The organism is Streptomyces sp. NPDC001401, from assembly GCF_042895385.1.
Taxonomy (GTDB): domain Bacteria; phylum Actinomycetota; class Actinomycetes; order Streptomycetales; family Streptomycetaceae; genus Streptomyces.
Map to the genome: position 1 here is coordinate 55,658 of NZ_JBIAWI010000011.1, position 361,737 is coordinate 417,394.

General features: G+C 71.0%; 291 protein-coding genes, 11 pseudogenes and 1 riboswitch (1 of these 303 running past the window's edge). Of the genes and pseudogenes, 145 read left to right on the forward strand and 157 right to left on the reverse strand.

Translation table 11 applies throughout. The features are described 5' to 3' along the window. Positions 1-279, forward strand: the 3' end of a protein-coding gene (locus ACFY10_RS32065) for a universal stress protein (protein WP_390668717.1). It extends 516 nt beyond the left edge of the window; only the last 279 of its 795 coding nucleotides appear in the window; its start codon lies beyond the left edge, outside the window; the stop codon is at positions 277-279. Between the two features lies 1 nt (position 280). Here the strand turns inward: ACFY10_RS32065 and ACFY10_RS32070 are convergent, their stop codons facing one another. Beyond that, positions 281-982: a response regulator gene (locus ACFY10_RS32070; protein ID WP_390668718.1), complete on the reverse strand. Its 702-nt coding sequence runs from the start codon at positions 980-982 to the stop codon at positions 281-283. Positions 983-1,206: 224 nt separating this feature from the next. On the opposite strand from ACFY10_RS32070, the gene ACFY10_RS32075 reads away from it, so the two are divergent. Further along, positions 1,207-1,794 (forward strand): hypothetical protein, encoded by a 588-nt coding sequence (locus ACFY10_RS32075; RefSeq protein ID WP_390668719.1) that lies wholly within the window; start codon positions 1,207-1,209, stop codon positions 1,792-1,794. 49 nt (positions 1,795-1,843) lie between these two features. On the opposite strand, the gene ACFY10_RS32080 is transcribed toward ACFY10_RS32075, so the two are convergent. Both ACFY10_RS32080 and ACFY10_RS32085 read right to left on the reverse strand, forming a co-directional pair. Beyond that, entirely contained in the window at positions 1,844-2,503 is a 660-nt protein-coding gene (locus tag ACFY10_RS32080; RefSeq protein WP_390668720.1) for a CBS domain-containing protein, read from the reverse strand. A 43-nt stretch (positions 2,504-2,546) separates the two neighbouring features. After that, positions 2,547-3,011: a cyclic nucleotide-binding domain-containing protein gene (locus tag ACFY10_RS32085; protein WP_390668721.1), complete on the reverse strand. Its 465-nt coding sequence runs from the start codon at positions 3,009-3,011 to the stop codon at positions 2,547-2,549. Between the two features lie 209 nt (positions 3,012-3,220). On the opposite strand from ACFY10_RS32085, the gene ACFY10_RS32090 reads away from it, so the two are divergent. The 3 genes from ACFY10_RS32090 (at position 3,221) to ACFY10_RS32100 (ending at position 4,966) form a co-directional block, all read left to right on the forward strand. Continuing rightward, positions 3,221-3,445 (forward strand): hypothetical protein, encoded by a 225-nt coding sequence (locus ACFY10_RS32090; RefSeq protein WP_390668722.1) that lies wholly within the window; start codon positions 3,221-3,223, stop codon positions 3,443-3,445. A 185-nt stretch (positions 3,446-3,630) separates the two neighbouring features. Further along, the gene (locus tag ACFY10_RS32095) at positions 3,631-4,005 is read left to right on the forward strand and encodes an MOSC domain-containing protein (protein WP_390668723.1); all 375 of its coding nucleotides are present in this window, start codon (positions 3,631-3,633) and stop codon (positions 4,003-4,005) included. A 43-nt stretch (positions 4,006-4,048) separates the two neighbouring features. Continuing rightward, a complete protein-coding gene (locus ACFY10_RS32100) occupies positions 4,049-4,966 on the forward strand; it encodes an NADP-dependent oxidoreductase (protein WP_390668724.1) in 918 nt (305 codons plus the stop codon). A 154-nt stretch (positions 4,967-5,120) separates the two neighbouring features. On the opposite strand, the gene ACFY10_RS32105 is transcribed toward ACFY10_RS32100, so the two are convergent. Then, the gene (locus ACFY10_RS32105) at positions 5,121-6,869 is read right to left on the reverse strand and encodes a SulP family inorganic anion transporter (RefSeq protein ID WP_390668725.1); all 1,749 of its coding nucleotides are present in this window, start codon (positions 6,867-6,869) and stop codon (positions 5,121-5,123) included. A 169-nt stretch (positions 6,870-7,038) separates the two neighbouring features. On the opposite strand from ACFY10_RS32105, the gene ACFY10_RS32110 reads away from it, so the two are divergent. From ACFY10_RS32110 to ACFY10_RS32120, 3 genes are read left to right on the forward strand one after another with little or no spacing between them, the layout of a single operon-like run. After that, entirely contained in the window at positions 7,039-7,944 is a 906-nt protein-coding gene (locus tag ACFY10_RS32110; protein ID WP_390668994.1) for a universal stress protein, read from the forward strand. 35 nt (positions 7,945-7,979) lie between these two features. Next, complete coding sequence (locus ACFY10_RS32115; protein ID WP_390668726.1) at positions 7,980-9,002, forward strand: zinc-dependent alcohol dehydrogenase; 1,023 nt, start codon at positions 7,980-7,982, stop codon at positions 9,000-9,002. Beyond that, positions 8,999-9,886: a universal stress protein gene (locus ACFY10_RS32120; RefSeq protein WP_390668727.1), complete on the forward strand. Its 888-nt coding sequence runs from the start codon at positions 8,999-9,001 to the stop codon at positions 9,884-9,886. The genes ACFY10_RS32115 and ACFY10_RS32120 overlap by 4 nt, the downstream gene beginning before the upstream one ends. Positions 9,887-9,894: 8 nt before the next feature. Here ACFY10_RS32120 and ppk2 read toward each other — a convergent pair whose 3' ends face one another. Continuing rightward, complete coding sequence (gene ppk2 / locus ACFY10_RS32125; RefSeq protein WP_390668728.1) at positions 9,895-10,698, reverse strand: polyphosphate kinase 2; 804 nt, start codon at positions 10,696-10,698, stop codon at positions 9,895-9,897. Between the two features lie 50 nt (positions 10,699-10,748). On the opposite strand from ppk2, the gene ACFY10_RS32130 reads away from it, so the two are divergent. From ACFY10_RS32130 to ACFY10_RS32140, 3 genes are all read left to right on the forward strand, one after another. Further along, positions 10,749-13,133, forward strand: a complete 2,385-nt coding sequence (locus tag ACFY10_RS32130; RefSeq protein WP_390668729.1) for a phosphoketolase — start codon at positions 10,749-10,751, stop codon at positions 13,131-13,133. A gap of 203 nt (positions 13,134-13,336) precedes the next feature. Next, positions 13,337-13,801 carry a cyclic nucleotide-binding domain-containing protein gene (locus ACFY10_RS32135; protein WP_390668730.1) on the forward strand — a complete coding sequence of 155 codons (465 nt, stop codon included), beginning with the start codon at positions 13,337-13,339 and terminating at the stop codon, positions 13,799-13,801. Between the two features lie 220 nt (positions 13,802-14,021). Beyond that, positions 14,022-14,621, forward strand: coding sequence for a hypothetical protein (locus ACFY10_RS32140; RefSeq protein WP_390668731.1), 600 nt, complete (start codon positions 14,022-14,024; stop codon positions 14,619-14,621). Between the two features lie 177 nt (positions 14,622-14,798). On the opposite strand, the gene ACFY10_RS32145 is transcribed toward ACFY10_RS32140, so the two are convergent. The 6 genes from ACFY10_RS32145 to ACFY10_RS32170 all read right to left on the reverse strand — a co-directional run bounded on the left by ACFY10_RS32145 (position 14,799) and on the right by ACFY10_RS32170 (position 23,233). Beyond that, positions 14,799-15,986 carry a hypothetical protein gene (locus ACFY10_RS32145; RefSeq protein WP_390668732.1) on the reverse strand — a complete coding sequence of 396 codons (1,188 nt, stop codon included), beginning with the start codon at positions 15,984-15,986 and terminating at the stop codon, positions 14,799-14,801. A 346-nt stretch (positions 15,987-16,332) separates the two neighbouring features. Then, on the reverse strand, positions 16,333-17,727 hold the full coding sequence (locus ACFY10_RS32150; RefSeq protein WP_390668733.1) for a hypothetical protein: 1,395 nt from the start codon (positions 17,725-17,727) through the stop codon (positions 16,333-16,335). A 229-nt stretch (positions 17,728-17,956) separates the two neighbouring features. Next, positions 17,957-19,291, reverse strand: coding sequence for a phosphoribosyltransferase family protein (locus ACFY10_RS32155; protein WP_390668734.1), 1,335 nt, complete (start codon positions 19,289-19,291; stop codon positions 17,957-17,959). A gap of 156 nt (positions 19,292-19,447) precedes the next feature. Continuing rightward, positions 19,448-20,845, reverse strand: a complete 1,398-nt coding sequence (locus tag ACFY10_RS32160; protein ID WP_390668735.1) for an amino acid permease — start codon at positions 20,843-20,845, stop codon at positions 19,448-19,450. Between the two features lie 212 nt (positions 20,846-21,057). After that, entirely contained in the window at positions 21,058-22,677 is a 1,620-nt protein-coding gene (locus ACFY10_RS32165) for a multicopper oxidase family protein (RefSeq protein WP_390668736.1), read from the reverse strand. A gap of 91 nt (positions 22,678-22,768) precedes the next feature. Then, positions 22,769-23,233 carry a hypothetical protein gene (locus ACFY10_RS32170; RefSeq protein WP_390668737.1) on the reverse strand — a complete coding sequence of 155 codons (465 nt, stop codon included), beginning with the start codon at positions 23,231-23,233 and terminating at the stop codon, positions 22,769-22,771. Positions 23,234-23,542: 309 nt separating this feature from the next. Between ACFY10_RS32170 and ACFY10_RS32175 the strand changes: the two genes are divergently transcribed. Continuing rightward, complete coding sequence (locus ACFY10_RS32175; protein ID WP_390668738.1) at positions 23,543-23,854, forward strand: hypothetical protein; 312 nt, start codon at positions 23,543-23,545, stop codon at positions 23,852-23,854. Between the two features lie 129 nt (positions 23,855-23,983). On the opposite strand, the gene ACFY10_RS32180 is transcribed toward ACFY10_RS32175, so the two are convergent. The 4 genes and pseudogenes from ACFY10_RS32180 to ACFY10_RS32195 form a co-directional block, all read right to left on the reverse strand. Further along, on the reverse strand, positions 23,984-25,009 hold the full coding sequence (locus tag ACFY10_RS32180; protein ID WP_390668739.1) for a 6-phosphofructokinase: 1,026 nt from the start codon (positions 25,007-25,009) through the stop codon (positions 23,984-23,986). 185 nt (positions 25,010-25,194) lie between these two features. Then, positions 25,195-25,973 (reverse strand): annotated as a pseudogene (narI, locus tag ACFY10_RS32185) (respiratory nitrate reductase subunit gamma). Then, complete coding sequence (narJ, locus tag ACFY10_RS32190) at positions 25,970-26,761, reverse strand: nitrate reductase molybdenum cofactor assembly chaperone (RefSeq protein ID WP_390668740.1); 792 nt, start codon at positions 26,759-26,761, stop codon at positions 25,970-25,972. The pseudogene narI and the gene narJ overlap by 4 nt, the downstream one beginning before the upstream one ends. 237 nt (positions 26,762-26,998) lie before the next feature. Beyond that, a pseudogene (locus ACFY10_RS32195) lies at positions 26,999-27,273 on the reverse strand (hypothetical protein); the annotation flags it as partial. Positions 27,274-27,615: 342 nt separating this feature from the next. Between ACFY10_RS32195 and ACFY10_RS32200 the strand changes: the two are divergent. The 5 genes from ACFY10_RS32200 to ACFY10_RS32220 all read left to right on the forward strand — a co-directional run bounded on the left by ACFY10_RS32200 (position 27,616) and on the right by ACFY10_RS32220 (position 34,492). Beyond that, positions 27,616-30,309, forward strand: a complete 2,694-nt coding sequence (locus tag ACFY10_RS32200; protein WP_390668741.1) for a GNAT family N-acetyltransferase — start codon at positions 27,616-27,618, stop codon at positions 30,307-30,309. A gap of 12 nt (positions 30,310-30,321) precedes the next feature. Then, on the forward strand, positions 30,322-31,053 hold the full coding sequence (locus ACFY10_RS32205; protein WP_390668742.1) for a CBS domain-containing protein: 732 nt from the start codon (positions 30,322-30,324) through the stop codon (positions 31,051-31,053). Positions 31,054-31,069: 16 nt separating this feature from the next. Beyond that, complete coding sequence (locus ACFY10_RS32210) at positions 31,070-31,579, forward strand: flavodoxin domain-containing protein (RefSeq protein WP_390668743.1); 510 nt, start codon at positions 31,070-31,072, stop codon at positions 31,577-31,579. A gap of 217 nt (positions 31,580-31,796) precedes the next feature. Beyond that, on the forward strand, positions 31,797-33,857 hold the full coding sequence (locus tag ACFY10_RS32215) for a discoidin domain-containing protein (protein WP_390668744.1): 2,061 nt from the start codon (positions 31,797-31,799) through the stop codon (positions 33,855-33,857). A 26-nt stretch (positions 33,858-33,883) separates the two neighbouring features. Continuing rightward, positions 33,884-34,492: a TetR/AcrR family transcriptional regulator gene (locus tag ACFY10_RS32220; RefSeq protein ID WP_390668745.1), complete on the forward strand. Its 609-nt coding sequence runs from the start codon at positions 33,884-33,886 to the stop codon at positions 34,490-34,492. A 1-nt stretch (position 34,493) separates the two neighbouring features. Here ACFY10_RS32220 and hypE read toward each other — a convergent pair whose 3' ends face one another. From hypE to ACFY10_RS32285, 13 genes are all read right to left on the reverse strand, one after another. Further along, entirely contained in the window at positions 34,494-35,531 is a 1,038-nt protein-coding gene (hypE, locus tag ACFY10_RS32225) for a hydrogenase expression/formation protein HypE (protein ID WP_390668746.1), read from the reverse strand. After that, entirely contained in the window at positions 35,528-36,631 is a 1,104-nt protein-coding gene (hypD, locus tag ACFY10_RS32230) for a hydrogenase formation protein HypD (RefSeq protein WP_390668747.1), read from the reverse strand. The genes hypE and hypD overlap by 4 nt, the downstream gene beginning before the upstream one ends. 16 nt (positions 36,632-36,647) lie before the next feature. Further along, positions 36,648-37,268, reverse strand: a complete 621-nt coding sequence (locus ACFY10_RS32235) for a CBS domain-containing protein (RefSeq protein ID WP_390668748.1) — start codon at positions 37,266-37,268, stop codon at positions 36,648-36,650. Then, positions 37,261-38,622, reverse strand: coding sequence for a Ni/Fe hydrogenase subunit alpha (locus ACFY10_RS32240; protein WP_390668749.1), 1,362 nt, complete (start codon positions 38,620-38,622; stop codon positions 37,261-37,263). The genes ACFY10_RS32235 and ACFY10_RS32240 overlap by 8 nt, the downstream gene beginning before the upstream one ends. Next, complete coding sequence (locus ACFY10_RS32245; protein ID WP_390668750.1) at positions 38,619-39,386, reverse strand: oxidoreductase; 768 nt, start codon at positions 39,384-39,386, stop codon at positions 38,619-38,621. The genes ACFY10_RS32240 and ACFY10_RS32245 overlap by 4 nt, the downstream gene beginning before the upstream one ends. Position 39,387: 1 nt before the next feature. Next, positions 39,388-40,194 carry an FAD/NAD(P)-binding protein gene (locus ACFY10_RS32250; RefSeq protein ID WP_390668751.1) on the reverse strand — a complete coding sequence of 269 codons (807 nt, stop codon included), beginning with the start codon at positions 40,192-40,194 and terminating at the stop codon, positions 39,388-39,390. Continuing rightward, on the reverse strand, positions 40,191-40,655 hold the full coding sequence (locus ACFY10_RS32255) for a Crp/Fnr family transcriptional regulator (protein WP_390668752.1): 465 nt from the start codon (positions 40,653-40,655) through the stop codon (positions 40,191-40,193). Before ACFY10_RS32255 ends, ACFY10_RS32250 begins: the two co-directional genes overlap by 4 nt. Continuing rightward, complete coding sequence (locus tag ACFY10_RS32260) at positions 40,655-41,785, reverse strand: 4Fe-4S dicluster domain-containing protein (protein WP_390668753.1); 1,131 nt, start codon at positions 41,783-41,785, stop codon at positions 40,655-40,657. The genes ACFY10_RS32255 and ACFY10_RS32260 overlap by 1 nt, the downstream gene beginning before the upstream one ends. 224 nt (positions 41,786-42,009) lie before the next feature. Next, positions 42,010-42,267 (reverse strand): HypC/HybG/HupF family hydrogenase formation chaperone, encoded by a 258-nt coding sequence (locus tag ACFY10_RS32265; protein WP_390668754.1) that lies wholly within the window; start codon positions 42,265-42,267, stop codon positions 42,010-42,012. Between the two features lie 6 nt (positions 42,268-42,273). Then, the gene (gene hypF, locus ACFY10_RS32270; protein ID WP_390668755.1) at positions 42,274-44,562 is read right to left on the reverse strand and encodes a carbamoyltransferase HypF; all 2,289 of its coding nucleotides are present in this window, start codon (positions 44,560-44,562) and stop codon (positions 42,274-42,276) included. Then, on the reverse strand, positions 44,559-44,726 hold the full coding sequence (locus tag ACFY10_RS32275; protein WP_390668756.1) for a hypothetical protein: 168 nt from the start codon (positions 44,724-44,726) through the stop codon (positions 44,559-44,561). Before ACFY10_RS32275 ends, hypF begins: the two co-directional genes overlap by 4 nt. Beyond that, complete coding sequence (locus ACFY10_RS32280) at positions 44,723-45,229, reverse strand: hydrogenase maturation protease (RefSeq protein ID WP_390668757.1); 507 nt, start codon at positions 45,227-45,229, stop codon at positions 44,723-44,725. Before ACFY10_RS32280 ends, ACFY10_RS32275 begins: the two co-directional genes overlap by 4 nt. 220 nt (positions 45,230-45,449) lie before the next feature. Beyond that, positions 45,450-46,280, reverse strand: a complete 831-nt coding sequence (locus ACFY10_RS32285; protein ID WP_390668758.1) for a universal stress protein — start codon at positions 46,278-46,280, stop codon at positions 45,450-45,452. Positions 46,281-46,444: 164 nt separating this feature from the next. Here ACFY10_RS32285 and ACFY10_RS32290 point away from each other — a divergent pair, with 164 nt between their 5' ends. The 3 genes from ACFY10_RS32290 to ACFY10_RS32300 all read left to right on the forward strand — a co-directional run bounded on the left by ACFY10_RS32290 (position 46,445) and on the right by ACFY10_RS32300 (position 50,688). Continuing rightward, positions 46,445-47,347 (forward strand): universal stress protein, encoded by a 903-nt coding sequence (locus ACFY10_RS32290; RefSeq protein WP_390668759.1) that lies wholly within the window; start codon positions 46,445-46,447, stop codon positions 47,345-47,347. Between the two features lie 24 nt (positions 47,348-47,371). Beyond that, entirely contained in the window at positions 47,372-50,059 is a 2,688-nt protein-coding gene (gene ppdK / locus ACFY10_RS32295; RefSeq protein ID WP_390668760.1) for a pyruvate, phosphate dikinase, read from the forward strand. A gap of 257 nt (positions 50,060-50,316) precedes the next feature. Beyond that, positions 50,317-50,688, forward strand: coding sequence for a ferredoxin (locus ACFY10_RS32300; RefSeq protein WP_390668761.1), 372 nt, complete (start codon positions 50,317-50,319; stop codon positions 50,686-50,688). A gap of 3 nt (positions 50,689-50,691) precedes the next feature. On the opposite strand, the gene ACFY10_RS32305 is transcribed toward ACFY10_RS32300, so the two are convergent. Beyond that, positions 50,692-51,264, reverse strand: a complete 573-nt coding sequence (locus ACFY10_RS32305) for a histidine phosphatase family protein (protein WP_390668762.1) — start codon at positions 51,262-51,264, stop codon at positions 50,692-50,694. 95 nt (positions 51,265-51,359) lie between these two features. After that, a riboswitch (cobalamin riboswitch) is annotated at positions 51,360-51,513 on the forward strand. 37 nt (positions 51,514-51,550) lie between these two features. Between ACFY10_RS32305 and ACFY10_RS32310 the strand changes: the two genes are divergently transcribed. From ACFY10_RS32310 to ACFY10_RS32340, 7 genes are all read left to right on the forward strand, one after another. Further along, positions 51,551-51,772, forward strand: a complete 222-nt coding sequence (locus ACFY10_RS32310) for a CbtB-domain containing protein (protein ID WP_390668763.1) — start codon at positions 51,551-51,553, stop codon at positions 51,770-51,772. Positions 51,773-51,794: 22 nt separating this feature from the next. Next, positions 51,795-52,550, forward strand: coding sequence for a CbtA family protein (locus tag ACFY10_RS32315; RefSeq protein WP_390668764.1), 756 nt, complete (start codon positions 51,795-51,797; stop codon positions 52,548-52,550). A gap of 136 nt (positions 52,551-52,686) precedes the next feature. Next, entirely contained in the window at positions 52,687-53,865 is a 1,179-nt protein-coding gene (locus ACFY10_RS32320; RefSeq protein WP_390668765.1) for an acyl-CoA dehydrogenase family protein, read from the forward strand. A gap of 69 nt (positions 53,866-53,934) precedes the next feature. Next, positions 53,935-54,732 carry an oxygenase MpaB family protein gene (locus ACFY10_RS32325; protein ID WP_390668995.1) on the forward strand — a complete coding sequence of 266 codons (798 nt, stop codon included), beginning with the start codon at positions 53,935-53,937 and terminating at the stop codon, positions 54,730-54,732. Between the two features lie 62 nt (positions 54,733-54,794). Beyond that, positions 54,795-57,035, forward strand: a complete 2,241-nt coding sequence (locus ACFY10_RS32330) for a tetratricopeptide repeat protein (protein WP_390668766.1) — start codon at positions 54,795-54,797, stop codon at positions 57,033-57,035. A 54-nt stretch (positions 57,036-57,089) separates the two neighbouring features. Further along, complete coding sequence (locus ACFY10_RS32335; RefSeq protein ID WP_390668767.1) at positions 57,090-58,658, forward strand: phytoene desaturase family protein; 1,569 nt, start codon at positions 57,090-57,092, stop codon at positions 58,656-58,658. After that, entirely contained in the window at positions 58,655-59,452 is a 798-nt protein-coding gene (locus tag ACFY10_RS32340) for a class I SAM-dependent methyltransferase (protein WP_390668768.1), read from the forward strand. The genes ACFY10_RS32335 and ACFY10_RS32340 overlap by 4 nt, the downstream gene beginning before the upstream one ends. A 79-nt stretch (positions 59,453-59,531) precedes the next feature. Here ACFY10_RS32340 and ACFY10_RS32345 read toward each other — a convergent pair whose 3' ends face one another. Both ACFY10_RS32345 and ACFY10_RS32350 read right to left on the reverse strand, forming a co-directional pair. Beyond that, positions 59,532-61,601: a SpoIIE family protein phosphatase gene (locus ACFY10_RS32345; protein WP_390668769.1), complete on the reverse strand. Its 2,070-nt coding sequence runs from the start codon at positions 61,599-61,601 to the stop codon at positions 59,532-59,534. 1,126 nt (positions 61,602-62,727) lie between these two features. Then, entirely contained in the window at positions 62,728-63,237 is a 510-nt protein-coding gene (locus tag ACFY10_RS32350) for a pyridoxamine 5'-phosphate oxidase family protein (protein WP_390668770.1), read from the reverse strand. A gap of 434 nt (positions 63,238-63,671) precedes the next feature. Here ACFY10_RS32350 and ACFY10_RS32355 point away from each other — a divergent pair, with 434 nt between their 5' ends. The 4 genes from ACFY10_RS32355 (at position 63,672) to ACFY10_RS32370 (ending at position 67,431) form a co-directional block, all read left to right on the forward strand. Further along, a complete protein-coding gene (locus tag ACFY10_RS32355; RefSeq protein ID WP_390668771.1) occupies positions 63,672-64,202 on the forward strand; it encodes a hypothetical protein in 531 nt (176 codons plus the stop codon). Next, positions 64,199-64,861: a vitamin K epoxide reductase family protein gene (locus ACFY10_RS32360; protein ID WP_390668772.1), complete on the forward strand. Its 663-nt coding sequence runs from the start codon at positions 64,199-64,201 to the stop codon at positions 64,859-64,861. Before ACFY10_RS32355 ends, ACFY10_RS32360 begins: the two co-directional genes overlap by 4 nt. Before the next feature lie 639 nt (positions 64,862-65,500). Beyond that, a complete protein-coding gene (locus ACFY10_RS32365; RefSeq protein WP_390668773.1) occupies positions 65,501-66,088 on the forward strand; it encodes a TetR/AcrR family transcriptional regulator in 588 nt (195 codons plus the stop codon). A gap of 716 nt (positions 66,089-66,804) precedes the next feature. Continuing rightward, positions 66,805-67,431 (forward strand): TetR/AcrR family transcriptional regulator, encoded by a 627-nt coding sequence (locus tag ACFY10_RS32370; RefSeq protein ID WP_390668774.1) that lies wholly within the window; start codon positions 66,805-66,807, stop codon positions 67,429-67,431. Positions 67,432-67,696: 265 nt separating this feature from the next. On the opposite strand, the gene ACFY10_RS32375 is transcribed toward ACFY10_RS32370, so the two are convergent. From ACFY10_RS32375 to ACFY10_RS32395, 5 genes are all read right to left on the reverse strand, one after another. Further along, positions 67,697-69,073, reverse strand: coding sequence for a YhgE/Pip domain-containing protein (locus ACFY10_RS32375; protein ID WP_390668775.1), 1,377 nt, complete (start codon positions 69,071-69,073; stop codon positions 67,697-67,699). Between the two features lie 329 nt (positions 69,074-69,402). Beyond that, on the reverse strand, positions 69,403-70,752 hold the full coding sequence (locus ACFY10_RS32380) for a ferric reductase-like transmembrane domain-containing protein (protein WP_390668776.1): 1,350 nt from the start codon (positions 70,750-70,752) through the stop codon (positions 69,403-69,405). Between the two features lie 408 nt (positions 70,753-71,160). After that, the gene (locus ACFY10_RS32385; protein WP_390668777.1) at positions 71,161-72,066 is read right to left on the reverse strand and encodes a LysR substrate-binding domain-containing protein; all 906 of its coding nucleotides are present in this window, start codon (positions 72,064-72,066) and stop codon (positions 71,161-71,163) included. Positions 72,067-72,304: 238 nt separating this feature from the next. After that, a complete protein-coding gene (locus ACFY10_RS32390; RefSeq protein ID WP_390668778.1) occupies positions 72,305-73,240 on the reverse strand; it encodes a dihydrodipicolinate synthase family protein in 936 nt (311 codons plus the stop codon). Between the two features lie 32 nt (positions 73,241-73,272). Beyond that, on the reverse strand, positions 73,273-74,058 hold the full coding sequence (locus ACFY10_RS32395; protein ID WP_390668779.1) for an SDR family oxidoreductase: 786 nt from the start codon (positions 74,056-74,058) through the stop codon (positions 73,273-73,275). Positions 74,059-74,308: 250 nt separating this feature from the next. Between ACFY10_RS32395 and ACFY10_RS32400 the strand changes: the two genes are divergently transcribed. Both ACFY10_RS32400 and ACFY10_RS32405 read left to right on the forward strand, forming a co-directional pair. Next, positions 74,309-75,412: a zinc-binding dehydrogenase gene (locus ACFY10_RS32400; protein ID WP_390668780.1), complete on the forward strand. Its 1,104-nt coding sequence runs from the start codon at positions 74,309-74,311 to the stop codon at positions 75,410-75,412. Continuing rightward, the gene (locus ACFY10_RS32405; RefSeq protein ID WP_390668781.1) at positions 75,402-76,580 is read left to right on the forward strand and encodes a DUF3500 domain-containing protein; all 1,179 of its coding nucleotides are present in this window, start codon (positions 75,402-75,404) and stop codon (positions 76,578-76,580) included. Before ACFY10_RS32400 ends, ACFY10_RS32405 begins: the two co-directional genes overlap by 11 nt. A 31-nt stretch (positions 76,581-76,611) precedes the next feature. Here ACFY10_RS32405 and ACFY10_RS32410 read toward each other — a convergent pair whose 3' ends face one another. The 5 genes from ACFY10_RS32410 to ACFY10_RS32430 form a co-directional block, all read right to left on the reverse strand. Beyond that, a complete protein-coding gene (locus tag ACFY10_RS32410; protein WP_390668782.1) occupies positions 76,612-77,166 on the reverse strand; it encodes a TetR family transcriptional regulator in 555 nt (184 codons plus the stop codon). A gap of 127 nt (positions 77,167-77,293) precedes the next feature. Next, positions 77,294-78,619: an amidohydrolase family protein gene (locus ACFY10_RS32415; protein WP_390668783.1), complete on the reverse strand. Its 1,326-nt coding sequence runs from the start codon at positions 78,617-78,619 to the stop codon at positions 77,294-77,296. Next, positions 78,616-80,214 carry an FAD-dependent oxidoreductase gene (locus ACFY10_RS32420; RefSeq protein WP_390668784.1) on the reverse strand — a complete coding sequence of 533 codons (1,599 nt, stop codon included), beginning with the start codon at positions 80,212-80,214 and terminating at the stop codon, positions 78,616-78,618. The genes ACFY10_RS32415 and ACFY10_RS32420 overlap by 4 nt, the downstream gene beginning before the upstream one ends. Next, complete coding sequence (locus ACFY10_RS32425) at positions 80,211-81,116, reverse strand: alpha/beta fold hydrolase (protein WP_390668785.1); 906 nt, start codon at positions 81,114-81,116, stop codon at positions 80,211-80,213. The genes ACFY10_RS32420 and ACFY10_RS32425 overlap by 4 nt, the downstream gene beginning before the upstream one ends. A 19-nt stretch (positions 81,117-81,135) precedes the next feature. Then, a complete protein-coding gene (locus ACFY10_RS32430; RefSeq protein ID WP_390668786.1) occupies positions 81,136-81,969 on the reverse strand; it encodes an alpha/beta fold hydrolase in 834 nt (277 codons plus the stop codon). 71 nt (positions 81,970-82,040) lie between these two features. Between ACFY10_RS32430 and ACFY10_RS32435 the strand changes: the two genes are divergently transcribed. Beyond that, positions 82,041-82,313: a TetR/AcrR family transcriptional regulator gene (locus ACFY10_RS32435; protein ID WP_390668787.1), complete on the forward strand. Its 273-nt coding sequence runs from the start codon at positions 82,041-82,043 to the stop codon at positions 82,311-82,313. A 12-nt stretch (positions 82,314-82,325) separates the two neighbouring features. Further along, positions 82,326-82,718, forward strand: a complete 393-nt coding sequence (locus ACFY10_RS32440; protein WP_390668788.1) for a TetR/AcrR family transcriptional regulator C-terminal domain-containing protein — start codon at positions 82,326-82,328, stop codon at positions 82,716-82,718. A 1,033-nt stretch (positions 82,719-83,751) separates the two neighbouring features. On the opposite strand, the gene ACFY10_RS32445 is transcribed toward ACFY10_RS32440, so the two are convergent. Together ACFY10_RS32445 and ACFY10_RS32450 are read right to left on the reverse strand one after the other, a co-directional pair. Continuing rightward, on the reverse strand, positions 83,752-84,015 hold the full coding sequence (locus ACFY10_RS32445; protein WP_390668789.1) for a hypothetical protein: 264 nt from the start codon (positions 84,013-84,015) through the stop codon (positions 83,752-83,754). 524 nt (positions 84,016-84,539) lie between these two features. Continuing rightward, positions 84,540-84,821 (reverse strand): hypothetical protein, encoded by a 282-nt coding sequence (locus tag ACFY10_RS32450; protein ID WP_390668790.1) that lies wholly within the window; start codon positions 84,819-84,821, stop codon positions 84,540-84,542. A 286-nt stretch (positions 84,822-85,107) separates the two neighbouring features. Between ACFY10_RS32450 and pflB the strand changes: the two genes are divergently transcribed. Both pflB and pflA read left to right on the forward strand, forming a co-directional pair. Next, on the forward strand, positions 85,108-87,366 hold the full coding sequence (gene pflB / locus ACFY10_RS32455) for a formate C-acetyltransferase (RefSeq protein WP_390668791.1): 2,259 nt from the start codon (positions 85,108-85,110) through the stop codon (positions 87,364-87,366). An 80-nt stretch (positions 87,367-87,446) separates the two neighbouring features. Next, positions 87,447-88,160 (forward strand): pyruvate formate-lyase-activating protein, encoded by a 714-nt coding sequence (gene pflA, locus ACFY10_RS32460; protein WP_390668996.1) that lies wholly within the window; start codon positions 87,447-87,449, stop codon positions 88,158-88,160. A gap of 300 nt (positions 88,161-88,460) precedes the next feature. Here pflA and adhE read toward each other — a convergent pair whose 3' ends face one another. The 4 genes and pseudogenes from adhE to ACFY10_RS32480 all read right to left on the reverse strand — a co-directional run. Then, positions 88,461-91,145 carry a bifunctional acetaldehyde-CoA/alcohol dehydrogenase gene (adhE, locus tag ACFY10_RS32465; RefSeq protein ID WP_390668792.1) on the reverse strand — a complete coding sequence of 895 codons (2,685 nt, stop codon included), beginning with the start codon at positions 91,143-91,145 and terminating at the stop codon, positions 88,461-88,463. 194 nt (positions 91,146-91,339) lie between these two features. Next, complete coding sequence (locus tag ACFY10_RS32470) at positions 91,340-92,047, reverse strand: CBS domain-containing protein (protein ID WP_390668793.1); 708 nt, start codon at positions 92,045-92,047, stop codon at positions 91,340-91,342. A 434-nt stretch (positions 92,048-92,481) separates the two neighbouring features. Then, the gene (locus ACFY10_RS32475; protein ID WP_390668794.1) at positions 92,482-94,074 is read right to left on the reverse strand and encodes an oleate hydratase; all 1,593 of its coding nucleotides are present in this window, start codon (positions 94,072-94,074) and stop codon (positions 92,482-92,484) included. Positions 94,075-94,355: 281 nt separating this feature from the next. After that, positions 94,356-94,788: pseudogene (locus tag ACFY10_RS32480) on the reverse strand (pyridoxamine 5'-phosphate oxidase family protein); the annotation flags it as partial. A gap of 430 nt (positions 94,789-95,218) precedes the next feature. Here ACFY10_RS32480 and ACFY10_RS32485 point away from each other — a divergent pair. Further along, the gene (locus ACFY10_RS32485; RefSeq protein WP_390668795.1) at positions 95,219-96,358 is read left to right on the forward strand and encodes a hypothetical protein; all 1,140 of its coding nucleotides are present in this window, start codon (positions 95,219-95,221) and stop codon (positions 96,356-96,358) included. Here the strand turns inward: ACFY10_RS32485 and ACFY10_RS32490 are convergent, their stop codons facing one another. Then, positions 96,359-96,820 carry a hypothetical protein gene (locus tag ACFY10_RS32490; protein ID WP_390668796.1) on the reverse strand — a complete coding sequence of 154 codons (462 nt, stop codon included), beginning with the start codon at positions 96,818-96,820 and terminating at the stop codon, positions 96,359-96,361. A gap of 139 nt (positions 96,821-96,959) precedes the next feature. Beyond that, positions 96,960-98,741, reverse strand: a complete 1,782-nt coding sequence (locus ACFY10_RS32495) for a serine hydrolase (protein ID WP_390668797.1) — start codon at positions 98,739-98,741, stop codon at positions 96,960-96,962. Positions 98,742-98,857: 116 nt separating this feature from the next. Between ACFY10_RS32495 and ACFY10_RS32500 the strand changes: the two genes are divergently transcribed. From ACFY10_RS32500 to ACFY10_RS32510, 3 genes are all read left to right on the forward strand, one after another. Then, the gene (locus ACFY10_RS32500; protein ID WP_390668798.1) at positions 98,858-99,967 is read left to right on the forward strand and encodes an NAD(P)H-dependent flavin oxidoreductase; all 1,110 of its coding nucleotides are present in this window, start codon (positions 98,858-98,860) and stop codon (positions 99,965-99,967) included. Beyond that, on the forward strand, positions 99,964-101,517 hold the full coding sequence (locus ACFY10_RS32505; RefSeq protein ID WP_390668799.1) for an acyl-CoA synthetase: 1,554 nt from the start codon (positions 99,964-99,966) through the stop codon (positions 101,515-101,517). Before ACFY10_RS32500 ends, ACFY10_RS32505 begins: the two co-directional genes overlap by 4 nt. A 104-nt stretch (positions 101,518-101,621) precedes the next feature. Continuing rightward, complete coding sequence (locus ACFY10_RS32510) at positions 101,622-102,503, forward strand: hypothetical protein (RefSeq protein WP_390668800.1); 882 nt, start codon at positions 101,622-101,624, stop codon at positions 102,501-102,503. Positions 102,504-102,546: 43 nt separating this feature from the next. On the opposite strand, the gene ACFY10_RS32515 is transcribed toward ACFY10_RS32510, so the two are convergent. Further along, on the reverse strand, positions 102,547-104,955 hold the full coding sequence (locus ACFY10_RS32515; protein ID WP_390668801.1) for a penicillin acylase family protein: 2,409 nt from the start codon (positions 104,953-104,955) through the stop codon (positions 102,547-102,549). 112 nt (positions 104,956-105,067) lie between these two features. Here ACFY10_RS32515 and ACFY10_RS32520 point away from each other — a divergent pair, with 112 nt between their 5' ends. Then, the gene (locus tag ACFY10_RS32520; protein ID WP_390668802.1) at positions 105,068-106,564 is read left to right on the forward strand and encodes an acyl-CoA synthetase; all 1,497 of its coding nucleotides are present in this window, start codon (positions 105,068-105,070) and stop codon (positions 106,562-106,564) included. A gap of 58 nt (positions 106,565-106,622) precedes the next feature. Here ACFY10_RS32520 and paaK read toward each other — a convergent pair whose 3' ends face one another. Beyond that, positions 106,623-107,918: a phenylacetate--CoA ligase PaaK gene (gene paaK, locus ACFY10_RS32525; protein ID WP_390668803.1), complete on the reverse strand. Its 1,296-nt coding sequence runs from the start codon at positions 107,916-107,918 to the stop codon at positions 106,623-106,625. Positions 107,919-108,188: 270 nt separating this feature from the next. On the opposite strand from paaK, the gene ACFY10_RS32530 reads away from it, so the two are divergent. Then, on the forward strand, positions 108,189-108,401 hold the full coding sequence (locus ACFY10_RS32530) for an alpha/beta fold hydrolase (protein WP_390668804.1): 213 nt from the start codon (positions 108,189-108,191) through the stop codon (positions 108,399-108,401). 132 nt (positions 108,402-108,533) lie between these two features. Here the strand turns inward: ACFY10_RS32530 and ACFY10_RS32535 are convergent, their stop codons facing one another. Further along, positions 108,534-108,911, reverse strand: coding sequence for a peptidoglycan-binding protein (locus ACFY10_RS32535; protein WP_390668805.1), 378 nt, complete (start codon positions 108,909-108,911; stop codon positions 108,534-108,536). 326 nt (positions 108,912-109,237) lie between these two features. On the opposite strand from ACFY10_RS32535, the gene ACFY10_RS32540 reads away from it, so the two are divergent. Together ACFY10_RS32540 and ACFY10_RS32545 are read left to right on the forward strand one after the other, a co-directional pair. After that, positions 109,238-109,984, forward strand: coding sequence for a peptidoglycan-binding protein (locus tag ACFY10_RS32540; protein WP_390668806.1), 747 nt, complete (start codon positions 109,238-109,240; stop codon positions 109,982-109,984). Then, positions 109,981-110,757 carry a helix-turn-helix domain-containing protein gene (locus ACFY10_RS32545; RefSeq protein ID WP_390668807.1) on the forward strand — a complete coding sequence of 259 codons (777 nt, stop codon included), beginning with the start codon at positions 109,981-109,983 and terminating at the stop codon, positions 110,755-110,757. The genes ACFY10_RS32540 and ACFY10_RS32545 overlap by 4 nt, the downstream gene beginning before the upstream one ends. A gap of 33 nt (positions 110,758-110,790) precedes the next feature. Here the strand turns inward: ACFY10_RS32545 and ACFY10_RS32550 are convergent, their stop codons facing one another. From ACFY10_RS32550 to ACFY10_RS32580, 7 genes and pseudogenes are all read right to left on the reverse strand, one after another. Next, complete coding sequence (locus ACFY10_RS32550; RefSeq protein WP_390668808.1) at positions 110,791-111,231, reverse strand: hypothetical protein; 441 nt, start codon at positions 111,229-111,231, stop codon at positions 110,791-110,793. A gap of 129 nt (positions 111,232-111,360) precedes the next feature. Beyond that, positions 111,361-112,959 (reverse strand): sulfatase, encoded by a 1,599-nt coding sequence (locus ACFY10_RS32555; protein ID WP_390668997.1) that lies wholly within the window; start codon positions 112,957-112,959, stop codon positions 111,361-111,363. A gap of 765 nt (positions 112,960-113,724) precedes the next feature. Beyond that, a pseudogene (locus ACFY10_RS32560) lies at positions 113,725-114,401 on the reverse strand (hypothetical protein). A gap of 54 nt (positions 114,402-114,455) precedes the next feature. Next, positions 114,456-115,697: a PQQ-binding-like beta-propeller repeat protein gene (locus tag ACFY10_RS32565; RefSeq protein WP_390668809.1), complete on the reverse strand. Its 1,242-nt coding sequence runs from the start codon at positions 115,695-115,697 to the stop codon at positions 114,456-114,458. After that, the gene (locus tag ACFY10_RS32570; protein WP_390668998.1) at positions 115,652-116,368 is read right to left on the reverse strand and encodes a transposase; all 717 of its coding nucleotides are present in this window, start codon (positions 116,366-116,368) and stop codon (positions 115,652-115,654) included. Before ACFY10_RS32570 ends, ACFY10_RS32565 begins: the two co-directional genes overlap by 46 nt. Next, complete coding sequence (locus tag ACFY10_RS32575) at positions 116,293-116,688, reverse strand: transposase (RefSeq protein ID WP_390668810.1); 396 nt, start codon at positions 116,686-116,688, stop codon at positions 116,293-116,295. Before ACFY10_RS32575 ends, ACFY10_RS32570 begins: the two co-directional genes overlap by 76 nt. Positions 116,689-116,762: 74 nt before the next feature. Further along, entirely contained in the window at positions 116,763-118,373 is a 1,611-nt protein-coding gene (locus tag ACFY10_RS32580; RefSeq protein WP_390668811.1) for an acyl-CoA synthetase, read from the reverse strand. Positions 118,374-118,549: 176 nt separating this feature from the next. On the opposite strand from ACFY10_RS32580, the gene ACFY10_RS32585 reads away from it, so the two are divergent. The 6 genes from ACFY10_RS32585 (at position 118,550) to ACFY10_RS32610 (ending at position 123,913) form a co-directional block, all read left to right on the forward strand. After that, a complete protein-coding gene (locus ACFY10_RS32585; RefSeq protein WP_390668812.1) occupies positions 118,550-119,350 on the forward strand; it encodes a crotonase/enoyl-CoA hydratase family protein in 801 nt (266 codons plus the stop codon). Between the two features lie 17 nt (positions 119,351-119,367). Further along, complete coding sequence (locus ACFY10_RS32590; protein ID WP_390668813.1) at positions 119,368-120,309, forward strand: Zn-ribbon domain-containing OB-fold protein; 942 nt, start codon at positions 119,368-119,370, stop codon at positions 120,307-120,309. Continuing rightward, the gene (locus tag ACFY10_RS32595) at positions 120,309-121,355 is read left to right on the forward strand and encodes a thiolase domain-containing protein (RefSeq protein WP_390668814.1); all 1,047 of its coding nucleotides are present in this window, start codon (positions 120,309-120,311) and stop codon (positions 121,353-121,355) included. The genes ACFY10_RS32590 and ACFY10_RS32595 overlap by 1 nt, the downstream gene beginning before the upstream one ends. Beyond that, positions 121,352-122,518: a thiolase domain-containing protein gene (locus ACFY10_RS32600; RefSeq protein WP_390668815.1), complete on the forward strand. Its 1,167-nt coding sequence runs from the start codon at positions 121,352-121,354 to the stop codon at positions 122,516-122,518. Before ACFY10_RS32595 ends, ACFY10_RS32600 begins: the two co-directional genes overlap by 4 nt. 95 nt (positions 122,519-122,613) lie before the next feature. After that, complete coding sequence (locus ACFY10_RS32605; protein WP_361266413.1) at positions 122,614-122,856, forward strand: DUF397 domain-containing protein; 243 nt, start codon at positions 122,614-122,616, stop codon at positions 122,854-122,856. Between the two features lie 151 nt (positions 122,857-123,007). Continuing rightward, positions 123,008-123,913: a universal stress protein gene (locus tag ACFY10_RS32610; RefSeq protein WP_390668816.1), complete on the forward strand. Its 906-nt coding sequence runs from the start codon at positions 123,008-123,010 to the stop codon at positions 123,911-123,913. A 144-nt stretch (positions 123,914-124,057) separates the two neighbouring features. On the opposite strand, the gene ACFY10_RS32615 is transcribed toward ACFY10_RS32610, so the two are convergent. Next, positions 124,058-124,486, reverse strand: a complete 429-nt coding sequence (locus ACFY10_RS32615) for a plastocyanin/azurin family copper-binding protein (protein ID WP_390668817.1) — start codon at positions 124,484-124,486, stop codon at positions 124,058-124,060. A 264-nt stretch (positions 124,487-124,750) separates the two neighbouring features. Here ACFY10_RS32615 and ACFY10_RS32620 point away from each other — a divergent pair, with 264 nt between their 5' ends. Together ACFY10_RS32620 and ACFY10_RS32625 are read left to right on the forward strand one after the other, a co-directional pair. Then, on the forward strand, positions 124,751-127,633 hold the full coding sequence (locus ACFY10_RS32620; RefSeq protein ID WP_390668818.1) for an AAA family ATPase: 2,883 nt from the start codon (positions 124,751-124,753) through the stop codon (positions 127,631-127,633). Positions 127,634-127,771: 138 nt separating this feature from the next. Continuing rightward, positions 127,772-128,269, forward strand: coding sequence for a hypothetical protein (locus tag ACFY10_RS32625; RefSeq protein WP_390668819.1), 498 nt, complete (start codon positions 127,772-127,774; stop codon positions 128,267-128,269). Between the two features lie 6 nt (positions 128,270-128,275). Here ACFY10_RS32625 and ACFY10_RS32630 read toward each other — a convergent pair whose 3' ends face one another. Together ACFY10_RS32630 and ACFY10_RS32635 are read right to left on the reverse strand one after the other, a co-directional pair. Further along, positions 128,276-130,246 carry an N-acetylmuramoyl-L-alanine amidase gene (locus ACFY10_RS32630; RefSeq protein ID WP_390668820.1) on the reverse strand — a complete coding sequence of 657 codons (1,971 nt, stop codon included), beginning with the start codon at positions 130,244-130,246 and terminating at the stop codon, positions 128,276-128,278. 290 nt (positions 130,247-130,536) lie between these two features. Continuing rightward, positions 130,537-131,679: an aminoglycoside phosphotransferase family protein gene (locus tag ACFY10_RS32635; protein WP_390668821.1), complete on the reverse strand. Its 1,143-nt coding sequence runs from the start codon at positions 131,677-131,679 to the stop codon at positions 130,537-130,539. Positions 131,680-131,912: 233 nt separating this feature from the next. Here ACFY10_RS32635 and ACFY10_RS32640 point away from each other — a divergent pair, with 233 nt between their 5' ends. Next, positions 131,913-133,403: a hypothetical protein gene (locus ACFY10_RS32640; RefSeq protein WP_390668822.1), complete on the forward strand. Its 1,491-nt coding sequence runs from the start codon at positions 131,913-131,915 to the stop codon at positions 133,401-133,403. 49 nt (positions 133,404-133,452) lie between these two features. Here ACFY10_RS32640 and ACFY10_RS32645 read toward each other — a convergent pair whose 3' ends face one another. After that, the gene (locus ACFY10_RS32645) at positions 133,453-134,880 is read right to left on the reverse strand and encodes a PP2C family protein-serine/threonine phosphatase (protein WP_390668823.1); all 1,428 of its coding nucleotides are present in this window, start codon (positions 134,878-134,880) and stop codon (positions 133,453-133,455) included. A gap of 396 nt (positions 134,881-135,276) precedes the next feature. On the opposite strand from ACFY10_RS32645, the gene ACFY10_RS32650 reads away from it, so the two are divergent. Further along, positions 135,277-135,690, forward strand: coding sequence for an SsgA family sporulation/cell division regulator (locus ACFY10_RS32650; protein WP_390668824.1), 414 nt, complete (start codon positions 135,277-135,279; stop codon positions 135,688-135,690). A gap of 17 nt (positions 135,691-135,707) precedes the next feature. On the opposite strand, the gene ACFY10_RS32655 is transcribed toward ACFY10_RS32650, so the two are convergent. The 3 genes from ACFY10_RS32655 to ACFY10_RS32665 all read right to left on the reverse strand — a co-directional run bounded on the left by ACFY10_RS32655 (position 135,708) and on the right by ACFY10_RS32665 (position 138,344). Beyond that, on the reverse strand, positions 135,708-136,316 hold the full coding sequence (locus ACFY10_RS32655) for an AraC family transcriptional regulator (protein WP_390668825.1): 609 nt from the start codon (positions 136,314-136,316) through the stop codon (positions 135,708-135,710). Between the two features lie 107 nt (positions 136,317-136,423). Next, complete coding sequence (locus ACFY10_RS32660) at positions 136,424-137,521, reverse strand: chemotaxis protein (protein ID WP_390668826.1); 1,098 nt, start codon at positions 137,519-137,521, stop codon at positions 136,424-136,426. Positions 137,522-137,921: 400 nt separating this feature from the next. Further along, a complete protein-coding gene (locus tag ACFY10_RS32665; protein ID WP_390668827.1) occupies positions 137,922-138,344 on the reverse strand; it encodes a PaaI family thioesterase in 423 nt (140 codons plus the stop codon). 79 nt (positions 138,345-138,423) lie between these two features. Here ACFY10_RS32665 and ACFY10_RS32670 point away from each other — a divergent pair, with 79 nt between their 5' ends. Beyond that, a complete protein-coding gene (locus ACFY10_RS32670) occupies positions 138,424-138,849 on the forward strand; it encodes a MarR family winged helix-turn-helix transcriptional regulator (protein ID WP_390668828.1) in 426 nt (141 codons plus the stop codon). Between the two features lie 4 nt (positions 138,850-138,853). Here ACFY10_RS32670 and ACFY10_RS32675 read toward each other — a convergent pair whose 3' ends face one another. After that, positions 138,854-140,440, reverse strand: coding sequence for an alpha/beta hydrolase (locus ACFY10_RS32675; protein WP_390668829.1), 1,587 nt, complete (start codon positions 140,438-140,440; stop codon positions 138,854-138,856). A gap of 351 nt (positions 140,441-140,791) precedes the next feature. Between ACFY10_RS32675 and ACFY10_RS32680 the strand changes: the two genes are divergently transcribed. Together ACFY10_RS32680 and ACFY10_RS32685 are read left to right on the forward strand one after the other, a co-directional pair. Beyond that, the gene (locus ACFY10_RS32680) at positions 140,792-141,451 is read left to right on the forward strand and encodes a chaplin family protein (RefSeq protein ID WP_390668830.1); all 660 of its coding nucleotides are present in this window, start codon (positions 140,792-140,794) and stop codon (positions 141,449-141,451) included. 127 nt (positions 141,452-141,578) lie between these two features. Next, positions 141,579-142,433, forward strand: coding sequence for a GNAT family N-acetyltransferase (locus ACFY10_RS32685; protein WP_390668831.1), 855 nt, complete (start codon positions 141,579-141,581; stop codon positions 142,431-142,433). Here ACFY10_RS32685 and ACFY10_RS32690 read toward each other — a convergent pair. The 4 genes from ACFY10_RS32690 to ACFY10_RS32705 all read right to left on the reverse strand — a co-directional run bounded on the left by ACFY10_RS32690 (position 142,430) and on the right by ACFY10_RS32705 (position 149,031). After that, positions 142,430-143,158 carry a class I SAM-dependent methyltransferase gene (locus ACFY10_RS32690; protein ID WP_390668832.1) on the reverse strand — a complete coding sequence of 243 codons (729 nt, stop codon included), beginning with the start codon at positions 143,156-143,158 and terminating at the stop codon, positions 142,430-142,432. The two genes, ACFY10_RS32685 and ACFY10_RS32690, sit on opposite strands and share 4 nt — an antisense overlap. 7 nt (positions 143,159-143,165) lie before the next feature. Further along, the gene (locus ACFY10_RS32695) at positions 143,166-147,461 is read right to left on the reverse strand and encodes an aminotransferase class I/II-fold pyridoxal phosphate-dependent enzyme (protein ID WP_390668999.1); all 4,296 of its coding nucleotides are present in this window, start codon (positions 147,459-147,461) and stop codon (positions 143,166-143,168) included. 144 nt (positions 147,462-147,605) lie between these two features. After that, positions 147,606-147,782, reverse strand: coding sequence for a hypothetical protein (locus tag ACFY10_RS32700; RefSeq protein WP_390668833.1), 177 nt, complete (start codon positions 147,780-147,782; stop codon positions 147,606-147,608). A gap of 49 nt (positions 147,783-147,831) precedes the next feature. Continuing rightward, positions 147,832-149,031: an MFS transporter gene (locus ACFY10_RS32705; protein WP_390668834.1), complete on the reverse strand. Its 1,200-nt coding sequence runs from the start codon at positions 149,029-149,031 to the stop codon at positions 147,832-147,834. 58 nt (positions 149,032-149,089) lie between these two features. On the opposite strand from ACFY10_RS32705, the gene ACFY10_RS32710 reads away from it, so the two are divergent. Beyond that, complete coding sequence (locus ACFY10_RS32710; protein WP_390668835.1) at positions 149,090-149,524, forward strand: MerR family transcriptional regulator; 435 nt, start codon at positions 149,090-149,092, stop codon at positions 149,522-149,524. A gap of 73 nt (positions 149,525-149,597) precedes the next feature. Further along, positions 149,598-150,374 carry a GNAT family N-acetyltransferase gene (locus ACFY10_RS32715; RefSeq protein WP_390668836.1) on the forward strand — a complete coding sequence of 259 codons (777 nt, stop codon included), beginning with the start codon at positions 149,598-149,600 and terminating at the stop codon, positions 150,372-150,374. A gap of 76 nt (positions 150,375-150,450) precedes the next feature. Here the strand turns inward: ACFY10_RS32715 and ACFY10_RS32720 are convergent, their stop codons facing one another. Beyond that, positions 150,451-151,158, reverse strand: coding sequence for a TetR/AcrR family transcriptional regulator (locus ACFY10_RS32720; RefSeq protein WP_390668837.1), 708 nt, complete (start codon positions 151,156-151,158; stop codon positions 150,451-150,453). A gap of 132 nt (positions 151,159-151,290) precedes the next feature. Between ACFY10_RS32720 and ACFY10_RS32725 the strand changes: the two genes are divergently transcribed. Both ACFY10_RS32725 and ACFY10_RS32730 read left to right on the forward strand, forming a co-directional pair. Continuing rightward, on the forward strand, positions 151,291-152,250 hold the full coding sequence (locus ACFY10_RS32725; protein ID WP_390668838.1) for an NAD-dependent epimerase/dehydratase family protein: 960 nt from the start codon (positions 151,291-151,293) through the stop codon (positions 152,248-152,250). 57 nt (positions 152,251-152,307) lie between these two features. Then, the gene (locus ACFY10_RS32730; RefSeq protein ID WP_390668839.1) at positions 152,308-153,228 is read left to right on the forward strand and encodes an NAD-dependent epimerase/dehydratase family protein; all 921 of its coding nucleotides are present in this window, start codon (positions 152,308-152,310) and stop codon (positions 153,226-153,228) included. A gap of 377 nt (positions 153,229-153,605) precedes the next feature. On the opposite strand, the gene ACFY10_RS32735 is transcribed toward ACFY10_RS32730, so the two are convergent. After that, positions 153,606-153,869, reverse strand: coding sequence for a GlsB/YeaQ/YmgE family stress response membrane protein (locus ACFY10_RS32735; protein ID WP_390668840.1), 264 nt, complete (start codon positions 153,867-153,869; stop codon positions 153,606-153,608). A 280-nt stretch (positions 153,870-154,149) separates the two neighbouring features. Here ACFY10_RS32735 and ACFY10_RS32740 point away from each other — a divergent pair, with 280 nt between their 5' ends. Continuing rightward, positions 154,150-155,598, forward strand: a complete 1,449-nt coding sequence (locus ACFY10_RS32740; protein ID WP_390668841.1) for a hydrolase — start codon at positions 154,150-154,152, stop codon at positions 155,596-155,598. A 39-nt stretch (positions 155,599-155,637) separates the two neighbouring features. On the opposite strand, the gene ACFY10_RS32745 is transcribed toward ACFY10_RS32740, so the two are convergent. Then, the gene (locus tag ACFY10_RS32745; RefSeq protein ID WP_390669000.1) at positions 155,638-158,310 is read right to left on the reverse strand and encodes an exo-beta-D-glucosaminidase; all 2,673 of its coding nucleotides are present in this window, start codon (positions 158,308-158,310) and stop codon (positions 155,638-155,640) included. 133 nt (positions 158,311-158,443) lie between these two features. Then, positions 158,444-159,628 carry an ROK family protein gene (locus ACFY10_RS32750; RefSeq protein ID WP_390668842.1) on the reverse strand — a complete coding sequence of 395 codons (1,185 nt, stop codon included), beginning with the start codon at positions 159,626-159,628 and terminating at the stop codon, positions 158,444-158,446. A 158-nt stretch (positions 159,629-159,786) separates the two neighbouring features. Here ACFY10_RS32750 and ACFY10_RS32755 point away from each other — a divergent pair, with 158 nt between their 5' ends. Both ACFY10_RS32755 and ACFY10_RS32760 read left to right on the forward strand, forming a co-directional pair. Further along, on the forward strand, positions 159,787-161,241 hold the full coding sequence (locus ACFY10_RS32755) for an APC family permease (RefSeq protein WP_390668843.1): 1,455 nt from the start codon (positions 159,787-159,789) through the stop codon (positions 161,239-161,241). A gap of 131 nt (positions 161,242-161,372) precedes the next feature. Beyond that, on the forward strand, positions 161,373-161,873 hold the full coding sequence (locus tag ACFY10_RS32760; RefSeq protein ID WP_390668844.1) for a GNAT family N-acetyltransferase: 501 nt from the start codon (positions 161,373-161,375) through the stop codon (positions 161,871-161,873). Positions 161,874-161,883: 10 nt separating this feature from the next. On the opposite strand, the gene ACFY10_RS32765 is transcribed toward ACFY10_RS32760, so the two are convergent. After that, positions 161,884-162,597, reverse strand: coding sequence for a hypothetical protein (locus tag ACFY10_RS32765; RefSeq protein ID WP_390668845.1), 714 nt, complete (start codon positions 162,595-162,597; stop codon positions 161,884-161,886). Positions 162,598-162,831: 234 nt separating this feature from the next. Here ACFY10_RS32765 and ACFY10_RS32770 point away from each other — a divergent pair, with 234 nt between their 5' ends. Beyond that, positions 162,832-163,602, forward strand: coding sequence for an ArsR/SmtB family transcription factor (locus tag ACFY10_RS32770; protein ID WP_390669001.1), 771 nt, complete (start codon positions 162,832-162,834; stop codon positions 163,600-163,602). A 76-nt stretch (positions 163,603-163,678) separates the two neighbouring features. On the opposite strand, the gene ACFY10_RS32775 is transcribed toward ACFY10_RS32770, so the two are convergent. Beyond that, positions 163,679-164,122 (reverse strand): SPW repeat protein, encoded by a 444-nt coding sequence (locus ACFY10_RS32775; protein ID WP_390668846.1) that lies wholly within the window; start codon positions 164,120-164,122, stop codon positions 163,679-163,681. Positions 164,123-164,357: 235 nt separating this feature from the next. Between ACFY10_RS32775 and ACFY10_RS32780 the strand changes: the two genes are divergently transcribed. Then, positions 164,358-164,522, forward strand: a complete 165-nt coding sequence (locus ACFY10_RS32780) for a hypothetical protein (protein WP_390668847.1) — start codon at positions 164,358-164,360, stop codon at positions 164,520-164,522. An 11-nt stretch (positions 164,523-164,533) separates the two neighbouring features. Here the strand turns inward: ACFY10_RS32780 and ACFY10_RS32785 are convergent, their stop codons facing one another. After that, positions 164,534-165,445, reverse strand: a complete 912-nt coding sequence (locus ACFY10_RS32785; protein ID WP_390668848.1) for a LysR family transcriptional regulator — start codon at positions 165,443-165,445, stop codon at positions 164,534-164,536. 144 nt (positions 165,446-165,589) lie between these two features. Between ACFY10_RS32785 and ACFY10_RS32790 the strand changes: the two genes are divergently transcribed. From ACFY10_RS32790 to ACFY10_RS32815, 6 genes are all read left to right on the forward strand, one after another. Beyond that, positions 165,590-165,667, forward strand: coding sequence for a putative leader peptide (locus ACFY10_RS32790; RefSeq protein ID WP_353962852.1), 78 nt, complete (start codon positions 165,590-165,592; stop codon positions 165,665-165,667). Between the two features lie 109 nt (positions 165,668-165,776). Next, positions 165,777-166,898: a dimethylsulfone monooxygenase SfnG gene (gene sfnG, locus ACFY10_RS32795; protein WP_390668849.1), complete on the forward strand. Its 1,122-nt coding sequence runs from the start codon at positions 165,777-165,779 to the stop codon at positions 166,896-166,898. A gap of 31 nt (positions 166,899-166,929) precedes the next feature. Continuing rightward, on the forward strand, positions 166,930-168,147 hold the full coding sequence (locus ACFY10_RS32800) for an acyl-CoA dehydrogenase family protein (RefSeq protein WP_390668850.1): 1,218 nt from the start codon (positions 166,930-166,932) through the stop codon (positions 168,145-168,147). Between the two features lie 76 nt (positions 168,148-168,223). Then, a complete protein-coding gene (gene ssuE, locus ACFY10_RS32805) occupies positions 168,224-168,778 on the forward strand; it encodes an NADPH-dependent FMN reductase (protein ID WP_390668851.1) in 555 nt (184 codons plus the stop codon). 5 nt (positions 168,779-168,783) lie between these two features. Next, positions 168,784-169,968 (forward strand): SfnB family sulfur acquisition oxidoreductase, encoded by a 1,185-nt coding sequence (locus ACFY10_RS32810; protein WP_390668852.1) that lies wholly within the window; start codon positions 168,784-168,786, stop codon positions 169,966-169,968. 43 nt (positions 169,969-170,011) lie between these two features. Next, positions 170,012-171,157, forward strand: a complete 1,146-nt coding sequence (locus ACFY10_RS32815) for an LLM class flavin-dependent oxidoreductase (RefSeq protein WP_390668853.1) — start codon at positions 170,012-170,014, stop codon at positions 171,155-171,157. 7 nt (positions 171,158-171,164) lie between these two features. Here the strand turns inward: ACFY10_RS32815 and ACFY10_RS32820 are convergent, their stop codons facing one another. Together ACFY10_RS32820 and ACFY10_RS32825 are read right to left on the reverse strand one after the other, a co-directional pair. Further along, entirely contained in the window at positions 171,165-171,524 is a 360-nt protein-coding gene (locus ACFY10_RS32820) for a nuclear transport factor 2 family protein (RefSeq protein WP_390668854.1), read from the reverse strand. After that, positions 171,524-172,579: an acyl-CoA dehydrogenase family protein gene (locus tag ACFY10_RS32825; protein ID WP_390668855.1), complete on the reverse strand. Its 1,056-nt coding sequence runs from the start codon at positions 172,577-172,579 to the stop codon at positions 171,524-171,526. The genes ACFY10_RS32820 and ACFY10_RS32825 overlap by 1 nt, the downstream gene beginning before the upstream one ends. Before the next feature lie 98 nt (positions 172,580-172,677). Between ACFY10_RS32825 and ACFY10_RS32830 the strand changes: the two genes are divergently transcribed. The 5 genes from ACFY10_RS32830 (at position 172,678) to ACFY10_RS32850 (ending at position 177,921) form a co-directional block, all read left to right on the forward strand. Continuing rightward, the gene (locus ACFY10_RS32830; RefSeq protein ID WP_275770724.1) at positions 172,678-173,034 is read left to right on the forward strand and encodes a YciI family protein; all 357 of its coding nucleotides are present in this window, start codon (positions 172,678-172,680) and stop codon (positions 173,032-173,034) included. Beyond that, positions 173,034-174,230, forward strand: a complete 1,197-nt coding sequence (locus ACFY10_RS32835; protein ID WP_390668856.1) for an RNA polymerase sigma factor — start codon at positions 173,034-173,036, stop codon at positions 174,228-174,230. Before ACFY10_RS32830 ends, ACFY10_RS32835 begins: the two co-directional genes overlap by 1 nt. A 121-nt stretch (positions 174,231-174,351) precedes the next feature. Beyond that, complete coding sequence (locus ACFY10_RS32840) at positions 174,352-175,674, forward strand: aldehyde dehydrogenase family protein (RefSeq protein WP_390668857.1); 1,323 nt, start codon at positions 174,352-174,354, stop codon at positions 175,672-175,674. 556 nt (positions 175,675-176,230) lie between these two features. Then, positions 176,231-176,941: a chitinase gene (locus tag ACFY10_RS32845; RefSeq protein WP_390668858.1), complete on the forward strand. Its 711-nt coding sequence runs from the start codon at positions 176,231-176,233 to the stop codon at positions 176,939-176,941. A gap of 74 nt (positions 176,942-177,015) precedes the next feature. Continuing rightward, positions 177,016-177,921 carry an oxidoreductase gene (locus tag ACFY10_RS32850; RefSeq protein ID WP_390668859.1) on the forward strand — a complete coding sequence of 302 codons (906 nt, stop codon included), beginning with the start codon at positions 177,016-177,018 and terminating at the stop codon, positions 177,919-177,921. A gap of 48 nt (positions 177,922-177,969) precedes the next feature. Here the strand turns inward: ACFY10_RS32850 and ACFY10_RS32855 are convergent, their stop codons facing one another. Together ACFY10_RS32855 and ACFY10_RS32860 are read right to left on the reverse strand one after the other, a co-directional pair. Next, positions 177,970-178,428, reverse strand: a complete 459-nt coding sequence (locus tag ACFY10_RS32855) for a pyridoxamine 5'-phosphate oxidase family protein (protein WP_390668860.1) — start codon at positions 178,426-178,428, stop codon at positions 177,970-177,972. 48 nt (positions 178,429-178,476) lie between these two features. Then, positions 178,477-179,574, reverse strand: a complete 1,098-nt coding sequence (locus tag ACFY10_RS32860; protein WP_390668861.1) for a sodium-dependent transporter — start codon at positions 179,572-179,574, stop codon at positions 178,477-178,479. A gap of 283 nt (positions 179,575-179,857) precedes the next feature. Between ACFY10_RS32860 and ACFY10_RS32865 the strand changes: the two genes are divergently transcribed. After that, positions 179,858-180,250, forward strand: coding sequence for a VOC family protein (locus tag ACFY10_RS32865; RefSeq protein WP_390668862.1), 393 nt, complete (start codon positions 179,858-179,860; stop codon positions 180,248-180,250). 62 nt (positions 180,251-180,312) lie between these two features. Beyond that, positions 180,313-181,377, forward strand: a complete 1,065-nt coding sequence (locus ACFY10_RS32870) for an adenosine deaminase (protein WP_390668863.1) — start codon at positions 180,313-180,315, stop codon at positions 181,375-181,377. Here ACFY10_RS32870 and ACFY10_RS32875 read toward each other — a convergent pair. The 3 genes from ACFY10_RS32875 to ACFY10_RS32885 all read right to left on the reverse strand — a co-directional run bounded on the left by ACFY10_RS32875 (position 181,365) and on the right by ACFY10_RS32885 (position 184,381). Further along, positions 181,365-181,874, reverse strand: a complete 510-nt coding sequence (locus ACFY10_RS32875; protein WP_390668864.1) for a DinB family protein — start codon at positions 181,872-181,874, stop codon at positions 181,365-181,367. The two genes, ACFY10_RS32870 and ACFY10_RS32875, sit on opposite strands and share 13 nt — an antisense overlap. A gap of 28 nt (positions 181,875-181,902) precedes the next feature. Beyond that, complete coding sequence (locus ACFY10_RS32880) at positions 181,903-183,396, reverse strand: carotenoid oxygenase family protein (protein ID WP_390668865.1); 1,494 nt, start codon at positions 183,394-183,396, stop codon at positions 181,903-181,905. 67 nt (positions 183,397-183,463) lie between these two features. Next, entirely contained in the window at positions 183,464-184,381 is a 918-nt protein-coding gene (locus ACFY10_RS32885) for a LysR family transcriptional regulator (protein ID WP_390668866.1), read from the reverse strand. A gap of 134 nt (positions 184,382-184,515) precedes the next feature. Here ACFY10_RS32885 and mgrA point away from each other — a divergent pair, with 134 nt between their 5' ends. Next, positions 184,516-185,511, forward strand: coding sequence for an L-glyceraldehyde 3-phosphate reductase (gene mgrA / locus ACFY10_RS32890; RefSeq protein WP_390668867.1), 996 nt, complete (start codon positions 184,516-184,518; stop codon positions 185,509-185,511). Positions 185,512-185,611: 100 nt separating this feature from the next. Here the strand turns inward: mgrA and ACFY10_RS32895 are convergent, their stop codons facing one another. Continuing rightward, a complete protein-coding gene (locus ACFY10_RS32895; RefSeq protein WP_390668868.1) occupies positions 185,612-185,899 on the reverse strand; it encodes a DUF1905 domain-containing protein in 288 nt (95 codons plus the stop codon). Between the two features lie 71 nt (positions 185,900-185,970). Beyond that, complete coding sequence (locus ACFY10_RS32900) at positions 185,971-186,354, reverse strand: nuclear transport factor 2 family protein (protein ID WP_390668869.1); 384 nt, start codon at positions 186,352-186,354, stop codon at positions 185,971-185,973. A 324-nt stretch (positions 186,355-186,678) separates the two neighbouring features. Here ACFY10_RS32900 and ACFY10_RS32905 point away from each other — a divergent pair, with 324 nt between their 5' ends. Genes ACFY10_RS32905 through ACFY10_RS32920 form a run of 4 tightly spaced genes read left to right on the forward strand, consistent with a single transcriptional unit; the run spans position 186,679 to position 191,027 of the window. Next, the gene (locus ACFY10_RS32905; RefSeq protein ID WP_390668870.1) at positions 186,679-187,089 is read left to right on the forward strand and encodes a hypothetical protein; all 411 of its coding nucleotides are present in this window, start codon (positions 186,679-186,681) and stop codon (positions 187,087-187,089) included. A gap of 59 nt (positions 187,090-187,148) precedes the next feature. After that, a complete protein-coding gene (locus ACFY10_RS32910; RefSeq protein ID WP_390668871.1) occupies positions 187,149-189,491 on the forward strand; it encodes an FHA domain-containing protein in 2,343 nt (780 codons plus the stop codon). Next, a complete protein-coding gene (locus ACFY10_RS32915; protein ID WP_390668872.1) occupies positions 189,491-190,036 on the forward strand; it encodes a hypothetical protein in 546 nt (181 codons plus the stop codon). The genes ACFY10_RS32910 and ACFY10_RS32915 overlap by 1 nt, the downstream gene beginning before the upstream one ends. Continuing rightward, entirely contained in the window at positions 190,026-191,027 is a 1,002-nt protein-coding gene (locus ACFY10_RS32920) for a serine/threonine-protein kinase (RefSeq protein WP_390668873.1), read from the forward strand. Before ACFY10_RS32915 ends, ACFY10_RS32920 begins: the two co-directional genes overlap by 11 nt. A gap of 85 nt (positions 191,028-191,112) precedes the next feature. On the opposite strand, the gene ACFY10_RS32925 is transcribed toward ACFY10_RS32920, so the two are convergent. Both ACFY10_RS32925 and ACFY10_RS32930 read right to left on the reverse strand, forming a co-directional pair. Then, the gene (locus ACFY10_RS32925; RefSeq protein WP_390668874.1) at positions 191,113-191,529 is read right to left on the reverse strand and encodes a nuclear transport factor 2 family protein; all 417 of its coding nucleotides are present in this window, start codon (positions 191,527-191,529) and stop codon (positions 191,113-191,115) included. A gap of 53 nt (positions 191,530-191,582) precedes the next feature. Beyond that, a complete protein-coding gene (locus tag ACFY10_RS32930; protein WP_390668875.1) occupies positions 191,583-192,860 on the reverse strand; it encodes a streptophobe family protein in 1,278 nt (425 codons plus the stop codon). A 161-nt stretch (positions 192,861-193,021) separates the two neighbouring features. Between ACFY10_RS32930 and ACFY10_RS32935 the strand changes: the two genes are divergently transcribed. Beyond that, positions 193,022-194,188 (forward strand): DUF6777 domain-containing protein, encoded by a 1,167-nt coding sequence (locus tag ACFY10_RS32935; RefSeq protein ID WP_390668876.1) that lies wholly within the window; start codon positions 193,022-193,024, stop codon positions 194,186-194,188. Between the two features lie 165 nt (positions 194,189-194,353). Further along, complete coding sequence (locus tag ACFY10_RS32940; protein WP_390668877.1) at positions 194,354-194,809, forward strand: ATP-binding protein; 456 nt, start codon at positions 194,354-194,356, stop codon at positions 194,807-194,809. 58 nt (positions 194,810-194,867) lie between these two features. Here ACFY10_RS32940 and ACFY10_RS32945 read toward each other — a convergent pair whose 3' ends face one another. Together ACFY10_RS32945 and ACFY10_RS32950 are read right to left on the reverse strand one after the other, a co-directional pair. Beyond that, entirely contained in the window at positions 194,868-195,755 is an 888-nt protein-coding gene (locus ACFY10_RS32945) for an RNA polymerase sigma factor SigF (RefSeq protein ID WP_390668878.1), read from the reverse strand. 104 nt (positions 195,756-195,859) lie between these two features. Continuing rightward, positions 195,860-196,639, reverse strand: a complete 780-nt coding sequence (locus tag ACFY10_RS32950; protein WP_390669002.1) for a class I SAM-dependent methyltransferase — start codon at positions 196,637-196,639, stop codon at positions 195,860-195,862. Between the two features lie 87 nt (positions 196,640-196,726). Here ACFY10_RS32950 and ACFY10_RS32955 point away from each other — a divergent pair, with 87 nt between their 5' ends. Further along, positions 196,727-197,140 carry a helix-turn-helix domain-containing protein gene (locus ACFY10_RS32955; RefSeq protein WP_390668879.1) on the forward strand — a complete coding sequence of 138 codons (414 nt, stop codon included), beginning with the start codon at positions 196,727-196,729 and terminating at the stop codon, positions 197,138-197,140. Between the two features lie 22 nt (positions 197,141-197,162). On the opposite strand, the gene ACFY10_RS32960 is transcribed toward ACFY10_RS32955, so the two are convergent. The 3 genes from ACFY10_RS32960 to ACFY10_RS32970 all read right to left on the reverse strand — a co-directional run bounded on the left by ACFY10_RS32960 (position 197,163) and on the right by ACFY10_RS32970 (position 199,719). Continuing rightward, positions 197,163-197,765, reverse strand: a complete 603-nt coding sequence (locus ACFY10_RS32960) for a ClpP family protease (RefSeq protein WP_390668880.1) — start codon at positions 197,763-197,765, stop codon at positions 197,163-197,165. A gap of 1 nt (position 197,766) precedes the next feature. After that, positions 197,767-198,405, reverse strand: coding sequence for a ClpP family protease (locus ACFY10_RS32965; protein WP_390668881.1), 639 nt, complete (start codon positions 198,403-198,405; stop codon positions 197,767-197,769). A gap of 108 nt (positions 198,406-198,513) precedes the next feature. Continuing rightward, a complete protein-coding gene (locus ACFY10_RS32970; protein WP_390668882.1) occupies positions 198,514-199,719 on the reverse strand; it encodes an epoxide hydrolase family protein in 1,206 nt (401 codons plus the stop codon). Positions 199,720-199,842: 123 nt separating this feature from the next. Between ACFY10_RS32970 and ACFY10_RS32975 the strand changes: the two genes are divergently transcribed. Beyond that, positions 199,843-200,325, forward strand: a complete 483-nt coding sequence (locus ACFY10_RS32975) for a VOC family protein (RefSeq protein ID WP_390668883.1) — start codon at positions 199,843-199,845, stop codon at positions 200,323-200,325. Between the two features lie 73 nt (positions 200,326-200,398). Here the strand turns inward: ACFY10_RS32975 and ACFY10_RS32980 are convergent, their stop codons facing one another. Then, positions 200,399-202,927, reverse strand: a complete 2,529-nt coding sequence (locus ACFY10_RS32980) for a beta-L-arabinofuranosidase domain-containing protein (RefSeq protein WP_390668884.1) — start codon at positions 202,925-202,927, stop codon at positions 200,399-200,401. Between the two features lie 374 nt (positions 202,928-203,301). Between ACFY10_RS32980 and ACFY10_RS32985 the strand changes: the two genes are divergently transcribed. The 6 genes from ACFY10_RS32985 to ACFY10_RS33010 are packed head-to-tail and all read left to right on the forward strand — an operon-like array spanning position 203,302 to position 211,123. After that, positions 203,302-204,885 (forward strand): ABC transporter substrate-binding protein, encoded by a 1,584-nt coding sequence (locus ACFY10_RS32985; RefSeq protein ID WP_390668885.1) that lies wholly within the window; start codon positions 203,302-203,304, stop codon positions 204,883-204,885. 2 nt (positions 204,886-204,887) lie between these two features. Next, positions 204,888-205,844: an ABC transporter permease gene (locus ACFY10_RS32990; RefSeq protein WP_390669003.1), complete on the forward strand. Its 957-nt coding sequence runs from the start codon at positions 204,888-204,890 to the stop codon at positions 205,842-205,844. After that, positions 205,841-206,728 (forward strand): ABC transporter permease, encoded by an 888-nt coding sequence (locus ACFY10_RS32995; RefSeq protein ID WP_390668886.1) that lies wholly within the window; start codon positions 205,841-205,843, stop codon positions 206,726-206,728. The genes ACFY10_RS32990 and ACFY10_RS32995 overlap by 4 nt, the downstream gene beginning before the upstream one ends. Continuing rightward, positions 206,728-208,455 (forward strand): dipeptide ABC transporter ATP-binding protein, encoded by a 1,728-nt coding sequence (locus ACFY10_RS33000; RefSeq protein WP_390668887.1) that lies wholly within the window; start codon positions 206,728-206,730, stop codon positions 208,453-208,455. The genes ACFY10_RS32995 and ACFY10_RS33000 overlap by 1 nt, the downstream gene beginning before the upstream one ends. Further along, on the forward strand, positions 208,452-210,458 hold the full coding sequence (locus tag ACFY10_RS33005) for a CocE/NonD family hydrolase (RefSeq protein WP_390668888.1): 2,007 nt from the start codon (positions 208,452-208,454) through the stop codon (positions 210,456-210,458). The genes ACFY10_RS33000 and ACFY10_RS33005 overlap by 4 nt, the downstream gene beginning before the upstream one ends. Then, positions 210,455-211,123 carry a TetR/AcrR family transcriptional regulator gene (locus ACFY10_RS33010; protein ID WP_390668889.1) on the forward strand — a complete coding sequence of 223 codons (669 nt, stop codon included), beginning with the start codon at positions 210,455-210,457 and terminating at the stop codon, positions 211,121-211,123. The genes ACFY10_RS33005 and ACFY10_RS33010 overlap by 4 nt, the downstream gene beginning before the upstream one ends. Here ACFY10_RS33010 and ACFY10_RS33015 read toward each other — a convergent pair. From ACFY10_RS33015 to ACFY10_RS33045, 7 genes are all read right to left on the reverse strand, one after another. Continuing rightward, the gene (locus tag ACFY10_RS33015) at positions 211,086-212,000 is read right to left on the reverse strand and encodes an SGNH/GDSL hydrolase family protein (protein WP_390668890.1); all 915 of its coding nucleotides are present in this window, start codon (positions 211,998-212,000) and stop codon (positions 211,086-211,088) included. The genes ACFY10_RS33010 and ACFY10_RS33015 overlap by 38 nt on opposite strands. Positions 212,001-212,082: 82 nt before the next feature. Next, on the reverse strand, positions 212,083-213,753 hold the full coding sequence (locus tag ACFY10_RS33020; RefSeq protein ID WP_390668891.1) for an ATP-binding protein: 1,671 nt from the start codon (positions 213,751-213,753) through the stop codon (positions 212,083-212,085). Positions 213,754-213,783: 30 nt separating this feature from the next. After that, on the reverse strand, positions 213,784-214,458 hold the full coding sequence (locus ACFY10_RS33025; RefSeq protein ID WP_390668892.1) for a response regulator transcription factor: 675 nt from the start codon (positions 214,456-214,458) through the stop codon (positions 213,784-213,786). Between the two features lie 233 nt (positions 214,459-214,691). Beyond that, positions 214,692-215,570, reverse strand: a complete 879-nt coding sequence (locus ACFY10_RS33030) for a geranyl diphosphate 2-C-methyltransferase (RefSeq protein WP_390668893.1) — start codon at positions 215,568-215,570, stop codon at positions 214,692-214,694. Positions 215,571-215,617: 47 nt separating this feature from the next. Further along, complete coding sequence (locus ACFY10_RS33035; protein ID WP_390668894.1) at positions 215,618-216,667, reverse strand: family 2 encapsulin nanocompartment cargo protein terpene cyclase; 1,050 nt, start codon at positions 216,665-216,667, stop codon at positions 215,618-215,620. Positions 216,668-216,681: 14 nt separating this feature from the next. Continuing rightward, positions 216,682-218,124: a family 2B encapsulin nanocompartment shell protein gene (locus ACFY10_RS33040; RefSeq protein WP_390668895.1), complete on the reverse strand. Its 1,443-nt coding sequence runs from the start codon at positions 218,122-218,124 to the stop codon at positions 216,682-216,684. Positions 218,125-218,380: 256 nt separating this feature from the next. Beyond that, entirely contained in the window at positions 218,381-219,385 is a 1,005-nt protein-coding gene (locus ACFY10_RS33045; protein WP_390669004.1) for a zinc-binding alcohol dehydrogenase family protein, read from the reverse strand. Positions 219,386-219,537: 152 nt separating this feature from the next. Here ACFY10_RS33045 and ACFY10_RS33050 point away from each other — a divergent pair, with 152 nt between their 5' ends. Both ACFY10_RS33050 and ACFY10_RS33055 read left to right on the forward strand, forming a co-directional pair. Continuing rightward, entirely contained in the window at positions 219,538-220,332 is a 795-nt protein-coding gene (locus ACFY10_RS33050; protein WP_390668896.1) for a VOC family protein, read from the forward strand. Between the two features lie 44 nt (positions 220,333-220,376). Continuing rightward, on the forward strand, positions 220,377-221,075 hold the full coding sequence (locus tag ACFY10_RS33055; protein WP_390668897.1) for a ribonuclease H: 699 nt from the start codon (positions 220,377-220,379) through the stop codon (positions 221,073-221,075). A gap of 10 nt (positions 221,076-221,085) precedes the next feature. On the opposite strand, the gene ACFY10_RS33060 is transcribed toward ACFY10_RS33055, so the two are convergent. Then, positions 221,086-221,910, reverse strand: coding sequence for a tyrosinase family protein (locus ACFY10_RS33060; protein ID WP_390668898.1), 825 nt, complete (start codon positions 221,908-221,910; stop codon positions 221,086-221,088). Between the two features lie 34 nt (positions 221,911-221,944). Continuing rightward, positions 221,945-222,319 carry a tyrosinase cofactor gene (locus tag ACFY10_RS33065; RefSeq protein ID WP_390668899.1) on the reverse strand — a complete coding sequence of 125 codons (375 nt, stop codon included), beginning with the start codon at positions 222,317-222,319 and terminating at the stop codon, positions 221,945-221,947. A 405-nt stretch (positions 222,320-222,724) separates the two neighbouring features. Between ACFY10_RS33065 and ACFY10_RS33070 the strand changes: the two genes are divergently transcribed. Both ACFY10_RS33070 and ACFY10_RS33075 read left to right on the forward strand, forming a co-directional pair. Beyond that, positions 222,725-224,206 carry an MDR family MFS transporter gene (locus ACFY10_RS33070; RefSeq protein ID WP_390668900.1) on the forward strand — a complete coding sequence of 494 codons (1,482 nt, stop codon included), beginning with the start codon at positions 222,725-222,727 and terminating at the stop codon, positions 224,204-224,206. Further along, positions 224,203-224,808, forward strand: a complete 606-nt coding sequence (locus ACFY10_RS33075; RefSeq protein ID WP_390668901.1) for a TetR family transcriptional regulator — start codon at positions 224,203-224,205, stop codon at positions 224,806-224,808. The genes ACFY10_RS33070 and ACFY10_RS33075 overlap by 4 nt, the downstream gene beginning before the upstream one ends. On the opposite strand, the gene ACFY10_RS33080 is transcribed toward ACFY10_RS33075, so the two are convergent. Next, the gene (locus ACFY10_RS33080; RefSeq protein WP_390668902.1) at positions 224,777-225,625 is read right to left on the reverse strand and encodes an alpha/beta fold hydrolase; all 849 of its coding nucleotides are present in this window, start codon (positions 225,623-225,625) and stop codon (positions 224,777-224,779) included. The genes ACFY10_RS33075 and ACFY10_RS33080 overlap by 32 nt on opposite strands. A gap of 40 nt (positions 225,626-225,665) precedes the next feature. Then, the gene (locus ACFY10_RS33085) at positions 225,666-227,399 is read right to left on the reverse strand and encodes a cholesterol oxidase substrate-binding domain-containing protein (RefSeq protein ID WP_390668903.1); all 1,734 of its coding nucleotides are present in this window, start codon (positions 227,397-227,399) and stop codon (positions 225,666-225,668) included. 136 nt (positions 227,400-227,535) lie between these two features. Here ACFY10_RS33085 and ACFY10_RS33090 point away from each other — a divergent pair, with 136 nt between their 5' ends. Further along, positions 227,536-228,519 carry an aldo/keto reductase gene (locus tag ACFY10_RS33090; RefSeq protein WP_390668904.1) on the forward strand — a complete coding sequence of 328 codons (984 nt, stop codon included), beginning with the start codon at positions 227,536-227,538 and terminating at the stop codon, positions 228,517-228,519. Positions 228,520-228,534: 15 nt separating this feature from the next. Here the strand turns inward: ACFY10_RS33090 and ACFY10_RS33095 are convergent, their stop codons facing one another. Further along, complete coding sequence (locus tag ACFY10_RS33095; protein WP_390668905.1) at positions 228,535-228,879, reverse strand: hypothetical protein; 345 nt, start codon at positions 228,877-228,879, stop codon at positions 228,535-228,537. Between the two features lie 161 nt (positions 228,880-229,040). Here ACFY10_RS33095 and ACFY10_RS33100 point away from each other — a divergent pair, with 161 nt between their 5' ends. After that, complete coding sequence (locus tag ACFY10_RS33100; protein WP_390668906.1) at positions 229,041-229,541, forward strand: DUF6328 family protein; 501 nt, start codon at positions 229,041-229,043, stop codon at positions 229,539-229,541. Here the strand turns inward: ACFY10_RS33100 and ACFY10_RS33105 are convergent. From ACFY10_RS33105 to ACFY10_RS33115, 3 genes and pseudogenes are all read right to left on the reverse strand, one after another. Further along, complete coding sequence (locus tag ACFY10_RS33105) at positions 229,462-230,172, reverse strand: DUF2238 domain-containing protein (RefSeq protein WP_390668907.1); 711 nt, start codon at positions 230,170-230,172, stop codon at positions 229,462-229,464. The genes ACFY10_RS33100 and ACFY10_RS33105 overlap by 80 nt on opposite strands. Positions 230,173-230,263: 91 nt before the next feature. Beyond that, a complete protein-coding gene (locus tag ACFY10_RS33110) occupies positions 230,264-231,280 on the reverse strand; it encodes a hypothetical protein (RefSeq protein ID WP_390668908.1) in 1,017 nt (338 codons plus the stop codon). A gap of 53 nt (positions 231,281-231,333) precedes the next feature. Further along, positions 231,334-231,633 (reverse strand): annotated as a pseudogene (locus ACFY10_RS33115) (hypothetical protein); the annotation flags it as partial. A 206-nt stretch (positions 231,634-231,839) separates the two neighbouring features. Here ACFY10_RS33115 and ACFY10_RS33120 point away from each other — a divergent pair. Both ACFY10_RS33120 and rox read left to right on the forward strand, forming a co-directional pair. Next, positions 231,840-232,817, forward strand: a pseudogene (locus ACFY10_RS33120) (site-specific integrase). 441 nt (positions 232,818-233,258) lie between these two features. Beyond that, positions 233,259-234,686: a rifampin monooxygenase gene (rox, locus tag ACFY10_RS33125; RefSeq protein ID WP_390668909.1), complete on the forward strand. Its 1,428-nt coding sequence runs from the start codon at positions 233,259-233,261 to the stop codon at positions 234,684-234,686. 149 nt (positions 234,687-234,835) lie between these two features. Here the strand turns inward: rox and ACFY10_RS33130 are convergent, their stop codons facing one another. Together ACFY10_RS33130 and ACFY10_RS33135 are read right to left on the reverse strand one after the other, a co-directional pair. Continuing rightward, positions 234,836-237,892, reverse strand: coding sequence for a Tn3 family transposase (locus ACFY10_RS33130; protein WP_390668910.1), 3,057 nt, complete (start codon positions 237,890-237,892; stop codon positions 234,836-234,838). A gap of 130 nt (positions 237,893-238,022) precedes the next feature. Then, positions 238,023-238,408: pseudogene (locus tag ACFY10_RS33135) on the reverse strand (LLM class flavin-dependent oxidoreductase); the annotation flags it as partial. 90 nt (positions 238,409-238,498) lie between these two features. Between ACFY10_RS33135 and ACFY10_RS33140 the strand changes: the two are divergent. After that, on the forward strand, positions 238,499-239,944 hold the full coding sequence (locus ACFY10_RS33140) for a serine hydrolase domain-containing protein (protein WP_390668911.1): 1,446 nt from the start codon (positions 238,499-238,501) through the stop codon (positions 239,942-239,944). Here ACFY10_RS33140 and ACFY10_RS33145 read toward each other — a convergent pair. The 7 genes from ACFY10_RS33145 to ACFY10_RS33175 all read right to left on the reverse strand — a co-directional run bounded on the left by ACFY10_RS33145 (position 239,936) and on the right by ACFY10_RS33175 (position 248,544). Beyond that, the gene (locus ACFY10_RS33145) at positions 239,936-241,567 is read right to left on the reverse strand and encodes a serine/threonine protein kinase (protein ID WP_390668912.1); all 1,632 of its coding nucleotides are present in this window, start codon (positions 241,565-241,567) and stop codon (positions 239,936-239,938) included. The two genes, ACFY10_RS33140 and ACFY10_RS33145, sit on opposite strands and share 9 nt — an antisense overlap. Positions 241,568-241,766: 199 nt before the next feature. After that, on the reverse strand, positions 241,767-242,726 hold the full coding sequence (locus ACFY10_RS33150) for a threonine/serine dehydratase (RefSeq protein ID WP_390668913.1): 960 nt from the start codon (positions 242,724-242,726) through the stop codon (positions 241,767-241,769). Between the two features lie 121 nt (positions 242,727-242,847). Continuing rightward, entirely contained in the window at positions 242,848-243,885 is a 1,038-nt protein-coding gene (locus ACFY10_RS33155; RefSeq protein WP_390668914.1) for a polyprenyl synthetase family protein, read from the reverse strand. Beyond that, positions 243,882-244,922 (reverse strand): tetratricopeptide repeat protein, encoded by a 1,041-nt coding sequence (locus ACFY10_RS33160; RefSeq protein ID WP_390668915.1) that lies wholly within the window; start codon positions 244,920-244,922, stop codon positions 243,882-243,884. The genes ACFY10_RS33155 and ACFY10_RS33160 overlap by 4 nt, the downstream gene beginning before the upstream one ends. 174 nt (positions 244,923-245,096) lie before the next feature. After that, positions 245,097-245,774: an AIM24 family protein gene (locus ACFY10_RS33165; RefSeq protein ID WP_390668916.1), complete on the reverse strand. Its 678-nt coding sequence runs from the start codon at positions 245,772-245,774 to the stop codon at positions 245,097-245,099. A gap of 64 nt (positions 245,775-245,838) precedes the next feature. Next, a complete protein-coding gene (locus ACFY10_RS33170) occupies positions 245,839-247,248 on the reverse strand; it encodes a CAP domain-containing protein (protein ID WP_390668917.1) in 1,410 nt (469 codons plus the stop codon). Between the two features lie 81 nt (positions 247,249-247,329). Beyond that, positions 247,330-248,544 (reverse strand): serine hydrolase domain-containing protein, encoded by a 1,215-nt coding sequence (locus tag ACFY10_RS33175; protein WP_390668918.1) that lies wholly within the window; start codon positions 248,542-248,544, stop codon positions 247,330-247,332. Positions 248,545-248,791: 247 nt separating this feature from the next. Between ACFY10_RS33175 and ACFY10_RS33180 the strand changes: the two genes are divergently transcribed. After that, positions 248,792-250,594, forward strand: a complete 1,803-nt coding sequence (locus ACFY10_RS33180) for a M4 family metallopeptidase (RefSeq protein ID WP_390668919.1) — start codon at positions 248,792-248,794, stop codon at positions 250,592-250,594. Between the two features lie 51 nt (positions 250,595-250,645). Here the strand turns inward: ACFY10_RS33180 and ACFY10_RS33185 are convergent, their stop codons facing one another. Beyond that, complete coding sequence (locus tag ACFY10_RS33185) at positions 250,646-251,386, reverse strand: hypothetical protein (RefSeq protein WP_390668920.1); 741 nt, start codon at positions 251,384-251,386, stop codon at positions 250,646-250,648. 159 nt (positions 251,387-251,545) lie between these two features. On the opposite strand from ACFY10_RS33185, the gene ACFY10_RS33190 reads away from it, so the two are divergent. Genes ACFY10_RS33190 through ACFY10_RS33205 form a run of 4 tightly spaced genes read left to right on the forward strand, consistent with a single transcriptional unit; the run spans position 251,546 to position 258,238 of the window. Next, positions 251,546-252,733 carry an ROK family protein gene (locus ACFY10_RS33190; RefSeq protein ID WP_390668921.1) on the forward strand — a complete coding sequence of 396 codons (1,188 nt, stop codon included), beginning with the start codon at positions 251,546-251,548 and terminating at the stop codon, positions 252,731-252,733. A gap of 26 nt (positions 252,734-252,759) precedes the next feature. Beyond that, positions 252,760-254,559 (forward strand): alpha-galactosidase D, encoded by a 1,800-nt coding sequence (locus ACFY10_RS33195; RefSeq protein ID WP_390668922.1) that lies wholly within the window; start codon positions 252,760-252,762, stop codon positions 254,557-254,559. A 20-nt stretch (positions 254,560-254,579) separates the two neighbouring features. Further along, positions 254,580-256,946 carry a glycoside hydrolase N-terminal domain-containing protein gene (locus ACFY10_RS33200; RefSeq protein WP_390668923.1) on the forward strand — a complete coding sequence of 789 codons (2,367 nt, stop codon included), beginning with the start codon at positions 254,580-254,582 and terminating at the stop codon, positions 256,944-256,946. After that, positions 256,943-258,238, forward strand: coding sequence for an SGNH/GDSL hydrolase family protein (locus ACFY10_RS33205; protein ID WP_390668924.1), 1,296 nt, complete (start codon positions 256,943-256,945; stop codon positions 258,236-258,238). Before ACFY10_RS33200 ends, ACFY10_RS33205 begins: the two co-directional genes overlap by 4 nt. Here ACFY10_RS33205 and ACFY10_RS33210 read toward each other — a convergent pair. The 4 genes from ACFY10_RS33210 to ACFY10_RS33225 all read right to left on the reverse strand — a co-directional run bounded on the left by ACFY10_RS33210 (position 258,193) and on the right by ACFY10_RS33225 (position 264,803). Continuing rightward, positions 258,193-261,135, reverse strand: a complete 2,943-nt coding sequence (locus ACFY10_RS33210) for an AAA family ATPase (protein ID WP_390669005.1) — start codon at positions 261,133-261,135, stop codon at positions 258,193-258,195. The two genes, ACFY10_RS33205 and ACFY10_RS33210, sit on opposite strands and share 46 nt — an antisense overlap. Positions 261,136-261,328: 193 nt before the next feature. After that, on the reverse strand, positions 261,329-261,679 hold the full coding sequence (locus ACFY10_RS33215; RefSeq protein ID WP_390668925.1) for a UBP-type zinc finger domain-containing protein: 351 nt from the start codon (positions 261,677-261,679) through the stop codon (positions 261,329-261,331). Beyond that, the gene (locus ACFY10_RS33220) at positions 261,676-263,133 is read right to left on the reverse strand and encodes an ATP-binding protein (protein WP_390668926.1); all 1,458 of its coding nucleotides are present in this window, start codon (positions 263,131-263,133) and stop codon (positions 261,676-261,678) included. The genes ACFY10_RS33215 and ACFY10_RS33220 overlap by 4 nt, the downstream gene beginning before the upstream one ends. Beyond that, positions 263,130-264,803 (reverse strand): FAD-dependent oxidoreductase, encoded by a 1,674-nt coding sequence (locus ACFY10_RS33225; protein ID WP_390668927.1) that lies wholly within the window; start codon positions 264,801-264,803, stop codon positions 263,130-263,132. Before ACFY10_RS33225 ends, ACFY10_RS33220 begins: the two co-directional genes overlap by 4 nt. Before the next feature lie 94 nt (positions 264,804-264,897). Between ACFY10_RS33225 and ACFY10_RS33230 the strand changes: the two are divergent. Further along, positions 264,898-265,068: pseudogene (locus ACFY10_RS33230) on the forward strand (radical SAM protein); the annotation flags it as partial. Between the two features lie 79 nt (positions 265,069-265,147). On the opposite strand, the pseudogene ACFY10_RS33235 reads toward ACFY10_RS33230, so the two are convergent. The 7 genes and pseudogenes from ACFY10_RS33235 to ACFY10_RS33265 form a co-directional block, all read right to left on the reverse strand. After that, positions 265,148-265,523: pseudogene (locus ACFY10_RS33235) on the reverse strand (radical SAM protein); the annotation flags it as partial. A 326-nt stretch (positions 265,524-265,849) separates the two neighbouring features. Further along, a pseudogene (locus ACFY10_RS33240) lies at positions 265,850-266,602 on the reverse strand (IS6 family transposase). A 127-nt stretch (positions 266,603-266,729) separates the two neighbouring features. Further along, positions 266,730-270,215: an AMP-binding protein gene (locus ACFY10_RS33245; protein WP_390668928.1), complete on the reverse strand. Its 3,486-nt coding sequence runs from the start codon at positions 270,213-270,215 to the stop codon at positions 266,730-266,732. Then, positions 270,212-273,124, reverse strand: coding sequence for an AMP-binding protein (locus tag ACFY10_RS33250; protein WP_390668929.1), 2,913 nt, complete (start codon positions 273,122-273,124; stop codon positions 270,212-270,214). The genes ACFY10_RS33245 and ACFY10_RS33250 overlap by 4 nt, the downstream gene beginning before the upstream one ends. Further along, the gene (locus tag ACFY10_RS33255) at positions 273,121-275,451 is read right to left on the reverse strand and encodes a lantibiotic dehydratase (RefSeq protein ID WP_390668930.1); all 2,331 of its coding nucleotides are present in this window, start codon (positions 275,449-275,451) and stop codon (positions 273,121-273,123) included. The genes ACFY10_RS33250 and ACFY10_RS33255 overlap by 4 nt, the downstream gene beginning before the upstream one ends. Further along, complete coding sequence (locus tag ACFY10_RS33260) at positions 275,451-280,847, reverse strand: SDR family oxidoreductase (protein WP_390668931.1); 5,397 nt, start codon at positions 280,845-280,847, stop codon at positions 275,451-275,453. The genes ACFY10_RS33255 and ACFY10_RS33260 overlap by 1 nt, the downstream gene beginning before the upstream one ends. Before the next feature lie 86 nt (positions 280,848-280,933). Continuing rightward, positions 280,934-281,968 carry a GNAT family N-acetyltransferase gene (locus tag ACFY10_RS33265; RefSeq protein WP_390668932.1) on the reverse strand — a complete coding sequence of 345 codons (1,035 nt, stop codon included), beginning with the start codon at positions 281,966-281,968 and terminating at the stop codon, positions 280,934-280,936. 284 nt (positions 281,969-282,252) lie between these two features. Between ACFY10_RS33265 and ACFY10_RS33270 the strand changes: the two genes are divergently transcribed. Then, positions 282,253-283,353 (forward strand): DNA glycosylase AlkZ-like family protein, encoded by a 1,101-nt coding sequence (locus ACFY10_RS33270; protein ID WP_390668933.1) that lies wholly within the window; start codon positions 282,253-282,255, stop codon positions 283,351-283,353. A 168-nt stretch (positions 283,354-283,521) separates the two neighbouring features. Here the strand turns inward: ACFY10_RS33270 and ACFY10_RS33275 are convergent, their stop codons facing one another. After that, entirely contained in the window at positions 283,522-284,223 is a 702-nt protein-coding gene (locus ACFY10_RS33275; RefSeq protein WP_390668934.1) for a LuxR C-terminal-related transcriptional regulator, read from the reverse strand. A 456-nt stretch (positions 284,224-284,679) separates the two neighbouring features. Between ACFY10_RS33275 and ACFY10_RS33280 the strand changes: the two genes are divergently transcribed. After that, on the forward strand, positions 284,680-285,249 hold the full coding sequence (locus ACFY10_RS33280; protein ID WP_390668935.1) for a dienelactone hydrolase family protein: 570 nt from the start codon (positions 284,680-284,682) through the stop codon (positions 285,247-285,249). A 104-nt stretch (positions 285,250-285,353) separates the two neighbouring features. Here ACFY10_RS33280 and ACFY10_RS33285 read toward each other — a convergent pair whose 3' ends face one another. Further along, on the reverse strand, positions 285,354-286,349 hold the full coding sequence (locus tag ACFY10_RS33285; RefSeq protein WP_390668936.1) for an NADP-dependent oxidoreductase: 996 nt from the start codon (positions 286,347-286,349) through the stop codon (positions 285,354-285,356). A 162-nt stretch (positions 286,350-286,511) separates the two neighbouring features. On the opposite strand from ACFY10_RS33285, the gene ACFY10_RS33290 reads away from it, so the two are divergent. Then, complete coding sequence (locus ACFY10_RS33290; protein ID WP_390668937.1) at positions 286,512-289,976, forward strand: AMP-binding protein; 3,465 nt, start codon at positions 286,512-286,514, stop codon at positions 289,974-289,976. On the opposite strand, the gene ACFY10_RS33295 is transcribed toward ACFY10_RS33290, so the two are convergent. Next, positions 289,977-290,738, reverse strand: coding sequence for a thioesterase II family protein (locus ACFY10_RS33295; RefSeq protein WP_390668938.1), 762 nt, complete (start codon positions 290,736-290,738; stop codon positions 289,977-289,979). Positions 290,739-290,948: 210 nt separating this feature from the next. Here ACFY10_RS33295 and ACFY10_RS33300 point away from each other — a divergent pair, with 210 nt between their 5' ends. Next, entirely contained in the window at positions 290,949-294,206 is a 3,258-nt protein-coding gene (locus ACFY10_RS33300) for a condensation domain-containing protein (protein ID WP_390668939.1), read from the forward strand. Between the two features lie 86 nt (positions 294,207-294,292). Here ACFY10_RS33300 and ACFY10_RS33305 read toward each other — a convergent pair whose 3' ends face one another. Continuing rightward, positions 294,293-296,638: a M20/M25/M40 family metallo-hydrolase gene (locus ACFY10_RS33305; protein WP_390668940.1), complete on the reverse strand. Its 2,346-nt coding sequence runs from the start codon at positions 296,636-296,638 to the stop codon at positions 294,293-294,295. A 193-nt stretch (positions 296,639-296,831) separates the two neighbouring features. On the opposite strand from ACFY10_RS33305, the gene ACFY10_RS33310 reads away from it, so the two are divergent. The 4 genes from ACFY10_RS33310 (at position 296,832) to vioD (ending at position 300,462) form a co-directional block, all read left to right on the forward strand. After that, a complete protein-coding gene (locus tag ACFY10_RS33310; RefSeq protein ID WP_390668941.1) occupies positions 296,832-297,992 on the forward strand; it encodes an aminotransferase in 1,161 nt (386 codons plus the stop codon). Between the two features lie 117 nt (positions 297,993-298,109). Then, positions 298,110-298,316, forward strand: a complete 207-nt coding sequence (locus ACFY10_RS33315; protein ID WP_390668942.1) for an MbtH family protein — start codon at positions 298,110-298,112, stop codon at positions 298,314-298,316. Then, complete coding sequence (locus ACFY10_RS33320) at positions 298,316-299,347, forward strand: MupA/Atu3671 family FMN-dependent luciferase-like monooxygenase (protein WP_390668943.1); 1,032 nt, start codon at positions 298,316-298,318, stop codon at positions 299,345-299,347. Before ACFY10_RS33315 ends, ACFY10_RS33320 begins: the two co-directional genes overlap by 1 nt. After that, positions 299,347-300,462: a capreomycidine synthase gene (vioD, locus tag ACFY10_RS33325; RefSeq protein WP_390668944.1), complete on the forward strand. Its 1,116-nt coding sequence runs from the start codon at positions 299,347-299,349 to the stop codon at positions 300,460-300,462. The genes ACFY10_RS33320 and vioD overlap by 1 nt, the downstream gene beginning before the upstream one ends. Positions 300,463-300,513: 51 nt before the next feature. On the opposite strand, the gene vioC is transcribed toward vioD, so the two are convergent. Then, positions 300,514-301,539, reverse strand: coding sequence for an arginine beta-hydroxylase, Fe(II)/alpha-ketoglutarate-dependent (gene vioC, locus ACFY10_RS33330; protein ID WP_390668945.1), 1,026 nt, complete (start codon positions 301,537-301,539; stop codon positions 300,514-300,516). A 209-nt stretch (positions 301,540-301,748) separates the two neighbouring features. On the opposite strand from vioC, the gene ACFY10_RS33335 reads away from it, so the two are divergent. The 8 genes from ACFY10_RS33335 to ACFY10_RS33370 are packed head-to-tail and all read left to right on the forward strand — an operon-like array spanning position 301,749 to position 317,296. Then, positions 301,749-302,843: an aminotransferase class I/II-fold pyridoxal phosphate-dependent enzyme gene (locus ACFY10_RS33335; RefSeq protein WP_390668946.1), complete on the forward strand. Its 1,095-nt coding sequence runs from the start codon at positions 301,749-301,751 to the stop codon at positions 302,841-302,843. Between the two features lie 18 nt (positions 302,844-302,861). Next, positions 302,862-303,959 (forward strand): branched-chain amino acid aminotransferase, encoded by a 1,098-nt coding sequence (locus ACFY10_RS33340; RefSeq protein WP_390669006.1) that lies wholly within the window; start codon positions 302,862-302,864, stop codon positions 303,957-303,959. After that, positions 303,949-305,793: an amino acid adenylation domain-containing protein gene (locus tag ACFY10_RS33345; RefSeq protein WP_390668947.1), complete on the forward strand. Its 1,845-nt coding sequence runs from the start codon at positions 303,949-303,951 to the stop codon at positions 305,791-305,793. The genes ACFY10_RS33340 and ACFY10_RS33345 overlap by 11 nt, the downstream gene beginning before the upstream one ends. Continuing rightward, on the forward strand, positions 305,777-307,048 hold the full coding sequence (locus ACFY10_RS33350) for a cytochrome P450 (RefSeq protein WP_390668948.1): 1,272 nt from the start codon (positions 305,777-305,779) through the stop codon (positions 307,046-307,048). The genes ACFY10_RS33345 and ACFY10_RS33350 overlap by 17 nt, the downstream gene beginning before the upstream one ends. Positions 307,049-307,072: 24 nt before the next feature. Next, the gene (locus ACFY10_RS33355) at positions 307,073-307,819 is read left to right on the forward strand and encodes a thioesterase II family protein (RefSeq protein WP_390668949.1); all 747 of its coding nucleotides are present in this window, start codon (positions 307,073-307,075) and stop codon (positions 307,817-307,819) included. Continuing rightward, entirely contained in the window at positions 307,816-308,613 is a 798-nt protein-coding gene (locus tag ACFY10_RS33360) for a thioesterase II family protein (protein WP_390668950.1), read from the forward strand. The genes ACFY10_RS33355 and ACFY10_RS33360 overlap by 4 nt, the downstream gene beginning before the upstream one ends. Beyond that, positions 308,610-313,280: an amino acid adenylation domain-containing protein gene (locus ACFY10_RS33365; RefSeq protein WP_390668951.1), complete on the forward strand. Its 4,671-nt coding sequence runs from the start codon at positions 308,610-308,612 to the stop codon at positions 313,278-313,280. The genes ACFY10_RS33360 and ACFY10_RS33365 overlap by 4 nt, the downstream gene beginning before the upstream one ends. Continuing rightward, on the forward strand, positions 313,277-317,296 hold the full coding sequence (locus ACFY10_RS33370) for an amino acid adenylation domain-containing protein (RefSeq protein WP_390668952.1): 4,020 nt from the start codon (positions 313,277-313,279) through the stop codon (positions 317,294-317,296). The genes ACFY10_RS33365 and ACFY10_RS33370 overlap by 4 nt, the downstream gene beginning before the upstream one ends. Before the next feature lie 37 nt (positions 317,297-317,333). On the opposite strand, the gene ACFY10_RS33375 is transcribed toward ACFY10_RS33370, so the two are convergent. From ACFY10_RS33375 to ACFY10_RS33385, 3 genes and pseudogenes are all read right to left on the reverse strand, one after another. Then, positions 317,334-318,608 (reverse strand): cytochrome P450, encoded by a 1,275-nt coding sequence (locus ACFY10_RS33375; RefSeq protein ID WP_390668953.1) that lies wholly within the window; start codon positions 318,606-318,608, stop codon positions 317,334-317,336. Next, complete coding sequence (locus ACFY10_RS33380) at positions 318,605-319,957, reverse strand: MFS transporter (RefSeq protein ID WP_390668954.1); 1,353 nt, start codon at positions 319,955-319,957, stop codon at positions 318,605-318,607. Before ACFY10_RS33380 ends, ACFY10_RS33375 begins: the two co-directional genes overlap by 4 nt. Before the next feature lie 159 nt (positions 319,958-320,116). Beyond that, positions 320,117-320,504 (reverse strand): annotated as a pseudogene (locus tag ACFY10_RS33385) (transposase); the annotation flags it as partial. 91 nt (positions 320,505-320,595) lie between these two features. Between ACFY10_RS33385 and ACFY10_RS33390 the strand changes: the two are divergent. Then, positions 320,596-321,681, forward strand: coding sequence for a hypothetical protein (locus ACFY10_RS33390; protein WP_390668955.1), 1,086 nt, complete (start codon positions 320,596-320,598; stop codon positions 321,679-321,681). A gap of 444 nt (positions 321,682-322,125) precedes the next feature. Here the strand turns inward: ACFY10_RS33390 and ACFY10_RS33395 are convergent, their stop codons facing one another. Further along, entirely contained in the window at positions 322,126-322,416 is a 291-nt protein-coding gene (locus ACFY10_RS33395; protein WP_390668956.1) for a VOC family protein, read from the reverse strand. Between the two features lie 61 nt (positions 322,417-322,477). On the opposite strand from ACFY10_RS33395, the gene ACFY10_RS33400 reads away from it, so the two are divergent. Continuing rightward, positions 322,478-323,350 carry a universal stress protein gene (locus tag ACFY10_RS33400; RefSeq protein ID WP_390668957.1) on the forward strand — a complete coding sequence of 291 codons (873 nt, stop codon included), beginning with the start codon at positions 322,478-322,480 and terminating at the stop codon, positions 323,348-323,350. Between the two features lies 1 nt (position 323,351). Here the strand turns inward: ACFY10_RS33400 and ACFY10_RS33405 are convergent, their stop codons facing one another. The 3 genes from ACFY10_RS33405 to ACFY10_RS33415 all read right to left on the reverse strand — a co-directional run bounded on the left by ACFY10_RS33405 (position 323,352) and on the right by ACFY10_RS33415 (position 326,220). Beyond that, positions 323,352-324,587 carry a DUF4032 domain-containing protein gene (locus ACFY10_RS33405; protein ID WP_390668958.1) on the reverse strand — a complete coding sequence of 412 codons (1,236 nt, stop codon included), beginning with the start codon at positions 324,585-324,587 and terminating at the stop codon, positions 323,352-323,354. A 41-nt stretch (positions 324,588-324,628) separates the two neighbouring features. Further along, on the reverse strand, positions 324,629-325,375 hold the full coding sequence (locus ACFY10_RS33410; RefSeq protein ID WP_390668959.1) for an MBL fold metallo-hydrolase: 747 nt from the start codon (positions 325,373-325,375) through the stop codon (positions 324,629-324,631). A 218-nt stretch (positions 325,376-325,593) separates the two neighbouring features. Next, positions 325,594-326,220: an alpha-ketoglutarate-dependent dioxygenase AlkB gene (locus tag ACFY10_RS33415; protein WP_390668960.1), complete on the reverse strand. Its 627-nt coding sequence runs from the start codon at positions 326,218-326,220 to the stop codon at positions 325,594-325,596. A 130-nt stretch (positions 326,221-326,350) separates the two neighbouring features. On the opposite strand from ACFY10_RS33415, the gene ACFY10_RS33420 reads away from it, so the two are divergent. Then, a complete protein-coding gene (locus ACFY10_RS33420; RefSeq protein WP_390668961.1) occupies positions 326,351-326,812 on the forward strand; it encodes a PaaI family thioesterase in 462 nt (153 codons plus the stop codon). A 15-nt stretch (positions 326,813-326,827) separates the two neighbouring features. Here the strand turns inward: ACFY10_RS33420 and ACFY10_RS33425 are convergent, their stop codons facing one another. Continuing rightward, entirely contained in the window at positions 326,828-327,592 is a 765-nt protein-coding gene (locus tag ACFY10_RS33425; RefSeq protein WP_390668962.1) for a metallophosphoesterase family protein, read from the reverse strand. A 158-nt stretch (positions 327,593-327,750) separates the two neighbouring features. Between ACFY10_RS33425 and ACFY10_RS33430 the strand changes: the two genes are divergently transcribed. The 5 genes from ACFY10_RS33430 to ACFY10_RS33450 all read left to right on the forward strand — a co-directional run bounded on the left by ACFY10_RS33430 (position 327,751) and on the right by ACFY10_RS33450 (position 334,189). Beyond that, entirely contained in the window at positions 327,751-328,377 is a 627-nt protein-coding gene (locus ACFY10_RS33430) for a TetR/AcrR family transcriptional regulator (RefSeq protein WP_390668963.1), read from the forward strand. A gap of 55 nt (positions 328,378-328,432) precedes the next feature. After that, a complete protein-coding gene (locus tag ACFY10_RS33435; protein ID WP_390668964.1) occupies positions 328,433-330,103 on the forward strand; it encodes an FAD-binding dehydrogenase in 1,671 nt (556 codons plus the stop codon). Between the two features lie 167 nt (positions 330,104-330,270). Continuing rightward, complete coding sequence (locus tag ACFY10_RS33440; protein WP_390668965.1) at positions 330,271-330,957, forward strand: FadR/GntR family transcriptional regulator; 687 nt, start codon at positions 330,271-330,273, stop codon at positions 330,955-330,957. Then, positions 330,954-332,336, forward strand: coding sequence for a hypothetical protein (locus ACFY10_RS33445; RefSeq protein ID WP_390668966.1), 1,383 nt, complete (start codon positions 330,954-330,956; stop codon positions 332,334-332,336). The genes ACFY10_RS33440 and ACFY10_RS33445 overlap by 4 nt, the downstream gene beginning before the upstream one ends. Continuing rightward, the gene (locus ACFY10_RS33450) at positions 332,333-334,189 is read left to right on the forward strand and encodes a GMC family oxidoreductase N-terminal domain-containing protein (RefSeq protein WP_390668967.1); all 1,857 of its coding nucleotides are present in this window, start codon (positions 332,333-332,335) and stop codon (positions 334,187-334,189) included. The genes ACFY10_RS33445 and ACFY10_RS33450 overlap by 4 nt, the downstream gene beginning before the upstream one ends. Here ACFY10_RS33450 and ACFY10_RS33455 read toward each other — a convergent pair. Beyond that, the gene (locus tag ACFY10_RS33455) at positions 334,144-334,503 is read right to left on the reverse strand and encodes a DUF488 domain-containing protein (RefSeq protein ID WP_390668968.1); all 360 of its coding nucleotides are present in this window, start codon (positions 334,501-334,503) and stop codon (positions 334,144-334,146) included. The genes ACFY10_RS33450 and ACFY10_RS33455 overlap by 46 nt on opposite strands. A 152-nt stretch (positions 334,504-334,655) precedes the next feature. On the opposite strand from ACFY10_RS33455, the gene ACFY10_RS33460 reads away from it, so the two are divergent. From ACFY10_RS33460 to ACFY10_RS33475, 4 genes are read left to right on the forward strand one after another with little or no spacing between them, the layout of a single operon-like run. Then, the gene (locus tag ACFY10_RS33460) at positions 334,656-336,080 is read left to right on the forward strand and encodes a M1 family metallopeptidase (protein WP_390668969.1); all 1,425 of its coding nucleotides are present in this window, start codon (positions 334,656-334,658) and stop codon (positions 336,078-336,080) included. Between the two features lie 41 nt (positions 336,081-336,121). Continuing rightward, on the forward strand, positions 336,122-336,889 hold the full coding sequence (locus tag ACFY10_RS33465) for a L,D-transpeptidase family protein (RefSeq protein WP_390668970.1): 768 nt from the start codon (positions 336,122-336,124) through the stop codon (positions 336,887-336,889). 18 nt (positions 336,890-336,907) lie between these two features. Next, on the forward strand, positions 336,908-337,606 hold the full coding sequence (locus ACFY10_RS33470; RefSeq protein ID WP_390668971.1) for a response regulator transcription factor: 699 nt from the start codon (positions 336,908-336,910) through the stop codon (positions 337,604-337,606). Continuing rightward, positions 337,603-339,426, forward strand: a complete 1,824-nt coding sequence (locus ACFY10_RS33475) for a sensor histidine kinase (protein ID WP_390668972.1) — start codon at positions 337,603-337,605, stop codon at positions 339,424-339,426. Before ACFY10_RS33470 ends, ACFY10_RS33475 begins: the two co-directional genes overlap by 4 nt. 91 nt (positions 339,427-339,517) lie before the next feature. On the opposite strand, the gene ACFY10_RS33480 is transcribed toward ACFY10_RS33475, so the two are convergent. Continuing rightward, on the reverse strand, positions 339,518-339,766 hold the full coding sequence (locus ACFY10_RS33480) for a WhiB family transcriptional regulator (protein ID WP_390668973.1): 249 nt from the start codon (positions 339,764-339,766) through the stop codon (positions 339,518-339,520). Positions 339,767-339,873: 107 nt separating this feature from the next. Further along, positions 339,874-341,088 carry a saccharopine dehydrogenase family protein gene (locus ACFY10_RS33485; RefSeq protein ID WP_390668974.1) on the reverse strand — a complete coding sequence of 405 codons (1,215 nt, stop codon included), beginning with the start codon at positions 341,086-341,088 and terminating at the stop codon, positions 339,874-339,876. 109 nt (positions 341,089-341,197) lie between these two features. On the opposite strand from ACFY10_RS33485, the gene ACFY10_RS33490 reads away from it, so the two are divergent. The 3 genes from ACFY10_RS33490 (at position 341,198) to ACFY10_RS33500 (ending at position 345,119) form a co-directional block, all read left to right on the forward strand. Beyond that, the gene (locus tag ACFY10_RS33490) at positions 341,198-341,905 is read left to right on the forward strand and encodes a TetR/AcrR family transcriptional regulator (RefSeq protein ID WP_390668975.1); all 708 of its coding nucleotides are present in this window, start codon (positions 341,198-341,200) and stop codon (positions 341,903-341,905) included. A gap of 99 nt (positions 341,906-342,004) precedes the next feature. Further along, a complete protein-coding gene (locus tag ACFY10_RS33495) occupies positions 342,005-343,420 on the forward strand; it encodes a DHA2 family efflux MFS transporter permease subunit (protein WP_390668976.1) in 1,416 nt (471 codons plus the stop codon). Positions 343,421-343,439: 19 nt separating this feature from the next. Continuing rightward, on the forward strand, positions 343,440-345,119 hold the full coding sequence (locus tag ACFY10_RS33500; protein ID WP_390668977.1) for an MBL fold metallo-hydrolase: 1,680 nt from the start codon (positions 343,440-343,442) through the stop codon (positions 345,117-345,119). On the opposite strand, the gene ACFY10_RS33505 is transcribed toward ACFY10_RS33500, so the two are convergent. Both ACFY10_RS33505 and ACFY10_RS33510 read right to left on the reverse strand, forming a co-directional pair. Further along, positions 345,077-345,562: a winged helix-turn-helix transcriptional regulator gene (locus ACFY10_RS33505; protein WP_390668978.1), complete on the reverse strand. Its 486-nt coding sequence runs from the start codon at positions 345,560-345,562 to the stop codon at positions 345,077-345,079. The genes ACFY10_RS33500 and ACFY10_RS33505 overlap by 43 nt on opposite strands. A gap of 32 nt (positions 345,563-345,594) precedes the next feature. Continuing rightward, on the reverse strand, positions 345,595-346,518 hold the full coding sequence (locus tag ACFY10_RS33510; RefSeq protein ID WP_390668979.1) for a LysR family transcriptional regulator ArgP: 924 nt from the start codon (positions 346,516-346,518) through the stop codon (positions 345,595-345,597). Positions 346,519-346,584: 66 nt separating this feature from the next. Here ACFY10_RS33510 and ACFY10_RS33515 point away from each other — a divergent pair, with 66 nt between their 5' ends. Both ACFY10_RS33515 and ACFY10_RS33520 read left to right on the forward strand, forming a co-directional pair. Next, positions 346,585-347,199 carry a LysE/ArgO family amino acid transporter gene (locus tag ACFY10_RS33515; RefSeq protein ID WP_390668980.1) on the forward strand — a complete coding sequence of 205 codons (615 nt, stop codon included), beginning with the start codon at positions 346,585-346,587 and terminating at the stop codon, positions 347,197-347,199. A gap of 95 nt (positions 347,200-347,294) precedes the next feature. Beyond that, entirely contained in the window at positions 347,295-348,593 is a 1,299-nt protein-coding gene (locus ACFY10_RS33520) for an MFS transporter (RefSeq protein WP_390668981.1), read from the forward strand. A 9-nt stretch (positions 348,594-348,602) separates the two neighbouring features. Here the strand turns inward: ACFY10_RS33520 and ACFY10_RS33525 are convergent, their stop codons facing one another. Both ACFY10_RS33525 and ACFY10_RS33530 read right to left on the reverse strand, forming a co-directional pair. Then, a complete protein-coding gene (locus ACFY10_RS33525) occupies positions 348,603-349,058 on the reverse strand; it encodes a cyclic nucleotide-binding domain-containing protein (protein WP_390668982.1) in 456 nt (151 codons plus the stop codon). Positions 349,059-349,326: 268 nt separating this feature from the next. Next, positions 349,327-349,545 carry a hypothetical protein gene (locus ACFY10_RS33530; protein ID WP_390668983.1) on the reverse strand — a complete coding sequence of 73 codons (219 nt, stop codon included), beginning with the start codon at positions 349,543-349,545 and terminating at the stop codon, positions 349,327-349,329. A gap of 258 nt (positions 349,546-349,803) precedes the next feature. On the opposite strand from ACFY10_RS33530, the gene ACFY10_RS33535 reads away from it, so the two are divergent. Then, on the forward strand, positions 349,804-350,247 hold the full coding sequence (locus ACFY10_RS33535; protein ID WP_390668984.1) for an ATP-binding protein: 444 nt from the start codon (positions 349,804-349,806) through the stop codon (positions 350,245-350,247). Positions 350,248-350,316: 69 nt separating this feature from the next. Beyond that, positions 350,317-350,748 carry a hypothetical protein gene (locus ACFY10_RS33540; protein ID WP_390668985.1) on the forward strand — a complete coding sequence of 144 codons (432 nt, stop codon included), beginning with the start codon at positions 350,317-350,319 and terminating at the stop codon, positions 350,746-350,748. 6 nt (positions 350,749-350,754) lie between these two features. On the opposite strand, the gene ACFY10_RS33545 is transcribed toward ACFY10_RS33540, so the two are convergent. The 6 genes from ACFY10_RS33545 to treS form a co-directional block, all read right to left on the reverse strand. Then, positions 350,755-352,998 (reverse strand): FUSC family protein, encoded by a 2,244-nt coding sequence (locus ACFY10_RS33545; protein ID WP_390668986.1) that lies wholly within the window; start codon positions 352,996-352,998, stop codon positions 350,755-350,757. 78 nt (positions 352,999-353,076) lie between these two features. After that, a complete protein-coding gene (locus ACFY10_RS33550; protein WP_390668987.1) occupies positions 353,077-354,453 on the reverse strand; it encodes an NAD(P)/FAD-dependent oxidoreductase in 1,377 nt (458 codons plus the stop codon). A 232-nt stretch (positions 354,454-354,685) separates the two neighbouring features. Then, positions 354,686-356,593: an AMP-dependent synthetase/ligase gene (locus tag ACFY10_RS33555; protein WP_390668988.1), complete on the reverse strand. Its 1,908-nt coding sequence runs from the start codon at positions 356,591-356,593 to the stop codon at positions 354,686-354,688. A 157-nt stretch (positions 356,594-356,750) separates the two neighbouring features. Then, complete coding sequence (gene glgB, locus ACFY10_RS33560) at positions 356,751-358,961, reverse strand: 1,4-alpha-glucan branching protein GlgB (protein ID WP_390668989.1); 2,211 nt, start codon at positions 358,959-358,961, stop codon at positions 356,751-356,753. A gap of 4 nt (positions 358,962-358,965) precedes the next feature. Then, on the reverse strand, positions 358,966-360,327 hold the full coding sequence (locus tag ACFY10_RS33565; RefSeq protein ID WP_390668990.1) for a maltokinase: 1,362 nt from the start codon (positions 360,325-360,327) through the stop codon (positions 358,966-358,968). A gap of 28 nt (positions 360,328-360,355) precedes the next feature. Next, positions 360,356-361,737 (reverse strand): maltose alpha-D-glucosyltransferase (gene treS / locus ACFY10_RS33570; protein WP_390668991.1); only part of this gene is annotated, 1,382 nt, incomplete at its 5' end.

The window sequence follows — 361,737 nt, forward strand, 5'->3', positions numbered from 1 at the left end:
CGCGGCGTGGATCTGGTGGTCCTGCACCACCATGACCGGAGTCCGGGCAACGGCTCCCTGTCCGGCCTGCGTGAGAAGTACCCGGACGTCACCGTGCACTCTCGGCCGGACCGGGGCCGCCGTCACCGCGCCCTCGCCGAGGCCAGCGTCGGCGCCCAGCTCGTCGTGGCGGGTGTGCGGCGCCGGGGCGGCACGGCGGCCGCGCTGTCGGCCCCGGACGGCCGGTCGATCCTGCGGCACGCGCACTGCCCCGTCGCTCTGGTCCCGTCGGGGAAGTGAATCACCGCACGGTGCGGTCGCCCGGCTCGGGCTGCTCCAGATGCGTGGCGAGCACCGCGGCCTGCACCCGGCGCTGGACGCCCAGCTTGGCCAGCAGCCGTGAGATGTGGTTCTTGACGGTCTTCTCCGACAGGTAGAGCCGCTTGCCGATCTCGCGGTTGGTGAGTCCGTCCCCGATCAGCGCGAGGATCTCCCGCTCACGCGGGGACAGGCCCGCCAACTCGGGCGCGACGGCCGGAACTTCGGCCGGCTCGGCGCGCAGGGAGCGCATCAGCCGGGCCGTCGTCGCCGGGTCCAGCATCGACTGGCCCGAGGCGACGGTGCGCACCGCGGAGACCAGGTCCGAACCCTTGATCTGCTTGAGCACATAGCCCGAGGCCCCGGCCATGATCGCATCGAGCAGCGCCTCCTCGTCGTCGAACGACGTCAGCATCAGCACGGCCAGCTCCGGCATACGGCTGCGCAGGTCGCGGCAGACCGTGATGCCGTCCCCGTCCGGCAGGCGTACATCCAGGACGGCCACGTGCGGCCGCACCGCCGGCGCCCGGACGAGCGCGTGTTCCACGTTCTCGGCGTCGCCGACGACCGAGATGTCCGGCTCGGCCTCCAGCAGGTCGGCGATACCTCGTCGGACGACCTCGTGGTCGTCGAGCAGGAAGACGCGGATCGGGTCCTGCGCCGTGAACGTGCGTGCCTCGGTCATGTCGACCCCTTGTTCCCCGGAGGTGTGGCGCACGGACTGCGGGCGTGCGTCACGACGATCATCACTCGCGAGGGCCGGTCGCACTAGGGCCGACCGGCCCCACTCGTGGCCGCGGCGCACCCGGTCCGTGTTCGCGGAACACCGGCTGCCCCTCCCATTGGGGACGCCGTGGTGAGACCTTTTATATGTGTCCGTCCTCATTGCGCCCTGAGGGGGTGTGACCGATGCGGAAGGCCAGACGCGCGAAGGTCATGGGGTGGCGCTGGCGCAGCAATCCGCTGCGGCGGCACAGCGACGTGGTGGAGGCGTGGATCGTCCTGCTCGCCTGGGCGGTCGCGACGGTCGGAGCGGTCCTAGCGGGGGTCGTCGGGGCGCAGGCAGCGCAGCGGGCGGTGGAGCACGACCGGGCGGGGCGCCGACCGGTGTCCGCGGTGCTCGTCAAAACCGTGCCCGGCGACGGCCGGGACGTGGTCACCGGCATGAGGTACGACCGGGTGCGGGCGACGGTGCGCTGGAGCGACGGGAAGGGAACCGTCCGTACGGGCACGACGGACGTGAAGCCCACGGCGAAGCCGGGCAGCGCGGTGTCGGTGTGGACGGACGGCCATGGCCGGCTGGTGTCGGCACCTGTGAACTCCGTCGAGGCGACGACACGTGTGGTGCTGGCCGGCACCGGAGTCGCGCTGGCCACCGGGCTGGTGGTGCTCGGTGGCGGGCTGCTGGTACGGCTGCGTGTGCAGCGGCGGGCCACCGAGCGGTGGGGCGCCGAATGGGAGCGGGTCGGGCGGCAGTGGGGGCACACGACCGGCTGAGGCGAACGGGACCGGTCCGCGGAGCCGACCGCGGACCGGTCCTGCGTGTTCAGCCCGCGGTCCGGTCCGGCCCGTCGAGTGCGAAATCCACGTCCACGACGCCCTCGACAGCCCGGACCAGGCGCGCGGCCACGGGCACGAGGGAGGTGTCGTGGACCCGGCCGCCGAGCGTCACGACGCCGTCCCGGACCTCGACCCGCACAGCGCACGAAGGCGTCGGGAAGAGGTACGACACGACCTCCCGCCGGACCTCCTCGGCGATCTCCTCGTCGTCCCGCAGGAACACCTTGAGCAGGTCCGCCCGGCTGACGATGCCCTCCAGACGCCCCGTCTCGTCGACCACGGGCAAGCGCTTGACCCGGGCCCGCGCCATGGCTCGCGCGGCCTGCGCCAGCGTGGCGTCCGCGCGGACGGTGAGGGCCGGGGAGGTCATCAGCTCACCGGCGGTGACCGAGCCGGCCTTGGCGAGATCGGACAGCCGCCGCAACTGCGTGTACCGGTCGGGATCGCTGTCGCGGAACTCCTCCTTGGGCAGCAGATCCGCCTCGGAGACAACCCCGACGACCTGGTTCCCGCCGTCCACCACGGGCACCGCACTGACCTTCCGGTCCTGCATGGTCCGCACGATGTCCTTGAAGGCGGCCTCGCGGCCGACGGCGGCGACGGTGCGGGTCATCACGTCACTCACGATGTGCGGGGATGCATGCACGACGTCTCCTTGATCGCTTCGGTCCTCGCGGTCGCGGGCGGGTTCACCGCCGGGTGTCGCTGCCGTACGGGGCGTACAGGTCCAGCAGGCGCACCCGGGCCGCCTGCAGCCGGTGGGCGACGACCTCGCCCACCCATCGGGCGATGGTCCGTCCGAACGCGGGATCCTCCTGGCAGATCGTGCGCACGGTCGTGGCGTCGAACTCGTACGTCCGCAGCGGCGAAGCCGCCTCGGCGCCGAGATGCCAGGTGTACGGAGCGAACAGCCAGGACCAGCCGACGAGTTCGTTGTGCCCGAGGGACTCGATGACGGCCGCCCGGCGGCCGGGCACGCGCATGTCGAGATCGACCGTGCCGGTGCGGATGATCCAGAACCGGTCGGCGTGACCGCCCTCCTCGAAGAGCCGGGTGCCCTCGGGGAACGACACCTCCCGGGCGATCTGCATCAGCCGCTGGCGGTGCTCGGCAGGCAGCGCCCGCGGCATGCTCGTGGTTGCGGGAGCGTTCATGGCGTGCCTCCACTCAGGCGTACGGAGCTACCACTCCCAGCGTGTGCGCGCGGCTCGCAACGGACCAGGGGCCACCCGGCCCCACGATCGGGCCGACCGGCGGGGCGTTCCACCCCTGTGGCACCCTGTGCCACCCGCCCGCCCGCGGTTCGATGGTGGTGAGAGAGCCACTCGACTGAGCGGAAAAGAGCGGAAAGGAGGGGAACACCATGGGTACGAGCCTGACTCCGGAGTTCTGGCGGCAGTCCGCCGTTCTCCTGGTGATCGCCATGACCGTCACCTTCGTGCTCACCGCGGCGCTCGACGCGCTGGTCCTGCGGGCACAGCAGCGCCGCGCCGCGCGTCGGCCGTCGGGCACGGGGACGACCGGAACGGCCGGGACGAAGACGCGCCTGCCGGAGCGCACTGTCGTGCGTACGCCCGCGAGGAGCTGACACGACCTGGCGTTGCCCCAAGCGCGGATGTCGCGTTCCAGGGCTGAATGTTCTTGGGTGCGTCACGGCGGATCTTCAGATGCCGTAGTTCGACACGGCCGCCACTGGCTCTGCGACGTGCGCCGTGCACGCAGTCGCCCGGTGCAACCGGAAGCTGTCCGTACGCGGCCCGGCGCCGCTCATTCGTGATCGACAGCTGGACCGAGCCCCACACCGAGGACCGGGTCAACGGCCTCAGGATCGGCACGACCGAACTGGGTTACGCCAAGCTCGCCATCCGCTGCGCCGTCACCCTCGTCGACCAGGAGTCGGGGCAGCGGGCAGGCCCGGAACCACTGCGCACCCTCGCGGGCTGCCGGCGCTCATCCCAGCGCGGAGTCGCCTTCGGAACCAAGCTCGCCGTGCTACGGACCGGCAAGATCGCCGTCGGCGACGCCCTGACCGTCACCTCGTGGGGTGAGTCCCAACTGCCCGGCCCCAGGCCGCTCCTGGGAAGACAACGCCGTTCCTCAGCTGTTGAACGCGATGGCACGGTCGACACGTGGCCATCCGGGGCGTGACCGTCCAAGGCTTGTCCCAACGACGAGGAGTGGTGATCACGCGATGAAGGCGGTGCGGTTCCACGAGTACGGCGGGATCGATGTGCTGCGGGTGGAGGAGGTGGAGCGGCCCGCGCCCGGCCCCGGGCAGGTGCTGGTCGAGGTCCGCGCGGCCGGGATCCAGCCCGGCGAGGTGATGATCCGCAAGGGCGCGCGGCACAAACGCTGGCCTGCGACGTTCCCCTCCGGGCAGGGCAGCGATCTGGCCGGCGTCGTGGTGGAGGTCGGTCCGCAGGTGCGGGGCTTCGCGGTGGGCGACGGGGTCTTGGGCTTCACTCACAACAGAGCGAGTCACGCGGAGTTCGTCGTGGTCGACGACGTGAATCTGACCTCGCTGCCGGAGGGGCTGTCCTGGGACGTGGCCGGGTCGTTGTACGTGGCCGGCACGACCGCATACGCCACCGTGTTCGCGGTGGACCCCGGACCGGCCGACACGGTCGTCGTCTCCGGTGCCGCAGGCGGCGTCGGGTCTCTTGCCGTGCAGCTCGCGCGACGGCGCGGCGCCACGGTGATCGGGCTGGCGAGCGAGCGGAACCACGCCTGGTTGAAGGATCACGGTGTCGTCCCGGTCGAGTACGGGGAGGGCGTGGCCGAACGGATCCGGCAGGCTTCCGGCGGGAACGTCGACGCGTTCATCGACACGTTCGGCGAGGGCTACGTGGACCTGGCAGTGGAGTTGGGCGTGCGGCCCGAGCGGATCAACACGATCCGCGATTGGCAGGCCGCGGCCAGGGTCGGGGCGCGAACCTACGGAGAAGGTGCGGCGGCGTGCGCGGTCGTGGTCGGCGAACTGGCCCGGCTTGCCGCGCGCGGGGAGCTGGAGGTGCCCATCGCCCGCACCTACCCCCTGGAGCAGGTGCGAGACGCGTTCCGCGAACTGGAACAGGGGCACGCCCACGGCAAGATCGTGCTCCGGCCCTAGCGTCGGCCGCGCCGGGGCCCGCAAGAAGGGCCCTGGCCGACGAACCGGCCGGCCACGCCGTCGGCCGGTTTCGCGGTGGACCGACCACGAAGATCCACCTTGCTGCCGTTCCCCGCGTCGGCCCGTGGCAGGACCCTGATCCAAACGGCACCGCCTATCCCTCGCGGCTCCACTTCCGATACGCCGCCACGGCCGTCGGCAGGGTCGGAAAGATCAGGTCCCGGCCCACCGCTTGGGTGAGCCCGTACGCCTCCAGGTCGTCCAGCAGGTCCTGCTTGACCCGGGCGAGGGCGAACACGATGCCGCGGCGGGTGAGTTCGCGGCGCAGTTCGTCGACCGCGTCCAGGGCGGTGATGTCGACCTCGACGTTGGCCTCGGTGTTGAGGACGAACCAGCGGACCGGGGCGGTCTGTTCGTCCACCGCGGCCAGGGCCCGGCGGTGGAAGTCCTGGGCGTTGGCGAAGAAGAGCGGTGAGTCGTAGCGGTAGACGAGCAGGCCCGGGATGGTGCGGGCCTGCGGGTAGTCGTCCACGTCGTGCATGCCGGCCACGCCCGGCACCAGCCCCTCGACGGCGTCGTGCGGGCGCGCCACCCGGCTCAGCAGCTCCGCCACGGACAGGCCGACGGCGACGATCACGCCGTAGAGGATGTCCAGGGTCAGCACCCCGGTCAGGCAGCCGAGGGCCAGCAGCAGTTCGCGCCGCCGGAAGGAGGCCAGTCGGCGAAAGCCCGCCAGGTCGATCATGCGGACCGCCGCGTACACCACGAGCGCACCCAGCACCGCCGACGGGGTGCGGGAAAGCAGAGGGCTGAGGAACAGCAGGACGGCAAGCACGACCGCCCCCGCGGCCAGGGAGTACGCCTGGCTGCGGGCGCCGGTCGACGAGGCGAGCGCGGTACGGCTGGCGCTGCTGCTCACCGGGAAGCCGTGCATACATCCCGCTCCGAGATTTGCCGCGCCCAGCGCCAGGAACTCCTGGTTGGGGTCGAGCGCGGGGCCCTCGTCGTCACGGCCGGTGAAGGCCCGCGCCGTGAGGATGAAGTCCGTGTAGCCCACCAGCAGGACGCCGAGGGCGGGCAGCACCAGGTGCGGCAGCTCGGTGAGGTCCGGCAGCGCGAGGGTGGGCAGCCCGGACGGGACCTCGCCGATCGTCTTGATGGCGTACCGCTCGTCGAGGTCGAACACGGCCACGGCCGCCGTGCCCAGCACCACCGCCAGCAGCGGGCCCGGCACCGCGGGCACCACCCGCACCACCGTGAACAGGAAGGCGAGGGTGACGGCGGAGAACAGCACCGTGGCCGCGTGCGCCTGCCCCAAGTGCCGTACGAAAGACCACAGTTGGGGGAAGAAGGCCGAGCCGGTCGTGGACACACCGGTCAGCTTCGGCAGCTGGTCCACGATCATGATCAGTGCCACGCCCGCCAGATAGCCGATCAGGACGGGGCGGGAGAGCAGGTCGGCGACGAAGCCCAGACGCAGTGCCCAGGCCGCCAGGCACAGCAGTCCGACCGTGACGGCGAGGGCGGCGGCCAGGGAGGCGTAGCGGCCGGGATCCGAGCCCGCGAGCGGGCCCACAACGGTCGCCGTCATCAGGGCCGTGGTCGACTCGGGGCCGACGGAGAGCAGACGCGAGGAGCCCAGCAGTGCGTAGAGGGCGAGGGCGGGCAGGATCGCCCACAGCCCGGCCACCGGCGGCAGACCGGCCACGCCCGCATACGCCATCACCTGCGGCACCAGATACGCGGCCACCGTCACGCCCGCCAGCAGGTCCCCGCGCAGCCACGCCCGCCGGTACCCGAGCAGCGCGGCGAGCCCGGGCAGCACTCGGCGCCAGGCCCGTGAGTGATCGAGGAGCGTGCCGACCGCGGGCACCGCCCGCCACCCTGCGGATCTTCGGACCATGGCCCGCCTTTCGCCGTCTGACCTCAGGATCCACCAGCCGGACACACCGCGGCAGCCACCTCCCCGATATGGGGCCGGTCGGCCCCGGCTCAGGACCAGCGGCCCCTGCACCTCGCCCCCTCTCGGGGCCGACGCTGGAAGCGAATCCGACCGAGAGGTGGAGATCATGATGCCCCGTACCGTCACCGTGGGTCTCGACGGTTCCCCCGAGAGCCGGGCCGCCGCCGAATGGGCGGCCCGGGAGGCGAGTCTGCGTGGCCTCGCACTGAAGCTGGTGCATGTCTGGGAGGCCGTGCCGGACCCCATCGCACAGGCGCCGCTGCTCGGCGCCGAGACGTTCCAGCACTGGACCGAGCGGGTTCCCCGTGAGGCCGCCGAAGGGCTGCGGCTGCGTCACCCCGGCGTCGAGGTGACCACCGAGCAGGTCGCCGGACGGCCTGCCGAGGTCCTGGCCCGCGAGGCGAAGGAAGCCGAACTGCTCGTCCTCGGTTCCCGGGCCATGAGCGGGATCGGCGGCTTCCTGGTCGGCTCGGTCGGCTACGAGGTCGTGGCGCACGCGGGCCGTCCGGTGGTCCTGGTGCGCGCCGGCGAGCAGGCCCTGGACGAGCACGCGAAGGACCCGGCGGGCATCCCGTCCACCGCGGCCCCCTACCTGCCCGTGGTGCTCGGCCTGGACACCGACTCGCCCGACGAGACGCTGATCGACTTCGCCCTCGACGCGGCCGTCCGCCGGTCCACGTCCCTGCGGGTCGTGCACGGCTGGAACCCGTCGCCGTACATCGCCTACGGCGTCCCCGCGGACCTCGAGGGCCACCGGGAGCTGGCCCAGCAGGAGGCCGCCGCCCTCACCGAGGTCATGCGCCCGTGGCGGCAGAAGTTCCCGGACCTCCCCATCACCGAGGAGTCCCGCTACGGCAGCCCCTCGAACTACCTGGTCGACGCCTCCGCCGACGCCTCCCTGGTCGTCGTCGGCCGGCGCCACCAGCGCGCACCGCTCCGTCCGCACATCGGCCCCATCACGCACGCCGTCCTGCATCACGCCACCGCCCCCGTCGCCGTCGTGGCCCACGACTGACACCCCTGAACACCCCTGATAGGAGCTGAACAACCATGAAGGCAGCCGTCGTACACGCCTTCGGCGCGCCCCTGGTCATCGAGGACCGGCCCGACCCCGAGCCGGGCCCCGGCCAGGTCAGGATCCGCGTCGAGGCGTCCGGGCTGTGCCACACCGACATCCACGCCGCGCACGGCGACTGGCCGGTCAGGCCGAACCCGCCGTTCGTGCCCGGACACGAGGGCGTCGGCCTCGTCGAGGAGCTCGGCGAGGGCGTCACCCACCTGTCCGTCGGGCAGCGCGTCGCGGTGCCGTGGCTGGGCCGGGCGTGCGGGCGGTGCGAGCACTGCCTGTCCGGCTGGGAGACGCTGTGCGAGCAGCAGGTCAACACCGGCTACGGCTGCGACGGCGGCTACGCCGAGAAGATGCTGGCCTGGGCCGACTTCGCCCAGCCGGTGCCCGACGGCGTCAGCGCCTTCGAGGCGGCCCCGCTGACCTGCGCCGGCGTCACCACGTACAAGGCCCTGAAGGTGGCCGGTGTCCGCCCCGCCCAGCTGGTGGCGATCTCCGGCATCGGCGGGCTCGGGCACCTGGCCGTGCAGTACGCCAAGATCGCCGGCGCCCGGGTGGCCGCGATCGACGTCACCGACGAGAAGCTCGAACTGGCCGCCGAACTCGGCGCCGACCTGGTGATCGACGCCCGCAAGGACGACGTCGGCGGGGTGCTCAAGGCGCACGGGGGAGCGCACGCGGCGATCGCGCTGGCCGTGAACCCGGCCGCGTTCGAGGCCGTCAACTCCGGCCTGCGGCGCGGCGGCAAGCTCGTCATGGTCGCCCTGCCTGCGCACGGCACCATCCAGGTCCCGATCTTCGACACCGTGCTGAACGGCACCTCGGTGATCGGTTCCATCGTGGGCACCCGGCAGGACCTCGCCGAGGTCTTCCAGCTGCACGCGGCGGGCCGCACGAAGGTCGAGTACGAGACCCGGCCGCTGGCCTCCGTCAACGACTCGATCGACGAGGTGCTGCGCGGCCAGGTCAAGGCCCGCATCGTGTTCGATCTGGGAGCCGGGCGATGAGCACGCCGCAGCTTCCGGTCGTCGTCGGCGTCGACGGCTCCGAGCCGAGCCTGCGCGCCGTCGACTGGGCGGCCGACGAGGCCGTGCTGCGCGGGGTGGAGCTGCGGGTGGTGTACGCCTCGCTGTGGGAGCGCTACGAGGGCACCGCACTCGCCACGGACCTCGGCAAGCCGTCCGAGGCGGTGCTCGCCCAGGACGTCGTCGACAGCGCGGCCCGGCGGGCGCACGCCCGCCATCCGGACCTGAAGGCGACACCGGTGGTGCTGCCGGAGGAGCCCGAGTACGCCCTGGTGCACGAGGGGCGCCAGGCCTCCGCGCTGGTGGTGGGCAGCCGTGGCCGCAGCGGCCTCGCCGAGCGGCTGCTCGGTTCCGTCAGCCTGTCGGTGGCCGCGCACGCCGACTGCCCGGTGATCGTGCTGCGCGGCAGCCACGACAAGCAGGCGGTGCCGGGCACCCACGGGCGTGTACTCCTGGGCGTCGGGGAGGACGGCGCCGAGTCGCCGGCCGTGCGCTTCGCCGTCGCCGAGGCGCGCCGCCGCGGGGTGCCCCTGGAGGCCGTACGGGCCTGGCGGTGCCCCGCGCACGAGAGCACCGACCACCCGCTCATGGCCGGGGAACCCGCCCGGCTGCACGAGGAGCGGGCCGTGGCGGCGCTGGAGGGGGCGCTGCACGACCTGCCGGCGGACGCCGACGTGCACCGCCGCACCATCGAGGGCCACGCCCGCAAGGTGCTGACGGACCTCTCTCACGACGCCGACCTGCTGGTCGTGGGGGCCAAGCGCCGCGAGGGGCACCTCGGGCTCCAGCTCGGCCGCGTCGCCCACGCGGTACTGCACCACTCCGCCTGCCCGGTCGCCGTCGTGCCGCGGTGGGTGCAGACGTAGTGACCGGCTTACAGGTTCGCCGCGTGGTCGGGGACGTACGTCTGCAGATCGCGCGGCGGGCGCAGATAGCCGGTCGACCGCGGCCGGTCCGGGAGCTCCAGCACGGGCGGCGAGACCTCGTGATAGGGCAGGGAACCCAGCAGATGGGCGATCATGTTCAGTCGTGCCCGGCGCTTGTCGTCGCTCTCCACGACGAACCACGGCGCCTCCGAGATGTCGGTGTGCACCAGCATCTCGTCCTTGGCCCGGGAGTACGCCTCCCAGCGGGTGATCGACTCCAGGTCCATCGGCGACAGCTTCCAGCGCCGCACCGGATCGTCAAGCCGGCGCCGGAAACGCTCCTGCTGCTCGGTGTCGCTCACCGAGAACCAGTACTTGCGCAGCAGGATCTTGTCCTCCACCAACATGCGCTCGAAGATCGGGCACTGCCGCAGGAAGAGCTGGTACTCCTCCGGGGTGCAGAAGCCCATCACGTGCTCGACCCCGGCCCGGTTGTACCAGGACCGGTCGAACAGCACGATCTCCCCGGCGGCCGGCAGATGCTCCACATACCGCTGGAAGTACCACTGGGTGCGCTCACGCTCGGTCGGCTTGGGCAGCGCCGCGATCCGCGCCACGCGCGGATTCAGATGCTCCGCCACCCGCTTGATGGTGCCGCCCTTGCCCGCCGCGTCCCGCCCCTCGAAGACGACGACAAGGCGGGCGCCCTCCGCACGCACCCACTCCTGCAGCTTCACCAACTCCGTCTGCAGACGCAGGAGTTCCTTCTCATACATCCCGCGCGGCAGCCTCGCCGCGTTCTTGCCGGCCATGCCGCCTCCACCGCCCCGTTGACGCACGTCGATGACTTCCGGAGTCCCTGATGCCCAAGGTCGAACACCAGAACAGCAGCACCGTACTGACCGACGACGAACTGCGCACCCTTGACGCGCACTGGCGGGCCGCCAACTACCTGGCCGCCGGACAGATCTACCTCATGGCCAACCCGCTGCTGCGCGAACCCCTCCAGCCGGAGCACATCAAGCCGCGGCTGCTGGGCCACTGGGGCACCTCGCCCGGTCTGAACCTCGTGTACACCCACCTCAACCGCGTCATCAAGGCCCGCGGCCTGGACGCACTGTGCGTGTGGGGGCCCGGCCACGGCGGACCGTCCGTGCTGGCCAACTCCTGGCTGGAGGGCACCTACAGCCAGACGTATCCGGACGTCGGCCGGGACGGGGCCGGCATGGAGCGCCTGTTCCGCCAGTTCTCCTTCCCCGGCGGCGTACCGAGCCATGTGGCGCCGGAGACTCCCGGCTCGATCCACGAGGGCGGCGAACTGGGCTACTCGCTGTCGCACGCCTACGGGGCGGCCCTGGACAATCCGAACCTCCTGGTCGCGTGCGTGATCGGCGACGGCGAGGCGGAGACCGGACCGCTGGCCGCCTCCTGGCACTCCAACAAGTTCCTCGACCCGGTCCACGACGGCGCCGTGCTGCCGATCCTCCACCTCAACGGCTACAAGATCGCCAACCCGACGGTGCTCGCGCGGCTGCCCGAGCACGAGCTCGACGAGCTGCTGCGCGGCTACGGCCACTCGCCGATCCATGTCAGCGGCGACGACCCGGCCGCCGTCCACCGCGCGATGGCCCACGCAATGGACTCCGCCCTGGACCGCATCGCCCTGCTGCAGCAGTCGGCCCGCGAGGACGGCGTGGCGGAGCGCTCGCACTGGCCCGTCATCGTGCTGCGCACCCCCAAGGGCTGGACCGGCCCCGCCGAGGTCGACGGGGTGCCGGTCGAGGGGACCTGGCGCGCCCACCAGGTCCCCCTGTCCGAGGTGCGCGAGAACCCGGAGCACCTGCGGCAGCTGGAGGCGTGGCTGCGCTCGTACCGCCCCGAGGAGCTGTTCGACGCCGACGGCCGGCCGGTCGCCGACACCCTCGACTGCGTCCCCGAGGGAACCCGGCGCCTGGGCGCCACCCCGCACGCCAACGGCGGCCTGCTCCTGCGCGATCTTCCGCTCCCGCCCCTCGACCGGTTCGCCGTGCCCGTCGACAAGCCGGGCACCACCCTCCACGAGCCCACCCGGATCCTCGGCGACCTCCTCGAACAGGTCATGGAGGACACCTCCGCCCGCCGCGACTTCCGGGTCGTGGGCCCCGACGAGACCGCCTCCAACCGGCTGCAGGCCGTCTTCGACGCCAGCGGAAAGGCCTGGCAGGCCCAGCACCTCCCGGTCGACGAACACCTCGACCGGCACGGACGCGTGATGGAGATCCTCTCCGAACACACCTGCCAGGGCTGGCTGGAGGGCTATCTGCTCACCGGCAGGCACGGGCTGTTCTCCTGCTACGAGGCCTTCGTGCACATCGTCGACTCGATGGTCAACCAGCACATCAAGTGGCTCAGGACATCAAGGCAGTTGCCGTGGCGCGCCCCGATCGCGTCCCTCAACTATCTGCTCACCTCGCACGTCTGGCGCCAGGACCACAACGGCTTCTCCCACCAGGACCCCGGCTTCGTCGACCACGTCCTCAACAAGAGCCCCGAGGTCGTACGGGTGTACCTGCCGCCGGACGCCAACACCCTGCTGTCCGTCGCGGACCACGCGCTGCACAGCCGCGACTACGTGAACGTGATCGTGGCCGGCAAGCAGCCCTGCTTCGACTGGCTCTCGATGGACCAGGCCCGCGCCCACTGCGCGCGCGGCGCCGGCATCTGGGAATGGGCGGGCACGGAGAACGGCGGCGAACCGGACGTCGTCCTCGCCTGCGCCGGAGACGTACCCACCCAGGAAGTGCTGGCCGCCGCCCAGCTGCTCCGCCGCCACCTGCCCGAACTCGCGGTCCGTGTGGTCAACGTCGTCGACATGACCCGGCTGATGCCGCGCGAGGAACACCCGCACGGCATGAGCGACTTCGAGTACGACGGCCTGTTCACCCAGGACAAGCCGGTGATCTTCGCCTACCACGGCTACCCGTGGCTGATCCACCGGCTCGCCTACCGGCGCACCGGCCACAAGAACCTGCACGTGCGCGGCTACAAGGAGTCCGGCACCACGACCACACCGTTCGACATGGTCGTCCGCAACGACCTGGACCGCTACCGGCTGGTCATGGACGTCATCGACCGGGTGCCCGGGCTGGCGGTGCGCGCGGCGGCCGTACGCCAGCGCATGGAGGACGCACGCCAGCGCCACCACGACTGGATCCGCGTGCACGGCACCGACCTGCCGGAGGTCGCGGACTGGACCTGGAACGGCTGAGCTCGAGCCGGTCGACGAAGCGGCGGCTCGGACGGCGGCCGAGTGCACGAGGAGTCCACCGGCGGGCTGTCGTACCTGCCCCGGTGGACCCCTTGACGGGGACCGATCGGCCCATGTGTTCCCGGCCGCCGTGACCGAACCTGAAGACAGGCGACATCCCTCGAGACGTCCGCCGCGTCGGCCCGGTGCAAGGAGGCGCAGCCATGACCACCGCGACGACCACCCGCCCGACCAGGAAACTGCCCGCCGAATACCGGGGCAGGCTCATGAGCATGGCGCACGACGTGCGCTACCCGCCGGAGACCCGACTGTTCAACGAGGGCGGACGGGCGGACCACTTCTTCATCGTCGAATCGGGCACCGTCGCCCTCGACATGCGGGTGCCCGGACGCCGTGCGGCCGTCATCGACACCCTGGGGGCAGGTGAACTAATCGGCTGGTCCTGGCTCTACCAGCCCCACGTGTGGCGCTTCGGCGCGCGGACGGTGGGCCCGGTGCGCGCCTACGAGTTCGACGCCGAGGCCGTCCGGAGGATGTGCGAGGCCGATCCCGAGATGGGGCGGTCGATCGCGCTGTGGGTCGGCGAAGCCGTGGTCCGCAGGCTGAACGCGGCTCGCACCCGGCTGCTCGACCTGTACGCGCCCTACGGCAGCGGAGCACGGGGATGAAAGCCTGGTCACAGGCTCTGAGTCCCCTCCCCGCCGTGGAGAGCGCACACTGGGTCGTGGGTGCGGTGTCCGAGGCCGACCTGCCGCAACAGCTGACCGTCCCCGATTCGCCCGAGCCGGCCCGGCTGCAGGCGCGCGACGCGGTCGTGATGCCGGCGCCTGTGCAGTTGCGCCGGCGCACACGAGATCTTCGAGTCGAGAGGCAAGGGGGTGTCGAGCCATGGTGCGGACGCGCCCCACGCGGGTGAAGAAGGTGCGGTTGTGGCGGTGGCGGCACAATCCCCTGCGGCGCCACAGCGACGCCGTGGAGGCCTGGATCGTCCTGGCCACATGGATCGTCGCCCTGGTGGGCGGCCTGCTCGCGGGCCTGGCGGCGGATGCGGCCCTGCAGGACAGCCTCGCCGCACGACGCGCGGCCGTGCACGCCGCGTCGGCCGAGCTCACCGAGAACGCAGACCGGACCACGACCGTGTCGACGGACGGTGGCGGCGGCGACACGGTCTGGGGAAAGGTGCGCTGGACGGCCGCCGACGGATCCACACACACGGGCCTGACGCGGGTCGACCCGGGCAGCACCGCGGGCACCTCGGTCACGGTGTGGATCGACAGCCGGGGTGAGTTGGCGACCCGGCCTCCCACCGGGGCTGAGGCGGGTATGCAGTCGGCACTCACGGGTGTGCTGGTCGCGGCGGGTGCCGGCGGCATGGTCCTGGGCTGCGGACGGTTGACACGGCACCGGCTGGACCGGCGGCGGATACGCGCCTGGGAGGCCGAGTGGGAGCGCGTCGGCCCCCAGTGGCGGAAGAAGATGAGCGGATGACCTGGGGCATCAAGCCGCGTTCACAGACTCCAGTCCGTCGCCGACAACGGGGTTCGTGCACACCTTTCAACAAGTCGGCTCGGAAGCAGGAACCGCCTGCGGCGCCACCGATCAAGGCAGCGCGGAGGTCCCGGACCAGAGGCTCGGGGCGGTACCACTGCTCGCGTCGAACGGTCGTCAGCTCAGGCTCCGGGCCCGGCGGCGACGCACGATGAGGAGCGTCCCGGCACCCGTGACCACCGCCGCGACAGCCGCGCCCGTCATCGGCAGCGCCGAGGAGCCGGTCTCTGCCAGGTTGCCGCCATCCGTCGTCGTCCCGTCGTCGCCGGTCGACGACGACCCGCCGGCTGATCCGCCCGAGCCGCTGGGCGAGCCGCCCGTCGAGCCGGTCGGCCCCCCACCCGTGACGTCCAGCGTGATGTCGGCCTTGTCGTTGGCCTTGTCGGGGTCGAACGGCCGCGCTTCGGTGCTCAGCGCCACCGAGCCCTTGGCGTCCGCCACCCGCTTGTCGATCTTCAGCTCGAAGGTGTAGGTCAGTCGGCCGCCCTCGTTGAGAGCCCGCTGACTCGTGCCGCAGTCGTACGCCTCGCCCTTGGCCTTGCAGTACCCGGGGGTCTTGACGGCCGACGTTCCGGCGGGCGGCGTGACCATGACCCTTACGGTCGGCTCCCCCAGCTTGGCCATGACCCAGGCAGGCCCGGCGTTGGTGAACTCCACCTTCATCGGCAGCGTTTCACCGACGCTCCCCTTCAACGCGGCACCTGTCACCTGGAAGTCGGCCGTGTTGACGGTGGTGATGGGCACATCGACGACTCGCGCGGCCCCCTCGCCCCGGGCCTGGCTTTCGACCAGTTTCACCGCCGGTGCGGTTCCCGCCACCGGCGGAGTGCCGTTGTCGTCCGCCCCCGGATCGTCCTCCCCGACCCGAAGGCGCAGCTCGTCGTTGAGCGCGCGGTCCAGTGCCTTGACACGGAGAGGCCTCTCGGGCGTGTAGACGACGCCCGGCTCCACCGCCTCGTCGAACTCGCACACCGCGGTCCACCTCTCGGGCATCTCGTCGTAGGGCCGGACGTACTGGGTTCGGCAGTTGGAGGGAACCTCCCCGAAATCGAGTCCCCGGGTGACGGCGTAGGTGACCCACACTTTCTCGGCGGCTCCGGTGCCCTTGTTCGCCACGGTGACCGGCAGATCGAAGGTGCTCCCCGGTTTCACCCCGTCGATCGGCTCGATGCCTCCAATGACCAATTCGGGTGCGGTCTCACCGGCGAAGGCGGCGGGAGCCGCGGCCAGCGCGATCAGGCCGGCAGCGCCGAGGGCGGCAACAGCGGCACGGGAGGCGCGACGGTTGGGCGGGGACATCGGCATGGAGAGAACCTCTGTTGGAACGGGGGCAAACGGACAGTGTTTTCCAGGAGGACACCCCTGCGATCCCTAGACTCCTGGCGGTCTTGAACAGTTGCACGCCCGGTGCCTCCTCCGCCTTGTGATCGCACCACCGGACGCCATGCGTCCCGCCCCGATGCCGGCATCGATTGCAGGACTCCCGACGCGAGCACTTGGGATCCTGGAGACCGCCACCCTGACTTCCTCGGTCCGGCTCCTGCCGCCCTGAGCTCAGCACCGCTCAGCGCTGCCGACCCGCGACTCGGGCCCGCAACCACAGGAACCAAAAGGCCAGAGGTGCCTGCTCCACGTTTCTGGTCCGTCCGCGTCAGCGAGGGACACCTGCATCGTCCAGGTACTCGTGCATGGTCTCCGTGGGCAGGCTCGGATTGCTGAGGGCATAGGCGGCGGTTTCCGGATTTCGGCAGCTTTGGAGGATGAGGTCCACCGGCAGTGCGGGGTGCGCGGCTGCCATGGTACGAACACGCTTGTCGGCGTCGGCGAGCAACCGGACCACTGCGTCGATGGGCGCTTCGGAGTCGAGTCCCACAAGCCACCGCTTGTTCGGGTCCAGGTCGTCGGCGAAGCGTTGTCCGTTGCCCACGCGCGGGAAGTTCGGGTGGCCCAGGAGGCCTCCCTTGGTGATGACCTTGCAGTCCAGATACGTCTGCAGCACCACCTCGCCGTCGACAGTCGGCTGGTTCTCACAGAGCAGGAGTCGTACGGGGTAGTCGTCGTCCTTGGACAGCAGATCCACAGCGTCGGCAGGCAAGTGTCGGCTGTAGGCGGCGCTGCGCCGAAGGAGGGTGTTGGACGACTTGGCGCACTGGCGCAAAACGTCGGGATCGGCGCAGAGGCGAACCCATTCGACGGGATGGAGCCGGTCGGACGGCTGGATGGTGATGTCGACGGCGGTGCGTTCGGTCTCCGTCAGTTCGGGTCTTACCGACACCGCCAGCCGGACACTGTGTGCGTCGTCGTTCGCCAATGTCCTGACGATGTCGATGGGAGCCTTGAGGTTGGCCGCCAGCTCTCGCCGGTCCTCCTCGTCCGTGCTTGCCGCGAGTTGTTCGGCGGTCGCCGCGCTCATGGCGCCGTACCTGATCACCTCCTGCCTGGCGAAGCGGTCGAGGCCTGCGCCGAGAAGAAGGTTCGTACAGCCCGCTTCATCACGGCAGGCCTGCATCATGGCTGCCCGACGCACCTCGTCATCGGCGTCGCGGAGCAGACGGCTTCGCGCGTCCTCGGCCAGCAGGGTCCACTGGTTGCAGGCTGCACGGCGAAGGTCCGCGTCCGGGTGGCCGGCGAGCCCGGCGATCAGGTTTGGGGCTGTATGGCGGCAGAGGGCCGCGCTCCGACGGACCTGAGGTTCCGGATCGGCGAGCAGGCGATGCTGGATGGACAGCGGCAGAGGCTCCACGGGGATGCGGAACCAGTCGGGTCCGTCGGCCAGAGCGCGGCGGACACGTGGATCCGGATCGTCCACGAGCCGAGCGCGTTGTTCCGCCGTCACTCCGGGGTTCGCAGCGAACGCCGTCCGCAGCCTGTGGTCGGGATGCGTGACTATGGCACTTACAACCTCGTCCGGCAGAGCGCGCCAGGCGATCATGTCCCAGGCTGCTTTGGCTTCCTCGCGCAGCAGCCTGATCAAGACCTCGCCCGGCGCCGCAGGATTTCGCGCGATCGCGGCAACGGTCTCGCGATGACCTCGATCCCCACTCATGATGGCCTTCCCCCCTTTTCCTCAACACCCGTCGCGGGCCCGCAGATTGTGGGCATGCTGCCCGTACAAGGTCAACGTCGGCGATCACGCTCCGCCGCATCAGCCATGGCCAGGTGTCCTACTGCGAGCGATGCCCGGCGCGAGGCGCACCACCGATGACGGCACACGCCCCGCCCACTGGGCAGGTCTGAAGCGATCGGACGACCCGGAACAGCGCCCTTCGTCCTGCTCACGCAGACCGGCGCGGCGGTGCGCCGGCGGGTGGCAGCGCGAGATGGGTGGTGAACCAGTCGCGGGCCAGCTCCGCGGCCGTGGACAGGGTGCCGGGCTCCTCGAAGAGGTGGGTGGCGCCGGGGACGACGGCGATCCGGTGGTCGCTGTGCATCCGGTCGGCGGCCAGCCGGTTCAGGCTCAGGACCCGTGTGTCCTGCGAGCCCACGACGAGCAGAGTGGGGGCCCGCACCCGCGCCAGCGCGGCGGGCGTGGCCAGGTCGGGGCGGCCGCCGCGGGAGACGACCGCGCGGATGTCGAAGTCCTCGGCGGCTGCTTCCAGGGCGGCGGCCGCACCGGTGCTGGCCCCGAAGTAGGACACGGGCAGGCCGGTTTCGCGACGCAGCCAGACAGCGGCGGCACGCAGCCGCCCGGCGAGCAGGACGATGTCGAAGACGTTGCGCCGGTCGCCTTCCTCGTCCTCACCGAGCAGGTCCAGCAGGAGTGTGCCCAGTCCGGCGCGGTTCAGGACGTCGGCGACGTACCGGTTGCGGGGGCTGTGGCGGCTGCTGCCGCTGCCGTGCGCGAACGCCACGACGGCCGGTGCCCCGTCGGGCAGCACGAACCGCGCGGACAGCCGAACGCGCCCCGCGGGCACCTCGACCTCCCGGTTCGCCTGCGGGGGAGAGGCGGAGGACGCGGGCGGAGAGGGCGGCGCGGGGCGAGCAGCCCGGGCCAGGAGGTCGGTCACCTCGGCGTCGCCGACCTGCGCGAAGTCGTGGTACCAGGCGCCGACCGAGCCGAAGAGACGCGGCGACTGCAGACAGACCACCCGGTCGGCCACCTCCTGCAGACGGAGCAGGGTCCGCCCCGGCCCGACCGGCACGGCGAGCACGATCCGGGCCGCGCCCTGACCACGGACGACCCGGCACGCGACCGCGGCGGTGGCGCCGGTGGCCAGCCCGTCGTCCACCACTACGACCGTCCGCCCGGCCACGGGGACGGGTGCGCGGTTGCGCCGGTAGCGGGCCACCCGCCGTTCCAGCTCGCCCCGCTCGGCCTGCTCCACCGTCCGCTGATCGGCCGGGCCCAGCCGGGCCTCCTCGATCACGTCGTCGTTGAGCACGCGCACCCCGTTCTCCCCGACGGCACCGAACGCCAGCTCGGGCTGCCAGGGCACGCCCAGCTTGCGCACCACCAGGACGTCCAGCGGAGCGTCGAGTTCCCGCGCCACTTCGAAGGCCACGGGCACCCCGCCCCGCGGCAGCCCCAGCACCACGACGTCCTGGCCGTGCAGGTACTCCAGCCGCCGGGCCAGCCTGCGCCCCGCATCCGTACGGTCCTCGAAACGCATGGGCCACCTCCTCATGCGCACCCCGCCGATGCGGTGGTGAGACCGCCTGTCCTTTCCCCTCCCATCGTCTCCCGGATCAGCGAGACGGACCACGGAGCTCGCACCCGGACCGGGGACCCTGGCACGGCCGGACGGCGTGAGGACTCCCGCCACCCATCAGTCCGTCTCCGCTCGGGCTTCGACGTCCTCGATGCCGGTGGGCCGGCCGGCGCGGTTCCACCGGACGTACAGGCCGCCGGCGATGAGGAGCGTGGCCACCATGGACAACACCGGCCAGCCGCGCAGCAGGTTCACCAGCAGGGTGAACGCCACTGCCGCAGCGGCGACACCGTTGACCCAGGCCAGTGCGGGTTTGTGCTCCTGCCGGGCGAAGCGGGTCATGGCGAGCAGGCCCACCAGGAAGCTGACGAAGACGGCAACCGCGTAGAAGAGAACCAGCTCCTGTTCCTGGCCGGCTGCCGCGACGATGACAAGCGCCGCCGCGGCCAGGTACACGACCACTGACCAGTACGGGGTGTGATGCCGGTTGGTCCGCCCGAGCACCGGCGCCAGCACACCGGGCCGGTCGGCTGTGCCGGACAGGGCCTTGAGCAGGCCGGGTCCGGCCTGGAAGGAGGAGCTGGCGGCAGCGAGCAGCAGCAGCGCACTGGTCAGCTGGAAGGCGCTGTAGAGCCAGCCCGGACCCGCGGCGGCGTGCGCGATGTCGGCGATCTGGGTGGAGTCGCTGCCGGGGATGCCGATGTGCAGGCGGACGGCGAGCGCGGTCAGGGCCAGGGTCAGCCCGCCGACGATCACCACGAGCAGCGCGAGCGTGCCGCGGCCGAAGCGGCGGCGGTGCGTGTCGTCGAGCTGACCCAGCTGGGCGATGGCGGTCGACGGTGCCTCGATGCCGGTGGCCAGCGCCATCGCCACCGGGAAGGCCAGCACGACCGCGAGCATCGCCGAGCGGCCCGGATCCGCCGTCGACGCCGCGTGACCCACGCTGTGCGGAGCGGCGAAGCCGAGCACCAGGACGGCCACGGAGACGACCACGAACGCCACCGTCATGACGGCGAACAGCAGCCGTCCGCCATGCCCGAACCAGGTCAGCCCCGCCACCACGAGCAGCAGGACCAGCGCCAGCGGGATACGGACCGGAGCCAGCGCCGGGAACAGGGCGATCACCGCGCTGGCCGCGGCGGCGATGGAGATGCCGATGGTCAGGACGAAGTCGACCACCAGGGCACCGATCGGCAGGAACGTCCAGCGCGGCCCGAACGCCCGCGCCGCCGCGGCCGCCGCACCCCCGCCTTTCGGGAAACGGCGCACCAGCTGCCAGTAGTTGGCCGTGACCACGACGACCAGCCCGATCACCAGACCCATGGTCGGCAGCAACAACGCCATATCCCCGTGCAGTGCCCGCAGCGCAGCCTCGATCGCATACGCGACGGAGGACACCGGGTCGGCGATCACCGCGAAGGCGAAGGCGAAGAAGAGGACGGAACGGCGCGGTGCGCGTCCGCTCAGGCGGGAAGGGGCTGCCGTGATGACGGAGGACCGACCGATGGCTGGCACGCGAAAACCTTTGCTGAAGACGACGAAGGACACTCGCCGACCAGGCTTCCCGGCTCACCGCCATCAACGCTACGTCAAGAAGCCGACAGCGTGCCGTCAAGGAAGCGTCAAGGTCGTGGAGCGCTGCTGCCGGCTTTCGAAGCCACGCTGCCCGGACACGGCCCCGCAGGAGACACCGGCGGGGCCGCGGTGTTCGGCCTCAGCGCTCCCGGTCAGTCCTGATAGCCCACCAGGGCCATCATCCCGGCCTCGCCGTGGTAGGCGTTGTGGCAGTGCAGCATCCACTGCCCCGGGTTGTCCGCGTCGAAGAACACCGACAGTGTCTTCTTCGGCAGGACGATCGCGGTGTCCTTGCGCGGGCCGCCGCTGCCGATCTGGTAGGTGTGGCCGTGCAGATGCATGGGGTGCCACATGGTGGTGGCGTTGACGAAGTCCAGCCGGACCCGCTGCCCCTGCTCGACCCTGATCGGGTTCGCGGTCGGGTGGTTCATGTCGAACCGCTTCCCGTTGATGGCCCAGTTGTACGTCATCATTCCGCCGGTCAGCTCGATGCGGTGGACGCGGTCCGCCTTCTTGGACGTCAGCCGGACGTCGTCCGCCGCGCGCAGCTGCGACGCTGTCATGATCATTCCGTCCAGTTCCCGCGGGCGGACGGCCGGCCCGGGCGTGAGGCCCGCTCCTGTACGGACCAGCGCCATGCCGGTGGCGTTCTTGCCCTCCGCCAGTGCGACGAGGGGGAAGACGCCGTCGTCCAGGGTGACGAGGGCGTCGTAGCGCTCGCCCATGCCGATCAGCACGGCGTCGACCTGCTGGTGCCGGACCGGGAAGCCGTCGGTGTGGGTGATGGTCAGCCGGTGGCCGCCGAGGGCGACGCGGTACGCCGTATCGCTGCCGGCGTTGATCAGGCGTAGCCGTACCCGTCGGCCGGGCTTGGCACGGAAGACCTCAGGGTCGGCCGGGACACGGCCGTTGACCAAGTGGTACGGGTACTTGACGTCTCCGGCGTCGCCGCCCAGCAACCCGCTTTCGGAGCCCGTGAGCATGAACTTCATCGACATGCCGCCGGAGGAGGACGAGGGGGACGCCGACGGCGAAGCGCCGGAGCCGGCCATGTTGCCGCCGCTCATGTCCATCCCGGACATGCCCCCCGTGCCGTCGGAGGACGAGCCGGATCCGGAGCCCATGTTCATTCCGCCCATGCCCTGCCTCAGCTCGGCGAAGGCCTCGTCCGGGGTGCCGGTGACGCCGTCGAGCCAGTCGTCCAGGACGATCACCCACTCCTCGTCGTACGACAGCGGCTCCTTCGGGTCCTCCACGATCAACGGCGCGTACAGGCCCCGGTCGAGCTGGACTCCGATGTGCGGATGGAAGAAGTAGGTGCCGGGCGTGTCCGCGGTGAACCGGTAGGTGAAGTTGCGTCCCGCCCGGACGGCGGTCTGGGTGGCCGGCGGTACGCCGTCCATGTCGTTGCGCAGGGCGATGCCGTGCCAGTGGACGGAGGTGGTGGCACGGTTCGGCAGCTGGTTGGACAGCGTGGCGGCCAGCGTGTCACCGGCCGTGACGCGCAGCTCCTGGCCGGGGGTCCGTCCGCTGAAGGCCCAGGTGCGGGCTGTGATGCCGGCGCCCAGTTCGACCGTGGCCCGGGCCGCGGTCAGGGTGAGTTCGTGTGTCCTGCCGCTGTGGGTGCGCTTCTTGTCGGCGGCCGCGACGGCCGCCCCGGACGGACTGACCAGGGCGGGCGTGCTGCCGGAGCTGCTGCAGGCGGCGAGCGCGCCCGCGCCTGCGACGCCGAGCCCGGCCAGCAGGACGGAGCGGCGGTTCATGCTGTTCACAGGGGGTGTCCTTGTCTCGATATCGCTTCTGTAGGTCGTGTGCGGGCACGGCTGGGCACACGCGTGAACGCGCCCGGCCGTGGGCTGCGGCCTACAGCAGGAATCGAGAGAGGACGGAAAGGTCGGGTGGGGAGCGGCCCGTCGTTCCCAGGACGTCCCGGCCGATGGCTGAGCCGGGGCGGAGGGCCGGAGCACAGCCAAGGGAGGGCTGGTGGGGCGGCGCGAGCTTCACGGTGTCGACGCCGGCGGCGGAGCAGTGCTGCGCGACCGTGACGGAGCATGCCCCGTTGCCCTCGGAAGCGGTCGGGGCTGCGACGCCGGGCCGCACGGTGTCCCCGCTCGGGGGACGGGGCATGGCCGGTACGGCCGAGTGGTGCATGCCCGCGACGCTGCCGGCCTCCGCGGCCCTCGCGGCAGGCACATGGGTGGTGAGGGCCGCGGCTGTTTCGTGGTGGACGAGAACGGCGAGCGCCGCCAGCAGCGCGATGACGGCACCGCGCACCCACCGGAGTGCGGCGCCGTGAGCAGCACCCTCCCGGTGATCGGCTGTCGCCATGGCTTCCGTCTGTGCTCGAGCTGAAACGGCCTGTCGCGTGCAATATACCCCATGGGGGTACTGGGAGGGTTGGGATGGCAGGGCGGTGAGAGACCCCTCCGCCCGGGGGAGCGGCAGGATCGAGACGTTCTCCCTGGCCGGCTGGATGGCCGTGGTCGAAGAGGGACTGCACATTCGCAGCACCCGGGGCGAGCGGGGCCGGACGGCTCTCGCCGGGACCCGCGCGGGTCGCCGTGGAACAGTGGAGGAGTGGCCGAAGGGGGTGCAGGATCCGCCCGCTGAGGTGCACCGCGGGCCCAGAAGGACGCGATGAGTCCCCCTGACCTCGCCGCCCGCTATCCGAACCTCCAGGTGCGGGGCGAGCAAACGGCCGACGCCCCGGACGTGGGCCTCCTCGCCGCTGCGCGCAGCGCCGGTCTGCTGGTGGTCGGTGCGCGAGGCTCCGGCGACTTCGACGGACTCGCGGTCGGCTTGGTGGCCCCTTCGGGCGGCTGCGGCAGCCGCCTGCCCCGTCGTGCTGACTCCCACACAGCCGGCAAGGGGCTTCGGGGACGGGACACAGGTGGCGGGTGGTGCTGCCCAGGTGGTGGTGGGCTTCGACGCACACCGCCGGGCCGGTGAGGTGGCGGAGTACGCGTTCGCAGCCGCCGAGGCGCGCGGGGCGCATCTGCGGGCCGTACAGGCATGGGCCTTTCCCGCTGCCGCTGCCCGGTGGCAGTCGTCCCGCACATCGACTGACTCCGCAGACGTTCAGCCGAAGAACACCTGGAACTCGTCGTACAGCGACGGATCCACCAGCTTGGTGTGCGCGGTGGCGTCGGCGAGAGGTATGCGGACGATCTCGGTGCCGCGCAGGGCCACCATCTTGCCGAAGTCACCGTCGTTGACCGCGTCGACGGCATGCAGCCCGAAGCGCGTGGCCAGCCAGCGGTCGAAGGCGCTGGGGGTGCCGCCGCGCTGGATGTGACCGAGGACCGTGGTGCGGGCATCGGTGCCGGTGCGCCCCTCGATCTCCTGGGCCAGCCACTCGCCGATGCCCGACAGCCGCACATGGCCGAACTCGTCCAGCGTCCGGTCCTTGAGGACCATCTGCCCCTCTTTGGGGACGGCCCCCTCGGCCGCCACCACGATCGGCGCGTAGTTGATCCTGAATCGGCTCTTCACCCACGCACAGACCTGGTCGATGTCGAACGGCCGCTCCGGGATGAGAATCACGTTGGCGCCGCCCGCGACACCGGCCTGCAGCGCGATCCACCCCGAGTGCCGCCCCATCACCTCCACCACCAGGGTGCGCATGTGCGACTCGGCAGTGGTGTGCAGACGGTCGATCGCCTCCGTCGCGATCCCGACGGCCGTGTCGAAGCCGAAGGTGTAGTCGGTACCGGACACGTCGTTGTCGATGGTCTTCGGCACGCCGACCAGGTTGATCCCCTGACGGCTCAGCTCGGTGGCCACGCCGAGCGTGTCCTCGCCGCCGATCACGACCAGCGCGTCCACATCGTGTGCGGCCAGCGTGTCCTGGATACGCCGCACCCCGTCCTCGTGCTTGAACGGGTTGGTGCGGGAGGAGCCGAGAATGGTTCCGCCGCGCGGAAGGATCCCCCGCACCTCGGGGATGCCCAGCGGCACGAAGTGGCCCCGGAGCGCACCGAGCCAGCCGTCCCGCAGACCGACGAAGTCGAAACCGTACTCCTGGATGCCCTTGCGGACGACGCTGCGGATCACGGCATTGAGACCGGGACAGTCACCGCCACCGGTCAGCACTCCCACCTTCATGGTTTCCTCCCTTCAGCCAGTCACCTCACCCGGCCGTGAGGGGACGGTGAGGACACCTGACGTGAACTCCGACCGCCGGCGGGCTCCCTTTCCATCATGAGCGACGGTCCTCCGCCGGGCGACCTTGCGCCCCATGCAGCGCGGCCCCACTCGACCCGACTCCGGCAGGAGCCGACCGGTCATGGTCACGCGGCGCGGCGGGCAGGCGGCTCGGAGGCCGAGGTGCGGGCCACGGCTGATGCCGGGCTGGATGCGCGCCGTCGGTAGACCAGGTACGGGCGGGCGAGGTAGCCCACCGGGACGCTCCACACGTGGACGAGGCGGGTGAACGGCCAGGCGGCGAAGAGGAGGCAGGCGGTGAGGGCGTGCAACTGGAAGAGCAGCGGCGCGTCCGCGATCGCCGCGGGCCGGGGCTGGAGGGTGAAGATGCCGCGGAACCAGACGGAGACGGTCTCCCGGTAGTCGTAGCCGCCGCCGAAGACGTTGTGCGCGGCGGTGGCGCAGATGCCCAGCAGGACCGTGGCGGACAGCAGCGGGAAGAGGAGCTTGTCGCTGCGGTCGGTGCCGAGCCGGATCCGGCGGGTCAGCAGCCGCCGCGCGCACAGCATGCCGAGCCCCGTGACATGGCCAGGCCCGCCACGGAGCCCAGCCGGACGGCCGTGGTGTGGTACGCGTGCTCGCCGATGCCGGCCGCCTCGGTCCAGGACGCGGGCACGGCGAGCCCCACCACATGCCCGGCGATCACCATGAAGGCGCCCAGGTGGAACAGCGGGCTGCCCCAGCGCAGCCAGCGGTGCTCGAGGAGCTGACTGGTGCGGGAGGTCCAGCCGAACTGGTCCTGCCGGTAGCGCCACACATGCCCGACCACGAACACGGCGAGGCAGATGTACGGGAAGGCGACCCACAGCAGCAGGTCGGCGCCGCTCGTGGAGACGGCGGCCAGGGAGGGGAGCGCGGCGTTCATCGACGGTCCTCGGTGGGTCCGGTGGAGGGGGACGGCGCACGGGTCGGCGCCGCGGGCAACGGCGGCACGAACGTCTCCGGCGGGGCGAACTCCCCGTCTCCGTAGGCGCCGTAGGCCTCGAGCCCCACCTGTTCGTCGGGCGGTCCCTGGGCGGCGAGCTCGGCCACGGCCGCGAGATCCGCCTCCGTCGGCGGCGGCAGCAGGGTGCGCAGCGCGCTCAGCACGTGCTGGTACGGAGAGTCCGCATCGGTCAGGGCCAGGTGGATCAGTTCCAGCCCGCGCCGGTGCAGTCGCAGCGGCGCCTCGCCCGTGCCGGGGCCGGCGAGCGCAGCGAACTCCAGGACGACCGGCAGGTGGTCGGGAAGTTCGCCGCCGTCGGTGTCCCATCCGGCGGCCCGGTAGCGCCGGGCGAGGGTGAGCAGCGCCATGCCCCGGCGGCGGGTGTCGCCGTGCAGGTAGTACGTGAGGTAGAGGCTGCTCCTGCGGCGCAGGTCGAACATCTCGACGTAGTGGCGGGCCAGTGCGTCGAGTTCCTGGCCGGCGAACCAGGCGGTGAACGTGGTCAGTTCGGTGGCGGCCGGAGACTCCGGCAGCGCGGCCACGGCGGACGTCAACGCGGGCCGTGCGCCAGTGAGTTCGGAGTCCGGGTACTGCAGGAGCAGCGACAGCAGGCGCAGCAGCAGGGCCCGGCGGTCCGCCTCCTCGGGGGTCATCCCCGAGCGGCGCCGGACGGCCGCGCGGATGCGGGCGCGGGCGATGGCCGGGACGGTGGCGGGCAGGGGGCTCATGAGCGTCCTTCCGGGGACGAACGGCGCAGGGTGGGCAGGCCGAGCATGACCCGGCGTCCGGACGGCTCCCCGGCGGACTCCACCGGGCAGCGGTTCTCCATCGCGCTCAGCGCGGCCGCGTCCTCCTTGTGGGCGGCCGGGACGACATAGCCGGTCGGCGTACTTGGCGACGGCCAGCAACAGGTGCAGGTCCTCGGCCTCACGGGCGGTCAGGCCGACGGCCCTTCAGTGCCGCCTCGTCGCCGTCCTCGCCCAGGGTGCGCTGATGATGCCGTCCTTGACGTACACCATCCACGAGCAGGAACCGGTGCAGTTCAGCCGTGCGTGGAGCGCACTACCTTGTCGTGGGCCCACCGGTGCAGGTAGAAGCCCTCCCACTCGCCGTCGTTCACGCCGAACACGGCACGCCCGTCCGCCGACACCTCACGACGGGTCAGCAACCGTCGGGCGGCCGGCGGCCAGCCCCCTTCAGCACGACCAGGGGCAGGGCACGCGGTCTCGTCGTTCTCCATGGGACCGGACGCTAGGCGGCGCATGCCTTGCTCGGCCCAGGGCCGACGGCCCCTGCCAAGTGGTCTTTCGGCTCAGTTCTGCTCCGGAGCGGGGGCCGATGGTCCCGGTGGGCCTGGTCCGGGCGAGGCGGGCGGAGGCGGCGGACCGTGTCGGGCCGGTGCGGGTGCTGGGCGTCGCCCTCGCTGTGGTCCCAGGTGGTGACCCGTCTCCGGCCGGCGGGTGGCCCTCGGCGCCCGGCACCGAGGGCCGACCGGCCCTCGTATCGACGCCGGTCAGCCCATGTGATCCCGCCCCGTTCCGCTGGACGCTCGAGGTGGAGAGAAAACCTGGAGGAGACCGCGATGACGGACCACACGACCAGCGCGCCCCCGGTCCACGCCCTGCTCGCGGACGGCACCATGGTGTGCATCCGTCCCGTGGCGGCAGCCGACCACGAACAACTGCAGGGCCTGTACGAGGAGATGTCCCCGGCGAACCTGCGGCTGAGGTTCTTCGGCGCCAGTCGGCGTTCCGCAGAGATGGCCGCCGACCGCGCCTGTGCATCACCCCACCCCGGATACCGCGCGCTGCTGGCCGAGCGGACGGGCCAGGTCATCGGCCTCGCCGAGTACGACTCCGGCGGCGCCGGCGGCGAGGCCGAGATCTCCATCGCGGTCGCCGACGGACTGCACCATCGCGGCGTCGGCACCCTCCTCGTCGAACACCTCGTCTCCGCCGCACGCGCGGAGGGCATCACCTCGTTCACCGCCGACGCGCTCAGCGAGAACCGCGAGGTGCTCCGGCTCTTCGCCGACCTCGGCCTGCGCGTCGGGCGGCGCTTCGAGGGCCCCGAGGTGCGCTGCACCATCGCGCTCGACGAGGACGACGCCTACCTCTCGGCCGTCGAGGAGCGCGGCCGGGCCGCCGACATACTCAGCCTGGGCCCCCTGCTGCGGCCGCAGGCGATCGCCGTCATAGGGGCCGGGCGCAAACCGGGCTCCGTGGGCCGGGCGATCCTGCACCACCTCAAGGCCGGCGGCTACACCCGCCGCCTGTTCGCGGTGAACCCCGCCGCGACCTCCCTCCTCGGCGTGCCCTGCCACTCCTCGGTCGGCGCCCTGCCCAGGACCCCCGACCTCGCCGTCGTCGCCGTGCCCGCCGCCGCGGTCCCCGCCACCGCCGAGGAGTGCGGCAAGGCAGGCGTACGGGCTCTGCTCGTGGTCACCGCAGGGCTCGACGCCGACCAGGCGCAGGCGCTCATGGCGGCCTGCCGCACCCATGGCATGCGGCTGGTCGGGCCCAACTGCCTGGGCCTGTCCAACACCGACCCGGACCTGAGCCTGGACGCGACCTTCGCCGCGACCCACCCGCGCCCCGGCACGGCCGGCGTCGCCGTGCAGTCCGGCGGGGTGGGCATCGCGCTCCTGGACGGGCTGTCCCGGCTGGGCATCGGCGTGTCGTCCTTCGCGTCGCTCGGCGACAAGTACGACGTCAGCGGCAACGACATGCTCCAGTGGTGGGAGAGCGACGGCCGCACCCGCCTGGCGCTGCTGCACCTGGAGTCGTTCGGCAACCCGCGGGCCTTCTCCCGCACCGCCCGCCGCGTCGCGCGCCGTATGCCCGTGCTGACCGTCGACGCGGGCCGCACCGACGCGGGCCGGCGCGCCGCCGCCTCGCACACCGCCGCGGCCGCCACCCGCACCATGACCCGTGGCGCGCTCTTCACCCAGGCCGGCATCACCGCCACCCGCTCGGTCGGCGAGCTCCTCGACGCAGCGGCCCTGCTGCACTCCCAGCCGCTGCCCGCGGGACCCCGGATCGCGATCGTCACCAACGCAGGCGGCGCCGGAGTCCTTTCCGCCGACGCCTGCGCCGAGGCGGGACTGACCCTGCCCGCGCCCACCCCGCACCTGGTCGACGACCTGCTCGCCCTGCTGCCCGACGGCGCCGCCGCCGGCAACCCCGTCGACGCCACCGCGGCCGTCACGGAGGACCAGCTCGCGAGGTGCGTCGAGCGCCTCATGCGGCACGGCGATGCCGACGCCGTCCTGGTCGCCCTGGTGCCCACGGCGGTGGCCGCGGCCACCGGCGACGACCTGGTACGGGCCGTGACCCGGGTGTCCGGACCCCGCCCGAAGCCGGTCGTGGCCGTACGGCTCGAACAGGCGCTGCCCGTGGAGCTGCTGCCCGCAACCGACGGCGGCACCGTCCCGTCGTACGCCGAACCCCAGGCGGCGGCACGGGCGCTGGCCCACGCCGTGCACCGCGCGGAGTGGCTCGCCCGCCCCGCCGGGACCGTCCCCGACCTCGACGGCGTCGACACGGCACGTGCCCGCTCCGTCGTGGAGACCTACCTCGACGCCCATCCGGACGGCGGCTGGCTCGGTCCCCGGGAGTGCGCCGCACTCCTGGACTGCTACGGCATCCCCCAGTCGCCGTGGGCCTGGGCCGAGACCGAGGACGACGCCGTCCTCGCCGCCGACCGGCTGCGCGGCGCCGACGGCCGGGTGGTCATGAAGGGCCACTGGCCGGGCCTGCTGCACAAGACCGCGGAACACGCCGTCCATCTCGACCTGCGCGGCGACTCCCAAGTGCGCGCCGCCTTCCGGGACTTGGAGACCCGCTTCGCCGGCCTGCTGACCGGCGTGGTGCTGCAGCCGCTCGCCGACCGCGGCACCGAACTGTTCGCGGGCGTCGTCCAGGACGAGGTCTTCGGCCCGCTCGTGCTGTTCGGCCTCGGCGGCACCGCGACCGAGGTCCTCGCCGACCACGCCGCCCGCCTGGCCCCGCTCACCGACCACGACGTGCACGACCTGATCACGGCCCCGCGCTGTGCGCCGCTGCTGTTCGGTGCGAACGGTGCGCGGCCCGTCGACCTCGAAGGCCTCGAACAGCTGCTGCTGCACCTGTCGCGGATGGCGAGCGACCTGCCGCAGCTCGCCGAGGCCGACTTCAACCCCGTACTCGCGACACCGGGCGGAGTGACCGTGCTCGATGCGCGGGTGCGCCTGCTGCCGCGCAGGCCCCACGACCCGTATCTGCGCCGACTCCGCTGAGGAGGAAACGTTATGAAGCACGACAAGGTCGGCTCCGTGATGACCACGGAGGTCGTCCGCGCCGAGTACGGCACCCCGTTCAAGGAGGTGGCACGGCTGCTCGGCGAGCACCGCATCAGCGGACTGCCGGTGGTCGACGAGGACGACAAGGTCATCGGAGTCATCTCCGAGACCGACTTGATGATCCGCCAGGCGGAAGCGCCCGATCCCTATGCGCCCAAGCAGCGCTTCCGGCTGGCCGATCTGGCGCCGAGCGCCAGGAGGCAGGCGGCGAAGGCCAGGGCGCGCACCGCCGGCCAATTGATGACCGAGCCGCCCGTCACCGTGCACGCCGACAACACCATCGTCGAGGCCGCCCGGACCATGGCCCAGCACCGCGTGGAGCGACTGCCCGTCCTCGACGAGGCGAACCGGCTCGTCGGCATTGTCACCCGCCGCGACCTGCTGGGGGTCTTCCTGCGGCCCGACGCGGACATCCGCACCGAAGTCATCGAGGAGGTCCTGGTGCACGCGCTGTGGCTGGCGCCGCGCACCATCGACGTCTCCGTGACCGAAGGCGTGGTCACGCTCTCCGGACACATGGAACGCAAGAGCGAGACGGAGATCGCCGTGTCCATGACCCGTCAGATCGACGGAGTCGTCGCCGTCGTGGACAAGCTCAGCTACCGGCTGGACGACGCCAAGATCCAGCCCCAGGAGCAGGCCCTGCACGGCGTGGCCGACGACTGGCTGCGCAGGCTGTGAGAGGAGGCGGACCGTCATGACCGGCAATGTGCTGGTCGCCTACGGGACGACGAACGGATCGACCGCGCAGATCGCCGAGGCCGTGGCCGAGGTCCTGCGCAAGGAAGGACTCACGGCCGCGGCGCTTCCGGCCGGGGCCGTCGTGGACCTGACGGGGTACGACGCCGTCGTGGTCGGCGGCGGACTGTACGCCGGACGCTGGCACAAGGACGCCCGCCGGTTCGTGCGCCGGCACCGCCGCGCACTGGCCGAACGCCCCCTGTGGTTCTTCAGCAGCGGCCCGCTGGACGCCTCGGCGTCGGAGCGGGACATCCCGCCCGTGCCGGGTGTGCGCCGCGCGATGACCCGGCTCGACGCCAGGGGACACGTCACCTTCGGAGGCTGCCTGCAGGAGGGCGCCAAGGGCCGTATCGCCAAGATGATCGTGCGCAACGGAAAGGGCGGGGACTTCCGCAACTTCCCCGAGATCGAGGCATGGGCGGCGCGTGTAGCCGGCGAACTGGTGGCGGAACGGGCGAAGAACTGAACAACGCGAGCAGCACCGAACGCGGTGCGGGCAGCTGAGAGGCCACAGCCTCGTGGCGCGCGGCCGGCGGGAGCCGCCGCGCGCCATCAGGTCAAGCGTCCCGGACTCTTGACTCGGAAGGTGCCCGCACCGATCCTCGTCCCATGTCTTGCGCTGGTCATGACAACCTCATGGGGTTGGCCGACCGCGCCATCCCGCCGACCGAGGGACGTGGGCCGTGACGCCGACTCGACGCTCGTACCGCAGCCGCAAGAACGTCACCGTGGTGTCGCTGTTTCTCCTACTCCTGGCCCTGGTTCTGGGCCCCACGCCGAGTTCGGCGGCCGGCAGCGACTGGTGGATCCCGACCTCGCGCCCGGCCCCGGACGCCCAGATCAACGTCACCGGCGAGCCGTTCACCGGCACCGACTCCGCCGGCGACGTGCGCGGGTTCGTCGACGCGCACAACCACCTGTTCTCCAACGAGGCCTTCGGGGGCCGGCTGATCTGCGGCAAGGTGTTCTCCGAGGCCGGGGTCGCCGACGCGCTCAAGGACTGTCCCGAGCACTACCCCGACGGCACCCTCGCGATCTTCGACTACATCACCCACGGCGGCGACGGCAGGCACGACCCGGTCGGCTGGCCGACCTTCAAGGACTGGCCCGCGTACGACTCGATGACCCATCAGGCCAACTACTACGCCTGGGTGGAGCGGGCCTGGCGCGGCGGACAGCGGGTGCTCGTCAACGACCTCGTCACCAACGGCATGATCTGCTCGGTCTACCCCTTCAAGGACCGCAGCTGCGACGAGATGACCTCCATCCGGCTGCAGGCGAAGCTGACGTACGACCTCCAGGCCTATATCGACAAGATGTACGGCGGAACCGGAAAGGGCTGGTTCCGTATCGTCACCGACAGCGCGCAGGCCCGTGAGGTGATCAAGCAGGGCAAGCTGGCCGTCGTCCTCGGCGTGGAGACCTCCGAGCCGTTCGGCTGCAAGCAGGTCCTGGACATCCCGCAGTGCAGCAAGGCAGACATCGACAAGGGGTTGGACGAGCTCTACGCCCTCGGGGTGCGCTCCATGTTCCTGTGCCACAAGTTCGACAACGCGCTGTGCGGCGTCCGCTTCGACTCGGGCGCCCTCGGCACCGCCATCAACGTCGGCCAGTTCCTCTCCACCGGCACCTTCTGGCAGACCGAGAAGTGCACCGGACCGCAGCACGACAACCCGATCGGTACCGCCTCGTCCGCGGCGGAGGAGGACCTGCCGGCGGGCGTGGCCGTCCCCTCGTACGACTCGGACGCCCAGTGCAACAAACGCGGCCTCACCGACCTCGGTGCATACGCCGTGCGCGGCATGATGAAACGCAAGATGATGCTGGAGATCGACCACATGGGCGTCAAGGCCGTCGGCCAGGCGCTGGACATCCTGGAGTCCGAGTCCTACCCCGGCGTGATCTCCTCGCACAGCTGGATGGACCTGAACTGGACCGAGCGGGTCTACTCCCTCGGCGGCTTCGTCGCCCAGTACATGCACGGCTCGCAGGGGTTCGTCGCGGAGGCCGGGCGCACCAAGGCGCTGCGCGACAAGTACCACGTGGGCTACGGCTACGGCACCGACTTCAACGGCATCGGCGACCACCCCGCCCCGCGCGGCGCCGACGCCGCCAACAAAGTCACCTACCCCTTCAAGAGCGCCGACGGCGGCTCGGTCATCGACAAGCAGACCACCGGTGAGCGCACGTTCGACTTCAACACCGACGGCGCCGCCCACGTCGGCATGATCCCCGACTGGATCGAGGACATCCGGCTCGTCGGCGGCCAGGACGTGGTGAACGACCTCATGCGGGGCGCCGAGTCCTACCTCCACACATGGGGAGCGACCGAGCAGCACCAGGCATCGGTGGACCTCGCCAAGGGCGCGACGGCCACGGCCAGTTCGTCCGAGTGGAACCCGTTCACCAGTTACCAGCCGGGCCGGGCCGTCGACGGTGACGACGGCACCCGCTGGGCCAGCGACTGGAGCGACGACCAGTGGTGGCAGGCCGACCTGGGCGCAACCCACCTCGTCAGCCGGGTCACGCTGAACTGGGAGCGTGCGTACGGCAAGTCGTACCGCATCGAACTCTCCACCGACGGCAGCGACTGGCACACCGTCTGGTCCACCACGTCCGGCGACGGAGGCCTGGACACCGCCCGCTTCACCGGCACACCGGCCCGCTACGTCCGCATCCACGGCCTCGGCCGCGGCACCGACTGGGGATACTCGCTCTACGAAGTGGGCGTCCACAGCGCCTGAGGTCCCGTCACCACCTGAGGACATACATGGCACGCATGCCGTCGGCCGAACGGCGCAGACAGCTGACGGAAGCGGCGATCAGGGCGATGGCCCGGGACGGCGTCGCCAAGACGACGACCCGGTCCATCGCCGCCGAGGCCGGCGTGTCCCTGAGCGTCTTCCACTACTGCTTCGACTCCAAGCAGGCCCTCCTCGAGGCCGTCATCACGACCCTCACCGACCACTCGGTGACCGTGGTGAAGCAGGCCCTGCGGCCCAGGGCCACGCTCGTGGAGACCGTCCGGGCCGGCTTCCAGGCGTACTGGGACCACGTCCGCACCCACCCCGACGAGCACATGCTCACCTACGAACTCACCCAGTACGCCCTGCGCGAGCCGGGTTTCGAGCACCTGGCCCGACGGCAGTACGAGCTGTACGGCGCCGCCTACACCGAGCTCATCGACCGGTTGCGCAGGAACATGAATCTTCAACTCACCGTCCCCGCAACGGTGTTGGCCCGCTACCTGGCCGCCATGACCGACGGGCTGACCCTCAACTACCTCGTCCTCGGCGACGAATCGGCCTGGACCGACATCCTCGACACGGTCACCACCCACATCGCAAGCCTGGTCCAAGACGACGTCCGCCAGGCCTGACTCAGCAGATCCGGGGCAACTGCTCGCCCAGCGGCATCTCCACGATGCGCCGAGCGCCGACCAGCGTCCGCACTGTGACCCGCCCACGCGACCCCTGCTGCAGCACCTCACCGATCTGCACCGCCTGCGCCCCCTCCGGCAGCGACCGCAGGGCGGCCAGCGCCCCCTCGGCCGCGCCGGCGTCGACGAAGGCGACCAGGCAGCCCTCGTTGGCGACGACCAGCGGGTCAAGCCCGAGCAGGTCGCAGGCGGAGGCCACCGCCCCGGGCACCGGGACGGCACTCTCCTCGATCTCGACGGCGACGGACGAGTCCCGGGCGATCTCGTTGAGGGCGGCGGCCAGCCCGCCCCGGGTCGGGTCACGCAGCACATGGACGGCGGTGCCCAGCGGCGCCAGGGTGCGCACCAGCCGGTGCAGCGGCCGCGTGTCCGAGGCGATGTCGCTCTCGAAACCGAGCCCCTCACGCGTGCTCAGCACGGTCGTTCCGTGCAGTCCGACCGGCCCGGACAGCAGCACCACATCGCCCGGGCGGGCCAACGCGGCCGACGGGCACAGCAGCTCGTGCCGCTGCCCGACACCGGTGGTGTTGATGAAGAGACGGTCGGCCGCACCACGGCCCACGACCTTGGTGTCCCCGGTCACCACGGGCACCCCCACGTCCTGCGCCGCCTTGCCCAACGAGGCCATGACGGAGCGCAGTTCGCCCATGGGCAGCCCCTCCTCGACGATGAGCGACACAGACAGCGCGAGCGGCCACGCGCCGCGCATCGCAAGGTCGTTGACGGTGCCGTGCACGGCGAGGGATCCGATGTCCCCGCCGGGGAAGAACAGCGGGCTGACGACGAAGCTGTCGGTGCTCATCACCAGACCGGGATGCCCCGGCAGCAGCGCGGCGTCCTCCAGCGGGCCCGTGCCGCCGCCCACGGCGGGCAGCACCAGCCGGTCCAGCAGCTCCGCGGTGAGGCGTCCGCCGGCGCCGTGGCCCAGCAGGACGACCTCGTCCTCGTGGTGGGGGGTGGGGCATTGGATGCTGCTCATGCCGTGCTCCTCGCAGGAGTGCGTCCGGCCGCGTGGAAGGCGGCGCAGGTGCCCTCGGACGACACCATCGGCGCGCCCAGGGGGTGGCGGGGGGTGCAACGGGTGCCGTACGCGGCGCAGTCGGTGGGCAGCTTCGCCCCGGTGAGGATGGCGCCCGCGATGCACTCAGGGTCCTCGACGGGGCACAGTCCGCCCACGTCGAATCGGCGGGTGGCATCGAAGTCCCGGTATTCCTCGGCGAGTTCGAGCCCGCTGTCGGGCAGCGCCCCGATGCCCCGCCAGGCCCGGTCCGTGACCCGGAAGACCGTGCGGACGGCGTCCTGCGCGTCGGTGTTGCCGGACCGGCGCACGGCCCGTACGTACTGGTTCTCCACCTCGGCCCGGCCCGCCTCCAGCTGCCGTACGGCCATCAGGATGCCCTCCAGCAGGTCCAGCGGCTCGAAGCCGGTGACCACGATGGGCACCCGGTAGCGGGCGGCGATCGGCTCGTACTCGGTCCAGCCCATCACCGCGCACACATGCCCGGCCGCGAGGAAGGCCTGCACCTCGCAGTCGGGGTCGTCGAGCAGCGCCGTCATGGCCGGCGGCACCAGGACATGGCTGACGAGCATCGAGAAGTTCGTCAGCCCGAGACGGGCCGCGTGCAGGACCGCCATCGCATTGGCCGGCGCGGTCGTCTCGAAGCCGACGGCGAGGAAGACCACCTCCCGGTCGGGGTGGTCGGCGGCCAGGCGCACGGCGTCCATCGGGGCGTACACCACGCGTACGTCCGAGCCCCGCGCCCGCAGTGACAGCAGGTCGGTGTCCGTGCCGGGCACGCGCAGCATGTCGCCGAAGCTGGTGAGGATCACGCCGGGCCGGGCGGCGATGGCCATGGCCCGGTCCAAAGTCTCCAGCGGAGTCACGCAGACCGGGCAGCCGGGGCCGTGGATCATCCGCATCCCGGCGGGCAGCAGCTCGTCGATGCCCTGGCGGACCAGGGTGTGGGTCTGCCCGCCGCACACCTCCATGATCCGCCAGGGCCGGGTGGCGGTCTGCCGCAGTTCGTCCAGCAGCCGCCGGGCGAGGACGGGATCGCGGTATTCGTCGAGGTACTTCATCGGCCCTCCGTGCGCGTCATCGATGCGTGAGATCGAGCCGGATGTCCACGACCCCCTCCACCGCCCGCACCGCCCGCGCCACCACGGGCACGAGCATCCGGTCGGGCAGGGAGCCGCCCAGTGTGACCACGCCCTCGGTCACACTCACGGTCAGGGGAGTGGTGAGCGGGAGCTGGCCCAGCACGCTGCGCCGGATCTCCTGTTCGATCTCCTCGTCGTCTCGGAGGAAGACCTTCAGCAGATCACTGCGGCTGACCACGCCCTGCAGCAGCCCGACCCCGTCCACGACGGGCAGTCGCTTGACGTGCCGGCGGGCCATGATCCGGGCGGCCTCGGCCAGCGAGGCGTCGGCGTGCACGGTCACGGCCGGGGCGCTCATCAGCTCGCCCGCGGTCACCGCGCCGGCCTTCTTCCGGGCGGCCGGATCCCCCTCCTCGGTGTCCCTGAACTCCTCCTTGGCCATCAGATCGGCCTCGGAGACCACCCCCACGACCCGGCCCTCGCCCGCCAGGACCGGCAGCGCGCTGACCTTCCACTGGTCGAGCAGCTCGACGACCTCCTTGAAGGGCGCCTCACTGCCGACGGCGACGACGGTGTGCGTCATCACATCGCTCACGGTGTACGGAGATTCAGGCATCGCAGCCTCCCGAGGTGTCTGACGAGGTACGGACGACCGTCAGGTCGAGGAAGTGGGTGGAGCACGAGATGCACGGGTCGTGGTTTCGGATCGCCCGCTCGCACAAGGCCGTCAACTCGGCGTCGTCCGGGTCGTGTTCGCCGATCGCACGCTGGGTCAGCCGGCGCAGGTCGTCCTCGATCGCACCCTGGTTCTGTGCCGTTGGCGGCACCAGCAGGGCACTGGTCACGAGACCGTCGGCGTCGAGTTCGTAGCGGTGGTAGAGCAGCCCGCGGGGCGCCTCGGTGGCACCATGGCCGATCCCAGCGACCGGGGGCACCTCGAGGTACGGGCGTGCGGGCGGCTCGTAGCCGTCGATGATCCGCAGCGCCTCCGCGACGGCGTACACGCTCTCCACCGCCCGCACCAGGATCGACCGGAACGGATTGCGGCACACGGCGCCCTCCCGCGGATCACCCAGCCCCGCCTCCACGGCCGCCTCCAGTGCGACCGGCGACAGCCGTGCCCCGCCGATCGCGAACCGGGCGAGGGAGCCGGTGAGATGCAGCCGCCCGTCCAGCCGGGAGTGCAGCGCGGTGGAGTGCTCCACATGGGTCTCGGTGACGTGCTCGGTGAACTCCCGCACCGGGAAGGAGGCGGTGCTCCCGTCCGCGCGCAGCACCGTCGGCGTACCACCCTCGATGGCGTACGTGTCGGGGTCGGCCAGTGCCAGCAGATCGGCCTCGACGCGGCCGTCCGGGAACTGGAAGCCGGCCACCCAGCGCACGGTCTCCCACGCATCGTCGAGCGCCTGCTTCAACTGCTCGGCGAGCGGCCGCAGTTCCTCGCGCGTCGGCGCTCGGTGAAAGCCGCCCAGCCGTACGTTCACGGGATGCACGGCCCGCCCGCCCACCAGCTCCATCAGGGAGTTGCCGGCCTTCTTCAGCCGCAGCCCCCGCTCCACTTCCGCCCGGTGGGTGCGGGCCAGTTCGATCGCGCTCGCCCGGCCCAGGAAGTCCGGGGCGTGCAGCAGATAGATGTGCAGGACCTGGCTCTCGATCCACTCCCCGCAGTACAGCAGCCGGCGCAGATCCCGGATGACCGGGTCGACCGTCACCCCGCACGCGTCCTCGATCGCCGCGCACGCGCTCATCTGGTACGCCACCGGGCAGATCCCGCACACCCGCGCCGTGATGTCCGGCGGCTCGGTGTACGAACGCCCGCGCAGGAACGCCTCGAAGAAGCGCGGGGGTTCATAGATCTCCAGCCGCGCGTCGGTGACCGTGCCGTCGTGCACCTGCAGACGCAGGGCGCCCTCGCCCTCGACCCGGGACAGCGAGCCGACGTGCAGGACACGGGATCCGCGATGCGTCACTTGCTCAACTCCTCGTCGAAAGCTGCGGTGTTGAAGGTGTGCAGGAAACGTCCGACGGCGTCCTCGTCGAGTCCGTCGCGGCGCAGCAGCGGGATCAGCGCGGGCAGGTTCACCGACCCGGACGGGCCGAAGCAGCCGAAGCACCCGCGGTGGTAGGCCGGGCACAACGCCCCGCACCCGGCGTGCGTGACCGGTCCGAGGCACGGCGTGCCGTGGGCGACCGTCACACAGACCGTGCCGCGCCGCTTGCACTCGAAGCACACGCTGTGGTTCGGCACGTCCGGCTTGCGGCCGGCGAGGAACGCGGTGATCACCTCGATGAGCTGCCTGCGGTCGATCGGGCAGCCGCGCAGCTCGAAGTCGACGTCCACATGGGCCGATACGGGGGTGGAGGTGGCGAGCGTGGAGATGTACTCGGGGTGCGCGTAGACCGTGCGCCGGAACTCGTCGACATCCGCGAAGTTCCTGAGGGCCTGGATGCCGCCGGCCGTGGCGCACGCCCCGATGGTCACCAGGTGGCGCGAGGCGGCACGGATGGCCCGGACCCGCTCGGCGTCCGCGGCCGTGGTCACCGAGCCCTCGACCAGGGACAGGTCGTACGGGCCGGGCGCCACCGCGCTGGACGCCTCGAGGAAGTGCGAGATGTCCACCTCGCCCGCCAGAGCCAGGAGTTCGTCCTCGCAGTCCAGCAGGGTGAGCTGGCAGCCGTCGCAGGAGGCCAGCTTGAACACCGCGAGCGTCGGGGTGGCCTTCGTGGGGGTCATCTCACAACTCCCTTACGGAGAGCAGGGGTTCGGCGCGGTCCCAGCCCACGACGGGGCCCGCCTGGCACACCAGCAGCGGGCCGAGCTGGCAGTGCCCGCAGTGCCCGGTCGCGCAGCGCATGTTCCGCTCCAGCGAGACCCGGACACGGTCGCGGCGCACACCGCGGTGGGCGAGTTCGCGTGCGGTCGCCCGGATCATCGGCTCGGGGCCGCAGACGAAGGCCCAGGCGTCCTCCGGATCGAAGTGGGCCCGCCCCAGCAGCTGGGTGACCACACCGACGTCTCCACGCCAGTCCGGGTCGGGCTGGTCCACCGTCACACCGGTGTACGCCGTGGCCCAGCTCTCCACCTCCTTGCGGGCGATCAGGTCGCCCGGGGTGCGGGCTCCGATCAGTACGTTGACGCGGCGGTAGGCCGCCGGCTCGGCCAGCGCGGCCAGGATCAGTGGCCGCAGCGGGGCGAAGCCGATGCCGCCCGCGACGATCACCACGTCCCGGCCGCGGGCGCGCTCCAGCTCCCAACTGGTGCCGTAGGGCCCGCGAATGCCCAGGACGTCACCGACCCGGGCCGCGCACAGCCCGTCGGAGACCGCGCCCACCGAGCGGACGGTGTGCGCGAGGCCGCCGGTGGCCTGCACGGAGCTCACGGAGACGGGGATCTCGCCGCGGCCGAAGGAGTGCACCATCGCGAACTGCCCGGGCCGGAAGTCGGGGAGTGCGGGGCCGACGGGTTCGAAGCGGAGCGTGACCGTGTCGGTGGTCTCCGCGCGGCGGGCGACCACCCGGTGGGGGACCGGCACGGCGGTCATCGCTCGTCCTTCGTCTCGTAGATCCCGTACAGGTCGACCAGCCGGGCACGGGCCGCGTTCAGCCGGTGGGCGAGGACCCGGCCGACCCAGTGCTCGACGGCGCGCCCGAACTCGGGGTCGTCGAGGCACATCAGACGGACGGCGACGGCGTCGAACTCGTAGGCCTGCAAAGGGGTCACGGCCCCCGCGCCGAGCTGCCACACGAACGGCTCGTACAGCCAGGACCAGCCGAGCAGGTCGCCGATGCCCAGCGTCTCGACGACCGGCGGGCGGCGGCCGGGCACATGCATGTCCAGGGCGGCGGTGCCGCTGCGGATGATCCAGAACCGGTTCGCGTGCCCGCCCTCCTCGAAGAGCCGGGCGCCCGGCGGGAAGCCGACCTCGCGGCCGACGCGCAGCAGCCGCTCGCGATGCTCGGTGGGCAGGGCGTGGTTCATGCGCAGGGCGATCGAGGGGGGCATCAGTGCGACTCCGTTCCGCGTTCGGCCTCCAGTGCGGCCACTTCCTCCGTGATGTCGATGCCGGCCGGGCACCAGGCGATGCAACGCCCGCAGCCCACGCATCCGGTCGTGTCGAACTGGTCGTGCCAGGTGGAGAGCTTGTGGGTGAGCCACTGCCGGTAGCGGCTGCGGGCCGAGTGGCGCACCGAGCCGCCGTGCAGATACGAGAAGTCCAGGTCGAAGCAGGAGTCCCAGCGCTGCCAGCGCTCGGTGTGGTCACCGGTCAGGTCGGTGACCTCCTCGGTGGTGGTGCAGAAGCAGGTGGGGCAGACCATGGTGCAGTTGCCGCAGGTCAGACAGCGCTCGGCGACATCGTTCCAGCGCTCGGCGTCCAGGCTCGCGCCCATCAGGTCACGCAGGTCGACCGGGGGCAGCGAGCGGCCCATCCGGTCGCGGGCCGCGTCCACCGAGGCGCGGGCGGTGGCCTCGGTGACCAGGTCGGCGCCATGGTGCGGAACCTGCTCCAGCAGCCGGGCGCCCTCCTCGCTGCCGACGCGCACCAGGAACCGGTGGCCGTCCTCGTCCACCACCTCGGTCAGCGCCAGGTCGTAGCCGGGATCGGCCGCGGGCCCGCCACCGGTGGAGACGCAGAAGCAGGTCGCGCCGGGCTCGGTGCACTCGGCGGCGATCAGCAGCGCACCGCGGCGCCGATTCCCGTAGCCGCCGTCCTCGTACTGCCCACCGGTCAGCACCCGGTCCTGGATGGCGATGGCCCGCAGGTCACAGGGCCGGACACCGAGAAAGGCGTACGCCGGTTCCTCGGGCTCGTGCGCGGTGAACGTCACCTCGCCCTCCGCCGTCCGGTCGGCACTCCACAATCGCTCCCGGGACGGGTGCAGGAAGTTCTTCCAGGACTGCGGCCCCGCGCTGTGCGCGAAAGCGGCCCCGTCCTCGCGGGGCACGAGCCGGTACCGCCCGGCCTCGAGCTCGACACCCCACCCGTACGGCAGCGCGTCCGCCGAGGTCAGCTGGGACAGCACGATCGCTCCGTCACGGACGGTGGGCCCGACGACGGTCCGTCCGTCCGCCACGAGCACCGTGACCAGGGCACTGAGCCCGTCCCGATCGAGCACGGCCGGGGCTGCGGTCATGTCGCTCCTCCTCGTCACTCGCTCACTACCAGCTTCCGGCCGAGCCCACCATCGAAGGCAGGGGCCAACCGGCCCAGCCGAACAAGCCGACCGGACCTGCAGCGCCCCTGTAAGGGGCGCGGGGCTGTGTCGATATGCGGCTCCGCCGCGTGGGCGCGACCAGCCACACACAACCCGCGGCCACAACACGTCCTGCAGCCCCCAACGCCTTCCCAACCGAGCAACTACGGCAGGGGCTCGCCCAACTCGCCCTCAACGGCCCCCGCCATGGCCCGCAGCACATCAAGCGTCCGCCGCGCCTCCGCTTCGTCGACCAAGGTGATCGCAAACCCGACATGCACGATGACGTACGCCCCCACCTCCGCCTCGGGCGTACAGCTGAGGCACACCTCGCGCCGAACCCCGCCGAAATCCACGGTCGCCATCCGCAGCCCCGCATCGTCGTGGATCTCCACAACCCGTCCCGGGATGCCCAGGCACATAAGCGCTCACCTCTCCCCGGCCAGCCGCGCCGCAGCGACCGCCGTCTGCCCGTAACTGATGCCGCCGTCCCCGACCGGAACCTGACCTCCGACCAGCACCCGCAGCCCCTGCGCGTGCAGCCGCCGCTTCACCTCCGTCAGCAGCCGCCGGTTGACGAAGCAGCCACCGCCGAGACACACCGTGCGCGGCGCACCCTCGGCAACGGCCCGGGCGACGAGCTCCGCGGTGACGATCCCGAGCGTCAGGTGGAAGGCGGCGGCCAGCCGGGCCACCGGCTCCCCGTCCAGCCGCCGCTGCAGCAGATCGGCCAGCGTCGGCGCGGGGTCGTACACCCACAGGCCCTGCGCCCGGACCACCCGATGGGCGAGGGCCGCGGCATGCTCGGCGCCCGCGGCCGCTTCGAGCAGGACGGCGGCCTCGCCCTCGTAACTCGCCCTCTCGCACAGGCCCAGCAGAGCGGCGACCGTGTCGAAGAGCCGGCCGGCACTCGACGCGCTCGGGCAGTTCACGCCTCGCGCGACCATCGTGCGCACGGCGGCGACCTCGGCCGGATCGAGCCGCTCCGTGAAGGACCGGGTGAGCCACGGATACGGGCGCGGGGAGCCCAGCGTCTCGGCGCCGAACAGATGGCCCAGGGCCGTGCGGGAGGGATGGCGTACCGCAGCGTCGCCGCCGGGCAGGGGCGCGGTCGCGAACCTGCCCACGCGACGGTAGCCGCTCAGATCGGCGACGAGGATCTCGCCGCCCCACAGGGTGCCGTCGTCGCCCAGCCCCAGACCGTCGTAGGCGACCCCCAGGAAGCGCCCCTGCACCCCGTGCTCGGCCGCGCAGGCGGCCACGTGCGCGTGATGGTGCTGCACCGGAATGCGGCGCACTGGCTGCGCCTCGGCCCACTGCGTGGACAGGTAACCGGGGTGCAGGTCGTGGGCGAGGACGGTCGGTTCGATGCCGGTGAGCCGCTTGAGGTGCTCGTACGACGCCAGGAACGCGTCGTGGGCCGCCAGACCGGCCAGGTCTCCGGTGTGCGGGCCGAGGTGGGCCCGGCCGTCGGCGGCCAGGGTGAAGGTGTGCTTGAGCTGGGCACCGGCCCCCGCGACCGGCTCGCGGACCGGAAGCGGCAAGGGGGCGGGGGCGAGCCCGCGGGCCCGGCGGACCGTGATCCGGCTCCGTCCGGCGAACTGCACCACCGAGTCGTCGTAGCGGGAGCGGATCGGCCGGTCGTGGGTGAGGAAGCCGTCCGCGACACCGGCCAGTGTGCGCCGGGCCTCGGTGTCGTCGACGGCGATCGGCTCGTCGCTGAGGTTGCCGCTGGTGACCACGAGAGGGCGGGCCAGCTCGTCGAGGAGGAGGTGGTGCAGGCCGGTGGTGGGCAGGAACAGGCCGACGCGGGTCAGGCCGGGGTGTACCTCGGGGGCGAGCGGGGCCGCGCCGTGCCACCGGCGCCGGGCGAGCAGCACGACAGGACGTTCCGGGGACGTCAGGGCCTGCCGCTCCGTGGCGCCGATCCGCGCCAGCCGGGCGGCCGTGTCGAGGTCGCGGACCATGACGGCGAACGGTTTCGCCGGACGGTGCTTGCGGCGCCGCAGCTCCGACACGGCCGCCGGATCGCCCGCGTCGCACACGAGCTGATAGCCGCCGAGACCTTTCAGCGCCACGATCCCGCCCGCTTCGACGGCCTTGACCGCCGCCCGCAGCGCCTCCTCGCCGCGCAGCTCCTCCCAGGCCAGCCTGGGCCCGCAGGCCGGGCAGGCGACGGGTTCGGCGTGGAAGCGCCGGTCGGCCGGATCGGCGTACTCGGCGGCGCACCCGGCGCACAGCGGGAAGCGGCGCATGGTGGTGCGGATCCGGTCGTAGGGAAGGTCCTCGATGATCGTGGCGCGGGGCCCGCAGTCCGTGCAGTTGATGAACGGGTAGCGGTGGCGGCGGTCGTGGGGGTCGTGCAGCTCGGCCAGGCAGGCGTCGCAGATCGCCGCGTCGGGCGGGATCTCGCGCGGCGCTGCGTCTCCGCCGGCGGGTGCGCTGTGTCGTACCTGGAAACCCGGGCCGTACGCCGGCCGGGGCGCGCCGCCGGTCAGCCGGACGCGGCGCACCCGGGCCAGGGCCGGCGCGTCGGTGCGCAGCCGGGCGGCGAACTCGTCGATCGTGCCGAGCGGCCCGGCGACCTCGCCCTCCACATGCCCGTTGACATTGGCCACCCAGCCGTCCAGGCCGAGCGCAGATGCAGTGCGGTACACGAACGGGCGGAAGCCGACGCCCTGGACGATCCCCTCCACATGGAAGCGCCGCACGGTCATGCCGGCCTCCTTGCCGCGGTCTGCCGGTGCCGAGTGATCTCGGACTCGACGGCCCGCACGAGGGGTTCCACGGCCGTCTCGGCGGCGGGGTGGAGGCCGGTGCCCGGCGCGCTCTCGGCGCCTTCCATGGCGTATATGACGAGGTGGTCGGGCATTACGGTCATGCCGGCCTCCTTGCCGCGGTCTCCCGGTGCCGGGTGATCTCGGACTCGACGGCCCGCACGAGGGGTTCCACGGCCGCCTCGACGGCGGGGGAGAGGCCGGTGCCCAGGGCGCTCTCGGCGCCCTCCACCGCGTACACGACGAGGTGGTCGGGCAACACGCCCAGGACGCGGGCGAGTTCGACGGCCTCACCGAGGCCGAGGCCGTGCGAGCTGGTCGTCGGCGGCTGCGCCAGGAGTCCGGCATCGAGTGCGAGGCGGTGCACCCGCCCGGGTGAGCCCGGGTGCGCGTGGGCCGCGTCCACGACCACCGCGAGGCCGGCGCCCTCCCACAGCCCGATCAGCCGCCCGGGGTCGCCGTCGCAGGTGGCGAGCACGGTGCCGGGCGGCAGCGGCCGCTGTGCGGCGCGCTCCCGCAGCCGGGCGAGCACGGCCCAGCCCAGCCCGTCGTCGTGCCGGAACTCGTTGCCGACGCCGATGACGGCGATCCGTGTCCGCGTCCTCATGGTCCTCACGGTGCGCCGACGCCATCCGGCCCCACAGGGGCCGAACGACCCAACCGCCGGGGCCGACCCTCCCGGATCATGCGGGGACGACGGCGACCGGGCTGCGGCAGTGCTCGAGCAGCCCCCGGAGCATGGCCCCCGGCACGGAATGCCGTCCGGTCACGCCCAGTTCGGTGCCTTCCGAGGCAATGACCCAACCGCCGGGGCCGACCCTCCCGGATCACGCCGGGACGACGGCGACCGGGCACCGGCTGTGCTCCAGCAGTTCGCGGAGCGTGGAACCGGTGGTGGCACGCCGCCCGACCACCACCAGTTCGGCGCCTTCCGAGGCGTGGACGAGGGCCTCCACCGGGGTGAACAGCACGACGTCCTCCAGGACGTCGACGTCCGGGTACTTCGTGCGCCACGGCCGCAGCACGTCGGACAGCAGCTGCACCTCGTGATCCTCCCAGGTGGCGCGGTCCTCCTCCAGCACGGGGAAGGGCGAGGCAGCGGTGGACGCGGGCAGCTGCCACGCGTACACGGCATGCAGCCGTGCGCCGCGCAGCCGGGCCGCCTCGAAGGCGAAGTCGAGCGCGCCGCCGACCGGGGCCCGGACGTCGACACCGACGGTCACGCCGGCGGACGGGCGCGGCGGACCCTGGCCGGAGAGCGGGCCGGGGACCAGGACCACCGGCCCGGCGGATCCGGAGGCCAGGGCCGCAGCGGTGGAACCCACCGCGATCCCGGCCCTGCCGCCCTCGCCGCGCAGCCCGAGCACGACCAGCTCCGTCTCCTCGCCCATGGCACGCAGGACCGGGGCCGGCATCCCGGTGTGGCTCTCGCCCCGCGCGTGCAACGCCGGGTGCCGCTCGACGAGTTCGGCCACCACATGGTCCGCCACGGCCGCGGGACGGTACGGCCACTGCTCCACGGGATCCAAGGGGGCCGGCGGTACCACGTGCACCACCCGCAGGGGCAGTCCACGCAGCAGCGCCTCGCGTGTGGCCCAGTCGGCCGCGGCACGGCTGCGTGCCGACCGGTCGACACCGGCGATGATCACTCGTTGCATGGCGTGCCGCCTTCCGGGCCGTGGTCCTTCCACGTTCGCCGCCCGCCCCCGGCGTGCGCAGGGGCCGAACGGACCCAGTCGGAGACCTGGCGGCCCATACCTGCCGGTACGCCCCGGGACGAGGCTGGTGGCGAGGAGCAGACCGAGCGCAGGAGGTGCGCATCATGCTTCCGCCCGTCATTGCCGGAGTCGACGGTTCCGCCGAGAGTCTCGCCGCCGCCGAGTGGGCCGCCCGCGAGGCCGTGCGCCGCGACCGGCCGCTGCGGCTCGTGCACGCCTGGAACTGGCACCCCCGCCAGGAGGACGGCGAGATCGCCACGGCCGCCCAGCGCCACCTTGCACGGCGGTCCCTGCGCCAGGCCGAGGACCGCATCCGCCGTACCTGCCCCGGCGTCAAGCTCGACGACGAGCAGGTCGAGGGCCCCGCGACCACTGCCCTGCTGAAGGCGGCCGAGCGGGCCGATCTGCTGGTGCTGGGCTCGCGCGGCCTCAGCGGATTCACCGGGTTCCTGGTCGGCTCGGTCGCGCTGGGCGTGGTGGCGCGGGCCGGCCGGCCCGTCGTCCTCGTCCGGGCCGGCGAGGAAGCCGCCGACGAGCACCTTCCGGCGGGCGACGGCGGCGCATCCACCCGAACCGGCTACCGGGACGTGGTCCTGGGCATCGACCTCACCGACCCGTGCGACGAGGTGATCGAGTTCGCCTTCGAGGAGGCCCGGCTGCGCGGGGCACGCCTGAAGGCCGTGCACGCCTGGCAGCAGCCCTCACCGATCGGGCTCGGCTCCGGCGACATCGGCCTGGTGAACCGTCCGGACCGGGGAGAGGAGTGGCTCGGCTTCCTGACCGCCGTCCTGCAGGTGTGGCGCGAGAAGTACCCCGAGGTCGAGGTGGTCGAGACCGTGACCGAGGGCCGCCCGCAGTCCGTGCTGGTGCGGGCCGCCTCCGGGGCGAGCCTGCTCGTCGTCGGCCGCCGCAGGACCGAGCGGCCCACCGTCCCCCGCACCGGCCCCGTCGCCCACGCCGCCATCCACCACGTCGGCTGCCCCGTGGCCGTCGTACCCCACGACTGACATCCCCACGACTGAGAGGCCGCCATGACCCAGCCGACGAAGTACGTGTACGGATTCGCCGAGGGCGGCCGCGACATGGCCGCCCTGCTCGGCGGCAAGGGCGCCGGACTCGCCGAGATGACGCGGATCGGCCTGCCCGTCCCGCCCGGATTCACCGTCACCACCGACGCCTGCAAGGTCTACCTGAAGACGGGCGAGGAGCCGCCCGAACTCGGCATCGAGGCGGCCCGGGCCCTGGCCGGCCTGGAGCAGGCCATGGGCCGCACCCTCGGCGCGCCCGACGACCCCCTGCTGGTGTCCGTTCGCTCGGGCGCCCGCTTCTCCATGCCCGGCATGATGGACACCATCCTCGACATCGGGCTCAACGACGAGTCCGTCACCGGGCTCGCCAAGGCGTCCGGGCAGGAGCGGTTCGCCTGGGACTCCTACCGCAGGCTCATCCAGATGTTCGGGCACACCGTGATGGGCGTGGACGGCGACCTGTTCGAGCAGGCCATCGCCGCCCACACGGCGGACGACCACGACCTCGACACCGGCGAACTGGTGCGGCTCACCGAGGAGTTCAAGGCCATCATCCGCAAGGAGACCGGAGAGGACTTCCCGCAGGACCCCGCCGACCAGCTTGCCCGCGCCGTCCGCGCGGTCTTCGACTCCTGGAACACCGAACGCGCTCACGTCTACCGCCACCGCGAACACATCCCCGAGGACCTCGGCACTGCAGTCAACGTACAGGCCATGGTCTTCGGCAACCTCGGCTCCACCGGGGCATCCAAGAGCAGCGGCACCGGCGTCGCCTTCACCCGCGACCCCGCCACCGGCGAACGCGGCCTGTACGGCGACTATCTGCCCGACGCGCAGGGCGAGGACGTCGTCGCCGGGGTGCGCGACGCCCTGCCCCTGAGCGAGCTCAAGACGCTCGACCCCCGCGCCTACGTCGAGCTCGGCGACCACCTGCGCACCCTGGAGAACCACTACCGGGACCTGTGCGACGTCGAGTTCACCGTCGAACGCGGCAAACTGTGGATCCTGCAGACCCGGGTCGGCAAGCGCACCGCCGAGGCCGCCTTCCGCATCGCCCACGACCTGCGCGAGGAACAGACCATCACCGCCGACGAGGCACTGGTCCGCGTCGACGGCGCCGAACTGACCCGGCTGATGTTCCCCCGCTTCGACGTGAAGACCACCGACCGGCCCCTCGCACACGGCGTGCCCGCCTCGCCGGGCGCCGCGGTGGGCGCCGTCGTCTTCGACTCCGCCGAAGCGGTACGGCGTGCCGCGGCCGGCCAGAAGGTCGTCCTGGTCCGCCGGGAGACCACCCCCGACGACCTGCCCGGCATGATCGCCGCACAGGCCGTCCTGACCAGCCGGGGAGGCAAGACCAGCCACGCCGCGGTCGTCGCCCGGGGCATGGGCAAGGTGTGCGTGTGCGGCGCGGAATCCCTCGGCGTCGACCCGGCCGCCCGCGCGTTCACCACCGACTCGGGTGTGGTCGTCCACGAGGGCGAGACCGTGTCCGTGGACGGCACCGCGGGCACCGTCCACCTCGGCGAACTCCCGCTCACCGCCTCCGACGTCGGCCGGGCCCTGGAGACCGGCACCGCGGCCGGCCCCCTCACCGAAGCGGTGCTCGGCGCGCTCGCCCACGCCGACTCCGTACGCCGCCTGGAGGTGCGGGCCAACGCCGACACCCCCGAGGACGCCGCACGCGCCCGCAGCCTCGGCGCACAGGGCATCGGCCTGTGCCGCACCGAGCACATGTTCCTCGGCGAGCGCAGGGCCCTGGTCGAGGCGATGATCCTGGCCCGCGACGACACCGCACGCGAGCAGGCCCTGGCCGCCCTGCTGCCGCTGCAGCGCGCGGACTTCACCGGCATCCTCGAGGCGATGGACGGACTGCCGGTGACGATCCGGCTGCTGGACCCGCCGCTGCACGAGTTCCTGCCCGACCGCACGGAACTCGCCGTCCGCCTGGCCCGGGCCACCGAGCCGGACCCGCGGGCGAGCGAACTCCTTGCCGCCGTCGAGCGCATGCACGAGCAGAACCCGATGCTCGGCCTGCGCGGCGTCCGCCTGGGCCTGGCCGTGCCCGGCCTGATGGCCATGCAGGTACGCGCCGTCGCCGAAGCCGTCACTGCCCGCCTGCGCGCCGGGGGCCACCCGCGCGCGGAGATCATGATTCCGCTCGTCGGCACGGTCGAGGAACTGCGCCTGGCCCGGGCCGAGACGGAACGCGTACTCGCCGATGTCGCGGCCGAGACCGGTACCGCACTGGACTGCCCGATCGGCACGATGATCGAGCTGCCGCGCGCCGCGCTCACCGCCGCACGCATCGCCGGGTCCGCCGACTTCTTCTCCTTCGGCACCAACGACCTCACCCAGACGACCTGGGGCCTGTCCCGCGACGACGCGGAGGCCTCTTTCTTCCCCCTGTACCTGGAGAAGGGCGTCTTCGCCGTCTCGCCGTTCGACTCGATCGACCAGGAGGGCGTCGGGCGGCTGGTGGAGCTGGCCGTCGAGGCCGGCCGCGGCGTCAACCCCCGCCTGGAGACGGGCGTGTGCGGCGAACACGGCGGCGACCCGGACTCCATCCACTTCTTCCACCGGGTGGGCCTGGACTACGTCTCCTGCTCGCCGTTCCGGATCCCGGCCGCCCGGCTGGAGGCCGGACGCGCCGCGCTCGAGGACAGCACGGGCACCAGCGACACCAGGTGAACGCCCCGGGGGCGGCGACCCGAGCCCGCCGCCTGAGGGAACGTGAAGCTCGTCGGGGCTTTCCTGGCGCCGACGGGACCGTTCCCTCGACGAACCGGTCCAGGTCGCCGCGGTCTGCGGCGACGTCCGTCCATGGGGTACTCATGGGCCGCTCGCGGGTAGCCCTGTGGCCCGGTGCGAACCGCCCCGTCCCGGCCCGAGCGGCCGGATCTTGGTTCCCGGTGTTTGAGGCGATCGACGACGGCAACCCGCGAGGTGTGACTTCGACGACCCAGCAGGAGCTCTTCCGGTTCCTGGAGGACCGCTTCGCCTGCGCACAGGCGTGCACCGAGTGCGCACGCGCGTGTGCTCTGCGCGCGAGCCTCGTGGATCCGGACGGGACACAGGAGCAGGAACTCGTACGACGCAAGGGGATCATGTGCGCGGAGGTGTGCGACGCGACCTGCCGTGTGCTGTCCGAGCAGAACCGCCTGGACGAGGCCGGCATCCGCATCCAGGTGGAGTGGTGCCGCACCGTGTGCCTGGAGTGCGCCCATGCCTTCGACCGACAGCCGGGCGCCGAGGACGGCGCGAAGGCAGGCCGGGACTGCGCACGGGCGTGCACGGACTTCCTCGCCACGCTGAACTGAGACTCACAGCGGGGCGAGCGGCTGCCCGAACCGCACGTTCCAGCGCCCCGACCTGCCGCTGAGCTCGACGGCCGCCAGCGGCGGGACGTCGGCGCGCCAGAACGCCGACTCCGGCGCCCCGAGGGCCCGCACCACCGCGGCCCGTACGGCCTCGGGCTCGGCCACGGCGACGGTGCGGCCCGGCGTCTGCGCGACCGTCTCCAGCCAGCCGGCCACCCGGTCGCACAGCGCCGCCACCGACTCCCCGCCGTGCGGTGCGGCGTCGGGGTCCGACAGCCAGCGGGCCAGCGCCTCCGGCTCCCGCCCGCTCACCTCCGCCAGCGTCGCACCGCGCCAGCGGCCCGCGTCCAGTCCCGCCAGCTCCGGTGCGTCCACGGCGTCGAGGCCGAGTGCGCCGGCCGTCTCGCGGCAGCGCACGGTGGGGGAGACCCAGACCTGTTCCGCGGCCGGGAGCGTGCCGGCGGCCGCCTGCGCCTGCCGCAGCCCGGATGCGTCCAGCGGACAGCCGTCGTCGAAGCGGGCCTCCCTGAGGGCCGCGGTGATCGCAGGTGAGATCAAGATCACTCGGCTCGTCATTCGTCCATCCCCGCCCTCGACACTCCCTCAAATCCCTTGATCCGACGGCGAAAACGGCTCACCAGGGGCGCTCACCGCCGTCCCGTGCGCTCTTGGCCCCACCTCTGCTTCGCGGTACCTTCTCGTGGATATTGATGACGGCACAGCGGAAGCCGGTGGAAGTCCGGCACGGTCGCGCCACTGTAAGTCCGGTACGCACCCTGGGTGCGCACCGGGTGAGTCAGACCCGCCCCCGTCGTCGCGTGCACCACCGAGACGGGACGCGAGTTCCCCAGGAGGGCCTGCCATGGCGCAGTCTGTCGCTCAGCCGACCACCACCCCCACAGCCGTACCCGCCAAGCTGCCGATCGGCGCGATCGCCCCCTGGGCGGTCTTCTTCGGCATCCTGATGCTGGTCCTGCTCTACTTCGTCGGCGCCGAGCAGGGCGCCACCTCCGTGATGAACGGATCGGACGTGCACGAGTGGGTGCACGACGCCCGCCACCTGCTCGGCTTCCCCTGCCACTGACGGCCGGAGAACGTACGAGCCCATGAACTCGGCAACCGTCCGCAACCTCCTGGTGCGTGGCATGCTCGCGGGACTCGCCGCGGGCCTGCTCGCCCTCGTCGTCGCCTACTTCCTGGGTGAACCGCGCGTCGACGCGGCCATCGCCTACGAGGAGGCGCACTCGCACGAGCACGGCATGGAAGTCGTCAGCCGCACGATGCAGTCCACCGCGGGCCTGTCCACCGGTGTCCTCGTCTACGGCGTCGCGTTCGGCGGCATCGCCGCCCTCGCGTACTGCTTCGCACTCGGCCGCATCGGCCGCTTCGGGCCGCGCGCGAGCGCGCTGCTCCTGGCGGTCGCCGGTCTGATCGCCGTGTACGTCGTGCCGTTCCTGAAGTACCCGGCCAACCCGCCGTCCGTCGGCGACCCCGGCACCATCGGCAAGCGCACCACGCTGTACTTCCTGATGATGGTGCTCAGCGTGCTGCTGGCCGTCGCCACCGTCATCCTGGGCAAGCGCCTCGCGCCACGCCTGGGCAACTGGAACGCGACGCTCGCCGCTGGCGCGTTCTTCCTTCTCACCGTCGGGCTCGCCTACGCGTTCCTGCCGGCCATCAACGAGGTCCCCAAGGACTTCTCCGCCACCCTGCTCTGGCAGTTCCGCCTGGCGGCCCTGGCGATCCAGCTGACCCTGTGGACCTCCTTCGGGCTGGTCTTCGGGGTGCTGGCGGAACGGGTGCTCGCCCCGAAACAGGTCCGAGCGCCGGGCGCCGCACGGCCAACTCCCGTCGCCCACTGATCGGTTCGATCAGCTCACTCGGCAAAGGGCCCCCGGACAATCGGGGGCCCTTTCCGTATGCCGCACCATTCCCAATTTCTGGAACACGTTCTACGGTGTGCGCGGTCAGGACCGGCCTGGGAAGCCTGGAGGCGCCGTGCACCTCGAATACACGCCCGAGCAGCAGCGACTGCGCACCGAACTGCGCTCGTACTTCGCCGAGTTGGTGCCGGACAACGCCTACGCCCGGCACGGTGACCCGGCCGCCCAGAAACGCTTCTACCGCGAGACCGTCCGGCGCCTGGGCACGGACGGCTGGCTCGGCGTGGGCTGGCCGACGGAGTACGGCGGGCGCGGGCTGACCGCGATGGAGCAGTTCATCTTCTTCGACGAGGCCGCCCAGGCCGGCGTACCGCTGCCGCTGATGGCGCTGAACACGGTCGGGCCGACGATCATGCAGTTCGGCACGGACGAGCAGAAGGCGTACTTCCTGCCGAAGATCCTCTCCGGCGAGATCGACTTCGCGATCGGCTACAGCGAGCCCGACGCGGGGACGGATCTCGCGTCCCTGAAGACGCGTGCGGTGCGCGACGGCGACGAGTACGTCGTCAACGGCCAGAAGATCTGGACGACGAACGGCGACACCGCGGACTGGGTGTGGCTGGCCACCCGCACCGACCCGGACGCCCCGCCGCACAAGGGCATCACCATGCTCCTCGTCCCCACCACCGACCCCGGCTACTCCTGCACCCTCATCAACACCCTCGCCTCGCACGACACCACGGCCAGCTACTACGAGAACATCCGCGTCCCCGTCACCCGCCGCGTCGGCGCCGAGAACCAGGGCTGGCGGCTGATCACCAACCAGCTCAACCACGAGCGCGTCACTCTCGCCGCGCACGGCACCATGGCGATCCGCGCCCTCCAGGACGTGCAGCGCTGGGCGACGGAGACCAAGCTCGCCGACGGCCGCCGGGTGATCGACCTGCCCTGGGTGCGCCGCCGCCTCGCGCAGACCCACACCAAGCTCGACGCGATGAAGCTCCTCAACTGGCGCATGGTGCACGCCGTCCAGAACGGCACCCTCACCCCGCAGGACGCCTCCGCCGTCAAGGTGTACGGCTCCGAGGCGCGCCGGGACGCCTACGCCTGGCTGATGGAGATCGTCGGTGCGGCAGGCGCGCTGAAGGAGGGCTCGGCGGGCGCGGTGCTCCACGGCGAACTGGAGCGCGGCTACCGCTCCGCGGTCATCTTCACCTTCGGCGGCGGCAACAACGAGATCCAGCGGGAGATCATCTCGTGGATCGGTCTGGGGATGCCGCGGGTACGGCGTTAGCCTCAAGAGGTGGCGGGCTTTGAGGCAGGTGACCCCGGGCTGTTCGGGCCGTCCTCGGTGACCTGGCAGATGCACGGCGATCCGATGATGTGGGTCGCCGGCGTCCGTGCGCTCTACCTCCAGGCACTGCACCCCCGGGCCGTGCGCGGCGTCATGCAGAACTCCGACTTCCGGCGCGACGCCTGGGGCCGGCTGATGCGCACCGCCAATTTCGTCGGCACCATCACCTACGGCACCACCGAGGCCGCCGAGCGGGCCGGCGCCCGCGTCCGCAAGATCCACAGCATGCTGTCGGCGACCGACCCGGACACGGGGGAGCGGTACGGCGTCGACGAGCCGGAGCTGCTGCTGTGGGTGCACTGCGCCGAGATCGACTCCTACCTCCAGGTCGCGCGTCGCTCCGGCTTCCGCCTCACCGACGCGCAGGCCGACCGCTACATCGGCGAACAGCGTGTCAGCGCCCGCCTGGTGGGCCTCGACCCCGATGCCGTACCGGCCAACCAGGAGGAGATGGCCGCCTACTTCGAGAAGGTGCGACCCGAACTCGCCGTCGGACCCGAGGCACGCGAAGTGGACGACTTCCTGCTCCGCCCGCCGACGCACCCCCTCCTCGTCCCCGCGCGCGAGGTGCTGTGGCGGCGCGTGGCCCAACTGGCGTACGCCGCCCTGCCGCCGTACGCCCACGAGCTGTACGGCAGACCCGCCCCGAAACCCGACACCATCACCCTGCAACTGCGTGCCACAGGCAACCTGCTTCGCTGCATTCCCGCACGTCTGCGCTGGCAACTCCCGCCCAAACACATCCTGCGCGCCATGTCACGGCTCGGCCCCGGCTCCCGCCCGGCACCGTACAAACTCGGACGATAGCTCGCCATACTGGACGAGCCAGGGTGGGCGGGGCGAACAGGTACGGGGGGCGATCGCAGCAGATGGGGGACAGCAGGCTGATCCAGGGCCGGTACCGGCTGCTCGATCTGATCGGGCGGGGTGGCATGGGCGAGGTGTGGCGTGCGCGCGACGAGTCGCTCGGCCGGCATGTCGCCGTGAAGTGCCTCAAGCCCCTCGGCCCGCACCACGACCAGTCCTTCACCCGGGTCCTCAGGGAACGCTTTCGCCGCGAGGCCCGCGTGGCCGCCGCCCTCCAGCACCGCGGGATCACCGTCGTCCACGACTTCGGCGAGTCCGACGGCATCCTCTATCTGGTCATGGAACTCCTGGAGGGCCGCAACCTCTCCCAGCTCCTGGAGGACAACAAGCACCACCCGCTGCCGGTCGGCGACGTCGTCGAGATCGCCGACCAGGTCGCCTCCGCCCTCGCCTACACCCACCAACAGGGCATCGTGCACCGCGACCTGAAACCCGCCAACATCATGCGGCTCGCCGACGGCACGGTGAAGATCTGCGACTTCGGCATCGCCCGCCTCGGCCACGACATCGGTTTCACCTCCCGGCTGACCGGCACCGGCATCGCGATGGGCACGCCGCATTACATGTCGCCGGAGCAGATCGGCGGCTCCGAGGTCGACCAGCGCAGCGACCTGTACTCACTGGGGTGTGTGCTCTACGAGATCGCCACCGGGGCGCCGCCGTTCGACCTCGACGACGCCTGGGCGATCCTCGTCGGCCACCGCGACACCCCGCCCCGGCCGCCGCGCAGCCGGCGGTCCGAACTCCCCGAGTACCTCGAGAAGATCATCCTGGACCTGCTGGCCAAACTCCCCGAGCAACGCCCGCACGACGCCCGCGAGTTGGGCCGCCGCATCAGCCTCGGCCGTACGACACCGACGTACGTACCGACGGTCGTGACCCCGCAGCCGGCGCTCCGGCCACCTGAGCAGGCCCCCTCCCGCGAGGCTCGTCTGCCCTCCTGGACGCGCGGCATGACCACCGGCCACAAGGCCACCGGCGCCGGCCTCAGCACCACACCCCCGGACGCCGGAGCGGGCCTCACCGGCGAATGGATTCCGCGGCCCGCGAACGGGCGGACACAGGGCCCCGCGCCCGACCAGCCCCCCGCTCCCTCCCCGGAGACCCTGACCGCCCTGGCCGGACGGCACAACGCCGGGCTCAGTCTCGGCCGCCTGGGCCGCTGGACGGAGGCCGGCGAGGTGCACCGCGCGGTCGCCGCCGAACGCGCCCACCTGCTCGGCCCCGACCACCCCGACACGCTCGCCAGCCGCTACGAGGTCGCCTTCACCCTCAGCCGCACCGGCCGCGCCGCCGACGCCCTGCAGGAGTACAAGTTCGTGGCCGCGGCCAGAACCCGCGCCCTGGGCGCCGACCACCCCGACACGCTCGCCGCCCGCCAGGAAATGGCCTACGTGCTCGGCCAGTTGGGCCGTCACTTCGATGCCCACCAGGTCTACACGTCCGTGCTCGCCGCCCGGGAGCGCGGCATGGGCCCCGACCACCCCGACACCCTGCGCTGCCGCCACAACCTCGCCTTCAACCTCAGCAGACTCGGCCGCCTGGAGGACTCGTACCGCATGGCCTGCGACGTGGCCGCCGCCCGCGCCCGCGTCCTCGGCCCCGACCATCCCGACACCCTGGTCACCCGCTACGAAGTCGCCTACGCACTGGGCCAGTTGGGCCGCTGGCCCGAAGCCCTGCAGACCTACCACGAGGTCGCCGAGGCCCGCGCCCAGGCCCTCGGCCCCGATCACGCCGACACCCTCGCCGCCCGCTACGAGGTCGGCATCAGCCTGGGCCGCCTCGGCCGCAGCGCGGAGGCGCTCACCCTCTACCGCGACCTGATCGACGACCGCACCCGCGTCCAGGGCCCCACCCACCCCGAGACCCTGCGCGCCCGCCACGGCCTCGGCGTCAACCTCGGCCGCCTGGGCCGCTGGGAGGAGGCCCTGGCCGAGTCCCGGGACGTCTGCGCCATACGCGAACGCGTCCTGGGCCCCGACCACCCCGACACCCTGGTCAGCCGACGCGAGGTCGCCGTCGGCCTCGGCTGGCTGGGCCGCTGGCCCGACGCCCTCGCCGAATACCGCCGAGTGGCCGCCGCCCGCGAGCGCGTCCTGGGCCCCGACCACCCCGACACCCTCGCCAGCCGCAACGACGAGGCCCACTGCCTGGAACAGCTCGGCCGCGGCGCCGAGGCCGTCGAGCTGTACCGCCGGGTGGCGGTACTGCGTCAGCAGCGCGCGTCGGGCGGGCGCTGACCCCGTCGCCGTACACCCCTGGTCGTTCTGGATCATCGCGTGTTACCAAGAACCATGGCTGCACACGAGGGACACCGGACATACGACGCTGTGATCGTCGGCGGAGGCCACAACGGCCTGGTCGCCGCCGCCTACCTGGCCCGGGCCGGACGGTCCGTACTGGTCCTGGAGCGGCTGGACCACACCGGGGGCGCCGCCGTCTCCACCCGGCCCTTCGCCGGTGTGGACGCACGCCTGTCGCGCTACTCGTACCTGGTCAGCCTGCTGCCGAAGAAGATCGTGCGCGACCTCGGGCTGGACTTCCGCGTCCGCACCCGCACCGTCTCCTCGTACACCCCGGTGGAACGGGACGGCCGGCCCACCGGACTCCTGGTGGGCGGCGGCGACCGGCGCACCCGGGAGGCCTTCGCCCACCTCACCGGCTCCGACCGGGAGTACGAGGCCTGGCAGCGCTTCTACGGCATGACCGGCCGCGTCGCCGAGCGGGTCTTCCCGACGCTCACCGAACCGCTGCCCACCCGCGACGAACTGCGCCGCCGCATCGACGACGAGGACGCCTGGCGGACCCTGTTCGAGCAGCCCATCGGCGCCGCGATCGAGGACCGCTTCGCCGACGACCTCGTCCGTGGAGTGGTCCTCACCGACGCCCTCATCGGCACCTTCGCCGACGCCCACGACCCCTCGCTGCGCCAGAACCGCTGCTTCCTCTACCACGTGATCGGCGGCGGCACGGGTGCCTGGGACGTCCCGGTCGGCGGCATGGGCGCCCTGACCGACGCCCTGGCCACCGCCGCCCGGGACGCGGGCGCCGTCATCGCCACCCGACACGAGGCCGTACGCATCGACACGGACGGCCGGACCGCCGAGATCACCTACCGCACGGCGGACGGGGAAGGCGTCGCAGCCGCCCGGCACGTCCTCGTGGGCGCCTCCCCGCAGGCCCTCGCCGAACTGACCGGCGACACGCCCCCGGCCCCCGCCGAGGGCGCCCAGCTCAAGCTGAACATGCTCCTCAAGCGGCTGCCGCAACTGCGCGACGGCTCCGTCGACCCGCGCGAGGCGTTCTCCGGCACCTTCCACATCGCCGAGGGCTACCAGCAACTCGCCGCCGCCCACGCCCAGGCCGCCTCCGGCCAACTCCCCGCCGCGCCGCCCTCGGAGATCTACTGCCATTCCCTCACCGACCCGACGATCCTCGGCCCGGACCTGGTCGAACAGGGCTACCAGACACTGACGTTGTTCGGCCTGCACACCCCGGCGCGGCTCTTCGAACGGGACAACGACGCCGTACGGGATTCGCTGTTGAAGTCGACCCTCGCCCAACTCGACGGCCACCTCGCCGAGCCGATCGCCGACTGCCTGGCGACCGACGCCGACGGCCGGCCCTGCATCGAGGCCAAGACCCCGCTCGACCTGGAGCGCGACCTGCACCTGCCCGGCGGCAACATCTTCCACCGCGAACTGACCTGGCCCTACGCCCAGGACGACACGGGCCGCTGGGGCGTGGAGACCCGGCACGCGAACGTGCTGCTGTGCGGGGCGGGCGCGGTGCGGGGCGGGGGCGTGAGCGGGGTGCCCGGGCACAACGCGGCCATGGCGGTGCTGGAAGCGACGGGCGAGTGACCGGCTCGGCGCGGGAGTTCTACGACTCACTCGCCGCCGACTACCACCGCATCTTCCCGGACTGGGATGCGAGCATGAGCCGTCAGGCCGCGACGCTGGACGCGCTCGTCCGCCGGGAACTCGGCGCCGGACCGCACCGGTTGCTCGACTGCGCCTGCGGCATCGGCACCCAGGCGATCGGGCTCGCCCGCGCCGGACACCGGGTCGTCGGCAGCGACCTGAGCCCCGTCGCCGCCGCGCGGGCCGCGGTCGAGGCCGCGGCCCGCGGCGTCGCCCTGCCCGCAGCGGCGGCGGACATGCGCCAACTCCCCTTCGGACCGGGCGCCTTCGACGTCGTCGTGTGCGCCGACAACTCGCTCGCCCACCTGTTGACGGCGCGTGACGTGGGGGAGGCCCTGCGCGAGATGCGGCGGGTGCTGACGGACGATGGCCTGCTCCTGCTCACGCTCCGGGACTACGACGACATCCGCCGTACCCGCCCCGACTCCCGGCCTCCCCAGGTCTCGCACGGCTTGGACGGCCGCTCGATCACCTTCCAGCTGTGGCACTGGCACGACGACGGCGAGCGCTACGACCAGGAGTACTTCCAGCTCGTGCCCGAAGGAGAGGGCTGGCAGGTGCGGGTCCGCCGCACCACCTCCTGGGCGCTCACCCGGAGTCAGGTGACCGATGCCGTGACCGCGGCCGGCTTCGCCGACGTCGCGTGGCTGATGCCGGACATCAGCGGTTTCTATCAACCTGTCCTGGCTGCGAGGGCGTCGGCCGCGTACGAAGCTGCAAATGACCGTGGTTGACGTGAGCGAATCCGATGGACTGCAAACCCCCGGTCAGGTGCAAGATCGACGTACTCGCCGAGGGCGTGGCCGAGCACGGTCACGAGCGGTCGTGGGGGAGGCCGATTTCAGCCCAGATCGTCTTCCCGTCGGTGCGATGGCGTGTCCCCCAGCGGTCCGCGAACTGGGCGACGAGCAGCAGGCCGCGCCCGCCTTCGTCGAAGGTGCGGGCCCGCCGCAGATGCGGGGCTGAGCTGCTGCCGTCGGACACCTCGCAGATGAGCATGGTGTCGTGGATGAGCCGCAGCTGAATGGGGGGTTGACCGTAGCGGATGGCGTTGGTGACCAGTTCGCTGACCACCAGCTCGACGGTGAAGGCGATGTCCTGCAGTCCCCAGGTCGTCAGCCGGGCCAGGACATCGGCGCGGGTACCGGCCACGACGGCGGGGTCGGACTGCAGATCCCAGGTGGCAACCTGGTGGATGTCCAGGGCCCGGGTGCGGGCGACGAGCAGAGCGACGTCGTCCGGTGGCGGTTCGGGAAGCAGAGTCCGGATCAGGTTGTCGCAGGTGTCCTCGGGCGAGAAGGCCGGCTGCTTCAGGCACTCGAGCAGCAGCCCCTGGCCGTTGCCCAGGTCGTGCTGAGTTCCTGCGACGAGGCCGTCCGTGTACAGCACCAGGAGGCTGCCTCGGGGGAGGTCCCATTCGACTGTTTCGAAGGGCAGCCCGTTCACTCCCAGGGGAGGGCCGGGAGGAACGTCGACAAAGTCCGCTGCCCCGTCGGGTGTGATCACGGCGGGTGCGGGGTGGCCGGCAGCGGCGGCGGTGTAGTGGCGCGAGACCGGGTCGTAGACCACGTACAGACATGTCGCAATGAGATCGGTGGAGATCTCCAGTTCGGGCTCGGGCATTGCGTCGGTGTCCTCCTCCGTGGCCAGGAGGGTCACCAAATCGTCGAGGTGGACGAAGAGTTCGTCAGGTGGCAGGTCGACGTCCGCCAGAGTGCGTACCGCGGTCCGTAGCCGTCCCATGGTGGCGGAGGCACGCAGGCCGTGGCCGACCACGTCCCCGACGACCAGCGCGACTCGGGCGCCCGAGAGCGGGATCACGTCGAACCAGTCCCCGCCGACCCCGGCCTGGGTGCGCGTGGGAAGGTAGCGATAAGCGACGTCGACCGCCTGCTGGGCGGAAAGCCGCTGCGGAAGCAGGCTGCGCTGCAGGGCCAGTGCGGTGGTGCGCTCGCGGGTGAACCGGCGCGCATTGTCCACGGCCACGGCGGCGCGTGCGCCGATCTCCTCGGCGAGGAGCAGGTCGTCCTCGTCGAAGGGTTCCGGGTTCCGGTGGCGGACGAGTACGGCCACGCCGAGGGAGATGCCCCGAGCGTTCAGGGGGATGACCATGATCGAGTGGATTCCGAAGGACCGAACGACGCCCGACCGCTTGGGATCGGCTTCGCGCCAGTCCTTGATGGCCTCGTCGAGGGCGCCGTGCAGCGAGGACCGGCCGGTGGCCAGGCAACGGACAGGTGGCGAGGACTGCGGGTAGTAGTCCACCTCTCCCGGCTGGATCACGGCCTCGGGTACGCCGGCCAGGACGGACTGCTGCGCGGCGCGGCGCAGGGCGACGGCGCCTGTGGCGCAGGGCTTCGGCTCGATGCCGCGAAGCAGCGAGTCCAGCAGGTCGACGGTGACGAAGTCGGCGAGCCGGCCTGCCACCGCATCAGCCATCTCCTGGGCGGTGCTCATCACATCGAGGGTGCTGCCGACCTGTGCACCGATCTCGTTCAGCAGGGCGAGCCGCTCCCGGGCCAAGTGCTGCTCACTCACGTCGAGTGCGGTGACCTGTACATGGCGCACTTGTCCTGCGGGGTTCCTGAGCGGGGACACCGTGACGGACCAGGCCCTCGCGGGGGCTCCCGCCCGTGGTCTGCCGTGGATCTGGAACTGCTCGGCTTCTCCGGTCTTGAGCACTCTGCGCATGCCGTCTTCGATCGTCCGGCAGATGTGAGGAGGCAGGACGTCCGTGACACGCCGACCACGCAACTGCTCTTCGGTGCGGCCGAGCTCGCGGACGGCACCGGCGCTCGCCCGCAGACAGCGCAACTCGGTGTCGTAGATGGTTACGGGCAGGTGGCCCTGCGCGAACGCTGCCTCCGTGATCGCCTCGCCCACGGGAACCCCTTTGCGATGTCGGCGCCCGAGCCGAGCAGGTGCCCTACGCGACGCCCGACGACCTCCTGAGCTCGGGTAACCGAGGAGCCGCCCGGCACCCGCACGGCCTCGGGCGCCGACGGGTCGCGCCTATGTCGCCGGTGGCGTGCCCGCATGCACTGCACAGAGTGCACGTACGGGCTGCATTTGCACTCTTCTCTTGCACTGGGCTCTGGGCTCCATGCTAGGGCTGGGGGAGCCGGTTGGCAGCCGCATCCGCATCCTGCACGGCAGCACGGGCACCACGTGCCGGGGACCGTCGGCGGCGAGAAACTCAGAGGGCAGAGTGTTCACTCCTGCCCTGGTCCCGGCGCGTGTGAATACATCCGGTCACCGCGCGTGTCGATGGCCGGGCGGGGTCTTGGTGTGCGGGCTTCTCACCACGTGCTGCCGCATACCGCGGGAATCCGCCGACCGGGTGTACGGGCGAAAGCCGGCCCCCGCCCCTGGGTGTCCGGTGGCGGCTTGCTACGGGCCGGTTGGGCCGTTCGGCCCCATAGGGGAGTCGTTCGGCCCCTCTTCCTTTGCGGTCTGTGGCGTGAGGGTGAGCAGTGAGTCCGCGAGACGATCGACGGCGAAGGTTCCCGGGGGGACTTGCCGTCCGCGGCTCCTGGCCGTTCAGGGCGGCGGCCAGGGCCGGAGGTCCTCGGGCGGCGCCGGGTTGGGGACCGGCGCAGGCCGCTACGGCGGCTTCCTTGGGAAAGGGGGGTGGGCCGGTCTTCCGGCCCGGTGCCGGGCCCGCGTGAGGCGGTCGGGCGACGACATCGTCGTCGCAGATGAACGCGTAACGTCCGCGGGCCCGGCACCTGCATGTTGCTGCTGTTCCGGCCCGGGATCCGCGTCGGGACGCCCGCACAACGGCCCTTGCGGGGAAGCCCGATGAAGGCCGAACGGCCCTTTCGTGGCACAGACATGGGGGAGTTGGCTGTCGGCTGGGCCCACAGTCCGTCGGCCCGGGTTTCCTCGCGGTTCGCGCGGGCCTGCGGCGGGGTCCGGCCCGGGCGGAGCCGTCTTCTCCTCCGCCCGGGCCGTCGACGGCGGACCGGTGGTGCGCCGGCGGCTTGCGTCCGGGTGCCGGACGAGACGCTCAACGGGCGGCCGCGTCCCCGGAGCGGGGCAGCGCCGCGTCGACCAGTCTCATGCCCGTGATCAGGCCGGGTCGGATACGTACGACGTGGTCCATGGGGTGATCCAGCCAGGGGTGGACCAAGGCCTGGTAGCGGGCCACCTCCGCCGGGTCCGTGACCGGATGGCAGTAGCCGGTCGCGACAACGCTCCAGCCGAGACGGGTGCCGACGTCGATGTCGTCGGCCTCGTAGGCGACAACCACCCCGTGCGGGTGGCTCTGCCGGGCGCGCGAGAGCAGCGCGGCGTCCTCGTGGGTACGGATGACGATGTCTCCGCGGTCGAGGACATGGTTGACCGGGCGGGCGGTGGGCAGAGCCTGCCGGGTGAAGACGAGCCGTCCGAGGGGTACCGTGCCGAGCAGCCGGAGGGCCTCCTCGGGGGAGAGCTCGACCAGGCGGCGCGGACCCGCAGCGGCGGTCGCGGTAATCCCGTTCGTCCTGACGAGGCGTCGGGCTGTTTCGTCCTTCACGGCTTCTTCCCGGTGCACGGAATGGCCCTGCCGCCGATCCGGCACTCCACGGTGCGGGCCGATCACTGCGGCACGGGCCTGATCCCTTCGGATGCTGCGGTTCCGGCACCCGTGCCCCGCGTCGAGGCACAGAGCGGGACCGCCGACAGGTCTGACAACCTCCATGGAAAGCGCGTCGAGCACCCTGTGCCAGGGCCATTGGGCCCTAGTCATCAGCTGGGTGTGCTGACTTGATTGGTTTCGCGGTCCCGCCCGCGGCGCCTGGATCCCGCCTTCGGACTCAAGCGGTCCCGTCCGCAGGCGGTGGCACATCCCTGGCCGCTCCCTCCGCTCGCGCAGAGTCGAGAGCGGTGGAGCAGCCGAGGCCCGGGCAGGGCGGGGCCGCCCAAGCGGGAACGAGCACGGAAACACCGTACGGCGGGAAGGGGCGAGGGATGATCGCGGCGGTGGGGTACGCGGAGTTGACCCCGGACATGCTGACGGTGGTGGAGGCCGATCTGCGTGCCGCGCTGGAGCGCCTGCCCGAAGGGATGTCCGGGCTGGTACGCGCGGGGGCGGGGGTGCCGGTGGCCTTCGGCCGTGCGGTGCGGGCGGCGGGGCGCGAGCTGATCGTGGTCGCCCCGACGCAGGGGATGGTGCCGGCACTGCTGCCGCGGCGTGACCGGATGGCGGTCGGCGAGCTGCTGGCCCTCGCCCAGCAGGTGCGTCTGCTGGAGTTCGACCCCGGCGACCGGGACGCCTGCGTCGGCGCCGACGAGCGCTTGATCCTGGGATGCCGCCAGGCGCTGGCCGTATGGGACGGCTCACCCTCCAACGGTCGCGACGCCACCGCGCACCTGGTGGCCTACGCCCGCGCCCGCGGCATTCCGTTGACCGTGGTGCCGCCGCCCGACGGCAGGGACCGTTCGACCACCGTGGGCGCCCAGCCCATCCGCACGACCGACGAGGCGGCAACACCCCGATGACAGGTACGACCACGACCGCGCGCCACCACACCGAACCCCGGACAGGCGGACGCCCGGGACGGAACACACCGGAGGACTCGACGGGGGCCTCGCGCGCCTTCGCCTGGCTGCTGATCGTGTCGGGAGCGCTGGGGGCCCTCGCTTCTTTCGTCATCACCGTCGACAAGTTCCAGCTGCTGCAGGATCCCGCCTTCTCGCCGTCGTGCAACATCAGCCCGATCCTGTCGTGCTCGAACGTGATGAGCAGCGGCCAGGCATCCGTGTTCGGCTTCCCCAACCCGCTGCTGGGGCTGGCCGCCTACCCGGTGGTCGCCTTCGGGGGGGTCGTCGTGCTGGCCGGGGCGCGGCTGCGCCGCTGGTTCTGGCTCGGACTGAATCTCGGCATGCTGTTCGGGGCGGGGTTCTGCATGTGGCTGATGACGCAGGCGCTGTACGAGATCGGCGCGCTGTGCCTGTGGTGCTGCCTGGCCTGGGCGGCCACCATCGCCATGTTCTGGTACACCACCGTGCACAACCTCCGCCACGGCGTCATCCGCGCTCCCCGCGGGCTCGTGGCCGGGGCGCGGGAGTTCCACTGGGCGGTGCCGGTCACCTGGTACCTGAGCATCGTCATGCTGATCGGCACGCGTTTCTGGGACTACTGGCAGACGCTGCTGTGAGCGGGACGAGACCGATGCGTACCCTCACCCCGGTCCCCTCCCGCCAGGAAGTTCTCGAGGAGGTTGTGCTGAGGGCCGCGCCGGTGCGGGTGTTCGTGCTGGACGACCACGAGGTCGTACGACGAGGCATCCGCGACCTGATCGAGGCCGAGCCGGACTTGGCCGACAGTGAAGGCACCTGGGGGTGCGGTTGTTCTGCGCCTTCCGGGGAAGCGCTCCTCCGCGGCAAGGTTTCCTTCCTTCCGGCCGCGGCCCTGGCCGGCCGAGCAGCGGCACGGCGGCCTACGTGCCGGGCCGCCCGTTGGTCAGCGGCGATGGCCGCCGTGCGATCGCTGCGGTGGGCGAGATCGGGGGGAGGGTGTGCTCGGTTGCCGTGTCCGCTGACGCCTACGGCTGCCGCGGTCCCTCCGGGGGCGCGCCCGCTCGGGCAGTTCCGGGAGGGGCGCGGCGGCGCTCCGTGCGACCGGGATGGACTTGCAGTTGTTGCTGGGGTCGGGTGCGGAGATGACTGTGTGGCTCGCTTGGATCGCGTACTCGAGATCGTCCTGGTCCGTGACATCCCCGATGGGGACCGTGATGTGGACGAAGGGTGCTGTTACCGTTTCGGTCACTTGCTGACCGAAACGGTAGCCTTTGGTCATGAAGCCATCCGTGAGACCCACCAGCGAGGAGATCGATCGTGCCCTGATCGACGTGGCGGCCTTCGTCTTTGCGCGGCACGGGTTCGCTCAGGGCCCCGTGCAGGCGATCGCTGACGGTGCCGGCTACTCCAAGGCGGCTGTGCTGAAGCGCTTTGGCTCGAAGGAGCGGATCCAGGACGCCGTGGTGGCTCGCGCGGAGGAACATGCCGCACGAGTGGCGGCTGCGGGTGAGGGCCTCCCGGTCGGGCTCGAGCGGGACGCCGCCCTGCTCGGTGCGCTGGTCGAGCTGATCGAGGAGTGGCCGGGGACTGGTGCGCTCATGGCCGGCGCCTTCTGGCTGACGCGAGAGCCCGAGATCATGCAGCGCCTCTCCGGGGCGCAGCGCATGTTGATGGAAGCCTTCGATCCCGATGTCTGGACTGATGAGGTACGGCATGTGCGGGTGGTGTCCGCGATCGGTGCTGTGACCGTCACGATGATGGCGAACCGCGAGGCCAGGTGGACCGAGCGCACCGATGTGGTGATTGCCGCGGGCCTTGGCGCACTGGGCCACAGGGGCAACGGCGATGCCGGCACGGGTGATTGAGGCACTGCGACGGGGTAGCCGGCGCTGCAGTACGGAACAACGGGCGCGGCGACCAGTGCGCAGCGTCGGCTGAGGCAATGCTGCGTCACTTGTACAGTTCGGCCGGGGCAGGGTGCCCAACGTGGCTCGAGGAGCCACTCGTCATGGCTTGCTGACCGCACCCGCCTGGCAGTGACGACGGCTCAGGATCTCGGCTTGAAGGACTCCTTCGTCAAGGGGTTGGCCGCGGCGCCCGCAGAGGAACACCGCAAATGGCCAGCGTCCATGCCCCCTTCTTTTTTCTGTGGCAGCGCCAGTGCATCAGGAGGCGGCGGCTCTCTGGGCAGGCGGCACGGCGGCAGACAGCAGCTGCCGGTGCAGCCAGTCGCCGATCACGGTGTAGGCGTGTTCGCGGTGGCTTGCGGCGGGAGGGCAGGACGTCGTGGAGGGCGCCCGGGACGGGGACGACGGTGGTTTCGTTGCCGAGGCAACCCGACCAGCAGGCAATCTGGGCGACGTCCAGGACAGTATCGGAGCGGTCGCTGACCTCGGACGAGCGGTCGTCAATGGGCTGATCGAAGGGGGCGCGGCGCCGCCGCTCCGTGCCCAACCAGCGATCTCCATACTGGATACGGTGTTGCTGTTATGGTGCTGGCCGAGGAGGTGGACGTTCAGTGGCAGCAGCTGGTCCTACGCGAGCGACCACGGCATCGGCTCGGCGCCCGGGACGTCCGCCCGTGCCGCTGGAGCGCATCGTTTCTACCGCACTGCAGATCGTGGACGATGAAGGGGCCGACGCTCTCTCGATGCGGACGCTGGCCCAGCGCCTGGGCTCGGGCACGGCGACGCTGTACCGGCATTTCGACAACCGGGCAGCGCTGGTCGCCCATGTCGTGGACCGCATGTTCGGCGCCGTGGAACTGAATGGCGACGAACTCCTCGCGATGGGCTGGCAGCAAGCGCTGCGGACGGTCGCGCACACCATGTTCGAGGCCCTGGCCCGGCACCGGAACGCGGCGCGCCTGATGGTCGAAGAGATTCCCCTGGGGCCGAACGCCATGGCGCTGCGGGAGCACTGTGTCGCGGCGCTGCTCGACAGCGGCTTCCCGCCGCGACTGGCTGCGCACGCCTTTGCCACCCTCTCCCGCTACGTCCTCGGATTCGCCATACAGGTCAACGGTCATGGCGGTGGCGGGCAACTCGACGACACGCAACTGTCCGCCGTCTTTCAGGGCGCCGATCCAGCCTTGTTCCCGGCAACGGTCACCGTCGCCGGGTCGATGCCCGTTCCGATCGAGGACGAGTTCTCCTTCGGACTCGAACTCCTTCTCAGCGGGCTGGCCCACCTGCGCGACGACGCCTGACCAGGCAGGACGATGCGAACCTGAGGCCGCCCGCCTACGGAGTCATCTCGGTCGGCATGGAGCGAGGCTGTCAGGGACTCGTGATCGACCCGCTGGCCCCGGCCAAGGGCGAATGCGCCAGCCGAACCGGCCCATCGGTGCCCGCGCGAGGAAAGCCGTCTGCCCCGGGCACTCAACGTTGCAGTGCCCGGGGCAGACGAGTTGAACAGCCGCTCGTGGTGCGCCTATGGGGATGCTGTGGAACATCCCCAGCGGAGTCTGTCCGTCACTGCGCGGCGGCGGCAGGGGCGCTGTGCTTCCTGGTCAGCCCCTTGAGGTCGTAGGCACGAGTACCCAGGGCTCCGACGAGGAGGCCGAGGACAAGCGCGATCACGGAGGCCAACACGGCACGCGCCAGCCCCGAATCCCAGGTGGCTCCGAAGTACATGATCGAGCGCGTACCCAGATAGATCTGGTGCATGGGCTCGAACGAGCTGAGGAAGCGGACGAAGGGGGGCATGGCTTCCAGCGGTGTCGTACCCCCGGAGCTGGGGATCGACAGCACGATGAAGAGGAAGAGGTTGACCACCATGCCCAGACCGCCCAGCAGGGCGAGAATCGCCTGAGCAACCACTGCGACGGCCGAGATGCTCAGCACGCTGAACAGCCACAGCTCCCCTGGATGGTCCAGCGGCATGCCGATCCAGTCCGCGATCCCCAGATAGACACTGCTGACTAGCACCGCGACACCCGTCATGATTCCCCACTTCAAAACAAGGGTGGCCAGGCGGCTGCGACCCGAGTGGCTCTCCATGCGGTAGAGCGGACCGATCTCCGACGGAGTGAAACCGAGCTGGGAGTCGACGAGATTGGTGGCGATCAGGGAGCCGGTGAAGCCGGCCAGCGCCAGCAGGAGGGCGTAGTAGAAGGCCGACAGGCCGCCGCCGGTGCCGTCCGGCACTTCCTTGAAGGGTGTGACATGGACCTGCATCGGCTCGGACAGGACGATGCGAGCGGTCCCTGAGACGGATTGACTGCCGGACCCGGCCCTTTCCGTGGCCTGCGCAGCGCTGGTGAGGAGCTGTTTGCCCACCGTCTGGTTCGCCTCGGCCAGCGCCTGAGAGGCGAAGGAATTGACAATGGATGCGCTGGAAGTGTTCGCGAGGGGATTGGTGTACACGGTGACCGCAGGCTGCTCAGCGGCCCCGCCGGTTGCCGCGCTCGCCGTGAGCGTCATCAGCTTCTTGCTCAGGTCCGAGGGCAGGACGATCGCACCGTAGAGCTTCCCCTTGCCCATGTCCTTCTTCGCCGCGGCGAGGCTGACGAAACGCAGATCGAACTTGTCGTCGTCGACACCCTTGCGCAGGCTGTCGGCGATCTCCTTGCCGACGTCGATGCGCTGTCCCGATGCGCTGGTGGCGCCGGTGTCGGCGTTGATGACCGCTACGGGAAAGTCGTTGAGGTCTTTGGAGGCGTTGACCGTCCCTCCCAGGTACAGCGCCGCCAGCGCGGCCATGACCACGGTGACGATGACGGCCGGGGCCAGCCACAACCGCGGCCCCAGCCTGCTCCCTGCCGCGCCCTTGCCGTTTGCCATGGTGTACACACCCTTCGAGGTGACCATTTCGGTTACTAGGTGACTAGAATGGTCACCTGGATCCATGAAGTCAAATGCGGGGCCGAGTGGCGAGGAGATTGACGTTGCGTTGATCGAGGCCGCCGTTCTGGTCTTCGCCCGGTATGGGTTCGGGCAGGGTGTGTCCAGGCGGCGGTGCTGAAACGGCTCGGCTTCAATGAGTGGATTCAGGCGGCAGTGGCCTCGTGGATCACGGAGTGAACCCCTGGGGATCACGGCGGATACACGACGACCATCGAAGTGCGGACGCCAGGCGCCGCCGTAGGCACCACCGGCGCACAAGCGTCTGGGTGGGGGCAACCGGTCGCCGGACAGTCAGGCCTACAGCTGTTGTGACCCGTGTGGTCGGCGGCTCGTCAGCGGAAGGCGAAGTGCTCGGCGTGGAGATGCCGGCGGGGGACGCCCTGGCGATGGAGGGCGCGAGTGAGGTTTTCGATCATAGAGGCGGGGCCGCAGAGAAAGACATGCGTGTCGGGGGTGATCGGTCCGGCCTCGGCCTGGATTCTTTCGGCGGTCAGACGGCCGTGGCTGCGGCTGAACGTCGGGTGGAGCCGGAACTCGGGGCGGTGTGCTGCCGCTGCGGTGAGTTCCGGGAGGAACGGTGCGTCTTCGGCGGTGGGGGTGCAGTAGAAGAGGTCGGTGCGGAGCGGCGCTGCACCGGGGTGGGTGAGCCAGCCGAGGAAGGGCGCGATACCGATGCCCCCCGCGATCCATATCTGCCGGGGTCCGCCGAGGGTGTGGTCGAACATGCCGTAAGGACCCTTGAGGGTTGCGGGGTGTCCTTCACTTATGTCTGTGTAGAGGCCGCGTGTACCGCAGCCCAGGGCACGGATGGTGAGGCGTACCGAGCCGTCGGCCTGCGTTCCTGCGACGCTGAAGGGGTGTTCGTGCCAGCCGCCGACCCGCAGGTAGACGAACTGACCTCCTGTCACGGGAAGCATCGTCTCGCCGGTGGGCGTGAGGGTGAGGTCGAGGACGTCGGGTGTCGGCCGCTCGACACGGTGGACGGTGTAGTCCGCCCGGGGTTCCCTGTGCCGTAGCACCAGTTCGTCGTAGGTGTAGGCGGTCATGCCGATGGTGGCCATGGTGACGTAGATCGCCAGGAGGGGCGTGGATCCGTTGATGATGAGATCGAGGAACCAGCCGTGCAACAGCGCTGACAGGAGCAGCAGGCCGGTGAGGCGATGCAGGAACAGCCAGCGCTCGTAGGGCAGTCGGAGGATGCGGCCGACCTGGCCGAGTGAGATGAGGACGAGCAGCAGCAGGCCGATGGCGGAGACGGCACCGAGGAGATGGCCCATCCCTACCGACGCGGCCCGGTGCGCGTAGCCGTACTGGCTCCCGTCGAAACCGGAGAAAAAGTGGAGGAGCAGGTGGGGGGTGAGCAGGAGTATGGACCATACGGCGTACAGCTTGTGCTGACGGTACATACGGTCCAGGCCGCCGAACCACTGCTCCAACCACATCAGGCGGGTGGCCAGCATCAAGGTGCAGGACATCAGGTAGACGGACAGGACGCCGGCGAACTCGCCAACGAAATAGACAGCGCTGAGGCCCTCGGGCCTGAGCCAGTCCCAGGCCAGATAGAGCATGACCGCTCCGGTCGTGACCGACAGGGGTCCGAGGTTGCGCTTCTTCAGGCGCGCGTCCAAGGGGGCGCGCGCGATCCGGATGGCGTAGATCGCTATCACGATCAGGACGGGCATCGTCTACCCCTCGGGGGGTCGGCACTGTGGACGAAGGGGCGCTGGTGAAGGCAGGCGGACCGTGCGGTCGCGGTTTGAGCGCCCTCGAGCCCAGGTGGCTGCGTTTCCTGCCACCTCTAATATTGGCAACAGCGTAGCCGTTTGGCTGGTTGTGGTCCAGTGGTGCATTCGGATGCCCGTTGGCCAGCCCTGGATCTGCCTATCGGGGGCGTGGCGGTTCGAAGCCATCCCCGTCGGCCGGCTCTTCGAGGTGAAATCACAGCTCGGGGCAGCATTGCTTTCAGGGCGAAACTGCCGGAGCTGCCCATCCGTGGAGGTGTGGACTCGATCCGCAGAAGAACTGAGTGGCCGTTGACACGGATCACTCAGATGCGGGAACAGAACCCTCGATCTCAGGGCAAGTTGACCTTAGAAGCGGAGTGCTCCTTCGGGCAGATCCCGCTCCGCGGTCAGCGGCAACTCCACAGTGGTGAGCATGTCCCGGTACCGCTCGGCCAGTTGGGAGGGGAGCTTTCTGCTGAACACCACCAGCTCCCGGAAATAGCCGGGCCCGATCCGCCGGGCGTGCCTCGACCAGCGCAGCGGCACCGCGTTCTCCGGTGTCACCGTCACGCCGATCCCCTCGACCGCGAACAGGAGCGCTGCGGAGACCTGGCCCGTGCGTGCGACGGCGCGCGGCGTGAACCCGAGGTGCCCTGCCAGGCGGTCCACCACTTCGCTCATGCCCTGTTCCTGCTCGTAGAGCACCCAGTCGGCAGCGGCCAGTTCGGCCGGATCAGCCGCTGTCCCCGCCGGGTATTCGGCCGAGCCGGTCACCACCATCTCCTCATATCCCAGGGAGATGACGGGCCCCTCCCAAGGGTCGGGCCGTGGACCGACCGCGATGTCGCCCTGGCCACTGCGCATGGCCTCTTCGAGGTCCCGGCGGTGGGAGTAGTCGTGCAGTCTCAGCACGGTGGAGGGGTACGTCGAGTGCCAGCGCGCCGCGGACGGCGGCAGGATCCCCGAGGCGACGGACCGTACGGTCAGGACGTGGACGTCGCCCTGACGGCCCTCCACCACCTCGCGCACCGAGTCCTGCGCGTCCTGAACGGCACGGACGACGTTCTGTGCTCGGGGCAGAAAGACACGGCCCGCGGGAGTCAGCGTCACCCCTTGCCGACCGCGCTCCAGCAGGACCGCGCCCAGCTCCTTCTCCAGGGCCCCGATCTGCTGGGACAGCGAAGGCTGCGTGACATAGAGCCGCGCAGCCGCTCCGCTGAAGGAGCCCGCCTCCCAGACCGCGAGGAAGTACTCCAGCTGACGTAGCTGCATGTGATCAAGCTACTCGGCCGAGCGTTGCCCAGTACTCGTGCTGTGACCACAAATCCGGTGTCTTTCAGGATCAGTCGGCATGGCACGCAGCTCGCGTTGGCGGGGATGTGCGAGGGCAGCGCGTGTCGGATACAGGAGAGGGGTGTTCCTGAATCGGCAGAGTCCCGGTCTGCTGGTGGGGCGGGGCTAGGTGACGTGGTGCCGTACTGCTGTGCTGCTAAGGGGTGTTACCTGTGCGTCATGCCATGAGTGCGACCCTGCTGTCCTTGCGGGTGAGCCGGGACAGCAAGTAGTCGACCTCGGTGCGGGCACGCGCCGAGAGCACGGACCCGGGCTTGCGCTGGGTGTCGGAGGCCAGGATTCCGCGGCGCTTCATGACGTACTTGCGCACGGCCAGGCCGATGCCCGGCTGCTGTTCGTAGCGCAGCAGGGGCAGGTGGGCGTCGAAGACGTCATGGGCAGCGTCACGGTCGCTGGCCGTGGTGTGGCGCACCACGTCGACGAGGAGCTCGGGAACGCAGTAGCCCGTCATCGCTCCGTCGGCTCCGCGTTCGGTCTCGAAGTCCAGGAAGAGGCCGCCGTTTCCGCACAGGATCGACAGGCGGGGCATCGCTCCGTCGGCTTCGAGTTGCCGGAGTTCGCTGATCTTCTCCAAGCCCGGCCAGTCCTCGTGCTTGAGCATCACGCACCCTGGCGCGGCGTTCGCGATGCGGGCGATGACGGCAGGGGACATGACGACGGAGAACGACAGCGGATAGTCCTGGATCACGAACGGCACGTCCGCGCCGATGGCGCCCGCCGCTCCCTCGTAGTAGCTCACGATCTGGTCGTCGGTACGCAGCGTGTTCGGAGGGGCGATCATGACGCCGTCGGCACCGGCTGACATGACGTCGACCGCGAGAGCCCGCATGGCGGCGTAGCCGGGTGCGGAGACGCCCACGACGATCGGCAGATCGGTCCGCTTGATGACGTGCTGGACGATGCGCACGCTTTCCTCGTGGGACAGCTTGGGTGCTTCGCCCATCTGACCCAGGAGGGTCAGTCCGGTGACGCCGGCGTCTCCGTAGAAGTCGACGAGTCGGTTGAGTGAGTCGAAATCGATTGCGCCTTCCTCGTCGAAGGGCGTTGGTGCGATGGCGAAAACACCATTGGTGTTGCGGTCTAGGTGTGCCATTGTTCTGCCTCCTCAGAAGTCCGATGTCTTTTTCAGAGGCTGGCGATGAGTCCGCCGTCGACGCGAATGACCGAGCCTGTGATGTAAGAGGCCTGGACGCTCGCGAGGAAGGCGACGGCGGCGGCGTATTCCCGCGGCTCGCCGTAGCGGCCCACAGGGATCGACGCGACGCTCTCGGCGGACGTCTCCGCGACGGACTTGCCCTCCCGATCGGCCTTGGCCTGGTCGAGGAATTTGATCCGCTGGGTGGCGATCCGTCCCGGAACGACCACGTTGCAGGTGACACCCTCGGCCGCGACTTCCCGGGCCAGCGTCTTGGACCAGCCGAGCAGGCTGCCCCGCAAGGCGTTCGACAGCCCCAGGTTGGGGATGGGGGCGATCACCCCCGAGCTGGCGCTGGTGATGATCCTGCCCCAGCCGCGGCTCCGCATCAGCGGCACGACCCTGTCCGTGATCGCGATGACGGACAGCACCATGGACTGGAAGTGCTTCAGCCAGAGTTCAGGGTCCTGCCCCGCAACCGGCGAGGGCGGCGGCCCTCCCGTGTTGTTGACCAGGATGTCCACGGGACCGAGCGCCCCTTCGACTGCCGCGATGTGCTGGTCGATCGCGCCCAGGTCCGCGAGGTCCCATTCCAGGGGCACGGCTTTCCCGCCCGCGTCGGCCACCGCCTCGGCGGTGCTCTCTGCGGCCTGTGGGCTGATGTCCGCGACGGCGACAGCGGCGCCTTCCGCGGCGAGAGCCTGGGCGATCGCGCCGCCGAGACCCCCACCTCCGCCCAGTACGAGCGCGGTCTTGCCCGAAATTCCCAGATCCACAGCTTCGCTCCTTGGGCGGTGGCCCCGTTCCCCGGCCGTACGGCCGACGGCTACGTCCGTCGTTTCCAAATGACACTGCCACGAGGTTGTGGTGGGTCTCCAATAGGAATCTCTCGCGACATGCATAAGGGATGCCTATGCGCCGCGAATAGGGAATAGGCGTTGCCGGCGTGCAAGATGAGGTGGGGAATAGGGCCGTTTCGGCCCGTCGATTCCCGACGCATGTTCATGGCCGTAACTGGAGGCCCCTATGTCCTTGCCGGAAACCATGCAGGCCGCGGTGCTGGGCGAGCCCGGCACCCTCGCCGTCACGACGCTGCCCGTGCCGCAGGTGGGACCGGAAGACGTTCTGGTACACGTCCGCAGGGCGTCCCTGTGCGGAACGGACTTGAAGATCCGCAGTCGGCACTTCTTCAAGGACGGCGGCCCGGCCGCGGGCGAGTTCGTACCCGGCCATGAGTACGCCGGCGTCGTCGCCGCGGTGGGCAGTGCCGTGGACGAGCTCCGGGTCGGCGACCGGGTGGTGACGGAAGCCCACCGCGGGTGCATGCGCTGCGCCAACTGCCTGGCCGGGGCCTACACGGACTGCCTCAACTACGGCCTGCGGCACACCGGGCACCGCGTGCAGGGGATGACCGTCAACGGGGGCTTCGCGGAGTACGCGCTCAACCACGTGGCGACCCTCCACCGGTTGCCGGACACCGTGGACTTCGACGCCGCGGTCGTCCTCACCACCGTGGGCACCGTGATGCACGCCTTCGACGTGCTCGACACCCTGCTCGTCGGATCCACGGTCGCTGTGATCGGCCCCGGACCGATAGGTCTGCTCGCGGTACAGGTCGCACGTGAACTCGGGGCCAGGACCGTAGCCCTGACCGGCACGCGGGAAGCCAGGCTCGCCATCGGCAAGTCCTTCGGCGCGGACCTGGTCGTCAACTCCCGGGAGGAGGACGCCGTAGCGGCGGTTCGGGAGGCGACCGACGGGATCGGAGCCGACATCGTCCTGGAGTGCTCCGGCGCCCCGAGTGCGGTGGACGACGCGCTGCGCATGGCCAAGCGGTCCGGGAAGGTCGTCCTCGTCGGCTTCTTCGAAGAGCCCGTACAGGCCGACCTCAACCACGCCGTGATGAACGGCATCTCGATCCAGACGTTCCGCGGCGAGGGCACCGGTTCGGTGGCCCGCGCCGTGGGCCTGGCCGCCCGGGGCCGGCTGCGCACCGCGGAACTGGTCACCCACCATTTCGGGCTGCCCGACGTCGCCGAGGCGTTCGACACCTACGCCGAGCGCCGGGGCAACGCCATCAAGGTCATGCTCGACATCTCCGAAGACCCGGAGCCCACCGGTGACCGGTGACCGAGAGGGCACCGTGCCCGACGCCCTGGCAGCCGGACGGGAGAAGGCAGCGGCCGCCATGGCCGAAACTGCCACCGCCTGGCTGAACAGCCTGAGCGAGGACCAACTCCCGCTCGCCGCCTACGACTCCCCGCTCCACCTGGATGCGGAGGCCGAGCGGCTGCGCTGGTTCTACACCCCCACCGAACACGGCGGGCTCGCCGTCCGAGACCAGAACGCCCGCCAACAGAGCCTGGCCATGCGGCTGGTGGCCACCGGACTGTCCATCCCGGGCTACGCCACGGTCACCACCGTGATGGGACTGGAGAACGTCCTGGACCAGCTGGAAGGGTGGCGGGTCCACTGGGACCGGCAGCGCGGACGGGACCCCGGCCTGTACTGGCTGAGGATCTTCGGCCGCCCCGGCGACCGTGTCTGGGCATGGCGGTTCGGCGGCCACCACATCTCCCTGAACAACCTCGTCGTCGCCGGCCGGCTCGTCTCCACGACCCCCTGCTTCATCGGTGCCGACCCGGCCACGACCGAGCTGATCGGAGGCACCCTGCGGCCCTTGCAAGGCCCTGAGGAGACGGCCCGTCAACTGGTCCGCAGTCTGGACACGGGCCAACTCCAAAGCGCCCTGCTCCACCCGTCCGCAGTCTCGGACATCGTCTCCGGCAACCGCCCACGCGTCGAACACGGCGACACGATGATGCACATGCAGGACCTGTGGCGCGGCCGGTTCGCCGACCCTGAGCTGGACCGGCTTGTCGACGACATCGACCGCCGGGCGGAAGCGGGCAGCGGATACACCGAGAACGATCACGCGCGCGTGGCCATCACGATTCCCCCCAAAGGCATCAGCGGTCGCGACCTGAACAACGAGCAGCGGCACCTGTTGCGCCGGCTCGTCACCCTTTACACCGGACGGGCACCCGAGTTCCTCGCAGACGCCTACGACACCCACTACGCCTCTGACACCGTCCTCGACGCGGTGCATTTCGGCTGGGCGGGCAGCACGGACGCCGGGGCACCGCACTACTACCGGGTACAGGACCCTCGCGTCCTCATTGAGTACGACAACACCCAGCGGTACGCCAACCACGCCCACTCGGTGTGGCGTGACCTGACCTCCGACTTCGGACTGGACGTACTCGCCGAACACCGCGCACACATCGCACACGAGTAGGGCGTACTCGGGGAGCGCCGTACACACCCGTTCAGGTACGGGCGGCAAGCCTGGCTTCGACGCCGTCGAGAAGCGACTGCAGTCCGAAGGACACATACGGGCGAGGGGTGGCTGCGAGGGCGGCGCCGATCGCGAACGTGACGACGCTCTGGGCGGCTTGCTCGGCATCCCGCCTGGTGAGGCCGGACGCCTCGCAGACCGCGAGCAGGTGCTCGTCATGGCGGTCCCTGGCCGGGCCGTCGAGAGGCTGGATGGTCATGGCGGCCAGCAGCCAGGGGCGCCTGAGAAGCATCGAACGCAGGTTGTCGGCCATGGCCAGGAGGACCGGACGCCATTCGACGCCGTCGAGAGCGGGGAGAGGTGTCTGCCCCCAGACGGTGTCAGCGGCCAGCAGGAGCAGATCCTGTCTGCTCCTGACGTGATAGTAGAGTGCCGCCGCGGTGATGCCGAGACGGCTGCCGAGTTTTCGCATGCTCAGACTCTCGATGCCGCCCTCGTCCAGAAGGGCGATGGCCGCCTGGATGATCTGCTCCTGGTGCAGGGCGTCGCGGGCCATCCCCGCGGTAGGCGGCATGGGGCTGCTCACGGGACCTTCTTGCTGTGGGAACGAGGCCGCGGTGTGCGGCTCTGAGGGCGCGTGGCCATCGCGCCGACGAGGACGGGGTGTCGTGCGCGTCGGCGCGCGGTTCATGCGTGGGGGCCGTTGCGGTATGTCAGCCGGGAGAGCCCGCGGGCCTGATGCTGCGCAGCAGCCGCTCTCCGGACTCGCGTAGCTGGTCCTTGACCTCGTCGAGGCCGGATGCGAGCAGGACGTGATCGCGTTTGCGCCAGGTGCCGGCGACCATCACGGCTTCGATGTTGGCGATGTCGGCGTGCAGGACCGTGGCGATGGGGTCGTGCGCCGGCCACAGGTTGAGCGCCCGGGCGTCGACGGCGACCAGGTCGGCCTGCATGCCCGCCTCGATCCGGCCCACCTTGTCTGCCAGGCCCAGTGCCTTCGCTCCTTCGACCGTGGCCCAGGCAAGCGCCTGTTTGCTGGTGACAGACGGTGTGTTGGCGTACATGCCGGTCGTCTGCCGGTGGTGGGCGTGGTCCAGGCTGCGCTGGTGGGCCAGGGCGATCCGGGCGGCGGTGAGGACCCTGCCGGGTACGGCGGTATCGATGTCGGTGCCCAGGGAGGGTGCTGCGCCCAGGCTCAGCAGGGATCCGGTGATGGGTGTGCCGTGTCCCTGGCCCAGTTCGTTCTCCGGGGTGGTGGTGAAGGTGACGCCCGCTTCAACGAGGGTCTTGATCCAGTCGTCGGGCAGGTCGGCTCCGTGCACGATGTTGGTGAGGGGGCTGAACAGCCCGGCAGCACGTACTGCATCCCAGCCGGGTGAGGGTTCGCCGCCGCTCTGGTGCATCGAGACGACGAGGCCGCGTTCGGCGCCGGCTCGGAAGTCGGCCACCGCGGTCTCGGCGGAGGAGTACTGGGGTCCCTGGAGTGCCATGCCCAGGGTGAGGAGGGTGTGGTCGCGGACGGGGCCGTCGAGCAGCCGGTCGATCTCGGCGAGCGGGTGGGGGATCTCCGGCGAGCGGTAGGGCGTGCCGTGCAGGAAGACGGCGCGGATCCCGGCCTGGACCAGTCCCTCGACGGCCGCGTCGGCGTGTTCGGGCGACAGGGCGTTGTGACACCAGTCGCCGAGGGTGGTGGTACCGCAGTTGATCTGGTTCAGGGCGCCGGCGAGATTGCTGATGTGCATGTCGGCCGGGGTGTAGTGCCCGACGCACTCGCCGTGCAGGTGGGTGAGGTACTCCATCAGCGTCCAGTCGGCGCCCGCGGAGCGCAGCGCGGTCTGCCAGGTGTGCAGATGGGTGTTGACCAGGCCGGGGATGATGACGCGGCCGGAGAAGTCGACGACCTCGGCGTCGGGCGCCTGGATGGTTTCGCCGACGGCGGCGATGGTCTCGCCGTCGACGAGGATGTCGACATGCTCGGCGTGCGGCCGGTCCGGCGTCATCGTGATGACTTGCGCCCCGCGCAGCAGTATGCGGCTCATTCAGTGGCCCCCGAACCGGGGGAGGTGTGGCTCTGCTGGGACATGGTGCGGCTCCTTGCCTGCGGCGTCATTGCCCGCACGGCGCCTTGTGTGGTGGTGAGGAAATCCCGAGTGGCGATGTGCCCGATGTAGCCGTCGGGACGGATCAGCAGCAGCGTGTCGCCGGTCAGGCCGTAGGCACTCTGCAGCGTGTTCTTGGGGTCGGAGAAGGCGCGGCCGTCGCCCGCGGCCGATCCGACGGTGAGCCGCTTCAGCTGGGCGCCCGTCGTCGGCCAGTCGAGGAGTTCGAGGTCCCGGGCGGCGTCGGGGCCGTAGGCGATGGCGGTGAAGTGCGGTCCCTGGAAGAGGTTGAACAGGCGGGTCTCGGCGCCGTCGGCGCCGAGCAGTTGGGCGTCCGGGGCGCGGTCGCCCACGTGCAGCGTGCTGGTGTCGCCGCTGTCGCCGTCGGCGGGGGCGAGCGGGCCGCCGTAGTAGGTCAGGGCGAGCTGCTGCTCGTCCTTGCCGCGCTTCATGCTGGAGGGGTCGAGCTTGGCGAGGCCACTCCACTTCTCCGTGGACAGTCCCAGGACCCCGGCGGCGATCGGCTGCCGCTCGGCCTCGTAGGTGCCCAGCAGGGCCGGGTCGGCTCCGGCGAGGACCTGGCCGAGCTTCCAGCCGAGGTTGTAGCCGTCCTGCATACCGGTGTTCAGGCCCTGGGCACCGGCCGGGGTGTGGACGTGCGCCGCGTCGCCGACGAGGAAGACACGTCCGCGACCGTAGTGCTCCGCAAGACGGATGTTGGGCCGGAACACGGACGTCCAGTGGATCTCGTGCAGCTGGATGTGCCGGTTGCGGGTGTGGGAGTGGATCCGGTCGATGATGGCGCCGATCTCCTGGGGCGGCTTCTCGTCGGGCGTGAGCCGGATCATCCACTGGAACATGTCGCTGTCGGGGAGCGGGCAGGCGCCGATGAGCTTGCCGCCGAGGCCGGGCCACATGTGCCACCGGTTGCGGGCCAGGCCACTTACGGAGGCATCCACGATCAGCACGCGCTCGGCCTCGTCCGTTGTCCCGACGAAACCGATGTCGAGCTGCTTGCGCACCGCACTGGAGCCGCCGTCGGCCCCCACGGCATAGCGGGCGACGATCTCCTCGACCCCGTCCGCGCCCACCACCTTGGCGACCACCGTGTCCTCGTCCTGCGTCAGCTCGGTCAGTTCCTTGCCGAACTCGACCTCGCGGCCGAGCTCACTGAGCCGGGCGTGCAGGGCGCGGTCCGTGCGGAACTGCGGGATCAGCCAGGTGTTCGGGTACGGGACGTCCGGGGTTGCCTCTTTGTGGGGGAACATCTTCCACGGCACACCGATGGGTCCTGCATGGATCCCGAGCTTGGGATAGATGTCGCCGCCGGCCAGCACGTCGTCGAGAGCGCCGAGGTCTTCGAGGACTTCGAGGCTGCGGGGCTGGATGCCCTTGGCGCGCGAGCCGTCGAAAGCGTGGGGGGACCTGTCGACGATCCGGACGTCGAGTCCGCGGCGTACGAGGTCGATCGCCAAGGCGGAGCCCGAGGGGCCGGCACCGATGATCAGTACGTCGATGGCCTGCGGACTGTTCATGAGTCGAGCCTTTCGGTGCGTGCGGACACGAACGGGACGAGCTGATCGGCGACGTCGCGAGGCCGTTCGTATGGGGCCATGTGCCCGCATTTGTTAATTACGTGATGTTTCTGAGGCTTCAGCAGAGCGCGTGCTGTGTCGAACTGCACCAGCGGCGTGACGTCGTCCTCGTCGCCCCACAGCAGCAGCGTCGGAATGCCCAGTGCCCCCGTCCGCCGGAAGAGGTCGTCACGGCCGGTGAAAGGCAGGTGCTGCAGGGTGTCGAAGACCGCGTACAGCGAGCCCTCGAAGCGGAGGGTGCCGAGGACCATCTCGGTCAGTTTCGCGCCGAGCTCGGGGTCGCGGACGTTGTGCCCGAGGTGCCCCTGGAGCAGCTGAAGGCCGCGACGGCGGGCGACCACTCCGGCCAGCAGATCGCTGCGCAGCAGCCGGTTGGGGGAGGCCAACCGCGGCTTCGCGAGACCGGCGGGGCCGACGATGGTGAGAGTGGACACCGACGAGCGGTACTGGGCGGCGTACGTCATGCTGACCAGTGCGCCCATGGAGGTGCCGACCAGGTGCAGGGGCCGCGCCGTCAGGCCGAGCCGGTCCGTCAGCTCGGCCAACTGCCGCGTGAACAGTGTCTCGTCGTATCGCGCCTGTACCCGGTCGGAGTAGCCGCGGCCGTAGGCGCTGCAGGTCAGAGTGCGCAGCCCGCGGGCGTGCAGCTCGCTGACGAGGCCGTCCCAGTAGAACAGCGGGATGGTCAGACCGCCCGCCATCAGGACCACATCCCCGTCCTCGGGCCCCGTCAACTCGTAGTGGGTGACGCCGTCGGACAGCTCGATGAAACTGCCGCGCAGCGCCTTGCGCGAGTCGGCGGTGAGTTTGCGGTCCTCGCCCGAGGCGACGAAGTACTTCATGGAACGGGCCTCCTTGCCCTCAGTTCGCGGGGATGTCGGCGCAGGAGCCGAGGAACTTCGCGATCGCGTCCGCGACCCACTGCGGTTCCTCCTCCGGCAGCAGATGTCCGCCGTGGGGGTGGACGAGCTCCTGGGCGCCGGGGATGTCGCGGGTGAAGTGCTGGCCGTCGATGCTCGCGCTGCGCAGCACCAGCGTGGGCACCGTGATGCGGGGGATCTGCGCGCTGCGGTCCGGCTGGTCGGTGTTGCAGAAGTCGACGAAGGCCGAGCGGTTACCGGGGCGGCTCATGAGCTGATAGGCGCGGTCCACCATGGCGTCGTCCACGATCTGCGAATGCGGCCCGACGGCCTCGCGCAGGTTGCGTTCGAGTGCCCCGCGCGGCATCACCCGCCTCAGCAGGGGCCGCACCAGCGGGTTGCGGGTCAGGCGCATCCCCGCGGGCACCGTCTTCTCCGGGTAGCCGGTGGCATTGACCAGTACCAGGCCGGTCAGCCGCTCCGGATGATCCAGCGCGACGTTCCAGGCGATGTTGCCGCCCAGGGAATTGCCGGCCAACGCGTAGCGCGGCACGCCCAGCGCCTCCGCGAAGCCCGCCACCGTCGCGGCGTACGCCGGAACGCGGTAGTCGCGGTCCTTGCGCGGGCCCGTCAGCCCGAACGCCGGCAGGTCGGGACGGATGACATCGAACGAATACGACAGTAGATCCGTCGCGCGGTCGAAGTGCTGCAGGGATGAGGCACTGCCGTGCAGCAGCACGAGTGCCGGGCCGTGCCCAGCACGCTTGTAGTGGATCCGCAGGCCGTCCACCTCGACGAACCGGGAATCGGGCTGGGGCTCAGACCAGGTACTCATAATGGCAACACTGTTACCGATAAGGTGGTCGTGTCAAGAGGAAGCCCCCGCGTGTTACGACCACGGTGGTCTTGAGCGAGGAGACGGATCAGTTGGTGCGCCGCGCTGCCGGTCGTCCGCCGGTCCCACCGGACCGGATCGTCGCCATGGCGCTGGAGATCGTCGACGAGGAGGGAGCGGAGGCGCTGTCGATGAGGGCCCTGGCCGAGCGCCTGGGCTCGGGTACGGCGACGCTGTACCGGCATTTCGGCAACCGCGCAGAGCTCGTGGCGCAGGTCGTGGACCACATGTTCGGCCTCGTCGAGCTGGACGATCGGGAAGTGGCCTCGGCGGGCTGGCGGTAGTCTCTGAGGGCGGTGGCACACGCCATGTTCCGCGCCCTGGGTCGGCACGGGAACGCCGCCGGGCTGCTGGCCGAGCAGATTCCCGTCGGCCCCAACGCGATGGCGCTGCGGGAGCGCTGTGTCGCGGTCCTGCTCAAGGCGGGATTCGAGGCCTCACTGGCCACGCGCGCGTATGTGACGCTGGCTCGCTACGTATTTGGCCTGGCGATACAGCTCAACCATGAGAACGGCGCCGGTGGGCGGGGCAACGAGGAGCCGGTCGCTGCCCTGCGGGGCGTGGATCCGGCACAGTTCCCCGCTGTCCTCTCGATCGCGGAGGCGTTGCCGGTGCCTGTCGAAGAGGTCTTCTCCTTTGGGTTGGATCTCATCCTCAGGGGGCTGGCGGCCTTGCGTGATGGTGGCTGACCAGGGCAACAGCTGCGTCGAGCGTCAGGTCGTGCCAGTGGCTGCGTCTGTCGAGCGCGATCTTGTCCATCTCGGGTGTGCGGCCGGAGCGGGCATCGCGCACTGGGTGACCAGGCACTCATCACGGCCTGACGTCCCCGGCGCCCGGTGCGCGGCCCCGCCCGACTTCCACGATGCCCGCGGCCAGCTCCCGCAGGATCCCTGCCCGGCCGCCACCTCGATCACGATGAGCCGATCACCGTAACGGGGTGCCAGGCGGTCCAGCACGGCGGCGACGGTGCCAGGCCAGAGCCACCTCCGGTCCCCGCACACGATTACTCGGGGATCAGCGAATTCCATGGCACTCTTCATCCCCAGGGCAAGCTTCGTCTGCCGACCGGTTTTCGAGCCGTGCAAGTTCCCGCTCGCTGATCAATGCTGCGATCGGGCCGGAGTCGTCGGCAAAAATGACCCGAGCGTCAGAAGCTGGGACCCTACGGATGAGATTATCCGAATGCAGAGGGAGCCTCGACACCGCGATTCGGTTGCTGGCATCCAACGGTGACTCCAGCCAAGCGCAACTGTGCAGTAGGAAACCCAGTGCGCATTCCTGGGACACTGCACTTGAGGACCGGTCGCGGGCCAAGGCCTCTCTGATCGGGCGTGAACAACGGGAGGAAGGCGTCAAAAGCGGTCCCGGCGCCTCATCGACCAAGTCCTGCTGCCGCTGCTCACGCCCGACGGACCAGACAGGCGTCCCCGGCCAATGCCTCCATCCGCCTTGAGCTCAGGCACAGCGGTGAGCCCTCATCGTGGCCCCGTCACCGTCACGGGAGGGGACCCGGCCGCCGAGAAGGCCGGCGCTGCTCCTGCCCTCACGGTGCGCCGATGGCCGCTGCGTGCCCAGCGTGTTCTACAAGCCCCCGTGGCGTGACGTCCGGGAGTCTCAGCCGCACCACGATGGCAAGTACGGCAGTTCGGCACTGAACAATTCACCGCGCTACTGAACTGCCCACTGAACTGTTTCGTGCGCAACTGAACTCTTCAGCGCCGTTCAACAGCGCGCTGCACGTCCACGGTGCTGCCGAGGCGAGGCCGCGCAGGCGCCCAGCAGCACCGCATGGTCGCCGAAACGGCGCCTCGTCTCGACGAAACCGCCCTGTGCCGTGGCCAGATCCAGCACCTGGGAACCGCCCGCCCCGGCCGGATTGAGGAGGTGGGCGCCCTCCTTGTACACGGTGCCCACGATGTGGAAGGCGATACCGCCGCTCGGCCCGACGGCGACCACCCAGAAGCGGACCCGTTCGCTCGCCTTCACCCGCAGGGGCCGATTCGTGTACTGGGCCGCGATTGCCGTTGAACACCCAGGCGTCCGGGGTGTCCTGACGCATCGTCGTCGCCTGGACGGTGCTGCCCGGTGTGCCGAGGTGGAGCTCGGAGGAGACCAGGACGTACTCGTGGTCGACCTCGGTGGTCCGACGGGTCGATGACCACGGCGCCGTACATGCCGTTGCCCATGTGCTGGAGCATCGGCGCGGGAGCGGTGCACCAGACGCCCGCCCGGCGGTACGGAGGGTGACCTCGAAGACATCGCCGACCCTGCCGTCCAGCGTGGGGCCGGGCCCGGGGGAGAGGCGGGCGCTGCGCGGATGCCGGCCGGGGGAGAAGTCGGCGGAGAGGTCCAGGCCGCCACTTGTGGCCGCGGTCGTGGGGCGGCCGGAACGCGTGCTCGTACTGCCGGTCACGACGATGTCCGTGCTCATCCCGGCCGCCCCGTGGCCCGGCAGGGTGCACGACGCCTTGCGGCCGGCGGTGATCTGCCCGAGGTCGAATACGTAGGTGTCACCCTTGGCCGGGCCGCCGGCGGTGTCTCTTGCCACTGTGGGCGACGAGCACGGCCGGCACGATCAGTACGGCTCCCGCGGCGGAACCCCATAGTGCGGGGCGGCGTGCCACGCCGTTGCGGCCGACGTCCCTCCTGAGCGCTCGGCCGCTGCGGACGAGGACGGCCACCGTCGAGGCGAGGAATTGGGCTTCTGGTGGGTCGCCCGGGTACGACTGGAGGTGCGCCGAGCGGCGCAGTGGGGCCGCGCGTGGGCCGAGTTCAACGCCCGCCGGAGCCATCGGCGCGCATGAGCCGGGCGGTTGCCCGGGCCGCGGCCGCGGTGCCGAGGATCTCGCAGACCTCAGCAAGAGCCCGTTGTACGACCGTACCTGCGGTCACCGTCACACGGCCTGATGCAGATTCACATGCGGGACCGGTTGCCGGCGGCTCGCGGTGCCGGGTGGGTCGAAGGTCCCGGCAGACCGGTGCCGGACGGGACGGGCCGGTGTCCTGTACGGCACTGCTCGCGATCAGCCCGGACGACGAACATCGATTGCGAGATACACGTACAGGAGAGGATCTGCGATGACCGCGACCGTGACAGCCGGCCCCCGGACCGCCGACGCCTGGCGGGAGTTCGCCGGGACGGGGTGGCGTGAGCGCATCGACGTGCGTGACTTCATCCAGGCCAACTACACACCGTACGAGGGCGACGCGGCCTTTCTGGCCGGCCCCACGGAGCGCACCCGGACCGTCTGGGAGAAGGTCGGCGGGCTGTTCCCCGAGGAGCGGATGCGGGGCATCCTCGACGTGGACACCGCGACCCCGTCGACGATCACCTCGCACGCCCCCGGCTACATCGACCGCGAGCGGGAGCTGATCGTCGGTCTGCAGACCGATGCCCCGCTCAAGCGGGCCATCATGCCGGGCGGCGGCCTGCGGATGGTGGAGAACGGGCTGAAGGCGTACGGCTACGAGCCCGACCCGTTCGTGACGAAGGTCTTCGGCACCTACCGAAAGACGCACAACGACGGCGTCTTCGACGCCTACACCCCCGAGATGCGAGCCGCCCGCAAGGCCGGCATCATCACCGGCCTGCCCGACGCCTACGGCCGCGGCCGGATCATCGGCGACTACCGGCGTGTCGCCCTGTACGGCACCGACCGCCTCATCGAGGCCAAGCGCGCCGAACGCGCCCGGCTCGACGCGCAGCCCTCGACCTCGGACGTCATCCGCGACCGCGAGGAACTCGCCGAACAGATCAAGGCGTTGGGTGAGCTCACCCGCATGGCCGCGACGTACGGCTGCGACGTCTCCCGCCCCGCCGCCACCGCGCACGAGGCCGTGCAATGGCTGTACCTCGGCTTCCTGGCAGCCGTGAAGGAGCAGAACGGCGCCGCCATGTCACTGGGCCGCACCTCCACCTTTCTGGACGTCTACCTCCAGCGCGACCTGGCGGAGGGCGTCATCGACGAGCCCCGCGCCCAGGAGCTGATCGACGACTTCGTCATCAAGCTGCGGATCGTACGGTTCCTGCGTACGCCCGAGTACGACACGTTGTTCTCCGGCGATCCGACCTGGGTGACGGAGTCGATCGGCGGCATCGGCACGGACGGCCGCCCCCTGGTCACCCGCACCTCCTTCCGCTTCCTGCATACCCTGTACAACCTCGGCCCCGCCCCCGAACCGAACATGACCGTGCTGTGGTCCCCCCGACTGCCCAAGGGATTCAAGGAGTTCTGCGCCCGGGTGTCCATCGACACCAGTGCCGTCCAGTACGAGTCGGACGACCTCCTGCGCCCGCGCACCGGCGACGACACCGCGATCGCCTGCTGCGTCTCGGCGATGGCGGTGGGCAGGCAGATGCAGTTCTTCGGCGCCCGCGTCAACCTCGCCAAGGCCCTGCTCTACGCCGCCAACGGCGGCCGCGACGAGCTGACCGGCGACCGGATCACCCCCGAGATGCCCCCGCTGACCGGCGAGTATCTGGACTACGAGGAGCTGTCGGCGGCGTACGACCGTGTCCTGGACTGGCTGGCGCAGACCTACGTCAACGCACTCAACGTCATCCACTACATGCACGACAAGTACGCCTACGAGCGCATCGAGATGGCCCTGCACGACCACCCCGTGCATCGCTTCATGGCGTGCGGCATCGCCGGCCTCTCGGTCGCGGCCGACAGCCTCTCGGCCGTCAAGTACGCGCGCGTGAAGGTCATCCGGGACGCGACCGGACTGGCCGTCGACTTCGAGACCGAGGGCGAGTTCCCGGCGTACGGCAACAACGACGACCGCGCCGACGCCCTCGCCGTCGGTCTGGTGGAGTCGTTCATGGCGAAGGTGCGCAAGCACCCCACCTACCGGGACGCCGAGCACACCCAGTCGGTACTGACGATCACCTCCAACGTCGTCTACGGCAAGCACACCGGCAACACCCCCGACGGGCGCCGTGCGGGACAGCCCTTCGCGCCCGGCGCCAACCCCATGAACGGCCGGGACCGGCACGGTGTCGCCGCCTCTGCGCTGTCGGTGGCGAAGCTGCCGTACGAGCAGGCCCGCGATGGCATCTCGCTGACCACCACCATCACCCCGGAGGGCCTGGGCCACGTCCCCGAGGAACGCGCGGGCCACCTGGTCGGCATCCTCGACGCCTACATGGCATCCGGCGGATTCCACATGAACGTCAACGTCCTGAACCGTGCGGTCCTACAGGACGCGATGGAACACCCGGAGAAATACCCGGAGTTGACGATCCGGGTCTCCGGTTATGCCGTCAACTTCGTTCGCCTGACCCGAGAGCAGCAGCTCGACGTGATCAGCCGCACCTTCCACGGCTCGCTGTGAGCACCGAGACCGACCGGGCGACGGCCCTCGCCCCCGCGGAGCCCGACCGGGGAACCGGTCTCGCCCGGACGACGGGCCGGATCCACTCCTGGGACCTGTCCACCGGCGTGGACGGTCCCGGGACCCGGTTCGTACTCTTCGTCAGCGGCTGCCCGCTGCGCTGTCTGTACTGCGCCAATCCCGACACCTGGCACATGCGCGACGGGCGGGAGACCACGGTCGACGAGGTGATGGCGGAGATCGACAAGTACCGGGCGTTCATCACCACGGCCGGGGGAGGGGTGACCATCACCGGCGGCGAGGCGCTGCTCCAGCCCGCGTTCACGGCCGCCGTGCTGCGCCGCTGCAAGGAAGCCGGACTGCACACCGCCCTGGACACCTCCGGCTTCCTGGGCGCCCGCGCCACCGACGAACTCCTCACCGACACCGACCTGGTCCTGCTGGACATCAAGTCCTTCGACGTCCGTACCTATCGGGAGCTGACCGGCTGCGAACTCATCCCCACCCTGGAGTTCGCCCGGCGTCTGGACCGGCGTGGCAACCGGATGTGGATCCGGTATGTGCTGGTCCCCGGCTGGACCGACTCACCGGACGCCGTATACGGCCTCGCCCGCTTCCTCGCCGGCCTCGGCAACGTCGACCGCGTCGACGTCCTGCCCTTCCACAAGCTCGGCGCGGCGAAGTACGACGCCCTCGGCATCCCCTTCCGCCTGCGGAACACGCCGACCCCGGGGCCCCATCTGGTCGGGCGGGTCCGTGACCAGTTCCGCGAGCTTGGCCTGAACGCCTACTGAAACTGCTCGGACCGAACGGCCCGACCTGTGGGCCCAGCGGCCCTGGCGGCGCAGAACACCGGATGCTTCGCTGGATACAGCGGGAAGGACCTGAAAGGGACGCGGAGCAGCGGCGGGCGGCTGCGCACCGCGCGATCAGAATTCGCGAGAAGCGAATGGGTCCTTCCCGCTCCCGCTGCGTGCAACCGAATGCCTGTCCTCGAAGATGTTGTCAGGACCGGCCTGGCCCCCAACCGCCTTAAGAAAAAGGGCTGTTGGGGGCCAGGCCGGTGTCATGCTCCCGGCCGCCGTTCGGCGCTCCTACGCCTCCGACCGGTCGCCCTCGCCGCCGTAGTAGGCCGTGCGCATGAGCGCCTGCATGTCATCGAGCATCGGCATCCGCGGGTTGGCGGGTGCGCACTGGTCCTCGTAGGCGTTCAGGGCCTGCTTCGGCAGGGCGTCGAGGAAGGTGCGCTCGTCGACCCCGAGGGCCTCGAAGGTCGGCTCGATGCCGACCGCGGCGCGCAGATCCTCCACCGCGCGGGCAAGGGACTCCACGCCCTCGGCCGGGGTTGCGGCGGGCAGTGCGAGCATGCGGGCGATGTCCTGGAAGCGCTCGGGGGCCCGGTAGTTCTCGTACTTGGGCCAGCCGGTCAACTTCGCCGGGACGGTGCCGTTGTAGCGGATGACGTGCGGGAGCAGGACCGCGTTGGTGCGGCCATGGGCGATGTGGAAGGTGGCGCCGAGGGTGTGGGACATGGCGTGGACGATGCCGAGGAAGGCATTGCCGAAGGCCATGCCGGCGATGGTGCCGGCGTTGTGCATCTTCTCCCGCGCCACGGGGCTGTCGGCGCGGTCGTCGACCGCGGCCTTGATGTTCTCGAGGATCAGCCGGATCGCGTGCAGAGCGAGGCCGTCGGTGAAGTCGTTGGCATAGACGGACACGTACGCCTCGATGGCGTGGGTGAGAGCGTCGAAGCCGCTGTCGGCGGCCAGCTCTGCCGGGAGTTCGGTGGTGAGCAGCGGATCGACGATGGCCACGCTGGGGGTGAGGGCGTAGTCCGCCAGCGGGTACTTCTTGCCCGTGGCAGGGTCGGAGATCACCGCGAAGGGGGTGACCTCGGCGCCGGTGCCCGACGTGGTGGGGATGCACACCAGGCGGGCGAGCCTGCCCAGGACGGGGAAGCGGAAGGCGCGCTTGCGGATGTCGGAGAACTTGTGCCGCATGTCGGCGAAGTCGACGTCCTTGCCCTCGGCCTGCTGCTCGTACAGCAGCCACATCACCTTGGCCGCGTCCATCGGGGAGCCGCCGCCCAGCGCGATGATGGTGTCCGGGCGGAAGTCGCCCATGAGGCGTGCGCCGCGGCGGACGGAGGCGATGCTGGGCTCCGGCTCGACGTTGTCGATGATCTGGAGGGTCACCGGCTCGCGCCGGCGCTGCAGGACGCGGCTGACGCGGTCGACGAAGCCGAGCCGGGTCATGGTCGCGTCGGTGACGACGGTGACGCGGTGGACGTCCGGCATCGACACGAGGTAGCGGATGGCCTGCGGCTCGAAGTAGATCTTCGGCGGGACCTTGAACCACTGCAGGTTGTTGCGCCGGACGGAGACCCGCTTGACGTTCAGCAGCTGGGCGGCGGAGACGTTGTTCGACACCGAGGTGCTGCCCCAGGAGCCGCAGCCCAGGGTGAGCGAGGGCAGCAGGCTGTTGTAGATGCCGCCGATCGCGCCCTGCGAGGACGGGGCGTTGACGATGATCCGTACGGTCTTCATCCGCCTGCCGTACGCCTCGGCGAGCTCGCGGTCCTCGGTGTGTATGACGGCGCTGTGTCCCTGGCCGTGGAAGGCGACCATCTCTGCGGCCAGGTCGAAGCCCTGCTGCTCGGCCTCGGCACGCAGCACGGTCAGCACCGGGCAGAGCTTCTCGCGGGTCAACGGCTCGTGCGGGCCGACCCGTTCGGCCTCCACCAGGATGAGCGAGGTGTCGTCCGGCACGGTGAAGCCGGCCTGTTCGGCGATCCACACCGGGCTCTGACCCACGGCGGCGGCGTTGACCTTCGGTTCGCAGCCCGCGCCTGAGGACTTGCCGGTCGGGAACAGGAACGCCTCCAGTTTGGCCTTCTCCTCGGCGGTGGCCAGGTGGGCGTGCAGGGTGCGGAACTCGGCCAGCGCCTGGTCGTAGATCTCGCCGTCGAGGATGACGGCCTGCTCGGAGGCGCAGATCATGCCGTTGTCGAAGGACTTGGACAGCACCAGGTCGTTGACGGCGCGGCGCAGCTTTGCGCTCCTGTGCACGTAGGCGGGGACGTTGCCGGCGCCGACGCCGAGGGCGGGCTTGCCGGCCGAATAGGCGGCCTTGACCATGGCGTTGCCGCCGGTGGCCAGGATCAGCGAGACGCCCGGGTGGCGCATGAGCGTGCCGGTGACCTCGACGGACGGCGTCCCGATCCACTGGATGCAGTGCTCCGGGGCTCCCGCGGCGACGGCCGCGTCGCGCACGGTCCGGGCGGCCTGCGCGCTGCAGCGCTGGGCGGAGGGGTGGAAGGCGAATACCACCGGGTTGCGGGTCTTCAGCGCCATGAGTGCCTTGAAGACCGTGGTCGAGGTCGGGTTGGTGACCGGTGTGATCGCGCACACCACACCGACCGGCTCGGCCACCTCGATCATGTCGTCGATGTCGTCGCGGGCGATGACGCCGACGGTCTTCATCGGGCCCATGCTGTGCGTGACGTGCTCGCACGCGAACATGTTCTTGGCCGCCTTGTCCTCGAAGACGCCGCGACCGGTCTCCTCCACCGCGAGCCGGGCCAGCGCGGTGTGCTGGTCCAGGGCAGCGACGGACGCCTTCTTCACGATGTGGTCGACCTGCTCCTGGTCGAGGGCCTCGTAGTCGGCCAGCGCCTTGAGCCCGTTGGTGACCAGCCGGTCCACGGCGATGGTCGTGTCCGACGGTGCGCCGGCAGGGTCGGGTGCCTCGGTCCGGGGTCGGTCGTCGTGGCGGGTCATGGGGGACGTGCCTCCGTCGCAGAGAAATGGGGGCGCCGGGTCGGCGGCCCAGGACGGGAGCGGCACCGTGAGGGATCGGCGCCGCTCCCACCAGCACCTTCTCTTCTCTGCGCGGGATCACCCAGGTCCCGATGGTCCCCTGGAGGGACTGATGGGCCCCGAGGCCGCGGACCGGACGGCCCGCGTGCCGGCGGTCATCCGTACAAGACGCCGGGGAAGGGGGGCCTCCCGGGCGGCCGGGTGTCGTCGATGCGGAAGGTCAGGCTGTCGACGACACCGACCACTCCGTCCACTCGATACGTCAGCCGGATCACGAGGGGGATGTCTGTGCGGTGCTCCAACTGCCCCTTCAGCGTGACCATGCCGTCCCGGACCGAGGCGATCACGGTGTGGGGCGGCAGACACATGGCGCGGGTCAGCACGTCGTCGATCACCTCCCGGCGGATCTCCTCGTCGGTGCGCAGGAAGACGCGCAGCAGGTCACGGCGGGTGGCGATGCCGATCAGCCGGTCCTCCTCGTCCACGACCGGGAGGCGCTGGACGCCGTGGCGTTCCATCACCCGGGCCGCGTCCGCCACCCGCTGTTCGGGATGCACGGTCACCGCAGGCGACGACATCAGATCCCCCGCAGTGCCGGCTCGGATGACGGCGGCCGCGCGACGGCCGGAGCGGCCCAGCGCGCGAACCCGGAACCGCCGGGCCCGGCCGGACGCGGAGTGAGCTGCCTGGCGGCGGATCAGATCGGACTCCGAGATCACTCCCACGACCTTGTCGTCGTGGTCGACCACGGGCAGCCCGCTGATTCGATGCTCGTCCAGCAGCCGTGCCACGTCCTTGATCGGTGTCTCACGGCGGGCCTCGACGACCTCGCGGGTCATCACCTCGCCGACGCTGCGGGTCATGGCGCTCGCTCCCTTCCTGCGCTGTGCCGACTCGACCGGCTGATGGTTCTGGTGGGGCGCAGCGGCCCGCGAAGGGCTCCGGGGGCAGGACCAGGGGTTCCGGCGGCCACCGCGGTTGGCGCCGGCCCCGGGCGTATGCGAGGGCCGGCCTGGACACTCCTTCAGCCTCCCTGCCGGATGCCCGCCGCAGCAGGGGCCGAGGGTCCTGTGACCGAGGACGAACCGTCCCACTCGCGGTGGACACATGGCCGGGAATCGGCGGCAGAGGTCCCGGCAGGGGTGGCTTCGGCTCAGCCGTCGATGATCCGACGCCACCCCTGCCGAACCGGGACAGGGTGCCGCGGGCTCACCTGGGCAGCGCATGTGTTTCGGGCCGTGGACCTGCCGGCGGCCCGGCCTGCCGCGGAAGCCGGGCAGGCCGGGTGGCCACGTCCTCAGGACAGCGTGGCCTTGAGGACGTCGAGGGCGGTCCTCGGGTCGGCCAGGGCGTGATAGATACCAGGGATCTCGTGGTCGTCGAGGCCGAGGAGACCGTAGACGGCATGCATCGCGCCGCGCACGGAGTACTCGACGGTGAAGACGACGTCCTCCGGGATCTCCGTGAACTGGCCCAGGAACGCGAAGTTCGCGGCACCGCGCGGAATGACCAGCGGCCGGTCGTGGACGGTGCGCGGGGCGAACTGACTGGTGATGTACGGCATCATCACCGGTATCACCGTCGTGGTCGCCGCGATCTGCTCCTCGATCTCCGACAGACCGAGCTGGCCGAGCAGTTCGGTGAGGATCTCCCGCCCGGTCGCCTGCGCCATCGGCTTGCCGACGAAGTCGCCGTCACGGTCGACGAACAGGCCGTAGCCCCACAGCGTGTACACGTCCTCGGGCTGCCCGTCGAAGTGCGGGGCATGCGGCACCACGATCGACATCAGCCAGCCGGATTCCTTGAACGTCATGAGCGCACCGGTGCCGGGCAGGTTGCCCGACAGCTCCTCGATCCGGTGCAGCAGCAGCGGGCTGCGCATGGTCAGGGTGAAGGACTCCCACTTCGCCTCGTCCACACTGCCGTTGAAGGCGGTGGGCCGGCCGAAGTCGTCGGCCTTGACGGCGAGGGTCTCCCACAGCCGCCATCCGCCGTCGCGCTTGTCGCGGATCAGCTCGGCCGCGGCGTCGTCGCTGCCGTAGGCGGCGTCTGCGGTCATCGAGCCCAGCGTGATGAACGCGTAGTCGCCGTCGGTGAGTTCGTACGTGTCCGGCTGTCCGTCTCGTTCGACGTGCAGGCGGCGTACACGCCGAGCGCCCCGCTCGTCGCTGGCGAAGTCGGCGTCGGTGACCCGCACGCCGTACTCGAAGCGCACACCTTGGGCCTCCAGCCAGGTCCTCAGCGGCCGGATGATGGAGTCGTACTGGTTGAGGCGGGTGCGACGCACACCGGCCAGGGTGTGCATGCGCGGAAACTCCTGCATGAAACGCAGCAGGTAACGCTTGAGCTCGATGGCGCTGTGCCAGTTCTGGAAGGCGAAGGTGGTGCGCCACATCGCCCAGAAGTTGGTTGCGAAGAAGTGCGGGGAGAAGAAGTCCTCGATCCGCCGGGCGCCGATGACCGCCTCGGGCAGCACCAGCAGGCGGGTCAGCTCCAGCCGGTCGCGGGTGTCGAGGCCGTAGTCGGCGGCGTCCAGGACCGTGGTGCCGCTGCCGATCAGGCGGGCCTTGGCGTCGGTGGGCCACTTGGCGTTGAACTCGGTGATCTCCTGGCGCACCGACACCGTCGCGTCGGCGAGGGTGGGGATCGTCTCCAGGAGGTTCCACAGGCAGGTGTACGCCTCCTCCTCCAGCATCCGCCCGCCGCGGGTGACGTATCCGGTGCTCTCGCCGCTGCCGTCCATGGAGCCGCCGGCGACCGGGAGTTCCTCCAGGATGTGGATGTGCTCGCCGGGGAAGTCGCCGTCGCGGACGAGGAAGGCGGCAGCCGCGAGGGAGGCGATGCCGCCACCGACGAGATAGGCGTGGGATGGACGCGGGGCGTCGGCCATGACGCGCCTCCGTTCTGCCGCCCGGATCTCCGGGGCGGCCGACAGTGTTCGGGACCTGCGGGCCGGACACCGCCGTGGTCCGGCGGCGCGGCGTGCGGGGCGGCGCCGATGTCACCGGGCCGGGCGCGGCGCTCGCGGCACTCAGTCAACTCCCGGGACGCTTGCGCAGTCAGGGGCCGGATGTCCCTGCCGGCCTGCCGAGCGGCCCCGGCGGGGGCCTGCTGTCGACCCGATCTGGACGGCGTACGCCGCTCCGGATGCGGCTCACCGCATGGTGCGTGCCCGGCGAGTTCACGGCCGATGAGCAGCTCCGACTCGATCCGTACGAAGACGCCGTCCCGCTGGGAGTCCCGGAGCGCGGACCGGTCCGCGGCAGGCGGTGGCGCTCGGCGGGGTCGGTCACCACGGTGGCGCGGCAGGTGACAACCACGCGTCAGCCGGACCGGGGCGCCGCAGCGAACTCGTCCGCCTCGAAGCCGACCACGACACCGTCGACGTCGCGCACGGGATCGGAGCCGGCGAGGTGAACAGCACGCTGGAGGCGCCCTCGTCCAGCGAGAAGTTGCCCCGGAGGACCGCGGGCGTCTTCTGCCGGGTGCAGACCACGCAGCCGACCGGCACCTTGGCCGGCAGGCGCAGGCACTCCTGCCGGTCGAGCGGGCGAAGATCGCCGGCAGCGGCCGGGCGGCCACCGCCCGAGCCGGCCCGCCCCAGCTTGGCCGAGCCCGCTGGGACTCGGGCGGCCGACCGGTGGACAGCATTTGTGCCGACCACGGCGCCCGCGGTGTCGGCCGACCGCACCGTCACGCAAGCCGGACCCGGTCCCCAGCCAGGGACCTGACTCTCATGGAGCGGTGGCCGGTTCCCGGGGGATCGCGGCCGGCGCCACCGGCGTCGCATGGCAGGCTCCGGACATCAGCGGCTTCTGCCCGCCCGAACCGGCAGCGTGAGCGTCGGCGCCGACGCGCTGTTGATCAAGTGGTGTGAGTGAGATCTCGTTGTCCGTGCACGGCGTGTCTGCCTAGCCTGCGGGGGTCCGTCTCGGGTGGCCCCTCCGCCGCCGGAACGCCGAGTCCTGCGAGGTCAGGACAGAGGTCCGAACAGGACAGTGCACCTCGCAGGCGCCGCTGAGGAAGCCCCCACCATGCGCCTTTCCGTCTCTTCTCCTGCCCGGCTGGGCGTGGTCGGCGCAGCCGCCGCGCTGCTGCTCCTGCCGCTCGCCGGCCAGGCCGTCGCCGCCCCCTCCGTCACCCAGGACAGCCTGAGCCCGACCACGATGACCGCGGGCGTCGCCGCCTCGGCCAAGCTGGCGGTGCACTCGTCGAGCTGCTTCACGGCCAAGACCCTCGGCGTCGGCGTCCGGGACGCGGCCGGCAAGAACCTGGACTTCCCGGGCAACGCCTCAAATGTCCGAATATGCCCGAGCGGTGTGAAGTTCACCAGCGGCCCGCGCACGCTGCCGGCCGGCACGTACACAGTCTTCGGCTTCTGGCAGGAGTCCGGCGGAGCCTGGCACAACCTGCCGTCGCACAAGCTGACCGTCAACACGGCCACGTCCACCACCACGACGTCGACGTCGTCGAGCAGCGGCTCGCCGATCTCCGGCCAGTCCGTGGCCTGGTCCGACGACTTCTCGGGCGGCATCGCCTGGGGCTCGAAGTGGGTCGGCGACACGAGCTCGTCCTACGCCTACGGCAACCACAACCCGGACGACAACAAGCTCGACTGGCTGGACCAGAGCAAGGTCACCACCTCGAACGGGGTCGCCACCTTCACCGCCCAGCCCTCCTCGCACACCCTGGAGAACGGCAAGCAGGCGTGGGCCACCGGCCTGCTCACCACCGAGGGCTCCAGCGGGGGCTTCCAGGTGAAGACCGGCGACTACGCCGAGACCCGGGTCAAACTGCCCTCCGGCTCCGGCGCCTGGCCGGCCCTGTGGACCTGGAAGGACGGCAACGGTGAGATCGACTCCTTCGAGTACCACCCGGACAACCCGAATCTGCTGGAGCTGACCAACCACGTCACCTCCGGCTCGAACTACTACACCGACTCCGGCGCGGTCGCGCCCGGCCAGTGGGTCACCATCGGCACCCACTACGGCGCCAACTCGGTGGACTGGTACGTCAACGGCAAGAAGGTCTACTCCGACGGCCACGGCGTGGGCAGCAACTTCTCCGCCTATCTGATCCTCAACCTGTCGGTCTGCGCCGGCCAGTACCACCCCGCGCCCAGCGGCTCGACGCCGCTCACCATGCAGGCGGACTACGTGAAGGTGTACCGCTGATCAGCAGTCGACGGACAGGGTGAACGGCGTACGGTCGTTGCGCGGATCGCGGTCGTCGACGCCGGTCACCTGGACGTGCCCCTCGGCCTCGGTGCCGGGGGGCACGTCCGCGTCCACCCGGACCGGGACCAGCGCGGTCGCCGTCCGGTAGCGCGCCAGCCCGGGCCCGAAGCTGCAGCGCACCAGGCGGCCGCGGGCCTCGGCGCGGCAGTCCTCGGGGAAGTACGGCCCCTCCGCGGTGAAGCCCGGTGGCAGCCTCACGATCACGGTGAACGGCGAGGCGGTCTGCTCCGGCCCCTGGTTGGCCACGAAGGCGTGCACCACGGTACGGCCGCCGGGCGGCGCGGCGGCCGGGTCGAGCCGGACCGCTTCCAGATCCGAGTCCGAGGGTGCGGCGGCCAGACCGGTCGCGCACATCGCCGCCACACCCGTCGCGAGCGCCGTCAGTACCCTTCTGCCCATCCGGTGTCTCCCACTTTCCGTACACTGATCGAAACTCACGGTAGCCGGGCGGTGTGGGATTCCCGGTGAGCATGCAGTCTCGATGCGTGTTGTGAGAGGCCGGCGCCGTGATCGGTGAAGGGCGGGAGGCTCGCGGGCGTCAGTCGGCCGACTCCGTCCACCCCGCCGCGACGATCCGTGCCGAGTCCGCCGGGCGGGCCTCGTCGAACAGGACGCCGTCCGCCGCCTGGACGCGGATCCCGTCCACGTACGCACCGCGGCCCACGTACAGCTTGTCGGTCGTGTACCGCCAGCGCAGGGTCAGCTGGGCGTGCGCCGGGAGATCGGCTGCCATCCGGTGCCAGACGCGGCCCGACCAGCCGGTGACCGAGCCCGACGGGTGCTGCTGCGGCTCCTCGCCGTCGTGCCGGGTCGTGAAGGGGAGCGGCTGCCAGGTCGTGCCGCTGTCCGTCGTGGCCTCGAGGACGAGGACGTCCGATACGGGTTCGGTGTCCCACCACAGGGCCGAGGTCAGCCGCGCCGCACCGTCCGTCGTGTCCAGCGTGGGCAGTGTGAGCGTGGCGGTCGTGGCGTTCGCCATGCCCGAGAACCACGCCGTACGTCCGTGTGCGGGACGTACCGGCACGGCGCGCGCCAGGTGGTTGCCTGCGGCGACCCGGGGAGCGGAACCCGAGCGCCAACTGCGCACCGGGTGGACCGAGTTGCCGAGCACGACGAGGAAGGAGTCGGTCGTCGGGTCGAGCACCAGCGAGGTGCCGGTGAAACCGGTGTGCCCGGCGGTGCGCGGGGTGGCCATGGCGCCCATGTACCAGTGCTGGTACAGCTCGAAACCGAGGCCGTGCTCATGGCCGGGGAACGCGGTGTTGAAGTCGGTGAACATCAGCTCCACCGACTCCGGCCGCAGGATGCGCGCCCGGCCGTAGCAGCCGCCGTTGAGCAGCGTCCGCCCGAGCACGGCCAGGTCCCAGGCGCATGAGAACACCCCGGCATGTCCGGCGACCCCGCCGAGACTGTAGGCGTTCTCGTCGTGCACCTCGCCCCACACCAGCCCCCGCTCCAGGCCGGACCAGGGCCCCCGCTCGTCCTCCGTGGCCGCGATCTTCGGCCTCCAGTCGGCGGGCGGGTTGTAGCGGGTGCGGTCGAGGCCGAGGGGCTGCGTGATCTCGTCGCGCAGGAGGGTGTCGAGGGCGCGGCCCGTGATCCTCTCCAGGACCAGCTGGAGGGAGATCAGGTTCAGGTCGGAGTAGAGGTACTTGGTGCCGGGCGGGTTGATGGGCGCCTCGTCGAGGACGAGTTGGATCCTCGCCTCGTACGTCGGCGCCTTGTACAGCGGGATCCAGTCCCTGAACCCGGAGGTATGGGTGAGGAGCTGACGGATCGTGATGTCCTGCTTGCCCGCCGCGCCGAACTCCGGCAGGTACGAGGCGGCCGTCGCCTCCAGCTCCAGCGCGCCGCGTTCCAGCTGCTGCACGGCCAGCAGCGAGGTGAACAGCTTGGACACCGAGGCCAGGTCGAAGACGGTGTCCTCGGCCATGGGGATCTGCTGGTCGGCGGGGAACTCGACACCGGTGTCGGTCTTCTCGTCGTACGCCTGATAGCGCACCGCCATGCCGATGGGCCGGTGCAGCGCCACGGTGCCGCCGCGTCCGGCGAGCAGGACCGCGCCCGCGTACCAGGGGTGCCTGGGGGAGGGGCCGAGGAACCCTTCGGCGTCCGTGACCAGTTGGCGCAGGTGGGCGGGGAGCAGTCCGGCGCGCTCGGGGGAGCCGTGACGCAAGGTGGGGTGCCCGGAGCCGGGCGCTGCCTGTGCCGCGGGTCCGGCCGGGAAGGGGGCGATGGTCAGGGCGCCGCCCAGGGCGAGGGCTCTTCGGGCCAGTTGGCGGCGGGAGAGTCCGTGCCCGCCTGCTGCGTCATCGGTCACCCGAGAAACCCTTGTGTCGGCTGTGGGGCATGTCAACGAGACATCCCGCCCAATAAATCTGACGGTGTATCAGAAAACCCCTTCCGTCGGCCGGAGGACTGCGGCATTCTGCGCCCATGCAGACGGAGCTGAGCAAGAAACTGGGAGTCGAGCACGCCATTTTCGGCTTCACGCCGTTCCCCGCCGTCGCCGCGGCCATCAGCCGGGCCGGCGGTTTCGGAGTGCTCGGCGCGGTCCGCTACACCGCCCCCGACGACCTGAAGCGTGACCTCGACTGGGTCGAGGCCCACGTCGACGGAAAGCCGTACGGCCTCGATGTCGTGATGCCTGCCAAGAAGGTGGAGGGCGTCAGCGAGGCCGACGTGGAGGCCATGATCCCGGAGGGGCACCGGCAGTTCGTCCAGGACACCCTCGCCAAGTACGGCGTGCCCGAACTGGCCGAGGGCGAGGCGTCCGGCTGGCGCATCACCGGCTGGATGGAGCAGGTCGCCCGCAGCCAGCTCGACGTCGCCTTCGACTACCCGATCCGGCTGCTCGCCAACGCCCTCGGCTCCCCGCCCGCCGACGTGGTGGCCCGCGCCCACGAGCGGAACGTGCTGGTCGCCGCGCTCGCGGGCAGCGCCCGGCACGCCGTCAAGCACAAGGAAGGCGGCATCGACATCGTGGTCGCCCAGGGCTACGAGGCCGGCGGCCACACCGGCGAGATCGCCTCCATGGTGCTCACCCCGGAGGTCGTCGACGCCGTGGATCCACTGCCGGTGCTGGCCGCCGGCGGCATCGGCAGCGGCAGGCAGGTGGCCGCCGCGCTCGCCCTCGGTGCCCAGGGGGCGTGGCTGGGCTCGATATGGCTGACCTGCACGGAGGCCGACGTCTCCTCGCCCGCGGTGACCCGGAAACTGCTCGCCGCCGGCTCCGGCGACACCGTCCGCTCCCGCGCCCTGACCGGGAAACCCGCACGCCAGCTGCGTACCGAATGGACCGACGCCTGGGACGACCCGGCCGGACCCGGGACCCTCCCCATGCCCCTGCAGGGCCTGCTGGTCGCCGAGGCCCTCACCCGCATCCAGAAGTACGAGGTCGAGCCGCTGCTCGGCACACCCGTCGGTCAGATCGTCGGCCGGATGAACAGCGAACGCACCGTCCAGGCCGTCTTCGACGACCTCACCCGAGGCTTCGAGAACGCCATCGACCGCATGATCCGTATCGCCGGAAGGAGCGGCAAGTGACGAGTACGCCCCCCGCCGGGTTCTGGGCCCAGGCCGCAGCCGATCCCGACCGCACGGTCCTCGTCGCACCGGACGGCGAGCAGTGGACCGCCGGACGCCTGCATGCCGCCGCCAACCGTCTGGTCCACGGTCTGCGCGCCGCCGGACTGGAACGCGGGGACGCCTTCGCGGTCGTCCTGCCCAACGGCATCGAGTTCCTCACCGCCTACCTCGCGGCCACCCAGGCCGGCTTCTATCTCGTCCCCGTCAACCACCACTTCGTCGGCCCGGAGATCGGCTGGATCGTCGCCGACTCCGGTGCCAAGGTCCTCATCTCCCACGAACGGTTCGCCGGACCCGCCCGCCACGCCGCCGACGAGGCCGGTCTCCCCGTCACCCACCGGTATGCGGTCGGCGAGGTCGAGGGCTTCCGCCCGTACGCCGAACTCCTCGACGGACAACCGGAGTCGGCGCCCGCCGCCCGCGAGCTCGGCTGGGTCATGAACTACACCTCGGGCACCACCGGCCGCCCGCGCGGCATCCGCCGCCCGCTGGTCGGCAAGACGCCCGAAGAGGCCTATCTCGGCGGTTTCCTCGGCATCTTCGGCATCAAGCCGTACGACGGCAACGTCCACCTCGTCTGCTCACCGCTTTACCACACGGCCGTACTGCAATTCGCGGGCGCCTCCCTGCACATCGGCCATCGCCTCGTCCTGATGGACAAGTGGACGCCCGAGGAGATGCTCCGGCTCATCGACCATGAGAAGTGCACGCACACCCACATGGTCCCGACCCAGTTCCACCGCCTGCTCGCGCTGCCGGAGCCGGTCCGGCGGTCGTACGACGTCTCGTCCATGCGGCACGCCATCCACGGCGCCGCCCCCTGCCCCGACCATGTGAAGCGGGCGATGATCGACTGGTGGGGCAACAGCGTGGAGGAGTACTACGCGGCCAGCGAGGGCGGCGGCGCCTTCGCCACCGCCGAGGACTGGCTGAAGAAGCCCGGCACCGTCGGCAAGGCCTGGCCGATCAGCGAGCTCGCGGTCTTCGACGACGACGGAAACCGGCTGCCGCCCGGTGAACTGGGCACCGTCTACATGAAGATGAACACCGGCGGCTTCGCCTACCACAAGGACGAGGCCAAGACGAAGAAGAACCGCATCGGCGACTTCTTCACCGTCGGCGACCTCGGCTACCTCGACGAGGACGGCTACCTCTTCCTCCGCGACCGCAAGATCGACATGATCATCTCGGGCGGGGTCAACATCTATCCCGCCGAGATCGAGTCCGCTCTCCTCGCCCACCCCGCCGTCGCCGACGCCGCCGTCTTCGGTATCCCGCACGACGACTGGGGCGAGGAGGTCAAGGCGGTCGTCGAACCGGCCCCCGGCCATGAGCCGGGCCCCGCCCTCGCCACCGCGATCCTCGACCACTGCGCCGAGCAACTCGCCGGCTACAAACGGCCCAAGAGCGTCGACTTCATCGCCGAGATGCCCCGTGATCCCAACGGCAAGCTGTACAAGCGGCGGTTGCGGGATCCGTACTGGGAGGGGCGCACCCGTCCCGTGTGACCCCGGGGACGACTGGCGGCGGACGGATCGAACGCGACGCGGTGCCGACGCGTCACAGGAACGGCACCGCGTTCGTCACCGTCACTACCAGCCCTGGGGGACCCATGCGCAGGCACACCGCACGCGCCGTAAAACGGCTGGCGGCACTCGCCCTGAGCACCGTGGGGGGCGCTGTCGCCGTCGGCTGCGGCAGCGAGAAGGCCGTCAGCCATGGCGGCTCGTCGGCCCGGGCTCGTGCGGTCGCCGACGCCTGGCACGGCTCCAAGGCCGCGCAGGTGTGGGCGCAGGGCTACTACCCCATGGGCGATGTGATCCAGCTGCCCGCCGGCGCCTTCCACACCGACGCGGACAAACGCGCGTACACGACCCAGAACTTCGTGCTGCGCACCGCCCTCCCCGGCGCCCCGGACCGCAACGGCGTGCTGAAGTGGGACGACGGCCGCTCGCTCACCCTGCCGCTGATGAGCGCACGCAAGGCGTACGACAGCGTGGCCCGCGGCTCCAACGACGGTCCACACCTCACTGTGACCGGCGCCAGGCTGGGCGAGACGACCGTGGCCACCAGCCGTGGCCCGGCGACCGTCCCGGCCTGGCTGTTCACGCTCAAGGGCTACGACACTCCGCTGAAGCGGGCGGCCGTCGGTCCGTCGAAGCCGCCCAGGCCTCCGATCGCACCGGCGGCCCAGTCTCCCAGCGACGAACTGTGGCCGGTCCAGAGACTGGTGGGGGTGGGCGATGACGGCCGGACTGTCACCGTGCTCGCCGCGCACGGGGCCTGCGATGACGGTCCCGCGGTGGACGTCCTGGAGACGCACGACAGCGTCGTGTTGTCCGCGTCGATCGTCGGGACCAAGGACGGTGCCTGCACTGCCCAGATGCTGGGCGCGGAGAAGACGGTGAAACTGCGCCGGCCGCTGGGCGAGCGGATCCTCCTGGACGCGTTCACGGGTGAGCCGATGCGCTCCGGCAGCCTGAGGTGGGGGTGAACCCTGTCCCACGCGGGAGGCGCGGGACAGGGCCGTGCGGCGGTCAGCGGTGCTCGCCGACCCGGAGCACCCTCAGTACGGGCGAGGACAGGATGTCCTTCTCGCAGAAGCGGGCCGTCACCCACTTCTCAGCGGACAGCAACCGGGTCTGGTCGCTGTAGTGCGGCGAGTTCGGGTTCGACGACTGGGAGTACGTCAGCAGGGTGCGGGCCACCGGGCAGCCGCTGCCGTCCCAGCCCACGGCCTGGAGGTGGCTGGATCCGAACGGCACCTGTGTGTAGGCCCCGCTCGCCGCATCCCACTTCGGCTCGATCACGTTCCACACGCCGAGCCTGTTCGAGCCGCCCGGTATTGCGATGCGTTCGCCGCCGCGGGCGACGTACTGGTGGTCGCCGAGCCGGGCGTCCAGCGGTGTGCCCGAGCCGCGCAGTTCCGCCACCGTGTCGGCGAGGGCCGTGGCGAAGCCGGGCGCGGCCGTGTCGAGCGTGTTCGGCGTGCGGACCGGATCCGCGGCGGAGAACGGCACCTTCCAGAGCCGGCCGGCCGGCACCGCGGCGGTCAGCTTCTGCCAGAAGCGGTCGAAGAACAGGGCACCCCGGCTGTCGGTGTCCATGGTCCGGTCCCAGCCCGCGAGCACCTTGCAGGCCGCGGTGACGTCGAGCGACTTCCCGTCACTCGTCGTCGCCGTGCCGCCGGGCAGCGCGGCACATGCCTTCGCCGCGTCGGCCGCGGCCAGTGCACCGGCGGGCACCCGGTTCGCGAACTGCTGCTTCTGCAGGTCCCGGACGGTCAGCCCGCCGCGCTCGGCCATCGCCGCCACATCCTCGATCGCACCCCGGGTGCGCAGCGAGCGCTCTGTCCCGACGTCGCCGAAGATCCGCTCGTAGCCGGTGAGCGGCCGGTCGGTGTTGGTCAGCCAGGCGCTGTCGTTGGAGTTCTCCGTGTACGGAGCGTCCTTGAGCGTGGGCATGCGGGCGGGCCCGAAGATGCCGCGCTGGACGGCGTCGGTGTCGCTGCCGATGGCGCAGTCGCCGCGCGAGCCGTCGAGGACCGCGAGGCCCGCCTGCGGGTAGGTGAGTTTGCCCAGATCGGTGGAGCAGCGTGCCGCGAGGCCGTCGGTGATCCGGGGCAGCACCTGCGACTGGGTGTAGAGGGAGTGGCCGGCGGAGTCCGCGGCGAGGGTGTTCACCCAGGGCAGGCCCTGATGCCGGGCGAGCGAGGTCTGGACGTCCGCCGTGGAGCGCGCCTTGGCGAAGCCGAGCGAGGTGTCGAGGAAGCGGAAGTTGGCGGCGTTCGGATCGTAGAGCGCGTACGCGGTCGTGGCCGTCCACGGCAGCGGCGGATCACCGTCGGGGTCGGCCACGACCGGGCCGTAGCGCGTCCACCACTGGGTGCGCGTCACCGGGGCGCCGTCCTCGACCGCCACGGTCACGGTCCGTTTCGTCATCCGCTCCCGCTTGCCGTCCACCAGATAGACGGTGGGGTCGGCGGGGTCGAGGGTCAGCCGGGTCAGGTTGTACGGGACGCCGGTCGCGACGGTGTGGCTCCACGCCACGCGGGAGTTGTAGCCGATGGAGACGGTCGGTGAGCCGAGAAGCGAGCCGCCCGCGACGTCCAGCTCGCCCGGGATGGTCTGCTGCGACTGCCAGAAGCGGCGTCCGCCCTGCCACGGGTAGTGCGGGTTGCCCAGCAGCAGACCGCGGCCGTTCGCCGTCGTGGCGCCGCTGAAGGCGACCGCGTTCGATCCCATGTCCGCGCTCGCGGACCGTTCACGCACTGCCTTGACCAGGGCCGTTGCGTCGACTTCCTTGCCGGGGGCGGTGGAACCGTTGGGCGGCCGGGCCCCGGTGATCTCGTCCACAGAGCCGCCCTGGCCGCCGAGAACCGAGATGGCGTAGAAACGGGCGGCCACGTCCGTCGAGGTGATCGGCCGTACCCAGGCCTTGCCCCGGCACGCCGGGTCGGTGATCCGGTTCTGCGCCAGCCAGGCGTTGTATCCGGCGGCGAAGCCCCGCAGCATGTCCTTGACCTGGCGGCTCGGGCCCAGCGGCGCCGGTTCGGCGAGGAGCTTCTCCACCGTGCCGGACTGCCGTACGCCCCGGAAGTACAGGTCACTGGAGAGATTGTCGGAGGCCGACGAAAGAGAGAAGTCGGTCGCCGCGTCGGGGCCGAAGAAGCGCGAGCGCTCGCCGCGCACGGTCACATAACCGTCGGCCAGCAGGCACACCTGGTCGGCGGCCTGCGCCCAGCCGGTGCCGAAGCCGAGGTCCGCGTAGTCCTCGGCGACGATGTGCGGAATGCCGTACTCGGTGTAGCGGATGACGGCGGACAGCCCGCCGTGCGAGGGATGTTCCTGGCGGCCCGGGCGCTCGGCCGCAGTGGCCTGCAGCGCGGACGAGGCCGTGAGTAACGCGACGGCCGCGACGACCAGTCGTCTCATACGGGTGCGCAATGGTGCCTCCCAACGTCATTGGGGGAAGGAGCGGTTGAGCGTGCCGACGGGTGGGTGCGTGAGCCTCCCGGGTGCTTGACCTGCCCCGGCCACGGACCGAGGATCATCAGTCATGACGCAGGGACACGGCAGCACGGTTGACGGGGTGCTGCGGCGCAGCGCCCGACGCACCCCGGCGAGGGTCGCGGTCGAGTACGGCGACCGCAGGTGGACGTACGAGGAACTGGACGAGGCCGTCTCCCGCGCGGCGAGCCTCCTGCTCGACCAGGGACTCGCCCCCGGCGACCGGGTCGGCGCCTACGGCCACAACTCGGACGCCTATCTGATCGGCTTCCTTGCCTGCGCCCGCGCGGGCCTCGTCCATGTGCCGGTCAACCAGAACCTGACCGGCGACGACCTCGCCTACATCGTCGGCCAGTCCGGCAGCTCGCTGGTCCTCACCGATCCCGACCTGGCTGGTCAACTCGCGGACGGCGTACGGACGTTGCCCCTGCGCGACGCCGACGACTCCCTGCTGGCCCGCCTGGCTGCGGCCCCCGCGTACGACGGGCCCGAGCCGCGCACCGAGGACCTGGTGCAACTCCTGTACACCTCCGGCACCACAGCCCTGCCCAAGGGCGCGATGATGACGCACCGCGCCCTGGTGCACGAGTACCTGAGCGCGATCACCGCCCTCGACCTCAGCGCCGGCGACCGCCCCGTGCACTCCCTCCCGCTCTATCACTCCGCGCAGATGCACGTGTTCCTGCTGCCCTACCTCGCGGTCGGCGCCACGAACATCATCCTCGACGCCCCGAACGGCGACCGGCTCTTCGACCTCATCGAAACCGGCCGCGTGGACAGCCTGTTCGCCCCGCCCACGGTGTGGATCGGCCTGTCCAACCGCCCCGACTTCACCACCCGCGACCTCGGCGGACTCCGCAAGGCGTACTACGGCGCCTCGATCATGCCGGTGCCCGTGCTGGAGCGCCTGCGCGAACGACTCCCCGAGCTCGGCTTCTACAACTGCTTCGGCCAGAGCGAGATCGGCCCCCTGGCCACCGTCCTCGCACCCGACGAGCACAAGGGCCGCATGGACTCCTGCGGCCGCCCCGTCCTCTTCGTCGACGCCCGCGTGGTCGACGAGGACGGCAAGGACGTCCCCGACGGCACGCCCGGCGAAGTCGTCTACCGCTCCCCGCAGTTGTGCGAGGGCTACTGGGACAAACCCGAGGAGACGGCCGACGCCTTCCGCGACGGCTGGTTCCACTCCGGCGACCTGGCGGTGCGCGACGCCCACGGCTACTACACGATCGTCGACCGTGTGAAGGACGTCATCAACTCCGGTGGCGTACTCGTTGCTTCACGCCAGGTCGAGGACGCCCTTTACACCCACGAGTCCGTCGCCGAGGTCGCCGTGATCGGCCTGCCCGACGAACGCTGGATCGAGGCGGTCACAGCGGTCGTCGTCCCCCGCGGCGAGGTGACCGAGGAGCAACTGATCGCCCACGCCCGCGAGAAGCTCGCCCACTTCAAGGCGCCGAAGCGGGTGGAGTTCGTGGCGGAACTGCCACGAAACGCAAGCGGAAAGATCCTCAAGAGGGAGCTGCGGGACCGGTTCTCCGGCTAGTTCTCCGACCAGGAGGGGCCTCGGCGCACATCCGACACAGCCGCGGCGCCAGTTGCAGTCAGCGCGACCGCAGGTCCACGATCCGCCGGATCTTGCCCACCGACCGCTCCAGCGACTCCGGTTCGACGATCTCCACCGCGACCGACACCCCGATGCCGTCCTTCACCGCCGCCGCGATCGCCTGCGCGGCGGCCTCCCGCACCTCGGGGCCGGCGTCGGGCCGGGCCTCCGCCCGCACGGTGAGGGCGTCGAGACGGCCCTCCCGGGTCAGACGCAACTGGAAGTGCGGCGCGACACCGGGCGTGCGCAGCACGATCTCCTCGATCTGCGTGGGAAAGAGGTTCACCCCCCGCAGGATCACCATGTCGTCGCTGCGCCCGGTGACCTTCTCCATCCGCCGGAACACCCGTGCCGTGCCCGGCAGCAGGCGGGTCAGGTCGCGCGTGCGGTAACGGACGACCGGCATCGCCTCCTTGGTGAGCGAGGTGAACACCAGCTCGCCCTCCTCGCCGTCCGGCAGCACCTCGCCGGTGATCGGATCGACGACCTCCGGGTAGAAGTGGTCCTCCCAGATGTGCAGCCCGTCCTTCGTCTCCACGCACTCCTGGGCCACACCCGGGCCGATCACCTCGGACAGCCCGTATATGTCGACCGCGTCGATCGCGAACCGCTCCTCGATCTCCAGGCGCATCTGCTCGGTCCACGGCTCGGCACCGAAGATGCCCACGCGCAGGGAGGTGCCGCGCGGATCGACGCCCTGGCGCTCGAACTCGTCGAGGAGCGTGAGCATGTACGTCGGCGTCACCATGATGATCTGCGGCTCGAGGTCCTGGATCAGCTGGACCTGGCGGGCCGTCATGCCGCCGGACGCGGGGATGACCGTACAGCCGAGCCGTTCGGCCCCGTAGTGTGCGCCGAGGCCGCCGGTGAACAGGCCGTAGCCGTACGCCACATGCACCTTGTCGCCGGGCCGGCCGCCCGCCGCGCGGATCGAACGGGCCACCATGTCGGCCCAGAGGGAAAGGTCGTTGTCCGTGTAGCCGACGACAGTGGGGCGCCCGGTGGTGCCGCTGGAGGCGTGGATCCGGCGGATGTGGTCCTGGGGCACGGCGAACATGCCGTACGGGTAGTTCTCGCGCAGGTCCGCCTTCGTGGTGAACGGGAAACGAGCCAGGTCGGCCAGGGACCGGCACTCGTCCGGGCGGACGCCCGCCTTGTCGAAGGACTCCCGGTAGAAGGGCACGTGCTCGTACGCGTGCCGCAGCGAGGCCCGCAGCCGCTCCAGCTGCAGCGCCCGCAGCGCACCGGCGTCGAGCCGTTCCCCCGGGTCCAGCAGCTCCGTCGCATCCACCATGGGGACGTCTCCCTCGCCAACCACATCAATACGGGCGACCGATCATTCGGTCGTGCTCTTCGGGATCAGTAATTCAGGCCACGTCGGGGCAGGCAAGAGGTCGGCCCGCATTTTCTGGGCGCGGCTGCGCGAGCCCGGCCGCGAGATCGACCCCATCGAGGACCTGCCGCGCTACGGCGAACGGGTGACGGGGGAGGCGGTGATCGCGGGGTGTGGAGGGGAGCCGCTCATCGTCCTGCCGGGAGGTCCGATGCAGGCTTCCTCACCCTGGTGGCCGCACCGGTCCTCGTCCTCGTCGGCGAGTTCGACGGCGGCCCCCGCCCCGAGCCTGCGCGCACCGCCGCCGATGAGTTGCCGAAGGCCGAATTCACGGTCCAGCCTGGTGCCGGGCGCTGTCCGTGGGTGGACGACCCCGGGTGGTTCGCAGGCCGGGTCGCCGGCTTCTTGGACCGGGACGGGCCCCTTTTGCCGTCGGCAGAGTAGGAGCCCGGACCGTGGCCGCGATCGTTCAGGTTGCGGGATGCGACCGCTACCGGGACATTCGAGGAGGAGTGAAGAGCGTGTGGGGCCCTGTCCTCCCCCGAGAGGACAGGGCCCCACGCGGGACCGCTTCGATCAGTGGTGCGTGCTCGGCAGGTGCTCGTAGCAGCCGGAGCGCCAGCCGCCGTCGCCCTGGAGGTTGTCCAGAAGGCTGTTGCCGGTGTTCTTGCCGACGACGCCGTCGATGTGCAGGCCGGACTTCTGCTGGAAGAGCCGGACCGCGCCGTAGGTGTCGGAGCCGAAGATCCGGTCCTCGCCGATCGTGTGGTGATGGGTCCGCCTGGCCCAGTCGTTGTACCCGTGCTGGACGCACAGCACGGGTACGCCCGTGTCGCCACGGCTGATGTCCGGCACGTCGGGTCGCGCGGAAGCGCTGCCGACGGAGCCCAGCACCAGGCCGGCGCCGAGCGCTCCGGTGACGGTCGCGAGTGCGAGGGTCCTGCGCATGGTCATGGCCGGTTCCTTTCCGGTGGGTTGAGGGGCCGCGTCGCTTCCGGTGGAATACGACGGCACGGGAGGACGCTCCCGGGCCGTGCCCCTCGGTGGCACCACCGACGTTGCCCGGCCGGATCCGGCACGGGCCAGGGGAACCGGTCGACCCGGTGGCACGCGGCACGGCCCACGCGCTGACCTGCTGGGACGCTGTGTCCCCTGACAAAACCGTGGGACGGTGGGCGGGGGCGGGAAGCGGTCACAGTGGACGGGATCCGCAACCGCAGCACCGGTGGAACAGCGTCCTCCTCCACGACGGCCACTCCGCAGGCGTACGGGGAAGTGACATGACGCGCTGGAAGGAACTGCCCGCCGGGCTGGACGACGCGGAGCGGCAGCTCGTCGCACAGCTGAGGCGGTTGAAGGACCGCGCGGGCCTGAGCCTGGCCGCGCTCGCGGCCAAGACCTCGTACAGCTCCTCGTCCTGGGAGCGCTATCTCAACGGCAAGAAGCCGGTGCCACGCGCCGCTGCCGAGGAACTCGCCGAAGTCTGCGGGGCGCCCGCGGAGCGGCTGCTGGTGCTGCACGAGGTCGCCGAAACCGCGCGGGCACAGCGAACGGCGACCATCGACGACGAGCCCCGCCCCACACGCCGCACGACCCGATTACGGCGCACCACTCACGCGCTGCCGGCCGTCGCCGTCGCCGCCGTCCTGGTGGCGTTCGGCGCCGGATTCCTGACCGGAACCGGCTGGCACGGAGACGACAGCACCCCGGCGGAGCAGAACGCCGCGCCCGGAGCCACCGCCTTCCCCAGCGGTCACACGTACGGCTGTGACCGGATCCGGCACGAGAACGGCGCCGTGACCGCGGGCTACTCCACCAGCCGTGACGTGCTCCTGGACCGGGGCAGCACCGGCTGGGACGTCGTGGAGGCGCAGTGTCTGCTGCGGCGGCACGGCTTCGACAGCGGACGGGTCGACGGGGTGTACGGCGAGAAGACCGCCCGTGCCGCGCGCGCCTTCCAGAAACGGCACGGGCTCGCGCCGGACGGCATCATCGGGCCCGACACCTGGAAGAAGCTGCGCACATGAGCCCGGAGACGGCACAACTGGCCGGGAGGATGCGCGAGGTGCGCGGCGCGGCGGGACTGAGCCTGGCCCAGCTGGCCCGGCGCACCCCGTACAGCAAGTCTTCCTGGGCCCGCTATCTGGCGGGCTCGCAGCCGGTGCCGCGCCGCGCCGTTGAGGCGCTGTGCGAGGTGGCGGGCGTACGCCCCGAACGGCTGCTGGCGTTGTGGGAGCTGGCCGACGCCCGCTGGAGCGGGCGGGCCCGGGCGACGCCGGAGCCGCTCCCCGAGCGCCGGAACGTCCGCAGCACCCCGTATGCGTGGGGCGCGGCGGCCGGGCTGGCGGCGGCCACGGTGGCAGCCGTCGCCGTGCTGCTGTCCGGGCCGCACGGTTCGTCATCGGCCACCACCGGCACCGCCCCGGCGACCTTCACGCCCGGTCCCGGCTGCTCGGGCCGTACCTGTGAGGGGAAGAACCCGATCGACATGGGGTGCGGCGGCCAGCGGATGGTCACGACCCTCGCGGGGCGCACCGCCGCCGACGGACGCAGCGTGCAACTGCGCAACGGCACGGCATGCCACGCCATCTGGGCCCGCGCCGCCCATCTCCACCTCGGCGACCGGGTCGAACTCACCCTGCCGGGCGCATCCCGCAAGGAGATCCACGTCGACAACGAGAACGAGCGCAACGCCTACCTGGCAACCCCGATGACGGCCATGACGCCGCCGCACGACCCGGGCGACGCCCGCGTGTGCCTGATCCCGGCCGAGGGCCGTCGGGTGTGTTTCACCGGCTGATCGAGCAGCAGGTGAGCAGCGAGGCGGCCGGCGTCAAAACCTTCGAGGCCCGGCCCCGGCAGCGCTTCGGCGCCGCCGCAGAACGACATGACCGCCGACCAGGCCCAGCGCGACGACGGTTAGCCCGATGCCGCCCGCCACCTCGAAGCCGGCCGGCCCCGTGCTGCCGCCGACGCCCGCGTTCACCCCGCGTTGGGGAATCGAGGTGGGCGTGACCGTTCCTTGGGGGACAGGGGTGGACGTGACCGTGGCCGAGCCTCTGTGCGGCAGCCATTCGCAGGCGATGCCGTCGTTGTCCGCGTCCAGACGGAAGGGATCGCTGGGATCGCGGTTGAACTCCGCCTGCGCGTCCTCCTGAAACGTGAAGTTGTTGCAGTCCAGGTCTGTCTGTGCGTGTGCCACGACGGCCGCAGGCCCCGTGGTCGCGAGGATCGTGAGTGCGGCTGTGCACAGCGCGCGTATCCGTATGTTCATGGGGGTCCTCTTCGGGTCCGGTGAATTTCGATCACCGTTACTGCGACCCTAGGGAGGCCGTCCCGCCCGAGCGCGTCTTGCTACGCCGTCCGGAAGACCCCGGCCCCGGCCCCCCCTCGGCCCGTCACCTCACCCGCCCTGCGGCCCGTACGCCGTCATGAAGCGGTCCCGGAACTTGTTCATGGTCCACTCCGGGGCGTTGTCCGCGGGCTTGATCCCATCCGTCCAGCCCCAGTTGGCGACGCGGTCCAGCACCTTCGGATCGCGGGCGACGATCGAGATCGGCACGTCCCTGTTCGCGCTGCCCCCGGTGACCGTCGGGACGGGCTGGTGGTCGCCGAGGAAGACGAGGACGGTGTCCTTGTCGCCGTAGCGCTGCATCCACTGGGTCAGGCTGTCCAGGGAGTACTGGATGGCCTTGCGGTACTCGGTGCGCACACGCTTGGCGCTCTTCCAGACCTCGGTGGGGTTCGTTCCCTCTTTCTTGATCTTGTAGAAGACCTTGCCGTTCCCGAGGTCCTTCCAGTCGATCATGTGGGCGATGGGGGACCAGGGGTTGTGGCTGGAGGCGAGGATGATCTCCGCCATGATCGGGTCGCGGTTCTTCTTGCCGTGCTCCAGCTTCTGGAAGGCCTCCAGGCTGAACTGGTCCGGCACCGGCGTCCAGCTGAAGTACGGACCGTAGTAGCCGAGGTGCGTGGAGTCGTAGATGTGGTCGAGGCCGAAGTACTTGCCCTCGGGCCAGGCCTTGCGCACGCCCGGGACGATGCCGACCGTCCGCCAGGCGCCGGTCTTCTGGAAGTAGCTGGTCAGGGTCGCGCGGTCGCTGGTGGTCAGGGTGCGGTACCGCTGCTGGTTCTTGATCCACAGGCCGGACAGGAACGTCGAGTGGGCGAGCCAGCTGCCGGCGCCCGTCACCGGCGACCTGAGCCAGCCGCTGCGCGCCGCGAAGCCGGCCGACTTCAGCCTGGCGTTGCCTTCCTGGAGCGTCGCGTCGATCTCCGGTGCCATCGAAGGATCGTCGATCGCCACCCGGCCGTAGCTCTCGATGAAGGTCAACATCACGTCCTTGCCGCGCAGCCCGGTCAGCAGCTGGTTCGACGGGGTCTTGGCGTAGGCGTCGACGGCCATCTGCTTCTTGAAGACGTCGGCGTCACCGAGGCCGTCGCGGACGTACTGCACACGGTTGGCGAGATACTGGGCGTAGCCCTTGGTGGCGACCGTGACACCGCCGAACTGCACACCCATGGTGAAGCAGATGATCCACGCGGTACCGAGGACCAGCGTGCTGCGTACGGCCATGGGACGGTGCCGGGCCAGCACATCCGCCAGCCGCACCACCGCGAGCGCGCTCAGCACGAGCACGAGGACGACCAGGACGATCACCCCGACGATCGCGAGCACCTCGCCCGAGCGCCCGAACGAGTCCTTCACCCAGTCCGCCCCGTCGCTCAGCAGAACCCAGTCGAAGACCAGGTCGAACGGCCGGGCCAGAGTCTGGCGGAAGCCCATGTCGAGGCACTTCAGAATGGTGGACAACCCGAGGAACGCCCCCAGGACGCCGGCCGTGATCCGCCGTGCCTTCGACGGCAGGACGAGCAGGGCGGCCGCGAGGAAGATCCCCTCGACGGGGAGGCGGAGGAACGCCTGGAGGTTGATCCGGTCGAGACGGTTGGGCACGAGGAGGACGACGAACACCAGCGCGCCGGCCAGGACACTCGTACCCACCCGCACGGCAAGTGCGGCCAGGGGATAGCGACGGCGCCAGCCGAACCAGCCGGGGCGGTCTGTGGCGACGGGTTCGGGTGCGGGATCAGGTACGGATGCGGTCTCGGGTTCGGGTACCGGTGCAGCCTCGGTGCTCAGGGCCACCGGCTCTTCGGGGATCTCGGAGGCGCCGCTCGGTTCCGTAACCTCCTCAGCCTCCGGTGCCTCCTCGACCTCCTCAGCCTCCGGAGCTTCCGCATCCGCAGACTCGGCCGCCCTGTCGTCGATCACCGACTCCGCCGATTCCGTGGGCTCCGTCGGCTCGCCCGGTTCAGCCGCCGTGTCGGCGTCCGGCAGTTGACGAGGGGGCGTGAGGTGCGACACCCGTGGGTCCTTCCGTGCGAAACCGCTGATGGCACGGCGGACCGGGCCCGCAGGGCTGGGCCGCCAACCTCGCGTACGGCCCTGGGTCACCCTCCGTTCAAACACCCGGGTCAACCGCGCGCAAAGAGTACGCCCGTCGCCCGGACCGGCCCACAGGCGGGCCCCGACCTGCCGCCCAGGGCGTGTATCGAATGTTGTGCGGTCTCAAAGCCCGCTTCACAATCTCAGGCCCGGCTGCACTGCGGCTGCACATGTGAAGCGCTAATGAGAGTCACTGTTCGGCCTGCTCCACCTTTTGGATGACACCGGTACCTGACCTCCTCCGCGGTGTGAGCAGGCATCGAGGCAAGGCGGCCATGACATCGGGCGGGGGAGGTTCGCGTGTCAACTCCGCCGTGACAGTCAGCCTCCGTCCAGGCGGAGGCGAAGCCGCAGCGCGTCGTCATCGCCAGCAGCCGGGCGAATTGCCGTGCAGCTCTCGGGAGTCCGGTCCGGGCGCCAGCGGCGGAAGCGGGCCGTGTGCCGGAAACGCGCCCTGTTCTCCATGCGCTCGTACGCCGGCTCGGCCACCCGCTCCGGCCTGAACGGTGCCCAGGACACGGCCTTCTTGCCGGAGGTCGTCGCCGGTTCGAGGTGCACGGGGGCCGTCACACCGGACAGCGCGCGGGTCAGGAGTGCGCGCCGGTCGGAGGGGGCACGTCCAGCAGCGGCTTGTCCGCCAGCGCCAGCAGGTCGAAGGTCATAAAGGAGGCCGGGGTCTTCTCGCCGGGCATCCGGGAGTCCGCCGGGTGGAGCCGCTCGGTCAGCGCGTCGAAGTCCAGCTGCCCCTCACGCGCGATGACGATCTCCCCATCCAGCACGCAGCGTTCGGGCAGCCTCTCCTTGAGTGCCTCCTCCATCTCGGGAAAATACCTGGCCAGCGGCTTGCGCGTCCGACTGCCGAGCTCGATCTCGTCCCCGTCGTGGAACACAATCGCCCGAAACCCGTCCCACGTGGGCTCGCAGCGCATGCCCTGCGGCATCTGTTCCACGGACTTGGCGAGTATGGGCTCCACGGGCGGCATCACAGGCAGATCCATGCTCCGGCTCCTGAGCGGTCCACGGCATGTCTCGGGACGGCCACAACGGGCTGGTCAAGGAAGCGGGATCGAGCGCAGGGCGTGATGGGTCGTCGGCTCGACGACGACATGGCCCGAGCGGCCTCCCGGCGCGATGAGCGCGGGGTGTTCGCCGCCCCTGGACTGCGGGTACGGCGGGGACATGCGCGGCGCGGCGGCTCCGGTCCCGTCCGGGCCGGCGTGCAGGTCGATCGTGATCACGCGTCCCCTGGTGTCGTCGTTCCCGGGGGTGAAGGTCACGAACCGCCCACCGGACAGCTCGGCTTCCTCCGTGGTGGTGTCGTAGCTCCACAGCCTGCGGGGGTGGTTGAGATCGTAGGCGTTCCAGGTACCGGTGCCCGGGTCCTCCGGGGTGTCCTCGAACAGCATCAGCACACCGTCCGACGAGATCACGCCGCGTTCGGGCTTCAGGCCCGGGTCCTCGGCGGCGGTCCTGAGCGGCCCGAGCGTGACCGGGTCGAGACGGCGGAGGGGCGGGAAGGCGTCGCCGGCAGTAGCGGAGCTACCTGCGCACACCAGGTAGCCGCCGCCGGAGATCAGGTGCGGGCACCAGTCCAGGGGGACGCCGCCGTAGGAGGCGGTGCCTGGCGGGCTGGTCGCGACGCTCCTGCCGGTACGGGCGTCGCGGGCGGTGACCTTCGTGCCGTCGGTGCTGTAGACCCGGCCGCCGAACGCGGCGATGCCTTCGTACGGGATCGCATCGACGGCCCTGTGCCACAGCGCTGCACCGTCGGACGCCCGGAAGGCACCGAGGGCGACGTTCGTGTAGCCCTCGGTCTGCACGGCGTCGCTCTTGGCGTCGAGGGCGTAGACGACGCCGTCCGCCGCGGCCATGCCGAGGTAGGAGCGCTTGGAGGGCAGCCGGTGGGTCCAGGCCGCCTTACCCGTGCGCAGATTCGCGGCGCGCAGCGTGTGACCGCCGCTGGTGGCGGCGCGTTCGTCGGCTGCGTCGACGACGAGCCCGCCGTTCTTTCCGCCGCCACCGGTGGCGGGGACCGTCCAGGTGATCGCGCCGGTGACCCGGGAGACCCCGAGGAGGCCGTCGGGGGCGGTGCTGCACACGACCTGGTGGGCCGTGGCGCCACAGGTTCCGGACGCCTCCTGCCGGGAGAGGGACTTCGTCCACGCGCGCCAGGGACCGTCGACGGCCACGGACGTGTGCGCGGTGGAGGGAGCGGGCTGTGCGGTGCCCGTAGCCGAGCACCCGACGATCAACGCCGCGCCCGCCAAGGACGCCATCCCTCGCACTCGCCGCATGCCAAGTCACCCCCGGTAGCCCTGCTCCCAGAGACGACCGACTGCGGCGGGCGATGGTTGTACAGCGTCAGACACCCGAGAGAATAGAACCTTTGCGCGAATGCGGCCGGGCGAACGACTCCGGGAAAGCGCAGTGGAGTTGAGACGGCCCACCGATGAAGGATCCTGAGACAGCGCGGAAGGCCCAGGTCGCAGAGCCGCCATATGAAGCCGAGCGTGGCCACTGCGCGGTGCCTTTTGAGGCGATTGATACCGCACTCGACCGCATGCCGAGCCTTGTAGCCCTCAGAGTCGAACTTCGTCGGACGGCCGCCGCGAGAGCCGAGCTTCCTTCGGTTGCGGGCCTGGTCTGCCTTGTCCGGGATGGTGCAGCGGATGCCACGTCTGCGCAGGTAGGCGCGGTTCTTGCGGGAGGCGTACGCCTTGTCGGCGCGCACCCGCCTCGGCCGAGTGCGCGGTCTGCCTGGCCCCAGTCGGGGCACCCTGATGCGGCCCAGGACTGCCTCGAACAGCGGGGAGTGCCCGCGCTGTCCGGGGGTGATCACGATGGACATGGGCTTCTGCCCCTGCTCGACGGCCAGGTGCAGCTTCGTGGTCAGTCCGCCGCGCGAGCGCCCGAGTCCGTGGTCACCGGGCTCGGTGGCGACGCCGCCGGGCGGCTCCTTCTGCAGCTCCCCCTTTTCCTCGCTCCGGCGGCGTGCTGGTGGGCCCGGCAGACGGTGGAGTCGATGTTGAGGTCCCAGGTGATCAGGTCCTTCGCATCGGCCCGGGTCTGGAGCTGGGTGAAGATGCGCTGCCAGGTGCCGTTGCGCTGCCAGCGGCGGAAGGGGTCGTACGCCCGGCCCCACGGCCCGTACCCCTCGGGAATATCCCGCCATGGGATGCCGGTACGGACCCGGAAGTGTATGCCGCGATCAGCTGCCGCCGGGTCCATATCGGTGGCCGGCCCGGCTTCTTGCCCTTCGGCAACAGCGGTTCCAGCACGGCCCATTGTTCGTCCGTGAGATCTCCAGGTGTCACGAAGCAAGATCATCTCATGGTCAAGATCCACTTTCGATACACGCCCTAGCGGTCCGCCGCGACCGCCACCTCCCGAGCCCACCGGTAGTCGGCCTTGCCGCTGGGCGACCGCCGTATCGTCTCGGCGATCACCAGCTGCCGCGGGATCTTGTAACCGGCGAGATGGGTACGGCAGTAGGACTGCACGTCCTCCAGCGAAGGCCGTGGTGCGCCGTCCCGCAGCTGTACGACCGCCGCCACATGGTTGCCCCACTTCGCGTCCGGCACCCCGGCCACCAGCGCGTCGTACACGTCCGGATGGGACTTCAGCGCCTGCTCGACCTCCTCCGGATACACCTTCTCGCCCCCGGTGTTGATGCACTGCGAGCCCCGGCCGAGAACCGTGACCACACCCTCCTCGTCCACCGTCCCCATGTCGCCGAGCAGCACCCACCGCTCGCCGTCCTTCTCGAAGAAGGTCTCGGCGGTTTTCTTCGGGTCGTTGTAGTAGCCGAGCGGGACGTGGCCGCACTGTGCGACCCGGCCCACCTCGCCCACGGCGACCGGCTCGTGGGTGGCCGGATCGACCACCTGCGTACGGGAGTTGACGCGGATGCGGAAGCTCTGCCCGGCCCCGGAGTCGGCCGTCGCCGTGCCGTTGAAGCCGGACTCGGAGGAGCCGTAGTTGTTGAGCAGCATCGCGTTCGGGAGCAGCTGCTGGAACTGCCGGCGCACCGTCTCCGAGAGCACCGCGCCGGACGAGGACACGCTGAACACCGACGAGCAGTCCGTGCCCTTCATGGGCCCGGCCAGGGTGTCGATCAGCGGCCGCAGCATCGCGTCGCCGACCAGCGAGATGCTGGTGACCTTCTCCTTCTCGATCGTCCGCAGCACCTCCTCGGGCACGAACTTGCGGTGGATGACGACCCGTTGTCCGAAGTTGAAGCCGATGAAGGAGGTGAGCGTCGAGGTGCCGTGCATGAGCGGGGGAGTGGGGAAGAAGGTGATCCCGGAGCCGCCGGCCGCGACCCGCTCGGCGAGCTCCTGCGGCTTCTTGACCGGCTCACCGGTCGGCGCGCCTCCGCCGAGCCCCGAGAAGAACAGGTCCTCCTGCCGCCACATCACACCCTTGGGCATCCCGGTGGTGCCGCCCGTGTAGATGATGAACTGGTCGTCGCCCGACCGGGCCGGGAACCCGCGCTCCGGCGACCCGCCCGCCTCGGCGTCGGCGAACGACACGGCGGCTCCCCCGTCCTCGGCCCCGCCCACCCGCACCAGATGCCGCAGCTTCGGACACTGCGGCAGCGCCGCCGCCACCCGCCCGTCGAACTCCGCGTCGAAGACCAGCGCCACCAGATCGGCGTCCCGGTACAGGTACACCAACTCGTCCTCAACGTAACGGTAGTTGACGTTGACCGGGACGATCCGCGCCTTCAGGCACCCGAACACCGTCTGCAGATACTCGATGCCGTTGTAGAGGTGCAGCCCAAGGTGTTCACCAGGGCGTATCCCGGCGTCGATCAGGTGGTGGGCGATGCGGTTCGCCGCCGTGTCCAGCTCCGCGTACGTCAGCCGGTGCTCCGTCCCCGTGCCCGGGTGGTCGATGTACACCAGGGCCTCGCGGTCCGGCACCACGTCGACGACCGACTCGAACAGATCGGCAAGGTTGTACTCCACCGCTCCTCCTGACCCCGGGCGTGCCTGGCAGTTGCCGGTTCGCCGGTCATCAGAGCAAAGGGGGCGGCAACTGTGAAGGGTCCGCGCGAAGAAATCTGACTGCCTGTCAGAAAACCCTTGAAGTGGCTCCCCGCCTACTGCAACCTGTTCTCGTTCTTTGAGAGGGGAGATGGGTCATGGGTGGGACCGAACACCTCACCGTGCAGCGCGAAGGCGCCACACTGGTGCTCACGCTCAACAGGCCGGACGCGAGGAACGCGCTCTCGCTGTCCATGCTCGTCGGCCTGTACGACGGCTGGATCGAGGCCGACGAGGACGATGCCGTCCGCTCGATCGTGCTGACCGGCGCGGGCGGTGCGTTCTGCGCCGGCATGGACCTCAAGGCCCTCGCCGGCAAGGGCATGGAGGGCGAGCACTACCGCGACCGCCTCAAGGCCGATCCGGACCTGCACTGGAAGGCGATGCTGCGCCACCACCGCCCCCGCAAGCCGGTGATCGCCGCCGTCGAGGGCCACTGCGTGGCGGGCGGCACCGAGATCCTCCAGGGCACCGACATCCGCGTCGCGGGCGAGTCGGCGACCTTCGGCCTCTTCGAGGTCAAGCGCGGCCTGTTCCCCATCGGCGGCTCCACCGTCCGGCTGCAACGCCAGATCCCGCGCACCCACGCGCTGGAGATGCTGCTCACCGGCCGCCCCTACACCGCCCGGGAAGCCGCCGACGTCGGCCTGATCGGCCATGTCGTGCCCGACACCACCGCCCTCGCCAAGGCACTGGAGATCGCCGAACAGATCAACGCCTGCGGGCCGTTGGCGGTCGAAGCCGTCAAGGCGTCCGTGTACGAAACCGCCGACATGACGGAGACGGACGGCCTCGCCTCCGAACTCAAGCGCGGCTGGCCCATCTTCGACACCGCCGACGCCAAGGAGGGCGCCCGCGCCTTCGCGGAGAAGCGACCGCCCACATACAAGCGCGCCTGACCCGAAGGAGACCGGGCATGCCCGAAGTCCTCAAAGCCCCCCTCGCCGTCGAATTCCCCTTCACCCGCTCCGTCGGCCCCGTCCAGAGCGCCTTCCTTACCGGCCTGCGCGAGCGTGTCGTCCTCGGGGTGAAGACCGGCGACGGCCGCGTCCTCGTCCCGCCCGTCGAGTACGACCCCGTCACCGCCGAGGAGATCCGCGACCTGGTCGAGGTCGCCCCCACCGGCACGGTCACCACCTGGGCCTGGAACCACGAACCCCGCCGCGGGCAGCCCCTCGACACCCCCTTCGCCTGGGTCCTGGTCCGCCTCGACGGCGCCGACACCGCCCTTCTGCACGCCCTCGACGCCCCCGGCCCCGACGCCGTACACACCGGCATGCGCGTCCGCGTCCGCTGGGCCGATGAGCGGTCCGGCGCCATCACCGACATCGCCTGCTTCGAACCGTACGACGGAGAACCCGCCCAACCGGCAGGCCACAGCGGCAAGTTCACCGATGCCATCACCGGAATCGTCGCCCCCGCCCGCCTCGACTACACCTACTCGCCCGGCCGCGCCCAGACCGCCTACATCCACGCGCTCTCCGAGCGGCGGACGGTGGGCGAACGCTGTCCCTCCTGCCGCAAGGTGTACGTCCCGCCCAGGGGCGCCTGCCCCACCTGCGGCGTCGCCACGTCGGAACAGGTCGAGGTGGGGCCGCGGGGCACCGTCACCACGTACTGCATCGTCAACATCAAGGCGAAGAACCTCGACATCGAAGTCCCGTACGTCTACGCCCACATCGCCCTCGACGGCGCCGACCTCGCGCTGCACGGCCGCATCGGCGGCATCCCCTACGACCAGGTGCGCATGGGCCTGCGCGTCGAACCGGTGTGGACCGAAGGGACCCGCCATCCGGACCACTACCGGCCCACCGGCGAACCCGACGCGGAGTACGACGCGTACAAGGAGCTGCTGTGATGCGTGACATAGCACTGGTCGCCTTCGCCCAGACCGGCCATCGGCGCACCAGCGAGGAGCTCTCCGAGGTGGAGATGCTGATGCCGGTGCTGCACGACGTACTCGGACAGACCGGCCTGAAGACCGCCGACATCGGCTTCACCTGCTCCGGCTCCAGCGACTACCTCGCCGGCCGCGCCTTCTCCTTCACCCTCGCCCTCGACGGCGTAGGCGCCTGGCCGCCCATCTCCGAGTCGCACGTCGAGATGGACGGCGCGTGGGCGCTGTACGAGGCGTGGACCAAGCTCCTGACGGGGGACGCGGACACCGCCCTCGTCTACTCCTACGGCAAGTCCTCACCCGGCTCCGTACGTGACGTCCTGACCCGGCAGCTCGACCCGTACTACGTGGCTCCCCTGTGGCCCGACTCCGTCGCCCTGGCCGCCCTGCAGGCACAGGCCCTCATCGACGCGGGCGACACCGACGAGCCTGCACTCGCGGCCGTCGCAGCCCGCAGCCGCGCGGACGCCGCCGCCAACTCCCACGCCCAGCTGCGGGGTTCGGTACCGCAAGGGGACTACCTCGTACGGCCCCTCCGTACCGGAGACTGCCCGCCCATCGGCGACGGAGCCGCCGCCGTGGTCCTCGCGGCGGGGGAGCGGGCCCGGGAACTGTGCGAGCGGCCGGCGTGGATCCGCGGCATCGACCACCGCATCGAGGCGCACGGCCTCGGCGTCCGCGACCTGACCGACTCGCCCTCCACCCGCCTGGCCGCCGAGAAGGCCGGGGCCTTCGAACGGCCCGTCGACACGGCCGAGTTGCACGCGCCGTTCACCTCGCAGGAGGTCGTGCTGCGCAAGGCGCTCCGGCTGGACGACAGCGTGCGGGTGAACCCGTCCGGCGGGGCCCTCGCCGCCAACCCGATCATGGCCGCCGGGCTCATCCGCATCGGGGAGGCCGCCGCCGGCATCCACCGCGGCGAGTCCGACCGGGCCCTCGCCCACGCCACCTCCGGGCCCTGTCTGCAACAGAACCTGGTCGCCGTACTCGAAGGGGATCCGCGATGAGCAAGGAGCCCGTGGCCGTCGTAGGGATCGGCCAGACCAAGCACGTGGCGGCCCGGCGGGACGTGTCGATCGCGGGACTTGTGCGTGAAGCGGCCAGGCGGGCGCTCGACGACGCCGAGTTGACCTGGGCCGACATGGACGCCGTCGTCGTCGGCAAGGCGCCCGACTTCTTCGAGGGCGTGATGATGCCCGAGCTGTACCTCGCCGACGCGCTCGGCGCGGTCGGCAAACCGATGCTGCGCGTGCACACCGCCGGATCGGTCGGCGGCTCGACCGCGCTCGTCGCCGCCAATCTGGTCGCGGCGCGCGTGCACGGCACCGTCCTCACGCTCGCCTTCGAGAAGCAGTCCGAGTCCAACGCCATGTGGGGCCTGTCCCTGCCGATCCCCTTCCAGCAGCCGCTGCTCGCGGGGGCGGGCGGCTTCTTCGCCCCGCACGTGCGCGCGTACATGCGGCGCACCGGCGCGCCCGACACCGTCGGCTCGCTGGTGGCGTACAAGGACCGGCGCAACGCGCTGAAGAACCCCTACGCCCACCTCCATGAGCACGACATCACTCTGGAGAAGGTCCAGGCCTCGCCCATGCTGTGGGATCCGATCCGCTACTCCGAGACCTGCCCGTCCTCCGACGGCGCCTGCGCCATGGTGCTGACGGACCGGGCGGGCGCGGCACGCGCGCCCCGGCCACCCGCGTGGATGCTGGGAGGCGCCATGCGCAGTGAGCCCACCCTCTTCGCCGGCAAGGACGCCGTGTCGCCGCAGGCCGGCAAGGACTGTGCCGCCGACGTGTACCGGCAGGCCCAGATCGCCGATCCGCGCCGCGACATCGACGCCGTCGAGATGTACGTGCCGTTCTCCTGGTACGAGCCCATGTGGCTGGAGAACCTCGGCTTCGCCGACGAGGGCGAGGGCTGGAAACTCACCGAATCCGGGGTGACCGAGCTGGACGGGGACCTGCCCGTCAACATGTCGGGCGGTGTCCTGTCGACCAATCCCATCGGCGCCTCCGGCATGATCCGCTTCGCGGAGGCGGCGCTCCAGGCATGCGGACAGGCCGGAGAACACCAGGTGGAAGGGGCCCGGCGGGTTCTCGGGCACGCCTACGGCGGCGGATCGCAGTTCTTCTCGATGTGGCTCGTGGGCAGCGAACCTCCGGACTCGTAAAAGACTCCGGAAAGGTCCCCCTCACGTGGCCTGTTGGCATCAGAAACCGATCGCTAGGCTGGCCGCGGACGACGCGAATCGGGAGGAGCACGGACGTGGCCGAGAGCACCATCCAGCAGCACCCGCTTGCGGGCTGGGACAAGCCTGACCTGGACCTCAGCACCGCCGACTGGCACTCGAGCAGCCGTGGCCTGGGGGATGTCCAGATCGCCTTTGTCGAGGGATTCATCGCGATGCGCAACAGCGGCCGCCCGGAAAGCCCTTCCTTGATCTTCACGCCCGCGGAATGGGGCGCGTTCGTGTCGGGGGCGCGGGAAGGAGAGTTCGACCTGACCTGACCCGGCGGTCGTGCCGCCGAGCCGACGGGGCGATCCGGGGGTGTTCCACCCGTCTTTCCGGACACGCGACCTTGAGCGCTCTTCCCGGGCCGATGCCTGAGCGAGGCTGGCCCCGGGAAGGGAAGGTCGTCTTCCGGAGGTGAGGAACCCCATGAGCAGCACCCTGCCGGTCATCGCGGCGGTCGACGGTTCGGACGACAGCCTGCGCGCCCTGGACTGGGCCCTCGACGACGCGGCCAGACGCGGGGTGCCGCTGCGGGTGGTCCATGTGCGGCAGTACGCAGCCTGGGCGCAGCCCGATGTCCTGACCGCCGGGTTGCCGGAGCCGGGCGACGATCCGGTGCTCGGCCAGGTGCGTACGTACCTGGCGGGGCGGGCCGACCTGCCGGTCGTGGAGTACCAGGGACTGGAGGGGGCGCCGGGCGCCATCCTGCCCGAACTGGGCTCCAGCGCCCAGCTGTTGGTACTCGGTTCCCGGGGACGCGGCGGCTTCGCCAGTCTGCTGCTCGGCTCCAACGGCATGGCCGCCGCCCGCGACGCCGAGTGCCCCGTCGTCGTGGTGCCCCGGCCCGGACGCGAGGTGCACGGTGACGTACCGGTCGAGCCCGGCCCGCGCGTGGTCGTCGGCCTGCAGGTGGACAGCCCCGACGAGGCGACCCTGGCCTTCGCCTTCACCGAGGCCGAGCTGCGCGGCGCCCGCCTCCACGTGGTCGCCGCCTACATGTGGCCCGTGCAGACCTGGGCCACCCCCGGGGAACTCGTCCCGCCGGTGGTCGACCAGAACGCCGTGGAGAACCAGACATGGACCCTCGCCGAGGGCTTCCTCGCCCCGCACCGTTCAAGACACCCCGGCGTCCGCGCCGACGCCTACGCAATGCCGGGTGACGCGGCAGGCCAGCTGGTCGCGGCCTCCGGCAACGCCGACCTGGTCGTCGTCAGCCGCCACCGCCGCCGCCTGCCGGCCCCCGCCCGCATGATGGGCTCGGTCGCCCAGGCAGTGCTGCTGCACGCGGCGGCCCCGGTGGCGGTGGTGCCGCCGGCATCGGGGGAGGAGTGAGGGCCCGCGAGCGCCGGCATGGAATCACGGCCACAGCAGCTGAGGAGCACTCGCGCCGGGAGTGGCGCAAGCCCTCCAGCGGCAACCGCGCACACGTCGCCCGGCACCAGGACCGGCACAGGAAGATCCCGCAGGCGTGACGGCTCAGCCGACCTGGATGTGCTTGTTCATCCCGAGCTGCTTGTGACCCGGGATCGGGCAGTACAGGTCGTACGTGCCCTTCTTGAAGGTCACCGTCACCATCGCCTGCTGGCCGCTCTGGATGTTCTTGGTCTTGGCGTCCTCCACGCCGGGGCCGTCGATGGACAGGGCGTGCGTGATCTTGCCGGCGTTGTCGGCGACGAAGGTGTAGGTGCCCGGTGTGAACGACGACCGGGACAGCTTCAGCCCGTACTCGGTCTCGGTGACCGTCACCCGGGTCCCCGAGGCGGCCTTGCTCGCGCCGGAGGAGGCCGAGCTGCCTCCCCCGCCACCGCTGGAGCAGGCGGCCAGGACGAGGGCGCCGGCGAACACCGACGCCGTGACCCGGAGTGCCGTACCCGTCGTACGGGCCTTGCTTGCCGTGCGTGCCATCTGGCTCATCCCCTTCGGGGCCTGCCCGCGACCCGTCGGGCTTGTCCGCGTCTGCGGCGGGAGACCCTCTATGGGGGATACGGACGGAGGTGTCCCGGTGTTCAGGGCAGTCGCAGACGAGCGGCGAAACAGCCCTGAAGCGGCTCGGCCAGTAACTCACAGACCCGGTCGCGCGACCCCGGTGAGGCGTACGCTGAGGTGCCTGTAGGTCACGGTGCGCGCCCGCTCCCCGCGCGGGTGTACCACCGTGGCAGGGGGTACGCCATGGGGCAGCGCATCGTGCGGAGCAGCCGCACCATCTTCGAACGCGAGAGTGAACTCGCCGCAGTGGACGAGGCGTTGGGAGAGCTCACCGGTCTGCGCAGGGACGGCGCCGAACCCTCCGACCGCCCCCGCGGAGCCCTCCTCGCCGTCGCCGGGCGCGCCGGCATCGGCAAGACCACCCTCCTCGCCGAGGTACGCAGGCGCGCCGCCACCCGGGGCTGCACCGTGCTGTCCGCTCGCGGCGGCGACCAGGAACAGCGCGTCGCCTTCCATGTCGCCCGCCAACTGCTGCAGCCCCAACTGGCCGGCTCCGCGGAGACCGATCTGCGGGCCTCGCTGGGCAGTTGGTACGACATCGTCGGCCCCGCCCTCGGCCTGTGCGCCCCGACCGACGGCGCCCCGCCCGACCAGCAGGGCCTGCGCGACGGCCTGGACTGGGTGCTCACCCATCTCGCCGTGCTGCGCGCCCCGATGGTCCTCGTCCTCGACGACGCCCACTGGGCCGACCCCGAATCCCTGCGCTGGCTCGCCGCTTTCGCACCCCGCGCCGAACAACTCCCGCTGCTCGTCGTCGTCGCCTACCGGCCCGAGGAACTCCCCGACCACGCCGAGTCGTTCAAGGGATTGCCGGGGCGTGCGGGCGGACGCCCCCTCGACCTGGAACCGCTGAGCGCCGCCGCCGTCGCCCGCCTCGTGCGGGAGACGCTCGGTGCGCATGCCGACGACGCGTTCTGCCGCGAGTGCTGGGCCGTCACCGCCGGCAACCCGTTCGAGACGGTCGAGCTCATCGCCAAGGTGCGCGACCGCGGCCTCACCCCGACCGAGACCGGCGCCCACCTGCTGCGCGACCTCGCCGCCGCCGTCAAGGGCAGCGGCCTCGTCGCCCGCCTCGAACGGCTCGGCACCTCCACCGTGCGCTTCGCCTGGGCCTGCGCCGTCCTGGGCACCGAGATCCACCCCCAGCTCGCCGCAGCCGTTGCCGGACTCGGCCACGAGGAGGCCGCCGATGCCGCCGACGCGCTGCGCGGCGCCCGCATCCTCACCGGCGCCGAGACCCTCGAGTTCGTCCACCCCCTGATCGCCACCGCCGTCTACCGGGCCATCCCGCTCGGCGTCCGCGTCGCCCTGCACGGCCAGGCCGCCTGGTGCGTGATCAACGACGGACAGGGGCCCTCGGCCGCCGCCCGCCACCTCCTGGAGACCCACCCCGACGGCGACAACTGGGTCGTCCAGCAACTGCGCGCCGCCGCCGAGGAGACCCTCCGCGCGGGCGCCCCCGACGCCGCCCGCAGCTACCTCGCCCGCGCCCTGCGCGAACCCCCGCCCTACGAGGACCGCGCCGCCATCCTGTACGAACTCGGCTCCGCCTCCCTGCTCACCGAACCCGCCACCACTGTCAACCACCTGCGCGCCGCCCTCGAGGAGCCCATCGCCGACGCCCGGCTGCGCCAGCACATCGTCTACCGGCTCTCCCAGGTCCTCGCCCACAGCGACCGCCTCGCCGAGGCATCCGACACCCTTGCCCGCGAGATCCGCGTCACCGACGACGCCCGGGTCAAGCTGCGCATGGTCGCCGAACAGTTCATGTGGGACGCCTTCCGCGCCGACGAACCCGACCACCCCGCCCGCTCCCGCCGCCTGACCAAGCTCGCCGACCGCCTCAGCGGCCGCGATCTCACCGAGCGCTACATCATCGGCCTGCGCACCTGGGACGCGATCCTGCGCGGCGAACCCGCCCACGTCGCCCTCCACCACGCCGAACGCGCCCTCGCCGGCGGCCTCGGCTGGGCCGAGGCCGACCGCGGCTTCGAGGTGCCCGTCCTGGTCGCGCTCGCCTTCATGTACGCCGACCGGCCGGGGCGCACGGAGGAACTGTTCGCGACCGGCATCGCCGACTTCGAACGCCAGGGCTGGCGCGGCGCCCACCTCTCCTTCGCCTACACGCTCCTCGCCTACGTCCGCTACCGCCGCGGCCGGCTCTCCGAGGCCCAGGACTTCGTCATGGCGGGACTCCGGCTCGCCGAGCGCGTCGGCCCCGGCACCCCCGCCCACTGGTACGCCGTGGGCATCCTCATCGAGGTCCTCCTCGCCCGAGGTCGCCTCACCGAGGCCGCGCAGGTCGCCGAGGACTACTCCTTCGGGGCGCCCTTCCCGGCCGCCGTCGTCTTCCCCGACGCCCAGACCGTGCACGGCGAACTCCTGCTCGCCCGCGGCCGCACCAAGGAAGCGGCGGAGGAGCTGGCCGCAGCCGGCCGCCGCCTGGAACCGCGCGGCATGCGCAACCCAGCCTGGTGCCCCTGGCAGCTCCACCTCGCCCGCGCCGAGAGCCACGACACCCCCGAACGCGCCGTCGCCACCGCCCTCGAAGCGGTCGCCCGCGCCCGCCAGTTCGGCACCCCGTCCGCCATCGGCCAGGCCCTGCGGACCGCCGCCGAGGTCTCCTCCGGATCGGCCCGCATCAATTACCTGAAGGAGTCCGTCGCCCACCTGGAGCGCTCCCCGGCCGCCTACGAACTCGCCTGCTCACTCGTAGCCCTGGGCACCGAACTCCGCCGCACCGGCCGCCCCGCAGAGGCCGCCGAACACCTCTACCGCGGCCTCGACGCCGCCGTCCAGTGCAGCGCCGACGGCCTCGTCGAAACCGCCCGCGACGAACTCGCCGCGGCCGGCCTTCGCCCCCGCCGCCTGCACAGCACCGAGACGGACACCCTGACCTCCCGGGAACGCACCGCCGCAAACCTTGCTGCTCAGGGCAGCACCGAGGCCGAGATCGCGAAAGAGCTGCAGATAGATGAGCCAACGGTCGTCCGCCTGCTCTCAGCGGTCTGCCGAAAGATGGGTACGGAGATCACCGGACTGGCGGCAACATTGAAGCCGACCTGAGGCCGCACCTCCCCAGGGGCGCGGGGCTGTATCGACTTGCGGCTCCGCCGCGTGGGCGCGATCAACCCCCACAACCCGCACCCGAACGACGACCGCCCCCGGCCCACCAACCGGCAGGGTCCACGTACCATTGGCGACATGTCGTTCCTCCGCCGCCGCAGCGCCACCCCCGCCGGGCCCGACTTCGACGTACTGGCCATGGACCCGGGCGACTGGCCCGGCAATCTGGGCGCCGGTCTGCTGCCCGCCCCCGACGGCACCTGTCAGGGCGTCTTCCTGCGCTACGACCTGTTCGGCGGCCGCGGCCCCGCGATGATCATCGGCAATCTGCCCGAGGGCTCCCCGGCCCGCGAGGTCGCCGAGGACGAGATCCCCTTCGAGGTGGCCCAGCTGCTGCTCGCGCTGGAGAACGAGGAGGAGGTGAGCGTCGTCGGCGTCGAGGACATGCCGGTCATGCAGGGCGACAATCTCCTGATCGTGCGCCGCCTCAAGCTCTCCGAGAGCCGGATCTCCTGCGTGCAGTTCGACCGGAGTGACAACGTCCTGGTGACCATCGCCGCCTGGGACCGCCCCATCACCGACGACCTGTACGCCCTGCTGAAGCCGCTCCCGGCGGAGCTTTTCCAGCAGGGCTGACACCTGCTAGGGGCGGGACGGCACCATCGTCACGTCCGCGGCGCGCACGAACTCCACCCGGTGCCCGAACTGGATCTCGTAGTACAGGTCCTTGCCGACCACCACCCGGTGCGAGTCGGTGGTGAAGGTGACCGCGTAGTAGTACTCGCCGGGCACCTTGTCACCGACCACGTACCTCTGACCCTTGGGCAGCGTGTACGGCAGCGGGGACACCGCCTGCGCGGGCACCTCCGCCGGATAGGCCGAGGCCTCGGGGTAGGCGCGCCCGTAGACCGGGATGCTGTCCAGGCCCGGCTTGGGGGTCACCACGAAGCCGGAGGCGTTCACCGCGGTCGGGCGCTTCTTCGGGTTCTTGAACCATGCCTTCTGGCCCAGGTACCAGATCGCCGTCCAGTCGCCGTAGCGGCCGGCCACCGCGTACTGCTGGCCGGTGGACGCCCGGGAGCCCACGTCATTGACGTCGATCGTCGAGTCGGCGCCCTTGTGCAGACCGACGTCCTTGATCAGGGCGGATTTCTCGTCGTGATCGGAGTACAGCCGCACCTCGCTGGAGCCGTGCGCCGCACATGGCTCGTCCTTGGTGACGCAACCGGTGTACTCCGGCCGGTTGGCCGCGAAGTCGGGCCGGATCGTCACCAGCCCGCCGCTCTTGCCGGCGGTCCGCTTGAAGGGGTGGCCCAGCAGCTCGAAGTAGTGCCGCCAGTCCCAGAACGGGCCGGGGTCGGTGTGCATGCCCGGGATGGTCGACGTTGTCGTGCCCGGCACGTTGTCATGGCCGAGGATGTGCTGCCGGTCCAGCGGGATGCGGTACTTCGCGGCGAGATACCGCACCAGCCGCGCCGACGCCCGGTACATCGCCTCCGTGTACCAGGCGTCGGGCGCGGCGAGGAAGCCCTCGTGCTCCAGGCCGATCGACTTGGCGTTGATGTACCAGTTGCCCGCGTGCCAGGCCACGTCCTTCGCCTTGACGTGCTGGGCGATCAGCCCGTCCGTGGAGCGCAGCGTGTAGTTCCACGACACATAGGTGGGGTCCTGGACCAGTTTCAGGGACGTGTCCCAGGTGCCCTCGGTGTCGTGGATGACGATGTACTTGATGCTCTGGGAGGCCGGGCGGTCGCCCACGTCGTGGTTGCCGTAGTCGTTGTTCCCGAACTGTGCGTACGGTGCCGGGACCCACTGGCAGGACACAGACTTCGGGCATTCCGTGCCGTCGGCGGAGACGGTGCGCAGGCCGGTCTTCTGCAGCTGCGCGGTGTCGGGGGCGAGGTTCGGCTGGGCGGCCAGGGCGACGTGCTCCCCCGCGTCCGTGGTGCGCTCCTCGCCGGTGCGCATCACCTCGTACACGTCGTTCGCGTAGGCAGCCGCCGTCGCGGTGTCGTCCGCGCCCGAGAAACGGGCCACCGCCCCGTACCAGTCGGCCGGGTCCGCGCTGAGGGGCTCGCCCAGATCCTTCTGTTCGGCGGCCAGCAGCGCGGCACCGCCCGCCACATTGGCGGCGGGGTCCGTCCGGAGCTGCTCGGCGCCCAGCCCGGTCAGTGCGGCAGCCTTCGGCAACGTCTTGAGCCGGGGCGGGAGTTCGGAGTTCTCCGGCACCTTCGTATCCGGGTGCAGGGCGGCGCGGGCCGAGTCCCCGCGGGCGTCCCCCGCGCCGTCGCGGTGGCCCCCGGTCCGGGGGATGGCGGTGCGGGCGTCGGTGAGGTGCATCGGGCCGTAGCCGCCGGACACGCTCGGCGCGCCGCCGTGTGCGTCCCAGCGGGACTGCAGATAGGAGACGCCCAGCAGCACGCTCTGCGGCACATGGTATTCGGCGGACGCCGATGCGAACGCCTGTTGGAGCCCGTCCCCGGAGGGCCGGGCATTGGACGGGGCCGCGCCGAGGAGCGGCAGCAGCAGGGCCGCCGCGGCGAGGGCCCCGGCGGTTCTGCGGGCGCGTCTGTGGCCGGGTGCGGACGTGGGGTCGGTGGCAGATCCTCGCAATGCAGCCTCCTGGGACAAACGAGCGTGGCGGGGCGTGCAGGGCCGAGCGGTGGGTCAGTGGTACCCGCTGGCCGACGATCCGTCAATCATGCCCAGAGGCAGGAGATTTCCCATGTCAACACGAGCGTGGAGGAGTTTCCCGGCGGCGGTGTGCGGGCCTGCGGGGCGTCAGTGGCTTACACCAATGGCCTATTGCGAAGCCTTTTCCAGAAGGTCTGCCGCGCAGGTCCGGACATACGAAGGTCCGCGGTACGCCGCTGTTCTGGGCGTACCGCGGACCTTCGTCCCCGTCAGCGAGTGCCGACCGCCGCGCGTACGGCCCGTCGGGCCAGCTGGCAGTCGTCGTGCAGCCGCCTGAGCAGCAGCCGCTGTTCCTCGCCGGACGGCGCAGCACCCGGGTGGGCCGCTCCCGGTGCCGCCGGGGTCGTGTCGTGCATCGAACGCTGCACGGCTGTTTCGTAGGTACGGATCTCACGGGTCAGTACGAGCATCAGGTTCACCAGGAACGCGTCCCGCGAGGCCGGGCCCGCCGACTGCGCGAGCTGGCTGATCTGACGGCGGGCCACCGGCGCGTCACCGAGCACCGACCACAGCGTCGCCAGGTCGTAGCCCGGCAGATACCAGCCCGCGTGCTCCCAGTCCACCAGCACTGGACCGGCCGGTGAGAGCAGGATGTTCGAGAGCAGTGCGTCGCCGTGGCAGAACTGGCCCATGCCCTGCCGGCCCGCCGAGTGTGCGATGCCGTGCAGCAGCTTCTGCAGGTCGCCCATGTCGCGGTCGGTGAGCAGACCCAGCTCGTGGTAGCGGGAGATACGGGGCGCGTATTCGAGCGGGGCGTCGAAGGTGCCCGCCGGCGGCCGCCACGCGTTCAGCCGGCAGATGGCGCCGAGTGCCGCCCTGATGTCCGCCCGCGGCGGGGCCTCGGCCGGGTGCCGCTGCAGCGCCGCGACCCGTCCCGGCATCCGCTCGATGACCAGAGTGCAGTTGTCCGGGTCCGCCGCGATCAGTCTCGGCACCCGCACCGGCGGGCGGTGCCGGACGAACGAACGGTATGCCGCTATTTCATGGCGGATCCGCTCGGCCCACGCGGGGGAGTGGTCCAGTAAACACTTGGCGACGGCCGTGCTGCGCCCGGTCGTACCGACCAGGAGCACGGACCGCCCGCTGCGGCGCAGCACCTGCACCGGAGCGAACTCCGGACAGATCCGGTGCACCGACGCGATCGCCGTACGCAGCTGGGCGCCCTGAGGGCCGGACAAGTCGAGTCTCCCGCTGAGCGGTTGGGTGCCGAGTCCCGGCACGCGCCGGGTCCTGGCCGCGCCGAGCGCGGGGGCCGCCGCACGCGCGGCGGGATCGAGGTAGGGGCCGCTGCCCGCCGGGCGGGGGTGCAGCGACCGGGGCGGGGCGGACACGGAGGACGATGCTGCGTACATGGGCGAAACAGATCCCTTCGTGTGCCTGCGACGACAATGCGCTACCCGGCCCGGCACCTCGGGTGCACCCTGGGGAATGTCCCTCGGCGACCGGGTCGGGGTGGCGCGTTCCTACCTGACACCCGATGCCCAGTGGCACACCATCTGGCGCACCCTGGCGAACCCTGGCGAATAGTCGCCCGGCATCTTTCCCGGGGCTACTGTCAACTCAGCCGAGAACCTGGGGGCTTGACGTGAGCGGACAACCCAACACCCGCCTATTGGACCTGTTCGGCCTGGCCGGCTGGTCCAAGGGTGAACTCGCGAGGCTGGTCAACCGGCAGGCGGCGGCCATGGGCCACCCCCAGCTGTCGACCGACACCTCCCGGGTGCGGCGTTGGATCGACATGGGAGAGATCCCGCGCGATCCGGTGCCGCGGGTGCTGGCGGCCCTGTTCACCGAGCGTCTCGGCCGTGTCGTGACCATCGAGGACCTCGGTCTGGTCCGGCACGGGCGTACGGGGAAACGGCAGGACGCCGGGAGTGTGGAACATCCCGACGGTGTGCCGTGGGCGCCCGAGCGGACCGCGGCGGTCCTCACCGAATTCACGGGAATGGACCTCATGCTCAACCGACGCGGCTTGGTGGGTGCGGGTGTCGCGCTCACCGCAGGATCCGCACTCAGCAGCGCCATGCACGACTGGCTGCACACCGATCCGGCCCTCAAGGCCGACGCTCCCCGACTCGACGATCCCCTGCATGCCGACCCCGCTGGGTTCGACCGCTACGAGGCCGCCCCCATCGGGTCGCAGGAGATCGAGGAACTGGAGCGCTCGGTCGAGGTGTTCCGGGCCTGGGACGCTGCCCGCGGCGGCGGGCTGCAGCGCAAGGCGGTCGTGGGCCAGCTCAACGAGGTGGGCGGCATGCTCGCCTACCGCCACCCCGACCATCTCCAGCGGCGCCTGTGGGGCGTCGCCGCCAACCTCGCCGTCCTCGCGGGCTGGATGTCGCACGACGTCGGCCTGGAGCCCACGGCCCAGAAGTACTTCGTCATCGCCGCCCACGCGGCCCGTGAGGGCGGCGACCGGCCCCGCGCCGGCGAGGCGCTCTCCCGAGCGGCTCGCCAGATGGTGCACCTGGGCCGGCCCGACGACGCACTCGACCTGATGAAGCTCGCCCAGTCCGGCTCCGGCGACGAGGTGCTGCCGCGCACCCGGGCGATGCTCTACACCATCGAGGCCTGGGCGCAGGCCTCCATGGGCAAGGGGCAGGCGATGCGCCGCACCCTCGGCCGGGCGGAGGACCTCTTCGTCTCCGACCGGGGCGATGTGCCCCCGCCGAGCTGGATGCAGATGTTCAAGGAGGAGGACCTGTACGGCATGCAGGCCCTGGCCTACCGCACGCTGGCCGAGCACGACCCGGGAGCGGCCGTGCACGCCCAGCACTACGCGGAGAAGGCGCTGGCCCTCCGGGTCGACGGACGGCAGCGGTCGAAGATCTTCGACTTCCTGTCGATGGCGTCGGCCTGCTTCATCGCCGACGACCCCGAACAGGCGGACCGGTACGCGCGGTTGGCCCTGATGTCGATGGGATCCAACTCCTCCCACCGCACCTGGGACCGGCTGCGCCAGATGTACCGGCTCACGGCCGAGTACTCCAGTTACCCGAAGATCCACGAGCTGCGGGAGGAGATCAAACTGTCGTTGCCGAGGACGGCGAAGGGCGGCAACAGCGCACGGGCATAGGGGGTCCGTGCAGCTGTCGCTGCTTCACGTCAACACGTCACTCGGCGGTTCACATCACCTTGGCGACGAGCACGCACGCGTCGTTCTCGCGGTCGGCCTCGCCGTACTCCTCGACGACCATCCGCACGCAGTCCTGCGCGGTCCCTGCCTCGCCGAGGCGGGGGGCCAGGTCGAGGAGATGCTCCACGGTCTGTGCACTCCTGCGCCCGGGCACCAGCCCGTCGGTGTGCAGCAGGAGCAGGTCGCCCGGCTCGAGGGTCTCTTCCGCCTGCTGGTAGGAGGCACGCGAGGTCGCGCCGAGCAGGACGCCGTTCGGTGCGTGCAGCCTGCGCCCCGTCCCGTTGCGGAACAGCAGCGGGGCGGGGTGTGCTGCCTGTGCCCAGGTCAGCGTGCGGGTCTCGGGGTGGTAGCGGCAGCAGAGGGCGCTGCCGAGGGCGGGTTGCACGGTGGCGTCGAGTAACTGGTTCAGCCAGGACATCAGTTGCCCGGGTCCGGTGCCGGCCATCGCCATGCCGCGCACGGCGCCCAGCAGTGTCGCCATGCCTGAGGCGACGGCGACGCCGTGTCCGGTGAGGTCGCCGACGCTGAGCAGCGTCCGGCCGTCGGGCAGTTCGAGCGCGTCGTACCAGTCGCCGCCGATCAGCGCACCGGTCGAGGACGGCAGATGGTGCGCCGCCAGATCCAGTGTCCCGGGCCCTTGCTGCGGGAGCCGCAGGGAGCCCCGCCACGGCGGCAGCACGGCCTCCTGCAGCTCTACCGCGAGCCGGTGCTCGGTCTGCGCGCGGTGCTGGTGGCGCTGCAGCGAGTCACGGGTCTCGCTCACCACCTTCTGGTTGCGGCGCAGTTCGCTGACGTCCCGCAGTACGGCCCACATCGAGGCGGTGCTGCCGTCAGTGTCGAGCACGGGCTCGCCCATCATGTGCACCGTGCGCACCGCGTCGTCCGGGCGCACGATGCGGAACTCGCCGTCGATGGGCTTGGCGTCGACGAGACAGTCCGTGACCATCGCCGTCAGCTTCGCGCGGTCCTCGTCCAGTACCAGGGACGGCAGTTCGTCGAGGGTGAGCGCGGGAGTGGCGGGGTCGCGGCCCAGGATCTGGTAGAGCTCGCCGGACCAGCTCGCCTCGTCCGTCAGCAGGTTCCACTCGGCGCTGCCGACCCGGCTGAGCAGGGAGTCGCGCCGGGGAGCGGAGGGTACGGCCGGGGCGATGTGCGCCGCCTCCGCGGCCGGGGGCACGGGCGGCGGGCCGTCCCGCAGCTGCCCCAAGTGGGTGTCGAGGTCGGTGAGTTGGTGCAGTGCCAGATCGCACAGCGCGCGCTGCCACCGCTCCTGCGGGTCCGAACCGTCGCCGTGGGCGTCCCGTCGTACGGCGTCCACGTCGCCCTTGAGCCGCCGCGTCTGCGATATCAGCGCCTCCACCGAGCCGCGTCCTGGCGGCTGGGCGGCTGGGTGATCCGCAGAGAGATGGGACGGCATGAGCACTCCGATGCGGGGACGGTACGACCGGGGCTGACGGCTTGAAGGACCGTTACGACTGTGGCACAGCCCGCGACGCGCTGTAAGGGATTTGGCAACACACGATACGGTGGTGCTTCTGGCATATGCCACAGTCTTCACGGAGCGGTCGTGCGGTGCGAACGACGTACGTCGCGGGCCAGGTCAAGTCGTAGGCAGCGTACGCGATTTGAAGGGTTGTTGAGAATTTCCCGTGCGCGTTCAGTCGGCCGTTCGACGGTTGTTTGTTCTAGGCATCGCAAGGTGATGCAGGTCACACAAAATCGCAAGCGCTTCCACGTAATGCGAACGGCACCTGCGAGGTCGTACAAGCACACCGGAAATCCGGCCGACCTCCGACCGCAGTGGAGACCGACCATGGACATCACCCTCGAGCAGCCCGCCCGCGGCCGTCTGATCACCGCCGACGAGCGGGAACTCCCGGTTCCCGCCACGTTGCGCTACGCCGCCACGGACCCGCTGGCCGTGCACCTCGACTTCCCGCCCGAGGTCTCCCTGGACGGCACGTGCGTCACCTGGACCTTCGGCCGCGCCCTGCTGCAGGAGGGGCTGCGCGGTCCCGCCGGCAGCGGTGACGTGCACATCTGGCCGTGCGGACGGGCCCGTACCGTCCTGGAGTTCCACTCGCCCTACGGCCTGGCCCTGCTCCAGTTCGACACCGCCGCCCTGCGCCGGTTCCTGCTGCGCACCTATGCAGTGGTGGCGGCCGGGCAGGAGGACATCGGCGCGGCCGTCGAGGAGGGGCTGAACTCGCTGTTCGGCAATGTCTGAGGGCCGGTTCGCGGGCGTCAGCGCAGTGCGGCCGCGCCCGCGCGGACGGCACGCAGGGCGCGCTCGACGCTCTCCTGGTTCTCGCCGACCGGGGCCACGTAGTCGAGGACGTCGCGCGCGGCGTCCTCCCCGAGCGTGCGGGTGATCACCCATGTGGCGAGATACTGCGACGCCAGACAGCCGCCCGCCGTGGCGATGTTCCCCTCGGCGTGGAACGGCGCGTCCAGCACGGTGACGTCGCAGGCTTCGACAAAGGGCCGGCTCTTCCTGTCCGTGCAGGCGGGCATGGAATCCAGCAGCCCGAGCCGGGCGAGCACCAGCGCGCCCGAACACTGCGCACCGATCAACTGCCGCGCTGGGTCGAGCGGCAGCCGGGAGATCAGCCGGTCGTCGGCGACCACGTCCCGTGTCCTCACCCCGCTGCCGATCAGCACGACGTCGGCCTCGGTGACGAACTCCATCGGGCGCTGCCCGCTCACCTCGACGCCGTTCATGGAGGTGACCACCGGCGTCGGCGTCGTGATGAACGCCTCCAGACCGTCCCTGCGGCACCGGTTGATCAGGGCGGAGGCGATGAAACTGTCCAGCTCGTTGAATCCGTCGAAGGTGACCACGGCGACCTGCATGGCATCTCCTCAAGGCACGGCACCAGGGGGTCGCAGTTTCCCAGCGGTGCCGTGCCCGGGTCGCGGGCCAATCGGCGAGCGGTGGCCCGCCTTTGATGCGGGCGAGGTCAGTAGCGCAGGATTCCTGCGATTCCGTGGGCGTCGCCCAGCATCCCGTCCGGGACGAAGCGGACGTCCGCGCCCGTCTCCAGGCACTGTTCGACGATCTCGTCCACGATGTCCTCGCGGGAGTCGAGGTCGCCGCTCTCGGCCGGGATCAGATGGCCGCCGAGGACGTCGCGCACGGTCACGCGGTAGTTCTCCTCGACGGCGAGCAGCCGTACTCGGCCCTCGCGGGCGCTCTGCCAGACCTCGTCGACACCGGCGGCGAACGCCTTGCGGCCACGGGCCGTTTCGAGCTCCCGGGCCACGGCGTCGGTGCTTCGGCGGGCCTCGGCGGCGACCATCGGCCGGACCGCCTGCCACACGGCGTCGGGAGTGCCGTGCGCGAGGCCGCCGTGCGGTACGTGCACCGCCTCCTTGGTGACGCTGCCGATCTCGTCCAGCGCGGACAGCGCCGCCTGCTCGCCGGTGACGTACAGCAGCCGCGGCTGCTCGCGCAGGATCATGCCCATCGCGGCGTCGGCCTCCCGCAGGAAGTGGCGGGTGTCCTCGTCGCGGAAGGTGCTCGGCATGTCGCCGATCCGCTCCTGCCGCTCGGCGTCGAAGTTCTGCGGGCGCCGGGTCAGGGGGAATCCGCCGGTTTGTTCCTCCGTGACGCGGTCCGCGCCGCCGCTCCACAGGGTGACCTGGTCGGAGGAGACCGACAGCACCCAGAACGGCCGCTCGGCGGCGTGCGCCGAAACAAGGTTGCGGGTCAGGAAGGTGTCCGAGAGCACCACCCGCTCCGGCACCGTACGGGCGAGCGACCACACCTGGTGCTCACCCGGAGCGGCGAAGATCACCAGGCCGTCCTCGGCATGCGCCAGATCCACCTCCCGAAGGGCCTGGTCGAGCTGACGGACCACGTCGGAGCGCCGTTCGCGGGTCACCGCGGGATCGGACTCCAGCTGCTTCTTGGCCTCGGCCACCACATTGCGCAGCCGGACCGGATCCTGGGCGTTTTCGGGCTCCCGGCGGTGTGTGGGCGTCAGCACCGACACGGCCGGATAGGCGCGCGGGCGCCGGAGCTCGGACAGGGTTGAGGGACTCAGGTCGTGCTCCATACCAAGCACGATAGGGCCGTTTCGCCCGAAGGGCATTAGGGGCAGCCGTGCCAGGCAATCGGAACAATTCATTGCTAATCACGCTCGGGTCGCCGGATGGCGCTCTCCGTATCGCCGGTCGAGACGGAAACCCGGGCCACGGTCGCAGCCAGGCTCACCCTCCCGACGCTCACCACCTCAACAAGATGCGCGAACGCGACGTCGAGGTCGCCGAGTTGCGCGCACCTCACGTCAGGCCGTCACTCAGGTCGCCAAGGCGCTGTTGGAGATCGGCGCCACGTCGTCGGCGCAGGCATGCGGATCGTGGAGACCGGCGGCGACGACGTGTACGCCTCCGAGCGCCGGCAGTGGGACAGGGGCAACAACGCGCCCGATCGTGCGGGATCCCGTCGAATCTGACCTATCGCTGCTCACCGTTCGGCTCGATCACCGCGATGTTCCCCTGCGCCACAGCGCACAGAGTCTGCGCGCCGGAGTCGTCGATCGTGATCAGGTCGCAGCGGGTGACGACCCGGGTGCGGCCGGCCCGCACCACCTGGCCGTGCGCGCGCAGGATCTTGCCCGTGGCGGGGCGCAGGTAGTCGATGGTGAACCCGGATGTGATCAGCCCCGGCCCCACGACGGTCCCCGCGGCGAGCGTCAGCGTGTTGTCGGCCGCGTAGGAGAGCACCCCGCCGTGGACGAAGCCGTACTGCTGGAGCAGCTCCTCGCGGATGTCCAGCTCGAGGGTGGCCTCGCCGTCCCCGAACGCCGTCACCCGGGCGCCCAGCAGCCTGCTGAAGGGCTGCTCCGCGAGGACCTTACGGGCCAGGTCCAGATCCATCGTCCCGCTCACCTCTTCATCTCACTTCACTAGTGAAGTGAGGGTGGCGCGGGACGATGCCGTCTGTCAAGATCGGCCCATGTCCGAGCCTGACCAGCGCCTTTACTTCCTGCTGCAGCGGGCGGCACACCAGCTGCGCACCACGGTCGACCGCCGCTGCCTGGCCGCCGCCGGCGTCACCACCGCCCAGCTCGGCGCGCTGTTCGCCGTGCAGGACCAGCCCGGGCTCACCCAGCAGGAGCTGGCCCGCATCCTCGGCCTGCGGGAATCCGCCGTCACCGCACTCGTCGGACGCCTCGCTACGGCGGGCCTGCTGCTGAAGCAGGCGCACCCCCGTGAACACCGGGCCGTGGTGCTGCAGTTGACCGACGCCGGCAGCGCTGCACTGCGTGCCGGACAGCCGGAGATCGACCGGCTCAACGCGGAACTGAGGGCGCTGCTCGGGGACGACGGATTCGTCACGACGGCGGGGGCGCTGCATCGGCTTGCCCATTGGGAGGCCTGACAGGTCAGGGAGCCTGCACGTCGTCCTCCTCCGGCCCGCACGAGCTGCCGGTCGGCGGCAGGCTGCCGTACAGCAGGAAGTCGTCGACCTTGCCGTGCACGCACTTGGAGGACGCGTAACCGGTGTGGCCCTCGCCCTTGTTGTCGAGCACCACCGCCGAGGAGCCCAGCCGCTTCGCCGTCTCCACAGTCCAGCGGTACGGCGTCGCCGGATCGCCGCGGGTGCCGACGAGCAGCATCCTCGGGGTGTGCACGTCGCGCACATCGTCACGGATGAAGTCGGTGCCCTTGGGGCGGCCGTAGCACATCAGCAGCTCGGTGAGGCGGTAGCGGCCGAAGACCGGGGAGGCCTGCTCGTACTCGGCGCGCAGCCGGCCGAGGTCCTTGACTATCCGGTCGGCGCCGGGGCGATCGGGATCGTCCGCGCAGTTGATCGCCATCAGCGCCGCCGGAAGATTGTCGAGCGGGACGTCGTTGTCGTCGACCAGGCCGCCGCCGGTGTGCTGCCGGAAGGGAAGCGCGGCCCCGCCGGACGCGAAGCCCATCACCCCGCGCGCGTCGCCGTCCTCGACCAGCTCGGCGATCGCGCGCTCCAGCGACGGCCACAACTCCTTGCTGTAGAGAGCCTGGCCGATCGCGCCCACGAGATCCTGCCCGGAGAACTCCTGGCCGAAGTCCGTCGGCAACGGGTCCTTGTCGAGGGAGCCGACGAGCTGGACGACCTGCTGCCGGGCATCACGCGGATCCTGGCCGAACGGGCAGGCGATGTCCTTGGTGCACCAGGTGATGAAGTCGTCCAGCGCCGTCTGCTGTCCCTCGGCGCCCGCCACTCCCTGCTCGGACATCGGTTCGGTCAGCGTGTCCACTCCGTCGAGCACCAACCGCCCGACCTTCTTGGGGAATTGGGCCGCGTACACGGCGCCGAGCCGGGTTCCGTAGGAGAAACCGAGGTAGTTGAGCTTCTTGTCGCCGAGCGCCTGACGCATCACGTCCAGGTCCCGCGAGGCGTTCACCGTGCCGATGTGGGGGAGTACCGGACCCGAGTGCTTCGCGCACTGGTCGGCCGCCTTCTTCAACTGCCGGAGCACGGCCCGCGGATCGTTGCTCTCCGCGATCCCGTCGGCCGCCGCCGAGGCCTCGTCGGAGCCGTCCCCGCAGCTGACCGGCGAGGATCTGCCGACCCCGCGCGGGTCGAAGGTCACCACGTCGTAGCCGTTGGTGAGCCCCATGAAGTCGTGGCCGCCGGAGGCGAGTTCACTGACGCCCCCGGCGCCGGGGCCGCCGAAGTTCAGCAGCACCGAACCCCGCTTCTTGCCCGTCGCCCGGTAGCGGGCGAGCGCCAGGTCGAGCGTGCCGGCCTTGGGCCTGGCGTAGTCGAGGGGGACGGTGACCTTTGCGCACTGAAGGTCCTTGGGCATGTCGTCGCCCTTGCATCGGGACCAAGTGATCTTCTGCCCGTAGAACCGCGACAGGTCGGGCCCGTTACCGTCCGACGCCACCGAGGGCAGTCGCGCGGCCAGCAGGGCCAGACCCAGGGCTCCGGTGACGGCGCAGCGTCGGACAGCGGGCCGCGTTGACAGCTTGACCAGCATCAATGCCTCCCGGGGCGCCCGCCGGGGACCGGGAGAACGGCGCCCTCGATCACGATAAGCGGATGCCACAGCGCCCGCCTCTGGGCGAGCGGGACCGCACGGGATGCCTTACCCTGCGCCCCTTCGCTGCGGACATGACGGGATTGCTGCCGGTTCGACAACCGCGCCACTCGATGGGGTGAAAGGTGAATAAGCCATAACTCGGACGGTTCCTGGGCGTTTTATCCGGTGCGGGCGAGTGCCCGTTTCTCCGGCGCGGGTATGTGCCCGCGGCCATGTCTGGAAGGCAGGGAACCTATGAGAAGGGTTACCCGAAACGGTGTGATCGCCGTCGCCGCGGCCTCGGGAGCGATGGCTTTGACGGTTCCGGCGTACGCCGCAGCCGCGGCGGACGGTGCGACCGCCGACTCGGCCGGTGTGACCTCCGGCAACACCGCCCAGCTCCCGGTCCACCTCCCGGCGAACGTGTGCGGGAACACCGCGAACGTGGTGGGACTCCTCAACCCGGCCGCGGGCAACAGCTGCAGCAACAAGGGTGCGGTCGGCAAGCATGCGGCCGACGGCAGCGCAGCCCACGGCAGCGGCGAGGATTCGCCGGGCGTGATCTCCGGCGACACCGTCCAGCTCCCGGTCCACCTCCCGGTGAATGCCAGCGGGAACACGGGGAACGTGGTCGGCGCCGACGACGTGGCCGCCGACGACGAGTCCACGAACAACTCCGGCGGCCACGCCTGCTCGTGCAGCAAGCCGGAGCCGAAGCCGACCGTCCCGGCACAGGTTCATCCGCAGCCTGTGACCGTCCCGGCAAAGGTTCATCCGCAGCCTGCGGCCGTGCCGCCCAAGGCGCATCCGCAGTCGGCGCCCGCCCAGCCCGCCGCCCCACGCAAGGCGGTGGCCTCCCTGGCCGACACCGGCACCGACCAGACACTGCCCGCCGCAGTGGCGAGCGCCGCGCTGGTGCTGGGCGGAGCCGCCATCCGTCGGCGCTTCCGTGCAGGGCCCGTGCGCTGATCTCGCCCGGCCAACGGCTCAAACACACCGTGACGCGCCCCGCAAGATCCGCAAGGATGCTGCGGGGCGCGGTCGATCACCGCGCCCGCCCCTTGTCCGCCGTAGCACCACGGAATGGAGCGCACGCATGACCTCTGCGGCCCTCGAAGACCTCGTCGTCACCCAGGCCGGACCCGACGACTGGCCGGTTATCAGCGGATGGGCCGCGGACGAGGGATGGAATCCGGGGGCGGCCGACGAGGCAGCCTTCTTCGCGCAGGACCCCGACGGGTTCTTCCTCGGCCGCATCGACGGCGAACCGGTCTCGGCGATCTCGGTCGTCAACTACGGCGCCGACTATGCCTTCCTGGGCTGCTACCTCGTCCGGCCCGACCTGCGCGGCCGCGGCCACGGCCTCACCACCTGGAAGACCGCCCTGGCCCACGCGGGCACCCGCACCATCGGCCTCGACGGGGTGGTGGCCCAGCAGGACAACTACCGCCGCTCCGGCTTCGAACTCGCCCATCGCACCGTCCGGTTCACCGGAATCGCGCCCGCAGCCCAGGCCCCGGCCGACGTGCGCGCCGTGCAGGCGGCCGACCTCGCGGACCTCACCGCCTACGACAGCGACTGCTACCCGGCCGACCGCCCCCGCTTCCTGGCCCACTGGCTCACCGGCACCGGACACCGTGCCCTCCTCCGCCGCACCGGCGACCGCGTCACCGGCTACGGAGTGATCCGCCCCGGCCACGACTCGCTCCGCATCGGCCCGCTCTTCGCCGACACCCCCGAGGACGCCGAGGCCCTGTTCACCGCCCTGATCGCCGAGGCGGCCGGCAGCGAGGTCGCCGTCGACGTTCCCGAGACGAACGCGCCCGGCATCGCCCTGGCCGAACGGGCAGGTCTCACCCCCTCCTTCGAGACCGCCCGCATGTACACGGGCCCGGTCCGGCCCCACGCCCAGGACCGCGTCTTCGGCGTCACCACGCTGGAGCTCGGCTAACGGGCCACCGCCGTGAGCAGCACCATGCCCGAGTCCCCGTAGTCGGGCAGGGTCGGGTCGGTGTCGATGCGGCTGACGGACAGGTCGCGTGTCATGGGGGTGAACACTCTCGTGACGATTTCCGGGTCCACCGGGCAGCCCGGCCAGCGGGACACCGGCCCGATGCGGTAGGTGGGCATGTTCTCCATGAAGGCGGCCACCAGGTGCCCGCCGGGGACCACGCAGCGCACGAAGGCGCGGCAGAAGTCGGTGAACTCCGCGTAGTCCTCGGTGGCGCCCTCGGCGACGAAGTGCATGGACGCCAGGTCGTACCCGGCGGGCTCCAGCTCCCTGACGTCGGCGTGCACGACGTTGACCTGTGCCAGCGCCCCGGCCAGCGTGACCGGCAGGTCCGGGTTCAGGCGTCGGCACAGCGCGTGGAACGGCAGCCAGCTGGCGTCCGGGCCGCACAGCAGCTGCCGCTTCAGGTAGGCGATGTTGCCCGCCCCCGCCTCGACGGCCTCGATCCGGCGGCTCGCCGCGGCCGCGAGGATCAGCGGATACAGGTTGGGTCCGGCCCCGAACTCCACCGAGCGGTCGACGGAGCCCGGCGCGAAACGGCGGTAGAACGCCGAGTGGTGGGTGATGACCGCGGCATCGGAGGGGTGCAGGTCGCGGTAGTTCTCCGCGAGATAGTCCGCGACCGGCCAACTGTCCCAGTCGACATCGTCGTTGTGCCTCGTCATGGCCGTCTCAGACCTTCGCCCTCAGCGGGAAACGCGCGGACAGCCGGCTCAGGGTGCCGTTCAGCCGGTCTATGTCGTCGTCCGAGTTCAGCGCCGTGATCTGGATCCGGAAGCCCACCCGGTCCCGCGGCACCAGCGGATAGGCGGCCAGCGTCACATAGATGCCCTCCTCCCACAGGAACGCCCCGACCGCGTCGAGGTCGTCCGCGTTCGCCAGCGGGATCTCGATGATCGGCAGTCGGCCCGTGTTGAGGGTGGTGACGTCCAGCCCGTCGAGGTGATCCAGCACCCGGGCGGTCCTGCGGTACAGGTCGGCGCGCAGGCCGTCGCCGCGGCGGTCGTTGACCTCCAGCCCGGCCAGCGCCGTGGCCAGGGAGGCCGTCGGGGAGGGACCCGAGTACAGGTAGGGCCCCGCGGCCGTCTTCAGCCGGTTCTTCAGCTCGGTGGGCAGGGCGAGGAAGGCGAGCAGCGACGAGTACGCCTTCGAGAACCCGGAGACGAGGATGATCCCGTCGTACGACTCGCCGGTGTGCCGGACCACGCCGTTGCCGCGCGAGCCGTACGGACACAGCTCCTCGGGGCCGCGCTCCCCGATCACCCCGAACCCGTGCGCGTCGTCGACGTAGAGCGTCGCGCCCCGGGCGCGGCAGACCGAGGCCAGCGCGGGCAGGTCGGGAACGTTGCCGCTCATGCTGTTCACGCCGTCCAGGCACACCAGCCGCGGCAGGCCCGCGGGCACCGAGGCCAGCAGGGTCTCCAGTTCGTCGGGGCGTTCGGCGTGGAAGCGGTGCAGGGTGGCGCCCTGGCCGCGGGCCACCACACAGCCGTCGTACACCGTCTTGTGCGCCGTCGCCTCCACGAAGACATGGCCCCCCTCGGCCAGCACCGGGATCGCCGAGGCGTGGATCAGGGTCAGCGTGGGCAGCAGCAGCGTGTCCGGCGCGCCCAGCAGCTCCGCAAGCCGTGTCTCGATCTCCGGGTACAGGTGGGGGCTGCCCAGCAGCCGTGACCAGCTGGGGTGCGTGCCCCAGCGCCGCAGGACCGGCTCCACGGACTCGATGATCTCCGGGTCCCAGTCGAAGCCGAGGTAGTTGCAGGATGCGAAGTCGACCAGCCAGTGGCCGCGACTGCGGATGTGCCGGCCGCGGACCTCGTCCAGCACCGCGTCGGTCATCGGGCTGGTCCGCCGCAGATGCTCGAGGTCCGCCCACAGCCCCGCCCGCCGCGCCCGGGACGCGGGCCGCGCCGCCGGTACGGCCACCGTCTTGGTGCGGCCGTTCGCGGGCGCGTAGCAGGGTCCCTCGCTCTCCCGCAGCACGCGCTCGCTCTGCTGCACCGTCATCGGCTTGGCGAACAGGTAGCCCTGCCCGAACCGGCATCCCATGCCGGCCAGGAGGTCGCGCTGCGCCGCGTCCTCGATCCCCTCGGCGATCACCTGCAGTCCCAGGGTGTCGGCGATCCGTACGATGCCCTCGACGAGCGCGACCTGCTGCGCGTCGCGCGTGATGTCGTCGATGAACGTCTTGTCGATCTTCAGCGCGTCGATGGGGAAGTCCCGCAGATAGCGCAGCGAGGAGAAGCCGGTCCCGAAGTCGTCGACCGCGATGTGTACGCCCAGTTCCTTCAGGGAGCGCAGCACCGACTGGATCTGTGTGTCGCGGCGCAGCAGCACCGTCTCGGTGAGCTCCAGCTGCAGCGATCCGGGTGCCAGGCCGGGCGTGCGCAGCGCCTGGCCGACCTGGTCGAGGAAGCCGCCGTCGCGGAACTGGCGGGCGGACACGTTCACGCTGACATACGGCGGGCTGACGGGGCGGGGAAGCCGCTGCAGTCCCACGATGTCGCTGACCGCGTTCTCAAGGACCCACGCCCCCAGCGCGGCGATGTGCCCGGTCTCCTCGGCCAGCGTGATGAACTGCTCCGGTGTGACGGGCCGGTGGGGTGCAGTCGGCCAACGGACCAGCGCCTCGAAGCCGACGACCTCGCCCGCGGCGATGTCCACGACCGGCTGGTAGCGCAGGGCGAACTCCTGGCCGGCGACCGCCTCTGCGAGCCGGCTCTGCAGGTCGTGCCGCTCGACCATGCGGGTGTGCAGCAGCGGCTGGTAGCGCCGCCACTGCCGCTTGCCGGCCGACTTCGCCGCGTACAGCGCGAGGTCGGCGTGGCCGAGCAGCTCCTCCGCGTCCGTGCTGTCGCGGGCCGTGGCCACCCCCACGCTGGCGGAGACCGTCACCGACTCCTCCTCCAGGGAGAAAGGCCTGGTCAGCGTCTGGATCACCTGGGCCGCCAGCAGCTCCGCGTCCAGCGGTTGATGGGCGTCCTCCATGAGGACGGCGAACTCGTCGCCGCCGAGCCGGGCCGCGGTGTCGGTGCGCCGCAGCGTCTTGGAGAGACGGTCGCCGACGGCGATCAGCAGGTGGTCGCCGGCCGAGTGCCCGAGCGTGTCGTTGACCAGCTTGAAGTCGTCCAGGTCGATGAAGAGCAGGCAGGTCATGGAGGACTCGCGATGGCCTCGCAGCAGGGCACGTTCGATGCGCTCCTGCAGCAGGGTGCGGTTGGGCAGCCCGGTCAGCGAGTCGTGGAAGGCCCGCTGGGTCAGCTCGTGCGCCAGCCGGCGCTGCTCGGTCACGTCGCGCAGGGTGACCACCAGCCCCGCCACGGTCCGCTCGTCGCGGAAGTCGCTGCAGCGCACCTCCACCTCGACGCGGCCCGCCCGGTGCCGCACCCACCAGTGGTCGTGGGTGGCCCGCGGTCCGGTGTCCCGCACGGCCGTCAACTCTCGCGTCGCGCGGTGCCGGTCGCGCGGGTCGACGAGGTCCGGCAGCGAGGCGCCGACCACGTCGGCGGTGCCGAAGACGGCCGCCGCCGAGGGGCTGGCGTACCGGATGGTGTTGTCGTCCTCGATGATCAGGATGACGTCGGAGGTGTTGCGCACCAGGGTGCGGAAGTACGCCTCGCTCTCCCGGCGGACGATCTCCTGGCGCAGGGCGATGCGCTCCATGGCCAGGCCCGCGTGCGAGGCCAGGATCTCCAGGGAACCCCGCGTCTCGGCGAGCGGCCCCGCCGGTCCGGCGACCAGGAGGACGCCCGCCACGTCACCGTACGGGCGGTCGGGCGGGGTCATCAGGCACACCAGGACGGTCGCCGCGTCGTCCAGCTCGGCACCGTTGTCGGCACCCAGATCGCGGGCGTGCACGATCTGGGCGTGATGCCGCGCCAGGTCCGGCGCCCGCTCGGCGGGCAGCAGCAGGGTCCGGTGGCCGACCACGGTGCCCAGGAGCCGGTCGACGGCGCCCTCGCACGACCGTGCGACCTCCTGCTGCCGGACCGCCGAGACCAGCGAGGCGGCAGCCCGGCGCAGCGCAAGCTCCCGTGTCACCGCCTTGCGGTGGGCCACCACCATCCCCGACAGCCGAAGGATCACCAGCAGGAAGAGCAGACCGGAGAACGCGGCGATCACGGCCGCGTCGTGCGCCGAGCGCGTCAGCCCCTCGTACAGCAGGATCCCCGGCGCGATGAGCGTGGCCACGGCCAGTAGCACCAGCCGGCGCGGCGGTGGCAGCAGGGATCCCCGCTGGGGCACGGCAGCGGTCAGCTCCACCATGTCCGGGTGCAGCGCGGCCTGGCCCCAGGCCGTGTAGAAGACGATCCAGCCGGCGTCCAGCGCCGTGCCCGCCTGCCAGGTCTCGTTGAGCTGCAGGATCCCGTAGGCGATGTCGAAGCCGAGCAGCGTCACCGTGCCGACGACCAGGTACTGCACCGACCGGTTGTGCCCGTCGACCGGATTCGGGGCCAGCAGCCGTGCCAGCAGGGCCAGCACCAGGACGTCGCCGAGAGGGTAGGCGATGCTGATGGCCCGCTGCTGCCAGGTCAGCCCCTGCACCTTGGTGAGCGGCTGCACCAGGTACACCCACACCGGCAGCGCCAGACCCGCGGTGATGATCAGCGCGTCGAGCAGACTCGGCAGGTCGTGGCCCGCCCAGCGATATCTGACCAGGCCGGACAGCCCGATCGCGAAAAGCGGATACGTCGTGAGGTAGGAGGCGTCCGCGGGGGAGGGGAACGGGTTGGAGGCGCGGAAGTATTCCTCCACGACGTTGTAGTAGGTGTCGCCCGCGATGAAAGTGAGCAACGCGGCGGCGAGCACCCACCAGGGCCAGCGGTGGGCGGGCCGGTTGACGTGGCTGCCGATCAGCATGGCGGCGGTGCCGGCGAGGCCGATGACGGCCCACGCGGGGGCGCGCGCGGCGGGCACCGTCAGGTAGACGGCCGTGGCAGCGGCGACCAGCGCGACGTGAGCGGCCATCAGCCGCTTTGCCGGCAGCAAGGGCAAGCGCCTCCCCCCGTCGGAGGGGACCGGGCCGTCCATCTGGTCTGGTCGTCCTGGGTTCCTAGATCGTAGGCACTGCGGCCGGACGACTGCATCTCGGGAGGGGGCGGGCCGCGACCGTCAGGTTCTTCGATCGTGGAAGCGTCGGTGCAGCGCCCGCACCTCCTCCGCCGGCCCGGGCACCGGGCCGTCCACCACCACGTCCGGCGCGACCTGGTTGACCGGCAGGGTCTGCGCCGGCGGCCAGGGCACCCCCAACTCGGCCGGCCAGGATGACAGTTGCTGCGACGACGCCACGCACACGAGCCGCCCGAGAGGTGGTGAGGCGTGATCTTCGCAGCGCAGCCTATGCGCGGCCACGGGCGGCGGGGAAGGCGTGCCGGCGGGCGAGGCCCACTGTGGTGAGGGCGGCCGTGATCAGGGGCAGCGCGGTCCAGGGCAGTGCGCCCGGGCCCAGGATCTCCAGGGCCACACCGCCGGTCAGTGAACCCGCGGCGATGCCCGCGTTGTACACGGTGGTCTGCAAGGACGTGGCCACATCCGCGTGGGCGGGGCCCGAGGCGTCGACCAGCGCGGTCTGGATCAGCGTGGGCGCACCGCCGAACGCCACGCCCCACAGCGCGACCGAGCCGAGCAGCACTCCGGGCGCCCGGGCGTACAGGGCGAGGGCGGGCATGACGGCCGCGCACAGCCCGAGCGCGCCGAGCAGCGTGACCCGCAGATACCGGTCGACGAGCACCCCGGTGATCCAGATCCCGGCCACCGTGGCCGCACCGAACACCAGCAGCACCACATCCGTACGGCCGAAACCGGCGTGCGCCGCGAACGGGGCGACGTACGTGTACATCACCTGGTGCCCGAGGAGCAGGAACAGCGTGACGGACAGGACGGCGGGCAGACCCGGCAGCACCGCCACCCGGGCGAGCGGCACGCGCGTGTGCGGCGCCTCGCCCGGAAACCCGGGCACCCGCCACCGCACCCAGCCCACCAGCAGCACCGCCAGCCCGGCCAGCACCCCGAAGGCCGTCCGCCAGCCCAGCGCCCCCGCCAGCGCGGTCCCCGCCGGCACCCCCAGCGACAGGGCCAGCGTGATCCCGGCCAGCACGATCGCGATCGCCCGTCCGCGCCGCTCGGCCGGCACCATCCGGGCCGCATAACCGACGAGCATCGCCCACAGCAGCCCGCCCATGCACCCGGCGACCAGCCGCGCCGCAAAGGTGAGGACGTACGACGACGACAGCGCGACCACCCCATCGCTCACCGCGAACCCCAGCAGCGCGCCGACGAGCACCGGCCGCCGGGGCAGCCCCCGCAGCAGCGCGGTGAGCGGGATCGCCGCCGCGAAGGAGGCGACCGCGTACCCGGTGACCAGGAAGCCGACGCGTGCCTCGGAGACACCCAACGCCGGTGCCATCCGGGGCAGCAGACCCGCCGGGAGCAGTTCGGTCATGACGGCGGTGAAGGCGGCCGTGGACAGGGCGAGCAGCCCCGGCCACGGCAGCGAAACGGGCATGGCGGTGCCCTTGGCCATGGATGTGGTGGACATGCGACCATGCTCGGACCTTCACATCAGTGTGAAGGCAAGGGGGACCCCGGAGGCGGCCATGAGGATCGGCGAACTCTCCCGTCGCACCGGCGTGCCCACCAGGCTGCTGCGCTACTACGAGGAGCAGCACCTCCTCAGCCCCGACCGCACCGAGAACGGCTACCGCGACTACGGCGATCCCGCGGTCCAGGACGTCCAGCAGATCCGCGGGCTGCTGGACTCCGGCCTGACCACGGAGATGATCCGGGCGATCCTGCCCTACCTGTCGGCCCCGGACGAGATCCTGCTGCCCGCCGACCGCCTGCCCCCCGAGACAGCCGCCCTCCTGCAGGCCCACCTCGACCGCATCCAGGCCCGTATCGACTGCCTGGCCCGCAACCGCGACCGGCTGAGCGCGTACCTGGCGGCGGTACGGCCGGACGGCGTTCCGCACTGCATTGTTCCGGGGACGACCCCCGCTCCCCCCAGCAGAAGAGCAGGTCAGCAGGGGTGAACGACGCCGACGTCACGAGGTGAACCCGAGCAATCCCCTTGCCCAGGCCACCCCGGGATGCTGGAGTGAGCACATGGATCATGCCGGGGTGCTCGCCCTATTCGACCGTGACATGCGCGAAGGCGCCCAGCCCGATGGCCCCGACGCGCGCGTCGAGCGGATCGGCAGTGTGGTCCGCCAGGTCTCCTCGGCCCGCGGCTGGAACGGCGTCATCTGGTCCGACCTGGACGAGACGGGCGCCGACGCGGCGATCGGCGAGCAGATCGCGTACTTCTCCGGGCTCGGCCGCGAGTTCGAGTGGAAGCTGTACGGGCACGACCGGCCGGTGGATCTGGGACAGCGGCTCAGGGCCGCCGGATTCCAGCCCGAGCCCGAGGAGACGCTGATGATCGCCGAGGTGGCCGGCCTCGACCTCGACGCCGAGCCGCCCGAGGGCATCCGTCTGCTGCCGGTCACCGACGCGGCGGGCGTCGACCTGGTGGCGGACGTCCACGAGAAGGCCTTCGGCACCGACGGCTCCCGCATGCGGCACCAGCTGCTGGCCCGGCTCACCGGGGAGCCGGACACGGTCGTCGCCACCGTCGCCCTCGCCGGCGACGTGCCGGTGAGCGCGGCCCGTATGGAGCTCGTGCCCGGCACCCGGTTCGCCGGCCTGTGGGGCGGCGGCACCGTCGAGGCCTGGCGCGGCCGCGGCGTCTACCGCGCCCTGGTCGCCCACCGCGCCCGCGCCGCCGTGCAGCGCGGCTACCGCTACCTCCAGGTCGACGCCTCCAGCCAGAGCCGCCCCATCCTCGAACGCCTGGGCTTCGAGCCCCTGACCACGACGACGCCGTACACCTACGTGCCGTAGCAACCGGGCTGGCCGATCGTGCGCCCGCGTGCCGTGGCGTCCCGCCGGGCCGGTCCTGCCGTGGCGACACGGCCGGTCAGTCCAGGCTGAACGCGTCCGCCAGTGAGTCGATCTGGGCCGTGAGCAGGGTGTCTCCGTCGTGGCCCATGCCGTTGAACTGACCGGAGACCTCCAGCCCGATCGACCCGTGCATGTGCGCCCAGGCGAGCACGGCCCCGGCCAGCGCGACCCCTTCCGATCCGCCGGCCGCCCGAGGGCGGGCCCACTGTGCGACGGCCGCGTCCGCCTCCGCCCAGGCCGTCATCTGCTCGACCACCGGCCGCACCGCCGCCGACGGCGCGGCTCCTTCGAACACCGGCAGGAACGGTCCGAGCACCGCCCGCGCGCTGTCCAGCGTGTCCGGCGGCGCCGCGTACCCCGGCACCGGCGTGCCCTCGATGAGGAGGTAGCGGTGCGGCTGAGCGATCGCCCAGCCCCGGCAGGAGCCTGCGAGCGCCCGCAGCCTTGCCCGCGGTGACGCACCGGGCGGCAGTGAGTCCGCTGCCTGCGAGACCGCTGCCGCCAGATCGGCGTAGGCGTCGCGGATCAGATCCGTCAACAGCGCGTCACGGCTGTCGAAGTAGCGGTAGAGCGCCGGACCCGACAGGCCGACCTCCTTGGCGATCCGTGTCAGCGCCACGGCCGCCGTGCCGCCCTCGGCGAGCTGGCGGAGGGCGATCTCCTTGATCTCCGCACGCGTCTGCTCGCGATAGCGCGCTCTGGGGCTCTGTGCAGTGCCGGCCACGGACGGGCTCCTCTCTGGATCTGGTGACACACCTTAACGAGAGACCGGGCATTGCGCGCTTGCTAGCCCCTGTCGAAAGAGTTACTGTCTCTAACAGAAGCGAGAGGTAATAACAATCAGAGGAGTTCGACCATGACCGAGACCATCGCCGACCCGAACGCACAGCACACCGTTCTCGGCTCGGGCCCCGCCGGCACCACCCTCGCCAGGGAGCTGGCGCGCAGGGGGCACTCCGTGCGCCTCGTCGACCGCAAGGCCGAGGGGCCCGCACTGGACGGAATCGAGCGGTTCGCCGCTGACGTCAGCACCGCCGAGGGCGCCCGCGTGGCCGTCGCCGGCGCCGATGTGGTCTACCACTGCGTCAACGTGGCCTATCACCTGCAGGTCGAGGTGATGCCCCGGATCCAAGAGGCGGTTCTCGGCGCCGTTCAGGCCACCGGCGCCCGTCTGGTGGTGCTCGACACCCTCTACCCGTACGGGGAGACCGGGGGAGCGGTCATGACCGAGGACAGCCCGTGGAAGGCGACCAGCCGCAAGGGCCGTATGCGGGCCGAGCTCGACGAGAAGTACCTCGCCGCCCATCGCGAGGGCCGCGCCCGGGTCGTCCTCGGCCGCTCTGCCGACTTCGTCGGACCCGGCGTGCTCAACTCCTCCCTCGGTGCCGCGGTCTTCCCCGGGGCGCTCACCGGCGGAGAGGTCCTGGGACTCGGCGACATCGACCTGCCGCACAGCTGCACCAGCATCGAGGACGTGGCCGCCGGCCTCGCCACCCTCGGCGAGCACCCGGAGGGCGACGGCCGCGTCTGGCACCTGCCCACGGCGCCCGCCGTCAGCACGCGTGAGATCCACAAGATGATCGAGGACCGGGTCGGCGGGCCGCTGAACGTCGTCGTCCTGCCGGAGCCCGGTCCCATAGGCCCGTTCGACGAGCAGTTCATGGCCGAGTACGCGGAGATGTTCTACCAGCACACCGAGCCCCAGATCGTGGACTCCTCGGCCTTCGAGCAGGCCTTCGGTGTGGCACCGACGCCGCTGGCCCGGACCCTGGACGCCACGCTCGAGTGGTACGGACAGTGGCTCGCGCACCGGTGACCCACGTCTCCCACGCCGCGATGTCACATCCGCGGCCGCCCGATCCGTCGCACGGTCATGACGACGAACCGGAAGAACCAGAGCATCCTCCTCGCCGGAGCCAGCGGCATTCTCGGTGGTCACATCACCCGTGCCCTGACCGAGGCCGGCCACAAGGTCACCGGCCTCGGCCGGGGACCGGCGAACGGCGTCCGGGCCGACCTCATGGATCGCGACGCGCTGCTGCGTGCCGTCGACGGACAGCACTTCGACACCGTCATCCACGCCGCTACCGCCCTGCGCAAGGCGCCCATGCGCCACCGCGACATGCATGCCACCGACGCGCTGCGCATCGCCGGCACCGCCCACCTCGTGGAGGCCGCGCAGGCCACCGGCGCCGACCGCTTCGTGAGCGAGTCGATGGTCTTCGGATACGGCTACGGGGACTTCGGCAAGCACGTGATCACCGAGGACGACCCGTTCGGCCCGCGCGGTACCACGCCGGAACTGGAACGGCACGTCGAGGGCATGCGCATCAAGGAACAACTCACCTTCGAGGCAACCGGGTTGGCGGGCATCTCGCTGCGATTCGGCCTGTTCTACGGCCCCGGCGGAACCGACGCCGTCCTGCCCATGCTGCGCAAGCGGCAGCTGCCCGCCCCCGACGACCGCGGCCGGGTTCTGCCGTGGACCGAACTCACCGACGCGGCGCGCGCGGTGGCCGCCGCGGTCGAACACGGCCGCCCCGGCGAGGCGTACAACATCACGGACCGCACCCCGCTCGGGTTCCGGGCCCATGTCCTGTGCGTGGCCGAGGAGTTCGGCCTGCCCAAGCCGATGACCGTACCGCGGTGGTTCACGAGGCCTATGTCCTACGCGCACACGATGTTCTCGACCAGCATGCGCGTGTCCTCGGCCAAGGCGGAGCAGGAACTGGGCTGGACGCCCCGGTATCCGTCCAGCCGCGAGGGGCTCGCCGCACTGGCGGCCCGACGCTGAAATTGCAACTGGGGCCGTTCGGACCGTCGTCCAGGGCCGAACGGCCCCACCTCACGGCGCGTCCTGGCTGGAAACCTCGTGAGAGGCAACAGCCGCCCAGGGGGACAGCCTCCCGATGTGCCCGACTCTCCCGCTGAGGGTGCTCGGTCGAGGCGGCAGGCCCGCCGATTGCCGAGGGGAGCCGCGTCGGCGGGCCTGGCTCCTCCCGCTGGCCGACACGCTAGTTGGCCGGGACAGGATGCGGAACGCGGAATTCGGCTACTCTCCGCGAGCCGCCGAGCCGCCGAGCCGCCGAGCCGCACCGCCCGCACCCGGGCGAGGCGCGCACCGCCCCCGCCCAGGCTCGAAACGGTTGTTGTGTCAGCACGGCTGTCGGGTCAGCGGCGTGCCCTCGACCGGTCCAGGGCGGCGACGCCGAGCGCGGCGAGGCCGATCTGGATGAGCCACTCGATCCAGTCGATGCCCTTGGTGTCGGCCACGTCGAAGGCATTGGCGATCGCCGAGCCGATCAGCGCGGCCACGATGCCGACGAGAATCGTCAGCACGATGCCGATGTGCTGGCGCCCCGGGACGACCAGCCGGCCCAGCACACCGATGATGATGCCGATCACGATGGCACTGATGATGCCTGAGATCTCCATCTCCGCCCCTCATTGTCAAGGCCCCCGCACTATCCGGATGCCCCCTGCCGAGGGGGACAGTCCGTTCCGCTTCAACCACGGGTCAACGCCGGGTCAATCTCCGGTCCGATGGCCCCGGAGACGCCTGTTCAGCGCCGCTTCTGCCATGTACGGTTCAACCGATCGGCCGCACGGCAGTCGTACGGCCGAATGTCTACGCGCGCAGATGCGCTGTGTCTACGCGCGTAGGTCCGGCCCCGCACCGCCCGCTCTTCCCCAACCCCACACGGAGGTACGCCGGATGCTCGGACTCACCAGATCCCGCCGAAGACTCACCACCGCCCTGGCCGCGTTCGGCCTGCTCACCGCGGCCGCGGCCGCCCAGGCCACCGTCACCGCCACGCCCGCCCACGCGGCCACGACGCACCGCATCCTGTTCGACGACGGTCACGCCGAAGAGGCCGGCAACGCCGACTGGATCATCTCCACCAGCAAGCCCGACCCGCTGGGCGAGGACTCGTCCCCGTCCGCCGAGACCGACTGGACGGGCGCGCTGTCCTCGTGGGGCGTCGCCCTGCAGAAGACCGGCAGCTACAGCCTCAAGACCGCCACCAGTGCCCTCACTTACGGCGGCTCGTCCTCCACCGACCTGTCGAACTTCGACACGCTCGTCCTGCCGGAGCCCAACACCCTCTTCACCACCGCCGAGAAGACGGCGATCATGACCTTCGTCAAGAACGGCGGCGGACTGTTCATGATCTCCGACCACACCGGAGCGGACCGCAACAACGACGGTGAGGACGCGGTCGAGATCCTCAACGACCTGATGACCAACAACAGCGTCGACTCGACCGACCCGTTCGGCTTCTCCATCGACTCGCTGAGCATCAGCTCCGACCACCCGTCCGCCATCAGCGACAGCAGCGACCCCGTACTGCACGGCTCCTTCGGCACCGTCACCAAGAGCCTGATCGCCAGCGGCACGACCGCCACGCTGAAGCCCTCGGACAACTCCAGCGTCAAGGGCCTGCTGTACCGCACGGGTTACTCCGGCAACACCGGCGCCTTCTTCGCCACCAGCACCTTCGGCAGCGGGCGGGTCGCCTTCTGGGGCGACAGCTCGCCCATCGACGACGGCACCGGCCAGTCCGGCAACACCCTCTACGACGGCTGGAACGACTCCAGCGCCACCAACGCCGCCCTCGCCCTGAACGCCACCGAGTGGCTCGCCGGAGCGAGCAGCAGCGGCGGCGGAGGCGGTGGCGGCGGTGGCACCTGCACCGCCGCCCAGCTCCTCGGCAACAACGGCTTCGAGTCGGGCAACACCACCTGGAGCGCCTCCAGCGGCGTCATCACCAACTCCAGCAGCGAGTCGGCCCGTACGGGCTCGTACTACGCCTGGCTGGACGGCTACGGCACCGCCACCACCGACACGCTCTCCCAGTCGGTGACCATCCCGTCCGGCTGCACCACCGCCGCCCTCAGCTTCTATCTGCACGTCGACACGGCGGAGACCAGCACCAGCACGGCCTACGACACGCTCAAGGTCCAGGTGCTCAACAGCTCCGGGACCGTGCTCGGCACCCTGGCGACCTACTCCAACCTGAACGCCGCCAGCGGCTACACCCAGCGCAGCTTCAGCCTGGCGAGCTACGCCGGCCAGACCGTCACCCTCAAGTTCACCGGCACCGAAGGCTCCACGCTGCAGACGTCGTTCGTCATCGACGACACGGCGCTCAACGTCAGCTGACCCCCGTGGGGCCCGGCTTCCGCGCCGGGCCCCACACGGTCATTCGGACGGGACCGTCCGCTCCGGTGTGTTCCAGCCGGAGACCCGCACCCTCGGCACCGACCCGTGCAGATCCGCTGTCCGGTAGGTGGCGGTCAACGTGACCGTCTCGCCCGGCCAGAGACTGACCTCGTTGTCCGACCACTCGACGGGCAGCACGGGCTTCCCCGACGCGTCGACGAGATGGACGTCGGTGAGCAGTGACGGCGTCTTCCCGCCGCCCGTGTTGCGCACGGTCACGGTCGTGGTCGCCGTTTCGCCCGACGCATCCGTCGACGCCGTCGCCGACACCGGTACCTGCGCCATCGAACTCAGACCCTTGAGATCGGCGTAGCTCGTCGTCGGTGTGTAGTACCAGTCGGTGTTGGCCCAGTCGAGCGTGTCCGGCTTGCCCGACAGCCAGTACACGTTCCGGCTGATCTCCTTGCCCGATGCGTCGGTCAGGGTCAGGCGCACCAGGTATGTCGTCGACAGGCCGGTCACCGATGCCGGCAGGGTGAGCGCGCTGCTGTGCGCGCCGTCCCCGCTCACCTTCACGCCGGTGACGGTCCTGTCGTACTTCTGGGTGCCGTCGGGGTTGAACAGCGTGGCCCGGGCTGTGAGTCCGGAGGCGGGCGAGTGCCGGTTGTTGACGACGACCACCGAGCGGTCGTCGTAGGAGTACTGGACGTGCAGCGGCTCGTTCGCCTTCTTGGCCCCGAAGTAGGCGCCGCCCTGGTCGAGGTAACGGTCCATCAGCTGCCAGTGCAGTGAGGTCCAGCCGCTGTTGAACATCCAGTAGACGACGCCGGTCGAGGGCTTGGAGGAGTCGGTGGCGCCCCGCCCGTACGCCTCGAACTGGGCGCGGACGTTCTCGTACTGCGCGAGCTGCGCCTTGCGCACGTAGTCGGAAAGGCTCGTCGGGGCGCCGTAGCGGCCGGTGAGGGCGTCGTCGTAGAGCTTGAGGGTGCCGAAGGTCGACGACGGTGAGCGGTGGTACTGCTTGGCGTTCGGGTTCTTCCAGAGGGTGTCGAGTTCGGCCGGGGTCATCATGCGGCGCAGGGTGTCGAGGGTGGGGATGTCGGGGCCCGCGCTGGTCTCGGAGTTGAAGCCGGTGGCGCCGCCCTCGCGTTTGGCGTACCAGTAGTTCGGCGGGATCCAGTCGTAGGGGCCGGTCATCTTCATGCCCGAACTGCCCAGCTGGGGAGAGGAGTTGGCGGAGGCGGCAGCGACCACCGGGGTCGGCCAGTCGGCTGCCTTCAGGGCGTCGAGGTAGTTCTTCTCGATCGTCGCGTCGGGTGCGAAGTCGCTGCCGATGAGGAAGGAGATCACGCTCGGGTGGTCGCGCAGCCGGGCGGCCTCGGCGGCCATCGACGCCTTGGCGACCGGATAGTCGTCGGCGGTCCACGTGTCGCCGGACTCGCCGCCGTTGACCTGGCCCTCCCACTTGTCGCAGCACTCCCAGCCGGGCAGGGTGAGGATGCCGTAGCGGTCGGCGAGGTCGAAGAACTCGTCCGGTTCCAGGTGGCCTTCGAGGCGGATGGTGTTCAGGCCGAGGTCGAGGGCGTACTTCAGCCGGTCCTCGACGTAACTGCGGTCCCAGCGCAGGAACTCGTCCGGCGACCAACCGCCGCCCTTGATCAGCAGTTTGCGGCCGTTGATGCGGTACTGGCGGGCACCGTCGGAGTTGAGCGGCGCCTGCACGTCGCGGATGCCGAAGGTCTGGTGCGTGGTGTCCGAGACGGTGCCGGAGACGGATGCGGTGAGCTTCAGGTCGTACAGGGGTTGTCCGCCCATGCCGGCAGGCCACCACACCTTCGGCGAGGTCAGGTGGAGGCCGGGGGTGTCGGACGGGGTGAATGTGACGGTCTTCGTCTCGTGCGCGGCCAGCGTGACCGTCTTCTCGAAGGTCGTCGCGCCGATGCTGCCGGAGACCGTGGTGGTCGCCGGTGTGCCGGAGTCGTTGCGGGCCTGTGCCTTCACCGTCAGGTCGGCCGAGGCGAGCGAGGGCACGTCCAGCTTGGTGACGACGTGCGCGTCGCGCAGGGCGACGGGGCCGCCGCGGCGGACGAGGACGTCGCGGACGATGCCCATGTTCTCGTCCGGCGGCGGCTGGAGCCAGTCGATCCAGCCCATGGTCAGGTTCTTGTTCGGGTCGTTGGGCCGGATGCGGAAGGCGACGGTGTTCGTGCCGGAGCGGACGAGCGAGGTGACGTCCAGCTCGTGGTGGGTGTAGGCGCCGGTGACGTCCTTCGTCGTGGCGACCTGGTGGCCGTCGACGTAGACGTCCGCCGCCGAGATCACGCCGCTGAAGTCGAGGTAGGTGCGCTCGGCGGTGTCGGCGACCGTGAAGTCCGAGCGGTACCACCAGGGGACCTGGAAGTCGGTCTTGGGGATCTTCCGCTGGTTGGTCGAGTAGAAGGGGTCCGCGTACACCCCGTTCGCCAGCAGGGCCGCAAGGACCGTGGAGCGGGAGCCCGTCGGGTACCAGCCGGTCGCCGGGTAGCCGGGGGAGGAGATGTCGGCCGCCGGGTCGGAGACCTTGGCCGTCGACTGGATCGTGTAGTCCGTCAGCGCGGTCGTGCCGCCCGGCGCGGAGGAGACACGGGTGACGCGGCCCGGTGGGGCGGCGCGTCGGTCATGGGGGCCGGCCCAGGCGCTGGTCGTCAGGGAACCCAACAGACCCAGGACCATGGCGGCCGTGGCGAGACGGTGTCTGTTCACGGAGTCTCCAGCCCCTTCGTAAAGTTAGGAAACTTTACTAACGGCGGTCACGGTAGGGCGCCGAGTGGACCGTGTCAATCACCGTGGCCCGTGCGTGAGTTGGTCAGGACGCGGCCGACCGGCGCTCGAACACCACGTCCCGCGCGGTCCCGAGCGCCGTGGCCACCGCGCCCAGCAGCACCGCGTCCTCGCCGAGCCGGCTGGGCACGACCTTGGGCCGCAGCGGGGTGAGCGAGCGGAGGTGGTCGCGCACCGGGCGGAGCAGCAGGTCCACGCTGTGGCCGACCCCGCCGCCCAGGACCACGAGATCCGGGTCGAGCACGGCCGCGGCCGCCGCCACCGTGTGCGCGATCCGCTCGCCCTCCAGCTGAACCGCCTTGACCGCGGCGTCGTTTCCCTGCCGGGCCGCGTCGAACACGGCCTTCGCGGTGAGCTGCCCGCTCATGCCGAACCGGCGCGCCGCCTCGACCACGGCCACCCCCGACACGGCGTCCTCCAGCCGCTCCGGCTTCTGCTGCCCCGGCCACGGCAGGAACCCGATCTCCCCGGCCAGCCCGTGCGCCCCCGTGAACAGCCGCCCCTCACTGACCACGCCCATCCCGAGACCGGTGCCGATCAGGATGTACGCGAAGAGCCGACTGCCCGCGCCGACGCCGTAGGTGTACTCGCCGAGCGCCGCCAGATTGGCGTCGTTGTGCACCTCCAGCGGGACGCCCAGTTCCTCGCGCATCCGGTCGAAGAGCCCGGCGCGCCCCCAGCCGGGAAGATGCATCGCGTAGCGCACCCGGCGCTGCTTCTCGTCGTACACGCCGGGCGTGCCCACCACCGCGTGCACCACCCCGTCCGCGGCCACGCCCGAGCCGCCGATCACCTGACGGGCCGTCGCCACCACCAGGTCGGCCATCGCGCCCGAGCTGCGGGCCCGGTTGCGCACGTCGGAGCGGGCGACGACGGCGCCGTCCAGGTCGGCGACGGCGACCCGCAGCCAGCTGCGGCCGACGTCGATGCCGAGGGCGTAGCCCGCCGCCGGGTCCGGTGCGTACAGGACGGCGGTGCGCCCGCGCTCCGGCGCGAGGGTGCCGACCTCGTGGACCAGCCCGGCCGCCTCCAATGCGGCGAGCGCGCTGGAGACCGTCGGCTTGGACAGGCCGGTTTCGCGGGCCAGTTGGGCGCGCGACGCGGCGCCGCCGCTGCGCAGCCGGTCGAGCAGCAAACGCTCGTTGGTGCTGCGCAGCCGACGGCGGTTCCAGGGCTGTTCCGGCTGGTCTACGGCGTCACTGGCGGGCATCGCACCATTCTCACGTATCCGAGGGGGCCGTCCGATGGGGCCTCTTGACGCATCAAGTAAGGCTCCTTAACTTTATCGGCCAACAGCCTCGCCGGGCGAGACAGAGCCGGCCAAGGTCAGCCATGGGCCGCCCAGCGCCCGGTGCCTCAGGAGTCCCCATGTCCGGTAGTCCGCCACCCGCCGGTGGTTTCGTCCGTCGCGTCGGCCTGTTCCAGGCCACCGCCATCAACATGAGCCAGATGTGCGGCATCGGCCCGTTCGTCACGATCCCGCTCATGGTCGCCGCGTTCGGCGGCCCGCAGGCCGTGATCGGCTTCATCGCCGGCGCGCTGCTCGCACTCGCCGACGGACTGGTCTGGGCCGAGCTGGGCGCGGCGATGCCCGGCTCCGGCGGCAGCTATGTCTATCTGCGCCAGGCCTTCCAGTACCGTACGGGCCGGCTCATGCCGTTCCTCTTCGTCTGGACGGCGATGCTGTTCATCCCGCTGATCATGTCGACCGGCGTGGTGGGCTTCGTCCAGTACCTCGGATATCTCGCCCCCGACCTGGGCCGGACCTCCGGCGACCTGATCGGCCTCGGCATCATCGCCCTGGTGGTGATCCTGCTGTGGCGGGGCATCGAGCACATCGCCCGGATCACCGCCGTGATGTGGGCCGTCATGATCATCTCGGTGGTGCTGGTCATCCTGGCCGCGGCCACGGACTTCAGCCCGCACCTCGCCTTCACCTACCCGGCACACGCCTTCGACCTGGGCAGCAACCACTTCTGGCTCGGCTTCGCCGGCGGCCTGACCATCGGCATCTACGACTACCTCGGCTACAACACCACCGCCTACATGGGCGCCGAGATCAAGGACCCCGGACGCACCCTGCCGCGCTCGATCATCCTCTCCATCCTCGGCATCATGGCGATCTATCTGCTGCTCCAGATCGGCACGCTCGGCGTGATCGACTGGCATCGTATGACGAACGCGAACGACATCGCGTCCACATCGGTGGCCTCGGCGGTGCTGGAGAAGACCTGGGGCAAGGGCGCGGCGGACACGGTCACCGTCCTCATCCTGATCACGGCCTTCGCCTCGGTCTTCACCGGACTGCTGGGCGGTTCGCGCGTGCCCTATGACGCGGCCCGCGAGCGCGTCTTCTTCCGCCCCTACGCCAAGCTGCACCCCAAACACCGCTTCCCGATGCTGGGCCTGGCGACCATGGGCGTGATCACGGCCGTGGGCTTCCTGATCGGCCGGCACACGGACCTGGCGACACTGATCCAGCTGCTGACGACGGTCATGGTGATCGTCCAGGCGCTGGCCCAGATCGTCGCACTGACCGTGCTGCGCAGGCGCCAGCCGGACCTGCGGCGGCCGTACCGCATGTGGCTCTACCCGGTGCCGAGCATCGTCGCCTTCGCCGGCTGGTGCGTGATCTACGGCTACGCCGACAAGAACTCGCCGGGCCGCCATCCCATCGAGTGGTCGCTGGCCTGGCTGGCCCTCGGCTGCGTGGCATACGTGCTCTGGGCGCGCTTCGAGAGGGTGTGGCCGTTCGGCCCGAAGGAGATCGTGGAGGAGTACCTGGACCCGGCGGAGGCGAACCCGGAGCCTGCGGGAGCGTGAAAAGACCGCCGCAACTGCCGTACCTGCGCTAGAGTTTGGTCATCCGTGAAGCCTCTCCGGCCGGATGCACATCCGCCGGGGAGGCTTTTCTCATGCCCGGATTCCGATCGATCTCTTGCAAGGGGAGCCCCATGCCCGACGTGTCCGTCCGCCCAGCGACTGCCGAAGACCGCCCCACCGTGGAACGGCTGTGGCTGATGTTCCGTCATGACCTCTCGGGATTCATGGGCGTACTGCCCGGCCCCGACGGGACGTTCCGCAGCGAGAGGCTCGACGCGGCCTTCGCGGAGGCCGGTTGGGCGCCGTACCTGTTCGTCCGCGAGGAACGGCCCGTCGGATTCGCGTTCGTCCGGAGCCTCGACGGTCCGACACGCGTGCTGAACAGCTTCTTCGTGGTGCGCGGCGCGCGACGCGAGGGCATCGGCAGCAAGGCGGTGCGTGAGGTCGTGCTCCGCCACCCCGGCGCCTGGGAGATCGCCTTCCAGTACGAAAACGAGCCCGCGGTCCGCTTCTGGCGCCGCGCTGCCGCCGAACTCGCCCCGGACGCCTGGTCGGAGGAGACCCGACCGGTCCCCGACCGGCCCGACCTCCCGCCGGACGTGTGGATCTCCTTTCACACCGCGCTGAGTTGAGCCTTCCGCGTCAGCCCGTGGGAGAAGCGGTGTTCGCCTGGGCGGAGGCGTTCGGCGTGTCGGGCGTGACCGGGGCGATGGGGGCCGGCTGCTGCGTGTGGTCGGGCTGCGGGGTCGGGCCCTGGTCGACCCAGGACGACAACTGCCCGTCCGGCTGCAGGGCGACGTGCAGGCCGTTGAGCCGGCCGTAGGCCGTGCGTCCATTGGCGACGAGGGTGTCGATCCTGGTGCCGTCCGCGTAGACGTCGGCCTCGTAGTGGTGGGCCGTCACCTTGTAGATGTTTGCCGTCGACGTGCCGTCCGCGAGCGGCGCGGAGGCGAGCAGGACGCGTTTGACGACCGGCTTCGGCCTGGTCTTGGCCCGCTCGACCCAGGAGGTGACCTTGCCGTTCGGGTGGAGGGCGACGTGCAGGCCGTTGTGGTCGGCGTGCGCGGTCCTGCCCTGGGCGGCCATGGTGCCGTACTTGAGTCCCTTGCCCCAGATCTCGGCCTCGTAGCGGTGCTTGCCGGTCTTGAAGACCTTCGCCCGGGAGACCTTGTCCGCAAGCTTCACCGTCTTCACGTGGACCCGCTTGGTCTTGCAGTGGCCGCTGGTGTGCGCGGCCGACGCGGCGGTCTTGGTCGCGGGCGCCGACTGGGCGAAGGCGCCGGTGGCCGAGACGCCCAGGGCGGCCGTGACGCCGGCGGCGACGAGGGCGGTACGCAGAGTGCGGGAAGCACGCATCAGGAGCTGTCCTTCGGTGGTGGTTCGTGACTACGCATTCGAAGTTACGGACCGTTCATCAAGGGACCCCATACGTCGTGTAACAGTCATCAGGCGCATATTGCTCGAACTGGTTGATAATTTCCCGCTCAATCGCCTCCGGGGTGCAGGAAGTGCGGTCGGTCGGTCGCCGGCATTGACATGCAAGTAATTGCCTGCATAACGTTGAGTGTGCGATCAGAGAGCGACTCCGGGATGGACAAGGTCTTCAAGGCGCTGGCCGACGAGACCCGCAGACGGCTGCTGGACCGGCTGCACGAGCAGAACGGTCAGACGCTCGGCGAGCTGTGCGAGCGCATCGCCATGACGCGGCAGTCGGTGACCCAGCATCTGGGTGTCCTGGAGGACGCCAACCTGGTCAGCACGGTGCGGCGGGGGAGGGAAAAGCTGCACTACCTCAACCCGGTCCCGCTCCACGAGATCCAGGAGCGGTGGATCGACAAGTTCGAGCGCCCGCGCCTGAGCGCGCTCAGCGCCGTGAAACGCCTAGCCGAGGAAGCCACCATGAGCGACAAGCCCACATTCGTCTACGTCACCTACATCCGCAGCACGCCCGAGAAGGTCTGGGAGGCACTCACCGACGCGGACCTGACCGCCGCCTACTGGGGCCACCGCAACGAATCGGACTGGCGGCAGGGCTCACGCTGGGAACACGTCCGCACGGACGGGTCCGGCATCGCCGACGTCGTCGGCACCGTCGTGGAGAGCGCACACCCGACCCGCCTGGTGACCACCTGGGTCGACCCCGAGAACGAGGGGCGGGAGGAGAAGTACTCCCGGGTCACCTTCGACATCACGCCGCATGAGGACATCGTCCGCCTCACCGTCACCCACGAGGACCTCTGGGACGAGGGCGCGCTGTCCGACGTCTCCGGCGGCTGGCCGGCGGTGCTCTCGAACCTCAAGTCGCTGCTGGAGACGGGCAGTCCACTGCCGCAGTCGCCGTGGTCGGTCCCCAGTCACTGAGAGGGCGACGGAACGCGGGACGGCCGGTCCGCGCAAGCGCTGACCGGCCGTCATGCCGTCCTTTCCTGGCGTGTTCCTAAGGTGTGGGGGCGCTCCTCGCCGCCGTACCGGCGCACATCAGCCCCAGGATCACGGCGAGCGCGCCGATGATGATGTTGTTGAGGGCCACACCGGCGTCCGGGCTGCTGCCGACGACCCAGGGTGCGATGATCATCCAAATGCCCACCGCGCAGAACGCCCAGCTCAGGCCGTACATGCGCTCGGGAGCCCGGGTGAACCCGAGGGCCAGCAGACCGATCGCGATGCCGACAACGAGGTTGTGCGTCACCAGCGGGGGCTGGCTCGTCGTGTAGTGGAGTATCCACGGGGATACGGCGCAGTACAGACCGAGCAGGAACACCGGTCCGTCCAAGAGCGTCACATCGCGACCGCCGAGCATGCGGGCGTAGCGATCCCGCATTTCGGAAACATCAGGGTGGGTGGTGATGTCCCCCCTGCTGGTGGGCGAGACGTTGGCCATGACTCGTCTCCTTTGACTCGCAGGCCCGACCGCGTCTGGTGCGGTATGCGGTAAGCGCCGCGTACGTACATTCTGCGCTTATTTCATCTTTATGTGTAGTGGTCGGGGGGTTGCCTGGGGCCGGTGGGCGCATCTGGGGCACGGTTCCGGCTCCCGCACATGTCTGCGCCGATCGCGGGCATGCGGACCGTAGAGGCGTCGTAATCGCATGGTGCAGGTGGAGGTGGCTGCCGCTATGGGCACGAAGGTGTTGGAGCGGTTTCCTGCGGGAGCTCCGCGCGGATCGTGGCCGGCGGAGGAGTACGCGGCGCGCTGCCGCGCCGAGGGCCGACCCGCGACGGTGATCATGGATATCAAGTCGGACGCGTTCCTCGTCGTGGTCCCGGCCGACGAGGACTGACCGACCCGGCGTCACATCGGCAGGCCGCCCAACTCGCGCGCCTTGCGCACGAACACCTCATACAGGTCCTGCGCCGCCCGCGGCACCGAATCCGCCCGGCGGCGCTGCAGCATCAGCAGCACGCGGGTCGTGTCGCCGGTGATGGGCCGGTAGGTGATCGTGCCCTGCCGCTCCAGCGGATCCCCGATGACGCTGAAGTCCGGCAGGACCGTGGCCCCGAGGCCCTCGGCCACCATCAGCTTGCCCATCTCGGCGCCGTCGGTGGAGTACGAGAAGGACGGCCCGCGGCCTTGCAGGAGCCGGTGCACATAGCGGTGCATGACATAGCCGGAGCGCATCGCGATCACGGGCTGGGCGAGCAGGTCGTCCGCGGTCACGGCCGTGAGCGAGGCGAGCGGGCTGTCGGGGCGCACGCACACCACCGGCCGCCCGCGCAGCAGTTCAGTGGAGTCGAAGCCGGCCGGCATGTCGTCACCCTCCAGATGGTTGACCAGGCCGAGGTCGAAACCGCCCTCCGACAGGGCCCGGTGGATCTCCGTCTGCTGGGCGGCGACCACCTCGACCTGCGTGAGCGGATGCGCCGCCCGGAACTCCCGGACCACCGGAATGAGCAGCGGCACGGTCGCCGCGTTCACCGTGCCCACCCGCACCATGCGGCTGATGCGGTGCTGCTCGCCTGCCGCCGACCGCAACCGGTCCACCGCGTCCAGCACATTGATGATGTGCGGCAGCAGTTCCCGGCCCTCCGCGCTCATCGTCGCCCCGGACCGTTTGCGCTCCAGCAGGTCGACTCCCAGCTCGCGTTCCAGATTCCGCACCGTCTCGCTCAACGCCGGCTGGGAAAGACGCAGTTCCTCCGCAGCCCGGCGCAGTGAACCGAGCCGGGTCACGGCTGCGATGTATTCCAGTTGTTCGGTCCGCACACTCAGCAGAATGCGGCCCGTTTCACGGCGCGTTCAAGGGTTTCCCTGTCACACGTTCGTGAAATTCAATGGTCCGGGATGCGAGACCGGTCGGGTTTTCCTTGACGGCCCTCGCGGCCGACTGTCACGATCGAGGGCATGAAGATGCGACTGGACCTCACGCGGCGACGCCACGTCGACCTCGCGCGCGTCTCCAGCGCCTCCTGTTGCCCCGCGGCCTGATCAACTCTCTGCGATCCGCCGCGCTTTCTGCTTTTCCTCGCTGAATTCACCGTGCCGATGCACCCTCTTGAATTCGGCGTGCCCGAAAACACAGCAACAGGAGTTCCGCATGCCCGCCGAGCCCGTGAAATTCGCCTACTGGGTCCCCAACGTCAGCGGAGGACTCGTCACCAGCAAGATCGAGCAGCGCACCGACTGGGGATACGAGTACAACCGCGAACTCGCCGTCCTCGCCGAGAACAACGGCTTCGACTACGCCCTCAGCCAGGTCCGCTACATGGCCAGCTACGGCGCCGAGTTCCAGCACGAGTCCACCAGCTTCAGCCTCGCCCTGCTGCTTGCCACCCAGCGCCTGAAGGTCATCGCCGCCGTCCACCCCGGCCTGTGGCACCCCGGCGTCCTCGCCAAGCTCGGCGCCACCGCCGACCACCTCTCGGGCGGCCGCTTCGCCGTCAACGTCGTATCCGGCTGGTTCAAGGGCGAGTTCACCGCCCTCGGCGAGCCCTGGCTGGAGCACGACGAGCGCTACCGCCGCTCCGAGGAGTTCATCCGCGCCCTGCGCCAGATCTGGACCGAGGACCACACCGAACTCGCCGGTGACTTCTACCGGCTGCGCGACTTCTCCCTCAAGCCCAAGCCCCTCAACACGGCAGAGCGGCCGCATCCCGAGATCTTCCAGGGCGGCAACTCCACCGCGGCCCGCGCGATGGCCGGCCGCGTCTCCGACTGGTACTTCTCCAACGGCAAGGACTTCGACGGCGTCACCGAGCAGCTCAACGACGTACGCAAGTCCGCCGCCGAAGTCGGCCGCAGGGCACCGAAGTTCGGCCTCAACGGCTTCCTCATCGCCCGCGACACCGAGGCCGAGGCGCGCGAGACGCTTCGTGAGATCGTCGCCAAGGCCGACACCGAGGCCGTCGAGGGCTTCGGCGCGGCGGTGAAGCAGGCCGGGCAGTCCACGGGCGACAAGAAGGGCATGTGGCAGGACTCCTCCTTCGAGGACCTCGTCCAGTACAACGACGGCTTCCGTACGGGGCTCATTGGCACCCCCGAGCAGATCGCGGAGCGCATCGTCGCCTACAAGAAGCTCGGCGTCGACCTCCTCCTGCTCGGCTTCCTGCACTACCACGAGGAGGTCGAGTACTTCGGCAAGCGTGTGCTGCCGCTCGTGCGCGAGCTGGAGGCCCAACTCCCCGACACAGAGCGCGCGTCCGTCCCCGTCCACGCCTGAGCGCCCGCACCGCGAAGGAGGTCGTACGAACATGAGCACTGCCACGCCCACCGACTGGTCCACCCGCCCCGCTCCCGAGACCGCCCAGGACTGGATCGCCCGCGCCGCCGAGGTCGCTGCCGTCCTGGCAACCGACGCCGCCGAGCGCGACCGCGCCGGAGCCACCCCGTACGCCGAGGTCCAGCTGCTGAAGGACGCCGGCCTGGTCACCCTGCTCGGTCCCACGGAGCACGGCGGCGGAGGCCAGGACTGGCCCACCGCCTACCGTGTCGTCCGCGAGGTCGCCAAGGCCGACGGCTCCATCGGCCAGCTCCTCGGCTACCACTACCTCTGGTTCTGGGCCGCCCGCCTGGTCGGCACCCGCGAACAGTGGGAGCAGGTCGAGGCCGAGGCGAGCCGGGGCCGCTGGTTCTTCGGCGGGGCCGTCAACCCGCGCGACAAGGACGTGGTCGTCACCGAGGACGGCGACGACCTGCTGTTCACCGGCCGCAAGTCCTTCTCCACCGGCAGCAAGGTCTCCGACGTCACCGTCCTCGAAGGCGTCCTGGAGGGCAGCGACCAGCATGTCTTCGCGATCGTGCCCTCCGACAGCGAGGGCCTGACCTTCCACGACGACTGGGACAACATCGGCCAGCGGCTCACCGAGAGCGGCGGCGTCACCCTCGACGGGGTGCGCACCCCGTGGTCCTCCGCGGCCGGCTATGTCGACAAGCAGTTCCGGCCGCGCACGTACAACACGCTCAACGTCCCCACCATCCAACTCGTCTTCGTCAACTTCTACTTGGGCATCGCGGGCGGCGCCCTGGAGACGGCGGCCACCTACACCCGCACCAAGGCGCGGTCCTGGCTGCACGGCGGCCACGAGCGTGCGGTCGACGAGCCCTACGTCATCGACATCTACGGCGACCTGACCGCGAAGCTGTGGGCGGTCGAGGCGCTCGCCGACGCCGTCGCCGCCGAGGGGCAGAAGCTGCACGACGACCCCAACGCCGTCACCGAGCAGGCCCGCGGCGACTTCGAGGTGCGGGTGGCGGCCGTCAAGGCGCGCGCCACCGACGTGGCCCTGGAGATCGCGAACCGCATCTTCGAGGTGACGGGTGCCCGATCCACCGCGTCCACCGAGGGCCTCGACCGGTTCTGGCGCAACGTCCGCACCCACACCCTGCACGACCCCGTCGCCTACAAGCGGCGCGAGGTCGGCCGCTGGGTCCTCGAGGGCGAACTGCCCGAACCCACCTGGTACTCCTGACCGCTTCCCCGGGGGCGCCCGCCGCGCGCGGGCGCCCCGCCTCCTCGAAAGAGGACGCATCCCCGAAAGAGGACCCATGGCCACCGTCCTGTCCGTCTCCGGCAGCCCCTCCGCCTCCTCCCGCACCAACCGTCTGCTGCGCCACCTGGACAAGCGGCTGATCGCGCAGGGGCACAAGGTGATCCCGCTCGACGTCCGCACCATTCCGGCAGAGGCCCTGCTCGGCGCGGACTTCAAGCACCCCGCGATCGTCGAGGCCACCGAACTGTTCGCGCAGGCCGACGGCGTCGTCGTCGGCACCCCCGTCTACAAGGCGTCCTACTCCGGAGTCCTCAAGGCGCTGCTCGACCTGCTCCCGCAGTACGCCCTGACCGGCAAGACCGTGCTGCCGCTGGCCACCGGCGGCTCCACCGCCCACGTCCTGGCCATCGACTACGCGCTGCGCCCGGTCCTCAGCTCCATGGGCGCCGGCCACATCGTGCAGGGCTGGTTCATCCTCGACAAGGACATCACTGTGCACGAGGACGGCTCGCTGACCGTCGCCTCGGGCGCCACCGAGGCCCTTACGCAGGTCGTCGACCAGTTCTCCACCGCCCTTGTCCGCACCCCGCTCCTGGCCGCGGCGAGCTGAGCGCCGTGTCCGCCCATGTCATCGCCGACGAGGCGGAGGCCCTCGCCGTCGCGGCCGCCCTGGCCGAGGAGTTCCGCGCCGGCGCCTCCGCCCGGGACGCCGCACGCAGGCTCCCGCGCGAGGAGTTGGACCGGCTGTCCGCCTCCGGACTGCTCGCGGTCACCGTCCCCGCCGAGCACTGCGGCGCCGACGTCTCCGCGCTGACCCTCGCCGAGATCTTCCGCCTGCTCGCCTCGGCCGACGGCAGCCTCGCCCAGATCCCGCAGAGCCACTTCGCCTACGTCAATGTGATCCGCCGTCAGGGCACCGAGGAACAGCGGAAGTTCTTCTTCGCCGAGCTGCTGGCCGGCCGACGCTTCGGCAACGCCCAGTCCGAGGCGGGCACCAAGCACGTCCAGGACATCCGCACCCGGCTGCAACCGCAGCCGGACGGTTCCTACCTCCTCACCGGCGTCAAGCACTACTCCACCGGAGCCCTCTTCGCCGACTGGATCCCGGTACTGGCCCGCGCCGACGACGACAAACTGCACGTCGCCTACGTCCCCGCGGACGCCCCCCGCCTCACGGTCGTCGACGACTGGGACGGCCTGGGCCAGCGGACAACGGCCAGCGGCACCGTCCGGCTCGAACGCGTCCCGGTGCCGGGCGACCGTGTCCTGCCGCACCACCTCACCTTCGAGGGACCCCAACTCCACGGCGCCGTCGCCCAGTTGCTGCACGCCGCGATCGACGCGGGCATCGCGTCGGGTGCCCTCGCAGAGGCCGCCGAGTTCGTACGGACGAAGAGCCGGCCCTGGTTCGAGAGCGGTGTCGAAACGGCCGCCGAGGACCCGCTGCTGATCCAGCGCTTCGGTGAACTCGCCCTGCAGGTACGGGCGTCGGAGGCGCTGCTGCGCGAGGCCGCCCGCGCCGTCGACGCTGCACGCAGCGACCTCACCGACGACACGGCGGCCGAGGCGTCCATCGCGGTCGCCGCGGCCAAGGTGCAGGCCGCGCAGGCCGCGGTCGAGGTGGCGAGCGCCCTGTTCGAGGTGTCCGGCACCCGTTCCGCGCTCAACTCCCTCAACCTGCACCGGCATTGGCGCGATGCCCGCACCCACACGCTGCACGACCCGACCCGCTGGAAGATCCAGCACATCGGCCGGTACGTGCTCAACGGCACGCGGCCACCCCGCCACGGCCTCCTCTAGCGCGATCCGCACCACCCGCGACACCTCTGATCGGAGACCCCACGTGTCCCTCACCTTCCACTGGTTCCTCCCCACCAACGGCGACAGCCGCCACGTGGTCGGCGGCGGCCACGGCACCCCCGCCACCTCCTCCGGACGCGACCGGCCGCCGACGGTGGCCTACCTGAGCCAGATCGCCAAGGCCGCCGAGGACCTGGGTTTCGTGGGCGCACTCACGCCGACCGGCGCCTGGTGCGAGGACGCGTGGCTGACCACCGCCATGGTCAGCCAGAACACCGAGCACCTGAAGTTCCTGGTCGCCTTCCGCCCCGGCTTCGTCTCCCCGACGCTCGCCGCCCAGATGGCATCGACCTTCCAGCGGCAGAGCGGCGGCCGGCTGCTCCTCAACGTCGTCACCGGCGGCGAAAGCCACGAGCAGCGGGCTTACGGCGACTTCCTCGACAAGGACGCCCGTTACCGCCGTACCGGCGAATTCCTGGAGATCGTACGGGGGCTGTGGGAGGGCAAGACGGTCGACCTGCACGGCGAGTACCTCCACGTCGAGGATGCCAAGCTGGCCCGCGTGCCCGACCCGGTCCCGGAGGTGTACTTCGGCGGGTCCTCGCCCGTCGCCGGAGAGGTTGCCGCCAAGTATGTCGACAGCTACCTCACCTGGGGGGAGCCGCCCGCACAGGTCGCCGAGAAGATCGCCTGGATCCGGGGGCTGGCGGCCGAGCAGGGGCGCACCCTGCGCTTCGGCATCCGGCTGCACGTCATCACCCGCGACACCTCCGAGCAGGCCTGGGCGGAGGCCGACCGGCTCCTCGCCGGCTTCGACCCGGAGACCGTGAAGTCCGTGCAGGCCGGACTCGCCCGCAGCGAGTCCGAGGGACAGCAACGGATGCTCGCCCTGCACGGCGGCGGCAACCGGGACGGCCTGGAGATCCACCCCAACCTCTGGGCCGGCATCGGCCTGGTGCGCGGCGGCGCGGGCACCGCCCTGGTCGGCAGCCACGACGAGGTCGCCGAGCGGATCAAGGAGTACCACGCCCTGGGCATCGACGAGTTCGTGCTCTCCGGCTACCCGCACCTGGAGGAGGCGTACTGGTTCGGCGAGGGCGTGCTTCCGCGCCTGGCCGCACAGGGGCTCTGGCAGCACCCGTTCGGCAACCTGGCCGTGGCGTCGGCGCAGGTGCCGTTCGCGAGCTAGTGGTATGTCACACACCACCGCCGAAGAAGACCTGCACCTCCCGAATGAGCCCGTCCCGGACGGTGATCGCCTCGACATTGCGGTACCGGCCGCCGGTCGTGAGCTCGTACTCGTAGTGGACGAGTACGAGCTCCTCGTCGGCGGGCACGACGTGCAGCAGCCGCTGCTCCACGAACCGCTGCGCGGTCGGGAAACACCGCTCCGCGGTCGGGAAACACCGCTCGAAGAAGGCCGCCTTGTCGATGTGGTCGTCCCGCGGACTGGTGAAGGTGAAGCCGTCGGCGTAGAGCGCGTGAGCCGCCTCGCGGTCCTGTGACCGGTAGTGCCGGAACGCCTCTTCGACGATGTCGGTCGGACTCTTGATCATTAGGACTCCCGGATCTCCGTGAGCGCGTCGAGGTGCGCCCGCCGCACCACCGACGTCTGCCCCTGCACCAGCAGGAACATCCCCTCGCGGGCCAACCGCTGGGCAGGATGGCGTACGTCCATGGTGCGGCCGCCACCGGCCACGACCGCCGCGGTCGTGGCCGCGCGCATGAGGTCGTACGACCGCGTCTTGAGCGCCAGCCGTTCCTCGACGTGCTCGTGGGGGACCGGGTGGTCGGCCAGCTCGTACGCCCGCCGCCGCACCTCGTCGAGGCGGCCGCGCAGCACCCGGGCGTTCTCTGTTTCTCCGGCGTCCTCCAGCACGCGCAGCGCGGCGTACGCCACGCCGAAGACGGCCGGGGACGTGTTCGTGCTCCGAGGCAGGTCGACGAGGGCGAACTTCTCCTGCGGGGTGCGCAGCACCATGCTCTCCTCGGGCAACCACAGGCCGTCCAGCTCCAGCGAGACCGTACGGGCGGCGGTGAGTGCCGCCAGCGGCATCGGCTCCGAGGCGCGTAGCCCCGGCTGTTCGCGGGCGTCGGCGAACGCGAACACGATCTCGGCCGAGTCGGTCACACCGGCGAGCAGCATCACGTCGTTGAGGCCCCAGCCCGTGTACCAGGGCACGGTGCCGTCGAACCGCCAGCCGTCCCGTTCTGCCGTGGCCCGCACGGGGAGGCGGGGGAAGGCGCGGACATGGGCGTAGGCGATGCCGGCCAGCAGCTCACCGGAGGCCAGCGGACCGAGCAGCCGCTCCCGCGCGGGGAGTTCGGACCTCGCCAGCAGCCGCACCGGCGTGTGGTGCTGGGTCTGCACGAACCAGGTCGAGCAGCACGCGCCGGCCAGGATCTCCTGGATCTCCCGTGCCACCGAGTCGGGGGCACCCGCCCCGCCGTACTCCCGCGGCGCGCTCACACCGAGTAGCCCCGACCGCCTGACGGCCTCCACATGGCTCGCGGGCACGCCCTCCTGGTCGACACGCGCGGCATTCGGGGCGAGGAGGCCGTCGGCGAGGGACTGGGCGGTGGCGACGAGGGGGTGCGGTGCGGCGGTCATGGAGAAGATTCTCCCGATGCCGTCGTGCGCGGTGTCGATCCGGGGGTGTGCCGTTCGTGTAGGAGGTGAGAGAACGACACGATGCCAAGGAGGACCTCATGCAGTACTACCTGCTCAGCGTGATCACACCGACCGACGGGACGCCGCCCGGGCCGGAGGCCATGGCGGAGATCGTCCGCAACCTCGACACCTTCCACGCGGAACTGCGCGAGGCCGGTGCCTGGGTCTTCGCCGGCGGGCTGCACGGCCCCGAGACGGCCACCGTGCTGCGGCCCAGGGACGGTGACGTCCTGATCACCGACGGACCGTACGCCGAGGGCAAGGAGTACCTGGGAGGCATCTGCCTGATCAAGGCCCCGGACCTGGACGCGGCCCTGGAATGGGGCAAGAAGGCGACCTGGGCGACCACCCTGCCCATCGAGGTGCGCCCGTTCATGCACCAGGCCGAGGAGTGATGTCTCGTCCCGTCGACATCGAGGCCGTCTTCCGTGCGGAGTACGGTCGCGCCGTCGCCGTCCTCGTCCGCTTCCTCGGCGACATCGACCTCGCCGAGGAAGCGGTGCAGGACGCCTTCACGACGGCCGTGCAGCGCTGGCCGGAGACCGGCGTGCCGCCGAGCCCGGCCGGCTGGATCATCACCACCGCACGCAACCGTGCCATCGACCGGCTGCGCCGCGAGTCCTCCCGCGAGGCCCGCCACGCCGAGGCGGCCCTGCTGCACACCCCCGACGCACCGGCCGAGGAGGGACCCGTGCGCGACGACCGGCTCCGCCTGATCTTCACCTGCTGCCACCCGGCGCTCGCCCCGCAGGCGCAGGTCGCCCTGACCCTGCGCCTGCTCGGCGGACTCACCACGCCCCGGATCGCCCGCGCCTTCCTGGTGCCCGAGCCGACCATGGCCCAGCGCCTCGTCCGCGCCAAGGCGAAGATCCGCGACGCCCGGATCCCGTACCGGGTGCCCCGCGACGCCGACCTCCCGGACCGGCTGAAGGGCGTCCTGGCCGTCGTCTACCTGATCTTCAACGAGGGCTACGCCGGCACCCCCGAGCTGTGCGCGGAGGCCGTACGCCTCGGCCGCCTCCTGGCCGAGCTCATGCCGGACGAACCCGAGGTCACCGGCCTGCTCGCGCTGATGCTCCTGGTCGACTCCCGCCGCCCCGCACGGCTGGACGAGAACGGCGAACTGGTACCGCTGCCCGAGCAGGACCGCAGCCGCTGGGACCGGGAGCTCATCGCCGAGGGGCAGTCGCTGGTCCGCCGCTGCCTGCGCCGCAACCAGCCCGGGCCGTACCAGATCCAGGCCGCCATCCAGGCCGTCCACAGCGACGCGCCCACCGCGGACGCCACCGACTGGGGCCAGATCCGGCAGCTGTACGACCAGCTCATGGCCCTCGCGCCGAGCCCCGTCGTGGCGCTGAACCGGGCCGTCGCCGTGGCCGAGACCGAGGGACCCCGCCAGGCCCTGGAGCTCGTCGACGCGCTGGACCTCGACGGCTACCACGTCTTCCACGCCGTCCGCGCCGATCTGCTGCGCCGCCTGGGACGCGACACCGAGGCGGTACGGGCGTACGAGGCGGCCATCGCGCGCTCGGAGAGCGCGGCGGAGCGGGCCTTTCTGGAACGGCGGCGGCAGGAACTCGGCCGCACGTGACGGGCTCGCCGGCTTGTGATGGGTTCGCTGCGGAAAGTAGTCGTCCGGCGCCGGAATTTATTTTGGTGTATGAAAGGTTGCCATGTACACCTGACTCTGACCGTTCCAGCAGCGAGGCATCGTGAACCACTCCACCCCCGAGCAGCCCGCCGACGTCGTGGCCCGGCTGCGCGCCACCTTCCGCACCGGCCGCACCAAGCCCGTCGAGTGGCGCACCGCCCAACTGCGCCGACTGCGCGAACTGCTCACGGAGAACGGCCCCGACCTGGCCGCCGCCCTCCACGCCGACCTGGGCAAGAGCTCCACCGAAGCCCACCGTACCGAGATCGACTTCACGGTCCGCGAGATCGACCACACCCTCGACCACCTCGCCGACTGGCTGCGCCCCGAAGCCGCCCCGGTCCCGGCCCATCTCGGCGCGGACGCGAGCGCCTGGACGCAGTACGACCCGCTCGGCGTCGTCCTCGTCATCGCCCCCTGGAACTACCCCGCCCAGCTCCTGCTCGCCCCGCTGGTCGGCGCCCTCGCCGCGGGCAACGCGGTGGTGGCCAAGCCGAGCGAACTGGCCCCCGCCACCTCGGCCGCACTCGCCCGCCTGCTGCCCGCCTACCTCGACACCGACGCGGTCGCCGTTGTCGAGGGCGGCATCCCGGAGACCACGGCCCTGCTGGCCGAGCGCTTCGACCACATCTTCTACACCGGCAACGGTGCCGTCGGCCGCATCGTCATGCGCGCCGCCGCCGAGCACCTCACCCCGGTCACCCTCGAACTCGGCGGCAAGTCCCCGGCGTTCGTCGACCGCGACACCGACCTCGACGTGGTCGCGGACCGGCTGGCCCGCGGCAAGTTCCTCAACGCCGGTCAGACCTGTGTCGCTCCCGACTACGTCCTGACCGACCCGGCCACCGCCGCCGCCCTGGAGCCCGCGTTCACCCGTGCCGTCCAGGCGCTGTACGGCACCGACCCGTCCGCCTCCGCCGAATACGGCCGGATCATCAACGAACGGCACTTCGACCGGCTGGCCGGCCTGCTCGACTCGGGCCGCGCCGTCGTCGGCGGCGGCAGCGACCATACGACGAAGTACATCGCACCGACGGTCCTGGCGGACGTCGACCCCAAGTCGCCCGTCATGCAGGAGGAGATCTTCGGGCCGATCCTGCCGATCGTCACCGTGTCGGACCTGGACGCGGCGATCGACTTCATCAACGACCGCGACAAGCCCCTCGCCCTGTACGTCTTCTCCGAGTCCGCCGAGACGCGTGGCCGGATCGCCGCCGAGACGTCCTCCGGTGGTCTCGGCCACGGCCTGCCGCTGGCCCATCTCACCGTCTCCGACCTGCCGTTCGGCGGTGTGGGGGAGAGCGGCATGGGCCGCTATCACGGCCGCTACTCGATCGAGACGTTCAGCCACCGCAAGGCGGTGCTGCAGAAGCCGCTGAGCTGAACCCGGTGAGGAGAGCGCCCGGCCGGCGGTGCGGCCGGGCGTTTTGGCAGTGGCGCATCTGAACGTGCTGCGGGAGAACGGGTTCGCGACGGTCCGTCCTGAAGGAACCCGGCAGCTGTCATCAGCGCCGTGCGCCGGCAGGTCGGTATGCGCACCATCAAGGTACTGGCTGCTGCCGGTGAGGGGAGAGCTAAGGCTGGGGGGCCGTTGTCAGCTCCAGGGCTGGATCGAATTCCGCCTGACGCCCGAGGAGGGCGGCACCCGCTTCCAGTTGGAGCACATCGCCACATCGACGACACGAAGCCGGACTCCGGTCCTTCAAGTGCCCGGCGTGCACTGCGCGCCGGGCACCTTTGCGCAATCTCCCGGTCGAGGAAGGGGATTGACTGGTCTACACCCTTGACTGGTACAGACCAAAGCGGTTGAGTGTGGCACCACAACCCCCCACCGCGGCCGCCCCCACGCCGTGGCCGGTCCGGCCGGCGCATGCGCCCGAGGCCGGGCTCCGGTCTGCCCTCGGCCGGGAGCGGCCGTGCTCCGCAAAGGAGTTCATTCCTTGTCGAGACGCCGCATCGCCGCACTCCTGTCCTCGCTCGCCCTCGGCGGCGCCCTCCTGGCGCTCCAGCCGGCCCCCACCGCATCCGCCGCGGGCTTCGTCGTCAGCGAGTCGCAGTTCAACCAGATGTTCCCGAGCCGGAATTCGTTCTACACGTACAGCGGGCTCACGGCCGCCCTCAGTGCCTACCCCGGCTTCGCCACCACCGGCAGCGACACGGTCCAGAAGCAGGAGGCCGCTGCCTTCCTGGCCAACGTCAGCCACGAGACCGGCGGGCTGGTCTACGTGGTCGAGCAGGACACTTCCAACTACCCCCACTACTGCGACGCCAGCCAGCCCTACGGCTGCCCGGCCGGCCAGGCCGCCTACTACGGGCGCGGCCCGATCCAGCTGTCCTGGAACTTCAACTACAAGGCCGCGGGCGACGCCCTCGGCATCGACCTGCTCGACAACCCCTACCTGGTACAGAACGACGCGTCCGTGGCCTGGAAGACCGGCCTGTGGTACTGGAACACCCAGTCCGGCCCCGGCACCATGACCCCGCACAACGCCATGGTCAACAACGCCGGCTTCGGCCAGACCATCCGCTCCATCAACGGCTCCCTGGAGTGCGACGGCAAGAATCCGGCGCAGGTGCAGAGTCGCGTCGACGCCTACCAGCGCTTCACCCAGATACTGGGGGTCTCGCCGGGCGACAACCTCTACTGCTGACAGCCGCCCCGAACTCGTACATGCATCCGTAAAGTCCCGGCGTCGGCACGTCGGGCGTGTGCGAGACTCCGCCGATGACCTCCGAAACGATCACCGCGGACGCCGCGGGAACCTGGAAACTCGGCGACCTGCCCGTCAACCGCATCGGCTTCGGCGCCATGCGGCTGACGGGCAGCGCCGCCTTCCACCTCGGGACACCGAGCGACCGCGGACGGTCGATCGCCGTGCTGCGCAAGGCGGTTGAGCTCGGCGTGAACCACATCGACACGGCCGCGTTCTACTTCTCCCAGCTGCGCTCCGCCAACGAGATCATCAACAGCGCGCTGGCCCCGTACCCCGAAGACCTGGTCATCGTCGCGAAGGTCGGCCCCTACCGCGACTACTCGGGGGAGTGGGCCACACCGGCCCGCCCCGACCAGCTGCGCGGCCATGTGGAGGAGAACCTGCGGCAGCTCGGCCGCGACCATCTTGACGTCGTCAACCTGCGCCGCATGGAGCAGGACTCGATCGCCGAACACTTCGGGGTGCTGGCCGAGCTGCGCGAGGCGGGCCTGATCCGGCACCTCGGCCTGTCCGACGTCGAGCCGCGGCACCTGGCCGAGGCGCAGGCCATCGCGCCGGTGGTGTGCGTGCAGAACCGGTACGGGCTGGGTCACCGCGCCCCGGTCACGGACGAACTGGTGCGGATCTGCGGCGAACAGGGCATCGCCTTCGTGCCGTTCTTCGCCGTCGCGGGCAAGGGCGGGGCGAAGGGTGCGAGCACCACGCACGACGAGGAAGTGCTCGCCGTCGCCCGCGCCCACGACGCGAGTCCCACCCAGGTCCGCATCGCCTGGACGCTCCACCAGGGCCCGCACGTCCTCGCCATACCCGGTACCGGCAACCCCGACCACCTCGCCGAGAACGTGGCATCCGGTGCGCTCCGCCTCACAGCCGACGAGCTGGAGCGACTCAATCGGCTGCACAGCAAGGTCAGTTGAGGTCGAGGGGCCCGTTGCCGGGCCCCTCAGTCGTCCTGTCGAGTCGTCTCAGACCGCCCACACGCCGTCCCGCATCAGATGCCGCCCGGGCAGCTCATGCTCCCCGCGCCACGCCTGCACGCCGCGCGGCCGCACCCGGAAGAAGGCATACGACGTGCCGTCCTTGCGGGGATCCCACCTCGTCTTCGTCACGAACGCGTCGGCCGCCGCGGCCGGCACATCCCGCCCGGCGAACATCTCCACGTCCCCGTCGACGAGCACCACGTCCTGCGTGTCGGCGAACGCGAGCCGGGTGCGCCCGCCGTCGCGCAGATTGCGGCCCGTGGGATTGGTGACCCGGGTGGACATCCAGACCGACTCCCCGTCCCAGGCGAACCACAGCGCAACCAGGCACGGCAGTCCGCCTTCGTCGGCGGTGGCGACCCAGATGTCCAACTCCCGTGCCAATCGGGCCAGTACGTCCTGCTTGCGCTGCTCAGGGCTGCGGGACGGCTCGGTGATCTTCATGTCCGGGACGCTACCGGCCCGTCCGGGATCGCACCTCGGGCCGCGGTCCTAGGTCTGTCGGCCTCCTTCTCTCCGGGCGCCGAACCCGCGCACGACCCGCCCCGCCGCCACCTTCTGCAGCAGCCCGTACGCCAGCACCGGCAGCAGGATGTGCGGCCGGTCGGGCAGCGTCGTAGTGATGAGCACGGCACTGGCGCTGCTGTTGTTCATCCCGCAGGCCAGCGTCACGGACGCGCCCGCTCTCGCATCCAGCCGCAGCGCGTGGGCGGCGACCCGCCCCAGCGCGAAGGACAGACCGCACACCGTCGCCGCGACGGCGAGTGCGGCCGCCAGCAGCATCGGACGCGGATGGCGCAGGAACGGCCCCAGAACGCCGCTGGCGTTGACATACGTCAGCAGCAGCGAGGCCGGGAGTGCCACGGCGACGGCGGCGCCGACGAGCCCGTCCGACGCCCGCCGGGGCAGGAGCAGCCGGCACAACAGGCCCGCGCCGCAGGGCAGCACGACCGAGGTGAGCGCGAAGGCGTGCCCGGCGGTCTGCGCCGCGTCGGCCAGCCGGCCCGCGTAGTCGCCGCGCAGCAGCGGGCACAGCGCCGCCAGGGTGAGCGGCACCGTCAGCGGGCTGACCAGGGTGGAGGCGAGGACCAGCCCGACAGCCGTCGGCTGGTCGCCGTCCCCCTTGGCGGTCCACACCGTCGCCCCGGCCGCCACCGGCATCGCGACGATCAGGATCATCGCGGCGACCATGCCGCTGCCGCCGTCCTGGTCGGGGGAGTGCCGCAGTGCGAACGCGACCCCGGGGACGATCAGCAGCGGCGCCACCACGTGCAGCACGAGCCCGGCGACCAGAGCGGCCGGGCGCCGCAGCAGCAGCCGCAGCTCACGCAGCGGCACCTGGAGTCCGGCGCTGAACAGCACCAGGGCGAGGAGTAACTGCGGTGTTCTCAGGGCGAGTTCCGCGAGTGAGGGGATGCCGATCGCGTGCGGGCGCCGCAGCCACAGGCCGGGAGCGGGCAGCAGGGCCGCGGCGGCGTAGGCCAGGGTGATCGCCGCGCCGAGGTGGCGCCGCAGCAGGGCGTGCGCGCGAGGTCGCCGCGGCCGTCGCGGCTGGTGGTCGGCGGTGGTCTTCGCGGGTCGGGGGCACATGGCGGCGCTCTTCCGTCGTGGGGCTGGGGCGGAGAAGGAACGCCGGTATCGCGAAGCGGCCCACCGGGATGCTCGGATGCGTGTGCGTGCGAGGCCCTGTGGTCATGCTGGGCTGCCCCTTTCGTCGTGGGCGCGCGGGCGCGACCCGATGCCGCAGCCGAGTGACTACAGCCATGTAGACGGTCTATGGAACTCTAGACGACGGCAGTGACAGGGGCCGACTGGCGAACTCGAGGTTTTACGTATAACCTCTCCCGTCAATCACCCTCTCCGAAAGGCCACGATGAGACGCATCGCCCTGGTCACCCTCGTCGTCGACGACTATGACGAGGCGATCCGCTTCTACACCGAAGCCCTCGGATTCCGGCTCGTCGAGGACACCCCCCGCCCGGACGGCTCCCGCTGGGTCGTCGTCCAGCCCGGCGCCGAGGCGCAGGGCACCGCCCTGCTACTGGCCCGGGCGAAGGGCGAGGCGCAGCGCGGCCGGGTCGGGGACCAGACCGGCGGGCGGGTCGGCTTCTTCCTGCACACCGACGACTTCGCCCGCGACCACGCCCGCATGCTCGCCGCGGGCGTGACCTTCCTGGAGGAGCCGCGCCATGAGCCGTACGGCTCGGTCGCCGTCTTCCAGGACCTGTACGGAAACCGCTGGGACCTGCTCCAGCCCGCCGACTGAGCCTCCTCCCGCCGCACGCTCCTGCCACCGCCCAGAACCACCCGCTCAACGAAAGACCCGCCATGACTGCTACGCGCGTAGACGCCGAAGTGATCCGCCGCCTGCCCAAGGCCGTCCTGCACGACCACCTCGACGGCGGCCTGCGCCCCGCCACCGTGGTGGAACTCGCGGACGCGGTCGGCCACACCCTGCCCACCACCGACCCGGACGAGCTCGCCGCCTGGTACTTCGAGGCCGCCAACTCCGGTGACCTGGTGCGCTACATAGCCACCTTCGAGCACACCCTCGCCGTGATGCAGACCCGCGAGGGCCTGCTGCGCACCGCTGAGGAGTACGTGCTCGACCTGGCCGCCGACGGTGTCGTCTACGCCGAGGTGCGCTACGCACCCGAGCTGAACGTGAACGGCGGGCTGACCCTGCCCGAGGTCGTCGAGACCGTCCAGGAGGGCCTCGCGGCGGGCATGGCCAAGGCGGCGGCCGCGGGCACCCCGGTCCGCGTCGGCACCCTGCTGTGCGGCATGCGGATGTTCGACCGCGTCCGGGAGGCCGCCGACCTCGCCGTCGCCTTCCGTGACGCCGGTGTCGTCGGCTTCGACATCGCCGGCGCCGAGGACGGCTTCCCGCCCGCCGACCACCTGGACGCCTTCGAGCACCTGCGCCGCGAGAGTGTCCCGTTCACCATCCACGCCGGTGAGGCGCACGGCCTGCCCAGCATCCACCAGGCCCTGCAGGTGTGCGGCGCCCAGCGCATCGGGCACGGCGTGCGCCTCACCGAGGACATCGTGGACGGCAAGCTCGGCCGTCTCGCCGGCTGGGTCCGCGACCGCCGTATCGCCCTGGAGATGTGCCCGACCTCCAACCTGCAGACCGGCGCCGCCACCTCGATCGCCGAGCACCCGATCACCGCGCTGAAGGACCTCGGCTTCCGGGTCACCCTCAACACCGACAACCGTCTGGTGTCGGGTACGACGATGACCCGGGAGATGACCCTGCTGGTCGAGGAGGCGGGCTGGACGGTCGAGGACCTGCGCACGGTCACCGTGAACGCCGTCAAGAGCGCGTTCATCCCGTTCGACGAGCGCAAGGCCCTCATCGAGGACGTGGTCCTGCCGGGTTACGCGCTCTGACGGAGCCCCCGGAGATAGGCGGCCTGTCCGACGTGCTCCAGATCGTCGGACAGGACGCTGACCAGCCGGACGCCCAGGCTGACCGGCGGATCCCAGTTCGGGTCCACGACGCGTTCCAGGTCTTTGGCAGACAGGTCACGCAGGACGTCGAGGGTCTGTGCGTGGACGGCGTCGTAGTACCCGGTCAGCAGCTCCGCCGAGTCGACCCGCACTTTGGCGACCTTGGCGGGGCTGTGGCCGTACCCGGTGTCGCGGGCCGGCAGGTCGAGGGCGAAGCGCTTCTCCCAGTCCTGGGTCAGCCACACCTGGTCGAGCCCGAAGGCGTCGGCCACGTGGTCGTCCTGGACGCGGGTGAGGTGCCAGATCAGCCAGGAGATGGAGTTGGCGCCGACGGCGGGCCGGTGGTTGAGGTCGTCGGGGCCGAGGCCTTCCACGGCGGCATGGACTTCTTCCTGGATGCGGCTGTAACCGTCGATGAGGATGTCCTTTGCATGCATACCGTCCACCATCGCGCACCTGGGCGTCTCACGCGTCCGGAATCCAGCTCCCGTGGAAGCCGAGCGGCACCCGCCCCGGCAGATGGATCCGGGCGACCGGCTCGCCGGTGAAGTCCTGGGCGGCGAGGATCACCAGGTCGGACGCTCGGCGATCGGGATTGTGAACGTATGCGATCGCGTACCCGTCGTCCTCGGCCGCACTGTGTTCCCGCGGCACGAACACGGCCTCGCTCGCGGCCGCACCGCGCGGCAGCCGGTGGACCTGGGCCGTGCCGCGCAGGAGATCATGCTTGATGAGCGCGTTGCTGAACGCCCGGTCGGGCGGGTTGCCGTCGGCCGTCATGTACGCCAGCGTCATCTCTGCGGACGCCGCCGAGTAGCCGTAGCGGTGCCGGCGGGACACCAGCGCCTCGTTCACGCGCGGGAATTCCTGCGGGCGGTCGTCCAGGGTCCGGGTCCGCACCCGGCCGTGGCGCAGGTCGATCGTCCAGCGGTCCAGCCTGGGGGTGCCCGCGCCGTAGGGGCCGCCCGACCCCTTCCCCGCCACGAAGAAAGGGGCGTCGAAGTTCGTCATGTCGATGACGATGTCCGTGCCCTCCTCGTACGCGTTGAGGGTGTGCGAGTAGTAGACCGGGTCGACCTCGAACCAGCGGACCGCACCGCCCTTGCGCGGCAGCACTCCGACCCGTGCCGGGTACTTGTCGTTCCAGATGTACGGGACGATGTCGCCCCGCTCGGCGGCCGCCGGGTCGAAGGTGACCGGCATGTCGAGGACGACGACGTGGTTCTCGGTGAGGGCGAAGTCGTGGATCATCGGCGCGTCCGCCACCGGGATCCTGGTGGTGCGGGACACCCGGCCCGTCGGATCCACGACCAGGTGACGGACGTGGTCCCAGGTCGGGTAGTAGGCGATGGCATGCAACTCGCCTGCGTAGGCGTCGTACTTGGTGTGCGCGGTGAACGCGCCCTTCAGGGTGGACCGGAAGTCGTACGTCCCCACGGTGTTGAGCTCGTCGTCGAGTTCGTACGGCAGCGGCCCGCTCTCCTGGAGGGCGAGGATCCGCCCCCGGTAGGGGATCACATGGGTGTTGCACGGGAAGTCGTCCGGCGGCACCGGACCCGGATACGGCTCGCCCAGTTTCTTCGCCACCTGGGAGGAGCGCACCCAGCGGTTGCGATACCACTCGGCGCGGCCGTCGCGCAGCCGGACGCCGTGCACCATGCCCTCGCCGAGCATCCAGTGGTGGGCGCGCGGGTCCTCCAGGCCCAGGACGTTGGGGCCGTTGCGCAGATAGCGGCCGTTCAGCTCGCGCGGGATGCGGCCGGTGACCGGCAGGTCGAAGGCCGTCAGTTCCTCCGTGACGGGCTCGAACGCGCCCTCCAGGAAGGGGAAGCGGCGCGCCGTGGGTGCCTGGGGAGCCGCGACGGCCGGGCGTGCACCCACCCCCGAGCCGACCAGCCCGCCCGCCGCCGCCATCGCCGCCGCGCCGCGCAGCACGTTCCGTCGTGTGTGGTGCGTCATCTTCCGTACTCCTGACCGCAGTTGTCGTGAGGAACGGTCACGAGTCTGCGGTGGGAAACGGGCCGGGTCAGGAGGGGTGGGTCCCGTCCTGGGGTGTACCTGCACCCCCTGTTTCCAGCAGTGCCATCAGCGCTCGGGCCGCGGGGCTGGTGGCCTGCGAGGGCGGGAGCAGGGCGACCGTCTCGTACACGGTCTCCCCGGTGCCCTTCACGGGCAGCGCGGTCAGCGACGGGCGCTTGTGCCGGAAGTGGCGCGGTACGACGGCGACGCCGAGGTTCTCGTCCACCAGGTCGAGGAGGCTGTGCACGTCGTTCACCTCCAGCGCGACCGCCCGCCGTACGCCCGCGGCGGCGAATGCGGCGTCCGTGGTGCGGCGTGGGCCCCAGTCGGGGTGGAAGTCGACGAAGACCTCGCCGCCCAGGTCCTCCGGAGTCACGGCCACTCCGGCGCGCGCGAGCCGGTGGTCGGGGTGGCACAGCACGGTCAGCGGTTCGGCGGCCAGCGGTACGACGCGCAGCTGGTCGGTGGCCTCCTGCGCCGTACGCACCGCGAAGGCCAGGTCGAGACGTCCGGCCGCGACCTCCTCCGCGAGCGCGCCCGAACCGGCCTGCCGCAGACAGATCTCCACGTCCGGGTGCTGCCGACGGAACGCCGCCAGCAGGCCCGCCACATGCACCCCGGCGATGCACTGCTCGGACCCGAGCGCGAGCATCCCACGCAGCACCCCCTGCACCGCGGCCACCGCCTCGTGGGCCGACCGCACCTGCGCCAGGATCCGCTCCGCCTCGCCCAGCAGCGCCCGCCCGGCCGGCGTGAGCGTCACCCGCCGGGTGGTCCGCACGAACAGCGGCGTCTGCAGCTCCCGCTCCAGCGCCCGGATCGAGGCGGACAGTCCCGACTGGGAGACCAGCAGCCGTTCGGCGGCCCGGGTGAAGTGCTGGTCCTCGGCGACCGCGACGAAGTGCTGGAGATGGCGGAGTTCCATGACTCAGAAGCGTATCCGCTGAATTCCATCGGATTCTTCTGTTGGACCAATGCACCCAGGTCACGAAAGAGTGGACACCGGTTCTCAGGAAACCGTGGTTCTCAGGAAACCGTGCCAACCCCTCTGGAGTCGCGTTGTACACCGCACACCCCGACCGCTACACGGACATGCCCTACCGGCGCACCGGACGCAGCGGCCTGAAGCTTCCCGCGATCTCGCTCGGCCTGTGGCACAACTTCGGCCCGGCGGACCGCACCGTCGAGACGCAGCGTGCCATCCTGCGCCGCGCCTTCGACCTCGGTGTCACCCACTTCGACCTGGCCAACAACTACGGGCCGCCGCCCGGCGCCGCCGAGTCCGCCTTCGGCGAGGCGCTGAAGTCCGACCTCGCCGCCTACCGCGACGAGCTGATCATCTCGACCAAGGCCGGCTATCTGATGTGGCCCGGCCCGTACGGCGAGTGGGGCTCCCGCAAGTACCTGCTGTCCTCGCTGGACCAGAGCCTCACCCGGATGGGCCTGGACTACGTCGACATCTTCTACTCGCACCGCCCCGACCCGGAGACTCCCCTCGAGGAGACGATGGGCGCCCTGCACTCGGCGGTCCAGCAGGGCAAGGCGCTGTACGTCGGCATCTCCAACTATTCGGCGGAGCAGACCCGCGAGGCCGCCCGCATCCTCGGCGAGCTCGGCACCCCGCTGCTGATCCACCAGCCGCGCTACTCGATGCTCGACCGCCGCCCCGAGGACGAGGGCCTGCTGGACGCGCTCGACGAGCTGCAGGTCGGCTCCATCGTCTTCTCCCCGCTGGAGCAGGGCCTGCTCTCCTCCCGCTACCTGGACGGCATCCCGGAGGACTCGCGGGCCGCGAGCGACAGCCCCTTCCTGAACTCCGACGCGCTCACCGAGGACCTGGTGACGCGGCTGCGCGAGCTGAACGACATCGCCAAGTCCCGCAGCCAGACCCTCGCCCAGCTGGCCCTGGCCTGGGTGCTGCGCGGCGGCCGGGTGACCTCCGCCCTGGTCGGTGCGAGCAGCCCGCAGCAGATCGAGGACAGCGTCGCGGCCACCCGCAACCTCGACTTCGACGCCGACGAGCTGGCCCGCATCGACGCGATCGTCAAGCCGTAGGACGCTCGCTCACGTCCCAGAGGCGGTCCGCCGCCTCTGGGCCGACCACATACGGAAGAACCCGGCTCTCGGCGTCGCCCCCGGCGCTACCCGTAGGCCGTCAGGAGCCGAGCCGCTCCGCCAGGCGCACGGTCACCGTGTCGCCCTCGCCCTTCCCGATGGCCTTGCGGATGTCGGCCTTCACCGGCAGTTTGTGCGTGCCGTCGCCCAAGGCCATGAACGAGCTGCGGAAGGGGTGTCCGTCGATCGTGCCGCGGACCTTGACGAGCCCGCGGGTGCCGAAGAACTCGACGCTCTTCGGCCAGACGAGATAGGTCCAGCCGCCCTCGCTCGGGCTCTTGCGCAGGACGGCGGTGAACTCCTCGTCGAGCTTGGTGGTCGTGGTCATGGTGGCTTCCTCCGCTCGCGGTGGTCATGTACCCAAGAGACCACCGCGAGCCCGGAAACTCATCGCGCAGGTCACGCCCCTGCGGGCACCCGGTCCAGGAAACCGAGCACCGAGCGGATACGGCCGTCCCCGTCCAGCGTGATCACGTCGAAGCCGGCCACGGGCGCCGAGCCGTCGGCCTCGCTCACCAGCTCCCAGGAGAAGCGCGCCGTGTCGTGGTGGCCGTCCACGGCGCCGGTCAGCCGGAAGGCGAAGCCCGGGAACTGCCCGTGCGCCGCGGTGATCAGGGACGCGATCTGGTCGTGGCCGCCGACGTCGGCGAGCGGGTCGGTGTAAGTGCCGTCCGCCGCCCAGGCGGCGGCGACCGCCTTCGCCAGCGCCTCCGGCTCGCCCGCGTTCCAGGCCTCGAAGTAGCGGGCGACGGCGTTCTCGTGACGATCGGTGTTCGCGGACATGGGAAATCAGCCTCCATCGAGGTCGTAACTGCTGGTCAGGACCCGGATTCGCGGATGCGGCGACCCGGTACAGCAACCATGCCCCGTCCGTGACGGACGGTCGATTACCCCTCGGGTAATGACAGCACTCGCAGGGTTTCGGCCAACTGCCCCTGTGAATATGCCAGGAGACTGGCCGGAAAGTCGTGGTGACAGTGTTTCAGTAGTGAACATACTCAAGACTCAAGGGACTTCACGGCGAGCGAAGACACGATCACGCACAGCACATGAGCCGCACCGAAAGCGAGGCCGGCCGAGAGGCGAGCAAGCAACGGGGGAGCGAACGTGCACGACGAATTCTTATGCCACGTCACGGCTTACGGCGCCTGCGGAGGCGAGCGCATCGGTGTGCCCCTGGGCACCTACCGGGCTCCCACTCTCGCCCTCGCCCTGTGGTGGCTGCGCGACCGCGCGAACTGGATCGCCGACCGTCTCGACCCGCAGCCGGAGGCGGAGCACTTCCCGCCGAGCTCGCTCGTCCCTGTCGCCGACACCGTGCCCGACGTACCGGCCGTACTGCGTTCCTGGTGCGGCAATGTCGCCCAACAGGAGCTGGTCGCCGACGAGTTGGCAGCCGGACGGCTGGTGCGGATCGCGATCAGCGACGAGACCACCGAGTACGAGCTGCTGGCCGAGTCCGTCGACGCCCTGCGCATGCAGCGGACCGTCCCGGCGCTCGTCCTGCCCGTCGGCTGAGCGCCGACGGCAATCGCCACGTCGGGCGTATATGTGGACGAATCGGTAGAATTCACGTCATGGCAGAGCGGCCTGTCGCGCCGACTGCGCCCGAACTCGTCCTGGAGACCGAGGCGGGCTCCACGGTGATGAGCCCGGGCCGCGACTACCACGTCGGACGCGACCCGCTCAGCGACATCGTCATCGACGATGCACGGGTCTCGTGGCACCACGCGGTGCTGCGCCCCGAGGCGGGCCGCTGGACCATCGAGGACGAGAACAGCACCAACGGCACCTTCGCCGACGGCCGCCGCATCCACGAGCGGGGCGTGGGCCCCGGCAGCGTCATCCGCTTCGGTAACCCGTCCGACGGCCCGTGCGCCACCCTCGTCAGCCCTCCGACACCGGTCCCCGAGCGCCCCTCCGCAGTGTCGATGCCCGGCCTGACCGGCACCTTCCGGCGGCCCACCACCGTACGGCCGCTGCCCGCCCGCACCGTCCGCATCGGCCGCGCCGCCGAGAACGACCTGGTCATCGACGACCTCGTCGTCTCCCGGCTGCACGCCGAACTGCGTGCCCTGCCCGACGGCAGCTACGAGATCGCCGACCTGGGCAGCCACAACGGCACCTTCCTCAACGGCTCGCCCGTCACCGTCGCCCCGATCGGCCCCGGCGACATCGTCGGCATCGGCCACTCCGCGTTCTGCCTCGTCGGCGACCAGCTGCAGGAGTTCGTCGACACCGGCGAGGTCTCCCTGGACGTACAGGAGCTCACCGTCGCCGTCGACCGCGGCCGCAAGACCCTCCTCGACCATGTGTCGTTCCCGGTGGGGGAGAAATGTCTGCTCGCCGTCGTCGGCCCGAGCGGCGCCGGCAAGTCCACACTCCTGAACGCCCTCACCGGCCAGCGGCCCGCCGACCACGGCACCGTGCTCTACGACGGCCGCGACCTCTACCGCGACTACGCCGAGCTGCGCCAGCGCATCGGCCTGGTCCCGCAGGACGACATCCTGCACTCCCAGCTGACCGTCCGCAGCGCCCTGTCCTATGCAGCCGAGCTGCGCTTCCCCGAGGACACCGTGAAGGCCGAGCGCCGGGCCCGGGTCGACGAGGTCATCCGCGAACTGGGCCTTGAGCAGCGCGCCGGCCAGCCGGTGCACAGCCTGTCGGGCGGGCAGCGCAAGCGGGTCAGCGTGGCCCTGGAGCTGCTGACCAAGCCTTCGCTGCTCTTCCTCGACGAGCCGACCTCCGGCCTGGACCCCGGCATGGACCGCTCGGTGATGCACATGCTGCGCGGCCTCGCCGACGACGGCCGGACCGTCGTCGTCGTCACCCACAGTGTGCTGAGCCTCGACGTGTGCGACCGGCTCCTCGTGCTCGCGCCCGGCGGCAGGATCGCCTACTACGGCCAGCCCGAGGACGCCCTTGCCTTCTTCGGCTTCGAGCAGTGGCCGGAGGCCTTCGAGGCCTTCGAACGCGACCACGACCGCGACTGGGCCGGCGACTACCGCTTCTCGCCCTTCCACCGGCACTACATCACCGAAGCCACCGCCCAGCCCCGCGTGCCCCGCTCGGGCCCGGTCGTGATCGCCCCGCCGGCCCGGCCCCGCAGCCGGGGCGCCCAGCTCGGCACGCTGGTGCGCCGCTACACCGCCGCACTCGGCGCCGACCGCACCTTCCTCGCCATCATGATCGCCCTGCCGTTCGTGATGGGCGCCATGGCCCGCGCCCTGGCCGGCAGCAGGCTGACGCAGGAGACCGCGATGAACGCGCTGCTCATCCTGTGCGTCGGCGGAGTGCTCACCGGCGCGGCGAACGCCGTGCGTGAACTCGTCAAGGAACGCACCATCTACCAGCGCGAACGGGCTGTGGGCCTGTCCAGATCGGCGTATCTGATGTCGAAGGTCGTCGTACTGGGCACGATCACCGTGCTGCAGGCCGTGGTGCTGACCCTGGTCGCCCTCCTGGGCGTCGACCTCAACGCGCCCGGCGGCGAAGGCGTGTTGATGCCGCCCCTTGTCGAAATCACCGTCGCCGTCGCCCTGCTGGCGTTCACGGCGATGACGCTCGGCCTGCTGGTGTCCGCGCTGGTGCGCAAGGAGGAGGTGACGATGCCGCTGCTGGTGCTGCTCGCCATCGTCCAAGTCGTCTTCTGCGGCGCCCTGCTGAAGCTGCACGGAGTGCCTGGTCTGGAGCAGCTGTCCTGGCTGGTGCCCTCCCGGTGGGCGCTCGGCGCGATGGCCGGCACCGTCGGCCTGGCGCGGATCGTGCCGGGCGACCTGACCGGCGATCCGCTGTTCAAGCACTCGGCCGGGGTGTGGCTGCTGAACATCGCCATGCTGGTGGTGCTCTCGGCGGTCTTCTGCTTCGCCGTGTCCCGGCTGCTGCGCCGGCACGAACCCGCCGTGATGCGGAAGTCGTGATGGCGACGCCCGGCTTCCGGCCCACCCACGTCGTCCCCCAGGACGGCATGCCGGCCTGGGAGAGCCCCGACCCCGCCCGCCCCACCGTGCCCCTCGACCCGCTGCTGCCGGTCCAGCTCGTCGAGCGGCGCGGCGACTGGGGGCACGTGCTGTGCGCCAACGGCTGGTCCGCCTGGGTCGACGGCCGCTTCCTGGTCGCCGTACCCCAGGACCCGCCCGCCACCGGCGGCCCACAGGCCCGCACCGCCGACCCCCGCCCCCTGCTGGCCCGCACCGAACAGACCCTGGCCCGCTACCGCACCGCGGTCGAGGAACTGGCCCGCGGCGGCCTCGACGGCGAGTCCTTCCGCGGCCGTACGCAGGGACTGCGCATCGGGGTCGTCGTCGACGGCGAGTCGATGTGGCTGTACGACACCGAGCAGGGGCGGTGGGTGTACGGCGACGGAAAGCACCTGAGCACCTACGCCGCCGACGACGAACCCCGCGCCGCACCGGCCGACCCCGGCCACGCCCCCACCCAGGTCGTGACCCCCGATGGCCCGTGACACGAGCCTGTTCTCGGGCCGGCCCTCCGAGCTGATCGGCAGGCAGGTCGCCGGCTACCGCATCGAGCGCGAGATCGGCCGCGGCGGCATGGCCGTCGTCTACCGCGCCCGGGACCTGCGCCTGGACCGCACGGTCGCGCTCAAGCTGCTCGCCCCCGAACTCGCCCGCAACGACACCTTCCGGCTCCGCTTCACCCACGAGTCCCGGGCGGCCGCCGCGATCGACCACCCGCACATCGTGCCGGTCTACGAGGCGGGCGAGACGGACGGCGTCCTGTACATCGCCATGCGTTACGTCGAGGGCAGCGACCTGCGTCATCTGCTCGACCGGCGCGGCCCGCTCGCGCCCGCGGCCGCGCTGCGCATCGCCGCGCAGATCGCCTCCGCGCTGGATGCCGCCCACGAGCACGGGCTGGTCCACCGGGACGTGAAACCCGGCAACATCCTGGTCGCCCGCGGCACCGACAGCGACCACCCCGAGCACGCCTACCTGACCGACTTCGGTCTGACGAAGAAGTCGCTGTCCCTGACCGGCTTCACCACCGTCGGCCAGTTCGTCGGCACCCTCGACTACGTGGCCCCGGAGCAGATCTCCGGCCGGCCCGTCGACGCCCGCTGCGACGTCTACGGGTTCGCCTGCGTCGTGTTCGAGTGCCTGGCGGGCCGCCCGCCCTTCCGGCGCGACGACGACATGGCCCTGCTGTGGGCCCACCAGTACGACCAGCCGCCCCCGCTGACGGAGTCCCGCCCCGACCTCGCCCCGGCCGTCGACGCCGTGTTCACCAAGGCCCTGGCCAAGAGCCCGGACGCCCGCCACGACTCCTGCCTCGCGTTCGTCGCCGCCCTGCGCACAGCCGTGACCGGCGCCGCCCCGGGCACCGACCACGACCACCCGCCGACGGAGGTGGACCTGCGGGCCGTGCGCACGGCAAAGGAGGGGCCCGAGCCGCCACCGCGCTGGGCCGAGCCGGTCTTCCGGGGCCGCAGCTGAGCGCTCCGCGGCGGAGCCGCACATGGACACAGCCCCGCGCCCCTTCGGGGCGCCGCTGAGGCGCAGCGGACTTCACCGAGGCCGCTCAGGCCTCCTGGCCGAGCCCGCCGAGGGGCACCCGGCGCGCCACGACCTTGCGCCGGCAGATGCGCCAGCCCGCGTCGCCGCGCACCACGACGTCCTCGTACGTCACGGACCCGCACGAACCGTCGGACATGATCCCCAGCCCCTTGGAGCGGGCACGGACCCGGTCGTCGAACACCTCCTCGATCACCACGTTGGTGACGTGATGCGCCACGGGGTTCTTCGCACCCAGTGCCAGCGCGGCCTCCTTGAGGGCGGTGAGCCCGAAGATCTCGCCCTGGCCGAAGTCCGACAGGTCGTAGACGACGTCCGTGGTGAACACCTCGCCCGAGCGGTCCAGTTCCCCGCCGTCGACCAGATGGCCGTGCAGGGCGATCAACTCGGTGACGGCCAGGCGGTCTTCCAGAGCGAACGCCATGTCGTGCCCTTCCCCTCGACACCGCGACCGATCGCAGGCTCCCACGGACGGCATCACCCTTCCCACCTCTTTTCCGCCTCGCCCCGGCGCTGCACCGGCCGTGCCAGCAGCGCGCCGAGGAAGCCGGTCACCAGCCCCCACAGCACCGCGAACCCCAGTGCGGTCCACACCTTCGGTTTCAGGAACAGATCCCCGGACAGATCTCCGCCCAGGTTTCCGATGCCGAGCAACGACAGCCCGTAGTGCGCGGAGATCCGGCCCACCAGGCAGATCATGAGCACGGTCAGCGCGAGGGCGACGGCCATGTGCAGGGCGTGCTGCCAGGCCCGCATCCGAGCCGGGGAGCGGGCCGCCATCACGAACGCGGCCGCCAGCAGCAGCACCGCGTCGACGGCCACCAGCCACCACACCCTCCCGTCGTGGTCGGCGAGCGTGCTCAGGTTGAGCGTGGCGACCTCCTTGGTGCGCAGCACCTCGTCGAGCACATGCGGCATGGGCAGCCCGAACGGTCCCTGCACCCGCCCCGTCCAGGTGGCACCGAGACCGAGCGTGAACGCCAGCCAGACCAGGTTCGGCAGACCCAGCAGGATCACCGCCAGGGTCTCCGCGGAGTGGCCGCGGGTCACCGCGACGACCAGCGCGACGACGACGCCCAGGACGACGAACGCGAGCAGCAGCACGACTATGGCGTACGCGGCCGGCCGCACCGACTCCTGAAAGCGCAGCAGCCGCCCCGGCAGCGGCGCCCCGCGCGAGACCAGCAGCGCCAGCACCAGCACCCCCGCCAGCCACAGCACACCGAAGAACAGGGTCAGCGGCACGTCCGCCTTGAAGCCGACCTTCGGCGAGACGCCGAACAGGTCGCCGATGTCGCCGAGGGTCCCGTTGCCGAGGTCGACCGCGAAGCTCTGGCGGGCGCCGAGGGCAAGGCCGAGCAGCGCCAGCAGCCACACGACTGCAACCCGGGCGGCCCACCCGGCCAGCTCCGGGGCTCCGGCGACCGCCCGGTGCCGCAACGGGCGCAGAAAACCTGCGGCGAGCACGAGGGCCCCCACCAGCGTCACCGACAGCGGGATCACGGTCATTCCGGCCGCGGACTCGGCCAGCGCGCCGGCGTTCCCCGACAGCTCGATCGTGCCGCCGACGGCCGTGACGACCGTCGCCGCGACGACCCTGGGGAACGCGCCGTCCGGGAGATCCGCAGCGCCGGCCGCCCACAACCCCAGGCCGGCGACCACCCCCATGGCGATCAGCGCGGCCAGCACCGCGGCCAGGGCCTGCACCCAGCCGTGGCGGGCGACGGCCAGGTCGGAGGGGGTTCGCGGGCTCACCCTCGCCACGCTAAGCAGCCCCTGCGCGCCCCGCCCGCCGGGAGGGCCGTCCGCGTCGGCTTGCGGGCGGCACCGCACCGGAGCACACAATGGGTACGCCAGGTAGGAAAGCGGCACAACTCGGGGCAGTCCGCAGGAAACCGCGTCGGGAAGAAGAGCTCGTGAGCGTCGAACCTCCGTCCTCCGGCCGCCCCACAGGCCCCCCTTCCGGCCCGCTCTCGGGCCCCTCCCAGCCCCCCTCGGGCCCGCCCTCGCAACCACCGGGCAGCGGCGGCGGCACACCCTCGCCGCCGCCCCACCGCCCCTGGTGGAAGTCCGCACCCCGCGTCGCCGTGCTCACCACCGCGGTGGTCGCCGCCGTGGTCCTGGCCGTCGTGTTCACCCGCTCCGACGGCGGCTCGGGCAAGGGCGGAGAGGTCTTCCTGCAGGCCGCGGGCAAGACCGGCCCCGACCCGTTCACACAGTCGACGGCCAAGGACAGCTCCGCCCCGCCCGTCTCCGCCTCCCCGGCCACCGAATCGGCACCGGCGAACGCGGTACGGGGCGTCGACGGCGGCGCGCCCGGACTGTACGGCGGCACCCGCAACATCTCCAGCTGCGACGTCGAGCAGCAGATCAAGGCCCTTCGAGCGGCCCCGTCGAAGAACACGGCGTTCGCCTCGGTCGCCGGCGTCGGCCCCTCCCGGGTCCCCGCCTACCTCCGCTCGCTCACCCCCGTACAACTGCGCATGGACACCCGCGTCACCAACCACGGCTACCGCAACGGCGCCGCCACCGGCTACCAGGCCGTCCTGCAGGCGGGCACGGCCGTCCTCGTCGACGGCCATGGCGTGCCCCGCGTGCGCTGCGCCTGCGGCAACCCGCTGACGCCGCCCGTCGCCCAGACCACCCCGAGGCGGACCGGCGACAGCTGGCCGTCGTACCGCTCCTCGAACGTCGTGGTGGTCACCCCTGCACCGCAGATCATCAACATCTTCGTCATCTACGACCCCGACCACGACGAATGGATCTCCCGGCACCGCGGCGACACGGGCCACCACGACCACCGGACCGAGCCGCCGGTCAAGCCCTCCCCGTCGGTGAGCGTGTCCACGCCGACGGCACCGTCCTCGCCGTCGTCCCCGTGCGCCTCCTCGCCCGGCGCGAGCACCGGCACACCGACCCCCTCCACGACCACCACCTCCTGCCCGCCGACGTCAACGGCTCCCTCCTCTCCGTCGCCGAGCTCCGAATCACCCTCCACCGGGCCCGGGACGACCCAGCCGGAATCACCCGCGTCCTCGGCTCCTCAGCCGCCCTCCGTCTCCGATACGACGACCCAGGCGTAGGCCGGGGCTGCCGCGCCGTACAGTGCTGCAGAGGCGAGCACCACATGACCGGCGTTCCGCGTGGAAGCGGACACATCGGCCCGGACGGGGACTGCCGGGCGCGGCTCGGGGTAGCAGCACTGATGCAGCAGCGTCCGGCCGGGCCGGCTTCCGAGAGAGAAATGCATGATCGAGCACGTGGGCGGGGCAGTGATACCGACTGGTTTCGACGTGCCCGTGGAACCGCTACGGCGGGCGGCGCACTACAGCGGCGAACCGGGATGCATCGCCGAGGCGCGGTCCTTCGCCGCGCACTTCGTGGGCCGGCTCCGCACCGAATGGTGCGCCAAGATCGACGACCGCGCCCAGGACGAGGTGCTGCTCGTCGTGAGCGAACTGGTCACCAACGCGGACCGGCACAGCAACGGGCCGTACATCCTGGAGCTCGAGGGCACGGACACCGCGGTCACGGTGTGCGTCTACGACAGCAGCGCGGCCCTGCCGCGGCGCTTTCCGCGGGACCCCGAGCGCGTCGGCCGGCACGGACTGGAGATCGTCCATGTGCTGGCGACGCGGGTCACCGTGGAGCGGGTGCCGGTCGGCAAGCGGGTGTCCGCCGTGGTGGGCCTGAACAGCGCGTGACCGCCGCGGTCGCCCGTGTCGGCGACCGCGGCGGTCACGGGGCGGGAGTGGCCGGCCGTCACGCGCAGCCGAGTTCGCCCAGCATTCCCTCGCGCAGTTGCGCAATGATCCGCTTGATCAGGCGGGAGACATGCATCTGCGAGCAGCCGAGCCGTTCGCCGATCTCCGCCTGGGTGGCCTCCTCCACGAACCTCATGTGGATGATCTGCCGGTCGCGCTCGCCGAGTTCCGCCATCAGTGGGGCCAGCGACTGGAAGTCCTCGACGAGCCGCAGCCCGTCCTCCTCCACACCGATGAAGTCGGCGAGCACCGCCTCGCCGCCCTCCGGACCGTCGCCGGTGAGCGCTGCGTCCAGGGACGAGGAGTTGTAGCCGTTGGACGCTATCTGTGCCTCGATCACCTCGTCCTCGGGGATGTTCATCAAGGTGGCGAGCTCGGGAACCGTCGGCTCCCGGTCCAGCCGGCTGGCGAGCTCCTCACGCGCCTTGGCCAGTTCGACGCGCAGTTCCTGCAGCCGGCGCGGCACGTGCACCGCCCAGGTGGTGTCACGGAAGAAACGCTTGATCTCGCCGACGATGTACGGCAGCGCGAACGAGGTGAACTCGACCTCACGGGACAGCTCGAACCGGTCGATCGCCTTGATCAGGCCGATCATCCCGGTCTGGACGATGTCCTCCATGTCGTCGCCGCGTCCCCGGAACCGCCCGGCCGCGAACCGCACCAGCGAGATGTTCATCTCGATGAGCGTGTTGCGCGCGTACTGGAATTCGTACGTGCCCTCCTCGAGTTGCGAGAGGCGCTGGAAGAACTGACGGGAAAGCTCCCGTGCGTCACGCGGAGCCACGGCCCGCGGCTCCGCGATCCCCGGCAGTGGTCCATCACCCGTGCAGGTCCCGGCGGTCTTCTCGACGACCTCTGCCTCCGACCGTTCCACGGCGGTGTCCATTTCCTCTCCCACGAGTCATGGTTCGACGTCTGTCTGGGGCGTGCTCCTCTGGATGCGGGTACCCGCTCTGCGCCGGTACATGCCCGCGGCCGGGGCAGTACACCTCACGCCGCGACGCGGGTGGCCACGATCAGTTCGTGGAGGTAGCGCTTGGTGACGGATCCGCCGTACCGCGTGTCGATCAGTTGCCGCAGGCAGGCCAGCAGGCCGCGCTGTGCCGTTTCGTCCAGTGCGCGGTGGCCGGCGTAGGTGAGCAGGACGTCGATGTACTGGTCGGTGGTGTAGGTGAGGTCCTGGGTGCAGCGCGCCATGGTGATCTGCTCGAAGTGCGCGAAGTCGTCCAACTCCCCGGTGTACATGGTCACGTCGGACGCCGGCTGCAGGCGCAGGCCGGGCGGTGTGGCCGGATCCCAGCGCTCGTAGCAGCTCTGGGCCCGGGCGAAGAACTCCACGGTGCCGCCGGCCACGTGCTCCGTGGTGACGAGGGCGAGCTGCCCGCCGGGACGCAGTGCCTGCGCGGCCTTGACCACCCGCACCGCCGGGTCGACCCAGTGGAAGGCGGTGGCGCACACCACCAGGTCGAACGGCTCGCGGGGCAGCTCCCACTCCTCGAAGGCCGCCACCTGCACCTGCACCCGCGGGAACGCGCGCAGCCGCCGCCGGGCCACGTCCGCCATCGCGTCACCCAGCTCCACCGCGGTGATACGGCAGCCGAACTCCGCCAGCGCCAGGGTGAGCTGGCCGGTACCCGGTCCGATCTCCAGGACCCGGCTGTCCGGGCCGAGGCCTGTCGCGCGGGCCAGTTCGCCGACCAGGGCGCGGGGATAGCGCGGCCGAGCCCGGTCGTACAACTCCGCAGCCTCGTTGAACGTCTCCCGCAACACCGTCACCGCAGCCTCCGCCTCTGAGATTCCACCCAGGGCAGAATGCCGATCTCTTCCCATCGAGGCGAGGGAATTTAGTCTGAGGTGGTGAGCAGCCAAGCGCCGAACGAAGCCCGGGTCATTCCGCTGCGCCGCCCGCAGGGCGAGCGCCCCGTCGCCCCTCCTCCGCCACTCAAGGAACCCCTGTCTCCGCCCAGGGAACCACTGTGGCGTGACCTCGTCGGCGACGTCCTGCGGCGCGAACGCCTCGCGCAGGAACGCACCCTGAAGGACGTGGCCGACGCGGCCCGGATCTCCATGCCGTATCTCTCCGAGGTGGAGCGCGGCCGCAAGGAGGCCTCGTCGGAGGTCCTCGCGGCCGCCGCCCACGCCCTGGGACTCGGTCTCGGCGACCTGCTGTCGCGGGCGCAGGGAGAGCTCACCCGGATCAGCAGCCGGCAGACCGGCAGGAGCCGCCGGACGTCCACTTCGCCGTACAACGGACTCTGCCTGGCCGCCTGACGGGCGCTTGCGGGCCGGCGCCTCAGACCGTGGCGAGGCGCCGGCTCAGCACCTGGTCGGCCAGCCCGTACGCCACCGCCTCCTCGGCGGTGAACACCTTGTCGCGGTCCATGTCCGCGCGCAGCGTCGCGATGTCGTGGTGCGTGTGCCGGGCCAGGACCTCCTCGACCTGGGAGCGGATGCGCACCATCTCCTGGGCCTGCAGCGCGAGATCGGAGATCGTGCCCCGGCTGCCCCCGGCGGCCGGCTGTCCCAGCAGCACCCGTGCGTGCTCCAGCACGATCCGCCGCCCGGGGTCCCCGCCGGCCAGCAGGACGGCCGCCGTGGAGGCCGCCTGCCCGACGCAGACCGTCGAGATCGGTGCCTGCACGTAGGTCATCGTGTCGTAGATCGCCATGAGTGAAGTGAACGATCCGCCGGGCGAGTTGAGGTAGATGGAGATTTCGTTCTCCGGTGCCGACGACTCCAGATGGAGCAGTTGCGCGATGACGACGTTGGCCACGCCGTCGTCGATCTCGGTGCCGATGAAGATGATCCGCTCGGACAGCAGCCGGCTGAACACGTCGGAGGACCGCTCGCCGTTCGCGGTCCGCTCGACGACGTACGGAATCGTGTAGTTCCCCATGTCACAGCCCCATCCGTCGCTTCGAGGCGGCCGGGCGGACGTCCGCGAGGGACTCCAGGACCCGGTCCACCATGCCGTACTCCCTGGCCTCCTCGGCCGTGAACCAGCGGTCGCGGTCGCCGTCCCTGGCGATGGTCTCCGGGGTCTGGCCCGTGTTCTCGGCGATGAGCCGCTCCATGGTGCGTTTGGTGTGGTCCAGGTTCTCCGCCTGGATCTCGATGTCGGCGGTCGTGCCGCCGATGCCCGCCGATCCCTGGTGCATCATGATCCGCGCGTTCGGCAGGGCGTACCGCTTGCCGGGCGTACCGCCGCAGAGCAGGAACTGGCCCATGCTGGCCGCGAAGCCCATGGCGAGCGTCGAGACGTCGTTCGGGATCAGCCGCATGGTGTCGTAGATCGCGAGGCCTGCGTGCACCGACCCGCCCGGGCTGTTGATGTACAGGCTGATGTCGGTGCGCGGGTCCTCCGCGGACAGCAGGAGCAGCTGCGCGCAGACCCGGTTCGCGGAGACCTCGTCGACCTGGGTGCCGAGGAAGACGATGCGCTGGCCGAGGAGTTGGGCCGCGAGATGGTCGTCGTGCCGACTGGGCGGGGTGTCGCCCTCCTCGGCGCGGGGCGAGAGCGTGGTCAGTGGAGTCATGGCTTCTCCTGTCGAGCGGTGATGCCGTCGACTCCACTCTTGGCCCCGCCCCGGCCTGCCGTCCGGTTTCTCTGCCCGTGGCAGATTCGCCACGGGCAGAGCCCGACCTCAGCCCTTCTCGCGCAGCTGCCGGAAGAACGCCCGCACGTCCTTGACCAGCAGGTCGGGCTCCTCCATCGCGGCGAAGTGCCCGCCCCGGTCGAGTTCCGTCCAGCGCACGATGTTCTCCGTCCGCTCCGCCTTGTGGCGCAGCGGGATCTGCGGATCGCCGGGGAAGGACGCCACCGCGGTGGGGGCGGTGGAGGGCTCGTGCGGAGCGGCGATCCGCTCGCCCTCGGCGTGGGCACGCTCGTAGTAGAGGCGAGCGGACGAACCCGCCGTGCCCGTGAGCCAGTACAGCATCACGTTCGTGAGCATCAGGTCCCGGTCGACGGCCTCCTCGGGCAGTTCCTCGGAGTCCGTCCACTCCCGGAACTTCTCGACGATCCAGGCGAGTTGGCCGACCGGCGAGTCCGTCAGCGCATACGAGAGGGTCTGCGGCCGGGTCGACTGCTGGTGGAAGTAGCCCGTCCCGTCGCGGAACCACGCGGCCCACCGGCGCCACGAGGTCAGCGTCCGCTCCCGTTCCTCGGGGCTCAGCGCCTGAAGCTCCTCGGGGGTCGGCTCGGTGGCCGCCTGCGCGCCGGGCAGCAGGTTGAGGTGGATGCCGATGGCCCGGTCGGGGTGCACCCGGCCGAGTTCGCGGGAGATGGCCGCGCCCCAGTCGCCGCCCTGGGCGCCGAACCGCTCGTACCCCAGGCGCGACATGAGCGCGACCCACGCGTCCGCGATCCGGCGCGCCTCCCAGCCGGTCTCCCGGGTGGGCCCGGAGAACCCGAAGCCCGGAATGCTCGGCAGCACCACGTGGAAGGCGTCGGCCGGGTCGCCACCGTGCGCGGCCGGGTCCGTCAGCGGACCGACGATGTCCAGGAACTCGACGACCGAACCCGGCCAGCCGTGCGTGACGATCAGCGCGGTGGCGTCGGGCTCGGGGGAGCGGATGTGCGCAAAGTGCACCTGCGCGCCGTCGATCTCGGTCGTGAACTGCGGCCACTCGTTCAGCCGGGCCTCGGCCGTGCGCCAGTCGTACTCGTGCCGCCAGTACCCCACCAGCTCGCGCAGATAGTCCGAGGGCACGCCGTACGCCCATCCCACCCCGGGCAGCTCGTCGGGCCACCGCGTGCGGTCGAGGCGGTCGTGGAGATCGTCGAGGTCGCGCTGCGGGATGTCGATGCGGAAGGGACGGAGGCCGCTGTCGGCGGACGGAGTCGTCATGACCGCGATGCTAGTTCCGAACGGTGTAGCGGCCATCTGGATTAACCGGCCGAACGACCGATGAGTTCCGGCGCGAGGATCAGTCGACACAGGTGACCGCGTTCCACGCCCCAGGAGGTGCTCATGACCACCGACGGATTCACCACATGTCTCTGGTTCGACGGCCAGGCGGAGGAGGCCGCGCACTACTACGTGTCGATCTTCAAGAACTCCAGCGTCGGTCGCGTCGGCCGCAATGTCGAAGGAGGCGCGGGTCCCGCCGGCTCGGTGCTGGCGGTGGAGTTCACGGCCAACGGGCAGAAATTCGTCGCGCTCAACGGCGGCCCGCAGTTCAAGTTCAACGAGTCGGTCTCCTTCCAGATCTTCTGCGCGGACCAGGAGGAGATCGACTACTACTGGACCAAACTCACCGAGGGCGGCGGCGAGCCCGGCCCCTGCGGCTGGCTCAAGGACAAGTACGGCCTGTCCTGGCAGGTCGTGCCCGACAGGCTCATCGACATGATCAGTGATACGGACCAGGAGAAGGCGGCCCGCACGACCAAGGCGTTCATGGCGATGAGCAAGTTCGACATCGCCGCCCTGGAGAGGGCCTACGCGGGCGAGTGACGGTTGGGCCCCGTGCTTCGGCCGGTCCGCCCTCCACGGGGGAGGGGGCGGACCGGCCGTACCCGCCCGTCCGCTACGCGGAGGCCTGCGCCAGCGCCGCCACCTCGGCCGCGCTCAGCGTTCTGCCGTACACCCGGAAGTCGTCGACCGCGCCCTTCAGGTACGGATCGGCGTACTGCGACCTGCCGACGTACCCGGCGCGGATGTGGTTTCCGAAGTGGCGCGGCTCCACGGTGACGCCCGCGTTCCGGCCGGCTTCGGCGCCGTCGACGTACAGGACGGCGGTCCCGCCGCCGTAGGCCACCGCCACGTGCACCCACCGGTCGGCGGGCAGCGGGTCGGCGTCGATGCGCTGCTCGCCGCCCGCACCGCCGGCGGTGATCGCGTACCGCAGGGTGCCGTCGCCGCTGAGCGGGGTGAGGAACAGGTTGGCGGTGACGCCGGTGCCGACGTCGAAGATCCGGCTCCAGGCGCCTGGAGCCCCGTTCAGCCGTACCCAGGCGGCGAGCGAGTAGGCGGAGGCGCCCGCCAACAGGTCCTCGGCGAGGGCGACATGGCCGTCCGTGCCGTCCAGCGCCACCGCCCCGCCGATCCGCCCGGACGCCAGCCATGAGGCTCCGCCGACCAGTTGGGCCGCCTTTCCGTTGCCGGTGGCGTCGGCCGCGGTGGTGCCGGACGTCTCGTCGAAGCGGTGCCAGGCGGCGAACTGTGGGGGAGGGGGCGGGGGTGCGCCGGTGAGCCAGTACACCGAGTAGTGCTGGTGGTGGACGCGGGCGATCGGCAGCAGGGTCACGTCCTCGCCGTCGGCACGGGCGGTGAAATGCAGCGGGTTCGACGACTCCTGCTTCACGGAGTCGACGTCGAGGCGTGGCAGCGAGGAGTTCGCCCGGTCGCCGTATGCCCCCGCCAGGACCACCGGGCCGTGCAGCACCGCCTGGACATCGGGGTCGTCGGGGGTCGCCTCGACGGCCGTGCGCATCGGCAGGGACACCTCGACCCGGTCGCCGGTGCGCCATGCGCGCTCCAGGGTGAGCCAGGTGCCGGGCATCGGGCGGTCGGGCAGCGCAGTGCCGTTGAGGGTGGCACGGGCCTCGGAGGCCCAGGAGGGGATGCGGACCTGCAGCCGGTGCGTGGCCTGCCCGGCGGTCACCGTCAAGGTGGTGGTGGAGCTGTCGGGGAAGCCGGTGGTCTGCCGCCAGGTGATGCCCTGCTCGCGCCAGACGACCTGCGAGGGGATGAACAGGTTGACCAGCAGGCCGCGGTCGTCGTGCGTGTAGATCGTGTCGGCGAACTTGGCGTGGGTCTCCATGCCGGTGCCGTGGTCGCAGGAGAAGTTGTCGTAGTCGGTGGAGTAGGCGTTCGGGTCGGTGCCCATGAAGGACGGCTGGCGTTTGAACGAACCCGGTGCGAGGCCGGTGTAGTAGATGTTGAAGCCGTGCGCGGAGTCCGGGTCCTGCTCGCCCAGCATCTGGTTGAACAGGGCGCGCTCGTAGTAGTCGAGCAGGTCGGTGCGGTCCGGTGTGTGGAAGTGCAGCAGCCGGGTCAGCTTGAGCATGTTGTAGCTGTTGCAGTTCTCGCAGGTGTTGTCGGACAACTGGCCCGCGACGACGTCCGGTTCGTGGAAGGCCTCGCCGTTGCTGTTGCCGCCGATGACGTACGAGTGGTGATCGGTGACGATCTGCCAGAAGTTCGCGGCGATCGTGCGGTAACGGTCCGGCAGACCCTCCTCCCACAGCCGCAGTGCGCCGACCATTTTTGGGATCTGCGTGTTGGCGTGCAGACCTGCGAGCCGGTCCTCGCCCCGCGCCAGCGGATCGAAGACACGCGCGTGCGTGAAGCGCTCGGCGACGTCCAGCCACTTGCCGTCTCCGGTGAGGGCGTGCAGATCGGCGAGCACGTCGTTCATTCCGCCGAACTCGGTCTCCAGCACCCGCTGCATCTGCTCGTACGACAGCCTCGCGGTGCGTGCATCGACCCATCGCGCCTGCTGGAGCACCACGTCCAGGGCCTGCTTGTTCCCGGCCAGCCGGTACTGCTCGACCAGCCCGGCCATGATCTTGTGGATCGTGTAGTACGGCGCCCATACTCCGGTCCCGGCCTCCAGCCGGTCGAAGAAGCTCTCCGGGAAGGCGGACAGATACCCCTTCCCGAACCCCGCGGCGGGCGAGGCGGCCTGGCACTTGGCGAGTTCCGCGACGAGGGCGCGGCCCTTGTCCCGTAAGGCGGATTCCCCGGTGCCTGCGTAGGCGAGCGCGAGCCCGGACAGCAGATGGCCGGTGGAGTGGCCGCGCAGCTCGACGCTCGGCCCTTCCCAGCCGCCGCAGGGCTGGGCGCTGCTGGACAGACCGACGTTGGTGCGGAAGGTGTGCAGCAGCCGGTCGAGGTCGACGAAGCGCAGATACGCCGAGTTGCGGCGCTGGTTGTCGCGGAAGGCGCTGTCCAGGAGGGTCACCGCGGTGAGCGGTAAGGGCCGCACCGGGGTGGTGGCGGCCGGGGCGGCTCCGGGGGCGGCGTGCGCGGTCCCTGTGCCGGCGAGGGCGAAGGCCGCCGAGGCGGTGCCGGTGGCCGCGAGGAACTGACGTCTACCGAGGGGTGGGGTCATGACCAATGTCCTCCGCATGTCGAAGAGCCGAGGCGGCGGTGTCCCTCCACCGCCTCTCTCTTGTTCGAAATAACGAATGTTGTGCGACATGCTGTGCGGGGGACACGCTATGCGGCCGCTGTGTGATGTCAACAGCACTTGCAGAGACGGAAGTTGCCGCAGTGGTGGGATCAGGCCTCGCTGTCGAGTAGCGGCGCGTGCAGCAGCGCCGGACGCCGGCTGACCGCGGCCGTCGCGCCCGTCCCCCGTAACCGCTGCGTTTCCGACGTAAATTTCCGCGCCCGAAGGGTTGGCGGGAAACCGTCGTCTCGTTATCGTTCACGCACTTCACTCAATCGTTCCGCTGAACGAATAGCGGGAGGGACGGTCGGTCCATGTCCGACATCCACCATCCGGGTCGCCGGTCGGTGCTCGCCGCGGGCGCCGCTTCCGTGGCCTCGCTGGGCGCGTCCTGGCTGCTGTCCGGCTGTACCGGCGCCGCGGCGGCCCCCGTCCTGCCGGCCGCCGCCGTGCGGGGCGCACCCGACCGCGGCGGCACCCTGCGGATCGCCCGGCCACCCGCCTCCGACGCCGAGACCCTCGACCCGGCGAGCGCCCTGTCGGCGTACGAATACCTGGGCGCCCTGTACAACCGGCTGGTCCGCATCGGTACCGACGGCGAACTCGCGCCCGACCTCGCCGAGTCCTGGGAGGCGGACGGCAAGGCGCGCACCTGGACCTTCCGGCTCCGCAGGGGCGTCACCTTCCACGACGGCCGCGCCTTCACCTCCGCCGACGCCGCCTACACGCTGCGCCACATCCTCGACAAGGCGACGGCGTCCCCGCAGGCCGCGGTCCTCGCCCCGCTCGTCGACCCGGACAAGCTGCGCACGCCCGACGCCCACACCCTCGTCGTCCCGCTGAAGACCCCGAACGCCGAGTTCCCGAGCCTGCTGACGCACTACAACTGCTACGTCATCCCGGACGGCAGCGCGAAGTCGATCGGCCGCACGGGCATCGGCACCGGCCCCTTCGAACTGGAGTCGTTCGCGCCCGCAGGCCCGGGCCGCATCACCGCCTACGCCGACCACTGGGCCGGCCGCCCCGTCCTCGACGCGATCGCCTTCTACTCGGTCGCCGACATGTCCGCTCGCTCGAATGCCTTGCTGGCAGGGCAGGTTGACCTGCTCTCCCAGACCAACCTCGACTTCGCCACCGCCCGAGTCGTCGCCGCCTCCGACCGCGCCACCATCGCCCGCGTGAAGAACGCCCAGTGGTACGTGCTGCCGATGCTCACCACCGAGAAGCCCTTCACCGACGTCCGCGTCCGACAAGCCATGAAGCTCGCCTACGACCCCGAGCACGCGGTGCAGGTCGCCCTGCAGGGAGCGGGCACGGCCGGCTGGGACAACCCGGTGCCGCCGAGCGACCCCGCGTACATCTCCGCACACCCGAAACACGACCCGGAGCAGGCGCGCTTCCTGCTGAAGAAGGCGGGCCACGAAGGGCTGGCCGTGGACCTGTACACCTCCTCCTACGACCCCCTCTTCACACCGATGGCGCTCGCCTACCAGGACTCGGCCAAACGCGCCGGGATCCGCGTCCGCGTCAAGACGGCCTCTGCGGACTCGTACTACACACAGATCTGGATGAAGAAGCCGCTCATGGCCACCTACTGGTTCACCGGCCGGCCCGTCGACCAGCTCTTCACCCAGATCTTCCGCAGCGGCTCCTCCTACAACGAGACCGCCTGGTCGGACAAGAACTTCGACGCCGTCCTCGACCGGGCGCGCGCCGAGACGGACGACACCAAGCGCCGTGAACTGTACGGCGAGGCACAGACGTTGGTGATCGAGAAGGGCGGGGCGATGACCCCGATGTTCGCCGACCGGCTCGTCGGCATCTCGCGCAAGGTGCGCGGATACGCCGAGCACGGCTTCGAGTTCGACTACCTCGGCATCGGCCTGAAGGGGGCGTGAGCATGCTCTCCTTCGTCGCCCGCCGGATCGCTGCCGCCCTCGGCACCCTCCTGCTCTCCTCCATGCTGGTCTTCCTCGCCGTCCAGGCCCTGCCCGGCGACGTCGCCACCCAGGTCCTCGGCAAGGACGCGACCCCGGCCGCCGTCGCCGACCTGCGCGGCAGACTCGGACTCGACCAGCCCGCCTGGGAACGGTACTTCGACTGGATCAAGGGCGCCCTGCACGGCGACTTCGGCACCTCCCTCGTCTCCGCGAAGCCCGTCGGCGGTGAAGTCGCCCAGTATCTGGCCAACTCGGCGCTCATCGCCCTGATCACCGTCCTGTTCGCGGTGACCGGCTCGCTGCTGCTGGGTATCCTCGCCGGGCTGTACCGCGATCGCTGGCCCGACCACGTCATCTCGACCGTCAGCCTCGTCGGCATGAGCGTGCCCGAGTTCGTCGTGGCCACCGTCCTCGTGCTGTGCTTCTCCGTGGCACTGCCGTGGTTCCCCGCGGTCGTCCTCTACGGCCCCGACGCCACCGTCGGCCAACTCCTGCCCGCCGTCTGGCTTCCCGCCCTCGCGCTGGCCGTCGTCATGGCCGCCTACATCGTCCGCATGGCCCGCACTTCGGTGATCGACGTGATGGCGAGCGAGTACGTCACCACCGCCCGCCTCAAGGGCCAGTCCACCTGGCGGGTCGTCACCCGGCATGCCCTGCCCAGCGCCCTGCTGCCCACCCTGCACGTGATTGCGCTCAACGTCGCCTGGCTGGCCGGCGGCGTCGCCGTCGTCGAGAACGTCTTCAACTACCCGGGCATCGGCAAGCTGATGCTCTCCGCGGTGCAGAACCGGGACCTGCCCGTCATCCAGGCCATCGCCCTGATCAGCGCCGTCGTCTACGTCGTGTGCAACCTCGCCGCCGACCTCGGCGCCATGGCCCTCGACCCCAGGCTCCGCACCCGAGGGAGGACCCGATGACCATACTCGACACCCCACCGGTGGCCGTGGCGGCCCCGGGACGCGCCGCCCGCGCCTGGCGCACCCTGCGCTCCTCACGCACCGCCGTCGTCGGCCTCGCGATCGTCGCCGTCCACGTCGTGATCGCACTGCTCGCCCCGCTGCTCACCTCGTACGACCCCATCGCGAACGACGCCTCGCACGCCCTGCTCGGCACGAGCCGATCCCACTGGGCCGGCACCGACCAGTACGGCCGCGACGTCCTCGCGCGCGTCCTGTACGGCGGCCGGTACGCGCTCGGCGTCTCCGTCGCCGCCACCGTCCTGACCGTCGCCCTCGGCACGGTGATCGGCTGCGCGGCCGCACTGCGCGGCGGCTGGTTCGACGACGTGCTGGGGCGGGTGCTGGACGCGGTACTGTCCGTACCGGCGATCCTCACTCTGCTCGTCGTCGTCACGGCGCTCGGCACGGGCCCGCTGGTCATCGTGCTCGCGATCGCGGTCGTCTACGTGCCTCAGGTCGTCCGGGTGGTGCGGGGCGCCGCCCTCGCCGTCGTACCCGCCGACTACGTGACCGCCGCCCGCGCCCGGGGAGAGGGCACCTGGGCGATCCTGCGCCGCGAGGTCCTGCCGAACATCACCGACGTCGTGTGCGTCGAGTTCGCGATGCGTGCCTCCTGGGTGGTCCTGCTGATCTCCTCGCTGTCCTTCCTCGGCTTCGGCGCCGACCCGCCCACTCCCGACTGGGGGTTGATGGTCGCCGAGAACCGCACCGCCATCACCGTCGTCCCGATGGCGAGCCTCGCGCCGATCATCGCCCTGGCCACGCTCGTGGTCGGGCTCAACCTCGCGGCCGACGGCCTGTCCAAGGCCTGGGGCGTGGACCGGATCAGAGAGGGCTCCTGATGACCCCGATCGTCTCCGTCGACTTCCTGTCCGTGGCGTACCGTTCGAGCGGCCGGGACGTGCCCGTCGTGCAGGATGTGTCGCTGGAGGTCACCGCCGGGCAGACCCTCGCCCTGGTCGGGGAATCCGGCAGCGGCAAGTCGACCCTCGCCGCGACCCTGCTCGGGCATGTGCGGCACGGCTCCCGGATCACCGGCGGCTCGGTGCACGTGGACGGCCACGACGTCTTCGCCCTGCCCGCACGGGAGTTGCGGAGACTTCGCGGCGGGACGGTCGCCATGGTGGCCCAGAACGCGGGCCACGCGCTGACCCCCTCCATGCGGATCGGCCGGCAGATCGAGGAGGCGGGCGGCGACATCCCCGTCACCGACCTGCTCGAACAGGTCCGGCTGCCACGCCCCGCCGAGCTGGCCCGCCGCTATCCGCACGAGCTGTCCGGCGGCCAGCAGCAGCGCGTCGCCATCGCCATGGCCGTCGCCGCCCGCCCCAAGGTGCTGGTCCTCGACGAACCGACGACCGGCCTGGACGTCGTCACCCAGCGCGGCGTCCTCGACCTGATCGCCGCCCTGCGCGACGAACTCGGCCTGGCGGCCGTGCTGGTGAGCCATGACCTGGGCGTCGTCGCCCACCTGGCCGACGAGGTCTGCGTACTGCAGTCGGGCCGGGTGGTGGAGTCGGCGCCCACCCGGCAGTTGTTCGCGACGCCGCAGGAGCCGTACACGAAGCGGCTTCTGGCGAGCGTGCCGCGGCTGGACGACGCCGGTCTCGCGGTGGTGGGGGAGACGGGGGAGCGCGAGATCCGCCCGAAGGCCCTCGTGCCGGACGGCTCGCCCGTCGCCGTCTCCGCCCGTGACGTCACCGTCGACTACGGCAGTTCCCGCGCCGTGCACGGCGTCTCCTTCGAGGTGCGGCGCGGGGAAGTCCTCGCCCTCGTCGGCGAGTCGGGCAGCGGAAAGTCCACGCTGGCCTGGACGCTGGCGGGACTGCGCGCCCCGTCCGGCGGCACGATGACCCACGAGGCGGGCGACCTGGCCCGGCCCGCCCAGCAACGGCCGAAGTCCCTGCGGCGCCGGGTGCAGCTCGTCTTCCAGAACGCCGACACCTCGCTCAACCCCCGACGCTCGGTCGGCGACGCGGTCCGGCGTCCGCTGCGGTTCTTCGGCACGGCGGCCGGTCGCGGCGAGGCGGCCGAGCGCGCCCGACGGCTCATCGCCGACGTACGCCTCGACCCCGCCCTGGCCGACCGGCTGCCCGCCCAGCTCTCCGGCGGCCAGCGCCAACGCATAGGGATCGCACGGGCGTTGGCGGGCGCACCGGACGTGCTGATCGCCGACGAGATCACCACCGCACTGGACGTCTCCGTGCAGGCCGACGTGCTGCGCCTGCTCGACGACCTGCGCCGGGAACGGCAGTTGGCCTGTCTGTTCATCAGCCACGACCTGGCCGTCGTTCGCGGCATCGCAGACCGGGTCGCCGTCCTCCATGACGGCGTGGTGGTCGAGGAGGGCCCGACGGACGCCGTCTTCGCCGCCCCCGGACACCCCTACACCCGGCAACTGATGGCGGCCGCCCTCGAACCCGACCCCGACGCACATCCGCCCGCCGAGGACGCCCCCGACTGGGCCGACGCATCGGAACCGGACGAGGTCTGGACCGACCACGGCGACGGCCACCGCGTGCGCCGCTGGCGCCCGGTGAACACCCCTGTGGCAGAAGGAGTTTCGTGAAGTACCGCGACCGGTTCGAGCACCAGGTCGTCCACGAGGACGTGTGGATCCCCACCCGGGACGGCAGCACCCGCCTGCATGCCCGCATCTGGCGCCCGGCCGACGCCGAGACCACCCCCGTGCCGGCGCTGCTCGAGTACCTCCCGTACCGCAAGAGCGACTGGACCGCCCCGCGCGATGCCCAGCGCCACCCGTGGTACGCGGGCCACGGCTACGCCTCAGTCCGCGTCGACATCCGCGGCCACGGCGACAGCGAGGGCACACCCGGCGACGAGTACGACGCCCAGGAGCTCGCGGACGGCGTCGACGTCGTCAACTGGCTTGCCGCGCAACCCTGGTGCACCGGCAAGGTCGGTATGTTCGGCATCTCCTGGGGCGGCTTCAACTCCCTCCAGATCGCCGCCCTCGCCCCCGAACCGCTCAAGGCGGTCGTGACGGTCTGCTCGACCGACGACCGCTACGACAACGACGTCCACTACACGGGCGGCGCCGTCCTCGGCATCGACATGCTCGCCTGGGCGGGCACCATGCTCGCCTTCGCCGCCCGACCGCCGGACCCGGCGAACGTCGGCGCCGACCGCTGGCTGCCCATGTGGCGCGAGCGCCTCGACGCCCTCGAACCCTTCCTGCACACCTGGCTGGAGCACCAGCAGCGCGACGACTACTGGAAGCACGGCAGCGTCTGCGAGGACTACACCTCGATCGACGCGGCCGTCCTCACGGTCGGCGGCTGGAACGACCCGTACCGCGACACCGTGCTGCGGCTCGCGGAACACCTCCCCGCCGACCGGGTCCGGGGGATCATCGGCCCCTGGTCGCACCAGTACCCCGACCGCGGCCTGCCGCCCGGCCCCGCGATCGGCTTCCTGCAGGAGACCCTGCGCTGGTGGGACCAGCACCTGAAGGGCATCGACACGGGGGTCATGGCCGAACCGCTGCTGCGCGCCTGGCTCAATGACCCCGTCCCGCCCGCCCCTTCGTACGAGGAGATGCCGGGCCGCTGGGTGAGCGATGCGAACTGGCCCAGCCCGAAGGTGAGTTGGGACGCGCGGTCGCTCGGCGAGAGCCGTGCCCCCGTCCTCGTGCGGTCCCCGCAGCACACCGGCCTCGACGCCGGCCGCTTCTTCCCGTTCGGCAACGCGGCCGACCTGCCACCCGACCAGCGTGAGGAGGACGGCCGTTCGATCTGCTTCGACTCCGAGGTGCTCACCGAGCGGGTCGAGATCCTCGGCCGCCCGCGCGTGCGGCTCCGCCTCGACAGCGCGACTCCGCGGGCGCACGTCATCGCCCGGCTGTGCGACGTGGCCCCCGACGGCTCGTCCACGCTGGTCACGCGGGGCGTGCTGAACCTCCTCAGCCGCCACGGCCGCGATCGGGCGGTCGAGTGGACCCCCGGGACGTTCGAGGACGTCGAGTTCGAGCTCAACGGCATCGGCTACGCCTTCCCGCCCGGCCACCGCGTCCGCGTCGCCATCTCCGACGCGTACTGGCCCTGGGTGTGGCCGCACGGCGAACGCGGCGCACTGCATGTCGTCCCTGCCGACAGCGCCGTACTCCTGCCCGTCCGCGCAGCCGTCGACGAGGCGCCCGTCCGCTTCGAGGAACCCGAGCAGGCGTCCCCGCTGCCGGTGGCCTACGACGTGCCCGCCGACCCTCGCCCCGAACGGCTGGTCACGCACGACGTGGCCAAGGGCGAGTGGACGCTGGAGGTCGACCCCGGCTACGGGGGATCGCGGACGTATCCCGACGGGCTGCGCTACGAGGAGAGCGCCCGCGAGACGTACGTCGTCCGCAGCGACGACCCGCTGTCCGCCCGCGCAGTCTCCGAGTGGCACATCCGGCTGCGGCGCGGGGACGACTGGGACGCTGAGATCATGACGCGGACGGAGCTGCGCGCCACGGCCGCGGACTTCATCATGGACAGCCGTATCGAGGCACGGGCGAACGGAGAGACAGTGGCCAAGCGCGCATGGCACCGCACCACCCCGAGGACGTCGGGATGACCGCCGCCAAGCAGCCGCCGCAGGCCGCCAAGAGCCCGCGCCGCGCCGTCGCCGCCGCCGACCGGACCCGCCAGCCCACCGAGGTGCGGCGGCGCCTGATCGTCGAGGCGGCCGTGCCGCTCATCGCCGAGCGCGGTTACAAGTCGGTCGGCGTGCGTGACGTGGCCGCGGCCGCCGGGGTGTCCGTCGGCACCGTCACCTACCACTTCGGCAGTGTGCAGGAGATCCTCTCCGAGGCCATGGTGCTGCACATCGAGCGGTACTACGCCGCGCTCAGCGAGGCCGCCGAGCAGGCGACGAGCGGCGCCGAGGCGCTCAGGCTGCTCGTCGACGCGCTGTTCACCGAGGACACCGACCGGCACTGGCGGATGTGGTTCGACTACTGGAACGCGGGCGAGCAGGGCACCGACGAGGCCTTCGCGCGCGGCCAGGCCCAGCGGTACGAGGCCTGGCACCGGCAGATCCGCGAACTGGCCGAACGGGGCGTCGCCGACGGCGAGTTCGACTCCGACGACCTCGACGGGTTCACGGTCCGCTTCGCCGCCCTCGCCGACGGCCTGGCTCTGCAACGGCTGCGCCAGGCGCCGCCGTTGAGCACCGAGGAGGCCCGGCGGCACCTCAACCGGCTCATCGAGCGCGAGCTCGCTCCCCGATCACCCGGGTGATCTCGCGGGTGATCCGCAGGATGCCGGGGGAGCGCACCGGGCACGGCTTCGGCTTGGACGTCGTGGGCGCCAGACAGAAGTGCAGGTAGTCCTTGTCGAGGTGGAGGGCGGTGCGGTCGCGGGACGGCTGGGTGCAGTTGTCGGGGTGCGCCTGCTCGTAGGCGGTGCACGGCAGGTACTGGGACCAGGTGTAGCGGGCCCCGGCGGGGCTCACCGTCGCGCCCGCGTCGGCGACCAGGTCGCCCGAGGCGGCGGCCTGCTTCTCGTACATCTCGTTCACGCGCCGGACCCGGTCGGGTGTGATCGGGTCCGGGCCCTGCAGCACCCACACGATCTTCGGACGCTTGCTGCCGCCCGCCGCGGCGATCTGGTCGGTGAGCCGGCGCAGGTCGGCCCTGTAGCGCGTGAAGTACTTCTGCTGCGAGGCGTTGTAGGTGATGCCGTCCATGCACCACGTGTAGCCCCACGCGTTGCCCCAGAACTGCATGACCACGTAGTCCGGATGCTGCGCACGCACCAGCGCGGCCGCCTTGTCGGCGTCCGGCACCAGCGACTTCGCCCCGGTGCCCTCCAGGTAGTCGCACAACGTGGTGCCCGAGTACGGGGCGCTCGTGTACTTCGCCTTCAGGTCCCGGCGCAGCTCCTGCCCGAGCACGTTCTGGGCCTCCATCGCGAGCGAGTCCCCGAGGTACAGCACCCGGGGAGCCACGGCAGGCACGCTCGGGGAGGCCGGTGCCTGCTGCTGGGTCGTCGTGGCGGACGCTCCTGGTACGGCGGGGGAGGGCGGCGCCTCCTCCGGGCCGGACGACGGGTCGCCGCACGCACCGAGCAGCAGCACTCCGGTCAGCAGCATCCCCACGATCCACGGCTTCCGCATACGGCAACTCCTGCCCCGGCAACCGAAAACGGCTCCCCAGGCAAGCACAGGCGGGCCCAAGGCGGAAGACACCGGGGTGAGTTCAGGCGCCTTCGGGCCGTTCCAGTCGCTCCAGGAGGTCCAACAAGTCGGTCAGGGGCAGCGGTTTGGCGAGGTGGGCGTCGAACCCGGCCGCCCGCGACAGGGCACGGTCGGTGCCCCGGCTGAACCCGGACACCGCGATCAGGCGCAGCTTGTCGCCGTCCGGCCTCGCCCGTACGGCACGTGCGACCGCGTAGCCGTCGATGTCCGGCAGACCCAGGTCGCACAGGACGACGTCGAAGGCGTGTGCCTCGGTGGCGGCCAGGGCGTCCTGGCCCGTGTGCACTGCCTTGACCTGGTGGCCCTGGCGTTCCAGCAGGGTGCGGTAGGTCGTGGCCAGGTCCGCGTTGTCCTCGACTATCAGGAGGGAAAGCCGGCGAGGGGTGCCGTGGACGGCCGGGGGCCGGGACCGGCGCGGGCCCGTGGCGTCGGTCGTCGGCAGCAGCACCGTGAAGGTTGCGCCCTTGCCCGGCCCGTCACTGTGCGCGCTGATCCGGCCGCCGTGCAGCTCCACTACCGTCCGCGCCACCGCGAGCCCCAGCCCCAGGCCCTCGGGGGTGTCCGGACCGGCCGGCGCCGCCCGCATGAACACCCCGAACAACTCCTCGGCCTGGCCGGGATCGAAGCCGATGCCGTCGTCCCGCACGGTCAGCCGGGCCTGCCCGTCGGCGGCCGTCAGGCCCACCTCGGTGTGGCCGCCCGGCCGGGTGTATTTCAGCGCGTTCGACAGCAGGTTCGTCAGTACCTGGGCCAGCCGCAGCCGGTCGCCGTCCACCAGCACCGGCTCGGCGGGCAGCACGACGCCCAGCGTGCGGCCCTCGTGCCCGAACAGGCCCCGGATGTCGGCGCACGCACCGTGCACGACGGACCGCACGTCGACCGGGTCACACACCAGCTCAAGGCGCCCGGTCACCGCGCGCGTGCCGTCCAGGAGGTCGTTGCTCATACGCACCAGGGTGCCCAGCTGCCGCTCCAGGACGGACAGCGCCGGATGGCCGTCCGGCATGTCGAGGGCCAGCAGCTCGGTGGCCGCGCTGGCGGCTGCAAGGGGGTTGCGCAGCTCGTGCGAGAGCGTGGCGATGAAACGGTCCTTGGCCCGCTGCTCCTCCCGCAACCTGCGGCCCGCCGCGTCCAGTTCGTGATTGGCGCGGCTCAACTGCTCGTTCACCTCGCGGATCTCCCGCGCCCGTACGAACAGGTCGATCTCCATTCCCTCGGCCCGCATCTGCGCGTCGGCCACGGCCCGCTGCTGCTCCCGCCCCACCTTGCGCAGATGCACGAACTCGGTGACGTCCTCGACCCGGTGGATGATGTACCGCACCTGCCCCTCGTCCCCGAGCACCGGCGTGTTGACTGGGCTCCAGTACCGCTCGTCGAAGGCGCCCTCCTCGCCCGTCGGGATGTCGTAGCGCTGCAGCGCCATCGTGTCCGTACGGCCGCTTGCGACCACCGTCTCCAGCGACCGGCGCAGGTTGGCGACGCCGTCGGCCGACGGGTCGTCCGGGTTGTCGGGGAACACCTCGAAGACGGGGCGGCCGACGATGCCGCGCTGCGTGCGGGTCGCCGTGAGATAGGCGCGGTTGACCTCCACGATCGTGAAGTCGGGGTCGAGGATGAGCAGCGGCGACAGCGTCGCGTCGAACAGGCTCCGGAAGTCGGGGGCGTCGGGCATGGTCGGACCTCCGTGGCCGCGGCGGGTGGCTCAGGGATCGAGGCGGTAGCCGTAGCCCCGGACGGTGGTGATCCGCGGAGCCGGTGCGGGCAGGCCGGCGAGCTTGCCGCGCAGCCGGTACACGTGCTCCACCACGGTCGCAGCCTGCTGCCAGGACGTGCCCCAGATCCGCTCCAGCAGCTGCTCCGCCGAGAACACCCGGCCCGGTGCCGCGGCCAGCATCTCCAGCAGCGCGTACTCCTTGGGACGCAGCATCAGCACGACACCGTCGACGGACGCCTGGCGGGCCGCCGAGTCGATGCGCAGCGCGCCCACCTGGAACAGGGTCGGCACGTCCGGCGGCTGCGAGCGGCGCAGCACGGCGTGGATGCGGGCCACCAGCTCCCGCTGCGAGAACGGCTTGACCAGGTAGTCGTCCGCACCGATCTCCAGACCCGCCACCCGGTCGGCCTCCGCGCCGCGCCCCGACACGACGATGACCGGCAGCCGGCTCGTGGACCGCAGCGCCCGCAGCAGCTCCAGACCGCTGCCGTCCGGCAGCCCCAGGTCGAGGACGGCGAGATCGATGCCGCCCTCGTACAGGACGGCCTTTCCGGCGCGTGCATCCATGGCCCAGGTGACGGTGAAGCCCGCGCGCTCCAGATAGGAACGGCACATCAGTGCGAAGTCGGGGTCGTCCTCGATCAGAGCGAGGTGCGGACGCATTCCGCATCACCCGGACCGTCTGCCGTCCACCAGTTGTTGCGCTGGTGAGCGGGCGTTGATGCCCCGACCATGTGGCGAAGGTAGAACAGTAAATGCCCACGGTTCAAGGGGGGAGCCGCCCGGGGGAACTCCGGCACGGGCTCGTGCGATGCGGGGATACGGCATTCACCGCACGAGCCCGCGCCGGAGCGTGCGCCCCGGCGCGGGAGGTGCCCACGGCGTGGGAGCGGGGATCAGACCCGGTCGGCGGCGATCAGCAGGTACTGGAAACTGCCGTTCTTGTACGCGGTCAGGAACGTGTCCTCGATGCCCGTGACCAGGTGGTCGGCCTGCCGGCGCAACTCCCAGTAGGGGATGGCGTCGGCCGTGAGGTCCTGTACGTGGACGGGGACGAGACGGTGGCGGGCCATCGCCCGGAAGTACTCCGAGCGGGGGTGGATGTCGCAGATGTAGTGGGCGTTGATCTGGGACACCTCGCGGGACGCACGCCCGTAGGTGTCGTTGTAGCAGCCGGTGACCACCACATAGCGGCCGCCGCGGCGCAGCAGCCGGGCGTGCTCGGCGAACAGCAGCTCCAGCTCGACGTACATGGTCGACTCGTTGTTCCACGACGCCGCGTACCCGCCGGACGCGAAGCCGGTGTCGAGCATGTTGCGGTGGTGGTAGCGCACCCGGTCGTCGATGCCACGCTTGCGGGCCTGCTCGTTGGCGAACGCGGCCTGCTTGGCGGAGATCGTCACGCCGTCCGCGTGGCAGCCGTACCGCAGATGCGCCACGACACTGCCGCCGCCGCGCCCGCAGCCGGCGTCGAAGACGCGGTCGGCGGGGGAGAGCGGGCCGAGATGGCCGGCGAGGAGCTCTGCCTGGGCGTGTTCCAGGCGGTGGAGTTCGGTGGTGATGAGCTCCCGTCGCAGCGCAGAGTCGGACTCGTCCAGGACGGACCAGTCGACGTCGCCGATGCCGTAGTGGTGGTGATAGAGGTCGTCGATCTTGCCGAGTTCGAGGTTGACCGGGTTCTCCTCGGCGTTCCAGTAGTCCGCGACGCGGGTCTGGTACGTGGACTGGGTCGGCACCGGTGCCGTCGTGGTGTCGGCGTGGGGGGCGATGGTCAACGATGACTCCTCGTAGTGCGTCTGACGGGACGTCAGCAGAGCGGGCGTTACCAGTAGTTGGGCAGGTGGTAGCGGTGGGTGTTGGTGGCGTGCCACTCGTGGTTGCCGGCCACCCAGTCGGACAGGCCCCGGGCGTAGCGCTCCACGAGAGGTGAGGTGGCGGACAGCAGGGCGGACTCGTCCTCGAACGCGGTCATGATCTCGTTGTGGATCTCGACGGCCTTGAGATAGGCGGCCTTCAGCCCGCACCGCTCGTTGGCGGCGACGACCTGCGGCAGGTTGAGGTGGGTGGGGTCGCTCGCCAGCTCCTTGGTGAAGGAGTACAGGTCGTTGACGATGGTGGTGGCGTTGCAGGCGAGTGCGGTGATGCGCTGGATCTCCGGGCGGGCGTAGACCGCCTCCGGCAGCTCGTAGCCGTCCACGGCGTCGACGATCGACAGACAGGGACGGAAGTTGTTGAACTGCCGCATCACCAGGTACTCCCACACCTGCGGTACGTGCCGGGTCTCCGCCCAGGCGGCCTCGGCGAGATAGCCGAGGTGCAGCCGGGCCATGTCGTGCACGAACCGGTCGGTCTGGCTGGGGGTGGCGACGGCCGCGTAGTCCTTCATCGCCCAGTGGTACGAGCGCAGCGGTCCGTCGGCCTGCACCCCGTGCGCCCACTGCTCCTGCAGTGCGGGTGTGCTGTGGAAGGGGTCGAGCGCCGACTGGGCCAGCGCCAGCCGGCCGCCGAGGCCGCGGCGGGCACCGCCCCTGCCCTCGTCCTCCTCGCAGTAGCAGCTGTCGACGAGGTTCTCCGCCAGCAGGAACTTGCCGGCGGCGGTGAGGCGCTCCAGGTCGGCCGCCGCCGGATGCTGGAGCACCACGGCCCGGCCGAACTGGAAGCCCGAGAAGTCCCCCGACCACGCCTTGGGGAACAGGTCGAGGCCGCGCGCCCAGTCCTCCAGCCTGCGGTCGACCTCCTTGGCCTTCTCCGGGTCGGCGGGAGCGACGCTCCGGTACTTGAGCCCCGGGATCGCTCCGCCGCGCCGGGTGCGCACGGTGCGGGCCAGGTTGGGCGGCCCCGGCAGCGAGGACGAGGCGGTGGGCGTGCTCATTCCGTACTCCACCCTCAGTCGGCCGTCCGGCCGATCTGGACGTTCTCCAGGATCCCGGCCGCGTCCGGCACCAGGATGGCCAGCGAGTAGTAGGCGGTCACCAGGTAGCGGATGATCGCGGCCGTGTCGATGCCCATGAACCGCACGTTCAGGCCCGGCTGGAACTCGTCGGGGATGCCGGTCTGGTAGAGCCCGATCACCCCCTGGTCGGACTCCCCGGTGCGCAGCGCGATGATGCTGCTGGTGTGATCGCGGCTGACCGGGATCTTGTTGCAGGGGAAGATCGGCACACCGCGCCAGGCAGGAATCTCGTGTCCCTCGACGGTCGCCGTGCCCGGCACCAGGCCGCGCCGGTTGCACTGCCGGAAGAAGGCCGCGATCGCCTTCGGATGGGCGAGGAACACCTTGGTCTTGCGGCGCATGGCGAGCAGTTCGTCCATGTCGTCCGGGGTGGGCGGCCCGGTGAAGGTGCTGACCCGCTGGCCGTAGTCGACATTGTGCAGCAGCCCGAACTCCCGGTTGTTGACCAGCTCCCACTCCTGGCGCTCGCGGATCTCCTCGACCGTCAGGCGCAGTTGCTGCTCGGTCTGGTTCATCGGGTGGTTGTAGAGGTCGGCGACCCGGGTGTGGACCCGCAGCACGGTCTGGGTGAGCGACAACTCGTACTCGCGCGGGGCGAGTTCGTAGTTCACGAAGCCGCCGTTCAGCGTCGGCTCACCGACATGGCCGGCCTGTACGGGGACGTCCGCCTCGCCCTTGCGGTTCATGGGCAGCTTCTGCCGCGCCGCGAACGCCTCCAGGTGTGCGGCGAGGGACGGCACCCGGTCGGTGAACTCCGTGACGACGTCCCAGGGCAGCACCAGCAGTACGCCGGCCGTCTCCGCCCGCACCGAGCTCAGCCACAGCGGGTTGGACTGCCCGATGGCCTCGTCGCCCATCTGGTCGCCGTCGGCGACGACCCCGGTGATCTCCTCCTCGCCGTACTTGCCCGCGGTGTACCGGGTGAACTTGCCGTGCACCACGAGATAGGCTTCCGTGACCGGCTGCCCGGCCTCGAACAGCACCTGTCCCGCCCGCACCTCCCGGACCCGGAAGCGGGTGGCGACCTCCTTGAGGACGGCGGTGTCGGGGTAGCCGCGCAGCACCGGCAGTTCGGTGAGCGTCTCGGGGATGACCTTGATGTCGTCGGCGCCGTTCTGCTCGAACTGCACCCGCCCGCGCCCGATGCTCAGCTGCAGGCGCCGGTTGACCCGGTAGGTGCCGCCCTTGACGTCCACCCAGGGCAGCGTCCGCAGCAGCCAGCGCGAGCTGATGGCCTGCATCTGCGGTTCGGACTTGGTCGTCGTGGCGAGCTGGCGCGCCGCCTGGGTGCTGAGACTGGTCAGCTGCCCTTCGCCGTCGGGTTCGGGGGCGGGTTCGTCGGTGGCGGGTCCGGAGGCGCTTTCGGGGGCGGACACATTCCCTCCCTGGGGACGTACACGGCGATGTACAGAAGCGAGCGGAGTGGTCGGAGATGAAGGCGACGTCGCGGCGGACGACAACCGGGCGCCGCCTGTACAAGGCAAACAGTCCGGCTTATGCCCCGGTACGGCGCGAAGGGGGCGGTTTCACCGTCCGGCAACGCAAACCTCGCAAACGAGGCAGTGCGCCGAGGCCTCCCCACTCCCGCGCAGGTCGCCCCACTCCGCGCGCCCCCGCCTGCGCACCCCTCGCCTACAGATCGTTCACCAGCACCGCCGCCCCGTCGAAGCGTCCGGCCTTGAGGTCCCGCAGTGCCTCGTCCGCCCGCGTCAGGGGATAGGTGTGCGTGGTGGCGTGCACCCCGTGCCGGGCGGCGAGGGCCAGGAAGGAGCGGCCGTCCTCGCGGGTGTTGGAGGTGACGCTGCGTATCTGTTTCTCGTAGAACAGGTCGGTCTCGTAGTGCAGGGGCGGTGTGTCGCTGAGGTGGATGCCGGCGACCGAGAGGGTGCCGCCGCGGTCGAGGGCCCGCAGCGCGACCGGGACCAGGTCGCCGACCGGTGCGAACAGGATCGCGCTGTCGAGCGGCTCGGGCGGCACGGCGTACGCGTCCTGCGCGGAGGCGCAGCCCAGGTCGAGCGCCAGTTGCCGCGCCGCCGCCCCGCGCGTCAGGACGTGCACGGTGGCGCCCTCGGCCAGCGCCACCTGCGCACAGAGGTGAGCGCTGCCCCCGAACCCGTACAGACCGAGCCGTCCGCCCGGCGGAAGCGCCGCACGCCGCAGGGCGCGGTAGCCGATGATCCCGGCGCACAGCAGCGGCGCGAGAGCCACGTCGTCGACGGCATCCGGCAGGTGGTAGGCGAACGCGGCAGGCACGGTCGTGTACTCGGCGTAACCGCCGTCGGCGTCCCAGCCGGTGTACCGCGAGGACGGGCACAGGTTCTCGGCACCGCGCGAGCAGTACGCGCAGGTGCCGTCCGTGCGCCGCAGCCATGCCACCCCCACCCGGTCCCCGGTCGCGAAGCCGCCGACGCCCGCCCCGGACCCGGCCACCACGCCGACGACCTCGTGCCCGGGCGTCACACCGGCCCGGTGCACCGCCAGGTCCCCCTCGGCGACGTGCAGGTCGGTGCGGCACACCCCGCACGCCCGCACGTGCACGAGGAGCTCGTCGTCCCCGGGTACCGGCACCGGCTTCGAGACGAAACTCAGGCCCTTCTCCTCGACCGGCCCGGGCGTCACCACCGACCACGCGCGCATCGTCCCGTCCGCCATCCCGCACCCCGTCCACAGCGTCGAAACCCCGTCCCTTCCAGTCTGAAACGGACCGCAGCGTTCGGCGCGCGCTTCGACGGACGGATGACTAGCGTGAGGAAACGGACCATCCACCGATTCGGGAGAGGGCCGCAGTCATGGCCGTACAACCTGAGGGAACCCCCTGTTGGGCCGACGCGATGTTCGGCGACGTCGAGGGAGCGAAGAGCTTCTACGGTGACGTCCTCGGCTGGACCTTCGGCGAGGCGTCGTCGGAGTACGGCAACTACACCCAGGCCTACGTGGACGGCAAGGCGGTCGCCGCCGTCGTACCGCCGATGCCGGGCCAGGAGGCACAGTCGCAGTGGTGCCTCTACTTCGCCTCCTCGGACGCCGCCGCCACCGCCGCCAGGATCCGTCAGAGCGGCGGCGAGGTGCTGATGGAGCCCATGCAGGTCGGTGAGTTCGGCACCATGTGCATCGCCCGCGAGCCCAGCGGCGCCGTCTTCGGCTTGTGGCAGGGCGGCACCCACGAGGGCTTCGAGGCGACCGCCGTGCCGGGCGCCTACGGCTGGGCCGAGGTCTTCACCCGTGAGCCCGCGAAGGCCGACGCGTTCTTCAGCGCCGTCTTCCCGTACACGGCCCAGCAGATCGTCGACGACAATGTCGACTTCCGCATGTTCAACCTCGGTGACACCACGGTCCTCGGCCGGATGAAGATGGGCGAGGAGTTCCCGCCCGAGGTGCCGTCCTACGTCAACCTCTACTTCGTCGTCCCCGACTGCGACGACGCGGTCGCCAAGGCGACCAAGCTCGGCGGCGTCCTGCGCTTCGGGCCGATGGACAGCCCCTACGGCCGCTTCGCGGCGGTCAGCGACCCGCAGGGCGCGAACTTCTCGGTGATCGACATCACGAGGACCGGGGGAGAGATGCCGAAGACGCAGGACGTCTGAGGGCGCCTTCCGGACGGTGGTCGAGGGCCCCGGCCGCCCGTGGCATGATCGAGGCCATGCGTGAACGTGTGGTGGCCGCGTGCGACGGGGCTTCGAAGGGAAATCCGGGACCGGCGGGCTGGGCATGGGTGGTCTCCGACGACTCCGAGAGCCCGGCCCGCTGGGAGGCGGGGCCGCTCGGCAAGGCAACCAACAACGTCGCCGAACTCACCGCCCTGGAACGCCTGTTGGCGGCGACCGACCCGGGCGTCCCGCTCGAGGTCCGCATGGACTCCCAGTACGCCATGAAGGCCGTCACCACCTGGCTGCCCGGCTGGAAGCGCAACGGCTGGAAGACCTCCGCCGGCAAGCCGGTCGCCAATCAGGAACTGGTCGTACGCATCGACGAACTGCTCGAGGGCCGCTCCGTCGACTTCCGCTACGTGCCCGCCCACCAGGTCGACGGCGACCCGCTGAACGACTTCGCCGACCGCGCGGCCAGCCAGGCGGCCAAGGTCCAGGAGCCCGCGGGCAGCGACCTCGGCTCACCTGCGCCGCCGCCCTCCCCGGACACTCCGAAGTCGAACGCCCCGCGCCGCAAGCCGGCCCCGTCGGGGCAGCGCGGGGGCTCGTCCTCCCGCACCATCAAGGCGAAGTTCCCGGGCCGCTGCCTGTGCGGCCGTTCCTACGCGGCCGGCGAGCCCATCGCCAAGAACGGGCAGGGCTGGGGGCACCCGGAGTGCCGTACGGCGGAGGCCGGTTAGGGCCGCGCCGTCAGTCGGTGTCGAAGGTGTAGTGGGCGGTGTGGTCCAGCAGATCGGAGGGCCGCACGTCGTTCCACGGCTTCATCGTCTCGTCGAGGTCGACCACGTCGGGCGTCCCGCCCGTCGGCAGATAGCCGGAGCCGGGATGGCGCCGCTGCCACTGGGCCCACAGCTTGTCGATGTAGGCGTGGTGGAGCCAGAACACCGGGTCGTTGGGAGAGACCCCTGTGGCCATCTGGCCGCCGACCCACACATGGACCCGGTTGTGCAGGTTCACGCCGCGCCAGCCCTCGAGGTGATTGCGGAAGCCGTCCGAGGCGCTGTTCCACGGTGCCATGTCATATATCACTGTGTTCAGCACCGACTCGACCTCGGCCGGGGTCGGCAACTCCCGCACGTTCGCGCCCAGTTGACGACGCAGGAACGTACGCCCGTCGACCCGCACGTTGATCGGCCAGTTCCCGGCCGACGCGGCGAACGCGCCGTCCATCACCTGCCCGTCACGGGCGCGCCCGGTACCCCCGAGGAAGTCCGGCGCCCACAGCGACGAACGCGCCGAGCGGTCGGTGCTCCAGTCCCAGTAGGGCAGCGCGACCGACGCATCCACCGACTGCAGTGCGCTCTCGAACTCCAGCAGGAATCTGCGGTGCCAGGGCAGGAAGGACGGTGAACGGTGGCCGGTGCGTTCGCCGTTGTCGGTGTCGCCCAGGATGAAGGCGTTGTGGGTGGTGACGAAGGTGTCGTAGCGGCCGCTGCGCTTGAGTTCGACGACGGCGGCGACGAAGCGCCGCTTCTCGTCGGCGGTCAGGCTGGCCTGGTTCTTGCGGACGGTCATGGTGCGGGTGCTCCCAAGGTGCTTGCGGGTCAGGTCAGTTGGCGGGGAAGGGGACGAGGCGGGCGCCCTGCAGCTCGTCGACGGCGGCACGTGCGGCCGCGTGCGGCGTGGGCACCGGGGCGTAGTGGCTGACGACGCTGATCCAGGTGCCGTCGGCGTTCTGCATGACGTGCAGCTCGACCCCGTCGACGAGGACGGCGTAACCCATGCCGTGGTGGTGGTGACCGCCCATGGAGGCCGGCCGGCCCTGTATCCGGCGGCCCTTGTAGACCTCGTCGAAGGGCTCGGGGGAGCCGTGGTGCATGTGGTCGGCGGCGGAGGCGGCAGGGGCGACGGCGGTGCGGGCGGCGGCGGCCGCGGTGAGGGCGGCGGCCGCGGTGAGCGCGCGGCGTCGGGTGAGGGTCGGCATACGGGATCTCCGGTGTTCGTTCGGTTGACGACCCGGAATGCCTATCGGCCCCGCCGAGAGCGGGAGAAATCCGCCGAGAGCGGTTGGCTGTGATCAGGACAATTCCCGACATGTTGTACAAGGCTGTACGAAGGTGATCTTGCCGCGGGAGGGGCCCGATGATCCCCGGAAGGGGGAATTCCTTCTCGCCGCCCCTCCGTTCCGGGTGGTCCTTGGCGGGCGTGTGCGCCGTCAGTGGCCTGGCTCACCTCGCGAAACTGACGCGATCCAGTGGCTCGACCTCAGCACCCCCGCCAACGGCACCCGGCGCGGCGGCAACCCCGTCCTCTTGGGTGAATGGCTATTCACCGACTAAAGTGAATGGCTATTCACCCGTACTTTCGCCGCACCGACGCTGGAGTGCCGATGGACCAGCCAGGCCCGATACCCCGCACCTCCGAAACGAGGGCCCTGCGCGACCGGCTCACGATTCCGGTGCTGGCGTTCGGCGGCATCCTGATGGCCGTCATGCAGACCGTGGTCGTACCGCTGCTGCCCGATCTGCCGCGGCTGACGGGCGCCTCCGCGGGCACGGTCTCCTGGATGGTCACGGCGACCCTGCTGTCCGGCGCCGTGCTCACCCCGGTGCTCGGCCGGGCCGGCGACATGTACGGCAAGCGCAGGGTGCTCACGGCGGCCCTCGTCCTGATGACCGTCGGCTCGGTGATGTGCGCCCTGTCGTCCGACATCGTCGTGCTGATCGCGGCCCGAGCCCTGCAGGGCGCCGCCGCCTCCGTGGTCCCGTTGTCGATCAGCATCCTGCGGGACGAGCTGCCGCCGGAGCGCCGGGGCTCCGCGGTGGCGCTGATGAGCTCCACCGTCGGCATCGGCGCCGCCCTGGGCCTGCCGCTGGCCGCGCTGGTCGTGCAGTACGCCGACTGGCACACCATGTTCTGGCTGACCAGCGCCCTCGGCGCGCTCGGCGTCACGGCCGTGTGGTGGGCGGTCAAGGAGTCGCCCGTGCGCGAGCCCGGCCGCTTCGACGTGCCGGGCGCACTGGGGCTGGCCGCCGGCCTGGTGTGCCTTCTGCTGGGCGTCTCCCAGGGCGGGCAATGGGGGTGGGGCAGCGCGCGCGTCGTCGGCCTGTTCCTTGGCGCCGTTGTCGTCCTGGCCCTGTGGTGGTGGCAGCAACTGCGCACCGAACGCCCACTGGTCGACCTGCGCCTGGTCTCACAGCCGCGCGTGGGCCTGTCCCACGTGGCGGCTCTGCTCACCGGATTCGCCTTCTACGCCAACTCCCTGGTGACCGCCCAACTGGTACAGGCGCCGAAGGCCACCGGCTACGGGCTCGGGCTGTCGATCGTGCAAACCGGCCTGTGCCTGCTGCCGGGCGGCGTCACCATGCTGGTGTTCTCGCCCCTCTCGGCCCGGATCTCCGCGGCCCGCGGCCCCCGCATCACCCTTGCCCTCGGGGCCGCGGTCATCGCCTGCGGCTACGCGGTGCGCATCGCCGACAGCCGCGACCTCTGGATGATCATCCTGGGGGCGACGGTGGTGGCCACCGGCACCACCCTCGCCTACTCGGCCCTGCCCACCCTGATCCTGCGCGCCGTCCCCGCCGAACAGACCGCCTCCGCCAACGGCGTCAACGTCCTGATGCGCACGATCGGCCAGGCCACCTCCAGCGCCGCCGTCGCCGCGGTACTGGTCCACCACACCAGTCTGGTCGGCAACGCCCCCGTGCCCACCCTGCACGGCTATCTGCTCGCCTTCGGGATCGCCGGCGCGGTCGCCCTGGCCGCCGGCGCGGCGGCCCTGACCATCCCGGGCGACCCCGCCACGGGCGGAACACGCCGGGCCCGCGGGCGGACCCCGGACGCCCGCGACGAGGCCCTGGAGGGAGCATGAGTGCTGTGAGCACTCCCCCCACCACGTCCGCGCCCGCCCGCCGGGACGCCGAGGCGACCAAGGCGGCCATCCTCAAGGCGGCCCGCTACCTGCTGGCCCGGCACGCCCACGCCGACATCACCCTCAAGGCGGTCGCCGAACGAGCCGGTGTCAGCCCGCCGTTGATCCTGAAGTACTTCGGCAACAAGGACACCCTCTTCGCCCGCGTCATGTCCTTCGAGACCGACGCGGACGCCCTGCTCGACGCGCCACTGGACGAGCTCGGCCGGCACATGGTCCGGCATGTGCTGGTCAGCCAGTCGCAGCAGGGCGCCGACCCGCTCCTGCGGATCGTGTTCGCGCCCCTGCACGGCGCACAGGGAGACATCCTGCGCGCCAACTTCCGCACCCAGGTCACTGAACGCCTCACCGAACGGCTGAGCGGCCCCGACGCGGGCCTGCGCGCGGAACTGACCGTCGCCAACCTGCTCGGCCTCGGGGTGATGTACGGCATCGCACGCGGCGCACACCTGCGCGGCGCCGCCCTGGAGGAGATCGTGGACCGGTACGCGCCCGCGGTGCAGGCGCACCTCACGCCCGGCGAAGGAAACCCGCGGCCGTAGCCACGAACCGGTCCGGGTCGTCGAGCCACGGGAAGTGACCGGCCCCCGGCTGCACCACAAGCTCCGCCTTCGGGAAGAGACCGGCGAGTTCGGCCACCGCGGGTGCCGGCGAGTTGAGGTCGACCTCCCCGGCCAGCACCAGCACCGGCGCCTCGAACCGTGCGAGCGCCGCGCGGGTGGAACCCGGGTCGAAGGCCCCTTCGGCGCCGAAGACCGCCGCGGCCTCCTGGTTCCGCTGCTCGGCACCGGCGGCGTGATGGGCCCGGGCCACCGCGTCCCAACTGCCGTACCAGAAAGGCGCGATGACCTCCCAGCTCCCGGCCGTCGCGCGGCCGGCGGTGATGGATTCCAGTGCCGCGAACGCCTCGGGAAACCACGGCTCGTCCCTGCGCAGCCGCGCGGTCTCGAGCCGCACCTGCGCAGGGACGGTGATCCCGGCGGCCGCCGGGCTCGGCGTGATCAGCGCGAGCCTGTCCACGCGCTGCGGGTGCCGGGCCGCGTACAGCACGGCCGGATTCGTACCGGCCGAATGCCCGAGCAGATCCATGCCGTCGAGCCCGAGGTGCTCGCGCAGCGCCTCCACATCGTCGACCAGGCGGTCGCAGCGGTACGTGGCGGGGTCCTGCGGGGTCTCGGACTCGCCGGTGCCGCGAAGATCCAGCGTGATCAGCCGCCGGTGCGCGGACAGGCCGCCGAGCTCGCCCAGGTACGCGGATGCCTGCATCGGCCCGCCCGGCAGGCAGATCACGGGAGGGCCGTCCTCCCCGAACACGTGGTAGGCGAGCTTGGTCCCGTCGTACGCGGAGAAGGCAGGCATGAGGCCGACCTTTTCAGCGGCCTCCGGCAACGGCAACCGGTTAACGCAGCAGCCGGTCGAGGAAGCCGTTCCCGAAGACGCGGTGCGGGTCGAGCCGGTCCAGGATCCCGGCCGCCTGCCCCCACGCCGCCTCGCCCAGCGACGAGGGCACCGCCGTGCCCAGCACCTCATCGTCGCTCCAGGCGGCCCCGTCCGTGTAGGCCCAGCCCTTCGACCACTCGACCCGGGTGAGCGCATGCTCCCCGTCGTAGCTGCGCAACAGGAACTGTTCCAACTCGCGCAGAAAGGCCTCCGCGTACGGTGTGCCGGGCAGCGTCAGGACGTCCAGCCACACCGCGGTGTCCCACTCCGGATGCGTGTCGCTCTGCCGCAGCGCCGACAGCAACGGGGCACGGGCACCGTCCAGTTCGGCATCGGCCGGGTCGTCCAGGCCGGTCACCCGGATCTCCACCGAACCGTTCACCGGGAAGCGGCCCAGCGCCGCGTAGGCGGCGAGCCGCTCCCGGTAGAAGGACGTGAACTCGGCGACCACACGCTGCACCTGGGCCCGGCTCGTGAGCACGGCGTACCCGTTCGCGTTGATCCGGAGCGTGGTGGGCCTGAGGTAGAGCAGGGTGTTCTTGGACGGCCCCCAGATGTCGGCCGACAGCGTCGCCGCCAGCCCGAGCGCCGCCACGTCGTACTGCGCATTGCCCAGCACCGGAGCCAGATACCAGGCCGCGTCCGAGGTCATCCGCCCGACCAGGTCCGCCACCACGGTCGGGACGTTGTCGGAGAACGGGTAGTTGTACGGCGAAGTCACATGCCGCGAGGTGAGCGGCCGGGTCGGCGCCACGCTCCACACCTTGAACCACGGGAACTCGGTGAAGGCGAACCAGATCGCCTCCACCCGCCCCGACTGCTCCAAGTAGCTTGCGAGAGTGCGCCCTTCGCTGCCCGGCGCCGCGAAGAGTTCGGCGGCCGGGATGTCCGTACGGCTCACGCAGCGCAGATTGACGTTCGTGCCCACCCGCAGCACGACCTCCGTCACCAGCGAGCGGCCGAGATGGGTGAGCAGGGCGGCACAGTCCGACTCGTCGCGGTCGAAGGTCCGTAAGACGTATGCGCCCGAGGCCTCGTCCCAGACCACCGCCGTCAGCGACAGCACCAGATTGCTGAGGGAGCCGTACGTGTGCCCCGGCAGCCGCTGCTCGCCCTGCGCCGGCACGGCGGTGCCGTGCGCGTCGACGGCGAGTGCGCCGCCCAAGGTGAGATCACCGGGAGCGGGCGCGGCGGTGACCCCCAGGCCGTGGTCTTCCAGGTAGGTGAGCAGGGCCTCCATCGTCACGCCGGTGCCGGCCCGCACCGCGGCCGCCGAGTCCAGGGACAGGCCGGTCAGATGAGGGGCGGTGTCCACGAGGAGGACGGGGGCGTCCGACGCGGTGCCCTCGGTGATCGTCAGTGGCGACCAGCCGTGCGCGGAACCCCGGGCGCGCACCCTCCAGCCGTGCCGCCAGGCCCAGTTGACGACGTCGACCACCTGATCCGGGGCAGCCGGAGCGCAGGCCCACAGCCCGTCCGCCGTGATCTCGCCGACCCAGTTGCGGTACGCCGAGCGGTACAGGGCGACATCCGCCGGGAAGTCCGGCAGCTCCTGCGCCGCGACCGCCGGATCGGCCGCGAGCAGGACGGGGACGGCGGCCAGGGCGGCGGCGGAGAGCAGGAAGCCCCGGCGGTTCCAGGACGGGTCTTCCGATGCCTCGGACGGGAAGTTGCTCACTGAACGATCGGTCACGGGCTCACGCTAGGGGCCGGTTGACACGTGCAGGTTTCTTGTCGAAACAGATCACTCGTGTGAGTGAATGATTCACAGGTAGTGCAACGGAGCGGCCCGTTCCGCGCTCGGGCTCGACGGATGACAGACTGACGCCATGGACGAGCGCACATTCGGTAGGTCGGGTCAGCACGCATCCGTCGTCGGTCTCGGGACATGGCAGCTGGGCGCCGACTGGGGGGACGTCGACGACAAGGAAGCCCTGGCGGTGCTGGAGGCGGCGGCCGAGTCGGGGGTGACCTTCTTCGACACCGCCGACGTCTACGGCGACGGGCGCAGCGAGCAGACCATCGCCGCCTTCCTCGGCGGCAGGCCGGACCTGCATGTGCTGGTCGCCACGAAGATGGGCCGCCGCGTCGACCAGATCCCCGAGAACTACGTCCTCGACAACTTCCGCGCCTGGAACGACCGTTCGCGGCGCAACCTGGGTGTCGACCGCATCGACCTCGTACAACTGCACTGCCCGCCCACGCCCGTGTACTCCACGGACGAGGTGTTCGACGCGCTGGACACCCTGGTCGAGGAGGAGCGCATCGCGGCGTACGGCGTCAGCGTGGAGACCTGCGCGGAGGCGCTCACCGCGATCGCCCGGCCGAACGTGGCGAGCGTCCAGATCATCCTCAACGCCTTCCGCATGAAGCCGCTGCGCGAGGTCCTCCCGGCCGCGCAGGAGGCCGGCGTCGGCATCATCGCCCGCGTTCCGCTCGCATCCGGCCTGCTGTCGGGCAAGTACACCAAGGACACCGTCTTCCCCGACAACGACCACCGCACCTACAACCGGCACGGCGAGTCCTTCGACGTGGGCGAGACCTTCTCCGGCGTCGACTACACGACGGGTGTCGAGGCCGCCGCCGAGTTCGCCGCCCTCGCCCCCGAGGGGTACACCCCGGCCCAGCTCGCCCTGCGCTGGATCGTCCAGCAGCCCGGCGTGACCAGCGTGATCCCCGGCGCCCGCTCACCCGAGCAGGCCCGCGCCAACGCGGCCGCCGCCAGGCTCCCGCAGCTCACGGACGAGACACTCACCGCGATCCGCGACCTCTACGACCGCCGGATCAAGGACCAGGTGGAAGCCCGCTGGTAGACCGCGGCGACCGGCTCACGGCTCCAGGAGCAGCTGCCACTCCTGCTCCTGGTCGCCGGAGACCGAGCCCTGGTCCTGGGCCGTGAAGGCGTGGGTGAGCGTCTCGCGCGCCCTTGACACCGCCACCGGCGAGCCCTGCACGGTCAGCGTCACCGCCCCGGACAGACGACCGGCGGGACCGGGCTCGGACGCCCGGCCTGCCGGGTCGTGCTCGAACCTCGCCGTGTGGACCGTGACCCCCTCGTCGGCAGGAAGCTCCTCCTTCGGCATCCCGAAGGCGGGCTCCAGGACCCGCACGACCGCGCGTGCGTCCGCGGCGGTGCCGCCGCTGACGGTGACCGTGAGCTCGGTGCCGGACATGCTCGTCGGACTCCTCGGGTGGTCGTCGTACGCCATGCGCTCCGTGTAACCGCCCCGTGATCGCCCAAACAGCGGCCGGTTGCGCACGGCCCGGTCAATCCTGCGCGAAGAGGGAACACGGGTCAGGGAAGGCATCAGGGGCGATCGCGCCGGGAGGAACCTTGCCGGCCACGAAGAACGGAACAGACGTGAACGAGTGGGGGCGGCACGAGACCGAGGAGGAGAGAGCCGACCGGAAGTGGGGCGAGCTGATCCAGGAGGTCAGGGTCGCCCAGACAGGGGTGCAGATCCTGTTCGGCTTCCTGCTCACCGTCGTGTTCCAGCAGAAGTACGCGTCGCTGGAACACACCGACAAGACCATCTACATCGTGACCGTGGTGCTGGGCGCCGCCGCGACCGGAGCGCTGATCGGGCCCGTCTCCCTGCACCGCCTGGTGTCCGGGCGGCGGGTCAAGCCGCAGGCCGTCGAATGGGCCTCCCGGATGACCTTCGTCGGCCTGGCGCTCCTGCTCGCCACCATGACCTCCTCGCTCCTGCTGATCCTCCGGGTCGCCACCCACAACGCGGCCGTGCCCTGGATCGTCACGGGAGTGGTCGCGTGGTACGCACTGTGCTGGTACGCGGTACCGCTGTGGACCCGCCACCGCCATACGACGGAGTGACGCCCAGCGTGTCGAGCTGCCGGTCGTGCAGGCGGGAGAGCACCAGCACCGAGACCGTGGCACCGATCAGCGCGCAGAACATGTCCCACTGCGTGTCCCACACGTCGCCCTGCGTGGCCAGGAACGCGTCCGCGGAATGCCCGCCGGTCACCGCGGCCAGCCACTCCAGCATCTCGAAGACGGCACTGAAGGCGAGGCACGCGCACACCGTCAACGGTGCCAGCCAGCGACTGCCGCGCAGCGGCGAGGTACGGCTGAGCAACTCCCGTACCAGAACCGCCGGTACGAAGCCCTGCATGAGGTGGCCGAAGCGGTCGTACGGGTTGCGGTCCAGGCCGAAGGTGTCCCGCACCCAGTCACCCAGCGGCACCTGCGCGTAGGTGTAGTGGCCGCCCACCGCCAGGACCAGCGCATGGACGGCCAGCAGGCAGCACAGCAGGTTCGTCAGCGGGAAGCGCCGCCAGGTCAGCACCACCAGCGGCAGCCCGACCAGCACCCACACCGTCTCCAGGAACCAGGTGGTGCGATCGCGCGCACCCCAGGCCGACACGGCGAGCCCCACGACCACGACGACGGCGAGCACGGCGGGCAGCCGCCGTCGTGGGACGGCGGAGTGCAGGACAGCAGTCATGGGGGCTCCTTCTCGTGGGAGCCCCCATGCTCGCCGAGCGGGCGGACGGCGGCATGAGTACGGCTACTCAGCCCCGCCCGGGCGGGGATCCTCAGCCCTTGTCGCCGCGCAGCGCGGTCAGGCACACGACGATGGCCTGCTGGAGCTCCTCCAGACGCTGGACCATGTCGTCCTCGACGAAGTCCTGCACATCGTCGAAGGTCAGTTCCTCGAACGCCTTCGTCGCCTTCTGCAGGCTGCTGTAGAACTTCGTCCGCCGCTCCTGCACACGCAGGTCGGGATCGGCCTCCACGGCCTCGGCGACGAGGGACTTCATGGTGTCGTAGGCCTCGGTGGCCCAGTCGCCGCTGTCCTCGTCCTCATCGAGTTCGTCGATGAGCGACAGGTGTCGCTCGGCCTCCTGGCGCAGGTCTACCGGTGCGTCGATGGTCTGTCCCGCGGGCGTCTTGACCTGCCCCGACTCGGCGATCTGGCGCACGTAGCCGATCCGGTCGGCGGCCCTGCTCTCGGTGGCGACGGCCTTCTTCAGGTCGTCGGTGCGTACGACGTCGCGCGCCAACTCGGCCTGCAGCTCCGGGTCTTCACGGACCCGGTCGAGGAGCGCCTGGCGTGCCGCCCGGGCGGTGGAGGGGTCGGCGAGGATCGCGGCGCGCAGGGCGGTGGGGTTCTCGGCGACCTCCAGCGCCTTGGTCGGCCGGATGCCCTCGGCCTCGGCGGCCTCCGCGATGGCGGTGCCGCGCTCGGAGGTCGCGCTGTTGCGGGACACGTAGTAGCTCAGCCACACATCCCCGTCCGGCAGCTCCACCTCCTGGCCCGGCGCCAGCGCCTCGAAGTGCGGGACCATGCCGTCGTCGGCGGCCCGGTCCCAGGCCTTGTAGTAACGCATCACGCGCTCGGGGGAGCATCCGGCCAGCTCCGCGAACTCCTTCGCGGACACCTTCGGCGTCTCCTCCGCGCCCTGACCACCGGGCCGTACGCTGCGCGCCACCATCAGGCCGAAGGCCCATCCTCCGGTCCGCGCATAGACCCCGAACTCGCGCGCGTCCCGCGCCACGAGGTCGGACAGCGGGACGGGGGACGACTCGGACGGGACGATCGCTAGGGTCACGGGCGACTCTCCTGTGCAAAGCTGGTCGGGCTGCAAAAGTGCAGACCGGCAGCCTATATGGACCCATTGGCGAAGCTTTGAACAGGGCGCCGTGCGGGTGGGCCTCCCGGTCGGCCGAAGGCGTCGCGCAGTGCCGGCAGCAGCGTCTTCTCCGCCCAGTCCGGATATGCGGACTGCGACTCGCCGCCGATCTGCACGAGTGCGATCTCACCGAATCAGGCATCGGCGTACGGGCGCATGGCCTCCACGAAGTTGTCAGGGTTGTCGCCGCAGAGGATCGACGCGGCGACGTCGTCGGAGGTGACGTACTGGGTCGCCGACTCGAACGAATCGGGTTGCGGCAGCTCGGAGTTGGGGGTCGAGGGACATCGGAACGAAAACCGGCGCTAAGCCTCCGTTGGCCCTGGTGGGCGGCTGACGGAACGTCGGCGGCCGGACCCGTCTGAAGTCGTCCCACGGATAACACCCCAATATCTGCGGTAGCGTGATCCGTCACCTGCGGTGACGTTCTCCGGTCGCCGCGTGAAGCGACCCTGTTATCTGTGGCAAGGGGGAAGTGGTGCCCACCGTCGTAGAGCTGCCGACCGTGGGAAGGCACTGACTGTCCGGGCGGCGGCAGACGTGTTCCTCGACTCGCTCGGCAACCCGAACACGGTCCGGAACTATGGGATCGGGGTGGGGAAGATCGCCGAACGGCTCGGCGAGGCTCGGCCGCTGGCGTCGGTGGCGGACGATGAGATCGGTGAGGCTCTGGAGCTGCTGTGGGGCACCGCGGCGGTGAACACGTGGAACTCCCGTCGGGCGGGGGTGCTGTCCTGGCTCGGCTGGTGCCGTGAGCGCGGCTACGAGGGGCCGATGGTCCCGGCGTGGGCGAAGCGTCTGGCGGTGCCGGACTCCGAGACCCCGGCCCGCTCGAAGATGGCGATCGACCGCCTGATCGCGCGGCGCGAGGTCCATCCGCGGGAGAAGACGCTGTGGCGGATGCTCGACGGGACCGCTGGGCGGGCGGAGGAGATCCTGGGCGTGAACATTGAGGAGCTGGACTTCGCCGGGCGTCGTTGCCCGGTCAAGGCGAAGGGCGCCCGTGCCAAGGCCCGCCGTCGGGGCCAGGCACGCGAGGACTTCGTACGGGAGACCGTCTACTGGGACGCCGGCACCGCCCGGCTGCTGCCCCGGCTGCTCAAGGGACGAACCCCGCGGGCCGGTGTTCGTCACGCATCGCCGTCCGGGGCCGGACAAGGTTGTCAGCCCCCGCGACGTCTGCCCGGATACCGGGCTGGCCCGGCTTTCCTACGGACAGGCCCGCGCCCTGCTGGACGAGCACACCGCGGTGCGTGGTCCCGGAACGGGCTGGGACCTGCACGAGTACCGCCACTCCGCCCTGACCCACCTCGGTGAGCAGGGCGCCTCTCTGCTGATGCTCATGGCCAAGTCCCGGCACAGGAAGCCGGAGAACCTCCGCCGCTACTTCAAGCCCTCGGCCGAGGCGATCGCCGAAGTCACCAGCCTGCTCGCACCCGGCGACGCCCGGCGGTGATCCACCCAGTCAGCCGGGACACCGACCCTCACACGCGGTGCGGTCTGGGCGAGGATCGCCGCCTTCGGCGACCACGCCTCGGCTGCCGACCGCGCATCGCGGGCCCCGATGCGGGAGGGTCTCGTCCGTCCACAGCGGACGGCAAAAAGCAAAGGCAAGGAGGTTACCGACTCCTTGCCACCTTCAACTTATAGCGAAGGCGGGGCCTTGCGGCAAGGCCCGGGTCGTGGCGCAGAATCGTCGGCCGAGGCCAGGACATGGGGAAATCAGGGATTCGCGAAGTACGTGCGCCTTTATCGACTGTGGGTTCTGCGGGACGTGAAACCGCCGGTGGGACTCGCGGTGCGGTTGCGGGCACGCGGCGCGGAGGTCCGGGTGTGCGCGCCGCCAAACTGCGCGGAGAGCTGGCCGCAATGCAACCTTGTTGAATGGGGGGTTTTCATGATTGATGTGATCGTTGCCGGCGGCGGACCGACCGGCTTGATGCTGGCCAGCGAGTTGCGGCTGCACGGCGTGCACGCGCTCGTGCTGGAGAAGGACGCGGAGCCGACCAGGATCGTCCGCTCGCTCGGCCTGCACGCGCGTAGCGTCGAGGTGATGGACCAGCGCGGTCTGCTGGAGCGGTTCCTCGCGCTCGGCACGCAGTACCCGGTCGGTGGTTTCTTCGCTGCCATTAACAAGCCAGCGCCGGACCGGCTGGACACCGCACATCCGTACACCCTCGGCATCCCGCAGACCACCACCGATCGCTTGCTTGCCGAGCACGCCACCGAACTCGGCGTCGAGATCCGGCGCGGCTGCGAACTCGTCGGGCTGAGCCAGGACGAACACGGGGTGACCGCCGAGCTTGCCGACGGCACGCGGCTGCGCTCGCGCTACCTCGTGGGTTGTGACGGCGGCCGCAGCACGGTGCGCAAGCTGCTCGGCGTCGGCTTCCCCGGCGAGCCCTCCAGGGTCGAGACGCTGCTGGGCGAGGTGGAGGTGACCGTGCCGCCGGACACGCTGAACGCCGTGATGGCCGAAGTCCGCAAGACCCACAAGCGGTTCGGCGCCATGCCCCTCGGGGACGGGGTGTACCGCCTCGTCGCACCCGCCGAAGGGGTGGCCGAGGACCGCACGGTCCCGCCGACCCTGGACGAACTGAAGCGGCAGGTGCGGAAGCTCGCCGGCACCGACTTCGGCGTGCACTCACCGCGCTGGCTCTCCCGCTTCGGCGATGCCACCCGACTGGCCGAGCGCTACCGGACCGGCCGGGTGCTGCTGGCCGGCGACGCGGCGCACATCCACCCGCCGACCGGCGGGCAGGGGCTCAACCTCGGCATCCAGGACGCGTTCAACCTGGGCTGGAAGCTGGCCGCCGAGGTCAACGGCTGGGCACCGGAGGGACTGCTGGACAGCTACCACACCGAACGGCACCCGGTGGCCGCCGATGTGCTGGACAACACTCGCGCGCAGATGGAGCTGATGTCCGTCGAGCCGGGTCCCCAAGCAGTGCGCCGGCTGGTGTCGGAACTGATGGACTTCGAGGAGGTGAACCGGTACCTGACGGAGAAGATCACTGCGATCGGGGTCCGCTACGACTTCGGCGAGGGGCATGGACTGCTCGGCCGACGGCTGCGGGACGTGGGGCTGAAGCGGGGTCGCCTGTACGAGCTGATGCACGGCGGCCGCGGGCTGCTGCTCGACCAGACCGGCCAGCTCTCGGTGACGGGCTGGGCAGATCGAGTCGACCACGTCGCCGACATCAGCGAGGAACTGGACGCGCCCGCGGTGCTGCTGCGGCCGGACGGCCACGTAGCGTGGGTCGGTGACGATCAGCAGGATCTGCTCGACCGGCTTCCCCAGTGGTTCGGAGCTGCGGTCTGCTGAGCGCGCATTTGGGGCACGAAAGCCCACCGGGCCTGCCGCCGGACGGAGCGGGTACGCAAAGCTGTCACTCGTGAGGGGACGCTGTACCCGCTCCAGGCCACTGACCAGCACTGACGCGGAGGTGGAGTGGGAGGCGGCTAAGAGGCCGGTCACTCGTCCTCGGCGGCATCCGGGTCGCGCAGAGGCCGCATTCCGCCGGGTAGCTCCGGCAGCTGGAAGGAGCAGCGGCCGAGCATGTTGATGTGGTGCCGCACGAACGGGGAGAGGCGGGCGACGTCCTCGTTGCGGACGTCGAATCCGTCCGCGCGCAGCTGGTTGACCGCGGCGTCCATGTAGCGGGTGTTGAAGAGCACGAGGGCATTGAGGACCAGGCCCAGGGCGCCGATCTGGTCCTCCATGCCGTCCTGGTAGCGCTGGTAGAGCTGCCCAGACCGGCCATGGAAAATCTTCCGGGCGAGGGAGTGGCGGCCCTCCTGGAGGTTCGCCTGGCTCTTGATCTGCCGCCGGTAGCCGGGCTCGTCGGCCAGGCGCAGGATGTGCAGGGACTTGGCGATCCGCCCGTAGTGGGCGATGGCGTCGCCGAGCGGGGTGGGACGGCCGTCGCGGGACAGCATCCGGATCACGTCGTACGCGCGCACGGCGCCGGTGTGGATGGAGCCGATGATCCGCAGGATGTCCTCCCAGTGGCGTTCGATCCTGCCGAGGTCGATCCGGCCGCGGGCCGCGTCCTGGAAGGCGCCGTAGTCGGCGGTGCGGTCGATGCGCCACATCTTCTGGTCCGGCAGGTCAGCGAGCTGCGGGGTGTACGCGAACCCCGCCAGGGTGAGCAGCCCGAAGACAATGTCGCTGTAGCTCGCGGTGTCGGTGACGATGATCTCGGGGCGCTTGCCGCCGTCGCGGTCGTAGAGGACGTCCAGCACGTACAGCGAGTCGCGCGGGGTGCAGGCCACGACCTTCCCGCCCAGCCCCGCCGCCTGGTCGTTGATCATGTTCAGCCAGGTCGCCCCGCCCCGGCGCCCGAAGTACTTCGGGTTCGGCCGCGCGTACACGGACGGCACGGGGACGACGAACCGCATGCCGTCCACGGAGGCGACCAGGCCGCCGCCCCACGCCTGCGCGAGCGGGATGGCCGTCTGGTAGTCGATCAGCGTGGCGTTCGCGGCCCGGTACGTCGCCAGCCGCAGATACGTCTGGTCGACATGTGACAGGCGCCCGTACTTCAGCGCGTCCGCGGCCCCGATGACCGGGGTGTAGCCGACGTTGCAGCTGTGCGCGACCAAGAGCGCGGCGATCGTCACGTCTAGGTCCTTCTGCCGGGCCTCGCCGCCGGTGACTGAGGTGAACGCCTGGTCGGCGCCGGTCCAGGAGAGCACCTCCAGCAGGGCCTCCGGCAGGTCGACCCGGGGCAGCATCGCCTCCACCGCCTCGCGCAGCTGGCGCAGGGAAGCGGGTTCGGGCTCCGGCTCCAGGGCGGCGAAGTGCAGCCGTCCGTCGTCGTCGAACACGATCTGGGAGTTCGCCGGCACTCGCGCGGCGACCTCGCGGTAGGTGCCGTCCAGCAGCGCGGCCCGCGCCGCCAGGTGCTCCCCCGCCTCCGCGGGCAGGTTGAGCGAGGCGAGCACGGTCGGCTTGGCCTGCTCCCACGCGTCCCCGTCCAGCAGCTTCGCGCGGGGGTCGCCCCACTTGGAGGAGTTCTTCGCGAACACCTGCTTGCTTCGCAGCATCCGGTGCACCTGCTCCAGCACGCAGAACGCGTACGCCTTCCAGTCGACCGTGCCCGGCTCCAGGTGCGGCGCGGACAGCACTAGGCGCCGCCACGACCCGGTGAGCAGGCCGGTGTCAATCTCCGCCGGGCCAACCTTCTTGCGCCCCATCAGGTCCGGCAGCGACTTCAACGCCTTCAGGGCTGGGAGGCCCTCCGGGGTGGCGCCGAAGTCGACCACCGTCACCAGGAGCTTCAGGAACGGCCGTACGGTGCCGAACCGGGTGACCAGTTGGGCCCGCCATGCCTCGTCCGCGTCCGAGTCGAGCGGCGGAGTCAGCTCGAACAGCGCAGCGATCGCCGCCGCCAGCTCGTGCCGGGGCACCACCTGCTCGATCCGCGCCCACATCGCCTCCAGCGTCTCCACCTCCGGCGGGCTGATCTCCCCGGTGTCGGTGTCGACCTGCTCGTTGGTGATGTCGAACACGATCTGGAACGCGGCGGCCAGCTTTGCCGATGCCCTCTCCACCCGCGGCAGGGTCTTCAGCTTCTCCTTCGCCGTCTCCCGCTCCGCCCTGGCCAGCAACTTCGTCGCGATCAGCACCTCCAGCAGGTCCAAGGCGTCATCGACCGCCCGGGACGTCAGGTAGACCGCAGTGGCCAGCAGCGTGGCCAGACGCCGGGAATCACCATGCCGCCTGAGCAGCGACGCCTTGCCATCGACCCCGTACCGCGACAGCTCCGCCAGCCGCCGCGGCGGTATCGCGGACACATCCACCTCGCCCATCCCGAAAGCCGCGATCTCCTCGGCCCGCTCCAGCGCCCACTTCATCTGTGGCCCAGAGATCCGCACCGGACCCCGGCGCAGCCGGTCCAGCTCCGACACCCGGGCGCCCGGCGGCACCGTCAGCAGGGAGTCGAGCACCGCCCGCTGACCGGTGCTCAGCAGCCCGTAGAGGGTGTCCCACAGCCGCTGGTTCGCCGCCTCCCTCACCGCGGCCACCAGTCGGGCCAGCGTCGTCACCCCGGGCAGCAGCACCCGCCGCTCACGCAGCCATCCCGCTGCCGCGTCGAACAGCGCTTTCGGGCCCTCCCCGGTCGTCCAAGCCCGTGCATCCACCCACGCCCGCAGCTCCGCCTCGGACTCGGCGAACTCCGTGTACTCCAGGACCCGCCGCAGCTCACGGACGTGATCGAGCCGGGTGTTCTCCCGCTCGCCGTACCCCTTCAACGCCGACGCGCCCGCGACGCCCAGCTGCTCGGCGAGATAGTCGACCACCTCCGCCGGCACGTCCGTCGGATCGTCCAGGAACACTCCGAGGAACCGCACCGTGGTCATCTGCACCGCGAACCCGAGCCGGTTGTGGGCCCTCCGCTTCGGCTCGATCAACACCCGGTCCGCGTCGTCCAGGAAGAAGAACCGCTCCAACTCCGTACGGGACGGCGCCCCGTCATACGCCGCATACTTCGCGGCCTGCTCATCCGTCAGAAACTCGACCGGCACCCCGGACCTCCAGACAGTCAGTGATCAACACGACTGCCGAAGGCTCCGCCCCCGCCGAACCCCAGGTCAAAGCGCTTTCAAGCCCTCCAGAGGCTTAGCGCCGGTTTTCGTTCCGATGTTCCTCGACCCCCGAGTTGACCTTCCAGCCGCCGCCGAACCAGCGGAGCTGCGCGTGCGTTCGCTTCGCCGCCGTGTCCCGGTCGGGGTGGTGGCAGACGGGCGGCCGGCCCGCGCGCGGCTTGCCTGCCCCGCCGTGCCGGTCGAAGGAGGTCCCACAGCCGGGGCCGACTCCACGTCGAAGTGCGTGCCGCGATGGTTCACATGGCCGCCCCTGAACAGCGCCCGGATGATCTCCACCGCCTCCTCCAGCATCTCGTGCCGCAAGGCGACGGACCGCCAACTACCGCCGCCGACATGCTCGTTCAGGTTCTCGCCGGAGCCCAGCCCCAGTCGGAAGCGGCCCTCGGACAGCAACTGCATCGTCGCCGCCTGCTGGGCCACCACCGCCGGGTGGTATCCGATTTGCACCATAGGCGCCGAGACCCCTGGACCGGTGGCGGAAAACAGCCCCTCGATCCACCGCGGATCACCGGGGAGGATGCCGTCATGAGTGCTCGCCCGCTGCCCTCCAGCACCCCCGCCGCCCAAGGAGTCGACGCCCACGGCGTCCACGCCTTCCTCGACGCCCTCGAAACCGCCCCGGACATAGAACCGCACAGCCTCATGATCATGAGGCACGGCCATCTCGTGGCCTCCGGCTGGTGGGCGCCGTACACCTCCGGACGACCGCACCTGCTGTACTCCCTCAGCAAGAGTTTCACGGCGACGGCCGCCGGGATCGCCGCCGGTGAGGGCCTGATCCGCTTCGACGACCCGGTGATCTCGTACTTCCCGGAGTTCGAGGCCGACATCACCGACCCGCGCAGCCGCGCGATGCGGGTGCGGCACGTGGCGTCGATGGCCAGCGGGCACGAGGCGGAGACCCTCGACCGGGCGCTCGCCACCGACCGCGCGGAGATGGTACGCGGCTTCCTGATGGTCCCGCCCGAGCGCGAGCCGGGGACCGTCTTCGCCTACAACCAGCCCGCGACGTACACCCTCGCCGCGATCGTGCAGCGTGTCACGGGCCAGCCGCTGACCCAATACCTGCGCCCGCGCCTGCTGGACCCGCTCGGGATGGGCGAGGTGGCCTGGCTGCGCGACCGGGCCGGCCGCGAACTGGGCTTCAGCGGGCTGCACGCCACCACCGACGCCATCGCCCGGCTCGGCCAGCTGTATCTGCAGGACGGGCTGTGGGAGGGCCGGCGGCTGCTGCCCGCGGGGTGGGTGGCCGAGGCCACGCGCCCGCACATCGACAACGGTGACGGTACGACTGCGGGAGCGCTGTCGGACTGGCAGCAGGGCTACGGCTTCCAGTTCTGGACCTCCCGGCACGGCTACCGCGGCGACGGCGCGTACGGGCAGTTCTGCCTGGTGCTGCCCGAGCACGACGCCGTGATCGCGACGACCGCGGCGACCGAGCAGATGCAGCAGGTGCTCGATCTGGCCTGGCAGCACCTCCTGCCGGCCTTCGGCCCCGAACCGCTGCCGGGCCGGGAGCACCAGGACACGGCCCTGCGGGAGCGGCTGACGCAACTCGCACTGGCTCCCGCTGCAGGGAAGCCCGCGCCGCCGGAGCGGGCACACAACTGGTCCGGCGCCGAGTTCACGCCGTACGGCGGTGTCTGCGCGGACCAGCCGAAGCTGACCAGGGCAGGTGTGATGGTGGGCGCGGACGGCTGGGCACTGCGGCTCACCGAGGGCGGACACGAACTCGACCTGCAGGTCGGCGAAGGCGGCTGGACGGTGGCCGACGAGCCGCTCCCCACCGCGGTGAGCGGCGGATGGACCGACGCGGACACCCTCGCCGTGGACATCGTGTTCCTGGAGACACCGCACCGGCTGACCGTGACGTGCTCGCTGCCGGACCGCACCTTCACGGCACGGTGGCACACCACGCCGCTGCACAGCCCCCCGCTGCGCGCGATGCGAGCGCCCCGGGCCTCAGCCTGACGACACCCGGAAGGTTCGCAGGAAGGTGTCCAGCGCCTGCCGGTTCGCGGAGTCGTTCCAGTCGGCCGCCGGAGTCGTCCAGCGCAGCGAGAAACTGCGGCCGCCGCCGAGCAGGAACCCGCGCCCGAAGGTGCGCACCCGCGTGCCGTCGACCTCGGAGAGCCACTCCATGTCGGCGCCCTTGTGGCCCTGGTACGTCGTCGCCCTGATCTCGCCGATCCGCCGGAAGCCGTCCTCCTTCTCCAGCTGTGGCTCGACGTCGTCGCGCCAGACGGCCACGGGGTCGGGGCCCGCAACGGTGCTGTAGGTGATCGCGAGGGTGCGGGGATCGCCGTCCGCCCCGAAGGTCACGCGGTACGACAGGTCACGGACGCGCGAGATGTGCACCCGTTTCCAGTCCTTGGGCAGGGCGACGGAGAAGCCCTCGGGTGCGGTGTACCGGTGGAAACCCTGCGGCAGTGCGCCGGCCGACGACGAGGTAGAGGGCGACGGCGCGGATGTCGTCGGTGACCCCGTGGGCGTGGGTGACGCCGACGGGCCCGCGTTCTTGCCGTCGGTGCGGCTGTCCGGCGGCGTGGCGGACGCGGTCGCGGACACCGACGGCTGGGGCGCCGCGTCGGTCGCGGACGTGCCGGTGCCGGGCAGTTGATCGGTGATGGCGAGCGCGGCGGCCGCCACGGTGACGACGGCCAGGGCGGTCCCGACGGCCATGGTGCGTCTGCTCCACCCGGGGGCGGCATGACAGGCAGCGGTGTAGACGCCCCGCAGCCGGGGCCGCGCCACGGTGCCCGGGAGCGTGTCGGGATCCTCGGTCAGGACGCGGGTGAGGGCCTCGCGGACCACCGAACGGGTCAGCCGCTCCCTGGAGTTCTTGCGGAGCAGTCCCTGCACCGTCGCAGTGAGGGGCCCGGCGTGCACCGGCGTGCGCAGCGGAAGCCGGTCCACGCCCTTCAAGGTCGCCTCGGGCCGGTCCCGGTCCCGGAACGGCGGCCGCCCCTCGACCATCGTGTAGAGGATCGCGCCCAGCGCCCACAGGTCGGCCGCCGGCCCGATGCGCTCGTCGCGGGCCTGCTCAGGGGAGGCGTACGACGGCGCGGAGAGCCTCGGTGCCAGGGTCGCGCCGGCCATTCCGAAGCCGGTGACCACGATCGCACCCCGGTCCTGCACATAGACCTGACCCGGGCTGAGCTCGCCGTGGGTGATGCCCTCGCCGTGCGCCGCCTCCAGCACATCGAGCAGCTCCAGCCCGATACGGGCCGCCCGCACATAGTTGAACGTGCCCTGCTGGGCGACGAGTTCGCCCAGGGGCGTCCCGTCGATCCATTCCGTCACGGTCCACAGCGTGCCGTCCTGCTCCACGGCGTCGACGACCGTCGCGACCGCGCCGGGGCACATCAGCCCCATGGTCTCGGACATACGGATGATGCGGGCGGTCGCCCGGGGCGCGGCCTCGCCGTCCGGATCGTCCGGGAGAGCGATCTGGGTGAGGAGATAGGCCCGCCCGACATTGACGTCCTTGCCGTACCAGCAGATGCGGTTCGTCTCCTGGTGGACGACATCGACGAGCCGATATCTTCCGGCGACCAACTCGTGCGTGAAGACATGCGCCTTGACCATGGCCATCCCTCGTCGAACCCCTGGGTCTCACCTTTCCCAGAGGTACGAGGAGTGCGACGGGGTGTGTTCAAAGGATCCGCAAATCATCGGCACCCGCGGGCATTTGGTCATGTGCGGCTGCCTGAATTCGCGGAAGTCCCCGTACCCTGACCGGAATTCAAGAACGGCATTCGGAGGGCAGCATTCACAGGGCAACGACCGGAACTCAGCGCAGCCCGAAACGTTCCGCCCACCCCATGACATCGCCGGTCGTCGCGTTGCCCCCGCACACGACCAGCCCGAGCCGTGCGCCCTCACCGACCCGCTCCAGGACCTGCCGGGCCGCGGGCAGGAGACAGCCGGCCGCGGGTTCGGCCCACACCTTGGCACGGTCGGCGAGGTCGAGCGTGCCCTGCACGGCCTCTCGGTCCGGCACCACGAGCACCTCGTGGACCAGCGCGGACACATGGTCGTAGGTCAGTTGCGAAACGGACGGTGCGCTGAGCGTGGTCACGATGGACGACAGGGCGACCTGCACCGGGCCGCCCGCCGCCAGCGCCTCCGACATGGCCTGCGCACCCTCGGTCTCCACGCCCCAGATCCGCACGTCCGGCCGCCGCTCCCGCAGCGCCGCCGCGACGCCGGATATCAGTCCGCCGCCCCCGACGCTGACGAGCACGTCGGTGACATCACCCGCGTCGGCGGCGAACTCCAGCCCGACGGTGCCCTGTCCGGCGACGACCACTGGGTCGTCGAAGGGATGGACCAGCGTCAGCCCCTCCTCCTGCAGCGGCTTCATCAGCGCGAACGCCTCGCCCATGTCGTCGGCCAGCCGCACCGACGCCCCGGCAGCCTCCGCGATCTCGACGGAACGGGCGGGCGCCGAGCGCGGCATGACCACCGTGGCCTTCACATCGAGGGCGGCGGCCATGACCGCGAGGGCGATCCCGTGGTTGCCGCCGCTGACCGCCACCACTCCGGCGGCCCGCTCACCGGCACTCAGCGAGAGCAGCTTCGCCGTCGCCCCGCGCGCCTTGAACGAACCGGTGCGCTGCAGCAGTTCGAGCTTGACGGTGACCGGGACGCCGAGCAGGTCGGCCAGCCCCGGGCTCGGCAGCGTCGGCGTACGCACGACGTGCCCGGCGATGCGCTCGGCCGCGGCTTCGACCTCAGAGATCCCGATCAAGACAGTCACCCTTCCCGGCACGGGGTCGACGGCCCGCACCGCTTCGCACCCTGACGCGCGAGACGGCGTGGGTCAAACGGTTTGGGTTTCGTGCCGGGGGAGGGGCGGCGCCCGCCGCCCCTCAGAGATCCCGGCGCACCAGATACTCCAGCAGTGCCCGCAGCTCCTCCACCGGCCCTGCCGCCAGGGCCACGTCGGCGAGAGCCGCCTCCACCGCGGCGAGATGATCCCGTGCCTCGGCCAGCGCCGCCGACCGGCCGCCCAGCGTCTCGATCAGTGCGGCGGCCTCCTCCGGGTCCCCACCCGCATCCAGCAGTGCGGCGAGCCGACGGGACCCCGGGGCGCCGGAGTCGAGCGCGGCCAGTACCGGGAACGTCTTCTTCCGTTCCCGCAGATCGCCGTGCACGGGCTTCCCGGTGACCGCGGGATCGCCCCAGATGCCCAGGACGTCGTCGACGACCTGGAAGGCGATCCCCAGGTGCCGCCCGGCACGGTCGAGGGCGTCGGCCACCGAAGGCGCCGCACCGCCGAGCAGTGCGCCGAGTGCGGCGCCGCAGCCGAGCAGTGCGCCCGTCTTGTGCTCGGCCATCGCCCGGTACTCCTCGGGCCGCACCCGCTGCGGCCCCGTCCACGGGCGGGCGGCGAACAGCAGGTCGTCCGCCTGGCCGCGCACCAGGTCACCCAGCGCCACCGACAGCACCCGCACGGCCTGCGGCCCGCCCGGCGCGGCGGAGAGGGTCTCGACGGCCAGCGCGAACAGCGCATCGCCCGCGAGGACGGCGGGTCCGGTGCCGTACGCCTTCCAGACGGTGGGGCGGCGGCGCCGGGCCGCGTCGCCGTCCATGATGTCGTCGTGCAGGAGGGAGAAGGTGTGCACCAGCTCCACCGCGACCGCCGCGGGCACTCCGACCCGCCCGGGTGCGCCCGCGGCCTCGGCCCCGAGCACGGCCAGCGCCTGTCGTACGCCCTTCCCGCCGGACGCGACGGCCGGCGCACCGCCCACCTCGCACCAGCCGAAGGAGTACGCCGCCATCTCACCCACCCACGGATGCATCCGCTCGACCGCCTCCACCAGCGCGGGCCGCACCAACTCGCGGCAGCGGTCGAGGACTTGGGGAGCCGCGGCCGGTGCCCGCAGTGTCGAGGGAAGCGCCGTCACCGTACGACCTCCGCTGCCACGCCGAACTCCTCCTGCGCCCGCGCCACCATCTCCCGCGCATGCCGCAGCCCGATCCGCTCCAACTCCCGTGCCAGAATGGCGAGTTCGGCTGCCGTCTCGGCGCGGTCGCGGCCCAGCCGGGCCAGCGACTTGGCCAGCCCCAGCCGCGCCAGCGCCTCCCCGCGCGGCTCGCTCATCGCACGGAACTCCGTGAGCGCCAGCTCGTACAGGTCCCGCGCCTCGGCACAACGCCCCGCCCGGTACAGGACGTTGCCCCGCATCTTGTGGTTGTAGGCCAGCGCACTGGACAGCTTCATCGCCCGGCACGTCGTCTCCGCCTCGGACAGCAGCCCCAGCGCCCGCTCGACGTCCCCGTCCCGCACGGACACGATGTCGGCGAGCCCGCGCAGCGCCCAGGCGTGCCCGCGCCGGTCCTCGGCGCGCGCGGCTATCTCGGCCGCCTCCTCGAACAGGGCGTACGCGGTGTCGTACTCACCCGTGTTGCGGTGGATCTGCGCGATGCCCTCCAGCGCCCATACCGTGTGCCGCGCCTCGCCGCGCCGCCGGGCCTCGGCCAGCAGCTGATCGTGGAGCCTGCGGACGGCCTCGTAGTCGCCCTGGATACGGCCGGTCTCGGCGAGCCCCGCAAGCGAGTAGCCGCGTACGACGACGTCGCCGCCCGCCTCCCCGAGTTCGGCCGCGAGCCCCAGCAGCCGCCAGGCCAGCGGGAAGGCACCGCGCTGCCGGGCCAGGGTGCCGCCGCTCCACAGCGCCCACGCCATCGCGGCCGTGTCCCCGGCCTCCCGGGCCGCGCGGTAGCTCGCCTTCCACGCCCGGTCGGCGTCCCCGATCTGCCCCAGCCGCCGGTGCGCCTCGGCCACCGCGAGCCCGGATCGGGCCACCTCCCCGTGCTGCCCGGCCCGCTCGGCCGCTCTCAACTCCCTTGTGCCGGCGGCCAGTACGTCGGTCAGCGAGGAGTTCACGGAGAGGGTGGTGAGGGCGCCCTGGTATTCCGGGGCGAATGCCTTGCCGTACATGGATCCCTTTCGGTGGCCTGTATACACCCCATCTATACAATCTGTGTATACATGGCGTGTATAGCGCGTCGAAAATGTGCCCCGGCCCAAAGGGCCAGGGCATCGCCTGCTGGGGATCAAGACGTCGTCGGCGCCGGAGAGGTTGCTCCTGAGGCGCAGATCACTCCATGCGCCTCAGTGCTGCTGGGCCTTCTGCGGCGTCGCCTCGCTCGGCCGTACGACCACGTAACCGTCGCCCTGGAGCATCAACTGCACGGCCTCCCCGGAGCCGCCGCGCAGCATCGATCCGATGGACTGCGAACGGTGCAGCGAGGTCTGCAGACCGGCCGTCCAGCCGACCACCGCGTCCGTGTCGACGTACACCGGGAACTGCGCCGAGACCGGGATGACCAGCGGATTTCCCTCGCAGACCAGACCCAGCCTGCCCTGCCCCGTGAAGACACTGTTGAACAGGCCGCCGCCGGCGATGCCCGCGCCCTTCACCGTCGCGATCCGGTACGACAGCGAGGCGTCGAAACACAGGACGTTGCGGCCGTTGACGGTGAACTCGTCACCGGGGTCGACCTCGACGATGAAACAGTTCTGCGCCTCGTGCGCGAACCAGGCCTCGCCCTGCCCGCGCACCGCCATCAGCGGCAGCCCCTCCCCGGTGACCGCACGCTTGAGCATGCCGCCCACGCCCTGGCCCTTGCGCTCGAACTGGAGGTTGCCGCGGTAGGCGATCATGGCGCCCTGGCGGGCGAGCATCTCGCCGTTCACCGCGTATTTGATGGACTTGGCGTTCTCGATCGTCATGCCGGGCGCGGTGGCCGGCTGGACCATGTGCTCGCTGGAAAAGAGGGAACCCTTCATGCGGGCATCCTGTCCCGGAAGATTCCGTTCCGCCAAGATCGCGGGGGCGCTCGGTTTCCGGCGGTCAGGCGCCGAACAACTGGGTCCAGTACATGCCTGCCGGGCCGCCGCCCGCGAAGCCGGTCCCGATGTGGGTGAAGTCGGGTTTGAGGATGTTGGCGCGGTGGCCGGGGCTGTTCATCCAGCCGTCCACGACCTCGGCGGGGGAGCGCTGACCGCAGGCTATGTTCTCGCCGATCGAGCGCCGGCGCGCACCCGCGGCGGCAGCCCGGTCCCAGGGCCGGCTGCCTTCCGGTGAGGTGTGCGAGTAGAAGGCGCGGGCCACCATGTCCGCGCTGTGCGCCTGCGCCGCGGTGGTGAGCAGGGGGTCGGCGGCCAGAGGAGAAAGACCGGCCCTGACGCGCTCCCGGTTGGTGAGGTCGACTACCTCCGCCGCCGTCCGCGCCAGGTCGCCCGGCGTGAGGGGCCTGGCCCACAGAGCGGTCCAGTACATGTCGCCCGACCGGCCGTCGCCGACGTACGCCAGGCCGGCCTGTGTGAAGGCCGGATCGCACAGGGTGCGGCCGGGCTGCTCGTCGCTCAGGCAGTACTGGACGAACTCGGCGGGCGTACGCGGGCCGGAGACCAGGTGCTCGCCGACGGTGAGATACGTGTACCCGGCGGCCGTGACGCGCTGGTAGACGGAGACACCGTCGCGGCCCTCGACACCGAGGCGTCCGGCCGCGGCCATGGCGCCGGCATGGGCGCGGGCCGCCGACGCCAGACGGACGTCGAGGGCGACGGGCGGGGAACCGGCCGCGGCGCGAGCGGAGTTGACCAGGGCGAGGAAGCCGTCCGGGTCGGCGGAGGCCGGGGTGTGGGACGGCCGGTTCGGTCGCGTCGGCGCTGCGGGCCGGGACGGCGGCGACGGTGGCGCCGGGGATGTGACCTGGGCCCCGGGTGCCCCTCGCGTCGCGGATCTGGGCTGCGGCCCGTGTGCCGGCGCCGCCCCGGTCGCATCGTCGAGGACGTCCACGCCGAAGTCCCGCGCGAGCCCGGCGAGCCCGTCGGCGTACCCCTGCCCCAGGGCCCGCAGCTTCCAGCCGCCGCCCCGCCGGTAGATCTCCGCGAGCAGCAGCACCGTCTCCTGGCCCGGGCGTGGCGGGGCGAAGCGGGCGAGCCGGCCGCCCGGAGTCGAGACGTGGAGCGTGGGGGCGGGCAGGCGGCCCAGGGGAGTGCCGGGCTCGGCCGGGCTGACGACCACCGTGACCCTGGTGGCTCCCGGGCGCAATCTCGGCGGGTCGACGGTGAGGGTGTCGCCGTCCAGTCGGGCGCCGGGGGCGGAGGGCTGGTTGTAGAACACGAAGTCGCCGTCGCCGCGGACCCTGCCCCCGTCGTCCGTGATCAGCGCGGACACGTCGAACGGGCCGGACACCCGGACGGTCACGGCACCGTCCGGAAGGGGCAGGTTGCCCCCGGGCACCAACTCGCTCATCCCGCCGCCCTGGTGTCGTCGTTCACGCCTCGATGGGCTCGACCGGACAACGTCCACCAGGGCAGCCGGGTTCCCGCCGGATCAGTCCCGGGCAACCCCGGGAGCGATGTCCTCGTAGCGCTCGACGGGCGGCGCGGCGCGGCGGATCTTCGACTGCTTGCCGCAGAACGCGGACTCCAGTGTGCCCAGCATCGTGTTGAGCACGGCGACGTTGTTGGACGTGGTGGCCAGCGCCGTGAGGCTGCGCAGGCCGTCCTTCGTGGCGAACGCGTACGTGTAGTAGCCCTGGACGGTGCCCGTGTGCCCGTACACCGAGACCCCGCACGACAGATCGCGGCGCCGCAGCCCCAGCCCGTACGCCTGGCTGCTGCTGACCGGCACCATGCGCTCCATCTGCCGCAGATGCGAGGGCGACGTCAGCCGGCCGCCGAGCAGGGCGGAGAGGAAGGTGTTCAGATCCCGCGTGGTGGAGATGATCGCGCCCGCGCTCTGCGCCCAGGACATCGTCTGCTCGGTGGCGTCGATCAGCGCCGCGCCCCTCTGGTCCGGGGCGAGATAGCCCCTGGCATGACGGCCGGGGATCTTCGCACCCGGGTGGAGGTAGAAGGTGTCGCGCAGTTTCAGCGGCTTGATGATGCGGTTCTCGTACTCCGTCCGTACGGTGTGGCCGGTCAGCTTCTCGATGAGCATGCCGGCGACGACGAAGTTGGTGTTGGAGTACGAGTACGCGGCGCCCGGGGCGCTGGTGCGCGGGTGCCACAGCGAGCGCTTCAGGAGCTCACGGTAGGTGAAGACCTTGGTGCGGACCTGCTCGAAGCCCGGGACCGACTTCGCGAACATGGTGTTCGTGTAGTCGTACAGGCCGCTGCGGTGGCCCAGAAGCTCGCGCACCGTGATCGTGCGGTCCGGGAGCAGCCCCGGCAGATAGCGGTCCACCGGGGCCTCGAGTCTCAGCTTGCCCTCGTCCGCCAGCTGCATCAGCACGACGGTCGTGAAGGTCTTGGTGACGCTGCCGATGCGGAACCGGTCGGCGTTGCTGATCGGCCGTTTGCTCCTGCGGTCGGCGTAGCCCATGGCGGCCCACAGGATCGCGCCGTGGTCGTCGATCCGGGCGACCGCGCCGGGTGCGCCCTGCCTGAACGCGGTCCTGAGGACGCCTTGAAGGCTGGTCAGGTCGGGCTTCGGCAGCGGCTTGGTGGGGGCGGCATGCGACGAGGGGACTGCGAGGAGGGAGAGCACGACCGTTCCCAGGACCGTGCCCTTGGATGCGAGATGGGTCACATTCACGTGAGGCAACTTTCTTCCGTGTCGTCACATCTCCACAGTCGACGCACAGTTGGTCACCCACTGATCACTGAGCGATGTGGATTTGCAAAGTATTGCCATATATCGCACGTAAATCCATATTTTAGTCTTTACATGGACATGACTCGTCCGAAAGGGTTTCTTCCCGGGGCCCGACCAGCCCCCATGGCGCTCAACGGCGCCATGCGTCAAGGCGATTGGTGATCCCGGCCGCCTTGCAAGGAAGGAACCCTCATCAGTGCGTAGACCGCACATACGCAGCGTGGCGGTCGCCGTCGCCGTGACGACGGCCGCCACGGGCCTGGCCGGCACCGCCTTCGGTACGACCACGGGGACTCACACCGCTGCCACCGCCGCCACCTCGGCCGCGTCCGTGGTGTCCGCCGCCCGCGCCGCCGCCTTCGCCCACTCCTCTGCCACCGGTGTGTCCCAGGGCGACGAACTGCAGGCCCAGGACGTCATGATCGACCCGGAGGGTGCCCGGCACGTCCGGTTCACCCGGGCGCATCAGGGCATGCCGGTCCTCGGTGGCGACCTCGTCGTCCACCTCACCGAGCAGCTGGCGTACGCGGGTGTCACGCGGGCCGCCGGACACACCGTCAAGCCCACCGCCGCCACCGCCGCCAAGCTCTCGGCCGACCAGGCCGAACAGAAGGCGGCGACGGTCGCCAAGGGCGACGCCGGCAGCGCCGAGCTCGTCGTGGACGCCCGCGAGGGCGCGTCCGCCCTTGCCTACCAAGTGCCGGTCAGCGACAGCGGCACCGCCGAGGGCGGCGGCTCCCGTACGGTCGTCATCGACGCCCTCACCGGCAAGGTGCGCAGCAACACGCCCGACAGCGACGAGTTCCTCTCGCCCGGTCTGCTCGACACCCTGCGCAAGCGCGGCGAGAAGCTCGACCCCGCCACGGGCGCCGGCTCGCAGACCGCCGGACTCACGGCTGCGTCGGCCTCCTCCGCGGCCGGTGCCACCCGCTACCCGTCGACGGCCCACGGCACCGGCAAGTCCCTCTTCGTGGGCACGGTTCCGCTGACCACCACCCGGACGGCCCGCACCAGCTACCTGCTCAAGGACCCCACGCGCTGGGGCACCGAGACCCGGGACGCCAAGGGCCAGGAGCTGGAGAGCTTCGCCCGCGGCAAGAAGATCACCACCACCAACGACGTCTTCGGCAACGGCGCCGTCACCAGCCGGAACAGCGCCGCCGCCGACGCCCAGTACGGCGTCACCAAGACCCTGGACTTCTACAAGAAGACCTTCGGTCGCAAGGGCATCGAGAACAACGGCAAGGGCGCCCGCGCCATGGTCCACTTCGGCAACAAGGTGGCCAACGCGTTCTGGGACTCGACCTGTGACTGCATGCTCTACGGCGACGGCGACGGGGACATGTTCAAGAAGCCGCTCGTCGTCCTCGACGTCACCGGCCACGAGCTCACCCACGGCGTCGTGGACGCCACCGCCAAGCTGGAGCCCACCCGTGTCGACGCGGAGGGCAACCAGTACGGCGAGCCGGGCGCGCTGAACGAGTCCCTCGCGGACATCTTCGGTTCGAACGTCGAGTTCTACACCAACAACCCGAAGGACACGCCGGACTACCTGATCGGCGAGAAGCTGGGCCTCGCCCAGAAGTTCCTGCGTCGCCTCGACCACCCGTCCCTCGACAGGCTCGAGGGCACCATCGACTACTGGGCGCCCGAGACGTACGACGCCGAGGTGCACGCCGGCTCCGGCGTCTCCTCGCACGCGTACTACCTGCTCGCCGAGGGCAGCGGCCGGAAGACGATCGGTGGCGTCAACTACGACTCGCCGACCTATGACGGCTCGACGGTCAAGGGCATCGGCCGCACCAAGGCCACGGCCATCTTCTACCGCGCCCTGACCCGCTACATGGTCTCCACGACCGACTTCCACGACGCGCGCGACGCGACGCTGAAGGCGGCCAAGGACCTCTACGGGGCGGACAGCACGGAGTACAAGACGGTGGACCAGGCCTGGGCCGCCGTCAACGTCACCTCGGCCAACACCCCGGCCGCGCACCGCTGACCGCGGAGCGACGACACCGGTCCGGGCGCCCCGCACAACGGGGCGCCCGGGTCAGATCCACTGCTTCTCCACCTCCTGCGCCACCGAGAACACGGTGTCGCAGGAGGGGCAGCGCCCCTCGCCGAAGACGTACGTCAGGGCCCGGGCGACCTCCGTCTGTCCCGCTGCGGTCGCGTCGCCGTGCAGCCGCGCGCCAAGACCGGACAGCCGCTGCGGCGATATCGGCGTCAACTCACCGCGGCCGTCGGCCACTTCCCTGGCCGCTCCGCCAACGTAGTCCTCGGCCGAAACGAACGTCCCGTATCCGCCGAAGGCCACATACAGGCCCTCCTCGCACGCCGGGCACTCCAGTTGGAACTCCTCGCTGTTGACCCCCTCCAGCGCCTCGGACCAGGTGCCGACGCCCTCGAAGGCGAGGACGGACTGGAGAAGGTTCACGAAGACCGGCGCCGGGTGACCGGATGCGGCCAGCATCTCGCGGGCGGCGCCGAGCAGTTCGCCGATCTCCCGGCCGTGCCGCTCCCGGCGCGGATCGGCCTCGTCGGCGGTGATCGCCCCGGCCAGGATCACGGCCTGGAAGGGCCCGCCCGGGGCCCGCCCCCGCGCGATGTCCGCCAGCAGGGGCAGCGCCGCCCAGCTCGCGTCGTAAACGGACCCCTGATGGCACAGTGCGGACCACAACTCGGACCACACCGCATCGTCCTCGGCGCCACCGAGACGGGCGAAGAGCACGGGTATGCCCTCGGCCGAGCCGTAGGCATGGCTCAGCGCGCGCCAGTCGATCGTCGTCATACGGGCGATTGTGCCCTCCGGCACTGACACAGCCGGATCAGGTGCCAACAGCCGTACCTCACCCGTCATTTGAAGGCCACCGGAACCTCACAGTCAACCTTCAGGCGATTCCTGTTTCTTTTATTGACAGCGGAAAATAAGGGCCCTAGGTTCCCGGCCATGCGCTCGACCTCCCGCACCGAGACGTTCCCGGCCCACACCCCGGCCGCCTCGCAGATCTTCACCACGGTCCTGTCCCACGGCCCCCTCACCCGGCTGGAGGCCGCCCGGCGGGCCGGGTTGTCCGCGGCCGCCGTCACCAAGGCGGTCCGTCCCCTGCTGGCGGCCGGCTACCTGATGGAGGCCGCCGACGAGGAGGCGCGCCCGGCCCTCGGACGGCCCGCGAGCCTGGTGCGCGTCGACGGCGGACGCGCGCTGTTCATCGGCGTCAAGGTGACCGGCGGCGAACTCATCGGCGTGCTGACCGACCTGTGCTGCCGTATCCGCCTCGCCCGGCGCATCCCGCTGACGGACAGGGCGACCAAGGCCGTGCTGGCCTCGACGGCGGAGCTGGCGCACGAACTGCTCGCCGAGGCCGAGGACTTCGGCGCCCCGGTCCTCGGCCTCGGCGTCGCCGTCTCCGGCGACGTCGACCGTGCCGAAGGGGTCGTCCGCTACTCGCCCTTCCTCGACTGGCGGGACGTTCCCCTCGCCGAGCTCGCCGCCGCGACCACGGGGTTGCCGGTCACCGTCGAGAACGACGTCCGCGCGCTGACCGTCGCCGAGCAGTGGTTCGGCGCCGGGGTGGGACTGTCCGACTTCGCCGTGGTGACGGTCGGCGCCGGCATCGGCTGCGGCCTCGTGGTGCACGGCCGGGTCGTCGCCGGAGCGCACGGCGTGGCAGGCGAGATCGGCCATGTCACCGTCGACCCGGCCGGCCCGCCCTGCCACTGCGGCAACCGCGGCTGCGTGGAGGCGATCGCGGGGGAGGCGGCGATCGTCCGGCAGATCCGCCAGGCCACGGGCACCCAGGTCGCCGACGCCGCCGAGGCCGTGACGCTCGCCCACCGTGGGGTTCCCGGCGCACGGGAGGTGTACGCCAGGGCGGGCGAGGCGATCGGCCGCGGCATCGCCACCGTCGCCAACCTCCTCGGCCCCGAACGCGTGATCATCTCCGGCGAGGGCCTCGCCGCCTACGACCTTTTCGCCGAGCAGATCCGCGACGCCTTCACCACGGCCGCCTTCGGTTCCGCCGCCCAGTGCGACGTACAGACCCGCCCGCTGCCCTTCGAGGAGTGGGCGCGCGGGGCCGCGGCCACCGCGATCCAGTCCTTCATCTCCTTAGACCACCCGCATCCGAGCCGCTGATCCAACTCCCCCTGGAGGTACGACCCATGCGGTCATCCTCGTACTCCGTCATGCCTGCACGCACCCTGAGAACCCTGGTGGTCCTGGCCCTCGCCGCGGGCGCCGGCACCGTCGCCCCCGCGGCCCACGCCGAGACCACCGACGCTCCCGCCGTCGCGGCCAAGCCCTACATGGGCTGGTCGAGTTGGAGCATGCAGTCGTCCAAGTACCCCGGCCTCAACCCGGACGGCGACTACAGCTACCTCACCGAGGCCAACGTCACCCGGCAGACCGACGCCCTGGCCGCCAAGCTGAAGAAGTTCGGCTACGAGTACGTCAACATCGACGCCGGCTGGTGGCGCGACAACACCTGGAAGCCCGAGTACGACCAGTACGGCCGCCAGAAGGCCGACCCGAAGCGCTTCCCCAGCGGTATGAAGGCCGTCGCCGACCGCATACACACCAAGGGCCTCAAGGCCGGTATCTACCTTCCCGCCGGCCTCGAGAAGGAGGCCTACGGCGACGGAAAGACGCCGATCTGGAACGCCGACGGCTGCACCACCGCCGACATCGTCTACAGCGACCTGCGCACCACCAACGGCTGGGACAGCTCCTACAAACTCGACTTCTCCCGCCCCTGCACCCAGAAGTACATAGATTCCCAGGCCCAGTTGATCGCCGGCTGGGGCTACGACTTCCTCAAACTCGACGGCGTCGGACCTGGCTCCGGAAAGAGCGGCGACCAGTACGACAACGTTGCCGACGTGGCCGCCTGGAACAAGGCGATCGCCGCCACCGGCCGCCCCATCCACCTCGAACTGTCCTGGTCCCTCGACATCGGACACGCCGCCGACTGGAAGAAGTACGCGCAGGGCTGGCGCATCGACACCGACGTCGAGTGCTACTGCAACACCCTCGTCAGCTGGGAGAACTCCGTCGACGACCGCTGGGACGACGCCCCCGGCTGGACCCGCCACGCCGGCCCCGGCGGCTGGAACGACCTCGACTCCCTCGACGTCGGCAACGGCGCCATGGACGGCCTCACCAAGGCCGAACGCCAGAGCTACGCCACCCTGTGGGCCATCGCCAAGTCCCCGCTCTACACCGGCGACGACCTCACCCGCCTGGACTCCTACGGCCTCTCCCTGCTGACCAACAAGGAGGTCATCGCCGTCAACCAGGGCGACACCACGCCCGCACGGCCCATCACCCCGTCCGACCCGCAGCAGGTGTGGGCCGCGAAGAACCCCGACGGCACCTACACCGTCGCCCTGTTCAACCTCGCCGACCGTCCCGCCGCCGTCTCCGCCTCCTGGGCCTCCCTCGGCTTCACCGGCAAGGCCGCCGTCCGCGACCTGTGGAACCACGAGAACCTCGGCACCTACAAGGACAAGGTCACCCAGGCGCTGCCCGCCCACGGCTCCCGCCTGTTCACCGTCACCCCGCACGGCAGCCCGCTCGGCTTCACCGGCTATGAGGCCGAGGCGGCGTCGAACACTCTGGCCGGCGACGCCTCCGTCGCCGACTGCTCCGCCTGCTCAGGCGGCCACAAGGTCGGCAACCTCTACCTCGGCGGAAAGCTCACCTTCAACGACGTCGTCGTCGACAAAGCCGGCACCTACCAGGTGAAGATCGCCTACGTCAGCGGTGATGCCCGCTCGGTCGCCATCTCCGCCAACGGGGGCGGCGCCACCAGCCACAAGTTCCCGTCCACCGGCGACTGGGGAACGGCCGAAACGGTCAGCGTGCCGTTGACCCTCAGGGCCGGCTCCAACACGATCTCCTTCGACAGCGGCAACAGCTACGCGCCGGACATCGACCGGATCGACGTACCGAAGTCGTCCTGAACGACCCACCAGGAGCCGCCATGACCACCGACCCGTCCCACCTGCTGCCCAGACGCAACCTCATCGCCCTCGCCGCGAGCACCGGAGCGGCCCTGGCCGCCCTCCCCGCCTTCACCGCCTCCGCGGCCCCGCAAAGGCCTGTCGACTCGGCCTCGTACGACGGCAGTTCACCCGACACGCTCTGGTGGCAGGCCCCCGCCGACGACAACTCCATGATCGAACAGGGGCTCCCCGTCGGCAACGGCCGCCTCGGCGCCCTGGCGGGCAACGACCCTGGCCGCGAACTCCTCCTCCTCACCGACGCCACCCTGTGGACCGGAGGCCTCAACGACGAGCAGGACGCGGACGGCCAATTCCCCTACGAGCGTGACAACTTCGGTTCCTTCACCCTGCTCGGGCGGCTCACGGTCGACATCCCCGACCACGACCTCGGCGCCGTCTCCGGCTACCGTCGCACCCTCGATCTCGCCCAGGGCGTGGTGACCGCGTCGTATGTCCGCTCACGCGTGACCTACCAGCGGCGCATCTTCGCCAGCCACCCCGACGACGTCATCGTCCTCCACTTCACCCAGAGCGGAGGCGGCCGCTACACCGGCACCGTCACCCTGGAGGGCACCCACGGCGAGGGCGCCTCGGTCGCGTTCGGCGCCACGTTTGCCAACGGCCTGAAGTACGCAGCCGCCGTCACCGCATACGGCACCGGAGGCCGCGTCACCGTCAGCGGCTCGCAGATCGCCTTCGCCGGCTGCAAGGACCTCACCGTGGTGGTGAGCGGCGGCACCAATTACGCGCCGGACGCGGCCAAGGGCTATCGCGACCCCTCCCTCGATCCTCGGAAGCTGGCGCGCGACAAGGTCCGCAACGCCGCCGCCCATTCGGCAGACACCCTGCTGCGCACCCATGTCGCCGACCATCGCGCCCTGTTCGGGAAGTTCGACATCTCGCTCGGCACGTCGTCCGCGCAGCAGCGCTCCCTGGACACCTGGGAGCGGATCAAAGCCCGGACCGGGAGCGGCGAGCCCGACCCCGAACTCGAGGCCGCCTACGTGCAGTTCGGCCGCTACCTGATGATCTCCGGGTCGCGCGGCAGTCTGCCACTGGGCCTCCAGGGGCTGTGGCTCGACGGCAACGACCCGGCCTGGATGGGCGACTACCACACCGACATCAACATCCAGATGAACTACTGGATGGCCGACCGGGCGGGCCTTTCCGCGTGCTTCGACGCCTTCACCGACTACTGCGTCGCCCAGGTCCCGTCGTGGACCGACCTGACCCGCCGCCTGTTCAACGACTCGCGCAACCGCTACCGCAACACCAGTGGCAGGAATGCCGGTTGGACGGTCGCCATTTCCACCAACCCCTACGGCGGGGGCGGCTGGTGGTGGCACCCCGCGGGCAACGCCTGGCTGTGCAACACGCTCTGGGACCACTACGAGTTCACGCGGTCACGGTCCCATCTCGAGAAGATCTACCCCCTCCTCAAGGGCGCCTGCGAGTTCTGGGAGGCGCGGCTGCTCACCACCACCCTCCCGGGCACCTCGCGCGAGGTCCTGATCGCCGACAGTGACTGGTCGCCCGAGCAGGGCCCGCTCGACGCCAAGGGGATCACCTACGCCCAGGAACTGGTGTGGGCACTGTTCGGCAACTACTGCACTGCGGCGGCCGAACTGAAGTGCGACAATACGTACGCGGCGACGATTTCCGGCCTCCGCAAACGGCTGTATCTGCCGCAGGTGAGCCCGAAGACCGGCTGGCTGGAGGAGTGGATGAGCCCCGACAACCTCGGCGAGACCACCCACCGGCATCTGTCGCCGCTCATCGGACTGTTCCCCGGCGACCGCATCCGCCCCGACGGCTCCACCCCGGCCGACATCGTGGCCGGAGCCACCGCCCTGCTCACCGCCCGCGGCATGGAGAGCTTCGGCTGGGCCAACGCCTGGCGCAGCCTGTGCTGGGCCCGCCTGAAGAACGCCGACAACGCCTACCGGCTGATCGTCAACAACCTCCGCCCCTCGACCGACGGCAGCAACGGCACCGCCGCCAACCTCTTCGACATCTACGAACTGGGACCGGGCAACGGCGTCTTCCAGATCGACGCCAACTTCGGCACACCGGCCGCCGTGATCGAGATGCTCCTGCAATCCCGCCCCGGCCACCTGGAACTCCTGCCCGCACTGCCCGACGCCTGGGCGAAGGCGGGCTCGGTGCGGGGCATCGGGGCCCGTGGCGGCTTCGTCGTCGACCTGCGCTGGCAGGACGGGAAGCCGACCGAGGCACGGATCCGCAGCGTGGGCGGCCGCACCACGACAGTGGCCCACGGCGACACGTCCCGGTCCGTGAGCCTCGAACCCGGCGGCTCCGTCACGCTGAGGGACTTCGCCCGGTGAGGGCCCGCTTCGTGCGTGCCGGCCGCCTGGGCGCCCTTCTGCTGCTGGCCGGTGCCGTCCAGGCCACACCGGTACACGCGTCCGCCGACCGGCCCGAGTTCATCGTGGTGGGGGCGCCCGCGGACCGCCGTGACGTCGTCACCTGGGGTGCGAGCGGCGACCACATGGGCGACTCGGCCGCCGACCGCGGCTACCGGCTCGTCGTCCACACCAGCGCGGCCGGAAGCAACCTGCGGATCCGGCTCTCCAACGCCTTCGGGGACCGGCCGGTGACCTTCGACAGCGTCTACGCCGGCCTCCGGCAGGAGGGCGCCGCACTCGTCCCCGGCAGCAACCACCGGCTGACCTTCCGCGGCGCCCGCTCCGTCACCGTCCCCGCGGGCGCCGCCGCCCTCAGCGACCCCCTGCCCGGCAGACTCCCCGCCGCGACCGACCTGGTGGTCAGCATCCACTCACCGGACGCGGCGGGCCCCGCGACCGGCCACGGAATGGCCATGCAGACGTCCTACACGAGCCAGGGCGACCACACCGCCGAGGAGAGCGCCGCCCACTGGACACAGACGATCGGCTCCTGGTTCTACCTGGACGCCGTCTCCGTACGCCCGCCCGCCGGTACCGCAGCGGTCGTGGCCCTAGGCGACTCCATCACCGACGGCTGGCAGTCCACCACCGACCTCGACCGCCGCTGGCCCGACTACCTCGCCCGCCGGCTGCGGTCCGCCGGCACCCACGTCAAAGGCGTCGCGGACGAGGGGATCTCCGGCAACCAGGTCCTGGCAGACGGCGGCGGCCAGAGCGCCCTGAAACGTCTGCAGCGCGACGTCCTCACCCAGCCGGGCGTCCGCACCGTCTTCCTCTTCGAGGGCGTCAACGACATCAAGGCCCATACCGGAGTCACCGCCCAGGACCTGATCGCCGGCTACCGCGAGATCGTCGAGCGGGTGCACGCGGCCGGCAAGTGCGTCGTCGCCGCGACCGTCGCCCCCTTCAAGGGCTGGCCGGAATGGGATCCGGCCGGCGAGAAGGTACGCGGAGAAGTGAACCAATTCATCCGCAGCAGCGGCGAGTTCGACGCCGTCACCGACTTCGACCACATCCTCCGCAGCCCCTACGACCCCGAGCGCATTCTTCCCGTCTTCGACGGCGGCGACCATCTGCACCCCAACGACAAGGGGATGCAGGCCATGGCCGACGCCGTCGATCTGACGAGCCTCGACTGCGCCGCCCGGCACCCCGGCGAGCGAGGTCAGCCGGACGCCGTCGGCTCCGGTGCGAGCAGCCCCTCCCGGTAGGCGATCGCCACCGCCTCCGTACGGCTCGAAGCACCCAGCTTGGCCAGGATGTTGGAGACGTGGACGCTCGCCGTCTTGCCGGTGATGAACAGCTCCTCACCGATCTGCCGGTTGCTGCGGCCGCGGGCAAGCAGCCGCAGCACGTCCTGCTCGCGGGCGGTGAGCGGCGAGGTGCGCTCCCCGTCCGACGGGGCGTCGGCGAGGCGGCCGAGGCGTATGAGGTCGTCGATCCGCTCCAGCAGGGGCGCCGCGCCGAGCCGCCCGGCCACCGCTCTCGCCTCGCGGGCCTGCACGGCCGCCTCCTCGCGCCGCTCGGCCGCCAACAGGGCCTCCACGAACCGGACTTGGCAGCGCAGGCGCTCGTACACGTCGCCGAAGCCGAACGCGGTCACCGCCTTCTCCCAGGCCGCCGCGTCCGGCCCGGACACCGCCCGCGCCCACTCCGCCTCGGCGCGGGCCAGCCAGGCCAGCCCCTCCGGGCCCTGGGCGGCGCCGTCCTCGCCGTGCAGGGCCGACTGGCGGGCGAGCTCGACCAGTTCGTCCGCGGTGTCCTTCCAGCGGTGCCACTCGCCGCCGGACGAGCGCAGTTCCACCGCGGCGTCGGCGACCGCCGACAGGGCGAGCGCCGCCAGCCGGACGGAGGCGTAGGGGAGGTGGCCCGCGTCGTCGGTCAGCGCGTCGACCGTCGCCCGCGTCCGCTCCACGGCGGCCTCCGGCTCACCCCGCAGCACGGCGGCCTCGGTCAGCGCGATGCCCGCAACCAGCGTGGCCATCCAGTCGAAGGGTCCCTCCAGCAGGACCCGGGCCCGCTCGACGGCACCCAGGTCGCCTCGGGCCAGCGCCACATACAGCGCAGGTCCCATCGCGTACCCGCCCGCCGAGGGCAGCAGGGCCGCATCGGCCGCCGCCGCCCGCACGCACTCGTCCCAGCGGCCCAGCGTGTACAGCACCAGCAGATGCAGATAGCGCATCTCCAGCGGATACGGAGACGACAGCAGCCCCGCCCGGCGGGCGCGGTCCAGGCCCTCGGTCACCCACGGCACACAGCCCTCCAGGTCACCCGACTCGAAGCAGCCGACGGCGAGGTTGAACAGGGCACGCATCTCCACCGGCGCGTTCCCCGCCTGCCGGGCCAGCTCCCGGGCCTCCTTGAGCCGCTCACGGCCCTCGGCGGTGCGCCGGCCGCCGCCCTCCAGGATCGCCAGCGAGATGAGGAGGTCGGCCTGCGCGTCCGCGACCCGCAGCTGCTCGGCCACGCGCAGGGCCTCACGGGCGACCCGCAGCGCCGTCTCGTTCTCCCCTATGTGGCGGGCCGCCATGACATGCGTGGCCGCCGCCCACACCCAGGTCCGGGTCGGCGGCTCGGCGGGGATCATGGCGAGCGCCTCGCTGCTGTAGGCGAACGCGGCCGTCAGGCTGTCGACGCTCATCAGATTGCCGGCCAGCGTGTACCGGACCTGGGCGGCGAGTTCGGATTCCGTGTCCTGGCCGACGCCGGCGAGCGCGGCCCGGGTGAGGGACACCGCCCGGTGCGACTCCCCGGCGTGCGCGGCCGCCGCCGAGGCGCGCAGCGTGAGCGTCACCCGGTCGACACCATCGCCCGAGGGCCGGGCCGCCGGATCCACCGACGCCCACAGGTCGAGGGCGGCCTCGAGGTGCCGCAGCTCCTCTGCGGGCGCGCCCACCCGTTCGGCGTGTCCGGCTGCCTCCAGCGAGGCGGCGAGCGCCTCGGCCAGGTCATGGCTCTCGCGGTAGTGGTGGGCGCGCTCGGCGGCGCTCTCGGCGGGGTGCCCGCGCCCCGTGAGCAGCCGGGCGAACGCGCCGTGCAGCCGGGCCCGTTCGCCCGGCAGCAGATCCGCGTACACCGCCTCCCGGGCCAGGGCGTGCCGGAACGTGTATGTGTCGCCGTCACCGGAGACCAGGAGCTGGCGGCCGATGGCCTCGCGCAGCGCCGCCTCCAGTTCGTCCTCGGGCAGCCCGACCGCCTCGCGCAGCAGGTCGTGCTCCACGCGCCGCCCGGCGACGGCGGCCGTGCGCAGCACCTGCTGGGCGGTGTCGGACAGCTGCTCGATGCGGATGAGGAGGACGTCGGCCAGCCCGCTGGGGACGCCGCCCGCCTCCGTGTCCGTGGCCGCGAGCAGTTCCTCCGCGTAGAAGGCGTTGCCCTCGGCGCGCTCGACGATCCCGCGGACCGTGGCCTCCGGCAGCGGACGGTCCTGCAGCGCGCGCACCAGCCGGGTCACCTCGGCGTCGGCCATGGGCCGCAGCTCCACCCGCTCCACGGCGGGCAGCCGCACCAGCTCGGCCAGGAGCGGGCGCAGGGGGTGGCGGCGGTGCAGGTCGTCGGCCCGGTAGGAGGCGAACACCGCCAGCCGGTGCGTGGGCGCACCGCCGGCCGGTCGCTGCAGGATCCCGCGGCTGAGCAGGAACCGCAGCAGGTCCCGGGAGGACTGGTCGGCCCAGTGCAGGTCCTCCAGGACCAGCAGCAGCGGAGCGATCTCCGACAGATCGGCCAGCAGCCCCGCCATGCCCTCGAAAAGCCGCAGCCGCCCGCCCACATCCCGCACGGCCTCCGTGCCCGCACCCAGCAGCCGGTCCACCGACGGATGCCCGGCCAGCGCGTCCGCGAACCGGTCGTCGGCGGCCAGCACGCCCAGCACCTCGGTGAACGGCAGATACGGCAGCCCGACGTCACCGAGATCGACGCAGTGACCGGTGAGGACCGTCATCCCGGCCCGGGCGGCCCGCCCGGCGACCTCGTCCAGCACCCGGGTCTTGCCCACCCCGGCGTCCCCGGCGAGCAGCACGGCCCGGGCCTCCCCGCCGCGGGCACGCTCCAGCATCCCGGCGAGCCGGGCGATCTCGTCGTCCCGGCCGATGAGCGGTGTGGTGAACATGGTCTGCGGCACGGATCCATCCTGGCACGCGGCACTGACAACGCAGCCTGCGGACGGGGAGGTCAGGCCCGGTGCCGGTCTATGCGGTCTCGGTGAAGCCCGGTGCAGTACCGCGCCCCGGAAGGGGCCCGGGAAACTGCGCGACCAGCCCCCACCGGCCCGCGGGTTCATCGCCGTTCTTCCAGCGGAGCGCTCAGCGCAGCGTCTCGGCCCAGTTCGCCGGCACCCGCCCCGCCGGCCCCGGCGCCGGCTGGTCCGCGGGATGGCTCACCGGGGGAGCGAGGTCGGGCCCGGACTCGTACAACTCGTTGGTGTCGAAGTTCCAGAACCAGCCCTCGCCGGGCTCGAAACTGCGGATCACCGGGTGGCCGGTGTCCCGGTAGTGGGCGGTGGCGTGCTTGGCGGGCGAGTCGTCGCAACAGCCGATGTGCCCGCACTGCGCGCAGCGCCGCAGATGGAACCACCAGCCGCCCGCCGCGTCGCACTCGACGCACCCACTGCCGCTCGGCGGGATGCCGGGGTCGATGGCGTTGGCACTGGTCATGCGGGCTCCTCCGGTGTGTCGTCGTCCGTCGCGGTCAGGGGCAGGAGGACCTGGAAGCGGGTGTCCCCGGGCTCGGACTCCACCTGGAGGGTGCCGTGGTGCTTGTTCACGACGATCCGCCAGGAGATGTCCAGACCGAGCCCGGTGCCCTCGCCGACCGGCTTGGTGGTGAAGAACGGGTCGAAGATGCGGCCGCGGATGTCCTGCGGCACGCCGGGCCCCGTGTCGCGGAACTCCACCAGCAGCCGGTCGTGGTCGAGAGCCGTCCGCACCGTCAACGTGCCTTCTCCGCCGGTGCTGTTGATGGCGTGGACCGCGTTGTCGATCAGGTTGGTCCACACCTGGTTCAGCTCCGCCGGGTAGGCCGGGATCTTCGGAAGGGTGCGGTCGTAGTCCTTGACGACCTCGATCCGTGAGCCGATCTTGCCCGACAGCATCAGCAGGGTGCTGTCGAGGAGTTCGTGGACGTCGGCGTTCTGGTACGGGGCCCGGTCGAGCTGCGAGTACTGCTTGGCCGCGTCGACCAGGTGCGAGATGCGCGTCGTGGAGTCATCGATCTCGTCCATCAACAGCTCGGTCTCGACCGTGTAGTTGAGCCAGCCGATCGCCCCGGGCAGGATCTCCGGATCCACGTCCGCCGCGACCTGGTCCAGCCAGTCGACGTCCAGACCGGCCTGCACGAACGTGGGCGCGAGCCGCCAGCCGTCCGGGATGCCGTGGTCGTCGAGCCAGTCGGTGAGTTCGTCCTCCCGGTCCGCGGCCTCCAGCGGGCTCAACGTCGGCGCCTTGGCGACGAGTTCGGCGGTGCGCTCCTGGACCTCGATGAGGTTCGCCAGGGCCTCGCGCGGATACGGGCCCGAGGAGATGACGCCCAGCTTGTGCCGCATCTTCGCGACCCGTTCGCGCAGCGTCGCGGTGGCCCGCACGGCCGCCGCCGCCGGGTTGTTGAGCTCGTGGGTGAGCCCGGCGGACAACGAGCCCAGTGCCAGCAGCCGTTCCCGCTGCCCGATGGCCCGCTGGGTGCTTTTCGAGCCGAAGAACAGCCCCTCCAGCAGATGCACCGCCATCGGGAACCACTCCTGCATGATGGCCGCGAACGTGTCGGCGGGCAGCACGAAGAACCGTGTCGGCTCCGTGACGCGCATCGAGTTGTTGTAGACCTGCCGGACCCGGTCCTTGATGTACGCCTGCATGGCCCCGGCGTACACCCCGGGCTGCGAGGCACGCGTGACCTCCACGTCGTCGCCGCCGACCCGGCGGGACAACACGACGGTGCCCTCGATCATCACGAAGAAGCAGGTGGCGGGCTCGCCCTCGGTGTACACGGGCCCCGCCTCGAAGCGCTCCACCCGCCCCTCGCTGCACAGCCGCCCCAGCTGCTGGGGGGTGAGCTTCTCGAACAGGAACAGCGAACCGATCTCCTGCGGGCTGCAGGGCATCACCTGCCCGCTCACGACTGCTCCAGATACCGGTGGACGAGCATGACTGCCATGGCTCCCTCTCCGACGGCGGACGCGACCCGTTTCGCGGACTCGGCGCGCGCGTCGCCCGCCACGAACACGCCGGGAATGTTGGTCTCCAGGTGGTACGGCGGCCGGTCCAGCTCCCAGTCCGCCGGCGGCCGCCCGTCCGGGGTCAGGTCGGGCCCGGCCAGGATGAACCCGTGCTCGTCGCGCAGCACCGTGCCATCCAGCCAGTCGGTCAGCGGGGCCGCGCCGATGAACACGAACATCCACTGCGCGTCGACCAGTTCGGTCTCGCCGGTCTCCGTGTCACGCAGGGTGAGCTGCTCCAGACGGCCCAAGCCGTGCGCCGACTCGACGACGGTACGCGCGCGTACCGAGATGTTCGGCGCCTCGTTGATCTGCTGGATCAGGTAGTACGACATCGACGCCGACAGGTCGGCCCCGCGCACCAGCAGTGTCACCGACTTGGCGCCCCGGGACAGGTACATCGCCGCCTGCCCGGCCGAGTTGGCGCCGCCGACGATGTACACGTCGTGGCCCTGGCAGGAGGCCGCCTCGGTCAGCGCCGAGCCGTAGAACACCCCGCAGCCGGTCAGGTCGTTGCAGCCCGGCGCGTCGAGCTGCCGGTACGACACGCCGGTCGCCAGGATCACGCTGTGCGCGGCCACCGCCGAGCCGTCGGAGAACCGCACCGTCCGCGCGGCCCCGTTGACCTCGACTCCCGTCACCTGGCGCGCGGTGAGGATCTCGGCGCCGAACTTCGCCGCCTGCCGCCGGGCCCGGTCGGTGAGCTGCGCCCCCGACACGCCGTCCGGGAAGCCCAGGTAGTTCTCGATCCGCGAGCTCTGGCCCGCCTGCCCGCCGGTCGCGGAGCGCTCCACGAGCACGGTCCGCAGCCCCTCCGACGCCCCGTACACGGCGGCACCGAGCCCGGCGGGCCCGCCGCCGATGACGACGAGGTCGTAGAAGTCCTCCGCCGGCGTCGTCGCCAGCCCCACCTGCGCGGCCAGCTCGGGTGCCTCCGGCTCGACCAGGGGCGTGCCGTCCGGGGTGATCACGAGCGGCAGCCGCTGCCCGTCCTGCCCGGCCGCCGCCAGTAGCCGCTTCCCCTCGGGCTCGTCCGCCGAGTACCAGCGGTACGGCACCTGGTTGCGGGCCAGGAACTCCCGTACGTCGGAGGAACGCGCCGACCAGCGGTGCCCGACCACCTTCGTGCTGGGCACCGGCCGGAAGTCGCTGCAGCGCCACGCCTCCAGCAGGTCGTCCAGGACGGGGTAGAGCTTCTCCTCGGGCGGGTCCCAGGGCTTGAGCAGGTAGTGGTCCAGGTCGACGACGTTGATCGCGTCGATGGCTGCGCTGGTGTCCGCGTACGCGGTCAGCAGCACCCGACGCGCGCCCGGATACACATCCAGGGCCTGTTCCAGGAACTCGATGCCGTTCATCTGCGGCATGCGGTAGTCGGCCAGGATCACGGCCACGAGATCACCGCGCAGCTTCAGCTCCCGCAGTGCATCCAGCGCGGACTCGCCGGACTCCGCGCGCACGATCCGGTACGACTCGCCGTAGCGGCGCCGCAGGTCGCGAGCGACGGCTCGGGAGACTCCCGGGTCGTCGTCCACGGTCATGATTACACCTACGGTAGACCTCTCAGGTGCCATAGAACGACCGTACGTGACGGGGAGGAGCCATGGCGACGGCAGCGGCGATCCGGGCAGCACGTGAGTACCTGCGGGTAGGCGACCACCAGAGCTCGTACGCGCTCTCGCCGAGCACGGCATCGACTGCGGTGTCCTGATGGCCCCGGTGATCCCGTTCCTCAGCGACGACCCGGCCCAGCTGCGCGCCACCGTGCGCGCGATCGCCGCCTCCGGGGCCGCCTCCGTCACACCGCTGGTGCTGCATCTGCGACCGGGCGCCCGTGAGGCGTACAGCCGCTCGTAGCGGCGCACCAGATACGGGTGGTGCTGCGCCAGCCAGGCCATGAACCATTCAGGCGGCGCTCGGGGGGCGTGCCCGGCTCCACCGTGCGCCACAGCGCGGGGTCGGTGAAGCCGACCGAGACGGAGATGCCGACGTCGGTGACCTCGGAGGCCTGCACCAGGAGGTCCAGGTCGCGTAGGATCAGCGTGCCCTTCGTCAGGATCGAAAAGGGGTTTCGCGTGGTCGCGCAGGGCGGAGATGATCCCCGGCATCAGGCCGTAGTGGCCCTCGGCGCGCTGATGGCAGTCGACGTTGGTGCCCATCGCTAGGTGGTCGCCCTGCCAGCGGCGCGAGCCGAGCTGGCGGCGCAGCAGGTCCGGCGCGTTCACCTTGACCACGATCTGCGAGTCGAAGCCGAGCCCGGTGTCGAGGTCCAGATAGCTGTGCGACTTGCGGGCTGCACTCCCGCAAGGCCTCGGGCGGGCCAGTGGCGCCTGCTGGCACGGGCCCGGACACGTCGCAGGCCCCGGGGGAGGGGCAGCCATGACATCCCCAGGGCCCGGCTCGGGGAAATCGGGACAACATGGACATGCCATTGTCGGTGGGGCCTGAGACCATAGAAGCGAGGCGAAACCGCCCTCACGGGACAGCAGTTGACGATGGAGACAACGCGCACCATGAGACTGGCACTGAACAAGGAGTGGACCGGGCACTGTCACGTTGTTGGGGGTGGCTGATGTGAAGGGTGTGTCGGGGCGCGTTTTCTCTCGCTCGTCGGCCGCTGTCAGACGGTCGTGAGGCAGCCGGTGGCCTCGTTCCAGGTGCGGAACCGTTCGGTCATTTCGTGTCGGTATTCGCGGGCGGTGAGCAGGTGGCGGCGGGGCCGGAAGTGGGGTGAGATGCTGCTGAAGGCGGACAGGAATCTCTGGGCGTGTCCGGGGCTGGTGAAGCGCCGCGTGGCCCTCTCCCGTTGCCGGGTGGGCTGGTGCGAGTTCTCAGCGCGGTTGTTCAAATACTTCGAACTCCGGTGCTCCACCGAGGGCATGACGGTGCGGTGGGCGGCCCTGTAGGAGCGGAGCCTGTCGGTCACGATCACCCGCGGCACGTACTGAAGGTCCTTGAGGAGGCGGCGGAAGAACTTCTTCGCGGCCTTCGCGTTCCGCTTGGACTGGACGAGGATGTCGAGGACGTTGCCGTCCTGGTCGACGGCCCGCCACAGGTAGTGGATCCTCCCGTTGATCTTGAAGAAGACCTCGTCCATGTACCACTTGTCGCCGGGCCGCGGGCGGCGCCGGCGCAGCGCGTTCGCGTACTCCTGCCCGAACTTGGCGCACCACCGGCGGACGGTCTCGTAGGAGACCTCGAGGCCCCGCTCGAGCATCTACTCCTCGACCTCGCGGTAGGACAGCGGGAACCGGAAGTGCAGCCACACACAGTGGGAGATGACCTCCACCGGGTACCGGTGGCCCCTGTACGACGGCGCCGCACTCTCCACAGCCGGGCCCCTCCCCGAGACGATCAACCCGACGAAGATCATCTCACCGGCCTCGCCAACGTGACAGTGCCCTTCCGTCTCCTCGACACCCAATAAAGACAATGTCAACCGTCAAGTGCGGTTGTGCTTCCTGGGCTGACTTGGGGGAGCAAGATCGTCCCAGGGCCTCTCACCGGTCCGTGGATGAGCGGATCTGCTGCATGGCCCGGCGCCGAGCGTCCCTCAGCCGCTCGCGGCTGTCGTGGTGGCTGGTCCCGTCGGGGTTCCGGGGTGCCGGACTGCCGTGACGTGTGTTGCCCGGCTCCGCAGGGGTGTGGGCGGTCAGATTGAGAGCGGCAGCGAGCGCGCGCAGGTTCGGGTGCCGGAACAGCAGGAGCGGGTCCAGCCGCCGGCCGAGGACCGTGCTCAACTCCGCCCCGAATTGGAGCAAGGTGATCGAGGTGAAGCCGGCGTCGAAGAAGTTGGCCGTGGGGGAGACCGGGTGGCCCAGTACGGACGCTGCCGTGCCCTGGAGCCGGTCGTCGGGTGACACCGGGGACCCCGCGGAAGGAGCGGCCTGTGCTCCCGCGGCAGGGGCGACGGGCTTGAGATTCGCGGACAGTTCCAGTCGGTCGACGATCGAGATCGTGGCAGGAACTGCCGGCGCAGCGAGCACCTCGGTGAGATGCGCGCGTACGAAGGCCTCTGCCGGACGTGCCTCCGCAGCCCGGGGCTGTACCCACAGCCGCAGCGCCTGGTGGTCTTCGTCGCCGACAAGTTCGGCCACCGCGTCCGCGACCCCGGGACAGCCTCGTGCCGCGGCCTCGACCTCGTCGAGCAGGACGCGGTGGGAGTTGACCAGAACCTGCCGATCGAGGCGGCCGACCAGGTGGAACAGCCCGGTCGCGTCACGCTGCGCGAGGTCGCCCGTGCGCACCAGACGGAAGGGTGCGGTGACGAACCGCTCGGGCGCGTCGGCGAGGTATCCGGACGCGATCCACGGCTCGCCGACGAGGAGTTCACCGCGTTCTCCGTCGGTGCACCGGCGCCCGTCCTCGGTGATCAGCTCGACCCGTCTGCCGGGCAGCGGGCGGCCGATGGGTACGTGGGAGGTGTCGGGGAGCGGGTCGTCGGGGTCGAGGCGGTGGGCGACCGCCAGCTGCGGGATCTCGACGCATCCGTAGCCGTTGACGATCACGGCCTTCGGGGCCCGCGACCTGATCAGCGCCGCCGTCGCGGTGGTGAGCGGGGCGCCGCCACAGATGACGAGACGCAGGTAGGGGAGGAGCGATGCGTTCGGGTCTCCGCCGAGGACGAGCGCCAGCAGGTTCGGGGTCGCGCTGAGGACGCTGATCCGCTGGGCGTGCAGCCAGTGGGCCAGGCCGGTGAGGTCGGCCTGCTCACTCGGCGTCGGCAGGCAGAGGCATGCTCCCGTCCGTACCGCGAGGCCGATGTCGCGCAGGGCAGGGTCGTGGGCGGGGCCGCTGAGCAGGGCGATGCGGTCGTCGGCGCCCACGCCGAGCCAGGGCACGAGGTCGGCCACCGCGGCGTCGGTCACGGGTGTCGGGATCAACACCGGGAGGGGATCCGCGGTCGTGCCGGAGGTGAAGAGCACATGTGCCGCCGACGGGAGACCGGGCGCCTGCCGGGGTGGTGCCGGGAGCGTGTGCAGGGGGCCGTCGTCCAGGGGGAAGGCGTAGGAGGCGTGGCTGCCGCGAGCCGCTGCGTCCCGGCGAGCCGGTGGCCATGCGGCATCGAGCAGCACTGGGGTGACCCTGGCGCGCATGCAGGCGAGCAGCCGCTCGACGAAGAGCCGGTCCCGCCGGGCGGGCAGGGCGACCAGGGCTCCGGGTTCAGCCGTTTCCAGCAATCGTGCCGCGCGGGTGGTGACGGCGCGGTCGAGTGTGTGCCGGTCGAGGACTCCGTCGCCGGTGTCGAGAGCGGGCGCGGAGGGCTCTTCAGCTGCCGTACGAGAGAGGAGGTCGACCGTCGACGGCGCATGACCGAGGGCGAGCGGTTCGGTGCCGGGGCAGCCGGTTCGCGTGGACGGCAGGAGTTCGGCGAGGCGGCGCTGCGGGTCCGTCGCGGCGGCTGAGCAGACCTGTGCCACCTGCTCGGCGAATTCGGTGAGGTCGGCGACGTCGTGCGGCGCTGATCCCTGCGGGGCGACCAAGTGTAGGCGGTAACCGGCAGCGGTGCGTTTGACGTACAGGCTGAGGTCGAACAGCGCCCACCCGGGTGCGAGGTCGTGTTCGGCACTCGACTGCCCGCCGAAGCGTGCCGGTGGAGCTGCTCCGGTGAGGTCGTTGAACCACAGACGGACGAGCGGGCTGCGGGAGGTGCGGGGGAGCTGCAGGCGATCGAGGATCTCGTCGTAGGTGGGCGTCGCGTGATCGACGGCGTCGAGGAGTGTGAGCCGTGTCGCCGCGCACGCGTCGAGGACGCTGCGCCCGTCCGCGGCGGGATGGCCGGGGTCCAGGAGCAGGGTGTCGAGGAGGAAGGCGACGGTCTGCTCGTCGGCGGGCTCCGTGACCCGCACGCTCGGCACGCCGAACACACCCGGGTCGCCGCCGGAGCGTGCCGCGAGCACCGATGCGGCGATGGTCAGGAAGAAGACGGCCGGCGTGACTCCGGCGCTGCGCAGCAACGCGTCCACGGCCCGGCCGGCCCGGGGCGGGAGGTCGACGGTGAGGGTGGTGGCCTGGTGCTCGTCGGGCCCGGCCGGGAGAGGGGCGGGCGCGGGCAGCGTGGTGCGGGCGCGGGCGGCAAGCAGCCGACCCCACCAGTCGAGGTCCGCCTTCCACCGCGCGGAGCCGACGAGGCCGCCTTGGCGGCGGAGGTGGGGGAGGAGGCGGGGGGCCGGGCGCGGCCACTGCGGTGCGGATCCGGCCCGGCGGGCCGCGTAGGCGGTGGCCAGGTCGTCGAGCACGATGTCCGACGAGCGCAGGTCGCTGATGAGGTGGTGCATCACCAAGGCGATCCAGGTGCGCCCGGTGCCGGGCGACCAGACGAGGCCGCACCGCCACAAGGGTCCGGCATCGAGGGGGATCGGCCGGTCGGCGATCCGCCGCAGTGCGGCGTCGACCTGGTCGGCCACGTCGTCGTGTGCCGTGCCGCGCACGACGTCGATCACGAGCGGTACGGAGACCGCCTCGTCGAGGACGATCTCGGGACAGGCAGGGGAGGGTTCGACGACGTGGCAGCGCAGGGCTTCATGCCGGGCGGCCACGTCCGCAAGAGCGGCGCGCAGCGGTACGGGCTGCACCTGGGCGTCGAGCGTGAGCACCCGTACGACGTTGTAGGCGGGGGAGTCCGGGTAGAGCTGGTGCCACGTCCAGATCCTGCGCATGGCAGGTGAGAGGGGCTCCGACTCCGGTTCACGGCCGGCCGTGGTCTCCGGGACGGAAGGACGTGGAGCGGCCGTGGCGGCCGCGGCGGGTTCGTGCCTGGCCTGCTCGACCAGCGCGACGAGGTCGGTGAGTGAAGGGTTGTCCCTGATGAGGGCGGCGAGGCTGATCGTGGCACTGAGCTCGGTGCCGATACGCGCGACGAGTCTGGCTGCCAGCACCGAGTGTCCGCCCGCTTCGAGGAATCCAGCATCGGGTCCGGTGTCGCCGAGCAGGTCGGTCCAGATGGCGTGCAGCCGACGGGTGAGACTGCTGTCGGGGCCGGTCATCGGTGACCTCCGGGGGAGGCGGTCGGATCCGCCTTGATCGCGAGCTGTGCCAGCGCTGCCCGGTCGACCTTGCCGTTCGGGGTGAGGGGGAGTGCGTCCAGGCGGCCGAGATGGCTCGGGATCATGTAGGGCGGAAGACGGGATGCGAGCAGCTCGCGCATCTCGGTACCGGACGTGCCGGCTCCGCGGCAGGTGTAGAAGCCTGCGAGCGTCCGGTTCCCGTCACGGTCGCAGGTGACGACGACGGCCGACCGGACATCTTGCGCATCGGCCATCACGGCCTCGATCTCCTCCAGTTCGACGCGGTACCCGCGCACCTTCACCTGGTGGTCGATCCGGCCCAGCAACTGCATCTGGCCGTCCGCCAGCCAGCGGCCGCGGTCGCCACTGGCGTACATGCGTTGACCGGGCCGGAACGGATCGGGGACGAAGCTCCGTGCGGTCTGTGCGGGGTCTCCGTGATACCCGAGAGCGAGTGACGCACCGGCCGTGTAGATCTGGCCGACTTCGCCGGGCGCGGTGGGTTGTCGCCGGTCGTCGAGGATGTAGTAGTGCGAGCCCTTCAGCGGGAGTCCGTAGGGAATGCTCGGCCACTGCGGGTCCACGGTGTCGATCTCGTAGAAGCACGACCAGATCGCGGTCTCGGTCGCTCCGCCCAGGTTGACGATCCGGACCTCGGGGAAGACCTCACGGGTTTCGTCCGGCATGGACACGGGGATCCAGTCGCCGGCGAGCAACATCAGGCGCAGCGACTTCTGTTGCCGGCGGGGCGCGTCACTGTCGGTGAGGAACGGGAGGAGCCAGGCGAACATCGAGGGTGCCGAGTTCCACAGGGTGATCTCCTCGTCGAGCAGCACCTGGGCGAGCACTCTGGGTTCGGCGAGTTCGGCGTCGCCCGCGATGCGCAGGGCGCCTCCGGCGGACAGTACCCCGAAGACGTCGAAGATGGAGAGGTCGAAGCAGAACGACGTCACCTGCAGGAGTGTGTCGTCGGCCCGGACGGCGAACCGGTCGGCGGAGGCCGAGAGCGTGTTGAGCAGTGCGCTGTTGCTGACCGCGACGCCCTTGGGGCGCCCGGTGGAGCCCGAGGTGTAGATCACGTAGGCGACGTCGCCCGGAGCGGCCGGAACGGGCGCCGGGGAGTCGGGCTGCCGGGCGAGATGCCATCGGGTGTGAATGCGCTCGGCGGACCGGTCCGCCGTGTCCGGCGGAAGGTCTGTCCGACGCAGTACGCCTGTCGGCCTGCCCGGTGCCGGAGGCTCGACCGCCCATGCAGGGTCGGGTCCGTGGGGGAGGGGGCCGGGCAGGAGTACGGCACCGCCGGGCCGGACGACCGTCGCGAGGGCGCGCAGCAGCGCGGGGGAGGGCGCCGCGGGCACGACCGCCACGTCGACGGTCGTCGACACGAGATCGTCGAGGCGCTCCGGGTGTCCGACGACGAGGTCGGCGAACACACCGTGCTCCTCGGCCCACGCGGCCGCTGTGCGTACCGCCTCCTGGTCCGCGTCGACGGCGGTGAACAGTCCCAGGTGAGGGGCGACGAGCTTCATCAGGTCGCCCTGCCCCAGGCCGATCTGCAGGACGGTGCCCGGCTGTTCGGCCATGACGTGATCGGCGATCGCTCCGAAGTCGCTCTCGGTGGCCGCTTGTTCCGCGGGCGGTGATGCGTGGCGCGGCTGCGGAGGACGCTCGGTGGGGACGTCGAGGAGCACGACGTCGCTGAGATCGGGGCAGACGGCCGTGAGTTGCTCGAACAGGGCCAGGTCGTCGGCGAATCCGAGAAGGCAGCGGACCCCGGTCGAGCGCAGGACGTACGCGGTCCGTTCGAGCGGCCATTGGTCACTGACAGGCACGAACGCGGCACCCGCCAGAGCCGTGCCGAGTATCGCGATGACGGATTCCGGGCGGCGTCGTCCGATGAAGGCCACATGGTGTCCGGGTGCGACGTGGTGCTCGTGGAGCAGCCCGGCGACCTGTGCCGAGAGTCTCAGCAGCTCCTCGTAGGTGTAGACGACACGGTCCTGCTCCACGACGGCCGGTGCGTCCGGTGTCCGTCGCGCTGTCCGCGCGACGAGGCCCACCGCGGTGACGTCTTCGTGGACGGCCCCATCAGCGGCCGGGTTCAGCCGGGATTGCGTGACCGACCGCACGGGACGGACCGCTGTGATGTGCGCGATTCCTGCCGCCACCGCGGCGCCGAACGCCGTCTCGTCCTCGTGCAGCGCGAGGTGGGAGCCCTTGACGCGGCTCTGCAGGGGAGCCGTGCAGACGTCGTCCCAGGCCCGGAGCGACGGCTCGGGTACCAGCCAGTCGGAGTCGAAGCCGACGACGCAGGTCGGCACGGAGAGCGGGGGGCGTGGCCGGTGGCGGTAGCTCTGCACCACGGAGAAGTCGGCGTGCAGCGGCTCGGCGAACAGTTCGACCATGCCCGGGACTTCGAGCATCTCCGGGGCCGCGAGCCCCATCTCGACGGCTTCGTGGAGGAATTCCCTGCCGGGGGGCTGCATCGTGACCGACGGGTGCCCGATCCCGCTCTGGGGAGCGCGGGTGCCGCACACGACGAGGCCCAGGGGCGGCGTTCCCGCGTCGGCGAGTCGCGCGGCCGTCTCGTAGGCGAGCCACCCGCCCATGCTGTACCCGAGGAGCACGATCCGTTCCGTCGGCAGTTCCGCCATCGCATCGAGCAGCTCGGTGACGACGTCGTCGGCGTCGCGCAGACAGGGTTCGGACATGCGGGGGCCGTGTCCCGGCAGATCGACGAGTACCAGCACGCTGTCGCCGTCCAGATGCCGGTGCAACGGACGGAACGCGCGCCCTGAGCCGCCGGCGTAAGGCAGCGCGATCACGAGAGGTCCGTCCCCGTCCGGATTGATCACGTCGCTGAACCAGGCCGACGAGAATGCGGTCATGTGGATGCCGTCCGATCTGGCGTCGTCAGCGGGGACTGGACCTGGGAGTCGTCGTGGACGACCACACGCAGTTCGCTGGTGTGGGGCCGGCCGTCGGGTCCGGCGAGCCACAGCTCGTCCGGGGACGGAAGCATCTCGGTGAAGGTGATGGCGGCGCCGGCGTCGGAGGCGACGCTCCGGCGCAGACCCCGCGCGAGATTGCGGAGGGACAGCGGAGCGTCCTGGTCGACGAGGTAGGGCTTCGGCTGGTCCGGTGTCCGGGCGAACAGCCATCGCGGCATGCCCAGATCCTGCAGCCGCCGGCGCAGCGTGCGATGGCGGTAGTCGTTGTCGACGGTGTAGGGGAGGTCCGACACCGGCACGTGCCAGCTTTCCCGCGCGATGACCACGTCGTCGAGCAGCAGGCGGGGCTGGTGACCGGCTCGGGGCCGGATGCTGAACCGGTCGGCGACGACCGCGGTGAGGAACTCGCCGAGTACCTCGGTGAGCGGTGCCCGCCAGTCGGCGTCGGCGGAGCGGACGAGGAGCCGGCCGCTGTCGTCCTGTTCGACGAGCAGTCCTGCCCCGGGCAGGGCCATCCGGCCCGAGGGATGGCCCTCGTCCGCGGTCCAGGACCAGTACTGGTAGAGCTCGGGAAGATCGAGGGCGAGAGGCGGGTAGGTGCGTGAGGTGACCGCCGGTGACGCGGCCGGGTAGACGGGCACGAACCGGCCGTCCGGGAAATCGGCCGCGGTCGCCGCGCGCAGTTCGGCACGATCGTCGGCCTGCGTGGCGAAGGCGCGGTTCTCCAGCGTGTTGACAGCGAGGTGCAGCTCGCCGAGCACCCATTGCGGACGGTGGCCGGGGCGTTCGCGGAGCATCAGATCCGGGCTGTGCTGCCGGGCGGCACGCCATCCGACCGCGCCGGCCGGGAACAGCTTGCGCACGAGCGGGGTCATCGCCTCGGTGGTGAGCCGGACCGAGGACGCCGAGGACTCCACAGCGGTGGCGAGCAGTTCAGCCCAGCGTGCCCGGAAGTCGTCGGCGACGCGTGCGACCGCGGTGCCGGGCAGTCCACCGAGGATGTCGCCGGAGGCCATCACCAGGTCGCACAGGGCCACCGGCCGCCCTGAGGTGGCCCGCAGGGAGTCCGCGCGTGCCGCGAGCTCCCGATCGAGCTCCGCTCCGCTCTCGCGTACCAGCCAGCGGGCGGTGTCCAGAAGGAGCCCGAGCGGGGCACGGAGGTCGTCGATCAGGTCGGTGCCGATGGTGACGTCGAGGTCCCGCCGGCAGTCCTCGTACACCATGCACCGCCCGAGGTCGCGATCGGGTTTTGCGCGCTGGTCGCCGACCCCGGCCAGGGACCGGAACTCCGCCCCCAGACGGTTCAGGGCGTCGCGCAGCGCGACCGGGTCGCCTGCCGCGTCCGCGACGGCGCCGACGGCTCGGTCGAGCTGGTCGAGTTCGGTCAGCAGGCCGTCGCGCAGCCTCTCGTCCGGGATCTGCGCGAGGTGCCCGCGCAGGACGTCCTCGGGCCGATCGGTGACCGGGACGGGCAGTCCGACGAGGACCGCACCGGTGGCTGTGAGCCGCTCCAGAGCCTGCTCGGCGGTCCGCCACGCTTCGGGAGGTCCGTAGGCGCTCAGCAGTTCACCCACCCGGCGCGGCCGATCGAGGAGAGCTGTCACAGCGGCCTCGTCGGCGTCCAGTTGCTGCGGGCGGCGTCGTGGCCGGCGCAGTACGCGCCCGTCGAAGGAGCATGCCGGGTGGCGTCGCGCGATCAGATGGGTGTGGAGCCCCGGCCGCGCGGCGAAGGCGCGCGCGAGCGCATCGACGGCCCAGTGCTCGCGAAAGAGGCTGCGGCTGCGCAGGCCGGAGGTGCCGCCGGCACGCATTCCGGGGTGGTCGTCGCTGAACCGCGCCCAGGCCACCGGACCGAAGAATCCGATGGTCTCGTTCTTGGCGCAGTAGCGCTGGGCGAGGAAGGCGACCAGCGCTTCGCGTTGGTCCCTGCGCGAGAGGCGTCCGTCTCCGCCTGCGGCGAGGTCGGCGGCGAAGCTGCCCATCCAGTTCCGGATGAGAGCCGGATTCTGCCAGGTGACAGCCTCGAGGAAGGCCGGCTGCGCGACGACGGAGCGTACCGCCGCCGCGGAGGTCTCGCGGCTGCGCGTGTCGGAGTCGTCGTCCCCGCAGGAGGGGACCGCGAACGCGTCGAGCCAGGAGATCGGCATACCCGCGCTGCGCAGGGCAGCCAGCCGCCACAGCGACCAGTCGTCGTGCAGCGTGAGGCGATGTGCCGGCCCCGTCGAGGACTCGGATGCGGGAGAGGCGTGCGGTGCGACTGTCATCACCGCACCCGCTGGTCGATGACCTCGGCGAGTTCGGCCAAGGTGGGGGCTTCGAAGAGGAATCCGACGGTCAGCTCGATGTCGAACAGCTCTCTGATCTGCGCCATCAGGTCGATCGCGGTCAGCGAGTCGCCTCCCAGGTCGAAGAAGTCGTCGTCGGGTGCGATCCGGTCGTGTCCCAGGATGCGCGTCCACAGGCCGCGCAGACGGTCCGAGGTCGAGGCCGGCGTCGTGTCCGCCGGGGCACCGGCGGCCGGTGCCGCCGGCCATGGGGGCGAGGTCGGCCGCGGGGAAGCGGGGTACTCGGGAGACGGCACCGGCAGCGGCACAGGCACCGACACGGGCACGGGCACCGACACAGGCACCGGCCGGCCGTTTCGGTGCGGGCGCACCAGCACCTGATCGGGGGTGCGGGAGGAGAGCAGACTCATCAGGATGTCGGTTCCGACGGACGGGTCGATGCCTGCATGGTCCTGGCGGTCGGCCTCCTGGTCCTTCCGCTCGTCGAGTCCGGCGCCGAATGCCGTCCGGTCCGCCTTCCGTATCGTGAAGCCTTCGACGGCGACGAGGACGAGGCCGTCGGAGCCCATCACGTCGATGTCCGCCACGAGCTGTCCGTGACGGGTCTCCTTCCTGCGGATGTGGACGGCGATCTCCTCCTGGAGCGGCGCGAAGACCGTGAGCGCGCGGTACAGGAACGGTAGATACGTCTCGTCGGCGCGGACCTCGGGGCCGGGCCCCGGACACCCCCGCAGCGCGGAGGTGGCCGTGTCCAGCAGTGCCGGGTGCAGGGGGTGTGAGCGGAGATCATCGGTGAACCGCCGCGGGAGCCGCAGTTCGACCAGCTGCTCGTCCGCGCCGTGGCGGATTTCCACGACCGAGTTCCAGCGCGGTCCGAGCGTGAAGGACCCGGCTGCGGATCCGGCCGTCGGACGCGTGGACCGGCGCAGCGTCGCGAGATCGCGGGCAGGCGCCTCGACGCTCCGGCGTTCGATCCGTCCGGTCGCGTGCGTGACCCACCGCGCGGTCGTGTCGTCCGCCGGCTGGGACCGGACCTCGAAGCGGTGGCCGGCGCCCTCGGGTGCGAACGCGATGGTGACGCGCCGCGCCCGGCGCGCGGTCAGGGGCGCGACGAACACCACGTCGGAGAGCACGGCTGCGAGATCGGCGGCCGCGGGCACGGTGTGGTCGTATGCGCGTGTGACCAGGTCCAGATGGCCGGTTCCGGGCAGGACGGGGGTGCCGTCGAGCCGGTGCTCGTCGAGCGCCCAGGTGTCCGCGGCGTCGAGCCCGGTCGTCCAGTGCAGTTCGCCGACCGCGGGCGCGCCGTCGGGTCGGCTGGCCATGCCGATGGTCGTCCAGCTCGGGTAGTTGACGCTCAGCACCCTGCGCGCGGGGAACAGACCAGGACGCGCGCACAGGTCCATGACCCCGTTCGCCGCCGCGTAGTCCCCGCCGCCGACGAGGCCGTCGACGGCGGCGCGACTCGAGAACAGCACGGTCCAGTCGAGTTCGGGCCGGCCGGCCAACGCCTCCGCGAGGGCGAACGTCCCGTGCACCTTGGGGCGCAGCACCTCGGCCGCCTGCGCCGGGTCGCGGGCCTGCAGGATCCCGTTGCCCGCCACGCCCGCGAGATGCAGCAGCCCCTGGACCGGCCCGAAAGCGGCCGCGACGATGTCGAGGGCGCGCCGCACCTGCCGCGGGTCGCCCACGTCGCACGCGAGGAGCCGGACCTCGGCCCCGAGCGCGGTGGCTTCGCGGACGGCGGTCGTGACGTCGGCCGACCAGGTGTCGAGGGGCTCTTCGGTGGCGGGGAGGGTGCGGCCGAGCAGCGCGATACGCGGACGGATGCCCGTCGCGGCGATGCTGCGCATGGTGGCCAGGCCGAGCGCGCCCATCCCTCCGGTGATGACGTACACGCCTCCGGAACGAAGGGCCGACGTGTGGTCCGGCGACACCTGCAGCGGCGTTTCCCGGCGCACCCAGCGGCGACGCCCGCGCAGCGCGACGACGAGGTCTCCATCGGCGCGGCAGAGTTCGTCCCGCAGTTCGGCGACGGGAGTGCGCGGAGAGAGGTCGATGACCTTGCAGCGCTGCCGGGGAAGCTCGGCGGACAGCGTGCGTACGAGTCCGTGGACGCTCGCCTTCACCGGGTCGACCGGGTCGGCTCCCGAGACGTCGACCGCGCCCGAGGTCAGCGCGATGAGTTCGGGGACACGCCCCGTCCCGCCGGTCCGCAGCCCGTGCCGGACCAGCGCGAGTGCGCTGAAGAAGCTGTCGTCCAGCTGCTGTTGGACGTTGGCCGTGGTCGCCGCCGGCCAGGGGGCGGCGGCGACGGCATGCACCAGCAGGTCGGCCTCGATGCCGCGGCGGGCGAGTTCGTCGAAGACCTGCTCGGTGTCGGCGGTGACACCCGGGCGGACGGCGAACTCGTCGCCGCCGTGGCGGTAGGCGTCGGCCGGACGGATCCGGATCGTGCGCATCTCGGCACGCTCGAGCGCGGCCACCACGTCGTTCGCGCGGTCCTCGGCGGCAGGGAGGAAGGCGACGGCCGTCGCCCCTGCCCGGGTGAGATTGGGTGGTGTCGGAGCGCAGGAGATCCAGTCCAGGGAGGAGAACGGGCCGGTCTCACGGTCTTCGAGGACGGCGCCCGAAGCGGTCGGCGGTGGTGCCGTGTGCGCTTCGCCGGGCGCGTCCGGCGCCGTCATGACGGGGGCGGGGGCGGCCGGTGGCGCGTCGACCCAGTGCCGCTTGCGCTGGTACGGATAGCCGGGGAGCGGGATCCGATGCCGGAGCGGAGCCTGCCCGACGGCTTCCCACGCGATGTCGGCGCCGGCCGTCCACAGGTGTGCCGCGGCGGTCAGCACGGCGGTCATGTCCTGGTGGGCGTCGTCACCGGCAGCCGTTCCGCCCCGCCTCTTCGGCAGCGTCGGCACGACGGCGACGGAGGCGTCCCGGACCCGCCCGTGGCGGCGGGCCAGCTCGGTGAGGACCTGCCCGGGGCCCACCTCCAGAAGCACCCCGGGCCCGGTCTCGGCCAGCGCGTCCAGAGCGGTGGCGAACCGTACGGGCCCGACGAGCTGATCGACCCAGAAGGCGGGGTCGACGGCCTCGTCCGCGGAGATGACGCGTCCGGTGGCGGCCGAGTGGACGGGCAGGGCCGGTGGCACCAAGGTCACGCCGCTGAAGGCCTTCTCGAACGCGCGGGCGGCATCCCGGAGCAGGGGCGTGTGGAAGGCACTCGACGTGGGCAGCCGGGTGCATGCGACACCACGGTCGGCGAGCTCCGCGGCCACGTCGGCGAGGTCGTCCTCCGACCCGGCCAGCACGACCTGGTCGGCTCTGTTGATCACGGCCACGGTGACGGTCCCGCCGAGTACGTCGCGCAGTGCCTCCGCACTGGACGCGGCGGCGAGCATGCCACCGCCGGCGGGATGATCGCGCATCGCCCTGGCGCGGGCCAGGACGAGTGCGGCGGCGGCGTCGGGTGCGAAGACTCCCGCGACCGTGGCGGCCGCCAACTCGCCCAGGCTGTGGCCGAGAAGCGCGGTGGGACGGACTCCGGCCTGCTGCCACATGTGTGCCAGGGCGAGTTCGGTGGCGAACAGGAGAGGCTGTGCGAGGGAGGTCTCGTTGATGTCCAGCCCCGCGGTGCCGCGCCAGCAGTCGCGGAGCGGCAGGTCGGGGCAGTCCAGCCGGTCGAGCCATTCGTCGAGCGCACGCGTGAAACTCGGCACGCGCCGGTAGAGGCCCTGTGCCATCGCCACGTGCTGGGAACCCTGACCGGGGAACAGCAGACAGACGGACGGCGGACCCGTCACCGGCTGCCGTGAGGAGAGGACGCGACTGGTGTCCGCCGCCGTCATGGCGGTGGCCGCGTCGTGCGCACCGGTGCACACGGCCGCCGCCCGGACCGGATGGGTCCGGCGGCCGTGCTGCAGGGTCGCCACCGCGTCCGCGAACACCTCTTCCCCCGACTGCAGGAAGACATCGGCGAGGCGGCCCCGGACGGCTGGCTCGGCGTCCGCGGTGGGGCTCGACCAGACCACCGCACGCGGTTCCCCTCGATGGGGTGTGAGGGCGGGGGCGGGGGGCTCCTCCAGCACCACGTGGGCGTTGGAGCCACCGATCCCCATGGCGCTGACGCCCGCGCGGCGTGGCCGCTCCGGGTCCCGCGGCCAGGCGGTGAGCCGGTCCTGTACGCGGAACGGGGAGGATCCGAAGTCGATCCGGGGGTTGGGCGACCGGTAGTTGATGCTGGGCGGCAGCTGCTCGTGCTCCAGCGCGAGCACCGTCTTGATGAATCCCGCCAGGCCGGCCACCGGTCCCAGATGCCCGATGTTGCCCTTCACCGACCCTATGGAGCAGCTGCCCACCGGGAGTCGCTCCTCGGCGAGGCTGGTGAAGGCGTCGGTCAGCGCGCTGATCTCGATGGGATCGCCCACGACGGTGCCGGTCCCGTGCGCCTCGACGTAGGAGATGTCGCCCGGTCGTAGACCGGCCATCGCCAGTGCCTCCATCACCACGGCACGCTGCGCGGCCGCGTTGGGCGCGCCGAAACTGACCTTGTCGGAGCCGTCGTTGTTGATCGCGCTGCCGCGGATCACGGCGTGGATGTGGTCGTGGTCGGCGACGGCGTCGGGAAGTCTCTTCAGCATGACCGCACATGCGCCCCCGCCGAACACGGTGCCGTCGGCGTCCGCGTCGAAGGGGCTGCAGTGGCCGCTGCGTGACTGGACCCCTCCTTCCGACCAGAGGTAGCCGTGCCCGAACGGGAAGTCGATGCTGGCCCCTCCGACGAGCGCGGTGTCGCAGTCGCCGACGCGCAGCGACTGGCACGCCATGTGTAGGGCGATCAGGCTGCTGGAGCAGGCGGTCTGCACGGTCACGCTGGGCCCGTGCAGGTTGAGCTTGTACGAGGCCATGGTGGCGATGTAGCCGCCGAGATTGAGGGACGCCACGTCGGAGAGGGGAAAACCCATCCCGTCCTTCTGGGGTCGCAGATGGTGTTCGTCGTAGAGCGGCGCGCCGGCCGAGGCGAAGACCGCGGTGCCCGCACCGATGGTGGTCGGGTCGTAGCCGGCGTTCTCGATCGCCGTGTGGGCCGCTTCGAGGAACAGCCGGATCTGCGGGTCGCAGGTCTGCGCTTCGCGCGGTGTCATGGCGAACAGGTCGGCGTCGAAGTACTGCGCGCCCGGCACCAGGGCGGCTGCCTTCACGTACGCCGAGTCGGTCAGCAGCTCTTCGGAGACGCCGTGATCGCGCAGGTGCTCGTCGCTCAGCGCCGCCACGGACTCCATGCCCCGGACGAGGTTCAGCCAGTAGGCGTCAACGCAAGACGCGCCGGGGACCTGTGCCGCGACCCCGACCACCGCGATTTTGTCGGCATCGTCCACTGAGGCCTCCTCGATCAACGACGTGCGACCTCTTGGAAGCTACGGCCCGGGTCGGGATCGGTCGTGTCGCCGAAACAGGCGACCGGTCACCGTCCTAGGGACGGATCGGTCGGCAGGAGGAGGGACCGCAGGGGCTGCAGCCGGCATCCGCGGTAGCGCTTTGCGGGCAGGGATCCGGTACCGAAGTCGATAAGTGTGGCGCCCTCGGCGATGGCGCGGGCGATGGGTTCGTAATAGGTCACGTTGAAGTACTGACCGTGCTCCGGTGCCGCGTAGTCGCGGCCCACCGCCCTGATGGCCCAGGTGCCGCCGCGGCGGTGCACGACCGAGAACGCCACCGGTCTGCCGGACAGATATCCCACCAGCGCGCGTACCTCGGAACCCTGTGTCGTCGCGAGCATGGCCAGGTAGAACTCCGCCTCCAAGGGGCTCGCGGGGTCGCCATGGCGCTGCTGGGTCTGCGCGAGCAGCGGCGCGACCTCGGCCGCGACCGAGGACAGCGGCTCGTCGCGCACGACGATCCCGCTGTCCGCGAAGGCGCGGCGCTCCTGGCGGACCTGCCATCTGCGCTTGCGCGGGAGAGCGGCCAGGTACTCGGAGAAACGGCCCCACTGAATCGGCATCACGGCCTTGTCGCGGGTCGCGACCGCGATCGCCTCCGGTTCGAACTCCGCGAGCCATCGGGCCTGGGCGGGGTCGAGGTCCGGGAGCAGGACCTGCGGGCAGCCGGCCGCCGAGGCGAGCTCCCCGGCCGCCGAGACCAAGGTGCGTACGGCGTCGGCGGCGGACGCGGGCTCGATCGCAGACCTCAGGAGGAGGTGATTCCGGTAGCCGCCGGCCCCACCGGCGGAACAGAGTCGGGATCCGGTCGTCGGGGGCGGGTCGTCGAAGATGTTCTCCGGGGCGAGGGAGGCATCGTAGGGGCGCGAGAACTGGTAGACGGGAAGCAGACCCAGAGCAGCACCTGACGTGCGGCGCACCACAAGATAGGTGAGGGGGGCGCCACGCCTGCGCTCCACGATGTGGTGGCGTTCCAGTTCCCCCAGGACGTGGTCGGGTGCCGTGATGCCGAGTTCGTCCAGGAGGTCGATCGACACGTGGTCGACTTCCTCGGTACGCATTGCCTCATCCCGTCGCCTGCGGGCCCTTGGGACGAGCCCTCTCTGCAGGGGACAGCGCAGAGCCGGCGGGAGGCCAGTCACCCGAACGTGCGGCATGACGCCGCGTGCGGCGTACCCGAGACTCGCCTCACCGGTTTGCCTGTTGAAGGGCTCGGATGAACGGTGCACTCGACGCGGGACTTTCGAATCTTACGGTGACGCCCCCACATTCCGGGAATGTCGGCCGCTCGATGAATGCGGCACAGGGTGGTCGAGTCGAACGGGCGTGTCCTGGAGGGAATCTGATGAACGTTCACATGCTCAGTCGTGTGGATGCGCGGCGGATCGCGATTCGCGCGCAGCTTCTGCACGGCGAGCGGCCGACAGGGTTGACCGACATGGTCCGGCACTTGACGCTGCTGCAGCTGGATCCGACCGCGGCCATCGCGCCGGCCGTGGATCTGGTGTCGTGGAGCAGGCTCGGCGCGGCCTATGCGCCGGAGTTCCTGGTCCAGGTGCTGAAGGAGCGGCAACTCGTCGAGATCGGGGCGACCGTCCGGCCGGTCGAGGACGCGGTGCTCTTCCGGGCCGAGATGCTCGCGATGCGGCGTCGGCCGCCGGTGGCCGACTGGGAGAAGAGGTTCCACGGCTGGCTCGAGGCCAACGATGCCTGCCGCCGGGACATCCTTGCGCGGCTGGAAGCCGATGGCCCGCTGCTCTCGCGCGACATCCCGGACACGTGCGTGCTTCCGTGGAAGTCGGCCGGGTGGACGAACGACCAGAACGTGATCCGGCTGCTGGGGCTCATGGCCGATCTCGGAGAGGTGGCTATCGCGGGGCGGCAGGGCCGCAACCGGCTGTGGGACCTGGCCGAGCGGGTGTACCCGGATGCCCCGGTTCCGGACCCCGAGGAGGCGTTGCGGGAACGCGACGAGCGGAGGCTGCGGGCCTTGGGAATCGCACGCGCCAAGTCGACCAAGGTGCCCATCGAGCCGTACGACGTCGGTGGGGCGGGCGAGCCGGCCGTCGTCGAGGGAGTGAAAGGCGAGTGGCGCGTCGACCCCATGTATCTGGGGCAGCCCTTCGAGGGACGGGCCGCGCTGTTGTCCCCCTTCGACCGCCTCGTTCATGACCGCAAGCGTGCGGTGGAGCTCTTCGACTTCGAATACGGCGTCGAGATGTACAAACCAGCGGCGAAACGCCGTTGGGGGTATTTCGCGCTGCCGATTCTGTTCCACGAGCGCCTGGTGGGCAAGCTCGACGCGACCGCGGACCGGAAGGCGGGCGTCCTCCGGGTCAATGCCGTCCACGAGGACGAGGCTTTCACGAAGGAGATGGCGGTGGCCGTCGATGCGGAGGTGGACGCGCTGGCCGAGTGGCTCGAACTGGAGGTGGAGCATTCCTGAGCGGCGTGTACTCTCCGTATCCGGCCCTGGGGCAATATGCCGCGGTCGTCGGTCCACGAAGGTGTCGCCGTCGAAGAGATTTCCTTCGGCTGTCCGCGCGAATGGGGACATCGGGCGACACCGTTCGCGCCACGGTCGATTGCGTGGGGGAGTCAGGGCGCCCGGGGGCTATGACACGGACGCTCCTTCCCGCCCCGAGCGAGAAGCGGCGGGAGACGTTGCACGGGGGGCCGGGATGTCCGTGCTGCCGGCGGTTTCCTCGTCCCCTGTCGCGGTGACGAATTTACCGAGGAGAGCGGCTCGGGTGAGTTCGGCCTTGTTTCCCACGTCGAGTTTGACGCGAATACGTTTCACGTAGGTGTCGACGGTGTGCTGGCTTATGCCCAGGCGGGTCGCTATCTGGCCGTGCGTTCTGCCCTGGGCGATCTGGCTGAGCACCTGCTGCTCGCGGTCCGAGAGCGTTGGCCAGCCCGGCTGGATTCCTGTGCCCGTGGGGCCTTCGCCGGGCTGGTCCAACGCCATGGGACCGGCTAATCCGGCGGCGGCGAGTTGGACGGCGCGCACAATTCTGGACCCCGGCTCGTGTTTGCTGATGACGGCTGTCGCGCCTTCTTTTATGTAGTCATTGCCGTTCATGGAGGGGCCGTTGGTCAGGACGAGTACCGCCATGGACCGGGCGGCGTCCGTGACGATATGGAGATCTGTACCGGTGGCCGCGTCGGCGTCTATGACCGCCACGTCGGCGAGCCAGCACGGCTCCTCGCGGGCCGAGGTGCGGGTGGCGACAATTCTGACCCCGGCCGCAGTGAGGACCTGGCTCAGGCCGAGCAGGAAGCAAGGAGAAGTCACGAGCAGATCTGTACGAAGCATGCGATTCCCAAGGAGAAAGGCGGTCGCTGGCAGTAGTGCGATCGGCGGACGTCAGGTGTGCTGGGCGATGCTCGCTGTGCTTGTCGCGGCGTCAGTTTTTATCCGGGAATAAGAGACCTCCAACGGGGAACAACAATACCCCTGTTCGGACATGTCAACCTTCGAGTCGTCAGGGATGTGACGCGGGTAGTGTGCATGACACTGAGTGGCGGAACATCCGCTGACTGTAAGGGAGTTGGGTGCAGTGAAGGTGCGCGGACGACCCGTGGGCCGTCTCTCTGCAGATATGCCGGTCAGTAACCGCCGCACTACTCATTCGCTCACCGTCCCCCGGAGATGGGCACAATAACCTGTCCCGCACGCGTGTGGTGAGAGGTTGTCAGTCGACGGGTGAGGGGCTAGCGTTTTGGTGCGTTTTAGGAACAGTCGCTCAATTGACAGGAGGAGACTGCAGAGATGGCCGAAATTCTGCTGTACCACCACATCCAGGGCTTGACCGACGGGATCCAGGCGTTTGCAGAAGAGTTGAGGCAGGCCGGCCACACCGTGCATACGCCGGATCTGTTCGAGGGCCGCACATTCGGGAGTCTCGAGGAGGGGATGGAGTTCGCGCGGGAGACCGGGTTCGACACCCTCCGGGCGCGCGGTGCGGCGGCGGCCGAGGACCTCGGTCCGGAGTTGGTCTACGTCGGTTTCTCCTTCGGCGTGACGATCGCTCAGAAACTGGCCCAGACGCGACCGGGCGCACGTGGTGCGCTGCTCATGCACTCCTGCATCCCCATGTCGGAGTTCGGGGAGTCCTGGCCCGACGGTGTGCCCGTGCAGCTGCACGGCATGCAGGGCGACGAGTTCTTCGAGGAAGACCTGCCGGCGGCACGCGAACTGGCCAAGTCCGCCTCGGCCGCGGAGCTGTTCGTCTATCCCGGCGATCAGCACCTGTTCACCGATGCGTCGCTCGATGCCTTCGACGAGGAGGCGTCCAAGCTGCTCATGGACCGCGTGCGGACGTTCCTCGCCTCGGTCTGACGCACGCGCCGACCGGCGGCCGGTCTCACGCTGAACCCGGTGTGAGCCGGGCCGCAAGTGCGCGCCCGCGTCCCGGGCAGGAAGCCGGTCGGCACCCGTCCTGGTCAGAGGCGTACGAGCATCTTGCCCAGGTTGCGTCCGCGCATCATGTCCAGAAAGGCGCGAGGGGCTGCCTGGAGGCCCTCGGCGAACGTCTCCCGGTAGTGCAGCTCGCCGTCGCGCAGCCAGTCGGCGGCCTCCCCGACGAACTGATCCCGCCGGTGGGCGAAATCGCCGGCGAGAAAGCCCCGAAGGGTGAGCCGCTTGCCCATGCAGAGCGCCAGGTTCCGGGGCGCCGCCGGTGTTTCATCGGCGTTGTACATCGAGATCGCGCCACACAGGGCGATCCGACCGTGCGGGTGCATGGCGCCGATGGCGACCTCGAGGTGCCGCCCGCCGACGTTGTCGAAGTAGACGTCGATGCCGTCCGGCGCGGCGGTGCGCAGGGAGCGGCGCAGGGCCCCGTCGTGGTAGTCGAAGGCGGCATCGAACCCGATGCCGCGCAGGTACGCGACCTTCTCCGGGGAGCCGGCGGACCCGACGACCCGGCCGGCCCCCTTCAACCGCGCGATCTGTCCCGCCGCGCTGCCGACGGCACCGGCGGCGGCCGACACGAAGACGACCTCGCCCGGTCGCAGGGCGGCGACCTCCAGGATCCCCGCGTAGGCGGTGAGGCCGGGCATCCCGAGCACGCCGAGATAGGCCGAGGGCGGGGCGAGACCGGGGTCCACTCTCGTCGCGGCGTCCTCCGGCACGACCGCGTACTCCCGCCAGCCGGCCTGGTGCAGGACGACATCGCCCGCTGCGAAGAGCGCCGACCCGGACTCGATCACCGTACCGACGGCGCCGCCCTCCAGCGGTCGCCCGATCTCGAAGGGCGGTACGTACGACGGGATCTCGTTCATCCGTCCGCGCATGTAGGGGTCCACGGACATCACCTGGTTGCGGACGAGCAGTTCACCTGCCCGGGGCTCGGCCACCACGACTTCGGCCAGGCGGAAATCGTCCTCCGACGGCCAGCCGAGGGGCCTCGAAGCCAAGTGGATCTCGCGGCCTTTCATGAGTGACACGGTAGGTGCCGTCCGAGGATCGGCGTCGCCCCAAGTTCCGGTGACAGGACGCCTCGCCAGGCGTTGCCTAGCTTCGGTTCTCCCGACACTCGGTTGCCGTCAGCGGTGCTGCCGCGCACGCGCGGGTGCCGTCCCTCTTGCTGGAGGTCCGCCGTGGCGCCGAAGGAACAGCTCGTGGTCTCGCGCACCGTCTCCGAGCTGTTGCGGGAGCGTACGCGCGAGCGGCCGGACGTGGTCGGCTACACCTATCTGACCGATGGTGAAGCCGAGCGGGAGACGCTGAGCCATGCCGACCTGGACCGCAGGGCATCCGCGATCGCCGCCGCGCTCCATGCCGCCGGCGCCGCGCCCGGGGACCGTGCCCTGCTGCTGCTGGCTCCCGGACTCGACTACGTAGCCGCCTTCTTCGGCTGTCTCTATGCCGGAGTGGTGGCGGTGCCGTCCTATCCGCCGGACCCGTTCCGGCCCGAACGCACCCTGCCCCGGCTCATCGGTGTGGTGGACGACGCCGATCCCGTCACCGCCCTGACGACATCGGATCTGCTCGGGTTCATCGACGGGCTCGGCGAGCATGCGCCACCCCTGCGGAAGCTGCGCTGGATCGCCGTCGACGCCGTGCCCGACGAGACGGCCGCACCCGTCGCGGTCGACCCCGGCGCGACGGCCTTGCTCCAGTACACCTCGGGCTCGACGGCGGCACCGCGGGGCGTGATGGTCTCGCACGAGAATCTGCTGCACAACCTCGGAATGATCCAGGGGTACTTCGGCACCGACCCCGACACTCAGGCCCTGATCTGGTTGCCGCCCTATCACGACATGGGTCTGATCGGCGGCCTGCTGCAGCCTTTGTACGCCGGCTGCCCCGTGACGCTGCTGTCTCCGTTGCACTTCCTCGAGCAGCCGATGCGCTGGCTGCGGATGATCTCGAGTCTCGGAGTCACCATCAGCGGCGGCCCCAACTTCGCCTACGAGCTGTGCTCGCGCCGTGCCACTCCGGAGGAGGTCGACCAGCTGGACCTGAGCACCTGGCAGGTGGCCTTCAACGGGGCCGAGCCGATCCGTCCGACGACGCTGGACAGGTTCGCCGCTGTCTTCGGTCCCGCAGGGTTCCGGTCGGATGCCTTCCTGTCGTGTTACGGCCTCGCCGAAGCGACGCTGATCGTGAGCGGCACGGAACGGGGTAAACCGGTGCCTCGTGTCCAGGTCGATCGCGACGCACTGGCCGGCCATACGGCCGCCGCTCCCGGCGAGGGCGGGGAAGTGTCGCTCGTCTCCTGCGGCTCCGGGGCGGCGGACCAGGAGATCGCGATCGTCGACGTCGGCACCGGGCGACGATGCCCTGACGGCATGGTGGGGGAGATCTGGGTGACGGGGCCGAGTGTCGCCCGCGGGTACTGGCGTCGCCCGGAGGCGACCGAGCGCGTCTTCGGCGCCCGCCTCGCGGGCGAGGACGCCGGCTACCTGCGCACGGGGGATCTGGGGTTCCGGCTGGAGGGCCGGCTCGTGGTGACGGGGCGGCGCAAGGACCTGCTCGTCGTCCGCGGCCGGAACCACTACCCGCACGACATCGAGTACACCGCCGAGCACGCGCATCCGGGGCTGCGGGTCGGCTGTTCCGCGGCGTTCCAGGTGCCCGATGACCGTGACGAGGACCGGTTGGTCCTGGTGATGGAGGTGCGCGGGGCGTCCGGGACCGTCGAGGGCGTCGAGATCACCGCCCGGGTTCGTGAGGACGTGGCTCTCGTCCACGGCCTCCGGGCCCACACGATCCTGTTGGTGCGCGCCGGCACGGTGCCGAAGACCTCCAGCGGCAAGATCCAGCGCAGCCTGTGTCGCGCGCGCTACCTGGCGGGCGAGCTGACGGAGGCGGCCGTGGAGCGTGGGCCCGCAGCCGCTGTGCCCGCGGCCACCGCGCCCGCGGTCGAAGCGCGGCCCGGGCCCCGCGACGATCTGGAGCACCGGCTGCGTGCCCTCGTCGCGGAGCTGGTCGATGTCGCGCCCGACACCCTCGACGTGAAGGTTCCGCTGCTGTCACTCGGCCTGGACTCGCTCGCCCTCGTCACGTTGCAGCACCGGATGGAAGCCGCGTTCGGTGTCACGGTGCCGCTCGGTGACGTGCTCGCTGGCGGGACCATGGAGGGGGTTCTCGAGCGGATCACGGACGGCCGGTCACAGCGCGCCCCCGGGGTGGCCGGGACGGGAACGCCCGGGGACGGGGCCCCCGCGCCGGCATGGGACGCGACCGGAGAAGTACGGGCACCGCTGTCGCACGGCGCGCGTGAGATCTGGCTGATGCAGCAACTCGATCCGGACAATCCCGAGTTCACCGTCGCCACCGCACTGCGGCTCCCGGAGTCGGTCGATCTCGGCGCGCTGCAGAAGGCGCTGGACGCCGTCGTCGCCCGGCACCCGGTGCTGCGGACGACGTTCGAGGTGCGGGACGAGGAGCTGGTACAGGTCGTCCGTCCGCAGAGCCCGGTCACGGTCCGGGTGCACGACGTGCCCGAGCTGGACGAACACGCCCTCGCCGCACGTCTGAACGCCGTGTCGAACACCCCCGTCGATGTCGTCACCGGTCCCCTGCTGCAGGTCGACCTCTACCGCTCCGCGGTCGGTGAAGTCCTGCTGGTACGCATGCACCACATCATCACGGACTTCTGGTCCAGCACGCTCCTCGCCCGTGAGGTGGGCGCCTTCTACAGCGCCTACTCCGCCGGCCAGGAGCTCACCCTGGCGCCGCCACGCGCCACCTATCTCGACGTGTCCGCCTGGCGGAATGCCGTCCTGGCCGACGACGCACGGGTACGCCGCATGGAGCGCCACTGGCTCGACCAGCTGGAGATCGCAGCGGACACCGCCTGGCCACGGCTCGCCTTTCCCGGAGGAGACAGGGGCGGGCGCGACGGCGGTGCGATCGAGTTCGCGCTCACCGCGGAGCTGACGGACGCGCTGCGCGCGCGTGCCGCCGACGAGCACGTGACGCTGTACGTCCTGCTCCTCGCCTCGTTCATGGCGGTCCTGCACCGGACGACGGGTCAGCACGATCTGGTCGTGGGGACACCCGTGATGGGCCGTACCCGTCCCGAGTTCGCGGACGTGGTCGGATGCTGCGCCGGCACCTCGCTGATCCGCTGCCGAGCGGCCGGCGACCTGTCGTTCTCCGAGCTGCTCGGTCGGGTGCGGCAGCAGGTCATCGGCGCGCTGGATCACCAGGACTACCCGATGTCCCTGCTCCGGGAACGTCACGGCGTCGGTGGACGCGGGCATCTCGTGGATGTGCTGTTCACCGTCAACCAGGCACCCCCGCGGCAGCCGGGCACGGCGCACGACATCACCGAGCTCGCCGCGCTGGCCCAGGTGGGTCCCTCGGCGGTCCGCGGCCGGCTGGGGTCCCTGCCGGTCGAGAAGTTCCCGCTGGCCCTCGGCGGTGGTGCGGTACCCGTCGAGGTCGTGATCGCCGAGGTGTCCGGCACCGCGCACGGGCTGCTGCGGTTCCGCGCGGGCTCGCTCGGTGCGGCGGCGGCCGATCGCCTGGTGCGGGACTACCGGGCGGTTCTGGACCGGGTCGCCGCCGACCCGGACGTGACGCTCGCCGGCCTCGCCGGCGGGGTCGCGTAGTCAGCCGCGGATCGCGGAGAGCGTTGCGGAGATCTCGTGGGTGAGGGCGCGGGACCCCTCGTCGGAGAGCATCCAGTGGTCGGTCTTCAGTTCGACACTTCGGAAGAGCTCCCGGGTCTGCGCCTTCCAGAGGGGCTGCTCCGCCGCGGGCACCGTCGGATCGTCCGCCCCGCGCGCCGTCAGGATCGGGACGGGAAGCGCGGGGGAGTCGGTGTGCACGTAGCCGTCGAAGACCTCCCAGTCCGCACGCATCGGCCGTTCCAGCAGGTCGAGGAAGTCCCGGTCGGCCAGGAGCGCGTCCGGCATGCCTCCCAGAGCGGCGGTACGCGCGAACATGTCCTCGCGGGAGAGCCTGCTGGTGCCGGTGTCCGGAACGAGTTCCGGCGGTCGGCAGCTGCAGACCACCAGCAGCTGCGGATTCGCACACGGCAGCCGGACGAGCAGACGTGCGATCTCGAAGGCGACGAGGGAGCCGGAGCAGTGCCCCAGCAGGCCGTAGTCTCCGGAGAAGGCGGCGAAGTCGTCGCGCGTCGCCGCTTCTTCGATCTCGGCGAGCAGCGACTGGATCGAGCGGTGCGGAGCCTCCCGGACCCTGCGTCCACGCCCGGGGAGCAACGCCCCGGTCACGGAGATCCCCGCCGGCGCGGCCGCCTCGCGGAGCGAGTGGAACAGCGTGGGTCCCGCCGCGACGTGCGGAAAGGCGAACAGCTCGAATCCGTCGGTCTCCCTCCGATAGGGAAACAGCTTGTCGATCGGTGACATGAGAGCTCCCTCTGCGGACCGGCATCCAGGTACGCCCAGTCAACCCGGCCTCCGGGCAGGTCTCCTGTCCGGTGTTCGAGTGACGGGCCCCCACCTGCGACGCACGAGCGCCGGTACCCGATTTCTGCGACGCCACCGAGGTCCGGACCCGCAATTAACGTGAGCGCTGTGGCCTCTCATCCTTCGCCCCATGCATCCGATCGGACAGACGTGACCCCTGATGACGCGGCGCACCCCGCTAGCGACGGTACGGCGACCTCCCGATCCGCGGTCGAGGAGGGCATCGGCGCGATCTTCCGCGACATCCTCCGACGCGACGACATCGGCGTGCTCGACGACTTCTTCGATCTCGGCGGAAGCTCACTGATGGCCGTGCGGGCCCTCGGACAGATCCACGAGCGGTACGGGGTGCGGGTCCGGGCGATGGACTTCTTCGAGTCCCCCGTGGTGGCCACCCTGGCGCAACACGTGGTGGATGCCGCGCCGGCCCGGTGGCCCGAGGTGAGCCGGCGCCCTGCGGGAGCCGAACCCGTACTGTCCTACGACCAGCAGCGGCTCTGGCTGGAGGACCAGCTCCTGCCGAGCGCCGCCTACCATGTGCACGGTCGGCAGCGGCTCCGCGGCGACCTGGACGTGGCCGCCCTGGACGCCTCACTGCGCGCAATCATGGACCGGCACGAGGCACTGCGCTCCCGGTTTCCCGTGGAGGACGGCAGGACGGTGCAGATCGTCGACGACCTCGCGGAGGACTGGCATCTCCGGTTCGAGGACGTCAGCGCGCGGCCCGACGGTGAGGACCGGGCGCGCGCACTGATGGACGCCGATGCCGCCGAGCCCTTCAGCCTCGAACACGGCCCCCTGGTGCGCTGCCTGGTGATCCGGGTGGGCGAGGCCGAGCATCTGCTGAGCATCACCGCCCACCACATCGTGTGCGACGACTGGTCGGTCGGTGTCTTCGTGCGGGAGCTGTCCGCCCTGTACGCGGCGGGCGGCGATCCGCAGCGGGCGGAGCTGCCCGAACTGGAGGTCCAGTACCGCGACTTCGCCGCATGGCAGCGGAAATGGCTGACCGGCGAGTACCTGCAGCAGCAGGTGGACTACTGGCGCGAGCATCTCGCCGGCGCCCCGGCCTCCCTGGCGCTCCCCAGCCGGCGGCGCAGCACGCCGGACGACGTTCTGGTGGGCGGACGGGTGTCCGCCGCGCTCTCGGCAGCCGAGACGAGTGCGCTCGGCGAGTTGTGCCGGAAGGCGGACGCGACCGCGTTCATGGCGCTCCTGGCCGGGTTCGGGACGGTTCTCGGCCGCTGGTCGGGCCAGGAGGACGTGGTGATCGGGGTGCCGATCACGGGGCGGTCCGACGCCCGGCTGCAGAACCTCATCGGCTTCTTCGTCAACACGCTTCCGTTCCGGCTCGACCTCAGCGGTGACCCGACGTTCGCCGAGCTTCTCGCCCGAGCCCGCAAGGCGGCGCTCGGCGGATACGCGCATGCGGAAGCGCCGTTGGACCTGCTGGTCGGCGAGCTGCCCGCGACCCGTGTCCCGTCCCGGACACCGCTGTTCCAGGTGATCCTGAACGGGGTCGACACCCCTGAGGTCCATCCCCTGGCAGGCACCACGGGGGAGTTGCTGGACACTCCGGCCCGGCCCAGCAAGTTCGAGCTGACCCTGAGTGCGCGCGAATGGGACGGGGTCCTCCGCTTCGACCTGGAATTCGACGCCAACCGTTACGAGCGCGTCATGATCGAGCAGCTTCTGGAGCAGATGACGGCGATCCTCCGGACCGCGACGCACGCTCCCGACCGCCCTCTGAGCGAGTACCGGCCGGCCTCCCCCGGTGAGTCGCCGGCAGCAGAGTCCCCCGCACCCATCCGTGGACTGCTGTCGGCGGCCGACCCCGATGCGGTTGCGGTCGTCGACCGCGACGGCGAGTGGACCTACCGCCGCTGCGACGAGGTGGCGGACCGCGTCTCCCGGGCGGTGACGCGGAGCCTTCCCCCACACGCCGACATCAAGGGCCAAGTCGTCCTCGCCTGGCGGCCGTCCGCTCTCTGCGTGGCCGCGCTCCTGGGATGTCTGCGTGCCGGAATCCGGGTGTCCCTGGACCGCTCGGGCGATGCCCTGGAGACCGCCGGCGGCTTGGCGGTGCGCTCCGACGGCTCCGGCATCACGCTGCGGCTCGGGCCGGACGAGGTGCACGTCATCGATCCCGACAGCCCGCCGAGCGACGGGACGGAGCCGGGTCTCGCCACGGCCGTCCCCGGTGACGGCCCCGACTGGGCGGTGGCACGCTACGGGTTCGGCTCCCACGACCGCTTCGCGGTGCTCTCCGGCTCCACCCCGCATGTGATCTCGGGACTCCTCACCGCCTTCGCCGCGGGAGGGACCGTGGTGCTGGTCGACCGGACGGCCGCCGGTGCGACAGGCGCGCTCGCCGCGGAGCTGGAGAGTGCCGGCGTCAGCGTGCTGTACGCGGGGCCGGAGGTGTTGCGTGGCCTGGCGGGTTCCTCCCTGCCCGGACTGCGCCACGTCGTGGTCGAGAACACGGGATCCTTCGTGGCACAGGACGTCGTCGCGGTACGCCGGATGGCCCCGGACGCCCGGTGCACGGGCCTGTACGGCATCGGGCCCGACGGCCGGCCCGCGACGGTCCACGACATTCCGGACGGGTGGGTGGTGGAGACAGCACCTCTGCGCATTCCGCTCGGCCATGCCGTGCACGGTCCTGTGCGGCTCGTCCGGCGCGGCGGACAGGATGCGGCGGTCGGCGAGGTCGCCGAACTCCGCACGGAGGGCGGTCGGGGCGGGGAGCTCGGGCGGCGCTGGGCCGACGGGACGTTCGAGATGGTCGGCACGGCCGGCGGCGACCCGTCGGCCGACACTCTTCCGGTCACCTGCGCGCTGCGTGAGCTCCCGGGCGTCGTCGACGCCCTCGTCGTGGACACGGCGGAAGCCGGCGCGGACACGGAACTCGTCGCCTATGTGGTCACCGAGGACGGAGAGTTCGACCTGGCCGCGGCCACGCCCCGGCTTGCGGCGCGCGTTCCCGACGCACTGCTCCCACGGCATCTCGTGGTGCTCGAACGGCTGCCGCTGACCGCGGACGGCGCGTACGATCCGGCCGCTCTGCCCCGCCCGGAGTCGCGGGAGACGGCCGACCGGTACGTCGCTCCGCGAACCCCGGTGGAGCGTCAGCTCGCCGAGATCCTCGCGGCACTCCTCAAGGTCGATCGGGTCGGCGTCCATGACAGCTTCTTCGAGCTGGGCGGATTCTCGCTGCTCGCTACGCAGTTGAACATCCGGATCCGGGAGACCATCCAGGTGGACCTCACCCTGCGCGACATCTTCGCCTCGGCGACGGTCGAGATGCTCGGGCGGCGCATCGCGTACCGCCAGGCCGAGCAGGAGCCGGTGGAGGACGTCGAGGCCCTGCTGAGCGATCTCGAGTCCGAGGCGTCCCGCCGCGCCTGAGGGGGCGGCGGTCCACTCGGCGCGGAACGGCCGGATCCCTCGGCGGGCAGGCCCGCCGAGGGATCCGGCCGTTCCGGTGTCCCGTGTCAGAACGAGAAGGTGCGTACGGAAATGGTCTGCCCCGACAACGCCGGGAAGCCCGCCCAACCGGTACCCGGCGGGAGCCGAGGTGCGTCGACACCGTCCGGGAGGCCGGAGGTGGCGGACAGGACGCGGAGCCGCAGGGGGCCGTCGCCCTTGGTCCGGAGGGTGAGGTCGATGCCCTTGTCCGACGGCGCGGCGTAGCGGAATCCCCAGCCCCAGGGTTCGGCGAGCGCGGCCTTCGCGGCATCGACGTCCACGCCGTCGACCGTCGCACCCCGCACCGTGTGGCGGGTGGTGTCCGCGAACACGTCCACCATGAATGCGTCGTCGGGCACGGTGAGGTGAAGTCGCACGGTGCGCTCCCCGGTGACGGGGGCGACTTCGTCGGGGGCGGTACGCCTGATCAGGGGCTCGGGGACATCGCGGGCCTCGAGTGCGCGGCCGTGGTACAGCGGCGCCCCGGACAGGGACGGGATCCGGTCGTCCAGCCGGCTCGGTCCGGCGGTGAGCAGCCGCCCCACGGCCGGCTGCTCCCGCCCGCCCCGGCTGAGCCAACTGGCTGTGCCGGTGTCGGCCTCCCAGGCGTACGCGAGGCTGACGGGGCGCGGATTGTCGTTGCTGTACCCGTTAAGGGAGGCGGCGACCACCGTCGCGGCCGCCGTTCCCAGGAGCAGGCTCGCCCCGAGTGCCGCGGAGACGCGTCGGCTCGGCCGTGGCTCGACGAGAGGAAGCGCCGTCGCGGCGAGCAGTGTCAGCATCAGCAGGGGAGCGGCGCTCAGGCCGAGTCCGACAGCGGCCGTCACCAGCACCGCGACGGGGAGCAGCAGGACGGTGGCGGGCAGCGCCGCGGCCACGGCGGCCAGCACGTGCAGCGGCGAGCGGGGTTCGGCGTGCAGCGTCGCGGCCCGGGCGCCCAGACCGATCAGGGCCGGCCAGGTGAAGAGATAGGCACCTCCGGGCAGGAGGACGGCGCTGACCAGCGCGAGCGCCACGAACCAGCCCAGTACGCCGGTGGTCGCCTCCGCGGGCGACATGCGGCGGCGTGCCCACCGGTACCAGACGAGCAAGGCCGCCACCATCAGCAGCGCCCCCGCCACGAGGTAGGGCTCCGGGTCGTAGACGGCACCGATGCCGAAGCCGTAAGCGGGCTGGAGCGCGGTCAGCAGCCACCATCCGCCGAAGCCGATGCCCACGGCGGTCAGGAGGACGGCGGTGAACGAGCCCGCCGCGAGTCCGGCTCGGGAGGGACGCAGTCCGTGACGCCGGCCGCGGACCAGGACCAGGACGAGGGTCCCGAGTGCGGCGAGGGCCAGCGGCAGGGTGAGCCAGGCCGGATAGGAGACGACAGTGCCGAACAAGGAGAAGTAGGTGGCCTCGGGCTCGTCCTCGGCGAGGTCGGCGGCGCCCAGTGAGCGCACGGCGGCGAGGGCGGTGTCACCCATCTGCTGCACGCTTGCGGCGTTCACGTGGGCGATGTCGTCGTGGGCCGTGTGGTAGTTGGCGACGCCGCCCATGAAGGCGAGGTTGATCCCGCGCATGCCGTCGGCGGCCAGGACGGTGAGGTCGGTGTCGTTGGGGAGCAGGCTGTACACCGCGCCCGCGAACGACGTGGTCACCGCGTCGGCGTCGGCCACCGCGGAGGTCAGACCGCCCTCCATCTGGAACATCAGGGCAGGGCCCGAAACGCCGCGGGCCTCCAGGTTCACGACGGCGACACGACGCGGATCGCCGGCCACTCCCGAGTCGACGAACCCCTGGGCGCCGAGCAGGCCGAGCTCCTCGGCGTCGGTGAACAGCACGTCGATGTCGTTGCGCGCCTGCGGCAGCGAGCGGAGCGCACGGACGATCTCGAGGACGGCGGCGACATTGGCGCCGTCGTCACTGGCGCCGGGACCGGTGGGCACGGAGTCGTAGTGGGCCACCAGCAGGACCCGGCCGGTGGGTTTCGAGCCCGGCACATGAACGTAGACGTTGCTCACTCTGCCGAGTGTCGGATAGCCGTCCGTCGGCAGGCGGGATGCCACGCGCGTCTGCACGGTGGGCCGGGTGCCGAGGCGGCGCAGCTCACGGACGAGGTAGTCACGAACGTCGGCCGCGGCTGCGGAGCCCGCGGGGTGCGGAGCGGCGGCGATGTCATCGATCCTCGCGAGGGCGCGCTCCGCGGAGAAGTCCGTCCGGGGTGCGGAGGCGGGCCTCGGAGAAGGGGGCTGCAGGGACCAGACGCTCGCCGTGCCGATCAGCAGCAGCACGAGCGCGATCGCGGCCGCTCCCGCGCGCTGGTGCCACGTGGGAGGCGAGGGCCCGAGCTGCGCGGCCGGGGACGGCGGTGTCTGCTGCTGGATCGTCATAGGCGTTGCTGACCTGTCATCAGAGAGCACGGTCCTATCGGGGCTCCATGATCCGGCAGCCGTCGCGGGCGCGAGAACTCCCCGGTTTCAGGGACTCCTGGGGCTTGAGGAGATCGCTACGGTGAGAGCACGCTTCTCGCCGGCGAGCGGTCGCTGGCCGGCAACCCTGAACGACCACAGTGGAGAGGGGCCCATGCGGCTGCGGAGTCAGACGGTCGAGCAGCGCGACTCACCGATCAGCACCGCCTACGATCTGCTCGAAGGGCACGCGTACGCGGGGAAGCTGCTCGATCTCGCGCAGGCCGCACCGCAGTATCCGCCGGCTCAGGTGGTGAGCGAGCACGTGGCCGACCTCGTCCGTCGTGGAGAGGGCAGCGAGTACACCGAGGTGCCCGGAATCCCGCGGCTGCGCGCCGCGATCGCCGCCGAGCTGAGCGAAGCGTACGCGGGGCGGGTGACCCCTGAGAACGTCGTCGTCACCGCAGGGTGCAACCAGGCGTTCTCGCTGGTCGCCTCCGCGCTGGCAGACCCCGGTGACGAGGTCGTGCTGGCGCTGCCGTACTACTTCAACCACGACATGTGGCTCCGGATGAACGGCATCGTGCCGGTGTACCTGGAGCCCGATGCGGACCTGGTGCCGCGCGCGGCTGACGCGGAACCGCTGATCACCGGGCGCACGCGGGCGATCGTGCTGGTCACCCCCGGAAACCCGACGGGCGTGACGATGCCCCCGGGGGAGATCACCGCGTTCGCGGCGCTGGCCGCGAGGCGCGGCATCGCCCTGGTGGTGGACGAGACCTATCGCTCCTTCCGGTCCACGGACCGGCCGGCGCACGACCTCTTCGCGGATCCGTCCTGGGCGCGGACCGTGGTGAGCCTGCACTCGTTCTCGAAGGACCTTGCCGTTCCCGGCTATCGGGTCGGGGCTGTGGTGGCGTCGGCCGCGCTCAATCGTGAGGTGTGCAAGCTCCTCGACTGCGTGGCGGTGTGCGCCCCGCGGATCGGCCAGGAAGCGGTGTGGGCGGGACTGACGCACGCCCGTCGGTGGCGGGTGGACCGCTCGCGGGAACTCGCCCGCCGGAGAGCGTGGCTGGGCGAGGCGATGGCCGAGCGCCCGGGCGGGTTCGAACTGCTGTCGTGCGGAGGGTTCTTCGGCTGGATCAGGCACCCCTTCGCCGATCGTCCGACCGCGGAGGTCGTGCGTGCCCTCGTCCGCGAGCACGGTGTGCTGGTGGTCCCCGGCACCGCGTTCCTGCCGGAGGACCGGCAGACCTTGCGGGTGAGTGCGGGCAACGCCGATCTGGCGGCCATCTCCGAACTCGCGGTCCGTTTCCTGGCCATGGGAGCCGACTGATCCGGCCGGGCGCGGAGCCGGCCGTCGGTGTCCTGGCTTCACGTGACAGTGCAAGCAGGTGGTCCGGCAGTAGCTTGCCTCTTGTCCGAGCTGTCGACACACGATGAGTGAGGCACCATGAATCCGTTCGACGATCCCGACGGCACCTTTCTCGTGCTCGTGAACGACGAGGAGCAGTACTCTCTGTGGCCGGCGACTCTCGAGGTTCCGGCCGGATGGAGCATCAGCCATGAGGCGGACACGCGCCAGGGGTGTCTCGACTACGTTGAGAAGACCTGGACGGATCTGCGGCCGCGCAGCGCCCGCGTCGAAGGCATCGCTTAGTGGACACCAGCATCTTCTTCTTCTCCGCGGACGCGGAGGCGGGAGGGGCCGGAACGGATCAGTACGCGCTGGTGAAGGCTGTCGCCGCGCGCATCGACGACAGCGCCATGTGCGGGCTGTGGACGCCTGAACGGCACTTCCACGTGTTCGGCGGTCTGTACCCCAATCCCTCGGTGCTGGGTGCGGCACTTGCCGTGTCGACGAGCAGGGTGGCGATCAGGGCGGGCAGTGTGGTGCTGCCCCTGCACGATCCCGTTCGTGTCGCCGAGGAATGGTCGGTGGTCGACAACCTGTCGGCGGGACGCGCGGAGATCGCCTTCTCCAGTGGATGGCACGCCAACGATTTCGCCCTGGCACCGCAGGCCTACGAGGGGCGACTCGCGTCCCTGGACGATGCCATGGACCGGTTCACGCGGCTGTGGCACGGGGGTGCGGAGAAGCGGACCGACGGCAACGGCGACCAGATCTCGGTCATGACGTATCCGCGCCCGCGGCGATCCGAGATTCCCCTGTGGATGTCCGGGCAGTCCGACACGACGTTCGTGCACGCGGCGCGGCGAGGCATGGGCATCGTCACGAACTTCACCGGACGACGCTTCGACGACCTCGAACGGAGAATCGCCCTCTACCGTTCCGAGTTCGTGCCGTCCAGCCACACCCCGGATCCCCGGGTCGGGCTGATGCTGCACACGTACGTCAACGACGATCCGCGCGCCGTGGCGGAAGCACTCGACTCGTCCTATGACGCCTACATCCGCCGCCACCTCGATCTGCAGTTGCAGAACGAGGCTGCCGAAGTGTCGGCGTCCGATCTGGACGACATGGTGGCCACGGCCAAGGGCCGGCTGCGGGGTGGCGGCGGCCTGGTCGGCGACAAGGCCACCTGTGTGGAGCGGGTCCGCCGCTTCGCCGGGATCGGTGTCACCGAGATCGCCTTCCTCGTCGACTTCGGCATCGACCCGGAACTGGTTCTCGAGAGCCTTGACGATCTCGACGATCTCGCGTCGTCAGTCAGAGGGTTGGGGGAGTAATGGAACTGCCACTCGCGAAGCTCGAAGAATGGATGCGGCGCTATTACCACGCGGTCGACCACGACATCGGCAGCAGCGGCGTCCGGGATCTGACCGTCGGTGAGCTGTGCGACGTCGCCGGCTTCGAGCTGGCCGAATTGTCGGCGCTTCCGTTCCACGACAGCGAGCCCCTCGGGGGGCGGAATCTGCGCGCCGCGCTGGCCGACCGCTGGACGGGTGGGGACAGCGAGCGCGTGATGGTCACCCATGGGTCCAGCGAGGCGATCTGGCTCGTCATGCAGACCCTGGTGCGGGCCGGGGACGATGTCATCGTGGTCGATCCGGCCTACCAGCAACTTCATGACATCGCCGTGGCCCGGGGGTGTCGCCTGCGCAGGTGGGATCTCTCCTGCGGTGACGGTTTCGCCGTCGACATGAACCGGCTGCGGGAGCTCGTGGCAGTGGAGCGGCCGCGCATGATCGTGGTCAATTTCCCGCACAACCCGACGGGTGTGTCGATCACCCGCGAGCAGCAGGACGAGCTGATCGAGATCTCGGCCGCCGCCGGCGCCTGGCTCGTATGGGACAACGCCTTCGGCGAGATGACTTACGAAGCCGAGAACCTGCCGCTGCCCCACGACCGCTACGAGCGCAGCCTGTCCTTCGGTACGTTCTCGAAGAGCTACGGCCTGGCGGGCATCCGCACCGGCTGGTGCCTGGCGCCCCCCAAGCTGCTGACGGAGATGGCCTATCTGCGCGACTACGTGGCGCTCTACGTCTCACCGGTGCTCGAGTTCTTCGCGGAGCGGGCTGTCCGCAACGCCGACCGCATCGTCGCGATGCAGCGCGCACACGCTCTGGGGAACCGGGAACTGCTGCTCGCGTGGGCGCGGGAGCGCCCCGACCGCGTCCGGCTGACCCCTCCTGCCGGCGGCGTCAGCGCGCTCGTCGAACTGCCCGGCGTCCAGGATGTGACCGAGGTGTGCCGCAGGCTCGCCGAGGAGTACCACACGCTGCTGATTCCCGGGGAGTGCTTCGGGGATGCGTACCGCAACCATGTCCGGCTGGGCTTCGGAGGTACCCGTGCCGAGCTCACGGCGGGACTGGCCAACCTGGATCTGCTGCTGAAGCCGTGAGTCCGGCAGCAACTCTGCCGGACTCACGGATCGGGGCACCAGGAGAACGACCTAGTAGATGACCCGGTCGTCCGCGGCCGGGCGCCAGGCCCGCGAACCTCGGAGGTTGCGCGTGATGTTCAGACGCTTGAGCCAGCGGTCGGTGCCGTCGTAGCGGGCCTGGAAGGAGTTGCGGCCGTGCACGGCACGGAAGTTGTCGATGAAGGCGACATCGCCCGGCTCCAGGGCCACGCCCTTCATCTTGGACTCGATCTCGTCGCACAGTCCGGTGTAAGCCGCCAGTGAGCGTTCGGTCCAGCCCTCGGTTTTCATGTGGTACGGGTCCAGGACCATGTAGGGATCGGTCCGGTCGCCGAAAAGGACCGGTCGCTCGACCGGATTCGCGTTCCATTCCTCGATGGTCCGGAAGCTGTCCTCGCGCAGCCTCCGGATCGTCGGATCGCCCGTCGACGTCGAATTCACGGGCAGGTGGGAGTTGTCGGGCATCTGGGTGAAGGCCGGCTCGAAGAGCGCGTCGACGTCCAGTTCCGACCAGTCGAGATCGCCCGCGTCACAGACCGTCGTCTCGACGGCATCGGGGTTCTTCAGGCACATCAGGGCGACGTAGTCCCCGCGGCAGGGGTGGAACGCGTCCTCCGTGTGCCAGGACAGGTGCTGGAGGCTGTTCGACCCGAGCTCGTAGTGCTCGTGGCCCTTGATGGGCAGGACATCATGCATGATCCGGCCGTCCTGCTGGGTCGACCAACCGAACACGTCGCCCAGCACCGAGGCGCACAGCAGGAAGAAGACCTCGTAGCGCAGGGTGGGCGAGGAGAGGTGGCTGCCGCGCCAGTGCTCCGGTGTCGGTCCGATCTCCTCCTCGTCCACCTCGAAGCCGGAGACCAGGCAGAGCGCAGCCGGCTCGCGCAACCGGTGGTCCTCGAGGAACTCCAGAAGGTGTGCGGGCAGTCGCCGCGCGAGCAGCGGCGCTCGGCGCTGGAGCTCCGGATCCTCGATGGTGGCGTACCGGGCAGCGATGTCGCGGAGCAGCGGGGCAACTTCCGTACGGTCGTGCGCCGTCAGCGTGAGCTTGTTCATCGCACTTCCTTCTGCCGCCATGGTGCGCGGCGAGTTCAGGACACGTAGAGCGCGCATAAGCGTACGAGTCCACGCGGCGGGGGCGGAGGTGCCCAATACAAGGGACAAGTAATTCACGCCCTCCCAAAATATGGTCTCCAGCGTTGATCCCGATTCGGAATCCTTGATATCGGCAGACGAGGGAATTTGTGACCGCGAACCTGACCTTGATGGAAGTCGACGCTCTGACAGATCCCGATGGCGGCCTCAATCTGACGGACGGACACGCGCGTCTGGCGTTGACGCCGGAGCAGGCAGCCATCGTCGCCCGCATCCCGGAGATGTTCGCGATCGCCACCCGTCGAGCGTTCCCGGCCATTGAGGAGGCCGCGCACACCGCCTTTCTCGGCGCCATCGGGCAGCGCTCGGCGCCGATCGGGACCGGCCGCATCCTGAGCTGCTACTCCTCGACCCTCGCCACGGACATCGTGGCGCGCGCACTGCCGGCGGGCGCGACCGTCGCCGTCCTGCATCCGACGTTCGACAACATCGCCGACCTCTTCCAGACCCGAGGTCTGAAGCTGGTCTCGCTGGAGGAAGAGGCGCTGCTCAACCAGGACTGGCCGGGATCACCGGTGAGCGCCGTCGTCATCACCATGCCGAACAATCCGACCGGCCTGGTCACCCCCGAGGGCCATCTGCGCTCGCTGGCCGAGCACGCCGCGCGGCACGGCCAGACGGTGATCCTCGACGCCAGTTTCCGCGGCCAGGTGCGGGACGCGCAGTACGACACGTACGCCGTTCTCGAGGCCGCCGGTGCGGACTGGATCATCATCGAGGACACCGGCAAGCTGTGGCCGATGCACGAGCTGAAGATCGGGATGCTGGCCTACAGCGAACGGACCACGCTCCCGATCAGGCGCGCCTTCTCCGAGTCGATGCTGGCCGCGTCACCGGTGGTGCTGCAGCTGGTCGAGGCGCTGGCCGGGGACTGGGCCGACGGCGGCTACGAACGCGCCCGCGCTCTCGTCGAGCGGAACCGCGATGCGGTGCGCGAGGCGATCGAGGCCGTCGGCACCGGTCTGGCCGACCCCGACTCCCAGATCAGTGTGGCGCGGGTCGCGCTGCCGGAGGGCGGCCCCGACTCCTCGCAGCTGTACCACGACCTGCGGGACCGCGGGGCGCACGTACTGCCCTGCGCCCCCTTCTACTGGGCTGATCCCGAGAGCGGCCAGCGCAGCATACGCATGTCGCTCGCGCGGCCGTACGAAGTCGTCCACACCGCAGCCGTGGCTCTGGCCGATGCCTACTCCGCCCGGAGGTGAACGGTGACCGCCGCGACGATGGACTTCGAGATCAGCCCGACGAGCAGACCCCTGCCCGCGGCCGAACGCGAAGCGGTGCTGAAGGAACCGGGGTTCGGGCAGACGTTCACCGATCACATGGTGACACTGCGCTGGTCCGCCGAGCGTGGTTGGCACAACGGACGCCTCGAACCGTACGGGGCGTTCACGCTGGAGCCGGCGACCTCGGTGTTCCACTACGGGCAGGCGCTCTTCGAGGGGATGAAGGCGTACCGCCGGCCTGACGGAGCGGTCACGCTGTTCCGGCCGGACGCGAACGCGGCACGGTTCAACGCGTCGGCGCGGCGCATGGCGATGCCCGAACTGCCCCCGGAGATCTTCGTCAAGGCAGTCGAACTGCTGGTGTCCCACGACCGTGCCTGGGTGCCGGAAGGAGCCGGCCGGAGCCTGTACCTGCGCCCCTTCATGATCGCCACGGACCCCTCGCTCGGCTTCACCCACCCGTCGCGGACCTTCCTGTTCTGCGTCGTCGCCTCGCCGGCCACCGCGTACTTCGGCGGGGGGACGCCCAGGCCCCTGTCGGTCTGGCTGTCGACGAACTACACGCGCGCGGTCCGCGGCGGCACGGGATACGCCAAGACCGGCGGCAACTACGCGGGCGCCTTCGCCGCAGGTCTCGAGGCAACGGCCCACGGGTGCGACCAGGTGGTCTGGCTGGACGCCGTGGAACACCGGTGGGCTGAGGAGATGGGGGGAATGAACCTCTTCTTCGTCCATGCGCAGCCCGGCGGACGACTGCGCCTGACGACCCCGCCGCTGACCGGCACGCTGCTGCCCGGCATCACGCGTGACTCGCTCCTCACCCTGGCGCCGAAACTGGGCTACGACGCGGTCGAGAGCCCCGTCTCCATCGACCAGTGGCGCGAGGAATGCGCGTCGGGTGAGCTCACCGAGGTGTTCGCCTGCGGAACGGCCGCAGTGATAGCACCGGTCGGCACCGTGAAATCGGAGAACGGGCAATGGACGGTCGCCGACGGTGAGCCGGGGCCGGTGACACTGCGGCTGCGCCGCGAGCTGTTGGGAATCCAGCACGGTTCGGCGCCCGACCCGGAGGGCTGGGTCCATCATGTCCGCTGAACTCGAGACCCGCGTGCACGAGCCGCGCTGCATCCACGAGATGGTCGTCGAGCAGGCCCGCCGTACACCGGACGCGATCGCCGTCAGCCACGGTGACCTGCGGATCACCTATGGCGAGCTGGACACGCGATCGGCGGTGCTGGCACGGCGCCTGCGGAGCGCCGGGGTGGCGCAAGGCGACATCGTCGTGGTGCTGCTGGACCGGTCGATCGACCTGATCGTGGCGTTGACGGCCGTGCTGCGCGCCGGCGGGGCCTATCTCTATCTGGATCCGGCCGAGCCCACCGGTCAGCGGGAGCGGATCCTGGCCGACACCCGCGCCCGACACGCCCTCACCAACGACGACTTCGCCCCTTGGATCGACCTGCCGGCCGTGGTGCGCATCGACGACGCCGAGCCCCAGGCATCCTCGTCCGTTCCGGCCGACGACGCCGTCGGAACTCCCGTCGACAGCCCGGCGTATGTCTGCTACACGTCCGGATCCACCGGGGACCCCAAGGGTGTGGTCGTCTCGCACCGGGCCGTGTTCCGGCTCGTCGACGACCCGTCCTGGATCGACGTCCGCGACGACGACGTGTTCTTCCAGCTCACCCGCGTCGGGTTCGACGTGTCCACCTTCGAGATCTGGATGCCCCTGGTGCGAGGCCTGAGGCTCGCCCTGGGACCGCCGCTGCACGCCAACCTCGATCTCGCCGACCTGGCCGGGATCATGCGCGCCGAGGGCGTCACCGTGCTGTGGCTGACGTCAGGTCTGTTCCACAAGATGGTGATGCATCACCTGGACGGCCTCGCCGGGATCCGGCATCTGCTCGCCGGTGGCGACGTGCTGTCCCCCGCACATGTGAACCGGGTCATGACCGCCTACCCCGGCATGCTCTTCACCAACGGCTACGGACCGACGGAGAACACCACCTTCAGCACCTGCTGGACCACGCGCGAGCCCGGCTCGGCACCCACGGTGCCCATCGGGGTTCCGATCGACGGCAGTTCCGCCGTGGTCCGCGGTGCCGACCTGCAGCCCGTGGCCGACGGAGAGATCGGCGAGCTGTGGGTGGGCGGCAGCGGGGTGGCGAACGGATACCTGCATCGAGGCGCGGAGACAGCGGCGCGCTTCGTCGCGGACCTCGACCCCGCGGCCGCACCGGGCAGCCGGATGTACCGAACCGGCGACCTGGCGCGGTGGCGCGACGACGGCACCCTCGAGTTCCTCGGCCGGGTGGACCGGCAGCTGAAGATCCGCGGCTACCGTGTCGAGCCGAGCATGGTGGAGTCGGAGATCCTTCGCCTCCCCGGAGTCGCGCAGGCCGCGGTGGTGCCCCGCACGTACGGGGCGAGCGACACGCGCCTGATCGCGTACGTCGCGGCCGGCGACCGCGACCCGTCGACCTGGGCGGCGTTCAGCGCCTCGCTGCGCGAGCAGCTGCAGGCGGTGCTGCCGGCCCACCTGGTCCCGTGGGCGATCGTCCTGCACCCCGAGCTGTCGCTCAACTTGAACGGGAAGGTCGACCGTTCCGCACTGCCGTCGGCGAAGATCCCGCGGAACGTGTGGAACGAGTACGTGGCGCCCAGGGACTCCGTCGAGGCCCGGCTGGCCGAGATCTGGAGCGAGGCGCTGGACATCGACCAGGTCGGCGTCGAGGACAACTTCTTCGACCTGGGCGGGCATTCGCTGCTCGCCGCCGAGCTGCTGGCCGCGCTGCCCGTGGAGTTCGACGCGACACTGCCCGCCCGCACGCTGTACCTGCGACCGACGATCGCCGAACTCGCGAAGGAGCTGCGCGGCGGCGCGGGGGAGTCGGAACCCGAGAGGAGTACGGATGCATCCGCTCCGTAAGAACGAGGCCGACTCGCCCGCCGCTCTGGCCGCGGGCTGTCCCGTCGGGGCGGCCGCCGCCGGTCTGGCGCACTCCGCGGCCTTCACCGAGCTGGGTTTCCGCGGGGTCTGGGCGCGGATGCGCGAGGAGGACCACCTGGAGTGGACGCAGGTGGACGACCACAACGGCTTCTGGTCGGTGGTGACCTACGACGACGTGGAGCGGGTGCTGCGTGATGCCGCCACCTTCACCTCGGAACGCGGCACCATGATCAACATTCTGGGTGTGGAGGACCCGGCCGGCGGGCGGCAGATCGCCGCGACCGATCCGCCGCGTCACACCGTCATGCGGGCGCGCCTGCAGAAGGCGCTCGCCATCAAGTCCATCGAGAAGCAGCAGAGCATGATCAGCCGCCTGGTTGACGAGGCGCTGGCACCGCTGGCCGCCGACGGCGGCTTCGACTTCGCGGAGGCGATGCTGGCCCTGCCGGTGGCCATCGGCGGCGAGTCCATGGGGCTGCCCCGGGCGGACTGGCCGCGGCTGGGAGAGCTCCTGGTCGCCTCGATCGCCGCCGACGATCCCGCCTACCAGAAGGACGGCGACACACAGGCGACCCTGGACGCCGCCCACCGCGAACTGTTCGCGTACTTCCAGGACATCTACCGTGAGCGGCGGCGCAACCTCGGCGACGACCTCATCAGCGTGCTGATCACCACCGAGGTGGACGGACGCACCATGACCCCCGGCGAGGTCATGTCGAACTGCTACAGCGTGCTGCTCGGAGCGGTCGTCACGACGCCGCACGCCCCCAACTACATGATGACCGAACACATCGCCGAGGGAACCCTCGACCGGTGGGCCGAGGACCTCACCGCCACCCCCACCGCGGTGGAGGAGGCGCTGCGACTGGGCTCACCGGTCAGCCACTTCATGCGGTACGCCGTCGACGACGTGGTACTCCACGGGACCCGGATACGGGCCGGCGACGCCGTGGTCAGCTGGCTCGGCGCGGCGAACAGGGACGGCACCGTGTTCCCGGATCCGGAACGCTTCGACCTGCGCCGGCGCCCGAACAAGCATCTGGCCTTCGGAATCGGCCCGCACTACTGCGTGGGGCACACCGTCGCGCGGGTCACCCTGCGCACCTTGTTCAACGAGCTGCTGACGCGGTTCACGGCCTTCGAGCCCGCCGGCGAGCCACAGCGACTGCGTTCCAACTTCGTCTCCGGTCACCGGAAGCTGCCGATCACCGCGTCGCCTGCCCACGCAGGCTGAGTCCGAACGTCGGAAAGGTTCCCCATGTCCTCGTCCCGACCTCCCCTGCGCAACCGCTGGCTGCCCCGTGAACCGTCGCGGACAGCGCGCGCACGGGTCTTCCTCATTCCCTATTCGGGGTGCGGCGCGAGCATGTACCGGCAGTGGCCCGCGGAGCGGGACGGCGTGGAGTTCCTGCCGGTCGAGCTTCCGGGGCACGAGTCACGGTTCGTCGAGCCCAACTTCACCTCCTACGCGGAGCTCGGCGAGCAGATGAGCGAAGGGCTCGCGCCGTACCTCGACGTGCCGTTCGGCTTCTTCGGCCACTGCGGGTCGGCGCTCGCGGCGTACGAGACCTCGGTGCAGCTGGTCACGAGGAACGTGGCCACTCCGTCCGCGCTGTTCGTCTCGTCCGAGGTCGCCCCCCAGGACGGCCCCGCCGGCAGGTTCCTCGCGATGGACGACCACGAGTTGGGCGCCGAGCTGGAGAAGCTGATCCGCGAACTGGGCGGCACGCCGTCCGCCGAACTGATCGAGCTGTACCTCGAGGTCCTGCGCGCCGACGTGGAGACCAACAAACGGTACGTCGTGCCCGAGCCCTTCCGGCTGCCGTGTCCGATCGTCGCCGTGGGCTGGACCGGGGACGAGGAGATTCCCTATTCCACCATGGGCGGCTGGCCGACGTGCGGGGAGACGAAGTCGGTGCTGCTCGAAGGCGGCCACCATCGGTTCATCGAGGCGCCGGACGACCTGCTCGATCTGATGGGTGCCGCACTCGGGGCCGCCTCATGAGCGGCGCCGCGGGTACACCGACGGAGCGGGAACGGCGGTTGCTCAAGCGGTTCCTCGCACCCGCGCCGACCGGGTCGACCACGCTGCTCTGCTTCCACTACGCCGGGGGAAGCGCAGGGCTCTTCCGTCACTGGCCCGCGTTGCTTCCGTCGGTGGACGTCATCGGCGTGCAGCTTCCGGGGCGGGCGGACCGGTTCCTGGAGGAACGCCATGTTCGGATGGAGCCGCTGGTGGAGGAGCTGATCACGGTGCTGGGGCCGTCCCTGGGCCGGCCGTTCGCCTGCTACGGATCGAGCATGGGCGCGCGGGTGGCGTGGGCGCTGGCGCATGCCCTGCGCGAGCGTGGACTGCCGGGACCCCGTGCGCTGTTCGTGGCCGCGAGCGGCGGGCCGGCCCTCGACGACGGGAGCTGGCTCTGGGAGGACCGCGACGACGGACTCGAAGGGTATGTACGGGAGATGGGGGGCACCCCGCCGTCCGTGCTCGCCGAGCCGGGCCTGCTGGCCGCCCTGCTGCCGGTACTGGAGGCGGACCTGTCGGTGCTGAGTACGCACGACTTTCACCCGGAGGTTCCGCTCGACATACCGATCCACGCCTTCGCCGCGGAGCACGACGAGGAGGCGGGTCCGGATCGGATGCGGGCCTGGCGGGACGAGACGACGGCGTCCTTCTCGATGGACGTTCTGCCGTGCGGGCATTTCTTCGACTCCGCGTCCGAGGCGAAGGTGATCGACTCCATCGGCCGCATGCTCACTGAGGTGCCGGTGCCCACGAACGAAGGAGTGGCGAAGTGAGGGACCTGGAAGCGCGCATCGCTGCACTGCCGCCGGAGCAGCGGGCCGTGTTCGAGGCCCGGCTGGCCGAGCGTGCGGCCGCTCGAGGGCAGAGCGCGGTGGGCAGGATCCTGCCCCGCGACCGATCCGCGTCCACTCCGCTGAGTGTCGCCCAGCACCGGGAGTGGGCGGTCGGGCAGATCCGCTCGGTCAACAACATCACCGGCGCGCTGCGGCTGGAAGGCAGCCTCGACCTGACCCTGCTGAGCAGCGTCCTCACCGGGATCGTCGAGCGCCATGAGGTGTTGCGCACGACGATCGAGCTCGACGGACACGGGACTCCGGTGCAGGTCGTCCAGGCGGTGACGCCGGTGCCGACGCCGGTGGTGGACCTGACGCACGTGGCGCCGTCACGGCAGACGGACGAGGTCACGCGGCTGGCCCGCCGCGACATGATGCGCCCGTTCGACCCCGCCGATCCGCAGCGCCTGCGGGTGACGCTGCTGAAGCTGGAGACGGAGGTGCATGTGGCGCTGTTCGCGGCCGACCATGCCGCCTCGGACGCCTGGTCGCTGGCGATCATCGTCGAGGAGCTGGCCGCGATGTTCCGCAGCCGCCTCGGCGACGCCCCTGCGGACCTTCCGCCGCTCGACATCCAGTTTGGGGACTTCGCCGCGTGGCAGCGCGCGGAGCGCACCGAGGAGAAGCAAGAGCTCGAAGTCCAGTACTGGCGACAGCAGTTGGCCGGCATGCCCGTCGATTCGGCACTGCCGGTCGACCGCCCCGGTCCGGCCCGCCCGACGTACGCCGGCGGCGTGTACGACATGCGCCTTCCCGAGGAACTGGCGGCGGGCGTCCAGCGGTTCGGCGAGAAGGAGGGCGCCTCGCTGTTCGGCGTGCTGCTGGCCGCCTGCTCAGTGCTGCTCAACCGGTACTCGGGCGAGGACGACGTGGTCGTCGGATCGCTCGTGTCGGGGCGCACCCGCGGGGAGACCCAGCGGCTCATCGGCAGCTTCGCCAATCCGCTGCCGCTGCGGGTCCGGATCCACGACGGACTGACGCTCCGTGACGTCGTGCGGGAGGCCCACGCGACGCTGGCCGGTGTGCTCGACCACCAGGACCTCCCGTTCGAGCGGGTCGCCGAGGGACTCGACCTCGGTCGTGAGTCGACCCGCACCTCGTTCAGCCGGGTCTGGATCAACGTGCTCACCGTGCCCGACATGACGCTGGAACTGCCGGGGCTGCGCATCACGCCGGTGTCGATCGCCCCGGCCAAGACCTCGGTCGACCTCACGCTCAACGTCACGCCGACCGCCGGGACGTTGCAGATCCAGTGGCACTTCATGTCCGAACTCTTCGACACTGCCACGGTCGCGTTGCTGGCCGAGCAGTTCCAGCGGGTGCTCCGCCGGCTCGTCGACGATCCGGACACCCCGGTCTGGGCCGTCGAACTCGACGCCGGTGCCGCGGAGAGCGAGCCGGCGGTCCCGACCGAGGTGAGCGGATTCGTCGAGCAGTTCCAGAACCGCGTGCGGCTCGCCCCCTACGCTCCGGCGGTGGTCCGGGACGGAGTCGCGACCAGTTACGCGGAACTCAACCGCCGTGCGAACCGGCTGGCCCGCCGGCTGCGCTCTGCGGGAGTGCGCCGGGACGCGCGCGTCGGCGTCCTGGTGGACCGGTCGCCGGCCCTGGCGGTGGCGATCCTGGGGGTGCTCAAGGCACACGGGGCGTACGTGCCCATCGACCCGACGTACCCGCCGGAACGAATGGCGTTCCTGCTCGCCGATGCGGATGTGCGCGTCCTGGTCACCGAGGAGCTGCTGGCGGACGTGCCGGGCTCCGGCGGGTGGGCCACCCTGCTCATGGACGGGGCCGACGAGGCTGGGGCGGACGAGGCCGGGGCGGACGAGGGAGACCTCGACCCGCCGGATCCGGCAGCGGCGGCGTACGTCGTCTACACCTCGGGATCGACCGGCCGTCCGAAGGGCGCCGTGATCGAGCACCGCTCGCTGGCGGTGTTCGCGCGCGACGTGGTGGACCGACTCGGCCTGGGCACCGGCGACCGGTTCCTGCAGTTCGCCTCGCCGGGCTTCGACGTACTCGCCGAAGAGCTGTTCCCGACCTGGCTCGCCGGCGGCGCCGTGGTCATGCCGACGAAACACCTGATCAGCGGTGAGGACGACCTCGCCGCGCTGGTCGAGCGGGAACATCTGACCGTGATGGAACTGCCCACGGCCTACTGGCACGAGTGGGTGCGTGAGATCGACCGTCGCGGCCTGGAACTCCCGCGGCACCTCCGCCTGGTGATCATCGGCGGCGAGCGGGTCCTGCCCGAGCGGATCGCCCTGTGGCGGCGTACGACCCGCGTTCCGCTCGCCCACGTGTACGGGCTCACCGAGACGACGGTCAGTTCCACCTTCTTCAGACTGGACCCGGACGACCCGGAGACGGAGTGGTCGAACCTGCCGATCGGCACCCCCCTCCCCTCGGCCGACCTGCGCATCCTCGATCGCCGGATGCAACCGGTCCCGGCCGGGGGCGTGGGCGAGCTCTACATCGGTGGTGTCAGCCTGGCCCGTGGCTACCTGGGGCGCCCGGGCCTCACCGCACAGCGCTTCGTCGCGGACCCGACCCGGCCGGGCGAGCGGGTCTACCGCACGGGCGACCTGGTGCGCCGCCGCACCGACGGCAACCTCGAGTTCCACTCCCGGGTGGACACGCAGGTCAAGATCCGCGGTTTCCGCGTCGAGCCCACCGAGGTCGAATCGGCTCTCCTCGACCATCCCGGGGTCGCCGAGGTCGTGGTGACGGTCCATGAGCCCGCTCCGGGAGACCGGCGGCTGGTGGCGCATGTGGTGCCGTCGGCGGGGATGGCCGGTGTGGCCGCCTCGCTGCGGGACTTCCTCCTCGACCGACTGCCCTCCTACCTCGTTCCCTCGGCGTTCGTCGAGATAGCGGAGCTGCCGCTCAACGCGAACGGCAAGATCGACCGCGCGCGCCTGCCCGCTCCCGGCCGTGCGGACGCGGCCGGCCAAGCAGGCTTCCGCGCGCCGGAGTCGGCGACGGAACAGACGTTGGCGGGGATCGTCGCCGGTGTGGTGGGTGTCACGCAGATCGGCGTCGACGACAACTTCTTCGAGGTCGGCGGCGACTCGATCCTCGCCATCCAGGTGGTCGCCCAGGCGCAGCAGGCGGGGCTGCGGCTGACTCCGTACGACCTCTTCGCGAACCCCTCGGTCGCCCAGCTCGCCGTGGTGGTCGAGGCCGGCCGCACCGTCGATGCCGAGCAGGCGGACGTCACGGGTCCGGCACCCCTCTCGCCGACCCAGCACGCTTTGTGCACGGCCGAGTTGACGGCACCCGCGCAGTGGAACCTGTCGGTGTTGCTGGACCTGGCCGTCGAGGTCGATCCCGAGGTGCTGCGCGCGGCCGTCGAGGCGGTGCTCGGGCACCATGACGGACTGCGCCAGAGGCTGCTGCTCGCGGGGGCCCGGACCCGGTCGCGCATCGCCCCGCGCGGGGACGAGACGCCGTTCGCGTGCTACGACGTCTCGTCCGGCCAGGACCCGGATCGGCGGACCGAGGAGGTCTGCGCCGAGTTGCAGCGCAGCCTCGATCCGGCGGTCGGGCCGCTGATCAGGGTGGCGCTGCTGCGACCAGGCCAGGGGCGGGCGGACCGACTGGCCGTGGTGGCCCACCGGCTGGTGGCCGACGAGGCGTCCATGAGGATCCTTCTCGCGGACCTGGAGACCGCGGTGGTACAACTGTCGGCCGGCGAGCCGCTGCGGTTCCTGCCGAAGACTACGTCGTGGCAGTCCTGGACGCGCCGGCTCGCCTCCTACGCGTCATCGGAGTCCGTACAGGGGCAACGCCCGTACTGGTCCGAGGTGGTGACCGGAGGTCCCGGCGGGGAGCAGCGCGGGCGGCTGCCCGACGATCACCCGGAAGAGCGAGGCGCCGATACCGAAGCCGGTACCCGGACTGCCCTCGCGCGTCTCGATCCTGCCGCGACCTCGGCGTTGCTCGCGGCGCCCGAGCGGCTGGCCTGCACGGTCGAGGAACTGCTGCTGGCGGCGCTGGCCCGCACACTCGAGGAGTGGACCGGTGCCGAGCGCCACCTCATCGATCTCGTCCGCCACGACAGGGCGCAGCTGTTCGACGACGTCGATGTGACGCGTACCGTCGGCTGGTTCAGTCCCACCCACCCGCTGCTCCTGCGTGCCGCCGGAGACGAGACGCTCCGCACCGTCAAGGAGACCCTGAGGGCCGTGCCCGCGGGCGGCACCGGCTGGCAGCTGCTCCGGCAGGGGCGCGAGCCGCTGGACGCGGCGCCGGTCAATCTCGCGTTCACTTACACGGGCAAGGCCATGGAGCCCGCGTCCGGGACCTTCTCCGTCGCGGCGGAGACCGTCGGCGGGGACCGCAGCCCCTTCGAGCTCCGGCCCTATCCCCTCGAGGTGCGCGCCGGTGTGCGCGCCGGTGAACTCGTCGTCGCCTGGCAGTACGGCGAGCGGCGGCACGACGCCGGGACCGTGGAACGTCTCTGCACGAGCCACCTCTCCCACCTCCGCTCGCTGATCGGCGCGGCGGCCCCGGAGGGCGCGACGGCGGCCTTCCCGCTCGCGCGCGTCGACCGGGCCCAGCTCGACGGCCTGCTGGGCAGGCTCGCCGAGAGGCAGGCTGAATGAGCGCGGAGGACGTGGAGGACGTCTACGAGCTGTCACCGCTGCAGCAGGGCATGCTGCTGCACAGCCTCTACGGCGGAGACTCCGACACGTACCTGGCCCAGCACAGTTTCGCCGTCGACGGGCGACTCGACGCCCGCGCGCTGGAGACCGCCTGGCAGCAGACCGTCCGCGCCCACCCGTCACTGCGTACCTCCTTCCACTGGGAGGGCATGGACACGCCCCTGCAGGTCGTGCACCGCCATGTGACCGTCGACCTGCGCCGTCACGACTGGTCCGGCGTGGAGCCGGACGTCCAGGACGAGAAGGCGGAGCAGCTGCTCGCGGCCGAGCGGGCGGCAGGGTTTGACCCCGCACAGGCACCCCTGCTCCGCCTCGACCTGGTGCGCCTGGGCGCCGAGCGGCACCTCGTGGTGTGGACCCACCACATGCTGCCGATCGACGGCTGGTCCGTGCCGCTGGTCATCGGGGAGGTCGTCGGCCGCTACCTCAGCCTCACCGCGGGGACACCGCCTCCGGCACCCGCTCCGCCGTATCGCGACTACATCGCCTGGCTCCAGCAGCAGGACCTGGACGCGGCCCAGGAGTACTGGGCCGAAACCCTCGGGAACGGCGCCGGGTTCGACAAGCTGGCGCCTCTGCGGCCGGCCGCGCCGGACGGTCCGCCCACGGTCATCGACGAGCACAGCCTCGCACTGGGCGCGGAGTTGAGCGCCGCGTTGCGGCAGACCGCCGCCCGGCACGGCGTCACGCCGGGCACGCTGATGCTGGCCGCGTGGGCCCTCGTGACGGAGTGCTTCAGCGGAGGCCAGGACGTACGGTTCGGAGTCGCCTGTTCGGGCCGGCCCGCGGTGCTGCCGCAGGTGGAGCGGATGGTTGGCAGCTTCGTGAACAGCCTCCCGCTGCAGCTGACGGCTCCCATGGACCGCGGCGTGGGGGAGTGGCTGCGCGAGGTCCAGGCGCTGCATGCGGCGGCGCGCCGCTTCGAGTTCAGTCCGCTCGCCCGGATCAAGTCCTGGACGGGGGTCACGGCGACCGAGCCGCTGTTCGACACTCTGCTCGTTCTGGAGAACTACCCCGTCGACTTCGGCGAGAGCACCGACGTGGGGCAGCTGTCGCTGCGCGGACTGACCGATTTCGAGAAGACCAGTGAACCCCTGACCGTCTTCGTGACCGCGGCGTCCACGCTGCGCGCGCTCTATCACCGGGACCGGATCGGCTCCGGGGAGGTGGAGGAGATCCTCGGCGCCTTCCGGACGGCCCTGACGGGGCTGACGCGTGAGGCGAGGATCGGCGGTGTCGCCTCGGGTCTCGCGCGGGGCGGGCGGCCGGAGCCGGCGGCGTCCGGGAGCTTCGCGCGGTACGGCGACCGCGGGGCGTCCCTGCCCGAGCTGGTGCGGCGCCGGGTGGAGCGGACGCCGACCGCGCCCGCAGTGGTGGCGGAGGAGGACGTGCTCACCTTCGCCGAGCTTTGGGACCGGTCGTGCGCGGTGGCGGCGGCGCTGGCCGACGCGGGAGTACGTCGCGGATCGACGGTCGGGGTCTGTCTCGAACGCTCCGCCGACCTCGTGGTCGCGGTCCTCGGCACACAGCTGGCGGGCGCGGCGTACCTGCCGCTGGAGCCGTCGCTTCCCGAGGCCCGCCTGTCGTTCATGGTCGCCGACGCCGGGGCCGACGTGGTGATCGCACAGCCGGACCTGGCGCCCCTGGCACGACGGCTCGGCGTGGATCGGGTCGTCGGCCCCCGGCCTCCGCAGCAGGCCGGCACGAGCCGGACACCGATGCCGATGCCGATGCAGGGTTCCGACCTCGCGTACGTCATCTACACGTCCGGATCCACCGGACGCCCGAAGGGCGTCGCGATCACGCACGAAGCGATCCTCAACCGTCTGCTGTGGGCGCAGGACACCTTCGGGCTGACGCCGGACGACCGCGTGCTGCAGAAGACCCCGTTCGGGTTCGACGTCTCGGTGTGGGAGCTGTTCTGGCCACTGATCACGGGTGCGGTGATGGTGGTGGCCCGCCCGGGCGGGCACCAGGACGCCGCGTATCTGGCCGGGATCCTGGCGGACGAGAAGGTGACGACCGCTCACTTCGTGCCGTCTATGCTGGAACTGTTCGTGGACGACCCGGGCGCCGCCGAGCTGCCGGCACTGCGTCGGGTGCTGTGCAGCGGGGAGGCGTTGCCCCATGGCCTCGCCCGCAGGTTCGCCCAGCTCCTGCCGCAGGTGGAGCTGCACAACCTCTACGGCCCGACCGAGGCCGCGGTGGACGTGACCTGGTGGGACTGCGCCGGGACAGCCCCCGCGGGGGTGGTTCCCATCGGCCGGCCGGTGGCGAACGTACGGGCCCATGTCCTGGACGGCCGGCTCGCAGAGGTGCCCCGGTCGGTGCCGGGAGAGCTGTACCTGGGGGGAGTCCAGCTCGCGACCGGGTACGTGGGGCGGCCGGGACTCACCGCGGCGACGTTCGTCGCGCATCCGCTGGCGGGCCCCGGCGGACGGCTGTACCGCACGGGGGACAAGGTACGGAGGCTGGCGGACGGGTCACTGGAATTCCTCGGCCGCATCGACCACCAGGTGAAGATCAACGGGTACCGGATCGAACTCGGGGAGGTGGAGCACACTCTGACCGGCCATCGCGCGGTGCGCGAGAGCGCCGTCACGGTGCACACGCGCGGTGAGCACCGCGAGCTCGCGGCGTATGTGACCGCCGCCGACGGAGAGGCCGATCGGGAGGGGCTGCCGGCGCAGCTGAGGACCTACCTCGCCGACCGGCTGCCGCGCTACATGGTGCCGGCGACGGTCACCGTTCTCGATGCGATGCCGCTGAGCCCCAACGGGAAGCTCGACCGGAAGAAGCTGCCCGATCCGCGCAGAGAGCCGCGGGTGTCGGACGGCCGCCCGTGGAGGGGACCGGAGACTCCGGGCGAGAAGGCGGTCGCCGCCGCCTTCGAGGCCGTGCTCGGGGTGCGGTCCATCGAGCGCGACAGCGACTTCTTCCAGCTCGGCGGGACGTCCTTCGACGCCGTGCGCGCGATCCGGCGGATCGAGGGAGCCACCGTTCCGCTGATCACCACGCACCCGACCGTGCAGGGGCTGGCGGCCGCGCTGGAGTCGCCCGCCTCCGCCGCGGGCATGCTCCTGAACCTGGCACCGCGGACACAGCCCGCGACGCAGCTGGTGTGCGTGCCGTTCGGCGGCGGCAGCGCCATCGCCTACCGGGCACTCGCCGGCCATCTGTCCCCTGATGTCTCGCTCCAGGCGGTGACGCTTCCGGGACACGAACCGGGCAGCGACCCTCAGTTGCGTTCCGTCGACGCCGTCGCCGCTGAGTGCGCCGCCGCCGTACTGGCGCTGCCGCCGGGCCCGGTCGCCGTCTACGGGCACTGCGTGGGCGTCGCGCCGGCCGTCGAGGTCGTCCGCCGGGTCGAGGCGGCGGGGCGCCCCGTCGAGCGGCTGTTCCTGGGCGCCTCCTTCCCCTTCTACGAGCCGCGTCGCATCGGGCGTGCGATGCAGCGGGTGTTGGCGGCCCTGGTGCAGCGCGGGTGGCTCCGGGTGGGCGCACGGACGGTGGGGACGACCCGGGGGAGTGTGCCCGAGGCCGATGAGGCGGAGGTGCGCTATCTGCGTTCCATCGGCGGCTTCGGCAGTGAGGTCGACGACGAGACCATCGCGTTCGTGATGCGCGCCTTCCGCCACGACGTCACCGAAGGCGGCCGCTACTTCGCCGAGGTGTGGACGCGCGGGACCGAGCCGTGGCTGAGCGAGCCAGCGGAGCCGCCCACGCCGCTCTCGACACCGATCACGTTCATCGCGGGCACCGCCGACCCGATGACCTCCGGATACAGTCGTGGAGTGCGGCTGTGGGACCGGTTCAGCAGCAGCGTCGACCTGGCCGTGATCCCCGAGGGGAGCCACTACTTCCTCCAGGACCAGGCCGAGGCGCTGGCCGGGGTGATCGAGAGGTCCCTGGACGCTCACTGCGGCCGCTGCGGGGCGGCGACCGTGGCCGGTTGAGCGGGCCGCTGCCGTCGGCTGCCGGCAGCGGCCGATGTCAGTGGGCCCGTGCGGTGCGCCAGGTGACCTCGCACGGGAGAGCGGCGAAACCGCGCTGGTGCGGGGTGTGGACGCGGCGAGCGCGGTCGAGGTCGATCTCGTACGCGGACACGACGGCACCGATCTCCTCCAGTGCGATGCGCATCTCGAGTTTGGCGAGGACCGAGCCGAGGCAATGATGCGGTCCGTGCCCGAAGCTGATCATCCTGCCGGTGTCGCGATCCAGGTCGAAGCGCTCGGGGTTGGGGAAGACCCGCGGATCGCGGTTGGCGCACGCGGGCAGGACGGCGATCCGGGCACCCGCGGGCAACGGGACGCCGTGCAGAACGATGTCCTCGGTGAGGCGACGGGCGACCATCTGGCTCGCCGAGTCGTAGCGCAGCGTCTCGCTCGCCCAGTCGTCGGCCCGCCCGTTCAGCCCGGCCTGCTGTATCCCGCGATCGAGATGCCCGTGGTACCAGGCGTTGCCGATGGTCTTTCCGGTGGATTCATTGCCCGCGCCGACCATGACGAAGAGGAATCCGACGATCTCCGAATCGGTCAGTCGTCGGCCGTCGACCTCTGCCCCGATCAGGGTGGAGGTCAGGTCCTGGCCGGGGTTCTTGCGGAGGTCGGTGACGAGTCCGACGAAGTACTGGGCCATGCGCAGCGCTGCCGCCGTCGCCGTCGGTCCCCGCTCGTCGGACATGTCCTCGCGTACGTTGAGCGCATCCGTGTCCGCGCGGATCAGGTCCCAGTCCCACTCGGGTATGCCGAGCATCTCGCACAGGACGTCGTTGGGCAGGGCGGCGGCGTAGTCGGTGGCGAAGTCGAAGCGCTGCTGACCGCGCAGGGCCTCGAGCCGGTCGCGGGTGATCTCGCGGATCCGCGCCTCCATCGCGGCCACGTGGCGCGGGGTGAAGGCGCTGGAGATCAACGCGCGGTAGGTGCCGTGGTCGGGTGGGTCCATGGCGAGGAAGAAGCTGGTCTTGGGGGCATGCGGACCCCATAGTTCCGGCTCCAGTGAGATGCCGAACCGGTTGGAGAACCGCCGCGGTCTGCGCAGTGCGTCGACGACGTCGGCGTGGCGGGACAGGGCCCAGAAGTCCCGTTCCTCGTTGCGGTACACGGGAGCGTGCTCCCGCATCCAGGCGTAGAACGGATAGGGGTCCTCGTGGATCCGGAAGTCGAAGGGGTCGTAGCCGTGGGGGAACAGATCGGCGAGGGCGTCTGCTCCGCCGGTGGCGACCGGGTCGTGGTCCATGCCGGGTTCCTCCTGGTCGGTGGTGGTCATGGGCGGGCGGCCGGTTCATGGCCTGAGGAGGAGCCTGCGGCGTCGGCCTGCGGCTTCGGTGCCGCTTTCGCGGCTGCCGGGGCGGTCAGCGGCACGTCGTCGCGCAGGGCGCGCAGGTCGCGTGAGAAGTAGGCGAGCCGTGCGACGATCAGGACGGCGACCCCGAGCAGCAGGATGAGGAAGGCCGAGCCGCGTCCGGAACCGACGCCGATCACCTGGCCGACGGTGTCGGCCAGGGCGCCGTCCGGACGCAGCAGCGGTTCGAAGATCCGCTCGGAGACGGGCCCGGCGAGCATGTAGCCGGTGAACAGCACCGTGTTGGTGATCATGTTGAAGGCGGCGAAGGCGCGGCCCTGCATGCCGGGCTCCACCTCGGTCTGCAGCACACTCCGGCTGGTGCCGTCGATGATCATCGAGCAGAACTGGAAGCCGAAGGCGGCGACGGCGACCAGGGCGATGTTCGGGCGCAGGGCGCCCAGGCAGAGGAAGAACCCGAGCGGCACGGCCAGCCCGGCGATGCCATGGATCCGTTTCGGCGGCCCTCCCCACGCGGCCATGGCGGCGCCGCCGAGGAACATGCCGACGCCGCCCGCCGTCAGCACCGCACCGAGCGCCGTCACCGAGGCCATGCCGATCACCAGCGGCGTGAAGAGGACGTCGACGAAACCGACCGCCAGATTGAGCGCGGCGTAGAAGCAGAGCAGCGGGACGAGACCGCGCCGGGTGGCGAGGTGGTGCCAGCCCTTGCGGATCTCCCCGAAGATGCCGGCCGTTCCGTCCTCCGACGCGGCGGGCCGGGGTATGCGGATCCGCAGGAGGACGGCGATGTTGAGCAGGAACGTCGCGCAGTCGATGGCGAGGATTCCGGGGAGACCGATCGCGACGATGAGCAGCCCACCGAGCGCCGGAGCCACGGTCTGGCTCACCGCGGTCGCGGTCATCACCATGCCGTTGGCGCGGCCCAGTTGGTTGCGCGGGGCGAGCTGCGTCACGCTCGCGTTCAGCGCCGGTACGAGGAACGCTCCCAGCGCCGAGCGGACGGTGATGGTGACGAAGATGTGCCAGGGCTGAAGAACGTCCAGGCCGGCGAGCAGGGCCAGGGAGAGGCTCGTGCACACCCCGACCATGTCGCCGGCGAGCATCACCGTGCGCCGGTCCCAGCGGTCGACCAGCGCTCCGGCGAAGGGGGACATCGCGATCGCGGGCAGCAGTGACAGGATGAAACCGACGGCGAACTGAATCGTCGAGCCGGTTTCCAGATAGATCCAGACGGTGAGCGCGAACGAGGTCAGCGCCGTGCCCGTCATGCTGACGATGTAGCCCCCGCAGAGCACCGTGAACCTTCGCACCGGTCGACCGTCCGATCCCTGCCCTGTCGGCGTGTAGAGGGCTTGTGTGGACACGTACTGACGCCCATGGTCGGGGAGGTCGCGGCGGGAGTGCATCCCCCGAATTCTGGGACAGCGCGATCCGCCCCGGCGTACGGGGGGGTGCCCCTATGACTTTGGTCAAGGGGCAACGGGGGCTGGTGGTTGGTAGAAGGTGTCGTCGCGGAGCATCGCGAAGAGGACGTCGGCTCGGCGTCGGGCGAGGCAGAGGATGGCCTGGGTGTGGTGCTTGCCCTGGGTGATCTTCTTGTCGTAGTAGGTGCGGGAAGCCGGGTCGGCCAGCGGCGAACGCGGAGAGGAAGAAGGCCCGCTTGAGCTGCTTGTTTCCTCTCCGTGAGGGCTGTTCACCGCGGATGGACGACCCAGAGGTCCGGGTCGCCGGGGCGAGACCGGCGTAGGCGGCGAGGTGGGCAGCGGACGGGAACGCCGTGCCGTCACCGACGTTGATGAGGATGCGGGCGCCGGTCCTGATGCCGATGCCCGGCATGGACATCAGGACCTTGGAAAGAGCGCCGCCGTACCACGCGCTTTCACGCGCTGTGCGCAGCCGTCGCATGACCCAGACAACATCACCAGCAGAGTCACGGAGTTGATACGTGATGGCCGCACCACCCCAACGGCACGCAGGACGGGCACTGAGAGAGGGGCAGGACGAGGAGATCTTCCGGCTGCTGATCGCGGGCCTCACCGAGCGCGAGATAGCCGCCCAAGTCGGCCTGGGCAAGTCGACCGTCCACACCCGGATCACGAAGATCCTGGACGAGCGGCGCAGTGCCCTTCCGGTCGACGAACTGATCACCATGCGCGCGGCGCGGCTGGACGATCTCTGGCGGCGGGCGTACACAACCCGGGTCGGCTCCCCGCGCGGCTCGAAGGAGTGGGCCGCAGCGTGGGACCGCTGTCTGCGGGCGGAGGAGTCGCTGCGGAAGCTCAAGGGTCTCGACGCCCCCGATGCGATCGACGTCGTCCTTGAGCGCCGGGCCGAGGTCGAGGCAGACGCCGTCACCTCCGCCGTCGAGGCCGTGACCGCCGTGCTCGGTCTCGACGCTCCGCGCCGTCTGCTCGTCCTCGAGGCCGCAGCCGCGAAGCTGAACGGTGATCCGCTGCCCGAGCCGCCGGAGCCGGACGCCGACGAGAGGGCCGACCGCGCGCCGTGGCCGGTCGTGATCGGCGGGGTGGAATGCATCTGGGACCCGCGCCGGGGCTGCTACCGCGAGATGGGTCCGGAGCGCCGACCGGCCGATGAGCCGTTCGTGGACGGCGAGGTCGTGGACGAGTACGACGAGGCCGCAGACGGCTCCGAGGCGACCGGTGGAGCGATGCGCCGGGTGGCTATTCGACGGCCCGGAGGCGGGCAATCATGGCCGCCGCGCGGGCCGCCCTGGACCAGGAGGACGACGGTGAGGACAAAGAAGACGATCAGGGCTGAACTCGCCACCGCCGTGGCCGAGCCGGAGCCCGACCTCGACAAGATCGAGTCGCTCACTGCGGAGCTGCGTACCCGTGGGGGCCGTCCCCGGCTCCGTCGTAGCAAAACCTCGGGCGAGGTTTCCACCGACCCCGAGCACAGGAGCCGTCCTGACGAAGTCGATCAGGAAGCGGTGCAGCCGTGGCGCCCCCTGGTCGCCGACATGATCAGCGGACGCCGTCCCGGCGGATCTCCCTATGGCCGGATCATCGACTGACAGCTCCGGCGCTGGTCGCCCTGGCGCTGACCTGCGCATTCGCGGCGTGCCGTCGATCCGTAGGCGCTTCCGCCCATCTTCCATGGAATCGCGGCCCGATGGCCTGCCTTCGATCAAGTCCATCCAAGATCAATGTATGGCTATACAGCTCGTTGACCTGCGCGAATGCGCTCAACGTGCGCCTAAGAATCGAAGGCCGAAGGTGACGTCTTGTCCACGGTCATGATGACGGTCCGCGCTGCGTCGGACGCCTGTGCCATACGTCTCCCACCCCGAGTGGTCGGACTGACGGCCGGCGAGCCCTGTCGCAAAGGCAGTCACCACGCCGGCTCCCGCCCATCGTATGTTCGATCGTCCCGCTTCGCTCCGGTATACGGCGGGCCACCGCTCAGCCGTGCCTCGACGACAGCACGCAGAACTCGTTCCCCTCCGGATCCGCCAGCGTCACCCATGGCACCTGGCCCTGCCCGACGTCCGCGTGCCGAGCGCCAGCAGCCGGGCCACCTCGGCGTCCCGGTCGTCCGGGCGGAAGTCGAGGTGGAGACGGTTCTTGACGGTCTTGGCCTCCGGTACCGGAGCGAAGATCAGGCCCGGCAGGCGGTCCTTCTCGGGCCGGATCTCGTACTCGTCGGCCGCGTCGTTCACCACGACCCAGCCGAGCGCCTCGGCCCACCACTGCCCCAGCGCGACGGGGTCGGCCGCGTCGACGGTCACCTGCTCCCATTCCAAGGCCATGGCAGGAGCGTAGTGAAGACTGGGCGGGAGTGACCTGACCACGAGACTGGGAGGCAGCCGCATGACCCGCCCGATCACCGCAGGCGTCGACGGAACCGAGGAGAGCATCGCGGCTCTGGACTGGGCGGCCAGGGAGGCGGTCCGCCGGGGGCTCACGCTGCGCGTGCTGCAGGCCTGGCGCTTCCAGCCGTACGAGGCGATCGACGCGGCGGACCCGGACACGCAGGCCGGATGGGTGCGGGACGCGCTGGCCGAGGCCGTCCGGGGTGTCACGGCACGGCATCCGGACCTGGACGTCACCACTGACGTCGTGGCGGGGGAGACGGTCGACACGCTGGTCGCCGCTGCCGCGGAGTCCGAGCTGCTGGTGCTCGGCTCACGCGGGCACGGGCCCGTCGTCGGGTTCCTGCTCGGCTCGGTCGGCCAACAGGTGATCGCCGAGGCCACGCGGCCGGTGGTGCTGGTGCGCGCCGATGACCGGCCGACGGCGGAGGCCGCCGGCCGTGAGGTCGTCGTCGGCCAGCAGGGCGAGCCGGACGACAGCGCCGACACGCTGCGGTTCGCGTTCGAGACGGCGGCCGCCCGCGGCGCCACCGTGCGCGCGGTGCGGGCCTGGACGCTGCCGCCGGTGTTCGCGTACAGCCCGGGCTCGATGCACCTCCTCGAGGAGGCCGGCGGCCTGGAACCGTTCGAGACGAAGGCACTCTCCGCCGCACTGCAGCCCTGGCGGGAGCGCTTCCCCGACGTTCCCGTGATCGAGCACGTGGAGATCGGCAGCGCGGGCCAGGTGCTGCTGTCGGTGGCTGCGCGGGCCCAGCTGATGGTCGTCGGCCGGCGCGCGCACCGTACGGCCGTGGGCGCGCGCATCGGGTCCGTGGCGCACGGGGTCCTGCACCACGCGAACTGCCCGGTGGCCGTGGTCCCGCACGCCTGAGTCACTCCGGGGTGACGGGCTCCAGGGTCTCCCGCGCCCTGGGCAGCACATTCTCGATGTAGTCCTCGACGGCCGTGTCCAGCCCTATGTCGTGCTGTGCCTGCTCGGACAGATACCAGCGGTGCTCGAGCAGCTCGTGGTAGATCTCCGCCGGGTCCATCGCGCCACGCAGTTCGAGGGGCACGGCGCGCACGGTGGGCCGGAAGACGTCCCGTACCCACCGATGGGCCAGCACCTCGGGGCGGGCCGCGAGGGGGTCGCCGGGTGCGTAGTCGTCCTGGGTGGCCATCCAGCTCTCCAGGTCGTTCAGCAGCCGCCGCGCCTGGTTCTCCTCCGCGTCCAGGCCGGTCAGACGCAGCAGCTGGCGCTGGTGGTGGCCGGCGTCGACGACCTTGGGCACGAAGGTGACCGTGTCTCCGTTGGAGGAGTGCTGGATCTGCATCTCGGCCACGTCGAAACCGAGGTCGTTGAGGCGGCGGATCCGGCGCTCGATGTAGTGGTACTTGCCCGCCGGGTACACGGACGTGCGGGTCAGCTCCTGCCACAGGTCCCCGTAGCGCGCGCAGATCTCCATGCCGAACTCGACCGGATCCACGGACGGGTGCAGCGCCCCCGACGCCTCCAGGTCGAGGAGTTCACCGCTGATGTTCACGCGGGCGAGGTCGAGGTCGTAGTCGCGCTGCCCCGCGCTGAGTTGGGGATGCAGGTCGCCGGTCTCGGCGTCCACGAGGTAGGCGGCGTAGGCGCCCGCGTCGCGCCGGAAGAGGGTGTTGGACAGTGAGCAGTCGCCCCACGCGAACCCGGCGAGGTGCAGGCGCACCAGCAGTACGGCCAGCGCGTCCATGAGGCGGTGCATGGTGGCCGGGCGCATGGTCGTCTCGAACATCGAGCGGTACGGCTGCGAGCCGCGCAGATGCCGGGTGATCAGCACCGGTTCCAGCGGGTCGCCCTCCTGGTCGGTGCGCCCGGTGACCACGGCCAGCGGGTCCACCGCGGGGATGCCGAGCCGGTCCAGGTCGCGCAGCAGCTCGTACTCGCGCAGGGCGGGCCGTTCGGCGAGCTCCTTGACGGCGATCACCTCGTCGCCGGCCCGGGCGTAGCGCACGACGTGGCGGGATATGCCGCGCGGCAGCGGGACGAGGTATTCGTCGGGCCACTCCTCCAGGGGCAGGTGCCAGGGCAGGGCCAGCAGGAGCGCGGGGTGCTCCGGGTTCGTCGCGCTGATCTGCAGTGCCATGGCTTGCGTGTCCTTGCCTCGCGGGTGATCGTCACCTCACCTTAGAGGGCGCGCTCCTTGGCCTGAAGTGCCGCTTCACGTACTGGACCACGGTGCACCGGGCCGTGTCCGGGCAGCAGCAGATCGCCGTCGAGTGCGGCCAGGATGTCCAGCGAGGCGACGGCACGGGCACGCTCGTGGTGGAACATGGCGGGCAGCAGTTGCGGCCCCTGGATCCGCGAGGTGGGGTGAGCGCTGACCAGGGCGTCGCCCGAGATCAGCACCCCGGCGTGCGGCAGGTGGAAGGCCGCGTGCCCGTCGGTGTGGCCGGGCGTGTGCACCGGCACGGGGCGGCCCGGCAGGTCCAGTGCGCCCGCCGCCGGGAACGGCTCCGGGGCGGCGACCGGCACATGGGCCGTGCCGCCGGAACGGACGGCGTGCACCGACCAGGGCAGGACACCGGGCCGCCAGCTGTTCCTCAGGACCTGTCCGACGGTCACCTGGTGCAGGAACTCCCGGCGCGCGTGCGGCACTTCTGCCTCGTGGAGGTACACGGGCGTGCCGTAGGTGCAGCGCAGATACTCGGCGCAGCCCAGATGGTCGTTGTGCGCGTGGGTGATCAGCACCGCCGCGACCGCCTCCGGTGCCCCGCCCACCGCCACCAGGGACGCGAGCACCTGCTCCCGGTCACCGGGGTAGCCGGTGTCCACCAGGGTCATCTCGTCGCCCTCCGTGAGGATCACCCAGTTGGTGTTGCTGCCGTGTACCAAGTGAACGCCGTCGGCGACTTGCCGCACGTCTGCCTGCATGATTGCCCCGCGGTGTGAGGTCCCTGCCCGACAGCACCAGCAAAGCAGAACCGACCCGCACCGGAAGCGGCAGGTCCGCGCCAATCTGCGAGCTCAGGGGTGCGATGCGAAGCGGGGGCCAAGAGGACGGCAGCTGCGGAAGTAGCGGAAGGGCTGCCTCCGGCACCGTCCGCCGGAGGCAGCCCCCTGCGTGCAGCCGAAGCGGCCGCCTCTCCGCCTCACTGCACGCCGTGCGGGCGGAACTGAATGCTGATGCGCGGTCCCGCGGCGCGTGTGGTCTTCGGGATGGAGTGCTCCCATGTCCGCTGGCAGGAGCCGCCCATCACGATGAGATCGCCGTGCCCCAGCGGGCGCCGGACGCTGTCGCCGCCGCGCATCGGACGCAGCAGCAGATCGCGGGGCGCGCCCACGGAGAGGATGGCGACCATGGTGTCCTCCCGGGCGCCCCGCCCGATCCGGTCGCCGTGCCAGGCGACACTGTCCCGCCCGTCGCGGTAGTAGCAGAGCCCGGCCGTGGTGAACGACTCGCCCAACTCGTCGGCATAGTGCGCGGACAAGGCGTCGCGCGCCTCGTTCAGCACCGGGTGCGGAAGGGCGTCGTCGGCCCCGTAGAACGCGAGCAGCCGGGGTACGTCGACGACCTGGTCGTACATCTTGCGTCGCTCCGCACGCCAGGGCGCCTCGGCGGCCAGCCGTTCGAACAGGATGTCCGAGCCGTCGAGCCATCCGGGCAGGACGTCGATCCAGGCGCCGAGGCCGAGATGCGTCCGACGGATCCCGTGGAGGGAGCCGAGACGCAACTCGTCGGTCTGGTCGAAGAGCGAGCCCTGGAGGTGCGTGGTCACAGATTCAGGGTACCTCAGATTCGAAAATCTGTTCCTATTTTGGCTCGGTGGAATCGAGCAGGGCCGGGATTGCGCCGGCCGTTGCCCCTGGAGTCACCCGGCCGTAAACGGGCCGTGCGACGGTGCGGCGATGGACATGACGGCACTGGCCCGCACCCTGCTGGAGCCGATCCCGGCGCATCGCACGGCCGGAATCGAGGTGCTCCGGGCCGCCGACGGCGCGGCCGAGGTGGTGTTGGAGACACCGCAGGAGCTGACGAACGTGATCGGCTCACTGCACTCCAGCGGGCTCATGGCCCTGGTGGACGCGGCCGGACTGGGGGCGATCATCGCCTGCGGCACCCGCACAGGTGACCTCGACGGGATCGTGCCCCTGGGGACCGTCGCCAAGCTCGAGTTCCTCGCCCCGGCCCGCGGAAGGCTGGTCGCCGCATGCCGCCTCACCGACGAGGCGCGGCACGCCCTGCAGCCACTGCTGGCGGGCGAGAGCGAAAAGGCCCGGCTCTCCACGCAGGCAGAGGTGACCGACGCGGCGGGAACACCGGTGTGCCGGGGCAGCTTCGACTGGAGCGTGCGGCGGATGCGCGAGTGAGGCTGTTGGCGCGGGTCACAGCCCGCGGCTCTTGCGGGCGCCCTCGGAGAACAACGCCAGGGCTTCGGCGTCGCCCGGCGGGCCGTGCAGGACGTTCTCCTCGACGAACGCCTCCGCGTCCGGCCACGTACTGGCGCGCAGGCGCCGGGCGGCGGCCCGAGCGTCATAGGGCGTGCGGCGCAGGCTCACCCCGGGCCCGAGCAGGGCCCAGTAGGCCGCGGCACCGCGCGGTCCGTACGGCATGCCGACGCTTCCGGGGTTGACGTAGCGCCGCCCGTCGGCGAGCCGGTCGAAGGGCATGTGCGTGTGACCGAACACCACGGTCTGCTCCGTGACGCCGGCGAACGCCTCCCGGTACCACTCCACCGGGCTGTCCACCAGGACGATCTCCTCGTCGTCCCGGGCGGTCGCGTGACAGAACAGCACAGGACCGAGACCGTCCACCGTGAGGCGGGCCGTCATCGGCAGCGCCGCGAGCCGGTCGCGCCACGCCGGGGTGAGCTGCCGTCCGGCCCAGATCGTGCCCGCCTCGTGCGCCGCACCCGTGGGCCGGAACGTGCCGTCGGCCACCTCGACGACGGCACGTTCGCAGTTGCCCCGCACCCACACGGCCCGCTCGCCCAGCGACGCCAGCACCTCGAGCGTCTCCTGCTGCAGCGGGCCCTCCGTCATGTCTCCCGCCAGCACGATCGCATCCGCGCCGGACGCCTCCACCTCCGGCAGCACCGCTTCGAGGGCCGGCAGGTTGCCATGGATGTCACACAGCACCGCAACTCGCATGACGGCAAACTACGGCGCCGACGCCGCGCCGCCGACCGGCTCTGCTGTCAGCAGGGTCAGGCCCGCGCCGGGCGCGGACCGTGCTACGAGGACAGCGACCTCAGCCTTCCGATACATCGATGTATCGGATACATTTCTGTATCGAACGGAGGTCGGAGATGACGACGGAGGGAACGGCCCCACGCGTGACCAGGCGCCGGGTCCGCACGCGCGCCAACCTCCTCGACGCCGCCTTCGCCGTGTTCGCCGCCAAGGGCTTCGGACGGGTCTCCATCGAGGAGGTCTGCGAGGCCGGCGGCTACAGCAGGGGCGCCTTCTACTCCAACTTCGACAGCCTGGACGAGCTGTTCTTCGCCCTCTACCGGCAGCGCGCCGACCTGATCGCGGACCAGGTCTCCGGGGCCCTCGCCCTGGACGGACCGGACCTGGACGTGCCCGCCGCCGTCGACCGCGTCACCGAGGTGCTGCTCCTCGACCTGGACTGGCTCCTGGTGAAGACGGACTTCCTGGTGCATGCAGCCCGCGATCCGCAGGTCGCCGAGACCCTGCTGGAACACCGGGCGCGGCTGCGCCGGGCGATCGCCGACCGGCTCGCCCGCGCGCGGGGCTTCGCCCAGCCGCCCGCCGTGCTCGGCGACATCGACGGCGCGGCGCACGCCGTGGTCGCCGCGTACGACGGCGTCACCACCCAACTGCTGCTGGACAAGGACGTCGAGAGCGCCCGCGTCTGGCTCAAACAACTGCTCACCGCGCTGCTGACCGACGGCAGCGGCACCTCCCGATGAGATCTCCAACGAGCCCTCTCAACCAGACCCCCCAACGAGAAAAGGAACCCTCGCCATGGATGCGGACGTCATCGTCGTCGGAGCGGGCCTCGCGGGCCTGGTCGCCGCGCATGAACTCACCAGCAGGGGAAGGCGAGTTGCCCTGGTCGACCAGGAGAACGCCGCCAACCTCGGCGGCCAGGCGTTCTGGTCCTTCGGCGGACTGTTCCTCGTCGACTCCCCGGAGCAGCGGCGCCTGGGCATCAAGGACTCCTTCGACCTGGCCTGGAACGACTGGCAGGGCAGCGCCCAGTTCGACCGGGTCGACGACGAGGACTCCTGGGCGGTGCGCTGGGCGCGCGCCTACGTCGAGTGGGCGGCGGGGGAGAAGCGGTCCTGGCTGGACGGGCACGGCATCAAGCTGCTGCCGACGGTCGGCTGGGCCGAGCGGGGTGACCTGCGGGCGGACGGACACGGCAACTCCGTGCCCCGCTTCCATGTCACCTGGGGCACCGGCACCGGCGTGGTGGAGCCGTTCGTCGACCACGCCAAGCAGGCGTCGCGCGACGGGCTGCTCACCTTCTACCACCGCCACCAGGTGGACGAGCTGGTGATCGAGGACGGTGCCGCGCGCGGGGTGCGCGGCACGGTGCTCGCCGAAGACCGCTCGCCCCGGGGCGTCTCCTCCAACCGCGACCGCGTCGGCGACTTCGAACTCACCGCCCAGGCCGTCGTCGTCACCACCGGCGGCATCGGCGCCAACCACGACATCGTCCGCCGCTACTGGCCCGAGCGCCTCGGCACCCCGCCCACCGACATGGTCACCGGCGTGCCCGCGTATGTCGACGGCCGCATGCTCGACATCAGCGCCGAGGCTGGCGTCCGCCTGGTCAACCGCGACCGCATGTGGCACTACACCGAGGGCCTGCAGAACTGGGACCCGATCTGGCCCGGCCACGGCATCCGCATCCTGCCCGGCCCGTCCTCCCTCTGGTTCGACGCCCTCGGCCGCCGCCTGCCCGACCCCTGCCTGCCCGGCTACGACACCCTGGGCACCCTGAAACACCTGCGTACGACCGAGGACATCGCCGGCTACGACCACTCCTGGTTCATCCTCACCCAGAAGATCATCGAGAAGGAGTTCGCGCTGTCGGGCTCCGAGCAGAACCCCGACATCACCGCCAAGGACAAGGGTGCGGTGCTGAAGAACCGCCTGGGCAAGGGCGCTCCGGCCCCGGTCGACGCGTTCCTGCGCAAGGGCGCCGACTTCGTGACCGCGCCCACCCTTGAGCAACTCGTCACGAAAATGAACGAGTTGACGGACAAGCCGCTGCTCGACGCGGACGACCTGCGCCGCCAGATCGAGGCACGCGACCTGCAGATCGCCAACCCCTACAGCAAGGACTCCCAGATCCAGGGCATCCGCAACGCCCGCCGCTACATCGGCGACCGCCTCGGCCGCGTCGCCACCCCGCACCGCATTCTCGACCCTGCGGCCGGCCCGCTCATCGGCGTCAAACTCCACGTCCTGACCCGCAAGACCCTCGGCGGCATCCAGACCGACCTCGACTCCCGTGCCCTGGGCGCCGACGGCAACCCCATCGACGGTCTCTACGCCGCCGGCGAGGTGGCGGGCTTCGGCGGCGGAGGCGTCCACGGCTACAACGCCCTGGAGGGAACCTTCCTCGGCGGCTGCCTCTTCTCCGGGCGGGCGGCGGGACGGGCGGCGGCGAAGCAGACCGCCTGACCGAGCGATCGACGCACGCGCCGCAGGGGCGGCCGGGGACGAACCCGGCCGCCCCTGCGGCACTTCCGCGTGAACAACTGGCAGCCGCAAGGGGATTGACCGGCGCTCGCACCCGCTGGTTCAGTGGCTCAGCCACTCATCCACCTCTTCCGTACAAGGAGGCATCCGTGGAGGCACTGCCCCGCGAGACGATCGTGGACGTCCTCGAGGCCCGGCTGCGCGAGGACATCCTGGCCGGACGCCACCCGGCGGGCAGCTATCTGCCCCCGGAGCGCCAACTGGCCGACGGATACGGCGTCACCCGCACCACCCTCAAACACGCCTTCGGCCGCCTGGTCCAGGCCGGCCTCCTGGAGACCCGGCACGGCGTCGGCACCAAGGTCCGCGACTACGCCCGGCTCGGCGGCGCGGACCTCCTGCCGATGCTCGTGCGGCACGACGCGAAATGGGTCCGCGAGATCTTCGAAGTACGGCGGTCCGTGGGTGCGTTGATAGCCGAGCGGGCCGCGGCCCGGGCCACCCGGGCGCACCACGTCGAACTGCGCCGCCTCCTTGAGTCCGTACGGACAGCGGACGCCACGGACGCCGTGCAACTGGCCGACGTCGAGGTGCACCGCGCCCTCGCCCGCGCGACCGGCAACCGGGTCTACGTCCTGCTGACCAACACCCTCTTCAACGCCTACCTCCCCGTCCGCGCCGCCCTGCGCGGGCCGTTCACCGACGCCGAAGCCGCCCACCGGCGCCTCGCCCCGGTAGTGGAGGCCGTGACCTCCGGCGACAGCCGCCGGGCCCACACGGCCGCCGACGCCTATCTGCGCGACACCGAACGCCTCATGCTGGAGGGACTGGCGTGAGGGGCACCTCGTTCACGGAGACCATGCTCGGCACGGTCCGGCTCGACAGCCGGGACCCGGTCCGCCGCATCCGCCTCGACCTGCGGGCCGAGGCCGACGAAATCCTGCGCCCGCACCGCACCACCCGGGCCCGGATCGGCGGCCGCATACGCATCACCGGACTGGCCGACGACCCGGACGCCACAGGCGAGTTGGAGATCTCGCCACTCGCCCGCCGCCGCATCCGCTACCGGTTGACGTTCACCGCCGACGACCGCGTCCTCACCCTGGACGGCTGGAAGTCGGTGACCCCCCGCCGTCCGGTGAAGTCGATGACGGTCCTGCCGTTCACGCTGTACGAGGACGGCGCGCCGGTCGGCCGGGGCACCTTGCGCTTCCCCGTCACCACCGGCCTGGCGCCCTTCCTCCTGAGCTTCCGCTTTCCCCGGCGGGAGGACCCCGCCCAGTACCTCGCACCGCGTTGGGACGGCAGTCCCGGCCGCACCGAGGTCTGGTACACCACCCTGACCGACCCCGCCACCGGCACCGGCATCTGGCTCCACCACGAACTGGTCTCGCCCACCGACGGGTCCGCACCGCACGCCCACGGCTGGGCCGCCGCCTTCCCACCCGACGGAGAGGTCCGCCACATCCGCTTCGGGCCCACCCCCTGGAACAACCCCGCGCACGGATTCACAGCCGACGGCGTCTCGGCCGCCCCGGGGCAACTGACTGGAAACGTCGGCGACTTCCACTGGGATCTTGCCGAACGGCCCCTGGCCGAGCCCTTGTTCACCTTTCCCCGCTGGTCCTGGCGGCGTCCCCTGCTCCCCGCCGCCCACATGCTTCCGGCGGCCCGGGCCACGTACGACGGAACGTTCAGCGACGGAAAACAGACGCTGGCCCTGCGCGACGCCCCAGGCGCCTCCGCCCGCATCCACGGTCACGGCAACGCCCGCCGCTGGGCCTGGCTCCACGCGGAACTGGGCGACGGCGACGTACTCGAGGTGATCGCCGCGGTGTCGACGCAGCCCCTGCTGCGGCGGCTGCCGCCACTCGTCTTCCTGCGCCTCAGGCACCGCAACCGCACCTGGCCGCGCCGGGCGGAGCGCTCCGCGGTCGGCCTGTTCGGCATCGGACGCTTCCGCGCCCGTATCGGACTGCCCGTGTGGACGGTGACCGGCCGTACGCTGCTGCGCCGCATCCGCGTCGAAGTCATCCAGCCGGCCGAGCGCACCCTCGCCCTGGACTACCGCGACCCGGACGGCGCCCCGGCGGTGTGCCGCAACAGCGAGAACGCCGACGCGACGATCCTGCTGGAGCGCTGGTGGGGCCACTGGCGCACCGAAGCCACATGGACGCTGCAGGGCACCGCACACGCCGAGGTGGGGGACCGGTGACCGGGCGGGGACTGGTCGCCGCGCTGCTGGCCGACACCGGGGGCGGGGAGTGGCTCGCGCGCGTACCCGGCAGGCTCGACACGTTCCTGTCCGCACTGCCCGGGCCCGTACGGGCCGCCGTGCATGCCGCCGCCACCGCCGTGGACGCATACGCCGTCCTGCACAGCGGGCGTCGCCTGGCCGCCCTCACCCCGGACGAGCGCGAAACGGTGCTCAACTCCCTTGCCGCGCGCCCCGGACTCCTGCCGGCGCTCGATCTCCTCAAGGTCCCCGTGCTGCTCGCCGCGGCCACCGAGCGCACGCCGGCCCCAGCGGCACCGGCAGCCCCCGACGACCCGCCCCTGGACTGCACCCCGGCCCAGGAGTGGCCCGCCCGGGCCACCGCCGACGCCGTCGTGGTGGGATCCGGCGCCGGAGGAGCCGTGGCCGCCCGCACTCTCGCGCGCGCCGGGCTCGACGTCGTGGTGCTGGAGGAGGGCGAGCACCACACCACGGCCTCCTTCGGCCGCCGTGCTCCGCTGGACCGCTTCACCGACCTGTACCGGGACGGCGGAGCGACCGCCGCCCTGGGCAATCCGCCCCTCCTGCTGCCGGTCGGACGGGCCGTCGGCGGCACCACCGTCGTCAACTCCGGCACCTGCTACCGCACTCCGGCCCATGTCCTCGACCGCTGGAGCAGCCGCCACGGCTTCCACCTCGCCGACGGACTCCCCGCACGGCTGGACGAGATCGAACGCACCCTGCGCGTCGCCACCCAGCCGCTCGACGTCCTCGGCAGGAACGGCCTGCTCGCCCTGGCCGGCGCCGGACAACTCGGCTGGCGGGCCGGCCCGCTGCGCCGCAACGCACCGGGCTGCAAGGGATCCTGCCAGTGCGTGGTGGGCTGCCCCACCGGCGCCAAGCAGAGCGTGCAGCTGTCCGTCCTGCCCGACGCATGCGCCCACGGGGCGCGCATCGTCACCGGCGCACGCGTGCAGCGGATCCTGCTCGACCACGACCGCCCGGGCCCGCCACACGCGGCCGGCATCCTGGCGCGCCGGGCGGACGGCAGCGAACTGGAGATCCTCAGCCCCCTCGTCGTCACGGCCGCGGGCGCCCTGCAGACCCCACCGCTGCTGCGCCGCTCCGGCCTCGGCGGACATCCCCGCCTGGGCCGCAACCTCAGCGTGCACCCGGCCACCAGCGTCGCCGGCCGCTTCACCGACCCGGTCACCTCCTGGGAAGGTGTCCTGCAGAGCACCGGCATCGAGGAACTGCACGACCGCGGGATCCTGATCGAGGCGACCGCGAGCCCGCCCGGCATGAGCAGCTTCGTCCTCCCCGGCCTCGGGCGCTCCCTGCGCCGTGAACTGGAGGGAGCCGACCGCCTCGCGATCCTCGGCGCCATGATCGCCGACCGGCCCGCGGGCCGGGTCCTGGGCCGCGACCGCACAATCGTCCACTACCGCCTGGACCCCCGCGACGGCGACCGGCTGATGACGGCCGTACGAGCCATGGGCCGCATCCTCTTCGCCGCCGGGGCCCACGAGGTGCTCACCGGCGTCCCACGCGCACCGCGCGCCCGCACCCTCGCCGAACTCGACGCGCTGCTCACCGGGATCACCCCGCGCGATCTGCACCTGTCGGCCTTCCACCCGACCGGCACGGTCGCCGCGGGCAGCGATCCGCGGCGGGCACCGGCCGATGCCGAGGGCAGGCTGCGAGGCGTCCACGGCGTCCTCGTCACCGATGCCTCCGTCCTGCCGGGCTGCCCGGAGGTGAACCCCCAACTGAGCATCATGGCGGCCGCCCTGGCCGTCACCGAGAACTACCTCGAAGGCGCATCCAGCAACCGGACCAGCACGGCGGCGTGACTCTGCCCGGGGTCCTTGGCGGCGGTCAGCAGCGTCACGGGCCCCTTGGCCGCCAACTCCCGGACACGGCCGAGGAGTTCGGCCGCCTCCGGGGCGTCCAGCTCCGCCTCGTAACGGCCCGCGAACTCCTCGTACGACCCCTCACCCGCGTGATACCAGCGGCGCAGCTCCGTCGACGGGGTCAGGGCCTTGGGCCACTCGTCCACGCGCGCCGCATCCTTGGACAGGCCGCGCGGCCACAGCCTGTCGACCAGGACGCGTACGCCGTCGTCCGGCTCGGGCGGTTCGTAGACGCGACGCACGCGAACGCTCACGATCGGGCCTCTCTGCGGTGGCGGGTGACGTCGAGCGTAGTGCGGGAGCGGCGGGTGACGCCGTGTGACTTGACCCAATCGAGGAGGAAACCGGGACGGGCGGCCCATACCCTGGTGCCCGTGTGATCATCGGCCACCCCCCAGGAGTGCATGTGAGGCAATCCCGCCGACAGGCCGTCAGACCCGCCACCGTCCTGCGCCGCGAGGTTCTGACCGCGACGGTCCCCGTCGCCCTCGCGGCTCTGCTCGCCGCCGCCGGACCCGCCTCCGCGAGCACGGGCGGCGCATCCGGTGCCGGGGATCCGTACTTCCCGCTCGCCGGCAACGGCGGCTACCACGTCCACCACTACGACCTGACCCTCCGTTACGACCCGACGAGTGGCCACCTCGACGGAACCGCCGTCCTCACCGCCCGCGCCACCCAGGACCTGAGCCGCTTCGACCTCGACTTCAAGGGGCTGAAGGTCACCGGCCTGACCGTCGACCACGCCCCGGCGCAACACCGCCGCGACGGCCAGGAACTCGTCGTGACCCCGGCCCGCCCCCTGTACAGGGGCGAGGAGTTCCGCGTCACCGTCACCTACAGCGGCACCCCCAAGCCGGTCACCGACCCCGACGGTTCGCTCGACGGCTGGATACCCACCGACGACGGCGCCTTCGTCGCCGGGGAGCCGCAGGGCGCCATGACCTGGTTCCCGGCGAACAACCACCCCAAGGACAAGTCGTCGTACGACATCACGGTCACCGTCCCCGAGAACCGCACCGCCGTGGCCAACGGTGTCCTGATCGGGCGGCGGACCGCGCACGGGCACACCACGTTCCACTGGCGCCAGCGCGAACCCATGGCCGCCTACCTCGCCACCGCGACGGTCGGGAAGTTCGAGGTCGAGCAGTACACCACCCGTGACGGCATCCGCGTCTACAACGCCGTCGACCCGCGCGAGGCGTCCGAGGCGGCACCCGTACTGAAGAAGCTGCCGTCCGTCCTGGAGTGGGAGAGCAAGCTCTTCGGGCCCTACCCGTTCCGCAACGCCGGGTCGATCGTGGACCGCGCGCCGGACGTCGGGTACGCGCTGGAGACCCAGTCGCGTCCCCTGTACGACTCGGCGCCGGACCTGAGCACCCTCGTCCACGAGAACGCCCACCAGTGGTTCGGCGACTCCGTGTCGCTGACCTCCTGGAAGGACATCTGGCTCAACGAGGGCTTCGCGACCTACGCCGAGTGGCTCTACAGCGAGCAGCACGGCGGCGACAGCGCCCAGGAGACCTTCGACAAGCTCTACGCCCGCCCGGCGAGCGACGACCTGTGGGAGTTCCCGCCCGGCGACCCCGGCAGCGGCGAGAACATCTTCGCCACCCCGGTCTACGCCCGCGGCGCGATGGCCCTGCACGAACTGCGCAAGGCCGTCGGCGACCGCACGTTCTTCCGCATCCTGCGGGCCTGGGCGACCGAACACCGAGGCGGACACGGCACCACGGCGAAGTTCGTGAACCTCGCCGAACGAGAGTCGGGCAAGGACCTGAACAGCCTGTTCCAGTCCTGGCTCTATCAGGACGGCAAGCCGAACACGGCCTAGATCCTGACCAGTTCCTTACATGTCTGCGTCAGTATGCGTTCATGATCACGCGCAGACCACGTCCCGCCCTGCTCGCCGCGTCCCTGTTGTTCCTGACGGGATGCGGCGGCGGGGCGGTGGCGTTGCCGGGCCATCCCTCCGGCGGCGACGCGGCAGCAGCGAGCACCCCCGCGGCCGTACCGATCCCCACGCCGACGGCCGGGGCGAGAGCCGAGTCCGCCCCGCTGCAACTGCCCGGCCTGGGACCGAGGACGCTCGCCAAGATGCCCGCCGACGCCCGCCAGGCCGTCGTCGTCACCGGCAAGGACAAGAACTCCCCGCTGTCCACGCTCGTCCTGTACGAGCGCACCGCCACCGGCTGGCGGCCCGGCGCGAGCTGGCCCGCGCACAACGCCCTCAAGGGCTGGACGGGCCACCACATGGCCGGAGACCTGCGCTCGCCCATCGGCGTCTACGGCCTCACCGACGCGGGCGGGCTGCTGACCGACCCCGGCGCCAAGCTGCCGTACCACCACTCCTACGGCTTCACCTCACCCGGCACCGGCTTCGAGGGGGAGCCCCTCGCGGGCGCCTTCGACTACGTCGTCGCCATCAACTACAACCGCAGGCCGGGGACTTCACCTCTCGACTGGACCCGCCCGCTCGGGGCGAAGCGCGGCGGCGGCGTCTGGATCCACGTGGACCACGGCGGCCCCACCCACGGCTGCGTCAGCATCGCGGAGAAGCACATGAAGGAGTTGCTCCGCGTGCTCGACCCGGATCTGCATCCCGTCATCGTCATGGGTGACGCCGTGTCCCTGGCCCGCTGACCGCTTAGGATCCGCCGCGTGTGCGCACATGTGCTGGTCGCCGAGGACGACGAGATGCAGGCCGAACTCATACGCCGGTCCCTGCTGGCCGAGGGCCATACGGCCACCGTCGTCCATGACGGGGCGGCCGCGCTGGCCGCCGCCCGTTCCCTCAGACCCGACCTTGTCGTCCTCGACCTGATGCTCCCCGTGGTCGACGGCTTCGGGGTGTGCCGGGTCCTGCGGGGCGCCGACGAGGAGATCCCGGTGCTGATGCTGACCGCACGGTCCGAGGAGGACGACGTCCTGCTCGGTCTGGAGCTGGGCGCCGACGACTACATGACCAAGCCGTACAGTCCGCGGGAGCTGATGGCCCGCATCCGTACGGTGCTGCGGCGCAGCGGCCGGACGGTCGGCGTGCGGGAGGATCCCGTCGTACGGACGGCCGGGCTCGCCGTCGATCCGGATCGGCACGAGGTGCACTGCGACGGCACACCGGTGGAGTGCACACCGGCCGAGTTCCAGATCCTGCTGGCCATGGCGGCGGAGCCCGAACGGGTATTCACCCGGCGGCAGTTGCTGCAGTGCACCCGCGGCATCGACCGGGCCTCGACCGAGCGGGCCGTCGACGTCCACATCATGAACCTGCGCAAGAAGATCGAGGCCGATCCGCGCCGGCCGGTGCGGCTGCTGACCGTGTTCGGGGTCGGCTACAAACTCAGCGGCGGCCGTCCGTGAAGCGCCGCATCCCGCTGCGCAAACGGCTGCTGGTGCGGCTGCTGATCGCGTCGGTGGTCATCGCGGTGTGCTCCGTGGCGGCGACGGCCTGGCTGGCGGTGGAGACCACCACCCGTGCCCTGCGGGAGGAACAGGGCCAGGACCTCGCCGACGACATGAAGATCCTCGCCGAACTCAGCGGCTACGCCGCAACCCACCCCGACTGGAAGGGCGTCGAGGCCACCGTCCGCACCCTGGCCGCGACCTCGGGCCGGCGCATCGCCCTGACCACGGCCGACCGCACCCTCATCGCCGACTCGGCGAGGAAAGGAACTGCCCTGCCGCTCGGCGCCGCCGCCACCGTCGACCCGCTGCACACCGACACCTACACCGAGGCCGGCGCACAGCTGAGCGGGATCGACCCCCGTGCCGTGGGCCCCTACCGGCTCACGGGGAACGAGCGCTCCCGACTGGAGGCGATCGCCGCCAAGGAACAGGCTTGCTACCACCGGTTCGGCGTCGAGACCAAGGTCGAAAAGAGCCCGAGCGGTCGTCCCGTGATCGTCAACTCCGATGGCAGCCCGGCCTCCGACTACGTGACGGAGGACTGCGGTTACGGGCTGCTCGCCAACCCCACGCGCACCGAAAAGAACGCACTCGACGACCTGACCGAGGGCGCCCGCGTCTGCCTGCAACATCACGGCCTGGACCCGGGCGTAGGGCCCTACCTCATGCTCGATCCCACGGGCAAGGCGACCGCGAGCCGGTTCGTCATCGCCAAGTACGCCAAGATGGACGATGCGCAGGCCATGAAGGCGGCGCAGACCTGCACGGACGACGCCCTGCGCACCCAACTCACCCCATACGTCGCCCCGGTGGCCGAGCTGTACCTCGGTGGGGACGACCCCACCACCCCGCCCCGCTTCGACATGTCCCCGGCCAACAAGGCGAAGATCGTCGGCGCCGCCGGTCTCGTGCTGGCCGTGACCCTCGCCGTCACCGCCGTGGTCGCCACCCGGCTCGTCAGGCCGCTCCGCGCGCTGACCGAGGCGGCACAGCAGCCGCCGGACATGCATGTGCGGGTGCCGGTGACCACACGGGACGAGACCGGCATCCTGGCGGAGGCCTTCAACGACCTCACCGAGCGGCGCGAACGCCTGGAGTCCCAGCGCAAGGCCATGGTCAGCGACATCGCGCACGAACTGCGCAGCCCCCTCACCAACATCCGCGGCTGGCTGGAGGTCACCCGGGACGGCGTCGTCGCCCCGGATCCCGCGCTGCTCGGCTCCCTGCACGAGGAGGCACTGGTGCTCCAGCGCATCATCGACGACCTCCAGGACCTCGCGGCCGCCGACGCGGGCACCCTGCGCCTGCACCGCGAACCCGTCCGCGCCGACGAGCTGCTGGACCAGGTCGCCGCCGCCCACCGCGTCGCCGCCGACGCGGCCGGCGTTACCGTACGCACCGAGGACGACGGCAGCCCATGGCTCGACGCCGACCCGGTGCGCATGCGGCAGGCTCTCGGCAACCTGGTCTCCAACGCACTGCGGCACACACCCGCCGACGGCACCGTCACCCTGGCGGCCCGTCGCGACGGCGACGAGGTCGTCTTCACCGTGACCGACACCGGCACGGGCATCGCGCCGGAGGACCTGCCGCACGTCTTCGACCGCTTCTGGCGCGCCGAGAAGTCCCGCAGCCGCCGCACAGGAGGCAGCGGCCTGGGCCTGCCGATAGTCCGTCACTTGGTCGCCGCACACGGGGGAACAGTGGATGCGACAAGCCAACCCGGCGCGGGAAGCACCTTCACTTTGAAACTGCCGACCAGTGCAACGCCCTGAAGGGGCGCGGGACTGTATCGATATGCGGCTCCGCCGCGTGGGCGCGACCGGCCACAACGTCGCAGCAGACGCCCAACAACCCATCGCGGCACTACCCGCGGCGCGAAGTGGCTCGCTCCCGCCGCAGGGCACGCCGCTCCGTCTCACTCATACCGCCCCAGATACCCAGGCACTCCGTGGTGTCCAGCGCCCAGCGCAGACACCGCTCCCGGACAAGGCAACGCCGGCACACCGCCTTGGCCTGTTCCGCCTGCATCAGCGAAGCGCCCGTGGTGCCGATCGGGAAGAAGAGGTCGGGGTCCTCGTGTCGGCACGCGGCCTGGTCTCGCCAGTCGTCCATCAAAGTCACCTGCGATCGAAGTCGTACGTGCCCTCGCGGATGGCTTACTCGATTACGGGTCACCTGTCGATGCGTGAGTGAAACAACGGAGTGCTGAGAACCGAGGTTCACTGCTCGCGCATGCCCCACGGGGAGCCGTACGCGGTCAGCAGATCCAGGAACGGGCGGGCCGGGAACGCCTCCGGGCCGAGCACGCCCGATCCGGACCAGGCGCCGGTGGCGAGGAGTTCGAGCGCGACGACCGGATTGACGGCGGTCTGCCACACCACCGCCTGGCTGCCGTACTCCGTCATGGACCACTGGTTGTCGACCACGTGGTACAGGTACACCTCCCGCGGTGCACCGTCCTTGACGCCGCGCACCCAGGTGCCCGCACAGGTCTTGCCGTGCATCCGCTCGCCCAGCGTCGCCGGGTCGGGCAGACACGCGGCGACGACGTCCCGGGGCGAGACCGCCACCGGCCCCGCGGGGCTCGGCACGGTCACCGGCTCGGTGCTGTCCAGGCCCAGCAGGTGCAGCGTCTTCAACGTCTCGATGAACTCCCGGCCCAGCCCGTACTTGAAGGTGACCCGGCGCGCGTCCACCCAGCGCGGGACGAGCAGCACCTCCTCGTGCTCCACGTTCACACACTCGACGGGGCCGATGCCCTCCGGGAAGTCGAACACCTCCGGCTCGCTGAACGGCTCGGTGGTGAACCAGCCGCGGCCGGCCTCGTAGACCACCGGCGGATTGAGGCACTCCTCGATGGTGGTCCAGATGCTGAAGGACGGGGCGAAGTCATAGCCGTCGACGGTGAGGTTCGCGCCGTCGCGGACGCCGATCTCCTCGATCTCGTCGAAGAGTTCGTCGGCGGCATACCGGGCGAAGACGTCCGACAGACCGGGCTCCACGCCCATGCCGACCAGGGCCAGCGCGCCCGCCTTCTGCCACTCCTCGGCCTGCGCGAACTGGTCGTCGCCGAGCTTGACCCCGCACTCCGCGTACGGCCGCTCGGGGTGCGGGTGCGACAGCGACATCGCCATGTCCAGATAGGTGGCGTCGGCGGTGCGCGCCGCGCGGAACAGCGGCATCACGAAGCGCGGGTCGGTGGCGTTGAGGAGCACGTCGCAGCCGTGCCGGCGCAGCAGCTCCGCCACGGCCGCCTCGTCGCTCGCGTCGACGCGCTCGGCGCTGAACCGGCCGTCGTCGAGGGCCGCGACCGCTGCCTCGGCCCGCGCCGGGTCGTAGTCGGCCACCACCATCGCCTCGAAGAACGGGCGCCGGGCGGCGATGCGGGTGATGGCGGTGCCGACACCGCCGGCGCCCACGAGCAGTACACGCATGACAGATCTCCCTGTCCGGAGGGTTGATGACGAGGGGCCCCGCCGGAGATACAACGCCGCCGGTTCACGTAAGGTCAATGGCGTTGGCATAAGGCCTCGGGAGGTTGTCATGCCCAAACCGGTGGTGCCCGAGGAGAGGCGCCGCAGACGCAGGCCCACCAAGAGGGGCACGGTGCTGTCCGAGCGGCTGATCGTCGAGACCGCGCTGCGGATGCTGCGCGAACACGGCAGCGCGGGCCTCACCGCCCGCCGCCTGGGCCTGGCCCTGGACGCCGACCCGAGCACGCTCTACCGCTACTTCCGCGGGATGGACGAGCTCACCCTTGCCATCGGCGACGCGCTCATCGGCCAGGCCCTCGACGGCTGGCGCCCGAGGGGGGAGTGGCGGGCGGACCTGCGCGCCGTCGGGCTGCGCATCCACGCCGCCTACGTCGCCCACCCGCAGGCGGCCCTGCTGACCACGAGCCGGGTCACCGGCCGGGCCAACGAACTGGCCGCCGACGAGGCCGTATTGGACGTCCTGCGCACCGCCGGTTTCCCGCTGCCGGACACGGTGCGCATCTACCACGCCTTCATCGACCAGAGCCTGGCCTTCGCCGCCCTCGACGCCGCCTCCCTCGCCCTGCCGAGCGCCGCCCTCCGCGCCGACGAGGACATGTGGCGCTCGACGTACACCCGGCTGCCCCGCACCACCCACCCGCGCATCGCCGAGGCGGCACCCCTGCTGGCGGCCCGCATGGCCGACAGCGCCTATCCGACGGCACTGGAGATGCTCCTCGACAGCGCCGCGGCGCAGCTGGCGGCACTGGGTTCCTGACGGCATCCGCCCACTCGATTGCTTGATGCAAGTCACGTCTCTATAGTCGGTTGAGTCGATTGCATCAAGCAATCCACCGCCCGGTGCCGGAGGCGGAACATGGAGCGTCGCTGGAAGGTCCTCGTCGTCACCTCGGCCGTGGTCTTCATGGCCCTGCTGGACGTCACCATCGTGAACATCGCGTTCACCGACCTCGGGCGGTCGTTCCCGCACGACTCCCTTGCAGACCTGTCGTGGGTGCTGAACGGGTACAGCGTGGTCTTCGCCGCCGCCCTCGTACCGGCGGGCCGCCTGGCCGACCGGTACGGACGCCGCCGGCTCTTCCTGGCCGGCCTGCTGCTGTTCCTTGTCGCGTCCGCGGCGAGCGGCCTGGCTCCTTCCGTGCCCGTCCTCATCGCGGCGCGCGTCGTGCAGGCACTGGGCGCCGCGACCGTGCTGCCGACCTCGCTGAGCCTGACCCTGCCGGAGTTCCCGCCCGAGCGGCGCGGCACAGCGATCGCGCTCTCGACGGCCGCGGGCGCGGTCGCCGCCGGCGTCGGACCGTCGCTCGGCGGACTGCTGGTGGACTGGCAGGGCTGGCGTGCCGTGTTCTTCGTGAACCTCGTCATCGGTCTGCCCGCGCTCGTGGCGGCCTCACGGCTGCTGCGCGAGAGCCGCGACGAGCGGGCGAAGGGCGTTCCCGACGTCCTCGGCGCGCTGCTGCTGGTCGGCGCCGTGGGCGGTCTGGCGCTGGGGATCGTCAAGGGCGCGGACTGGGGCTGGAGTTCGGGCGGAGTGCTCACCGCGTTCGGGACCGCCGCCGTCCTGCTGCCGCTGTTCGTGCTGAGGTCCGTTGCACACCCGGCACCAGTGGCCGACCTCGGCCTGTTCCGCCTTCGCTCCTTCACTGTGGCCACCATCGGCACGTTCGTCTTCGGCGCCGGATTCTTCGCGTCGCTGCTGTGCAACGTGCTGTTCCTGACCACGGTGTGGGACTGGCCGGTCCTGCGCGCCGGAGCCGCGGTGACACCGGGACCCGTGCTGGCCGCGCTGACCGCCCCGCTGGCCGGCCGGCTCACGGACCGTTACGGGCCGCGCGTCGCCGCCCTGCCGGGCAACCTTCTGTTCGGCACCGGCCCGCTCCTCCTGGCCCTGACCGCCACGACCGAACCGCACTACTGGTCGGCCCTGTTCCCGGCGGCGGCGCTCACCGGCGCGGGCGTCGGTCTGTCCCTGCCCGCGCTCGGCAGCGCGGCCGTCCTGGAACTGCCGCCGCCGAGCCTGGCCACCGGCATCGGCATGACATCGGCCCTGCGCCAACTGGGCGCCGTCGTCGGCGTCGCGGCCCTGGTGGCCCTCCTCGGCACGCCCGGACCCCAGGCCCTCGGCGGCTTCCGCCACGCCTGGCTCATGGTCACCGGCGCCGGCTGGCTCGCCGCCGTCATCTCGCTCGCCCTGGGCCGCGTCCGTGCACCGCGACCGGAACCCGACAAGGCCGCCCGACAGCGGCCCACGCCACTGAAGGAAGCCCCATGACGTCGATGAAGGAGACACCATGAAGGAGACCGACGCCCTGCGCCGTGCCGTGCGCTGGCCCGGCATCCCCGACCGGGTGACCGCCGTACTCGCCCAGCAGATGCTCGCGACCCGCCAATTCCGCGAAGGCCACGACTACTTCACCGCCCTCAGCGCCGAACGCCCCGAATCGGCCCTGGCCGAAAGCCTGGCGGGAGTCTTCCAGGCCCGCCTCGACGGGCCGGACGACAAGGCGATCGCCCGGCTCGACGCGGCCGCGGAACGCGGTCTCGGGCTGCCGCAGTACTTCCGGGGAACCGTCCTCGCGGGCTTCCCGGACTGCGCCGGCCGGGCCGACACGGTGATCGCCGACCTGGAGTTCGTGCTCGCCGTGCGGGACCAGTTCCCGACCGGGTTCCTGCACTCCGTGCACGCCGCCCTGGCCCGCGCCTACGCATGCCAGGGCCGTACGGAGGAAGCCCGGGCCGCGCGCGACCGCCTCGGACACGCACCCGGCCTGTCACTCGTCACGGACTACCTCGTCAGCGCCGAGGACGGCCTGCGCATGACCGCGCCCCGGCTGGTGGAAATGGCCCCGGGCGTGCACGTCGCCCAGGGCTACGACTTCGCCGACTTCGCGTTCGTCGTCACGGACGACGGCATCGTGGCGATCGACGCGGCGAGCCACCCCCGGCACGTCGAGGCGGCCCTGCGCGACCTGCGGGCCGTCACCCGGGCACCGATCACCCAGGTGATCCTCACGCACGCACACTTCGACCACATCGGCGGCCTGGAGGCACTGGCCGGCCCCGGAACCCAAGTCGTCGCCCAGGCCGCCTTCGCCGACGAACTCGCGCTGCAGGCCGCGAGCCCGCCGCCCTTCCCCGCCCTGCTGCCGGACGGCGAGGAACGCCGCCCGCACATCGTGCCGGACCGGCTCGTCGAGCAGCCCGAGACCCTCACCGTCGGCAGTCGGAGGTTCACACTCATCCCCATCGCCGGAGGCGAGACCCGCGACGGCCTCCTCGTCCAACTGCCGGACGAGGGCGTGGTGTTCACCGGCGACATGTGCATGCCCTACGTCGGCGCGCCGTTCTTCGCCGAAGGATCGGCCGAGGGGCTGTTCGACGCACTGCGGACGGTCCAGGACCTGCAACCCCGGCTGCTGATTCACGGCCACCCGCCGCTCACCGAGAACTTCACCGTCGAGGCGTTCCCCGGCCTGCTCTCCGCCCTGCGAGACCTGCACGCCGTCGTCGCGGACGACATCGTCGCGGGCCGCTCACTGACCGACATGCTGGACCGCGACCACCTTCCCGAGGTCCTGCGCGGACATCCGGCCGCGATCCTCCCGTACCTGGTCATGCGCGAGGGCTTCGTGCAGCGCCTGTACCACCAGAGGACCGGCTACTGGAAGGCGGACGGGGACGGCGTGGACCCCGTCGGCCGGGCGCAGTGGGCCGCGGCGCTGGACCTGCTGGGCGGCGGCCGGGCAGCGGCGTTCGGTACGGCGGGTGAGGAACTGCTGGCGCGCGGGGAACCGGCCGTGGCGCTCAGGATCGTCGACTGCGCCCTGCTGAGCCACCCGGGCGACGCATCGCTGGTCGAGCTGCGCGGGCGGATCCTGCGCGCTCTCGTCGAACAGAATCAGCTCTTCAACCCGTTCAGGTTCGCCTATTACGCGGGGCTCGCGGGCCTGACCGTGTCACCGGCGGGCTGAGCGCCGGGCCCGGGCTCCATGTCGCAGTCGTACGGTCCCAGCGGCTTGCCGCAGGCGGAGCAGGTGAGCCCGGGCTGCAGCCGGCCGCCGCAGCCGCGGTGCAGGACCACCAGCGGCGGCCCCTCCGGCGCCCGGTGCCGGTCCCCCCACAGCAGCATGGACATGATCACCGGCCACAGGTCCAGGCCCGCCGGGGTCACCAGGTACTCGTACCGCTCCGGCCGGGTCTGATAAAGCCGCCGCTCCAGGATGCCCGCCTCGACGAGCTTGCCCAGTCGGTCGGACAGCACGTTGTGCGCGATGCCGAGGTTGACCCGGAAGTCCTCGAACCTCCGCGTGCCGCGCAGCGCATCACGGACGATGAGCAACGTCCAGCGCTCACCCACCACTTCGAGCGACCGGGCGATCGAGCAGACCTGACCTTCGTACGTACGAGGAAGCACGCCCCCATCGTACGTCGATTGCATCACGCAAGTCAGTGGCCAGGGGCGGCGCCGCGCAGCGCCACGGCGGCCGCTTCCTTCACTGCCTCGGCCACCGCCGCGAGCGCCGGGGAGTCCAGCTTCCACTGCTGCCAGTACAGCGGGACGTCGAGGGATTGAGCCGGCGCGAGGTGCACCAGACGCCCGGCCCGCAGCAGCGGCTCGGCCTGCACCTCGGGCACCAGACCCCAGCCCAGACCCGCCGCGACGGACTCGGCGAACCCCTCCGAGGTGGGCACGAAATGCCGTACCGGACTCGCGCCGCCCTTGCCGTCCCGCAGCCGTCGGACGAAGGCGTCCTGCAGGTCGTCGCTGCGGTCGAAGGCCACCGTGGGCGCCACCGCGAGCGCCTCCCGCAGTGGTCCGCCGAAGTGCTCCCGGGCGAAGTCCGGGCCGGCCACCGGGAGATAGCGCATCCGTCCCAGCGCGCGCACGCTGCAGCCCGTGACCGGCTGGGCGGACGACGTCACCGCCGCCATCACCAGCCCCTCCCGCAGCAGCGACGCCGTACGGGTCTCGTCCTCGCGGCGCAGCTCGAAACAGAGCCGGGGCTCGTGCCGGACCTGCGTGAGTGCCGGAAGGAGCCAGGTGGCCAGCGAGTCGGCGTTCACCGCGATCGACACCCGGGTCGGCTCCCCGGCCCCGCTCATGCCGAGCTCGGCACGCGCATCGCGCTCCAGCCGGGCCAGCTGACGGGCGAACCGCACGACGACCTCGCCCGACTCGGTCGGCCGCACCGGTTTCGTGCGCATCAGCAGCACCCGGCCGGTGCGCTGCTCCAGCGCCTTCACCCGCTGACTGACCGCCGACGGCGTCACATGCAGCGCCGCGGCCGCCGCGTCGAACGTGCCCTCGTCCACCACCGCGAGCAGCGTCCGCACCTGGTCCAGAGGCAATTCCGTCAGCTCCGTCTTCACGAACGCTAAGGATACGTAAGAATCTTTAGCTGTACGTCAAGACATCGCTTCCATAGCGTCAATGCCATGACCAACGCCCTGACCGCCGCGGCCGCAGGCTTCGGCACCGGCCTCTCGCTCATCGTCGCCATCGGCGCCCAGAACGCCTTCGTCCTGCGCCAGGGCATCCGCCGCGACGCGGTCCTCGCCGTCGTCGGCATCTGCGCCCTGTCCGACGCCGTCCTCATCGCGCTCGGCGTCGGCGGGGTCGGCGCCGTGGTGGTCGCGTGGCCGGGGGCGCTCACCGCGGTCGGCTGGATCGGCGGCGCCTTCCTGCTCTGCTACGGCGCCCTCGCCGCCCGCCGGGTACTGAGGCCGGGCGGCGCCCTGCGGACCGAGGGGGAGACGACGGTCTCGCGCAGGCGGGCCGTGCTGACCTGCCTCGCGCTGACGTGGCTCAACCCGCACGTCTACCTCGACACCGTGTTCCTGCTCGGCTCGATCGCAGCCGACCGCGGCCCATTGCGCTGGACGTTCGGCCTCGGCGCCGCCCTCGCCAGCCTCTGCTGGTTCGCCGCGCTCGGTTTCGGCGCCCGTGCGCTCAGCCGCTTCCTGGCCAAACCGGCCGCCTGGCGCGTCCTGGACGGACTGGTCGCCGCGACGATGATCACGCTCGGGGCCATGCTCGTCGCCAGGGCTTGAAGTCCACAACCTGAGATTGCGCGTCCCGAACTCTCTTGCGGTGCTGGGATAGTGAACCCTGGCCCCGAAAGATGTATCGAGCAACCAGGAAGCCCGTGGACACCAGCGAGAGCAGCACCGAACCGCAGACCCCGGAACCGGTCGCGGTCGACCCGCCCCGGCGCGGCTGGCGCCGCTGGGCCATGGACACCCGTCCCCTGCGCATCCCGGCCTACCGCCGGCTGTGGACCTCGACGATCGTCACGGCCGTCGGCAGCCAGCTCACCGCGGTCGCCGTGCCCAAGCAGATCTACGACATCACCGGCTCTTCCGCGTGGGTCGGCGCCGCGAGCCTCGCCGGCCTGCTGCCGCTGATCGTGTTCGCGCTGTGGGGCGGCGCGGTCGCCGACAGCATGGACCGCCGCAAACTGCTCCTGATCACCAACAGCGGCATCGCCGTCACCTCGCTGCTGTTCTGGCTCCAGGCCTTCACCGGGCTCGAGTCCGTGGCCGCGCTGATGGTGCTGCTCGCGATGCAGCAGGCGTTCTGGGGCCTGAACGCCCCTGCCCGCAATGCCTCCATAGCCCGCCTGGTCCCCGAGGGCCAACTGCCCGCAGCCAACGCCCTAGGCTCGACCGTCATGCAGACCGGACAGGTCGTCGGACCGCTGCTCGCCGGCGCCCTCATACCCGTGATCGGCCTGCCCGAGCTGTACCTGATCGACGCCCTCGCGCTGTGCGTGACGGTGTGGGCGGTCTACCAGCTGCCCTCCCTGCCGCCCCTCGCGGGCACGGCCGCGCGGCGCGCCGGAGTGCGCGAGATCGCGGCGGGCTTCCGCTACATCTCCATGCACAAGGTGCTGCTGCTGTCCTTCCTCGCCGACATCATCGCGATGGTCTTCGGCATGCCCCGCGCCCTGTTCCCGCAGCTCGCCCACCAGACCTTCGGCTCCTACGGCGAAGGGCTCGCGCTCGGCCTGCTGTTCGCGGCGATCCCCATCGGCGCGGTGCTCGGCGGTCTGTTCTCGGGCACGTTCTCCCGGGCTCGCCGGCACGGTTGGATGGTGATCGGCGCGGTCGTCGCCTGGGGTGCGGCGATCACCGGCTTCGGGCTGAGCGGCAATCTGTGGATCGCGGCCGGGTTCCTGGCGCTGGCCGGGGTCGCGGACATGGTCTCGATGGTCTTCCGCGGGGCGATCCTGCTGTCCGCCGCCACCGACGAGATGCGCGGCCGCATGCAGGGCGTCTTCACGGTCGTCGTCGCGGGCGGCCCGCGCCTGGCCGACGTCCTGCACGGCACCGCCGGTTCGGCCTTCGGCCCGCGCACGGCGGTCGCGGGCGGCGGCCTCCTCGTCGTCGCCGTGATGCTGACCCTGGCCGCCGCGGTCCCGTCACTGCGCCGCTACCGCATCTGAGCCCGGGGCCTACAGGACGCTGCGCCCGCGGCCCGCGTGCTGCTCCATGAGCTTGCCCCGCGTCATCTCCAGCCGGTGCGCGAGGATCTCCGCGACGCTGCGCACCAGCGCAAGTCCTAGCTGGGTGTCCTCCTCGCACAGCCGCAGCACTGCCGCCGCGTCGAACTCGTAGGCGCGGACGGGGCTGAAGGCCTCCGCGCCGAAGTCCCACTCGTGCGGCGGGAACAGCCAGGACCAGCCGAGCAGATCGCCCGAGCCGAGGCTCGCCACGGTCACCCGCTGCAGCGAGTTGACCCGCTGGTCGAGCGAGACCGCGCCCGAGCGGATGACCCAGAAGCGGTCGGCCCTGCCCCCCGCCTCGAAGATCCGGGTGTCCTCCGGGAAGGAGACCTCCTGCGCCAGCGTCATCAGGCTCTGCCGCTGGGGCGGGGGAAGTGCGGTCAGCAGTTTTATCGCTTTGGTCATGACGCGGGGCTCCTCGCCGGGGATCGGTTCCGGTGCTTTCCCTACGCCCATTTCAGCCGCTGCAGACGCCGCGAGCACCTCGGCGGACAGCAGTTCCGGCCGAGAACCCCGAAGACATGAAAAAGCCCTGGCTGGACGGGGGAGACCAGCCAGGGCCGTAAGCGGTGGCGTCAGAGGACGGTACGGTCGACTCCGTCACCACGTATGGATGAATCCTAAACCATCTGCGCGCGTTCTGCTCACTCTCAACCCGGTCACGTGACCGGTTTCACTCTATGGGGCGTTGCCCGGGGGTCAGGATCTCGTCCAGCACCCTGAGGACGCTCTCGTAGGACAGCATCCGTACGGCGGCGTCGCGCGCCGCCTCCGGATCGGTCGCCCGCAGGTCGTCGCCCCGTGCCCGCCACGCCCGCTCCTCCCGCTGAGCGCAGGCCCGAGCACGCCGGATGCGCCGCAGCAGCTCGTCTGAGTCCACGACATCGGTCATGACCTCCGCGTACCCCCATTGCGGGCTCTGATGGCCGTGGCACGTACTTTCGGCCGGGAGGTTTGGCCGAGCGCGCGCAGGTGAGCCGATGAGAAGTGGCCTGCGGTGCTCGCGCAGCGGGAGGCGGATCTGCTGCGAACGGGCGGGGGACAGCCGTGTCCGAGAGGCGCTTGCCCGGACTGCGGCGGCCGCGGGTGCGGCCGGGTCCGGCTTCCCCGCTCGAGGGAGCCGGTTGTACACCGATCAGGGAGCCAGGCGATGGGCGAGGAGCACGGGACCGAATCCGCGCTCGAACGACCGGGCGCACAGCGGACCGGACCGCCGCGACGGTGCAAACCCGCCGAGGCGCGCAGGGCGGTCGAGCGAGCGGTCACCGAACGCTGCATGGCCACCCACACACACTGCGACCCGGAGGTCCTGGGGGACGCCCTGCTCGTCGCCACCGAGCTGACGACCAACGCGATCCTGCACGGCGGCGGTGTCACGGACTTCCGCGTCGACGTCCTCGGAACGGGCGTGCGCGTCTCGGTGAGCGACCGCAGCGACCGACTGCCCATGACCAGGCAGCCTGCCGACCCGCGACGACGAGAGGGCGTCGGCGGCCACGGCTGGCCCATCGTCTGCCGGCTGTCCCGCGACGTGCGGGTGTCCGAACTGCCCGCCGGCGGCAAGTGCATCACCGCCGTGGTCGCCTTCCGCTGAACGCCGTCCCGGAGGTCGCCTGTCGCAGGCGCAGGGTCTGACCCGCGCCAGACGGGGAACACGGACTGGATGAGCGAATCCGAGTTTCCACCGGAGCACCGGCCTGTCGACCTCTACCTCGGCCTCCTGCGCACCCGGATGGACACGGAGGACTACAGGCAGCTGCTCGGCGTGGTCGAACCGGTCCTGCGGGCCCTCGACGAACAGCGCCTGCCCACGCTGGACTTCGCGCTCGGCGGCGACCACGGGGACGGGCTGTCCCAGGAGGTCCGCGACGAGGCCGCCCTGGTCATCGCGGCCGCCGTCACCGGCCGGCTGGACAACGAGGTCGTCGAGATCGACCTCGAGGAGACCGGCCCGGTCAGAGTGATCACCGACGCGGACACCGCCTCCGACCCGGCGCGGCTGGGCGAGATCGCCGACCTCATCCGGGAACGGCACCGGCAGGACGAGGAACTGCGCGGCATCGCCGAGGTGAGCGATCTGCCCACCGACTTCTGAGGACGGTCACCGCTGCGGCGCCGCCACCGGCACCTTCAACGGCCGGGCCAGGCCCACCACCGCCTCGTCGAGGCGCTGCAGATGCCGCAGCACCCGGTCGGTGATGCGGCCGTAGCGCGAGCCGCCGGGCAGGTCGGACTCCAGGAGGGAGGCGATGCTCGCCCCCGTTGCGACCTCGACGGCGGCCCGCCCGTCCGCGACACGCGCGCCGATCACCCCGATGTTGCCGAGGATGCGCTTCCCGGCCCGCCGCAGCCGCGGATCCGCCGCGATCGAGGGATGCGTGGGCAGGAGCTCGGCCATCGCCGCCAGCGAACGCGCGTGGTACGCGCAGGTCTCGAGCAGCGCGACGACATAACGGGCGGTGTTGCGCCGGGCCCGCAGCGGAGTGACCGGGTGGGTGAGCGGCTGGGTGGCGGTGCGCAGGTCGGCAAGGGCCTGGTCCAGGTCGCGCGCCTTGTCGAGGAGTTCGGCCGGGTCCCCGCCGCTGAGCTGGTCGACGGCGGCCTCGGTGACGTCGGCGAGCCGGTCCAGCACGGTGACGAGCAGGTCGTTGGTACGCCGGTCGGTGTGCACCGGCAGGACGAACGCCGCCGCGATGATCCCGCAGGCCGCGCCGAGCGCCGTCTCCTCCACCCGCAGCACCAGCACCGACAGGCTGTAGGTGTGCAGCAGGGTGTACAGCACGCCCAGCGCGGCGGTGACGAAGAAGGACATCAGCGTGTAGGACAGCGGGGCCGTGTAGAACATCGCGAACACACACAGCAGCACCAGCGCGAACGCCGTCCAGGTGTGGTGCCCGACCAGCCCCGCGAGCAGCAGGCCGGCCACCACACCGAGCACCGTGCCCACCAGCCGCCGGTAGCCCTTGACCAGGATCTCGCCGGTCGAGGCGGTGTTGATGAACACGATCCAGCAGGTCAGCACGGCCCAGTACCAGCGCTGGCTGGAGAGGAACTCACCGCCGACGATGGCCAGCGCCGATCCCACCGCGACCTGCACGGCAGCGCGCGTGGTGGGCCGCTCCAGCCCCGTCGGCACCTCCTCGGCGGCCTCCTCGCCCGCGTCGATCGCCGCGTCCTCCGCGTCCAGTTCCTCGCGTGAGCGGGCCGTCGACGGGGTGTCGTCCGCGTCGTCCTGCGGCCCGCCGAGCGCGATCCGCAGCCCGAGCACCGCGCGTGCGGCTTCGCCGACGCCCCGGAAGACGTCCTGGACGGCGGGGGAGGCCTTCGGCAGGTTCTCCTCGTCCCGGTAGCCGAGGAGCCGGTTGCGCAGGTGGGCCAGGCCGGTTCCCAGGTCCTCGGAGACGGGCCGCAGGACCAGCAGGCGCAGCGCCTCCAGGTCGCGGCGCAGGGCTGCGGTCGACTCGTCCTGTACGGGCAGAGGGCCGCCCGGCGGGACGGGCGCGCCCGGCAGGTGCAGGGTCAGCGTGTCGGCCCGCTCGGCGCTGCGGGCGGTCAGCAGGAGCAGTCCGAGGCGTTCGGCGGCGATCTCGGCATCCGCGATGCGGCGCTGTACGAGCCGCGCCACGGACTCGTCGGCGGTGCCCTCCTCGAGCCGGCCCTGGATCATCATGGCCGTCTCGTGCAGGCGCGCGGTGCCGTCGCGTACGTCCTGAAGCGCCTTGTCGGTCTCCTCCGGCCCGGCGTCGAGGAGAGCGAGCTGTGCGGTCACGAGCTGCGCGAGCCGGGCGCGGAAGGCCTCGCGCAGCCGCTGCAGGATCCCCGCGGGCGTCTCGGGTACGAGCGCGAAGCGCACCACGGCGCTGGACGTGACGGCGACGGCGACGACGCCCCACAACTGCGGCAGCCCCGACACGGTGGCGCCGACGAACAGGGACATGAAGTAGACCTGGAAGCCGATCAGCCCGAGCGAGGTGCCCCGGTCGCCGAAGCGGCGGGCGTAGACGACGCAGAAGATGAGGGCGACGAAGAAGAGATCACCGCCCACCACCCGGGAGTGCAGGACCGCACCCAGTGACACGGAGGCCAGCGCCACTACAAGGCCCAGCGCGAGCGTGACGGCCTGCCGGCTGCGCTGCTTCTCCCGGATGGCGAAGGTGGAGACCATCGCCGCGATGGCGCCCGCCACCAGATGGCGCACGTCGGCCCCCAGCAGGGAGAGCACGGCCAGCGTGAGGGCGATGGCGCCCACCGTTCTCAGGCCCGCGGCCAGGCGCAGCAGCCCGGGATCGGAGGCCGCGACGAGATCGCGAAGCCGTGCCCGGACCGACCCTCCCACTGCCCTCACGCCGCCGTACTCACTCCCGCTTCACGTCATGATCCGCCTCTCAGCATGGCACGCCGTGACCGGACCGTGCGCACCGGCTCATGACTCCTTCCGGTCCGTCCCCTCGACGTGCGCCCGCAACTGTTCCGGCGTCATGTAGGCGTCGGTGTACTCGAAGTCCTTGAGCTTGGCGGGTTTGCGCGCCTGGAAGCCGGTGCGGACGAAATCGTCTCCGGCGACGGCGTTGAGCGTCCAGTTCGTCGCCACGCGGACCTTGGCGACGTTGGTGCGCAGCGCCCACCAGTGGTAGCCGCGGGCGGCGAACTGGGCGGGCAGGCCGTGCAGTTCGATGCCGAGCGGCTTGGAGACGGCGTCCGTGCCGCCCAGGTCGACGACGAGGCCGAGGTCCTTGTGGACGTACGGGGTCAGCGGCTGGTTGCGCAGGGTCGCCACCACGTTGTCCGCGACGACCCTGCCCTGCCGCATCGCGTGCTGGGCCGTGGGCGGGCAGACGGCGTCCTCCTGGCCCTTGGCCTTGTCGGGCACGGCCGCGGAGTCGCCCAGCGCGAAGACACCGTCGTTGCCGGGCAGGTTCATCTCGGCGTTCACCGCGAGCCGGCCGCGGACCGTCTCCGCGCCGAGGGTGGCGATGAGCGGGCTGGCGACGACGCCGGCGGTCCAGATCAGGGTGCGGGTGGGGACCACCCGGCCGTCGGTGAAGGTGACCTCCTCGGCGCCCGCCTTCGCGATGGAGACGCCCAGTGAGACGTCGATGCCGCGCCGCTTCAGGATCTCCTGCGCGCTGCGGCCGAGCTTGTCGCCCAGCTCCGGCATCAGCTTCGGGGCGATGTCGATGAGATGCCACTTGATCAGCGCCGGGTCGATGCGCGGGTAGCGCTTGACCGCGGCGTGCGTCAGCTTCTGCAGACAGGCGGCCGTCTCGGTGCCGGCGTACCCGCCGCCGACCACCACGAACTGCAGGCGCGAGGCACGCTCCGCCGGATCGTCGCTGGCGTCGGCCAGGTCGAGCTGGGAGATGACGTGGTCGCGGATGTAGGCGGCCTCGGCAAGGGTCTTCATGCCGTACGCGTGCTCGGTGAGCCCCGGGATGTCGAAGGTGCGGGTGATGCTGCCGGGGGCCAGCACGATGTAGTCGTACGGCTCGTCGATGATCTGGTCGGTGATGGTGCGGATGACGCAGACCTTGGACTTGAGGTCCACGCCGATGGCCCCGCCCGGAATGATCCGGGTGCGGTACTTCTTGCTGCGCCGCAGCGAGACCGCGATCGACTGGGGCGTCAGCACGCCGGAGGCGACCTGGGGCAGCAGCGGCAGATAGAGCTGGTAGGCGAACGGCGTCACCAGGGTGACGTCCGCTTCGTCGGGCGCGAGTTTCCGCTCCAGCCGGCGTACGCACTCCACGCCGGCGAAACCTGCGCCAACCACCAGGATCCTGGGTCGTGTCACGGTGTTCATCCCTCTCTGCGGCTCCAGGCGGTCTGCATCCAACGCCCTTCGCATGCCCTGGATCGCTGCTTGCACCACATCGATCCCACCGTGCCCTCAGCCGTTCCGCCAGCTGGGTGCGGCAGGCAGACGAACGCGTCGAGCACCACCATGCCCGTCCGCGTGCCGAAACGCACCGGTCAGGAGTGAACGTTTTGGATCACGTGCTGCACGGGAAGTGGTGACAATGTGGTCAGCGTGTTCAGCGGAACACGTTGTCGGCCTCGTCCCAGCTCGACAGTTCGTCCGGCACGGTCTGCCGGGGAGCGCGCGTGCGTGCCTGGTACATCGCGTCGATCTCGAACGCGTAGTGCCGCACGATCGCGTCCCGGCGCAGCTTCATGGACGGCGTCATGAGCCCGTTGGACATGTCGAACTGGTCCGGCAGCACCCGGAAGACCCGGATCGACTCCGAGCGCGACACGGCACTGTTGGCCGCGGCCACGGCACGCCCGATCTCCTCCCGCAGCGCATTCTCCTCGCGGGCCTCCCGGCTCGGCATGTCGCTCTGCAGCGACAGGGAGCCGCGCCAGTACGCCAGGAACTTCGGATCCAGGGTGATCAGCGCCCCCACACAGGGGCGGTTGTCGCCGACGACGACCGCCTGGTGGATCAGCGGATGCATCCTGAGCCGCTGCTCCAGGGCGGACGGGGCGACGTTCTTTCCGCTGCTGGTGACGATGATGTCCTTCTTGCGGCCGGTGATCGTCAGATAGCCCTGCGAGTCGATCCGCCCGAGATCCCCGGTGGCCAGCCAGCCGCCGCGCAGGACGGCCTGCGTCGCCGCCTCGGCGTTGATGTAGCCATGGAACACCGAGGGCCCGCGGACCAGGATCTCCCCGTCCTCGGCCACCATGATGTCGTTGCCGGGCAGCGCCTGCCCGACGGTTCCCGACATCTCCCGGCCGAGCGGCTGCGCGGTGACGCCGCCGGCGGCCTCGGTGAGGCCGTACCCGTCGTTGACGTAGATTCCGATCCCCTCGTAGAAGAGGGAGAGTTCCCGGCTGAGGGACGAGCCGCCGGACGTCGCCCGGAGCACCCTGCCGCCGATCGCGGCGCGCAGCTTGCGGTACACCGTCCGCTCGAACAGGGCGTGTTGCAGCCGCAGATCGAAACCGGGGCCCGAACCGCCGCCCAGCCGTTGCCGCTCCAGCGCCGCGGCGAAGTCCCGTGCCGTGTCCGCGGCCCGCTCGAACAGTGCCCCGCGGCCCGCCTCCTGGGCGGTGCGCAGGAAGTTCTTGTAGATCTTCTCCAGGAGCGAGGGAACCGCGCAGAGATAGGTCGGGCGGAAAGAACACAGGGACGCCGAGAGCGCTTCCTCGCTCATGTCGGGCTCGTGTGCCATCACCATGCCGCCGCGAATGCACAGGGTCTGGACCAGAAGGCCGTAGACATGCGAGAAGGGCAGGAAGGCGAGCACCGATGCCTGCTGCTCGCCGGGGGGGATCACGGTGTGGCCCCAGCCCTCCAGCAGCGTGTCGCAGGCGCTCGCCAGGTTGCGGTGGCTGAGCGCACAGCCCAGCGCCCGGCCCGTGGTGCCGGAGGTGTAGCTGATGGCCGCCGCGGAGTCCGGCAGCACGATGCGGCGCAGCGACTCGACAGTGGCGAGCGGGATGAACCGCCCCCGCTCCAGCAGGTCGTTCAGCGCTCCCGCGTCCAACTGCCAGACGTGGCGCAGCAGCGGCAGCGACCCGCACACGGACCCGACCGTCATCACCGCCTGCTCGTCCTCCACCACCACGGCCACGCAGCCGGCGTCCCTGAGGACCCACTCCACCTGCTCGCGCGAGGAGGTGGGATAGAGCGGTACGACTTCGGCTCCGACCGTCCACAGGGCGTGGCTGAGCACCGTCCACTCGTACCGCGTGCGCGCCATGATCGCGACCCGGTGGCCCGGCGAAATCCCGGACGCGACCAGCCCCTTGGCCAGATCCACCACCTCGTCCCGCACCTCTACGGCGGTCATCTCCTCCCAGGTGGTGGCGGAGGGGGTGGGGCGGCGCGCGAGCATGGGCAGGGTCGGATTGAGGGCCGCCGTGTCGAAGATGCTGTCGGCCAGCCCGCCGGTCAGTGGCGAGACGGTGGGGGGAGCGAGGGCGAAGTCGCGCATGCGCTGCTCCTGAGCTGTACGGAGGGTGACCATGCCGACGAGTTCCGTTGTCGACGGTGGTCGAATCTAGCCCAGGTGAGTGCGGATGGTGACCGGAACCTGCGATGTTGCGGTTCCGTGATGATCAGCCCTGTGCCGGGCCCGTCCTGTTGACCTTTCAGAGCAACGGAGTCAGCCAGATCGTGGCGAGCGGCGGCAGGGTGAGCGTGATCCTTCCCTCCTCCACCTTGACGTCGTCGGGGTTGGTGACGTCGCAGCCGCCGTAGCGTGCGGCGTCGGTGTTGAGGACCTCCCGCCAGGCGGGCACGTCGTCGGGCGCCCAGAGGCGGTAGTCGTGACGCACGACGGGGGAGAAGTTGGAGACCGCGAGCAGCGGGCTGCCGTCGGTGGCGAACCGCAGGAACGCGAAGACGTTGTCCTCGGCGGCGTCCCCCATCACCCACTGGAAGCCGCGGGGTTGGGTGTCCTGCTGCCACAGCGCGGGCGTGCGGCGATAGACGGCGTTGAGGTCGCGCACCAGGTCCCTGACTCCGCGGTGATCGGGCTCGGCGCCGTAGCCGGGATCGACCAGCCACCAGTCCGGGCCGTGGGCCTGGGACCATTCGGAACCCTGGGCGAACTCCTGCCCCATGAACAGGAGCTGCTTGCCCGGGTGGGCCCACATGAACCCCAGATACGCCCGGTGGTTGGCGCGCTGCTGCCACCAGTCGCCCGGCATCTTCGACACCAGCGCCTGCTTGCCGTGCACCACTTCGTCGTGCGAGATGGGCAGGACGTAGTTCTCGCTGTAGGCGTACACCATCGAGAACGTCATCTCGTTGTGGTGGTACTTGCGGTGCACCGGCTCGTGCTCCATGTAGCCGAGGGAGTCGTGCATCCAGCCCATGTTCCACTTCAGGCCGAAGCCCAGGCCGCCGCTGTCGGTGGGGCGCGTGACCCCGTCCCATGCCGTCGACTCCTCCGCGATGGTCACGACGCCGGGCGCCCTCCGGTACACGGTCGCGTTCATCTCCTGCAGGAACGCCATCGCGTCCAGGTCCTCGCGCCCTCCGTGCACGTTCGGCGTCCACTGGCCCGAGTCGCGCGAGTAGTCCAGGTAGAGCATGGAGGCCACGGCGTCCACCCGCAGGCCGTCGATATGGAACTCTTCGCACCAGTAAACGGCGTTCGCCACAAGGAAGTTGCGCACTTCGATGCGCCCGAAGTCGAACTCGTAGGTTCCCCAGTCCGGATGCTCGGCCCGCCGCGAGTCTCCCGGTTCGTACAGCGGATCCCCGTCGAACCGCGCCAACGCCCAGTCGTCCTTGGGGAAGTGGGCAGGCACCCAGTCCATGATCACGCCGATGCCGGCCCGGTGCAGGGCGTCGATCAGATACCTGAGGTCGTCCGGGTCGCCGAGCCGCGAGGTCGGCGCGTAGTAGGAGGTGACCTGGTAACCCCAGGAAGGTCCGAAGGGATGCTCGGCCAGAGGCATCAGCTCGACATGGGTGAAACCGAGGCCCTTCACGTATTCGGGCAGCTGGTCGGCGAGTTGACGGTACGTCAGCCCGGGGCGCCAGGACGGCAGATGCACCTCGTACACCGAGAACGGCGCCTCGTGCACCGGCGTGTCCCCACGGTGCGCCATCCACTCCTGGTCGCCCCACTCGTAGTGCGAGGCCGTCACCACGGAGGCCGTCGCGGGCGGCACCTCCGTGCGGCGGGCCATCGGGTCGGCCTTGAGGAAACGGCCGCCGTACCGGGAGGTGATCTCGAACTTGTAGTGCGCGCCCTCGCCGATACCGGGCACGAACAGCTCCCACACCCCGGAGGACCCCAGGGACCGCATCGGCAGCGCCGTCCCGTCCCAGCACGTGAACTCCCCGGCGACCCGGACCCCCTGGGCGTTCGGCGCCCACACGGTGAACCGGGTCCCGGTCACACCTTCGTGCGTCATCGGCTCGGCGCCGAGCGCCTTCCACAGCTGCTCGTGCCGGCCCTCGTGGATCAGATGGAGGTCGAGCTCACCGAGCGCGGGCAGAAAACGGTACGGGTCGGCCGTCTCGTGCTCACCGTCCGCGTACCGCACCAGCAGCGTGTACTCGGGAATCGCGTCGAAGGACAGCACGCCGGTGAACAGGCCGTCGCCCTCCGAGGCCAGCAGGCGCCGCGCCCCGTCGACCACGACGCTCACCGCGCGGGCGTACGGCCGCAGCGCCCGGAAGACGATGCCGTCCGGGACCGGGTGTGCGCCCAGCAGCGCGTGCGGGTCGTGATGCCGGCCGGTGAGCAGACGTTCGCGTTCGCCGGGATCCAGGGGAGGCGCACTCGCGCATCCCGCGGTGAGCGGGCCGGACGGCTCGGGGAGCGAGGTGTCACGCAGGGCCACGGGTTCAGCCTCCTCTTACGGCGAGACGCTCGATCGCCGCCATCGGTACGGGGAGCCAGTCCGGCCGGTGCCGGGCTTCGTACAGGACCTCGTACACGGCTCGATCGGTCTCATAGGCGCGCAGCAGGCCGTGCTTCGCGCGCGGGTCCCAGCCGGCCCGCTCGGCATAGCCCGCGCAGTAGGCCTCGCGGCAGCGGCGCGCCCACTCCGGGCGCCAGGGGCGGCGCTGCCGGGCGGCGTAGTCGAAGGAGCGCAGCATGCCCGCGATGTCCCGCACCGGGGACTGGGTGCTGCACCGCTCGGCGAGCGGGCGGGACGGCTCGCCCTCGAAGTCGATGACGAACCAGTCCCGGCCGGCCCGCAGCACCTGGCCCAGGTGCAGATCGCCGTGGATGCGCTGGGCGGGCGGCCCCGGATCGCAGGCGACGAGCGCCCCGAAGGCGGTTCGCAGCCCGGGCACATACGGGCGCAGCGCCGGAACGCAGTTCGCCGCGGCGTCCAGACGCTCGGTCATGGCCGCCGCCGTCCGCGCGCTCTCGTCGTGGGCCCCGGCCGGGAAGGCGGCCGCCAGCGCGAGATGCACCTCCGCGGTGGCCCGGCCCAACTCGCGGGCCTGCACGGTGAAGTCGTCGCCGGCGGCAAGCGCCTGCAGGGCCAGCGCCCAGCCGTCGGAGGCATCGGGCAGGAACGGCTGCAGCACACCGAGCGTCGCCTCCTGCGGATGCGTCGTACGGAACCACGCCACCGGCGCCGGCACCCGGCCGCAGCCCTGGCCGGCCAGCGCACCCGGCACCTCGAGGTCGGGGTTGACCCCGGGCTGCACACGCCGGAAGACCTTCAGGATGAACTCGTCGCCGTACACCAGCGAGGAGTTGGACTGCTCGGCCTCCAGCACCCGTGGCACCAGCCCGGCCGGCACGTGCACGGACGGGTCGGCCTCGAAGCGCAGCGGGCCCGCCGCACCGGGGTGCCGCAGCCGCTCCAGGAGCAACTGCGCCGAACGGGGGTCCTGCAGCGCGTCGTACACCGTCAGACCGGCCAGCGGACCCTCCTCCGCCCTGCCGATCAGGGCCCGGCCGAGCCTCGGTGACAGGTGCCGGCGCACGCCGAGCAGCAGCTGGTAGCAGTCACCGGCCGGCGCGGCGCCGCTGGGCGCGGGCACCCCACTCTGACCGGTGTGCACCAGCACATGCAGACAGCCCGGGAACAGCTCCGTCATGGACAGCAGGCCGAGGTCCGTGACGGGCCGGTCCTTGCCCGCGAACCAGCGCTGCCCCGGCAGCCACTCGCGCAGCAGTCCGGCGAGCGAGGCCATGGGCCCGGCGGCCACGCCGGGTCTGGGGCGGAGCGAAGCGGTCTTCTGCATGGTGACGCGTCCTTTCCTCGCCTCACGCTCAAGGTCGGCGGCCGATGCGGGATGCGACTCGGGTGAGCCGGAACCAGTAGAAGCCGTGGCCGGCGAGGGTCAGCAGGTACGGCAACTCACCGATGGCCGGGAAACGCACCCCGCCGATCAGCTCCACGGGGTGGCGTCCGTCGTAGGTCCGCAGGTCGAGCTCGGTGGGCTGCGCGAACCGGGAGAAGTTGTTCACGCACAGCACCAGGTCGTCCCCGTATTCCCGCAGGAAGGCCAGCACCGCCGGGTTGGAGGACTGGAGCTCCGTGTAGGACCCGAGGCCGAAGGCCGGGTTCTGCTTGCGGATCTCGATCATCCGGCGGGTCCAGTGCAGCAGCGAGGACGGGTCGGACATCGACGCCTCGACATTGGTGACCTGGTAGCCGTAGACGGGGTCCATGATGGTCGGCAGGAACAGCCGCCCCGGGTCGCAGGACGAGAAGCCCGAATTGCGATCCGGTGTCCACTGCATCGGGGTGCGTACGGCGTCGCGGTCGCCGAGCCAGATGTTGTCGCCCATGCCGATCTCGTCGCCGTAGTAGAGGATCGGCGAGCCCGGGAGCGACAGCAGCAGGGCGGTGAACAGTTCGATCTGGTTCTCGTCGTTGTCGAGGAGCGGGGCGAGGCGGCGGCGGATGCCGATGTTGGCCCGCATGCGGGGGTCCTTGGCGTATTCCGCCCACATGTAGTCGCGTTCCTCGTCGGTGACCATTTCCAGGGTCAGCTCGTCGTGGTTGCGCAGGAAGATGCCCCATTGGCAGTTCGAGGGAATGGCGGGGGTCTTGGCAAGGATTTCCGAGACCGGGTAGCGCGATTCCCTGCGCACCGCCATGAAGATCCGTGGCATGACCGGGAAGTGGAATGCCATGTGGCATTCGTCGCCGCCGCTCTGATAGTCGCCGAAGTAGTCGACGACGTCCTCCGGCCACTGGTTGGCCTCCGCCAGCAGCACCGTGTCCGGATACATCGCGTCGATCTCGCGGCGGAGGCGCCTGAGGAATGCGTGGGTGGCGGGCAGGTTTTCGCAGTTGGTGCCCTCGGCCGCGTACAGATAGGGCACGGCGTCGAGGCGGAAGCCGTCGATGCCCAGGTCCAGCCAGAAGCGCAGGGCGGCCAGGATCTCCTCCTGCACCGCCGGGTTCTCGTAGTTGAGGTCCGGCTGGTGGGAGAAGAAGCGGTGGAAGAAGTACTGCCCCCGCACGGGGTCGAAGGTCCAGTTGGAGGCCTCGGTGTCGACGAAGATGATCCGCGCGTCGGCATACTGCTTGTCGTCGTCGGCCCACATGTAGTAGTCGCCGTAGGGCCCGTCGGGGTCTTTCCTCGATTCCTGGAACCACGGGTGCTGGTCGCTGGTGTGGTTCATGACGAAGTCGATGATGA

Bases quoted from the DNA above. Each gene is read 5' to 3' on its own strand.
- ACFY10_RS32360 (WP_390668772.1), top strand. From the start codon at position 64,199: ATGACAGGTACGACCACGACCGCGCGCCACCACACCGAACCCCGGACA.
- ACFY10_RS33160 (WP_390668915.1), bottom strand. From the start codon at position 244,922: ATGTACGGCAAGGCATTCGCCCCGGAATACCAGGGCGCCCTCACCACC.
- ACFY10_RS33390 (WP_390668955.1), top strand. From the start codon at position 320,596: ATGGCCGCACCACCCCAACGGCACGCAGGACGGGCACTGAGAGAGGGG.
- pflB (WP_390668791.1), top strand. From the start codon at position 85,108: ATGACCGCGACCGTGACAGCCGGCCCCCGGACCGCCGACGCCTGGCGG.
- ACFY10_RS32675 (WP_390668829.1), bottom strand. From the start codon at position 140,440: ATGCTGGTCAAGCTGTCAACGCGGCCCGCTGTCCGACGCTGCGCCGTC.
- ACFY10_RS32365 (WP_390668773.1), top strand. From the start codon at position 65,501: ATGAAGCCATCCGTGAGACCCACCAGCGAGGAGATCGATCGTGCCCTG.
- ACFY10_RS32235 (WP_390668748.1), bottom strand. From the start codon at position 37,268: ATGCCTGAATCTCCGTACACCGTGAGCGATGTGATGACGCACACCGTC.
- ACFY10_RS32510 (WP_390668800.1), top strand. From the start codon at position 101,622: ATGCGCAGGCACACCGCACGCGCCGTAAAACGGCTGGCGGCACTCGCC.
- ACFY10_RS32595 (WP_390668814.1), top strand. From the start codon at position 120,309: ATGCGTGACATAGCACTGGTCGCCTTCGCCCAGACCGGCCATCGGCGC.
- ACFY10_RS32610 (WP_390668816.1), top strand. From the start codon at position 123,008: ATGAGCAGCACCCTGCCGGTCATCGCGGCGGTCGACGGTTCGGACGAC.
- ACFY10_RS32070 (WP_390668718.1), bottom strand. From the start codon at position 982: ATGACCGAGGCACGCACGTTCACGGCGCAGGACCCGATCCGCGTCTTC.
- ACFY10_RS32400 (WP_390668780.1), top strand. From the start codon at position 74,309: ATGTCCTTGCCGGAAACCATGCAGGCCGCGGTGCTGGGCGAGCCCGGC.
- ACFY10_RS32705 (WP_390668834.1), bottom strand. From the start codon at position 149,031: ATGTCCACCACATCCATGGCCAAGGGCACCGCCATGCCCGTTTCGCTG.
- ACFY10_RS33310 (WP_390668941.1), top strand. From the start codon at position 296,832: ATGCGGCTGCGGAGTCAGACGGTCGAGCAGCGCGACTCACCGATCAGC.
- ACFY10_RS33305 (WP_390668940.1), bottom strand. From the start codon at position 296,638: ATGACGATCCAGCAGCAGACACCGCCGTCCCCGGCCGCGCAGCTCGGG.
- ACFY10_RS33060 (WP_390668898.1), bottom strand. From the start codon at position 221,910: ATGACCGTCCGCAAGAACCAGGCCAGCCTGACCGCCGACGAGAAGCGG.
- ACFY10_RS32920 (WP_390668873.1), top strand. From the start codon at position 190,026: ATGGCCCGTGACACGAGCCTGTTCTCGGGCCGGCCCTCCGAGCTGATC.
- ACFY10_RS32380 (WP_390668776.1), bottom strand. From the start codon at position 70,752: ATGCCCGTCCTGATCGTGATAGCGATCTACGCCATCCGGATCGCGCGC.
- ACFY10_RS32090 (WP_390668722.1), top strand. From the start codon at position 3,221: ATGGGTACGAGCCTGACTCCGGAGTTCTGGCGGCAGTCCGCCGTTCTC.
- ACFY10_RS32550 (WP_390668808.1), bottom strand. From the start codon at position 111,231: ATGAACATACGGATACGCGCGCTGTGCACAGCCGCACTCACGATCCTC.
- ACFY10_RS32895 (WP_390668868.1), bottom strand. From the start codon at position 185,899: ATGACCACGACCACCAAGCTCGACGAGGAGTTCACCGCCGTCCTGCGC.
- ppk2 (WP_390668728.1), bottom strand. From the start codon at position 10,698: ATGGCCGGCAAGAACGCGGCGAGGCTGCCGCGCGGGATGTATGAGAAG.
- ACFY10_RS32115 (WP_390668726.1), top strand. From the start codon at position 7,980: ATGAAGGCAGCCGTCGTACACGCCTTCGGCGCGCCCCTGGTCATCGAG.
- ACFY10_RS32780 (WP_390668847.1), top strand. From the start codon at position 164,358: ATGGGCACGAAGGTGTTGGAGCGGTTTCCTGCGGGAGCTCCGCGCGGA.
- ACFY10_RS32765 (WP_390668845.1), bottom strand. From the start codon at position 162,597: ATGCGTGCTTCCCGCACTCTGCGTACCGCCCTCGTCGCCGCCGGCGTC.
- ACFY10_RS32305 (WP_390668762.1), bottom strand. From the start codon at position 51,264: ATGACGAGCCGAGTGATCTTGATCTCACCTGCGATCACCGCGGCCCTC.
- ACFY10_RS33375 (WP_390668953.1), bottom strand. From the start codon at position 318,608: ATGACCACCACCGACCAGGAGGAACCCGGCATGGACCACGACCCGGTC.
- ACFY10_RS32375 (WP_390668775.1), bottom strand. From the start codon at position 69,073: ATGGATCCAGGTGACCATTCTAGTCACCTAGTAACCGAAATGGTCACC.
- ACFY10_RS32170 (WP_390668737.1), bottom strand. From the start codon at position 23,233: ATGGCGACAGCCGATCACCGGGAGGGTGCTGCTCACGGCGCCGCACTC.
- ACFY10_RS33070 (WP_390668900.1), top strand. From the start codon at position 222,725: ATGGACCAGCCAGGCCCGATACCCCGCACCTCCGAAACGAGGGCCCTG.
- ACFY10_RS33095 (WP_390668905.1), bottom strand. From the start codon at position 228,879: ATGTCCGGCACCGAGCTCACGGTCACCGTCAGCGGCGGCACCGCCGCG.
- ACFY10_RS33015 (WP_390668890.1), bottom strand. From the start codon at position 212,000: ATGCGGAAGCCGTGGATCGTGGGGATGCTGCTGACCGGAGTGCTGCTG.
- ACFY10_RS32865 (WP_390668862.1), top strand. From the start codon at position 179,858: ATGAGACGCATCGCCCTGGTCACCCTCGTCGTCGACGACTATGACGAG.
- ACFY10_RS32995 (WP_390668886.1), top strand. From the start codon at position 205,841: ATGACCATACTCGACACCCCACCGGTGGCCGTGGCGGCCCCGGGACGC.
- ACFY10_RS33435 (WP_390668964.1), top strand. From the start codon at position 328,433: ATGGATGCGGACGTCATCGTCGTCGGAGCGGGCCTCGCGGGCCTGGTC.
- narJ (WP_390668740.1), bottom strand. From the start codon at position 26,761: ATGAGCCCCCTGCCCGCCACCGTCCCGGCCATCGCCCGCGCCCGCATC.
- ACFY10_RS33170 (WP_390668917.1), bottom strand. From the start codon at position 247,248: ATGAGCGAGTTGGTGCCCGGGGGCAACCTGCCCCTTCCGGACGGTGCC.
- ACFY10_RS32140 (WP_390668731.1), top strand. From the start codon at position 14,022: ATGGTGCGGACGCGCCCCACGCGGGTGAAGAAGGTGCGGTTGTGGCGG.
- ACFY10_RS32990 (WP_390669003.1), top strand. From the start codon at position 204,888: ATGCTCTCCTTCGTCGCCCGCCGGATCGCTGCCGCCCTCGGCACCCTC.
- ACFY10_RS33490 (WP_390668975.1), top strand. From the start codon at position 341,198: ATGCCCAAACCGGTGGTGCCCGAGGAGAGGCGCCGCAGACGCAGGCCC.
- ACFY10_RS33250 (WP_390668929.1), bottom strand. From the start codon at position 273,124: ATGACCGCATTCTCGTCGGCCTGGTTCAGCGACGTGATCAATCCGGAC.
- ACFY10_RS32105 (WP_390668725.1), bottom strand. From the start codon at position 6,869: ATGGTCCGAAGATCCGCAGGGTGGCGGGCGGTGCCCGCGGTCGGCACG.
- ppdK (WP_390668760.1), top strand. From the start codon at position 47,372: ATGACCCAGCCGACGAAGTACGTGTACGGATTCGCCGAGGGCGGCCGC.
- ACFY10_RS33215 (WP_390668925.1), bottom strand. From the start codon at position 261,679: ATGACCAGTGCCAACGCCATCGACCCCGGCATCCCGCCGAGCGGCAGT.
- ssuE (WP_390668851.1), top strand. From the start codon at position 168,224: ATGGCCACCGTCCTGTCCGTCTCCGGCAGCCCCTCCGCCTCCTCCCGC.
- ACFY10_RS32980 (WP_390668884.1), bottom strand. From the start codon at position 202,927: ATGACCCCACCCCTCGGTAGACGTCAGTTCCTCGCGGCCACCGGCACC.
- ACFY10_RS32415 (WP_390668783.1), bottom strand. From the start codon at position 78,619: ATGAGCCGCATACTGCTGCGCGGGGCGCAAGTCATCACGATGACGCCG.
- ACFY10_RS32740 (WP_390668841.1), top strand. From the start codon at position 154,150: ATGCTCGGACTCACCAGATCCCGCCGAAGACTCACCACCGCCCTGGCC.
- ACFY10_RS33360 (WP_390668950.1), top strand. From the start codon at position 307,816: ATGAGCGGCGCCGCGGGTACACCGACGGAGCGGGAACGGCGGTTGCTC.
- ACFY10_RS32790 (WP_353962852.1), top strand. From the start codon at position 165,590: ATGCGACTGGACCTCACGCGGCGACGCCACGTCGACCTCGCGCGCGTC.
- ACFY10_RS32855 (WP_390668860.1), bottom strand. From the start codon at position 178,428: ATGAAGATCACCGAGCCGTCCCGCAGCCCTGAGCAGCGCAAGCAGGAC.
- ACFY10_RS33025 (WP_390668892.1), bottom strand. From the start codon at position 214,458: ATGCGTCCGCACCTCGCTCTGATCGAGGACGACCCCGACTTCGCACTG.
- ACFY10_RS32670 (WP_390668828.1), top strand. From the start codon at position 138,424: ATGTCCGAGCCTGACCAGCGCCTTTACTTCCTGCTGCAGCGGGCGGCA.
- ACFY10_RS32130 (WP_390668729.1), top strand. From the start codon at position 10,749: ATGCCCAAGGTCGAACACCAGAACAGCAGCACCGTACTGACCGACGAC.
- ACFY10_RS32470 (WP_390668793.1), bottom strand. From the start codon at position 92,047: ATGACCCGCAGCGTCGGCGAGGTGATGACCCGCGAGGTCGTCGAGGCC.
- ACFY10_RS32645 (WP_390668823.1), bottom strand. From the start codon at position 134,880: ATGCCGTCCCATCTCTCTGCGGATCACCCAGCCGCCCAGCCGCCAGGA.
- ACFY10_RS33335 (WP_390668946.1), top strand. From the start codon at position 301,749: ATGGAAGTCGACGCTCTGACAGATCCCGATGGCGGCCTCAATCTGACG.
- paaK (WP_390668803.1), bottom strand. From the start codon at position 107,918: ATGGTGGATGCGACGGAGCTGCTGGACCCGGGGGAACGGCTCGACGCC.
- ACFY10_RS33425 (WP_390668962.1), bottom strand. From the start codon at position 327,592: ATGCGAGTTGCGGTGCTGTGTGACATCCATGGCAACCTGCCGGCCCTC.
- ACFY10_RS33035 (WP_390668894.1), bottom strand. From the start codon at position 216,667: ATGAGCACGCCCACCGCCTCGTCCTCGCTGCCGGGGCCGCCCAACCTG.
- ACFY10_RS33000 (WP_390668887.1), top strand. From the start codon at position 206,728: ATGACCCCGATCGTCTCCGTCGACTTCCTGTCCGTGGCGTACCGTTCG.
- ACFY10_RS32965 (WP_390668881.1), bottom strand. From the start codon at position 198,405: ATGACTCCACTGACCACGCTCTCGCCCCGCGCCGAGGAGGGCGACACC.
- ACFY10_RS33265 (WP_390668932.1), bottom strand. From the start codon at position 281,968: ATGCGTACCGAGGAAGTCGACCACGTGTCGATCGACCTCCTGGACGAA.
- ACFY10_RS32985 (WP_390668885.1), top strand. From the start codon at position 203,302: ATGTCCGACATCCACCATCCGGGTCGCCGGTCGGTGCTCGCCGCGGGC.
- ACFY10_RS33565 (WP_390668990.1), bottom strand. From the start codon at position 360,327: ATGCAGAAGACCGCTTCGCTCCGCCCCAGACCCGGCGTGGCCGCCGGG.
- ACFY10_RS32860 (WP_390668861.1), bottom strand. From the start codon at position 179,574: ATGTGCCCCCGACCCGCGAAGACCACCGCCGACCACCAGCCGCGACGG.
- ACFY10_RS32150 (WP_390668733.1), bottom strand. From the start codon at position 17,727: ATGAGTGGGGATCGAGGTCATCGCGAGACCGTTGCCGCGATCGCGCGA.
- ACFY10_RS32835 (WP_390668856.1), top strand. From the start codon at position 173,034: ATGTCTCGTCCCGTCGACATCGAGGCCGTCTTCCGTGCGGAGTACGGT.
- ACFY10_RS32490 (WP_390668796.1), bottom strand. From the start codon at position 96,820: ATGGGCAGAAGGGTACTGACGGCGCTCGCGACGGGTGTGGCGGCGATG.
- ACFY10_RS33080 (WP_390668902.1), bottom strand. From the start codon at position 225,625: ATGCCTGCCTTCTCCGCGTACGACGGGACCAAGCTCGCCTACCACGTG.
- ACFY10_RS33480 (WP_390668973.1), bottom strand. From the start codon at position 339,766: ATGGACGACTGGCGAGACCAGGCCGCGTGCCGACACGAGGACCCCGAC.
- ACFY10_RS33050 (WP_390668896.1), top strand. From the start codon at position 219,538: ATGGCCGTACAACCTGAGGGAACCCCCTGTTGGGCCGACGCGATGTTC.
- ACFY10_RS32900 (WP_390668869.1), bottom strand. From the start codon at position 186,354: ATGTCCGCGAACACCGATCGTCACGAGAACGCCGTCGCCCGCTACTTC.
- ACFY10_RS32110 (WP_390668994.1), top strand. From the start codon at position 7,039: ATGCCCCGTACCGTCACCGTGGGTCTCGACGGTTCCCCCGAGAGCCGG.
- ACFY10_RS32450 (WP_390668790.1), bottom strand. From the start codon at position 84,821: ATGGCTCCGGCGGGCGTTGAACTCGGCCCACGCGCGGCCCCACTGCGC.
- ACFY10_RS32945 (WP_390668878.1), bottom strand. From the start codon at position 195,755: ATGGACACCGCCGTGGAACGGTCGGAGGCAGAGGTCGTCGAGAAGACC.
- ACFY10_RS32725 (WP_390668838.1), top strand. From the start codon at position 151,291: ATGACCGAGACCATCGCCGACCCGAACGCACAGCACACCGTTCTCGGC.
- ACFY10_RS32660 (WP_390668826.1), bottom strand. From the start codon at position 137,521: ATGGAGCACGACCTGAGTCCCTCAACCCTGTCCGAGCTCCGGCGCCCG.
- ACFY10_RS33515 (WP_390668980.1), top strand. From the start codon at position 346,585: ATGACCAACGCCCTGACCGCCGCGGCCGCAGGCTTCGGCACCGGCCTC.
- ACFY10_RS32680 (WP_390668830.1), top strand. From the start codon at position 140,792: ATGGCTTTGACGGTTCCGGCGTACGCCGCAGCCGCGGCGGACGGTGCG.
- ACFY10_RS32425 (WP_390668785.1), bottom strand. From the start codon at position 81,116: ATGAAGTACTTCGTCGCCTCGGGCGAGGACCGCAAACTCACCGCCGAC.
- ACFY10_RS32715 (WP_390668836.1), top strand. From the start codon at position 149,598: ATGGATCATGCCGGGGTGCTCGCCCTATTCGACCGTGACATGCGCGAA.
- ACFY10_RS33075 (WP_390668901.1), top strand. From the start codon at position 224,203: ATGAGTGCTGTGAGCACTCCCCCCACCACGTCCGCGCCCGCCCGCCGG.
- ACFY10_RS33525 (WP_390668982.1), bottom strand. From the start codon at position 349,058: ATGACCAAAGCGATAAAACTGCTGACCGCACTTCCCCCGCCCCAGCGG.
- sfnG (WP_390668849.1), top strand. From the start codon at position 165,777: ATGCCCGCCGAGCCCGTGAAATTCGCCTACTGGGTCCCCAACGTCAGC.
- ACFY10_RS33065 (WP_390668899.1), bottom strand. From the start codon at position 222,319: ATGCCGACCCTCACCCGACGCCGCGCGCTCACCGCGGCCGCCGCCCTC.
- ACFY10_RS32310 (WP_390668763.1), top strand. From the start codon at position 51,551: ATGGCGCAGTCTGTCGCTCAGCCGACCACCACCCCCACAGCCGTACCC.
- ACFY10_RS33245 (WP_390668928.1), bottom strand. From the start codon at position 270,215: ATGACCGGCCCCGACAGCAGTCTCACCCGTCGGCTGCACGCCATCTGG.
- ACFY10_RS33140 (WP_390668911.1), top strand. From the start codon at position 238,499: ATGAGTGCTCGCCCGCTGCCCTCCAGCACCCCCGCCGCCCAAGGAGTC.
- ACFY10_RS32420 (WP_390668784.1), bottom strand. From the start codon at position 80,214: ATGAACAGTCCGCAGGCCATCGACGTACTGATCATCGGTGCCGGCCCC.
- ACFY10_RS32250 (WP_390668751.1), bottom strand. From the start codon at position 40,194: ATGACCGCCGTGCCGGTCCCCCACCGGGTGGTCGCCCGCCGCGCGGAG.
- ACFY10_RS33555 (WP_390668988.1), bottom strand. From the start codon at position 356,593: ATGCGCGACTTCGCCCTCGCTCCCCCCACCGTCTCGCCACTGACCGGC.
- ACFY10_RS32205 (WP_390668742.1), top strand. From the start codon at position 30,322: ATGAAGCACGACAAGGTCGGCTCCGTGATGACCACGGAGGTCGTCCGC.
- ACFY10_RS32800 (WP_390668850.1), top strand. From the start codon at position 166,930: ATGAGCACTGCCACGCCCACCGACTGGTCCACCCGCCCCGCTCCCGAG.
- ACFY10_RS32870 (WP_390668863.1), top strand. From the start codon at position 180,313: ATGACTGCTACGCGCGTAGACGCCGAAGTGATCCGCCGCCTGCCCAAG.
- ACFY10_RS32925 (WP_390668874.1), bottom strand. From the start codon at position 191,529: ATGGCGTTCGCTCTGGAAGACCGCCTGGCCGTCACCGAGTTGATCGCC.
- ACFY10_RS33165 (WP_390668916.1), bottom strand. From the start codon at position 245,774: ATGAAGGGTTCCCTCTTTTCCAGCGAGCACATGGTCCAGCCGGCCACC.
- rox (WP_390668909.1), top strand. From the start codon at position 233,259: ATGATTGATGTGATCGTTGCCGGCGGCGGACCGACCGGCTTGATGCTG.
- ACFY10_RS32155 (WP_390668734.1), bottom strand. From the start codon at position 19,291: ATGCGTTTCGAGGACCGTACGGATGCGGGGCGCAGGCTGGCCCGGCGG.
- ACFY10_RS33315 (WP_390668942.1), top strand. From the start codon at position 298,110: ATGAATCCGTTCGACGATCCCGACGGCACCTTTCTCGTGCTCGTGAAC.
- ACFY10_RS32830 (WP_275770724.1), top strand. From the start codon at position 172,678: ATGCAGTACTACCTGCTCAGCGTGATCACACCGACCGACGGGACGCCG.
- ACFY10_RS32760 (WP_390668844.1), top strand. From the start codon at position 161,373: ATGCCCGACGTGTCCGTCCGCCCAGCGACTGCCGAAGACCGCCCCACC.
- ACFY10_RS33420 (WP_390668961.1), top strand. From the start codon at position 326,351: ATGGACATGACGGCACTGGCCCGCACCCTGCTGGAGCCGATCCCGGCG.
- ACFY10_RS33350 (WP_390668948.1), top strand. From the start codon at position 305,777: ATGCATCCGCTCCGTAAGAACGAGGCCGACTCGCCCGCCGCTCTGGCC.
- ACFY10_RS33355 (WP_390668949.1), top strand. From the start codon at position 307,073: ATGTCCTCGTCCCGACCTCCCCTGCGCAACCGCTGGCTGCCCCGTGAA.
- ACFY10_RS33275 (WP_390668934.1), bottom strand. From the start codon at position 284,223: ATGCTTCGTACAGATCTGCTCGTGACTTCTCCTTGCTTCCTGCTCGGC.
- ACFY10_RS32260 (WP_390668753.1), bottom strand. From the start codon at position 41,785: ATGACCGCAGCCCCGGCCGTGCTCGATCGGGACGGGCTCAGTGCCCTG.
- ACFY10_RS32485 (WP_390668795.1), top strand. From the start codon at position 95,219: ATGCGCCTTTCCGTCTCTTCTCCTGCCCGGCTGGGCGTGGTCGGCGCA.
- ACFY10_RS32200 (WP_390668741.1), top strand. From the start codon at position 27,616: ATGACGGACCACACGACCAGCGCGCCCCCGGTCCACGCCCTGCTCGCG.
- ACFY10_RS32545 (WP_390668807.1), top strand. From the start codon at position 109,981: ATGAGCCCGGAGACGGCACAACTGGCCGGGAGGATGCGCGAGGTGCGC.
- ACFY10_RS32875 (WP_390668864.1), bottom strand. From the start codon at position 181,874: ATGCATGCAAAGGACATCCTCATCGACGGTTACAGCCGCATCCAGGAA.
- ACFY10_RS32690 (WP_390668832.1), bottom strand. From the start codon at position 143,158: ATGACGAGGCACAACGACGATGTCGACTGGGACAGTTGGCCGGTCGCG.
- ACFY10_RS32600 (WP_390668815.1), top strand. From the start codon at position 121,352: ATGAGCAAGGAGCCCGTGGCCGTCGTAGGGATCGGCCAGACCAAGCAC.
- ACFY10_RS32695 (WP_390668999.1), bottom strand. From the start codon at position 147,461: ATGGCCGCTCACGTCGCGCTGGTCGCCGCTGCCACGGCCGTCTACCTG.
- vioD (WP_390668944.1), top strand. From the start codon at position 299,347: ATGGAACTGCCACTCGCGAAGCTCGAAGAATGGATGCGGCGCTATTAC.
- ACFY10_RS32245 (WP_390668750.1), bottom strand. From the start codon at position 39,386: ATGACCCCCACGAAGGCCACCCCGACGCTCGCGGTGTTCAAGCTGGCC.
- ACFY10_RS33190 (WP_390668921.1), top strand. From the start codon at position 251,546: ATGCGCTCGACCTCCCGCACCGAGACGTTCCCGGCCCACACCCCGGCC.
- ACFY10_RS32585 (WP_390668812.1), top strand. From the start codon at position 118,550: ATGGGTGGGACCGAACACCTCACCGTGCAGCGCGAAGGCGCCACACTG.
- ACFY10_RS32265 (WP_390668754.1), bottom strand. From the start codon at position 42,267: ATGTGCCTGGGCATCCCGGGACGGGTTGTGGAGATCCACGACGATGCG.
- ACFY10_RS33430 (WP_390668963.1), top strand. From the start codon at position 327,751: ATGACGACGGAGGGAACGGCCCCACGCGTGACCAGGCGCCGGGTCCGC.
- ACFY10_RS32885 (WP_390668866.1), bottom strand. From the start codon at position 184,381: ATGGAACTCCGCCATCTCCAGCACTTCGTCGCGGTCGCCGAGGACCAG.
- ACFY10_RS32210 (WP_390668743.1), top strand. From the start codon at position 31,070: ATGACCGGCAATGTGCTGGTCGCCTACGGGACGACGAACGGATCGACC.
- ACFY10_RS32385 (WP_390668777.1), bottom strand. From the start codon at position 72,066: ATGCAGCTACGTCAGCTGGAGTACTTCCTCGCGGTCTGGGAGGCGGGC.
- ACFY10_RS33500 (WP_390668977.1), top strand. From the start codon at position 343,440: ATGAAGGAGACCGACGCCCTGCGCCGTGCCGTGCGCTGGCCCGGCATC.
- ACFY10_RS33270 (WP_390668933.1), top strand. From the start codon at position 282,253: ATGAACGTTCACATGCTCAGTCGTGTGGATGCGCGGCGGATCGCGATT.
- ACFY10_RS33185 (WP_390668920.1), bottom strand. From the start codon at position 251,386: ATGACGACGATCGACTGGCGCGCGCTGAGCCATGCCTACGGCTCGGCC.
- ACFY10_RS33395 (WP_390668956.1), bottom strand. From the start codon at position 322,416: ATGGCCTTGGAATGGGAGCAGGTGACCGTCGACGCGGCCGACCCCGTC.
- ACFY10_RS32500 (WP_390668798.1), top strand. From the start codon at position 98,858: ATGCAGACGGAGCTGAGCAAGAAACTGGGAGTCGAGCACGCCATTTTC.
- hypF (WP_390668755.1), bottom strand. From the start codon at position 44,562: ATGACCGTGCGGCGCTTCCATGTGGAGGGGATCGTCCAGGGCGTCGGC.
- ACFY10_RS32735 (WP_390668840.1), bottom strand. From the start codon at position 153,869: ATGGAGATCTCAGGCATCATCAGTGCCATCGTGATCGGCATCATCATC.
- ACFY10_RS33090 (WP_390668904.1), top strand. From the start codon at position 227,536: ATGGACGAGCGCACATTCGGTAGGTCGGGTCAGCACGCATCCGTCGTC.
- ACFY10_RS33195 (WP_390668922.1), top strand. From the start codon at position 252,760: ATGCGGTCATCCTCGTACTCCGTCATGCCTGCACGCACCCTGAGAACC.
- ACFY10_RS32750 (WP_390668842.1), bottom strand. From the start codon at position 159,628: ATGCCCGCCAGTGACGCCGTAGACCAGCCGGAACAGCCCTGGAACCGC.
- ACFY10_RS32280 (WP_390668757.1), bottom strand. From the start codon at position 45,229: ATGAGGACGCGGACACGGATCGCCGTCATCGGCGTCGGCAACGAGTTC.
- ACFY10_RS33485 (WP_390668974.1), bottom strand. From the start codon at position 341,088: ATGCGTGTACTGCTCGTGGGCGCCGGCGGTGTCGGCACCGCCATCACC.
- ACFY10_RS32325 (WP_390668995.1), top strand. From the start codon at position 53,935: ATGCACGGCGATCCGATGATGTGGGTCGCCGGCGTCCGTGCGCTCTAC.
- ACFY10_RS32940 (WP_390668877.1), top strand. From the start codon at position 194,354: ATGATCGAGCACGTGGGCGGGGCAGTGATACCGACTGGTTTCGACGTG.
- ACFY10_RS32475 (WP_390668794.1), bottom strand. From the start codon at position 94,074: ATGGCCGACGCCCCGCGTCCATCCCACGCCTATCTCGTCGGTGGCGGC.
- ACFY10_RS32100 (WP_390668724.1), top strand. From the start codon at position 4,049: ATGAAGGCGGTGCGGTTCCACGAGTACGGCGGGATCGATGTGCTGCGG.
- vioC (WP_390668945.1), bottom strand. From the start codon at position 301,539: ATGAACAAGCTCACGCTGACGGCGCACGACCGTACGGAAGTTGCCCCG.
- ACFY10_RS32650 (WP_390668824.1), top strand. From the start codon at position 135,277: ATGGACATCACCCTCGAGCAGCCCGCCCGCGGCCGTCTGATCACCGCC.
- ACFY10_RS32635 (WP_390668821.1), bottom strand. From the start codon at position 131,679: ATGTACGCAGCATCGTCCTCCGTGTCCGCCCCGCCCCGGTCGCTGCAC.
- ACFY10_RS32535 (WP_390668805.1), bottom strand. From the start codon at position 108,911: ATGACCATGCGCAGGACCCTCGCACTCGCGACCGTCACCGGAGCGCTC.
- ACFY10_RS32625 (WP_390668819.1), top strand. From the start codon at position 127,772: ATGTCGTTCCTCCGCCGCCGCAGCGCCACCCCCGCCGGGCCCGACTTC.
- ACFY10_RS32575 (WP_390668810.1), bottom strand. From the start codon at position 116,688: ATGGGCCGTGCTGGAACCGCTGTTGCCGAAGGGCAAGAAGCCGGGCCG.
- ACFY10_RS33400 (WP_390668957.1), top strand. From the start codon at position 322,478: ATGACCCGCCCGATCACCGCAGGCGTCGACGGAACCGAGGAGAGCATC.
- ACFY10_RS32120 (WP_390668727.1), top strand. From the start codon at position 8,999: ATGAGCACGCCGCAGCTTCCGGTCGTCGTCGGCGTCGACGGCTCCGAG.
- ACFY10_RS33010 (WP_390668889.1), top strand. From the start codon at position 210,455: ATGACCGCCGCCAAGCAGCCGCCGCAGGCCGCCAAGAGCCCGCGCCGC.
- adhE (WP_390668792.1), bottom strand. From the start codon at position 91,145: ATGACCCGCCACGACGACCGACCCCGGACCGAGGCACCCGACCCTGCC.
- ACFY10_RS32880 (WP_390668865.1), bottom strand. From the start codon at position 183,396: ATGACGCACCACACACGACGGAACGTGCTGCGCGGCGCGGCGGCGATG.
- ACFY10_RS32975 (WP_390668883.1), top strand. From the start codon at position 199,843: ATGACCACCGACGGATTCACCACATGTCTCTGGTTCGACGGCCAGGCG.
- ACFY10_RS32710 (WP_390668835.1), top strand. From the start codon at position 149,090: ATGAGGATCGGCGAACTCTCCCGTCGCACCGGCGTGCCCACCAGGCTG.
- ACFY10_RS32565 (WP_390668809.1), bottom strand. From the start codon at position 115,697: ATGCGGCGAGTGCGAGGGATGGCGTCCTTGGCGGGCGCGGCGTTGATC.
- ACFY10_RS33020 (WP_390668891.1), bottom strand. From the start codon at position 213,753: ATGCCCGACGCCCCCGACTTCCGGAGCCTGTTCGACGCGACGCTGTCG.
- ACFY10_RS33105 (WP_390668907.1), bottom strand. From the start codon at position 230,172: ATGACTGCTGTCCTGCACTCCGCCGTCCCACGACGGCGGCTGCCCGCC.
- ACFY10_RS33225 (WP_390668927.1), bottom strand. From the start codon at position 264,803: ATGGCACCTGAGAGGTCTACCGTAGGTGTAATCATGACCGTGGACGAC.
- ACFY10_RS33495 (WP_390668976.1), top strand. From the start codon at position 342,005: ATGGAGCGTCGCTGGAAGGTCCTCGTCGTCACCTCGGCCGTGGTCTTC.
- ACFY10_RS32685 (WP_390668831.1), top strand. From the start codon at position 141,579: ATGACCTCTGCGGCCCTCGAAGACCTCGTCGTCACCCAGGCCGGACCC.
- ACFY10_RS32330 (WP_390668766.1), top strand. From the start codon at position 54,795: ATGGGGGACAGCAGGCTGATCCAGGGCCGGTACCGGCTGCTCGATCTG.
- ACFY10_RS32615 (WP_390668817.1), bottom strand. From the start codon at position 124,486: ATGGCACGCACGGCAAGCAAGGCCCGTACGACGGGTACGGCACTCCGG.
- ACFY10_RS32290 (WP_390668759.1), top strand. From the start codon at position 46,445: ATGCTTCCGCCCGTCATTGCCGGAGTCGACGGTTCCGCCGAGAGTCTC.
- ACFY10_RS32085 (WP_390668721.1), bottom strand. From the start codon at position 3,011: ATGAACGCTCCCGCAACCACGAGCATGCCGCGGGCGCTGCCTGCCGAG.
- hypD (WP_390668747.1), bottom strand. From the start codon at position 36,631: ATGAAGTACCTCGACGAATACCGCGATCCCGTCCTCGCCCGGCGGCTG.
- ACFY10_RS33145 (WP_390668912.1), bottom strand. From the start codon at position 241,567: ATGGCCATGGTCAAGGCGCATGTCTTCACGCACGAGTTGGTCGCCGGA.
- ACFY10_RS32910 (WP_390668871.1), top strand. From the start codon at position 187,149: ATGGCAGAGCGGCCTGTCGCGCCGACTGCGCCCGAACTCGTCCTGGAG.
- ACFY10_RS32850 (WP_390668859.1), top strand. From the start codon at position 177,016: ATGACCTCCGAAACGATCACCGCGGACGCCGCGGGAACCTGGAAACTC.
- ACFY10_RS33410 (WP_390668959.1), bottom strand. From the start codon at position 325,375: ATGCAGGCAGACGTGCGGCAAGTCGCCGACGGCGTTCACTTGGTACAC.
- ACFY10_RS32665 (WP_390668827.1), bottom strand. From the start codon at position 138,344: ATGGATCTGGACCTGGCCCGTAAGGTCCTCGCGGAGCAGCCCTTCAGC.
- ACFY10_RS32655 (WP_390668825.1), bottom strand. From the start codon at position 136,316: ATGCAGGTCGCCGTGGTCACCTTCGACGGATTCAACGAGCTGGACAGT.
- ACFY10_RS32335 (WP_390668767.1), top strand. From the start codon at position 57,090: ATGGCTGCACACGAGGGACACCGGACATACGACGCTGTGATCGTCGGC.
- ACFY10_RS33535 (WP_390668984.1), top strand. From the start codon at position 349,804: ATGGGCGAGGAGCACGGGACCGAATCCGCGCTCGAACGACCGGGCGCA.
- hypE (WP_390668746.1), bottom strand. From the start codon at position 35,531: ATGAGCAGCATCCAATGCCCCACCCCCCACCACGAGGACGAGGTCGTC.
- ACFY10_RS33345 (WP_390668947.1), top strand. From the start codon at position 303,949: ATGTCCGCTGAACTCGAGACCCGCGTGCACGAGCCGCGCTGCATCCAC.
- ACFY10_RS33405 (WP_390668958.1), bottom strand. From the start codon at position 324,587: ATGGCACTGCAGATCAGCGCGACGAACCCGGAGCACCCCGCGCTCCTG.
- ACFY10_RS33540 (WP_390668985.1), top strand. From the start codon at position 350,317: ATGAGCGAATCCGAGTTTCCACCGGAGCACCGGCCTGTCGACCTCTAC.
- ACFY10_RS32770 (WP_390669001.1), top strand. From the start codon at position 162,832: ATGGACAAGGTCTTCAAGGCGCTGGCCGACGAGACCCGCAGACGGCTG.
- ACFY10_RS33370 (WP_390668952.1), top strand. From the start codon at position 313,277: ATGAGCGCGGAGGACGTGGAGGACGTCTACGAGCTGTCACCGCTGCAG.
- ACFY10_RS32520 (WP_390668802.1), top strand. From the start codon at position 105,068: ATGACGCAGGGACACGGCAGCACGGTTGACGGGGTGCTGCGGCGCAGC.
- ACFY10_RS32180 (WP_390668739.1), bottom strand. From the start codon at position 25,009: ATGAAGGTGGGAGTGCTGACCGGTGGCGGTGACTGTCCCGGTCTCAAT.
- ACFY10_RS32075 (WP_390668719.1), top strand. From the start codon at position 1,207: ATGCGGAAGGCCAGACGCGCGAAGGTCATGGGGTGGCGCTGGCGCAGC.
- ACFY10_RS33045 (WP_390669004.1), bottom strand. From the start codon at position 219,385: ATGCGCGCGTGGTCGGTGGTGACGCCCGGGCCGGTCGAGGAGAAGGGC.
- ACFY10_RS33285 (WP_390668936.1), bottom strand. From the start codon at position 286,349: ATGAAAGGCCGCGAGATCCACTTGGCTTCGAGGCCCCTCGGCTGGCCG.
- ACFY10_RS32275 (WP_390668756.1), bottom strand. From the start codon at position 44,726: ATGACCGTAATGCCCGACCACCTCGTCATATACGCCATGGAAGGCGCC.
- ACFY10_RS32355 (WP_390668771.1), top strand. From the start codon at position 63,672: ATGATCGCGGCGGTGGGGTACGCGGAGTTGACCCCGGACATGCTGACG.
- ACFY10_RS33255 (WP_390668930.1), bottom strand. From the start codon at position 275,451: ATGACAGTCGCACCGCACGCCTCTCCCGCATCCGAGTCCTCGACGGGG.
- ACFY10_RS33200 (WP_390668923.1), top strand. From the start codon at position 254,580: ATGACCACCGACCCGTCCCACCTGCTGCCCAGACGCAACCTCATCGCC.
- ACFY10_RS32315 (WP_390668764.1), top strand. From the start codon at position 51,795: ATGAACTCGGCAACCGTCCGCAACCTCCTGGTGCGTGGCATGCTCGCG.
- ACFY10_RS32820 (WP_390668854.1), bottom strand. From the start codon at position 171,524: ATGATCAAGAGTCCGACCGACATCGTCGAAGAGGCGTTCCGGCACTAC.
- ACFY10_RS32255 (WP_390668752.1), bottom strand. From the start codon at position 40,655: ATGCCCCCCTCGATCGCCCTGCGCATGAACCACGCCCTGCCCACCGAG.
- ACFY10_RS32540 (WP_390668806.1), top strand. From the start codon at position 109,238: ATGACGCGCTGGAAGGAACTGCCCGCCGGGCTGGACGACGCGGAGCGG.
- ACFY10_RS33465 (WP_390668970.1), top strand. From the start codon at position 336,122: ATGATCACGCGCAGACCACGTCCCGCCCTGCTCGCCGCGTCCCTGTTG.
- ACFY10_RS32960 (WP_390668880.1), bottom strand. From the start codon at position 197,765: ATGGGGAACTACACGATTCCGTACGTCGTCGAGCGGACCGCGAACGGC.
- ACFY10_RS33055 (WP_390668897.1), top strand. From the start codon at position 220,377: ATGATCGAGGCCATGCGTGAACGTGTGGTGGCCGCGTGCGACGGGGCT.
- ACFY10_RS33340 (WP_390669006.1), top strand. From the start codon at position 302,862: ATGGACTTCGAGATCAGCCCGACGAGCAGACCCCTGCCCGCGGCCGAA.
- ACFY10_RS32730 (WP_390668839.1), top strand. From the start codon at position 152,308: ATGACGACGAACCGGAAGAACCAGAGCATCCTCCTCGCCGGAGCCAGC.
- ACFY10_RS32620 (WP_390668818.1), top strand. From the start codon at position 124,751: ATGGGGCAGCGCATCGTGCGGAGCAGCCGCACCATCTTCGAACGCGAG.
- ACFY10_RS33210 (WP_390669005.1), bottom strand. From the start codon at position 261,135: ATGTTCACCACACCGCTCATCGGCCGGGACGACGAGATCGCCCGGCTC.
- ACFY10_RS32745 (WP_390669000.1), bottom strand. From the start codon at position 158,310: ATGGTCCTGGGTCTGTTGGGTTCCCTGACGACCAGCGCCTGGGCCGGC.
- ACFY10_RS32220 (WP_390668745.1), top strand. From the start codon at position 33,884: ATGGCACGCATGCCGTCGGCCGAACGGCGCAGACAGCTGACGGAAGCG.
- ACFY10_RS32175 (WP_390668738.1), top strand. From the start codon at position 23,543: ATGAGTCCCCCTGACCTCGCCGCCCGCTATCCGAACCTCCAGGTGCGG.
- ACFY10_RS32135 (WP_390668730.1), top strand. From the start codon at position 13,337: ATGACCACCGCGACGACCACCCGCCCGACCAGGAAACTGCCCGCCGAA.
- ACFY10_RS32775 (WP_390668846.1), bottom strand. From the start codon at position 164,122: ATGGCCAACGTCTCGCCCACCAGCAGGGGGGACATCACCACCCACCCT.
- ACFY10_RS32825 (WP_390668855.1), bottom strand. From the start codon at position 172,579: ATGACCGCCGCACCGCACCCCCTCGTCGCCACCGCCCAGTCCCTCGCC.
- ACFY10_RS32145 (WP_390668732.1), bottom strand. From the start codon at position 15,986: ATGCCGATGTCCCCGCCCAACCGTCGCGCCTCCCGTGCCGCTGTTGCC.
- ACFY10_RS32285 (WP_390668758.1), bottom strand. From the start codon at position 46,280: ATGCAACGAGTGATCATCGCCGGTGTCGACCGGTCGGCACGCAGCCGT.
- ACFY10_RS32590 (WP_390668813.1), top strand. From the start codon at position 119,368: ATGCCCGAAGTCCTCAAAGCCCCCCTCGCCGTCGAATTCCCCTTCACC.
- ACFY10_RS33280 (WP_390668935.1), top strand. From the start codon at position 284,680: ATGGCCGAAATTCTGCTGTACCACCACATCCAGGGCTTGACCGACGGG.
- ACFY10_RS33295 (WP_390668938.1), bottom strand. From the start codon at position 290,738: ATGTCACCGATCGACAAGCTGTTTCCCTATCGGAGGGAGACCGACGGA.
- ACFY10_RS33530 (WP_390668983.1), bottom strand. From the start codon at position 349,545: ATGACCGATGTCGTGGACTCAGACGAGCTGCTGCGGCGCATCCGGCGT.
- ACFY10_RS32755 (WP_390668843.1), top strand. From the start codon at position 159,787: ATGTCCGGTAGTCCGCCACCCGCCGGTGGTTTCGTCCGTCGCGTCGGC.
- ACFY10_RS32970 (WP_390668882.1), bottom strand. From the start codon at position 199,719: ATGACGACTCCGTCCGCCGACAGCGGCCTCCGTCCCTTCCGCATCGAC.
- ACFY10_RS33550 (WP_390668987.1), bottom strand. From the start codon at position 354,453: ATGAACACCGTGACACGACCCAGGATCCTGGTGGTTGGCGCAGGTTTC.
- ACFY10_RS32390 (WP_390668778.1), bottom strand. From the start codon at position 73,240: ATGGCACACCTAGACCGCAACACCAATGGTGTTTTCGCCATCGCACCA.
- ACFY10_RS32430 (WP_390668786.1), bottom strand. From the start codon at position 81,969: ATGAGTACCTGGTCTGAGCCCCAGCCCGATTCCCGGTTCGTCGAGGTG.
- ACFY10_RS32915 (WP_390668872.1), top strand. From the start codon at position 189,491: ATGGCGACGCCCGGCTTCCGGCCCACCCACGTCGTCCCCCAGGACGGC.